Origin of the sequence: Streptomyces sp. YPW6, assembly GCF_018866325.1 — a bacterium.
Classification (GTDB): Bacteria; Actinomycetota; Actinomycetes; order Streptomycetales; family Streptomycetaceae; genus Streptomyces.
This window is the reverse complement of sequence record NZ_CP076457.1, coordinates 681542-1142914: the sequence shown is the minus strand read 5'-3', so window position 1 is coordinate 1142914 and position 461373 is coordinate 681542. Positions and strand designations below refer to the sequence as shown.

383 protein-coding genes, 1 tRNA gene, 11 pseudogenes and 1 riboswitch (2 of these 396 only partly in view) are annotated in these 461373 nt (G+C 72.6%); of the genes and pseudogenes, 229 read left to right on the top strand and 166 right to left on the bottom strand.

All coding sequences use genetic code 11. The features are described from left to right. The 13 genes from KME66_RS05020 to KME66_RS04965 all read right to left on the bottom strand — a co-directional run. On the bottom strand, positions 1-830 hold the 5' portion of the coding sequence (locus tag KME66_RS05020; protein WP_073221213.1) for an ABC transporter permease. 100 nt of this gene lie to the left of the window's left edge; only the first 830 of its 930 coding nucleotides appear in the window; the start codon lies at positions 828-830; the stop codon falls past the left edge of the window. Beyond that, complete coding sequence (locus KME66_RS05015; protein WP_073221215.1) at positions 817-1608, bottom strand: ABC transporter ATP-binding protein; 792 nt, start codon at positions 1606-1608, stop codon at positions 817-819. Before KME66_RS05015 ends, KME66_RS05020 begins: the two co-directional genes overlap by 14 nt. Before the next feature lie 47 nt (positions 1609-1655). Further along, positions 1656-2765, bottom strand: a complete 1110-nt coding sequence (locus KME66_RS05010; protein WP_216319402.1) for an aliphatic sulfonate ABC transporter substrate-binding protein — start codon at positions 2763-2765, stop codon at positions 1656-1658. 260 nt (positions 2766-3025) lie between these two features. After that, positions 3026-4360 carry a GTP-binding protein gene (locus KME66_RS05005; RefSeq protein WP_073221220.1) on the bottom strand — a complete coding sequence of 445 codons (1335 nt, stop codon included), beginning with the start codon at positions 4358-4360 and terminating at the stop codon, positions 3026-3028. A gap of 2 nt (positions 4361-4362) precedes the next feature. Beyond that, positions 4363-5301 carry a sulfate adenylyltransferase subunit CysD gene (gene cysD / locus KME66_RS05000; RefSeq protein WP_073221222.1) on the bottom strand — a complete coding sequence of 313 codons (939 nt, stop codon included), beginning with the start codon at positions 5299-5301 and terminating at the stop codon, positions 4363-4365. Next, positions 5298-5867, bottom strand: a complete 570-nt coding sequence (gene cysC, locus KME66_RS04995; protein WP_073221225.1) for an adenylyl-sulfate kinase — start codon at positions 5865-5867, stop codon at positions 5298-5300. Before cysC ends, cysD begins: the two co-directional genes overlap by 4 nt. Beyond that, a complete protein-coding gene (locus tag KME66_RS04990; RefSeq protein ID WP_216319399.1) occupies positions 5867-6583 on the bottom strand; it encodes a phosphoadenylyl-sulfate reductase in 717 nt (238 codons plus the stop codon). The genes cysC and KME66_RS04990 overlap by 1 nt, the downstream gene beginning before the upstream one ends. Continuing rightward, positions 6580-6759 carry a hypothetical protein gene (locus KME66_RS04985; RefSeq protein ID WP_073221231.1) on the bottom strand — a complete coding sequence of 60 codons (180 nt, stop codon included), beginning with the start codon at positions 6757-6759 and terminating at the stop codon, positions 6580-6582. The genes KME66_RS04990 and KME66_RS04985 overlap by 4 nt, the downstream gene beginning before the upstream one ends. Continuing rightward, on the bottom strand, positions 6756-8453 hold the full coding sequence (locus KME66_RS04980; protein WP_073221233.1) for a nitrite/sulfite reductase: 1698 nt from the start codon (positions 8451-8453) through the stop codon (positions 6756-6758). The genes KME66_RS04985 and KME66_RS04980 overlap by 4 nt, the downstream gene beginning before the upstream one ends. A gap of 114 nt (positions 8454-8567) precedes the next feature. Further along, positions 8568-8651 carry a putative leader peptide gene (locus KME66_RS34530; RefSeq protein WP_309486338.1) on the bottom strand — a complete coding sequence of 28 codons (84 nt, stop codon included), beginning with the start codon at positions 8649-8651 and terminating at the stop codon, positions 8568-8570. A gap of 254 nt (positions 8652-8905) precedes the next feature. Beyond that, on the bottom strand, positions 8906-9502 hold the full coding sequence (locus KME66_RS04975; RefSeq protein WP_216319396.1) for a GNAT family N-acetyltransferase: 597 nt from the start codon (positions 9500-9502) through the stop codon (positions 8906-8908). A gap of 127 nt (positions 9503-9629) precedes the next feature. Beyond that, complete coding sequence (locus KME66_RS04970; protein WP_216319393.1) at positions 9630-10928, bottom strand: GAF domain-containing protein; 1299 nt, start codon at positions 10926-10928, stop codon at positions 9630-9632. Between the two features lie 246 nt (positions 10929-11174). Beyond that, positions 11175-12812, bottom strand: a complete 1638-nt coding sequence (locus KME66_RS04965; RefSeq protein WP_216319390.1) for an acyl-CoA dehydrogenase family protein — start codon at positions 12810-12812, stop codon at positions 11175-11177. Between the two features lie 74 nt (positions 12813-12886). Between KME66_RS04965 and KME66_RS04960 the strand changes: the two genes are divergently transcribed. Next, the gene (locus KME66_RS04960) at positions 12887-14047 is read left to right on the top strand and encodes a YihY/virulence factor BrkB family protein (RefSeq protein ID WP_216329089.1); all 1161 of its coding nucleotides are present in this window, start codon (positions 12887-12889) and stop codon (positions 14045-14047) included. An 18-nt stretch (positions 14048-14065) separates the two neighbouring features. After that, positions 14066-14836, top strand: a complete 771-nt coding sequence (locus KME66_RS04955) for a DUF6597 domain-containing transcriptional factor (RefSeq protein ID WP_216319387.1) — start codon at positions 14066-14068, stop codon at positions 14834-14836. Here KME66_RS04955 and KME66_RS04950 read toward each other — a convergent pair. Continuing rightward, positions 14764-15171, bottom strand: coding sequence for a VOC family protein (locus KME66_RS04950; RefSeq protein ID WP_216319383.1), 408 nt, complete (start codon positions 15169-15171; stop codon positions 14764-14766). The two genes, KME66_RS04955 and KME66_RS04950, sit on opposite strands and share 73 nt — an antisense overlap. 64 nt (positions 15172-15235) lie before the next feature. After that, the gene (locus tag KME66_RS04945; RefSeq protein ID WP_216319379.1) at positions 15236-16786 is read right to left on the bottom strand and encodes a 3-hydroxyacyl-CoA dehydrogenase; all 1551 of its coding nucleotides are present in this window, start codon (positions 16784-16786) and stop codon (positions 15236-15238) included. Positions 16787-17107: 321 nt separating this feature from the next. Here KME66_RS04945 and KME66_RS04940 point away from each other — a divergent pair, with 321 nt between their 5' ends. From KME66_RS04940 to KME66_RS04925, 4 genes are all read left to right on the top strand, one after another. Continuing rightward, positions 17108-18013 carry a LysR family transcriptional regulator gene (locus tag KME66_RS04940; protein ID WP_216319376.1) on the top strand — a complete coding sequence of 302 codons (906 nt, stop codon included), beginning with the start codon at positions 17108-17110 and terminating at the stop codon, positions 18011-18013. A 138-nt stretch (positions 18014-18151) separates the two neighbouring features. Continuing rightward, positions 18152-19372: an acetyl-CoA C-acetyltransferase gene (locus KME66_RS04935; RefSeq protein WP_216319373.1), complete on the top strand. Its 1221-nt coding sequence runs from the start codon at positions 18152-18154 to the stop codon at positions 19370-19372. A 238-nt stretch (positions 19373-19610) separates the two neighbouring features. Continuing rightward, on the top strand, positions 19611-23612 hold the full coding sequence (locus tag KME66_RS04930; RefSeq protein WP_216319370.1) for a polymorphic toxin-type HINT domain-containing protein: 4002 nt from the start codon (positions 19611-19613) through the stop codon (positions 23610-23612). A 4-nt stretch (positions 23613-23616) separates the two neighbouring features. Next, complete coding sequence (locus tag KME66_RS04925) at positions 23617-24006, top strand: hypothetical protein (RefSeq protein WP_253208233.1); 390 nt, start codon at positions 23617-23619, stop codon at positions 24004-24006. Between the two features lie 101 nt (positions 24007-24107). On the opposite strand, the gene KME66_RS04920 is transcribed toward KME66_RS04925, so the two are convergent. After that, positions 24108-24788, bottom strand: coding sequence for a chaplin (locus KME66_RS04920; RefSeq protein ID WP_216319368.1), 681 nt, complete (start codon positions 24786-24788; stop codon positions 24108-24110). A 580-nt stretch (positions 24789-25368) separates the two neighbouring features. Between KME66_RS04920 and KME66_RS04915 the strand changes: the two genes are divergently transcribed. From KME66_RS04915 to KME66_RS04895, 6 genes are all read left to right on the top strand, one after another. Continuing rightward, a complete protein-coding gene (locus KME66_RS04915; RefSeq protein WP_216319365.1) occupies positions 25369-25770 on the top strand; it encodes a rodlin in 402 nt (133 codons plus the stop codon). A gap of 248 nt (positions 25771-26018) precedes the next feature. Then, the gene (locus tag KME66_RS04910; protein ID WP_073221288.1) at positions 26019-26252 is read left to right on the top strand and encodes a chaplin; all 234 of its coding nucleotides are present in this window, start codon (positions 26019-26021) and stop codon (positions 26250-26252) included. 267 nt (positions 26253-26519) lie between these two features. Next, the gene (locus tag KME66_RS04905; RefSeq protein ID WP_073221291.1) at positions 26520-26810 is read left to right on the top strand and encodes a hypothetical protein; all 291 of its coding nucleotides are present in this window, start codon (positions 26520-26522) and stop codon (positions 26808-26810) included. A 68-nt stretch (positions 26811-26878) separates the two neighbouring features. After that, entirely contained in the window at positions 26879-27289 is a 411-nt protein-coding gene (locus tag KME66_RS04900) for a rodlin (RefSeq protein ID WP_073221294.1), read from the top strand. Between the two features lie 186 nt (positions 27290-27475). After that, positions 27476-27697, top strand: a complete 222-nt coding sequence (locus KME66_RS33825) for a hypothetical protein (protein WP_253208232.1) — start codon at positions 27476-27478, stop codon at positions 27695-27697. Positions 27698-27815: 118 nt separating this feature from the next. Further along, positions 27816-28223 carry a rodlin gene (locus KME66_RS04895; RefSeq protein ID WP_073221299.1) on the top strand — a complete coding sequence of 136 codons (408 nt, stop codon included), beginning with the start codon at positions 27816-27818 and terminating at the stop codon, positions 28221-28223. A gap of 176 nt (positions 28224-28399) precedes the next feature. On the opposite strand, the gene KME66_RS04890 is transcribed toward KME66_RS04895, so the two are convergent. Further along, positions 28400-28900, bottom strand: coding sequence for a DUF5949 family protein (locus tag KME66_RS04890; RefSeq protein ID WP_216319363.1), 501 nt, complete (start codon positions 28898-28900; stop codon positions 28400-28402). A gap of 362 nt (positions 28901-29262) precedes the next feature. On the opposite strand from KME66_RS04890, the gene rsgA reads away from it, so the two are divergent. Next, positions 29263-30432: a ribosome small subunit-dependent GTPase A gene (gene rsgA / locus KME66_RS04885; protein WP_216319361.1), complete on the top strand. Its 1170-nt coding sequence runs from the start codon at positions 29263-29265 to the stop codon at positions 30430-30432. Between the two features lie 73 nt (positions 30433-30505). Further along, positions 30506-31879 (top strand): DNA-3-methyladenine glycosylase 2 family protein, encoded by a 1374-nt coding sequence (locus KME66_RS04880; RefSeq protein ID WP_301184487.1) that lies wholly within the window; start codon positions 30506-30508, stop codon positions 31877-31879. Between the two features lie 386 nt (positions 31880-32265). Here KME66_RS04880 and KME66_RS04875 read toward each other — a convergent pair whose 3' ends face one another. Together KME66_RS04875 and KME66_RS04870 are read right to left on the bottom strand one after the other, a co-directional pair. Continuing rightward, positions 32266-32748, bottom strand: a complete 483-nt coding sequence (locus KME66_RS04875) for a DUF456 domain-containing protein (RefSeq protein ID WP_216319357.1) — start codon at positions 32746-32748, stop codon at positions 32266-32268. A 112-nt stretch (positions 32749-32860) separates the two neighbouring features. Continuing rightward, on the bottom strand, positions 32861-33853 hold the full coding sequence (locus KME66_RS04870; protein ID WP_073221311.1) for a LuxR family transcriptional regulator: 993 nt from the start codon (positions 33851-33853) through the stop codon (positions 32861-32863). Positions 33854-34062: 209 nt separating this feature from the next. Between KME66_RS04870 and KME66_RS04865 the strand changes: the two genes are divergently transcribed. Further along, positions 34063-37833: a S8 family serine peptidase gene (locus KME66_RS04865; protein ID WP_216319355.1), complete on the top strand. Its 3771-nt coding sequence runs from the start codon at positions 34063-34065 to the stop codon at positions 37831-37833. A gap of 392 nt (positions 37834-38225) precedes the next feature. Here KME66_RS04865 and KME66_RS34525 read toward each other — a convergent pair whose 3' ends face one another. Next, positions 38226-38357, bottom strand: a complete 132-nt coding sequence (locus KME66_RS34525; protein ID WP_367303646.1) for a hypothetical protein — start codon at positions 38355-38357, stop codon at positions 38226-38228. Between the two features lie 78 nt (positions 38358-38435). Here KME66_RS34525 and KME66_RS04860 point away from each other — a divergent pair. Further along, a pseudogene (locus KME66_RS04860) lies at positions 38436-39843 on the top strand (protein phosphatase 2C domain-containing protein). Between the two features lie 112 nt (positions 39844-39955). Next, positions 39956-41698 (top strand): pyruvate dehydrogenase, encoded by a 1743-nt coding sequence (locus tag KME66_RS04855; RefSeq protein ID WP_216319353.1) that lies wholly within the window; start codon positions 39956-39958, stop codon positions 41696-41698. Between the two features lie 21 nt (positions 41699-41719). On the opposite strand, the gene KME66_RS04850 is transcribed toward KME66_RS04855, so the two are convergent. Next, complete coding sequence (locus KME66_RS04850) at positions 41720-44836, bottom strand: glycoside hydrolase family 38 C-terminal domain-containing protein (RefSeq protein WP_216319349.1); 3117 nt, start codon at positions 44834-44836, stop codon at positions 41720-41722. A gap of 527 nt (positions 44837-45363) precedes the next feature. Between KME66_RS04850 and KME66_RS04845 the strand changes: the two genes are divergently transcribed. Next, positions 45364-45729, top strand: coding sequence for an ATP-binding protein (locus KME66_RS04845; protein ID WP_073221323.1), 366 nt, complete (start codon positions 45364-45366; stop codon positions 45727-45729). 25 nt (positions 45730-45754) lie between these two features. Here KME66_RS04845 and KME66_RS04840 read toward each other — a convergent pair whose 3' ends face one another. Both KME66_RS04840 and KME66_RS04835 read right to left on the bottom strand, forming a co-directional pair. Beyond that, on the bottom strand, positions 45755-46849 hold the full coding sequence (locus KME66_RS04840; RefSeq protein WP_216319346.1) for a DUF2637 domain-containing protein: 1095 nt from the start codon (positions 46847-46849) through the stop codon (positions 45755-45757). A gap of 192 nt (positions 46850-47041) precedes the next feature. Further along, the gene (locus tag KME66_RS04835; RefSeq protein WP_216319343.1) at positions 47042-47890 is read right to left on the bottom strand and encodes a (2Fe-2S)-binding protein; all 849 of its coding nucleotides are present in this window, start codon (positions 47888-47890) and stop codon (positions 47042-47044) included. Positions 47891-48036: 146 nt separating this feature from the next. Between KME66_RS04835 and KME66_RS04830 the strand changes: the two genes are divergently transcribed. Next, entirely contained in the window at positions 48037-48915 is an 879-nt protein-coding gene (locus KME66_RS04830; RefSeq protein WP_216319340.1) for a GntR family transcriptional regulator, read from the top strand. A 375-nt stretch (positions 48916-49290) separates the two neighbouring features. On the opposite strand, the gene KME66_RS04825 is transcribed toward KME66_RS04830, so the two are convergent. Next, positions 49291-50073, bottom strand: coding sequence for a hypothetical protein (locus KME66_RS04825; protein ID WP_216319336.1), 783 nt, complete (start codon positions 50071-50073; stop codon positions 49291-49293). Between the two features lie 182 nt (positions 50074-50255). Beyond that, positions 50256-52004, bottom strand: coding sequence for a PucR family transcriptional regulator ligand-binding domain-containing protein (locus KME66_RS04820; RefSeq protein WP_216319333.1), 1749 nt, complete (start codon positions 52002-52004; stop codon positions 50256-50258). 335 nt (positions 52005-52339) lie between these two features. Here KME66_RS04820 and KME66_RS04815 point away from each other — a divergent pair, with 335 nt between their 5' ends. From KME66_RS04815 to KME66_RS04790, 6 genes are all read left to right on the top strand, one after another. Further along, positions 52340-53230 carry a xanthine dehydrogenase family protein subunit M gene (locus tag KME66_RS04815; protein WP_073221336.1) on the top strand — a complete coding sequence of 297 codons (891 nt, stop codon included), beginning with the start codon at positions 52340-52342 and terminating at the stop codon, positions 53228-53230. Positions 53231-53232: 2 nt separating this feature from the next. Beyond that, the gene (locus KME66_RS04810; RefSeq protein ID WP_216319330.1) at positions 53233-53832 is read left to right on the top strand and encodes a (2Fe-2S)-binding protein; all 600 of its coding nucleotides are present in this window, start codon (positions 53233-53235) and stop codon (positions 53830-53832) included. Continuing rightward, the gene (locus tag KME66_RS04805; RefSeq protein ID WP_216319328.1) at positions 53829-56279 is read left to right on the top strand and encodes a xanthine dehydrogenase family protein molybdopterin-binding subunit; all 2451 of its coding nucleotides are present in this window, start codon (positions 53829-53831) and stop codon (positions 56277-56279) included. The genes KME66_RS04810 and KME66_RS04805 overlap by 4 nt, the downstream gene beginning before the upstream one ends. A 334-nt stretch (positions 56280-56613) precedes the next feature. Beyond that, a complete protein-coding gene (locus tag KME66_RS04800; RefSeq protein WP_073221343.1) occupies positions 56614-58071 on the top strand; it encodes an NCS2 family permease in 1458 nt (485 codons plus the stop codon). Between the two features lie 35 nt (positions 58072-58106). Continuing rightward, positions 58107-59249, top strand: coding sequence for an XdhC family protein (locus KME66_RS04795; RefSeq protein ID WP_073221346.1), 1143 nt, complete (start codon positions 58107-58109; stop codon positions 59247-59249). A gap of 325 nt (positions 59250-59574) precedes the next feature. Continuing rightward, positions 59575-60240: a hypothetical protein gene (locus KME66_RS04790; protein ID WP_216319325.1), complete on the top strand. Its 666-nt coding sequence runs from the start codon at positions 59575-59577 to the stop codon at positions 60238-60240. Positions 60241-60399: 159 nt separating this feature from the next. On the opposite strand, the gene KME66_RS04785 is transcribed toward KME66_RS04790, so the two are convergent. From KME66_RS04785 to KME66_RS04775, 3 genes are all read right to left on the bottom strand, one after another. Next, positions 60400-61953, bottom strand: a complete 1554-nt coding sequence (locus KME66_RS04785; protein ID WP_216319322.1) for a peptidoglycan-binding protein — start codon at positions 61951-61953, stop codon at positions 60400-60402. A 287-nt stretch (positions 61954-62240) separates the two neighbouring features. Beyond that, on the bottom strand, positions 62241-62972 hold the full coding sequence (locus KME66_RS04780) for a nitroreductase family protein (protein ID WP_216319319.1): 732 nt from the start codon (positions 62970-62972) through the stop codon (positions 62241-62243). 99 nt (positions 62973-63071) lie between these two features. Further along, positions 63072-63518, bottom strand: coding sequence for a nitroreductase family deazaflavin-dependent oxidoreductase (locus tag KME66_RS04775; RefSeq protein WP_216319316.1), 447 nt, complete (start codon positions 63516-63518; stop codon positions 63072-63074). A 274-nt stretch (positions 63519-63792) separates the two neighbouring features. On the opposite strand from KME66_RS04775, the gene KME66_RS04770 reads away from it, so the two are divergent. The 3 genes from KME66_RS04770 to KME66_RS04760 are packed head-to-tail and all read left to right on the top strand — an operon-like array spanning position 63793 to position 66249. Then, entirely contained in the window at positions 63793-64026 is a 234-nt protein-coding gene (locus KME66_RS04770) for an acyl carrier protein (protein WP_073221358.1), read from the top strand. Beyond that, complete coding sequence (locus tag KME66_RS04765) at positions 64023-65288, top strand: beta-ketoacyl synthase (RefSeq protein ID WP_216319313.1); 1266 nt, start codon at positions 64023-64025, stop codon at positions 65286-65288. Before KME66_RS04770 ends, KME66_RS04765 begins: the two co-directional genes overlap by 4 nt. Before the next feature lie 22 nt (positions 65289-65310). Then, positions 65311-66249, top strand: coding sequence for an alpha/beta fold hydrolase (locus tag KME66_RS04760; RefSeq protein WP_216319310.1), 939 nt, complete (start codon positions 65311-65313; stop codon positions 66247-66249). A gap of 31 nt (positions 66250-66280) precedes the next feature. On the opposite strand, the gene KME66_RS04755 is transcribed toward KME66_RS04760, so the two are convergent. The 3 genes from KME66_RS04755 to KME66_RS04745 all read right to left on the bottom strand — a co-directional run bounded on the left by KME66_RS04755 (position 66281) and on the right by KME66_RS04745 (position 70576). Further along, positions 66281-68692 carry an endonuclease/exonuclease/phosphatase family protein gene (locus KME66_RS04755; RefSeq protein ID WP_216319307.1) on the bottom strand — a complete coding sequence of 804 codons (2412 nt, stop codon included), beginning with the start codon at positions 68690-68692 and terminating at the stop codon, positions 66281-66283. A gap of 206 nt (positions 68693-68898) precedes the next feature. Beyond that, positions 68899-70002, bottom strand: coding sequence for a glycoside hydrolase family 5 protein (locus tag KME66_RS04750; RefSeq protein WP_216319304.1), 1104 nt, complete (start codon positions 70000-70002; stop codon positions 68899-68901). Positions 70003-70180: 178 nt separating this feature from the next. After that, positions 70181-70576 carry a VOC family protein gene (locus KME66_RS04745; protein WP_073221374.1) on the bottom strand — a complete coding sequence of 132 codons (396 nt, stop codon included), beginning with the start codon at positions 70574-70576 and terminating at the stop codon, positions 70181-70183. Between the two features lie 127 nt (positions 70577-70703). On the opposite strand from KME66_RS04745, the gene KME66_RS04740 reads away from it, so the two are divergent. After that, on the top strand, positions 70704-72203 hold the full coding sequence (locus KME66_RS04740; protein ID WP_216319301.1) for an MFS transporter: 1500 nt from the start codon (positions 70704-70706) through the stop codon (positions 72201-72203). After that, the gene (locus KME66_RS04735) at positions 72200-73252 is read left to right on the top strand and encodes a glutathione S-transferase family protein (RefSeq protein WP_216319298.1); all 1053 of its coding nucleotides are present in this window, start codon (positions 72200-72202) and stop codon (positions 73250-73252) included. The genes KME66_RS04740 and KME66_RS04735 overlap by 4 nt, the downstream gene beginning before the upstream one ends. A 9-nt stretch (positions 73253-73261) precedes the next feature. Here KME66_RS04735 and KME66_RS04730 read toward each other — a convergent pair whose 3' ends face one another. Beyond that, positions 73262-74134: a DMT family transporter gene (locus tag KME66_RS04730; RefSeq protein WP_216319295.1), complete on the bottom strand. Its 873-nt coding sequence runs from the start codon at positions 74132-74134 to the stop codon at positions 73262-73264. Positions 74135-74252: 118 nt separating this feature from the next. Between KME66_RS04730 and KME66_RS04725 the strand changes: the two genes are divergently transcribed. After that, positions 74253-75395, top strand: coding sequence for a winged helix DNA-binding domain-containing protein (locus tag KME66_RS04725; protein WP_073221385.1), 1143 nt, complete (start codon positions 74253-74255; stop codon positions 75393-75395). A 182-nt stretch (positions 75396-75577) separates the two neighbouring features. Here KME66_RS04725 and KME66_RS04720 read toward each other — a convergent pair whose 3' ends face one another. Continuing rightward, positions 75578-76420, bottom strand: a complete 843-nt coding sequence (locus tag KME66_RS04720; protein WP_216319293.1) for a response regulator transcription factor — start codon at positions 76418-76420, stop codon at positions 75578-75580. A 130-nt stretch (positions 76421-76550) separates the two neighbouring features. Between KME66_RS04720 and KME66_RS04715 the strand changes: the two genes are divergently transcribed. Together KME66_RS04715 and KME66_RS04710 are read left to right on the top strand one after the other, a co-directional pair. After that, positions 76551-78227, top strand: coding sequence for an AMP-binding protein (locus KME66_RS04715; protein WP_216319290.1), 1677 nt, complete (start codon positions 76551-76553; stop codon positions 78225-78227). After that, positions 78224-79831 carry an AMP-binding protein gene (locus tag KME66_RS04710; RefSeq protein ID WP_216319287.1) on the top strand — a complete coding sequence of 536 codons (1608 nt, stop codon included), beginning with the start codon at positions 78224-78226 and terminating at the stop codon, positions 79829-79831. The genes KME66_RS04715 and KME66_RS04710 overlap by 4 nt, the downstream gene beginning before the upstream one ends. Positions 79832-79897: 66 nt before the next feature. Here the strand turns inward: KME66_RS04710 and KME66_RS04705 are convergent, their stop codons facing one another. From KME66_RS04705 to KME66_RS04695, 3 genes are all read right to left on the bottom strand, one after another. After that, positions 79898-80095 carry a hypothetical protein gene (locus tag KME66_RS04705; RefSeq protein WP_073221663.1) on the bottom strand — a complete coding sequence of 66 codons (198 nt, stop codon included), beginning with the start codon at positions 80093-80095 and terminating at the stop codon, positions 79898-79900. Positions 80096-80104: 9 nt separating this feature from the next. Continuing rightward, positions 80105-80734, bottom strand: coding sequence for a GNAT family N-acetyltransferase (locus tag KME66_RS04700; protein ID WP_216319284.1), 630 nt, complete (start codon positions 80732-80734; stop codon positions 80105-80107). Between the two features lie 82 nt (positions 80735-80816). Further along, positions 80817-81527: a hypothetical protein gene (locus KME66_RS04695; RefSeq protein ID WP_073221399.1), complete on the bottom strand. Its 711-nt coding sequence runs from the start codon at positions 81525-81527 to the stop codon at positions 80817-80819. A gap of 260 nt (positions 81528-81787) precedes the next feature. On the opposite strand from KME66_RS04695, the gene gcl reads away from it, so the two are divergent. Next, complete coding sequence (gene gcl, locus KME66_RS04690) at positions 81788-83572, top strand: glyoxylate carboligase (protein ID WP_073221401.1); 1785 nt, start codon at positions 81788-81790, stop codon at positions 83570-83572. A gap of 685 nt (positions 83573-84257) precedes the next feature. Here the strand turns inward: gcl and KME66_RS04685 are convergent. The 8 genes from KME66_RS04685 to KME66_RS04650 form a co-directional block, all read right to left on the bottom strand. After that, positions 84258-85715 carry a catalase gene (locus KME66_RS04685; protein ID WP_073221404.1) on the bottom strand — a complete coding sequence of 486 codons (1458 nt, stop codon included), beginning with the start codon at positions 85713-85715 and terminating at the stop codon, positions 84258-84260. 230 nt (positions 85716-85945) lie between these two features. Next, a complete protein-coding gene (locus KME66_RS04680; protein WP_073221407.1) occupies positions 85946-86839 on the bottom strand; it encodes a 2-hydroxy-3-oxopropionate reductase in 894 nt (297 codons plus the stop codon). 84 nt (positions 86840-86923) lie between these two features. Then, a complete protein-coding gene (locus KME66_RS04675) occupies positions 86924-87763 on the bottom strand; it encodes a TIM barrel protein (RefSeq protein ID WP_073221410.1) in 840 nt (279 codons plus the stop codon). 275 nt (positions 87764-88038) lie between these two features. Then, entirely contained in the window at positions 88039-89487 is a 1449-nt protein-coding gene (locus KME66_RS04670) for a cellulose binding domain-containing protein (RefSeq protein WP_216319281.1), read from the bottom strand. A 37-nt stretch (positions 89488-89524) separates the two neighbouring features. After that, positions 89525-91135, bottom strand: a complete 1611-nt coding sequence (locus tag KME66_RS04665) for a beta-N-acetylhexosaminidase (RefSeq protein WP_216319277.1) — start codon at positions 91133-91135, stop codon at positions 89525-89527. A gap of 99 nt (positions 91136-91234) precedes the next feature. Beyond that, positions 91235-92080, bottom strand: a complete 846-nt coding sequence (locus KME66_RS04660; protein ID WP_216319261.1) for a carbohydrate ABC transporter permease — start codon at positions 92078-92080, stop codon at positions 91235-91237. Continuing rightward, positions 92077-93069, bottom strand: a complete 993-nt coding sequence (locus tag KME66_RS04655; protein WP_216319258.1) for a carbohydrate ABC transporter permease — start codon at positions 93067-93069, stop codon at positions 92077-92079. Before KME66_RS04655 ends, KME66_RS04660 begins: the two co-directional genes overlap by 4 nt. A gap of 42 nt (positions 93070-93111) precedes the next feature. After that, positions 93112-94380: an extracellular solute-binding protein gene (locus tag KME66_RS04650; RefSeq protein WP_216319255.1), complete on the bottom strand. Its 1269-nt coding sequence runs from the start codon at positions 94378-94380 to the stop codon at positions 93112-93114. Between the two features lie 282 nt (positions 94381-94662). Here KME66_RS04650 and KME66_RS04645 point away from each other — a divergent pair, with 282 nt between their 5' ends. From KME66_RS04645 to KME66_RS04600, 10 genes are all read left to right on the top strand, one after another. Continuing rightward, complete coding sequence (locus KME66_RS04645; RefSeq protein ID WP_216319252.1) at positions 94663-95502, top strand: GntR family transcriptional regulator; 840 nt, start codon at positions 94663-94665, stop codon at positions 95500-95502. A 410-nt stretch (positions 95503-95912) separates the two neighbouring features. Further along, positions 95913-96164 carry a hypothetical protein gene (locus tag KME66_RS04640; RefSeq protein WP_073221422.1) on the top strand — a complete coding sequence of 84 codons (252 nt, stop codon included), beginning with the start codon at positions 95913-95915 and terminating at the stop codon, positions 96162-96164. Further along, positions 96161-96559 (top strand): helix-turn-helix domain-containing protein, encoded by a 399-nt coding sequence (locus tag KME66_RS04635; RefSeq protein ID WP_216319249.1) that lies wholly within the window; start codon positions 96161-96163, stop codon positions 96557-96559. Before KME66_RS04640 ends, KME66_RS04635 begins: the two co-directional genes overlap by 4 nt. A gap of 155 nt (positions 96560-96714) precedes the next feature. Then, positions 96715-97251: a 2-oxo-4-hydroxy-4-carboxy-5-ureidoimidazoline decarboxylase gene (gene uraD, locus KME66_RS04630; RefSeq protein WP_216319246.1), complete on the top strand. Its 537-nt coding sequence runs from the start codon at positions 96715-96717 to the stop codon at positions 97249-97251. 20 nt (positions 97252-97271) lie between these two features. Further along, on the top strand, positions 97272-97661 hold the full coding sequence (gene uraH / locus KME66_RS04625) for a hydroxyisourate hydrolase (RefSeq protein ID WP_018514694.1): 390 nt from the start codon (positions 97272-97274) through the stop codon (positions 97659-97661). Between the two features lie 7 nt (positions 97662-97668). Then, positions 97669-98601 (top strand): factor-independent urate hydroxylase, encoded by a 933-nt coding sequence (gene pucL / locus KME66_RS04620; RefSeq protein ID WP_073221429.1) that lies wholly within the window; start codon positions 97669-97671, stop codon positions 98599-98601. 68 nt (positions 98602-98669) lie between these two features. Next, positions 98670-100040, top strand: a complete 1371-nt coding sequence (locus tag KME66_RS04615; RefSeq protein WP_216319243.1) for a nucleobase:cation symporter-2 family protein — start codon at positions 98670-98672, stop codon at positions 100038-100040. A 45-nt stretch (positions 100041-100085) separates the two neighbouring features. After that, positions 100086-101474 carry an 8-oxoguanine deaminase gene (locus KME66_RS04610; protein WP_216319240.1) on the top strand — a complete coding sequence of 463 codons (1389 nt, stop codon included), beginning with the start codon at positions 100086-100088 and terminating at the stop codon, positions 101472-101474. 342 nt (positions 101475-101816) lie between these two features. Beyond that, the gene (locus KME66_RS04605; RefSeq protein ID WP_253208231.1) at positions 101817-103232 is read left to right on the top strand and encodes a nucleobase:cation symporter-2 family protein; all 1416 of its coding nucleotides are present in this window, start codon (positions 101817-101819) and stop codon (positions 103230-103232) included. A 114-nt stretch (positions 103233-103346) separates the two neighbouring features. Next, the gene (locus KME66_RS04600) at positions 103347-104030 is read left to right on the top strand and encodes an alpha/beta hydrolase (protein ID WP_216319233.1); all 684 of its coding nucleotides are present in this window, start codon (positions 103347-103349) and stop codon (positions 104028-104030) included. A gap of 337 nt (positions 104031-104367) precedes the next feature. Here KME66_RS04600 and KME66_RS04595 read toward each other — a convergent pair whose 3' ends face one another. After that, a complete protein-coding gene (locus KME66_RS04595; RefSeq protein WP_073221444.1) occupies positions 104368-105006 on the bottom strand; it encodes a TIGR03086 family metal-binding protein in 639 nt (212 codons plus the stop codon). A gap of 158 nt (positions 105007-105164) precedes the next feature. Here KME66_RS04595 and KME66_RS04590 point away from each other — a divergent pair, with 158 nt between their 5' ends. Further along, entirely contained in the window at positions 105165-106157 is a 993-nt protein-coding gene (locus KME66_RS04590) for a fibronectin type III domain-containing protein (protein WP_216319230.1), read from the top strand. A 182-nt stretch (positions 106158-106339) separates the two neighbouring features. Here KME66_RS04590 and aceB read toward each other — a convergent pair whose 3' ends face one another. Further along, positions 106340-107959 carry a malate synthase A gene (gene aceB, locus KME66_RS04585; RefSeq protein ID WP_216319227.1) on the bottom strand — a complete coding sequence of 540 codons (1620 nt, stop codon included), beginning with the start codon at positions 107957-107959 and terminating at the stop codon, positions 106340-106342. 286 nt (positions 107960-108245) lie between these two features. Further along, a complete protein-coding gene (locus tag KME66_RS04580) occupies positions 108246-108863 on the bottom strand; it encodes an NTP transferase domain-containing protein (RefSeq protein WP_216319224.1) in 618 nt (205 codons plus the stop codon). 215 nt (positions 108864-109078) lie between these two features. Between KME66_RS04580 and KME66_RS04575 the strand changes: the two genes are divergently transcribed. Next, on the top strand, positions 109079-109381 hold the full coding sequence (locus tag KME66_RS04575) for a DUF5955 family protein (RefSeq protein ID WP_073221457.1): 303 nt from the start codon (positions 109079-109081) through the stop codon (positions 109379-109381). Positions 109382-109521: 140 nt separating this feature from the next. Here KME66_RS04575 and KME66_RS04570 read toward each other — a convergent pair whose 3' ends face one another. Together KME66_RS04570 and KME66_RS04565 are read right to left on the bottom strand one after the other, a co-directional pair. After that, a complete protein-coding gene (locus KME66_RS04570) occupies positions 109522-110163 on the bottom strand; it encodes a response regulator transcription factor (RefSeq protein WP_216319221.1) in 642 nt (213 codons plus the stop codon). Beyond that, the gene (locus tag KME66_RS04565; protein WP_253208230.1) at positions 110160-111632 is read right to left on the bottom strand and encodes a sensor histidine kinase; all 1473 of its coding nucleotides are present in this window, start codon (positions 111630-111632) and stop codon (positions 110160-110162) included. Before KME66_RS04565 ends, KME66_RS04570 begins: the two co-directional genes overlap by 4 nt. A gap of 110 nt (positions 111633-111742) precedes the next feature. Between KME66_RS04565 and KME66_RS04560 the strand changes: the two genes are divergently transcribed. Then, positions 111743-112822, top strand: coding sequence for an ABC transporter permease (locus tag KME66_RS04560; RefSeq protein ID WP_216319218.1), 1080 nt, complete (start codon positions 111743-111745; stop codon positions 112820-112822). Then, complete coding sequence (locus KME66_RS04555; RefSeq protein ID WP_216319215.1) at positions 112819-113499, top strand: ABC transporter ATP-binding protein; 681 nt, start codon at positions 112819-112821, stop codon at positions 113497-113499. Before KME66_RS04560 ends, KME66_RS04555 begins: the two co-directional genes overlap by 4 nt. A 58-nt stretch (positions 113500-113557) precedes the next feature. Here the strand turns inward: KME66_RS04555 and KME66_RS04550 are convergent, their stop codons facing one another. Further along, positions 113558-114361, bottom strand: coding sequence for an IclR family transcriptional regulator (locus KME66_RS04550; protein WP_073221469.1), 804 nt, complete (start codon positions 114359-114361; stop codon positions 113558-113560). Positions 114362-114711: 350 nt separating this feature from the next. Between KME66_RS04550 and allB the strand changes: the two genes are divergently transcribed. Both allB and alc read left to right on the top strand, forming a co-directional pair. Continuing rightward, positions 114712-116055, top strand: coding sequence for an allantoinase AllB (allB, locus tag KME66_RS04545; protein WP_216319213.1), 1344 nt, complete (start codon positions 114712-114714; stop codon positions 116053-116055). 193 nt (positions 116056-116248) lie between these two features. After that, positions 116249-117370 (top strand): allantoicase, encoded by a 1122-nt coding sequence (gene alc / locus KME66_RS04540; RefSeq protein WP_216319210.1) that lies wholly within the window; start codon positions 116249-116251, stop codon positions 117368-117370. A gap of 95 nt (positions 117371-117465) precedes the next feature. On the opposite strand, the gene KME66_RS04535 is transcribed toward alc, so the two are convergent. From KME66_RS04535 to KME66_RS04525, 3 genes are all read right to left on the bottom strand, one after another. Beyond that, positions 117466-118296: an aldo/keto reductase gene (locus KME66_RS04535; protein ID WP_216319208.1), complete on the bottom strand. Its 831-nt coding sequence runs from the start codon at positions 118294-118296 to the stop codon at positions 117466-117468. Positions 118297-118467: 171 nt separating this feature from the next. Further along, on the bottom strand, positions 118468-119283 hold the full coding sequence (locus tag KME66_RS04530; RefSeq protein ID WP_216319205.1) for an SDR family NAD(P)-dependent oxidoreductase: 816 nt from the start codon (positions 119281-119283) through the stop codon (positions 118468-118470). 111 nt (positions 119284-119394) lie between these two features. Then, positions 119395-120036 carry a TetR/AcrR family transcriptional regulator gene (locus KME66_RS04525; protein ID WP_216319202.1) on the bottom strand — a complete coding sequence of 214 codons (642 nt, stop codon included), beginning with the start codon at positions 120034-120036 and terminating at the stop codon, positions 119395-119397. 185 nt (positions 120037-120221) lie between these two features. Here KME66_RS04525 and KME66_RS04520 point away from each other — a divergent pair, with 185 nt between their 5' ends. Continuing rightward, the gene (locus tag KME66_RS04520; protein ID WP_216319199.1) at positions 120222-121163 is read left to right on the top strand and encodes a DMT family transporter; all 942 of its coding nucleotides are present in this window, start codon (positions 120222-120224) and stop codon (positions 121161-121163) included. On the opposite strand, the gene KME66_RS04515 is transcribed toward KME66_RS04520, so the two are convergent. Then, entirely contained in the window at positions 121153-121356 is a 204-nt protein-coding gene (locus tag KME66_RS04515) for a hypothetical protein (protein WP_216319196.1), read from the bottom strand. The two genes, KME66_RS04520 and KME66_RS04515, sit on opposite strands and share 11 nt — an antisense overlap. Before the next feature lie 145 nt (positions 121357-121501). On the opposite strand from KME66_RS04515, the gene KME66_RS04510 reads away from it, so the two are divergent. From KME66_RS04510 to KME66_RS04495, 4 genes and pseudogenes are all read left to right on the top strand, one after another. Beyond that, positions 121502-122722, top strand: coding sequence for a sensor histidine kinase (locus KME66_RS04510; RefSeq protein ID WP_216319192.1), 1221 nt, complete (start codon positions 121502-121504; stop codon positions 122720-122722). 433 nt (positions 122723-123155) lie between these two features. After that, positions 123156-123533 (top strand): annotated as a pseudogene (locus KME66_RS04505) (response regulator transcription factor); the annotation flags it as partial. 52 nt (positions 123534-123585) lie between these two features. Further along, complete coding sequence (locus tag KME66_RS04500; RefSeq protein ID WP_216319189.1) at positions 123586-124758, top strand: cytochrome P450; 1173 nt, start codon at positions 123586-123588, stop codon at positions 124756-124758. A gap of 73 nt (positions 124759-124831) precedes the next feature. Beyond that, the gene (locus KME66_RS04495; RefSeq protein ID WP_073221497.1) at positions 124832-126028 is read left to right on the top strand and encodes a cytochrome P450; all 1197 of its coding nucleotides are present in this window, start codon (positions 124832-124834) and stop codon (positions 126026-126028) included. Positions 126029-126037: 9 nt separating this feature from the next. Here the strand turns inward: KME66_RS04495 and KME66_RS04490 are convergent, their stop codons facing one another. Then, positions 126038-127057, bottom strand: a complete 1020-nt coding sequence (locus KME66_RS04490) for a Gfo/Idh/MocA family oxidoreductase (protein WP_073221500.1) — start codon at positions 127055-127057, stop codon at positions 126038-126040. Positions 127058-127184: 127 nt separating this feature from the next. Here KME66_RS04490 and KME66_RS04485 point away from each other — a divergent pair, with 127 nt between their 5' ends. From KME66_RS04485 to KME66_RS04435, 11 genes are all read left to right on the top strand, one after another. Then, the gene (locus KME66_RS04485; RefSeq protein ID WP_216319185.1) at positions 127185-127943 is read left to right on the top strand and encodes a GntR family transcriptional regulator; all 759 of its coding nucleotides are present in this window, start codon (positions 127185-127187) and stop codon (positions 127941-127943) included. A gap of 263 nt (positions 127944-128206) precedes the next feature. Beyond that, positions 128207-129181 carry a sugar ABC transporter substrate-binding protein gene (locus KME66_RS04480; protein WP_073221665.1) on the top strand — a complete coding sequence of 325 codons (975 nt, stop codon included), beginning with the start codon at positions 128207-128209 and terminating at the stop codon, positions 129179-129181. Further along, positions 129178-130224: an ABC transporter permease gene (locus tag KME66_RS04475; protein ID WP_216319170.1), complete on the top strand. Its 1047-nt coding sequence runs from the start codon at positions 129178-129180 to the stop codon at positions 130222-130224. Before KME66_RS04480 ends, KME66_RS04475 begins: the two co-directional genes overlap by 4 nt. Next, positions 130221-131069 (top strand): ATP-binding cassette domain-containing protein, encoded by an 849-nt coding sequence (locus tag KME66_RS04470; RefSeq protein WP_216319167.1) that lies wholly within the window; start codon positions 130221-130223, stop codon positions 131067-131069. Before KME66_RS04475 ends, KME66_RS04470 begins: the two co-directional genes overlap by 4 nt. 133 nt (positions 131070-131202) lie before the next feature. After that, entirely contained in the window at positions 131203-132369 is a 1167-nt protein-coding gene (locus KME66_RS04465) for an ROK family glucokinase (RefSeq protein WP_073221511.1), read from the top strand. Between the two features lie 75 nt (positions 132370-132444). Next, on the top strand, positions 132445-133041 hold the full coding sequence (locus tag KME66_RS04460) for a hypothetical protein (protein ID WP_073221515.1): 597 nt from the start codon (positions 132445-132447) through the stop codon (positions 133039-133041). Between the two features lie 510 nt (positions 133042-133551). Next, on the top strand, positions 133552-134964 hold the full coding sequence (locus tag KME66_RS04455) for a family 2B encapsulin nanocompartment shell protein (protein ID WP_216319164.1): 1413 nt from the start codon (positions 133552-133554) through the stop codon (positions 134962-134964). An 80-nt stretch (positions 134965-135044) separates the two neighbouring features. Continuing rightward, on the top strand, positions 135045-136355 hold the full coding sequence (locus KME66_RS04450) for a family 2 encapsulin nanocompartment cargo protein terpene cyclase (protein WP_216319162.1): 1311 nt from the start codon (positions 135045-135047) through the stop codon (positions 136353-136355). 17 nt (positions 136356-136372) lie between these two features. Then, positions 136373-137257 carry a geranyl diphosphate 2-C-methyltransferase gene (locus tag KME66_RS04445; RefSeq protein WP_216319159.1) on the top strand — a complete coding sequence of 295 codons (885 nt, stop codon included), beginning with the start codon at positions 136373-136375 and terminating at the stop codon, positions 137255-137257. A 183-nt stretch (positions 137258-137440) separates the two neighbouring features. Further along, positions 137441-138430 (top strand): nitroreductase family protein, encoded by a 990-nt coding sequence (locus KME66_RS04440; protein ID WP_216319156.1) that lies wholly within the window; start codon positions 137441-137443, stop codon positions 138428-138430. A gap of 549 nt (positions 138431-138979) precedes the next feature. Beyond that, positions 138980-140002: an LPXTG cell wall anchor domain-containing protein gene (locus tag KME66_RS04435; RefSeq protein ID WP_216319153.1), complete on the top strand. Its 1023-nt coding sequence runs from the start codon at positions 138980-138982 to the stop codon at positions 140000-140002. A gap of 57 nt (positions 140003-140059) precedes the next feature. On the opposite strand, the gene KME66_RS04430 is transcribed toward KME66_RS04435, so the two are convergent. Continuing rightward, complete coding sequence (locus KME66_RS04430) at positions 140060-140266, bottom strand: hypothetical protein (RefSeq protein WP_216329807.1); 207 nt, start codon at positions 140264-140266, stop codon at positions 140060-140062. Next, positions 140238-140480 carry a transposase gene (locus tag KME66_RS34520; protein WP_367303639.1) on the bottom strand — a complete coding sequence of 81 codons (243 nt, stop codon included), beginning with the start codon at positions 140478-140480 and terminating at the stop codon, positions 140238-140240. Before KME66_RS34520 ends, KME66_RS04430 begins: the two co-directional genes overlap by 29 nt. A gap of 679 nt (positions 140481-141159) precedes the next feature. Between KME66_RS34520 and pcaC the strand changes: the two genes are divergently transcribed. The 4 genes from pcaC (at position 141160) to KME66_RS04405 (ending at position 144761) form a co-directional block, all read left to right on the top strand. Then, the gene (pcaC, locus tag KME66_RS04420) at positions 141160-142440 is read left to right on the top strand and encodes a 4-carboxymuconolactone decarboxylase (protein WP_216319146.1); all 1281 of its coding nucleotides are present in this window, start codon (positions 141160-141162) and stop codon (positions 142438-142440) included. 12 nt (positions 142441-142452) lie between these two features. Then, positions 142453-143106: an MBL fold metallo-hydrolase gene (locus KME66_RS04415; RefSeq protein ID WP_216319143.1), complete on the top strand. Its 654-nt coding sequence runs from the start codon at positions 142453-142455 to the stop codon at positions 143104-143106. A 42-nt stretch (positions 143107-143148) separates the two neighbouring features. Beyond that, complete coding sequence (locus tag KME66_RS04410) at positions 143149-143928, top strand: exodeoxyribonuclease III (RefSeq protein ID WP_216319140.1); 780 nt, start codon at positions 143149-143151, stop codon at positions 143926-143928. An 86-nt stretch (positions 143929-144014) separates the two neighbouring features. Beyond that, the gene (locus tag KME66_RS04405) at positions 144015-144761 is read left to right on the top strand and encodes a Clp protease N-terminal domain-containing protein (protein ID WP_216319137.1); all 747 of its coding nucleotides are present in this window, start codon (positions 144015-144017) and stop codon (positions 144759-144761) included. Between the two features lie 35 nt (positions 144762-144796). Here the strand turns inward: KME66_RS04405 and KME66_RS04400 are convergent, their stop codons facing one another. Continuing rightward, positions 144797-145576, bottom strand: coding sequence for an SDR family NAD(P)-dependent oxidoreductase (locus KME66_RS04400; protein ID WP_216319134.1), 780 nt, complete (start codon positions 145574-145576; stop codon positions 144797-144799). Between the two features lie 109 nt (positions 145577-145685). On the opposite strand from KME66_RS04400, the gene KME66_RS04395 reads away from it, so the two are divergent. The 5 genes from KME66_RS04395 (at position 145686) to KME66_RS04375 (ending at position 149505) form a co-directional block, all read left to right on the top strand. Further along, entirely contained in the window at positions 145686-146126 is a 441-nt protein-coding gene (locus KME66_RS04395) for a DUF6278 family protein (RefSeq protein ID WP_216319131.1), read from the top strand. Between the two features lie 148 nt (positions 146127-146274). After that, entirely contained in the window at positions 146275-147018 is a 744-nt protein-coding gene (locus tag KME66_RS04390) for an amino acid ABC transporter ATP-binding protein (RefSeq protein ID WP_073221550.1), read from the top strand. 11 nt (positions 147019-147029) lie between these two features. Beyond that, positions 147030-147959: a glutamate ABC transporter substrate-binding protein gene (locus KME66_RS04385; RefSeq protein ID WP_216319129.1), complete on the top strand. Its 930-nt coding sequence runs from the start codon at positions 147030-147032 to the stop codon at positions 147957-147959. A 17-nt stretch (positions 147960-147976) separates the two neighbouring features. Then, entirely contained in the window at positions 147977-148621 is a 645-nt protein-coding gene (locus KME66_RS04380; RefSeq protein WP_073221557.1) for an amino acid ABC transporter permease, read from the top strand. Beyond that, positions 148618-149505 carry an amino acid ABC transporter permease gene (locus tag KME66_RS04375; RefSeq protein WP_073221559.1) on the top strand — a complete coding sequence of 296 codons (888 nt, stop codon included), beginning with the start codon at positions 148618-148620 and terminating at the stop codon, positions 149503-149505. The genes KME66_RS04380 and KME66_RS04375 overlap by 4 nt, the downstream gene beginning before the upstream one ends. 32 nt (positions 149506-149537) lie before the next feature. Here KME66_RS04375 and KME66_RS04370 read toward each other — a convergent pair whose 3' ends face one another. From KME66_RS04370 to KME66_RS04360, 3 genes are all read right to left on the bottom strand, one after another. Further along, a complete protein-coding gene (locus tag KME66_RS04370; RefSeq protein ID WP_216319126.1) occupies positions 149538-151139 on the bottom strand; it encodes a CocE/NonD family hydrolase in 1602 nt (533 codons plus the stop codon). Positions 151140-151287: 148 nt separating this feature from the next. Beyond that, a complete protein-coding gene (locus tag KME66_RS04365; protein ID WP_073221566.1) occupies positions 151288-152496 on the bottom strand; it encodes an Ig-like domain-containing protein in 1209 nt (402 codons plus the stop codon). Positions 152497-152622: 126 nt separating this feature from the next. Further along, on the bottom strand, positions 152623-153366 hold the full coding sequence (locus KME66_RS04360) for a hypothetical protein (RefSeq protein WP_073221569.1): 744 nt from the start codon (positions 153364-153366) through the stop codon (positions 152623-152625). Between the two features lie 105 nt (positions 153367-153471). Between KME66_RS04360 and ggt the strand changes: the two genes are divergently transcribed. After that, positions 153472-155289, top strand: coding sequence for a gamma-glutamyltransferase (gene ggt / locus KME66_RS04355; protein WP_216319123.1), 1818 nt, complete (start codon positions 153472-153474; stop codon positions 155287-155289). A 79-nt stretch (positions 155290-155368) separates the two neighbouring features. Further along, entirely contained in the window at positions 155369-156070 is a 702-nt protein-coding gene (locus KME66_RS04350) for a glycoside hydrolase family 75 protein (RefSeq protein ID WP_073221575.1), read from the top strand. A 111-nt stretch (positions 156071-156181) separates the two neighbouring features. On the opposite strand, the gene map is transcribed toward KME66_RS04350, so the two are convergent. Continuing rightward, positions 156182-156949, bottom strand: coding sequence for a type I methionyl aminopeptidase (map, locus tag KME66_RS04345; RefSeq protein WP_216319119.1), 768 nt, complete (start codon positions 156947-156949; stop codon positions 156182-156184). Positions 156950-157022: 73 nt separating this feature from the next. On the opposite strand from map, the gene KME66_RS04340 reads away from it, so the two are divergent. From KME66_RS04340 to KME66_RS04305, 8 genes are all read left to right on the top strand, one after another. Next, a complete protein-coding gene (locus tag KME66_RS04340) occupies positions 157023-157304 on the top strand; it encodes a helix-turn-helix domain-containing protein (RefSeq protein WP_216319114.1) in 282 nt (93 codons plus the stop codon). 98 nt (positions 157305-157402) lie between these two features. After that, the gene (locus KME66_RS04335; protein ID WP_216319111.1) at positions 157403-157783 is read left to right on the top strand and encodes a PPOX class F420-dependent oxidoreductase; all 381 of its coding nucleotides are present in this window, start codon (positions 157403-157405) and stop codon (positions 157781-157783) included. A gap of 141 nt (positions 157784-157924) precedes the next feature. Next, the gene (locus KME66_RS04330) at positions 157925-159757 is read left to right on the top strand and encodes a hypothetical protein (RefSeq protein ID WP_216319108.1); all 1833 of its coding nucleotides are present in this window, start codon (positions 157925-157927) and stop codon (positions 159755-159757) included. Between the two features lie 196 nt (positions 159758-159953). Further along, positions 159954-160796: a nitrilase-related carbon-nitrogen hydrolase gene (locus tag KME66_RS04325; protein WP_065490591.1), complete on the top strand. Its 843-nt coding sequence runs from the start codon at positions 159954-159956 to the stop codon at positions 160794-160796. Beyond that, positions 160793-162076: an aspartate aminotransferase family protein gene (locus KME66_RS04320; protein WP_216319105.1), complete on the top strand. Its 1284-nt coding sequence runs from the start codon at positions 160793-160795 to the stop codon at positions 162074-162076. Before KME66_RS04325 ends, KME66_RS04320 begins: the two co-directional genes overlap by 4 nt. Positions 162077-162176: 100 nt before the next feature. Beyond that, positions 162177-163577, top strand: a complete 1401-nt coding sequence (gene hydA, locus KME66_RS04315) for a dihydropyrimidinase (RefSeq protein WP_216319101.1) — start codon at positions 162177-162179, stop codon at positions 163575-163577. A gap of 11 nt (positions 163578-163588) precedes the next feature. After that, the gene (locus KME66_RS04310) at positions 163589-164590 is read left to right on the top strand and encodes a TIGR03842 family LLM class F420-dependent oxidoreductase (protein ID WP_073221594.1); all 1002 of its coding nucleotides are present in this window, start codon (positions 163589-163591) and stop codon (positions 164588-164590) included. 231 nt (positions 164591-164821) lie between these two features. After that, positions 164822-166360, top strand: a complete 1539-nt coding sequence (locus KME66_RS04305; protein ID WP_216319099.1) for an NCS1 family nucleobase:cation symporter-1 — start codon at positions 164822-164824, stop codon at positions 166358-166360. A gap of 38 nt (positions 166361-166398) precedes the next feature. On the opposite strand, the gene KME66_RS04300 is transcribed toward KME66_RS04305, so the two are convergent. After that, positions 166399-167160 (bottom strand): hypothetical protein, encoded by a 762-nt coding sequence (locus tag KME66_RS04300; RefSeq protein WP_216319096.1) that lies wholly within the window; start codon positions 167158-167160, stop codon positions 166399-166401. 201 nt (positions 167161-167361) lie between these two features. Here KME66_RS04300 and KME66_RS04295 point away from each other — a divergent pair, with 201 nt between their 5' ends. Continuing rightward, on the top strand, positions 167362-167748 hold the full coding sequence (locus KME66_RS04295; RefSeq protein WP_216319093.1) for a hypothetical protein: 387 nt from the start codon (positions 167362-167364) through the stop codon (positions 167746-167748). Positions 167749-167965: 217 nt separating this feature from the next. Next, positions 167966-169429, top strand: coding sequence for an amidase (locus KME66_RS04290; RefSeq protein WP_216319090.1), 1464 nt, complete (start codon positions 167966-167968; stop codon positions 169427-169429). Between the two features lie 26 nt (positions 169430-169455). Here KME66_RS04290 and KME66_RS04285 read toward each other — a convergent pair whose 3' ends face one another. Then, a complete protein-coding gene (locus tag KME66_RS04285) occupies positions 169456-170463 on the bottom strand; it encodes a GDP-mannose 4,6-dehydratase (RefSeq protein ID WP_216319087.1) in 1008 nt (335 codons plus the stop codon). Beyond that, entirely contained in the window at positions 170460-171728 is a 1269-nt protein-coding gene (locus KME66_RS04280) for a glycosyltransferase (protein ID WP_216319083.1), read from the bottom strand. The genes KME66_RS04285 and KME66_RS04280 overlap by 4 nt, the downstream gene beginning before the upstream one ends. 62 nt (positions 171729-171790) lie before the next feature. Here KME66_RS04280 and KME66_RS04275 point away from each other — a divergent pair, with 62 nt between their 5' ends. The 4 genes from KME66_RS04275 to KME66_RS04260 all read left to right on the top strand — a co-directional run bounded on the left by KME66_RS04275 (position 171791) and on the right by KME66_RS04260 (position 178096). Continuing rightward, positions 171791-172513 (top strand): response regulator transcription factor, encoded by a 723-nt coding sequence (locus KME66_RS04275; RefSeq protein WP_216319080.1) that lies wholly within the window; start codon positions 171791-171793, stop codon positions 172511-172513. Beyond that, entirely contained in the window at positions 172510-173958 is a 1449-nt protein-coding gene (locus tag KME66_RS04270) for a cell wall metabolism sensor histidine kinase WalK (RefSeq protein ID WP_216319077.1), read from the top strand. The genes KME66_RS04275 and KME66_RS04270 overlap by 4 nt, the downstream gene beginning before the upstream one ends. Before the next feature lie 175 nt (positions 173959-174133). After that, the gene (locus KME66_RS04265; protein WP_216319075.1) at positions 174134-176356 is read left to right on the top strand and encodes an NADP-dependent isocitrate dehydrogenase; all 2223 of its coding nucleotides are present in this window, start codon (positions 174134-174136) and stop codon (positions 176354-176356) included. 159 nt (positions 176357-176515) lie between these two features. Then, a complete protein-coding gene (locus KME66_RS04260) occupies positions 176516-178096 on the top strand; it encodes a molybdopterin-dependent oxidoreductase (RefSeq protein WP_216319072.1) in 1581 nt (526 codons plus the stop codon). Positions 178097-178111: 15 nt separating this feature from the next. Here the strand turns inward: KME66_RS04260 and KME66_RS04255 are convergent, their stop codons facing one another. The 4 genes from KME66_RS04255 to KME66_RS04240 all read right to left on the bottom strand — a co-directional run bounded on the left by KME66_RS04255 (position 178112) and on the right by KME66_RS04240 (position 182556). Next, complete coding sequence (locus KME66_RS04255) at positions 178112-179755, bottom strand: FAD-dependent monooxygenase (RefSeq protein ID WP_216319069.1); 1644 nt, start codon at positions 179753-179755, stop codon at positions 178112-178114. 80 nt (positions 179756-179835) lie between these two features. Continuing rightward, positions 179836-180702 carry an oxygenase MpaB family protein gene (locus KME66_RS04250; RefSeq protein ID WP_216319066.1) on the bottom strand — a complete coding sequence of 289 codons (867 nt, stop codon included), beginning with the start codon at positions 180700-180702 and terminating at the stop codon, positions 179836-179838. Positions 180703-180742: 40 nt separating this feature from the next. Beyond that, the gene (locus tag KME66_RS04245) at positions 180743-181807 is read right to left on the bottom strand and encodes a biotin/lipoate A/B protein ligase family protein (protein WP_073221620.1); all 1065 of its coding nucleotides are present in this window, start codon (positions 181805-181807) and stop codon (positions 180743-180745) included. A 221-nt stretch (positions 181808-182028) separates the two neighbouring features. Continuing rightward, positions 182029-182556 carry a hypothetical protein gene (locus tag KME66_RS04240; RefSeq protein WP_216319063.1) on the bottom strand — a complete coding sequence of 176 codons (528 nt, stop codon included), beginning with the start codon at positions 182554-182556 and terminating at the stop codon, positions 182029-182031. 178 nt (positions 182557-182734) lie between these two features. Here KME66_RS04240 and cobF point away from each other — a divergent pair, with 178 nt between their 5' ends. Next, positions 182735-183604 (top strand): precorrin-6A synthase (deacetylating), encoded by an 870-nt coding sequence (gene cobF / locus KME66_RS04235; RefSeq protein ID WP_216319060.1) that lies wholly within the window; start codon positions 182735-182737, stop codon positions 183602-183604. A 10-nt stretch (positions 183605-183614) separates the two neighbouring features. On the opposite strand, the gene KME66_RS04230 is transcribed toward cobF, so the two are convergent. Next, a complete protein-coding gene (locus tag KME66_RS04230; RefSeq protein WP_010064026.1) occupies positions 183615-183812 on the bottom strand; it encodes a hypothetical protein in 198 nt (65 codons plus the stop codon). 398 nt (positions 183813-184210) lie between these two features. Then, positions 184211-184426: riboswitch (cobalamin riboswitch) on the top strand. 164 nt (positions 184427-184590) lie between these two features. On the opposite strand from KME66_RS04230, the gene metE reads away from it, so the two are divergent. From metE to KME66_RS04210, 4 genes are all read left to right on the top strand, one after another. Continuing rightward, complete coding sequence (gene metE / locus KME66_RS04225; protein ID WP_216319058.1) at positions 184591-186915, top strand: 5-methyltetrahydropteroyltriglutamate--homocysteine S-methyltransferase; 2325 nt, start codon at positions 184591-184593, stop codon at positions 186913-186915. 260 nt (positions 186916-187175) lie between these two features. Then, positions 187176-187604 carry a hypothetical protein gene (locus tag KME66_RS04220; protein WP_253208229.1) on the top strand — a complete coding sequence of 143 codons (429 nt, stop codon included), beginning with the start codon at positions 187176-187178 and terminating at the stop codon, positions 187602-187604. A gap of 104 nt (positions 187605-187708) precedes the next feature. Continuing rightward, the gene (locus KME66_RS04215; RefSeq protein WP_216319055.1) at positions 187709-189319 is read left to right on the top strand and encodes an aminotransferase class V-fold PLP-dependent enzyme; all 1611 of its coding nucleotides are present in this window, start codon (positions 187709-187711) and stop codon (positions 189317-189319) included. A 70-nt stretch (positions 189320-189389) separates the two neighbouring features. After that, positions 189390-190835, top strand: a complete 1446-nt coding sequence (locus KME66_RS04210) for a lysine N(6)-hydroxylase/L-ornithine N(5)-oxygenase family protein (protein ID WP_216319052.1) — start codon at positions 189390-189392, stop codon at positions 190833-190835. A 66-nt stretch (positions 190836-190901) separates the two neighbouring features. On the opposite strand, the gene KME66_RS04205 is transcribed toward KME66_RS04210, so the two are convergent. Next, positions 190902-191864 carry an electron transfer flavoprotein subunit alpha/FixB family protein gene (locus KME66_RS04205; protein ID WP_216319048.1) on the bottom strand — a complete coding sequence of 321 codons (963 nt, stop codon included), beginning with the start codon at positions 191862-191864 and terminating at the stop codon, positions 190902-190904. A gap of 67 nt (positions 191865-191931) precedes the next feature. Continuing rightward, a complete protein-coding gene (locus tag KME66_RS04200; protein WP_073213573.1) occupies positions 191932-192717 on the bottom strand; it encodes an electron transfer flavoprotein subunit beta/FixA family protein in 786 nt (261 codons plus the stop codon). Between the two features lie 167 nt (positions 192718-192884). Here KME66_RS04200 and KME66_RS04195 point away from each other — a divergent pair, with 167 nt between their 5' ends. Further along, positions 192885-193592: a TetR family transcriptional regulator gene (locus KME66_RS04195; RefSeq protein WP_216329083.1), complete on the top strand. Its 708-nt coding sequence runs from the start codon at positions 192885-192887 to the stop codon at positions 193590-193592. A gap of 125 nt (positions 193593-193717) precedes the next feature. Then, on the top strand, positions 193718-194086 hold the full coding sequence (locus KME66_RS04190; RefSeq protein WP_073229122.1) for a Zn-ribbon domain-containing OB-fold protein: 369 nt from the start codon (positions 193718-193720) through the stop codon (positions 194084-194086). A gap of 24 nt (positions 194087-194110) precedes the next feature. Here KME66_RS04190 and KME66_RS04185 read toward each other — a convergent pair whose 3' ends face one another. After that, entirely contained in the window at positions 194111-194806 is a 696-nt protein-coding gene (locus KME66_RS04185) for a type 1 glutamine amidotransferase domain-containing protein (protein ID WP_216319043.1), read from the bottom strand. A gap of 104 nt (positions 194807-194910) precedes the next feature. On the opposite strand from KME66_RS04185, the gene KME66_RS04180 reads away from it, so the two are divergent. The 9 genes and pseudogenes from KME66_RS04180 (at position 194911) to KME66_RS04140 (ending at position 203824) form a co-directional block, all read left to right on the top strand. Beyond that, entirely contained in the window at positions 194911-195876 is a 966-nt protein-coding gene (locus KME66_RS04180; RefSeq protein WP_216319041.1) for a LysR family transcriptional regulator, read from the top strand. Between the two features lie 299 nt (positions 195877-196175). Beyond that, positions 196176-196520, top strand: a pseudogene (locus tag KME66_RS04175) (gamma-glutamyltransferase); the annotation flags it as partial. 201 nt (positions 196521-196721) lie between these two features. Beyond that, entirely contained in the window at positions 196722-197567 is an 846-nt protein-coding gene (locus tag KME66_RS04170) for an inositol monophosphatase family protein (RefSeq protein WP_073229112.1), read from the top strand. Positions 197568-197823: 256 nt separating this feature from the next. Next, positions 197824-199242 (top strand): NAD(P)/FAD-dependent oxidoreductase, encoded by a 1419-nt coding sequence (locus KME66_RS04165; RefSeq protein ID WP_216319038.1) that lies wholly within the window; start codon positions 197824-197826, stop codon positions 199240-199242. A gap of 98 nt (positions 199243-199340) precedes the next feature. Then, positions 199341-199877: an O-acetyl-ADP-ribose deacetylase gene (locus KME66_RS04160; protein ID WP_216319035.1), complete on the top strand. Its 537-nt coding sequence runs from the start codon at positions 199341-199343 to the stop codon at positions 199875-199877. 225 nt (positions 199878-200102) lie between these two features. Continuing rightward, entirely contained in the window at positions 200103-200705 is a 603-nt protein-coding gene (locus KME66_RS04155; protein ID WP_073229102.1) for an isochorismatase family protein, read from the top strand. A gap of 7 nt (positions 200706-200712) precedes the next feature. Continuing rightward, a complete protein-coding gene (locus KME66_RS04150; RefSeq protein ID WP_216319032.1) occupies positions 200713-201621 on the top strand; it encodes a DJ-1/PfpI family protein in 909 nt (302 codons plus the stop codon). Positions 201622-201811: 190 nt separating this feature from the next. Beyond that, positions 201812-203284, top strand: a complete 1473-nt coding sequence (locus KME66_RS04145; RefSeq protein WP_216319029.1) for an AlkA N-terminal domain-containing protein — start codon at positions 201812-201814, stop codon at positions 203282-203284. 21 nt (positions 203285-203305) lie between these two features. Continuing rightward, positions 203306-203824 carry a methylated-DNA--[protein]-cysteine S-methyltransferase gene (locus KME66_RS04140; RefSeq protein WP_216329080.1) on the top strand — a complete coding sequence of 173 codons (519 nt, stop codon included), beginning with the start codon at positions 203306-203308 and terminating at the stop codon, positions 203822-203824. 53 nt (positions 203825-203877) lie between these two features. Here KME66_RS04140 and KME66_RS04135 read toward each other — a convergent pair whose 3' ends face one another. Continuing rightward, on the bottom strand, positions 203878-204462 hold the full coding sequence (locus KME66_RS04135) for a TMEM165/GDT1 family protein (protein ID WP_073229087.1): 585 nt from the start codon (positions 204460-204462) through the stop codon (positions 203878-203880). Between the two features lie 374 nt (positions 204463-204836). Between KME66_RS04135 and KME66_RS04130 the strand changes: the two genes are divergently transcribed. After that, positions 204837-205241, top strand: a complete 405-nt coding sequence (locus KME66_RS04130; protein ID WP_073229083.1) for a (2Fe-2S) ferredoxin domain-containing protein — start codon at positions 204837-204839, stop codon at positions 205239-205241. A 70-nt stretch (positions 205242-205311) separates the two neighbouring features. On the opposite strand, the gene KME66_RS04125 is transcribed toward KME66_RS04130, so the two are convergent. The 7 genes from KME66_RS04125 to KME66_RS04095 form a co-directional block, all read right to left on the bottom strand. After that, positions 205312-207201: a GAF domain-containing protein gene (locus KME66_RS04125; protein WP_216319026.1), complete on the bottom strand. Its 1890-nt coding sequence runs from the start codon at positions 207199-207201 to the stop codon at positions 205312-205314. 88 nt (positions 207202-207289) lie between these two features. Beyond that, positions 207290-208678: an MFS transporter gene (locus tag KME66_RS04120; protein ID WP_216319023.1), complete on the bottom strand. Its 1389-nt coding sequence runs from the start codon at positions 208676-208678 to the stop codon at positions 207290-207292. Between the two features lie 101 nt (positions 208679-208779). After that, positions 208780-209577, bottom strand: coding sequence for a 3-hydroxybutyrate dehydrogenase (locus KME66_RS04115; protein WP_216319020.1), 798 nt, complete (start codon positions 209575-209577; stop codon positions 208780-208782). A gap of 82 nt (positions 209578-209659) precedes the next feature. Beyond that, positions 209660-211168, bottom strand: coding sequence for a 3-hydroxybutyrate oligomer hydrolase family protein (locus tag KME66_RS04110; protein ID WP_253208228.1), 1509 nt, complete (start codon positions 211166-211168; stop codon positions 209660-209662). Between the two features lie 57 nt (positions 211169-211225). Further along, a complete protein-coding gene (locus KME66_RS04105) occupies positions 211226-212548 on the bottom strand; it encodes a PHB depolymerase family esterase (protein WP_216319017.1) in 1323 nt (440 codons plus the stop codon). Between the two features lie 378 nt (positions 212549-212926). Further along, on the bottom strand, positions 212927-213598 hold the full coding sequence (locus tag KME66_RS04100) for a 3-oxoacid CoA-transferase subunit B (RefSeq protein ID WP_216319014.1): 672 nt from the start codon (positions 213596-213598) through the stop codon (positions 212927-212929). Position 213599: 1 nt separating this feature from the next. Next, entirely contained in the window at positions 213600-214400 is an 801-nt protein-coding gene (locus KME66_RS04095) for a CoA transferase subunit A (RefSeq protein WP_216319011.1), read from the bottom strand. Positions 214401-214584: 184 nt separating this feature from the next. Between KME66_RS04095 and KME66_RS04090 the strand changes: the two genes are divergently transcribed. Further along, positions 214585-214785: a type II toxin-antitoxin system VapB family antitoxin gene (locus KME66_RS04090; protein WP_073229061.1), complete on the top strand. Its 201-nt coding sequence runs from the start codon at positions 214585-214587 to the stop codon at positions 214783-214785. Positions 214786-214910: 125 nt separating this feature from the next. Here the strand turns inward: KME66_RS04090 and KME66_RS34380 are convergent. Further along, positions 214911-215267: pseudogene (locus KME66_RS34380) on the bottom strand (NUDIX domain-containing protein); the annotation flags it as partial. Positions 215268-215441: 174 nt separating this feature from the next. Between KME66_RS34380 and KME66_RS04080 the strand changes: the two are divergent. Further along, positions 215442-216560 carry a glycerate kinase gene (locus tag KME66_RS04080; RefSeq protein ID WP_216329076.1) on the top strand — a complete coding sequence of 373 codons (1119 nt, stop codon included), beginning with the start codon at positions 215442-215444 and terminating at the stop codon, positions 216558-216560. Positions 216561-217387: 827 nt separating this feature from the next. On the opposite strand, the gene KME66_RS04075 is transcribed toward KME66_RS04080, so the two are convergent. Continuing rightward, positions 217388-218245, bottom strand: coding sequence for a CdaR family transcriptional regulator (locus KME66_RS04075; protein ID WP_216319007.1), 858 nt, complete (start codon positions 218243-218245; stop codon positions 217388-217390). Positions 218246-218496: 251 nt separating this feature from the next. Between KME66_RS04075 and KME66_RS04070 the strand changes: the two genes are divergently transcribed. Genes KME66_RS04070 through KME66_RS04050 form a run of 5 tightly spaced genes read left to right on the top strand, consistent with a single transcriptional unit; the run spans position 218497 to position 223420 of the window. Continuing rightward, the gene (locus KME66_RS04070) at positions 218497-219294 is read left to right on the top strand and encodes an ABC transporter ATP-binding protein (RefSeq protein ID WP_216319005.1); all 798 of its coding nucleotides are present in this window, start codon (positions 218497-218499) and stop codon (positions 219292-219294) included. Further along, on the top strand, positions 219282-220094 hold the full coding sequence (locus KME66_RS04065; protein WP_216319003.1) for an ABC transporter ATP-binding protein: 813 nt from the start codon (positions 219282-219284) through the stop codon (positions 220092-220094). The genes KME66_RS04070 and KME66_RS04065 overlap by 13 nt, the downstream gene beginning before the upstream one ends. After that, complete coding sequence (locus tag KME66_RS04060; protein ID WP_216319000.1) at positions 220091-220981, top strand: branched-chain amino acid ABC transporter permease; 891 nt, start codon at positions 220091-220093, stop codon at positions 220979-220981. The genes KME66_RS04065 and KME66_RS04060 overlap by 4 nt, the downstream gene beginning before the upstream one ends. After that, entirely contained in the window at positions 220974-222170 is a 1197-nt protein-coding gene (locus KME66_RS04055) for a branched-chain amino acid ABC transporter permease (RefSeq protein WP_216318997.1), read from the top strand. The genes KME66_RS04060 and KME66_RS04055 overlap by 8 nt, the downstream gene beginning before the upstream one ends. After that, positions 222167-223420: an ABC transporter substrate-binding protein gene (locus tag KME66_RS04050; protein ID WP_216318994.1), complete on the top strand. Its 1254-nt coding sequence runs from the start codon at positions 222167-222169 to the stop codon at positions 223418-223420. Before KME66_RS04055 ends, KME66_RS04050 begins: the two co-directional genes overlap by 4 nt. 407 nt (positions 223421-223827) lie before the next feature. On the opposite strand, the gene KME66_RS04045 is transcribed toward KME66_RS04050, so the two are convergent. The 9 genes from KME66_RS04045 to KME66_RS04005 all read right to left on the bottom strand — a co-directional run bounded on the left by KME66_RS04045 (position 223828) and on the right by KME66_RS04005 (position 234651). Beyond that, positions 223828-225432 (bottom strand): ABC-F family ATP-binding cassette domain-containing protein, encoded by a 1605-nt coding sequence (locus KME66_RS04045; RefSeq protein WP_216318992.1) that lies wholly within the window; start codon positions 225430-225432, stop codon positions 223828-223830. A 248-nt stretch (positions 225433-225680) separates the two neighbouring features. Further along, the gene (gene pssA / locus KME66_RS04040) at positions 225681-226508 is read right to left on the bottom strand and encodes a CDP-diacylglycerol--serine O-phosphatidyltransferase (protein ID WP_178379156.1); all 828 of its coding nucleotides are present in this window, start codon (positions 226506-226508) and stop codon (positions 225681-225683) included. Positions 226509-226530: 22 nt separating this feature from the next. Next, positions 226531-227178 carry a phosphatidylserine decarboxylase gene (locus KME66_RS04035; RefSeq protein WP_006128707.1) on the bottom strand — a complete coding sequence of 216 codons (648 nt, stop codon included), beginning with the start codon at positions 227176-227178 and terminating at the stop codon, positions 226531-226533. A gap of 180 nt (positions 227179-227358) precedes the next feature. Further along, positions 227359-228564, bottom strand: coding sequence for an acyl-CoA dehydrogenase family protein (locus KME66_RS04030; RefSeq protein WP_073229035.1), 1206 nt, complete (start codon positions 228562-228564; stop codon positions 227359-227361). A 74-nt stretch (positions 228565-228638) separates the two neighbouring features. Next, positions 228639-229142, bottom strand: a complete 504-nt coding sequence (locus KME66_RS04025; RefSeq protein ID WP_073229032.1) for a MaoC family dehydratase — start codon at positions 229140-229142, stop codon at positions 228639-228641. A gap of 2 nt (positions 229143-229144) precedes the next feature. Further along, positions 229145-230134: a CoA ester lyase gene (locus KME66_RS04020; protein ID WP_073229027.1), complete on the bottom strand. Its 990-nt coding sequence runs from the start codon at positions 230132-230134 to the stop codon at positions 229145-229147. Next, positions 230131-232143, bottom strand: a complete 2013-nt coding sequence (locus KME66_RS04015; RefSeq protein ID WP_073229023.1) for a protein meaA — start codon at positions 232141-232143, stop codon at positions 230131-230133. The genes KME66_RS04020 and KME66_RS04015 overlap by 4 nt, the downstream gene beginning before the upstream one ends. 9 nt (positions 232144-232152) lie before the next feature. Next, positions 232153-233490 carry a crotonyl-CoA carboxylase/reductase gene (ccrA, locus tag KME66_RS04010; protein WP_073229018.1) on the bottom strand — a complete coding sequence of 446 codons (1338 nt, stop codon included), beginning with the start codon at positions 233488-233490 and terminating at the stop codon, positions 232153-232155. A 354-nt stretch (positions 233491-233844) separates the two neighbouring features. Continuing rightward, complete coding sequence (locus KME66_RS04005; protein WP_216318990.1) at positions 233845-234651, bottom strand: GNAT family N-acetyltransferase; 807 nt, start codon at positions 234649-234651, stop codon at positions 233845-233847. A gap of 133 nt (positions 234652-234784) precedes the next feature. Here KME66_RS04005 and KME66_RS04000 point away from each other — a divergent pair, with 133 nt between their 5' ends. Further along, positions 234785-235564 (top strand): restriction endonuclease, encoded by a 780-nt coding sequence (locus KME66_RS04000; protein ID WP_216318987.1) that lies wholly within the window; start codon positions 234785-234787, stop codon positions 235562-235564. Here KME66_RS04000 and KME66_RS03995 read toward each other — a convergent pair. Next, entirely contained in the window at positions 235551-236366 is an 816-nt protein-coding gene (locus tag KME66_RS03995; protein ID WP_216318984.1) for a TetR family transcriptional regulator, read from the bottom strand. The two genes, KME66_RS04000 and KME66_RS03995, sit on opposite strands and share 14 nt — an antisense overlap. Before the next feature lie 91 nt (positions 236367-236457). Beyond that, a complete protein-coding gene (locus tag KME66_RS03990; protein ID WP_216329074.1) occupies positions 236458-238239 on the bottom strand; it encodes a 3-hydroxyacyl-CoA dehydrogenase family protein in 1782 nt (593 codons plus the stop codon). 334 nt (positions 238240-238573) lie between these two features. Here KME66_RS03990 and KME66_RS03985 point away from each other — a divergent pair, with 334 nt between their 5' ends. Continuing rightward, positions 238574-239182 (top strand): adenylosuccinate lyase, encoded by a 609-nt coding sequence (locus KME66_RS03985; RefSeq protein ID WP_073229000.1) that lies wholly within the window; start codon positions 238574-238576, stop codon positions 239180-239182. A gap of 120 nt (positions 239183-239302) precedes the next feature. On the opposite strand, the gene KME66_RS03980 is transcribed toward KME66_RS03985, so the two are convergent. The 4 genes from KME66_RS03980 to KME66_RS03965 all read right to left on the bottom strand — a co-directional run bounded on the left by KME66_RS03980 (position 239303) and on the right by KME66_RS03965 (position 246378). Next, on the bottom strand, positions 239303-240889 hold the full coding sequence (locus KME66_RS03980; protein WP_073228997.1) for an alpha/beta hydrolase: 1587 nt from the start codon (positions 240887-240889) through the stop codon (positions 239303-239305). Positions 240890-241145: 256 nt separating this feature from the next. Then, a complete protein-coding gene (gene betT / locus KME66_RS03975) occupies positions 241146-243266 on the bottom strand; it encodes a choline BCCT transporter BetT (protein WP_216318981.1) in 2121 nt (706 codons plus the stop codon). 28 nt (positions 243267-243294) lie between these two features. Further along, positions 243295-244860, bottom strand: coding sequence for a GMC oxidoreductase (locus KME66_RS03970; protein ID WP_216318978.1), 1566 nt, complete (start codon positions 244858-244860; stop codon positions 243295-243297). Positions 244861-244911: 51 nt separating this feature from the next. Then, positions 244912-246378 (bottom strand): aldehyde dehydrogenase family protein, encoded by a 1467-nt coding sequence (locus KME66_RS03965; protein WP_216318976.1) that lies wholly within the window; start codon positions 246376-246378, stop codon positions 244912-244914. Positions 246379-246967: 589 nt separating this feature from the next. On the opposite strand from KME66_RS03965, the gene KME66_RS03960 reads away from it, so the two are divergent. The 3 genes from KME66_RS03960 to KME66_RS03950 all read left to right on the top strand — a co-directional run bounded on the left by KME66_RS03960 (position 246968) and on the right by KME66_RS03950 (position 250649). After that, complete coding sequence (locus tag KME66_RS03960; protein ID WP_216318973.1) at positions 246968-247360, top strand: VOC family protein; 393 nt, start codon at positions 246968-246970, stop codon at positions 247358-247360. Between the two features lie 113 nt (positions 247361-247473). Then, entirely contained in the window at positions 247474-247917 is a 444-nt protein-coding gene (locus tag KME66_RS03955) for an SRPBCC family protein (RefSeq protein WP_030582936.1), read from the top strand. Between the two features lie 218 nt (positions 247918-248135). Further along, the gene (locus tag KME66_RS03950) at positions 248136-250649 is read left to right on the top strand and encodes an MFS transporter (RefSeq protein WP_216318970.1); all 2514 of its coding nucleotides are present in this window, start codon (positions 248136-248138) and stop codon (positions 250647-250649) included. Positions 250650-250752: 103 nt separating this feature from the next. Here the strand turns inward: KME66_RS03950 and KME66_RS03945 are convergent, their stop codons facing one another. Further along, the gene (locus KME66_RS03945) at positions 250753-251736 is read right to left on the bottom strand and encodes a LysR family transcriptional regulator (RefSeq protein ID WP_216318967.1); all 984 of its coding nucleotides are present in this window, start codon (positions 251734-251736) and stop codon (positions 250753-250755) included. Between the two features lie 141 nt (positions 251737-251877). Here KME66_RS03945 and KME66_RS03940 point away from each other — a divergent pair, with 141 nt between their 5' ends. Next, positions 251878-252882, top strand: coding sequence for an aldo/keto reductase (locus KME66_RS03940; protein ID WP_073228974.1), 1005 nt, complete (start codon positions 251878-251880; stop codon positions 252880-252882). 78 nt (positions 252883-252960) lie between these two features. Here the strand turns inward: KME66_RS03940 and KME66_RS03935 are convergent, their stop codons facing one another. The 3 genes from KME66_RS03935 to KME66_RS03925 all read right to left on the bottom strand — a co-directional run bounded on the left by KME66_RS03935 (position 252961) and on the right by KME66_RS03925 (position 257872). Further along, on the bottom strand, positions 252961-254664 hold the full coding sequence (locus KME66_RS03935) for a cytosine permease (protein WP_216318964.1): 1704 nt from the start codon (positions 254662-254664) through the stop codon (positions 252961-252963). A 158-nt stretch (positions 254665-254822) separates the two neighbouring features. Then, positions 254823-256283, bottom strand: a complete 1461-nt coding sequence (locus tag KME66_RS03930) for a hypothetical protein (protein WP_216329073.1) — start codon at positions 256281-256283, stop codon at positions 254823-254825. 320 nt (positions 256284-256603) lie between these two features. Further along, a complete protein-coding gene (locus KME66_RS03925; RefSeq protein ID WP_216318960.1) occupies positions 256604-257872 on the bottom strand; it encodes a pyroglutamyl peptidase in 1269 nt (422 codons plus the stop codon). Between the two features lie 168 nt (positions 257873-258040). On the opposite strand from KME66_RS03925, the gene KME66_RS03920 reads away from it, so the two are divergent. From KME66_RS03920 to KME66_RS03875, 10 genes are all read left to right on the top strand, one after another. Further along, on the top strand, positions 258041-258874 hold the full coding sequence (locus tag KME66_RS03920) for a M55 family metallopeptidase (protein WP_216318957.1): 834 nt from the start codon (positions 258041-258043) through the stop codon (positions 258872-258874). Next, complete coding sequence (locus KME66_RS03915; RefSeq protein WP_216318954.1) at positions 258867-260210, top strand: M20/M25/M40 family metallo-hydrolase; 1344 nt, start codon at positions 258867-258869, stop codon at positions 260208-260210. The genes KME66_RS03920 and KME66_RS03915 overlap by 8 nt, the downstream gene beginning before the upstream one ends. Positions 260211-260265: 55 nt before the next feature. Then, positions 260266-262284, top strand: coding sequence for a prolyl oligopeptidase family serine peptidase (locus KME66_RS03910; protein ID WP_216318951.1), 2019 nt, complete (start codon positions 260266-260268; stop codon positions 262282-262284). Then, the gene (locus KME66_RS03905; protein WP_216318948.1) at positions 262281-263243 is read left to right on the top strand and encodes an LD-carboxypeptidase; all 963 of its coding nucleotides are present in this window, start codon (positions 262281-262283) and stop codon (positions 263241-263243) included. The genes KME66_RS03910 and KME66_RS03905 overlap by 4 nt, the downstream gene beginning before the upstream one ends. Before the next feature lie 221 nt (positions 263244-263464). Next, a complete protein-coding gene (locus KME66_RS03900; protein ID WP_216329070.1) occupies positions 263465-265222 on the top strand; it encodes a CocE/NonD family hydrolase in 1758 nt (585 codons plus the stop codon). 140 nt (positions 265223-265362) lie between these two features. Then, positions 265363-265602 carry a LapA family protein gene (locus KME66_RS03895; RefSeq protein WP_216318946.1) on the top strand — a complete coding sequence of 80 codons (240 nt, stop codon included), beginning with the start codon at positions 265363-265365 and terminating at the stop codon, positions 265600-265602. 455 nt (positions 265603-266057) lie between these two features. Continuing rightward, positions 266058-267296: a polyprenyl synthetase family protein gene (locus KME66_RS03890; RefSeq protein WP_216318943.1), complete on the top strand. Its 1239-nt coding sequence runs from the start codon at positions 266058-266060 to the stop codon at positions 267294-267296. Continuing rightward, entirely contained in the window at positions 267293-268816 is a 1524-nt protein-coding gene (crtI, locus tag KME66_RS03885; protein ID WP_216318940.1) for a phytoene desaturase family protein, read from the top strand. Before KME66_RS03890 ends, crtI begins: the two co-directional genes overlap by 4 nt. Continuing rightward, entirely contained in the window at positions 268813-269829 is a 1017-nt protein-coding gene (locus KME66_RS03880) for a phytoene/squalene synthase family protein (RefSeq protein WP_216318937.1), read from the top strand. The genes crtI and KME66_RS03880 overlap by 4 nt, the downstream gene beginning before the upstream one ends. After that, positions 269826-270830 (top strand): DUF5914 domain-containing protein, encoded by a 1005-nt coding sequence (locus tag KME66_RS03875; protein WP_216318934.1) that lies wholly within the window; start codon positions 269826-269828, stop codon positions 270828-270830. Before KME66_RS03880 ends, KME66_RS03875 begins: the two co-directional genes overlap by 4 nt. A 39-nt stretch (positions 270831-270869) precedes the next feature. On the opposite strand, the gene KME66_RS03870 is transcribed toward KME66_RS03875, so the two are convergent. The 4 genes from KME66_RS03870 to KME66_RS03855 all read right to left on the bottom strand — a co-directional run bounded on the left by KME66_RS03870 (position 270870) and on the right by KME66_RS03855 (position 275126). Then, positions 270870-272423, bottom strand: coding sequence for an NAD(P)/FAD-dependent oxidoreductase (locus KME66_RS03870; RefSeq protein WP_216318932.1), 1554 nt, complete (start codon positions 272421-272423; stop codon positions 270870-270872). Further along, on the bottom strand, positions 272423-273139 hold the full coding sequence (locus KME66_RS03865; RefSeq protein ID WP_073226900.1) for a class I SAM-dependent methyltransferase: 717 nt from the start codon (positions 273137-273139) through the stop codon (positions 272423-272425). The genes KME66_RS03870 and KME66_RS03865 overlap by 1 nt, the downstream gene beginning before the upstream one ends. Beyond that, on the bottom strand, positions 273136-274395 hold the full coding sequence (locus KME66_RS03860) for a lycopene cyclase family protein (RefSeq protein WP_216318929.1): 1260 nt from the start codon (positions 274393-274395) through the stop codon (positions 273136-273138). The genes KME66_RS03865 and KME66_RS03860 overlap by 4 nt, the downstream gene beginning before the upstream one ends. A 377-nt stretch (positions 274396-274772) precedes the next feature. Continuing rightward, entirely contained in the window at positions 274773-275126 is a 354-nt protein-coding gene (locus KME66_RS03855) for a VOC family protein (RefSeq protein ID WP_073226952.1), read from the bottom strand. 106 nt (positions 275127-275232) lie between these two features. Between KME66_RS03855 and KME66_RS03850 the strand changes: the two genes are divergently transcribed. Next, the gene (locus KME66_RS03850; protein WP_236726490.1) at positions 275233-275730 is read left to right on the top strand and encodes a GNAT family N-acetyltransferase; all 498 of its coding nucleotides are present in this window, start codon (positions 275233-275235) and stop codon (positions 275728-275730) included. Positions 275731-275754: 24 nt separating this feature from the next. On the opposite strand, the gene KME66_RS03845 is transcribed toward KME66_RS03850, so the two are convergent. Both KME66_RS03845 and KME66_RS03840 read right to left on the bottom strand, forming a co-directional pair. Then, positions 275755-276564 carry a methyltransferase domain-containing protein gene (locus KME66_RS03845; RefSeq protein ID WP_073226891.1) on the bottom strand — a complete coding sequence of 270 codons (810 nt, stop codon included), beginning with the start codon at positions 276562-276564 and terminating at the stop codon, positions 275755-275757. 137 nt (positions 276565-276701) lie between these two features. Beyond that, positions 276702-278216: a bifunctional phosphatase PAP2/diacylglycerol kinase family protein gene (locus KME66_RS03840; protein ID WP_216318926.1), complete on the bottom strand. Its 1515-nt coding sequence runs from the start codon at positions 278214-278216 to the stop codon at positions 276702-276704. Positions 278217-278610: 394 nt separating this feature from the next. On the opposite strand from KME66_RS03840, the pseudogene KME66_RS03835 reads away from it, so the two are divergent. Beyond that, positions 278611-279808, top strand: a pseudogene (locus KME66_RS03835) (aminotransferase class I/II-fold pyridoxal phosphate-dependent enzyme); the annotation flags it as partial. A 163-nt stretch (positions 279809-279971) separates the two neighbouring features. Here the strand turns inward: KME66_RS03835 and KME66_RS03830 are convergent. Further along, positions 279972-280610: a DedA family protein gene (locus KME66_RS03830; RefSeq protein ID WP_216318924.1), complete on the bottom strand. Its 639-nt coding sequence runs from the start codon at positions 280608-280610 to the stop codon at positions 279972-279974. Beyond that, positions 280607-281383 (bottom strand): MBL fold metallo-hydrolase, encoded by a 777-nt coding sequence (locus KME66_RS03825; protein ID WP_253208563.1) that lies wholly within the window; start codon positions 281381-281383, stop codon positions 280607-280609. Before KME66_RS03825 ends, KME66_RS03830 begins: the two co-directional genes overlap by 4 nt. Before the next feature lie 286 nt (positions 281384-281669). Here KME66_RS03825 and KME66_RS03820 point away from each other — a divergent pair, with 286 nt between their 5' ends. Then, the gene (locus tag KME66_RS03820) at positions 281670-284078 is read left to right on the top strand and encodes a phage holin family protein (protein ID WP_253208227.1); all 2409 of its coding nucleotides are present in this window, start codon (positions 281670-281672) and stop codon (positions 284076-284078) included. 49 nt (positions 284079-284127) lie between these two features. Here KME66_RS03820 and KME66_RS03815 read toward each other — a convergent pair whose 3' ends face one another. After that, the gene (locus tag KME66_RS03815; protein WP_073226879.1) at positions 284128-285180 is read right to left on the bottom strand and encodes a LacI family DNA-binding transcriptional regulator; all 1053 of its coding nucleotides are present in this window, start codon (positions 285178-285180) and stop codon (positions 284128-284130) included. Between the two features lie 86 nt (positions 285181-285266). On the opposite strand from KME66_RS03815, the gene ligA reads away from it, so the two are divergent. The 3 genes from ligA (at position 285267) to secD (ending at position 291771) form a co-directional block, all read left to right on the top strand. Next, positions 285267-287390 carry an NAD-dependent DNA ligase LigA gene (gene ligA, locus KME66_RS03810; RefSeq protein WP_216318919.1) on the top strand — a complete coding sequence of 708 codons (2124 nt, stop codon included), beginning with the start codon at positions 285267-285269 and terminating at the stop codon, positions 287388-287390. A 544-nt stretch (positions 287391-287934) separates the two neighbouring features. Further along, positions 287935-288654 carry a rod shape-determining protein gene (locus KME66_RS03805; protein WP_216318916.1) on the top strand — a complete coding sequence of 240 codons (720 nt, stop codon included), beginning with the start codon at positions 287935-287937 and terminating at the stop codon, positions 288652-288654. Between the two features lie 654 nt (positions 288655-289308). Beyond that, positions 289309-291771 carry a protein translocase subunit SecD gene (secD, locus tag KME66_RS03800; protein ID WP_216318913.1) on the top strand — a complete coding sequence of 821 codons (2463 nt, stop codon included), beginning with the start codon at positions 289309-289311 and terminating at the stop codon, positions 291769-291771. A 20-nt stretch (positions 291772-291791) separates the two neighbouring features. Here secD and KME66_RS03795 read toward each other — a convergent pair whose 3' ends face one another. Beyond that, on the bottom strand, positions 291792-292625 hold the full coding sequence (locus KME66_RS03795) for a helix-turn-helix domain-containing protein (protein ID WP_216318910.1): 834 nt from the start codon (positions 292623-292625) through the stop codon (positions 291792-291794). A 105-nt stretch (positions 292626-292730) separates the two neighbouring features. On the opposite strand from KME66_RS03795, the gene KME66_RS03790 reads away from it, so the two are divergent. Further along, on the top strand, positions 292731-293036 hold the full coding sequence (locus KME66_RS03790) for a 4a-hydroxytetrahydrobiopterin dehydratase (protein WP_216318907.1): 306 nt from the start codon (positions 292731-292733) through the stop codon (positions 293034-293036). A 193-nt stretch (positions 293037-293229) separates the two neighbouring features. Here KME66_RS03790 and KME66_RS03785 read toward each other — a convergent pair whose 3' ends face one another. Next, positions 293230-294192, bottom strand: coding sequence for a LysR family transcriptional regulator (locus KME66_RS03785; protein WP_216318905.1), 963 nt, complete (start codon positions 294190-294192; stop codon positions 293230-293232). A 116-nt stretch (positions 294193-294308) separates the two neighbouring features. Continuing rightward, positions 294309-295274, bottom strand: a complete 966-nt coding sequence (locus tag KME66_RS03780; RefSeq protein WP_216318902.1) for an NmrA family transcriptional regulator — start codon at positions 295272-295274, stop codon at positions 294309-294311. Positions 295275-295432: 158 nt separating this feature from the next. On the opposite strand from KME66_RS03780, the gene KME66_RS03775 reads away from it, so the two are divergent. Both KME66_RS03775 and KME66_RS03770 read left to right on the top strand, forming a co-directional pair. Next, positions 295433-296443: an AraC family transcriptional regulator gene (locus tag KME66_RS03775; RefSeq protein WP_216318898.1), complete on the top strand. Its 1011-nt coding sequence runs from the start codon at positions 295433-295435 to the stop codon at positions 296441-296443. Next, positions 296440-297324 (top strand): trans-aconitate 2-methyltransferase, encoded by an 885-nt coding sequence (locus KME66_RS03770; protein ID WP_073226853.1) that lies wholly within the window; start codon positions 296440-296442, stop codon positions 297322-297324. Before KME66_RS03775 ends, KME66_RS03770 begins: the two co-directional genes overlap by 4 nt. Before the next feature lie 149 nt (positions 297325-297473). On the opposite strand, the gene KME66_RS03765 is transcribed toward KME66_RS03770, so the two are convergent. From KME66_RS03765 to KME66_RS03750, 4 genes are all read right to left on the bottom strand, one after another. Next, the gene (locus KME66_RS03765) at positions 297474-297974 is read right to left on the bottom strand and encodes an RICIN domain-containing protein (RefSeq protein WP_073226850.1); all 501 of its coding nucleotides are present in this window, start codon (positions 297972-297974) and stop codon (positions 297474-297476) included. Between the two features lie 134 nt (positions 297975-298108). Then, positions 298109-298945, bottom strand: coding sequence for an aldo/keto reductase (locus KME66_RS03760; protein ID WP_216318895.1), 837 nt, complete (start codon positions 298943-298945; stop codon positions 298109-298111). 81 nt (positions 298946-299026) lie between these two features. After that, positions 299027-300826 carry a long-chain fatty acid--CoA ligase gene (locus KME66_RS03755; protein WP_216318892.1) on the bottom strand — a complete coding sequence of 600 codons (1800 nt, stop codon included), beginning with the start codon at positions 300824-300826 and terminating at the stop codon, positions 299027-299029. Positions 300827-301178: 352 nt separating this feature from the next. After that, a complete protein-coding gene (locus KME66_RS03750) occupies positions 301179-302087 on the bottom strand; it encodes a LysR substrate-binding domain-containing protein (protein ID WP_216318889.1) in 909 nt (302 codons plus the stop codon). 252 nt (positions 302088-302339) lie between these two features. Here KME66_RS03750 and KME66_RS03745 point away from each other — a divergent pair, with 252 nt between their 5' ends. Together KME66_RS03745 and KME66_RS03740 are read left to right on the top strand one after the other, a co-directional pair. After that, entirely contained in the window at positions 302340-303395 is a 1056-nt protein-coding gene (locus KME66_RS03745; RefSeq protein ID WP_216318886.1) for a bile acid:sodium symporter family protein, read from the top strand. 37 nt (positions 303396-303432) lie between these two features. Beyond that, positions 303433-303648, top strand: coding sequence for a DNA-binding protein (locus KME66_RS03740; protein WP_216318883.1), 216 nt, complete (start codon positions 303433-303435; stop codon positions 303646-303648). A 43-nt stretch (positions 303649-303691) separates the two neighbouring features. Here the strand turns inward: KME66_RS03740 and fdhD are convergent, their stop codons facing one another. Beyond that, complete coding sequence (gene fdhD / locus KME66_RS03735; protein ID WP_073226835.1) at positions 303692-304540, bottom strand: formate dehydrogenase accessory sulfurtransferase FdhD; 849 nt, start codon at positions 304538-304540, stop codon at positions 303692-303694. A gap of 332 nt (positions 304541-304872) precedes the next feature. Between fdhD and KME66_RS03730 the strand changes: the two genes are divergently transcribed. The 16 genes and pseudogenes from KME66_RS03730 (at position 304873) to KME66_RS03650 (ending at position 326788) form a co-directional block, all read left to right on the top strand. Next, positions 304873-305832, top strand: a complete 960-nt coding sequence (locus tag KME66_RS03730; protein WP_216318880.1) for a beta-ketoacyl-ACP synthase III — start codon at positions 304873-304875, stop codon at positions 305830-305832. A 170-nt stretch (positions 305833-306002) separates the two neighbouring features. Beyond that, entirely contained in the window at positions 306003-307184 is a 1182-nt protein-coding gene (locus KME66_RS03725) for an ROK family transcriptional regulator (protein ID WP_216318877.1), read from the top strand. Positions 307185-307524: 340 nt separating this feature from the next. After that, complete coding sequence (locus KME66_RS03720) at positions 307525-309048, top strand: sugar ABC transporter ATP-binding protein (RefSeq protein ID WP_216318874.1); 1524 nt, start codon at positions 307525-307527, stop codon at positions 309046-309048. Continuing rightward, a complete protein-coding gene (locus KME66_RS03715) occupies positions 309045-310097 on the top strand; it encodes an ABC transporter permease (protein WP_216318871.1) in 1053 nt (350 codons plus the stop codon). The genes KME66_RS03720 and KME66_RS03715 overlap by 4 nt, the downstream gene beginning before the upstream one ends. Before the next feature lie 86 nt (positions 310098-310183). Then, complete coding sequence (locus tag KME66_RS03710; protein WP_073226941.1) at positions 310184-311218, top strand: substrate-binding domain-containing protein; 1035 nt, start codon at positions 310184-310186, stop codon at positions 311216-311218. A 149-nt stretch (positions 311219-311367) separates the two neighbouring features. After that, a complete protein-coding gene (locus KME66_RS03705; protein ID WP_253208562.1) occupies positions 311368-312525 on the top strand; it encodes a Gfo/Idh/MocA family protein in 1158 nt (385 codons plus the stop codon). 13 nt (positions 312526-312538) lie between these two features. Beyond that, entirely contained in the window at positions 312539-313540 is a 1002-nt protein-coding gene (locus KME66_RS03700; protein ID WP_216318866.1) for a sugar phosphate isomerase/epimerase, read from the top strand. Between the two features lie 288 nt (positions 313541-313828). After that, on the top strand, positions 313829-317548 hold the full coding sequence (locus tag KME66_RS03695; protein WP_216318863.1) for a ThuA domain-containing protein: 3720 nt from the start codon (positions 313829-313831) through the stop codon (positions 317546-317548). 91 nt (positions 317549-317639) lie between these two features. Further along, on the top strand, positions 317640-318842 hold the full coding sequence (locus tag KME66_RS03690) for an inositol-3-phosphate synthase (RefSeq protein WP_216318860.1): 1203 nt from the start codon (positions 317640-317642) through the stop codon (positions 318840-318842). Between the two features lie 511 nt (positions 318843-319353). After that, a pseudogene (locus tag KME66_RS33815) lies at positions 319354-320586 on the top strand (SCO3242 family prenyltransferase); the annotation flags it as partial. Then, positions 320583-321455 carry a sugar phosphate isomerase/epimerase gene (locus tag KME66_RS03675; RefSeq protein WP_216318857.1) on the top strand — a complete coding sequence of 291 codons (873 nt, stop codon included), beginning with the start codon at positions 320583-320585 and terminating at the stop codon, positions 321453-321455. The pseudogene KME66_RS33815 and the gene KME66_RS03675, both read left to right, overlap by 4 nt. Beyond that, positions 321449-322177: an EboA domain-containing protein gene (locus KME66_RS03670; protein ID WP_216318854.1), complete on the top strand. Its 729-nt coding sequence runs from the start codon at positions 321449-321451 to the stop codon at positions 322175-322177. The genes KME66_RS03675 and KME66_RS03670 overlap by 7 nt, the downstream gene beginning before the upstream one ends. Beyond that, positions 322177-323025, top strand: a complete 849-nt coding sequence (locus KME66_RS03665; protein WP_216318852.1) for a TatD family hydrolase — start codon at positions 322177-322179, stop codon at positions 323023-323025. Before KME66_RS03670 ends, KME66_RS03665 begins: the two co-directional genes overlap by 1 nt. A 7-nt stretch (positions 323026-323032) precedes the next feature. Beyond that, the gene (eboE, locus tag KME66_RS03660; protein WP_216318850.1) at positions 323033-324208 is read left to right on the top strand and encodes a metabolite traffic protein EboE; all 1176 of its coding nucleotides are present in this window, start codon (positions 323033-323035) and stop codon (positions 324206-324208) included. After that, positions 324205-325623, top strand: coding sequence for a nucleotide pyrophosphatase/phosphodiesterase family protein (locus KME66_RS03655; RefSeq protein ID WP_216318848.1), 1419 nt, complete (start codon positions 324205-324207; stop codon positions 325621-325623). Before eboE ends, KME66_RS03655 begins: the two co-directional genes overlap by 4 nt. Before the next feature lie 76 nt (positions 325624-325699). After that, positions 325700-326788, top strand: a complete 1089-nt coding sequence (locus KME66_RS03650) for a sugar phosphate isomerase/epimerase (protein ID WP_216318846.1) — start codon at positions 325700-325702, stop codon at positions 326786-326788. A gap of 87 nt (positions 326789-326875) precedes the next feature. Here KME66_RS03650 and KME66_RS03645 read toward each other — a convergent pair whose 3' ends face one another. Continuing rightward, positions 326876-328180 carry a DUF2254 domain-containing protein gene (locus KME66_RS03645; RefSeq protein ID WP_216318843.1) on the bottom strand — a complete coding sequence of 435 codons (1305 nt, stop codon included), beginning with the start codon at positions 328178-328180 and terminating at the stop codon, positions 326876-326878. 164 nt (positions 328181-328344) lie between these two features. Here KME66_RS03645 and KME66_RS03640 point away from each other — a divergent pair. Continuing rightward, positions 328345-328432 (top strand) — tRNA-Leu (locus KME66_RS03640). A gap of 273 nt (positions 328433-328705) precedes the next feature. Next, positions 328706-329134 (top strand): hypothetical protein, encoded by a 429-nt coding sequence (locus KME66_RS03635; RefSeq protein ID WP_253208226.1) that lies wholly within the window; start codon positions 328706-328708, stop codon positions 329132-329134. Between the two features lie 110 nt (positions 329135-329244). Here KME66_RS03635 and KME66_RS03630 read toward each other — a convergent pair whose 3' ends face one another. Both KME66_RS03630 and KME66_RS03625 read right to left on the bottom strand, forming a co-directional pair. After that, on the bottom strand, positions 329245-329874 hold the full coding sequence (locus tag KME66_RS03630) for a bifunctional 2-polyprenyl-6-hydroxyphenol methylase/3-demethylubiquinol 3-O-methyltransferase UbiG (protein WP_073226776.1): 630 nt from the start codon (positions 329872-329874) through the stop codon (positions 329245-329247). A gap of 74 nt (positions 329875-329948) precedes the next feature. Further along, complete coding sequence (locus KME66_RS03625) at positions 329949-330449, bottom strand: hypothetical protein (protein ID WP_236726487.1); 501 nt, start codon at positions 330447-330449, stop codon at positions 329949-329951. A 320-nt stretch (positions 330450-330769) separates the two neighbouring features. On the opposite strand from KME66_RS03625, the gene KME66_RS03620 reads away from it, so the two are divergent. Further along, positions 330770-331543 carry a DNA-binding transcriptional regulator gene (locus KME66_RS03620; RefSeq protein WP_216318840.1) on the top strand — a complete coding sequence of 258 codons (774 nt, stop codon included), beginning with the start codon at positions 330770-330772 and terminating at the stop codon, positions 331541-331543. Between the two features lie 560 nt (positions 331544-332103). On the opposite strand, the gene KME66_RS03615 is transcribed toward KME66_RS03620, so the two are convergent. Then, the gene (locus KME66_RS03615; RefSeq protein WP_216318838.1) at positions 332104-332766 is read right to left on the bottom strand and encodes a sortase; all 663 of its coding nucleotides are present in this window, start codon (positions 332764-332766) and stop codon (positions 332104-332106) included. 11 nt (positions 332767-332777) lie between these two features. Beyond that, positions 332778-333578 carry a hypothetical protein gene (locus KME66_RS03610; RefSeq protein ID WP_216318835.1) on the bottom strand — a complete coding sequence of 267 codons (801 nt, stop codon included), beginning with the start codon at positions 333576-333578 and terminating at the stop codon, positions 332778-332780. 543 nt (positions 333579-334121) lie between these two features. Between KME66_RS03610 and KME66_RS03605 the strand changes: the two genes are divergently transcribed. The 6 genes and pseudogenes from KME66_RS03605 to KME66_RS33810 all read left to right on the top strand — a co-directional run. Further along, positions 334122-335138 carry a LacI family DNA-binding transcriptional regulator gene (locus KME66_RS03605; RefSeq protein WP_216318831.1) on the top strand — a complete coding sequence of 339 codons (1017 nt, stop codon included), beginning with the start codon at positions 334122-334124 and terminating at the stop codon, positions 335136-335138. Continuing rightward, complete coding sequence (locus KME66_RS03600) at positions 335135-336703, top strand: sugar ABC transporter ATP-binding protein (protein WP_073226758.1); 1569 nt, start codon at positions 335135-335137, stop codon at positions 336701-336703. The genes KME66_RS03605 and KME66_RS03600 overlap by 4 nt, the downstream gene beginning before the upstream one ends. Next, positions 336693-338648 carry a substrate-binding domain-containing protein gene (locus KME66_RS03595; RefSeq protein ID WP_216318828.1) on the top strand — a complete coding sequence of 652 codons (1956 nt, stop codon included), beginning with the start codon at positions 336693-336695 and terminating at the stop codon, positions 338646-338648. The genes KME66_RS03600 and KME66_RS03595 overlap by 11 nt, the downstream gene beginning before the upstream one ends. Positions 338649-338705: 57 nt before the next feature. Continuing rightward, positions 338706-339629, top strand: coding sequence for a ribokinase (locus KME66_RS03590; RefSeq protein WP_216318825.1), 924 nt, complete (start codon positions 338706-338708; stop codon positions 339627-339629). After that, a complete protein-coding gene (gene rbsD / locus KME66_RS03585) occupies positions 339626-340015 on the top strand; it encodes a D-ribose pyranase (protein ID WP_216318821.1) in 390 nt (129 codons plus the stop codon). Before KME66_RS03590 ends, rbsD begins: the two co-directional genes overlap by 4 nt. A gap of 237 nt (positions 340016-340252) precedes the next feature. Then, positions 340253-340693: pseudogene (locus KME66_RS33810) on the top strand (hypothetical protein); the annotation flags it as partial. A gap of 111 nt (positions 340694-340804) precedes the next feature. On the opposite strand, the gene KME66_RS03580 reads toward KME66_RS33810, so the two are convergent. From KME66_RS03580 to KME66_RS03555, 7 genes are all read right to left on the bottom strand, one after another. Beyond that, a complete protein-coding gene (locus KME66_RS03580) occupies positions 340805-341614 on the bottom strand; it encodes an N-formylglutamate amidohydrolase (protein ID WP_216318819.1) in 810 nt (269 codons plus the stop codon). Positions 341615-341822: 208 nt separating this feature from the next. After that, complete coding sequence (gene sph / locus KME66_RS03575; RefSeq protein ID WP_216318816.1) at positions 341823-342803, bottom strand: sphingomyelin phosphodiesterase; 981 nt, start codon at positions 342801-342803, stop codon at positions 341823-341825. Positions 342804-342982: 179 nt separating this feature from the next. Continuing rightward, entirely contained in the window at positions 342983-343618 is a 636-nt protein-coding gene (locus KME66_RS03570) for a class F sortase (protein ID WP_216318813.1), read from the bottom strand. A 96-nt stretch (positions 343619-343714) separates the two neighbouring features. After that, the gene (locus tag KME66_RS33805) at positions 343715-343873 is read right to left on the bottom strand and encodes a hypothetical protein (protein ID WP_253208225.1); all 159 of its coding nucleotides are present in this window, start codon (positions 343871-343873) and stop codon (positions 343715-343717) included. Next, complete coding sequence (locus KME66_RS33800; RefSeq protein ID WP_253208224.1) at positions 343870-344145, bottom strand: hypothetical protein; 276 nt, start codon at positions 344143-344145, stop codon at positions 343870-343872. Before KME66_RS33800 ends, KME66_RS33805 begins: the two co-directional genes overlap by 4 nt. A gap of 126 nt (positions 344146-344271) precedes the next feature. Further along, a complete protein-coding gene (locus tag KME66_RS03560; protein WP_253208561.1) occupies positions 344272-346404 on the bottom strand; it encodes a cell wall metabolism sensor histidine kinase WalK in 2133 nt (710 codons plus the stop codon). Between the two features lie 112 nt (positions 346405-346516). Beyond that, the gene (locus tag KME66_RS03555) at positions 346517-347227 is read right to left on the bottom strand and encodes a response regulator transcription factor (protein ID WP_216329065.1); all 711 of its coding nucleotides are present in this window, start codon (positions 347225-347227) and stop codon (positions 346517-346519) included. 141 nt (positions 347228-347368) lie between these two features. Here KME66_RS03555 and KME66_RS03550 point away from each other — a divergent pair, with 141 nt between their 5' ends. From KME66_RS03550 to KME66_RS03510, 9 genes are all read left to right on the top strand, one after another. Further along, on the top strand, positions 347369-349573 hold the full coding sequence (locus tag KME66_RS03550; protein WP_216318810.1) for a regulator: 2205 nt from the start codon (positions 347369-347371) through the stop codon (positions 349571-349573). Positions 349574-349623: 50 nt separating this feature from the next. Further along, positions 349624-351360 (top strand): hypothetical protein, encoded by a 1737-nt coding sequence (locus KME66_RS03545; RefSeq protein ID WP_216318807.1) that lies wholly within the window; start codon positions 349624-349626, stop codon positions 351358-351360. A 174-nt stretch (positions 351361-351534) separates the two neighbouring features. Next, positions 351535-352830 (top strand): cytochrome P450, encoded by a 1296-nt coding sequence (locus KME66_RS03540; protein WP_216318805.1) that lies wholly within the window; start codon positions 351535-351537, stop codon positions 352828-352830. Between the two features lie 65 nt (positions 352831-352895). Then, a complete protein-coding gene (locus tag KME66_RS03535; protein WP_253208560.1) occupies positions 352896-354083 on the top strand; it encodes a cytochrome P450 in 1188 nt (395 codons plus the stop codon). Between the two features lie 432 nt (positions 354084-354515). Then, positions 354516-356018: an aldehyde dehydrogenase family protein gene (locus tag KME66_RS03530; protein ID WP_073226713.1), complete on the top strand. Its 1503-nt coding sequence runs from the start codon at positions 354516-354518 to the stop codon at positions 356016-356018. Positions 356019-356116: 98 nt separating this feature from the next. After that, complete coding sequence (locus tag KME66_RS03525; RefSeq protein ID WP_216318799.1) at positions 356117-357736, top strand: GMC oxidoreductase; 1620 nt, start codon at positions 356117-356119, stop codon at positions 357734-357736. Then, positions 357733-358908: a glycine betaine/L-proline ABC transporter ATP-binding protein gene (locus KME66_RS03520; RefSeq protein WP_216318796.1), complete on the top strand. Its 1176-nt coding sequence runs from the start codon at positions 357733-357735 to the stop codon at positions 358906-358908. The genes KME66_RS03525 and KME66_RS03520 overlap by 4 nt, the downstream gene beginning before the upstream one ends. Beyond that, positions 358908-360893 (top strand): proline/glycine betaine ABC transporter permease, encoded by a 1986-nt coding sequence (locus tag KME66_RS03515; protein ID WP_216318793.1) that lies wholly within the window; start codon positions 358908-358910, stop codon positions 360891-360893. Before KME66_RS03520 ends, KME66_RS03515 begins: the two co-directional genes overlap by 1 nt. A 1-nt stretch (position 360894) precedes the next feature. Further along, positions 360895-361869: an ABC transporter substrate-binding protein gene (locus KME66_RS03510; protein WP_073226699.1), complete on the top strand. Its 975-nt coding sequence runs from the start codon at positions 360895-360897 to the stop codon at positions 361867-361869. Between the two features lie 136 nt (positions 361870-362005). Here the strand turns inward: KME66_RS03510 and KME66_RS03505 are convergent, their stop codons facing one another. From KME66_RS03505 to xylB, 5 genes are all read right to left on the bottom strand, one after another. Next, complete coding sequence (locus KME66_RS03505) at positions 362006-363373, bottom strand: cytochrome P450 (protein WP_216318791.1); 1368 nt, start codon at positions 363371-363373, stop codon at positions 362006-362008. 316 nt (positions 363374-363689) lie between these two features. Further along, positions 363690-364136 (bottom strand): hypothetical protein, encoded by a 447-nt coding sequence (locus KME66_RS03500; RefSeq protein WP_216318788.1) that lies wholly within the window; start codon positions 364134-364136, stop codon positions 363690-363692. Positions 364137-364292: 156 nt separating this feature from the next. Further along, entirely contained in the window at positions 364293-365168 is an 876-nt protein-coding gene (locus tag KME66_RS03495; RefSeq protein WP_216318785.1) for a hypothetical protein, read from the bottom strand. Further along, entirely contained in the window at positions 365168-366442 is a 1275-nt protein-coding gene (locus KME66_RS03490) for a VWA domain-containing protein (protein ID WP_073226689.1), read from the bottom strand. Before KME66_RS03490 ends, KME66_RS03495 begins: the two co-directional genes overlap by 1 nt. A gap of 81 nt (positions 366443-366523) precedes the next feature. Then, a complete protein-coding gene (xylB, locus tag KME66_RS03485; protein ID WP_216318782.1) occupies positions 366524-368005 on the bottom strand; it encodes a xylulokinase in 1482 nt (493 codons plus the stop codon). A 264-nt stretch (positions 368006-368269) separates the two neighbouring features. Here xylB and xylA point away from each other — a divergent pair, with 264 nt between their 5' ends. Then, complete coding sequence (gene xylA / locus KME66_RS03480; protein ID WP_073226681.1) at positions 368270-369436, top strand: xylose isomerase; 1167 nt, start codon at positions 368270-368272, stop codon at positions 369434-369436. Positions 369437-369618: 182 nt separating this feature from the next. Here the strand turns inward: xylA and KME66_RS03475 are convergent, their stop codons facing one another. The 4 genes from KME66_RS03475 to KME66_RS03460 all read right to left on the bottom strand — a co-directional run bounded on the left by KME66_RS03475 (position 369619) and on the right by KME66_RS03460 (position 372812). Next, positions 369619-370866 carry an ROK family protein gene (locus tag KME66_RS03475; protein ID WP_216318780.1) on the bottom strand — a complete coding sequence of 416 codons (1248 nt, stop codon included), beginning with the start codon at positions 370864-370866 and terminating at the stop codon, positions 369619-369621. 87 nt (positions 370867-370953) lie between these two features. After that, the gene (locus KME66_RS03470; protein WP_216318776.1) at positions 370954-371607 is read right to left on the bottom strand and encodes a DUF305 domain-containing protein; all 654 of its coding nucleotides are present in this window, start codon (positions 371605-371607) and stop codon (positions 370954-370956) included. Then, positions 371604-372254, bottom strand: coding sequence for a DUF3105 domain-containing protein (locus KME66_RS03465; RefSeq protein ID WP_073226671.1), 651 nt, complete (start codon positions 372252-372254; stop codon positions 371604-371606). The genes KME66_RS03470 and KME66_RS03465 overlap by 4 nt, the downstream gene beginning before the upstream one ends. 126 nt (positions 372255-372380) lie before the next feature. Continuing rightward, positions 372381-372812 (bottom strand): hypothetical protein, encoded by a 432-nt coding sequence (locus KME66_RS03460; RefSeq protein WP_216318773.1) that lies wholly within the window; start codon positions 372810-372812, stop codon positions 372381-372383. Between the two features lie 135 nt (positions 372813-372947). Here KME66_RS03460 and KME66_RS03455 point away from each other — a divergent pair. The 8 genes and pseudogenes from KME66_RS03455 to KME66_RS03420 all read left to right on the top strand — a co-directional run bounded on the left by KME66_RS03455 (position 372948) and on the right by KME66_RS03420 (position 381848). Further along, positions 372948-374703, top strand: a pseudogene (locus tag KME66_RS03455) (FUSC family protein). After that, positions 374700-375206 (top strand): MarR family transcriptional regulator, encoded by a 507-nt coding sequence (locus KME66_RS03450; RefSeq protein WP_073226662.1) that lies wholly within the window; start codon positions 374700-374702, stop codon positions 375204-375206. Before KME66_RS03455 ends, KME66_RS03450 begins: the two are co-directional and overlap by 4 nt. A 464-nt stretch (positions 375207-375670) precedes the next feature. After that, on the top strand, positions 375671-377320 hold the full coding sequence (locus KME66_RS03445) for an ATP-binding protein (RefSeq protein WP_216318770.1): 1650 nt from the start codon (positions 375671-375673) through the stop codon (positions 377318-377320). Then, positions 377317-377724 (top strand): roadblock/LC7 domain-containing protein, encoded by a 408-nt coding sequence (locus KME66_RS03440; protein ID WP_006128841.1) that lies wholly within the window; start codon positions 377317-377319, stop codon positions 377722-377724. The genes KME66_RS03445 and KME66_RS03440 overlap by 4 nt, the downstream gene beginning before the upstream one ends. Beyond that, positions 377721-378092 (top strand): DUF742 domain-containing protein, encoded by a 372-nt coding sequence (locus KME66_RS03435; protein ID WP_073226656.1) that lies wholly within the window; start codon positions 377721-377723, stop codon positions 378090-378092. Before KME66_RS03440 ends, KME66_RS03435 begins: the two co-directional genes overlap by 4 nt. Next, the gene (locus KME66_RS03430; RefSeq protein WP_216318767.1) at positions 378073-378687 is read left to right on the top strand and encodes an ATP/GTP-binding protein; all 615 of its coding nucleotides are present in this window, start codon (positions 378073-378075) and stop codon (positions 378685-378687) included. The genes KME66_RS03435 and KME66_RS03430 overlap by 20 nt, the downstream gene beginning before the upstream one ends. Before the next feature lie 148 nt (positions 378688-378835). Then, positions 378836-380376 (top strand): annotated as a pseudogene (locus KME66_RS33795) (cytochrome P450). Between the two features lie 125 nt (positions 380377-380501). After that, positions 380502-381848, top strand: a complete 1347-nt coding sequence (locus KME66_RS03420) for a 6-phospho-beta-glucosidase (protein WP_216318761.1) — start codon at positions 380502-380504, stop codon at positions 381846-381848. Between the two features lie 88 nt (positions 381849-381936). Here KME66_RS03420 and KME66_RS03415 read toward each other — a convergent pair whose 3' ends face one another. Both KME66_RS03415 and KME66_RS03410 read right to left on the bottom strand, forming a co-directional pair. Then, positions 381937-382374 (bottom strand): hypothetical protein, encoded by a 438-nt coding sequence (locus KME66_RS03415; RefSeq protein ID WP_073226642.1) that lies wholly within the window; start codon positions 382372-382374, stop codon positions 381937-381939. Continuing rightward, positions 382368-382844 (bottom strand): ATP-binding protein, encoded by a 477-nt coding sequence (locus tag KME66_RS03410; protein ID WP_073226640.1) that lies wholly within the window; start codon positions 382842-382844, stop codon positions 382368-382370. The genes KME66_RS03415 and KME66_RS03410 overlap by 7 nt, the downstream gene beginning before the upstream one ends. Before the next feature lie 207 nt (positions 382845-383051). On the opposite strand from KME66_RS03410, the gene KME66_RS03405 reads away from it, so the two are divergent. The 4 genes from KME66_RS03405 (at position 383052) to KME66_RS03390 (ending at position 385535) form a co-directional block, all read left to right on the top strand. Then, entirely contained in the window at positions 383052-383912 is an 861-nt protein-coding gene (locus tag KME66_RS03405) for a helix-turn-helix transcriptional regulator (protein WP_216318758.1), read from the top strand. Further along, on the top strand, positions 383912-384148 hold the full coding sequence (locus tag KME66_RS03400; RefSeq protein WP_010058136.1) for a DUF397 domain-containing protein: 237 nt from the start codon (positions 383912-383914) through the stop codon (positions 384146-384148). The genes KME66_RS03405 and KME66_RS03400 overlap by 1 nt, the downstream gene beginning before the upstream one ends. 46 nt (positions 384149-384194) lie before the next feature. Then, positions 384195-385004 (top strand): SAM-dependent methyltransferase, encoded by an 810-nt coding sequence (locus KME66_RS03395; RefSeq protein ID WP_073226635.1) that lies wholly within the window; start codon positions 384195-384197, stop codon positions 385002-385004. Positions 385005-385103: 99 nt separating this feature from the next. Beyond that, a complete protein-coding gene (locus tag KME66_RS03390; protein WP_216318756.1) occupies positions 385104-385535 on the top strand; it encodes a YchJ family protein in 432 nt (143 codons plus the stop codon). A gap of 45 nt (positions 385536-385580) precedes the next feature. Here KME66_RS03390 and KME66_RS03385 read toward each other — a convergent pair whose 3' ends face one another. Beyond that, positions 385581-387674, bottom strand: coding sequence for an MDR family MFS transporter (locus KME66_RS03385; protein WP_216318753.1), 2094 nt, complete (start codon positions 387672-387674; stop codon positions 385581-385583). Between the two features lie 66 nt (positions 387675-387740). Continuing rightward, positions 387741-388595 (bottom strand): hypothetical protein, encoded by an 855-nt coding sequence (locus KME66_RS03380; protein ID WP_073226629.1) that lies wholly within the window; start codon positions 388593-388595, stop codon positions 387741-387743. 179 nt (positions 388596-388774) lie between these two features. On the opposite strand from KME66_RS03380, the pseudogene KME66_RS03375 reads away from it, so the two are divergent. Further along, positions 388775-389621 (top strand): annotated as a pseudogene (locus tag KME66_RS03375) (IS5 family transposase). A 16-nt stretch (positions 389622-389637) separates the two neighbouring features. Here the strand turns inward: KME66_RS03375 and KME66_RS03370 are convergent. The 6 genes from KME66_RS03370 to KME66_RS03345 form a co-directional block, all read right to left on the bottom strand. Beyond that, positions 389638-389820: a hypothetical protein gene (locus tag KME66_RS03370; RefSeq protein ID WP_073226626.1), complete on the bottom strand. Its 183-nt coding sequence runs from the start codon at positions 389818-389820 to the stop codon at positions 389638-389640. Between the two features lie 338 nt (positions 389821-390158). Continuing rightward, entirely contained in the window at positions 390159-390575 is a 417-nt protein-coding gene (locus KME66_RS03365) for an excalibur calcium-binding domain-containing protein (protein ID WP_367303622.1), read from the bottom strand. 359 nt (positions 390576-390934) lie between these two features. After that, a complete protein-coding gene (locus KME66_RS03360) occupies positions 390935-392149 on the bottom strand; it encodes an acyl-CoA dehydrogenase family protein (RefSeq protein ID WP_216318748.1) in 1215 nt (404 codons plus the stop codon). Positions 392150-392153: 4 nt separating this feature from the next. After that, positions 392154-392627, bottom strand: coding sequence for an SCP2 sterol-binding domain-containing protein (locus KME66_RS03355; protein ID WP_073226617.1), 474 nt, complete (start codon positions 392625-392627; stop codon positions 392154-392156). Positions 392628-392699: 72 nt separating this feature from the next. Then, positions 392700-392963, bottom strand: coding sequence for a hypothetical protein (locus tag KME66_RS03350; RefSeq protein ID WP_073226614.1), 264 nt, complete (start codon positions 392961-392963; stop codon positions 392700-392702). 202 nt (positions 392964-393165) lie between these two features. Continuing rightward, positions 393166-394380, bottom strand: a complete 1215-nt coding sequence (locus tag KME66_RS03345) for a helix-turn-helix domain-containing protein (protein WP_216318745.1) — start codon at positions 394378-394380, stop codon at positions 393166-393168. Positions 394381-395185: 805 nt separating this feature from the next. On the opposite strand from KME66_RS03345, the gene KME66_RS03340 reads away from it, so the two are divergent. The 17 genes from KME66_RS03340 to KME66_RS03260 all read left to right on the top strand — a co-directional run bounded on the left by KME66_RS03340 (position 395186) and on the right by KME66_RS03260 (position 413629). Beyond that, on the top strand, positions 395186-396121 hold the full coding sequence (locus tag KME66_RS03340; protein WP_073226608.1) for a hypothetical protein: 936 nt from the start codon (positions 395186-395188) through the stop codon (positions 396119-396121). A 296-nt stretch (positions 396122-396417) separates the two neighbouring features. After that, positions 396418-397074 (top strand): hypothetical protein, encoded by a 657-nt coding sequence (locus tag KME66_RS03335; protein ID WP_073226605.1) that lies wholly within the window; start codon positions 396418-396420, stop codon positions 397072-397074. A 502-nt stretch (positions 397075-397576) separates the two neighbouring features. Beyond that, positions 397577-399124 (top strand): DUF6801 domain-containing protein, encoded by a 1548-nt coding sequence (locus KME66_RS03330; protein ID WP_073226602.1) that lies wholly within the window; start codon positions 397577-397579, stop codon positions 399122-399124. A gap of 633 nt (positions 399125-399757) precedes the next feature. After that, a complete protein-coding gene (locus tag KME66_RS03325) occupies positions 399758-400744 on the top strand; it encodes an ABC transporter ATP-binding protein (RefSeq protein ID WP_216318742.1) in 987 nt (328 codons plus the stop codon). Next, positions 400741-401598 (top strand): ABC transporter permease, encoded by an 858-nt coding sequence (locus tag KME66_RS03320; RefSeq protein WP_216318739.1) that lies wholly within the window; start codon positions 400741-400743, stop codon positions 401596-401598. Before KME66_RS03325 ends, KME66_RS03320 begins: the two co-directional genes overlap by 4 nt. Before the next feature lie 3 nt (positions 401599-401601). Continuing rightward, positions 401602-402405 carry an ABC transporter permease gene (locus KME66_RS03315; RefSeq protein ID WP_216318736.1) on the top strand — a complete coding sequence of 268 codons (804 nt, stop codon included), beginning with the start codon at positions 401602-401604 and terminating at the stop codon, positions 402403-402405. Then, complete coding sequence (locus KME66_RS03310; protein WP_216318734.1) at positions 402405-403703, top strand: MCE family protein; 1299 nt, start codon at positions 402405-402407, stop codon at positions 403701-403703. Before KME66_RS03315 ends, KME66_RS03310 begins: the two co-directional genes overlap by 1 nt. Next, the gene (locus KME66_RS03305) at positions 403700-404731 is read left to right on the top strand and encodes an MCE family protein (protein WP_073226583.1); all 1032 of its coding nucleotides are present in this window, start codon (positions 403700-403702) and stop codon (positions 404729-404731) included. The genes KME66_RS03310 and KME66_RS03305 overlap by 4 nt, the downstream gene beginning before the upstream one ends. Then, on the top strand, positions 404728-405747 hold the full coding sequence (locus KME66_RS03300) for an MCE family protein (protein WP_073226580.1): 1020 nt from the start codon (positions 404728-404730) through the stop codon (positions 405745-405747). The genes KME66_RS03305 and KME66_RS03300 overlap by 4 nt, the downstream gene beginning before the upstream one ends. Before the next feature lies 1 nt (position 405748). Continuing rightward, positions 405749-406924: an MCE family protein gene (locus tag KME66_RS03295; protein WP_216318731.1), complete on the top strand. Its 1176-nt coding sequence runs from the start codon at positions 405749-405751 to the stop codon at positions 406922-406924. Further along, positions 406921-408111: an MCE family protein gene (locus KME66_RS03290; protein WP_216318727.1), complete on the top strand. Its 1191-nt coding sequence runs from the start codon at positions 406921-406923 to the stop codon at positions 408109-408111. Before KME66_RS03295 ends, KME66_RS03290 begins: the two co-directional genes overlap by 4 nt. Beyond that, on the top strand, positions 408108-409346 hold the full coding sequence (locus tag KME66_RS03285; RefSeq protein WP_216318725.1) for an MCE family protein: 1239 nt from the start codon (positions 408108-408110) through the stop codon (positions 409344-409346). The genes KME66_RS03290 and KME66_RS03285 overlap by 4 nt, the downstream gene beginning before the upstream one ends. Continuing rightward, the gene (locus KME66_RS03280; protein WP_216318722.1) at positions 409343-409864 is read left to right on the top strand and encodes a hypothetical protein; all 522 of its coding nucleotides are present in this window, start codon (positions 409343-409345) and stop codon (positions 409862-409864) included. Before KME66_RS03285 ends, KME66_RS03280 begins: the two co-directional genes overlap by 4 nt. A 23-nt stretch (positions 409865-409887) precedes the next feature. Next, the gene (locus tag KME66_RS03275; protein WP_216318720.1) at positions 409888-410478 is read left to right on the top strand and encodes a hypothetical protein; all 591 of its coding nucleotides are present in this window, start codon (positions 409888-409890) and stop codon (positions 410476-410478) included. A 359-nt stretch (positions 410479-410837) separates the two neighbouring features. Continuing rightward, positions 410838-411335 (top strand): nuclear transport factor 2 family protein, encoded by a 498-nt coding sequence (locus tag KME66_RS03270; protein ID WP_073226931.1) that lies wholly within the window; start codon positions 410838-410840, stop codon positions 411333-411335. A gap of 50 nt (positions 411336-411385) precedes the next feature. Next, the gene (locus KME66_RS03265) at positions 411386-412270 is read left to right on the top strand and encodes a hypothetical protein (RefSeq protein WP_216318718.1); all 885 of its coding nucleotides are present in this window, start codon (positions 411386-411388) and stop codon (positions 412268-412270) included. Positions 412271-412285: 15 nt separating this feature from the next. Further along, positions 412286-413629, top strand: coding sequence for a lytic murein transglycosylase (locus KME66_RS03260; protein WP_216318715.1), 1344 nt, complete (start codon positions 412286-412288; stop codon positions 413627-413629). A gap of 167 nt (positions 413630-413796) precedes the next feature. Here KME66_RS03260 and ppk2 read toward each other — a convergent pair whose 3' ends face one another. Both ppk2 and KME66_RS03250 read right to left on the bottom strand, forming a co-directional pair. Continuing rightward, positions 413797-414789 (bottom strand): polyphosphate kinase 2, encoded by a 993-nt coding sequence (ppk2, locus tag KME66_RS03255; protein WP_216318710.1) that lies wholly within the window; start codon positions 414787-414789, stop codon positions 413797-413799. Positions 414790-414917: 128 nt separating this feature from the next. After that, positions 414918-415979: an ATP-dependent DNA ligase gene (locus KME66_RS03250; protein ID WP_216318707.1), complete on the bottom strand. Its 1062-nt coding sequence runs from the start codon at positions 415977-415979 to the stop codon at positions 414918-414920. 76 nt (positions 415980-416055) lie between these two features. Between KME66_RS03250 and ligD the strand changes: the two genes are divergently transcribed. Both ligD and KME66_RS03240 read left to right on the top strand, forming a co-directional pair. Further along, positions 416056-417078 carry a non-homologous end-joining DNA ligase gene (ligD, locus tag KME66_RS03245; RefSeq protein ID WP_253208223.1) on the top strand — a complete coding sequence of 341 codons (1023 nt, stop codon included), beginning with the start codon at positions 416056-416058 and terminating at the stop codon, positions 417076-417078. After that, the gene (locus KME66_RS03240; RefSeq protein ID WP_073226552.1) at positions 417075-418160 is read left to right on the top strand and encodes a hypothetical protein; all 1086 of its coding nucleotides are present in this window, start codon (positions 417075-417077) and stop codon (positions 418158-418160) included. The genes ligD and KME66_RS03240 overlap by 4 nt, the downstream gene beginning before the upstream one ends. Positions 418161-418177: 17 nt before the next feature. Here KME66_RS03240 and KME66_RS03235 read toward each other — a convergent pair whose 3' ends face one another. Together KME66_RS03235 and KME66_RS03230 are read right to left on the bottom strand one after the other, a co-directional pair. Further along, positions 418178-420418: a family 16 glycoside hydrolase gene (locus tag KME66_RS03235; protein WP_253208222.1), complete on the bottom strand. Its 2241-nt coding sequence runs from the start codon at positions 420416-420418 to the stop codon at positions 418178-418180. After that, positions 420415-422919 (bottom strand): ThuA domain-containing protein, encoded by a 2505-nt coding sequence (locus tag KME66_RS03230; RefSeq protein WP_253208221.1) that lies wholly within the window; start codon positions 422917-422919, stop codon positions 420415-420417. The genes KME66_RS03235 and KME66_RS03230 overlap by 4 nt, the downstream gene beginning before the upstream one ends. Positions 422920-423236: 317 nt before the next feature. Between KME66_RS03230 and KME66_RS03225 the strand changes: the two genes are divergently transcribed. Continuing rightward, on the top strand, positions 423237-424310 hold the full coding sequence (locus tag KME66_RS03225) for a multicopper oxidase domain-containing protein (protein ID WP_216318704.1): 1074 nt from the start codon (positions 423237-423239) through the stop codon (positions 424308-424310). Positions 424311-424348: 38 nt separating this feature from the next. Here KME66_RS03225 and KME66_RS03220 read toward each other — a convergent pair whose 3' ends face one another. Continuing rightward, a complete protein-coding gene (locus tag KME66_RS03220; protein ID WP_216318701.1) occupies positions 424349-426568 on the bottom strand; it encodes a DEAD/DEAH box helicase in 2220 nt (739 codons plus the stop codon). 322 nt (positions 426569-426890) lie between these two features. Between KME66_RS03220 and KME66_RS03215 the strand changes: the two genes are divergently transcribed. Further along, positions 426891-427685 (top strand): VOC family protein, encoded by a 795-nt coding sequence (locus tag KME66_RS03215; protein ID WP_216318698.1) that lies wholly within the window; start codon positions 426891-426893, stop codon positions 427683-427685. Positions 427686-427791: 106 nt separating this feature from the next. Beyond that, the gene (locus tag KME66_RS03210; protein WP_073226530.1) at positions 427792-428046 is read left to right on the top strand and encodes a WhiB family transcriptional regulator; all 255 of its coding nucleotides are present in this window, start codon (positions 427792-427794) and stop codon (positions 428044-428046) included. A 216-nt stretch (positions 428047-428262) separates the two neighbouring features. Here the strand turns inward: KME66_RS03210 and KME66_RS03205 are convergent, their stop codons facing one another. The 3 genes from KME66_RS03205 to KME66_RS03195 form a co-directional block, all read right to left on the bottom strand. Then, entirely contained in the window at positions 428263-429237 is a 975-nt protein-coding gene (locus KME66_RS03205) for an acyl-ACP desaturase (RefSeq protein ID WP_073226526.1), read from the bottom strand. A gap of 454 nt (positions 429238-429691) precedes the next feature. Further along, the gene (locus KME66_RS03200) at positions 429692-431323 is read right to left on the bottom strand and encodes an ABC-F family ATP-binding cassette domain-containing protein (protein ID WP_216318695.1); all 1632 of its coding nucleotides are present in this window, start codon (positions 431321-431323) and stop codon (positions 429692-429694) included. A 216-nt stretch (positions 431324-431539) separates the two neighbouring features. Continuing rightward, positions 431540-431956 (bottom strand): SsgA family sporulation/cell division regulator, encoded by a 417-nt coding sequence (locus KME66_RS03195; protein ID WP_073226523.1) that lies wholly within the window; start codon positions 431954-431956, stop codon positions 431540-431542. Between the two features lie 207 nt (positions 431957-432163). On the opposite strand from KME66_RS03195, the gene KME66_RS03190 reads away from it, so the two are divergent. After that, positions 432164-433309 (top strand): oxidoreductase, encoded by a 1146-nt coding sequence (locus KME66_RS03190; protein ID WP_253208220.1) that lies wholly within the window; start codon positions 432164-432166, stop codon positions 433307-433309. Between the two features lie 21 nt (positions 433310-433330). On the opposite strand, the gene KME66_RS03185 is transcribed toward KME66_RS03190, so the two are convergent. Together KME66_RS03185 and KME66_RS03180 are read right to left on the bottom strand one after the other, a co-directional pair. Further along, entirely contained in the window at positions 433331-434197 is an 867-nt protein-coding gene (locus KME66_RS03185) for an alpha/beta hydrolase (RefSeq protein ID WP_216318692.1), read from the bottom strand. Between the two features lie 69 nt (positions 434198-434266). Continuing rightward, a complete protein-coding gene (locus tag KME66_RS03180; protein ID WP_216318687.1) occupies positions 434267-434563 on the bottom strand; it encodes a YciI family protein in 297 nt (98 codons plus the stop codon). Positions 434564-434810: 247 nt separating this feature from the next. Here KME66_RS03180 and KME66_RS03175 point away from each other — a divergent pair, with 247 nt between their 5' ends. The 3 genes from KME66_RS03175 (at position 434811) to mmpA (ending at position 436246) form a co-directional block, all read left to right on the top strand. Continuing rightward, entirely contained in the window at positions 434811-435503 is a 693-nt protein-coding gene (locus KME66_RS03175) for an endonuclease V (protein WP_216318684.1), read from the top strand. An 81-nt stretch (positions 435504-435584) separates the two neighbouring features. Next, positions 435585-436022, top strand: a complete 438-nt coding sequence (locus KME66_RS03170; protein ID WP_216318670.1) for a glutaredoxin domain-containing protein — start codon at positions 435585-435587, stop codon at positions 436020-436022. A gap of 80 nt (positions 436023-436102) precedes the next feature. Further along, on the top strand, positions 436103-436246 hold the full coding sequence (gene mmpA, locus KME66_RS03165; protein ID WP_165891135.1) for a morphogenic membrane protein MmpA: 144 nt from the start codon (positions 436103-436105) through the stop codon (positions 436244-436246). 68 nt (positions 436247-436314) lie between these two features. Here mmpA and KME66_RS03160 read toward each other — a convergent pair whose 3' ends face one another. After that, positions 436315-437505, bottom strand: coding sequence for a trans-acting enoyl reductase family protein (locus KME66_RS03160; protein WP_216318667.1), 1191 nt, complete (start codon positions 437503-437505; stop codon positions 436315-436317). Positions 437506-437714: 209 nt separating this feature from the next. On the opposite strand from KME66_RS03160, the gene KME66_RS03155 reads away from it, so the two are divergent. The 4 genes from KME66_RS03155 to KME66_RS03140 are packed head-to-tail and all read left to right on the top strand — an operon-like array spanning position 437715 to position 443481. Continuing rightward, positions 437715-438854 (top strand): CaiB/BaiF CoA-transferase family protein, encoded by a 1140-nt coding sequence (locus KME66_RS03155; protein WP_216318664.1) that lies wholly within the window; start codon positions 437715-437717, stop codon positions 438852-438854. An 8-nt stretch (positions 438855-438862) separates the two neighbouring features. Continuing rightward, the gene (locus KME66_RS03150) at positions 438863-440005 is read left to right on the top strand and encodes an acyl-CoA dehydrogenase family protein (RefSeq protein WP_216318661.1); all 1143 of its coding nucleotides are present in this window, start codon (positions 438863-438865) and stop codon (positions 440003-440005) included. A gap of 46 nt (positions 440006-440051) precedes the next feature. Then, positions 440052-441266 carry an acetyl-CoA C-acetyltransferase gene (locus KME66_RS03145; protein ID WP_073226495.1) on the top strand — a complete coding sequence of 405 codons (1215 nt, stop codon included), beginning with the start codon at positions 440052-440054 and terminating at the stop codon, positions 441264-441266. 40 nt (positions 441267-441306) lie between these two features. Then, a complete protein-coding gene (locus KME66_RS03140) occupies positions 441307-443481 on the top strand; it encodes a 3-hydroxyacyl-CoA dehydrogenase NAD-binding domain-containing protein (protein ID WP_073226491.1) in 2175 nt (724 codons plus the stop codon). A gap of 24 nt (positions 443482-443505) precedes the next feature. Here KME66_RS03140 and KME66_RS03135 read toward each other — a convergent pair whose 3' ends face one another. Further along, complete coding sequence (locus tag KME66_RS03135) at positions 443506-444237, bottom strand: MerR family transcriptional regulator (protein ID WP_216318658.1); 732 nt, start codon at positions 444235-444237, stop codon at positions 443506-443508. Positions 444238-444470: 233 nt separating this feature from the next. On the opposite strand from KME66_RS03135, the gene KME66_RS03130 reads away from it, so the two are divergent. The 3 genes from KME66_RS03130 (at position 444471) to KME66_RS03120 (ending at position 449402) form a co-directional block, all read left to right on the top strand. Beyond that, a complete protein-coding gene (locus KME66_RS03130; RefSeq protein ID WP_216318655.1) occupies positions 444471-445394 on the top strand; it encodes an oxygenase MpaB family protein in 924 nt (307 codons plus the stop codon). Positions 445395-446140: 746 nt separating this feature from the next. Then, positions 446141-447526: a M14 family metallocarboxypeptidase gene (locus tag KME66_RS03125; protein ID WP_216318637.1), complete on the top strand. Its 1386-nt coding sequence runs from the start codon at positions 446141-446143 to the stop codon at positions 447524-447526. A 73-nt stretch (positions 447527-447599) separates the two neighbouring features. Further along, positions 447600-449402, top strand: coding sequence for a BCCT family transporter (locus KME66_RS03120; RefSeq protein ID WP_073226476.1), 1803 nt, complete (start codon positions 447600-447602; stop codon positions 449400-449402). 189 nt (positions 449403-449591) lie between these two features. Here KME66_RS03120 and KME66_RS03115 read toward each other — a convergent pair. Further along, positions 449592-450514: pseudogene (locus KME66_RS03115) on the bottom strand (FAD-dependent oxidoreductase). Between the two features lie 323 nt (positions 450515-450837). On the opposite strand from KME66_RS03115, the gene KME66_RS03110 reads away from it, so the two are divergent. The 3 genes from KME66_RS03110 (at position 450838) to KME66_RS03100 (ending at position 454606) form a co-directional block, all read left to right on the top strand. Continuing rightward, a complete protein-coding gene (locus KME66_RS03110) occupies positions 450838-452034 on the top strand; it encodes a glycoside hydrolase family 64 protein (protein WP_216318635.1) in 1197 nt (398 codons plus the stop codon). Positions 452035-452166: 132 nt separating this feature from the next. Beyond that, positions 452167-453804: an ABC-F family ATP-binding cassette domain-containing protein gene (locus tag KME66_RS03105; protein WP_216318632.1), complete on the top strand. Its 1638-nt coding sequence runs from the start codon at positions 452167-452169 to the stop codon at positions 453802-453804. Between the two features lie 124 nt (positions 453805-453928). Next, the gene (locus KME66_RS03100) at positions 453929-454606 is read left to right on the top strand and encodes a trans-aconitate 2-methyltransferase (protein ID WP_253208559.1); all 678 of its coding nucleotides are present in this window, start codon (positions 453929-453931) and stop codon (positions 454604-454606) included. 217 nt (positions 454607-454823) lie between these two features. On the opposite strand, the gene KME66_RS03095 is transcribed toward KME66_RS03100, so the two are convergent. Together KME66_RS03095 and KME66_RS03090 are read right to left on the bottom strand one after the other, a co-directional pair. Then, positions 454824-457241 (bottom strand): Tex family protein, encoded by a 2418-nt coding sequence (locus tag KME66_RS03095; RefSeq protein ID WP_216318628.1) that lies wholly within the window; start codon positions 457239-457241, stop codon positions 454824-454826. A 204-nt stretch (positions 457242-457445) separates the two neighbouring features. After that, a complete protein-coding gene (locus tag KME66_RS03090; RefSeq protein ID WP_216318626.1) occupies positions 457446-458315 on the bottom strand; it encodes a hypothetical protein in 870 nt (289 codons plus the stop codon). 171 nt (positions 458316-458486) lie between these two features. On the opposite strand from KME66_RS03090, the gene KME66_RS03085 reads away from it, so the two are divergent. Then, positions 458487-459458: a GlxA family transcriptional regulator gene (locus tag KME66_RS03085; protein WP_216318623.1), complete on the top strand. Its 972-nt coding sequence runs from the start codon at positions 458487-458489 to the stop codon at positions 459456-459458. Positions 459459-459706: 248 nt separating this feature from the next. Continuing rightward, positions 459707-460342 carry a DJ-1/PfpI family protein gene (locus KME66_RS03080; RefSeq protein ID WP_216318620.1) on the top strand — a complete coding sequence of 212 codons (636 nt, stop codon included), beginning with the start codon at positions 459707-459709 and terminating at the stop codon, positions 460340-460342. A 48-nt stretch (positions 460343-460390) separates the two neighbouring features. On the opposite strand, the gene KME66_RS03075 is transcribed toward KME66_RS03080, so the two are convergent. Continuing rightward, positions 460391-461155, bottom strand: a complete 765-nt coding sequence (locus KME66_RS03075; RefSeq protein ID WP_073226446.1) for an enoyl-CoA hydratase-related protein — start codon at positions 461153-461155, stop codon at positions 460391-460393. A gap of 80 nt (positions 461156-461235) precedes the next feature. Here KME66_RS03075 and KME66_RS03070 point away from each other — a divergent pair, with 80 nt between their 5' ends. Beyond that, on the top strand, positions 461236-461373 hold the beginning of the coding sequence (locus tag KME66_RS03070; protein ID WP_073226443.1) for an HdeD family acid-resistance protein. It continues 486 nt past the right edge of the window; 138 of the gene's 624 nt are visible here — the first part of the coding sequence; it begins with the start codon at positions 461236-461238; the stop codon falls past the right edge of the window.

The window sequence follows — 461373 nt, the reverse complement described above, 5'->3', positions numbered from 1 at the left end:
ATCGACAGGAAGATCCCGGGCATGTCGAAGTTGCTGCGGCCGTTCTCCAGCAACTGTCCCAGGCCCAGGCCCAGTTCGGGCGACGAGGCGATGATCTCGGCGGCCATCAGCGAGCGCCAGGAGAACGCCCAGCCCTGCTTGAGACCCGCCAGATAGCCGGGCAGCGCCGCCGGGAGCACGATGTGCCAGGTCCCGCGCAGCCCGGTCGCGCCCAGCGTGCGGCCCGCCCGGAGGAACAGCGGCGGCACCTGGTCGACGCCGGAGACCAGCCCGTTGGCGATCGAGGGCACCGCGCCCAGCAGGATCACCGCGAACATCATCCGGTCGTTCAGCCCGAGCCAGATCACCGCCGGGGCCACCCACGCCACCGAGGGCAGTGACTGGAGCCCGGACAGGATCGGGCCGATCGCGGCCCGGACCAGCTTCACCCGGGCGACCAGCAGACCCAGCGGCGTACCGATGACGACCGCGAGCAGGAAGCCGAGCAGACCGCGCGAGACGCTGGTCCAGACGACGTCCAGCAGCGTGCCCTCCAGCCACATCTGCCGCGCGCTGTCCCACACCGCTGACGGCGGCGGCAGCTTGTAGCTCTCCGTGACCTGGGCGCGGACCAGCAGCTCCCAGAGCAGGAGGACCAGCGCCGCCGCCACCACCGGCGGCAGGACCTTGCGCGTCAGCACCTCGCGTACCGGGGTGCGGCGGATCTGCACGGCGTCCAGGGCGTCCAGACCGGCCTCCAGGCCCGCCAGGTCGTCGGGCTTCCCTCCGGCCGGTCCGGCGGCCGCCCCGTCCGGCCGCTTCCGGCCGGACGTGATGTCAGTGCTGGCCATGTCGGCGGATCTCCCCACGCAGTTCTTCGGTGATCTCGAGGGACAGCTCCGCCACGGCGGCGTCCTCGATGCGGCGCGGCTGCTCGATGCCGACCGTCCACTCCCGGGCGATCCGGCCCGGCCGGGACGAGAGCAGCACGACACGCTGCGCGAGCCGTACGGCCTCCCGGACGTTGTGGGTGACGAAGAGGACCGAGGTGTTCGTCTCCTCCCAGATCCGGGTCAGCTCGTCGTGCAGCACATCGCGGGTGATGGCGTCGAGCGCCGCGAACGGCTCGTCCATCAGCAGCAGTTGGCTGTCCTGGGCGAGCGCGCGTGCCATGGCGACCCGCTGGCGCATACCGCCGGACAGCTCGTGCACCCGCTTGCCGTACGCCCCGCCGAGCCGGACCAGCTCCAGCAGCCGCTCCGCCTCGGCGCGGCGCTGCGCCTTCGGCACCCCGCGCAGCCGCAGGGCCAGTTCGATGTTCTTGCCCGCGGTCAGCCACGGGAAGAGGGCGTGCTCCTGGAACATCAGGGCCGGCCGTCCGCCGGGGGTCTCGATGGACCCCCGCGACGGGCGGTCGAGTCCCGCCACCAGATTGAGCAGCGTCGACTTCCCGCACCCGGACGCTCCCAGGAGGGTGACGAACTCACCCGGAGCGACATCGAGGCTGATGTCGTCCAGTACGAGCTGCTGCCCCGTGGGTCCGGCGAAGGACTTCGAGACGTGCGCGAGACGGGCTGCGTGCTCGACCGTCGTACGGTCCTCGGCCTTGGTGAGGGTGGGGGTCGCCATGGTCGTCACCTCCTGGGAGTCCTTGCGTCCTGCTGCGGATGGGCGGGCTACTTGACGCCGAGACCGGCGTCGGCGGCCTCGGGCAGGCCCTCGGCCTGGAGGATCTTGTTCAGCGGGCCCAGGTCGTAGATGCCCCGGAGGTCCGGCTCCTTGAGGAGACCGGAGGCGACCGAGTGGCCTGCCTGCGTCCTGAGCGTCTCGGCCAGCGGGTCATCGGTGATCTCGATGGACTCCCACGCCGGGTCGAGGATCTCCTGCGGCAGCGGCTTGCCGCTCAGCCTCTCCAGCGCTTTGTTGGCGGAGGCCTTGGCCCGGTCCGGGTCGGCGTTGATCCACTTGTTGGTGGCGACCGACCCCTTCAGCACCGCCTCGACCACGTCCGGGTGCGCGTCGAGGAACTTCTGCGACACGATGATGTTCGTGATCACGAACTTCTTGTCCGGCCACAGGTCCTTCTCGTCGAGGAGCACCTCCGCTCCCTCGGAGACCAGCTTCGAGGCCGTCGGCTCGGGCACCCACGCGCCGTCCAGGTCGCCGGACCTGTAGGCGTCCGGGGTCACCTTGTTGTCCGAGCGGACCACGGAGACGTCGCCCTTGCCGCTCTGCGAGTCGACCTTCCAGCCCTTCTGGGAGATCCAGTTGAGGAAGGCCACGTCCTGGGTGTTGCCGAGCTGCGGGGTGGCGATCCTCTTGCCCTTGACGTCGTCCGGGGTCTTGATCCTGTCCGGGTTGACGACCAGCTTCACCCCGCCGGAGGCCGAACCGGAGATGATCCGCAGCCCCTTGCCCTGGGACTTGGTGTACCCGTTGATGGAGGGGGAGGGGCCGATGAAGCCGATGTCGATGGAGCCGGCGTTCAGTGCCTCGATCTCGGACGGGCCCGCGTTGAAGGTCGTCGACTCGACCCTGGTGCCGCCCAGCTCCTTCTGGATGGTGCCTTCCTGGATGCCGACCAGGGCGGTGGCGTGCGTGAGGTTGGGGAAGTACCCGATCCTCACGGTGTCGGAGGAGAGCTTCTTCCCCGTGGCGGAGACGTTCGCCCGGGAGTCGTCCTTCGCCTGGGAGCCGTAGCCGCAGGCGGTGGCCGCCAGAGCGAGCAGCGGCAGGGCGGCGACGGCGGTGAGGCCGCGGCGAAGGGTGGAGCGGGGGGCAGGCACGGGAGGCTGTCCTCTCGTCGGCCCGGTCTCACGCCCCGCTGTCTGGTCAGGGGGGCGCGGCCGGAAGGTCGGCAGGTCTTCGGGGGTCCGGGTGCGGGGCGCGCGAGCGGTGCGCGTACGTCATCACGCACATCGCCCGACCCCGCCCTGCCCTCCCCCAAGCTCTCGAATCCGCTTGAGCAGGGGGCGCCCCCTCCCGCGGGCGCCGCTGCCCACCCGGCCGCCCTCCTTCGCGAAGGAGGAGAAGGAGTCGGTGGCCATCAGAAGTCCCATGCGGCGTCGTCGTCGGCCGCCTGAACCGTTTCGGCGGCGGCGGCGAACGCGGCGCCCGCCATGCCGGCGCTCAGTGTCGTTCCGTCCGCCGGGTCGATCAGGAGGAACGAGCCGGTGCGCCGGGAGTCCTCGTACGCGTCGAGCGCGAGCGGCTCGGCGGTGCGCACGACGACCCGCCCGATGTCGTTGGCGACGAGCTGCCCCGGGGCCGGGTGCTGGGAGAGGTCGTCCAGGGTGAGCCGGGAGGGGATGTCCTTGACGATCGCCTTGACGGTGCGGGTGGTGTGCTTCAGCAGCACCCGCTGGCCCACCGAGAGCGGCTGGTCGGCGACGTGGCAGACGGTCGCCTCGACGTCCTGGGTGACCGGCGGGGCGTCGTTCGCGGGGGCGATCAGGTCGCCGCGTGAGATGTCGATGTCGTCGGCCAGCCGCAGCGTCACGGACTGCGGCGCCCAGGCGATGTCGACGTGTCCGCCGAGTGCGTCGATGCCGGTGATCGTCGTCGTACGCCCCGAGGGGAGGACGGAGACGGACTCGCCGACCCGGAACACCCCGGCGGCGATCTGACCGGCGTACCCCCGGTAGTCCGGGTGCTCGGCGGTCTGCGGGCGGATCACGTACTGCACGGGGAAGCGGGCGTGGCACGCGGTGAGGTCGTGGCTGACCGGCACCGTCTCCAGGTGCTCCAGGACGGTCGGCCCGCCGTACCAGTCCATGTGGGCGGAGGGTTCCACCACGTTGTCCCCGGCCAGTGCCGAGATCGGGATGGCGGTGATCTCCGGGACGCCGAGGGACGCGGCGTACGCGGTGAACTCCTCGGCGATGGCGGCGAACACGGGCTCCGCGTAGTCGACCAGGTCCATCTTGTTGACGGCCAGCACCACGTGCGGGACGCGCAGCAGAGCGGCGACGGCGGCGTGCCGGCGGGTCTGCTCGACGACGCCGTTGCGGGCGTCGACCAGGACCACGGCCAGTTCGGCGGTGGAGGCGCCGGTCACCATGTTCCGGGTGTACTGCACATGGCCGGGGGTGTCGGCCAGGATGAACCGCCGCCGGGTGGTGGCGAAGTAGCGGTAGGCGACGTCGATGGTGATGCCCTGCTCGCGCTCGGCGCGCAGCCCGTCGGTGAGCAGCGCCAGGTCCGGCGCCTCCTGCCCGCGGCCCCGCGAGGCCTGCTCGACGGCCTCCAGCTGGTCGGTGAGGACCGACTTGGAGTCGTGCAGGAGCCGGCCCACCAGGGTGGACTTGCCGTCGTCGACGGACCCGGCGGTGGCGAAGCGCAGCAGGGTGGTGGCGCTCAACTGCTCAGCTGTGGTGGTCATGGTTAGAAGTACCCCTCGCGCTTGCGGTCTTCCATCGCGGCCTCGGACATCTTGTCGTCGGCGCGGGTCGCGCCCCGCTCGGTGAGCCGGGAGGCGGCGATCTCGGTGATCACGGCGTCCAGCGTGGTGGCGTCGGAGTCGACGGCACCGGTGCAGGACATGTCGCCGACCGTGCGGTAGCGCACCAGACGGGTCTCGGTGGCCTCGTGCTCCTTCGGCCCGCCCCAGTGCCCGGCCGTCAGCCACATGCCGTTGCGGTTGAACACCTCGCGCTCGTGCGCGAAGTAGATCTCCGGCAGCTCGATCCCCTCGCGGTCGATGTACTGCCAGACGTCGAGCTCGGTCCAGTTGGAGATCGGGAAGACCCGGACGTGCTCGCCGGGTGCGTGCCGGCCGTTGTACAGCTGCCACAGCTCGGGCCGCTGACGGCGCGGGTCCCACTGGGAGAACTCGTCGCGCAGCGAGAACACCCGTTCCTTGGCGCGCGCCTTCTCCTCGTCGCGCCGCCCGCCGCCGAACACCGCGTCGAAGCGGTGCTGCTGGATCGCCTCGGTCAGCGGCACGGTCTGGAGCGGGTTGCGGGTCCCGTCGGGGCGCTCGCGGAGCTTCCCGGCGTCGATGTACTCCTGCACGGAGGCGACGTGCAGCCGCAGCCCGTGCTTCTCCACCGTTCGGTCGCGGTAGTCGAGGACCTCGGGGAAGTTGTGCCCGGTGTCCACGTGCAGCAGGGTGAACGGCACCGGCGCGGGCGCGAACGCCTTCAGCGCCAGGTGCAGCATCACGATCGAGTCCTTGCCGCCGGAGAACAGGATCACCGGCCGCTCGAACTCGCCCGCCACCTCCCGGAAGATGTGGACCGCCTCGGACTCCAGGGAGTCCAGGTGGCTCAGCGCGTACGGGTTCGCGGTGTCCTCGGACACGGTGGTGGTGACGGCACTCACGCCAGGCCCCTCTCGGTGAGCAGCGCGTGGAGCGCCGCCGCTGACTCCTGCACGGTCTGCTGGTGCGACTCGATCCGCAGGTCGGGCGATTCCGGGGCCTCGTAGGGGTCGTCGACCCCGGTGAGTCCGCTGATCTCGCCGGCCGCCTGCTTGGCGTAGAGGCCCTTCACGTCGCGCACGGAGCACACCTCGACGGGGGTCGCGACGTGCACCTCCAGATAGGTGGTGGACTCGGCGGCGTGCCGCTTGCGGACGGCCTCGCGGCTGTCGGCGAACGGGGCGATGACGGGGACCAGCACCTTCACGCCGTTGGCCGCGAGCAGTTCGGCGACGAAGCCGATCCGGGCCACGTTGGTGTGCCGGTCCTCGCGGGAGAAGCCGAGGCCCGCCGAGAGGAACTCGCGGATCTCGTCGCCGTCGAGCACCTCCACCCTGTGGCCCTCGGTCCGCAGCCGGCCCGCCAGTTCGTACGCGATGGTGGTCTTGCCCGCGCTCGGCAGACCGGTGAGCCAGATCGTGGCCCCCGCCTCCGTCACGCTCATCGAACTCTCCTGATCAGTCGTCATCAGCCGTGCAGCCCGCATTCGGTCTTGCCCCGTCCGGCCCAGCGGCCGGCCCGTGCGTCCTCGCCCTCCAGCACCCGGCGGGTGCAGGGCGCGCAGCCGACGGAGGCGTAACCGTCCATCAGCAGCGGGTTGGTGAGCACCCCGTGCTCGGCGACGTAGGCGTCCACGTCCTCCTGGGTCCAGCGGGCGATGGGGGAGACCTTCACCTTGCGGCGCCTGTCGTCCCAGCCGACGACCGGGGTGTTCGCCCGGGTCGGCGACTCGTCGCGGCGCAGCCCCGTCGCCCATGCCGCGTACGCGGTCAGCCCGTCCTCCAGCGGCTTCACCTTGCGCAGCGCGCAGCACAGGTCGGGGTCCCGGTCGTGCAGCTTCTCGCCGTACTCCGCGTCCTGCTCGGCGACCGTCTGCCGGGGCGTGATCGTGATGACGTTGACGTCCATCACGGCGTCCACCGCGTCCCGGGTGCCGATGGTCTCCGGGAAGTGGTAGCCGGTGTCCAGGAAGACCACGTCCACGCCCGGCAGCACGCGCGACGCCAGATGCGCGACGACGGCGTCCTCCATCGAGGAGGTGACACAGAAGCGGGGCCCGAAGGCGTCGGCCGCCCACGTCAGAATCTCGGTGGCGGAGGCGTCCTCCAGCTCCCGCCCGGCCCGCTCGGCCAGCTCCCGGAGCTCCTCGTCGGCCAGCTCTCCGCTCAGCAGAGTGCCCGTCATATCGCTTCCCCCTCAACGTCGTTGCGCTGAACACCCCGGGTCAGCAGACCCAGGAACTTCAGCTGGAACGCACGGTTGCAGGAAGCGCATTCCCAGGCTCCGTGGCCGGTCTCGTTGGGGCGCAGGTCCTCGTCACCGCAGTACGGGCAGTAAAACGGAGCGGCTCGCTCGCTCATGACAGCGACTCCGCACTCGCGCGCGCGGCCCAGGCCGCGAAGCGCTCGCCGTCCTCGCGCTCCTCCTGGAACCGTCCGAGCACCCGCTCGACGTAGTCCGGCAGTTCGGCCGAGGTGACCTTCAGGCCGCGGACCTTGCGGCCGAAGCCGGCCTCCAGGCCCAGCGCCCCGCCCAGGTGTACCTGGTAGCCCTCGACCTGCTCGCCGTTCTCGTCCAGCATCAACTGGCCCTTGAGACCGATGTCGGCGACCTGGATCCGGGCGCAGGCGTTCGGGCAGCCGTTGATGTTGATGGTGATCGGGTGGTCGAACTCCGGGATGCGGCGCTCCAGTTCGTCGATCAGAGAGGCGCCGCGCGCCTTCGTCTCGACGATCGCCAGCTTGCAGAACTCGATGCCGGTGCAGGCCATCGTGCCGCGCCGGAACGGGGACGGCGTGACCTTGAGGTCCAGCGCCTCCAGACCGGCGACCAGGGAGTCCACCTGCTCCTCGGCCACGTCCAGCACGATCATCTTCTGCTCGGCGGTGGTCCGTACCCGGCCCGAGCCGTGCGCGTCCGCCAGGTCGGCGATCTTGGTGAGCGTGGAGCCGTCGACCCGGCCCACCCGCGCGGCGAAGCCGACGTAGAAGCGGCCGTCCTTCTGCCGGTGCACCCCCAGGTGGTCGCGCCAGGTCTGGGCGGGCTGCTCGGGCGCGGGCCCGTCGACGAGCTTCCGCTCCAGGTACTCGTCCTCCAGGATCCGGCGGAACTTCTCCGCGCCCCAGTCCGCGACCAGGAACTTCAGCCGCGCGCGGGTGCGCAGCCGCCGGTAGCCGTAGTCGCGGAAGATCCCGATGACCCCGCCGTACACGTCCGGCACCTCGTCCAGCGGCACCCAGGCGCCGAGCCGCACCCCGAGCTTGGGGTTCGTGGAGAGGCCGCCGCCGACCCAGAGGTCGAAGCCGGGGCCGTGCTCCGGGTGGTTCACGCCGACGAAGGCGACGTCGTTGATCTCGTGCGCCACGTCCAGGTGCGGGGAGCCGGAGACCGCGGACTTGAACTTGCGCGGCAGGTTGGAGAAGTCGGGGTTGCCGATGAACCGGCGCTGGATCTCGTCGATCGCGGGGGTGCCGTCGATGATCTCGTTCTCGGCGATGCCCGCGACGGGAGAGCCGAGGATCACGCGCGGTGTGTCACCGCAGGCCTCGGTGGTGGACAGCCCCACCTCTTCGAGCCGTCGCCAGATCTCCGGGACGTCCTCGATACGGATCCAGTGGTACTGCACGTTCTGCCGGTCGGTGAGGTCGGCGGTCCCGCGCGCGAACTCCTGCGAGATCTCTCCGATCACCCGCAGCTGCCGCGTGGTCAGCCGGCCGCCGTCGATCCGGACCCGCAGCATGAAGTACTCGTCGTCCAGCTCCTCCGGCTCCAGCACGGCCGTCTTGCCGCCGTCGATGCCGGGCTTGCGCTGGGTGTACAGACCCCACCAGCGCATGCGTCCGCGCAGGTCGTTGGGGTCGATGGAGTCGAAGCCGCGCTGGGAGTAGATCGTCTCAATACGTGTCCGTACGTTGAGACCGTCGTCGTCCTTCTTGAACTGCTCGTTCCCGTTGAGGGGGGTGTGGTGGCCCACGGCCCACTGACCCTCGCCACGGTGGCGTCCGGCCTTGCGGCGGGGCGTGGCGGGCGCAGGCTTTTCCGGGGTGGCGGCCATGGCAATACGTCCTTCGGGACTGCGGGAGGGCGGCTCTGAGCGGCACACTCGCGCTGAGGCGCGGCGGTGCGCAGGCGGTTCAGAGAGAAGAGAGAGACGGCGGTGCTGGTGCTGTCAGCTCGCCGGACAGATGGCGCTGGACATGCGGCCGAGGTCGACGTGGCGTCGACTCACCAAGGCAATTCCAGTTCCGGACATGACGGAAGCGTGTCACGCGCGTCTTGGGGCAGTCCACCACTATCCAGTATGTGGACGACTGGGTCTCGAAAGATGGGACTGTGTGGCGCCGATCACGGAATGACAGAGCGGCATTGCCGACAAATCGCCCCATCCGGGTCCGAAGGAGAGGGGCAGGGGGGCAGGGAGGAGAAGCAGGCGGCGAGGAGAGCGGCGAAGAGCGGAAAGCGGGTGGGGCGACGAGGTCACCGCCCCACCCGGGGATCTCCGGACGGTCAGGAGGCGTACGCCCCGGGCCACGGACCGGGCGTCGCCACCTCGGGCTCCACCTCGGTCCTCGTGTCGAAGAGCCGGAAACCGCGCCGCAGGTAGTTGTCCATCGCGTGCGGCCCGTCCTTGGAGCAGGTGTGCAGCCACACCCGCTTCGTCGTCGGACGCTCCGGCCAGCGCTCCGCCAGATCCCAGGCGCGCGCCACCCCGTGGGAGAGGAGATGGCCGCCGATCCGCCGGCCCCGGAACGCGGGGATCAGCCCGAAGTACATGATCTCGACCACGCCGTCGTCCTGCGCATCCAGCTCGACGTACCCGGCCGGCGTCCCGTTCTCGTACGCCACCCAGGTCTCCGCGCCGGGCCGCCGCAGAGCCTCCTCCCACTGGGCGTACGTCATGCCCAGCCGGTCGGTCCACCGGATGTCGCCGCCCACCGCCGTGTAGAGGAACCGGCTGAACTCCGGCAGCACCACCTCGGACCGGACGATACGGACATCGCCCTCGGGCGCGCGCGCCGGGCGGAGATCGGCGGGCGAGGTCTGCTCCAGGGACCAGACGGTCACCCGGGTGGTCGGCGCTGCGGACTGCTGGATGTCGCTCATGACGGCCAGACAACCACGGCGCCGTCCGGCGGCGCACAGCGGCCCCGTCCCGTACGCGCCCCGCGACGCCCGCCCGGCGCGCGCGGGCCTTCGGCCCCGGCCGCCCGCACGCTCCCCGGCGCCCCTCTCAGGTGGACCGCGCCGCCGCGCGGGCCGCCGCCACCACCGGCGCCTGGGAGTGCGGCAGCAGATCCGCGCCGTGCTCCGGACGGATCACCTCCACCTCCACCCCGTCCCCGAAGCGGTACGGGCGATGAGCCAGGACCTCCGCCAGATGACGCCGCAGCCGGGAGACCTCGGCCCGGACCGTCACCGTCCGGGTCGGGTCCCCGAAGACGTCCCGCGCCAGCTCCGAGGCCGTCCGCCCCTGCCGGTGCACCGCCAGCGCGTACAGCAGCTCGGCGTGGCGCGGCGAGAGCCGCTGCCGCACGCTGCCCAGCGGCCCGGTCAGATGCACGGCGAGCGCCCGGGGCCGGCTCAGGTCCAGCACCACCCGGCGCGGCTCCCCCGGCACCGTCCCCGTCTCGTCCACCCGCACCAGCCAGCCGCCCGGCAGCGGCTCGGCCTGGCACATGCCGAGCGAGGGCAGCCACACCGGACCCGGCCGCAGCGACTTCGGCAGCGGCAACCGGTCCACCGGAGGCATCCCCGTCACCGCCGCCAGCCGACCGTGCGCGTCCACCGCCAGCGCCCGGCCGCCGATCCGGCACAGGATCGGTGCGGCCACCGCGCGCAGCCGCTCGATCTCCACCAGATGCCGGGTGCGGATCTCACCCTCGGCGAGCCGCGCCACCGAGTCGACCAGGGCCAGCGTCGCCGGATGGAAGGTGGACGCAGGCCCGCTGATGTCGACGATCCCGATCAGCCGCCCGTCGCGCGGATCCCGCACCGGGGCCGCCGCACAGGTCCAGCCGTGCAGCGCCCGGATGAAGTGCTCGGCGGAGTGCACCTGGATCGGGACCCGGGCGGCCAGCGCCGTCCCGATCGCGTTCGTCCCGGTCGCCGCCTCGGCCCAGGCCGCGCCTTCCTCCAGGCAGATGTCGTGGGCCCGGCGCAGCACCCCCGTGTTGCCCTGCCGCCACAGCACCCGGCCCTCGGTGTCGGTCACCACCATGATCTGCTGTGCGGCGTCCGCGATCGAGGCCAGTCCCGCCCGCAGCAACGGCATCAGTTCACCCAGGGCCGTGCTGTGCCGCCGGTGCTCGATCTCGTCCGCCTCCAGCAGCTCGCTCTCCGGCGACTGCTCGGGGTCGATGCCGCTGCGCACCACCCGGTCCCAGGAGGCGTCGATCTCCGCCCGGGGCACCACACCGGACGGCTCGCCCGCCAGCCGGGCCTCACGCGCGCGGTGGAGCAACCGGGTGGCGCCACGGCCCGCCCCCTGGCCCGTCACCCGCAGCACCCCCGCCGCACCTGTCTCCGTCATGGTCCCCGTGCCCCCCGAACGCTTCCCGGTCCCGGCCCGGCCCATCCTGCCGGGCACCCCGCCGGGCCACCGAGCAGTCCACACAACGGTTGCAACCCTTTGCAACTCTGGCGATGCCCTGCGGGTGCGTACCAGAGTGGCAGAAACACCGTGCGCCGGGTTTCCCGGTCGCCCGGTGTCGCATGAGCACGGAGGGTGGTGCCGTGTCGGCGCAGCATCACCCCCCGTCGCTCCCCGCCCGGTGGGCTACCCCGCGGACGGCCGGGCCCGTGCCACCACCGAGGCCAGATCCAGGCTGTGCGGCAGCGTCCCGAACACCGCGCCCCCGTCCCCGCCGAGCCGCGACGCGCAGAACGCGTCAGCCACTTCCGGCGGAGCCCACCGCACCAGCAGCGAACCCTGGAGCACCAGCGCGAACCGCTCCACCAGCCGCCTCGCCCGCGCCTCGATACCCGCCAGATCGGCCAGCTCCGTCAGCAGGCCCTTGATCGCCGCGTCCAGCCGGTGATCCGCCCCGCGTGCCTTCCCGACCTCCCGCAGGAACGCGTCCAGCGCCCGCGGCTCCCGCGAGAGCGCCCGCAGCACGTCCAGCGCCTGGACGTTCCCCGAGCCCTCCCAGATGGAGTTGAGCGGCGCCTCGCGCAGCAGCCGGGGCATCCCCGACTCCTCGACGTACCCGTTGCCGCCCAGGCACTCCAGCGCCTCGCCCACCACGGCGGTGCAACGCTTGGTGACCCAGAACTTCGCGGCGGGCAGCGCGAGCCGCAGAAAGGCCCGCTCCTGATCGGTGTCCGCGTCGTACGCCGCCGCCAGCCGCATGCCCAGCACCGTCGCCGCCTCCGACTCCAGGGCCAGGTCGGCCAGGACATTGCGCATCAGCGGCTTGTCGATCAGCGGCCCGCCGAACGCGTCGCGGTACGCGCTGTGGTGGACCGCCTGCGCCACCGCCTGCCGCATCAGCCCCGCCGAGCCCACCACGCAGTCGAGCCGGGTGGCCGCCACCATCTCGATGATGGTCCGCACCCCGCGCCCCTCCTCGCCGACGAGGCGGGCCCAGGTCCCGTCGAACTCGACCTCGGCGGACGCGTTGGACCGGTTGCCCAGCTTGTCCTTGAGCCGCTGAATCAGGAACACGTTGCGCGAGCCGTCCGGGAGCACCCGCGGCACCAGGAAGCAGCTCAGTCCGCCCGGCGCCTGCGCCAGCACCAGGAAGCCGTCCGACATCGGCGCCGAACAGAACCACTTGTGCCCGGTGAGCAGATACCCGCCCTCGCCGGACAGCGGCTCGGCCCGCGTCGTGTTGGACCGTACGTCGGTGCCGCCCTGCTTCTCCGTCATGCCCATCCCGAAGAGCACCCCGGCCTTCTCGCGCGGGTTCCGCAACCCCTGGACGTACGTGTGCGAGGTCAGCAGGGGCTCCCACACGGCGGCCAGCTCCGGATCGGTGCGCAGCGCGGGCACCGCGGCATGCGTCATCGACAGCGGGCAGCCGTGCCCCGCCTCGGCCTGCGTCCAGACCAGGAACCCCGCCGCGCGCCGGACATGGCCGGCCGGCCGCCCCCAGGCGTCGGTCAGCCCGGCGGACACGGCGTGGCCCAGCAAGCGGTGCCAGGACGGATGGAACTCCACCTCGTCGACGCGATGCCCGTAGCGGTCGTGCGTCCGCAGGACGGGCGGGTGCGCGTTCGCCTGCACGCCCCACTTCTGGGCCTGGGCCGAGCCCGCCGCCCGGCCCAGCTCGCCGAGCTCCTCCAGCGCCACGGGCAGGATCCCGGGCTCGATGTGCCGCTCCACGGCCTCCGACAGGACCCGGTCGGTGGCGAAGACGTCATGGCCGACCAGCGGCGGAACCTGATTGGTCACGGTGTGGGTGGTGGCTGCCATGCCGATACGGTAAGGAGGTGCAGGCAGCAAAGGAAACACCCGAGCGGCCACCGGGCCGACTCCACCGGGCGCGAGTGCTCTACCGCAACGTCTCCAAACGGCGCATGGCGTGGCACTTGCTCAAGGACACCGTCAACTCGTGCATCGAGTACCGCATTCTGGGGCTCGCGGCCGAGGCGGCGTTCTTCACCCTGCTCTCGCTGCCTCCGCTGCTGCTCGGCATGATCGGACTGCTCGGCTACGTCGACGAGTGGACGGCCACCACCACGGTCGCCTCCATCGAGCGCAACATCCTCTCCGCCTCCCAGACGGTGCTCTCCGAGCGCGGGGTCAACGACTTCGCCAAGCCGCTGCTCGCCGACGTCACGACCGGGGCCCGCCCCGACGTCATCTCCCTCGGCTTCGCCATCGCCCTGTGGTCGGGCTCCCGCGCGGTGAACGTCTTCATCGACACCATCACCGTCATGTACGGCCTCGACGGCCACCGCGGCATCGTCAGGACCCGGCTGCTCGCCTTCCTGCTGTACGTCGTCGCCCTGCTGCTCGGCGCGGTGGTCCTGCCGCTGCTGGTCGTCGGACCGGACCGGGTGGTCGAGTTCGTGCCCTGGGGCACCGAGGTGATAGCCGTCCTGTACTGGCCGCTGGTGATACTGCTGACCATCGCGTTCCTCACGACGCTCTATCACGTGTCCGTGCCGGTGCGGTCGCCCTGGATCGAGGACGTGCCCGGGGCGCTGGTGGCGCTCGGCATGTGGGTCCTCGGCAGCTTCCTGCTCCGGATCTACCTGACCAGCACGGTCGAGGGCCCGACCATCTACGGCTCCCTGGCGGCGCCGATCGCCGTCCTGCTGTGGATCGGCATCTCCGCCTTCGCGGTCCTGGTCGGCGCCGCGGTCAACGCGGCCATCGACCGGGTCTGGCCCTCGCTCGCCACGGCCGCCGCCCGCGAGGCGACCGAACGCGCCAGGGCCGCGCAGGCCGCCGAGTTCGTCGCCCGCACCCGCTCGGCCGCCTACGACGGCACGGACGACGACGATGACGAGGACGACGGCCCCGCGTACATGCCCTCCGAGTTCCCCGAGCGCTGGTCCCGCTTCCTGCCGCCCGACGACGTGAAATCCCGGCTGCACGCGACCTGGGAGAAGGAGCCCAAGGACGCGAAGGAGAGCAGCAGGACCCGTCACGCGCGGGAATCGACAGCGGACACCGAGGTCGGGGAGCCGCCCGCCCGCTGACCGCGTTAGCGTGAGGACATGCCCCGGGGACACCAGCGCTACCAGGAGCGGCCCTCCCGGCTGGACGGTGCCGTCGTCTGGACGCTGGACGCCCCATCGGCCCCCGGGCAGCCCGCCCGGTCCGTGCTTCCCGACGGCTGCATGGACCTGCTCTGGAGCGCGGGCCGCCTGATCGTCGCCGGGCCCGACACCCACGCCTTCGAGGTCGACCCGCGCCACCGGGGCTCCTGCTCCGCGATCCGGTTCGCACCCGGCACCGCCCCCGTCCTCCTCGGCGTACCGGCGCACGAACTGCGCGACCACCGGGTCGACCTGGCCGAGCTCTGGCCCCGTACCGCTGTCGCGGCGCTCACCGCACGGATCGCCCGGTCCGCCGACCCCGCCGCCGCCCTGGAGGACTTCGCGCTCGCCCGGTCCGCCGACACCGGCCCGCCCGACCCGCTCGCGGCGGCCGTCGCCGAGGGGCTGCGACGCGGCAGGAGCGTCGCGTCCACGGCAGCCGAGGCCGGCCTCGGCGCCCGCCAGCTGCACCGCCGCTCCCTGGCCGCCTTCGGCTACGGCCCGAAGACCCTGGCCCGGATCCTCCGCCTCCAGCGGGCTCTGGCCCTCATCCGCACCGGCCTTCCGTACGCCGAAGCGGCCTGCGCGGCAGGCTGCACCGACCAGCCGCACCTGGCCCGGGAGATGCGCGACCTGGCCGGCACGACCCTCGGGGCCTACTTCGCGGCAGGCGACGCGTCGGCGAACAGCGACACCCCGCACCCGTCCGGGTCCAGCACCACCGCGTAGCGCTGCCCCCACACCGCGTCCCACGGCTCCAGGTGCCCGGTGTACCCGGCGCCGACCAGCTCCGCGTACACCGCGTCCACCTCCTGCGGGCTGTCGCAGGCGAACGCCAGGGCGACCCGCTCACCGCCGCCCGCGGGCCGCTGCCAGTCCGGGTCGAACGAGGCGATGACCTCCTCCGTGTCCCACAGCAGCCGCTGTCCGCCCGGCAGCGTCACTTCGACGTGGGGCGCGGACTCCGCTCCTTCGGGAATGTCGAGGCCGAGCCGCCGGTAGAAGGCGAGGGAAGCCGCGAGGTCGGAGGTGATGATGCTGGTGGCGTCGAGTCGTGGAGTCATGCCCCGACCGTAGGCCCGCGGCACGCGGCCGTCTTGTACGAATCGGTCACCCCGACCGGCGGGCTCAGCCCAGGCAGTCCGCCGGCGACGTCCCCGGATCGGTCAGCGCGAGACCCAGGGCGGCCCGCTCCGTGACCCAGCGCGTCGGCCGGTGCCGCGGGTCGCCCGTCGACGCGTGCAGCGCCCGCTGGAGCGCCAGCACCCGCACGGCCCCGATCCGCTCGCCCCACGCCAGCGGTCCGGCCGGATAGCCGAGGCCCGTGGTCACCGCGAGATCGATGTCGGCGGGCGCGGCCAGCGAGCGTTCCGCGATCGAGCAGCCGACGGCCACGACCGAGGAGAGCAGCCGCTGCGCGACCGAGCCCGCCGTGTCCCGCACCACCGACACCGCGTACGGCTCCTCGCCCCCGGCGGCCCGCGCCAGCACCGCCCGCGCGTCCCGCGCTGCCGCCGGGTCACCGGCCGCCGTCACCGCGAGGACCCGCCGCCGCCCCGCCGCGGGCAGCACCTCGACGCCGAACGTACGCTCCCGGGGCAGCCCGCCCTCCGCGACCGCCGCCGACACCGGCGTTCCCCAGACGGGCACCAGCACCACGGCCTGCGCCGACGGCCCGTCGCCCCGCTCGACGCGGACCCCCGCCGCCTCCAGGGACGCCGCCAGCTCCTCCTCGTACGCCGCCGTCTCCGGCCGCCCGGCCGAGGCCAGGAACACCGGGCGGTCCGCCTCCCCGGTGACCGGGCTCTCCGGTGCGGGGCCGGACGCCCCGTCGCCGTACGCGTACCAGCCCCGGCCCGTCTTGCGGCCGTGCAGCCCGGCCACCACCCGGTTCGGCGTCAGGAAGGACGGGCGCAGCCGGTCCTCGTACCGGAAGCCCTGCCAGATCGAGTCGATCACCGCGGCCGTCACGTCGAGACCGGTCAGGTCCATCAGCTCGAAGGGGCCCATCCGCAGCCCCAGCACGTCCCGGGCGATCCGGTCGACCGCCGCCGGGTCCGCCACCGACTCCTCCAGCAGCGCCAGCGCCTCGGTCACCAGCCCGCGCCCGGCGTGGTTGACCAGGAATCCGGGGGTGTCGGCGACGGTCACCGCCCGGTGCCCGCACCCCTCGACCAGCCCGGTGAGCAGCGCCGGGATCTCCGGACGGGTGGCCGCGCCCGGCACCACCTCCACGATCCGCATCAGCGGCACCGGGTTGAAGAAGTGCAGGCCGGCCAGGCGCGACGGATCCTGGAGGGTCGCCGCGATGCGGGTCACCGACAGGGACGAGGTGTTCGTCGCGAAGACGGCGGAGGCGGGCAGCACCCGCTCCAGCTTCCCGAACACCTCGGCCTTCGTCCCCAGGTCCTCCCGTACGGCCTCGATCACCAGCTCCACGTCCGGGCCCGCCGCCCACGGCTCGGCGAGCGGCACCAGCCGGGCCACCGCCGCGTCCCGGTCGGCGGCCGTCGTCCGGCCCTTCGCGACCGCCCGGTCCAGCATCGACGCGACGAACTCCAGGGCCTCCTTCACCGCCTCGGGCCGCACGTCACCCAGCTCCACGGTGTGACCCGCGCTCGCCGCCCACTGGGCGATGCCCCGGCCCATGGCCCCGGCTCCGACGATCCTGATACGCATGGCGGTTACGGCCCTTCCAACGGAGGCGGACACGGTTCGGTTCGACATCGTCGCGCAGGAGCCGCAGCTCCGCGGGGGCGGGCCGGTCCGTCGTCGCGAACCGGTCGGCGGTCTCCGGCTCCCCGCCGCTCTCCGCCGTGGACGCACGCGGCGACGACGGCCTCCAGCGCCGACAGGACCTCGCCGGCCCCACCGCCCGCCCCGGCCGACCGTTCCACCGTGCTCCTCACCCTCCGTATGCGCCGACCTCACGGTGTCAGGGCCCATTGATGGCTGTCCAATACCGAATTAGGGTCGGATCAAGACGCCAGGAGTATCACTATGGAACTGCGCCACCTCAACGCCTTCCTCGCCGTCGCCGAGGAGCTGCACTTCGGCCGGGCCGCCAAGCGGCTCCAGATGGCCCAGCCCCCGCTGAGCCAGCAGATCCGCCAGCTGGAGAGGGAGCTCGGCGTCCAGCTCTTCCACCGCAACACGCGCTCGGTCCGTCTCACCAGCGCGGGGGAGTCCTTCCTCGAACCGGTACGGACCGTCCTGGACGACCTGGACACCGCCGTCCGGGCTGCCAGGTCGGCGGGGACCGGCGAGTACGGCCGGGTCACCATCGGCTTCGCCGGGGCCTCCAGCCACGAGACGCTGCCCCGGCTCACCCGGGCCGTGCGCGCGGCCCACCCAGGGCTCGAACTCGTCATGACCGGCCAGACGTACGCCAACACCGCCCTGTCCCGGGTCGCCGACGGCTCGCTCGACCTCGGCTTCGTCCGGCTCCCGGTGACCCGGCCCGGCATCGCGCACCGGGTGATCGACGAGGAGGAACTGGTCTGCGCCCTGCCCTCCGACCACCCGCTCGCCCGGAGTCGGGCCGTTCCCCTGGCCGTACTCGCCGGTGAACCGTTCGTCTCCTTCCCCGCCAACTCCGGCTCCACCGTCCGCGACGCCATGACCGAGGCCTGCGAGGGCGCCGGCTTCACCCCGCGCACCGTCCAGGAGGCCCCCGACTCCTACACGATCCTCGCCCTGGTCGCCGCCGGGGTCGGCGTCACCCTCACGGTCACCTCGGTCCAGCACATCCAGCAGAACGGCCTGGTCTACCGCCCTCTCGCCGGTCCGCCCATCCGCCTCCGCGCCGCCCTGGCCTGGCGCGCCGACAACCCCTCCGCGGCCCTGCGCGCGGTGCTCGCCGTCGCGGAGGAAGCGCTGCCGACACCCGTGCGCAGGCCCGATTGAGACGTGGCGCCTCTCAATCCGGTGCGTACTCGATATTGGACCGACTCAGTGCCGGATGCGAAGGTCGTCCCACCGCACCACCCGCCCACCGCAACGCGCCTTTTGTTCCCCGCCCCCGATCCCAGGGAAAGGCCCTCCGTGCCGCTCGACGTCGTCATCTGCGAACCCCTGCGCACCCCCATCGGCCGGTTCGGCGGGGCCTTCGCCCAGCAGACCCCGGCCGCGCTGGCCGCACGTGTCATCGCGGAGATCGTCACCCGCACCGGTATCGATCCCGAACGGGTCGACGAGGTGATCCTCGGCCACGCCTACCCGACCAGCGAGGCCCCCGCCATCGGCCGCGTCGCCGCCCTGGACGCCGGACTGCCCAGTTCGGTCACCGGCTCCCAGGTCGACCGCCGCTGCGGCTCCGGTCTCCAGGCGGTGCTGGACGCGGCGATGCAGATCCGGGCCGGGTTCAGCGACGTCGTGATCGCGGGCGGCGTCGACGTGATGAGCGCCGCCCCCTACTACACCCACGACGGACGCTGGGGCATCAAGGGGCCCGGCCTCCACCTCCACGACGCCCTCGCCCGGGGCCGGGTGACCGCCGGAGGCGTCAACCACCCGGTTCCCGGCGGCATGATCGAGACGGCGGAGAACCTGCGCCGCCAGTACCGCATCAGCCGCGCCGACCAGGACGCCCTGGCGCTGCGCTCCCAGCAGCGGGCCGCCCGTTCCGTCGCCGAGGGCCGCTACGACGCGGAGACCGTCCCCGTCACCGTACGCACCCGCAAGGGCGAGACGACGGTCACCGCCGACGAGCACCCACGCCCCGACACGACGGCCGAACAACTCGCCGCGCTCCGCCCCGTGATGGCGAAGTCGGACCGGGACGCCACCGTCACCGCGGGCAACGCCAGCGGCCAGAACGATGCGGCCGCCGCCTGTCTGGTCACCAGCGCCGGGACCGCCGAACGCCTCGGCCTCACGCCGCTCGTCCGCCTCGTCTCGTTCGCCCGTGCCGGGGTGCCCGCCGCGACCATGGGCATCGCCCCCGTCGCCGCCACCCGCACCGCCCTGGACCGGGCGGGACTCACGCTCGCGGACCTCGACCTGATCGAGCTCAACGAGGCGTTCGCCGCCCAGGTGCTCGCCTGTACGGGGGAGTTGGGCCTGGGCGAGAAGGACCACGAGCAGCGGATCAACGTCAACGGCTCGGGCATCTCCCTCGGCCATCCGGTCGGCGCCACCGGTGCCCGCATCCTCGCCACGCTCACGCGCGAACTCCACCGCCGCGAGGCGCGGTACGGGCTGGAGACGATGTGCATCGGCGGCGGCCAGGGTCTCGCCGCGGTCTTCGAGCGCGTCGCGGACTGACGACTGTCCACTCGTATTCAAGTGGACACGGTGTGAAGGAATGCGTATGTTTCGGAGGTCTCGCAGGTCGGTCGGACGCATGCTCGGTGCCTGGTTCGAGAAGCGGACGCACTCGGGAGCCCGGCCTGTGCGGTGATCCCACTCGAACAACCGCACTGAGTGCGCCGGTTGCCTGCCTCTGCACGCCGGTGTACGGCAGAGGTGCACCGGCTCTCCGAAGTGGAGTGCTTCGCCAACGATGGACAACCACCCCCGAAGAATCGTCGGACAAGGGAGAGCCGTCCTGCGGTTCCTCTGTCTGAGTCTCCTCCCCCTGGCCTGCCTGGTGGGTCTGCTGGCTCCCGTTCCGGCCGGTGCGGCCGCACCGACGGCGAGCGCCGCGGCGCCTGCCGCAGGCGAACCCACGGACCGCGGAAGGGTCCTGACCTTCTGGAAGGTCGGCGGGCCCGGAGTCCGGGCCGCCGCCGAAGCGGCGCTGTCTGGCAGTGACGCCGATGTCGACCGCTTCCTGGCCGAGGCGGCCTCCAACGCCTATCAGGACGACCGGGTCGCCGCGGCCAACATCGCCAGTGTCGGCGGCCCGAACACCATCGAGGCGGCGCGCGCGGCGCTCGCCGGCTCGCGGGAGCGGCTCAGGACGTTCCTCGACTTCGGGTGGCGGGTGCCTTTCGAGCAGGACGAGCGGGTCCGGGTCGCCCAGGTGATCGATGCCGGGGGCCCGAACGTCCAGGAGCGGGGCAGGGCCGCCCTGGCAGGCACGCCCGATGCCGTACGTGAGTTCCTCGCACGCGGGCAGTACCAGCAGCGCGCGCAGGACGAGCGGGTCGCGGCAGTGCAGATCCTCAGCACGGGAGGCCCCGCTGTCCGAGCGGCCGGCCGACTCGCTCTTCAGGGCTCGCCCGCCGACATCGGCGAGTTCCTGGAAGTGGGGCAGCATGTCGCCCGGGCGCGCGACCAGGAACACCTGACGGTCGCCCAACTCGCCCAACTGGCGAAGGAGGCCGGTCGGCAGGCGGCCGCCGAGACCGCCGCGGCCAAGAGCGAGTCCGCCCGCGCCGTGGAGGCGTCGAAGCTGGCCAAGGCGGCGGCGCTCAGAGCCGCCGACGAGGCGTCCAAGGCGGCGGACGACGCAACCAAGGCCGCCAGTGCGGCAGGCCGGGCCGCGTCGGCCGCCACCCAGGCCGCCGCCGCCGCGCGCCAGGCCATCGCATCCGCCGCCGCGGCGAACAACGCCGCACGCATCGCCGCCAACGCGGCGGCCCAGGCGGCAGCCGCGGCCGCCGGTGCGGCCCGAGCCTCCTCCCGCGCCCGGAGCGCGGCAGCGGACGCGGCAACCGACGCCACGAAGGCCAGTGACGCACGCAAGGCGGCGGACGAGGCGGAGGCCGCCGCGCGCGGTGCCGATGACGGTGCGGAGGCCGCGGACCAGGCCACCAACGCGGCGAACGCGGCGGGGACGCGGCGGTCGCCGCGCTGTCCGCCGGTGCGAACGCCACCGCTGCCGCCGCTGCCGCCACCGAGGCCGGCGGGTACGCCGATCAGAGCGACGCCAGGGCCGTCGAGGCCCGCAACGCGGCCGCAGCCGCGCCGCCACGCGGCGGAGGCGACCCGCGCCGCGAACGCGGCGGTGGCCCTGGCCCGCAAGTCCGCCGTGGCCGCGGAGCAGGCGCGTGACGCGGCCCGGTCCGCGGCCCGGCACGCCCGTGCCTCGGCCATGGCCGCCAGGGAGGCCGCCGACCAGGCAGGTCACGCCGAGACCGCCGCCGCGAAGTCGAAGGCACACGCCGTCGCCGCCAAGGAGGCGGCGGACACCGCGACCGCGACCAGTAAGCAGGCCAAGGACATCTTCGCCGTGGCCCGCGAGGTCGAGGCCGCCGAACTACAGGCACGCACCAACGCCGGCATCGAGCGGGCCAAGGACCTCAAGGCGGAGGAGGAGGCCCGCGCCGAAGATCGGCGCACGCAGGACCGGCTGGCGACGGAGCGGGCCGCGGAGGCACGGCGGCTCGCCACGGAGGCCGCACGCCCGGACGCCGACCCCGCGGCAGTGGCCCGCCAGGGGCGCAGCCTGGCCGTTCTGACGCTGACCGACGGCGGCCCCTGGGCCCGGGCAGCCGCGGAGGCGGCGGTCGCGGCTTCGGACGCGGAGGTCATCGCCTATGTGCGCGGCGGCTGGCAGGAGGCTGCCCACGAGGACGACCGGGTCCAGGTGGCCCGTCTCTCCACGGACAGTCCGGTCCCGGCGATCAGCGACGCCGCGGAGCAGGCCCTCGGCGGGGACGCCACTGTCGTCGCGGAGTTCCTCAGGACCGGCCAGTACCGGGCCGGTGAGTCGCAGTACCGGATCGAGATCGCACGGCTCGCCGACACCGGCGGCGCCGTGCTCGGCGACGCCGCCCGTGCCGCGCTGAACTCCAACTCCCTCGACAACTACCGTACGTTCCTGGCCACCGGCCAGCACACCGCCCGAGTACAGGACGAGCGGGTCCGGGCGGCCCAGCTCTTGGACAGCGGAGGCCCGGAGGTACGGTCCGCGGCGCGGATCGCCCTGGAAGGCCCCGACGAACTGCTGCACCGCTTCATCGATTCCGGTCAGCACATGGCCCAGCGCAAGGACCTGCTGGCTGCGACGCACGTCGCGCGGGTGCAGGCGCTGGTGGCGCAGGCCGCCGGAACGGCCGCCCGGGCCCAGCAGAACGCGGCGGAGGCCCACCGGGTGGCGGCGATCGCCCGTAAGGCGGCCGACGAAGCGAAGACGTACGCCGCTGAGGCCTCGGCCGCCTCCAAGACCGCCGAGACCCACGCGGAGGAGGCTGCCCGGTCCGCCCAGGAGGCCGAAGCCTCCGCCGCCCGGGCCGCGGCGTCTGCCGCGACCGCCCGGCAGGCGGCGGACGCAGCCGGAAAATCCGCTGCCCTGGCCAGCGGCTCCGCGGCCGACGCCACGGTGTCCTCGGAACTCGCCCATGCTTCGGCGAGCACTGCCTGGGCCCATGCGGACAAGGCGAGGAAGTCCGCCGTCGCCGCGGGGAAGGACTGGGCCGCCGCCGACAAGGCGGCCAGAGACGCTTTCGGCGTCGCCATCGACAAGCTCAAGGCGGAAGCGGAGGCGGAACGCCGAAAGCTTCGGCAGGACACCCCGGCCGAACGCATGCGTAAATGCGGACTTCTGGGGTGCCCGAAGGAGAACGACCCCTTCCACTGCGACCGGAAATCCCCGGGTGATGCCTTCTGCACCTCGCTCGGGATGGCCAAGGTCGTGGAGCCCTACGCGCGGACGATGTGGGAGCTCGGAGTAGCGATAGCCGGCCTCAGCCAGCTCAAGAATTGCCTGGACTACGATCTCGACGCCTGCATGGATCTGGCGCAGGACGCGGCGATCAACAACAAGATCAGGCTGCTCAAGGGTGCTTATGAGGGTCTGCGCGCACTGAACCGGATTCCCTGCGAGACGTGTTTCCCCGCCGGCACCAAGGTGCTCATGGCGGACGGCAGTCACCGGAATATCGAAGACGTCGAATGGGGTGACCTGGTTCGGGCCACCGACCCGGTCACCGGCCGCACGGCCGCACGCAAGGTGACCCGCCTCATCGTCACCGAACACGACAAGCACTTCAACACCCTGACGGTGGGAACCCGTCAGGGGCCGGCCGAGCTGACGGCCACGTACGAGCACCCGTTCTGGAGCCCGTCACGCGGGAAATGGGTCGAAGCGGCCGATCTCGAAGCGGGCGACACCCTCCTCAGCGACGACGGCTCCCGGCCGGAGGTGCGGGAAAACGCCGCGTTCACCCAGCACGCCCGGACATACAACCTCACGGTCGACGACCTCCACACCTACTATGTGCTGGCGGGCGAGACCCCTGTACTGGTCCACAATTCCGACTGCCCGCACATCGCTCTCGGGAAGTCGGAGGCGGACGACAACCCGTTCGCCCTCGTCGAGTTCGCCGAAAAGCATGGGGCAGACATGTTCAAGCATTGGTCGGACGACAAGCAGTGGTACACCCACGTAAGGGAATTTCTTTCCGAGGGGAACACCACGCGCATATCGTTCAACCTGGACGGAATCCCTGATCCTGCCGCCTATGCTGCACGCGGGAAGAACGTTGATCCGGCCAATGATTTTGAGGGATTCACGGCGTGGGAGATCTACCAGATCAGTCAATCCCCCCACGCGTGGGACAGAATCACTTGGTACCGGAACGGAAAGGTGGTCCCCAATCCTTTTGGGAAGGAATAATTCGATGCCGGTGATCTTCGAATCCGATCTCACGTTCCGGGTGTGGAAATACGGAGTCGGGCACTCGCAGCTTCTCCTCCGGGCCTCCTCGGACGAGTCCGGGGAGGAAGGGGTGGACATCCTCTTCGAAGGAGTCGCCGCCATGCAACTCGCCATGCGCTACAAGGAGCTGCGGCTTCATTCGGTGGACGAGGACGAGTTCCGGGAGGTCTTCGACAGCTCTGGTGTGGACGAGAAGTGGCGAGACTCCTTCGTCATCGTCCGCCTGAGTTCCCGATCGGGCGGGGGCTACGTGCAGTGCGCGAAGATCACCGCTGAACGACGGCGCGGGCAGGGCGGCTCGGGGCGCGATCCGGACGGGCCGCGCGACCTCCTCTGGAGTCTGCGACCGTAGGCCCGGCTGCGTCGCACCGACTGCGGCAGGCGCACACGCAGAAGGTCCGGCCGGACAGTCCCCGCTGTCCGGCCGGACCTCGTTCTCCCGCAGGAGCCTTGTCAGTCCCGCGCGTTGCGGGTGCGGCGCATCAGCACCGAGCCGCCGAGCAGGAGCGCGGCGCTCGCGCCGGCGGCCAGGCCGAGGTCAGCGGCACCGGTGTCGGCCAGGTGCGCGTCCGGGGTGTTGTATCCCGGCGTGCCGGACCCGGGGGTGTCCGAGCCGGGAGTGTCGCTGCCAGGCGTGTCGGTGCCGGGCGTGTCGGTGGGCGGCTGGTCCAACGGCGGCTCGTCGACCGGGGGCTCGTCGACCGGCGGCTCGTCGACCGGGGGCTCGTCCACGGGCGGCTCGTCGACCGGGGGCTCGTCCACCGGCGGCTCGTCGACCGGGGGCTCGTCCACGGGCGGCTCGTCCACCGGCGGCTCGTCCACCGGGGGCTCGTCCACGGGCGGCTCATCGACCGGCGGCTCGTCGACCGGCGGGTGCTCGTGCTTCGGGCCGTCGGCGTTCACGCACGCGTTGCCGAAGGCCGGGTTCAGCAGAGCGATCACGTTGACGGTGTTGCCGCACACGTTGACCGGGACGTGCACCGGCGCCTGCACGGCATTGCCCGAACCGACACCCGGCGAACCGACCGCCGCGCCCTCCGCCGACGCATCGGCGTGCGCGGTGCCGCCCACCGCCGCCAGGAGGCCCGAGGCGGCCGCCATGACGATCATGCTTTTATTCAGGACCTGTCGCATTACTTGCCCTTTCTGAGGACATTGGCGAGGACATCGTGTGGGTGCTTCACGCGCGGACGTAACGGGCAGCCATCGGGCGGAGCCGCTGCACAGCCGGATCCGGCGGGAAGCCGTGGTGAATGTGGTGAAGACGTGCGCGCTGGACGACTGCCATAACGACACAGACGTCACGCGGGAAACTTGGAGTTGCGTGGAAAATGTGTAATCACCCGAACGGGTGGTGTGGTTGCACCCCGCCCATCCTGGTCGGCGGAAGAAGAGAAACGATTCGCCCTCAACTCCACAGCAATTCGCTGCTGTTGACCTCGCCGGGTTGCTCGTCCCGGCTGCGACGTGACGTCGGGTTCGCCGACTCCGCCCACTCGTTCGGGCGAAAGGTGCCGGAGTGCCTGTGCAACTTCTTCACGAACGGACGGCCGTGCGGAATGGCCGTAGGACATGGCGTACGGCATGGCCGGACGGAGAGGGCGCGGGGGCCGCCCCGCATCCGGCATTCGGGTGAAGGGGCGCAACCAAACGCCGCGTGGTGAGTTGACCAGGGGGCTCCGCCTCGGGGCAACCAGTACGAGAAGGGTTAATCGTGATCAAGAAGGTTCTGGCTACGGGCGCTGTCGCCGCCTCCATCCTCGGTCTCGGTGCGACGCAGGCCATGGCCATCGCCAACGACGGCGGCACGACCTCGGTCAACGGCAACGGTGCCTCGCAGGCGTACGGCAACTCCGAGACCCACGGCGACTGGAGCCCGCAGTTCGCGCTGGTCCAGGGCTCGCTGAACAAGCCCTGCATCGCCCTGCCGGCCAAGGCGAACGTCGGTTCGCTCATCGGTCTCGTGCCGATCGCGGTCCAGGACATCAACGTCCTGTCGTCCCCGCAGAACCAGCAGTGCACCGAGAACTCCACCCAGGCCAAGGGTGACGAGGCGCTGTCGCACATCCTGGAGGACATCCCGATCCTCTCCGGCAACGGCGTCGGCAACAACTGACCCGCAGCCGCCCTGCTCGGGCCCGGGCCCTCGGCGTTCCTCCACCGAGCGGCTCGGGCCCGTTGTGTTCCCGGAACAGGACTGCGGCATTCGGGCGGATGTCCAGAAATCGGCCCGACGGACAGTTCCGATTCCGGGCGTTCATCGTTACGTAGGACAGCGCAGGAGTCATGGGCCATTCGGTATCCGGCCCGTGCGGGCACGACAGTCGTGACCGCACCGGACTCCGCCGAGGAAAGGGAAGAAACGTGAAGTTCACCAAGGTTGCCGCCGTCGCCGCCGGTACGTTCATGGCGATGGGCTTCGCCGCGCCGGCCATGGCCGACTCGGGTGCCGAAGCCGTCGCCGCGCACTCCCCGGGCGTGCTGTCGGGCAACATCCTGCAGGTCCCGATCCACATTCCGCTCAACATCTGCGGCAACACCGTCAACGTGATCGGCGCGCTGAACCCGGCGTTCGGCAACACCTGCGTCAACCAGTAACTCTCCGGCGGTCGGCCTTCGGGCCCGCAGCCGGTGGGCCCCGGACGGCACCTGTGCCGTCCGGGGCCTTTTCGCTGACCGCGTGTCCCGGCGGCCCGGCTTCCCGGATTCACCGACGCCGCGGGAGAAATTCCGCGCCCCGCAGTTTCCCGGAAGCGGCCTGATCGTTGATCAGGAAGAAAGCGGCAGAAGTCACAGGTAAAGAAGGCTTGTGTGCGGCACGGAGACGTGACCGAAGCAGACGCCGCGCGGAAGGGAACCAGAATAGTGAAGTACGCGAAGACCGCCGCCCTCGTTGTCGGTTCCGTGGCTGCCCTCGGATCGGCCGCTCCCGCCTTCGCGGCTCCCACGCCCACGGCCCCCAACTTCAGCCTCGACAGCGGCCTCAACCAGGTCGTGGCCAGTGCCCCGCAGGTCGTCGACCCGCTGGTGGACACGGCCGCCGAGACCACCGAGACGCTCTCGGAGGACGGCACGGTCGGCAAGCTGGCGGGCCAGGCAACCGGTGTGGCCGAGGGCGCCGCCCCGCTGCTCGGCGGTGTTCCCCTCGGCGGCTGACCGCCGCACCTCGACCATTCCCCCGGGCTTCTCCGCCTGATACGCAACACTTCCCGAAGGGCTCACCCATGTTCAAGAAGTTCATGTCCACGGCGGCCGTCGCCGTCTCCATCGTCGGCGTCTCCGCCGCGGCCGCCCCGGCCGCCATGGCCACCGCCAACGACGGCGGCACCACCACGTTCAACGGCAACGGCGCCTCGCAGGCGTACGGCAACTCCGAGACCCACGGCGACTGGAGCCCGCAGTTCGCGCTCATCCAGGGCTCGCTGAACAAGCCCTGCATCGCCCTCCCGGCCAAGGCGAACGTCGGCTCGCTGCTCGGCCTCGTGCCGATCTCCGTCCAGGACATCAACGTCCTGTCGTCCCCGCAGAACCAGCAGTGCACCGAGAACTCCACCCAGGCCAAGGGTGACGAGGCGCTGTCCCACCTCCTGAACGACATCCCGATCCTCTCGGGCAACGGCGCCGGCAACAACTGAGTCCGCGTGACCCCGGTCCGCTCCCGGTGACACCTGGGGCCGGTCCGTCCGTACGGCGACCTCTTCTCGCCGGGCCGGACGGGCCGGCCCCTCGCCGTGTCCCGATGCCCCCCACCGGGGCAAGCGGTTGGGCCGGACGGCGTAACCCCGGCTGACGGTCCGGGCCCGGCCGGGTAGGGCACCGGCATGGATCCGTACGACAGTCAGACCCCGCAGAGCGCCGAACGGCGGCCGGCGCCGGGCGGTGGCACACCGATCTACGACCGGCTCGTCGCCGAATGGCAGGCGGCCGGAGGCGAACACCCCCTGGCGGAACCGCACCCGGGCCCCGCCCCCCGTCGCACGGGGTTCGTGCCCGCCGCGCGCACCGCGGACCAGGCCCCTGGGCCTGAGACGCCCGGAAACTGACCGGAAGCGTCGACCTTGCGCCGGAACGAACCCATATGAGTGGTACTGCGCAACCGATCCGGGGTGGCGGCAGTTGATCAGTACGTTCCACAACGGGACGCTCCGAAAGGTGAAGTTGATGAAGAAGATGATGGCCGGCGCTGCAGTGGCCGTGTCCCTGCTCGGTCTGTCCGCAGTCGCGGCTCCCACGGCCATGGCGATCGGCAACGACGGCGGCACCACCACCCTCAACGGGAACGGCGCCGAGTCGGAGATCGGCAACGCGAAGACGAAGGGCGACTGGAGCCCGCAGAACCAGCTGGTTCAGGGCACCCTGAACAAGCTCTGCGTCGGCCTGCCCCTCAAGGCGAACGTCGGTTCGCTCGTCGGTGTCGTGCCGGTCGCGGTCCAGGACGTCAACGTCCTGTCCAACCCGCAGAACCAGCAGTGTGCCGACAACTCCACCCAGGCCAAGGGCGACGAGCCGCTGTCGCACATCCTGGACGACATCCCGGTCCTCTCGGGCAACGGCGTCGGCAACAACTGACGCACCCCAGCCTGACGCAGTCGGCGCGGGCGGTCCGAGGGTCACCCTCGGACCGCCCGTTCGCGTTCCCCCGGTGCGGCGCCGACCGCGGCACCGGGCGGGCGGCATCGCGTACACGACGAGGCCCACCGCCCCCCGTGGGGCGGTGGGCCTCGTCGTGCCGAGGGCGGTGGGCCTCAGCCCAGCGAACGGACCGGGAGCAGGCAGTGGGCGGCGGTGCGGACGACCTCCTCGTCGGCCGCGAACGCCCGCAACTGGTCCTCGGTGACCGGCTGCCCGGGAACGGCCTCCGGCCACGGGGTCGTGGCGAACATCCCGTACACCTGGCCCTGCTCCTCGGCCGCGGCCAGCCACTCCGGGGGAGCCGGGTACTGCGCGCTGAGGTGAGGCAGGGTCAGGACGGCCTGGCCCGCCTGGACGAGAAGCTTCGCCTGGATGCCGGGGCTCTCGGCGGCGTCCTGGATCGGGCCGCCGACGTGGAGACCCGCGCGCTCCAGTGCGGCGTGCATGGCCTCGCGGCCGACGACCGGGCCGTCCTGCCCGTCGCCCAGTGAGTACGCGAGGAGAAAGGCGGTGTCCTGGTCCGCGTCGGGCTGCCGGCCGCTCCAGCCGATCAGGATCTGGGTGCCCAAGTGGGCCGGGGTGAACATGCCGGTGGGGGCCTGGGGTGTGGTCATGCTCGGCACCCTAACGGCCCCGGACCGGGCGCAATGCATGCGTATCACCCGATCGAGGGAGATTGCGCCTATCTCTTACGAAAGCGCCTGCCCGAGCGTCCCTCGACCGTGGTCCGGAGTAAATCGGTTGACGATGCTCCCGGGCGTCGGGCTAGGGTGATCACCGTTCCGCCGGAGCCCGTTCCGGGGAGCCCCAGGATCAGCGGAACCAGGAGGTGAGGACATTGATGACTGTCGTTGCGGTGGGCACTGCCCACAACCGGAAGAGCATCGTCCTCATCCCCGTGGCCACCGGCTGACCTCTTCTCTCTCCTTTTCCGCGCCGAGCGCGCGCGCCGGGGCCACCCTGTGAAGGGTTTCCCTTGTCTTTCCCGCTTTCCTCCCGTTCCTCCTCCGCTGCCGACTCCTCGCACCCGCTGACTCCGTACGGCTGGGACGGGGCATGGGCCGCAGCCTTCTCCCCGTACGCCGAGCAGGGGCTCGTGCCGGGCCGGGTCGTGCGTGTGGACCGCGGCCGGTGCGACGTGATCACCGCCGACGGCACGGTCCGCGCCGACACCGCGTTCGTCGTGCCCCGCGACCCGATGCGGATCGTCTGCACCGGTGACTGGGTGGCGCTCGACGCCGACGGCGACCCGCGCTTCGTCCGTACGCTGCTGCCGCGCCGTACCGCCTTCGTCCGCTCGACCTCCTCGCAGCGGTCCGAGGGCCAGGTGCTCGCCACCAACATCGACCACATCGCCATCTGCGTCTCGCTCGCCGTCGAACTGGACCTCGGGCGGGTCGAGCGGTTCCTCGCGCTCGCCCTCTCCAGCTCCGAGGGCGCCGCCCTGCTCGGCGACGGCGACGGCGCCGGCCAGGAGCGGCACCCCCAGCCGATCGTGGTCCTGACCAAGGCCGACCTGGTGCCCGACGCGGTCACCCTGTCCCACCTCGTCCAGGACATCGAGGCCATCGCGCCCGGCGTGCAGGTGCTGCCCGTCAGCTCCACCACCGGCGAGGGGCTCGACGTCTTCGGCGCCATGGTCTCCGGCGGTACGAGCGTGCTGCTCGGCGTTTCCGGAGCGGGCAAGTCGACCCTGGCCAACACCCTGCTCGGTCAGGACGTGATGGACGTACAGGCGGCCCGTGACGTCGACGGCAAGGGCCGGCACACCACCACGACCCGCAACCTCCTGCTCCTCCCGCAGGGAGGCGTCCTCATCGACACCCCCGGGCTGCGCGGCGTCGGCCTCTACGACGCCGGGACCGGGGTCGGCGAGGTGTTCTCCGAGATCGAGGAACTCGCCGAGGAGTGCCGGTTCCACGACTGCGCCCACGAGGCCGAGCCCGGGTGCGCCGTCCTCGGCGCCCTGGAGGACGGAACCCTGCCCGCGCGGCGACTGGAGAGCTACCGCAAGCTGATCCGCGAGAACCAGCGGATCGTGGCCAAGACCGACGCCCGGGTGCGCGCCGAGATCCTGCGGGACTGGAAGCGCAAGGGCGCGGAGGGGCGCGCGGCCATGCAGGCCAAGCGCGGCCGGCTCCGGTAGCCGAACGGGACCGGGTTCGACGTCCGAAAACCGCGAGTGCGGCGGTTCCGGCTGCCGCACACTGGACGGTGTGATGGACGATCGGACCCGGTACGAGGCGGTGAGCAGCCGCGACGCACGGTTCGACGGCGCGTTCTTCTTCGCCGTCGTGACCACCGGCATCTACTGCCGTCCCAGCTGCCCCGCCGTCACCCCCAAGCGTGCCAACGTGCGCTTCTACCCCACTGCGGCGGCGGCCCAGGCGGGCGGCTTCCGGGCCTGCCGCCGCTGCCGCCCGGACGCCGTGCCCGGCTCCGCCGAATGGAACGCCCGCGCGGACGTCGTCGGCCGGGCCATGCGCCTGATCGGCGACGGCGTCGTCGACCGCGAAGGCGTCCCCGGTCTGGCCGGGCGGCTCGGCTACAGCGCCCGCCAGGTTCAGCGCCAGCTCAACGCCGAGCTGGGCGCGGGTCCCGTCGCGCTGGCCCGCGCCCAGCGCTCCCACACGGCCCGGGTCCTCCTCCAGACCACGCCGCTGCCGGTCACCGAGATCGCCTTCGCCGCCGGATTCGCCAGCGTGCGGCAGTTCAACGACACCATCCGGCAGATCTACGCCCGCACCCCCAGCGCCCTGCGCGCCGAAGCTGGTACGGGGCTCGGCGGCGGACGGCGTGAGGGGCTGCGGGCCGGGATTCCGCTGCGGCTCGCCCACCGGGGCCCGTACGCCACCGCCGCCCTGTTCGACCTGCTGGCCGCCGAGGCGGTCGCCCGGATCGAGGAGGTGGCGGGGGCGCCGGGCTCCCGCACCTACCGGCGCACCCTGCGGCTCCCGTACGGCTCCGGGCTCGTCGCGGTCGACGAGGCGTCGCCCGGCGGTCCCTGGCTGGAGGCCCGGATCCAGCTCACCGACCTGCGTGACCTGACCACCGCCGTCCAGCGGGTGCGCCGCCTCTTCGACCTGGACGCCGACCCGTACGCCGTGGACGAGGCACTGGCCGCCGACCCCCGGCTCGCCCCGCTGGTCGCCGCCCGCCCCGGGCTGCGCTCACCGGGCGCGGCCGACCCGGAGGAGGCGGCCGTGCGGATCCTGGCCGGGCAGACGGAGGCCGGGACGCTGGTCGAGCGGTACGGGAAGGCGCTGGACGTCCCCTGCGGGGGGCTCACCCACCTGTTCCCCGAGCCGGACGTGCTCGCCGGTTCCGCCGATGCCCCGGAAGTGCGGGCCCTGGCCACCGCACTCGCCGACGGCCGGCTGCGGCTGGACGCCGGGGCCGACCGGGACGAGGCGGAGCGCGCGCTGCTGGCGCTGCCCGGGATCGGCCGGTCCACGGCCGCCCTGATCCGGATACGGGCGCTCGGCGACCCCGACGTGGACCCGTACGGAACACCGGGAGCGGAGCGGTGGCGGCCCTGGCGCTCCTACGCCGTACGCCATCTGGAGGCGGCGGATGCGGCGGCGCCGAGCTGACCGCGGCCGCCGGGGGCCGGGGAGCGTCCCGGTCGGCCGGCGCGACGGGGGCGGAGCCGGCGCCGGGAACGCGCTCTTCGGTCGGGGCCGCCGGAATTCCGTGCTGCGAGGCGGTGCACCGGGGACCCGCGCCGTGACCCGGCCGCCGGGAACCCGCGCCGTGACCCGGCCGCCGGGGACCCGGGCCGCGACCCGGACGCCGGAATCCCGTGCCGTGACGCGGTGCACCGGGAACCCGCGCTGTGACCCGGCCGCCGGGGACCCGGGCTCCGGCAAGGGCGCCGGATTTCCGTGCCGTGACGCGGCGTACCGGAAACAGCGGCCGGCCGGAAGGCTTGGGCCGACGGGCCGACGGGCCGACGGGCCGACGGGCCGGAGGTTCCGGGTCAGCCCCAGAGCACCGCGCCCAGCCAGGCGCCCGCCACCAGCAGGCAGCAGAACAGTTCCACCAGCACCGCGTAGCCCGTCGCCCGCATCACCGAGCGCACCGACGTCCAGGCCGCGCCCCGGCTGCCCAGGCGCAGCCGCTCCGTCCCGAAGATGGCCCCCACGTACCCCAGGACCCCGCCCACCACGGGCACCACGAAGAATCCGGCGATCCCCGCGATCCCGCCGATCATCAGGGTCCGCCGCGGCGCCCCCGACTCACCCGGGCGGCGCGGCGGCAGCAGCGGTTTGAGCGCCTGGTTCAGCAGCATCAGCCCCGTCGCGCCGATCAGGACGCCCCAGGCGGCCGGCGTCATGTCCGTCAGTGCCCACCACAGCACCGCCGCCCAGACGATCGCCTGCCCCGGCACCCCCGGCAGCAGGACGCCGACCAGACCCAGCAGCATGACCAGGCCCACGGCGACGAGCTGCCACACACTCATCTGACCAGCGTGCCGGAGAGTGCCCGGCTCCGCCCGTCAGCGCACCCCGGCCACCTGCGGCGATGAGGCGGCGGACGGCCGGCGGCGGGCCACCCGTACCGGGCCCAGGACCTCAGCCCCGGGACCCGGCACGGGAGACCCAGCCACGCTCGTAGGCATGCCAGCCCAGCTGGAGCCTGGTCGAGACGCCGGTCAGCTCCATCAGGCCCTTGACCCGGCGCTGCACGGTCCGCAGCCCGAGATCCAGCTGCTTGGCCACACTGGCGTCGGTCAGCCCCGCCAGCAGCAGGGACAGGATCTCCAGATCCGCCGGATCCGGTCCGGTGGTGTCCTCGCGGACCCCGCCGCCCTCGCCGATGCGCAGCGGCATGGCATCGCGCCACACCGCCTCGAACAGCCCCATCAGCGACTCCAGCAGCCCGCTGGCGTGCACGACCAGGGCCGCGGGCTCCTCGCCCCGCCCGGTCAGCGGGACCATCGCGAGGCTCCCGTCGGCCACCACCAGCTTCGTCGGAACCCGGTCCACCACCCGGCACTGCTCGTCCCGGCTCAGCGCCGCCGACAGCTCCAGGATCCCGTACGGCGTCGACAGCACCTCGCGTTCGACCACCACCCGGTAGCTCACCCCGCGCGAGGCCGCGCGCTCCTCCGACTCGTTCTCCATCCCGGTCACCGCGACCGGCTTCCCCGTCACCAGGGCGCACACCTCGGACACCGCGCCCAGCTGCAACTGGTGGAAACGCTGGGTGACGGCGCTCGCCCCCGTCACCACCTCCACCAGATCGTGCACCGCCGGTTCGCTCGCCTCGGCCCGGTACTCCTCGGCGAGCAGCGCGGACGCCAGCTCCGCCTGCTCCAGCTCGTGCCGCTGCTGGATCAGCAGGGCGCCGAGCGCCACCCCGGGCGGCGCCGCCACCCAGCGGCCGGGCCGGGCCGAGGACTGGGCGGCGAGACCCTGCTGCTCCAGTCGCCGCAGTACGCGTTCGGCATCCGGCTCCGGAAGCGCCAGCCGGTGCGCGAGATCGGTGAGCTCCGCGGCTCCCGCCGCGACGAGCGCACGGTACGCGGTCTCCTGTCTCTCGTCGAGACCAATGGCCCCCAGCATTCTCCGACCTCCCCGGACGTGGCTGTTCGCGCATCGCGGCGCCCCTGCGCGGGCCCCGCGTGGCGGGAAAGGGCCACGGCGTAAACCCGCCGCCCACATCATCCCCCGTACCCCTGGCCCCTCTGCCAGTGTGGCGCCACCGCAGCACCAACAACCTCCGGGACAAGCCCCCTTGGGCTGTTTCGTTCCGGAATGACCTGGGGAGAGCGATGCGCCCGATATCGCGTACGGCACTGGGAGCGGCGACCGCCGCCGTGCTCGCCGCCACCGTGATCGCGCCGTCGGTGGCCGCGCCACCGGACGGGCGAGACGCGAGCAGACCGATCACCGGGAGCGCGGCCGTCGCCGCCGAGGCGCCGAAGCCCGTCACGCTGACGCTCGTCACCGGCGACCGGGTGCTGGTGACCACGGACGCCTCGGGCACGCCCGCCGCCGCCGCCCTGCCCCGCGCGGACGGCGCCGTGCCCCTCCTCCAGACCCGGCGGTCCGGCCCGGACCTGTACGTCTACCCCGAGTCCGCCGTGTCCGCGCTCGCCGCCGGCACCGTGGACGAGGAACTGTTCAACGTCACCGGGCTGATCCGTCAGGGGTACGACGACAGCCGCACCGACTCCGTCCCGCTGATCGCCACCTACACCGGCGACACCGCCCGCCGCACCCTCGTCACCCCGCGCGGGGCCGAGCGCGGAGCGGCCCTCGACAGCATCGGCGGACTCGCGCTCAAGGCCGACAAGAAGCACGCCGCCGACTTCTGGGCCGACCTCACGGCACCCCGCTCCCGTGCGGGCTCCGGCATCGAGAAGCTCTGGCTGGACCGCAAGGTTCAGGCCAGTCTCGACCAGTCGGCCCATCAGGTCGGCGCGGACCGCGCCTGGGCCGCCGGCTATGACGGCACCGGCACCACGGTGGCCGTCCTGGACACCGGGGCGGACGCCGGACACCCCGACCTCGAGGGCCGGATCACCGCATCGGAGAACTTCACCGACTCCGCCGACACCGACGACCGCCAGGGTCACGGCACCCACGTCGCCTCCACCGTGGGCGGCTCCGGCGCGGCGAGTGACGGGAGGAACAAGGGTGTCGCCCCCGGCACCGGCCTGATGGTCGGCAAGGTCCTCAACGACAGCGGCTCCGGCGCCGCCTCCTGGATCATCGCGGGCATGCAGTGGGCCGTCGACCACCGGGCCGACGTCGTCTCCATGAGCCTCGGCAGCGCCGAACCCACCGACTGCACCGACCCGATGAGCATGGCCGCCGCCGAACTCGGCAAGAGCAAGGACACCTTGTTCGTGGTCGCCGCCGGAAACCTCGGCCCGTCCCTCAACTCCGTCTCCTCGCCCGGCTGCGCCCCCGGCGTCCTGACCGTGGGCGCGGTGGACCGCGACGACTCCACCGCGGACTTCTCCAGCCGGGGCCCCGCGACCGTCTCGCACACCCTCAAGCCCGAGATCGCCGCGCCCGGCGTCGGTATCTCCGCCGCGGCCGCCGGTGGCCGCGGCTCACAGGCGTACCGCTCCATGTCCGGTACGTCGATGGCGGCCCCGCATGTCGCGGGCGCGGCAGCGGTGGTGAAGCAGCGTCACCCCGACTGGACCGCCCAGCAGATCAAGGCGGCCCTGGTCTCGTCGGCGGACAGCGCCGTCCCCGGTGACGTACGCGAGACCGGAGGCGGCCGTCTCGACGTCGACCGGGCCGTCCGTACGCCCGTGACCGGCGCCCCCGCCGTGCAGGGCGGCAGCTTCAACTGGCCGCAGGACAGGAGTGACCGCACCACCGTCGCCGTGCCCTACACGAACACCGGCACAAAGCCGGTCGAGCTGTCGCTGAAGGTCGCCGGTGTCACCGGCAACGACGGCTCTCCCGTCCGCTCCAGGATCGCCTCGCCGGGCCGCACGTCCGTCACCGTGCCGGCCGGGGAGACCGTCGAGGTGCCGCTCACCCTCGACCCCGCCGCCCGGCTGACCGCCGCCCAGTACGGCGACGTCACCGGCCGCGTCCTCGCCACGGCCACCGGGGGAGTCACGGTCTCCACCCCGTTCTCCCTGTACGTGGCACCGGAGACCGTCACCCTGCGCGTCAAGCTCGTCGACCGCACCGGCAAGCCCGCCGACGGCGTCTCCTCCCTCGATCTGATCGGCACCGACACCGCCTCCGGTGAACGCCGCTTCAACGAGGGCGCCACCGATCAGACCTTCCAGGTCCGGCCCGGCGCGTACTTCGTCTCCAGCTTCATCGCGACGCCCGACACCACGGACCCGACGGGTCAACTCGTCGGTTCCGTCGGCTACCTGGCCCGCCCCCAGCTGAACGTCACCCGGGACACCACCCTCGTCCTCGACGCCCGCGAGGCCCACCGCCTGAAGGTCCGCACCGAGGACCGGGCCGCCGAGACACGCGGCGCGACCCTCGCGTTCGGGCGCTCCTGGGACGACACCTGGCTGCACTCCGGATCGATCTCCGGCACCGGGATCATCAAGGACTACCTGGTCGACGTCCAGGGCAGGGCCCGCGACGGGGACTTCGAGTTCGCCTCGTTCTGGCGGGCGTACGCCCCGCAGATCCGGAAGTTCTCCGTGACCGGCGGAGCCGCCCTGCACCCCCGGCCCGCCACCACGGGCTCGGTCAACCTGGACGGCACCGGCCGCGCCGAGGTCGTCGACGCCGGAGCGGGCGGCGCCGCCGACCTGGAGGCCGCCGGAGCGAGGGGCCGGATCGCCCTCGTGGAGGTCGGTGACGACGCCCCGAACGTCCTGGCCCAGGCTCGGGCCGCCGAGGCCGCAGGGGCGAAGGCACTCCTCGTGCACCGCCCGTCGTCCGGCGACTGGCAGCCGGGCCTCGGCTTCGGGGCCGCGCCCCTGCCGGTCCTCGGCCTGCGCGCCGACGAGGCCGCCGTGCTGAGGACGGCCCTCGGCACGGGGAAGACGGAGGTCTCCTGGGCCGCCACGGCCGTCAGCCCGTTCGTCTACAACCTCGCGTTCCCGGAGAAGGGGCAGATCACCTCCGGCCGCACCTACAAGGTCCGGGACAAGAAGCTCGGCTCGGTCGTCTCCACCCATGAATCGATGGGCGTGGCCACCGACTTCGTCGACACGCTGCTCGTCTCCCGCCCCTACGGCGCGACCTACAGCGCCTCCTCCCTCGCCCTCGTCGCCGCCCCCGGCAAGCGCACCGAGTACTACACGGCCGGGGACACGGTCTGGCAGAAGACGCTCTCCTCCAGCTTCCCGTGGGGCGAGCTGATGACCGGCGACGCCCGTACGTACCGGGCGGGCCGGGCCACGACGGAGGAGTGGTACCGGGGCCTGCTGGTCCCCGGCGCCCCGCGCGACGCGAACGGCGCGCAGGCGCTCGCCGGCGAACGGCAGGGCAATCTCATCGGCGTCGCCCCCGCCTTCATGACCGACACCGAACACGTGGGCCGGCAGGGATCGTTCGGCGACATCGGCGGCATGCGGCTCGAACGTGACGGCGACCTCGTCGGCGAGAGCGGCTATCCGTTCGGCGTGTTCACCGTGCCCGCCGAGGACGCCGCGTACGAACTCACCCTGACGACCACGAAGATCGGCTCGCCCGCGACGGTCTGGAAGCGTTCCACGCGGACGGAGACCACGTGGGGCTTCCGCTCCGAACGGAAGCCGGACGTGGCGTCGCAGGGGCTGCCGCTGCTCTTCCCGCGCTACGACGTGCCCACCGACGGCATGAAGACGGTGCCCGCGAAGAACGGTCGGCGGATCGGCCTCGCCGTGACCGGGCACGCCGGGTACACCCCCGGTGAACTCACCGGTGTGAAGGTCTCGTTCAGCTACGACGGCGGCTCTACCTGGCACGCGGCCACCACCGGGCGGCGGGGCGGCCGCTGGACGGCGACCGTCGACCACGCGGACGCGGCCGGCCAGTCCGTCACCCTGCGGACGGAACTCACCGACGCGAACGGCACCTCCGTCGTCCAGACCGTCAACGACGCGTATGCCGTGCGCTGAGGAGCGGGCACAGCGAGCCGCCGAACCGAAGACCGGCTGAGCATATGACCGGCTGAAACGCCGAGATGCCGATCGTTGGGACCGGTCCGCCGGGCGTCCTTCCCGTGGGGGGTGGGGCCGCCCGGCGGACCCTGTTTACGGGCCACTTTTTCCCGATGCCCCGTTTTCGGGCCGCCTTCGCGGTGGACAATAGGGGCATGAGTCAGCAGGGGGAGAAGCCCGCCGCCCATGAGGACGACTGGTGGCGCAAGCTGTACGACGAGTCCGCGCCGGACACCGGTCCCAGCCGCGCGGCCGACAGTCTCGACGACCGCTTCGACTCCGTGTCGGACACGGTGAGCAGGCCGCCGGACGACCACCGGGCCGCCGCGCCCGAGACCGCGCCGGAGCCGTCAGAGGGCCCCGACCCGGACGCGTACGAGGACCCGTACACGGACCCGTTCGCGGACCGCTACGAGGCGCCCGACGCAGAAGGCGTCGACGCGGAAGGCCACGAAGACCCGCACGCCGTCGGTGGCCCGCACGGGGGCGGTGCCCCGGCCCCGGCCGTCCTCGCGGCTGCGGCTGAGGTTCCTGCCCCTGCTCCGCCGTCGGCTTCGACGGTGGCCACCGGCTCCGCCCCGACAGAGGCTCCGGCCCCGACAGAGGCCGCGCCCCCGCGGTCTGCCCCGCCCCCGCGGTCTGCCCCGCCCCCGCCGTCCGCTCCCGCTCCGGGGCCGGCTCCCGCCCAGCGGTCGGCCACCGCCCCTTGCCCGCCCCGCCGTCCGTTCCGCCCCGGTCCCCGCGGCCCCGCCCGTTCCGTCCGCGAGCCCCGCCCCGGCCCCCGGGCTCTCTCCGGACCCGCGTGTCACGCCTCCGCCCTCGCCACCCCGCACCGACGTCTTCCCCGCGCCCTGGGAGGCGCCCGGCGGGCAGGCGGGGCCTCGGACCTTCGCCGCGCCGCGTGCGCCGGCCGCGCCCGAGTCCGGCAGGCCTCCCGGAGCCGGTCCCGCGGCCGACCCCGGTGCGCTGCACGAACCACCACCGGATCCCGCGGCCGCCGGGGTGCGGCCCGCCGTCGGGCACCTGGGGGACCGGCCGCCCACCTACGACGCCGAGCCCGCCGCCCTGCCGTCCGCCACCTCGGAGAATCTGGACGGTCTCGTCCCCGACACCGTTCTGGACGGCGCGCGCTACGGGACGTACACCCTGCGCACCGCCTCCGTCCGCGGCGACTCCGCCCGGTTCCGCGGTGAGCCCCGGCGCGACGGGCTGCTCACCGCCCGCTTCGGGGCCGCCGAGAGCGCCCTCGTGCTGGTCGCCGTGGCAGGCGGCCGACGGGACGGCGAGGCGGCCCACCTCGCCGCCGCCGACGCCTGTCGCTGGATCGGCGGGGCCGTCGCCCGCAGCCATCTGCGGCTCTCCGAGGACATAAGAGCGGGGCGCCGGGACGACCTGAAGTCCGGGCTGCACCGGCTCATCGACCGTACGTACGGCAAGCTGCGCGCCCGCGCCGCCGAACTCGGCGTCGAGCCCGACGCGTACACCGCCAACCTCCGCTGCCTCCTGCTCCCCGCCGACCCCGAGTGCCGCACCCGGGTCTTCTTCGGCGTCGGCAGCGGCGGCCTGTTCCGGCTCCGCGACGGGCTCTGGCAGGACCTGGAGCCCGTCGCCCCGCAGGACCCGGCCGTCCGTCCGGGCGACGAGCCGGAGGCCGGACCGGACGGGGACCGGCTGACCATGGACCTCCAGATCACCGGGCCGGTGTCCCCGGACGCCGAGGGGCCCCCGCAGCCGCCCGGCCGGCCCTTCGGGTTCCGGGCCTCCGTGGCCCGCCCCGGCGACACGCTGATGCTGTGCAGCAACGGACTGGCCGAGCCCATGCGCGGCGAGCCGGCGCTCCCCGGCGAGCTCGCCGGGCGCTGGGGGACCGAGGGGCCGCCCGGACTGCCCGCCTTCCTCGCCGACACCCAGCTCCGGATCAAGGGATACGCCGACGACCGCACCTGCGCCGCCGTCTGGGAGGCGTAACCGCGCGCCCCGTGGGTTGATGGATTCCGGAGCCCGGCGGAAGCGTGTTTCGCCGCTCCGGTCCCCGGACAACCGAAGTGCACGGAGCACGGGCAAGGAAGGGCGCGCACCCATGGCCAAGCAGAACGTGGCGGAGCAGTTCGTCGACATCCTCGCCAGGGCGGGCGTCAAGCGTCTGTACGGCGTCGTCGGCGACAGCCTGAACCCCGTCGTGGACGCCATCCGGCGTAACTCGGCCATTGACTGGATCCATGTCCGGCACGAGGAGACCGCCGCCTTCGCCGCCGGAGCCGAAGCGCAGGTCACCGGCTCGCTCGCGGCCTGCGCGGGCTCCTGCGGGCCGGGCAATCTGCACCTGATCAACGGTCTGTACGACGCGCACCGCTCCATGGCCCCGGTGCTGGCCCTCGCCTCGCACATCCCCTCCGGGGAGATCGGCCTCGGCTACTTCCAGGAGACCCACCCCGAGCTGCTGTTCCAGGAGTGCAGCCACTACAACGAGATGATCTCCAACCCGGAGCAGATGCCCCGGCTGCTCCAGACGGCGATCCAGCACGCCATCGGCCGGGGCGGGGTCAGCGTCGTCGCCATGCCGGGGGACATCGCCTCCAAGCCCGCCCCCGAGAAGAGCATCGAACACGCCCTGGTCACCGAGCGGCCCACCGTCCGGCCAGGCGACGACGAGATCGACAAGCTCTGCCGCATGGTGGACGAGGCCAAACGGGTGACGCTGTTCTGCGGCAGCGGCACGGCCGGGGCGCACGCCGAGGTCATGGAGTTCGCCGAGAAGATCAAGTCCCCCGTCGGGCACGCGCTGCGCGGCAAGGAGTGGATCCAGTACGACAATCCGTACGACGTCGGGATGAGCGGGCTGCTCGGCTACGGCGCCGCGTACGAGGCGACCCACGAGTGCGACCTCCTCGTCCTGCTCGGCACCGACTTCCCGTACAACGCCTTCCTCCCGGACGACGTGAAGATCGTCCAGGTCGACGTGCGTCCCGAACACCTCGGCCGCCGCTCCAAGCTCGACCTCGCTGTCTGGGGCGATGTGCGCGAGACGCTGCGCTGTCTGACCCCCCGGGTGAAGCCCAAGGCCGACCGCAGGTTCCTCGACCGGATGCTGAAGAAGCATGCCAACGCCCTGGAGGGCGTGGTCAAGGCCTACACCCGCAAGGTCGAGAAGCACGTCCCGATCCACCCCGAGTACGTCGCCTCCGTGCTGGACGAGATGGCCGACGAGGACGCCGTGTTCACCGTCGACACCGGGATGAACAATGTCTGGGCCGCCCGCTACCTCACGCCCAACGGCAAGCGGCGGGTGATCGGTTCGTTCAGTCACGGCTCCATGGCCAACGCCCTGCCGCAGGCGATCGGCGCCCAGTTCACCGACCGGGACCGGCAGGTCGTCGCGATGTCCGGCGACGGCGGATTCTCCATGCTGATGGGCGACTTCCTCACCCTGGTCCAGTACGACCTGCCGGTGAAGGTCGTGCTGTTCAACAACTCATCGCTCGGCATGGTCGAGTTGGAGATGCTGGTGGCGGGGCTGCCGTCCTACGGGACCACCAACAAGAACCCCGACTTCGCCGCCATCGCCCGTGCGGCCGGCGCCTTCGGCGTACGCGTGGAGAAGCCCAAGCAACTCCAGTCCGCGCTCAAGGACGCGTTCAAGCACAAGGGCCCCGCGCTCGTCGACGTGGTCACCGACCCGAACGCGCTCTCCATTCCGCCGAAGATCAGCGCCGAGATGGTCACCGGCTTCGCGCTCTCCGCCAGCAAGATCGTGCTGGACGGCGGAGTGGGCCGGATGCTCCAGATGGCCCGCTCCAACCTGCGCAACGTGCCGCGCCCCTGACCGTCTCCGCGCCGGGCCCCGTCACGCCGGCGTCAGCCGCACCGTCAGGATCTGGAACGGCCGCAGGTCGAGGACGATCCCGTTCTCCTCCGTCACCGCCGGGTGCAGCGGCCGTTCCAGCAGATCGGTGATCCGGGCCGCCGCGACCGGGAACGCCGCCGTCAGCCAGGTCCGCGCCCGGCCGCCCGCCGACTCGTAGAGCCGTACGACCACGTCCCCGCTCCGGTCCTCGGCGAGCTTGACCGACCCGACCGTCACCCCCGGATGCCCCGTCGACACCAGCGCGGGCACCACCGGAGCCACCGCCGCCCGCAGCGGGAGGTTCAGCGCCAGGCCCTCCCGCACGGCGTCCGTCACCTCCGCGCCGGGCGCGAGCGCGTACCGGAAGCGGTGCACGCCCAGATCCGTGTGCGGATCCGGGCTGCGCGGAGCCCGCAGCAGCGTCAGCCGTACGGTCGTGCCGAGGCCGTCCGGATGCGGGGTGCGGGTCACATCGTGGCCGTACGTCGAGTCGTTGAGCAGCGCGACCCCGTAGCCCGGCTCGGCGACCCGGAGCCAGCGGTGGGCGCAGATCTCGAAACGGGCCGCGTCCCAGGACGTGTTGTCGTGGGTCGCCCGGTGGACATGCCCGAACTGGATTTCGGCGGTGGACCGTTCGGCGTGCACATCGAGCGGGAAGGCGGCCTTGAGGACCTTCTCCGACTCCTGCCAGTCCACCTCCGTGTCGATGTCGAGCAGGCGGGCCCCCGCCGCGAGCCGCACCTCCTGCACGACGGTCGACCTCCCGAACGAGCGCACCACCCGCACGGCCGCCCGCAGCGGCCCCTCCTCCACCAGGGACACCGAGTCGGCGCCGATGAGGTCGGTGCGGGTGTTCCGGTAGTGCCGGTCGATGTCCCACGCGTCCCAGTGGTTGGGGTGGTCCGGGTGCAGCTGGAGGAGGTTGGCACGGGCGCCGGGCACCAGCACCTCGCGGCCGGCGACCAGGTCGCGGGCCGACGAGACCAGCCCGTCGCCGTCCACCACCACCCGCAGCAGCCCGTTGTCCAGGACGACGCCCCCACGCCCCGGTGACGCCTCGGCCGTCACCGGGTGCCGGGGGACCGCCGCCCCGTCCAGCAGGCCCGCCCCGAGCCCCGGACTCCGCGCCAGCACCGCCGCCCGGCCCTCGCCCAGCTCCTGTACGTGCGCCCCCGACGGCAGCACCCCGGCCGCCTGCGCATCCAGCTCGATCACCTGGACACGGTCGTACGGCGAGGAGTTGAGCGCCACCATGCCCTCGGCCGCGCCCAGCGAGGTGACCGCTCCGGCCACCAGGTCCGCCAGCTCGGCGCGCACCTCCTCGTAGGTGTCCCGGGCCTCGCGATGCACCCAGGCGATCGAGGAACCGGGCAGGATGTCGTGGAACTGGTGCAGCAGCACCGTCTTCCACACCCGGTCGAGCCGGTCGAAGGGATAGGCGTACGCGGGGGAGTGCAGCGCGGCCGCCGTCGCCCACAACTCGGCCTCACGCAGCAGATGTTCGCTGCGGCGATTGCCCTGCTTGGTCTTCGCCTGCGTGGTGTACGTGGCCCGGTGCAGCTCCAGGTACAGTTCGCCCGACCAGACGGGCGCTCGCTCCCCGTACTCCTCCTCGGCCGCCGCGAAGAACGCCGAGGGCGCCTCGACCGTCACCCGCGGCGAGCCCTCCAGATCCCGCAGCCGGCGGGCCCGCTCCAGCATCTCGCGGGTCGGCCCGCCCCCGCCGTCGCCCCAGCCGAACGGCACCAGCGAACGTGTCGCCCGGCCCTTCTCCGCGAAGTTCTGCTCCGCGTGCGCCAGTTCGCGGGCGTGGAGCTGGGCGTTGTAGGTGTCGACCGGCGGGAAGTGCGTGAAGACCCGGGTGCCGTCGATGCCCTCCCACCAGAAGGTGTGGTGCGGCATGCTGTTGTGCTGGTTCCACGAGAGCTTCTGGGTGAGGAACCACGTGACCCCCGCCAGTCGGGCCAGTTGGGGGAAGGCGGCGGTGTAGCCGAAGGAGTCCGGCAGCCAGATCTCCTCCGTCTCGACGCCCAGCTCCTTCGCGAAGAACCGCTTCCCGTGGACGAGTTGGCGGGCCAGCGCCTCGCCGCCCGGCAGGTTGGCATCCGACTCCACCCACATCGAGCCGACCGGCGTCCACTGGCCCGCCGCCACCGCCTCCTTGATCCGCTCCCAGACGTGCGGCTGGTGCTCCTTCACCCAGGCGTACTGCTGGGCCTGCGAACAGGCGAAGACCAGCTCCGGGTAGTCCCGCGCGAGGGCGGTGACATTGGCGAACGTCCGGGACGCCTTGCGGACGGTCTCGCGCAGCGGCCAGAGCCACGCCGAGTCGATGTGCGCGTGCCCGGCCGCCGAGATCCGGTGGGCGCTCGCGGACGCGGGCCGCGCCAGCACGCCTGCCAGGGCCGCCCGGCCCGCCGCCGCGGTGCCGGAGACGTCGTGCAGGTCCAGCGCGTCGAGCATCGACTCCAGCGCCCGCAGGATCTCGTGCCGCCGGGAACGGTCGTCGGGCAGCTCGTGCATCAGCTCGGACAGCACCTCGATGTCCAGGACCAGATGCCAGACCTCCTCGTCGAGGACCGCGAGATCGGCGGAGGCGAAGCGGTACGGGGGACGGTCGCCGGACGTCAGCACGTCACCGAGCGGGGTCGGCGCGAAGCCGTGCTCCAGCACCGCCGGGTTGGCGGCCGCCTCCAGCAGCAGATCGACCGGCTCCCCGCCCGCCGCCGGGTGGGCGAGCGTCAGGTGCCGGCTGCGCGGATGAACACCCTTCAGGGGGACGCCCAGATGGTCGTACAGCATCCCCTCGGCCTGGAAGCCCGGTCCCTGGCCGGTGAACCCCGGATCGACGACCACTTCCACCCGGCGCCCGGACCACTCCCCGGGCACCGCTCCCCGCAGCCGGAACCAGCTGGTGGACCAGGGCTTCCCCCACTCCGTACCGGCCGTGAACGGCACGAAGTCCGCCCCGAGGGCCTCCGCCACCGGCACCGGCTCACCCGGCACGTGCCACACGGACAGGGCGAGCGGGGTGCGGGCGGCGTACTGGGCCGGGCGGACGAACTGGTGGAGGGCCCGCTCCAGGCGGCCCTCCACCAGGGCGCGGTCGTCGTGCATCACAGCTCCTCGGGAAGGCGTGGGGTCCCTGGGGGATGTCCTGCCGGTCGGCCGGGTCCGCTGACCGGCCCCGATCGGCGCAGCAGCCCCCTGGTGCGACAGCTCAGGTACCCTTCCCGCCGCATGTGCGGAACACCCCTCGGGAGCGGGCTTCAGCAGTCGAGGCCGACCGGGCCGCAGGAGGCGTGGCGCCCGTACGGGAACGGCCCGGCCCGGTCGGTCACCTCCCCGCACGTCAACCGGGGCTGCGCCCGTGGGGTGATGGCGTGCGCGGGTGGGGTGTTCCGTGCGCCCCTCGCCGCTCCTGACCGTTCACTTATTGATGAGTTCGCGAGCGTGACCGTGTGCGTACAGGGGCATGCATCCCGTGAGGCTGTTCGACGGGCAGCCGGGTCGAAGGAGGTCGGTTCACGGTGCGGGCGGGGGAAATGGCGAAGCGTCAGAAGAGGACCATGGTCGTCGAGGGGCACGTCCCCCGGGGCCGGAGACCGGGTGAGGCACCACAGCCGGCCCGGATGCGCCGAAGAGTGGGGCACGCCGAACGTGCGGCGGTGGGGGAGGTCCGCCGGGAGCTGCGGGAGTTCCTCCGGCACCGAACCGGCCAGGAGCAGACGGATGCGGCGGAGCTGCTGGTGAGCGAGCTGGTGACCAACGCGCTCATCCACACCCGGCACGGGGCCGTGGTCACCGCCACGGCGACAGCCGCCCGGCTGCGCGTGGAGGTACAGGACTTCGCGTCCGAGGACCTGCCCGCGCCGTACGTACCGAACGCCGACGACGGTACGCACGGCAGGGGCCTGATCCTGGTCCGGAGCCTCGCCGACGCCTGGGGCGTGGAGGCACAGGCCCTGGGCAAGATCGTCTGGTTCGAGCTGCACGGCGGACGGCCCTGAGAGGCCCTTCCGCCGTGCACGAGGATCAGCCGAACTGCTGCTCCAGATCCTTCAGTTTCTGTTCCAGCGAGTCGAGCCGGGGGATGGTCTGGGTGTCGTCCTCGGCGGTGAGGTCGACCGTCCGCGGATCATTTCCCTGGCTCGTTCCGTCCAGGCTCTTCGGGCTCGAACCATCGGCCGCCTGCTTCGGGCCGACGGCTTGCAGGGATGGCCGGGGTCGCAAAGGCAACTGACCCGGCTCTGCTATGGCAGGCTCCGCGACGGCCGGCGCCGTGCCGCCCGAGGCCGGAGCCAGGGCGGGCACGTCCACCTGCTGCCCGCCCCGGCCGCGTCCCCAGACCCGGTTCTGCCGGTTCAGGGCCTTGATGCGGGCCCGGTCCAGCTTCGCCTGGTCCCTGCGGCGCAGCCGGTCCTGTTCCTGCTCCTTCCGGTCCTCCCGCACCTCGTCCACCGCCTCGTCCAGGGTGCGGACGCCCTCCAGGAGCATCAGCGACCAGGCGCCGAACGTCTCCCTCGGGGCGCGCAGCCAGCGGACGATCCGGATCTGCGGCAACGGGCGCGGCACGAGGCCCTGTTCGCGGAGCGCCGCTCGGCGCGTCTGCTTCAGCGCGCGGTCGAAGAGCACCGCGGCCGAGAGGGACATGCCCGCGAAGAAGTGCGGGGCGCCCGCGTGGTCCATGCCCCGGGGGGCGTGCACCCAGTTGAACCAGGCGGCGGCCCCGGCGAACGTCCACACCAGCAGGCGGGAGCCGAGCGCCGCGTCTCCGTGGCTCGCCTCCCGTACGGCCAGTACGGAACAGAACATTGCGGCCCCGTCCAGTCCGAACGGGACCAGGTACTCCCAGCCGCCGCTGAGGTTCAGGTTCTGCCGGCCGAAGCCGACGAGCCCGTGGAAGGAGAGCGCGGCGGCGACCGCCGCGCAGCAGAACAGCAGGACGTAACTGGCGGTGGCGTACAGCGCTTCCTTGCGTCTGCGGCGTTCCTCGCTGCGTTCCCAGGAGTCGTCGGCCGCGGCCTTGGCACGCTTACCGCGTGCGACCACCGTCACCGCCGCCATGACCCCCACGAGCAGTACGGCGCCCGGAAGCAGCCAGTCAAGCGATATGTCGGTCAGTCTCATGCGCGGTCCCTTGCGTCACGTAGGGCGTTTCGTGCGCCATCGTGACGGAATTCCCGTCCCGCTCAGGTGGTTTCGGGACAAGAGCACGCCATGGGGGAAGGAGCGGCTATCGATGGGTGGAATCTTCTCGAACTCCCGCCCGGTCAAGCAGAGTTGCGTTCGATTCCAGGTCATCCGGGCGGGTGGTGTGGATCAGGAAGCCGCGGCGAGCTTCCGTACCCGGTCCGCGTCACAGGTGCGGGGGCAGGTCACACAGGTGTCCTCGGGGCGCAGGGTGTAGAAGAGGCAGCAGCTCGCCCGGTCCCGGGTCGGCAGCGACCGCCCGTCGGGCCCGGTCAGCTCGCGGAAGCCCGCCGTGCCGACGTACGGCTTCGTCGTGCCCGGGAGCAGCAGCTCCAGCTCGGCCATAGCGCGGCGCTCCTCGCCCATCAGGTGCGCCACGTACCAGAGGCCCTCGACGATCTCGTCCGTCGCCATCCCCCACAGGGCCCGCTTCCCGCGCCGCATGCGCGGACCGAAGCCCTCCAGGACCGGACCGAGGTGCTCGGTCAGTGAGGCCAGTACCTCGGCCCGCAGGGCCGCCTCGTCCGGGACGACCCGGGCCCCGGGCAGGGTGGCCGCGGGGTCGTCCGGCAGGCAGGCGAACTCCCCGACCCGCACGGTCAGGTGTCCCAGGGCCCGCTGGAAGGAGACGTCCTCGACCGGGATCCGCGGCACCCGGCGCTGCAGGAACCACGGGACGGTCACCAGCAGGCAGGCCGGCCAGGCGTACCGGTGCAGACCGAAGCTCGCCACCACGTCGGGTCGGGCCTGCCGGCCGTAGTCGCGCAGCACCTGGGCGTTGTCCCAGGCCAGGAAGGTGTCCACGGCGGGGCCGCCGGCAGCCAGCTCCGCCGCGCCGACCCACCCCGCGCCGGACGGGGCGACGGCGTCGCCGTCGAGCACATCGGCCCGCAGGCCGGGGAACACCTCGGTCAGGCGGCTGTACGCGGCGGCCACGGGGGATGTCGCGGCAGCGGTGAACGGCGGGGAGAGGGTCATGCAGGGGACCACCGAATCGGGATCGTTTGCAGGTAAGGCTTACCTTACCCGACGTCATCGATGTGTGAACTGCAGCCTCGGTCTTCTATCGTGCACAGGAGGTCCGGCGCACGCGAGCCGGCCCGCGGCGGATGGAGGAGGGCCGGGTGGAGCAGGACAGCGCGCATGAGGGCGCACGTCCGGCGTACGCCCCCGGAGCGATTCCCCCCGACCCGGCGAGCGTCCGCGTGCCGGAGGACGGGGCCCCTCAGGACCGTGTGCCGGAGCAGGCCCGGGTGCGGCCGGACCGGGAGGGGCGGACCCCGGACCAGCCGGGCGGGGGAGGGCGGGCCCGGGGCCCGGAAGGCGAGGACGCGCCGGCCCGGGGCGAGCACACCCACGGTGAGCAGCCCGCGCCGCGTGCCGTCCGGCGCCACTCCGTCCGCGGCCAGATCTTGGACGCCCTGCGCGCCGCCCTCGTCGACGGGGACCTGGTGCCCGGCCAGGTCTACTCCGCCCCCGCGCTCGGCGCCCGCTTCGGGGTGTCCGCCACGCCCGTGCGCGAGGCCATGCAGCGGCTGGCGGTCGAGGGCGCCGTCGAGGTCGTGCCGAACCGGGGCTTCCGGGTCACCGAACGCGGCCCCCGCGAGCTGGCCGAGCTGGCCGAGGTCCGGGCCCTGATCGAGGTCCCGGTGATGCTGCGCCTGGCCCGTACGGTCCCGGCGCACCGCTGGAGCGCCCTGCGGCCGCTGGCGGAGGCCACGGTCACGGCGGCCGCCGTGGGGGACCGGGCCGCCTACGCCGAAGCGGACCGGGCCTTCCACCGGGCGGTCCTCGCCCTGTCGGGCAACGAGCAGCTCGTGGCCGTCGCCGACGAACTGCACCGGCGCGCCCAGTGGCCCCTGGTCGCGGGGTCCGCCACTCGCCGGGCCGACCTCCTGGCCGACGCCGCCGAGCACACCGCCCTGCTCGACGCCCTGATCGCCCAGGACCTCACCGTCGTCCAGGCCCTGGTCCGCGAACACTTCGCCGGCGCCGACCGCTGACCGGCCGGGCCCGCGACCCCCGGCCGGGCGGGTCTCGCCGCCGCGCCTGCCGCCCCGTACGGGCCCGTGCCCCCGGCCGCCGGCCTGGGCTGGACGGTGGGCCACGACCGCCGGGCGAGCCGGGCTCGCAGCCTTGTCCGCCGACCTTGGCTGGACCGGCGGGCCACGACCGCCGGACGGCCGGCCTCGCAGCGTCGGCCGCCGCCCCGGTCGGGGCTCACCGCCTCGCCCGCCGCCCCGGTCGGGGCTCACCGCCTCGCCCGCCGCCCCGTACGGACCCGCGGCCTCGGCAACCGACCCGTACGGGACCCGCCGTCTCGATCACGACCGGTGGCGGGACCCGCGGCCCCGCCACCGGTCAGCCGCCGTCCTCGCTCAGCCCGCCTCCGCGGTGCGCTGGGCCGGGGGGCCCAGGTGCGGGGCCAGCCAGGTGGGCACCCCGCCCAGCAGCCGGAACAGCCGGCCCGCCTCGGCCCGCAGCCGGGCCGCCTCCGGTTCCTCCTCCGCCTCCGCCAGCGAGATCAGCGCCGGGGCCGTACCGACCAGGAATCCCAGCTCCTCCCGGATCCGCAGCGACTCCGCGAAGCCGTGCCGGGCCTCGGCCAGCTCCCCCTCGCGGAGCGCGAGCGCGGCCAGATGCCGCCAGGTGGACGACAGCAGCAGCTCGTCGCCCAGGGTCTGGGCACCGGCGTGCGCCCGGCGGAACGCGGCGCGCGCGGACTGCGGCGACTCCGCGATGTTCTGGGCGATCAGCCCGCGCCGGTAGTCCAGCAGCGGCCGGGCGGGTGACGCCGGGGCCAGCAGGGCCGCCGACCGGCTGAGCGCCACGCTCGCCTCGTCGGCCCGGTCCCGTACCGCCAGGAGGGTGGAGGCGTACGCCAGATGGCCCCGCTCGGAGGCGGCGGAGCCCCGTTCGTCGTCGCTGCGGGCGATGGCCTCCGCCGTGCGCAGGGCGTCCTCGGCCTCGGTCCAGCCCTGCCCGGTGTAGAGGCACCGCTCGGTCAGCAGCGCGGTGCGCTGGAGAGCCGCGCCCGGATCGGTGCCCGCGTCGTGCTCCAGCAGTGCGGCGGCGTCCGTCCAGCAGGCGCGTGACCGCAACCGCCATACCGCGGTCTGGAGCGGCGGATCGTCATCTGCTGTCGTTCCGGAACCAGACATGGCGGTATGCGCCACATTGCCCTCCCCGAGCGCGCCATTGTGCTGTTGAGTGCTTGAGTGATGCCGCATCTCAGCATGGATCGGCACTCCGGGCCAAGAGGTCCGGACAATGTCAGGTGAAAGATTTCACAATCGCTCGAAGGGTGACGGGGCCCCGGCCGGCCCCGCGCGTGGCCGGAGGGTCAGCTCATGCGCAGGGCGAGGAAGAAGTCGAGCTTGTCCTCCAGCCGCGAAAGGTCACGCCCCGTCAACTGCTCGATGCGGCCGACGCGGTAGCGCAGGGTGTTGACGTGCAGGTGCAGCCGGGCCGCGCAGCGGGTCCAGGATCCGTCGCAGTCCAGGAAGGCCTCCAGCGTCTCGACCAGCTCCGCCCGGTGGCGCCGGTCGTAGTCGCGCAGCGGGTCCAGCAGCCGGGCGGTGAAGGCGCGCCGGACGTCGTCGGGGACGAACGGCAGCAGCAGCACGTGCGAGGCCAGTTCGTGGTGACCGGCGGCGCAGACCCGCCCCGGACGGGCCGCGGCCACCCGGCGGGCGTGCCGGGCCTCCTCCAGCGCACCGCGCAGCCCTTCGGCGGAATGCACCGCCGCGCTGACACCCAGTGTCAGCCGGCCGTCGTCGGCGAGCCCCGCCGAGAGCGGTTCGCGTACGGAGGCGAGCAGCGCGTCGGCGTGGAGCCCGGGTTCCCCGGCCAGGGCGTCGGCGTCCTCGCCGTCCGGGCGGGACGCGGCGCCCTCCTCGTCAGCGCCGGGCTCCGGGGACGCCGTGATCAGCGCGGGCAGCGGCACCAGGGCGATGGCCTCCTCGCCCGTGTGGGCCACGGCGATCCGGTCGGCGGAGTCGGGGCCGCTGACCGCCGGGTCGACGAGGATCTCCTCCAGCAGCGCCTGGGCCACCGGACCGCTCGGGATCTCGCCCGCGGTCGCCTGGCCCGCGGTGCTCCAGTCGACCCGGGCCACCACGACCTGCCACTGCGGGGCCGCGCCGAGGCCGGGCAGCAGGACCGGTGCGGCGACCCGCAGCCGGGCCGCGATCTCGGCGGGGGCGGCGCCCGCCTGGACCAGCTCCAGCACCTCCTGGGCGAGCCTGCGGCGCACCGTACGGGCCGCGTCGCGGCGGTCGCGTTCGACCGCGATCAGCTGGGTGACGCCCTGGAGCAGGTCGAGCCGGGCGGCGGGCCAGTCCGATGCGTCGGCCTCGACCGCCAGCAGCCAGTCGGAGAGCACCGACTCCCGCACGTCACGCGCGGCGGGCACTGCTCCCCGGCCGGTGTTGCGGATCGGGAAGAGCGAATACGTCGTACCGGCGACCGCCGCCCGGTGCGGGCCCCGGCGGCCGGTCCGGGTCGCGGCCAGGTGGTGTCCGGCCAGCGTCGCGCCCAGCGGGCCGGGCAGCGGGGCGCCCGCCCCGGCGATCTGGCGGCCGGTGGGGGACAGGACCCAGGCCCGCAGGTCCAGGTCGGAGGTGAGGAGGTCCAGGACCACCTCGGGGCCGCCGCCGGTCGGGCCCGAGGTCATCAGCCGCCGGTGCCGGTCCACCACGGCCGCCAGGTCGCCCGCCCGTTCGCCGGAGACCTGGCGTACGACATGTTCGGTGATCGTTGCGAACGCAACGGTCTCGTGCACGGCGAAGAGGGGCAGGCGGTGGTGCAGGCACGCCTCGACGAGATCGGCCGGGATGTCCCCGAGCTCCGCCTCGCCGGCCGCGAGACCGGCGACCCCGGCGCCCGCAAGGATCCGGACGAACGGCTCGGAGTCCGCCGCGTCCCGGTGCCAGGCGAGCCCCGTGAGCACCAGCTCGCCGCCGGAGAGGTAGCGGCTGGGGTCACGCAGGTCGGTCGTCATGACGCCCCGGACCGTGCGGTCCAGCTCGTCCTCGCCGCCGAGCAGCCGCAGGCCCAGCGCATCGGTCTCCAGCAGTGCGCGCAGCCGCATCTCGTCGCCGCCGATCTTTCGTAGAGGGAACGGGTGAAGTTCACCGGGGGAACAGGTGGGGGGAAGTGGGTGAAGGGGGTCGTGGGGGTGGGGGAGCGGTGGGGTCGCCGGGGTATCTGTGAATTGCGGTGAGGTTACCGATCCCCGTCATTCGTTCGAATCTACAAGACGGGGGCGGAGACCAGCCAACTCCTTCAGTGTTTCGGTGACTGCACCGGCCGGGTCCGGGCTTGTGTACTGGGCCACACACCACGTGAACACCACATGAACGAGCCAGTCGAGGCAGGCCGTCCCCGGCCCCGGCGAACGACCGATTGAGAAGAAGAGAGCCACTCATGGACTTCCTTCGCCCCGCCAGCTGGGAGGAGGCGCTCGCCGCCAAGGCCGAGCACCCCACGGCTGTGCCCATCGCGGGCGGCACCGATGTGATGGTCGAGATCAACTTCGACCACCGGCGGCCCGAGTACCTCCTGGACCTGAACCGCATCGGTGAGCTGTCCGAGTGGGAGGTGGGCCAGGACAAGGTGCGGCTCGGCGCCTCCGTGCCGTACAGCAGCATCATGGACCACCTGCGGGCCGAGCTGCCCGGCCTGGCGCTCGCCTCGCACACCGTCGCCTCCCCGCAGATCCGCAACCGCGGCGGCGTCGGCGGCAACCTCGGCACCGCCTCACCGGCCGGTGACGCGCACCCGGCCCTGCTCGCCGCCGACTGCGAGGTCGAGGCCGAATCCGTACGCGGCACGCGGCTGATTCCTATCGACGCTTTCTACACAGGGGTCAAGCGCAACGCCCTGGAGCCGGACGAGCTGATCCGCGCCGTGCACATCAAGAAGGCCGGCGGACCGCAGCAGTACTCCAAGGTCGGCACCCGCAACGCCATGGTCATCGCCGTCTGCGCGTTCGGTATCGCCCTGCACCCCGAGACCCGCACCGTGCGCACCGGCATCGGCTCCGCCGCCCCGACGCCCATCCGGGCCAAGGAGGCCGAGGACTTCCTGAACGCCGCGCTCGAAGAGGGCGGGTTCTGGGAGAACGGAAAGATCATCACCCCCTCGATCGCCCAGCAGTTCGCCGCTCTCGCGTCCGGCGCCTGCAACCCGATCGACGACGTGCGCGGCACGGCGAAGTACCGCAGGCACGCGGTCGGCATCATGGCCCGCCGCACGCTCGGCTGGACCTGGGAGCAGTACCGCGGCGCGGGCCGCACGCTGGAAGGAGCTGCGTAACCATGCGAGTCAATTTCACGGTCAACGGCCGGCAGCAGGAAGCCGACGACGTCTGGGAGGGCGAGTCCCTCCTGTACGTCCTGCGTGAGCGCATGGGCCTGCCCGGCTCCAAGAACGCCTGCGAGCAGGGCGAGTGCGGCTCCTGCACCGTCCGGCTGGACGGCGTCCCGGTCTGCGCGTGCCTGGTGGCCGCCGGACAGGTCGAGGGCCGCGAGGTCGTCACCGTCGAGGGTCTGGCCGACTACGCCCGGCACCGCGAGGACGCCCACCCGGGTGGTGGCTGCGCCTCCGGCGCCTGCGGCACCACCCTGGACGCCGCCAAGCGCTGGCAGGCCCGGCCCACCGACGGCCAGACCGGCGAGGCCGTCGAACTGGCCCCGATCCAGCAGGCGTTCATCGACGCCGGAGCCGTCCAGTGCGGCTTCTGCACCCCCGGCCTGCTGGTCGCCGCCGACGAGCTGCTGGAGAACACCCCCTCCCCGTCCGACCAGGACATCCGCGAGGCGCTCTCCGGCAACCTCTGCCGCTGCACCGGTTACGAGAAGATCCTCGACGCGGTCCGCCTCGCGGCCGCCCGCCAGGGAGAGGCGGCCCAGTCATGACGACGCGCCCCGAAGCCACCACGCGCCCCGCGGCCACGATGCCGACGGCGCAGAACGTACCGTCCGGCACCCCGACCAAGATCACCCAGGGGTCGCCCACCAAGGGCGGCATCGGCGAGTCCACGCTCCGTCCCGACGGCACCCTCAAGGTCACCGGCGAGTTCGCGTACTCCTCCGACATGTGGCACGAGGACATGCTGTGGGGCCAGACCCTGCGCTCCACCGTCGCCCACGCGGAGATCGTCTCCATCGACACCTCCGAGGCGCTGGCCACCTCCGGCGTCTACGCGGTGATGACGTACGACGACCTGCCCGCCGAGATGAAGAACTACGGCCTGGAGATCCAGGACACCCCGGTTCTCGCCAACGGCAAGGTCCGCCACCACGGCGAGCCGGTCGCCATCGTCGCCGCCGACCACCCCGAGACCGCCCGCCGCGCCGCCGCCAAGATCAAGATCGAGTACCGCGAGCTGCCGCTCATCACGGATGAGGCGTCCGCGACCGCCCCCGACGCCGTGCTCGTCCACGAGGGCCGGGACGACCACCACATCGGGCACGTCCCGCACCCCAACATCGTCCACCGCCAGCCGATCATCCGCGGCGACGCCGACGAGGCCGCCAAGCGCGCCGACGTCGTCGTCACGGGCGAGTACACCTTCGGCATGCAGGACCAGGCCTTCCTCGGCCCCGAGTCCGGGCTCGCCGTGCCCTCCGAGGACGGCGGCGTCGAACTGTACGTCGCCACCCAGTGGCTGCACTCGGACCTCGGCCAGATCGCCCCCGTCCTCGGCCTGCCCGAGGACAAGGTCCGGATGACGCTCTCCGGCGTCGGCGGGGCCTTCGGCGGCCGCGAGGACATCTCGATGCAGATCCACGCCTGCCTGCTGGCGCTCCGCACCGGCAAGCCCGTCAAGATCGTCTACAACCGGTTCGAGTCCTTCTTCGGACACGTCCACCGGCACCCGGCGAAGCTCCACTACGAGCACGGCGCCACCAAGGACGGCAAGATCACGCACATGAAGTGCCGGATCGTCCTGGACGGCGGGGCCTACGCCTCCGCCTCCCCGGCCGTCGTCGGCAACGCCTCCTCGCTCTCGGTCGGCCCATACAAGATCGAGGACGTCGACATCGAGGCGATCGCCCTCTACACCAACAACCCGCCCTGCGGCGCGATGCGCGGCTTCGGCGCGGTCCAGGCGTGCTTCGCCTACGAAGCGCAGATGGACAAGCTCGCGGCGAAGCTCGGCATGGACCCCGTGGAGTTCCGGCAGCTCAACGCCATGGAGCAGGGCACCCTGCTGCCCACCGGACAGGCCTGCGACTCGCCGGCCCCGGTCGCCGAGCTGCTGCGCCGCGTCAAGGCCCGCCCGCTGCCGCCCGAGCAGGAATGGCTCACGGCGGGCAGCGACGGCACCTCCGTCGACGTGCGCGCCCTGCCCGGCGGGCTCTCCAACACGACCCACGGCGAAGGCGTCGTCCGGGGCATCGGCTACGCGGTCGGCCTGAAGAACGTCGGCTTCTCCGAGGGCTTCGACGACTACTCCACCGCCCGGGTGCGGATGGAGGTCATCAACGGCGAACCGGTCGCCACCGTGCACACCGCGATGGCCGAGGTCGGCCAGGGCGGCGTCACCGTGCACGCCCAGATCGCCCGTACCGAACTCGGCGTCAACCAGGTCACCATCCACCCCGCCGACACCCGCGTCGGCTCCGCCGGTTCCACCTCGGCCTCCCGCCAGACGTACGTCACCGGCGGCGCGGTCAAGAACTCCTGCGAAGCCGTCCGGGAGAAGGTCCTGGAGCTGGGCCGCACCAGGTTCGGCACCTACCACCCGGCCTGGGCCACCGCCGAACTCCTCCTGGAGGGCGGCAAGGTCGTCACCGACGGCGGCGAGGTCCTCGCGGACCTGGCCGACGTGCTGGAGGACGAGGTCATCGACATCGAGCTGGAGTGGCGCCACCGGCCCACCGAGGCGTTCGACCTGCGTACCGGACAGGGCAACGGCCACGTCCAGTACTCCTTCGCCGCCCACCGCGCCGTCGTCGAGGTCGACACCGAACTCGGCCTGGTCAAGGTCATCGAACTGGCCTGCGCCCAGGACGTCGGCAAGGCGCTCAACCCGCTCTCCGTCCTCGGTCAGATCCAGGGCGGTACCCTCCAGGGCATGGGCGTCGCGGTGATGGAGGAGATCATCGTCGACCCGCAGACCGCGAAGGTGCGCAACCCCTCCTTCACGGACTACCTGCTCCCCACGATCCTCGACACGCCGACGATCCCGGTCGACGTGCTCGAACTCGCCGACGAGCACGCCCCCTACGGGCTGCGCGGCATCGGCGAGGCCCCCACCCTGTCGTCCACCCCGGCCGTCCTCGCGGCGATCCGGAACGCGACGGGCCTTGAGCTCAACAGGACACCGGTGCGGCCCGAACACCTCACCAGCACCTGAGAGCCTGCCGGGTGACCTCCCACCGGTCACGTCACCCGGCAGACTCCGAGCGGTCCCCCCAACTCTCCGGGCGGTGCGCAGCGCCGAGAACGTCACACTTTTCCGCACCCCGCACCGCCCGGAGGCCCCGAGTACCGCACCGCTCGCGGTTCTTCACCGCCGTGCCCGAGAGCACGGCAACGCCTCACGGATCATCCGTGCCGCCGGCACATCCGTTCTGCCTCAACAGTTCGTCCCGGCCGTCCCCGGGTCGTGCAGCCGACGCAGTCATCCCAAATCCCGCATTCAGGAATCTCCAAGCGGGTGCCCCTGTGAACCTTGGGAGTCAGGCATCATGACCCAGCAGTCAGTGGAACCGAGAACCAGTCCGGAAAGCGCGGGCCCCGGCTCGCGCGTCCCCGCCGGAAGATCATGGCTCGACCGGTACTTCCACATATCCGAACGAGGATCCACGGTCGCGCGCGAGGTGCGCGGCGGCGTCACGACCTTCATGGCCATGGCGTACATCCTCCTGCTCAACCCGCTGATCCTGGGCGGGGAGGACGTCGACGGCAACCTTCTCGGCCAGAGCGGCCTGATCACCGCCACCGCCCTCGCGGCCGCCGCGACGACCCTGCTCATGGGCTTCGTCGGCAAGGTGCCCCTGGCGCTCGCCGCCGGGCTCAGCGTCTCCGGTGTGCTCGCCTCGCAGGTCGCGCCCAACATGACCTGGCCGCAGGCCATGGGCATGTGTGTGATCTACGGTGTGGTGATCTGCCTCCTGGTGGTCACCGGCCTCCGCGAGATGATCATGAACGCGATCCCGCTCGCGCTCAAGCACGGCATCACCATGGGCATCGGGCTCTTCATCGCCCTCATCGGCCTCTACAAGGCCGGATTCGTCCACCAGGGCGTGGCCACCCCCGTCTCCCTCGGCCCCGCCGGTGAACTCGCCGGCTGGCCCGTCCTGATCTTCTGCGTGACCCTTCTGCTCATCTTCATGCTCCAGGCGCGCAACATCCCCGGCGCGATCCTGATCGGTATCGTCGTCGGCACGCTGGTCGCGATCACCGTCAACGCGATCGTCGACATCGACCCCAAGGCATGGAGCAGCGGCCCGCCGGCGCTGGAGGGCAGCGCGGTCTCCGCCCCCGACTTCTCGCTCTTCGGGAACGTCGAGTTCGGCGGCTGGGGCGACGTCGGCGTGATGACCGTCGGCATGATCGTCTTCACCCTGGTGCTGGCCGGCTTCTTCGACGCGATGGCCACCATCATCGGCGTCGGCACCGAGGCCAAGCTCGCCGACGACAAGGGCCGCATGCCGGGCCTGTCCAAGGCGCTGTTCATCGACGGCGCCGGCGGGGTCATCGGCGGTGTCGCCTCCGGCTCCGGTCAGACGGTCTTCGTCGAATCGGCCACCGGCGTCGGCGAAGGGGCCCGCACCGGTCTCGCCTCCGCCGTCACCGGCCTCTTCTTCGCCGCCTGCCTCTTCTTCACCCCGCTCACCGCGATCGTGCCGACCGAGGTGGCCTCCGCCGCCCTCGTCGTCATCGGCGCGATGATGATGCAGAACGCCCGGCACGTGGACTGGGGCGACCGCTCGGTCGCCATCCCGGTCTTCCTGACCGTGGTGCTGATGCCCTTCACGTACACCATCACCACCGGTGTCGCCGCGGGTGTCATCTCGTACTCCGCCATCAAGCTCGCCCAGGGCCGGGCCCGCGAGGTCGGGGCCTTCATGTGGGGGCTGACGGTGATCTTCATCGTCTTCTTCGCCCTCAACCCGATCGAGAGCTGGCTGGGCGTCCACTGACGCCCGGGCCCCCTTCACCCCGAGGAGAGAACGCCATGCTGGACATCGCCGAAGAGCTGCACCGGTGGGTCTCGCAGGGACGCGAGTTCGCCGTCGCCACCGTGGTGGCGGTCGGCGGCAGCGCGCCCCGGCAGCCCGGCGCCGCCCTCGCCGTCGACCGCGACGGCACGGCCGTCGGGTCCGTCTCCGGCGGCTGTGTGGAGGGGGCCGTCTACGAACTGTGCCGACAGGCCATGGAGGACGGCCGCCCCGTCCGTGAGCGCTTCGGCTACAGCGACGAGGACGCCTTCGCGGTCGGCCTGACCTGCGGTGGCGTCATCGACATCCTGGTGACCCCGGTCCGGGCGGACGACCCCGCCCGGCCGGTGTTCGCCGCCGCGCTCGCGGCCGCCGCGGAGGGGACGGCGGCCGCGCTCGCCCGGGTCACGGACGGGCCCGGGGAACTGCTCGGCCTGCCGCTCCTGGTCCGCCCCGACGGGAGTTACGAGGGCGGGCTCGGCGGCCACCCGGCGCTCGACCGGACCGCCGCCGCCGAGGCGCGGGCCCTGCTGGACGCGGGCCGCACCGGACCGCTCGCCATCGGCGCGGAGGGCTCGCGCTGCGGCCGGCCCGTCGAGCTGCTGGTCGAGTCCAGCGTGCCGCCGCCCCGCATGATCGTGTTCGGCGCCATCGACTTCGCCTCCGCCCTGGTGCGGGCCGGGAAGTTCCTCGGCTACCGGGTCACCGTCTGCGACGCCCGGCCGGTCTTCGCCACCGCGGCCCGCTTTCCCGAGGCCGACGAGATCGTCGTCGACTGGCCCCACCGCTACCTCGCCGGGACCGCCACCGACGCCCGGACCGTGCTCTGCGTCCTCACCCACGACGCCAAGTTCGACGTACCGCTGCTGGAGGCGGCCCTGCGTCTCCCCGTCGCCTACGTCGGCGCCATGGGCTCGCGCCGCACCCACCTGGAGCGCAACGAGCGCCTCCGCGACGTCGGCCTCACCGACCGCGAACTGGCCCGGCTGCACTCGCCGATCGGCCTCGACCTCGGCGCCCGTACGCCGGAGGAGACGGCCCTGTCCATCGCGGCCGAGATCGTCGCGGTCCGGCGCGGCGGCAGCGGCGTACCGCTCACCGGGGCCCACACCCCCATCCACCACGACAGCAGCGGGCAGCCGCTCGCCTCGGTGGCCTGAAACGCCCGTCAACACCCCGTCCGTCCCGGGCGGGTTACCGCCACGGCGGCCCCGCTCATGGCCCACGGGGAGGGCCCCGGGGGCTCGTCGCCGGCCAGGAGATCACCCGGCCCTTCGGCCTGAGGCGATCTCCGGGCGTTCGCCATGGAGCGACCCGCTGATCCGGTCCCGCACTCCCTCCCCGGGGGTGCGGGACCAGATGCGTCGAGCACCCGCCTGCGGGGCGAGCACGGAGGGGGATCGGCGTCTATCGTGACCGTTCGCCCGGACGGCATCGGGGGAGCACGTGAATGGCCGGCCCGGCCGGTGCGGTTGGATGGGGCCCATGAGCGTTCACGACGTGGCCCGTCGGCTGCCCGGCATATCCGCCCTCGCCGATCTCTGCCGTTCCCTGGCGATGCTCGACGCGATCCTGTGTCCGGAGTGGGACCACCGCTGGCACGGCTTCGACGCGCAGTGGTCCCCGACCGAGGCGATGGCCTCGATGCGGGACGGGGCGGGCGGGGAGTACGCGATCGTCTTCTCCGCCGAAGGGGTCTACGCCCGCGGTTTCGACCACGAGTCCCCGATGAGCCCGTACGTGGACGACGCGCCCTGGCCCGGGGTGCTCGACGACGTGCCCGAGGTGTTCCGGCGGTACGTGGACGAGCCGTCGTTCTGCGACGAGTTCGGGATGCCCGTCGTCACCGCCTGCCTCTGGCGCGAGAGCGGTGACGAGCGCTGGCGTGCGGGGGAGGTGGAGTTCCCGGAGGACGGGGAGGACTCCGACGGGGCGGACTGGCTCTTCCAGCTCCTCGTGACGGGGACGCCCGAGTCGTACCAGGAGTGGGCCGAGGACTACTTCGAGGTGGACGTCGACCTCGAAGCCGTACGCCATGTCTACGCGCTGCGACCGCTGACGGACGAGATCGTCGCCGCGCTCCAGCCGGAGCGGGTCACCGCCGAACTGGCCAAGGACATCGAGGAGATCGGATATCCGGTCGGCGGGTGATGCGGGTGGTGCGGGTGAGCGGGTGAGCGGGTGAGCCCGTCGGGGCCCGGCGCGTCGGCTCGCGTGCGGGCGCGGGCGGGCGTCTCCCAGCCGCCCCCGGCGGTGTGCTGACCCGGGCGGGCCCCTCCTGCTCGGGGAGGGTCCCGCCCGGGTCCGTGCTCATCTGCCGTTCTGCAGGGCCGTCCAGGTGGCCGGGCCGACCTGGCCGTCGACGCCCAGCTTCCGGGTCGTCTGGTAGCTGCGGACCGCCGCGTCCGTGGCCGGGCCGAAGCTGCCGTCCGCGTCCACGGTCTTGCCGAGCGCCGCGGTCAGGGCGCGCTGGAGCCGCTTCACCGCATCGCCCGAACTGCCCTGCTTCAGCAGCGGGGTCGTGCCGGCCGAGAGCAGGGCCGTCCAGGTCTTCGGGCCGACCGTCCCGTCCGCGTCGAGGGAGCGGGCCCGCTGGAACGCCTCCACGGCGCTCTTCGTGGCGGGGCCGAACAGGCCGTCCACCGTGCCCGGGTTGTACTCCTGCTGGGTGAGCAGCGTCTGGACGGCGGTCACCTGCGGGCCCGAGGAGCCCGACTGCTGGGTGGTGTAGAGGGGGAACGTCAGACCGTCGCCGCCGTTGCCCGGGTCACCGCCGATCAGCTCCATGTAGTAGTCCCAGTCCCAGTGGGGGCCGGGGTCGGTGTGGTCGTTGCCGGGCACCTCGCTGTGGCCGACGATGTGCGCCCGGTCCTTCGGGATGCCGAACTTCGCACTGAGGTGGGAGGTCAGCGCGGCCGAGGAGCGGTACATCGCGTCGGTGAACCAGGCCGGTTCGTCGACCCACCCCTCGTGCTCGATCCCGACGGACGAGGCGTTGGCGCTGCGCGCGTGCCACGCCGTGTCCTTGTCCCGGACGGTCTGGGTGACCTCTCCGTCCGACGACCGGATCACGTAGTGGGCGCTGACCTGCGACGCCGGGTTCTGGAACCAGCTGATGGAACCCGCGTACGAGCCCTGGGTGACGTGCACGACCACCTTGTCGACGGTCGCGGTGCGGCCGGCGGCGAAGTTCCCGGAGTGGGCGGGCACCCAGCGCGCCGAGGGGTAGTCCGCGCTCTGCGCGTAGACGTCGGCCTCCGGCACCGCGTCCTTGTCCGGGGCGACCGGCCGGGACGGCACGAGGACCTCCTCGCCGCCGGCCACCGTCGCGGAGACGCCCTCGGCGAGGAAGGTGAAGACCGCGTCCGCGTAGAGCGCGGCCGCCGGCCCGTCGGCGGCGCTGTAGCGGGCCACCGCCGGGTACCAGGCGTTCACGTCCCGGCGCTCGGCGGCGTCCAGGCCCAGCGCGTCGGCGTGGTCGCGCAGCACGGCGGCTCCGCCGAGGATGTTGGCCGCGGTGTCCCGGCGCAGCCGGGCCGCGCTCTCGCCGGTCAGCGCGGCGGCCTTCTCCAGGGAACGGTTGGCGGGGTTGCTCGCCAGATGCATCACGCCGTAGCCGTTCGCCTGGCTCGGCCTGCCCGCGTGTCCGTTCAGCCGGGACTCGCCGTATCCCACGGCGGCCAGCAGATCGCGCGGTACGCCGTACTCCCGGGACGCCTCGGCGAAGGCCCGGTTCACCGGGTCGGGGCGGTCCGCCCGCGCGGTGGCGTCCACCGGCTGCCCGGTGGCGAGAAGGGCCGCGGCGGTGAGGGCCGCCACGGCACAGGCGCGGGCCCGGGTTCGGGCGGCGGTGCGTGGGCGCATCGGGGCTCCTGCTCTGTGGGAGGAAGAAAAAAGCCCCCGGGCCCGGATGGGCCAGAGGGGTGCCGAACCCGGCCAGGCTATCGATGTGAGGGGAGCATGACAAAGAGGTCCGTCGTTGATTCTGCTGGCAACATCCTGCAGAAGCAGGGGAGTTGAGCCTGGCGCTGGGCCTGTCGGGTGATATCGAGCGTCACCCGCCAGGGGTGCCGCTGTCGGTTGACGCGGGCTCGGGGGTGACGGTGGTTCCGCACGGATCAGCGCGCGGAACCACCGGAGCCCGGCAGCCGCTACCAGCGGTCGCGGTGGATGACGTCCGCCACCGGACGCCGTCGGACGGGCCCGAAGTTGCCCGCGGGCCACCCCACCGGAACGGCGGCGAACGTCGCCATGTCCTCCGGGATGCCCAGCTCCTTCTTCCACTCCTGCTCCAGCATCAGATGCCAGATGGTGATGTTCGCCGCCAGCCCCAGCCCCCGGGCCGCCAGCAGCAGGTTCTGCACCCCCGGATAGACGCAGGAGCCCTCCGCCAGCGCCTGGAAACGGGTCTGCGTGTTCATCATGTGCTCGGTGCCCTGCGGGCCGAGCGCCCGCGCCGACGCGGCGAGACCCTCCTCGTCCAGGCGCGGCTCCGGGAACCGGTAGCACGGCACGATCAGCACCGGAGTGTCGGCGAAGTGGTCGCGCTGGTACTCGATCGCCGCGACCATCCGGCCGTACGCCGCCTCGTCCATGCCTGCGGGCGCGTACTTGCCGGTCGTCGCCAGATACGCGTCGACGCACCGCTTCCACAGCGGGGCGAGCCGCGCCATCACCTGGCGGTCCGTCACCACCACGTACTCGTAGCACTGCATGTTGCCGCCGCTGGGTCCCCAGACGGCCGCCTGTATGAGCTGCTCGACCAGCTCCTCGGGAACCGGGTCCGGCTTGAGCCGGCGCATGGCGCGCATCGTGGACATGGTGGCGAAGAGCGCGGGGCCGCCGGGGGCGGACGGGTCGGCCTGCATCGTTTCGGTCGTCATGATCGCGGAGTTTACGGTTTCGGCCGGCGCGCCATAAGGGCTTCCGGCGGCCGGACCCCGCGATCGCCGCGTCCGCCGTCCCGGCCCCCGGCCACCGTCTCAGGTCCGCGTCAGCCGGACCACCGGGATGTCCCGCTCGGTGCCCGCCTGATACTCCCCGTAGCGGGGGAACAGCTCCACCAGGCCCGGCCAGACCCGTGCCTTCTCCGCGGCCGGCAGCGTGGCCGCGACCGCCGCGAACCGCTCGGTCTCCACCCGCAGTCGGACCTCCGGGTTCGCCTGGAGGTTCAGATACCACATCGGCGGCCGGTCCGATCCGCCGTTGGACGCCACGATCAGATAGTCCTCACCGTCCCGGCCGTACATCAGGACCGTGCGCCGCACCGTCCCGCTGCGCCGGCCGACGTAGTCCATCAGCAGGCAGGGGACACCGAGCTGGGTGGTGCCCTCCGTGCCGCCGGACGACTCGTACAGCTCGGCCTGCCGGGCCACCCACGCGGCGGGGCTCGGCGCGGCCTCCGGCCCGTCGTCCTGCTCGGCCGTCATGGGCTTCTCCTTCTCTCCTGGCGCCCCCTGCGGGCCGCGCCCCCATCCTGGCATCCCCGCTTCCCCGCGCGCTTGCCCTCCCTCGTCACCGCACCCCGGAATCGCACACCTGGACAGCCCTCCCACCGCACGGGGGAACGCGGGCCGGGGGCCCGCCCGCGAGGGCGTATAAAGGGTCCTTCCGGAGCAGCCGGCGTCCCCCGATGGCCCCTCCCCTCCCCCTCCCCTCACCACGCGGCCGGCGTCACCGCGTCACCGAGCCCAGGAGAGCCGCATGAGCACGTCGGAAGAGATCAGCACGCTGCTGGTGACGAAGTTCGGCACCGACCCCGAGGCCATCCGCCCCGAAGTTCCGCTGCACCGGCTACGGCTGGACTCCCTCGCCCTGGAGGAACTGCGGCTGCACATCGAGGACCGGCTGGACGTGGACCTGGAGGACGTCGCGCTCACCTCGCGCGACACCGTCGGCCGCCTCGTCGAGGCCGTGCACGGGAAGGTCACCGCATGACCGCGGCCGCCGCAGCCCCCTACCGCCGGGCCCCGCTCGCCCCGTTCGCCGCCGCCGTCACCGGCGTCGGCCTGGTCACCTCGGCCGGTACGGGTGTGGAAGCCGCCTGGCACGGCGTCACCGAGGGCCTCGCGCCGTCCGCCGCGCCCCGGCCCGAACTGGACGGCCTGCCCTGCGACTTCTTCTACTCCGTCACCGACTGCGACCCGGCGGCCGTCCTCGGGGTGGCCACCCAGCGGCTGATGGACCGCTTCGCGCAGTTCGCCGTCATCGCCGCCCGTGAGGCCGTCGCCGACGCCGGTCTCGACCCGGCCGTCTGGGACAGCGGCCGCGTCGGCGTCGTCATCGGCTCCGCCCACGGCGGACTGCCCTTCTACGACGAACAGGCCGTCGCGCTCGCCTCGCGCGGCCCCCGCCGCGTCTCCCCGAAACTCGCCCCGCTCAGCGTCGTCAACGGCGCGGCCAGCAGCGTCAGCCTGGATCTCGGCGTCCACGGACCCAGTCAGGCCGTCTCCACCGCCTGCTCCTCCGGCACCGTCGCCATCGGCACCGCCCACCAGATGCTCCGCTCCGGGGCCTGCGACGTCGTCATCACGGGCGGCGCGGAATCCACCTGCGCCCGTCTGCTGATCGCCAGCGCGTGCAGCCTCAAGGCCGTCTCCACCCGCCGTGAGGACCCCGCGGCCGCCTGCCGCCCCTTCGACACCCACCGGGACGGCTTCGTGGTCGGCGAGGGGGCGGGCCTGCTCGTCCTGGAACACCCGGACCACGCCCGTGCCCGGGGCGCCACCGTCCGCGCCCGGGTGAACGGCTACGGCGCCTCCAGCGACGCCCACTCGGCCGTCGCCCCGGACCCGGACGGCCTCGGCATCGAACGCGCCCTGCGTACCGCGCTCGCCGATGCGGGCCTCTCCCCGGCCGACGTCGGGCACGTCAACGCCCACGGCACGTCGACCCTCTCCAACGACCTGATCGAGGCGACGATGCTGCGCCGCGTCCTCGGGGAGAGCCCGCTGGTGACCTCCACCAAGGCGATGACCGGCCACACCCTCGGCGCGGCGGGCGGCATCGAGGCCGCGCTCACCGTGCTCGCCCTCCAGCACCAGCTGGTCCCGCCGACCGTCAACCTGGACGCGCCCGATCCGCAGATCCCCCTCGACGTGGTCGCCAAGGAAGCCCGCGCCGCCGCCTTCGACTGTGCCGTCAAGACCTCGCTCGGCTTCGGCGGACACAACGCGGCACTCGTCCTCACCAGGCCCTGAGCGGAAGGAAACGCAGCAGCACATGCCCGAGGAGATCATCCGGACCCTGTCGGCCGGCCCAGTGCGCTACGGCTACCGCGTCCTGCCGTACGACCGGAGCGGTGGGGCCGTCCCCCGCACGGAACCGACGCTCATTCTCGGCGGTGCGCTCCAGGGCATGTTCGGCTGGCCCCAGATGGACGACCACCTGGGCCCCGCCACCGACGTGGTCACCGCCGACCTGCCCGGTATGGGCGGCGCCGACCCGCTTCCGCCGGGACCCAGCGCCGATCTGCTGCGCCGCGCCGTCCTCGGCATCGCCGACGACCTCGGCGCCCCCCGGCTGAACATCTTCGGCTTCTCCTACGGCACCGCCATCGCCTTCGGCTTCGCCCAGCGGCATCCGGACCGGGTGGCCCGGCTCGCCCTCGGCGGGGTGCCGGTCCACATCGACGCCGAACAGGCCGCCTGCTGGGAGCAGGCCCGGCGGCAACTGGCGGCCGGGGACCGTGACCAGTTCGCCGCGACGGCGGCCGACGCGCTGATGTGCCTGGACCCCGAACGCCCGGTGCACCGACGGGAGCTGGCCCGGCGCTATGTCCGGCGCTCCTTCCTCCACGCGCTCACCCACTCGCCCCACGCGGCGGACTCGCTCCACCGGGCGCTGGCCGACCGGCCCGACTTCACCGGCGGGCTCGCCGGTGTGCCGGCGCTGGTCTTCGCCGGGGAGCACGACACGGTGACCTCGCCCGCGCGGCAGCGGGAGTTCGCCGCGACGATCGAGGGCAGCCGGTTCCTGACGATCGGGGAGTCCGACCACTGGGTGGTCCTGGAGCGGGCCGAGGAGGTGGCCTCGCTCGTCACCGGGTTCTTCACCGGGCGGGAGCCGGCGGCCGGTGCGCCGGCCGGGGCCGTCGCACCGGCCGCGAGCGGTGCGGCCGTGCTGCCGCGGCAGCACAGGGCCCCGGCCGGGCGCACCTGAAGGAGCGCCCGCCGGGGCGGTGCCGCACGCCCTACCGGGCCTTACGGCCGCTGACCTTGATCCGCACCACCTGCGGGTCGTGGTCGCTCGCCTGATCGGCGAACTCGGCGTTGATGTGCACCACGTCGTAGTCGAGGCGCCGGATCGCCGGGCTGGTCAGGATGTGGTCCAGGGTCTGGGAGTTGCCGTCGTAGACGTAGCTGTACCGCTCGGACGCGGGCAGCGTCGTGATGAGCGGCTTCAGCACCCGGCCCTCGGTCAGCGCCGTGAACGTCGGGGAGAACTCGAAGTCGTTGAAGTCCCCGAGCGCCACCACCCGCGCCGACTTGTCCGCCTTCAGCAGCGAGGTGACGAACGTGTTGACCTCGGCGGCCTGCTGGACCCGCTTCGTCTCCGAGGAGCGCGTCGGCTCCTGGAAGCGGCCGTGCAGGGGCTGGTCGCCGCCCTTGGAGCCGAAGTGGGTGCCGATGACGAAGACCGACCTGCCCCGGAAGACGAACTCGCCCACCAGCGGCTTGCGGCTGGACTCCCACGCCGGGCTCGCCGGGTTGATCCGGCCGGGTGACGCCGAGAGCTTCACGCCCTTCCAGGTCTTCACCGCCTCCACCGGAGTGGTGGCGTCGCCGCCCGGCCGGTCCACGAAGGAGACCCGGTCGGGGTTGTAGAGGAAGACGTTGCGGATGTTGCCGCCGGGCTCGCCGCCGTCCTGGTTGTTCTCCGGGGCGACGTAGCGCCAGGCGTAGCGCGGGCCGCCCTGGGCGACGATCGCGTCCGTGAACCGCTTCAGCGTCGCCTCGGAGCCCACGGTGCCGTCGTTCACGGGCCCGTTGTCGTCCTGGATCTCCTCCAGCGAGACGATGTCGGGGGACGAGAGGTTCTTCGCGACGCCCTCGGCCAGCGTGTCGAACTTGGCCTGGTCGTCGGCCGCGTCCAGGTTCTCGACGTTGTACGTGGCGACCGCCAGCTCGCCCTTGCGCTGCTGGCGCGTCACCTCGCGGCGCAGCTTCTTGTCGACGTGCGTGCCCAGCTCGGTGGCCTGGAGGTTGTAGCCGCCGTAGGAGGCGTAGTCGAGCACCCCGGTGGTGCGGCCCTTCAGCACGTCTCCCACGTTCGCCGCGGGGACGGGCTGCGCCGGGTCCAGGGACATCACCTTGAGGCGTCCGGTGTTCTGGTCCTCGTACGAGGCGTAGAGCGTGCCGCCGCGCCGGGTCGGGTTCTCCTTCGGCTTGACCGTCACCCAGATCTCGTCGTACTTCGTCGTCGCCCCGGTCACCCGGGTGTCGGCGATCTGGACCCGGAGGCCCTCCAGCGACTCGTACAGGTCCAGGGCGTACCGCTTCGGCTCCAGCGGCAGCGGGTCGATCGAGCCGCCGTCGGCCGTGGGGACGTAACGGCCGGGCACCGAGCGGGCGTCGAGGACGACCGGTGCCGGCAGCGCGTTGCCGGAGGAGAGGACGGTGACGCGGGGGCCGGTGATCTGGGTGATCGACTGGGTGGCGCTGCCCGGGTAGTACTCGGCCACCTTCCCGCTCACCAGGACCATGTCACCCGCCTTCACGGCCGGCGCGGTGGAGCCGGTGTAGACGAACAGGCCCTCGCTGGTGCGCGGGTCGCCGTCCGGCGCGGTCTCCTGGATCCAGAAGCCGCGCGAGCCCGAGGTCCTGACGCCGGTGACGACGCCCGGGACGCCGGTGACGGCCGCGCCGGCCAGCGGGGAGACACGGGTGGTGCCCTGAATGTCGTGGATCCGGACGTCGCCGGGCTCGGTCGGGCCGGGCTCCTCGGGCGGCTGCCCGCCGCCGGACGTCTCGCCCTTGGAGTTGACCGGGGTGGGAGCGCCCGCGGCGAGGTCGGCCGCGTTGTCGTCGGTGTCGGCGAGCGAGGCGGCCCGCGCGACCGAAGCGGTGGCCGAGGCGCCGGGGACCGGGCCGCTGCCCTCCCGGACGACCGCGGAGCCGTAGCCGACCAGGTCGACGATCCGGGTGTCCGCGGCGCAGTCCGCCGCCGTCTTGCAGGTGAGCGGGCTCGTCCCGGAGACCAGGGCGACGGTTCCGCTGCCCGCCCCCATGGCGACGGTGCCGGTGGCGTCCGGAGCGGGCAGCGCGACCGTTCCGCCGGCGCCCGTGGCCTGCGCGACCAGATAGCGGCCGCCGGGCGCGATCGCCCCGGACAGCGGGGAGACCTGCCAGAGCGATCCGGCCGACGGGCTGCCCGGCAGGTACTGGACGCTGAGGCCGTCGACCTCGAAGGACGCGGAGCCGGCGTTGGCCAGCTCGACGAAGTCACGGGTCAGGGTCGCGCCGGAGTTGCCCCCGCCGCCGTACACCTCGGAGATGACGGCGGTGGCCGACGGCGCCGCCTGGGCGGCGGGCAGGGCGGTCACCGCGAGAGCGGCGGCGACGGCGCCGGTCAGCAGGACGGAACCGGATCTGGATATCTGCACGGGAGGAGCCCCCAACTGAACTGAGTGGTAGGGGCAAAAGCTATGCGCGTAGAACGGGGCATGACAAGGCTTCGGGGGTTAATTCCGTGCGTATCCGCAGTGACCGTCGCGGCAACGCGCCCGGTGCGGTCCCGGAAGGGGGCCGCACCGGGCGCGTCACGACGGTCTCCCGCCGTCCGGGCGGCGGCGCTCGGACGGGCCCCGCGTCACGCGCGGATGCGGTCGCGGATCCAGACCCCGGCCTCCTTGAGGACTCCGGTGCCGGTCCAGGTGCCGCCGGCGCAGGTGCCGGTCTTGAAGACGGCCCCGGAGCGGTGGTCGTCGGAGTAGTTCCAGTTGGTCCAGGAGATCTTCTTGCGCTTCATCAGGTCGAGGTAGCGCTGTGACATGGCGAAGTCGTTCGCGCCCTCGCCCGCGTAGTTCTGCGTCCCGAACTCCGTGACGAACACCGGCAGCCGGTCGGACGCCCGGTCGAGCGTCCTCAGGTACTCCTCGCGGTGCGAGGCCGCGTAGAAGTGGAAGGTGTACATGATGTTCGTGGCGTTGACGGGGTTGTTGACGACCTCCGACTCGTCGGAACCCTCGGACACGCCGAAGGAGGACCAGGCGCGGGTGCCGACCAGTACGACCGCGTCGGGATCCTGGGCCCGGATCACCGGGATGATCCGCTCGGCGTACGACTTGATGGCGGGCCAGCTCACCCCCGAGGGCTCGTTGGCGATCTCGTAGAGCACCCCCGGGTGGTTCTTGTACTTCTTGGCCATCGCCGTGAAGAAGGTCTTCGCCCGGTCCAGGTTCGCGTTCGGGTCGCCCGGGGTCAGCATGTGCCAGTCGATCACCGCGTACATGCCGCGTGCGTGTGCCGCGTCGACGAACTTCTGCGCGCGGGCGGTGAATCCGGCCGGGTCCGTCTCGTAGCCGCCCTCCTGTACGTACGTGGAGACGCGCAGCACGTCGGAGCGCCAGTCCCGGGCGAGCGCGTCGAGCGAGCCGTCGGTGACGCACTGCGCGTACCACTGGGTGCCGTGCGTGCTCATGCCGTTGAGCGCGACCGCCCGGCCGGAGGCGTTGCAGAGCCGGCGTCCGCAGACGGAGAGCTGCCCGTTGGCGGCGAGCGGGGTGGCGGCGGTGGGAGCGGCGCCGGCGGTGGAGGCGGGCGCGGGTGCGGCTCCGGCGCGCAGCGGGGTCAGCAGCGCGGTGACGACACCGAGCGCGGACGCGGCGAGCAGGGCCTTGCGGGCCGTTCGGCCGCGGCGGGGCGTGGCGGTGGGGCCGGTAGGGCCGGTGGGGGGAGTGGTGCGCTGGTGCATGGTGGTGCTCCCTTCGGAGGGGGGTGGGAGGCGCCATGTCGGCAGAACTGAAAGTAAAGCTTCCTTCCAATTGGCGTCAACGGTGATGGGAAACTTTCCTTCCTGTTAACGCGCCTGGCGGAAGGGCCCGTTGGGGCCCTTCCGCCAGGTGTCCGCTCCGGATGTGCCGGTCTGCCGCTCAGCCCTCCGGCAGCGGATACACCGCCAGCGAGAAGGAGTGCCCCGCGGGATCCCCGTACACCCGCACGTCCCGGGGGCCGTTGTTGCTGTCACCGGTGTCGACGGGCCGCGCCCCCAGGGATATCGCCTCCCGCTCGGCCTCGTCGATGTCCTCCCGTGCCACCAGGATCCGCAGATGCGCCTGCTGCGAGTCCTCCGGGCGCGGCCAGCTCGGCGGGGCGTAGCCGTGGTCGCGGCGGACCGCCAGCCGGACGCCGTCCGTGCCGACGATCTCGATGAAGTCGGGGTCGGTGCTGATCCGGGTCTCCGCGCCGAGCAGAGAGGCGTAGAACTCGGCCAGCTCGACGGGCTCGGCACAGTCAAGGACGAGGACGCTCGTTTTCTCCACAGTCATGCCGCAACGGCTACCCCCGGCGGGCGCGGGCACGCCGGGCCGGACCCGTCCCGGATCCGGAAGCCGGGCCACCGGTGCGGCCGCGTCCCGGATGAGGAAACACCTCACGCGACCTAAGGTGCGAACCATGGCACGGAGCGCGGCGCAGCCCGGACCGACCGGGGGCGACGCCACCCCGGACGGCCCCGACCCCCGGCGTTGGCAGGCACTCGCCGTCTGCCTGGTCGCGGGCTTCATGACCCTGCTGGACGTCTCCATCGTCAACGTCGCCCTCCCCTCCATCCGGGAGGGCCTGAACACCCCCGAGTCCGACCTCCAATGGGTCCTCTCCGGCTACGCCCTCGCCTTCGGCCTCTTCCTCATCCCGGCCGGACGCCTCGGCGACGCGCGGGGCCGCCGGGCGGTCTTCATGGCCGGACTCGCCCTGTTCACCCTGGCCTCCGCCGCCTGCGGAGCCGCCCAGTCCAGCCTCTGGCTGGTGATCGCCCGTCTGGTGCAGGGCGTCGCGGGCGGCCTGATCTCCCCGCAGATCTCCGCCCTGATCCAGCAGTTGTTCTCCGGGCGCGAGCGCGGCCGGGCCTTCGGCATGTTCGGCACCGTCGTCGGCATCTCCACGGCCGTTGGCCCGCTCCTGGGCGGACTGCTCATCCAGGCCGCCGGACCGGACCACGGCTGGCGCTGGGTCTTCTACGTCAACCTCCCGATCGGCGCCGTCTGCCTCCTGCTCGCCCACCGTCTGCTGCCCGACACCCCCTCCGCGACCCGGGTCCGGCCCCGTGACCTGGACCCGTTCGGCGTGCTGCTCCTGGGCGCCGGGGTGCTGGCCCTGCTGCTGCCGTTCGTCCAGGCCCAGCAGTGGCCCGGCACCACCAAGTGGCTGCTGCTCGTCCTGGCCGCGGCCCTGCTCACCGCGTTCGTCGCCTGGGAATCGCGGTGCACGGGCGGACGCGTCCAGCCGGTCCTGGACCTGTCGCTGTTCCGGCTGCGCTCCTACTGGCTGGGCTGTCTGCTGATCCTGCTCTACTTCGCCGGGTTCACCTCGATCTTCTTCGTCACGACCCTCTACCTCCAGTCAGGTCTCGGCTACTCCGCCCTCCTGTCCGGACTCGCCATCACCCCCTTCGCCCTCGGCTCCGGCGTCGCCGCGTCCATCGGCGGCCGCCTCGTCGGCCGCTTCGGCCGCCCGCTCGTGGTGGCGGGCCTGGCCATGGTCGCGCTCGGCCTCGCCGGCACCGCCGTCGCCGTCCACCTGGTCCCGGGCACCGGCGCGGGCTGGGCCATGGCGGGCCCGCTGCTGTTCGCCGGCCTCGGCAGCGGGCTGGTCATCGCCCCGAACCAGACCCTGACCCTCGCGGAGGTCCCCGTCCCCCGGGCGGGCAGCGCCGGGGGCACACTCCAGACCGGCCAGCGGGTCGGCTCCGCGGTCGGCATCGCCGCCGTCGGTGCGGTCTTCTTCGCCCAGGTCGGACCGGACGGCTGGGCCGACGCGTACGATCACGGGCTCATCGTCTCCGTCGCCTTCGTCCTGGCCGCACTGATCGTGGCCGTGGCCGATGTCGGAGCGGGCCGACGGGGCAGACGACGTGACGAGCGACCGGACACCGACGCAACGAGGAGCGCCGCATGAACGACACGACCACGGACGCCACCGGGAACGACAGCGCCGGAACCAGCGGCAACGACGCCTACGGCCACAAACCGTTCAAGCGGTCCACGAGCCACTTCCCCGACCGGATCACGGCGGACGGCCGCGACGGATGGCCCGTCGCATCCGGCCGCTACCGGCTCGTCGTCAGCCGGGCCTGCCCCTGGGCGAGCCGGGCCCTGGTCTCCCGGCGGCTCCTGGGCCTGGAGGACGCCCTCTCCCTCGCCGTCGCCGACCCCATCCAGGACGACCGCAGCTGGCGCTTCACCCTCGACCCCGGGGACAAGGACCCGGTCCTCGGCATCCACCACCTCAGCGAGGCCTACGACGCCCGGGAGCGCGACTACCCCGGCGGCGTCAGCGTCCCCGCCGTCGTCGACGTACCGAGCGGGCGGCTCGTCACCAACGACTACCAGCAGATCACCCTCGACCTCGCCACCGAATGGACCGCCCTGCACCGGCCCGGCGCCCCCGACCTCTACCCCGAACCGCTGCGCGCGGAGATCGACGACGTGGCGGAGGGCGTCTACCGGGACGTCAACAACGGCGTCTACCGGTGCGGCTTCGCCAGCTCGCAGCGGGAGTACGAGGAGGCGTACGCGGCCCTCTTCGCCCGCCTTGACCAGGTCTCCGCGCGCCTCGCCGACCGCCGTTACCTGGTCGGCGACACCATCACCGAGGCCGACATCCGCCTCTTCACCACCCTCGTCCGCTTCGACGCCGTCTACCACGGCCACTTCAAGTGCAACCGGAGCAAGCTGACCGAGGACCCGGTCCTGTGGGCGTACGTCCGCGACCTCTACCAGACCCCCGGATTCGGTGACACGGTCGACTTCGACCACATCAAGCGCCACTACTACGAGGTGCACACGGGCATCAACCCCACCGGCATCGTGCCCGTCGGTCCGGACCTCTCCGGCTGGACCACCCCGCACCACCGCGAACAGCTCGGCGGGCGGCCCTTCGGGGACGGCACACCCCCGGGCCCGGCACCGCGGGACGAGCGGGTCACCCCGGCTGCTCCCCGCTGACCGGGGCGCTCAGCGGGGAGCAGCCGGTGACGGCGCGAGCGTGCCCCTGGCCAGGGGCGTACGGGCCAGGCGCACGCAGCCCGCGGCGATCAGGGCCAGCGCGACCAGCTCGGGCAGCAGCCACCACCCGGTCCGCAGCTCCTCGTCGAACAGGGTCACCCCGTACAGGATGCTGATCAGCGCGTCCCCCAGCGTCAGCATCGGCTGAACGGCCACCAGACTGCCCGCCTGCAGGGCGTTCTGGAGCAGGAAGAGCGCACCCACCCCGGCCGCCGCCGTGGCGTACAGCTGCCAGGACGCCAGCAGCGCGACCAGCCCGCCGTCGTCCAGGTTCGCCATCGCGTCCTTCATCAGCGCGGCCGTCAGCGCGTACCCGCAGGCGGCGGCCAGGCCCAGCAGCGCCGCCCGGGGGTTGCCCCGGGTGCGGAGCGCGGCGACGATCAGCCCCGCCTCGAACACCCCGGTCACCAGCAGCGCCGGAAGCCACGCCACGCCCTCCACCGTGTCGCTGCCCTCGACCGGGGCGGCCGCCGCCATACCGAGCGCCAGGCCCGCCGTGACCGCCGAGACCCCGGACCAGACGGCCGCGTCCGCCCGCACCCGCATCACCAGACCGGCCACCAGCAGGGTCAGCGGCAGCTCGATCACGAAGATCGGCTGGACCACCGCGATGGGCCCGGTGGCCAGCGCGACCGCCTGGCAGACCGCCGCCACGATCACCAGCCCGATCCCCGCCAGCCACACCCTCTGCCGCACCAGACGGGCCATCAGCGACAGCCGCATCGCCTCGCTGTCCGGCACCTCCATCGCCGCCCGGCGCTGGAGCACCGAGGCGGAACCGTTGCTGAGCGCGGTCAGGACGGCGAACAGGACACTGATCACCCGGTCATCATGGCGGCGGCCCGCCCGGGGCGCGCGGCGCACGGGTCCGGTGGGCGTAACGCCCGTACGCCACCCTCGCCGACCGTGTCCGACCGCGAGCCCCGATACCGTGCGGACCATGGCCGCGAAGACGCACCGCACCGCCGCACCGCCCGCCGTCCTCTCCTCCCGGGCGCTGAACCGCGCGACCCTGGACCGGCAGCTCCTGCTGCGCCGGTCACCGATGTCCGCGAAGGACGCGGTCGCCCATCTCGTGGGACTCCAGGCCCAGAACACCAAGCCCCCGTACTTCCAGCTCTACGCCCGGCTCGCGGACTTCGACCCCGAGGAGCTCTCCGCCCTGATGGAATCCCGTCAGGCCGTCCGGACCGTCTCCCTGCGCTCCACCCTGCACACCCACACGGCGGACGACGCACTCACCCTGGGGCCTCTGGTACGGGCGCCGCGCGACCGGGAGCTGAGGAACTTCCGGCGCGGACTGGCCGGCGTGGACCTGGACCGGCTGGCGGCGGTGACCGAGGAGTTCGTCGAGGAGCGCCCGCGCCCGCTGGGGGAACTGCGCGAGGAACTCCTCACCCACTGGCCGGACGCCGACCCCCTGGCGCTCTCCGCCGCCGCCCGCTGTCTGCTGCCCCTCGTCCAGGCCACCCCGCGCGGACTGTGGGGACGCGGCGGACAGGTCGCCCTGACCACCGTCGAGCACTGGCTCGGCCGGTCCGCCGACCCCGTGTCCGCGCCCGCGCTCGACGACGTCGTGCTGCGCTACCTGGGCGCGTTCGGCCCCGCCTCGGTGATGGACTTCCAGTCGTGGGCGGGCCTCACCCGTACCAGGGAGGTCTTCGAACGGCTGCGGCCCGGCCTGCGCACCTTCCGCGACGAGCGGGGCGCCGAGCTCTTCGACCTCCCGGACGCCCCGCGCCCCGACCCGGACACCCCGGCCCCGCCGCGCTTCCTGCCCGAGTTCGACAACGTGCTGCTCGGCCACGCCGACCGCACCCGGGTCATCCCGGAGGTCAACAAGGGGCGCAACGGGAAGGGCAAACAGACGTACGGGAGCGTCCTCGTCGACGGATTCCTCGACGCCCTGTGGCGCGTCGACCGGGAGGGCGGAACGGCGGTCCTCACCGTGCAGCCGCTCCGGAAGCCGACCCGCGCGCAGCGTACGGAGATCACCGAGGAGGCGGCGGGGATGCTGACGGTGATGACGGACGCGACGGACCACGAGGTCCGGTTCGGCACGTTCCTGGACTTCGGTGACTGAGCGGACCGGGTGGACCGGGCAGGCCAGAAGGGCTGAGCGGGTCGGGCGGGTCTGGAGAGCTGAGCGGGCCGAGTGGACGGGCTGAGCGGGCCGGGCGGACCAGGAGGGCGAGCGGGCTGGGCGGGCCAAGAGGGCTGAGTGGGCCGGGCGGAGACCGGGTGGGGCGTCCCCGGCCGTCCGGGTCAGGGCAGCAGCCCCGCCCGGCGGGCCGCCACCACCGCCTCCAGCCGGGTGTGCGCCCCCAGCTTCCGCATCGCGGACCGCAGATACCCCTTCACCGTCTCGGGCCGCAGCCCCAGCCGCTCGGCCGCCGCCGCGTTCGTCGCGCCCGCCGCCACACAGGCCACCACGTCCACCTCGCGCGGGGCGAGGCGGACCTCCCGGGCCGCGGGCGCCCTGGCCCCCGACGCCGAGGCGAGCCGGCCGCAGACCTCCAGCAGCTCGTCGCGCAGCACCGGGTCGACGACCCGCGGGACCAGGGCGCGCAGGTCGCGGTGGGCCTCGCGCACGTCCTCCCAGGCGCCCGGCACCGCGTCCGGGTCGCTCACCCGCTCCCGGCCCGCCGCCAGCAACTGCCGCGCCGAGTCCCGCACCGCGAGCGACTGCTCCACATCACGGGCCGCCGCCACCACCGCGTCGAACGTCCGGTCGCCGAGCGCCCCCGGCGTACGCAACGCCCCGTACAGCACGCCCCGCACCGCACGCCGCACGACGACGGGGACCGCGACGACCGAACGCAGGCCCTCCGCCGCCACCGCCGCGTCGTACTCGTGGCTGATGTGGCGGGACGCGGCGTAATCCGTCACCGCGCAGGGCCGGGACAGCGCGATGGCCTTGCCGCCCAGGCCGCTGCCGGCGGAGACGACCAGACCCCGCAGCGCGCTGGTCTGCGCCCCGTTCAGCTCGGCGATCCGTGCGTGGCGCGCGTCCGACAGCAGCCCGCCGAACACCACGGGAAGCCCGCTCGTGCGGCGCAGCCTCACCAGCGCCGCCTGCATCTCCACCGCATCGACCGCTTCCGGCACCTCGACGCTCCTCCACCCCGTCCCGCGCAACCCCCCGGACGGGGGAGAGGACCACCCCCGTCCGGGGGTGGTGAGACCTGGGTCACTGTTTACATGATGTTAGGCGACCGGTCCGTAATGAGGAGGGCACATGTCGGCAACCAGCGCGACCGAGACGTTCCGGGCCGCCCGGGACTTCCTGCTGGAGCACCGCGAGGACTACGAGCGGGCGTACGCCGGCTTCCGCTGGCCGCGGACGGACCGCTTCAACTGGGCGCTGGACTGGTTCGACGTCATCGCCGAGAACAACGACCGGACCGCCCTGCACATCGTCGAGGAGGACGGCCGGCGCACCGAGGTGTCCTTCGCCGCGATGTCGGCGCGCTCCGACCGGACCGCCAACTGGCTGCAGGCGCAGGGTGTACGGGAGGGCGACCGGATCCTCGTGATGCTCGGCAACCAGGTCGAGCTGTGGGAGACCGCCCTCGCCGCGATGAAGCTGCGCGCCGTCGTCATCCCCGCCACCCCGCTGCTCGGCCCGGCCGACCTGCGCGACCGGGTGGAGCGCGGCCGGGTGCGCCATGTGCTGGTGCGGGACGTGGACACCGCGAAGTTCGACAAGGTGCCCGGCCGCTACACCCGGATCGCGGTGGGGGAGGAGGTGGCGGGCTGGCGCCCGTACGCGGAGTCGGCCGAGGCGCCCGCCGGGTTCACCGCCCGGCGGGAGACGGACGCGGACGAGCCGCTGATGCTCTACTTCACCTCCGGTACCACCGCCAGCCCCAAGCTGGTCGAGCACACCCATGTGTCCTATCCGGTCGGCCACTTGGCGACGATGTACTGGATCGGCCTCAAGCCCGGCGACGTCCATCTGAACATCTCCTCGCCCGGTTGGGCCAAGCACGCCTGGTCCAACCTCTTCGCTCCGTGGACCGCCGAGGCCACCGTCTTCATCTTCAACTACACCCGCTTCGACGCGGGCCGGCTGATGGCCGAGATGGACCGCTCGGGCGTCACGAGCTTCTGTGCCCCGCCGACGGTCTGGCGGATGCTCATCCAGGCGGACCTGAGCCGGCTGGCCACCCCGCCGCGCGAGGTCGTCGCGGCCGGTGAGCCGCTGAACCCGGAGGTCATCGAGACGGTCCGACGGGAATGGGGCGTCACCGTCCGGGACGGTTTCGGGCAGACCGAGACCGCCGTCCAGGTCGCCAACACCCCCGGCCAGCCGCTCAAGACCGGCTCCATGGGCCGCCCGAGCCCCGGATTCACCGTCGAGCTGCTCGACCCGGTCACCGGGCAGCCCGGGGCGGCCGAGGGGGAGATCGCCCTCGACCTCGCCGACCGTCCCGTCGGGCTGATGACCGGCTACCACGGCGACCCCGACCGCACGGCCGAGGCGATGGCCGGCGGCTACTACCGCACGGGGGACATCGGGGCCCGTGACGAGGACGGCTACATCACCTACGTCGGCCGCGCCGACGACGTGTTCAAGGCATCCGACTACAAGATCTCGCCGTTCGAGCTGGAGAGCGCCCTGCTGGAACACGAGGCGGTGGCCGAGGCCGCCGTCGTGCCCGCCCCCGACCCGCTCCGCCTCGCCGTCCCGAAGGCGTACGTCGTGCTCGCGGACGGCTGGGAGCCGGGGCCGGACACCGCGAAGGTCCTCTTCGCGCACTCCCGGGCGGTCCTCGCCCCGTACAAGCGCATCCGCAGGCTGGAGTTCGCGGAACTGCCCAAGACCGTCTCGGGCAAGATCCGCCGCATCGAGCTCCGCGAACGCACCGCTCTCGGCACCGGAGCCGAGTTCGACGAGGGAGACCTGAAGTGAGCCTGCTCTCCTACGCGCACGGCACCGGCGACACCGCGCTGCTCGGCGACACCATCGGCCGCAACCTGGACCGGACGGCCGCCCAGCACGGCGACCGCGAGGCCCTGGTCGACGTGGCCTCGGGCCGGCGCTGGACGTACACCGAACTCGTCGCGGACGTCGACGAACTGGCCCGGGCCCTGATGGCGTCGGGCGTGGCGAAGGGCGACCGGGTCGGCATCTGGGCGGTCAACTGCCCCGAGTGGGTGCTCGTCCAGTACGCCACCGCCCGGATCGGGGCCGTCATGGTCACCGTCAACCCGGCCTACCGCGCCCACGAGGTGGAGTTCGTCCTGAAGCAGGCGGGCATCTCCCTGCTGATCGCCTCGCTCGCCCACCGCACCAGCGACTACCGGGCCCTCGTCGGGCAGGTCCGCGGCAACTGCCCCGGGCTGCGGGCTGTCCACTACATCGGCGACCCGTCCTGGGCGGAGCTGACGGCCGCCGCCCCCGGCGTCACACGCGACCAACTGGCGGCCCGCGAGGCGGAGCTGTCCTGCGACGACCCGATCAACATCCAGTACACCTCGGGCACGACCGGCTTCCCCAAGGGAGCGACGCTCTCCCACCACAACATCCTCAACAACGGCTACTTCGTGGGCGAGACGATCACCTACACCGAGGCGGACCGGGTCTGCCTCCCGGTGCCCTTCTACCACTGCTTCGGCATGGTGATGGGCAACCTCGCCTGCACCTCGCACGGCGCCTGCGTCGTGATCCCCGGTCCGTCCTTCGAACCCGCGACCGTCCTCGCGGCCGTGCAGCAGGAGCGCTGCACCTCGCTGTACGGGGTGCCCACCATGTTCATCGCGGAACTGAACCTGCCGGACTTCGCCGCGTACGACCTCTCCTCGCTGCGGACCGGGATCATGGCCGGATCCCCCTGCCCGGCCGAGGTGATGAAGCGGGTCGTCGCCGAGATGCACATGGCCGAGGTGTCCATCTGCTACGGCATGACGGAGACGTCACCCGTCTCCACCCAGACCCGCCGCGACGACGACCTGGGACGCCGGACCGGCACGGTGGGCCGTGTGCTGCCGCACATCGAGGTCAAGGTCGTCGATCCCGTCACCGGCGTCACCCTGCCGCGCGGCACCTCGGGCGAACTGCGCACCCGGGGCTACAGCGTGATGCTCGGCTACTGGGACCAGCCCGACCGCACCGCCGAGGTGATCGACGCCGGTCGGTGGATGCACACGGGCGATCTCGCGGTGATGGGCGAGGACGGTTACGTCGAGGTGGTCGGCCGGATCAAGGACATGATCATCCGAGGCGGCGAGAACGTGTACCCGCGCGAGATCGAGGAGTTCCTGCACGGCCACCCGAAGATCGCCGACGTGCAGGTGGTCGGGGTCCCGGACGAGCGCTACGGCGAGGAGATCCTCGCCTGCGTCATCCCCCGGGACCCGGCCGACCCGCCCACCCTGGAGGAACTCACCGAGCACTGCCGGGAGCGGCTCGCCCACTACAAGATCCCGCGCAGGCTGCGGGTCCTCGAGGCCTTCCCGATGACGGTCAGCGGGAAGGTCCGCAAGATCGAACTGCGTGAGGCGTACGCGGACTGACGAGACACGGACTGACGAGACGTGGGCGGACGGCGAGCGGCGGGAGGGGGCCGGGCGGGCGCCGGGTCAGGCGGCTTCGATGATGTCGGGGTCCCCTCGGGTCGCCGCCGCCCACTCGATGAGCAGCACCTCGTACGTCGCCGCCGCCACCGCGGACCAGTCCGGTCCGGTGGAGTCGACGAGCGCGCGGATGGCCTCGTTGGCCTGCTCGGCGGCGGGCGCGGGGCGGTCTGCGGGGCGGAAGCTGTCGGGGAGTAAAGCCATGCGCACAGTTTAGGGGCCGCCACTGACAGCGAGGGCTCCCGAGGCGTCCGACGCCCCGGAAGTGTCCGGAACCGGAGGCGTCCTCGCGGGCGCCGGGGCCTGCGCCGGCCGGGGAACGGCCGACAGCTCGCGGCGCATGCAGACCCGGGGCCAGCGGTCCAGACCGTGCTGGGCCTCTTCGGCGCGGATCGTGCGAAGCCCGTCGGTGAGTTCGTCCTCGCCCAGGATCCGGAATCCGATGCGGGCGTAGTACGGGGCGTTCCACGGCACGTCGGTGAAGGTGGTCAGGGTCAGCGCCGCCATGCCCTGCCGGGCGGCCAGGGCGGCGAGGTGGGCGATCAGGTCCCGCCCGATGCCCCGGCGGGCGGCGCCGGGGTCGACCGAGACCTGCTCGATGTGCAGGGCGTCGTCGACGGGATCGGCGAGCACATAGCCGAGCGGCCGGTCGCCGGTGGCGGAGAGGGGGTCGGTGGCCACCCAGCAACGGCCTGCCTGCCGGTAGCTCTCCAGCAGGTCGAGCGGGGGCGGATCGTCGTCGGCCACGAAGGCCATGCCCAGGGCGCGGAACGGTTCCCCTGCGGCGCGCTCGATCTCCTGGAGCAGCGGGAGATCCGGGCGTCTGGCGGAGCGGATACGCATGCACTCAGTGTGCCGCGCCGGAAGCCGGACCGGTACGCGGGTGGCCGGATCCGGCTCCCGGGGCGGGGCCCGGTTCGTTCGTTCAGGCGCCCGTGCTCACCAGTTCGTCCGCAGGGCCGTTCACCGGCTGCGGGGTTCCCGTGAGGTCCAGGACGAAGAGCGGGAGGCCGACGCCGTCCGCGCGGGCCCGCGCGTCGGCCGCGTACCCCGCGAGGGAGAAGAACACCCCGGTCGCCGAGGTGCCCAGGGCGTTGAGCCAGAGGGTCTCGACCGCGCGCAGCGTGGCCGGGCGGGTGCTGGAGTCGACCCGGGCGATGACTCCGTCGCCCCGCAGATCGATCCCGGAGGCCGGTCCGGCGCCCGGCCGCCCGACGTCGGCAAAGCCGAGCCAGGTCAGATACAGGCCGGCCGCGCTCACCGCGTCGTGGCCCGTACGGATCGCCGTCGGGCGGAACGCGGGGCGCGGGTGCGCGGCGGTGCGCGGCAGCGGGATGTGGGCCGGGGCGACCGGGGACCGAGGGGGCGGGGCGGCGGTCACCGGGCGCACCGGTATCCGCAGGACGGTGCCGCACGGGCAGCACAGCTCGGGTTGCGGCCACTGGTCCTCCCGGGCGCAGGACGCGCAGCGCACGGTGACCCAGGCGTCGTTCCAGCTGCGGTGGGCGACCCGGACCGCCGGGACGTCCGCCAGCAGCGGCGGGGCGGTGGGTCTGCCGCACGGGCAGGGGTAGGCCGGTGTGCTGAAGGCGTGGTCCCGGTGGCAGACGGGGCACCGGACCGGCACGGACTCCACGGATCCCTCCCTCCGGCACGGCCGCGCGGCCGACTCCGCTCCGTGCCTGACGCGTCACACCATCGTCCACCAGGAGCGGGGTTCCGGGGAGGTGATCGGCGTACTTCGTGCGATGCGTGCGGCGGTCCGCGCCCTTGACTGCGATCGCCCCAGCTTCTAGATTGCTTCCATATAGCAGAACTAAGTTTCCGTAATACGGAATTGGTGCTCTCAGGTGGCGCGACAGAGCCCGACTCCACCAATCCCGAGCAGGAGCTTCCATGCCTCGTATGACCGCTGCCCGAGCGGCAGTTGAGATCCTCAAGCGCGAAGGCGTCAGCAACGCGTTCGGTGTTCCGGGCGCGGCGATCAACCCCTTCTACGCGGCCCTCAAGGCCTCCGGCGGGGTCAACCACACGCTGGCCCGCCACGTCGAGGGCGCCTCCCACATGGCGGAGGGCTACACCCGGGCCGAGGCCGGCAACATCGGCGTCTGCATCGGTACGTCGGGCCCCGCGGGCACCGACATGATCACCGGTCTCTACTCGGCCATCGCCGACTCCATCCCGATCCTCTGCATCACCGGCCAGGCGCCCACGGCCGTCCTGCACAAGGAGGACTTCCAGGCCGTCGACATCGCCTCGATCGCGAAGCCGGTGACCAAGGCCGCGACCACCGTCCTGGAGGCCGCGCAGGTCCCCGGCGTCTTCCAGCAGGCCTTCCACCTCATGCGCACCGGCCGCCCCGGCCCGGTCCTCATCGACCTGCCGATCGACGTCCAGCTCACCGAGATCGAGTTCGACCCCGAGCTGTACGAGCCCATCCCGGTGCACAAGCCCGCGGCCTCCCGCAAGCAGATCGAGCGGGCCGTGCGGATGCTGAACGCCTCGGAGCGCCCGGTGCTCGTCGCGGGCGGCGGCATCATCAACGCCGACGCCTCCGAACTGCTCGTGGAGTTCGCCGAGCTGACCGGCGTCCCGGTCATCCCGACCCTGATGGGCTGGGGCATCCTCCCCGACGACCACGAACTGAACGCGGGCATGGTCGGCCTCCAGACCTCGCACCGCTACGGCAACGCGAACTTCCTGGAGTCCGACTTCGTCCTCGGCATCGGCAACCGCTGGGCCAACCGCCACACCGGCAAGCTGGACGTCTACACCCAGGGCCGCACCTTCGTCCACGTCGACATCGAGCCCACCCAGATCGGCAAGATCTTCGCCCCCGACCTCGGCATCGCCTCCGACGCCAAGGCCGCGCTGGAGCTCTTCGTCGAGGTGGCGCGCGAGCTGAAGGCGGCGGGCGAGCTGAAGGACCGCTCGGCCTGGGCCGCCTCCACGCAGGAGCGCAAGGCGACCCTCCAGCGCAGGACGCACTTCGACAACGTGCCGCTCAAGCCGCAGCGCGTGTACGAGGAGATGAACCGGGCGTTCGGCCCGGAGACCCGTTACGTCACCACGATCGGGCTCTCCCAGATCGCGGGCGCGCAGATGCTGCACGTCTACAAGCCGCGCCACTGGATCAACTGCGGCCAGGCCGGTCCGCTGGGCTGGACGATCCCGGCCGCGCTGGGTGTCGCCACCGCGGACCCGGAGGGCACGGTCGTCGCCCTCTCCGGCGACTACGACTTCCAGTTCATGCTGGAGGAGCTGGCCGTCGGCGCGCAGCACCGCATTCCGTACGTCCACGTCCTGGTGAACAACTCCTACCTCGGGCTGATCCGCCAGGCGCAGCGCAACTTCGACATCGACTTCCAGGTCAACCTGGAGTTCGAGAACCTCAACTCCCCGGAGCTGGGCGTCTACGGCGTCGACCACGTCAAGGTCGTCGAGGGCCTGGGCTGCAAGGCGATCCGGGTGACCGAGCCGGACCAGCTGCTGCCGGCCTTCGAGGAGGCGAAGAAGCTGGCTGCGGAGTTCCGGGTCCCGGTGGTCGTCGAGGCGATCCTGGAGCGGGTCACGAACATCGCGATGAGCGGCAGCGACATCGCGTCGGTGAACGAGTTCGAGGACCTGGCGACGGACCCGTCCCACGCCCCGACGGCGATCCGCCCCCTGACGGTCTCCTGACGGACCTGCCACCGACGAGGGCCCCTGGCCCGGAGCGACGCTCCGGGCCAGGGGCCCTTCGGGCTGCCCCGGAACCCGGCCCGCCCGGCGTGTGCGGGCGGAACCCTGGGGCGGTGAGCCCGAGCCCCTTTGAACGGGGCGGCCACGTGTCCCTGACGGGGCGGCCATGTGTCCCTGGGCGCAGGGTGCGGCACCACCGCTGAGGGGGTTCCGTCCTCAAGCGCCGGGCGGGCTGGATGTCCGGGTCCGGGCCCACCGCGAGGAGACGGGCCTGTACGGTGCCGGCCCACGGGCCGGCGCGCAGCGGGCCCCCGCGGGCCCCAGCGGATAGGGACCTCCGGGCCAGGGCCACCGTGCGGAGACGGCCTGGGAGTTTCCCCGGACGGGCCGAGAACGAGGGTGCGGGCATGCGAGAAGGGCGTGGAGTACGGGACCGTATCCGTACTCCACGCCCTCGATCAGGGAGGCGTCCCCGTTCAGGAGAGACGCCCCCGCTCAGGGAGTGACAGGGACCGCGGCGGCGGCGATCGGCCCGGGTGAGGGCGTCTCCTTCAGGTCAGGAGACGTTCCCCGGGCCTTCACCACCGCACTGGCATCGCACAGCCGCCGCGGCCTCGTCGTCCTGCCCGTCCCGCGCGACACCCCTCATCCGGGTGCGCGGTACGGGCAGGGTCCAGGGGGAGGCTCAGTCCTCGCGCAGGGCGCGGACCGCCTCCTCCACCCGCTTGCCGTAGTCGGCGTCGGCGGCGTGGAAGTGGGCGAGGTTCTTCTCGATCACGTCGTCGCGGGTGACCTGCGAGAGGCCTCCGGCGATGTTCGCGACCAGGCGGCCCTTCTCGTCCTCCGACATGAGCCGGAAGAGTTCGCCCGCCTGGAAGAAGTCGTCGTCCTTGGTGTGCGCGGGCGCCTCGTGCGTGCCCGTCCAGCCGTGGATCGCGAGCGGCGCGGCGAGCGCCGCGTCGGTCTGCGCCGGCCCGGCGTACGAGTTGGGCTCGTAGTTCTTGTCGTGGCGCGAGCCGTTGCGCGTCGCGTGCAGACCGTCGCGGCCGTAGTTGTCCACGACGGCGGTCCGCGGCGCGTTCACCGGCAGCTGGGTGTGGTTGACGCCCAGGCGGTAGCGGTGCGCGTCCGCGTAGGCGAACAGCCGGCCCTGGAGCATCTTGTCCGGGGACGGGCCGATGCCGGGCACGAAGTTGTTCGGGGAGAACGCGGCCTGCTCGACCTCGGCGAAGACGTTGTCGGGGTTCCGGTCCAGGACCAGGCGGCCGACCCGCTGGAGCGGGTAGTCCGCGTGCGGCCACACCTTGGTGAGGTCGAACGGGTTGAACCGGTAGTCCGCGGCCTCGGCGGCGGGCATCACCTGGACGTACAGCGTCCAGGACGGGTTGACGCCGCGTTCGATGGCCTGGAGCAGGTCCGTCTGGTGCGAGTTGGCGTCCTTGCCGACGAGCTCGGCTGCCTGGTCGGCGGAGAGGGACCGCACGCCCTGGTTCGTCTTGAAGTGGTACTTGACGAAGAAGGCCTCGCCCTCGGCGTTCGTCCACTGGTAGGTGTGCGAGCCGTAGCCGTTCATGTGGCGGTACGAGGCGGGGATGCCGCGGTCGCCCATCAGCCAGGTGACCTGGTGCGTCGCCTCGGGAGCGTGCGCCCAGAAGTCCCAGACGTTGTCCGGCTCCTGCTTGCCCGTGAACGGGTCGCGCTTCTGCGAGTGGATGAAGTCGGGGAACTTGATCGGGTCCTTGATGAAGAACACCGGGGTGTTGTTGCCGACCAGGTCGTAATTGCCCTCGTCCGTGTAGAACTTGAGGGCGAATCCGCGCGGGTCGCGGACCGCGTCCGCGCCGCCGAGGGAGTCGGCGACGGTCGAGAAGCGGATGAACGTCTCGGTGCGCTTGCCGACCGAGGAGAGGAAGTCGGCGCGGGTGAAGCCCGTGACGTCGTCGGTCACCTCGAAGTAGCCGTACGCGCCGGATCCACGGGCGTGCACCACGCGCTCCGGGATGCGCTCACGGTTGAAGCGGGCGAGCTTCTCCAGGAGGTGCTGGTCCTGGAGGAGGATCGGTCCACCGACACCGGCGGTGGCGGAGTTCTGGTTGTCGGCGACCGGGGCGCCTGACTCGGTCGTGAGCACACGCTTAGCCATGTGGCGGGATGACCTTTCGTACGAGCTGCTGACGGCTTGAGGAGCGTAGATTCGCCGCGGAGAGAACGTCAACAGTTTGTTGAAATCGAAGTGTGTGGTTCCGGGCCGCGGCGGCGCCTGGGCGCGACAGGACAGGTGTCAGCGCCACCGCGGCCCGGAGATCAGGGGGCCCGTCGTGCGGGCCGTGGCCCCGTACGAGGCCGGGGGCTCCTCGCGGAGCCGGGGAGGGGTCAGACCTGGGCGCCGGAGAGCCGCTCGACCGAGCGCAGCAGCGCCGAGTGGTCCAGGCCGCCGTCGCCCTGGGCGCGCAGCGAGGCGACCAGCTGGGCGACCACGCCGCCGACGGGCAGGGCCGCGCCGACGTTGCGGGCGGCGTCCGTGACGATGCCCATGTCCTTGTGGTGCAGGTCGATGCGGAAGCCGGGGGCGAAGTCCCGCTTCAGGAAGTTGTCCTTCTTGCGGGTCAGCACGGTCGAACCGGCGAGCCCGCCGTTGAGGACGTCGAGCGCGGCGGTGAGGTCGACCCCGGACTTCTCCAGGAAGACCACGGCCTCGGCGCACGCCTGGATGTTGACCGCGACGATCAGCTGGTTGGCGGCCTTCACCGTCTGACCGGAGCCGTGCGGACCGCAGAGCACGATGGTCTTGCCGAGCGCCTCCAGGAGCGGCTTCGCGGCGTCGAAGTCCGCCTGCTCGCCGCCGACCATGATGGACAGGACCGCCTCGATGGCGCCGGCCTCGCCGCCGGAGACCGGCGCGTCCAGGACCCGGATGCCCTTCTCCGCCGCGTTCTTGGCGAGGTCGACCGAGGTCTGCGGGGTGATGGAGGACATGTCCACCAGCAGCGCGCCGCGCTTCGCGTTCTCCAGGATGCCGTCCGGGCCGTACGCGATGGCCTCGACCTGCGGGGATGCGGGCACCATCGTGATGACGACATCCGCGTCCCCGACCGCGTCCGCGATCGAGGAGGCGCCGGTGCCGCCGGCCGCGGCCAGCCGGTCGATCTTGTCCTGCTCCAGGGTGTATCCGGTGACGGAGTAACCGGCCTTGATCAGGTTCTCCGACATGGGGGAGCCCATGATGCCGAGACCGATCCACGCAACCTTGGGGAGGTTGTTGCTCATGAGGGTGCCTTCCTGAAAAACGGGTGTACGTAAGACCCGGCGGGTCCGAGGGGACTGGACTCACCCCGTGACGGACCCGGCCGGTCAGCCGGCCGCTCGGGCCGACGGCGGGAGCCAGTCGAAGGAGTCGGCGCTCGGGCGCTCGCCCGGCTTGTACTCCAGGCCGACCCAGCCCGCGTAACCGGCGTCCTTCAGCTCGTCGAGCAGCCGCTCCAGCGGGAGGTCGCCGGTGCCCGGCGCGCCGCGCCCCGGGTTGTCGGCGATCTGGACGTGACCGGTCTTCGCGGCGTACGCCTTGATGACCTGGCTCAGGTCCTCGCCGTTCATCGAGAGGTGGTAGAGGTCCAGCAGGAACTTGGCGTTCCCGAGGCCCGTCGCCGCGTTGACCCTGTCGACGACCTCGATCGCGGCCGGTGCGCTGACCAGCGGATAGAGCGGCGACTCCGGCTTGTTCAGGGTCTCGACCAGGAGGATCGCCCCGACCCGGTCGGCGGCGCGGGCCGCCAGCACCAGGTTCTCCAGCGCGAGCGCGTCCTGGACCTGCGGGTCCGCGCCCTCGACGCGGTTGCCGTACAGCGCGTTGAGCGCCGTGCAGCCGACCGAGGCGGCGAAGTCGGCCGCCACCTCGATGTTGGCGCGGAAGCGGTCCGACTCCTCACCGGGCACGGAGAGCGCGCCGCGGTCGGGGCCGGGCAGCTGTCCGGCGTAGAAGTTCAGCCCCACCAGTTGGGTGCCGGCGTCGTCGAGCGCCTTCTTGAGGGCGTCGAGCTCCGCCTGTGGCGGGGTGGGGGTCTCGATCCAGGGCCACCACAGCTCGACCGCGGTGAAGCCCGCCGCGGCGGCTGCCGCGGGACGCTCCAGGAGCGGGAGTTCCGTGAAGAGGATCGAGAGGTTCACATCGAAGCGCTGGTCCGGGTATCCCATGAGGGTTTCGGCGCTCCTTCCGTATTGCGGAAGTTAGTTTCTGCTTAACGGAAGATTGCCCGGAGGGTGGCAGGGCTGTCAAGGGGGTGCCGAAAAATTCGCCCCGGCCGGCGGCCCGCCGACACGGCGGCGCGGGTGCCCTCGGACCTGCGGCAGCGGGCCCCTCGGGCGGGGAGGCGCCGGTGCCTGTGGCCACGCGAAAGCGGGGCGGAGGCCGTCGTCGGCCTCCGCCCCGCCCGCTTCTCACCCCGTACGCGCCGCTCGCGCGCCGAGCGCTATCCGGCCGGAACCGTGTCCTCGAAACTCGTCCCCGCACTGCGGTACGCCCCGACCATCGCGTTCACCTGCGAGGGGGTGAGCACCTGGTCCTTTACATGCAGGACGTAGTCCACCTGCTGGTCGTAGGCACGGGGTGTCGTGCTCGGCTGGCCCGCCAGATCGATCAGCCACTGGTTGAAGTTGATCGACATCGGACGCTCCGGCAGATACGCCGCCCCGTGCGTCCCGAAGTGCCGGCCGTCGACGTAGTACGTGATCCGGCTGTCGTCGATCGTCACCACCAGGTCGTGCCAGCCCGCGTACGACTGCCGGACCTGGCTGTGCGCGTTGACCGCCTCCCACGGGTCGGGCCGGTAGGTCTCCCACGAGGTCGTGTAGAGGATGTTCGCGGGCTCGCCCCAGCCGCCGTTCGGCAGATACTCGAAGTCGTACTCCGCGTAGTCGTCCGCCATCGGCGCCTTGAGGTCGTTGATGGTGAAGAACGTCTGCACGATCCGGTCGCCGTCCGGGCCCGAGCGCGGGGCGTCGCTGAACTTCACGCGGGACGCGTACGTCCCGTTCTTGAACTTCATCGACCTGGTCAGGATCTCGGTGTGCTTCGTCGACGCGCCCGTGCCCGCCGTCGACGTCTCCAGGTTCATCACCGAGTTGCCGTTCTGCGAGGCGAAGGTGACGTTCTCCGGAGCCCAGGTCGCGCCCGGCACGCCGGGCCCGCCGGAGTTGGACCGTACGCTCCAGCCGTTGGCGCCGATCCGCGGATCGGTGTGCGAGCTGTAGTCGAAGTCGTCGAAGAGCGTCGGCGCGTCCCCCGGCGGGTCGGTGGGCGGGTCCGTCGGGTCCGGCGGATCGGTCGGACCGTTGCCGCCGGGGGCCTCGCCCCACACGGTCGCGCCGTTGACCTGGGCCGTCACCGCGGACCAGTCGCCGTACGCGGTCTGCTGAGGCCCGAAGGAGTAGTCGTCGGACTGGACGAGCGGAGCCCAGGAGGTCTGGTGGAACCGGAGTTGCATGTCCCCGGTGTCCGCGCCCGGGGCGAGCGAGCCCGCCCCGGCGGTGAAGCCGATCTCCAGATAGCGGTCGGCGGTGGCGGTCGGGTTCGCGAGCGTCCCGAACGTGCCGGTGATGTTCGCGCACCCCTTCACCGCCCAGGAACAGGCGAACCGGTAGGCGGCGGACGCCGAGTCGGCCTTGAAGTAGTAGCGCATCTTCACGCTGCTCAGCGGTACGGACCCGGAGCCGGCGTTGCGGACCTTCAGCCACGGCTCGCTCTGGTCGGCGCTCGCACCGGACGCGCTCGTACGGTACTGGACCACGATCCCGTCGGCCGCGGCGGACGCCGAGGACGGCCACGCGGCCAGACCGGCGGCGGCCAGGGCCACGGCGGCGGCCGAGGCGGCGGCGGTGCGCAGCCTGCTCCGGCGGGGGTGGGTGGGCGGTGTGTTCACAGGCGTGTTCCTCTCCGGAACGGTGGTGGGGGACGGGTCACGGGCGGAGTCGCGCTGTTCCTGCGGAGGGGGACGCGTACGCCGCCGTCGCGAGCGACCGCGCGTCCAGGGGGCGGTGGCGGACGCCCAGGGCGTCCAGCCGGGCGGTGTGGTGACGCAGCCGCTCGACGAACCCCGGCCAGTCGCCGCGCCCGCCGGACCAGGAACGGTCGGCGAGCGCGCAGAGCCGGGGAAAACTGAGGTAATCGATCTCCTCGGGGGTGCGGGCGTACTCCGTCCACAGCTGCACCTGGGTCCCGAGCACCCGGGCCCGCTCCGCCTCCGGCCAGTCGTGCGGCGCCGGTTCGTAGCCGTGGACCGTGTGCAGGAGGACCGGCGCACCGGGCTGGGCGACCGGTTCGGACGGGTCCGCCGACTGGGCGTAGTCGAGATAGGTGGCCCGGTGGTGCGCGGCGATCACCTGATGGCCGCGGCGGGCGGCGGCCCGGGCGTGCGCGGCATCGCGCCAGGTCATCACCGTGAATTCCGGCGGGAGTTCGGTGCCGTTCTCGACCCAGGCGAGCGGAATCCGGCCGCGCTCCGCCAGGAACGCCCCGACCCGGCCCAGGAACCAGCCGTGCAGCCCGGCCGGGCTCGCGAGTCCCAGGGCCGCCGCACGCTCACGGGCCGCCGGGCTGTCCTCCCACTCGGTGGTCGGGCACTCCTCGCCGCCGAGGTGGATGTACGGCGACGGGAAGACGTCCATCACCTCCTCCAGCACCGCCCGGCAGAAGTCGAAGACCCCCTCGTGGACGCCGAGGATCGTGTCGCACACCCCCCAGCGGGTCCACACGTCCAGTTCTCGCCCCGGGTGGTTGCCCAGCTCCGGATAGGCGGCGAGCGCGGCCCGCACATGGCCGGGCATCTCGATCTCCGGTACGACGGTGATCCCGCGCTCCCCCGCGTACCGCACCAGACTCCTCAACTCCGCCTTGGTGTAGTGCCCTTCGTGCGGCGCCGCGTCGAAGTGCGCCCCGTCCGGACCGGTCGGGCCCTTCTGCGAACGGGCCCGCCGGGAGCCGACCGAGGTCAGCCGGGGGTAGGCGTCGACCGGCATCCGCCAGCCCTGGTCGTCGGTGAGGTGGAGGTGCAGGACGTTGAGCTTGTGCAGCGCCAGCAGGTCCACGAACCGGCGCAGACAGCCGATGGGCTGGAAGCGGCGCGCCACGTCCAGCATCGCCCCGCGCCACGGCCGGTCCGGTACGTCGGTGATCTCGACGCAGGGCAGCTGCCAGGAGCCGGCGCCGGCCGGTCCGCCCGACAGGGCCTCGGCGGGCAGGAGCTGGCGGATCGTCTGGATGCCCCGGAGCAGCCCGGTGCGGTGGGCGGCACGCAACTGGAGCGCCTGCGGGGCGACCGTCAGCCCGTACCCCTCCTCGCCGAGGCCGCCGAGCCGGTCGTCCAGGGCGAGCACGATCCGTCCGTCGGGCGACACCGGGAGCGGCAGGCCCGCGGGGCGGCCGACGAGGGTGCGCAGCAGGTCCGCCGCCGTCTCCGCGCCCGGCAGCGCGCGGACGGTGGTGTTCCGGTCGAGGGTGAGCCGACCGCCGAGCGAGGAGACCTTGCCGGGGTGGGGGAGGAGGGAAAGGGCGGGGTGCGGTGCGGGCACGGGCGTCTCCGGGGTCGGTTCGCGGACGGGGGACGGGGGACGGGGGACGGGGGGACGGGGGACGGGGGGGCGGGGGGGCGAAGCGGCGTTCTCCGCCCCTCAGCCCTTCACGGCGCCGGCGGCGAAGCCGGACGTGACATGGCGCTGGAGCAGCAGGAAGATCACCAGGGCGGGCAGCGCGAAGAGGGTGGAGGCGGCCATCGTGGCCCCCCAGTCGGTGCCGAAGGTGTTCTGGAAGGAGGACAGCCAGACCGGCAGCGTCCGGTTGTCCTGCTGCTTGATGATCAGGAAGTTGGCGTAGGCGAACTCGTTCCAGGCGGTGATGAAGCCGAACAGCGAGGTCGCCATCAGCCCCGGCGCCAGCAGCGGCATCGCGACCCGGCGGAACGCCCCGGTCCGGGTGCAGCCGTCGACCTGCGCCGCCTCCTCCAGCTCCGGCGGGATCGTCCCGATGAACCCGCGCAGCACCACGACGGTGAACGGCAGCGTGATCATGAAGTAGACGAGGGTCAGCGTCGGCAGCCGGTCGAGCATGTTCGTGTCCCGGGAGATGATGTAGACCGGGATGATCAGCGACTCCCAGGGCGCCATCTGTGCGATGAAGATCATCAGCATGAACTGCCGCCGGCCCCGCCACCGCAGCCGCGCCACGGCGTACGCCGCGCCCAGCGCCACCACCAGCGCCAGCAGGACGGCCCCCAGCGTCACCAGGATGCTGTTGCGCCAGAACAGCGCGAACCCGTCGGCCTCCACGGCCCGCCGGAAGTGGTCGAGGGTCCAGGTGTGCGGGACGAGCCGCGGGTCGGCGGACTGGATGTCCTTGGACGGCTTGAAGGCCGTGGAGATCATCCAGTACACGGGGAAGAGGCAGATCACGACGGTCACGGTGGCGGCGAGGCGCAGCGCAAGCCGACGGAGGAGCGGGCGTACGGCAGGTGTGCTCATCGGGTCTCGTCCTCCTGGCGGAGCATCTGGCGGAAGTACAGGACGAGCACCCCGGACATCAGGACCACGGTGACCATCGAGGCGGCGGAACCGAGGTCGTACCGCTGACTGGAGAGCGCCGTCTGCACCGCGTAGACGGGCAGGATCGTCGTGGCGTCACCCGGCCCGCCCCGGGTCATCACCCAGATCTGGACGAACGCCTTGAACGTCCAGATCACCTCCAGCGACAGCACCAGCAGGAAGACCGGCCGCAGGATCGGGAAGGTGACCGAGCGGAAGATCCGCCCCGCGCCCGCCCCGTCCAGCCGTGCCGACTCGTACAGTTCGGGGGAGACGGTCGTCAGCGCCGAGTACAGGGTGATCGCGGCGAACGGCACCGACTGCCAGACGATCAGCGTCACCAGGATCGCGAAGGCAGCGGTGCCGTCGGCGAACCACGGATAGCGCTCGAAGGAGTCCAGGCCGAGCGAGGTCAGCGACCAGTTGACGATGCCGAACTCCGAGTGGAACAGCCACTGGAAGACGGTGGTCGCCGCGACCACCGGCATCGCCCAGGCCAGCACCAGCGAGCACAGCACCACCGTCCGCCCGATCCGGCCCAGCCGCTCCACCATCAGGGCGACGAGCGTGGCGATCACCATGATCAGGACGACGTTGACCGCCATGAACAGGAACGTGCGGCGGACCACCTCCCAGAACCGGGGGTCCGTCAGCAGCGTCCGGTAGTTCCGCAGGCCGACGAAGTCCGCGTCACCGGCGATCAGCTGGCGCAGCCGGAAGTCCTGGAAGGAGATCAGGACGGCCCGCACCAGCGGGTAGACCAGTAGATAGAGCATGCCGCCGACGGCCGGGGCCACCAGGGCGTACGGCCAGAGGCTTCGGGCTCTGGCCGATCCCCCGCGCGGGGGCGGGGACGTGGGGGCGGAGAGGCGCGGGGCCGGGCCTCGCCGGGGAGTGCTGGGCGCGGTGCGCTGGTCGAGGGCCGGCACGGCACGCCTCCTTTCTCGGAGCCGGGGGAGGGCCATGCGGGGTCAGGAGCCGGCGTTCATGGCCCGGGTGATGTCCCGCGAGGCCTTCGCCGCTTCCCGTGCCGCATCTCCTCCGGTGAGCACGGCCGTCATGTAGTCCTTGATCGGGTTCTCCGCCTCGACCGCCGCCCAGCCGGGGGTGTTGGGCGTGGCGTGCCCGTTGGCCGCGCCGACCGCCATCGCGGCGGCCCCCGGGTCACCGGCCACGGCGGCGGCCAGCGACGTCCGGTTCGGTACGTAGCTCATGGCGACGGCGAGCTTCTTCTGCCAGGTGTCCCCGGTCAGCTCCTTGATGAAGGTGACCGCCGCGTCGGGGTGGGCCGCCGCGGTCGGCACGACCAGGTCGGAGCCGCCGGTGAAGACCGCGCCCGGGGTGTCCGCCGTCTTGCCCGGGATGGGGAAGAAGGCCAGCTTGCCCTTGAGCTCGGGGTTGTGCTCCGCGATGACGTTGGCCCCGCCCGGGGTGGAGATGACCTGGGCCACCTGCCCCTGGGCCATCACCTCGGCCTGCGGCGGGTCGTCCTCGTCGGAGTCCTTGGGGCCCTTGCCCAGCGCCTGGAGCCGCTCGTAGAACGCCATGCCGCGCAGCGCCTCGGGGGTGTCCAGCGCGCCGGACCACGTCCCGCCGGACTCGGTGGCCAGGTCACCGCCCTCGTCCCAGACGAACCCGGCCAGCGCGTACCACATCTGCCCGGGCAGGTAGATGCCCTGCGTGCCGCCCTTGTTGAGCTCCGTCGTGGCGTCGATCCACTGCTCACGGGTCTTGATCCCGGCCGCGTCGACGCCCGCCCGCTCGAAGAGGTCGGTGCGGTAGACGATCACCCGGTTCGCCGCGTAGTACGGGATGCCGTACTGCCTGCCCTCGAACGCGCCCGGTTCGGCCAGGCCCCTCAGCCAGTCCTCGCCGTTCAGCTCGTCCGTGCGGTCGGTGAGGTCGAGCAGTCCGCCGCTCTCCGCGTACTGGGCCACCTGGGTGTTTCCCGCCTCGATGACGTCCGGGGCGTCGTTGCTGGCCAGGGCCGCGGTGATCTTCTGGCCGATCCCGTCCCACTCCTGGATCTGGATCTTCACGTCGATGTCCGGGTGGCGCTTCTCGAAGTCGGCGGTGAACTCCTTCTGGAACTGCGTCGAGACGCTGTCGCGCATCAGCCAGACGTCCACCGTCGTCCGGCCGTCGCCGTTCGCGGCGTCCGGCCCGGACGACGGACTGCAGGCACTGAGCGCGGCGGTCAGGACGAGCACGGACCCACCGGCGAGCAAGCGGTACTTCACGGTTCACCTCGGGAAGCAGAATGGATCGGACGGACCTGGCGAGGCCTGACCACCTGACCAGTGAGCCTTACTGGACAGCTCGCTTGTCGGTGGTGGACGAAGGTGGCATAGACCAATAGGGCCGTCAACCCCTCTTGTTGAACGCGAAGTTGGCGATCCACCCTCGATCGCATCGGTCGGCCCAGCTCCGGAAAGCGCTACACTGCACCTGACCAGCAAGCCAGTTGAGGTGACGGTGTGGTCAACTGGTAAGAAAAAATCCGGCCGTCAGGAGGGGAGACCATGGACGCGGATGTGCCGGGGACGGTGCTCAAACGGGAGCGGACCCGCGATGCCGTACTGGAGCTGATCGAGTCCCGCAGCCCCGGCGACGCCATCCCCTCGGAGCGCTCCCTGTGCGCCCTGCTCGGTGTGTCCCGGCCCACCGTGCGCGCGGCGGTCGACGAGCTGGTCGCCGCCGGACTCCTGGTGCGCGAGCACGGCCGGGGCATGTTCGTCGCCCCCGCCAAGATCACCCAGGAGCTGGTCGCGGGTGACCGGGCGCTCGGCGTACCCCGGGCGTCGGGGGCCTGGTCGAGCCGGCTGCTGGAGTTCACCACGCTCCAGGCCGGGGCCCGGGTCGGCCGCAAGCTGCGCATGTCGCCCGCCGCCGAGATCGTCTACGTGGCCCGGCTGCGGCTGGTCGACGGGGCGCCGATGGCCATCGAGCATCTGCACATCCGGGCGGAGCTGGTGCCGGGCCTCAGCGCGCAGGAGCTGGAGAGCGGCGACCTGTACGAGCATCTGCGGACCACCCACGGCGTGCAGGTCCACGAGGCGGTCCAGGGCATCGAGCCCACCGTCGTCACCCGCGCCGAGGCCGGGCTGCTCGACGTCCCGGAGCTGTCCCCGGCGCTGCTCTTCGAGCGGCTGACCTCCGACACCACGGGCCGTCCGGTGGAGTACGTCCACTCGCTCTACCGGGGTGACCGCTACCGGATCGTCTCCCGGCTCGCGCTCGGCCCGGCGGCCGAGGTCGCCCCCGATCCGGAGGGGCACCACCCGGGCATCCCGCCCGGCGACTTCGCGCACGGCGACGCCATCGCCTCGTCGACCAGGGGGGACATCCAGGCGGGGGCCTGACCGGGCGCGGCCACCGCCGTGTGCCGGACGGACCGTACCGGGTGCCCGGCAGCCGCTCCACCGGCGGTTGCGGCGCCGCGCGCCCCTCCGGGGGCCCGTCCGGCTGCCGAGCGTGCACCGGGGCCCCGGCGGCCCTGCGGTTCCCGGGGGCCGTGCCCCAGGGGCCCGCCCTGCGGCTCCCGGGCCCGCGGCTCCCGGGGTCCGCGCCCCACGGTTCCCGGGACCCGCCCCTTCGGCCCTGCCGCCCTTGCCGCTCCCTTCCCGGGCGCCGGTCGACGCCCCGCGCGCTGCCGCTCCCGTGACCACCGGCGTACGCGGCCGCGCACTCCGGGGGCCGGTTCCCGGACAGCGGTTACAGTCGTGGCCGAGCCGCGCGCCCGCACCCGCGGCGAGGACATCAGGGAGGCACAGTGCGCTTGAGGGTGGAATTCACCACCGAGCCCTTCGATCTCGACGAGGCGCCCACCCACGCGGTGGTAGCCCGGGAGGTGATCCAGGGCGCCGGGCTGGACGCCGTCGACGTCGGCCCCTTCGGCAACACCGCGGAAGGGGGTGCGGACGAGGTGCTCACCGCCGTGGACTCCCTGCTGCGCCGGGCCCTCGCCTCCGGCGCCACCCGGGTCTCGCTCCAGGTGAACGTGATCGGGGAGGGGACCCGGTGACCGACTCCGCCGATCACGCTCCGGTGACCGTCGACCACCCCTTCGTATCGGCGGTCAAGCCGCTCGCCGACGCGATGGGCGCCGAGCTGCTGGGCCCCGAGCAGGCCCAGCCGGACGATGTGGTGCTCGCCTGGGAGGGCCAGGACGTCATAGCCGTACGCCTGCCCCAGCTCTCCGACTCGCTGGACCACATCCTCGCCGCGATGGAGCGACGGCACGGGATGCCGCTCGCCGACCTGGACCGGAAGGCCAAGCAGGGCGTCGTCCGGACCCTGGAGGCACGCGGTGCCTTCTCCGTCCGGCACGGAGTGGAGACCGTGGCCGGAGCCCTGGGCGTCTCCCGGTTCACGGTGTACAACTACCTGAACCGGGAACATACGGCCAAGGGTGAGTAGTTGGCCGAACACGCAGGAAAGCCGCCGTCCACATGCCGGGACGGCGGCTTTCTTCGTTCGCGATATTTCAACAAAGTGTTGACGTCGTGTTGTGGAGGGCGTTAGCTATCCGCAGCCCGAACAACGCACAGCGAAAAACAGCCACGGAGGCTCCCGTGACTTCGAGCTCCACACCGGGCCTCACCCGGTTCAACACCCTGGCGGACGGCGAGGCCACCCCCGCACTGCACGAGGTCTGTGCCAGTGCGGCCTGGGGAGACAGCATCCTCGCCGGGCGTCCGTACGCCACCGAAGAAGCCCTGCTCTCCGCGAGCGACGCCGCCATGGTGCGGCTCACCGCGGAGGACCTGGCCGACGCGATGGCGGGCCACCCGCCGATCGGCCGCCCGAAGCCCGGCGACCCGACCTCCTCCCGCGAGCAGCGGGGGATGGCCGGCGCCTCCGAGGAGCTCAAGACCGAGATGCTCGAACTGAACCTGGCCTACCAGGAGCGGTTCGGACATGTCTTCCTGATCTGCGCCACCGGCGCCACCGGTGAGCAGATGCGCGACGCGCTGAAGTCCCGGATCGGGAACTCGCCCGAGCAGGAGCAGGAGATCGTGCGCACCGAACTGGGCAAGATCAACCGCATCCGGCTGACCCGTCTCGTGACGGAGGCGCTCGCAGAGGACGCTCCCGCACAGGACTCTTGAGATCTAGGAGAGTGACGGTCTTGAGTACCGACACGACCGCATCGGTGTCCACCCACATCCTGGACACCAGCATCGGCCGCCCCGCCGCGTCCGTCGCCGTCTCGCTCGCCGCCCGCAGCGGAAGCGACGCGCCGTACGTCACGCTCGGGGCGTCCGCGACCGATGCGGACGGGCGTTGCAAGGACCTCCCGGCACTGCCGGAGGGCACCACCCATGTCCGTCTCGACTTCGACACCGAGACGTACTTTTCCAAGAAGCAAGCCGAGGCGCAGCAGGACGCCCCCCGCGTAAGGGACAGCGGCGCGTTCTTCCCGGAGGTGACCATCGCGTTCGCGGTCGTCCCCGGCGAGCACTATCACGTACCGCTGCTGCTCAACCCGTTCGGCTACTCCGTTTACCGAGGGAGCTAGCACCGACATGCCCACGATTCTCGGCCAGAACCAGTACGGCAAAGCAGAGAACCGCGTCGTCAAGATCACGCGGGACGGCGACACCCACCACATCAAGGACCTGAACGTCTCGGTCGCCCTCTCCGGCGACATGGACGACGTGCACTACTCCGGCTCCAACGCCAACGTCCTGCCGACCGACACCACCAAGAACACGGTGTTCGCGTTCGCCAAGGAGCACGGGATCGAGTCCGCCGAGCAGTTCGGCATCCATCTCGCCCGGCACTTCGTCTCCTCGCAGGAGCCGATCCACCGTGCCCGGATCCGGATCGAGGAGTACGCCTGGGAGCGCATCGCGACCTCCGACGGCAACTCCAGGTTCATCGGCGCCGACGAGGTGAAGCACTCCTTCGCCCGCAAGGGCATGGAGACCCGGGTCACCCAGATCACCTACGACGGTGAGAACTGGGAGGTCATCTCGGGCCTCAAGGACCTCACCGTGATGAACTCGACCAACTCCGAGTTCTGGGGCTACGTCAAGGACAAGTACACGACGCTGAAGGAGGCGTACGACCGCATCCTGGCGACCGACGTCTCCGCCCGCTGGCGCTACAACTGGACCAGCGACGAGCAGCGCATGCCGAACTGGGAGAAGTCCTACGAGCAGGCGCGCAAGCACATGCTCCAGGCCTTCGCCGAGACGTACTCCCTCTCGCTCCAGCAGACCCTGTACCAGATGGGTTCGCGCATCATCAACAGCCGCAGCGAGATCGACGAGATCCGCTTCTCGCTGCCGAACAACCACCACTTCCTGGTGGACCTCGAACCGTTCGGACTGAAGAACGATACCGCCGATGGTGCTGTCTACTTCGCGGCGGACCGTCCCTACGGTCTGATCGAGGCCACCGTGCTCCGGGACGGCGTCGAGCCGAAGATCCCGGTCGACATGACCAACCTCTGACGCGGCACTGAACCGGCCGCCGCCCGCCCGCAGACGGGCGGCGGCCGGTCATCCCGGAGGGAACACCCATGGCACAGCCTGCAACGGGGCCGGCCGAAGGCCCAGGCACAGCCCCCTCGAAATCCCTCGCCGGCACGGCAGTCCACCCGGTCGACGAGAAGCTTCCCGCCGCGCGGCTCCTCCCCGCGGCCCTCCAGCACATCGCCGCCATGTACGCGGGCGTCGTCACCCCTCCGCTGATCATCGGCCAGGCCGTCGGCCTGGACGCCGCCGGAATGACCCGGCTCATCGCCGCGAGCCTCCTGATCGCCGGACTCGCCACCCTCCTCCAGACCCTCGGCGTCGGCGCGTTCGCCGGCAACCGCCTCCCCTTCGTCAACGCCGCCTCATCCGCCGGCATCGCGCCGATGCTCGCCATCGCCGAGACCAGCGCACCGGGCCACCAACTCCCCGCCATCTACGGGGCGGTGCTCGTCGCCGGAGCCTTCTGCCTGGCCGTCGGCCCCTTCTTCGGCAGGCTGCTGCGCTTCTTCCCGCCACTCGTCACCGGCGTGGTCATCACCCTCATCGGTGTCACCCTCATGCCCGTGCCCGTCGCCTGGGCCCAGGGCGGCGACGCCACCGCCGAGGACTTCGGCGCCATGAAGTACCTGGCGCTGGCCGCCTTCACCCTCGTCGTCATCCTGCTCGTCCAGCGCTTCGGCCGCGGCTTCCTCAAGCAAGTCGCGCTGCTGGCCGGTATGTTCGTGGGCACGCTGGCCGCGATCCCGTTCGGACTCGCCGACTTCTCCGCGCTGAGGTCCGCACCGCTCGCCGCCCTGCCGACCCCCTTCGCCTTCGGCGCACCGGAGTTCCAGCCCGCCGCGATCCTCTCGCTCTGCATCGTCATGCTCGTGCTGATGACGGAGTCCTCGGCCGGAATGCTCGCCCTCGGCGAGATCTGCGACCGCCGCACCGACGGGATCGCCACCCTCCTCGGGCCGGTCTTCGGCTCCTTTCCCACCAGCGCCTTCGCCCAGAACGTCGGTGTCGTCTCGCTGACCCGCGTCCGCAGCCGGTACGTCGTCGCGGCGGCGGGCGGAGTCCTGCTGATCCTCGGCGCCTTCCCGGTGCTCGGCGCGGTCGTCTCACTCGTCCCGATGCCCGTCCTCGGCGGTGCCGGCATCGTCCTCTTCGGCTCCATCGCCGTGAGCGGCATCCGCACGCTCTCCGAAGCGGGCCTCGACGACAGCTCCAACATCATCCTGGTGGCCGTGGCGCTCGGCGCGGGCATCATCCCGCTCGCCGCGCCCGCCTTCTACGCCGGGTTCCCGGCCTGGGCGCAGACCGTCCTGGGCTCCGGGATCAGCGCGGGAGCACTGGTCGCGGTCGTGCTCAACCTGTTCTTCCACCATCTCGGCACCCACAGCCGCAACGCTGTGGCACTCAAATCCTCCTAGGGTCCTGCCGTGCCCACATCGCCACAGAGAGAAGAAGGAAGCGCCATGGCAGCCTCGGCAGACCCTCAGCGCATCGTCATCGAGAACTGTTCGATCGCCACCGTCGACGCCCACGACACGGAGTACGCCTCCGGGTACATCGTCGTGGCGGACAACCGCATCGAGTCCGTCGGCGCGGGCAAGGCCCCGGAGGGCCTGAGCGGTGTCGTCCGGCGCATCGACGCCACCGGGCACCTCGCCACCCCCGGCCTGGTCAACACCCACCACCACTTCTACCAGTGGATCACCCGGGGCCTGGCCACCGACCACAACCTCTTCAACTGGCTGGTCGCCCTCTACCCGACCTGGGCGCGCATCGACGAGCCGATGGCCCGCGCCGCCGCGCAGGGCTCGCTCGCCATGATGGCCCGCGGCGGTGTCACCACCGCCATGGACCACCACTACGTCTTCCCGAAGGGCTCCGGCGACCTGTCCGGCGCCATCATCGGGGCCGCCCGTGAGATGGGCGTACGGTTCACCCTCGCCCGGGGCTCCATGGACCGCAGCGAGAAGGACGGCGGCCTGCCCCCGGACTTCGCCGTCGAGACCCTGGACGGCGCGCTCGCCGCCACCGAGGCGACGATCGACGCCCACCACGACGCCTCCTTCGACGCCATGACCCAGGTCGCCGTCGCACCCTGCTCGCCGTTCTCGGTCTCCACCGAACTGATGCGCCAGGGCGCCGAGCTGGCCCGCCGCAAGGGTGTGCGCCTGCACACCCACGGCTCGGAGACCGTCGAGGAGGAGCAGTTCTGCAAGGAACTGTTCGGGATGGGCCCGACCGAGTACTTCGAGTCGACCGGCTGGCTCGGCGCCGACGTGTGGATGGCCCACTGCGTCCACATGAACGACGCGGACATCGCCGCCTTCGCCCGTACGGGAACCGGTGTCGCCCACTGCCCGTCCTCCAACGCCCGCCTCGCCGCCGGTATCGCCCGGGTGCCCGACATGCTCGCCGCCGGGGTACCGGTCGGCCTGGGCGTGGACGGCACCGCCTCCAACGAGTCCGGCGAACTCCACACCGAGCTGCGCAACGCGCTGCTCATCAACCGCCTCGGCGCCCACCGCGAGGCCGCCCTGAACGCCCGTCAGGCCCTGCGCCTCGGGACCTTCGGCGGGGCCCAGGTCCTGGGCCGCGCCGACCAGATCGGCTCCCTGGAGGCCGGCAAGCTCGCCGACCTCGTCCTGTGGAAGCTGGACACCCTGGCCCACTCCTCGATCGCCGACCCGGTGACCGCGCTCATCTTCGGCGCGGCCGCCCCGGTGACCCTCTCCCTCGTCGACGGCAAGCCGGTTGTCGAGGGCGACCACCTCACCACGGTGGACGAGGACGCCATCGCCCGTGTCACCCGCGACGAGGCCCGCCGCCTCGCGCAGATCGCCGCCGGAGCCTGATTCCGCGCGACATCCCCGACCGGCCGGTCTGGGGGGACGGCCCGAGACCGGCCGCCGTGGACCCGAGCGGGGTCCACGGCAGCCGGTCCGGCGGACGCGCACCCCACGGTGAGCGCCCGCCGGACCGGTGATGAACGCTGCCCGCACACACCCCCGTGCGCGCCCCTTCCCGCACCCCCCTCTGCACCACCTGCACCACCTGAGAGAGCCGCAAGCTCCGCCGCACCACTAACGCACCACCTCCCTGAACCCCACGTCGCCGACGACGTGTAACCGACCGGAGGAACCGCCGTGGCCGCTAAGCCCAGGTTTCGCAAAGACGCAGACGCAGCCGCCCCCGACGTGACGGACGACACCGTCACCGAGGCGGAAGCAGCAGGTGACGGCCGGAAGCATCCGGTCGACGAGACCCTTCCCCCACTCAAGATGTTCACCAGCGGCCTCCAGCACGTGGCCGCCATGTACGCGGGCGTGGTGGCCCCGCCGCTCATCGTGGGGCCGGCGGTCGGCCTCACCGCCAAGGAGACCGCCTTCCTGATGGGAGCGAGCCTCTTCACCGCGGGGATCGCCACCCTGCTCCAGACCATCGGATTCTGGAAGGTCGGCGCCCGGCTGCCCTTCGTCAACGGCGTCTCGTTCGCCGGGGTCGCCCCGATGATCGCGATAGGCAAGGACCGGGGACACGACGGGATAGCCGTCATCTTCGGCGCGATCATCGTCGCCAGTCTCCTGGGCTTCGTCCTCGCCCCGTACTTCTGCAAACTGGTCCGCTTCTTCCCGCCCGTCGTCACCGGCACCGTGATCACCCTGATCGGCGTGTCGCTCCTCCCGGTCGCCTTCAACTGGTCCCAGGGCGGCAATGCCGCGGCCGACGACTACGGTTCGATGACCAACATCACCATGGCCGCCGTGACCCTGGTCATCGTGCTCGCCCTGCGCAAGCTGCTGCGCGGCTTCCTCCAGCAGATCGCGATCCTGCTCGGGCTGGTCGTCGGCACGCTCATCGCCATCCCCGCCGGAATCACCGACTTCGGGGCCATCAAGGAAGCCGACGTGGTCGGTTTCCCGACCCCGTTCGCCTTCGGCGCCCCGCAGTTCGAGGTCGCCGCCATCATCTCCATGTGCATCGTGATGCTCGTCTGCATGACCGAGTCCACGGCCGACATGCTGGCCCTCGGCAAGATCGTCGGACGCCCGGCGGACGAGAAGATCATCGAGGGCGGTCTGCGCGCCGACACCCTCGGCAGTGCCGTCAGCCCGCTGTTCAACGGCTTCATGTGCAGCGCCTTCGCGCAGAACGTCGGCCTCGTCGCCATGACCAGGATCCGCAGCCGCTTCGTCGTCGCGGTGGGCGGTGGCATCCTGATCGTGCTCGGCCTGGTCCCGGTCGCCGCCTCGGTCATCGCGCTCGTACCGCTGCCGGTGCTCGGCGGCGCGGGCATCGTCCTGTTCGGCACGGTCGCGGCCAGCGGCATCCAGACCCTGGCCACCGCCGCCATGGAGAAGGGCGAGAACGCGCTGATCGTCGCGGCCTCGCTCGGTATCGGCCTGATCCCGATCGCCGCGCCGCAGTTCTACCACGCCTTCCCCGAGGACCTCCTGGTCGTCCTCGACTCGGGCATCTCCACCGGCTGTGTGGTGGCGATCGTGCTCAACCTCGCCTTCAACCACGTCGGCCGCAAGCCGGACGCGGCGGACGAGGAGCAGCAGCCCGGCGAACACGTGGTGCCGGCGGCCGCCGGGGTGGGCGTCCACTGACCCTCGCCCCTGACAGCGGCCCGGTGGGACCCCGCACGGTCCCGCCGGGCCGGCGCGCGTCCGGGGCGGGGGCCGCGGCGCGGACGGCCGCCCGCCGGCGGTAGCGTCAGGGGCATGGAAGACCAGTCTGTTGTGGATGTCGGCGACGTGCGCCTCGCGTACCGGGCCTGGGGCGATGCGTTCGGCTCGCCCGTCGTGCTGCTGCACGGCCTCGGAGACTCGGCCGCGCACTGGGAGGCGGCCGGCGCCCTGCTGGGCCGGGAGTGGCGGGTCTACGCCCTGGACCTGCGCGGCCACGGCGAGAGCGACTGGCCCGACGACTACGGCCTGGAGCTGATGGCCGAGGACGTCGTGGGCTTCCTCGACGAACTGGAGCTGGACCGCGTCGGGCTCGTCGGCCACGGCATGGGCGGCGTCGTCGCCCGGCTGGTGGCCCAGGAGCACTCCGACCGGGTGGAGCGGCTGGTGCTGGTGGAGACCCCGGCCCCGTTCCCCGGCGACCCGGGCCCGGCCGGCCGCGCCGAGGGCCCGGTGGACCACGACGAGAACGCGGTGCCCGCCGTCCACGACCAGCTCGCCGACCCCGGTCCGGACGCGGCTGAGCACCTCGGCGACATCGTCTCCCCGACCCTGGTCATCACCGGGGGCCCGGAGAGCGGGATGGCACAGCACCGCCAGGCGGACGTGGCCGCCCTCGTCCCGGACTGCCGCCTGATCACGGTCCCGGGCGGCCATCGCGTGCACGAGACCCGGGCGGACCAGGTGGCCGCGCAGATCACGGAGTTCTTCACCAGCTGAGCGGCTCCCGCGCCCGGTGCGCTTGGTGCGCGCGGGAACGCCCGTGCGCAGGGGAGACCGTGCGCGGGGGCACCAGTGCGCAGAGGCGCGGCCGCGCGCGGCGGTCAGCGGCGAGCGATCCGGCGGGCCGGTCCCGCCCGCCCACTCGGCGTACGGAACGTGTGCTGCCGCCCGGTCCACGCGGCGTACGGAACCCGCGGTGCCGCCCGGTCCGCGCCGGGTACGGAACCGGCGCTGCCGCCCGGTCCGCGCCGGGTACGGAACCGGCGCTGCCGCCCGGTCCGCGCCGCGTACGAAACCGGCCGTGCCGCCCGGTCCGCGCCGTGGCGGCTGCCCTTCAGCCGCCCGGCCGCCAGTCCGGGCGTCGGCCGCTCAGCGCGATCACGCGGTCCAGCAGTGGGGCGTCCGCCGCCACCGGCAGCGGCGGCGCGAAGATGCCCCCGCGGTCCGGGTCGTCCGCGTCCGGAGCGAGCAGCGCCTCGCAGGACCGCAGCTCGGCCTCGCCCGCCGCGTACGGCTGCCCGGTCGAGCGGGCCAGGTCCCAGCCGTGGATCACGAGCTCGTTGAGCGCGACGACCCCGGCCACCTCACCGGGCAGGTCGATCCCGCCCGCCCGGGTCATGCCCGTCCAGGCGTCGGGCGCCCGCCAGGCCGCCGCCACCTCCTCCAGCCGCCGGGGAAGGGCCTCGCGCCAGTCGTCCTCCAGCACGGGGAGGGCCGCGTCGGGAGGCGTGGCCGTGCTCGGCCCGAGGTCCTTGCGGGCCGCGTCGCGGAAGGCGGTGGCCAGCCCGGTGAGATGGCCGAGCAGCTCCCGTACGGCGTACGCGGGGCAGGGGGTGGGGCCGTCCAGGGAGCTGTCGTCGACCGGCCCGAGCAGTGCGGTGATCCGCCGGGCCGCCGGTCCCAGGTCCGGAAGGCGGGTGGCCGGCGCGGCGGTCGCGGGCGTGGCCGGCACGGGGGTCTGATGCGTATCCATACAGGGATGACCCCTCCACCGCCGGAATCTCATCGGTCGACGGACGCCGGGGCCGCGGGGCGGGCGACACAACCCGGCACATAGCGGAAGGTTCCCGGCCGGACTCTTGTCGGAGGGCCCCACGCCATGCCATACAGGTCTGGACCATTGCTGTCCGGATGGAAGGCACCATCGTGCAACGCCCCCACGTATCTGCCGCGTTGGCCTGCTCCGCCCTGCTCCTCGCCCCCCTCCTCTCCGCCTGCGGTGGTACCGCCGAAGCCGACACCCAGCCGCCCGGCATCCCGCAGAACGTGACCGCCCAGGCCAGCAGCTCCACCTCGGTGCACGTGATGTGGAAGGCGGCCCCCGCCGACGAGAAGGTCGCCGGCTATGAGGTCTACCGGGGAAAGGCCAAGGTCAAGAGCGTCCCGGTGACAAAGACCATGATCGACGTCGACGGTCTGGCGGCCTCGACGGACTACACCTTCAGCGTCCGGGCCAAGGACGCGGCCGGGAACCTCTCCGAGCTCAGCAAGGCCGTCCCCGTGACCACCCGGGCCACCCCGCCCGAGGACGACGAGCCGCCCACCGCCCCGGCGAAGCTGACGGGCCGTGCGGACGGCAGCCGTGGAGCCACCCTCACCTGGGATGCGGCCACGGACGACGTCGGCGTCACCTCGTACGACATCTACCAGGAGGACTCCCGGATCCACAGCGTCCCCGCCTCCGCGACCACGGCGAAGCTCACGGGGCTGCGCCCGGGGACCGTCTACACCTTCACCGTCCGGGCCCGGGACGCCTCCGACAAGTCCTCGGCCGACAGCAACGCCCTCGACCTCACCACCGCGTCCGCCCCGGGCGCCCCCGCGAGCACCGCCCCCACCGGCCTGCGGACCGAAGTCGGCAGGGCGGGCGGCGTGTTCACCCTGGACCTCTCCTGGGACCAGCCCGAAACGGGCGGGACCATCCCCGCCTACGAGCTCCACATGAACGGCAAGCTGACCACCACCATCGTCTGGGGCGGCACGCCCCCCGAGGGCCGCGCCACCTACCGCCTCGACCTCCCCGACCCGGTGGGCACCCGCTACTCGGTGAAGCTCAGGGCCAAGCTCCCGGACGGCACGTGGGGCGACTTCTCGGCCCAGCGGACGGTGGTCCTGACGGACTGACATCCCCGGACGGGCTCGTGGTGGTTCCCCGCCCCCGGCGCGCCGAGCCGCGTCACGGCTTCTCCCGGTGTCCGGCTCGGGCAGGGAGCCGCAGCCCTGCGGCCGGCCTCACCCGTGAACGCCACCGCCCCCGGCGCTGTGCGGTGCCGGGGGCGGTGGCGCTGGTGTCCTGACGGGGCGGGTCAGCGCAGCTGTTCGTACGCGGGCAGGGTCAGGAAGTCCGCGTAGTCCTGGTCCAGGGAGACCTGGAGCAGGAGGTCGTGGGCCTGCTGCCACTTGCCGGCGGTGAAGGTCTCCTCGCCGATCTCCTCGCGGATCGCGGCCAGTTCCTCGGCGGCGACCTTGCGGGCCAGGTCCGCGGTGGCGTGCTCGCCGTTCTCGAAGACCACGTCCGCGTTGATCCACTGCCAGATCTGGGAGCGGGAGATCTCGGCGGTGGCCGCGTCCTCCATCAGGTTGAAGATGGCGACCGCGCCCAGGCCGCGCAGCCAGGCCTCGATGTAACGGATGCCGACCGCGACGGCGTTGCGCAGGCCGTCGTACGTGGGCCTGGCGTCGAGCGAGTCGATGGCGATCAGGTCGCCCGGGGCCACCGAGACGTCCTCGCGCAGCCGGTCCTTCTGGTTGGGCTTCTCGCCGAGGACCGCGTCGAAGGAGGCCAGGGCGATCGGGACCAGGTCGGGGTGGGCGACCCAGGAGCCGTCGAAGCCGTCGTTCGCCTCGCGGTCCTTGTCGGCCTTGACCTTCTCGAAGGCCACCTTGTTGACCTCGGCGTCGCGGCGCGAGGGGATGAAGGCCGCCATGCCGCCGATCGCGTGCGCGCCGCGCTTGTGGCAGGTGCGGACCAGGAGTTCGGTGTACGCGCGCATGAACGGGGCGGTCATCGTCACCGCGTTGCGGTCCGGCAGGACGAACTTGGCGCCGCCGTCACGGAAGTTCTTGACGATGGAGAAGAGGTAGTCCCAGCGGCCCGCGTTGAGCCCGGCGGCGTGGTCGCGCAGCTCGTAGAGGATCTCCTCCATCTCGTACGCGGCGGTGATCGTCTCGATCAGGACGGTCGCGCGGACCGTGCCCTGCGGGATGCCGACGTAGTCCTGGGCGAAGACGAAGATGTCGTTCCAGAGGCGGGCCTCCAGGTGCGACTCGGTCTTCGGCAGGTAGAAGTACGGGCCCTTGCCGAGGTCGATCAGCCGCTGCGCGTTGTGGAAGAAGTAGAGGCCGAAGTCGACCAGGGCGCCGGGCACGGAGACGCCGTCCAGCTGGAGGTGGCGCTCCTCCAGGTGCCAGCCGCGCGGGCGCATGACGACCGTGGCCAGCTCGTCGGCGGACTTCAGCGCGTACGACTTGCCGGACCTCGGGTCGGTGAAGTCGATGCGGCGCTCGTAGGCGTCGGAGAGGTTGAGCTGGCCGAGGACCACGTTCTCCCAGGTGGGAGCGGAGGCGTCCTCGAAGTCGGCGAGCCAGACCTTCGCGCCCGAGTTGAGCGCGTTGATGGTCATCTTGCGGTCGGTCGGACCGGTGATCTCCACCCGGCGGTCGTTCAGGGCGGCCGGGGCCGGCGCGACCTTCCAGGAGTCGTCCGCGCGGACCGCCGCCGTCTCGGGCAGGAAGTCCAGCGTGGAGGTGCGGGCGATCTCGGCGCGGCGCTCACCGCGCCGGGCGAGCAGCTCATTGCGGCGCGGGGTGAACTGCCGGTGCAGCTCGGCCACGAACGCGAGGGCCGCGTCGGTCAGGACCTCATCCTGCCGGGGCAGGGGCTCGGCATCGACGATGGCCAGCGTGGACGGCGCTGGTGCGGACATGAGCTGTCACTCCTTCAGCGGGCGGCGGCGTCTCGACGGCCGCCGGGTCACCTGGGACGGCACGGCGTGCCATGGCTCCGAGATACGGCCGTGGGTGCCGTCTGAGGTTCAGAGGGCTTCTGACCAGTGGATAGTAGTTTCCTCATGGTGGAAGTTCAATGGTTTGTTGATATCGAGATTCTCCGGGTCGACAGAAACGGGCCGACGGCGGCGCAGCGTGCCAGCGCGGCCACGCACGGTTGAGGGGCGGGCGGAGGCCCCGCGACGTCGTGAGCAGTGGCCGGGGTCACTCCAGGTGCCTGAGGTCCCGCGAGGTGTCGATGTCGTACGCCTCGGCCACATCCGAACACTCCACGAGCGTGATCGCATCACGGTGCTCCCGCAGATAGGCGCGCGCACCCTGGTCCCCGACGGCCGCCGCCGAGATGTCCGTCCACCGGTCCGCCCCGAACAGCACCGGATGACTCCGTTCCCCGCCGTACGAGGCCGCCGCCAGGCTCATGCGCGAGCGGTACGCGAGCCGCACCCGCGCCACCGCCTCCGCGCCGATCCCCGGCTGGTCGACCAGAAGGACGAGCGCCGCGTCCGCGTCCGTCGCCGCCAGGGCCGCCAGGCCCAGCCGGAGCGAGGAGCCCATGCCCTGCTCCCAGTCCGGGTTCACGCTCACCGCACAGTCCGTGAGATCCGCCCGGGTCCGCACGTCCTCGGCCGCCGCCCCCAGCACCACGTGCAGCGGGCCGCAGCCGCCGTCGCGCAGGGAGCGCACCGCGTGTTCGACCAGCGGGCGACCCCGGTGCCCCAGCAGGGCCTTCGGGCGGCCGCCGAGCCGACGGCCGCCTCCGGCGGCCAGCAGCACCCCCGCGACCTCGGGGTTCCGCGTCCCGCGCGCTCTGTCCCTCGCCATGTCCTCAACCATGAGGTCTGGATACCACTGCGCCCTTCGCACATGCGACACGCATGTCACTCTCAGGGGTAACCCCGATTTCTTTCCGTGGGCTGGCGCGCACTGCCTGTCATGGCGTTAACTTGCGGACGAACCCGGGGACTTGGCCACCACCCCGGATACGGGGGGAGACACCGGCACACGGACGTGCGAGGGGGAGTGCTGTGTTGCGAAGCGTGGGGCACAAGCCGCTGACCGGCAGCGGCGAGGACCCGAGGGTGGCCGAGCTGCGGACAGCCGTCTCGCGGCTGCGCCGGGAGCTGGCCGGTCTCCGCATCGACTTCCCCGACCGGCCGATCGCCGAGGACGAGCTGGCGGCCTTGGCCGCCATGGCCGTCGGCGGTGTGCCGGAGATCCCCCGTATGCGCCGTTCCCTGTTACTGATCGCGGGCGCCATCGGCTCGGTGAGCGCGGTGGCGGCGGCCCTGCGCGAGGTGCGCAACGCGGTCGACCTCTTCGGCGAGCCGCCGCGCGGGTGACCGCCCGCCCGGACGTCCGCGCCTCATCCGCCGGGCGGGCCCTGCAAGCGCTGGATGAGCCTGCGGGCGGGCCCTGCAAGCGCTGGATGAGCCTGCGGGCGGGCCCTGTCGGCGCTGGATGAGTCTGCGGGCGGGTCCCGTCAGCGCCGGATGAGCCTGCGGGCGGTGGCCGCCGCGACCGCCGCCGTTCGGGAGTCGACGCCCAGCTTGGCGTAGATGTGCACCAGATGGGACTTCACCGTGGCCTGGCTCAGGAACAGCCGCTTGCTGATCCGCAGGTTCGACAGACCTTCCCCGACCAGCTGGAGGACTTCCAGCTCGCGCCGCGTCAGCGCCTCGGCCGGTGTGCGCATCCGGTCCATCAGCCGGTGCGCCACCGAGGGCGCCAGCGCGGAACGTCCCGCCGCCGCCGTCCGTACCGCGGCCGCCAGCTCCTGCGGCGGCGCGTCCTTGAGCAGATAGCCGATCGCCCCGGCCTCGACCGCCGCCAGGATGTCCGCGTCGGAGTCGTAGGTGGTGAGGATCAGGACCCGGGGCCCGTCCGGGGCTGCGGTGATCGTCGCCGTGGCCTCGGAGCCGTGCATCCCCGCACGGAACTGCAGGTCCATCAGGACCACGTCGAAGCCGCCCGTCGCCGCCAGGGCGACGGCCTCCTCGGCGGTGGCGGCCTCGCCGTCGACCCGGAAGTCCGGCTCGGTGTCCAGCACCGCGCGCAGCCCCGCCCGGACCACCGGATGGTCGTCCGCGAGCAGCAGCCTGATCGCGTCGCCGCCCGCGCTCACGCGGCCCGCTCCGGGTTCGCGGCGGTGCCCGGGACCGTGCGCGCACCGGCTTCCTGCGCCGTTGACGCTGCCTCTGCCTCTGCCTCTGCCTCTGCCTCTGCCGCTTCCGGGACGGGCAGCGGCAGCGTGAGTGCCACCGCGGTCCCCTGTCCCGGCGCCGATTCCACGCTCAGCGCGCCCCCCAGCGATCCGGCGCGCGCCCGCATCGCCGGCAGCCCGAAGCCGCCGTCGCCGCCCTTGCTCCGCTCGCGCACCGGAGCCTGTGACGGGTCGAAGCCCCGCCCGTCGTCCACGACGTCCAGCGCCACCGAGGTGTCCATGAAGCTCAAGGTGATCTCCGCCCGACGCGCCCGGGAGTGGCGCACCGTGTTGGCCAGCGCCGACTGGGCGGTCCGCAGCAGCGCCACCTCGTACGGGGTCGGCAGCTCCACCGGGGTGCCGCTCACCGCGAACCGGACGGTCAGCTCCGGTGCGGTCGTCCGCGCGCAGAGCCGCTCCAGCGCGGCGGCCAGTGTCCCGTGCTCCAGGTCCGGCGGGGTCAGTGCCCGGACGAAGGAGCGCGCCTCAGCGAGATTGGCCTGCGCCGCCTCGCGAGCGGCCCGGACGTGCGGGGTCGCCGGGGCGTCCTCGGGCAGCGAGCGTTCGGCGGCGCGCAGCAGCAACTGGATGCTGGACAGCCCCTGCGCCAGGGTGTCGTGGATCTCCCGGGCCAGACGCTCGCGCTCGGCGAGCGTCCCCGCGGTGCGTTCCGCCTCGGCGAGGTCCGCCCGGGTGGCGACCAGCTCCACGATCAGCTCCCGCCGCCGTTCGCTCTCCCGGAAGAGGGCGTCGTACCCGAGGACGGTGGCGACGGCGACCGCCGCGCCGATCAGCGGCCCGATGAACGCACCGGGTTCGATCTCCTGCCGGTGCACGACGAAGCTGGTGATCGCGGCGGCCGCGGTGACCACGACGGCGGGCAGCGCCCAGCGCATCGGCAGGAAGTGGAGCTGGAGGAAGTAGAGCGGGAAGGCGACCCACAGGGCGTCCGGCGACAGCACCAGCAGCACGACCCACAGCGCCCACAGCCCGGCCAGCCACCACGCCCCTGCCCGCGTTCCCGGCTGTACGGGGTTTCCCCGCCGTGCGACGGAGTTTTCCGGCCGGGCAGCGGAGTCTGCCTGTCGTGTCCCCGAGTCTCCCGGCCGTGTGCCCGAGCCGTCCGGCCGTACGGAGGGACTTCCCGGCCGAGCGCCGGAGGCCTCCGGCCGTACGGACGGGGAACCGCTTCCCGGCCGTACGGGGGAGGACCGGGCCGCCCCCGCCGCGTACACGGCCGCCGTCAGCAGCGTCACCGACACGACCGCCGCCGTGTCCGGAGCGCCCTCGCCGACCGCGCGCACCACCACCAGGGCCAGCAGCCCCGCCAGCAGGGCGTGCAGACAGAGCCGCAGGGCAGCCGTGACGTGGGTGTGCGATCGCGAATCCATGGTGTGTCCAGCGTAGCCGCGGAGACCTCGGCCCCGGTCCATCGAAAGGTTGATCCCGGGCCCGTCCGCAGCGCGATGTCCTCCCGGCCGCGCCCGACGACGCTGGGGTCATGTTCGTCGCATGGAGAGACCTCCGCTTCGCCAGGGGCCGGTTCGCGCTCATGGGCTCGGTCGTGGTGCTGATCACGCTGCTCGTGGGCCTGCTGTCCGGCCTCACCGCCGGGCTGGCCCGGGAGAACACCTCGGCCGTCACCGGCCTCGACGCCGACCACCTGGCCTTCGCCGCACCTCCGGACGGGCAGGCGGAGTCGTTCGCCGACTCGGCCGTCCCGGAAGACGCCTGGCGGGCCTGGGCCGCCCGGCCCGGGGTCGACGCCGCGCAGCCGGTCGGCATCCGCACCCTGAACGCCACCGCCGGTGAGCGGAGCGGCGCCGTGTCGGTCTTCGGCGTCGAACCGGACGGCACGCTCGGGCCGGACGGGATCGGCCCCGGGCGGGTCGTGCTCTCCGCGAAGGCCGCCGAGGAGCTGGACGCCGCCGCCGGTGACCGGATCGCGCTCGGCGGGACCGAGCGCGAGGTCGCCGCCGTCGCCACCGACGCCTCGTACAGCCACACGCCCGTCGTGTGGACCACCCTCGACGACTGGCAGCGGATCGGCCACGACGGCGCCGGGCCCGCCGAGCAGGCGACCGTGATCGCCCTGACCACCACCGGCGGCGTCGACCTCGCCGCCGGAGACGCGGCGGCGGGCACCAGCACGCTCCCGCTCGACGACTCCCTCGCCGCGATCGGCTCCTACCAGGCGGAGAACGGCTCCCTGCAACTGATGCGCGGCTTCCTCTTCGCCATCTCCGCGCTCGTCATCGGGGCGTTCTTCACCGTCTGGACGATCCAGCGCAGCGGCGACGTCGCCGTGCTCAAGGCGCTCGGAGCGTCGACCCCGTACCTGCTGCGCGACGCGCTGGGGCAGGCCGTGGTCATGCTCGTCCTCGGTACGGGACTGGGCGCCGCCCTCGCTGCCGGGGCCGGGGCCCTGATCGGCGGGGGAGCCGTCCCGTTCGTCCTCGATCCGGCGACCGTCCTCGTCCCGGCCGCCGTGATGATCGCCCTCGGCGCGCTCGGGGCCGCCCTGTCCGTCCGGCGGATCACCGCCGTCGACCCGCTCACCGCACTCGGGAGTGCCCGATGACGCTCACCCTGACCGACGTCACCCTCACCTACCCGGACGGCGAAGGCCGGCTCACCGCCCTGGACCGGGTCTCGCTGGACGTCCCGCCGGGCACGCTGACCGCCGTCGTCGGGCCGTCCGGCTCGGGCAAGTCGAGCCTGCTCGCGGCCGCCGCCACCCTGGTCACCCCGGACTCCGGCGAGGTCGTCGTGGCCGGGACGCCGACGGCGGGGCTGAGCCGCGCGGGGCGGGCGGCGCTGCGCCGGGACCGGATCGGCATCGTCTTCCAGCAGCCCAACCTGCTGCCGTCGCTCACCGCGGCCGAACAGCTCCAGGCCATGCGCCACCTGTCCGGGGGCACCGCCCGCGGTGCCCGGCGCCGGGCCCTGGAGCTGCTGGACGCGGTCGGGCTCGCCGACCGTGCGGAGCGTCGGCCGCACCAGCTCTCCGGCGGTCAGCGCCAGCGCGTCAACATCGCGCGGGCCCTGATGAACGAACCGGCGGTCCTGCTCGTCGACGAGCCGACCAGCGCACTCGACCACGTACGCGGCGGGGCCGTGCTCGACCTGCTGGTCACCCTGACCCGGGAGCGCGCCACCGCCACGGTGCTGGTCACGCACGACCGGGCGCACCTGGACCGGGTGGACCGGACGGTGACGATGGACGACGGACGGCTGACGGTCCCGGCCGAGGTCTGAAACGCCGAAGTCCGAAACCCCACGCCCCGCGCCTCCGTGTCGCCGCCGGCCCCGCGATTCAGCCGCCGTTCGCGCCGCTGCTCGCCAGGGCTTCGGACAGCTCGCCCGCGACCTGCTGGAGGATCGGCACGATCCGTTCCGTGGCCGCCTCCGTCACCCGCCCCGCCGGGCCCGAGATGGAGATCGCGGCCGAGGTGGGGGAGTCCGGTACGGAGACCGCGAGGCACCGCACCCCGATCTCCTGTTCGTTGTCGTCCACCGCGTACCCGGCGCGGCGCACCTGTTCCAGGGCGTCGAGGAAGCCCTCCGGCGTGGTGATCGTCTTCTCCGTGGCGGCGGGCATGCCCGTACGGGCCAGCAGCGCGCGGACCTCGTCGGCGGGGGTGTGCGCGAGGAGCGCCTTGCCCACGCCGGTGGAGTGGGGCAGGACGCGTCGGCCGACCTCGGTGAACATCCGCATGGAGTGCTTGGACGGCACCTGGGCGACGTACACGATCTCGTCCCCGTCCAGCAGGGCCATGTTCGCCGTCTCGCCGGTCTCCTCGACCAGTCGGCTGAGGTAGGGCCTCGCCCAGGTGCCGAGCAGCCGGGAGGCGGACTCGCCGAGCCGGATCAGCCGGGGCCCCAGCGCGTAGCGGCGGTTGGGCTGCTGGCGTACGTACCCGCAGACGACCAGGGTGCGCATCAGCCGGTGGATGGTCGGCAGGGGCAGACCGCTGCTCGCGGACAGCTCGCTCAGCCCGACCTCGCCCCCGGCGTCGGCCATCCGCTCCAGCAGATCGAAGGCGCGCTCAAGGGACTGCACCCCACCGCTGGAACCGGAGGGCTTGGAGTCGGCTGTGCTGGCGTGGGACGGCGGCACGTCAACGGTCCTTTCGAAGCGGAAGGCAAGGCAGCAGCCTACCGGGCGGTTCCGGTGCGGCCCACAGCTGCCCGGTCGGCGTCCGTGCCGGTCAGGGCCTGTTTTGTCCGGGTGCCGCCGGTCGGTTCGGACGGCTCGGCGCCGCCTCTCCTGGCCCATGCTACGTTCCGCAGTTCGAAATATGACTTTTACTTTGTGGAAACCTCTAGTCGGAGTGGAAGAGGTGGCCCCTCGGGTCCCCGTGCCGGAAGGTGGGTCTTGACGAGGGCGTTTGTCGAGTGAAGACTCCATCGGAGCTTCAACAGTTCGTTGAATTCCTGTTGTGATCATCCTGGAGTGAAGGAGCACAGGTGTCCGGTGTGGACGTGAACCTGGTACTGCGCTCGACGCGCGTCGTCACCCCCGAGGGCACCCGCCCGGCTGCGGTCGCCGTCGCGGGCGGGACGATCGACGCGGTCCTGCCGTACGACGCCGACGTGCCCGCGGGCGCCCGTCTGGAGGACTTCGGCGACGACGTCCTGCTGCCGGGCCTGGTCGACACCCACGTCCACGTGAACGACCCCGGCCGCACCGAGTGGGAGGGCTTCTGGACCGCCACCCGCGCGGCCGCCGCCGGCGGCATCACCACGCTCCTGGACATGCCGCTCAACTCCCTCCCGCCGACCACCACCGTCGACCACCTGCGGACCAAGCAGCAGGTCGCCGCCCCCAAGGCGCACGTCGACACCGGCTTCTGGGGCGGTGCGATCCCGTCCAACGTCAAGGACCTGCGCCCGTTGTACGAGGCCGGGGTCTTCGGCTTCAAGTGCTTCCTCTCGCCCTCCGGGGTGGAGGAGTTCCCGGAGCTGGACCAGGAGCAGCTGGCCCGTTCCATGGCCGAGATCGCGGGATTCGGCGGCCTGCTCATCGTCCATGCCGAGGACCCGCACCACCTGGCCGACGCCCCGCAGCGTCCCGGCCCCGCCTACGCCGACTTCCTGGCCTCGCGCCCGCGCGACGCCGAGAACACCGCGATCGAGGGGCTCATCGCCCACGCCAGGCGGCTGAACGCCCGCATCCACGTCCTGCACCTCTCCTCCAGCGACGCCCTGCCGCTGATCGCCGCCGCCAAGCGCGAGGGCGTCCGCGTCACCGTCGAGTCCTGCCCGCACTTCCTCACCCTCACCGCCGAGGAGGTTCCGGACGGGGCCACCGAGTTCAAGTGCTGCCCGCCGATCCGCGAGGCCGCCAACCAGGACACTCTGTGGGCCGGGCTCGCCGACGGCACCATCGACTGCATCGTCAGCGACCACTCCCCGTGCACCACGGACCTCAAGACCCCCGACTTCGCCTCCGCCTGGGGCGGCATCTCCTCCCTCCAGCTCGGCCTGCCCGCCATCTGGACCGAGGCCCGCAGGCGCGGCCACTCCCTCGACGACGTGGTCCGCTGGATGTCCACCGCCCCCGCCGAACTCGCCGGGCTGACCCGCAAGGGCGCCATCGAGGCCGGCCGTGACGCCGACTTCGCGGTCCTCGCGCCCGAGGCGACCTTCACCGTCGACCCCGCCGAGCTCTTCCACCGCAACCAGGTCACCGCCTACGCCGGGAAGACCCTGCACGGCGTGGTCCGCTCCAGCTGGCTGCGCGGCGCCCGCATCGTCTCCGACGGCGTCCTCGCCGAGCCCACCGGCCGCCTCCTCGAACGGGACCGCTGACCCGGGCCCACGGCCCCTCCGCGAACGGAACCGCTGACCCGAGCCCACCCGGCCGCCTCCTCGGAGAGGGACGCTGAACCGGCCCCACCGGCCCCACCGGCCCCACCGGCCCCCCGGAACGGGACCGGGAACCGCACCCCACCGGCCCTCCGCGAACGCGCCCCCCGACCGTGCCCGAAAGGACCCCCCGACCATGACGGACGCCTCGATACCCCGCTTCACCGGCGACGCCAGCCCCTACGCGGGCGGCGACCCGTACGCCGACCACCGCACCGCCGACTTCCCCTTCGCCCACCTCGTCGACCTCGCCGACCGCCGCCTCGGGGCGGGCGTCATCGCGGCCAACGACGAGTTCTTCGCCGAGCGGGAGAACCTCCTCAAGCCCGAACCCGCCGTCTTCGACCCGGAGCACTTCGGCCACAAGGGCAAGATCATGGACGGCTGGGAGACCCGCCGCCGCCGAGGCGTCAGTGCCGCCGAACCCCACCCCACCGCCGACGACCACGACTGGGCCCTCGTCCGGCTCGGCGCACCCGGCGTCATCCGGGGCATCGTCCTGGACACCGCCCACTTCCGCGGCAACTACCCCCAGGCGGTCTCCGTCGAGGCCGTCGCCCTGCCCGGCTCCCCGTCCCCCGAGGACCTCCTGGACCCCGACGTGAAGTGGACGACGCTCGTCACCCGTACGGCGGTCGGCGGCCACGCGGCCAACGGGTTCGCCGTCGACGCCGAGCAGCGCTTCACCCACCTGCGGGTCAACCAGCACCCGGACGGCGGGATCGCCCGGCTGCGTGTGTACGGAGAGGTCGCCCCCGACCCCGCCTGGCTCGCCGCCCTCGGTACGTTCGACCTCGTGGCCCTGGAGAACGGCGGCCGGGTCGAGGACGCCTCCGACCGCTTCTACTCCCCCGCCACCAACACCATCCAGCCCGGCCGCTCCCGGAAGATGGACGACGGCTGGGAGACCCGCCGCCGGCGCGACCGGGGCAACGACTGGATCAGCTACCGCCTCGCCACGCGGTCCGGCATCCGGGCCGTGGAGATCGACACCGCCTACCTCAAGGGCAACGCGGCGGGCTGGGCCGCGCTCTCGGTACGGGACGGCGAAGGGGGCGACTGGACCGAGGCCCTGCCCCGGACCCGTCTCCAGCCCGACACCAACCACCGCTTCGTGCTCGACGGGATAGTCCGGGCCACCCACGTACGGATCGACATCTTCCCGGACGGCGGCATCTCCCGGCTCCGGCTGTACGGATCGCCCACCGACGACGGCGCGGCCGCCCTCGCGGCCCGTCACCGGGAGCTCGGCGGCTGACCCGGAGGCGGAAACGGCCGGGCACACCGCGATCGCAGGGGGATGGCGGTACGCCCGGCCGGCCGTCGCGCGAGGAGAGTCGGCCCCGCGGGTGCTCAGAACTCCTCGTGGGACTCCGGGTCGCCGCCGAACCGCCGCTGCCGCCCGGACGCGATCGTCGTCAACTCCTGCTCCGTCAGCTCGAACCCGAACAGATCGAGGTTCTCGCGCTGCCGTCCGGGATCCGCCGACTTCGGGATCGGCACCGTGCCCAGCTGGGTGTGCCAGCGCAGTACCACCTGGCCGGGCGTCACTCCGTGGTCCTCCGCGATCGCCACGGTCGAGGGGTCCTCCAGCACCTCCCGGCCCCGGGCCAGCGGACTCCAGCTCTCCGTCACGATGCCCTTCGCCGCGTGCACCGCCCGCAGTTCCTCCTGCGGGAGGAGCGGATGCATCTCGATCTGGTTCACCGAGGGCAGCACCCCCGTCTCCCGCTCCAGCCGGTCCAGATGCGCGGCGGTGAAGTTGGAGACGCCGATGGAGCGGACGAGGCCGTCCTCCCGGAGCCGGATCATCGCCTTCCAGGTCTCCACGTACCTGTCGACGCGGGGGAGCGGCCAGTGGATCAGGTACAGATCCACGTAGTCGACGCCCAGGCGGGCCCGTGACTCCTCGAACGAGGCTAGTGTCTCCTCGTACCCGTGATGGCGGCCGGGCACCTTCGTGGTGACGACGACCTCCTCCCGGGGGACGCCGCTGCGGGCGATGCCCCGGCCGGTGCCGGTCTCGTTGCCGTAGGCGAGGGCCGTGTCGACCAGCCGGTAGCCCAGCTCCAGCGCCCCGGCGACGGCCTCCTCGGCCGCCGCGTCGTCCAGCGGGTAGGTGCCGAGCCCGACCGCGGGGAGCGGTGTGCCGTCGTTGAGCGTGTGAAGCGGTGTACCGGACATGTGCTGGTCCTGTCCTTCCCGTCGCTGCCCCGTCCCGGCCAGCGTAGGTGCGCCGCCGGTACGCGGCAGCCGGGCGTACGCCAGGGAGCGCGCCCCGGCGTACGTCCGGGCGGCGGAGCGGGGAAGAGCCGGGCGGGTCCCCGGAGGGGCGCGCCCCGGTCGCGGCGGGGCTCAGGCCGCGTGGCCGCCGTCCACGACGAGCTCGGTGCCCGTGATGAAGCCCGCCTCGGCGCTCACGAGGTAGGCGACGAGCGAGGCGATCTCCTCGGTCGTGCCGAAGCGGCCCAGTGCGTTCGCCGCGCGCTGCCCCTCCGCCAACGGCCCGTCGGCCGGGTTGAGATCGGTGTCCACGGCCCCCGGCTGGATCACGTTCACGGTGATGCCCCGCGGCCCCAGCTCCCGGGCGAGCGGCTTCGTCAGCCCGGTCAGCGCGGATTTGCTGAGCCCGTAGAGGGTGGAGCCGGGCCCGCCCGTGTACCTGCTCAGAGCGGAACCCACGGAGATGACGCGGCCACCGTCGGCCAGCCGCTCCGCCGCCGCCCGGCAGGCGAGGAAGACCGCTCGTACGTTCACCGTCAGCGTCCGGTCCACGTCAGGACCGGCGAGCGCGGCGATCGGGCCGAGGATGCCGATGCCCGCGTTGTTGACCAGGATGTCCAGCCGGCCGAACGCGTCCGCCGCCCGGTGCACGGCGTCGGCGGCCGCGTCGGCGTCCGCCGCGTCGCAGCGCAGGGCGACGCCCCGGCGGCCGTAGCCCTCGATCCGCGCGGCGACCGCGCGGGCCGCCTGCTCGTCCTGTACGTAGGTGACGGCGACGTCCGCGCCGTCCCGGGCGAGCCGCAGTGCGATCGCGGCGCCGATACCCCGGCTGCCCCCGGTGACCAGGGCGGCCCGGGGCGCACGACCGGTGGGAACGGCGGCAGGAACGGCGGCGGGAGCGGTTGCGGACCGGGTTCCGGTGGGTGTGCCGGAAGCGTTGCTGGACATGGCTGTTCCTCGCTGACGGGGGTGCCGTCGCTCCGACGGCACCCCCCAGCAAACGCGCGCCGGGGCCCGCGCACCGGCGGGTATCGGACACCTACGGCGGCCCGGGGCCGCTCACCGTAACGGCAGCAGGTCGGGGTCCGTCGCCGCCGCCCGCAGGCGGGCCAGGATGGCGCGGGCCGCCTTGTCGTAGCCGAGGGTGTTGTTCTGCAGCACCGACTCGGCGTTGGCCAGCTCCAGCAGGGCGATCACCTCGAACGCCAGCTGGCACACGTCGGTGTCCCCGGCCAGCTCCCCGGCGGCCCTGGCCTCCTCGATCGTCTCCTCCACGAAGGTCACCCAGCCCGTCTGCGCGGACGCCAGGGCGTCGTGCACCCGGCCGCTGCGGGCGTCGAACTCGGCGGTGGTGGCGTAGAAGAAGCAGCCGCCCCGGAACACCCGCTCGCGGGAGTACGCGATCCACGCCTCGCACATCCGCCACACCCGCCCGAGCCCCGGTGGCACCGACCGGGCCGGGCGCAGCACATGGTCGACGTAGACGGCCACCGCTCCCCGCACGGTGGCCAGCTGGAGCCCCTCCTTGGAGCCGAACAGCGCGAAGACCCCGCTCTTGCTCAGCCCCAGCTCGGTGGCCAGCCGCCCCAGCGACAGGCCCTCAAGACCTTCGACCGACGCGATCTGCACCGCCCGCCCCAGGACCAGCTGTCGCGTCTGGTTCCCCCGCTCGACCCGCCCGTCCGCCCTTACCGACACCATGTGACCACTCCGTGCCTCAGCGTTACCGATGCGTCAGTCTAGGGAGCGGCGGGAGCCGCCCGGGAGCGATCCGACCGCTGAGACAGGTGTTCCCTTTCCGGGAACCCGGCGGGTAGCGTGATCACTCCGCGTGCGAGCCGGCGAGGTCTCCACATCACGTTCCGTGGAGAATCCGGGAGAACCAGGTGTCCGCTGCCGCCGTGCCCGCCGCGGGGAGTGTCTCCCCGCGCCCCGCCTGGGTCACCGACCTGCCCGTGCTGGCGGTCGCCGCCGTCTGGGGCGCGAGCTATCTCGCCGCCAAGGGCGTCACCACGTCCCATACCGTCGTCGCCGTCCTCGTCCTGCGCTTCGCGATCGTGCTGCCCGTGCTCGTGACGGCCGGATGGCGCAAGCTGCGGGCGCTGACCGCCGCGCAGTGGCGGGGCGCCGGAGTGCTCGGGCTGGTGCTGAGCGGGATCTTCCTGCTGGAGACGTACGGGGTGGTGCACACCTCGGCGACCAACGCCGGGCTGATCATCAGCCTGACCATGATCTTCACGCCGCTGGCCGAGGCCGCCGTGACCCGCGTCCGCCCGTCGGCCGGATTCGTGGCCGCGGCCGGGCTCTCCGTCGCCGGAGTGGTCCTGCTGACCCAGGGCGCCGGGTTCACCAGCCCCTCGGGCGGCGATCTCCTGATGCTCCTCGCCGCCCTCGCCCGTACGGTCCACGTCCTGGCCATGGCCCGGATCAAGGCGGTGCGGGACGCCGACTCGCTCTCGCTGACCACCGTCCAGCTCGGCAGCGCGGTCGCGGTCTTCGCCGTCCTCGCCGCCCTCCCCGGCACCGGCGCCTCACCGTGGAGCACGGCCGCGGGCTTCGGCGCCCGGGAGTGGGCGGGCCTGGTCTTCCTCTCGGTGTTCTGCACGCTGTTCGCGTTCTTCGTGCAGATGTGGTCCGTACGGCGCACCTCGCCGTCCCGGGTCGGCCTGCTGCTCGGAACGGAGCCGCTGTGGGCCGCCGCCGTCGGGATCAGCCTCGGCGGGGAACAGCTCGGCGCCCCGGGCGCGGCCGGGGCCGTGCTCGTGCTGGCGGGCACCGCGTGGGGGCGGCGTGCCGCCCTCGGGGGTGTCCGGCGGATCAGGTCCTGATCGAATCCGCCGCGATCATCACGGCGGCCCCCGCCACGATCAGCACGATGCTGACGAACAGCAGCCGGTCGCCGAGGAAGTCGATGTGGCGCACCAGCGCCCAGAACCGGAACCAGCCCGTCCATTCGTACAGCAGTCCGCCCACGCCCTGGACGAAGACGAGGAACCCGATGGTCTCGACGATGTTCTTCATGGGCCGAGCCTTCGGCCTAGCCCGGGCTCGCCGCGTCGGCCATCGGTCTGGTTCCCCGCGCCGAAAGGAGCGCGAGGTGCGACTTCGGTAGCTTCCACGCCGATCGGAACCCTGCCAGGCCGTCCGGCTGCGTAACTTTGTCGACATGACGCGCACCGAGTACCGCTGGCTCCTCCCGTCGGCGATGGCCGGCCCCGAGCTGCCGGACGACCGGATCCGGACGCGGCGGACCGTGCGGGACTGGGCCGTCGACCTCACGGCCTTCCTCATCGCCGCGGGCATCGGCATGCTGGCCATCGGCACGATCGAGGCCGACGACTCCACGGCCGACATCGTCGTCTTCGCGGACTCGGTCGTCGGCGCGCTGGCGTGCTGCGCCCTCTGGCTCCGGCGCCGCTGGCCCATCGGACTCGCCGTCGCCCTGACCCTCGTGTCCGCCGTCGAACCCGTGGCCGCCGGGGCTCTGCTGGTCGCCCTCTTCAGCCTGGCCGTGCACCGCCCGTTCAAGCCGGTCGCGATCGTCGGTGCGCTCGCGCTGGTCCTGGTACCCGTGCAGCCGTTCCTGCGCCCCGACCCGACGACGTCGTTCCTCGCCTCGCTCGTCTTCGGCACCCTGCTGATCCTCCTGGTGATCAGCTGGGGCATGGCCGTACGGTCCCGGCGCCAGCTCGTCGTCAGCCTCCGCGAACGGGCCCGCCGCGCCGAGGCGGAGGCGGAACTGCGCGCCGAACAGGCCCAGCGCCTGGCGCGGGAGGCCATCGCCCGCGAGATGCACGACGTCCTGGCCCACCGGCTGACCCTGCTCAGCGTGCACGCCGGGGCCCTGGAGTTCCGGCCCGACGCCCCCGCCGCCGAGGTCGGCCGGGCAGCCGGCGTCATCCGGGACAGCGCCCACGAGGCACTCCAGGACCTCCGCGAGATCATCGGCGTCCTGCGCGGCCCCGGCGACACCGACGAGACCCACCGGCCGCAGCCCACCCTCACCACGCTGGACGCCCTGGTCGCCGAATCCCGGAGCGCGGGCATGAAGGTCGCCGTCGACAACCGGGTCGCCGAACCCGAGGACGCCCCGGCCGCGACCGGTCGCACGGTCTACCGCATCGCCCAGGAGGCTCTCACCAACGCCCGGAAGCACGCGCCCGGCACCGAGGTCCTGCTCACCGTGACCGGCGGCCCCGGCGCCGGTCTCACCGTCGAGGTGGTGAACCCGGCCCCCACCGAACCCTTCGAACGGGTCCCCGGCTCCGGCCAGGGGCTCATCGGCCTCACCGAACGCGCCACGCTCGCCGGGGGACAGCTGGAGCACGGCCCGACGGAGGACGGCGGCTTCGCGGTCCGGGCCCGACTGCCGTGGCCCGCAGCGTGAGCGCCGGGGTGCGGGAGCGCGTGACGCCCGTCGTGCGGGAGCGGGCGATGCCTGCGGTGGGGAAGCGGGCGGTGCGGGTGCGGGTGATGCCTGTCGTGCGGGAGCGGGTGACGTCTGCGTCGGGGAAGCAGGCGGTGCCTGCGGCGCGGGTGCGGGTGATGCCCGTCGTGCGGGTGGGGGTGACGTCTGCGGTACGGGAGCCCGTGACGCCGGCCGCACGGGAGCGCGTGACGTCTGCGGTACGGGAGCCCGTGACGCCGGCCGCACGGGAGCGCGTGACGTCTGCGGTACGGGAGCCCGTGACGCCGGCCGCACGGGAGCGCGTGACGTCTGCGGTACCGGAGCACGCGACGCCCGCCGTTCCGGCACCGCGCACCGGCTGGCTACGGTGGCCGTCATGAGCACTCCGGCGCCCCCGATACCCCCGGCCTGCACCCCGCCGGCCCGGATCGTCGACGCCGTCCGCCGGGTCGCCGCCGGGGACCCGGTCCTCTCACCCGCCGTCACCCGCCAGTTGATGGCCCGCGCCGCCGGTGGCGGGCCCGACAGTCGGGCCGACCGAACCCTCCGCGCACGCAGGCGTTTCGGCCAACTCGCCGAACGGGAGCAGGAGGTCGCCGTCGCCGTCGGGGGAGGCGGCTCCACCGCGGAGATCGCAGCCTCCCTCTACCTCAGCGTCGCCACCGTCAAGACCCACGTCTCCCGGATTCTCGCCAAACTCGGGCTCAACAACCGTGTCCAGATAGCACTGTTGGTCCACGACGCGGGACTCCTCGACACCGACGACGGGAGGGGAAGCCGCCTACGCTGAGGGGCAACGGCCCGGACCGGAGCGGGCCGCGACGGGAGAGGGGCCGCTCACCATGGCCGAGCTCGATCTGCGTGACCTGCCGGACTTTACCGCCGACCCCCACCCGTACTACGCCAAGCTCCGCGCCGAGGGGCCGGTGCACACCGTGCGCACCGAGGAGATGGAGCGGATCTGGCTGATCGTCGGACACGACGAGGGCCGTGCCGCCCTCGCCGACCAGCGGCTCGGCAAGGACTGGCACACCGCCGGCCCCTGGGAGCCGTCCGAGGTCCAGCTCAGCGCCAACATGCTGGAGCTGGACGCCCCGCACCACACCCGGCTGCGCCGGCTCGTCGTGCGCGAGTTCACCGCCCGGCGCATCGAGGCGCTGCGCCCGCGCATCACCCGGATCACCGAAGAGCTGCTGGACGCGATGGTGCCGCAGGGCTCCGCCGACCTGGTCGACGCGCTCGCCTTCCCGCTGCCGATGACCGTGATCTGCGAACTCCTCGGCGTACCGGACATCGACCGGGAGGCTTTCCGGACGCTCTCGAACGGCATCGTCACACCCACCCGGGAGCAGCGGGACGCCGACCCGGCCGGCGCGATGAACGCCTGCCTCGTCGACCTCATCGCGGACAAACGCCGTTCGCCCGGCGACGATCTGCTGAGCGCGCTGATCCGGACCACGGACGAGGACGGCGACCGCCTCTCCTCCGCCGAACTGGTCGGCATGGCCTTCCTGCTGCTCGTCGCCGGCCACGAGACCACCGTCAACCTGATCGCCAACGGGGTCCGGGCCCTGCTCGACCATCCCGGCCAGCTCGCCCTGCTGCGTGCCGACCCGGGGCTCATCGACGGCGCGGTGGAGGAGATGCTGCGCTACGACGGACCCGTGGAGACCACCACCTTCCGCTTCGCCCGGGAGCCGGTGACCATCGGGGACACCGTGATCCCGCGCGACGCCGCGGTGCTCGTCGCCCTGGCCTCCGCCGACCGCGACCCCGCCCGCTTCCCGGCCCCGGACACCTTCGACATCCGCCGCGAGCCCCAGGGGCACCTGGCTTTCGGCCACGGTGCGCACTACTGCCTGGGCGCACCGCTCGCCCGGATGGAGGCCCGCATCGCGATCGGCGCGCTGCTGGAGCGCTGCCCCGGCCTCGCCCACGACCCGTCCGGCGGCGAGCTGGACTGGCTCCCGGGTCTGCTGATGCGCGGCACCCGGGGTCTGCCGGTGCGCTGGTGAGGGACCGCCGCCCGTCCCGTGAGCTCCGCGACGCCGTCACACGTCGCCGTAACTCCTCCTGAAGGGAAACGTGTTGAGCACCGAAGACCTGGTCGACCTCGCCGCGCTCGGCGAGCAGTTCACCCGCGACCCCTACCCCGTCTACGCCGCCCTGCGTGCGCGGGGCCCGGTCCACCGGGTCCGGATTCCCGAGGGCGCCGACGCCTGGCTCGTCCTCGGATACGAGGCGGGCCGCGCTCTCCTCGCCGACCAGCGGCTCTCCAAGCACTGGAGCCGTGCCTCGCCCACGCTCGGGGTCAGCAAGGTGTCCGCGGGCTCCTCGATGCTCGGCTCCGACGCCCCCGACCACACCCGGCTGCGCAAGCTGGTCGCCCGTGAGTTCACCCCGCGCCGCATGGAACAACTGGCGCCGCGGATACAGGAGATGACCGACGAGCTGCTGGACGCGATGCTCGCGGCTCCGGACCGCACCGCCGACCTCGTCGAGGCCCTGTCCTTCCCGCTGCCCATGGCGGTGATCTGCGAGCTGCTCGGCGTGCCCTTCCAGGACCGCGAGGACTTCCGCACGTGGTCGGGCCAGGCGGTCTCCTCCATCGACCCGTCCGTGCGCGCCTCCTCCACGCAGGCGATGACCTCGTACATCGCCGGTCTGCTGGCCGGCAAGCGGGAGAAGCCCGCCGACGACCTGCTGAGCGCGCTGATCCACACCGCCGACGAGGACGGCGACCGCCTCTCGGGCGAGGAACTGATCGGCATGGCGTGGCTGCTGCTGGTCGCCGGGCACGAGACCACCGTCAACCTCATCACCAACGGGGTGCACAGCCTCCTCGCGCATCCCGGACAACTGGCCGCCCTGCGAGCCGACTTCTCCCTGATCGACAACGCCGTCGAGGAGATCCTGCGCTTCGAGGGGCCGGTGGAGACGCCCACGTACCGCTTCACCACCGAGCCCATCGAGGTGGGCGGCACGGTGATCCCCGGAGGCGGCGAACTGGTCCTCGTCGCGATGTCGGACGCCAACCGGGACCCCGGCCGCTATCCCGGCGGGGACCGCTTCGACATCACCCGGGACGCCCGGGGCCACATCGCCTTCGGGCACGGCATCCACTACTGCCTGGGCGCGCCCCTGGCCCGCATCGAGGCCCGGACCGCCATCCGGTCGCTGCTGGAACGCTGCCCGGACCTGCGGCCGGCCGCCGACCCGGCGACCCTGACCTGGCGCGCCGGGATGCTGATGCGGGGGCCGCTGAGCCTGCCGGTCGCCTGGTAGGGCTTTCGGTCAGCCGCCGGGGATCTCGGTCAGCGCCACCGGCCGGTGCTCGCGGCGGGAGGTCTCGCACGCCTCGGCGATCCGCAGGGCGTGCAGGGCCTCCCGCCCGTCGCACGGGTTGGCCAGCTCGCCGCGGACCACCCGCAGGAACGCGTCCAGCTCCGCCTCGTACGCCGGTGCGAACCGTTCCAGGAAGCCCGGCCAGGGCTTCGCCGGTGCGCCGGCGCCGCCCGGCTCGGCCGAGGTCAGCGGTGTGCGGTCGTCGAGGCCGACGGCGATCTGGTCCAGCTCGCCGGCCAGCTCCATCCGTACGTCGTACCCGGCGCCGTTGCACCGGGTCGCGGTGGCGGTGGCGAGCGTCCCGTCGTCGAGGGTGAGCAGGGCCGCGGCCGTGTCCACGTCCCCGGCCTCCCGGAACATCGCGGGCCCGGTGTCCGAGCCGATGGCGTACACCTCGCGGACCTCCCGGCCCGTCACCCAGCGCAGGATGTCGAAGTCGTGGACCAGGCAGTCGCGGTACAGCCCGCCGGAGAGCGGGAGGTAGGCGGCGGGCGGCGGCGCGGGGTCGGAGGTGACCGCCCGCACCGTGTGCAGTCTGCCCAGCCTCCCGTCCCGCACGGCGGCCCTGGCCTCGCCGTACCCGGCGTCGAAGCGGCGCATGAAGCCGAGCTGGAGCACGCTCCCCGCGGCCTGGACCTCCGCCAGCGCGGCGAGCGTGCCGGGCAGGTCCAGGGAGACCGGCTTCTCGCAGAAGGCCGGCAGCCCGGCGCGGGCCGCCCGTCCGATGAGAGCGGCGTGGGCCGCGGTCGCCGAACAGATCACGACGGCGTCGGGCAGGCCCCGGGCCTCGCCCGCCCCGGTGAACAGGTCGTCCACGGAGACGGCCGCGGCCCCCGTCCGCCGGGCCGCGGCGGCCGCCCGCTCGGGGTCCGCGTCCGCCAGCAGCAGGGCCTTGACGGCGGGGTGACGGCTCAGCACCTCCGCATGGAATGTTCCGATCCGTCCCGTTCCGATCAGTCCGATGCGCATGGGCCCCAAGGTGGCGTTCGCCCGGTCGTCATGTCAAGCGTTTGTCCTGACAAAGGAGCCGCGTCGACTGCGGCTTCCGCCCCGGTGCGCCATGGCTTTGTCCGGACAAGCGAACTACGCTCGCCCCGTGACCGCAGATGGAACCGACCGGCCGTTGCCGCTGAGCGTGGACCGCACGAGCCCGGTGCCGCTCTACTTCCAGCTGGCGCAGCAGCTGGAGGCAGCCGTGGAACAGGGCAGGCTGGCCCCCGGCGCCCTGCTCGGGAACGAGATCGGCCTCGCCGCCCGCCTCGGCCTGTCCCGGCCGACCGTCCGCCAGGCCATCCAGACGCTCGTCGACAAGGGGCTGATGGTGCGCCGGAGGGGGGTCGGCACCCAGGTCGTCCACAGCCAGGTCCGCCGTCCGCCGGAGCTCAGCTCGCTCTACGACGACCTGGAGGCGGCGGGCCAGCGCCCCGCCACCGAGGTCCTGCGCAACACGGTGGAACCGGCCACGGCCGGGGTCGCCGCCGCCCTCGGTGTCGCCGAGGGCAGCGAGGTCCACCTGGTGGAGCGGCTGCGCAGCGCGCACGGCGAACCGATGGCGCTCCTGCGCAACCACCTGCCACCCGGGCTGGTGCCCCTGCGCACCGAGGAGCTGGAGGCCACCGGCCTCTACCGGCTGATGCGCGCCGGCGGCATCGCGCTGCACAGCGCCCGGCAGTCGGTGGGCGCGCGGGCCGCGACGGCGGGGGAGGCGCGTGCGCTGGCCGAGGAGCCGGGGGCGCCGCTGCTGACGATGGAACGTACGACGTACGACGACACGGGGCGGGTGGTGGAGTTCGGGTCGCACGTGTACCGGGCGGCGCGGTACACGTTCGAGTTCCAGCTCCTGGTCCGCACCTGAGCCGCACGGCCCGGCCCGCCCGCGCGTGCCGAGCGGGCGGAATCGGTCCGGGCACACGGGTTGCGCCCGGACGGCCCGTGCCCCAGGCTCCCTGTCCGTCGGGCGCGGGCCGCGCCGGGCCCGCGGACGGAGCCCGCGCGGGGCTCGGGGATACTGGGCAGCCGGCCCCGGGCCGTACGTACATCCGGCCCGGTCGAGCGAAGCGCACAGCAGCAGAAGAAGGGCACGGTGTCGTGGCAAGGGTTCGGACAGGGGTACGCGCGCTGGGCGCCGTGCTGGCGGTCATGCTGGCAGCCGCGGGATGCAGCAGCACCGGCGGCAAGCGGGCGGAAGAACGCGCGGCCGAGGCCGCCGAGGGGCGGGCCGCGGTGAACACTCCGCGCTGGACCTTCGCCATGGTCACCCACTCGGGAGACGGTGACACCTTCTGGGACATCGTCCAGAAGGGCGCCGAGCAGGCGGCCCTCAAGGACAACATCAACTTCATCTACTCGCACAACGACGAGGCGAACCAGCAGGCCCAGCTCGTCCAGACCGCGATCGACAAGAAGGTCGACGGGCTGATCGTCTCGCTGGCCAAGCCGGACGCGATGAAGGCCGTGGTCGCCAAGGCCGTCAAGGCGGGCATCCCGGTCGTCACCGTGAACTCCGGCTCCGCCGAGTCCAAGGAGTTCGGGGCCCTCACCCACATCGGCCAGGACGAGACGATCGCCGGTGAGGCCGTCGGCGACGAGCTGAACAGCAGAGACCGCAAGAAGGCCCTGTGCGTCCTGCACGAGCAGGGCAACGTGGGCCACGAGCAGCGCTGCGCCGGGGCGAAGAAGACCTTCGACGGCACGATGCAGAACCTGTACGTCGACGGCACCAACATGCCCGACGTCACCGCGTCCATCGAGGCCAAACTCCAGTCCGACCGGAGCATCGACGCCGTCGTCACCCTCGGCGCCCCCTTCGCCGACGCGGCCGTCCAGGCCAAGCAGACGGCCGGCAGCAAGGCCGAGATCGACACCTTCGACCTCAACGCCAAGGTCGCCACCGGCCTCCAGACCGACAAGCTCGGCTTCGCCGTCGACCAGCAGCCCTACCTCCAGGGGTACGAGGCCGTCGACCTGCTCTGGCTCTACCGCTACAACCGCAACGTGCTCGGCGGCGGCCGGCCCGTCCTGACCGGCCCGCAGGTGATCACCAAGGGCGACGCCGACGCCCTGGCCGACTACACCAAGCGGGGCACCCGATGAGCGGCTCGACCGCCGCCCCGCAGCAGCCGGACGAGCGCCTCGTCCACACCTCGCCGCTGCGCACACTGCTCGGCCGCCCCGAGCTGGGTTCGGTCGTCGGCGCCGCAGCCGTCTTCCTGTTCTTCGCGATCGTGGCCGACAGCTTCCTCCAGGCCTCCAGCTTCGGCACCGTCCTGTACGCGGCCTCGGTCCTCGGCATCATGGCCGCCCCCGTCGCCCTGCTGATGATCGGCGGCGAGTTCGACCTCTCCGCGGGGGTCCTGGTGACCAGCTCCGCGCTGGTCTCCTCGATGTTCAGCTACCAGATGACGGCCAACGTCTGGGTCGGCGTCCTCGTGTCCCTGCTGGTCACGCTGGCCATCGGCGCGTTCAACGGGTTCATGCTCACCCGCACCGAACTGCCGAGCTTCATCATCACGCTCGGCACGTTCCTCATGCTGACCGGACTGAACCTCGGATTCACCAAGCTCATCAGCGGCACCGTCTCCACCAAGGCGATCGGTGACATGGAGGGCTTCGCATCGGCCCACGCCCTGTTCGCCTCGACGCTGACCGTCGGCAGCGTCGAGTTCAAGGTGACCATCCTGTGGTGGTTCGCCCTCGTCGCCGTCGCCACCTGGATCCTGCTCCGTACCCGCTTCGGCAACTGGATCTTCGCCGTCGGCGGCGAGGCCGACGCGGCCCGCGCGGTCGGCGTCCCCGTCGTCCGCACCAAGATCGGGCTCTACCTCGGCGTCGCCTTCGCCGCCTGGGTCTCCGGCCAGCACCTGCTGTTCAGCTACGACGTCGTCCAGTCCGGCGAGGGTGTCGGCAACGAGCTGACGTACATCATCGCCGCCGTCATCGGCGGCTGTCTGATCACCGGCGGCTACGGCTCCGCGATCGGCTCGGCGGTCGGGGCCTTCATCTTCGGCATGACCAGCAAGGGGATCGTCTACGCCGAGTGGAACCCGGACTGGTTCAAATTCTTCCTGGGGGCGATGCTGCTCCTGGCCACCCTGCTCAACGCGTGGGTGCGCAAGCGCGCGGAGGCGACGTCATGACGGCCACGTCCGAGAAGAAGGGCACGGGACCCCTCGTCGAGCTGGACGACGTGTCCAAGTTCTACGGCAACATCAAGGCCCTGGAACACGTCTCGCTGGAGGTCCACGCGGGCGAGATCACCTGTGTCCTCGGGGACAACGGAGCCGGCAAGTCCACCCTCATCAAGATCATCGCGGGGCTGCACGGACACGACGCCGGACGCTTCCTCATCGAGGGCGAGGAGACCACCCTCGCCAACCCGCGCGACGCCCTGGACCGGGGCATCGCCACCGTCTACCAGGACCTCGCCGTCGTCCCGCTGATGCCGGTCTGGCGGAACTTCTTCCTCGGCTCCGAGCCCACCACGGGCGTCGGCCCCTTCAAGCGCCTCGACGTCCGGAAGATGCGCGAGACGACCCGCGCCGAGCTGCTCCGCATGGGCATCGACCTGCGCGACGTCGACCAGCCCATCGGCACCCTGTCCGGCGGCGAGCGCCAGTGCGTGGCCATCGCCCGCGCCGTCTACTTCGGCGCCAAGGTCCTCGTCCTGGACGAGCCGACCGCCGCGCTCGGCGTCAAGCAGTCCGGTGTGGTGCTCAAGTACGTCGCTGCCGCCCGCGACGCGGGCCTCGGCGTGGTCCTCATCACGCACAACCCGCACCACGCCCACCTCGTCGGCGACCGGTTCGTCCTCCTCAAGCGCGGAGTGATGTCCGGCAGCCACACCAAGGACGACATCACGCTCGACGAGCTGACCCGGCAGATGGCGGGCGGCAGCGAGCTGGAGGAGCTCAGCCACGAGCTGGAACGCACCCCGGCCCCCACCCTCCCGGGCACGTCCGCGGCGACCGAAGAAGGGTCCTGACCGTCGCCCCGCCCCGGCGCGGCCGACCCCGCCCATCGGTCCGCCGGGGCCGGGCAGTGGCAGAATCGAGCCCGGCGGGCGCCGTCCGCCGCCGGCCGCGACGCGGCCCGGCCCCTCAGACCCCGCAGGGACGATGAGCACGTACCGCGACTTCGCCCACCGCGGCTCCGCCCGCGCCACCGTCCTCAGGACGGTCGGCACCAAGGAACGCCGCTCGCACCTGTCCGCGCCCCGTGTCCCCACGGTCGGGATCGACATCGGCGGTACGAAGGTGATGGCGGGCGTCGTCGACGCCGACGGCACCATCCTGGAGAAGGTCCGCACCGAGACGCCCGACAAGTCCAAGAGCCCCAAGGTGGTCGAGGACACCATCGTCGAGCTGGTCCTGGACCTCTCCGACCGGCACGACGTCCACGCGGTCGGCATCGGCGCGGCGGGCTGGGTCGACGCGGACCGCTCCAAGGTCCTCTTCGCCCCGCACCTCGCCTGGCGCGACGAACCCCTGCGCGACGCCCTGGCCTCGCGTCTCGTCGTCCCCGTCATGGTCGACAACGACGCCAACACCGCCGCCTGGGCGGAATGGCGCTTCGGCGCGGGCCGCGGCGAGGACCACCTCGTCATGATCACCCTCGGTACGGGCATCGGCGGGGCGATCCTGGAGGACGGCCGCGTCAAGCGCGGCAAGTACGGTGTGGCCGGTGAGTTCGGCCACATGCAGGTCGTGCCCTCGGGCCACCGCTGCCCCTGCGGCAACCGCGGCTGCTGGGAGCAGTACAGCTCCGGCAACGCCCTCGTCCGCGAGGCCAGGGAACTGGCCGCGGCCGACTCCCCGGTCGCCCACTACCTGCTCGACCGGGTGAAGGGGAACGTCTCCGACATCACCGGGCCGCTCATCACCGAACTGGCCCGCGAAGGCGATGCGATGTGCATCGAACTCCTCCAGGACATCGGCCAGTGGCTCGGCATCGGCATCGCCAATCTGGCCGCCGCGCTCGACCCCTCCTGCTTCGTGATCGGAGGCGGGGTCAGCGCCGCCGACGACCTGCTGATCACCCCCGCCCGGGACGCCTTCAAGCGCCACCTCACCGGCCGCGGCTACCGCCCCGAGGCCAGGATCGCCAAGGCGCAGCTCGGCCCCGAGGCCGGTATGGTCGGCGCCGCGGACCTGGCGCGACTGGTCGCCCGCCGCTTCCGCCGGACCAACCGGCGGCGCGTCGAGCGGTACGAGCGGTACGCCCAGATCTACGACCAGGCGGCGAGCACCATCCGCAACACGCGGTCCACCCGTACCGTCGACTGAACCGCGACCGCCCTTCCCGGCGTCCCCCTCCGTACGCCTCGCCACGTCTTCGCAGCACCTAGGGACCACCTGATCATGATCGCAGCCGAGCACCCCGAGGTGCCGCACCAGACGGAGCCTCCGGGCGACGGCGAGGGCAAGCCGCCCGAGGACCGCCGCCACGTGTTCAAGCGGCGCCTCATCACCGCCACGATCATCGTGCTGCTGATCGGCATCCCGGCCGGCTACCTGCTGATCTCGGCGGGCCAGAGCCGCCGCTCGGGCATGGACAAGGAGACCGAGGCGGCCGCCCAGGGGCTGCGTGAGGGCTGGCCCTCCAAGATGCAGCGCCGGATCTTCGAGATCCCCATTCCCGGGAACGGCAAGGGCGTCCAGTACTACGAGACGAACAACTGGAAAGCCAGCCGGCTGTACGCCAAGTTCCGGACCACCTCCGCCGGTCTCGACCGCTTTCTGACCGGGATGGGCACCGGCCGCGCGGCGCTGGAGCCGGACACGGTCTCCATCAGCGCGCGGGACATCAGGATCACCGGCTGGTCCTTCGGTCCGGGCCAGCACTGGGCCGGTACGACGCACCGCAACGAGAAGCCGCGCCCCACCCAGACCATCACGGTCAACATGACCGACCCGGCCAGCCCCGTCGTGTACGTCGTATCGGCGGCGACCCCCTGACCGCGAGTCCGTGAGGGGCCCCTCGCCGTGAGTCCGTGAGGCGCCCCTCGTGGCCGTGGGCCGGTGAGCGGAGTGCGCCGGCCCACGATCCCCGAGTTCGTCGGCCCCGGCGGTGACCCCACCGCCGGGGCCGACGCGCGTGTGCGTGGCCCCTCTCCGCGGCCGCCCTACCGTGTCCCGCGCGCCACTGCCACCGCCCGCCCGGCCGGGCAGGCCGAATTTCGTCGCGCAGCGGCCGTGCTGGGCTCCACCGGCCCCGGAAGCCCGCCGGACGGCCCCTCGCAAGCACGGCCGAAACACGTCTGACGCGGCCAAACGTCCCGCGGGCGCGATCATCGTATCGAGTTAATGTCGGCAGATTTCCTTGGTCCGTAGGGCGAGGGGGCCCTTAGTGTTCCCCTGGATCTGGAGGGGGTTCCTCTCCTTTCGAACCTTTCCTCCGCCTTTCCTCCCGTACGACCGTTCGCGTCCGCGTGCGCGCGTCCCGCCCGACCAAGGAGAGCCTGCCCGATGACTGTTGAATCGAGCCCGGAAACCCGGCTGGAAGTGCCCCGGCAGTCCAGCCTGGGGACGGCCGCGGCCCGCAACCTCGCCAGCACGACGAAGTCCGCCCCGCAGATGCAGGAGATCACCTCCCGCTGGCTGCTGCGGATGCTCCCGTGGGTCGAGACCAAGGGCGGCGCCTACCGGGTCAACCGGCGGCTGTCCTTCACGGTGGGTGACGGGCGGGTGGAGTTCGTCCAGGACGGGGCCACGATCCGGGTCATCCCCCAGGAGCTGGGCGAGCTCGCCCCGCTGCGGGACTTCGACGACATCGAGGTCCTGACCGCCATCGCCGACCGGTGCGTCCAGCGTGACTTCCGGGCGGGGGAGACGCTGGTCGAGCGAGGCGCGGCCGCGGACCAGCTCCACCTCGTCGCGCACGGCCGGATCGGGCAGACCTCCGTCGGCAGCTACGGCGACGAGGTCACCCTGGACGTCCTGGCGGACGGGGACCACTTCGGAGAGCACGTCCTGCTGGACGACGACGCCCGGTGGACGCAGACCGCCACCGCCGAGACCGCGGGCACGCTCCTCACGCTCTCCCGCGCGGACTTCGCGGCCATCGTGTCGAACTCGGCCGAGCTCCGTGCCCACCTCGCCGAGTTCACCGCACGCTCCCGGCAGCGGCAGAACCACCGCGGTGAGGCGGAGATCGCGATGTCGGCCGGGCATGTGGGCGAGCACGAGCTGCCCGGCGCGTTCGCCGACTACGAGCTGCGCCCGCGCGAGTACGAACTCTCCGTGGCCCAGACCATTCTGCGGGTCCACACCAGGGTCGCCGACCTCTACAACGGTCCGATGAACCAGACCGAGGAACAGCTCAGGCTCACCATCGAGGCGCTGCGCGAACGCCAGGAGCACGAGCTGATCAACAACCGGGACTTCGGCCTGCTCCACAACGCCGACTTCAAGCAGCGCATCCAGCCGCACTCCGGCCCGCCGACCCCGGACGACCTGGACGAGCTGCTCTGCCGCCGCCGGGGCACCAAGTTCTTCCTCGCGCACCCCCGGACGATCGCGGCGATGGGGCGCGAGTTCAACGCGCGCGGCCTCTACCCGGACCACACCGACCTCGGTGGCCAGCAGGTGCCCGCCTGGCGAGGCGTCCCGATCCTGCCCTGCGGCAAGATCCCCATCACCCCGGAGAAGACCAGCTCGATCCTCGCCATGCGTACCGGCGAGGAGAACCAGGGCGTCATCGGTCTCCGGCAGACCGGGCTGCCGGACGAGTACGAGCCGGGCCTCTCGGTGCGCTTCATGGGCATCGACGACAAGGCGATCATCTCCTACCTCGTCAGCACCTACTACTCCGCCGCCATCCTGGTGCCCGACGCGGTCGGCGTGCTGGAGAACGTACAGATCGCCCACTGGCCCAGGTAGCGCGCGCGGCGCGGCGCCCACAAGGGGACCGCGTGCGCGGACGTCGTCGAAGACCAGCCCACCTCATCAAGGAGCCACGCATGCCCGTGCCCGAGCTGCCGCTTGCGCGGTCGAGCCTGCCGGAGGCCGTCTCCCGCTTCGGGGCGACCGCAGGCGAGGCGGTCGCGGCTCGCGCCCCCGGCCTCGGTGCCGCCGCCGGCGCATCGTCCGACGCAGCCACGCCGCCGATCCCTTCCGCCGGCCTCGTGGGCCCTCCGCCGGCCGTCGCACCGCCGGCCGGCGGGACGGAGGCCGCGTGGACGGGTCCGGCAGGCGGCCTGGAACGGCTGCTGAGCGGGCCCCACGGCCTGGGCACGGCAGGCCTGCGGCTGACTCCGCGCGAGGAGCCTTGCGCGGAGTCGGCGGCGGAGCGCGGCCGGCCGGTTCCGGGGCTGTACCACCACCCGATCCCCGAGCCCGACCCGGTGCGGGTCGACGAGGTCAGCCGTCGCATCAAAGCCTGGGCCCTGGACGAGGTCTCCCTGTACCCCGAGGAGTGGGAGGAACAGTTCGACGGCTTCTCCGTGGGCCGGTACATGGTCGGCTGCCACCCGGACGCGCCCACCGTCGACCACCTGATGCTCGCCACCCGCCTGATGGTCGCCGAGAACGCCGTGGACGACTGCTACTGCGAGGACCACGGCGGGTCGCCCATCGGCCTCGGCGAGCGGCTGCTGCTCGCGCACACCGCACTGGACCCCCTGTACACCGCGCGCGAGTACCAGCCGGACTGGGCTGCCTCGCTCCACGCGGACGCCCCCCGGCGCGCCTACCGCTCGGCCATGGACTACTTCGTCCGCGCGGCGGCACCCTCCCAGGCGGACCGGCTCCGCCACGACATGGCGCGGCTGCACCTGGGGTATCTCGCCGAAGCGGCCTGGGCCCAGCAGGACCGGGTGCCGGAGGTCTGGGAGTACCTGGCGATGCGCCAGTTCAACAACTTCCGGCCCTGCCCCACCATCACCGACACCGTCGGCGGCTACGAACTCCCGGCGGACCTGCACGCCCGCGCCGACATGCAGAAAGTCATCGCGCTGGCCTCCAACGCGACGACGATCGTCAACGACCTCTACTCGTACACCAAGGAACTCGACGCTCCGGGCCGGCACCTGAACCTGCCCGTCGTGATCGCCGAACGCGAGGGACTGTCGGACAAGGACGCCTACCTCAAGTCGGTCGAGATCCACAACGAGCTGATGCGCGACTTCGAGACCGAGGCCGCCGCACTGGCCGCCGCCTGCCCCCTCCCGAGCGCGCACCGCTTCCTGCGAGGCGTCGCCGCCTGGGTCGACGGCAACCACCACTGGCACCAGTCGAACACCTATCGCTACAGCCTGCCCGATTTCTGGTAAAGAGAAGGAAACCATCTGTGACCAGCGCCGAACTGACCGCCGCCGCACCCGCCGCCCTGCACATCCCCGGCCCGGCGACCCCTTACCAGGGGGACATCGCCCGCTACTGGGACGGTGAGGCCCGGCCCGTGAACCTGCGCCTCGGCGACGTCGACGGCCTCTACCACCACCACTACGGGGTCGGCCAGGTCGACACCGCCGCGCTCGGCGACGCGGCGGACAGGGGGTACGAGGACCGGCTGATCGCCGAGCTCCACCGACTGGAGTCCGCGCAGGCGGACGTTCTCCTCGAACACCTCGGCGGCATCGGCCGTGGCGACACCCTGGTGGACGCGGGCTGCGGCCGCGGCGGCTCCATGGTGATGGCGCACCAGCGTTTCGGGTGCTCGGTCGAAGGCGTGACCCTGTCGGCCAAGCAGGCCGACTTCGCCAACGGGCGTGCCGCGGAGCTGGGCATCGACGACCACGTCCGCGCCACGGTCTGCAACATGCTCTCCATGCCCTTCGCGACCGGTTCCGCCGCGGCCTCGTGGAACAACGAGTCGAGCATGTACGTGGACCTGGACGACCTCTTCGCCGAGCACTCCCGTGTCCTGGAGGTCGGCGGCCGCTACGTGACCATCACCGGCTGCTGGAACCCGCGCTACGGTCAGCCGTCGAAGTGGGTCTCGCAGATCAATGCGCATTTCGAATGCAATATCCATTCGCGCCGGGAGTACCTGCGCGCCATGGCCGACAACCGTCTCGTGCCGCAGGCCGTCGTCGACCTCACCCCCGACACCCTGCCCTACTGGGAGCTGCGGGCCACGTCCTCGCTGGTCACGGGGATCGAGGACGCGTTCATCAACTCCTATCGCGACGGGTCCTTCCAGTACGTCCTCATCGCGGCCGACCGCGTCTGACGACACCCGGCCCAGGGGCGGCCGGCACCGGGAGATCCCCGGTGCCGGCCGTTCTCGCGTTGGGCATGAAGCGACGCGGCGGCGGAGTTAGGTTGGAAGCAGGCGGTCCGGACATCGGCACGGCCGGACGGGCCGGGTTCGCCGGGGACGGGGCGACGGCGTTGTGAGCAAGAGGGGTCAGCCATGAGAGACCGAGTCGCCGAAGCGGTTCCCGCGCTGGTCGAGGCGGCCGTCGCCGCGCCGTCCATGCACAACGCCCAGCCGTGGAGGTTCGTCCATCACACGGAGACCGGCGTCCTCTCGCTGTACGGAGATCCGGACCGCGCCCTGCCGGTCGGGGACCCCGACTACCGGGGCATGCATCTCGGATGCGCGGCCGCGCTGTTCAACCTCCGGGTGGCCGCCGCGGAGGCGGGCTGGGAGGCGGTCACCGAGATACTCCCGGACCGGAACGACCCCTGGCGGCTGGCCGATGTCACGTTGCGCGAGTCCGTTGCCGAGTCCCCGGACCGGGCGCTGGCGGAGCTGAGTCCCGCGGTGAAGGCCCGGCGCACCAGCCGCTTCCCGTTCTCCGACGAACGGATCCCGCCGGAGATCTTCGACGAGCTGTGCGCCGCCGCGCTCCTGGAGGGGGCCCGGCTCGCCGTTCCGAGCGGCTGGCACGCCGAAGCCCTGGTCGACCTCGTCCACGACGCCGAGCTCCACGAGTCCGCCAGTGACCTCATGCAGGCGGAGATCATCGCCTGGACGCGCATGGGGCGGGCGGGCGAGGGATCGGCGGCCGAGGGCGTACCGTCCTACGCCTTCGGGCCGCGTCAGCACGACGTGAAGGTGCCCGTCCGCGACTTCGGGCTGCCCCAGGACTCCCGGCGCCGTCCCACGGCCACGTTCGAGGAGCACCCCCAGCTGGCGGTCCTCGGTACGGAATCGGACCGCCCCGCCGACTGGCTGCGAGCGGGGCAGGCCATGGAGCGGGTCCTGCTGGTGGCGACACGGGACGGTCTCGCGACCTCCCTGATGTCCCAGCCCCTGGAATGGCCGGAGCTGAGGTCGATGGCCCGCGACCCCGCATCCAGGATGGGCTTCGTCCACATGGTCTTCCGCCTCGGTTACGGTCCCGCGGCGGCGGCCACCCCGCGCAGAGCGGTCGCCGACGTGCTCACCGTCGTATGACCCACCGCGGCGTTCCCGTCCGCACCCCGCCCAGGCAGCAGACCGTCTGGGGCCTGATCCCCGCCCGCGGCTGTTCCGAGCACGGCCGTGCCGCCTGACGCGCGCTGGGGTCGCAATCAGCCGACGGCATCCGCCGCACCCGCCTGACCCACACCACCCCCGCTCACGCGTGACGGCCAGGACACCCCTGCTGCCCCTGTGGGGGCTACGCACGGGCGTGGAATCGGGGATCTCGGTTCGGTTGCCGGTTCAATGCGGTCGGGCAGCTGATTGATGTGGTTCACCACGCAGGGGGCGAGGGAGTCCGCAGTGGCTGTCTGCGTACCGGTGATCATGCGTGGGGGCGCGCTGGTCGTCCGTGCTCATGGTGTCCGGCGATGGGTCGTGCGATGGAGTGGCGCATGTCACGTCGGCGGTTGCCTGCCGGTATACAACCTCCCGCGCTCTTCACAGGTCGTTCTCCCTGATCACGTCGGTGTGCTTGCCGCCGGTGTGGTCTCCCCTTGAATGTGCCGACCTTGTCGGCACCTGAATCCCTTTAGGGTCTTCATGAAGCTCCGTCGAGCCATGGCCGTCGCTGCCGCGACCGCCGCCCTCGCCCCCGTCACGCTCCTGTCCGCGACCGCGGCCATCGCCGACTCCGAGACGGCCGAACCGGTTTCCGTCTCCGCAGAGACGACCGCCCCGGTCCAGGAGACCTCGGCGCCCGCTCCCGAGGGCACCGAGACGTCCTCCGCCGCGGTGGAGACGACCGGGCCCGGCGCCGCAGCGCCGACCGTCTCGGCCACCCCCTCCCAGGCCGCCTCCACGCAGCCCGCTCCCGCCAAGACCACCACGGATCCGACCCCGTCCGCGACGCCGACCTCCCTCGAGGACATCTGCGACGGCGAACAGGAGCCCCTGCTCGACGAGAGCCTGAGCACCTCCCTGTCCGGGCTGCCCTCCAAGGTCGTGGCAGGCAGCGGGTTCCAGGCCTTCGAACTGAACGTCGTCAACAAGGGCGACAAGGCCTACCAGCGTGTCGACCTCGGTGTGTTCGCCGCCCAGTTCGACGCCGACACCTGGGAGGAGACCACCGGCCACCTCACGCTGCAGTTCAAGAACCCCGACACCGGCCAGTGGCAGGACATCTCCCTCGACGCCGACGACGACGAAGCCGGCTACCTCGGCTACACCGACGTCCGCGCCAAGGAGACCCTCTCCATCGACATGCGCCTGAGCGTCGACAAGAAGGCACCCGCAGGCCTCGGCTTCGCCATCACTATCGGCATCTACGCCGACGACCAGGGCAACTGCGTCTTCGCCGGCGACCAGTCGTTCTACGAATTCGAGATACTCGCCGTCGGCACCGAGCCCGGAGAGTCCAACGAGGCCGAACCCCAGGAAGGCGGCAAGAAGCCGATACCGGTAAAGCCCGCCGGCAACACCGAGATCAACCCCGAAGGCGTCCTCGCCGAAACCGGCGCCGACTCCCAGCTCCCGGTCATCGCCACCGCAGGCGGCCTCGCGATCCTCGTCGGCACCGGCGTCGTCTTCGCCCTCAAGCGCCGCCGCCCCACCACAACCGCCTAACCACACGCCGTTCCTGCCAGTCATCCGAGCGCCCCCGGGTCCCCGACCCGGGGGCGCTCAGGCGCCAGCATGCCGCGGCGCCGGAAGGGCGTGACGAAAGGGTTCATCACGGAGGCGGAAATCGAGGTCGGACACGGAGTCGGTGGCGACGGCGGCCATGCTGTTGCCCCTGGTAGTGCTGTGTTGGCTGGTTTCGTCACTTTGGGTCGTCGCTTTGCGCAGGATCTCACGTTCCTCATCCAGCTCGCGGACCTTCTTCCGCAAGGGTGCGTTCCCCGACTCCGACGGGGCCGGCGGCGGGGACGGTTCCTGCGTCCGGCGTCCCCGGAGGACGGCTCGCCCCGGCTGCCCTCACTCGGTTTCGCAGGGTCTCCGGGGTGATACCCGGATCGGCGGCGACCGACCTGATCGTCGCCCCTGGCTGCGACTCGTACGGCCCGACCGCGTCCGCCCGGAACTCCGGCGGGTAGTTCTTCATGACCACGAGATGTCCGTTCTCAGACACGCAGATCCAGTTCTCGTGTGTCCAGCATCAGCGGCCAAGGCCCCGAGATCGACACCTCACCGCTATGTCTTCTCTTCTCTCTCACGGGTCTCCATCCGGCGGAGGTCTGCGGTAGGGGCTGGGATGGATGTCAACCTGGAGAAAGAATCCCTTCTGATCGCCAACACGCGGACCACGATGGGGAACAAGACAGTCAGCGAGAAGGACACCAAGTCCATGGCCGGGAGCGGGCTCTCCCTCTCCTGCACAGGGGGACGCCCGGGGTGTGCGTTCTCAAGGCGCCGCAGGCAGCCGAAAGGGCGGCGCCGAGGTCTGACTACGTGAACTCCGGCCACGTGTGCGCAGACGAAGCCGGTGGGGGTCTTACGACCAAGCAACTCCGCACCCTGGCCTGTGTGCTCATGGCACGTGCGGCGTCGCGCAACGTGCGATTCTCCGATGCTCGGGCATCCTGCTTCACCGTCCTGGCCGACAACGGCGGGCCGGATCACATCGCGGCTCGGTGGGCCGGACACACCAACGTCAGCATCACCAAGAAGTGGTACGTAAAGCCGGACGTCGAAGATTTCCGGCCGCCGCGACGACGTGGGGCGATCTCGTCCAGGCGAAGGAGGGGCCGTGAGGTTGTGTGAGATGTGGGAGCGTGTGACGCATGAGTGAAACGCAGCCGCAAGCGATGAAGTACCAGGTAGATGGGCCGGAGGACGCACCTTGGTTGGTGCTCGGTCCTAGCCTCGGTACGACCTGGCACATGTGGGACCGCCAGATACCCGAGCTGTCCCAGCACTGGCGGGTCTTCCGCTACGACCTGCCCGGCCACGGCGGCGCGCCCGCCCACGCCGCCGCTTCGGTCGCCGAGCTGGGCGACCGGCTGCTCGCGACGCTGGACGGTCTCGGCATCCAGCGGTTCGGGTACGCGGGCTGCTCCATCGGCGGCGCGATCGGCGCGGACCTGGCCCTGCGCCACCCGCACCGGGTCGCCTCCCTGGCCCTCGTCGCCTCCTCGCCCCGGTTCGGCACGGCCGACGAGTTCCGCCAGCGCGGTGTGATCGTCCGGACCAACGGCCTGGAGCCGATGGCCCGCACCGCGCCCGAGCGCTGGTTCACCCCCGGGTTCGCCGCCGCGCAGCCCGCCATCGTGGAATGGGCCGTGCAGATGGTCCGCACCACCGATCCCGGCTGCTACATCGCCGCCTGCGAGGCCCTCGCGGCGTTCGACATCCGCGGCGCCCTGGACCGGATCGGCGTGCCCACCCTGGTGCTGGTCGGGGCGGAGGACCAGGTCACGGGGCCCGCCGAGGCCCGCACGCTGGTCGCCGGGATACCGGACGCCCGCCTCGCGCTCGTCCCCGGCGCCTCCCACCTCGCGCCCGTCGAACAGCCCGCCGCCGTCAGCGACCTGCTGCTGACGCACTTCTCCACCGGCTGGCAGCAGGACACCTCGGCCGCGATCCCCGTGCTGCCCCACGTCGCCGCCCCCGCCGCGCCGATCGTCCCGGTGGCCGAGATCCCCCCGACCGCCGCCGGGCCCGGCCCTCTCACGCCGGCCCCGGACGACCGGTACGAGCAGGGCACGAAGGTGCGCCGCGAGGTGCTGGGGGACGCCCACGTCGACGCGGTGAACGAGGCGGCCGACGCCTTCACCGAGGACTTCCAGGAACTGGTCACCCGGTACGCCTGGGGCGAGGTCTGGAGCCGTGACGGCCTCGACCGCCGCACCCGCAGCGTCATCACGCTCACCGCGCTCGTCGCCTCCGGCCACCTGGAGGGCCTCGCCGCGCACACCCGGGCCGCCCTGCGCAACGGCCTGACGCCCGCCGAGATCGGGGAAGTCCTCCTCCAGACCGCCGTCTACTGCGGCGTCCCGGCCGCCGGGGCGGCCTTCGCCGTGGCGCGGAAGGTGATACAGGAGGAAACCACGCCGCCCACGTAGCAGGATGGAGCCATGAACGCATCGCCCGGGGCACTCACCCTCACCAAGAAGACCCACTCCTGCGTCCGGATCGAGAAGGAGGGGCGCGTCCTGGTCATCGACCCCGGGGGCTTCTCCGAGGACGACGCGGCGCTCGGCGCGGACGTCATGCTGGTGACGCACGAGCACCCGGACCACTTCAACGAGGCGCGGCTGCGCGTGGGCCTGGAGGCCAATCCGGCAGCCGAGATCTGGACGCTGCGCAGCGTCGCCGGGCAGCTCTCGGCCGCCTTCCCGGGCCGGGTGCACACCGTGGGGAACGGGGACGCGTTCTCCGCCGCCGGATTCGACGTCACCGTCCACGGCGAGCTGCACGCGGTGATCCACCCGGACATCCCGAGGATCACCAACGTCGGTTTCCTCGTCGACGGTTCGGTCTTCCACCCCGGCGACGCGCTCACCGTCCCCGAGCGCCCCGTGGACACACTGCTGCTGCCGGTGATGGCCCCCTGGAGCAAGATCTCCGAGGTCATCGACTACGTACGCGAGGTGAAGCCGCGGCGCGCCATCGACGTCCACGACGCCCTGCTGACCGATCTGGCCCGCCCCGTCTACGACCACCAGATCGGGGCCCTGGGCGGCGCGGACCACGGCCGGCTGGCCCCGGGCGGCTCCACCGAGCTGTGAGCCCGGCGGCCGCTGTCAGTGGGAGCGGCTAGGTTGGCTGCCATGCGCATCGCCACCTACAACGTCAATTCGATCACCGCCCGGCTGCCGAGGCTGCTGGCCTGGCTGGAGAGCAGCGGCACCGATGTGCTGTGCGTCCAGGAAACCAAGTGCACGGCGGAGCAGTTCCCCGCCGAAGCCCTGCGCGAGGCGGGTTACGAGTCCGCGGTCAACGCCACCGGCCGGTGGAACGGGGTCGCGCTGCTCTCCCGCGTCGGCCTCACCGACGTCGTCTCCGGACTGCCCGGCGGCCCGGAGTACGACGGGGTGCAGGAGCCCCGCGCGATCTCGGCGACCTGCGGCCCGCTGCGCCTGTGGTCGGTGTACGTGCCCAACGGCCGCGAGGTCGAGCACGAGCACTACGCGTACAAGCTGCGCTGGCTTCAAGCCCTGCGGAAGGCCGTGGCCGCGGACGCCGCGGGGACCCTGCCCTTCGCGGTCCTGGGCGACTTCAACGTGGCGCCGACCGACGAGGACGTCTGGGACCGGGCGCTGTTCGAGGGCGCCACGCATGTCACGCCCGCCGAGCGCGCCGCCCTCGCGGCCCTGGAGGCGGAGGGCCTCAGCGAGGTCCACCCCCGCCCCCTCAAGTACGACCGCGCCTACACCTTCTGGGACTACCGCGAGCTTCGGTTCCCCAAGAACAAGGGCATGCGGATCGACCTGACCTTCGGCAACGCCCCGTTCACCGCCGCCGTCAAGGACAGCTACGTCGACCGTGAGGAGCGCAAGGGCAAGGGCGCCTCCGACCACGCCCCGGTGGTCGTCGACCTCGACCTCTGATCAGGGGCGGGCGGTTGCGGGCGAAGCCGCGGAGCATGTGACAACCCAAGGTTGACACCCCTGAGGTGTCAACCTACGGTTGTCGCATGACGCAGCCTCTTCCCGTCACCCCTTCCGTACGCCTCGACGATCTGATCGAGGCCATCAAGAAGACCAACGACGACGCTCTGGAGCAGCTCTCCGACGCGGTCCTGGCCGCCGATCACCTCGGAGACGTGGCGGACCACCTCATCGGCCACTTCGTGGACCAGGCCCGTCGCTCCGGCGCCTCCTGGACCGACATCGGTCGCAGCATGGGCGTCACCCGCCAGGCCGCCCAGAAGCGTTTCGTGCCCAAGAAGGCCGAGAGCTCCTCGGACCTGGACCCGAACGAGGGCTTCCACCGCTTCACCCCGCGCGCCCGCAACGTGGTGGTCGCCTCCCACAACGAGGCCCAGGCCGCCCGGCACGCCGAGATCGTCCCCGCCCACCTGGTCCTCGGCCTGCTCGTCGAACCCGAGGGCGTCGCCGCCCGCGTCCTCGCCGGGCAGGGCGTGGAGCCGGACGCCCTGCGGGCCGCGGCGACCACGGCGCTGCCCGCCCCGGTGGACGCGGCGCCCGAGCTGATCCCGTACGACGCGGACGCCAAGAAGGTCCTGGAGCTGACCTTCCGCGAGGCCCTGCGCCTCGGCCACAGCAACGTCGGCACCGAGCACGTCCTGCTGGCCCTGCTGGAGTTCGAGGACGGCTCCGGCGTGCTGTCCGGCCTCGGTCTGAGCAAGGAGGCCGTGTCCGCCGCGGTGGAGCGGGCGGTGGGCGAGGCCGCCGGGGCCCTCCGGCAGCAGAAGCCCTGAGCTCCCCGGCGGCCCAGCGGTCGTGGACGGCGGACTCAGTGCACCGAGAACCCGCCGTCCACGAACAGCGACTGCCCCGTGATGTACGCCGATGAGCGCCCCGCGAGGAACACCGCGGCCCCGGCGAAGTCCTCCGCCAGCCCGTTCCGTCCGGCCATCGTCCGGGCGGCCAGCGCCGCCACCCTCTCCGGGTCCGACTGGAGGCGCGCGTTCAGCGGGGTCAGCACGAACCCGGGCACCAGGCTGTTCACGGTGACGCCGTGCGGCGACCACGCCTCGGCCTGCGAACGGGTCAGCGACTCCAGGCCGCCCTTGGGCACCCCGTAGGCGCCGCTGCTCACGAAGGCCCGGTGCGCCTGCTGCGACGTGACGTGGATGATCCGCCCGTACCCCCGCTCGGCCATGCCCGGCCCGAACCGCTGCCCGAGCAGGAAGGGCGCCTTCAGGTTCACCGCCATCGTGGTGTCCCAGACGTCCTCGCCGAGCCCCGACATCGGCGGGCGCAGATTGATCCCGGCGCAGTTCACCAGGATGTCTGGCTCGCCGAACGCCGCGGCGGCCTCCTCGGCCCCGGTCCGTACCCCCTCCGGAGTGCCCAGGTCGGCGCTCACCCAGGCGGCCCGGCAGCCCGCGGTGGTCAGCTCGTCCACGGTCGCCCGCAGCTCCGCCTCCCGGCGGGCCACCACGACGACGCCCGCTCCGGCGCGGGCCAGGGCGCCGGTGATCGCCCGGCCGATGCCGGAACTGCCTCCGGTGACCACCGCCACCCGGCCTTCCAGCGAGAACAGTTCCGAGACATAGGTGCGATCACTCATGTACGCACCTTAGATACGCGCCCGGCTCGCCGGCCGGGGCGGGGTGGGGGACCGGTGAACGCCGCGCGCCCTGTGGTGCGGAACCTGGCCGGGATGGGACCCTAGTGGTATGAACATCCCTTTCCTGGACAACTGGCGTAAGCGTCAGGGCGGTACGCCGTCGGCTACGCTCGCCGCCGCCGTCGAGACGGACCCCGACGGTGTGGCCGAGCTGCTCGCCGAATGCGAACTGCTGCGCGTCCGGGCGGGGCAGCAGGGACTCGAACTCGACGACACCCCGGCCTCGTTGGCCGCGCTTGACCAGTTGCCGCCCCGCTGGCGCGACGACCCCGAGGAGCTGCCCTGGCTCGGCAACGACGCCGGTCTCTACCTCGGCACGGTGATCGTGCGGACGGTGCCGGGCGCCGCATGGGACATCTGGCCGAGCGGCCGGCCGGTGGTGCGGCTGGAGTCCGGACGGGAGATCGACGTCGTCTCGGCCGGACTCGACTGGGCGATGGCGGGCAGCCCGGAGCTCTCGCAGGTGTACGCGGAGTCCGCGGAGAACTGACCCGCGCGGCCGGCGGGCCGCCCGCCCCTCTCATCTAATCCAGTTAAAAAGCCTTTTGCCCCATTGGCGCGTGTCGGGTGCGAAGTCCCTTTTCGCGATGGATAGTTTGCGCTGACCTCGACACAGCGACAAGTGGGTAGGGCAGCGCATGGCCGTCGATCCTTTGATCGAACTGAGGGACGTCAACAAACACTTCGGAGAGTTGCACGTACTTCAGGACATCAATCTCACCGTCGGCCGCGGGGAGGTGGTGGTGGTCATCGGCCCCTCCGGCTCGGGGAAATCCACCCTGTGCCGGGCGGTCAACCGGCTGGAGGCGATCGAGTCCGGCAGCATCACGATCGACGGAAGGCCGCTCCCCGAGGAGGGCAAGGGCCTGGCCCGGCTCCGCGCCGAAGTCGGCATGGTCTTCCAGTCGTTCAACCTCTTCGCCCACCGGACCGTGCTGGACAACGTGTCGCTGGCGCAGGTCAAGGTCCGCAAGCGCAAGAAGGACGAGGCCGACAAGCGCTCCCGGGAGCTGCTGGACCGGGTCGGCCTGGCCGCCCACGCCGACAAGTTCCCCGCCCAGCTCTCCGGCGGCCAGCAGCAGCGTGTGGCCATCGCGCGCGCCCTCGCCATGGACCCCAAGGCCCTCCTCTTCGACGAGCCCACCTCGGCGCTCGACCCGGAGATGATCAACGAAGTCCTGGAGGTCATGCAGCAACTGGCCCGGGACGGCATGACGATGATCGTCGTCACCCACGAGATGGGCTTCGCCCGCTCCGCCGCCAACCGCGTGGTGTTCATGGCCGACGGCCGTGTCGTCGAGGACCGCGTCCCGGAGGACTTCTTCACGTCCCCGTCGAGCGACCGCGCCAAGGACTTCCTGTCCAAGATCCTCAAGCACTGAGGGGGCATTCCATGTTGCGTACGAGGAACGCGCGTACGGGCAGGGCGGCCGCCCTCGTGGCCGGCCTCCTGCTCGCCGCCCTCGCCGCGGGCTGCGGCAAGGACGGCAGCCCGCCGGTCAAGGGCCCCAAGGCCGAGGCCCTGCCCGTCTACCGGGTCGACACCGCCTTCGAACTGCCCGACTCCCGCACCTGGACCAGGGCCGAGCGGCGCGGCCACCTCATCGTCGGCGCCAAGGAGGACCAGCCCTACCTGGGGGAGAAGGACCCGGCGAGCGGGATCTACTCCGGGTTCGACATCGAGATCGCCCGCATGATGGCGGCCTCGCTCGGCTTCGAACCGCAGACGATCCGCTTCCGCACCATCGCGTCCGCCAACCGCGAGACGGCCCTGCAGAACGGGCAGATCGACTACTACGTGGGCACCTACACCATCAACGACATGCGCAAGAAGCTCGTCGGCTTCGCCGGGCCCTACTACATGGCCGGGCAGGGACTGCTGGTGCGCACCGACGAGGACGACATCCACGGCCCCCAGGACCTGGCGGGCAGGACCGTCTGCTCGGCGGCGGGCTCCACGCCCTACCAGCGGATCGCCGCCGACTACCCGGAGGCGACCCTCGTCGCGTACGACACGTACTCGATCTGCGTCGACAACCTCCTCACCTACCAGGTCGACGCCGTGACCACCGACGACGCGATCCTGCTGGGCTTCGCGGCCAAGGCGCCCGACGAGATGAAGGTCGTCGGCAAACCCTTCTCGCAGGAGCCGTACGGCATCGGTGTACCACGCGGCGACAACGCCCTGCGCAACGCGCTCAACGACGCCCTGGAGGCCAATGAGAGGGACGGCAACTGGAAGAAGGCGTACGACGCGACGCTCGGCCTCTCCGGAGCGCCCGCGCCTGCCCCGCCGCCCATCGACCGCTACCCGGCGACCTGAGGGGACGCGCCTCACCCATGGACGTACTGACAGAGAACTTCTCCCTCTACGGCAAGGGCTTCCTCGGGACCGTCGAACTGACCGTCTACGCCTCGGCGCTGGCGCTCGTCCTCGGCTTCCTGATGGCCTCCTTCCGGGTCGCGCCCGTCGGCTCCTTCCGGGTGCTGGGCACGGTCTGGGTCACCGTGCTCCGCAACACCCCGCTGACCCTGCTGTTCTTCGCGGTCCTGCTCGGCCTGCCCCGCTTCGGGCTCGTCCTGCCGTTCCAGCTCTTCGCCGTCATCGCGCTCGGCTGCTACACCTCGGCGTTCATCTGCGAGGTGCTGCGCTCCGGCATCAACACCGTGCCCAAGGGCCAGGGCGAGGCCGCCCGCAGCCTCGGCATGACCTTCGGCCAGACCCTGGGCACCGTGGTCCTGCCGCAGGCGTTCCGGTCGGTCATCCCGCCGGTCGGCTCGACCCTGATCGCACTGGCGAAGAACTCCGCCATCGCCGGGGCGTTCAGCGTCACCGAACTCCTCGGCACCTACAAGACGCTCAACGAGCTGGGCTACAGCATCATCTGGTCCTTCGTCTGGATCGCCGTCGGCTACCTGATCATCACCCTGACCATCAGCGCGGTGTTCACCGTGATGGAGAAGCGCTGGGGGGTCGCACGATGACCAGGACCCTCACCCGCAAGCCGTCGACGCCCGAGGCCACCGCGCTCTACGACATCCCCGGACCGGTCACCCGCAGACGGCACCTGCTGTACGGGATCGCCTCGACGGTCCTGATCGTGGCGCTGTTCGGCTGGATCGTCTATCTCCTTTTCGACACCGACCAGTTCACCGCGCAGAAGTGGACGCCCTTCGAGTACAAGGGCATTCAGGAACTGCTGCTGCGCGGGCTCGGCAACACCCTCAAGGCCTTCGCGTACGCGGCGGTCCTCTCGCTCGCCCTCGGCGCGGTCCTCGCCGTCGGCCGGCTCTCCGAACACCGGGCGCTGCGCTGGATCTCGACCGTGCTGGTCGAGTTCTTCCGGGCCATGCCGGTGCTCGTGATGATCTTCTTCATCTTCGTGGCGCTGAAGGTCCAGCCGCTGCCCGCCCTCGTCGCGGGGCTGACCCTCTACAACGGCTCGGTCCTCGCCGAGGTGTTCCGCACCGGGATCAACGCCGTGGACCGGGGCCAGCGTGAGGCAGCGTACGCGCTCGGCATGCGCAAGACCCAGGTCACCACCTACGTCCTGGCGCCCCAGGCGGTACGTGCGATGCTGCCGACCATCATCAGCCAGCTGGTGGTCGCGCTGAAGGACACCTCCCTGGGCTATCTGATCACCTACGAGGAGTTCCTCCATGCCGGCAAGCTGATCGCGTCGAATCTCGACTACGATCTTCCCTTCATCCCCGTCGTGATGGTGATCTCACCGATCTACATCGGGATGTGCATGCTGCTCTCGTGGTTCGCCACCTGGGTGGCCGAGCGGGAGCGGCGCAACCTCAAGACGGGAGCGGTCGGGGTGGCCCCGGCCGATCCGGGGACGCTGCTGCCGGGAGGGCGGTAGCCGGGCAGTGCCCGCCCGGCAGCAGCCGGTGATCACTTCTCGCGCAGCGGGACCGAGAGATGACTCGGGTCCGTGCCGGGTGAGGAGAAGGTCAGCTGCGCGCCGGTCGGGTTGTGCTCGATGTACAGCGGATCGACGGTGTCGATCACCAGGGCGAGCCGGTGACCGGCCGGGACGTCGTAGGCCGTGGAGAACAGCTCCAGGTCGATGGGGAACGGCCGGCCCGGCGTCTGCCCGTGGAAGGTGTACGGAGCATTGCTGACCAGTTTGCCGATGCCGAGCGGCCCCACGTCGTAGAGATACGCGACGAGGGTGCCGCTCGGCTTCGTGCTGGTGACCGTGGTGTGCAGCTCGGCCGTCCCCCGGATCCGCTGCTCGGTGGCGTACCGCTCCGACTGCCAGACGCTCGCGAACGCCCGCGGCAGCAGCGGCACGGAGACCGTCGGCGGCAGCTTCAGGAACTGGTCCAGCGCGTTGGACAGGATCGAGATGCCCCCGTTCGCACCGGAGTCGATGTTGGCCCACACCTTCTTGGTGTCGTCCAGCGGGATGCGGTTCTTCCGTGCGCCGACCGACTTCCAGTCCGGGTAGCCCTCGTACCCCTTGCCGGTGCGGGACGCGAGCTGCACGGGCTGCTCGGTGTCGATGCCGTTGCGCTCGCCCTTGAGATAGCGGTCGAACCAGCGGCGGGTGCTCGTCCAGGTGTCGTTGGGCAGCCCGAGCAGACCGGTGGCCTCGGCGGTGGCGTGGTCGCCGGGGCGGAACTCCAGACGTTTGGGGCCGGTGAGCTTGTCGTAGAACGAGGCGTACTGGTTGGGCGGGAAGATGGTGTCGCCCCAGGCGTTGCCCATCATGATCGCCGCACCGTTGGAGTTGATCCGGTCCAGGTACGTCAGGGGGGAGCGCTTCTTCCCCCAGGCGATCATCTCCGGCTCCTTGTCCAGGTTGGACCCGAGGAAGTCCCGCAGTGTCCGGGTCAGTTCGTCGCTGGGCCGGCCGGTGACCAGGCCGGCGCCGCCGAGCAGGGCGGCGGCCTGGAGGTGCTGGGTGCGCCCGCTGTAGATCGAGTCGATCAGGTCGGCCCAGCCGCTCAGTGCGGCGACCGCCTTGATCCGCGGGTCGTGCCCGGCCGCCAGCAGGCTGATGCCCGCCCCGTAGGAGACGCCGCCCATGCCGACGCGGTCCGGGTCGGCGGCGGTGTGCTCCAGCGCCCAGTCGATGACGGCGGAGGCGTCCGCGATGTCCGGCGGGCCCGCCACCTCGATCCTCCCGCCGGAGCGCCAGAACCCGCGCGAGGTGTAACTCACCACGACATAGCCGGAGTCGGCGAGCTTCTGGGCCTGCGCCAGATACTCGATCTGCGGCATCGCCCAGCTCGTCGGGAAGACGATGAGGGGGTATGCGGCTCCGGTGGAGGCGCCGGCCGGGGAGAACACATTGCCCTTGAGCGTGATGCCCCCGGACCCGGGGATGTCGTGGAACGTCAGATCCCCGGCCGCCGTGCTCGCGGGCGCGGTGAGAGGGGCGGGGGCGGCGGCCGCCGGGGGCGCGGCGACGAGCGCGCCCCCGGCGAACAGGGCGACGGCGGTGGTGATCGAAGCGGTGGTGCGCAGTGCCGGTTTCGGACGTACCACGGGTCACTCCTCACGCGTGTCAGTGCAAAGTGACCCGACGGTAACCCCGGATGTTTACCCCTGGTAACTACTCGTCGTGTTGCGCGAAGGTAACGATTGTTGGACGTGACGTCAGTAGCGGCGCCGGTGCGGCACGGGCGCCACCGGGTCACTTCAGGGCGCTCTTGGCCTGCCAGTCGGCCCACGAGACGTTCCAGGCGCCGTAGCCGTTGCCCTCGGCGACCGTGCCCTTGGCCTCGGCGCCGGTCATCTCGAACGGGTCGCCCACGCGCACCTGCCCGTACAGCGCGGCGGCGTCCGCGTCGCTCATCCCGACGCAGCCGGAGCTCCGATTGGCCCGGCCGAAGACGCCCGCGTTCCAGGGCGCCGCGTGCGCGTACATCCCCGACCAGGTCAGCCGCATCGAGTAGTCGACCATCTTGTCGTAGGCGTCGCCGAGCCCCACGGTCTCCGAGCGCATGTTGATGGTGCCCTCCTTCGACATCAGGACCGCGGTGCCCCGCCAGGACGCCTTCTCGCCGCCGGGGGTGCCCGCCGACATCGGGATGTCCATGACCTGCTTGCCGTCCCGGTGCAGGGCGAGCCGGTGGCCGTCCAGGTCGACCTTGACCACCTGGGCGGCCCCGATGGTGAACGCCGTGGCGTAGTCGCGGACGAACCAGCCGCCGTCCGCTCCCGAGTCGACGCCGTTCAACTGCGCGTCCAGGGTGACCTTCGTGCCCGGCTTCCAGTACTCCTCGGGCCGCCAGTCGACGCGGTCCTTCCCCGAGTAGTCCTTCAGCCACCCCCAGGAACCCTCGGTCTCGTTCGACGTCGAGACCTTCAGGGCCCTCTCCACCGCCGCCTTGTCCTTCACCGGGTGGTCGAAAACGACGGACAGCGGCTGCGCGATGCCCACGGTCGTGTTCCTGCCCGGAGCCAGGAGGAGCTTGTTGACCTTCTCGGCCTCGGCGGTGGCGAACGACGCCCGGTCGCTGCCGCCGTCCGCGTCCGTCGCCTCGACGGTGTACGCGGTGCCCGGCGCGGCGACCCGGTCGGATGTCCAGGTCCGGCCGTCGGCGGATATCCTCCCGGCGAGCGGGCCGCCCCCCTCCGCCGTCACCGACACGGCCTTGAGCTTCCCGCGCGCCAGCTTCACCTTCACCGGCTCCCCGGGCGCGGCGGCCTCGCCCCGGAGGTTCACCGTGATGCCGGTGTCGGGGGCCTTGCCGTCCCCGCTCACCTCGGCGGAGCCCGATGCGCCGCCCGAACAGGCGGTGAGCGCGGCGGCGAGCAGCGCCGCGGAGCCGGTCAGGGCGAACCGGCTGCTGCGGCCGGCCGGGGCGGAACGACGGATGCGCGGGCGTGCGGAACTCACGGAAAGACCTCCAGGGCTGGGTGCTCAGCAGGCAAGAGGTAGGTCACCCGTGCCGGGTTCCTTCCGGACGCCGGAAATTCCGGCCGCGGCCCGGCCGGGTCCGACCGCGTCGCCGAGGCGGTCCGGTCAGCTGCCCGCCCGGTGCGAGGCGGGTGTGCTGGGGGCGGGCGACTGGGCCTCGCGGGTCACGTCGCCGACCAGTTCGACCACGTCGGGGCCGTACGCCTGCGAGTTGACGACCTTCAGCAGCAGGCAGAACGACTTGTTCCCGTGCTTGCGGCGCAGCTTGTCGTGGTTGCGGGCGACGTAGCGGGTGGCCGCCTGGTTGGTGATGGCGCGCTGACCGCAGAACAGGAAGACCGGGCGCGCCTCCTGACCGCCCGTCAGGCGGGCCAGCAGGACGTACTCCGAGGTGCCCGGCTCCATCCGGTAGCGCTCCGAGCCGACCTGGAACGCCACCCGGTCCGGCCCAGGGTCCTGCTCGACGTTGATCCGCACCCCGGGCAGCAGGGTCCGCAGGTGTGCCGCCATCCGCTGGTTGGACGTCGGGCCGCCGACGCAGTACTCCGTACGCTCCCCGAATCCCTGCTGCGCCGTGTCGTGGGTGACGATCTGCGCGTGGGCCCCGCAGTCCTTGATGAGCGCGGAGAGTTCGAGCAGGGCGAACGCGTCGTGCCGGTGCACCGCCCCCTCGGCGCCCGCGTAGCGGTTGACGACCAGCAGGCACTCGGAGTTGGCCGGCAGCCCGAAGAAGGCCTGCTTGCGGCGGAGCCCCCGCCGCCAGAGATAGGTGCGCGCGAGCCAGCCCAGCGAAGCACTGATCCCGGCTGCTATCACGCCCAGCACGATGTTGCGCACGTCGTCCGTCATGGGCGCGCATGGTACCGGTCATTCGGGTATCCGTTCGAGGCGGTCCTGACGGTCCGGGTTTCCCGGGGCTACCCTGCGGCGGAGATCCGTTGACTGGAGGTACGTATGCGCCGTTCCGTCGTCCGGAACACATCACTGCTGGCCTTAATCGCCCTGGCCGCCTCCGTCGGTGCCGCCGCTCCGGCGACCTCGGCGGCCACCGGTACACCCCGCCCCGCGCCGTCCAAGTCCCCGGTGGCGGTGGGCCACGGGGGAGCGGTCGCCAGCGTCGACGCGGACGCCTCGGCCGCCGGGATCGAGGTGCTGCGCAGGGGCGGCAACGCGGTGGACGCGGCCGTGGCCACCGCGGCGGCACTCGGCGTGACGGAGCCCTACTCGGCCGGGATCGGCGGCGGAGGCTACTTCGTCCACTACGACGCGAAGACACGCCAGGTGCGGACCATCGACGGCCGCGAGACCGCCCCGCGCAGCGCGGACGCCTCGCTGTTCCTGGAGGACGGCAGGCCGATCCCGTTCGCGGAGGGGGTGACCAGCGGCCTCGGCGTCGGCACGCCCGGCACCCCGGCCACCTGGGAGAAGGCGCTGGACACGTGGGGCAGCAAGCCCCTGCGTACGCTGCTGGAGCCGGCCGGACGTCTGGCCCGCGACGGCTTCGTCGTCGACGGCACCTTCCGCTCGCAGACGGCCGCCAACCAGGACCGCTTCGCCGACTTCCCGGCCTCCGCGGAGCTCTTCCTCCCCGGCGGCGAACTCCCCGTCGTGGGATCGGTGTTCAAGAACCCCGATCTGGCGCGTACGTACGAGAAGCTCGGCCGCGAGGGCGTCGGCGCGCTGTACCGGGGCCCGCTGGCCGACGACATCGTCCGTACGGTGCGCAAGCCGCCCGTCGACCCGGACGCCACCCGGGTCGTCCGCCCCGGCGACCTGACCCGCGAGGACCTGGCCTCCTACCGGACCCTGCGCCAGGGCCCGACCAGGGTGAACTACCGGGGGCTCGACGTCTACGGCATGGCACCCTCCTCGTCCGGCGGCACCACGGTCGGCGAGGCCCTCAACATCCTGGAGGCCACCGACCTCTCCCGGGCCGGGCAGACCCCTTACCTCCACCGGCTCATCGAGGCGAGCCGGATCGCGTTCGCCGACCGGGGCCGCTGGGTCGGTGACCCCGCCTTCGAGGACGTACCGACGAAGGAGCTGCTGAGCCGGAGGTTCGCGCACGCCCGGGAGTGCCTGATCCGCGACGACCAGGCGCTGACCAGCCCCCTGGCGCCGGGCGACCCCCGGAACCCGGAGCGGTGCGCCGGCGTCGGCACGGCCGTGCCGACGCCGTACGAGGGCGAGAACACCACCCACCTGACGACGGCCGACAAGTGGGGCAACGTCGTCGCCTACACCCTGACGATCGAGTCCACCGGCGGCAGCGCCATCACCGTGCCCGGACGCGGCTTCCTGCTCAACAACGAGCTGACCGACTTCTCCTTCGCCCCCGCCGACCCCGCGGTCCACGACCCGAACCTGCCGGGGCCGGGCAAGCGGCCGCGCTCGTCGATGTCGCCGACCATCGTGCTGCAGCACGGCAGGCCGGTGCTCGCCCTCGGCTCGCCCGGCGGGGCCACGATCATCACGACCGTGCTCCAGACGCTCACCGGACACCTGGACCGGGGGCTCCCGCTGGTCGACGCGATCGCCGCGCCGCGCGCCAGCCAGCGCAACGCGCCGGCCACCGACATCGAGCCGGACCTGTGGGACAGCCCGGTCCGCGCGGAGCTGGAGGAGCTCGGCCACGCCTTCCGGCTGAACCCGGAGATCGGCGCCGCCACCGGGGTGCAGAGGCTGCCCGACGGCCGCTGGCTGGCGGCGGCGGAAAAGGTGCGCCGGGGTGGAGGCTCGGCCATGGTGGTGCATCCGGGCCGCGGGCACTGAGCCAGGAGGGGCGCGCCGCCGGGACACCGTCGCCAAGGGGCCCGACCGGGCTCTCCTACGGGAAGGGTCCTTCCGCACCATGCGCACCCGCATGCTCGCCCTGACATCCGCCGCCTGCGGCGCCGCGCTCCTCGCAGCGGCGGCGCTGCCCGCGTCCGCTTCCGCCTCCGGCCGGGAAGCGGACGCGGGGGCGGACGAGGTGACCGCCGCCGCACTGCTCGCCGAGGTGCGCGCCTGCTCCCGGATCTCGAAGGGGAAGTACCGCACCGACAGCGGCAGTGCGAGGGCCACGGTCCCGGTCTGCGGAACGCGGGACGCCGTGTTCTGGAAGGCGGACATGGACATCGACTGCGACGGCCGGAAGACCCGGGCCTGCAACCGGAAGACCGATCCGTACTACCTGCCGGAGACCGCGTTCCAGAGCTCCCGCGGCGAACCCCTCGACTCGGCCGCCCTGCCCCATGTGGTCGTACCGGGCCCGAGCAAGGTGTGGGACTACCGGAAGTCGGGGCTCACGGGCGGCAGCGTCGTGGCGGTCGTGTACCGGGACCGGGTGCGGTACGGCGTGATCGGCGACACCGGCCCCGCGGGCATCATCGGGGAGGCGTCGTACGCCATGGCGAGGTCGCTGGGCATCGACCCCGACCCGGCGACCGGGGGCGCCGAGTCCGGCGTCACCTACATCGCCTTCAAGAACTCCCGCGTCTCCCCGATCGAGAGCCGCGCACGGGCGCAGAGCCGGGGAGCGGCGCTGGCCAGGGAGTTCGTCGGGCGCCCGTAGTCCGGATCCGGGCCGCCCGGACGGCCGACAACGGTTCGTGCGGCCCGGCCCGTACGGCCGGGGCGACCGCACGGGACCGTCCGCAGGCCGCGGACCGTCCGCGCGGGGCGCTCAGAGTGCGGTCAGGACCCGCGGGCCGTCATGGGTGACGGCCACCGTGTGCTCGGCGTGCGAGGCCCGGCTGCCGTCCGTCGTCCGCAGCGTCCAGCCGTCCTCGTCGTGGCGGAACGCGTCGAGGCCCCCGGCGAGCAGCATCGGCTCGATGGCCAGCACCATGCCGTGCCGCAGCACCATGCCCCGCCCCGGCCGTCCCTCGTTCGGCACGGGCGGGTCCTCGTGCATGGACCGGCCGATGCCGTGGCCGCCGTAGCCCTCCAGGATGCCGTAGCCCGCGTCGCGGCAGACCGTGCCGATCGCGTGGGCGACGTCGCCGATCCGGCTGCCGGCCACGGCCGCGCCGATCCCGGCCGCCAGCGCCTCGTTCGCGGTGGCGATGAGCCGGGTGTCCTCCGGCCGGGCCTCACCCACGGTGAAGCTGATCGCCGAGTCACCGGCCCAGCCGTCGAGGAGGGCTCCCGCGTCCACGCTGACCAGGTCGCCGTCCCGCAGGGGTTCGGCGGACGGGATGCCGTGCACGACCGCGTCGTTGACCGAGACGCAGATGACGGCCGGGAACGGGGTGGGCGCGAAGTGGGGCTGGTAGTTCAGGAAGGGGGAGGCCGCTCCGGCCCTGTCCAGCACCTCGCGGGCGGCCTCGTCCAGCCGGCGTGGCGTCACGCCGACCGCGGCCGCCTCCCGGGCCCGGGTCAGCATCTGCGCGACGACCCGGCCGGCCTCGCGCATCGCGTCGATCTGTGTGTCCGTCTTGATGTGCACCATGCCCATTACTATACCGGTCGAAGCGGTATAGTAATGACGGTATAGAAATGGCAGGCCGTAGTAGGATGGGCGCATGGTCCGTACCCCTCTCACCCCGGAAGAGCGCCTGCGCGGCGAACGGCTCGGCGCCCTGCTCCGCGCGGCGCGCGGGGAGCGCAGCATGGCCGCCGTCGCGGCGAGCGCCGGAATCTCCGCGGAGACCCTCCGCAAGATCGAGACCGGCCGCGCCCCCACCCCGGCCTTCTTCACCGTGGCCGCTCTCGCCGGTGCGCTGGGCCTCTCCCTGGACGAGATCCTCGGCCGCTGCGCGGCGGAGCCGGCCGTGGCGCGGGCCGCGGCGCCGTTGACCGCTTAGGGGAGTGCCAATCCGGGTGCCCTGGGTGTACCGCCCCTGCGGGCCGACGCTTCCCGGCAGGTCGGCGGCCGTCACCAGCAGGGCGTAGGGTCACGCCCGTGACTCTCCAGGACTTCGCGCGCAGCGAGTACATCAGCCTGACCACGTACCGGAAGGACGGCACACCCGTCGCCACGCCCGTCTGGGCCGCCGCCGAGGGGGACGTGCTGTACGTCTGGACCCGCACCGACTCGTGGAAGGTGAAGCGGCTCCGCAGCAACGCCACAGTCGTCGTCACCGTCTGCGACGTGCGCGGCAGGATCGCCGAGGGGGCTCCCAGCGCGGAGGGCACGGCCCGGCTACTCGACGAGGACGGCACCCGCGCGGCGCGCAAGCTGCTGGCCCGCAAGTACACCTGGAAGTTCTGGCTCGTCGACTGGCCCGCCACCGTCGCCCGGCTCGGCAAGCGGCCGCACACCGGGATCGCCATCACCTTCTGATCCCGGGGGCGCCCTCCGGCGGCCGCGCTCCCACCGCAGCGTGCCCGAAAGCCGCGCGTAGCCGCCCTGTAACACGACTGCGGTCGAATGCCTCCGGACTGGAAGGCTCCAGTCGACGGTCGGCGGTCGGCGAGGGCGAAGATGACGGTGCATCAGCAGGCTTACGAAGTCGGGGCGTTCGCGCAGTACCTGCGGGATCTGGTGGCCCGCCTGGATCCCGGGCGGGGGTGGTACGGGGTCTTCGCCCGGCGTGATCCGGCGGGCATGCGATCCTGCCTCGACGGGGTGGAGATCCCGCCCTGGGACGTGGTGGAGTCGCTGCTCGCGGACCTGGCGGCCGTGCACGGCGCCCGGTTCGCCGAGCAGGTCTCGGTCCGCGCCGCCGCGCTCTACTCCGCGTCCGCCGCCGCCCACGACCGGCGGCCCGGCGGGCGCCAGGAGCTCGTCCACCGGCTGGAGTTGATGGTCCGCGAGCAGGACCGGGCGGCGGAGCGCCTGCGCGGCGCGGGGCCCGGCGGCCCGGACCCGGCCGAACCGGAAGCGCTGGCCTGGGCCCGCGACGACCACCAACGGGCCACCGCGCGCTGTGCGGAGCTGCGCAAGCGGCTGGCGGCGGTGGCGGCGCCCGAGGGCTGGTTCCGGGCGGAGGGCGGCGAGGAGCGGAGCGCGGGAGGGCGCGGGGCGGACGGAGCTGTGGTCTCCGGCGGCGCCGGGGTGCGCGGAGTTCCGCGGCCGCGCGCCGAGACCGGGGCGCGGTGGCCGGCTCCCCGCACCATCAGCCGCCCGGCGCCGAGCACGAACCGTGGACCGCCACCGCGGCCCGGGACCCCACGCGCCGGACGCCCACGCGCCGGACGCCCACGCGCCGGACGCCCACGCGCCGGACGCCCACGCCCCCGACACGCACGCGCGGGACGGCCGCGCCGCGGACGTCCACGGCCCCGACACCCACGCGCTAAACGTCCCCGCCCGGGATGCCCCCGCTCCGAACGCGCCTGTGTACGACGCGCCCGCCCACGACGCCCCGCCGAGGGCTCCGGGGCCACCGAACCGCGCGGGGCCGCCGGACCGCACGGGGGCGCCGAACCGCACGTGGCCGCCGAGTCGCGCGGAACCGTCGAGCCCTCCGCCGGTGGGGGCGCCGCCGTCCCCGCGCCTCGGCGCACCAAGCCCCGGGGCGCCCGGTTCGCCGGTCTGGACGTCGACGAAGAGGCGTCCGGATACGCCCCCTCCCCGCTGCCCGCGCTCCCCGAGCCCGAACGCTCCGGCGCGCCCGTCCCGCGCGGCGCCCGCTTCGGCGGGGCGGCGGACGAGGTGGAGCACCGCAGAGGGCAGGCAGGTCACGGAGACCACGAAGGTCAGGGAGGCCGGGGCCGGGGCCGGGGTCGCGCCGGGCGGGACCGGGGCGCGGACGGGGCGCCCGGTCCGGCCGTCCCGGACCCGGCCGCAGGACAGGCCGTCGCCGGGGCCGTGGCCGAGCTGGTCCGGCTGCGCGCCGAGGGCCGCAGCGGCGAGGCGCACGTCGTGCTCTGCGAGGTCGCGGCCTGGCCCGCCCCCCGGCTGCCGCTGCTCGCCCTCGCCCTGCACCGCGCCGGCCTCGCCGCCGACTGGACGACCCTGCTCTGGGAAGTGTCCTCGCTCCCGCCCGCCGGATTCGCCGCCGCGGCGGGTGCGCTGGCCGCCGCCGGGCGGGAGGCGGACTGCGGGCTGCTCCTGCGCCAGGGCGTGGCCCGGCCCGCCGCCGAGGTGGCCGATGCGGCACTCGCCCTGGACGGTGCGGGCCGCGAGGACCGGGCGCGGGACCTGCTCGGCGCCTTCGTCCGCGTACACACTCCGCAGGAAGCCGCCGGACTCGCCCCGGCAGGCGGGACCCGCCTGCTTCCGCTCCTGATGGCCGGGGCCCGCGAGGTGTCGGTGGAAGCCGAATGGGACCTGGTCCACGCGCTGCGGGTGGCGGGCGTTCCCGGGGTCTGAGGCCCCGGGAACGCCGCCGACGACCGGATCGTGTCCGTTGTGGACCGGTCGGGTGCGAAACATGATCGACTCCGCCGGTTCACGGCGATGGTCTTGCCCCGCCGGACGGAGGGGCTTACGTTCTCCATCCATGCACCGATCTACGTGCGTAGAGAACGCGTGCAGGCTCTCTGACGCCGCGTCGAAGGAGCAGCTCATGTCCCACGTCGTACGCGCCGCACTCGTCCAGGCGACCTGGACCGGCGACACCGAATCGATGATCGCCAAGCACGAGGAGCACGCGCGCGAGGCCGCCCGCCAGGGGGCGAAGATCATCGGCTTCCAGGAGGTGTTCAACGCCCCCTACTTCTGCCAGGTCCAGGAGCCCGAGCACTACCGCTGGGCCGAGCCGGTCCCGGACGGGCCGACCGTCAAGCGCATGCAGGACCTCGCCCGGGAGACCGGCATGGTCATCGTCGTCCCGGTCTTCGAGATCGAGCAGTCCGGCTTCTACTACAACACCGCGGCCGTGATCGACGCCGACGGCTCCTACCTCGGAAAGTACCGCAAGCATCACATCCCGCAGGTCAAGGGGTTCTGGGAGAAGTACTACTTCAAGCCCGGCAACGCCGGCTGGCCGGTCTTCGACACCGCCGTCGGCAAGGTCGGCGTCTACATCTGCTACGACCGGCACTTCCCCGAGGGCTGGCGGCAACTCGGACTCGGCGGAGCCCAGTTGGTGTACAACCCGTCGGCAACCTCGCGCGGGCTCTCCAGTCATCTCTGGCAGCTGGAGCAGCCGGCCTCCGCCGTCGCCAACGAGTACTTCGTCGCCGCGATCAACCGCGTCGGCCGAGAGGAGTACGGCGACAACGACTTCTACGGCACGAGTTACTTCGTCGACCCGCGCGGCCAGTTCGTCGGGGAGGTCGCCAGCGACAAGGAGGAGGAACTCGTCGTCCGCGACCTGGACTTCGACCTGATCGAGGAGGTCCGTACCCAGTGGGCCTTCTACCGGGACCGACGGCCCGACGCCTACGACGGGCTGGTGGAGCCGTGAGCGGACTGTACGAGCGCCATCTCGCCGTCAGCCCCGAGTGGCTGGCCCTCTACTACCGCCACCCCGTCGAACTCACCCACGGCGAGGGCCGCCACGTCTGGGACGCCGACGGCAACCGCTATCTCGACTTCTTCGGCGGCATCCTCACCACCATGACCGCTCACGCACTGCCCGAGGTGACCAAGGCGGTCGCCGAGCAGGCCGGGCGGATCATCCACTCCTCCACGCTCTACCTCAACCGTCCGATGGTGGAGATGGCCGAGCGGATCGCCACCCTCTCCGGTATCCCGGACGCCCGGGTCTTCTTCACCACCTCCGGTACCGAGGCCAACGACACCGCCCTCCTGCTCGCCACCGCGTACCGCGGGTCCAACCAGATCCTCGCGATGCGCAACAGCTACCACGGCCGGTCGTTCTCCACCGTCTCGATCACCGGCAACCAGGCCTGGTCGCCCACCAGTCTGTCCCCGCTCCAGACGCTGTACGTCCACGGCGGCGTCCGTTCCCGGGGCCCGTACGCCGAGTTGAGCGACGAGGCGTTCATCCGGGCCTGCGTCGCCGACCTGGAGGACCTCCTCGGCCACACCCGCAACCCGGCAGCCCTGATCGCCGAACCCATCCAGGGCGTCGGCGGATTCACCTCCCCGCCCGACGGCCTGTTCGCCGCGTTCCGCGAAGTCCTCGACCGGCACGGGGTGTTGTGGATCTCCGACGAGGTGCAGACGGGCTGGGGCCGGACCGGTGAGCACTTCTGGGGGTGGCAGGCGCACGCCGAGCACGGGCCGCCGGACATCCTCACCTTCGCCAAGGGGATCGGCAACGGCATGTCGGTGGGGGGAGTGGTGGCCCGCGCCGAGGTGATGAACTGCCTCGACGCCAACTCCATCTCCACCTTCGGCGGTTCACCGGTCACCATGGCGGCCTCGCTCGCCAACCTCTCGTACCTCCTGGAACACGACCTCCAGGGCAACGCCCGGCGCGTCGGCGGACTCCTCATCGAACGGCTGCGGTCCATCGCCGCCGCTTCTCCCGCCGTACGCGAAGTGCGCGGCCGTGGACTGATGATCGGCATCGAGCTGGTCAGGCCCGGCACCGACGAGGCGGACCCGCAGGCCGCCGCGGCCGTCCTCGAAGCGGCCCGCGCGGGCGGGCTCCTCATCGGCAAGGGCGGCGGCCACGACACCAGTGTGCTGCGCATCGCCCCGCCGCTGACCCTGACCGTCGCCGAGGCCGAGGAAGGCGCGGCGATCCTCGCGGACGCCCTCCACGCGGCGGGCTGAGACCCGCCCCGCCGGCCCGTACGCACTCGAACCGCGCGGGGCCGCCCCGGCGCCGGGCCCACCGGTCCGGCGCGGGGGCGCCCCGAGTTGAGGAGAACCCATGAGTCGCACCGTCATCCACGGTGGTCTGGTCATCACCGCGTCCGACGAGATCCACGCCGACGTGCTCGTCGAGGGCGGCCGTGTCGTCGCGCTCGCCGCCCACGGAACCGAGGCCGCCGAGAGCTGGAGCGCCGACCGCAGGATCGACGCGACGGGCAAGTACGTCATCCCGGGCGGTGTCGACGGGCACACCCACATGGAGATGCCGTTCGGCGGAACGTACGCGGCCGACACCTTCGAGACCGGCACCCGCGCCGCCGCCTGGGGCGGCACGACCACCATCGTCGACTTCGCCGTCCAGAGCGTGGGCAAGTCCCTGCGCGAAGGGCTCGACGCCTGGTACGCCAAGGCCGACGGCAACTGCGCCGTCGACTACGCCTTCCACATGATCCTCGCGGACGTGAACCCGTCCTCGCTCAAGGAGATGGACCGCCTCGTCTCCGAAGGTGTGACCTCCTTCAAACTGTTCATGGCCTACCCCGGGGTCTTCTACTCCGACGACGGACAGATCCTGCGCGCCATGCAACAGGCCTCCGGCAACGGCGGGTTGATCATGATGCACGCCGAGAACGGCATCGCCATCGACGTCCTGGTCGAACAGGCCCTCGCCGCCGGGCACACCGACCCCCGCTACCACGGCGACGTCCGCAAGGTCGCCCTGGAGGCCGAGGCCACCCACCGCGCCGTCCAGCTCGCCAGGGTCGCCGGATCCCCCCTCTACGTCGTCCACGTCTCCGCCGACGAGGCCGTTCAGGAGATCGCCGCGGCCCGCCACAAGGGTCTGCCCGTCTTCGGCGAGACCTGCCCGCAGTATCTGTTCCTGTCCACCGACAACCTCGCCGAGCCCGGCTTCGAGGGCGCCAAATACGTCTGCTCCACCCCGCTGCGCCCCAAGGAGCACCAGGAGACCCTGTGGCGGGGCCTGCGCAACAACGAACTCCAGGTCGTCTCCACCGACCACTGCCCGTTCTGCTTCTCCGGGCAGAAGGAGATGGGCCGGGGCGACTTCTCCAAGATCCCCAACGGCATGCCGGGCGTCGAGCACCGCATGGACCTGCTGCACCAGGCCGTCGTGGACGGACACATCACCCGCCGCCGCTGGATCGAGATCGCCTGCGCCTCCCCGGCCCGGATGTTCGGCCTCTACCCGAAGAAGGGCACTATCGCCCCGGGCGCCGACGCCGACATCGTCATCTACGACCCGGAAGCCGAACACACGCTCTCCGCCGAGACCCACCACATGAACGTCGACTACTCGGCGTACGAGGGCAAACGCATCACCGGCCAGGTCGAGACCGTGCTCTCGCGCGGCGAAGTCGTCATCGACGGACGGAAGTTCACCGGACGCTCCGGCCACGGCAGCTACACCCCCCGCGCCACCTGTCAGTACCTCGACTAGGAGATCCCGCCATGGACTTCGGCCTCGTCCTCCAGACGGACCCGCCCGCCTCCGCCGTCGTCGGCCTGATGCGGCGCGCCGAACGCAACGGGTTCCGCTACGGCTGGACCTTCGACTCGGCGGTGCTCTGGCAGGAGCCGTTCGTCATCTACAGCCGCATCCTGGAGCACACGGAGAAGCTGACCGTGGGCCCGATGGTCACCAACCCCGGCACCCGCACCTGGGAGGTCACCGCCTCCACCTTCGCCACCCTGAACGACATGTACGGCAACCGCACCGTCTGCGGCATCGGGCGCGGCGACTCCGCGATGCGCGTCGCGGGCCGCCGGCCCAACACCCTGGCCCGCCTCGGCGAGGCCATCGACGTCATCCGGGACCTCGCCGAGGGCAGGGAGGCGACGGTCGACGGGCAGCCGGTGCAGATCCCCTGGGTGAAGGACGGGCGGCTGCCCGTGTGGATGGCGGCGTACGGACCCAAGGCCCTGGCGCTCGCCGGGCAGAAGGCCGACGGCTTCATCCTCCAGCTCGCCGACCCCTTCCTCACCGAGTGGATGATCAAGGCGGTACGGGACGCGGCGGCCGACGCCGGACGCGACCCCGACTCCGTCACCATCTGCGTCGCGGCTCCCGCCTACGTCGGCGACGACCTCGACCACGCCCGGGAGCAGTGCCGCTGGTTCGGCGGGATGGTCGGCAACCACGTCGCGGACCTGGTCGCCCGCTACGGCGAGCACTCGGGGATGGTGCCGGAGGAGCTGACCGCCTACATCGCCGGCCGCTCCGGCTACGACTACAGCCACCACGGCCGCACCGGAAACCCGGACACCGCCTTCGTCCCCGACGAGATCGTCGACCGGTTCTGCCTGCTGGGCCCCGCCGAGGCGCACATCGAGAAGCTCCGGGCGCTGCGGGACATGGGCGTCGACCAGTTCGCCGTCTACAACATGCACGACGCCCGGGAGGCGACCATCGACGCCTACGGGGCCGAGATCATCCCCGCCCTGACCGCCTGACCCCCGCCCTCCGACCCGCTGCGTCCCGCCCCGGCCCCGAGGCTGCCTGCCCGTACGCGCCCCGCTCTCCGCCCCACTGCCTGCCCGGGGCGCCCCGCTCTCCGACCCCGTTGCCCGTCCGTACGCACCGTGCCCGCATCGCCCCGTACGCACCGCGCCCGCATCGCCCCGTACGCGCCCCGCCCGCATCGCCCCGCACGGCACCGCTCCCGAGCGAAGGGCTCCACCGTCATGACCGCCACCGTCCCGCCCACCCCTCCGCCCCCGGACGCGATACCCGCGCCCGCCGCCCCGTCCGGCCGCGTCGAACTCGCCCCCGGACAGCTCCCCGACGACCCCCGCTTCACCAACGACGACCTGCTGCCCGTCCCCGTGGAGCGGCGCACCTGGACGACGTACAACTTCGCGGCCCTGTGGATCGGCATGGCCCACAACATCCCGTCCTGGCTGCTCGCCTCCGGCCTGGTGGCGCTCGGCATGGACTGGAAGCAGGCCGTGTTCACCATCGCCCTCGCCAATGTGATCGTGCTGGCCCCGATGCTGCTGACCGGCCACGCCGGCCCCAAGTACGGCATCCCCTTCCCCGTCCTGGCCCGCGCCTCCTTCGGGCTGCGCGGCGCCAATCTGCCCGCCCTGATCCGGGCCGCCGTCGCCTGCGCGTGGTTCGGCATCCAGACCTGGATCGGCGGCGTCGGCATCTTCACGCTCCTCGGCAAGATCTTCGGCGGCTGGTCCGGCGCCGCGGAGATCGGCGGGCAGCCCTGGACGCTCTGGCTCTGCTTCGTCCTCTTCTGGGCCCTCGAACTGGCCATCATCCACCGGGGAATGGACACCCTGCGCCGCTTCGAGAACTGGGCGGCGCCGTTCGTCCTGGTCGGCGCGGTCGTGCTGCTCGTCTGGGTCGCCGCCCAGGCGGGCGGCTTCGGTCCGCTGCTGGACCAGCCGTCCGCCCTCGGCTGGGGCGCCGACTTCTGGCCGGTCTTCTTCCCCTCGCTGATGGGCATGATCGCCTTCTGGTCGACGCTCTCCCTCAACATCCCCGACTTCACCCGCTTCGGCGCGGGCCAACGCGCCCAGGTCCGGGGCCAGGCGCTCGGGCTGCCGACCACGATGACCTTCTTCGCCCTGCTCTCCGTCTTCGTCACCTCCGGTTCGCAGGCGGTGTACGGGGTGGCCCTCTGGGACCCGGTCCAGCTCGTCGCCCGGACCGACAACGTCTTCGGCCTCGTCTTCGGCCTGGTCACGGTGCTGATCGCGACGATCTCGGTGAACATCGCGGCGAACGTGGTCTCACCCGCGTACGACCTGGCGAACCTCGCGCCGAAGCGCATCAGCTTCCGGACCGGGGCGCTGATCACCGGGGTGATCGGGGTCGTCATCATGCCGTGGAAGCTCACCGAGACGCCCGAGCTGTACATCTTCACCTGGCTGGGCCTGGTCGGCGGCCTGCTCGGTACGGTGGCGGGCATCCTGATCGCCGACTACTGGATCGTCCGCCGCACCGTCCTCGACCTGCCCGACCTCTACCGGCCGGGCGGCCGGTACTGGTACCGGAACGGCTGGAACTGGCGGGCGGTGGCGGCCTTCGCGGCCGGCGGCGTCCTGGCGGTGGGCGGGTCGCACTCGGCGCCGGGCAAGGGCCCGTTCCCCGCCGACGGCCTGATCCCGTTCCTGAAGCCGCTGGCCGACTACGGCTGGGCGGTCGGGCTCGTCTCCTCGCTGCTGCTGTACGTGGCGCTGAGCCGCCGGGAGCGTCCGGCGGCCGGCTGAGGAAGGGTGCCCGCACCGGCGTTCGGCGACCCGGCCCGCTACACCGGTGAGACGCTGCGGCCCAGCAGGGCGGTGATGTCCACCGTCTCGTCCGCCGGGGGAGTCGCCGTGGGCACCGGCCGGTCGAACCCGGAGAAGTCCACGGTCCCTTCCCCACCGCCGCCGCGCACGGTGATCCGGACCGGGTACGGGGTGCCCTCGGCGGCGACGTAGACCGTCAGGCGCTCCCCGCCCTCGGCCCGGGTCACCGGGACGGCCGGCCCGCCGTTCACCTCGGTCCGCGCGCCCTTCGTCAGCCCGTCGGCATCGGGGGCGTCGGCGTTGTCCGTCATCAGCTCGTGGAACGTGTCCAGGTCGCAGACCCCGGTCACCTCCAGCAGCCGGGTGTCGTCGGCCGAAGTCTTCATGTAGCGGCCGTCGAGGATCGCGTCGAAGGCGGAACCGCCGATCGGCACATGGGTGTTCCAGAAGGCGGCGTCCGGCTTCAGCCAGACGTCGTCGCCGCGCTTCACGATCTCCACCGAACCGTCGTCCCCCATGTCGACACCGCCCGCGCAGTTCCCCTCTCGGTCCAGGGTGAGGTCGATGCTGATGTCCTCGCCGGTCCCGTCGACGCTGCCGTGCGCACTCAGATGCAGGGACCGGGCGTCGACCAGGGCATCGCGGGCGCGTTCGGTGATCTCCTCGGCGGGGAGTGTGTCGATGTCGTCGTCAGCCTGCGCGAGACTGCCACCCGTCACGGTGAGAACGACGGCCGCCGCACCCGCGGCCGCCCCGGCGGCCCATCGGTGTCCGCTCACGTCGCCTCCTCGAAAAGGCCCCGGTCAGGGCATACGAGCCAGCAGGACCGGCATGTCCGAGCGTACGCCGGGAGAGGGGGCGCCGCCCGGCGCGTGCACGGAGAGTGAAGCGCCACGGTGTTTTCGGACACGGAGCGTGGGCAGAGCTGCGGTGATCCCGCCCGGGGTCAGGAACGTGCGCAGCACGAAGGAGGCCCATCGATGAACCGGTTCACGGGGACGAGGAGCAAGGGGTCCGCCGCGGTGGGGAGGCGCTCTCGGACCGCCTTGCGAGCGCTCGCCGCCGCGGCGACGGGGGCCGCGCTCGCGGTGTCGGTCACCTCGGCGACCGCGACGGCCGCCCCGGCCGCGATCCCGCCCGGCCTGTCCTGCCACACCGGCAAGCACGCCGTCGACGACTACACGGGCTTCGCGCTCTGCCGCAACGACGGCAGTCGGACACAGACCTTCTGGGTCCATCTCGTGTGCGGCTGGTCCCCGGACGTCGACGGCAACCGCGTCACGCTCAGGCCCGGCGAGTCCGGCCAGTCCACCGCCCACTGCGGGAGCCTCGGCACCGGTATCGGCGAGATCCACGTACGCCCGTGATCCCGGAGCGGTGAGAACCCGCGCCGAGTGCCGCACCGGCCGTCCCCACCCGCAACGGCGGGAGCGGTCCGAACGGTTGAGCGTGCCGCCTCCCCTCGTTACCCTCCAGTACGTACGTGGGGGTGCAGCCGGGACCACCGGACGGCCCCGCGACACGAGGGAGGCGGCAGGCCCATGTCCTCAGCGGAGCCCACCGAAGCGGAGCCCACCGAGGCGGGTGCCCCGGAGCGGACCGCCCCGGCCGCGGGGCGCTCCGGCCGCGCCCCGCGCGGCGGCCCCGGACCCGTCACCGCTCCCGGGGCTCGCCGAGAGCGCCCGCCGGCTCGCCGACGCCGCCACCACCTCCACGGCCCTCGTGGCCGACGCCCTCGTCCGGATCGAGGCCACACAGCCCACCCTCAACGCCTTCCGCCACCTGCGGGCCGAGGCTGCCCTCGCCGAGGCGGCGGAGGCCGACCGGAGGCTCGCGGCGGGGGAGCGGCTGCCGCTCCTGGGCGTGCCGGTCGCCGTCAAGGACGACACCGATGTGGCGGGCCTGCCCACACACTTCGGCTGCGACGGCGACCTGCCCCCGGTCGCGTCCGACAGCGAGGCGGTGCGCCGGCTGCGCGCCGCCGGAGCCGTCGTCGTCGGCAAGACCAACTCCTGCGAACTCGGTCAGTGGCCCTTCACCGAGGGCACCGCCTTCGGCGCCACCCGCAACCCGTGGAACACCGCGCACACCCCGGGCGGCTCGTCCGGCGGTTCCGCCGCCGCTGTCGCCGCCGGGCTCGTCCCCGCCGCGCTCGGCTCGGACGGCGCGGGCTCCGTGCGCATCCCCGCCGCGTGGACCCATCTCGTCGGCATCAAACCCCAGCGCGGGCGCATCTCGGTCCACCCGCACAGCGACTCCTTCCAGGGCCTCACCGTGAACGGCCCCCTCGCCCGTACGGTCGCCGATGCCGCACTCCTCCTGGACGCCGTCGCCGGAGCCCACCCCGAGGACTTCCACCGCCCGCCCGCCGTGCGCGCCGCCGACGCCGCCCGCCGCGACCCGGGCCGCCTGCGCATCGCCCTCGCCTGGCGTCCCCCGCTCACCCTCACCGGCGCCGGGCCCGACCCGGAGGTGCGCCGGGCCGTCACCGCGCTCGCCGACACCCTCGCCCGGCTCGGCCACCACGTCGAGGAGGCCCGCCCCCGGTACGGGCTGATCGGCCTGGCCTTCGTGCCCCGCGCCACCGTGGGCATCGCCGAGTTCGCCGCCCGGCACCCCGAACCGGCCCTGCTCGACCCGCGCACCCGCAGCGCCCTGCGCACCGGGACGCGGCTGGGCGGCCGGGTGGTGCGGGCCGCCCGCGCCCGCGAGGTGCGCCAGCACCGCAGGATCGGCGCCCTCTTCGACGCCTCCGGGTTCGACGTCCTCCTCACCCCGACCACGGCCGCCCCGCCGCCCCGGATCGGCCGGTTCGACGACCTGAGTGCCTGGCGTACCGACGTCGCGATCGCCGCCGCCTGCCCCTACGCCTGGCCGTGGAACGTTCTCGGCTGGCCCGGCGTGAACGTACCGGCCGGCTTCACCCGCTCCGGCCTCCCGGTCGGGGCCCAGCTGCTGGGCCCCTCCCGCAGCGAGGAGCGGCTGATCGCGCTCGCCGCCCAACTGGAGGACGACCGGCGCTGGTTCGAGCACCGGCCGCCGGTCTGACCGGCGCTCGTTCCCTGGCGGGGCGCTCAGACCTGGTAGCGGCCCGGTGCGAAGAGGTGCAGGTGTTCCGCCACCCAGGCCGACGTCCGCTCCAGGCCCTCCTCCAGGCCGACCTCGGGCTCCCAGCCCGCCCAGGTGCGGGCGCGGGTGTTGTCGGAGAGCAGGCGGTGGACCTCGCTGCCGGAGGGCCGCAGCCGCGCCGGGTCCACGACGATCTCGGCGTCCCGGCCGGAGGCGGCGATGAGGGCCTTCGCGAGGTCCCCGACCGAGATCTCCCGGCCGGTACCGAGGTTGACGCTCTCGCCCAGCGCCCGGTCGCAGCCGGCCAGGGCCAGGAATCCGGCGGCGGTGTCGGTGACGTAGGTGAAGTCGCGGGTCGGGGTCAGCGAGCCGAGACGGATCTCCCGCGCCCCGGAGTGCAGTTGGGCGAGGATGGCCGGGATCACGGCCCGGGCCGACTGGCGGGGCCCGTACGTGTTGAACGGCCGGACGACCGTCACCGGCAGCTCGAAGGCGTGCCAGTGGGACAGGGCCATCATGTCCGCGCCGATCTTCGAGGCGGAGTACGGCGACTGCGGCTGGAGGGGGTGGTCCTCGCTGATCGGGGCCGTCAGCGCGGTCCCGTACACCTCGCTGGTGGACGTGTGCAGCAGGCGTCGGACGGAGTGGCGGCGGCAGGCCTCGGCGATGTTCTCGGTGCCGACGACGTTGGTCCGGACGTAGGCGCCGGGGGAGTCGTAGCTGTAGGGGATGCCGATGAGCGCGGCGAGGTGGAAGACCGTGTCGACGCCCTCGACCGCGTCCATCACGCGGCCCGCGTCGCCGACATCCCCGGCGACGAACTCGACCGGGCTGTCCGGGTCGTCGAGGTAGCGGGCGAGGTGCCCCTTGTCGGCGTACGGCTTGTAGTGGACGAACGCCCGGACGCGCGCGCCGCGTTCGACGAGCAGGTCCACGAGTGTGGAGCCGATGAAGCCTTCGGCCCCGGTGACGAGGACGGTGCGGCCGGTCCAGTCGACGGCAGTGCTGTTCATGAGGTGAACTCCTTCGCGGTGGTGGGTTGTCCGGCGAGGCGGATGACGGTTTCCGCCAGCAGGTCGGCGGCGCGGGCGTGGTGGCCCGGGTCGGCGGCGCGCCCCATCACGGCGAGCCGCGCGGGGTCGGCGAGCAGGGGGTCGATGAGTTCGGCGAGGCGGGCGGCGGTGGTCTCGGCGTCCGGGAGGAGACAGGCCGCGCCCGCGTCGGAGAGGACCCGGGCGTTGTGGGTCTGGTGGTCGCCGGGGGCGTGCGGGTACGGCACGAGAACGGCGGGGACCCCGGTCGTGGCGAGCTCGGCGATCGTGGCCGAGCCGGCCCGGCAGACCACCAGGTCGGCGACCGCGTAGGCGAGGTCCATCCGGTCCAGGTAGGGCACCGCTTGCGCGACGGGCCCGGCCCCCGCGCCGGAGCCGTGCGGGTGCCCGGACCCGTACGTGTGCCCGGCACCTCCGTGCGGGTGCCCGGCTCCGTGCGCGTGCCCGCCGCCTCCGTGCGGAGGTCCGGCGGCCCCCGCGCCCGCGTCGGTCAGCTTCCGCCGGGTGTCGGCCAGCGCGGCCGGGCCCGTCTTGATCAGGAGGTGGACATCCCCGCGGCCCCGCCACCGGGCGGCGAGGCCCACGGCGGCGGCGGTGAGCCGGGCAGCGCCGAGGCTGCCGCCGTTGAAGAGGACGACCCGCGCCCCCTCGGGTATCCCGAAGGCGCGCCGGGCCTCCTGGCGCAGGGCCGGCCGGTCCAGGGCGGCCAGGGACGCGGCGATCGGCATGCCGACGGTCCGCGCCCGCTCACCGCCCGACAGATGGGCGCGGCTGCCGTCGAAGGCGACGGTGAGGTGTTCGGTGAGCCGGGCGGCGAACCGGTTGGCCCGGCCCGGGACCGCGTTGGACTCGTGGATCACGCTGGGCAGCCCGGCCATCTTCGCCCCGACGATCGCCGGGGCGCTCGGGTAGCCGCCCATCCCGACGACGACCTGCGCCTGCTGGGCCCGCAGGATCGACCGGGCCTGGGCCCCCGAGCGCAGGAGCGCGGCCGGGAGGAGGAAGCGCTTCGCGCCGAGCGCGGGGTCGAAGGGGATCATGTCGACGGTGTGCAGCCGGTGTCCGGCCGCCGGGATCAGGGTCGTCTCCAGACCGCGTTCGGTGCCGATGAAGGAGATGACCGCGTCCGGGTCGGCGCGGCGCAGGGCCTCGGCGAGGGCGAGACCCGGATAGATATGGCCGCCGGTGCCGCCCGCACCGATCACGACGGAGAGTGGTGTGCGCATGCCGCCACTCTCGGAAAGCGGCATAAGAGGGTTCTAAGAGTCCGGTTTGGCAGGCTTCAGGCATGAGTGGCACGAGTGGCGTGCGCGGTACGAGCAGCACGCGGAGCACGGGCAGGATTCTGGTGGCCGAGGACGAGCCGGACGTACGGGCCGCCGTCGAGGACGGGCTGAGCGTCGAGGGGTACGAGGTGCGCGGCGTCGGCGACGGCCTGGCGGCGCTGTCGGCGGTGGCCGCCTGGGAGCCGGACGCGCTGGTGCTGGACGTGATGATGCCGGTACTGGACGGGCTGGCGGTCTGCCGGCGACTGCGGGCGATGGAGGACCGGACGCCGGTGCTGGTGCTGACGGCGCTGTCGTCGGTGAGCGAACGGGTGGACGGTCTTGAGGCCGGGGCCGACGACTATCTGGTGAAACCGTTCGCGCTGGACGAGCTGGTCGCGCGCGTACGGGCGTTGCTGCGGCGGGCTGCGCCGCCCGTCCCGGACGGGGACCTGGCCTTCGCGGATCTGACGCTGAATCCGGTGACGCGGACCGGCCGGCGTGGCGGCCGGCCGCTGGAGTTCTCCCGCACCGAGGCCGCCCTGCTGGAACTGCTGCTGCGCCACCCGGGCCAGGTGCTGGCGCGCGAGGTGATCCTGGAGCGGGTCTGGGGCCAGGACTTCGGGCCCGACTCCAACGCGCTGGCGGTGTACGTCGGCTATCTGCGGCGGAAGCTGGAGGCGGGCGGCGACCCGCGCCTCGTCCACACCGTGCACGGGCTCGGCTACCGGCTGGATGTGGCGTGAGCGGGGTGCGCCGCCTGGGCGCCCGCTGGCGGCGCAGGCGGCCGCTGCGGACCCGGCTCGCGGTGGCGGCATCGGCGGCGGTGGCGCTGGTCGCCGTCGGGGTGTGCGCAGCGGCTTTCTTCGTCATCCGCTACGAGCTGCTGCACCAGCTCGACCTGTCCCTCACCCAGTCCGCGACCCGGGTGATCCAGGAGAACCGGGGCGAGGGCCCGCAGACCGTGGCGGGCGAGTGCCGCTACCTGTCCGCGCCCGCCTGCGCGCAGATCGTCCCGGCCGACCCGGCGGCGGACCCGGACGCGGCGTACCTGCTGCCCGTCTCCACCCCCGTACGGGAGGTCGCGGCCGGGAAGCGGGCCCCGTACTACAGCAACGTCAGCCGCTTCGGGCAGCCGCTGCGGATGCTGACGACCCCGTTCGGGGACGGGCGGGCGCTCCAGGTGGCGCTGCGGGCGGACCCGGTGGAGAAGGGCGTGCGGCAGGCGGCCGTGCTGCTGGCCGCGGTCGGCGGGGCGGGGGTGCTCCTCGCGGGGCTGCTCGGGTACGCCGTCTCGCGTACGGGCCTGGGCCCGGTGGCCCGGCTGACCTCGACCGCCGAGCGGATCGCGGCGACCCGGGACCCGCGCCACCGCATCGAGCTGCCGCCGGGCCCGCCGGCCCGCCAGGACGAGGTGACCCGGCTGGCGGCCAGCTTCAATACGATGCTCGGGGAACTGGAGCAGTCGGTGAGCTCCCAGCGCCGGCTGGTCGCGGACGCCTCGCACGAGCTGCGGACCCCGCTGACCGCGCTGCGCGCCAACGCGGAGCTGCTGGCGCGCGGCGACCGGCTGACGCCCGCGCAGCGCGAGCGGGCGTCGGGGGCGCTGGGGCGGGGCATCCGGGAGGTGACCGGACTGGTCAACGATCTGATCGAGCTGGCCCGGGACGAGGAGCCGCTGCCGCTCCTGGAGGACGTACGGATCGCGGAGATGGTGGAGCACGCGGTGGCCGTGGCCCGGACGCACTGGCCGCAGACCCCGTTCCCGCTGGAGGCGGGGGCGGGCGCGGCGGAGGCGGTCCGCCCGGGGGTTCCGGCGCGGCTAACCCGGCTGCTGACGAACCTGCTGGACAACGCGGCCAAGTTCAGCCCGCCGGGCACTCCGGTGGAGGTGGCGCTGAGCGCGTACGGGACCGGGGACGGCGGGCCCGGAAACGGGGGCGGGCTGGAGCTGACGGTCCGGGATCACGGTCCGGGGATTCCCGCCGCGGACCTCCCGTACGTCTTCGACCGCTTCTACCGTGCCGAGACGGCGCGGGCCCTGCCCGGCTCGGGTCTCGGCCTGGCGATGGCCCGGCAGATCGCCCGCGCGCACGGGGCGGAGCTGACGGCGGGGGCGGCGCCGGGCGGCGGGGCGCTGTTCACGCTGACGTTCGGCCCCGAGGGCCCGCCGGGCGGCGGCGGGCCGTGACGGGCCGCGCAGAGGCGGCGGGCCCGGAGGTCCTCACCCGCCGTGAGCGCGGAGTCACGGTCCCGGCCCGCCCGAGGCTCCGGCCGCGAAGCCGTGCGGGGGCCTTGTGGAGCCCGGCACCCCGAAGAGATATCTTGATGTCAAGCAATGTTGCAGACGTGGAGCGGAGCACCCGGTGACTGACTCGACCATCATCTATACGCACACCGACGAGGCCCCTGCCCTGGCGACCTACTCGTTCCTGCCCGTCGTCGAGGCCTACGCCTCGACCGCAGGCGTCACGGTCGAGCGCCGTGACATCTCCCTCGCGGGCCGGATCATCGCCAGTTTCCCGGAGCACCTCAAGGCCGAGCAGCGTATCGATGACGCACTCGCCGAGCTGGGCGAGCTGGCCAGGACGCCCGGCGCGAACATCATCAAGCTGCCGAACATCTCGGCGTCGATCCCGCAGCTCAAGGCCGCCATCGCCGAGCTGCAGGAGCAGGGCTACGCGCTCCCGGACTACCCGGACGACCCGCAGACCGACGCCGACAAGGACGTCCGCGCCCGGTACGACAAGGTCAAGGGCAGCGCCGTGAACCCGGTGCTGCGCGAGGGCAACTCCGACCGCCGCGCCCCCGCCTCCGTCAAGAACTACGCCAAGGCCCACCCGCACCGCATGGGCGCCTGGACCGCCGACTCGAAGACGAACGTCGCCACCATGGGCGTCGACGACTTCCGTTCCACCGAGAAGTCCGCGGTCGTCGCCGAGGACGGCACGCTCCGCATCGAGCTGCACGGCGACGACGGCACCACCACCGTGCTCCGTGAGTCCGTACCCGTCCTGAAGGGCGAGGTCGTCGACGCGGCCGTCATGCGCGTCGCCGCGCTGCGCGAGTTCTTCACCGCGCAGGTCGCCCGCGCCAAGGCCGAGGGCGTGCTGTTCTCCCTGCACCTCAAGGCCACCATGATGAAGGTCTCCGACCCGATCATCTTCGGCCACGCGGTCCGCGCCTTCTTCCCGAACACCTTCGCCAAGTACGGCGACCAGCTCGCCGCCGCCGGCCTCACCCCCAACGACGGTCTGGGCGGCATCCTCAAGGGGCTCGGCTCGCTGCCGGACGTCGGCGCCGAGATCCAGGCGTCCTTCGAGGCCGAGCTCGCCGAGGGCCCCGCCCTGGCGATGGTCGACTCCGACCGGGGCATCACCAACCTGCACGTCCCCAGCGACGTCATCGTCGACGCCTCCATGCCCGCCATGATCCGCACCTCGGGTCACATGTGGGGCCCGGACGGCAACGAGGCCGACACCATCGCCGTCCTCCCGGACAGCAGCTACGCCGGTGTCTACCAGGTCGTCATCGACGACTGCCGCGCCAACGGCGCGTTCGACCCGGCGACCATGGGCTCCGTGCCCAACGTCGGTCTGATGGCGCAGAAGGCCGAGGAGTACGGCAGCCACGACAAGACCTTCGAGATCCCCGCCACCGGCACCGTGCGCGTCGTCGACGCGAGCGGCGCGGTCGTGCTGGAGCAGGTCGTCGGCGCCGGCGACATCTTCCGCATGTGCCAGACCAAGGACCTGCCGATCCAGGACTGGGTCAAGCTCGCCGTCACCCGCGCCCGCGCCACCGGCAGCCCGGCCGTGTTCTGGCTGGACGAGACCCGCGCGCACGACGCCAACCTGATCGCCAAGGTGAAGACGTACCTCGCCGACCACGACACGGACGGCCTGGACATCACCGTCAAGTCCCCGGTCGAGGCCACCGCCTTCTCCCTGGAGCGCATCCGCCGCGGCGAGGACACCATCTCCGTCACCGGCAACGTGCTCCGTGACTACCTCACGGACCTCTTCCCCATCCTGGAGCTCGGCACCAGCGCCAAGATGCTCTCCGTGGTCCCGCTGATGAACGGCGGCGGCCTCTTCGAGACCGGCGCGGGCGGCTCGGCCCCCAAGCACGTCCAGCAGCTCGTCAAGGAGAACTACCTCCGCTGGGACAGCCTGGGTGAGTTCCTGGCCCTGGCGGTCAGCTTCGAGCACCTGGCCACCACCACGGACAACGCGCGGGCCCAGGTCCTCGCCGACACCCTGGACCGGGCGACGGGCACCTTCCTCAACGAGGACAAGTCCCCGAGCCGTCGCCTCGGCGGCATCGACAACCGCGGCAGCCACTTCTACCTGGCCCTCTACTGGGCCCAGGAGCTGGCGCAGCAGACCGACGACGCGGGGCTCGCCGAGGCGTTCGCCCCGCTGGCCAAGACCCTGTCCGAGCAGGAGGAGACCATCGTCGCCGAGCTGATCGCGGTCCAGGGCTCCCCGGCCGAGATCGGCGGCTACTTCCAGCCCGACCCGGCCAAGGCCGCGGCGGTCATGCGTCCGTCCACCACCTTCAACAACGCGATCGCCTCCCTCGTCTGAGGTGACGTGAGCCCGGGGGCGGCCGCTTCGCCCCCCGCCCGTGACCGCCCCGGTCGGCCCCGTGCCGGCCGGGGCGGTCCGCGTGTGAGCGCCCTCGAACGGGTGGGGTTGCGCAGCCGTACGGGTGTCCGGAGCAATCCGGCGGCCTTCCGGTTCCGAATGAGGACCGTGAGGATCAACCGCACCACCCTGACCCGCCCCGCCCTCGCCGCCCTGAGCGGACTGCTCGCGGGGTTCGCCGCGCTGACCGTCGCCGAGCTCGTCTCGGCCGCCGTCAGACGCCAGGCGAGCCCCGTCACCGCGGTCGGCGGAGCCGCCATCGACCGGACGCCCGCGGGGGTGAAGGACTGGGCGATCCGCACGTTCGGCGAGGACGACAAGCTCGTCCTCCAGCTCGGCATCGTCATCACCCTCGCCCTCTTCGCCGTCGCCGTCGGCCTGCTGGCGCTGCGCCACCGGCGTACGGGCTCCGCCGCCGTCCTGCTCTTCGGCGTGGTCGGCGCGGCGGCCGCCGTCAGCAGGCCGGACTCCACCGGCTTCACCGACGGGCTGCCGTCCGTGGTCGGCGCGGTGGCCGGAGCGGTCCTGCTGTACGTCCTCGTCGGCAGGCTCACCGCCGCGCCCGCCACGGAGGCGGGCGAGGAGGCCGGCTGGGACCGGCGGGGCTTCCTGGTCGCCGCCGCCGCGGCGGCCGCCGCGTCCACCGCCGCGGGAGCCGCCGGCCGGGCGCTCAACGGCCGCAGCGCCCAGGACGCCGTCGCCTCCCGGGACGCCGTACGGCTGCCCGCCCCGGCCTCGCCCGCCGAGCCGATCCCGGCGGGAGCACAGCCGAGGGTGCGCGGGATCAGCTCGTTCACCACGCCCAACGACGACTTCTACCGGGTCGACACCGCCCTCGTGATCCCCAAGGTCGACGCCGGCTCCTGGCGGCTGCGCATCCACGGCGAGGGAGTACGGCGTGACCTGGAGTTCAGCTATCAGGACCTGCTGAACCGTCCGCTGATCGAACGCGAGATCACCCTGTGCTGCGTCTCCAACGAGGTCGGCGGTCCCTACATCGGCCACGCCCGCTGGATCGGTGTCCGGCTCGCGGACCTGCTGAAGGAGGCGGGCGTCAAGCCGCCGTCCCGGGGCGGGAAGGCCGACCAGATCGTCGCCCGCTCGGTGGACGGCATGACGATCGGGACCCCGGTCGAGGACGTCATGGACGGCCGGGACGCGATGCTCGCCGTCGGCATGAACGGCGAACCGCTGCCGTTCGTCCACGGGTTCCCCGTCCGGATGCTCGTGCCCGGACTGTACGGGTACGTCTCGGCCTGCAAGTGGATCGAGGACATCGAGCTCACCACGTTCGACTCCTACGACGCGTACTGGGTGAAGCGGGACTGGGCCCGCGAGGCCCCGATCAAGACCCAGTCCCGGATCGACACTCCCAAGCCCTTCGCCCGCCCCGAGGCGGGCACGGTCATGGTCGCCGGGGTGGCCTGGGCGCAGCACCGGGGCATCGAGAAGGTCGAGATCCGGGTCGACGACGGCCCCTGGAAGCCCGCCCAGCTCGCGGAGCAGGCCACCGTCGACACCTGGCGCCAGTGGACCTACCCGTGGCAGGCGACCCCCGGCAGCCACACCCTCACCGTCCGCGCCACGGACGGCACGGGCGAGACGCAGACCGAGAAGCGCACGAAGACCATTCCGGACGGGGCGAGCGGGTGGCACTCGGTGGTCGTCACCGTCGAATGACCGCCAAGGCGGCCCTCACGGAGCGAAGATCCGCCCCAGGGCCTCCCTCAACGCCGCCACCCCGGGCGGTTCGAGACGGGCCGTCAGATATCCGTCCGGCCGCACGGCGAACGCCGCGCCCTCGCCCACCCCGTACCGGCGCGCGAACTCGCCCCGGCTGTCGTGGTACAGGGGGACGCCCGCCGACCGCCCGGGGGCATCGGCGGGCAGGATCCGGTGCGTGGCCATCCGTCCGCCGGAGAACTCCCGCGCCGCCGCGGCGAGATCGGCGGCCGGGTCGCCCGCCGGGTGGTCCCCGTACACCAGCAGGACGTGCCCGCGACCGCGCAGCACGTCGAACAGGCGCACCGGGTAGGCGGCGATGTCCCCGGTCAGACCGCCGCAGTCCGGGACCCGGTCGCCCGGCCGCAGCGAGGCCGGATCGTCCGGGGCGAGAGGCGTCACCAGCGGGCTCTCCCGGTAGCCGACCAGGAGCTGGGCCTCGCGCAGCAGCAGCGTCTCCCGGTCCGTCGGATCCGCCTGCACCCCCTCGGCGGCGTGCCGGACGGTCCGGCCCACCACCTCCTCGCCCACCGGCCGCCGCTCCGCGTCGTACCCGGCGAGCACCTGCGGCCCCGCCGCGCCCTCGACGGCCAGTGCCAGCTTCCACGCCAGGTTGGCGGCGTCCTGGATCCCGGTGTTCATGCCCTGGGCACCGGTCGGCGGATGGATGTGTGCCGCGTCCCCGGCGACGAACACCCGGCCCTCCCCGTACCGGTCCACCAGCCGGTGGCTGATCCGGAACACCGAGGACCAGCGCAGCGCGGACGCGGTGACCGGCTCCGGCGCCAGCCGGTCCAGCACCTTCTGGATGTCGGGGAGTGCGGGAGCCGTACCGCCCTCCAGTCCGTGCGCCACCCCGTCACCGCCCGCCGCCGTCCCGGAGGCCTGCCGCGCGGCGGACAGCTCCGGCGGCACCAGCATCGACATCCGGTAGCGGCCGTTCCCCGGCAGCGGGATGCAGACCAGCAGATCGTCGACCGCCCCGTCCTCGCCGCGGTGCATCGAGCGCACGCCGTACCCGGGCGGCAGATCCCACCCCACCTCCACATCGGCGAGCATGTACTCCTCGGGGAACGCGCCGCCCTCGAAGGTGAGCCCCAGCCCCTTGCGCACCGCTGAATGCGCCCCGTCGCACCCCACCAGGAACCGGGAGCGGACCTCCGTCCCCTCCCCGGACGCGGTCGTCAGCCGACTGGTCACCCCGGCGTGGTCCTGGGCGAACCCCACGAGAGCGGTCGACCGCTCGATCCCGGTGCCGTAGCGCCCGAGGAACTCCTCCAGGAGGCGCTCGGTGTCGCACTGCGGCAGCGCGGCGAAGCCGTACGGCACCTCGGGCGGCAGGACCAGCTCGACGCGGCCCCGCTCGGCACCCTTCACGTACGTCAGCTGCCCGCGCATCGGGACCGCCGCGTCCAGCACCTCCCGCACCAGGCCCATCCGGTCGAAGAGTTCCAGGGTGCGCGGCTGGACGCCCACCGCCTTGGCGTACGGCAGCCGGGCCGGGAGCCGGTCCACGATCCGGCAGGCCACCCCGGCCCGCCGCAGTTCCGCGGCGAGCGTCAGGCCGACCGGGCCCGCGCCCACCACGAGGACGTCCGTCGATTCGCTGCGTGCCACCGGGGTCTCCCGTCACGGCCCCCCGCGTACGGTCCCCTCCATCGTCCTGCCATCGGCGGCACCCGGCACCCGGACGGTGCTCAGCCGCCCACAGGCGGGGTCATCGCCCACCGGATGGTCCGGGTCAGGGCCCTTCCGGCGGGCCGTACGCAGACCTCCTCGACCCCCGGTACCCGGGGCAGCCGCAACGGCTCCCGGGCCCACGGCGGGAGCGCGGCCACGGCGTTCGCGGCGAGTACGGCGTACGGGGGACGGGCCGGCCAGGGCAGCGGCGGGTGCAGCAGGATGAAGCGGGCCGCGTCCAGGGCCTCCCGGGTGGCACGCAGCTCCGGGCGGTAGGCGGCGATGCGGGCGGTCAGCTCCGCCCGGTCGTGCGGCGGGTCGGGGATGCCGAGGGCGTGGGCCACCGTCGCCATGTCGTGGATGTACCCGTCACACCCCGGCCCGTCCAGCGGCTGTGCCCCGTACCGCTGGTGGGCGCGGAGGAAGCTGTCCACCTCGGCGATGTGCACCCAGCACAGAAGGTGCGGGTCGGCCGCGTGGTACGGCTCCCCGGACGGGGCGGTCCCGCGCACCGACGCGTGCACGGACCGCACGCGGTCCACCGCCTCCTGGGCGTGTTCGGCCGTGCCGAACGTGGTCACCGCGAGGAAGGTGCTGGTCCGCTGGAGCCGCCCCCACGGATCGCCCCGGAACCCCGAGTGGCCCGCGACGGCCGCCATGGCGAGGGGGTGCAGCGACTGGAGCAGCAGGGCGCGCAACCCCCCGATGAACATGGACGCGTCCCCGTGCACCCGCCGCACCGGCCGGTCGGGCCCGAACCAGCGGGGGCCGGGGGTCTGGTGGATCCGGGCGCGGTTCTCCGGCCCGGAAGGCCCCGCCACGCGCGCGAAGAGGCTCCTGCCGAGCCGTTCCCGTACCCCGGAGCCGGGCGCCGCCTTGTCCATGGGGACCAGTATGCGGCCGCGCCCACCCGCCCAGGGCGGACTACGGCACCCGGGCCGTCCACCCGGGCGTGGCGAACTTGCTCCGTACGAGCTCCTCGGCACGGGCCAGCTCGGCGCCCGTCACGCTTCCGGTGGTCAGGCCGTGGCGTCTGCGGAACGAGTCGATCATCCGCTCGATCACCACCTGGCGCGGCAGCCCGGTCTGCCGCCGCAACGGGTCCACACGCTTCTTCGCCGACCGGGTGCCCTTGTCCGACATCTTCTCCTTGCCGATGCGGAGCACCTCCAGCATCTTGTCGGCGTCGATGTCGTACGCCATCGTCACGTGGTGCAGCACCGCCCCCGGCCCGCCGTCCGGCCCGACCACCCGCTTCTGCGCCGCCCCCGCGATCTTGCCGACCTCGGTGGCGATGTCGTTGAGCGGCTGGTACCAGGCCTTGATGCCCATGTCCGCGAGGGCTTCCAGCACCCAGTCGTCCAGATAGGCGTAGCTGTCGGCGAAGGACAGCCCCGACACGAGCGTCTGCGGGACGGCGAGCGAGTACGTGATGGTGGAGCTGGGCTCGGCGAACATCGCGCCGCCGCCCGAGATCCGGCGCACGACGTCCACGCCGTGCCGCTCCACGCCCGCCGGGTCCACCTCGTTGCGCAGCGACTGGAAGCTGCCGATGATCACGGCGGGGGAGTCCCACTCCCACACCCGCAGGGTCGGCGGCCGCTTCCCCGCCGCCACCTCGGCGGTGATCACCTCGTCCAGCGCCATGTGCAGCGCGGGTGACTGCGGGGCCTCGTGGATCAGCTGCCAGTCGTAGTCGCTCCACTCCGTGGCGTGCGCCAGCGCCCGGCGTACGGCGGTGGCGACGCCCTCCGCGCTCAGCCCCAGCATCACCGTGGAATCGGGCAGCGCCGCCTCGATCCGGGCCGCGAGCCCGGCCGTGTCCGTGTGGGCGGGGGCGCCCTCCAGGGCCGCGTCGATCGCGAGGATCGCCTCGTCCGGTTCGAGGAAGAAGTCCCCGGCGACCCGGACGTTCCGCAGGGCCCCGCCCGCCACTTCCAGGTCCACCACGACCAGCTTGCCGCCGGGAATCTTGTACTCACCGTGCACGGCGCCGCCTCCAGTTCACACCTCGAGATCCCGGCTCGCCGCAGGAGCCGGACACCACCGGGTACAACGCGCGTCAGGGCGTAGATCATCCCGGATCGGGGCGTGGACGGCCACCCGGCCCCGGCCACGCCCCGAGCCGGGACGGGCGAACCAGACCGCCCAGCAGCACGAACACTGGGTGCCGACAGACCCGCGCCCCGCGCTCAACCGCCAGGACCTCCCTACAGCTGGTCCCCCCTGCGGGGTGGTTCCGGAGGATACGTCCCGCCACCGTCCTTGACGTCCGCTTCGCAGGTCCGTGGGTCGTAGGACTGGTCATTGGGGATCAACAGAACTCCGTCAACCTGCTCAGGGTGCTCGACGGCGAGCCAGGTGTTGCCCGTGAGGGGATCGTCGGCCGGCCCGGACGCCTGGGACGAGAAAACCGTCTGACACCCCAACGTCACACGCTCCTCGTCGACCGCACAGGCGTCCACCGCTCGGTCGGAATATTCATCGGCGCCGTCGAAGCGGAAGCGGAAGTGGACCTGGTCGCCTTCGGAGGGCACCTGCGGGTGGGGCTCCAGGCTCCAGTCAACGACCGCGGCGGTGACGCCGAGAGGCTGCCCCTCCGTGTCCACGACCTGCACCCTGACACCGGCCTTGCCGCGCTCCGCCGTCGTGTCGGTGCAGCCCCAGGACGAGCAGCCGGACAGGGCGCATATCACCAGAGCCAGCGGGGCGACGGCGCGTACCCGTGCGGGGAACAAGGGGATGACCTCCGGTCGGAGTGGAGCGGGGAAGTATATCCCGGGGCCCGGCAGCCGCGGGTGATGGCGGCGAGCGCCTGCGGCGGCGAAGCCGAAGCGCAGAGGAGCCCTGTGCAGTGGGCGGGGTGCTCGATGCGCCCGCAGGGGCCGTGCCCGGCCCCTGGCATGATCGGCGGACATGGCAGACTCCAGCGACGCGCTCCGGCACATCCTCGTCATCGGCATGGGCGCCGGCGACCCCGACCACCTGACCCTCGCCGCGGTGAAGGCCATGCGCCGGGCCGACGTCTTCTTCGTGCTCGGCAAGGGCCGGGAGAAGGAGTCCCTGACCCGGCTGCGGCGCGACATCCTCGACGAACACCTCACCGGCCCCTACCGCGTGGTGGAGGCCGACGATCCGTGGCGCGACCGCACCCAGGACGATGCCGTGCGCTACACCGAGGCGGTGCACGACTGGCGTCACCGCCGCGCCGACATCTGCGAACGCCTGATCATCGAGGAGCTCGCACCGGGGCGGTGCGGAGCCTTCCTGGTGTGGGGCGACCCGGCCCTGTACGACAGCACGCTCGCGATCCTCGACGACATCCGGGAACGTGGCACCGTGGAATTCGGCCACGAAGTGATCCCCGGCATCAGCAGCGTCTCCGCCCTCGCCGCCCGGCACCGCGTCACCCTCAACCAGGTCGGCCGCCCCGTCCGCATCACGCCCGGCAGACGGCTGGCCCAGGGCTTCCCCGAGGACGACAGCGACATCGTCGTGATGCTCGACGGCCAGGAGAGCTTCACCCGTCTGACGGGCCGGGGCCTGTGGATCCACTGGGGCGCGTACATCGGGACCCCCGACGAGATCCTTCTCTCCGGGCCGCTCGACGAGGTGGCCGGAGAGATCAGCCGGCTGCGCGGGGAGGCCCGCCGACGCCACGGCTGGATCATGGACACCTATCTGCTGCGCCGGGGGCCTTCCGGCGGGAGGGCGGCGGGCGAGGCGGAGGCGGCGGGCCGCCCGGCGGACGGCGCGGACGGTTCGGTGGGCGGCCCGCTCGGCTGACCGGCCGGGGTCAGCGCCGGGACTCGTGTTCCCTGATGACGCCCAGTCCATGACCGAGGCTCGGGCACTCGGCGCTCAGGTCGTCGCCCCGCACGAGGTAGTTGTCGACCCGGCCGTCCGTCGGCCGCTCGACGGCGCGATACTGCGTGCCGTTCACGGTGATCGTCCAGTCGTCGCCGTCCTGGGCCCACCCAACTGTCTTCTTCATATGACGTTTTCCGTTCCTCGATCGGCCCTGCCGGGGATCGGCAGGGCCGTGTAGTGGGAAGAAGAACGGCCTGTGACGCTCCGTGGTTCCGCATTCCCCTACGCCATTCGGTTACATCTGGGTCACTGCCTCCGCACAGTCGAGACGACCGGCCTGACCGGCGGTCAGGGAGCGGATGACGAACAGCCGAACGACCGGGGAACCTGTGACGCCCGCCATCGGTCCGGCGCTCGGGCGGACCGATGGCGGGCGTCGGACCGAGGCCAGGGTTGCCGGCGCCGTCGGTCCGACGACGTCAGCCGCGGGCGTCAGCCACGGGCGGCCGGAAAGGACCACCCCGTGTCTCACCTCACGGTCCGAAGTATGAACAGCGGTGTGCGTCCGGCGGTGCTCCCCTTAGGGTGGCCCGTGCAGCTGGTTCGCCCTGTCCGCCAGACAGGGCGTCGTAAGAGGGAACCCGGTGGGAATCCGGGACTGCCCCGCAGCGGTGAGTGGGAACGACCGCCGTCATACGCACTGGGCCCGACCGGGTCCGGGAAGCGACGGCCACTAGGTGTCTGCCCCGGCAGACGTGCCCGCGAGTCCGAAGACCTGCCCGTTGCCCGCACGCGACCGTTCGCGTGCGGAGATCTCGGTGACCTCGTGGGCGGGTCGGCGGAACGGTCAGGTGGACGGGCACGCTGCGACGTGCCCCGGTGTCCGCCCGACACGTCATCCCTTCGCGTCCGCGTCCCGTCCCGGGATCTGCGTCGCAGACACGCTCGCGAAGGAGAGTCACGTGACAGCGAAGCCCGCAGCCGCGGCAGCACGGGCCACCGTGTACGGCTACCCCCGCCAGGGTCGGAACCGTGAACTGAAGAAGGCCGTCGAGGGCTACTGGAAGGGCCGCGTCGACGCGGACACCCTCCGGCGGACCGCCGCCGAACTGCGCCGCGGAACCTGGCAGCAGCTCGCCGAGGCCGGCGTCCACGACGTGCCGACCGGTGATTTCTCGTACTACGACCACGTCCTGGACACCAGCGTCATGGTCGGCGCCGTCCCCGCACGGCACCGTGCGGCGGTCCACGCGGACGCCCTCGACGGCTACTTCGCCATGGCCCGCGGTACGCAGGACGTCGCGCCGCTGGAGATGACGAAGTGGTTCGACACCAACTACCACTATCTGGTGCCGGAGTTGGGCCCGGACACCGTGTTCACCGCCGACTCGGCCAAGCAGGTCGCCGAGTTCAGGGAGGCCCTCGCGCTCGGCCACACCCCGCGCCCGGTCCTCGTCGGCCCCGTCACCTACCTCCTGCTCGCCAAGGCGGCCCCCGGTGTGGCCGACGGCTTCGAGCCGCTGACCCTGCTGGACCGTCTGCTGCCCGTGTACGCCGAGGTCCTCGCCGACCTGCGGGCGGCCGGCGCCGAGTGGGTCCAGCTGGACGAGCCCGCCCTCGTCCAGGACCGCACCCCGGCCGAGCTGAACGCCGCCGCCCGCGCCTACCGCGACCTCGGCGGACTCACCGACCGGCCCAAGCTGCTGGTCGCCTCCTACTTCGGGCGGCTCGGCGAGGCGCTCGCCGTCCTCGCCAAGGCCCCCGTCGACGGCCTCGCCCTCGACTTCACCGAGACCGGTGCGGGCAACCTCGACGATCTCGCGGCCGCCGGCGGGCTGCCCGGCAAGCGGCTGGTCGCCGGCGTCGTCAACGGCCGCAACATCTGGATCAACGACTACGAGAAGTCCCTCGCCACCCTCGGCACCCTGCTCGGCCTCGCCGACCAGGTCGACGTCTCCGCCTCCTGCTCCCTGCTGCATGTCCCGCTGGACGCGAAGGCCGAGCACGGCATCGACCCGCAGATCGCCCGCTGGCTCTCCTTCGCCGAGCAGAAGACCGAGGAGATCGTCGTCCTGGCCCGCGCTCTGGCCTCCGGCACGGACGCCATCGCGGCCGAACTCGCCGCGAACCGGGCCGACCTGGCATCCCGCACCGATGCCGCGATCACCCGTGACCCGGCCGTACGCGCCCGAACGGCGGCCATCACCGACGCGGACGGCCGACGCTCCCAGCCCTACGCCGAGCGGACCCTCGCCCAGCGGTCCCACCTCGGGCTGCCGTTGCTGCCGACCACCACCATCGGCTCGTTCCCGCAGACCACCGAACTGCGCACCGCGCGGGCCGACGTGCGAGCGGGCCGGATCGACGCGGCCGGATACGAGGAACGCATCAAGGACGAGATCCGCGAGGTCCTCTCCTTCCAGGAGAAGGCCGGGATCGACGTCCTGGTGCACGGCGAGCCCGAACGCAACGACATGGTCCAGTACTTCGCCGAACAGCTCACCGGCTACCTCGCCACCCAGCACGGCTGGGTGCAGTCCTACGGCACCCGCTACGTCCGCCCACCGGTCCTCGCCGGGGACATCTCGCGCCCCGGGCCCATGACCGTGCGCTGGACCGCGTACGCGCAGTCGCTCACCGACCGCCCGGTCAAGGGCATGCTCACCGGGCCGGTCACCATGCTCGCCTGGTCCTTCGTCCGCGACGACCAGCCACTGGGCGAGACCGCCCGCCAGGTCGCCCTCGCCCTGCGCGACGAGGTGAACGACCTGGAGGCGAACGGCACGTCGGTGATCCAGGTCGACGAACCCGCGCTGCGCGAGACGCTCCCGCTGCGGGCCGCCGACCACGCCGCGTACCTTCAGTGGGCGACGGAGTCCTTCCGGCTGGCCACCGCCGGGGTACGGCCGGACACCCAGATCCACACCCACATGTGCTACGCGGAGTTCGGCGACATCGTCCAGGCCATCGACGACCTCGACGCCGACGTCATCAGCCTGGAGGCCGCCCGCTCCCACATGCAGGTCGCCCGCGAACTGGCCGCCCACGGCTACCCGCGCGAGGCCGGGCCCGGCGTCTACGACATCCACTCACCCCGCGTCCCCGGCGCCGAGGAGGCAGCGGCCCTGCTGCGCAAGGGACTTGAGGCCATCCCCGCGCAACGTCTGTGGGTGAACCCCGACTGCGGCCTGAAGACCCGCGGCTGGCCCGAGACCCGGGCCTCCCTGGAGAACCTGGTCGCCGCAGCCCGGAAGATCCGCGCGGAGCTGGCCACCGAAGCGGTGTGATACCGGCCCGGTGCGGGAGGGGCCACCGCCCCTCCCGCATCGGGCCGTGCCCGTCCGCACCGGTCCGTACCGATGCGTGTCCGAGCCCGCTGGTAGCGTGCCGCTTCCGTACCGGGGATCACGAAGAGGCGGGGTGCGTACGGGAAGTGACATGCCATGAGGTGGATGCCCGGCGCCTGGACGCGGTATCGGAAGGCATCGTCGGGCGGACGGCGGGGCGGTGGCACGGTACGCGCTACGGCGCCCCGACCCCGCGGCGCATGCGTGAACCGGCCGGGGAACTGCTCGACCACGTCGCCGCCAGCACCGGTCAGGGCGGCGCGCTGGACGACGTCGCGCGCTCCGCGCTGCTCACGGCGGCGGAGTGCCGTCCGGGGGAGATGAGCGTCGGCTGCTTCCCCGACGGCGACCAGGAGGTCCTCCTCCCGCCGATCGGGGAGCGGCTCAGCACCGAGGACACAGCTCTCGGCGATGTCGTCGCCTCCTCGCGGGAGCAGGCCCCTTCGGCCCGTACCTGGCTCGACCTCTTCGCGGCCTGCCTCGTCAGCCATCTCGTGTGGGACGGGCAGCGGGTACCGGCCTGCTGCTGCGGGACGACTCGGAAACCAGCAACTGGGGCCCCTGGTAAGCGAAGTGGCGCCCCCGAGCGGGCTGAGCGCGCGTCGTTCACACCCTCGGAGTTAGGTTAGCCTAACCGTCAAGCCGCGGAGGTGGATCTTTCCGCCTCCGGAGCCGCCCCCGCGCGGCTCCCGCTTCCGCGCGGCCTGTCCGCACCACGACCGAAGGCCCCGCCATGCCGCCTGCCTCCCTCCCGCCCCCCGGTGAACCCTCCGAGGAACGCCGGGCGTCGGGCGCGCACTCCGCCACGCCGTCGAGCCCCGGTCCCGAAGGCGTACGGGGAGGTCTCGTCGCGGGCGGTGCACGCGGTCCGGAGCACCTGCGGCCCCTCACCGCCATCGTCCTGGACGCCCTGGCGGACGCCGCCCCGGCCCGGGGCGGGCCACTGCCCGCCGGAGGGCCCGAGGCCGTGGCCCGGAGCGCCCGCGCTCTCTGCTCCCCGGTCCTGCCCGAGGAGGGCGTCGGCCCCGAGGCCGCGCTCGGGGACGTCGTGCGCGCGGTCGCGGAGGGGGCCGCGGACCCGGCCGACCCCGCCTGTGTCGCCCATCTGCACTGCCCGCCGCTCGCCGTGGCCGTCGCGGCGGACCTGGCGGGCGCGGCCCTCAACCCCTCCATGGACTCCTGGGACCAGGCGCCCGCCGCCGGGGTGATCGAGGAGCTGACCACGGCCGCCCTGGCGCGGCTCGTCCACCCCACGGCCCCCGCCCCCGACGCGCTCATCACCAGCGGCGGCACCGAGTCCAACCTGGTCGCCCTCCTCCTCGCCCGGGAACGGGCGCGAGGTGGCCCCCTGCGCGTGGTGACCGGCGCCAACGCCCACCACAGCGTCCACCGGGCCGCCTGGATGCTCGGCCTGCCCGCCCCCACGGTCGTCGCCTGCAGCAGGGGCCGGATGGACCCGGCGGCCCTCGACCGTGCTCTCACCGGCCTCGCGGGGTCGCCGCTCCTGGTCGTCGCCACCGCCGGGACCACCGACGAGGGGCGCATCGACCCCCTCCCGGAGATCGCCCGCATCGCCGAACGGCACACGGCCCGGCTCCACGTCGATGCCGCCTACGGCGGCCCGTTGCTGTTCAGCGAACGCCTGGCCCCTCGGCTCACGGGCCTGGAACGCGCCGCCACCGTCACGTTCGACCTGCACAAACTCGGCTGGCAGCCGGTCGCCGCCGGGGTGCTGACGGTCGCCGACACCGAGCTGCTCGCCCCGCTCTCCCTCCGTGCCGACTACCTCAACGCCGACGACGACACCGAGGCCGGACTCCCGGATCTGCTGGGCCGGTCGATCCGCACCACCCGGCGTCCCGACGCCCTGAAGATGGCGGTCACCTTCCGGGCCCTCGGACGGCGGGGACTCGGCGCACTGGTCGAGCACTGTGTGCGTACCGCCCACGCGTTCGGCCGCGCCGTCGACGCGCACCCCCGCCTCCGCCTGCACCCCGGCGGGACCGGGATCAGCACCGTGCTGTTCCGCCCCGCCGTGGCCGACGCGCTGAGCGACGAGGCGGGTGACGCCGTGGTCGCCGCGGTCCGCCGCGCCCTGCTCACCGAGGGGCGCGCCGTGCTCGGGCGGGCGGTGGCCGAGGACGGCGACGGCCGCAGCCGCCTCTGGCTGAAGGCCACCCTGCTGCACCCGAACGCCGCGACGGCCGATCTGCTCCCGCTGCTCGACCTCGTCACCGCGGCGGCGGACCGTGCCCTGAGCGCATCGGACGCGGACCGCGGGGCGAGCGGAGCCCCGACGGCCGAAGGTGCCGGGGCCCCCGAGACGGAAAGGCTGCCGTCATGACGCCGACGATGCGCACGGCTCGCCCCGGGCCGATCCCCGCCGCACCCGCGACCCCTGCCGGAGGAACCCGATGACACCCGGACCGCGCACGCCGCCCCTCGATCTGCTGGGGGTGGGGGCAGGGCCCTTCAACCTCTCGCTCGCCGCGCTGGCCGACGGCGTTCCCGGGCTACGGACCGCCTTTCACGAGCAGCGTGCCGCGTTCCACTGGCACCCGGGACTGCTCATCGAGGGCGCGACCCTGCAAGTACCTTTCCTGGCCGACCTGGTGAGCCTCGTCGAGCCCACCAGCCCCTGGTCGTACCTCAATTACATCAAGATCCGCCGCAGGCTGTTCCCGTTCTACTTCGCCGAGCGCTTCCACATCCACCGCTCGGAGTTCGACGCCTATCTGCGCTGGGTGAGCACCGAACTGCCCTCCACCCGTTTCGGTCACCGCGTCGACACGGTCGCCTGGGACCCCGGACAGGGCGCGTTCGCCGTGGAGTTCACCCGGCTGGGCCCGGACGGGGAGACCCTGACGAGCGGCCTGGTCCATGCCCGTAACCTCGCCCTCGGCGTCGGCACGGCACCCCATGTCCCCGAACCGCTGCGCGAGTTGGTCCGGGACCCGGCCTCCGTCGTGCTGCACTCGGCGGACTACCTCGCCCAGCGGGACCGGCTGCTGGCCGCCCGCCACATCACCGTCGTCGGGTCGGGCCAGTCGGGCGCCGAAGTGCTGCTGGACCTGCTGCGTTCCCGGCCCGAGGGAGCGGAGGGGCTGACCTGGCTGGCCCGTACGCCGGCCTTCGCGCCGATGGAGTACAGCAAGATCGGCCTGGAGCAGTTCACCCCCGACTACACCCGCTACTTCCACGGCCTGCCACAGGCCACCCGGGACCGGCTGCTGCCTCGCCAGTGGCAGCTGTACAAGGGCGTCAGCGGGGACACGCTCGGGGACATCCACGACGAGCTGTACCGGCGCAGCCTCGGCGGCGAGTGGCCCGACGTCACGCTCACCCCCGGGATCGAGGTCACCGGTGCCGCCACCACGGGGGCGGGGCGGATCGAGCTGAGCGTCGAGCACGGCCAGCAGGAGGCGCGGGGCCGGCTCGTCACGGACGCCGTCGTGCTCGCCACCGGGTACCGCGAGCGCCCCGTGGACACGCTGCTCGCAGCCCTCGATCCGTACGCCGTCCGCGACGAGGCCGGGCGTCCGCAGGTCGACGCGGCGCAACGGCTCGTGCTCGCACCGGAGATCGCCGGTTCCGTCTTCGTGCAGAACGCCGAACGGCACACGCACGGCGTCGGCACACCGGACCTCGGCCTGGCCGCCTGGCGTTCCGCCGTGATCGTCAACGCGCTGACGGGCAAGGAGTTCTATCCGCTGCCGGAGCGCACGGCCTTCACCACGTTCGGCCTCGGCACGCGGGACCGTGACGACCGGGAGGACCTGGTCCGTGACGACAGGGTCCGTGTCGAGAGGGACCGTGACGACCAGGACCCGTCGGCACGTCCGGCCGGAGAGCGCCGCTGACGGAAAGCGGCCGGGCCGCGCGGTGGTTCACCGTGCGGCCCGGCCGCGTTCCGTTCACCGGGCAGGTCAGCCCTTGCGGGTGTTGATCTCGTCGGTGAGCTGGGGTACGACCGTGAAGAGGTCGCCGATGACGCCGTAGTCGACGAGCTCGAAGATGGGGGCTTCGGCGTCCTTGTTGATCGCGACGATGGTCTTCGAGGTCTGCATGCCTGCCCGGTGCTGGATCGCGCCGGAGATGCCGGAGGCGATGTAGAGCTGGGGGGAGACGGACTTGCCGGTCTGGCCGACCTGGGAGGTGTGCGGGTACCAGCCGGCGTCGACGGCGGCACGCGAGGCGCCGACCGCGGCGCCCAGGGAGTCGGCCAGGGCCTCGATCAGGGGGAAGTTCTCCGCGCCGTTGACGCCACGGCCGCCGGAGACGACGATCGCGGCCTCGGTCAGCTCGGGGCGGCCGGTCGACTCACGGGGGGTCCGGGAGGTGACCTGCGTACCGGTCGCGTTCTTCCCGAACGCCACCGTCAGTGCTTCCACGGCGCCGGCCGCCGGGGCCGCCTCGACCGCGGCCGAGTTCGGCTTGACCGTGATGACCGGAACACCCCGGGAGACCCGGGACCTGGTGGTGTAGGAGGCGGCGAAGACCGCCTGCGTGGCGACGGGGCCCTGGTCGCCGGCTTCCAGGTCGGTGGCGTCGGTGATGATGCCCGACCCGGTCCGCAGCGCGAGACGGGCGGCGATCTCCTTGCCCTCGGCGGAGGACACCACCAGCACCGCGGCGGGGGAGACGGCCTCGAACGCGGCCTGCAGCGCGTCCACCTTCGGCACCACGAGGTAGTCCGCGAACTCCGGGGCATCACAGGTCAGGACCTTCACCGCACCGTGCTCACCCAGCACACCCGCAGTGGCCCCGGCGCCGGCGCCCAGGGCGACGGCGACCGGGTCACCGATCCGACGCGCCAGCGTCAGCAGCTCCAGGGTGGGCTTGCGGACCGCACCATCCACATGGTCGACCAGAACCAGAACTTCAGCCATGACAACGCACTCCAGACGAGAGGAAGAGAAGGGAGGGGAAGAGAGAGGAAGGACCGTGCGTGCGGGATCAGATGAACTTCTGGCCCGCGAGGAACCCGGCGAGCTGCTTGCCGCCCTCGCCCTCGTCCTTCACGATCGTGCCCGCCGTGCGCGCCGGACGCTCGGTCGCGGAGTCGACCGCCGTCCAGGCGCCCGCCAGACCGACCTCGTCCGCGTCCAGCTCCAGATCCTCCAGATCCAGCGACTGGACCGGCTTCTTCTTCGCCGCCATGATCCCCTTGAACGAGGGGTAACGCGCCTCACCGGACTGGTCGGTCACCGAGACCACCGCCGGCAGCGACGCCCGGAGCTGCTCGGTGGCGGTGTCACCGTCCCGGCGCCCGGTCACCACACCGTCGTTCACCGACACCTCCGACAGCAGCGTCACCTGCGGCACCTCCAGACGCTCCGCCAGCAGCGCCGGCAGCACACCCATCACACCGTCCGTCGACGCCATACCGCACACCACCAGATCGAAGCCGGTCTTCTCGACCGCCTTCGCCAGCACCAGCGACGTGCCCATCACGTCCGTGCCGTGCAGATCGTCGTCCTCGACGTGAACCGCCTTGTCCGCACCCATCGACAACGCCTTGCGCAACGCGTCCTTGGCGTCCTCCGGACCCACCGTCACCACGGTGACCTCCGCATCGTCCGCCCCGTCCGCGATCTGCAACGCCTGCTCGACCGCGTACTCGTCCAGCTCCGACAGCAGACCGTCCACATCCTCACGGTCCAGCGTCAGGTCATCGGCGAAACGCCGGTCACCGGTCGCGTCGGGCACGTACTTCACACAGACAACGATCCTCAAGCTCACGCCGGCTCTCCTGCCTACCTGGGTGTGGTCCCACCTGGGTCATTCGTACTGATGAAGAGACTATGGCACTCAGTACCCTCTGTAAAGGTACGCAGTGCCAAAATGCCTCGTCCGGTGCTACGTTTCGCCGCATGACCGAGGCGCGAGGACCCCAGAAGAAGGCACCCATGCGGGAGGTGCTGGCACAGGCGGCCTTCCAGCTCTTCCTGGAGCGGGGCTTCGAGCGGACGACCGTGGACGACATCGTGGCGCGGGCCGGTGTGGGCCGGCGTTCGTTCTTCCGGTACTTCCCGTCGAAGGAGGACGCGGTCTTCCCGGACCACGAGCGGTGCCTCGCGGAGATGACCGAGTTCCTGGCCGCCGCCGACGACGGCGATCCGGTGGGGGCCGTGTCCGACGCCGCGCGCATCGTGCTGCGGATGTACGCGGCCGACCCCGAGTTCTCCGTGCAGCGCTACCGGCTCACCCGGGAGGTGCCGGGGCTGCGGACGTACGAACTGTCCGTGGTGCGCCGCTACGAGCAGACCCTCGCCGGGCATCTGCGGAGCCGGTTCGGTGCGGACGGCGACGGGGCGTTGCGGGCCGAGGTGATCGCCGCGTCCGTGGTCGCCGCGCACAACAACGGGCTGCGGCTGTGGCTGCGTTCGGGCGGGGAGGGTGATCCGGAGGCGGCGGTCGACCATGCGCTCGCCCTGGTGCGCGACGTCTGGGGTCGGCCCGCCGCCGCCCCGGCCGCCTTCGGGGCCGCAGCCCCCGCCCTTTCCCTCTCGGTCCCGGGTGACGGCGAGGGTGAGGTGGTCGTGATGGTCGCGCGGAAGGGCGCCCCGATGTGGCGTGTCGTGCAGCAGATCGAGGCGGCCGTCGGCGAGAACTGAGCATCAATGGGCACTCAGTGCCTTTACGGTCCGGCACTGAGTGCCATATGGTGCGGACGCGCCGGCAGTGCAGGTGCGGCGCGTCCGAGTCGAGCGCAGGGGGTCGAGCCGTGTCCCAGACAGGAATGGGTACCGTCCAGAAGGCGCGCGAGGAGTGCGGCCTTGCCTTCCACCGCTGCCGCTGGTGCGGCACCGCCTCCTTCCGGCGGCTGCTGTGCCCGGTGTGCGCGTCCAGCGAACTGGAGCCCGAACGCACCACCGGCCACGGCGTGGTCGTCCGGACCGCCGTGATCCACCGCTACACCGAGGCGGCGCGCAACGAGTCCCTGGTGCGGTTCCCCGAAGGGTTCGTCTTCCGCTGCCGCATCGTGGGGGCGGCCCCGCACCTCGTGGCGGTCGGGGCGCGCGTCCGGCCCGTCTCCGGGGACGAGCCGGAGACGGGCGAGGTGGTGCTGGAACTCTGCGAGCCGCCCGTGCGCCAGGACTGGATCTGACGAACCGGGCGGCCGGACGGCCGGTCAGCCCAGCCGGTCGAGCAGTTCGGCGGCCAGCGGGGCGGACGAGGCCGGGTTCTGACCGGTGATCAGGTTCCGGTCGGTGATCACGAACGGGGCCCAGGGCTCGCCCTCCTGGAAGTCCGCGCCCGCCGCCACCAGCCGGTCCTGGAGCAGCCACTTCGCCTGCTCTGCGAGGCCCGCCTGGGTCTCCTCGGCGTTGGTGAACCCGGTCAGCCGGTACCCGGCGAACGCGTTGGCGCCGTCGGGGCCGGTCGCCGCCAGCAGTGCCGCCGGACCGTGGCAGACCACTCCGAGCGGCTTGCCCGAGGCCAGGGCGGCGGTGAGCAGCCGGCCGGAGGCCTCGTTCACCGCGAGGTCCTCCATCGGGCCGTGGCCGCCGGGGTAGAACACCGCGTCGTACGCGTCCAGGTCCACGCCCTCCAGCGCGACGGGACGTCGCAGCTCCTCGAACGCGCCCAGCCCCGCCGTGACCCGGTCGGCGCCTTCCCGGCCGCCGTTGACCTCGGGCGCCAGGCTGCCGCGGTCCACGGTCGGGACGACGCCGCCCGGGGTGGCGACGACGACCTCGTGACCGGCGGCGGTGAGGGTCTCGTACGGGGTCACGGCCTCCTCGGCCCAGAAGCCCGTGGGGTGCTTCGTGCCGTCCGCCAGGGTCCAGTGGTCCGCGCCGGTCACCACGAAAAGAATCTTTGCCATGTCGTACGTCTCCGTAGATCGAGAGGTTTCTCGGGGGATCGGGATGTGCTGACCTGTGCGACGGTAGGCCGGATCGTCCATAGGTTTCCAATAGGCTGGCAGCTATGAGGAATAAGAATCCTGATGGGTTTGCGGAGCTGGGCCGTCCGGCGGACGCGCCAGCGGGGCCGGCCGATCTGAATCTGCTGCGGACCTTTCTCGCCGTGCACCGGTCGGGCTCCTTCACCGCCGCCGCCCGGCTGCTCGGCCTCTCCCAGCCGACGGTCACGGCCCAGATGCGCTCCCTGGAGCGGCAGGTCGGCCGGGAGCTGTTCGAGCGGCAGCCGCGCGGGGTGACCCCCTCGCCGTACGCGGACGAGCTGGCGGCCCGCGTCGTCGCCCCGCTGGACGCCCTCGCCGAGGTCACGGGTGACACGGTCGCGGCCGGTGACCGCCCGTGCGACCCCGTCCACCTGGCGGGCCCCGCCGAGCTGATGTGCCTGCGGGTGCTGCCGGCGCTGGCCCCGCTCGTCGCGGACGGGCTGCTGCTGCGCGCCGCGACCGGGCTCACCGATCCGCTCCTGGACGAGCTGCGGGCGGGCCGCCACGACCTGGTCATCGCGACGGCCCGCCCGCGCGGCCGGGCGCTGTCCGCGGTGCCGCTGATGGACGAGGAGTTCGTGCTGACGGCCGCCCCGCACTGGGCCGCCCGGACCGGGGGGCCGGAGAACGTCGAGGCCCGGGGGCCGGGTGCGCTGAACGGCCTGCCCCTGGTGACGTACGCCGAGGACCTGCCCATCGCCCGCCGCTACTGGCGTCACGTCTTCGGCCGCCGCCTGGACCGCCGGGCCGCCGTCACCGTGCCCGACCTGCGCGGGGTGCTCGCCGCCGTGGTGGCGGGGGCGGGCTTCTCGGTGCTGCCGCGCTATCTCTGCGCGGCCGAACTGGCCTCGGGCGCCCTCGTCGAGCTGTACGCCCCCGAGGACCCGCCGATCAACACCGCGTACCTCGTGCAGCGCCCCGGTTCGGCCGCCAACCCTCAGGTGGCGCGGGTGCGCGATCTGCTGACGGGGGTCGCCCGCGCGTGGTGAGCGGCCGCGGCTCCCACCCCCGATCCCGTCGGGGCCGACGCCCCGTCAGGACGGCTCCGACCTCGAAGGACCTGTTCGTCCTCGAACGCGGCGCAGCGCCCAGGACGCCGCGTTCCCGCCAGGGCCGCGCAGCCGGTGTCCGCCGGACTCGCTCAGCGGGCGTGGACCGAAGGCGCCGCGCGATGTCCCCGGCCGCGTTCTGTGTGCAGACTCGACCGTCGTACGCGCGCCGTCAGCGAATCGGGAGCCCGCATGTTCACCACCCGGCCCATCCTCCAGGGCGCCTTCGGCATGGTGGCCGCATCGAGGCCGCCCGCACGATCTGGCGCGAAGGGTTCGTCGCCGAAGCCCTCCTACGGCAGGCGGCGGTCCTCACCCTGGGCACCAGCGGCGAGCGGCACGCCTGCACGCTCACCGCCGCCGGCCTGGCCGGCTGGTCCGTGTCGTACGAAGCCCCCGTCACGTACGACTGGAACGGCTGGACGCTGGCCGAGGCGGGCGGCTGGAGCCAGGGTCCCGCGTTCCTCCAGCAGTTGGCGCTGCTCCCGGACGACCTGCCGGCGCACGGCTCCGCCGACTACGTCCACCTGCTCGTCGAGGGCTGCAAACTCGCCATGGCCGACCGTGAGGCCCGGTACGGGGACCCCGCCACCGGCATCCTGTCCGCCGCCGCCAACCCGCGCGGTATGCAGGGGTACGCCGTCGGCCGCTGAACCGCGCCGCACGCCCGGCGCTGTCGGCCCGTCTCGACCCATGGTGCCCAGCCCCGCCTTCCGCCCCTCGCTGACCAGCGCCTTCGGCCGCCCGGCGGCCGTCTCGCGGGGCGGCCGTGATTGGGTGGAGGCATGATCGATGACTTCCTGTACGGGACCGCCGGGGACACCGGGCCGCTCGCCGAGGTCGAGGCCGCGGTGCGCGCCGCCGCCGCTGCCGAGATCGTGCCCCGCCACCGGAAGCTCGCCGCCCACGAGATCATCGAGAAGAGCGGCCCGCACGACCTGGTCACCGCCGCCGACCGGCTGGCCGAGGAACACCTCACCGCCGCCCTCACCGAGCTGCTGCCCGGTTCGGTCGTCGTCGGCGAGGAGTCCGTCCACGCCGACCCGGCGGTCTACGACGCCCTCGGCGGTGACGCCCCCGTCTGGATCGTCGACCCGGTCGACGGCACCCGCCAGTTCGTCCGGGGCGAGGCCGGCTTCTGCACGCTGGTCGCCCTCGCCCAACACGGGGAGGTCCACGCCTCCTGGACGTACGCACCGGTCCTCGGCGAGATGGCCGTCGCCGTGCGCGGCCGGGGCGCCACGCTCAACGGCACCCCGATACGCTCCGGGACACCCGCCCCCGGCGCCGTGCTGAACGTGGCGATGTCGCACCCCGACTACACGACCGACGCCCAGAAGCGGGCCCTGCTCGGCCTGCGCACCGACGGCATCGCGGCCCGGCCCTGCGGCTCGGCGGGCCTGGAGTACCTGGCGGTGGCGCGCGGGGAGCTGGACGCCACCGCGTTCAACTGGGAGTACGCCTGGGACCACGCGGCCGGACTGCTCCTGGTCACCGAGGCGGGCGGCGCGCAGTCGACCCTGGCGGGCGTCCCGTTCCGGATCGCGGGCGGCAACGACCTGCCGTTCACGGCGGCCCGCGACCGGGCCACCGCCGACCGGATCCTGGCGGCGCTGCGGGCGGGCGGCTGACGCAGACCGGCGCCGGGGCCACGACGGCGCCGGGGCCACGACGGCTGCGCCGCCGACGGGACCCGGCCCGCCGCATGGGACCCAGGCCGCCGTTCGGGACCCGGGCCGCCGTACGGGCGCCGGGCCGCCGCACGGGCCCAGGCCCTCGCCGAGGACCCGGGCCCGTCGCCATCCGGGTCCGGGGGTCCGCCTCCGCGCTGTCGGTGGGTCCGCATACGCTGGGGGTCCGACTGCCGGCCGACGAAGGAGTCCCAAGGTGCCGTCGATGCTCGATGCGGTCGTGGTGGGCGCCGGGCCCAACGGCCTGACCGCCGCGGCCGAACTGGCCCGCCGGGGCTTCTCCGTGGAGGTCCACGAGGCGCACGACACCATCGGCGGAGGCGCGCGCACCGAGGAGCTGACCCTCCCCGGTTTCCGGCACGACCCGTGCTCCGCCGTGCACCCTCTGGGGATCGGCTCGCCCGCGTTCCGGGCGATGCCCCTGGAGCGGCACGGCCTGGAATGGCTGCACCCCGAGGTCGACCTCGCCCACCCCTTCCCCGACGGCACGGCCGCCGCCCTCACCCGTTCCGTCGGCGAAAGCGCCATGACGCTGGGGGCCGCCGACGCCGGTGCCTACCGCCGCCTCATGGCCCCCTTCCTCGGCCGCTGGGACACCCTGGCCGCCGACTTCCTGCGCACCCCCTGGGAGAGCCTGCCCCGCGACCCGTACCGGCTGGCCCGCTTCGGTCTGCTCGGCCTCCAGCCCGCCACCTGGGTCTCCCGCCGCTTCCAGGGCGAGAAGGCCCGTGGCCTGTTCGCCGGGCTCGCCGCCCATGCCATAGCTCCCACCAGCGGTTTCGCCACCTCGGGGATCGCCCTCGTCTTCGCGCTCGCCGCCCACGAGAACGGCTGGCCGGTGCCGCGCGGCGGCTCCCAGGCCATCTCCGACGCCCTCGCCTCCCTGCTCCGGGAGAACGGCGGCACGATCCGCACCGGCAGTGAGGTCAAGCGGCTGGACGAGCTGCCGCCCGCCCGCGCCTACATCTTCGACACCTCCCCCTCGGCGCTCGCCCGCATCGCCGGACTCGGCAGCGCCTACCACCGCTACCGCTACGGCGCCTCCGCCTTCAAGATCGACTACGCGCTGTCCGGCCCCGTGCCCTGGACCGCGCCCGAGGCCCGCCGCGCGGGCACCGTCCACATCGGCCCCACCGCCACCGCCATCGACGCGGCGCTGACGGCCGCCGTCGAAGGGCGCGACCCCAGCGCCCCCTTCCTCATCACCGCCCAGCCCACCCTGACCGACCCCTCCAGGGCTCCCGAAGGGCGCCACGTCTTCTGGGTGTACGGACACGTCCCGGCCGGCTGGGAGGGCGATGCCACCGACGTCATCGAACGCCAACTGGAGCGCTTCGCCCCCGGGTTCCGCGACCTCGTGCTCGCCCGCGCGGTCGCCGGACCCCCCGAACTGGCCGCCCGCAACGCCAACTACATCGGCGGCGACATCGCGTGCGGCGCCTTCGCCGGGCTCCAGACCCTGATCCGCCCCAAGCTCGCCCGCGTGCCGTACGCCACCGCGCACCCCGCGGTGTTCCTCTGCTCCTCGGCCACTCCGCCCGGACCGGGGGTGCACGGCATGTCCGGTCACCACGCCGCCAGGGCCGCGTGGCGGCGCCTGCGGGCGGCCTCCTGAAGCAGCCGCCCGCCCTCGGACCGGAGCGCACCGGGGCGCGCCCGGCGGGTCGCCCCGACCGGGCGGCACAGCGCCGCGGCGCGCGGCATGATGTCCGCATGAGCTCCTCCGTCTCTCCCGCCGTACGCCTGGTCTGCGGCGACATCACCGACCAGTCCGTCGACGTCATCGTCAACGCGGCCAACTCCTCGCTGCTCGGCGGCGGCGGAGTCGACGGCGCCATCCACCGGCGCGGCGGCCCCGACATCCTCGCCGCCTGCCGTGAACTGCGCGCCTCGCACTACGGAAAGGGGCTGCCCACCGGGCAGGCCGTCGCCACGACCGCCGGACGCCTCGACGCGCAGTGGATCGTGCACACGGTCGGCCCGGTCTTCTCCGGCGCCCAGGACCGCTCCGCCCTGCTCGCCTCCTGCTACCGCGAATCCCTCCGTCTGGCAGCCGAGTTGGGGGCCAAGTCGATCGCCTTCCCGGCGATCTCCACCGGGATCTACGGCTGGCCGATGGACGACGGTGCCCGGATCGCGGTGCGCACGGTCCTGGCGGAGACCGTGGAGCCGGTGGAGGAGGTGCGCTTCGTACTCTTCGACGCGCACGCGTACGTGGAGTTCGAGGAAGTCCTCGCGATGCGCGGCTGAGTCCGCACCCGCCGCGGAGGCGGTCCCGGCGGGCTCCGCGGCGGCAGGGCGGCCCGGCCGCCCACGACCGGGCGATCGGCGTGACCCTCCACCCCGAGGGCTCCCGCCTCACGGCGTCCTCGCGACGCGATCCCGCACCGCCGGTCCTGCCGCTGACCGGATCGGTCCGCTGCCGGACCCGATGCGGCCTGTCGCGCCCCGCCCGCGCGGCTCAGGCTTGGGGACATGAACCGAGCACTCGTCGTCATCGATGTCCAGGAGTCCTTCCGGGCCCGCCCGCTGTGGGAGACCACCTCCGACCTGAGGATCGCCGACCAGGTGAACCGACTGGTCCGGCTCTCCCGCCGGGCCGGGGACCTGGTGGTGTGGGTCCTGCACTCCGAGCCCGGCACCGGTGACGTCTTCGACCCGGCCCTCGGCCATGTCCGGCTGATGGAGGAACTGGAGCGGGCGGACGGGGAGCCGCTGATCCACAAGACGTCCCACAACGCGTTCACCACCACCAACCTGCAACAGCTCCTCACCGAGCGCGGCATCCGCGAACTCACCGTCTGCGGCATCCGCACCGAGCAGTGCGTGGAGACCACCACGCGCGTCGCGAGCGACCTCGGCTACCAGGTCACCTTCGTCGTCGACGCGACCGCGACCAACCCCATCCCGCACCGCGACGCCCCCGCCGGCCGGAGCGTCGCCGAACTGCTGGCCGACCCCCGCACGCTGCCCGCCGCAGAGGTCGTCCGACGCACCGAGTACGCCCTCGCCGGACGCTTCGCCACCATCGCGACGGTCGACCAGCTGGAGGCCGCGGCAGGTCTTCCGGCACAATGACCGAATCGTGAGCCGCATCGTCTTCTTCCTGGTGCCCGGAGTCCATCTGCTGGACCTGGCCGGACCCGCGCAGGTCTTCTCGACAGCCGCGGACTTCGGGCACCCCTACACGCTCGCCTACGTCGCCGAGCAGCCACAGGTCCTCACCGCCCAGGGGCTGCCGCTGGCGGCCGGGACCGACTGGCCCGACCTCGGGCCCGACGATCTGATCGTCGTGCCCGGCTGGCGCACCTCCACCCCGGCCGGCGCCCCTGCCATCGGCGACGCCTCCCTGCAGGTCCTCCGGGACCACCACGCCGGGGGCGGGACGGTGGCCAGCGTCTGCGCCGGAGCCGACGCGCTCGGCCGGGCCGGCCTGCTCGACGGCCGCCACTGCACCACCCACCACGACGTGCAGGACGAACTGGCCCGGCGCCACCCCCGGGCGGTGCTCGTCCGCGACGTCCTGTTCACCGCTGACGACCGGGTGGTCACCTCGGCCGGCATCGCCAGCGGCATCGATCTGGCGCTGCACCTGGTCGCGACCCGGCACGGCCCGGCCGCCGCCGCCAAGGTGGCCCGGGAGATGGTCGTCCACACCCGCCGCAACGGCCATGAACCCCAGTCCAGCGAGATGCTCCGGCACCGGTCCCACCTCGTCGACACCGTGCACCGCGCCCAGGACCTCATCGACGCCCGCTTCGACCAGCCGCTTCCGCTGCCCGCCCTGGCCTCGGCCGTCGGCGTGAGCGAACGTACCCTCACCCGCCTCTTCCGCCGCGCCACCGGGCTCACCCCCCTGCGCTACCAGCAGACCCTCCGCCTCGAACGCGCCGAACACCTCATCGGCCACGGCGCGACGATGGACGCCGCCGCCCGCTCGGTCGGTTTCGAGGACCCCCGCATGCTGCGCCGCCTCCGCGCCCGCGCGGCCTGACCGGACAGCGACACCCCGCCCCCGGCGCAGCCGTGGCCGCCCGAGCGCCCGCGCGGCCCGACCGCGGCAGGTGATCGGACGGCCCCGGACAGGCAGCCGGCTCCCGTACCGGCCCACGGGCGGCGGCCCCAGGACCTCCGTGTCGGATTTCCGCCAGTCAAGCCCCTGACCGGTGAACCATCCTGGAACCATGCACACCGACACCGAGCGCTGCGTGCGGGCCGTCCGGTCGAAGGACGCCCGCTTCGACGGCTGGTTCTTCACCGCGGTCCTCACCACCCGGATCTACTGCCGCCCCAGCTGCCCCGTCGTGCCGCCCAAGACCCGCAACATGACCTTCTACCCCAGCGCCGCCGCCTGCCAGCAGGCCGGATTCCGGGCCTGCAAGCGGTGCCGGCCCGACACCAGCCCCGGGTCCCCGGAATGGAACGCGCGCGCCGACACCGTCGCCCGCGCCATGCGCCTGATCCGGGACGGGGTCGTCGACCGCGAGGGCGTCCCCGGACTCGCAGCCCGGCTCGGCTACTCCGCCCGCCAGATCGAACGCCAGCTGCTGGCCGAGCTGGGCGCCGGACCGCTGGCCCTGGCCCGCGCCCAGCGGGCGCAGACCGCCCGTCTCCTCATCGAGACGACCGACCTGCCCATGGCCCAGGTGGCGTTCGCCGCCGGATTCGCCTCGATCCGCACCTTCAACGAGACGGTCCGCGAGGTCTTCGCCCTGGCCCCCGGCGACCTGCGCACCCGCGCCGCACGGGGTCCGCGCACCACCGCCGTACCCGGCGTCATCGCGCTGCGCCTGCCGTACCGCGCGCCGCTCAACCCCGGCAACCTCTTCGGCCACCTCGCCGCGACCGCGGTCCCCGGCGTCGAGGAGTGGCGCGACGGGGCGTACCGGCGCACGCTGACCCTCCCGTACGGTCAGGGCGTCGTCGCCCTGACCCCGAAGCCCGGCCACATCGCCTGCCGGTTGTCCCTCACCGACCCCCGCGACCTCACCCGGGCCATCAGCCGCTGCCGCTGGCTCCTCGACCTGGACGCGGACCCGGTCGCCGTCGACGCCCTGCTGCGCACCGACCCGCTGCTGGCCCCGCTGGTCGACGCGGGTCCCGGCCGCCGGGTGCCGCGTACCGTGGACGGCGCGGAGTTCGCCGTACGCGCGGTGCTCGGCCAGCAGGTCTCCACCGCCGCCGCCCGCACCCACGCGGCCCGGCTGGTCGCCGCGCACGGCGTTCCGGTCGACGACCCCGAGGGCGGGCTCACCCACCTCTTCCCTGCCCCGGCGGCGCTGGCGGACCTCGACCCGGAGACCCTCGCGCTGCCGCGGACCCGCCGCACCACCCTCACCACGCTCGTCGCCGCCCTCGCGGAGGACCGGCTGCGGCTCGACACCGACAGCGACTGGGAGCGGGCGCGCGCCGAACTGGCCGCGCTGCCCGGCTTCGGCCCCTGGACCGTCGAATCTATCGCCATGCGGTCCCTGGGCGACCCCGACGCCTTCCTCCCCACGGACCTCGGCATCCGCCGCGCGGCCGGCCGGCTCGGCCTGCCCGCCACCCCCGCCGCCCTCACCGCGCGGGCCGCCGACTGGCGCCCCTGGCGGGCGTACGCCGTGCAGTACCTCTGGACGGTGGACGACCACCCCATCAACCACCTGCCCGCCTGAAGGAGTTGCTCCGTGACCCCCATGACGTCCACGGCCCCGGCCCAGCGGCACACCGTCGTCGACAGCCCCTACGGCCCCCTGACGCTCGTCGCCACCGACGGCGTCCTGTCGGCCCTCTACATGACCGGACAGCGTCACCGCCCGCCCGAGGAATCCTTCGGCGCACCCGACCCGGAGCCCTTCGGCGAAGCGGTCCGGCAGCTCGGCGAGTACTTCGCGGGAGAGCGCACCGCCTTCGACCTCCCGCTGGCCCTCGCGGGCACCCCGTTCCAGCGGAGTGTCTGGGCGGCGCTGCTGAGGATCCCGTACGGCGAGACCCGGACGTACGGCGAACTGGCCGCGGAACTCGGCAAGCCGGGCGCCTCGCGGGCCGTCGGCCTGGCCAACGGAAAGAACCCGGTCGGGATCATCGTCCCGTGCCACCGTGTGATCGGCGCCTCCGGGAGCCTCACCGGATACGGCGGGGGCCTCGACCGCAAGCAGCGGCTGCTCGCCTTCGAGAGCGGCGGCACACGTCAGGAGGCGGCGGCCCTCTTCTGAGCGCGGGCGGGGGCGCACCGGAACCGGCACGCCCCCGCCCCGCCGGGCGCCGCTCAGCCGGTGAAGATCTCCACGGCCGTCCAGACGGCGAGACCCAGCATGCAGAGGCCGCCGATGCGCTGGACGGTCTTCAGCGGTACGCGCTTCGCGATGAACTTCCCCGCCAACAGCGCCAGGGCCGACACCGACATCAGCGCGGCAGCCGAACCGATGGCCGTGGACCAGGTGCCGTTGCTCGCCGCGAGGTTGGCGGTGGTGATCTGCGTCAGGTCGCCCCACTCGCTGATGAAGACCGCCATGAAGGCGGTCGAGTAGACCGGCCAGAAGCCGGTGACCGTCTTGACCTCGGCCTCGTCATCGTCGTCCCCGCCGCTGCCGCGCAGCAGGAGGAACGCGCCCAGAGCGAAGAGCGAGGCCGAGACGAGCTTGACGGTCCAGTCGGGCAGCAGCCCGATGAGGCTGCCCGCACCGACGGCGATGGCGACGTGCACGACGAAGGCGGACGACGTGCCGAACCACACGTAGAGCGGCCGCATCCGCGTTCCCATGGCCAGCGAGGCGAACATCGTCTTGTCGGGGAGTTCCGCGAGGAAGATCAGCCCGAAGGCCGTGATGACCGCCAGAAGGTCGAGATGCATTCCGGGTGGCTTTCTGTGCGAGCCGGGCCCCGGATCTTCGCGAAGCGCCGTACGGGCTTTTCGGAGGACCACTCGGCCCGGCATGACGGCAGCGCCCACAGGGCGTGGGCGTGTCATACAGGACCGAAGGTCTCGCCCGCCCGGGATCCCTCTCAGGATCCACAGGCCCGGCCACCGGGAACCCGAGGGCTCCAGTGTGTCGACGACCGGTTTGCGGGGCTACTCCCCTTCGCAGCCGTCAACGATACCCCACCCGACCTGGCGAGGGTGCTGGTGTTCGAACGGCGGACGCCTCGGTAGAGTCGGGGTGATCACCCGGACCGGCGGTGGTCCTCACTCCACCTCACCCTCTCTCGTCGACGGGAAGTGCCCTGATGAGCCGCCGCCCCCGCAAGGACGTGCCCGCCCAGGGCGCCGGCCGCCCCACCGTCAGCGTCTGCCGGGGCTGCTGCTGCGGCACCGAGAAGATCCCGGGCGTCGACCACGCGGCCCAGCTGTCCCGGCTGCGCTCCGGGCTCCGGGGCGCCGCCACCGTACGGGCGGTCGAGTGCCTCGACGCCTGCGAGCAGGGCAACGTGATCGTCGTGCAGCCCTCCGCCGAGGGGCGCCGGGCCGGAGGCAGGCCGGTGTGGCTGGGGCTGGTCAACGACGAACACGCCGAGCAGGACATCGTGACCTGGGCGGCGGCCGGCGGCCCGGGGCTCGCGGACGCGCCGGACATCCTCGACCTGTACGTCTTCAAGCCCTCCCGCCGGGTCTCGGCGGGCCTGGACGGCTGAGCGCCCCGCCCGCCCGGGTCTCGGTGGCCTGGACGGCTGAGGGTCCCGCCCGCCGGAGGGACGCGGCCCCTCACGGGCCCTGCGTCAGCCGGTGGAGCCGCAGAGCCAGCTGGATCTCCAGTGTGCGGGCGGGCGTGTTCCAGTCCGCTCCGAGGAGCCGGCCGATGCGCTCCAGCCGCTGCACCACCGTGTTCACGTGCACATGGAGCAGGGACTTGGTCCGGGTCAGGCTCGCGCCCTCGGCGAAATAGGCGTCCAGCGTCGTGACGAGATCGGTCCCCCGCCTGCTGTCGTAGTCGAGCACGGGCCCCAGCATCCGCCGGACATAGCCTCCCAGGTCCGCCTGGTCGCCCAGCAGCACGCCGATGAACCCCAGGTCGTCGACGGCCCCGCCGTTCCCGGTGCGGCCCAGCGCACGCAGTGCGGAGAGGCAGCGGCCGGCCTCGCGGTGCGCGTCGGAGAGCTCGGCCGGACCCGTGGCCGGGCCCGCCGCGCCCACCGTGACGGGGAAGCCGACCGCCTGGCCCAGCTCGGCGGCGAGCGCCTGGGCAGCCGGCCCCGGTGTGCCGGACGGCGCGACCAGCACCACCTGGTCGTGGTGGAGCCCGGCCAGCCCGTCGAGGGCCTGTGCGCTGCGGGCGGACGCCGCCAGCAGCCGGTGGCGGGGGGCCACCTCGCTGTGGGCGACGAACACGCTGTGGCGGCGGTTCAGATCGACGCCGAGCCGGCGGGCGCGCGCGGCCAGGGTCCCCGGGTCACCGGTGCGCGCGAGCAGCTCGCCCCGGACCCGGTCCTCCGTCTCGGCCACCGAGCGGCGCAGCAGCATGAGCAGCGCGGTGACGACACCGGCCCGCTCGAACAGCAGCCGGTCGGCGTCCGCGAGCCCGGCCCGGCCGGTCAGGGCGATGGAGCCGAGGAGTTCGGGCCCGGCGAGGACGGCACAGACCCACGTGCCGTCCACCGGAACCGCCCGCCCCCGCGCCCGGGAGGCCGACACCGCCCAGATCGGCTGCGGCAGCGGCTCGGCGCGGGCCCGGGCCAGCTCGGCGCCGTCCGCGTCATGGATGAGGATCCCGCCGTCCAGGATGTCGGCGAGCGCCGCCGCCACGTCGTCGGCGCCGCCGCCCCGGAGCACGAGATCGGTGAGCTGGTCGTGGGCCTCCTCGGCGCGGCGCATCGCCTCGCTGTGCGTCCGGATGGTCTCCGACGCGGCGTTCAGGTCGACCAGCGCGGCCCGGGTCTCCTCCAGCAGCCGGGCCCCGTCGATGGCGATCGCGGCGTGGTCGGCCAGGGAGGACAGCAGCGCCACCTCGGTCGCGGTGAACTCACGGGGCGACCGGTCGGCCGCGTACAGCACACCGATGACGCGGGCGCCCAGGCGCAGCGGTACGCCGAGGATCGCCCGCAGTCCCTCGTCCAGGACCGCGCTGTCGATGGTGGTCGTGTGGTGGAACCGGGTGTCGGCCTGGTAGTCCCCGGTCGCGTACGGGCGGGCGGTCTGCGCCACCAGCCCGCCCAGCCCCTCGCCCATCCCGAGCCGCACCCTCTGGAACGCCTCGGCCACCGAACCGTCGGTGACCCGCATGTAGGTGTCGCCCGCGGCGTCGTCGTTGAGCGAGAGGTAGGTGACGTCCGTGCCGAGCAGCAGCTTCGCCCGGTGGACGATGGCCCGCAGCACGGCGTCCAGGTCCCGCAGGGCCGCCAGGTCGCTGGCCGTGTCGAACAGGGCGGTGAGCTGTGCCTCCCGCACCCGGTGCTGGCCGAGCGTGCGCCGGATGCGCAGCGCCACGGCGGCGGCCTCGGCGATCTCCGCCAGCTCGGCGGAGGAGGCCCCGGCCCGCCGGGCGTCGGCGGCCGGCCGGTCGAACTCCTCGGCCGCCGCACCCTGCGCCAGCAGGTCGAGGAGCCTGCGCAGGGCGGGCGCGGAGTGCTGGGCGGGGCGTGTCACGCCGGTGAGCATACGGTGATCGCCTCCCGGGAGGGGCCGAGCGGGCAACGGGGACAGCCCTCCCGCGCACCGTACGCAGCGGTGCGCGGGAGGGCGGGGATCAGCGGCCGAGAGGGACCGAGTCCTGGACGGCCGCGGCCGGCGCGGCCGGGACGGAACGGTCCACGCCGTCCTTCGTCAGGTCGCGGCCGCGGGTCTCCCTGGCCACCCAGACCGTCACCGCGGTGACCAGGGAGGCGAAGCAGAGGTAGAGGGAGATCGGGACGGACGACTCGTAGTCCTTGAGCAGTTCGACCGCGATCAGCGGGGCGAGGGCGCCACCGATGATCGAGGCGAGCTGAGAGCCCATCGAGGCGCCCGAGTAGCGGACCTTCGTGTCGAACATCTCCGAGATGAACGCCGCCTGAGGACCGTACATCGCGCCGTGCAGCAGCAGCCCGAGGGTGACCGCGAGGACGATGACGGGGAACGACTTCGTGTCCAGGAGGGCGAAGAACGCGAACGCCCACACCGCCATGCCGACCGCGCCGATCAGGGTCACCGGGCGGCGGCCCAGCCGGTCCGAGAGCGCGCCCCACAGCGGGATGGCCACGAAGTGCACCGCGGAGCCGATCAGGACGGCGTTGAGCGCGTCGCTCCGGGACATCTCCAGATGCGCGGTGACGTAGACCAGCAGGAAGGCGGTGAGGATGTAGTACGAGATGTTCTCGCCGAAGCGCGTGCCGATCGCGAGCAGCACCTCGCGCCAGCTCTTGCGGAACACCTCGACGACCGGAGGCTGTTCCTTCTCGCCCTGCGCGGCCGCCTCGGCCGACCTGCGCTGTGCCTCCAGGAAGACCGGGGACTCCTCCACCGAGATCCGGATCCACAGGCCGATCATGACGAGGACGCCGGACAGCAGGAACGGGATGCGCCAGCCCCAGGCGAGGAACGCCGCGTCGGACTGGACGGCCGCGAGCAGCGCCAGGACACCGGTCGCCAGCAGATTGCCGCCGGGCGCACCGGACTGCGGCCAGGAGGCCCAGAAGCCGCGCCGCTCGTCGCCGCCGTGCTCGGAGACGAGCAGCACCGCGCCGCCCCACTCGCCGCCCAGCGCGAATCCCTGCACCAGGCGCAGCACGGTCAGCAGGATCGGCGCCCACACCCCGATGCTCGCGTGGGTGGGCAGCAGGCCCATCGCGAAGGTGGCGCCGCCCATCATGAGCAGGCTGAGCACGAGCAGCTTCTTGCGGCCGATCTTGTCGCCGTAGTGGCCGAAGACGATCCCGCCGAGCGGACGGGCGGCGAAGCCGACCGCGTACGTCAGGAATGCCAGCAGGGTGCCGACCAGCGGATCGCTGCTGGGGAAGAAGAGCGAGTTGAACACGAGCGCGGCGGCCGAGCCGTAGAGGAAGAAGTCGTACCACTCGATGGTGGTGCCGACGAGGCTGGCCGCGACGATGCGGCCGATGCGGCTGGTGCCGGGCGGAGCGGAACGGGGGGAACCCATGGTGAGTCACCGCGATTCGTTGGCGGACGGTCAGGGACGGGGGTGCGGGTGATGCGGGTGGTGCGCCCGGCTGCGGTGGGGGCCGGAGCCGGGGTGGGGGTTCAGTGGGCGCCCCAGCCCCCGTCCACGGGGAGGGAGGCGCCGGTGATGTATCCGGTACGGGGGCCGCAGAGCCAGAGGCAGACCGCGGCGACCTCGTCGGGCTCGATCAGCCGCTTGATCGCGGAGCGCTCCAGGAGGACGTCGGTGACGACCTCCTCCGGCGGGATCCCGTGCGCGGCGGCCTGATCCGCGATCTGTCCCTCCACCAGAGGCGTGCGGACGTAGCCGGGGTTGACGCAGTTGCTCGTCACCCCGTGCGGGGCGCCCTCCAGCGCGGCCACCTTGCTCAGCCCCTCCAGGCCGTGCTTGGCGGCGACGTAGGCGGACTTGAAGGCGCTGGCCCGCAGGCCGTGCATGCTGGAGACGTTGACGATCCGGCCCCAGCCGCGGGCGTACATGTGCGGAAGGCACTGCCGCATCAGCAGGAACGGCGCGGTCACCATCACCTGCTGGATCAGCGCGAAGCGGGCCGGCGGGAACTCCTCGATGGGGGACACGTGCTGGAGCCCGGCGTTGTTGACCAGGACGTCCACCCCGGTGGGGAGCGTCCCGACCGCCTCCGCGTCGGCCAGGTCCACGACGTGGGCCACCCCGCCGATCGCGGCGGCGACCGATGCGGCGCTCCGGGCCTCCCGGTCGACCACGTGCACCAGGGCCCCGGCGGCTGCGAGCGCCTCGGCGGTGGCCCGCCCGATGCCGCTGCCGCCGCCGGTGACGAGGGCGGTACGCCCCCGGAGGTCCGCTTCCCCGGCACCGGGCGCCGGAGAAGCGGAGGCTGCGTGAAATTGGCTCGTCATGGCCGGAAACGCTAGAGACACCCGGCCGGACATCCCATGGCGTGCGTCTCCACAGTGAGCCGGGGCGAAGTGGCGGTCTCCGCTACCCCTTCGGCCTGCCGGGCCCGCCGTCCGGCTTTCCGGACAGCGGGCAGCGGGTGAGCCGCTCGGCGGGGGTGGCGTCCGCGGGCAGCTTCAGGGTGCGGCTCGACGGGGGACGCCGGCCGTCGTCCAGCCAGCGTTCCAGCGCCGCGGCGGCCGAACGGTGGCACGGTACGAGCGGCCGCAGCCGGCCGGGGAAGGCGTCGGCGAGCGAGTCCACATGCGTGCCGCCCTCGACCCGGTAGTAGCGGTGCAGCGCGCCGCGTCCCTCCCGCCGCACCATCCGCGCGTACGCGTCCGAGCTCCGGGAGATCGGGAGCAGCACGTCCAGGGTGCCGTGGAAGCTGATCAGCGGTTTCCCGATTCGGCCGGTCAGAGCGATCTTCGCGACCGCGTCGCGCACCTCGTCGGGCCGTTGGGCGTACGCGTAGTCGGCGTCGCAGGCGGGGGTCCCGGGGGAGCAGAAGGGCGTGCCGGCCTCGGTCGCGCCGTCGAAGCCGGGGTCGAACTCCTCCCGGTAGATCCGCTGGGTCAGGTCCCAGTAGTACTGGTGGTGGTAGGGCCACAGGAACTCCGATCCGGCCGGGTATCCGGCGGCCGTCATGGTCCGGTGGGCTTCCTCGGCGTCGGCGCCCCCGGCCGCGTAGCGCGGGAAGGCGCGCAGGGCGGGCGGCAGGAAGGTGAGCAGGTTCGGTCCCTCCGCGCGCCAGAGCGTGCCCTCCCAGTCCACCCCGCCGTCGTACAGCCCCGGATGGTTCTCCAGCTGCCAGCGCACCAGATAGCCCCCGTTGGACAGGCCCATCGCCAAGGTGCGCGAAGGGAGACGCAGATAGCGCTGGGCGACCACCGCCCGGGCCGCGCGGGTGAGCTGGGTGAACCGGGTGTTCCACTCGGCGACGGCGTCTCCGGGCGCTCGGCCGTCCCGGTGGAACGCGGTCGAGGTGTTGCCCTTGTCGGTCGCGGCGAACGCGTAGCCCCGGTCGACCGCCCAGTCCCCGAAGGCCCGGTCGTTGGCGTACTGCTCACGCACGCCCGGCGACCCGGCCACCACGAGGCCGCCGTTCCAGTCGTCGGGGAGCCGGATGACGAACTGGGAGTCGTGGTTCCAGCCGTGGTTGGTGTTGCCGCTCGACGTGTCGGGGAAGTACCCGTCGATCTGGATGCCCGGTACGCCCCTGGGGGTGGCCAGACCCTCCGGGGTGAGCCCCGCCCAGTCCGCGGGGTCGGTGTGCCCGGAGGCCACCGTCCCCGCCGTCGTCAACTCCGTCAGGCAGTCCGCCTGTTGGCGGGCGGCTCCGGGCACGTGCAGGACGCCCTGCCGGGCGCAGTGCCCGTGCCCGGAGCCCCGGTCCGGCGGGGCCGCGGCGGACGGGGCCGCTGTCCAGACGGTCAGGACGGCCGCCGCGACGGCCGCTCGGCGCAGCCATCGGCCCCGGGGCGGGCGGCGGGCGGAGTCGTGTCGTGGTCCGGCGCGCCGCAACGCCGGTGGTGCCGGGGGTGGGGTCAGCATGAGAGGTGCCTCCGTCGGGTGGGCGTGGTGCGGTTGGCCGGTATCGGGCGGCCGGCGTCAGGGGCAGGAGCCGTCGGCGAGGACGTAGTGGCCTGCGGGGGACTCCTTGAGGGTGTGGGTCACGAAGGTGTTGTAGAGCCCCAGGAGCTGGCCGGAGCCCTTCGCGTACACCTGGCCGCCGGCGGTGGTGGCCCGGCCGGCGCGCACGTGCTCGTAGTTGTTCGCCGTCCAGCAGGCGGCGGGCTCGGCGGGCGGGTCCACGGGCGGCTCGGGGGCGGTGGTGCCGTCCAGACCGAAGAACCGGACGATCCAGTGGCTGGAGCAGATCGAGTCGATGAAGTGCCGGGTCCCGGTCGCACCGCACTGCTCGGCGCCGCTGCCCGGATCGACCGGGGTGCCGTGCCCGATGCCGGGCACCCGGTCGACCTCCACGACGCTTCGGCCGTCCGCCGCCAGATACTCGCTCCACCGGGTGTCGTCGGGGCCGATCGTGGAGGTACGGTCCGGGGTCCGGCCGAGCCCGTGCACCGCGGTCCACTGGTCCCGCAGCTCGTCGGCGTTCCTCGGGGCGACGGTCGTGTCCTGGTCTCCGTGCCAGATCGCCACCCGGGGCCAGGGGCCCGCGAAACCGGGGTGCGCGTCCCGGACGGCCTGCGCCCACGCCGCCGGGGTGCGGTCCACACCGGGGCTCATGCAGCCGAACGCCGAGACGACGTCGGTCCCGCAGCCGTACGGGATGCCGGCGACGACCGCGCCCGCGGCGAAGACGTCCGGGTAGGCGGCCAGCATGGCGGAGGTCATCGCCCCGCCCGCCGAGAGACCGGTGATCTGGACCCGGCCGGTGTCCACGCCGTAGGCGGTCGCGGCGTGCGCGACCATCTGCCGGATCGACGCGGCCTCGCCCCCGCCCCGCCGGGTGTCGCCCGGCTGGAACCAGTTGAAGCACGTGCTGGCGTTGTTGGCGGTGGTCGTCTCGGCGTACACGACCAGGAAACCGTGGCGGTCGGCGAAGGTGTTCAGACCGGCGTTGTCGGAGTAGACCTGCGCGCTCTGGGTGCACCCGTGCAGGGCGACGACCACGGGCGCGTTCGCCGGAAGCGCCGCGGGCCGGTACACGTACATGGTCAGGCCGCCGGGGTTGGCCCCGAACGAGGTGACCCGCTCCAGGGCGGCGGACGCCCGCTCCCCGGCGGCCACGGGGCCGGCCGGCGCCGCCCCGGCGAGTCCCGGTCCGGTGAGCGCTGCCCCGGTGGCCAGGGCGACGGCGACGGCGAACCGCCGGACGGTACGCCGCCACCGCCCGCCGCGCTCCGCCCCGGGCGGCGGGGCGCCGGGCGGAGCCTTGAGCGGAGCCGGATGCGACGGCATGACGTGCGGCATGGTGACCTCCCGTGGGACGGTGCACGGGATCGCCCGTGATCCCGTGGCCCCGGCCGGGGCCCGCCGTGCGGCGGCGGGTGCGGCCGGGGTGCGGTCACCGTAGGGAGCGGGCGGGAGGCCGGGTAATGGCGATGCCCTCCACAACCGGCCCGGGAGCCGGGGTCCACGACCTGTTGCCGTGAGCCCGCCCGGCTGCTACGGGTGCGAGGCGCGGGCCTCCCCGCCCGACGCCTCACCGGCTTTTACCGCCCGCGCCTCCCCGCCCGACGCCTCGTCGGTCTTCCCCGCCCGCGCCCCCGCCCGACGCCTCACCGGTCTTTCCCGCCCGCGCCTCCCCGCCGACGCCTCACCGCTCCTCCCGCCCGCCGCGCCCGCCGATCAGGGCACGGGGGCGCTCCGGGGCGCCACTGCCAGGCAGGGCGCCACGGTCACCTCCGCCCCGGTCGCGGCCCGTACCTGATCGACCGTCACCCCGGCCGCCACCTCATGCAGCAGGAAGCCGCCGGGGGTGACGTCGAGCACCGCGAGATCGGTGATGATCCGGTGCACGACGCCCCGGCCGGTCAGCGGCAGGGCACACTCCGCGAGGAGCTTGGGGGAGCCGTCGCGTGCCGTGTGCTCCGTCAGCACGATGACGTGCCGGGCCCCGTGGACGAGGTCCATGGCACCGCCCATCCCCTTGACCATCGCGCCGGGGACCACCCAGTTCGCCAGGTCGCCGGAGGCGGACACCTGCATCGCCCCCAGGACCGCCACGTCGACGTGCCCGCCCCGGATCATCGCGAAGGAGAGCGCGGAGTCGACACAGGACGCCCCGGGCAGCAGGGTCACCGTCTCCTTGCCCGCGTTGATCAGATCCGCCCTGACCTCGGACGCGACGGGGTAGGGGCCGACGCCGAGAATGCCGTTCTCCGACTGGAACACCACCTCGACGCCGTCCGGCAGATGACCGGGGATGAGCGTCGGCAGGCCGATGCCGAGATTGACGTAGGAGCCGTCGGGCAGGTCCCGCGCGGCACGGGCGGCCATCTGGGTACGCGTCAGCGGCATCTCAGCCGGTCCCTTCGTGAACGGTGGGGGAGGGAGGAGCGGGGCGAACGGTCAGGCGTTCGACGCGTTTCTCGGCGCGCGGGTCGTCCCTGCCGACGGGAACAACCCGCTGGACGAAGATCCCGGGCAGATGGACGTCGTCGGGGGCGAGCTCGCCCGGCTCGACGAGTTCCTCGACCTCCGCCACGGTGATGCGTCCTGCCATCGCGGCGAGCGGGTTGAAGTTGCGGGCGGAGGAGTCGAAGCGGAGGTTCCCGTGCCGATCGCCCACGGCGGCGCGCACCAGCGCGAAATCGGTCGTGATGCCCTCCTCCAGCAGATGTTCACGCCCGCCGAAGACCCGGGTCTCCCTGGGCGGCGACGCGACCGCGACGGAGCCGTCCGCGCCGTGCCGCCAGGCCAGACCGCCCTCGGCGATCACCGTGCCCGCTCCGGCCGGCGTGTAGAACGCCGGGATGCCCGCCCCGCCCGCCCGCAGCCGTTCCGCCAGGGTGCCCTGGGGGACGAGCTCCACCTCCAGCTCACCCTGGAGGTACTGGCGCGCGAACTCCTTGTTCTCCCCGACGTACGAGCTGGTCATCCGCGCGATCAGCCCCGCACGCAGCAGGAGCCCCAGGCCCCAGTCGTCCACCCCGCAGTTGTTGGACACCACCCGGAGGCCACCGGCTCCCCGCTCCAGCAGAGCGTGGATCAGCACGCCGGGTATGCCGCACAGTCCGAACCCGCCCACGGCCAGCGACGCCCCGCGTCCCACGTCCGCGACCGCGTCCGCCGCGTCGGCGACCACCTTGTCCCTGCTCATCCGTACACCTCTCGCCGCATCGACTGCGCATGAGACTAGGAATCCGGGACGCCCCCGGGCGATGGCGGACGGCCACACATCGCGGCCCGCCCGGATGGTGGCGGCACCGGTCCGGCCCCGCTGCGACGCCGAGCTTTCCGGGGAAGCGGGCTCCGGCCGGTACACGCCGGGGTAGGGTCCGCGCATGGCCAAGGTGACCGTCAGTCTGGATGCCGAGCTCGTCGTCGAAGCGATGGTCCTCGCCGGGGTGGGGAACCCGCAGGACGCCGTGGAACTCGTGGTGCGCGACTACATCGCGCGCGGCCACCGCACCGAGGCTCTCGTCGCGGAGCGGGAGGGCACGGGTCGCGAGGCGGAGATCAAACCCGAGGCGCAGCAGGGCTGACCGCCGTTCGGACCGGCCTACGGCAAGGGAGGAGCCTCCCGGGAGACCGCCTCACCGTCCCCCGACTGCACCGGCCCGGCGTCCTCCAGTTGCACCGGCCTACCGTCCTCCGGCTGCTCCGGCCGCACCGGCTCACCGTCCTCCAGCTCCACCGGACCGCTGCCCGACGCCAGAGCCCCCAGCGCCGCCCGTACCCGGCCGCCGAGCGGGCCCAGCAGGTAGTCGTCCAGGTCGGCGGGGGCCACCAGCCGCCAGGACAGCAGCTCCTCCTCCTGAAGCCGGATCGCTGCCAGCCGGTCGGCGGAGAGCACCCCGCCGTCGTACACGTACGCCACGATCGGCGGCCGGCCCGTGCCCCGTACCCAGTCCACGGCGAGCAGCCGTCCCGGGGCCACATCGAGCCCGATCTCCTCGGCCGCCTCGCGGCGGGCGCCCTGCCGGGGACCTTCGCCCGTCTCCGACTCGATGGTCCCGCCGGGCAGCCCGGCCGGCGTAGTCGGCATCGGGAGTCGTCACGGCCGACAGCGTACTGGCCCGGGCCCGGACCGCCCGGCCGTGGACGGCCATGGGCAGATCAGGGGTTGTGCGGATAGGGTCGGGTCGGCGCGACTGCCTGTTCGAAAGCAAAGGGATGCAAGGTGACGGACGGAGCAGATGTGGAGACCGCCCGCGTGCTCGTGGCGGCCGACAAGTTCAAGGGCTCGCTCACGGCCGTTCAGGTCGCGGAGCGGGTGACGGCCGGGCTGCGGCGCGTCGTTCCCGGCCTGGCGGTGGAGACCCTGCCGGTCGCGGACGGCGGTGACGGTACGGTCGCGGCGGCGCTCGCCGCCGGATTCGAGCGCCGCGAGGCGCGGGTGACCGGCCCGCTCGGGGACCCGGTGACGGCGGCGTACGCGCTGCGCGGGGACACCGCCGTGGTGGAGATGGCCGAGGCCTCGGGCCTCCAGCACCTGCCCGACGGGGTGTTCGCCCCGCTCACGGCCACCACGTACGGCTCGGGCGAGCTGCTGCGGGCCGCCCTGGAGGACGGGGCCACGACGATCGTCTTCGGGGTCGGCGGCAGCGCCACGACCGACGGCGGCGCGGGCATGCTCGCCGCCCTCGGGGCCCGCTTCCTGGATGCCGACGGCAAGCCCGTCGGTCCCGGCGGCGGGGGACTGGCCGCACTGGCGGAGGCCGACTTGTCCGGACTCGCCCCGCGCCTGGCGAAAGTCGACCTGATCCTGGCCAGCGACGTGGACAACCCGCTGACCGGACCCAAGGGGGCGCCCGAGGTCTACGGGCGGCAGAAGGGCGCGAGCGACCAGGACATCGCGGTCCTCGACGCGGCCCTCACGCACTACGCCTCGATCCTCGGCCCCGACACGGCGGCGCTGCCCGGCGCGGGAGCGGCCGGAGGCATCGGCTACGGGGCGCTCGTCGCCCTCGGCGCCCGCTTCCGCCCCGGCATCGAGGTCATGCTCGACGTCCTCGGCTTCGCCCCCGCGCTCGCCCGCGCCACACTGGTGATCACGGGCGAGGGCTCGCTCGACGAGCAGACCCTCCACGGCAAGGCCCCGGCCGGGGTCGCCGCCGCCGCCCGCGCGGCCGGGACCGAGGTGGTCGCGGTCTGCGGCCGTCTCGCCCTGACCCCGGAGGCCCTGCGGGAAGCGGGCATCCGCCGCGCCTACGCCCTGGCCGATCTGGAACCGGACCCGGCGGTCTCGATGGCGCAGGCCGGTCCGCTGCTGGAGCGGGCGGCGGAGTCGATCGCCCGGGACTTCCTGGCGGGCTGACACCCGCACGACCGGGGGAGAGGCGGGGCGGGGGCGGGCGACGACGCCCTGCCCCCGCCCCGCGTCCGTGCCGAGACTGGGCTTCGTCCTCGTGCGGCCGCGGAGTTTCGCCCGGCCCGTGGGGGCCGTGGACCTTGGCCGGGCGTGTGGCGGTCGTGGACCCTGGCCGGGCTTGCGGCGGACCCGGACGGCGGCCCGGCCTGTGGCGATTGTGGACTCAGGCCGGGCTTGCGGCAGCCTCGGACGCCGACCCCGGCCTCTGGCGGACCCGGGCCGGGTCTGTGGCGGTCGTGGTCCCTGGGGGGGCTTGCGGCGGTCCCGGACGGCGGCCCGGCCTGTGGCGATTGTGGACCTTGGCCGGGCGTGTGGCGGGCGTGGACCCTGGCCGGGCTTGCGGCAGCCTCGGACGCCGACCCCGGCCTGTGGCCGGGTCCCGGTCCGGCCCGCGGCAGCCGAAAGCCCCGGTCCGGCCCGCGGCGGGACCGGACGGTGGCTCGGCCCGCGGCGGCCGAAAGCCCCAGCCCGGCCTGCGGCGACACCGGACGGCGGCACGGCCTGTGGCAGCCGAGAGCCTCGGCCCGGACCGGGACCCGACCCGGGCTGTGGCCGGGTCCCGGCCCGGCCCGCAGCGGCCGAAAGCCCCGGTCCGGCCCGCAGCGGGACCGGACGGTGGCTCGGTCTGTGGCGGCCGAAAGCCCCAGCCCGGCCCGCGGCGGGACCGTACCCCGCGTGCCCCCCGGTCGGCCCCCGGCTCGCGTCCGGCTCCGGTTCCGGCCCGGCCGTTCCTCGTCCGCCGAGCTCGTTCCGTCATGCCCCCGCCCGCACCCTCAGCCTCCACCCCCGCCCCCGGGCCGCGGCGGGGCGGACGACAGGCGCAGCACGTCCAGCGCCAGCACGAGGTCGACCAGTTCGCGCGGCCGGGACAGCGAGCGTGCGGTCAGCCGTTCCAGGCGTCTCAGGCGGTTGAACACCGTGTTGCGGTGGCACCCCAGCCGGGCCGCCGCCCGCCCCACCGAGCCTCCGCATTCCAGGCGTCTCAGGCGGTTGAACACCGTGTTGCGGTGGCACCCCAGCCGGGCCGCCGCCCGCCCCACCGAGCCTCCGCATTCCAGCCACGTCTCCAGCGTCTTCACCAGCAGTGACCGTTCCGCCGGTCCGAGCGTCAGCAGGGGGCCGAACACCTCCGCCAGCAGCCGGGTCGCCAGCTCCGGGCGGCTCACCAGCAGGGCCGCCGGAAGCCGCTCGTCCAGCCGCACGATCTCCCGGCTGCCCGGCTCGCACGTCAGCAGCGCCGTACCCGCCAGCCGGCGCGCGGCGCCCACCTCCGCCAGGGAGCCCACCACCGGGCTCACACCCCCCGGCCCGGCGCCCAGTTCCCTGAGCCGCGCCGCCGCCCCGGCCGGGCCCGCCGGGCCCAGCAGCACCACCGCGACCTGCCGGTCCTCCGCCCGGTCCGTCGCCCCGCCCGAGGAACCCTCCGACCCGCCCCACCACCAGCGCGCCCCGTCCGCGTCCGGGCCCGCGGCCACCGCGGCCTCCGGCGCCGGCGTGCCCAGCACCACCACGGCGTAACACCCCCGCTCCGGCAGCCCGAGGCCGCGCGCCGCACGGGCCACCGAGGCCGGCGTGGCTCCGCCCGCCAGCAGTGGGCCGAGCAGCGCCCCGTACCGCGTTCCACGCCGCATCCGCCGCTCCGTCCCCGCATCCGGGCGCTCCTGACGACCGACGAGGATGCCACCGTCCCCGGCCGCGGGTGCCCGCCCGTCACGGCGTCTGTGCGCGTGCACAACGAGGCCCCTCGTTCGCTGGTCGCCCGCATCGAGTCCGCCCCGCCCCGTGGACGCCCGTCCCGCCCGGTGCTGGTCTGTGGCACCACCCCCACGGACGAGCACGACAGACCAGCACGACACACGACTTGGCGGAAGGAGGAGGACGCATGGCAACGCTGGAGATCCGCGCGCTGTCCGTCGGCTACGGGCCGGTCCGGGCGCTGCGCGACATCTCGGTCGAGGTGCCGGACGGCGGGATCACCGCCGTGCTCGGCGGCAACGGCGCGGGCAAGACCACGCTGCTGCGGGCCGTGTCGCGGACCCTCGGCTTCCACCGCGGGACGGGCACCGGGAGCATCCGGTTCGACGGCCGGCCCCTGGAAGGGCTGCGGCCCGCCCAGGTGGTCGCCGCAGGAGTGGTCCAGGTGCCGGAGGGCCGGCAGGTCTTCGCCCGGATGACGGTGGCCGACAACCTGCGGGCGGGCGCCCTCGGGGCACGCGGCGGGCGCAAGGAGACCGGCGCGGCGCTCGCCCGGGTGCACGAACTGTTCCCGGTGCTCGCCGACCGCGCGCACCAGCGGGCCGGGCTGCTGTCCGGCGGCGAGCAGCAGATGCTGGCCATGGGCCGCGCCCTGATGGCGGGGCCCCGGCTGCTCCTGCTGGACGAACCCTCGCTCGGCCTCGCCCCGCTGATGGCGGCGAGGATCGCCGAGACCGTACAGGAGATCAACGCGGGCGGCACCTCGGTGCTGCTCGTCGAGCAGAACGCGGCGATCGCTCTGCGCCTCGCCTCCACGGCGTACGTCCTCGACGTCGGGGAGGTCGCCCTGTCCGGGGCCGCCGACGAGCTCGCCGCCTCCGACGAGGTGCGCCGCCGCTATCTCGGCGTCGTCGACGAGGACGCGGCTGCGGAAGCCGACCCGGCGGCCCGGCCCCGGCGTACCCTGAGCAGGTGGTCCGCGTGACGACGACCACCGCAACGGCCCCCCGGGGCACCGCCGCGGCCGCCCTGGCCGTCCACGACGTCACCGTCCGCTTCGCCGGGCTCACCGCCCTCGACGCCGTCTCCTTCACCGTCGAACCCGGCAGCGTACACGCCGTCATCGGGCCGAACGGCGCGGGCAAGTCCACCTGCTTCAACGTCCTGTCCGGTGTCTACCGCGCCACCTCCGGGCACGTCCGCCTCGGCGACACCCGGCTCACCGGCCTCCCGCCGCACGCCATCGCGGACCTCGGGGTCGCCCGCACCTTCCAGAACCTGGCGCTGCCCCCGCACGCCACCGTCGCCGACAGCCTCCTCCTCGGCCGCCACCGGCTGACCCGATCCGGGTTCCTCGCCACCGGCCTGCGGCTGCCCTCCGCCGTCCGCGAGGAACGACGCCACCGCGAGAGGGTCCGCGAGATCGCCGAATTCATCGGTCTGGAGAAGGAGTTGGAGCGGCCCGCAGGCTCGCTCCCGTACGGTCAGCAGAAGCTCGTTGAGCTCGGCCGCGCCCTGTGCATGGAGCCCAGGGTCCTGCTGCTGGACGAGCCGATCGCGGGCATGACGGCCGACGAACGCCGGCGGACGGCCGCTGTCGTCGCCGACGTACGCGACAGCCTCGGCATCTCCATCGTGCTGGTCGAGCACGACATGGGGGTGGTCATGCGGCTCGCGGACGCGGTGACCGTACTCGACTTCGGACGCAGGATCGCGGACGGCACCCCCGCCGAGGTCCAGAACGATCCGGCCGTCGTCCAGGCCTACTTGGGAGCACCTCAATGACCACGTTCCTCGAACTCCTCCTCGGCGGCCTGTCGATCGGCTCGGTCTACGCACTCATCGCGCTCGGGTTCGTCGTCATCTTCAAGGCCACCGAGGTCGTCAACTTCGCCCACGCGTCCCTGCTGTTGGCGGGCGGCTACGTCACCGCCGTGTTCCACGACGACATCGGGTTCTGGCCCGCGCTGATCGCCGGGATCGCGGGCGCCGCGACCGTCGGCGCGGCCATCGAGTTCTTCGTGATGCGCCGCTACCGGGGCAGCGACCACAGCGTCCTCGCCATCGTCACCATCGGCGTCGACATCCTCCTCATCACCGAACTCACCCGCCGCATGGGCACGGACGTCCTCGCCCTCGGCGACCCCTGGGGCAACGAGGTCGTGACCATCGGCGGCATCACCCTCGCCCACACCCGCATCGCCGCGTTCCTCGCCGCCGGGCTGCTGATCACGGTGTTCCTCCTCGCCTTCCGGTACACCTCCTGGGGCGTGTCCATGCGGGCCGCCGCCGAGAACCCGCAGACGGCGGCGCTCATGGGCATCAGGCTGGGGCGGGTCTCGCTCGCCGCCTGGGCGGTCGCCGGGGCGCTGGCCGCCGTCGCCGCGCTCTTCCTCACCGTGTTCCCGACCCCGGGCCTGGAGCGCGCCACCTCGCTCGCCGCGCTCAAGGCGTTCCCCGCCGCGATCCTCGGCGGGCTCGACTCCACCACCGGGGCGCTCGCCGGCGGACTGATCGTCGGCGTCACGGAATCGCTCGCCACCGGCTACCAGAGCGATCTCTCCTTCCTCGGCCGGGGCATCGGCGATCTGGCGCCCTACCTGGTGATGGTGGCCGTCCTGCTGATCCGGCCCGCCGGACTCTTCGGTACGAAGGAGCCGGCCCGTGTCTGACACCACCGCCGAAGCCCCCGCCGCCCCCACCGCGACCGCGCCCGTACGCGGCGGAGCGGAGGGCGTCACCGACCGGCTGCGCAGCCCCCGTACGTACGCCGTACTCGTCGGCTCCCTCCTGCTCCTCGTGCTCCCCTTCTACCTGGACCGCTTCTGGCTCCAGGCCGGACTGTTCGCGATGGCGGCGGCGATCGGCGCCATCGGGCTCAACATGCTCACCGGCGCCACCGGACAGCTCTCCATGGGGCACGCGTTCTTCCTCGCCGTCGGCGCGTACGGCTACTGCGTCCTGGCGGGCGAGAGCGGCACCGAGAACGGGCACACGCTGACCGGCCTCGGCCTGCCGACCTGGCTCGCCGCGATCCTCGCGGTGCTGCTCGCCGGGGCGGCGGGCGGGATCTTCAGCCCCATCGCCGGACGGCTGCGGGGCGCCTACCTCGGTATCGCGACCCTCGCCCTGATCTTCATCGGGCAGCACGTCCTATTCAACGCGGGTTCGCTGACCGGCGGTTACAACGGCCGGGCCGTACCGCCGCTGTCCGTCTTCGGGTTCACCTTCGACGACTCCGAACTCGTCGTCGCCGCAGTCCCGTTCGGCTCCTCGGAGAAGCTCTGGTACGCGGGTCTGCTCGCGCTCCTGCTCAGCGCCCTGTTCGCCCGGGGCGTGCTGCGCGGCCGCCCCGGGCGCGCCATGAACGCCATCCGCGACCACCGGATCGCGGCCGGGGTGATGGGTGTGCCGGTGGCCCGCTACCGGGCCGGGGTCTTCGTCCTGTCCTCGATGTACGCGGGCCTCGCGGGCGTGCTGCTCGCCCTGGTCTTCCAGCGGACCGTGCCCGAGTACTTCGGCATGATCCTGTCCCTCGAATACCTCGCCATGATCGTCATCGGCGGTCTCGGAAGCGTCGCGGGAGCCGTGATCGGCGCCGCCTTCGTCTCCCTGCTCCCGCAGGTGTTCACGCACTACAGCGACTCCCTGCCGCTGGTCTCCGCCCCCGGCACGGGCGGTCTGGCACCCGGTGAGGCGTCCCGCTACCTGTACGGCGCCGCGGTGGTCGCGGTGGTCCTGTTCCTGCCCGGCGGCCTCGCCCGCCTCGGCCTCGTCCGCACGAAGAAGCCGTCGGCTACCAGGCAATCAGCGCCTCCGGTGAATCCAGCGGCTCCGAAGAATCCAGGGGAGAAGTCATGAAGCTCAGAGTGCTCACGGCCGTCGTCGCGGCCCTCGCCGTCACCCTCGTCGGATGCAGCGGCAAGGCGACCGACGGAAAGGCTGACGAGGAGGGCGAGGGCGGCATCAAGACGGGCCCCGGGGTCTCCTCCTCGACGATCTCCCTCGGGGTGCTGACCGACATGACCGGGGTCTACGCCTCGCTGGGCAAGAGCGTCACCCAGGCCCAGCAGCTGTGGGTCAAGCAGACCAACGACGCGGGCGGTATCTGCGACCGGAAGATCGAACTGACGGTCCGCGACCACGGATACGACCCGCAGAAGGCGATCGCCGCGTACACCGAGCTGGTGCCGGACGTGGCGGGCTTCGCCCAGTTCATCGGCTCCCCGTTCGTCGCCGCCGTCGAACAGCGCATCGACGGCCAGGACAAGGGCCTGGTGCTGCCGCAGGCCTGGTCGGCGAATCTGCTCGGCTCCCCGTACATCCGGGTCATCGGCGCCACCTACGACGTCGAGACGATCAACCTCGTCGACTATCTCCTCGCCGAGAAGCGCATCGCGAAGGGCGACAAGATCGGTCACGTGTACTTCGAGGGCGACTACGGCGAGAACGCGCTCGTCGGCTCGAAGTACGCGGCGAAGGAGGCCGGACTCACCGTCGTCGAGCAGAAGATCAAGCCGACCGACAACGACATGACGGCCCAGGTCGCCGCCCTGAAGCAGGCCGGGGTCAAGGCCGTGGTCGTCAGCGCCGGCCCCCGTCAGGCGGCCTCGCTCGTCGGCGTCGCCGCGGCCACCGGCTTCGACGTCCCGGTCGTCGGCAACAACTCGGCCTTCGCCCCGCAGCTGTTGAAGACCCAGGCGGGCCCGGCCCTGCTCAAGGACTACTACGTCGCCTCCTCCACGCTGCCCATCGGCGACCCGGGCGACGGCCCCGCCAAGCTCGCCAAGGAGTACGCCGCCCAGTACCCGAAGGACGTCCTCGACAACGGCGTCGTCGCCGGCTACACGGCGGCCTCCCTCTTCGGCGAGGCCCTGTCGCTGGCCTGCGACGACAAGGACCTCACCCGTGAGGGCATCGACAAGGCGGTCCTGAGGATCAAGGGGTACGGGACCGAGTTCGGGGTGACGCACGACTTCTCGGACCCGAAGGCGCCGTCCACCCGGGAGAGCGTCATCATGAAGCCCGACGCCGGTGCCGCCGGCGGGCTGAAGGTGGTCCGGCCGGCCGCGGTCGCCCCGGCGGCCGAGTCCTTCACCATCGGCAACTGAGCCCCGCGCAGCGAGGGGTGACCGGACGGTGACGGGAGGTCCGGCCGGGGCGCCCGGCCGGACCTCCCGGTCGTCCATCGCCGGTAGCTCCGGCTGTGAGAAGTCGCGCGATGGACGCGCCGAGGTCGGTCCGAAGCCTCCGGGTCGCCCTCGGGGACGGACGTCAGCAGCAGCCCTCCGCGCAGCCGCAGCTCCCTCGTGGGGACGCTGGGGGAGCGGGGCGGGTGGTGGACGAGCTGGTGCCCCTTCGGTCTGTCAGGGATGCCGTTCAGCGAAGCACGCGGCACGGCACGGTGTGCGGCAGGCATCCGCGACCGCGGCGGGGCGGCGCAGGCTCGTTCGGACCGCGGCCGCCGCCCGGCCGGACAGCGGGCAAGCCCGCTGTCCGGCCGGGCGGAGCGGTGGGTTCAGGCGAGGGCGACCAGGTCACGGTAGTCCTCGTTCCACAGGTCCTCGTCCGCGTCGGGCAGCAGCAGGACGCGGTCGGGGCGCAGGGCGTCGATGGCGCCCTCGTCGTGGGTGACCATCACGATCGCGCCGGGGTAGGAACCGACGGCGGCCAGGACCTCGGTGCGGGAGGCCGGGTCGAGGTTGTTGGTCGGCTCGTCCAGCAGCAGCACGTTGGCGCCGGAGTGGACCAGCCCGGCCAGCGCGAGGCGGGTCTTCTCCCCGCCCGAGAGCACCCCGGCCGGCTTGTCGGCGTCGTCCCCGGAGAAGAGGAACGCCCCGAGGACCCGCCGTGCCTCACCGTCCGTCAGGTGCGCGGCCGCATCCGCCAGGTTCTGGCGGACCGTACGCCCCGGAGCGAGGGTGTCGTGCTCTTGGGCGAAGTAACCCAGGCGCAGGCCGTGGCCGTGCACCACGCGGCCGGAGTCCGGCTGCTCCTGTCCGGCGAGGAGGCGTAGCAGGGTGGTTTTGCCCGCGCCGTTGAGGCCGAGGATGACCAGGCGGCTGCCCCGGTCCACGGCCAGGTCGACACCGGTCAGGACCTGGTGGCCGTCGTAGGACTTGGCCAGGCTGACGGCGCCGAGCGGCATCCGCCCGCAGGGCGCGGGCTGGGGCAGCCGGATCCTGGCGACCTTTTCGGTGCGCCGGGCCGGTTCCAGTTCGGCCAGCATCCGATCGGCGCGCCGGGCCATGCTCTTGGCCATGACGGCGGTCGCGGAGCGGGCCTTCATCTTGTCGGCCTGCGTGTGCAGGGCGGCGGCCTTGCGCTCGGCGGCTGCCCGCTCACGGGCGCGGCGCCGCTCGTCTGCCGCCCGCTGGGCGAGGTAGGTGCCCCAGCCGGTGTTGTGGACGTCGATCGTGGCGCGGGTGGCGTCCAGGTGGAACACCCGGTTGACGACGTCGGCCAGCAGGGAGGTGTCGTGGCTGATGAGGACCAGGCCGCCGGTGTGGCCTTGGAGGAAGGTGCGCAGCCAGGTGACCGAGTCGGCGTCCAGGTGGTTGGTCGGCTCGTCCAGCAGCAGGGTGCCGTCGTGTCCGGCGAACAGGATGCGGGCCAGTTCGACGCGGCGGCGCTGCCCGCCGGACAGGGTGCCGACCGGCTCGCCGAGAACCCGCTCGGGCAGGCCGAGTCCGGCGGCCATGCGGGCGGCCTCGGCCTCGGCGGCGTAGCCGCCGCCGGCCTGGAAGGCCGCCTCGGCGCGGGCGTAGGTGTTCATCGCCCGCTCCAGTGCGGCCGGGGCTGCGGCGTTGGCCATCGCCGTCTCGGCCGTGCGCAGCCGGTGCAGTGCCCGGTCCAGGCCGCGGGCGGACAGGATCCGGTCCGTGACCGTGACGTCCGGGTCGGCGGCGCGGGAGTCCTGCGCGAGGAAGCCGATCCCACCGGTGCGGGTGATGGTGCCGGCGGCGGGCCCGGTCTGCCCGGTCAGGGTCGTCAGCAGGGTGGTCTTGCCCGCGCCGTTGCGGCCGACGAGGCCGATACGGTCCCCGGGGGAGACGGTGAAGGAGATGTCGGAGAGCAGCAGGCGGGCGCCCGCGCGCAGCTCGACACCGCGAACGGTAATCATGAGAAAACGCTCCGAGAAAGCGAAAGGACACACTTCTGGCGTGGAAGCGGGTCCTTGGCTAGGAAACTCGGGGCGTAGACATGCACCTACCCTAACCGACGGCCCGGGAGCGGCGCATCCACGATCAGGAGCACCGGGACCTTCGCCCGGCTGACCGCCGGACCCCGGGGCGCCCGTCACCGGAAACGCACGAGGGCCCGGATGCCGGGGAGCATCCGGGCCCCGAGGATCTCGTCCGTTACGTACGGCTACGGCAGCTGTGCCGCCCGCGCCTCGCGACGGTTGTCACGGAACGTGTTCACCCGTCGCGCCGTGGCGAACAGCGGGATCACCGCGCCGAGCACCACCTGGAGCGCGCAGCCCGTCTGGAGCAGCAGCTGACCGCCGGGGGCGTCGAAGGCCCAGGCGGCGAGCAGCCCCATCGCGGCCACGATCCAGCTGAGCATCGCCACCGCGAGGATGCCCCGCGGCTTGGGGTACTCCACCCGGCTCACCATCAGCCAGGCCACCCCGATGATCGCGAGCAGGGTCGGCACGAAGGGCAGCTCCAGGAGCACGATCGAGACGACCGTCAGCGCTCCGAAGGGGCTCGGCATGCCCTGGAACATGCCGTCCTTCAGGGTCACGCAGGAGAATCTGGCCAGCCTGAGCACCACCGCCAGCAGGACGACGATCGCCGCCAGCGCCGAGACCCGCTGGTGGGCGTCGTCGGCGACCATGCCGTACACGAGCACGAAGTAGGCCGGTGCGAGCCCGAAGCTGATGAGGTCCGAGAGGTTGTCCAGCTCGGCGCCCATCGGCGAGGAACGCAGCTTGCGTGCCACGAGACCGTCGAACAGGTCGAAGATCGCGGCCATCAGCATGAGGATCACGGCGGTGGCGGCCGAGTGCCGGGCCATGCCCGTCTCGTCGCTGCCCGTGAGGTGCGGGATCAGAATGCCCGTGGTGGTGAAGTACACCGCCATGAACCCGCACGTCGCGTTACCGAGCGTGAGCGTGTCCGCTATCGACAGGCGCATCGACAGCGGCATGTCCTCCGTGCCGTCGACGTCGTTCTCGTCGTCGGCCTCCGGCACCCAGCCGGCCTTGGTATCGGGATCAATCACGGTCAATTCGAGTCACCCCCGCGGTGGTGGCCTGACCGACCTCGACCGCGACATCGATCCCTTCCGGGAGGTAGATGTCCACGCGCGAGCCGAAGCGGATCAGGCCGATGCGCTCGCCCTGCTCCACCTTCGTGCCCTCGGGGAGGTACGGCACGATCCGACGGGCGACCGCTCCCGCGATCTGCACCATCTCGATGTCGCCGAGCTCGGTGTCGAAGTGCCAGACAACGCGCTCGTTGTTCTCGCTCTCCTTGTTGAACGCCGGAACGAACCCGCCCGGGATGTGCTCGACCGACGTCACGGTGCCCGCCAGCGGCGCGCGGTTGACGTGGACGTTGAGCGGGCTCATGAAGATCGCGACGCGGGTGCGCCCGTCCTTCCACGGCATGATGCTCTGCACCACGCCGTCGGCCGGGGAGATGACCCGGCCGTCGGTGATCTCGCGCTCGGGGTCACGGAAGAACCACAGCATGCCCGCCGCGAGCGCGGTGGTGGGCACAGCCGCTGCTGCCCAGCGCCCCGACTTGCGGGCGCGGGCCAGGCTGAGGGCTGCGGTGGCGACGGTCGGCAGGAGCCACGGGGAGGCTCCGCGGGCGATGCGGACCCCGCCGCGGGATGCGGAGGAAGTGCTGTCGGGCATGAATGACCTTCGTAGCGGATGATGCCGCGCTGGCAACGGGGGACGGCGGCTTTCCGAAGATGCTATCGGTTGCCGGGCGCAACTGGGCAAGCCAGCAGCCGAGTCGGACTGTCGAACGCCGCCCGTCGAGGGTGACCCGGTGTGATGTTCTTCGCCACCAAATCACCCCAGAACGGACAATCAGCCCTGGAATCGGTACTCCTCCAGGAGGCGCCGGCCAATGATCATTTTCTGGATCTCGGCGGTACCTTCACCGATCAGCAGCATCGGCGCCTCGCGGTAGAGGCGCTCGATCTCGTACTCCTTGGAGAAGCCGTAGCCGCCGTGGATACGGAAGGCGTCCTCGACGACTTCCTTGCAGTACTCGGAGGCGAGGTACTTCGCCATCCCTGCCTCCAGGTCGTTTCGTTCCCCGGAGTCCTTTTTGCGTGCCGCATTCACCATCATCGCATGGGCGGCCTCGACCTTGGTGGCCATTTCGGCCAGTTTGAACTGGATCGCCTGGTGCTGGGCGATCGGTTTGCCGAAGGTCTGGCGCTGCTGGGCGTACGAAACGCCCAGTTCGAACGCACGCTGTGCGACACCGCAGCCACGCGCGGCGACATTCACCCGGCCGACCTCGACGCCGTCCATCATCTGGTAAAACCCTCGGCCCGTCGTGCCCCCGAGGACACGATTGGCCGGAATGCGCAGGTCGTCCATGATGAGCTCGGTCGTGTCGACGCCCTTGTAGCCCATCTTGTCGATCTTCCCGGGGATGGTCAGGCCGGGCCGGACCTCTCCGAAGCCGGGCTCCTTCTCCACCAGGAAGGTCGTCATCGACTTGTGCGGCGCGGTGCCCTCGGGGTGGCCTTCGTCACTTCGGGCCAGGACGGCCACCAACGTCGAGGTTCCGCCGTTCGTCAGCCACATCTTCTGGCCGTTGAGGAGGTAGTCGTCGCCGTCCTTCACGCCCTTCGACGAGATCGCCGAGACGTCCGAGCCGAGCGCCGGCTCGGACATCGAGAAGGCCCCGCGCACCTCGCCGAGCGCCATCCGCGGCAGGAACGTGTCCTTCTGCTCCTGCGTGCCGTGCTGCTTGAGCATGTAGGCCACGATGAAGTGCGTGTTGATGATGCCCGACACGCTCATCCAGCCGCGGGCGATCTCCTCCACGCACAGCGCGTAGGTGAGCAGCGACTCACCCAGCCCCCCGTACTCCTCGGGGATCATCAGCCCGAACAGGCCGAGTTCCTTGAGCCCCTCGACGATGTCCGTGGGGTACTCGTCGCGGTGCTCCAGCTGGGTCGCGACCGGAATGATCTCCTTGTCGACGAAATCCCGGACCGTGGCGAGGATTTCCCGCTGGATGTCGTTGAGACCGGCGGTCTGGGCGAGTCGCGTCATGGCTGCTTCTCCTGTGGCTTCACACGGATGTCCCCGAAGGGCTTCACGCGGTTACTGGGCAAGGCTTCGCACCGTTACTGGGCGGGGGTGGGACGGCCGGGCTGCTCCCCGCCGCGCTCCTTGATGTACGTCTCGGTGGGGACCATCACCTTGCGCCGGAAGACGCAGACGACCGTGCCGTCCTGTTTGTAGCCCTTGGTCTCCACGTACACGATGCCGCGGTCGTTCTTGGACTTCGACGGGGTCTTGTCCAGCACGGTCGTCTCGCCGTAGATCGTGTCGCCGTGGAAGGTCGGCGCGATGTGCCGGAGCGATTCCACCTCCAGGTTGGCGATGGCCTTCCCGGAGACGTCCGGCACCGACATGCCGAGCAGCAGCGAGTAGATGTAGTTGCCGACGACGACGTTCTTGCCGAAGTCGGTCGTCTTCTCCGCGTAGTTGCTGTCCATGTGCAGCGGGTGGTGGTTCATGGTCAGCAGACAGAAGAGGTGGTCGTCGTACTCCGTGACCGTCTTCCCGGGCCAGTGCTTGTAGACGGCGCCGACCTCGAACTCCTCATAGGTGCGTCCGAACTGCATGATCAGGCCTCCGGGGCTTCGAACTTGGACGTGCGCTGCATGCCCGCGGCCCGGCCCTTGCCCGCGATGACCAGGGCCATCTTGCGGCTGGCCTCGTCGATCATCTCGTCGCCGAGCATCGCGGAGCCCTTCTTGCCGCCCTCCTCGGAGGTGCACCAGTCGTACGCGTCGAGGATCAGCTCGGCGTGGTCGTAGTCCTCCTGCGACGGCGAGAACACCTCGTTCGCCGCGTCGACCTGCCCCGGGTGCAGCACCCACTTGCCGTCGAAGCCGAGGGCGGCGGCGCGGCCGGCCACCTCGCGGTAGGCGTCCACGTCGCGGATCTGGAGGAACGGGCCGTCGATCGCCTGGAGGTCGTGCGTGCGGGCCGCCATCAGGATGCGCATCAGGATGTAGTGGTAGGCGTCCGCGGGGTAGCCGGGCGGCTGCTGGCCGACGACCAGGGTCTTCATGTTGATCGAGGCCATGAAGTCGGCCGGGCCGAAGATCAGCGTCTCCAGGCGCGGCGATGCGGCGGCGATCTCGTCGATGTTCACCAGACCCTTGGCGTTCTCGATCTGCGCCTCGATGCCGATCCTCCCGGTCTCGAAGCCCATCGTCTTCTCGATCTGGGTCAGCAGCAGGTCCAGCGCCACGACCTGCTGGGCGTCCTGGACCTTCGGCAGCATGATGCAGTCCAGGTTGGGGCCCGCGCCCTCGACGACCGTGATCACGTCCCGGTACGTCCAGTGCGTCGTCCAGTCGTTGACCCGCACGACCCGGGTCTTGCCGCTCCAGTCACCGTTGTTCAGCGCGTCCACGATGTGGTGGCGGGCGCCCTCCTTGGCGAGCGGCGCGCAGGCGTCCTCCAGGTCCAGGAAGACCTGGTCGGCCGGGAGGCCCTGGGCCTTCTCCAGGAAGCGCGGGTTGGAGCCCGGCACGGCCAGACACGAGCGGCGGGGCCGCAGCCGGTTCACGGGGGTGGCGGGCGACGGGTGGGCGGGCGTGGTCATGCGGGGACCTCCAGAGGGTCGAGCTTGTTCGCTTTCCGGATCTCGTCGACGATACGGCCGATGATCTCCGTGATGCCGAAGTCCTTCGGGGTGAAGACGGCGGCCACTCCGGCTTCGATGAGTGCGGTGGCGTCGGCCGGCGGGATGATGCCGCCCGCGATCACCGGGATGTCCGGAGCCCCGGCCTCGCGCAGCCGGTGCAGCACGTCGGGGACCAGCTCGGCGTGCGAGCCGGACAGGATGGACAGGCCCACGCAGTGCACGTCCTCGGCGAGTGCCGCGTCGGTGATCTGCTCCGGGGTCAGCCGGATCCCCTGGTAGACCACCTCGAACCCGGCGTCCCTGGCCCGTACGGCGATCTGCTCGGCCCCGTTGGAGTGCCCGTCCAGGCCCGGCTTGCCGACCAGCAGGCGCAGTCGCCCGACACCCAGGTCCGCGGCGGTCCGGGTGACCTTCTCGCGGACCAGGGCGAGCGTGCTGCCCGGCTCCGCGGTGACCGCGACCGGGGCCGAGGAGACCCCGGTCGGGGCGCGGAACTCGCCGAAGACGTCCCGCAGTGCCCAGGCCCACTCGCCGGTGGTGACGCCCGCGCGGGCGCACTCGACGGTGGCTTCCATCATGTTCTCGGTGCCCGCGGCGGCCTTCTTCAGCGCGGCCAGCGCCTCCGAGGCCCGTGCCTCGTCGCGGTTGTCCCGCCACTCGTGCAGGGCCGCGACGACCCGGGCCTCGTTCTCGGGGTCGACGGTCATGATCGCGCCGTCGAGGTCGGAGGTGAGCGGGTTGGGCTCGGTGGACTCGTAGATGTTGACGCCGACGATCTTCTCGTCGCCCGCCTCGATCCTGGCCCGCCGGGCCGCGTGCGAGGAGACCAGCTCGGACTTGAGGTAGCCGGACTCGACGGCCGCCATCGCGCCGCCCATCTGCTGGATCCGGTCGATCTCCGCCAGCGACTCCTCGACCAGGGCGTCCACCTTGGCCTCGATGACGTGCGAACCGGCGAAGATGTCCTCGTACTCCAGCAGATCGCTCTCGTGCGCCAGCACCTGCTGGATCCGCAGCGACCACTGCTGGTCCCAGGGCCGGGGCAGCCCCAGCGCCTCGTTCCAGGCCGGCAGCTGCACCGCGCGGGCGCGGGCGTCCTTGGAGAGGGTGACGGCCAGCATCTCCAGGACGATGCGCTGGACGTTGTTCTCCGGCTGCGCCTCGGTCAGGCCGAGGGAGTTGACCTGGACGCCGTAGCGGAAGCGGCGCTGCTTGGCGTCGACGACGCCGTACCGCTCCCGGGTGACGCGGTCCCAGATCCGCCCGAAGGCGCGCATCTTGCACATCTCCTCGATGAAGCGGACGCCCGCGTTCACGAAGAACGAGATGCGGGCGACCACGTCACCGAACTTCTCCTCGGGCACCTGGCCCGAGTCGCGGACCGCGTCGAGCACCGCGATGGCGGTCGACATGGCGTACGCGATCTCCTGGACCGGGGTGGCCCCGGCCTCCTGGAGGTGGTAGCTGCAGATGTTGATCGGGTTCCACTTGGGGATGCGGTTGACCGTGTACGTGATCATGTCCGTGGTCAGCCGCAGTGAGGGCACCGGCGGGAAGACGTGCGTCCCGCGCGAGAGGTACTCCTTCACGATGTCGTTCTGCGTCGTCCCCTGGAGCCGGGAGGCGTCGGCCCCCTGCTCCTCCGCGACCACCTGGTAGAGCGCCAGCAGCCACATGGCGGTCGCGTTGATCGTCATCGAGGTGTTCATCTGCTCCAGGGGGATGTCCTGGAACAGCCGCCGCATGTCACCGAGGTGCGAGACGGGAACACCGACGCGGCCCACCTCGCCGCGGGCGAGGATGTGGTCCGGGTCGTATCCGGTCTGCGTGGGCAGATCGAAGGCGACCGAGAGACCCGTCTGGCCCTTGGAGAGGTTGCGGCGGTACAGCTCGTTGGACGCCTCGGCGGTCGAGTGACCTGCGTACGTCCGCATGAGCCAGGGCCGGTCCTTCTGACGTTCGTTCATCGGGGAACCTCAGACGTTGCGGAAGCGGTTGATGGCGTCGATGTGCTGCTCGCGCATTTCCTGGTCACGCACGCCGAGGCCCTCGCGGGGGGCCAGGGCGAGGACGCCGACCTTGCCCTGGTGGAGATTGCGGTGGACGTCGTACGCGGCCTGCCCGGTGTCCTCCAGGGAGTACGTCTTGGAGAGCGTCGGGTGGATCTTGCCCTTGGCGATGAGGCGGTTGGCCTCCCACGCCTCGCGGTAGTTGGCGAAGTGGGAGCCGATGATGCGCTTCAGGGACATCCACAGGTAGCGGTTGTCGTACTCGTGCATGTAGCCCGAGGTGGAGGCGCAGGTGGTGATCGTGCCGCCCTTGCGGGTGACGTAGACCGAGGCGCCGAAGGTCTCGCGGCCCGGGTGCTCGAAGACGATGTCGATGTCCTCGCCGCCGGTGAACTCGCGGATGCGCTTGCCGAAGCGCTTCCACTCCTTCGGGTCCTGGGTGCGCTCGTCCTTCCAGAACTTGTAGCCCTCGGCGTTGCGGTCGATGACCGCCTCCGCGCCCATCGACCGGCAGATCTCGGCCTTCTCCGGAGAGGAGACGACACAGATCGGGTTGGCGCCGCCGGCCAGCGCGAACTGGGTGGCGTAGGAGCCGAGCCCGCCGCTGGCGCCCCAGATCAGCACGTTGTCGCCCTGCTTCATGCCCGCGCCGTTGCGCGAGACGAGCTGGCGGTAGGCGGTCGAGTTGACCAGGCCGGGGGCGGCGGCCTCCTCCCAGCTGAGGTGCTTCGGCTTGGGCATCAGCTGGTTGGACTTGACGAGCGCGATCTCCGCCAGGCCGCCGAAGTTCGTCTCGAAGCCCCAGATGCGCTGCTCGGGGTCGAGCATCGTGTCGTTGTGGCCGTCGGAGGACTCCAGCTCGACCGACAGGCAGTGCGCGACGACCTCGTCGCCCGGGTTCCAGGCGTTGACGCCGGGGCCGGTGCGCAGGACCACGCCCGCCAGGTCGGAGCCGATGACGTGGTACGGGAGGTCGTGGCGCTTGGTGAGTTCGCTGAGCTTCCCGTACCGCTCCAGGAAGCTGAACGTCGAGACCGGCTCGAAGATCGACGTCCAGACGGAGTTGTAGTTCACCGAGCTGGCCATCACGGCGACGAGGGCCTCGCCGGGGCCGAGTTCGGGGACCGGCACGTCGTCGAGGTGGATCGACTTGCGGGGGTCCTTGTCGCGGGTCGCGAGACCGGCGAACATCTCCGCCTCGTCCTTGTGCACGGTGACCGCGCGGTAGGACTCGGGGAGGGACAGGGCCGCGAAGTCCGCGGCCGTGCTGTCCTGCGACTGAATGGCGTCCAGGATTTCCTTCACGGTGTTGCCTCCGGTGATGCGGCGTCGAGGGAACGCTTGAGGGGCCCTGCTGGCAGGGGGAGCGGTGCGGTGTGGAGGTGTTGCCGTCGGTTCGGCAGGTGGAGCTGGCTTTGCTCGGTGGAGCAGAAGGTGCCTGTGACGCAGGCGTCCGGGCGCGCAGCACGGTGGTTGCGGGGACAGCCGGCGTACGGGTGAGGTCCCCGTACGCCGGCCGCCCGGACACCTTCAACGTATGGCACTCCGTGACACCTGACAAGGCACCCAGTGCCAACAATTTCTCTCACTTGTCATCTCGTGGGCACGCATGAGCAACACGATGGGCGTTACGAGACGTTCTGTCCTGCTGGCAGGCGGTCAGCGAGCCGGGCGGTACACATACGGCGTCGTCGTTCCGAACGCCGTGAAGCCGAGCCGGGCCAGGATCGGGGCCGACATACCGCTCGCGTCGACCTGGAGGTGGCGGTGGCCTCGCTCGGCGGCGATCCGGGCCCGGTACGCCACCAGGGCCCGGTAGAGGCCCCTGCCGCGCCAGGCGGCGACCGTCCCCCCGCCCCAGAGCCCGGCGAACCCGGTGCCCGGATGCAGCTCCAGCCGCCCGGAGCAGACCGGCTCGCCGTCGCCGTCCACCGCCACGACCGCCACGAAGTCCTCGGGCGCCCGCTCCAGCCGCTTCACCACCTGGTGCAGCAGCCGTCTCCCGTCCGTGCCGAACGCCCGCTCATGGGCCAGCGCCATCAGCTCCGCCCCCGCCGCGTCCGTCACGGGGCGCAGGGTGACGCCGTCGGGCAGGGCCACCGGCCCGGTCAGCGACTCGGCCGGAGCCACCAGCAGCGTCTCCGGCGGCCCGGGGGCGAACCCGGCGGCCCGCAGCCGGCCGCCCAGATCGCCGGGCCGGTCGTGCGCGTACAGCTTCCACTCGAACTCCGGCAGGCCGAGCGCCGCGCAGTGCCCGATCTGCGCCGCGATCGCCGCGTCGGCCCCCTCGGCGTCCAGATCCGGGGACGACCAGACGACCCCGTTCCAGTCGTCGGGGCCGCCCACCTGGCGGACGACGGGACCAGCCCGCTCGACCCGGACACCGGGGCCGTCGGGACGGGCGTGCTCGCGCATCGCGCGGTCGTACAGGGCGCGTACCTCGTGGACGTCCACATCACTTCTCATCCGGGCAGCTCAGCACGGCGGCGCGCGGCGGGCGAGCGGATTCCCGGGCCGGCCCACGCGTCGAACGCGCGGCCCGGGGCAGACGGAACCGCGCAACGATCTTGAAATCGGCAGGAAGCAGGGGTGGGCGGCGATGGGCATATCCATGCGCAGACGGAGCATCCGGGACCGGCGTACCTCCTTCGACCTCCGGCGCACCACCTTCGGCTTCGCCCTGGTCGCGCTGGTCGTCGCGGGCGGCGGCATGACGGTGCGGGCGGCCTGGCACAGCGCGCTGCGCGATCCGGTGGCGGCCGTGCTCCTGGCGGCCGCGATCCTCGGCGCCGGCACCGTCGCGGTGCTCCGCCGCCGTCGCGCCCGGCGGGTCGCGGCAGCCGTGACCGAGGCCGCGTACGACATCGTCGACACCGGTCTCGCGGAGCTGGACGCCGCCGCCGAGGCCGCCCGGACCCAGGACCCGGACGCACCGCCGGAGGCCGCCCACCCCGTCGACTACACCCAGCTGGACCCCTACGCCTTCGAAGAGGCCGTCGCTGAACTGTGCCGACGCGACGGCTGCGCGGACGCCGGGGTGGTGGGCGGCGCGGGCGACCTCGGCGCCGACGTGCTCGCCACCACCCCGGACGGCCGCCGCCTCGTCGTCCAGTGCAAGCGCTACGGCACCGGCAACCGGGCCGGGTCGCAGGACCTCCAGCGCTTCGGCGGCACCTGCTACGCGGTCCACGCGGCCGAGGTCGCGCTCGTCGTCTCCACCGGCGGCTTCACCGAACCCGCCCTCGACTACGCCGAGCAGTGCGGCATCCTCTGCTGCGGCCCCGAGGAGCTGGCCGCCTGGGCCGGGGGCGGGGCGCCGCCCTGGGAGCCGGCAGCGGCGGTCCCCGAGGAGCCGCGTGCCGGTCTCAGCGGTCCTTGAGCGCCTGCTGGATCGTCCGCATGACCTCGTCCAGCGGGGCGTCCGTACGCGCCACCGCGACGAGCACCTCGCCGTCCGCGGCCACCGAGGCGGCCGGGACCCGCTCGGGCTCGGCCTGCGCGGTCCGGCCGGCCCCGATCCCCGTGCCGAAGGTGTCGCGCACGATGGCGAACGCCCGGTCGAGCTGGGCCTCCACATCGCCCTGGCCGCCCGCCCGCAGCCAGCGGCGCAGCACGTGGTTGTGCGCGGTGACGACGGCGGACGCGGCGACCTCCGCGAGCAGCGGGTCGTCGTTGCCCACATGGTGGTCGCGCTCGTCGAAGTGGCCGAGGAGATAGCGGGTGAACAGCCGCTCGTAGCGGGCCACCGACGCGATCTCGGCCTCCCGGAGGGTCGGCACCTCACGGGTGAGTTTGTAACGGGCCACGGAGACGGCGGGCTTGGCCGCGTACATCTTCATGACTTCCTTGATGCCGCGGCAGACGGTGTCGAGCGGGTGCTCGTGCGCGGGGGCGGCGTTCAGAACGGCCTCGGCCCTGACGAGGGTGTCGTCGTGGTCCGGGAAGATGGCCTCTTCCTTGGAGCGGAAGTGGCGGAAGAAGGTCCGGCGGGCGACGCCCGCGGCGCCCGCGATCTCGTCGACGGTGGTCGCCTCGTAGCCCTTCGTGGCGAAGAGCTCCATCGCGGCGGCGGCCAGTTCGCGGCGCATCTTGAGCCGTTGGGCGGCCGCCCGCGTCCCCGCGGTGGTCTCCGGGGCGTCGGTCGCGGCGGTGGCACGGGGTGACTTGGCGGGCTGGGACATGGCATGAACGTAACCCATCGGTGCAGGAGAGCGCGCCTGCGGGGGCGGGCCGCCGGAGGGCCCCAGCAGCCCGCCCCACCCGGCCCCCGGGTCAGCGACGGGCATATTCGCGGAAGCCGCGCCCCGTCTTGCGGCCGAGGCAGCCCGCGGCGACCAGGTGCTCCAGCAGCGGCGCGGGCGCCAGGCCCGGGTCGCGGAACTCCCGGTGCAGCACCTTCTCGATGGCCAGCGAGACGTCCAGGCCGACCACGTCGAGCAGTTCGAACGGGCCCATCGGGTAGCCGCCGCCCAGCTTCATCGCCGCGTCGATGTCGTCCAGCGAGGCGTAGTGCTCCTCGACCATCTTGATCGCGTTGTTGAGGTACGGGAACAGCAGCGCGTTCACGATGAACCCGGCCCGGTCCCCGCAGTCCACCGGGTGCTTGCGGATCTTCGCGCACACCGCGCGGACCGTGGCGTGCACGTCGTCGGCGGTCAGGACGGTGCGGACCACCTCCACCAGCTTCATCGCGGGCGCCGGGTTGAAGAAGTGCATCCCGATGACGTCCTCGGGGCGTGCGGTCGCCCGCGCGACGGCGACGACCGGCAGCGAGGAGGTGGTGGTGGCGAGCACCGCGCCGGGACGGCAGACCTTGTCCAGGGCGGCGAACAGCTGCTGCTTGATCTCCAGGTCCTCGGCGACCGCCTCGACGGCGAGGTCGACCTCGGCGAAGGCGTCCAGCGAACCGGCCGCCGTGATCCGCCCCAGCGTCTCGTCGCGGGCCTCGGCGCTCAGCCGCCCCTTGCTGACCGAACGCTCCAGCGACTTCGCGATCCGGCCCTTGGCGGTGTCCGCCTTCTCCTGGCTGCGGGCGGCCAGGACCACGGTGTACCCGGCCTTCGCGAAGACCTCCGCGATCCCGGAGGCCATGGTCCCGGAGCCCGCGACGCCCACCGACGCCACCTCGCGCCCCGCGCCCGCCTCGGCGCCGGACGCAGGGGTCAGCGCGTCGGGCACCACGTCCTGGCCGCCCGGGGCGTCGTACGTGTAGAAGCCGCGCCCGGCCTTCCGGCCGGTCAGGCCCGCGCTGCCGAGCTGCCCGAGGATCGGGGCCGGGGCGTGCAGCCGGTCGTGGGACTCGGCGTACATGGCCTCCAGGACCGTGCGCGCCGTGTCGATGCCGATCAGGTCGAGCAGGGCGAGCGGGCCCATCGGCAGCCCGCAGCCCAGCTTCATCGCGGCGTCGATGTCCTCGCGGGAGGCGTAGTTCGCCTCGTACATCGCGGCGGCCTGGTTGAGGTAGCCGAAGAGCAGCCCGTCAGCGACGAATCCCGGCCGGTCGCCGACCGCGACGGGCTCCTTGCCCAGCTCCCGGGCGAGCCGGGTGACGGCCTCGACGGCGGGCGGCGCGGTCAGCACCGAGGAGACCACCTCGACCAGCTTCATCGCGGGCGCCGGGTTGAAGAAGTGCAGGCCGAGCACGCGCTCGGGGCGCTGCGACTCGGCGGCCAGCCGGGTCACCGACAGCGCGTTGGTGCCGGTGGCCAGGATCGTGGTGGGGGAGACGATCGCGTCCAGCTCCCGGAACACCTGCTGCTTGATCTCGTACGACTCCGGCACCACCTCGACGACCAGCTCGGCATCGGCGGCGGCCTGGAGCGTGTCCGCGGTACGGAAGCGGGCGAGCGCGGCGGCCCGCTCCTCCTCGGTGATCCGTCCGCGCGTCACGGCGCGCGCGGTGGACGCTTCGAGGGAGGCGACGGCCCCGAGGGCGGCCGCCTCGCTGATGTCGATGCCGATGACCTCGCGGCCCGCCAGGGCCAGGACCTCGGCGATGCCGGTGCCCATGGTGCCGAGGCCGACGACGGCGATGGTGGAGAGAGGGGTGTCCATCACGGGACTCCAGGGTGAGTGACGACTGGGGGAGCACAGCGCGCGCGGCGATGAGGGAGCGGCGCGCGGTGTACGGAAGCTGCGTGTCGTGGAGCACGGGGCCGAGGCGCGAGGAGCGCGCCCGGCCGGGAGGGGGGACGGACTCTGTCCCGGAGTCACGTCGCACATGGAGCCGAACCGACAGGCACTCCGGGTGGCTGCGTCACCAGGCCACCGGAGTCTGCGGGGAGTGTGCCCCGCTCAGATGAGATTAACTGGCGGGTAACGAGCGCGCCACCCCTGGGTCCGTGTGCCCTGGGCCACACGGGCTCGGCCGTCCCGCCCCGTACGGAGTGTGTCCGTCGATACGCTGAGTGTCATGGATGACGTCAGGGACGAGGAGTTCCGTTCACTCGTGGACCGGCTGGAGCCCGAGGCGGCCGGATCGCCGCGGTACGCCCGGCTCGTCGCCGCCGAGGACCCCGAGGAGCTGGCCCGCGTCCTCGTGGAGCCGCACCAGCCGCTGTGGGCGCGCGAGATGGCCGCCTTCCGGCTCGGCTGCGCGGGCGACCGGCGGGCCTTCGAGGCGCTGGTGCTCCTGCTCAACCACCGCGACCCCGAACGCTGCGTCTCCGCCGCCCACGCCCTGGCCCGCCTGAACGACCCCCGCACGCCCCGGGCCGCCGCCGCGCTCGCCACCAACGCCCTGCGCACCGCGTACGCGCTGCACCCGGTGCGCCTGCTGACCGACCTGCGGGCCCCCGAGTCGGTGCCCGCCCTGGTCGCCACGCTGCAACGCCTGCTGGCCCCGGGCGAACCCCACTGGCGCGTCGCCCTGGCCTGCGTCGAGGGGCTCGGCCGGCTCGCCGACGAACAGGCCCGCCCGGTCCTCACGGCGGCCCTCCCGCATCCACGGCTCGGCGCGGCAGCGGCTGCGGCGCTCAGCCGGCTGCCGGGGGAGTGAGCGCAGACGGGGGCGGCGTGCCCGGGGCGCGGGCGGAGCCCGTCCCGTCCGGACGCGGCCGCGACAGCCGGCCCGGTGGGGGTGCTGTCGCGGCCGCGGACCCGCATCGACGCGGGCGGCTCAGTGGCGGAAGCCCAGCAGGCCGTGCAGGCGGCTGCCCTTGCTGTTGTCCACCGACTGCGCCGCCGCCTTCTCGGCGGGCAGCGGCTTCGGGTCCGGCAGGGCGGTGCAGACGGCGTCCGCCTCGCCCCGGCCGCGCGGCACCGTGCCGTCGGTCAGATAGGCCGCCAGATGCTCGTCCAGACAGTCGTTGCCGCTCAGCGTGATGCCGTGGTTGCCGCCGCCCTCCTCCACGACGAGGCTGGAGCCCTTGAGCTTGCGGTGCATGCTGACCGCACCGCCGTACGGGGTCGCCGCGTCGTTCGTGGCCTGGAGGATGAGGGCCGGGGGCAGCAGGCGGTTGTTCACCCGGACCGGGTTCAGCGGAGGCACCGGCCAGTTCGCGCACGGCGCGTTGTACCAGGTGTTGTTCCAGGTCATGAACGGCGCCTTCTTGTGGATCCGGCGGCTGTCGTTGCGCCAGGTGCTCCAGTGCTCGGGCCAGCCGGCGTCGCGGCACTGGACGGCCGTGTAGACCGAGTAGCCGTTGTCGCCGCTCGCGTCGACCGCGCCGAAGTTCTCGTACACCTCGACCAGCGCCTCGGCGTCCCCGTCCTTCGCATACGCGGCGAACGCCTCCGCGAGGTAGGGCCAGTAGCCGTTGTAGTAGCCGCCGGGCAGGAAGGCGTCCTCCAGCTCGCTCGCGCCGACCGTGCCGCCGGCGGGCTTGCGCGCCACGTCCGCCCGCATCCGGTACCAGGCGGCCTCGACCCGTGCGGGGTCGGTGCCCAGGCCGTACGCGGCGTCGTTCTTCGCGACCCAGGCGGCGAAAGCCTTGTGCCGGTCGTCGAACGCGTAGTCCTGGCCGAGGTTGCCCTCGTACCAGACGCCGTCCGGGTCGACGACCGAGTCCAGCACCAGCCGGCGCACCCGCTCCGGATACAGCTGGGCGTAGACCGCGCCGAGGTACGTGCCGTAGGAGTAGCCGAAGTAGTTGAGCTGCCGGGAGCCCAGCGCCCGGCGGATCACGTCGAGGTCCTTGGCCGCGCTGACCGTGTCCATGTACGGCAGCACGTCGCCGTGCTTCTCACCGCAGGCCCGCGCGAAGGCCTCGGCGCGGTCGCGGTTGATCCGCTCCGCCCGGTAGGACGTCGGCACCGAGTCCGGGCGCACCGCGTCGAAGTGGCCGGGCAGGCAGTTCAGGGCGGGGCTGCTCTTGCCGACGCCGCGCGGGTCGAACCCGATCACGTCGTACTGGGCGGCCACCTTCTCGGGCAGCGAGGACGCGACGAACCCGGCCATCGACAGGCCGCTCCCGCCCGGGCCGCCCGGGTTGACGAGCAGCGGGCCCTGGAAGGTCTTCGCGGTGTGCGGGACGCGGGACAGGGCGAGCGTGATCTGACGGCCCGACGGGCGGCGGTGGTCCAGCGGGGCGCGGACCTTCGCGCACTGGAGCGTCGGGTAGTTCTCGGTCGGGCAGTCCGTCCACTTCGGCTTCGGGGCGGGCTGCGTGGTCGCCGCCGTGGCGGCGGCCGGGCCGGGCGCCGCGGTCAGCAGACCGGCGACGGTCGCGCCGACGGCGACCAGAATTCCTGCACGTTTCGTCATGGGGCCTCCCGGAGTGGCGGGACGCGGCGCCGGATCACCGGTCCCCGCCGCATGCTCCCCGAATTCCCCCGCGGAAGGGTCCGTTCCGCGCGGACTCGACCCGTACGGTCACGCCATCAGCCCCATCAGCCCCATCAGCCCCATCAGCCCCATCAGCCCCATCAGCCCGGCCAGCATCGTCAGGCCCGTCAGGTCCATCGGCCCGCCGGCTGACGCGGGGCAGGCCCGGTGGGGCCCGCCCCGCGTTCCGCACGTACTACTCCGGCCGGTCGGCGTCCGGGTCGTCGGGCCGGTGGTCCGGGAAGGCAGACCCGGCGGTCGCCTCGTGGTGGAGCCTGAGGAACTCCAGATGCCGCTCGTACTGGTCGAGGGTGTCGGCGATGAGCTGCTCCCGGGTGTAGTCCATGACGTCGTAGCCCTGGTTGCCCTCGGCGAGCTGCACCTCGTAGCGCACGTAGCTGTCGTGCGTGCTGATCGACCGGGTGGCGAACCCGGGGGTGGGCCGTTCCACGGGCCACACCCGGTAGACGAACTGGTCGCGCGGCCCGATCGGCACCATGATGCCGACGTGCGGGAGTCCGCTCTCCTCCTCGGTCCCTGAGGTGATCTCCGCCTCCGCACCCTGCTCCCGCAGTGCCTGGGCCACCTCCTGGAAGGCGGGTCGGCACACCTCATCGACGAAGCGTGCCCCCGCCCGCGGGCCGGGGAAGGACATCGCCCGGGTCAGGCGCTGGCGCCAGGTGCGCGTCGCCGCCACGCCCGTCTGCGGTGTCCTCCCGGAGAGGGAGGCCGGCAGGGTGGCGGTCAGGGCCTCCTCCCTCATCCGTTCGGAGCGCAGCGCCAGATAGAGCCCCGCCATGATCAGGAACATCACGAACGAGAAGGGCAGGCCCATGATGATCGTCGCGTCGGTCAGCGCCTGGACCCCGCCCACGATCAGCATGGCGAGGGTGAGCAGGCCCGTCGTGACCGCCCAGAAGATGCGCAGCCAGGTCCGCGCGTCGGTGACCGGGGTGGGCAGGTGGGAGCTGAGGTTCCCCATCACCAGGGCTCCGGAGTCGGCCGAGGTCACGTAGAGCAGGAGACCGACGAAGGTGGCCAGGCCCGCGCTGAAGGTGGCCCCGGGGTAGAGTTCCAGCAGCCCGTAGAAGGCCTGCTCGGGCGAGTTGAGCGCGGTCTCCCCGAAGGCGGCGTTGCCGTCCCGGACGACGAACAGGGCGCTGTTGCCGAACACCGCGAGGAACAGCCCGGTGAACAGGAACGGGATGATCAGCGTCGCGGCGACGAACTGGCGCAGCGTGCGCCCGCGGGAGATCCGGGCCAGGAACAGCCCGACGAACGGCGCCCAGGCGATCCACCAGGCCCAGAAGAACAACGTCCAGGCGTCCAGCCACTCGGTGGGCTGGTCGTAGGCGAAGGTGTTCAGCGTCATCGAGGGGAAGCCGCTGACGTAGTCGCCGATGTTCTGGACCAGGGCGTTCAGCAGCTGGAACGGTTCGCCGACCACCAGGATGAACAGCATCAGGAGTACGGCGAGGAGCACGTTGAGCTGCGACAGCCGGCGGATGCCCTTGTCGACGCCGGCCACGGCGGAGACGGTGGCCATCACGACCGCGACGCCGATGAGGCCGATCTGCGCGGGCAGCCCCTCCGGCACGTCGAAGAGGAACTTCAGCCCGTAGTTGAGCTGGACGACGCCGATGCCGAGTGACACGGAGATGCCGAAGACCGTGCCGATGATGGCCGCCAGGTCGACGGCGTCGCCGATCTTCCCGTGAATGCGGCGGCCGATGATCGGGTAGAGCGCGGAGCGGATGGCGAGCGGCAGCTTGTACCGGAAGGCGAAGTAGCCGAGCGCCATGCCCATCAGCGCGTACATGGCCCAGCCGGTGATGCCGTAGTGGAACAGCGTCCACACCACGGCCATCCGCGCGGCCTCCAGCGACTCGGGGTCCCCCTCGGGGGGCGCGAGGTAGTGGCTCACCGGTCCGGCGACGGAGAAGAACATCAGGTCGATGCCGATGCCCGCGGCGAAGAGCATCGCCGCCCAGGCGAAGAGCCCGTAGTCGGGCTTGTAGTGCTTGGGGCCCAGCTTCACGGTGCCGTACTTCGACACGCCGATGAAGAGGACGAAGAGCAGGTAGAGGGTGGCGGCCAGGAAGTAGTACCAGCCGAACCAGTCGGAGATCTTGTCCACCACCACCCCGATGACGTCCTCGGCGCCCGAGGGGGTGACGATCGCCCAGATCGAGATGGCCAGGATCAGCACGGCCGAGCCGTAGAAGACCAGCGGCTTGAGTGTGCCGGAGCCCTCCTCCTCGGGTTCGGCCGGCTCCTCGGGGGCGTATCCGGCGTTCCTGCCTCCTACGGTCGACACTGACGGCTCCCTTCTGCTGGATGGCGGGTCACTGGGCGGCCCCCCGTACGGAGGTGCGGCCGCTGATCAGGTCCGCGGCGCGCTCGGCGACGAGCAGCACGGTCACCATCGGGTTGATCGTCGGCATGGTCGGGAACACCGAGGCGTCGACGATCCGCACACCGTCGACGCCGCGCAGCCGCAGAGCGGGGTCGCAGACGGCCATCGGGTCGTCCGGGGCGCCCATGCGGCAGGTGCCGGCGGGGTGGTAGACGGTGTGCGCGACACGGCGGCCGTACTCCGAGAGGTCGGCGTCGGAGGTCACCCCGGGGCCCGGCGCGACCTCGCGGACGAGCCAGTCGCGCAGCGGCGCGGTGGCCGCGACCTCGCGGGCGACCTTCAGCCCGTCGACGATGGTGCGCTCGTCGTGCCCCTCGGGGTCCGTGAAGTAGCGGAAGTCCAGCGCGGGGTGCTCCGCCGGGTCCGCGCTGCGCAGCCACATGCGGCCGGTGGAGCGGGCGCGCGGCACGTTCGGCGTCATGCACACCCCGTGCTCGGGGACGGGGTAGCCGAGCCGCTCGGTGTTGACGGTGAACGGCACCTGGTAGAAGTGGAACATCAGGTCGGGGCGGGGCTGTCCGGTGTCGCGGCGCAGGAAGAGCCCGGCGTCGGAGTCCATCGCCGAGTTGGGCGGCAGCGGACCGTCGGTCTCCCAGACGATCACGGACTCGGGGTGGTCCAGCAGGTTCTCGCCCACGCCGGGCAGGTCGACCCGCACGTCGATGCCCAGCCGCCGCAGGTCCTCGGCAGGCCCGATCCCCGACAGCATGAGGAGCCGTGGGGTGTCGACGGCCCCCGCGCACAACAGGAGTTCCCGCTCGGCGCGCAGGACGGCCTCACCGCCGTCGGCCCCGCGGACGGCCACCCGGGTCAGCCGCCCCGCGTCGTCCGGGAGCAGCCGGTGCGCCCAGGTCTCCAGGCGGACGGTGAGGTTGGGCCGGTCGAGGACGGGGTGGAGGTAGGCGACGGAGGCGGAGGAGCGCAGGTTGCCCTCCGGCTGGTAGGCGAGGGAGAAGAACCCGGTGCCCTCCGAGAAGGGCTGGGCGTTGAAGTCCTCGATGACGGGGACGCCGAGGGCACCGGCGGCCGCGGTGACGAAGTCCTTGGCGATCGGGTTCCGGTCGGCCTCGGCCACGGGGACGATGTTCGTCCGGAGCCGGTCGCGGTAGGCCAGGACCGTCGCGGGGTCCCAGCCGTCGCAGCCGCGGGCGACCCAGTCGTCCAGGTCCTCCGGGAGCGGCAGGAAGCTGATCAGGGTGTTGTGGGAGGAGCAGCCGCCCAGGACGCGGGCGCGCGAGTGGAGGATGTGCGAGTTGCCGCGGGGTTGCTCGACGGTGGTGTAGCCGTAGTCGAACTCCGAGCCGAGCAGGTTGATCCAGTTGCGCAGGCGCAGGATGCGGTCGTCGCCCACGTCGCTGGGCCCGCCCTCGACGACGCAGACGCGGCAGTCGGGGTCCTCGCTGAGCCGGGCGGCGAGCACGCAGCCGGCGGTGCCGCCGCCGACGATCACGTAGTCGTAGGCGGACTCGGCGCCGTTGGGGGTGGTGGAAGCCATGGTGTGTCCTTCGTCGGGGCCGCCGGTGGCGGGCGGCGGGGTGGTGCTCGGTCAGCCCTTGAACCATCCGGTGGGGGAGGGGCTGAGGTTCTGGTAGATGTGCTTCGCCTCCTGGTATTCGCGCAGGCCGGTGGGCCCGAGTTCGCGCCCGACGCCGGAGAGGCCGAAGCCGCCCCACTCGGCCTGCGGGACGTAGGGGTGGAAGTCGTTGATCCACACGGTGCCGTGCCGCAGCCGCCCGGCGACGCGCTGGGCGCGGCTCGCGTCCGACGTCCACACGCCGCCCGCGAGGCCGTAGCGGGTGTCGTTGGCCAGTTCGACGGCCTCGTCCTCGGTGTGGAACCGCTCGACGGTGACCACCGGTCCGAAGACCTCCTCCTGGACGATGCGCATGGTGCGGTGGCAGTCGGCGAAGACGGTCGGCTGGAGGAAGTAGCCGCGGCTGAGGGCGGGATCGGCGGGGCGGCCACCGCCGGTGACGACCCGGGCGCCCTCGTCGCGGCCCACCGCGATCATGCGCTCGACCTTCTCGCGGTGCTCGGCCGAGCTGAGTGGTCCGCTCTCGGTGCCGTCGTCCATGCCGTTGCCGAGCCGGATCGCGGCGGCACGGCGGGCGAGGGCCTCGACGAACCGGTCGTGCAGCGAATCCTCGACCAGGAGGCGGGAACCGGCTGAGCAGACCTGTCCGGAGTGGAGGAACGCGGCGTTGAGCGCGTTGTCCAGGGCGGCCTCGACGTCCGCGTCCGCGAAGACCACGTTGGGGTTCTTGCCCCCCAGCTCCAGGGCGACGTTCTTGGGTCCGTCGGCGGCACCGGCCATGATGCCGCGCCCGGTGGCCAGCCCGCCGGTGAACGACACGAGGTCCACCTCGGAGTGATGGGTGAGGGCGGCGCCGACGGTCGCCCCGGAGCCGAGCACCAGGTTGGCGACCCCGGGGGGAGCTCCGGCCTCGGCGATGAGCCGGACCATGGCGATGGTGGTGAGGGGGGTGGTCTCACTGGGCTTCAGGACGAAGGTGTTGCCGGCGGCCAGGGCCGGGGCCACCTTCCAGGAGGCCTGCAGCAGGGGGTAGTTCCAGGGGGCGATGAGCGCGCACACGCCGATCGGCTCGTAGACGACCCGGCTGAGGACGTCGGGGCCCACGTCCACGACCCGGCCGCCGTCCTTGTCGGCGACCTCGCCGAAGTAGCGGAAGGCGTTCGCCACGTCCTCGACGTCGATCCGGGCCTCGGCCAGGGTCTTGCCGGTGTCGAGGGTCTCGGTGCGGGCGATCTCCTCCCTGTCGCGCAGCAGCAGGTCGTGCACACGGAGCAGCACGTCGGCACGGCGGCGGGTGGGGGCGCCGGCCCAGTCGGCCTCCTCGAAGGCCCGCCGGGCGGCGCGTACCGCGCGGTCGACGTCGTCGGCGTCGGCCTCGTCGACGGTGGTGACGACGGAGGCGTCGAAGGGGTTGATCACCTCGCGCCGGCCGCCGGCCGCCGCCGGTGTCCACTCACCGCCGATGTACAGCTCGCCCACCCTGGGTCTCCTTCGTGTCCGGCTGGTGCCGCGCCGATCGACCCGACGGTCAGCAACATGGCCCAAACCGGTCCGCCGACCTACGGGACGCACCGCGACGCACGCGAGCCGGTGGTCCAGGCACCCGGGCGGGCTAACGCGGGCGCCCCGCCGGGCGTGCGCGGGAGGTGGGCGAGCCTGCCCGGACGGGGCGTCGTACGAGGCCGGACGGGACACCGGTGTACGTGAAGCGGCCGGGCGCGGGACGCCTTCCCCGTGACGGCCCGTGTCCTGTGCCGCGAGGAGGCAGGTGACAGTGGCGGTGGCGGTGGCGGTGGCGGTGGCGATGTGTCGATGCGTTCGCTGCGTGGGGCGGGCGCGGTGCTGTGCTGTTGCCTGCGCGCGACGCCATGACGCCTCAGCTCTGCCCCGGCGGTTCTGCCGACGACGCGTCGGCCCACGACGACGGCGACGAGCACGTGTTCTCCCGGTCGTGCGCGGCAGGCCATCGCCCCCTGGGGCGCGGCCACGGGGCCGCACCCGCGAGGCGCGCACCGCCTAACGTGTGGGTCCCCTGCACGAGCCGCTACCGGACCGGGAGGTCCCGACCATGGCCAGCAAGTTCACCGAGCTCTCGATCGACTGCGCCGACCCCGCCGCCCTGGCCCGCTTCTGGTGCGCGGTCCTCGGCTACGAGGTGCAGGACGTGGAAGAGGAGGAGGGCGTCGTCAGCATCGGCTCGCCCGGGGTGCCCGAGGGGAAGAGCCGCCCCGGGCCGGTGCCGCCGACGCTGACCTTCGCGCGCGTCCCCGAGGGCAAGACCGTCAAGAACCGGCTGCACATCGACGTCAACCCCACCGACCGGGAGCAGGGCGAGGAGGTCGAGCGGCTGCTCGCGCTCGGCGCCCGGCGCGCCGACGTCGCGCCGGAGGGGGCGAGCTGGGTCGTCCTCACCGACCCGGAGGGCAACGAGTTCTGTGTCCTCGGGACCCGCTGCCCCTGATCGCCCCCGGCGTCCGGCGGCCGGATCCGCTCCGGGACCCGATTTTGAGCGGCCGCACCCGAGGTGGTTGGCTCAGCTCACCCCCCGAACCACGGACAGCTGGAGGAACAGCCATGGCGCAGGTCGAGGCCACCACGGAGCGGATCATCGCGGCGGACGCGGACACGGTGTTCGACGCGCTGGCCGACTACAAGGACGTCCGCGGCAAGGTGCTGACCGGGCACTTCAGCGAGTACGAGGTCCGGGAGGGCGGCGACGGCGAGGGCACCCTGGTGCACTGGAAGCTCCAGGCCACCAGCAAGCGCGTCCGCGACTGCCTGCTGGAGGTCAGCGAGCCGACCGACGGGCAGCTCGTCGAGAAGGACCGCAACTCCTCCATGGTCACCACCTGGACCGTGACCCCCGCCGGCGAGGGGAAGTCCAAGGCCGTCGTGGTCACCGTCTGGGACGGCGCGGGCGGCATCGGCGGGTTCTTCGAGCGGACCTTCGCCCCCAAGGGCCTCGCCCGCATCTACGACGAGCTCCTCCAGAACCTCGCCACCGAGGTCGAGAAGTAGGACCGACCCGTGATCGGGGGCCGGTCCGTCCGGCCCCCGCGCGACGACCGGCCTCACCGGAACGGGTGGTTTTCCGGGGCGACCGGTTGTGCGCCGTAGTGGCTCTCACCGGCGCATAAGCCCTCTGTGCGCGCCGCGTACGCCCCTCGTCACGTTTGCCCCGCCTTGCCGCACGGTGCGACAAATGGGCGGCGCAGGTGCGACGAGGGGAGCGTTTCGTGGTGGGCGGTATCACGCTGGTGAAGGACGGGCCGGACGGCACGGGACCCGACGGCACGGGACCCGACGGCACGGGACCCGACGGCACGGGACCCGACGGCCCGGCTCCGGACACCACGACGGCGCGCGCCGGGACCGCCGCACCACCCCCGCCGCCTCCTCCGGCCGGACCCGGACCGGGCGGCGCGGCAGCGGAGATCAGCCCCCGCAGGGTCCGCATGGTCTTCCTGGGGCTGATGCTCACCCTGCTGCTCGCGGCGCTCGACCAGATGATCGTCGCCACCGCCCTGCCCGGAATCGTCGGCGAGCTGCACGGCCTGGAGAAGATGTCCTGGGCGGTCACCGCCTACCTCCTCGCCTCCACCATCGTCCTGCCGCTCTACGGCAAGCTCGGCGACCTCTTCGGGCGCAAGGGCGTCTTCCAGTTCGCCATCGTCGTCTTCATCATCGGCTCCGCCCTCGCGGGCTGGTCGCGCACCATGGACGAACTGATCGCCTTCCGCGCCCTCCAGGGCATCGGCGGCGGCGGTCTCATGATCGGCGTCCAGGCGATCATCGCGGACATCGTCCCGGCCCGGGAGCGCGGCCGCTACATGGGCCTCATCGGCGCGGTCTTCGGCCTGGCCTCGGTCGCCGGACCCCTGCTCGGCGGGTTCTTCACCGACCATGCCTCCTGGCGCTGGTGCTTCTACATCAACGTCCCCTTCGGGCTGGTCACCCTGGCCGTCATCGCGGTCGTCCTCAAGCTGCCCCGGCCCGCCGTACGCCCCCGGCTCGACGTCCTGGGCGCGGTGCTCCTCGCCGCCGCCTCCACCTGCCTGGTGCTGGTGACGAGTTGGGGCGGCACCGAGTACGCCTGGGGCTCGCGCACCGTCCTGGGCCTCGCGGCGGGTGCGGTCGTCACGACGGTGCTCTTCGTCGCCGTGGAGCACCGAGCCGCAGAACCGATCATTCCGCTGCGGCTGTTCCGCGACTCCGTCTTCAACGTCACCGGCCTGATCGGAGCGGTCGTCGGCATCGCGCTCTTCGGGGCCGCCAGCTACCTCCCGACCTACCTCCAGATGGTCGACGGGGTCAGCGCCACCGAATCGGGGCTCCTGATGCTCCCGATGATGCTGGGCATCGTCGGCGGCTCCATCGCCTCGGGTCAGCTCATCACCCGCACCGGCCGCTACCGGATCTACCCGATCGTCGGCAGCGCCGTCTCCGTGGTCGGCATGGGGCTGCTGTCCCTGCTGGAGGCGGACACCTCCCCCCTGGCGTACAGCTTCTACCAGGCCGTCCTCGGCCTCGGCATCGGACTGGTGATGTCGGTTCTCGTGCTCGCCGTGCAGAACTCCGTACGCCCCGGCGACCTCGGCACCGCCACCAGCGCCAACAACTACTTCCGGCAGATCGGCGGCAGCGTCGGCGCGGCGATCTTCGGCACGCTGTTCGCCGGGCGGCTCTCCGACGCGCTGGGCGTGCGCCTGCCCACCGGAGCGGAGCTCCCGGACCCCGAGTCGATCACCCCGCAGATCGTCCACGCGATGGAACCCGCGCTGCGCGACGCCTACATCCAGGCCTACGTCGACGCGATGCCCCGCATCTTCCTCTACCTCGTGCCGGTGCTCGTCCTCGGCCTGATCCTCGCCTTCTTCCTCAAGGAGAAACCGCTGGTGTCCCACCACAGTCCCGAAGCCGCCGCCGAGGCCCCGACCACGCAGATCCCCGCCGCCCGCGCCGACTCGGGCCGGCCCGCCCCCGGTCACCTCTCCGGGGTCCCGGTGCACGGCAGCGTCCAGCACCCCGACGGCACGACCGTCCCCCGGGCCGCCCTCACCCTGATCGACGTCCAGGGGCAGCAGATCGGGCGCGGGGCCAGCGGCGAGGACGGGCGGTACGCGCTGAGCGTTCCCGGCGCCGGCTCCTACGTCCTGATCGCCGCGGCGGGCGGCCACCAGCCGCAGGCCGTCAGCGTCACCGTGGGCGAACGCCCCGTCGAGCTGGACGTGGTGCTCGGCGGCGCCGGACGCCTCGCCGGATCCGTGCTCACCCCCGACGGCGGACCCGTACACGACGCGGCCGTCACGCTCACCGACGTACGGGGCGAGGTCGTCGCCTCGACGCGTACGGGCCGCGAGGGCGGCTATGTCATCGGCGAGCTGATCGCGGGCGAGTACACGCTGGCCGCCAGCGCCCCCGCCTTCCGGCCCGCCGCCCTCCCGGTCAGCGTGCAGGCCGCCCGCGAGACCCGGCAGGACATCGAACTGGCGGGCGGGGCCGTCCTGCGCGGCGTGGTCCGGGCGACCGGCAGGCGGCCCGTCGAGGACGCGCGGGTCACGCTGCTCGACGCGGCGGGCAACGTGGTGGACACCCTCACGACCGGGTCCGACGGGTCGTTCCGGTTCGTCGACCTGTCGTCCGGCGAGTACACCGTGATCGCCGCCGGATACCCGCCGGTCGCCACCGTCCTCCAGGTCGCTGGCGGCGGCCGTACCGAGCGCGACCTCCAGCTGGGCCACGAGGACTGAGCGGTACGGGGCGGGGAGCCGGTGTCGGTGGCCGGTGGACGTTGAGGGCCTGGTGGGACTTCAGGGGCCGGTGGGACGTCAGGGCTGAGCGGCCGTCGGGACGTCAGGGCTGAGCCCGCACCGACTCCTCCCGCACAGGGTTCTCCCGCACCGGCTCCCGCACCAGCTCCCGCACCGGCTCCTCCTGCACCGAGCCCTCCCGCTCCGGCTCCTCCCGCACCAGCCGCATCAGCGACCGGGCCCCCGGGCTCAGGCTCCGCGCCCCCGGCAGCACCGCCACGCTCTCGTAGACCGCCCGGTGCGCACCCGCCAGCCCCACCGCGACCAGCCGTGCCGCCTCCGGCTTGCGCGAGAAGTGGTGCGGCACCACCGCGATCCCCAACCCCTCCTGCACCAGCTCCAGCAGGCTGTGCACGTCGTTGACCTCCAGGCCCACCGTCCGCCGCACCCCCGCCGCGGCGAACGCCTCATCGGCGGCCCGGCGCGGCCCCCAGTCCGGATGGAAGTCGATGAACGACGCCCCCGGCAGCTCCTCCCACGCCACCTCGGCCCGCCCCGCGAGCGGATGCCCCGCCGCGCACAGCAGCACCATCGGCTCCCGGGCCAGTGGCACCAGCTCCCCGCGCCACTCCGCCGGGGCGACCGTCGCCGCGAACGCCAGGTCCAGTCGCCCGCCCGCCACCCCGTCCAGAAGACTGCTGGTCCCCTCCTGGCGCAGCCGCAGCTCCATCTGCGGGTGCTCCCGGTGGAACGCCGCCAGCAGCCGCGCCGGACTCACCCCCGCCACACACTGCTCGACCCCCACCGTCAGCGTCCCGCGCAGCAGCCCCCGTACCGCGTCGACCGCGTCACGGGCCGCCCGCGCCCCGGCCAGCGTGCGCTCCGCCTCCACCAGCAGCGCCCGCCCCGCCTCGGTGAGCCGTACCGAGCGGGTGGTGCGGCTGAACAACGGGGTCCGCAGCTCCTGCTCCAGAGCCCGTACGGAGGCGGAGAGCCCGGACTGCGATACGGAGAGGCGCTCGGCGGCGCGGGTGAAGTGCTGCTCCTCCGCCACGGCGACGAAGTGCTCCAGCTGACGCAATTCCATGATTGAGCAATCTAGACGATGAATCCGAGCGGAATCTCCTGTTGGACTGCTGGATCGATCTGCGCAAGCCTGGTCCCCGTACGCCCCCCGCACCTCCCGTCCCTCCCCGGACACCCCGGATCTCTCCAGCGGAGCCTGCCCATGTACCTGCCGTCCCCCGACCGCTACTCCGCCATGCCCTACCGGCGCACCGGCCGCAGCGGTCTGCTGCTGCCCGCGCTCTCCCTCGGCCTCTGGCACAACTTCGGGGGCGACAGGACGCCCGAGACACAGGGCGCGATCCTGCGCCGCGCCTTCGACCTCGGCATCACCCACTTCGACCTGGCCAACAACTACGGCCCGCCGCCCGGCTCCGCCGAAGAGACCCTGGGCCGCTCCCTGGCGACCGACTTCGCCCGCCTGCGCGACGAGATCGTCATCTCCACCAAGGCCGGCTACCACATGTGGGACGGGCCGTACGGGGAGTGGGGTTCGCGGAAGTACCTGCGCTCCTCGCTCGACCGGAGCCTGGAGCGGCTCGGTGTCGAGTACGTCGACATCTTCTACTCCCACCGCCCCGACCCGGACACCCCGCTCGAAGAGACGATGGGTGCGCTCGACGCGGCCGTACGGCAGGGCAAGGCCCTCTACGCCGGCCTCTCCAACTACTCCGCCGCGCAGACCCGTGAGGCCGCCGCGATCCTGAAGGACCTCGGGACCCCGCTCCTCATCCACCAGCCGCGCTACTCGATGCTCGACCGCCGCATCGAGGCCGACGGGCTGCCGGACGTCCTGGACGAGCTGGGTGTCGGGTCCATCGCCTATTCGCCGCTGGAGCAGGGCATCCTCACCGACCGCTATCTGCACGGCATTCCGGCCGGGTCGCGGGCGGCGGGGGACAGCCCCTTCCTGTCCGCCGACGCCGTCACCCCGCAGCTGGTCGAGCGGCTGCGGGCGCTGGACTCGCTGGCGAAGGAGCGTGGCCAGTCGCTCGCGCAGCTGGCCCTGGCCTGGGTGCTGCGCGGCGGCCGGCTCACCTCCGCCGTCGTCGGCGCGAGCAGCGTCGCGCAGCTGGAGAACAGCGTCGAGGCCGCCCGGAACCTGGACTTCACCGTGGACGAGCTGTCCCGGATCGAGGAACTGCTGCGGGGTCCCGAGACGGCCTGACGCACGTCACGTGGACCCGGTCACGTGGATCCCGCTGCTCAGGTCCGGCCGCGCGTGGATCCGGTCACCCGGGTCCGGTCACGTACGGGCCGAAGGGCGGGTGCCGGAGAGCGGTACGGGCGGTGCGGCCGGCAGCACATGACTGCCGGCCTTGTCCGTACTCAGGCACAGTGAGCAGACCGGGGCGTCGTGGGCCGGGCAGGCGGCGAGGTCCGGGCGCTCGAAGGCCTGCCGGCAGACATGGCAGTCGTACGTGACCGCGCTCGGGTTGCCCTCGGCGTCCAGCAGGGGCACCGGGATGCCGTCGTCGCTCCGCCGCAGGTAGTACCGGCCCCGGGTGACGACCGCCATGAGCGGGGTGAGGAGGAACGCGATCACCACGGCGGCGACGGGCGAGTAGGGCTGGACCGCGTCGCCGAAGGCGTGGAAGTACATCGCGATGGACAGCCCGGAGGCGGCGGTGAACGCGGTCACGCCGACCGGGTTGACCGGGTAGAGCATGCCCCTGCGGAACTCCGGCGCGTGCGGGGAGAGCTTCAGCAGGTACTTGTTGACCCCGATGTCGGTGGCGACGGTGACCACCCAGGCGATGGCGCAGTTGGAGTAGAAGCCCAGGACGCTGTTGAGGAAGCTGAACATGTCGGCCTCCATCAGGATCAGCGCGAAGGCCAGGTTGACCAGCACGAAGATCATGCGGCCGGGGTAGTGCTTGGTGACGCGGGTGAAGGAGTTCGTCCACGCCAGCGAGCCGGAGTAGGCGTTCGTCACGTTGATCTTGATCTGGCTGATCACGACGAGGACCACGGCCAGCGGCACCACCAGCCAGGACGGCATCATCGCGTCGAACGCCCCGCGGAACTGCTGGATCGGTTCGGTCGCCGCGGCCGGTCCCACCTCGGAGAGGATGTAGACGGCGAGGAAGACTCCGATGGCCTGCTTGATCGCGCCGAGCACCACCCAGCCGGGCCCGGCCATGACCACCGCCGTCCACCAACTGCGCCGGTTCGCACCAGTCTTGGGCGGCATGAAGCGCAGGTAGTCGATCTGCTCACCGATCTGCGCGATGAGCGAGAGGCAGACGCCCGCGCCGAGCAGCACGGAGGCGGTGTTGAGGCTGCCCTCGCCGTCGGTGCCCGCGTAGGCGAGGAAGCTGTCGACCGTGCCGGGGTCGGTGGCCACCAGATAGACCAGCGGGCCCACCATCAGCAGCAGCCAGACGGGGGTGGTCCACACCTGGAGCTTGCTGAGCGCCTTCATCCCGTAGATGACGAGGGGGATGACCATGAGGGTGGAGACGGCGTAGCCGAGCCACAGCGGCAGCCCGAAGCCGAGTTCGAGGCCCTGCGCCATGATCGCCCCTTCGAGGGCGAAGAAGATGACGGTGAAACTGGCGAAGATGACGCCGGTGAGGACCGATCCGTAGTAGCCGAAGCCGGAACCCCGGGTGATCAGGTCCAGGTCGATGTTGTAGCGGGCCGCGTAGTAGGCGAGCGGGAATCCGGTGATGAAGATGAGCGCCGCCGCGACCGTGATCGCGACCAGGGCGTTGCCGGTGCCGTGGGCCATGGCTATCCCGGCGCCGATGGAGAAGTCGGCCATGTAGGCGATGCCGCCGAGCGCTGTCGTCGCCACGACCATCGGGGTCCAGCGGCGGTAACTGCGCGGTGCGAAGCGGAGCGTGTAGTCCTCCAGCGTCTCCCGTACCGCCTGGGCTTCGGCCGGGGCGGTGGGCGGTGCCGGGTCCGGTGGGGCCGGTTCGGTGAGCTGAGTGCGGGTATCCATGGCGGGGGACGCTAGGCAGCCGCCGTTTCCCTCGCGTACGGCCGGTGTGAAGGCGGCGTTACGGTATACCAACGCGGAGCCGGAAGGGTGGCCGGAGCCGTCCGGGCCGAGGCGGCGACGCCCCGCCCGTGAGCCGGGAGGGACGCCGCGTCCGCGTCTCAGGGAGCGATGCCCACCCCGTCGATCCGGCTCCAGGCCCGCTCCTGACCGGCGGTCAGGGCCGGCCAGCCGAGCCCGCCCGGCCGGGGCCGCACCCGGGAGGCGTACGGGGAGGGCCGGAACTCCGGGTCGTAGAAGCAGCCCGTCCCGTACGCCCGGTCGAAGGCGGCGCACGATCCGGCCAGCGACCGCGCGGTGGGCTTCTCGCCGGTGCGGGCCCAACGGTCCAGGGCGGCGATGGAGTTGGCGTACTCCGCCGTGCTCAGCCGGCTGTGCTCGCTCTCCCGGGTGAAGGACTGCACGAGCCGGTGCTCCCGCCCCGCGCCCCGCAACGAGGCCCGGTAAGCCGCCTCGTGCTCGACGAACGCCGTGGGGTCGTCGATCGCGTGCAGGGTCAGGACGGGCAGGGACACCCGCCCGGTCAGATCGCTGTCCCACGAGAGGTCCCGGCGCGCCGCCGGGTCGGCGGAGAACCGCTCCACGCCCGCGTTGAGCGCCCGGTCGTCGTGCGAGCCGGTATACCGCACCCCCCGGTTGGAGAAGGGGTTGCGTCCCCCCAGCCGGGTCGAGACGAGGTCGCGGAAGGTGAACGTCGCGAACCGCAGATGTGACGGGAGGGACCGCTCCGGAATCCCGGTGACGGCCAGGATGTCGTCCAGGTTGCGCTGCTGGAGCGCGGTCCTGGCGGCGGGTTCGGCGTCGAATCCCGTGCACTCCCGCAGCCGGGCGGCAAGCCCGGCGGACGTCATCGTGGAGTCCGGGCGCAGCCCCTGCCACAGCGGGTACCGCGGCTCGGTCGGGCGCGGGTGGTTGCCGCAGTAGTACTGGTAGACGACGCGCAGGTCCACCCGGTGGTCGTAGCCGCGCGAGCCGCCGCCCAGGACACCGTTGGTCAGCAGCACCCCGTCGTACGCCCCGGGCTCGCGGCCGTAGGTCTCGGCGACCTTGGCGGCGACGTTCCCGCCCCAGGACTGGCCGTGCAGATAGGTCCGCCCCGGCTTCCCGAACCGGTCGGTGAAGACCCGGCGCACGCTCTCGGTGTCGGCCGCCGCCATCCGCGTTCCGTAGCCTCCGCGCCGGTAGGAGGAGCCCGCCCAGGCGTACCCCTCCTGGACCATGACGGCCCAGCGCCCCAGGTCCTCGGCCGAGCGGGCCGGGTCCGAGGCGTCGCCCAGGTCGGGCCCGCCGTGCGCGTGCACCACCAGGGAGCCGTTCCAGCGGATGGGGACGGCGAGCGCGTAGTGCGCCCCGTTCTCGTCCCGGCCCGTGTAGCACCGCGCCTTTCCGGCCAGTTCCTCCGGACAGTCGGCGGCGACCGGAGCCCCGGCCGGGCCGGCGGGCGGGGCGGGCGCCGCCGGGGCCCGCCCCGCCGAACCGAGGAGCAGGGCCGCGACCGTGGCGGCCAGTGCGGCGGAGCGCAGCCGGTGGCGGCGGTACAGCGGCAGGGCGCGGACGGGCATGTCGGGGAGGTTCACGCGGCGGCTCCTGGCGTTCGGCGCGGGCTGCGGCGCCCACGGGCGCCGCAGCCGGAACGGTCTGTGCGGCTGCCCCGGCACGGAGTGCGCCGGGATGCCGGGATGCTAGGAAGCGCCGCACCCGGGGGAGAAGCCCCGCGTGCATTGCGTTCATAGTGTTCGCCCCGGCGGGCCGCCGCACGCGCCGGGGCGAGCCGGCGTGGCGCGCCCTCGGGGGCCACCGGGGACACGCCGGACGAGCCGCCGCAGCGCGCGCCCGCGAGCCGCCGCCTCCGGCCGCCTCGCGCGGCTCGCCGTCGCGCCGGTCAGCCGGCGGCGCTCACCGCCGTCCTCACCAGCTCCCTCACCTGGTCCACGATGTCGGCGCGGTTGCGCTCGAAGTCCGGGTCGGTGACCGCGCCCGACCGCGGATCCGTGTTCTCCGCGCCGAACTGGAGGACCGGGGTGTGCAGATGGCCGCCCGGCAGCCGCGGGAGCGCCAGCCGGTCGCGCAGCAGGGTGACCCGGTAGGCGATCTCGTTGGAGAGGTAGTCGCCGCCGCCCCCGGCCCGCGCCGCCGAGCCCGGGGTGGGGCCGTCGGGCCGGGTCACGGGCCGGGTGCCGCCCGCCGGTATCTCGGTGACCTCCGTGTTGTCGTACACCGGGAACCGGCCCGTGTCCGCTTCGGTGAGCTCCCGGTACGGGAGGGTCGTGGACGTCCACTGCGGCTGCGTGGCCGGATCGGCGACGGGGACGAGACCGGTGCTGGAGGCGTTCTCGTTGTCGGCGAAGCCGCCGCGCCAGGCCCCGTTGGTGCGCTCCACGTCGAAGCGGCCCTGCCTGCCCTGGCTGACGGTGGTGAAGAGGTCCAGACGCGGCAGATGCCGGGCGAGGGCCCGCTCGACGATGCCCTCGGCGAAGTCCGCCCAGCGCACCGGGAAGACGACGGTCTCGATCCGGGCCGGTCCGTCGGGGGTCCGCACCAGGGTCCCGTCCAGGGCGAGGGCGCTCGCGCCCGAGGGGTTGCCGATCCGGACGTCCCGGTCCAGCGTGAACGGGTCGAACCCGGTGACCAGGACGCGCTTGGTCCGGTGCCCCTGGTAGTGGATGTCGCTCTGGCCGCGCGACGCGGTCTCCAGGGCGGAGCGCAGGGCTTCGCGCCGCCGGTCGTCGAGGCCGAACCGGGGTTCCCAGGTGCGCAGTTCACGGCTGAGTGCGAGCCGGGCCCAGTAGAGCGGGCGGTCGTCGCCCCGGCTCAGGTCACCGGCGGCGGGTCCTCGCCCCTGCGCCCGGTCCACGGCGCGCCGCCACAGCGCCGAGGCATGGCGGGTCACGGCCCGTTCGGCCTGCGCATAGCTCTTCGAGCGTTCCAGAGCCCGTTCGAAGCGCGGGGCGAGGGCGTCGAATCCGCTGCGCCGCAGGATCTCCTGCGGGGCGGCCCGGTCGAGGCGCCGCTCCTCGACGGTCGCCTCCGCAGGGGTGCGGGAGGTGTACGCGGGGGAGGCGGCGGCGGGGAGGGCGGAGCCCGCCAGGACGAGCAGCAGCGCCATGCCGCCGATACCGATCCGGGCCGTCGCGGGGAGTTGGTGGGTCACACGGTTCCCTTTCGTATCACCGGGTGGGGCCCCGCAGTATCGCCGTACGGCCCGAGGCGATGCCATAGGGCATGGCGCTGCCCGTGCCCGGTCTCTCCGGCGGACCGGACCTGTGGCGCGCCGCCCTTCCCTGGCCCGCGCCGCTCACGGGGCGTACGGTGTGACGGCATGAAGATCCTCATCAGCGCCGACATGGAAGGCGCCACCGGAGTCACCTGGCCGGCCGACGTGCTGCCGGGGACCCCGCAGTGGGAGCGCTGCCGGACGATGTTCACCTCGGACGTCAACGCGGCCGCGCTCGGCTTCTACGACGGCGGCGCCGACGAGGTGCTGGTGAACGAGGCCCACTGGTCGATGCGCAATCTCCTGCTGGAGCACATGGACGAACGCGTTCAGATGCTGACCGGCAAGCACAAGTCGCTGTCCATGGTGGAGGGCATCCAGCACGGCGACGTGGACGCGGTGGCCTTCGTCGGCTATCACACGGGGGCCGGTACGGAGGGCGTCCTCGCCCACACCTACCTCGCCAACTCCATCACCGGCGTCTGGCTCGACGGCGTCCGGGCCAGCGAGGGCCTGCTCAACGCGCACGTCGCCGCCGAGTACGGGGTGCCCGTCGTCCTCGTCACCGGCGACGACCTGACTTGCGTGGACGCCGAGGGGTACGCCCCGGGTGCCCGGAAGGTCGCCGTGAAGGACTACGTCTCCCGGTACGCGGCGGTCTGCCGCACCCCGGCCCGTACCGCCGCCGACATCCGGGCGGCGGCGCAGGCGGCCACCGCGCTCGCGGGCCGCCGGGACCCCGTGACCGGCTCCGCGTTCACCGTCGAGCTGGAGTTCGACGCCGAGCATCTGGCGGCGGCCGCGACCGTCGTCCCCGGCGTGGCGCCCAGCGGTGAGAGGCGCGTCGCGTACACCAGCGCGACGATGTACGAAGGAATTCGCACGTTCAAGGCGGTGACGACGATCGTGTCGGCCGCCGTGGAGGAACACTATGGCTGAGGCCCCCGACCCGCTCGGACCCGTCGACCGGCAGGCCCTCGACGAAGTGGTGGCGTTCACCTCCGGGCTGATCCGCATCGACACCACCAACCGGGGCGGCGGCGACTGCCGCGAGCGCCCGGCCGCCGAGTACGTCGCCGAGCGGCTGGCGGACGCCGGAATCGAGCCGACGCTGCTGGAGCGCACCCCCGGTCGGACCAACGTGGTCGCCAGGATCCCCGGCACCGACCCCTCGGCCGACGCGCTGCTCGTCCACGGCCACCTCGACGTGGTGCCCGCCGAGCCCGCCGACTGGAGCGTCCACCCCTTCTCCGGCGAGGTGCGCGACGGGGTCGTGTGGGGGAGGGGCGCCGTCGACATGAAGAACATGGACGCGATGGTCCTCTCCGTCGTCCGGGGCTGGGCCCGCGAGGGCTTCCGCCCGGCGCGCGACATCGTCATCGCCTACACCGCCGACGAGGAGGACAGCGCCGCCGACGGCTCCGGCTTCCTCGCCGAGCAGCACGCCGACCTGTTCGAGGGCTGTACGGAGGGGATCAGCGAGTCGGGGGCCTTCACCTTCCACGCGGGCGACGGCCTCTCGCTCTACCCGATCGCGGCGGGCGAGCGCGGCACCGGCTGGCTGAAGCTGACCGCCGCGGGCCGGGCCGGGCACGGCTCCAAGGTGAACCGGGAGAACGCGGTGAGTGCGCTGGCCGCCGCCGTCGCCCGGATCGGCGAGCACGAGTGGCCCATCCGCCTCACCCCGACCGTCCGGGCCGCGATCACCGAGATCGCCGCCCTGCACGGCATCACCGCCGACCTCGACGACCCGGGCTTCGACGTCGCCCAACTGCTCGGCAAGCTCGGCCCGGCCGCCACCCTCGTCGAGAACACCGTCCGCAACAGCAGCAACCCGACGATGCTGGACGCCGGCTACAAGGTCAACGTCATCCCCGGCCACGCCACCGCCCACATCGACGGACGCGTGGTCCCCGGCGGCGACGAGGAGTTCCACGCCACCCTGGACCGGCTCACCGGGCCGCTCGTCGACTGGGAGTTCCACCACCGTGAGACGGCCCTGACGGCCCCGGTCGACTCCCCGACGTACGCCAAGCTGCGCGCCGCCGTCGAGCGCTTCGACCCGGACGCGCACACCGTCCCGTACTGCATGTCCGGCGGCACCGACGCCAAGCAGTTCTCCCGGCTCGGCATCACCGGCTACGGCTTCACCCCGCTGAAGCTGCCCGTCGGCTTCGACTACCAGCGGCTCTTCCACGGCGTGGACGAGCGCGTGCCCGTCGACGCCCTCCACTTCGGCGTCCGCGTCCTCGACCACTACCTGCGCACCGCCTGACCGCCTGCCGACCGAACCGCGCCCCGGGGGACCGTCCCACGTGAAACCGCCCTACGTGAATACCGTGCCGGAACCGGCGCCGTACGGCACCTGGCCGTCGCCGATCGACGCGGCGCTCGCCGCTTCGCACGACGGCCGCCCCGACCAGCTCGGCACGGTCGGGGACGAGGTCTGGTGGACCGAGCCGCGCCCCGCCGAGGGCGGCCGCCGGGCGCTGATGCGCCGCCGGGCGGACGGTACCGTCACCCCCGCCCTGCCCGCCCCCTGGAACGCCCGCAGCCGGGTGATCGAGTACGGCGGACAGCCCTGGGCCGGCACGGTGCGCGAGGACGGTGAACTCCTCGTGGTGTTCGTCCACTTCACCGACCAGCGGCTGTACGCCTACGCTCCCGACGGGTCGGAGGAGCCCCGGCCGCTCACTCCGGTCTCCGAGGTCGGCGGCGGGCTGCGCTGGGTGGACCCGCAGGTGCGCCCGGAGCAGGGCGCCGGGGGGGAAGTCTGGTGTGTGATGGAGGAGTTCACCGGACCCGCCCCCACCGACGTGCGGCGGGCCGTCGTCGCCGTACCGCTGGACGGCTCGGCGGCCGACGACCGCACGGCGGTCCGCGAACTCTCCGACGGCCGGCACCGGTTCGTCACCGGCCCCAGGATCTCCCACGACGGGCGGCGGGCCGCCTGGATCGCCTGGGACCACCCGGCGATGCCCTGGGACGGCACGGTGGTCATGCTGGCCGACATCACCGGCACGGGTGAGTTCACCGGCGCCCGGCCTCTCGTCGGGGACGTCGACGAGTCGGTCTGCCAGGTGGAGTGGGACCGCGACGGCAGCCTCCTGTTCGTCTCCGACCTCTCCGGCTGGTGGGAGCTCCAGCGCGTCCGTCCCGACGCCGTCCCGGGCGGCGCGGTCCCCAGCAGCCGCCTCCTGCCGCCCCGGGGCGAGGAGTTCGGCGGGCCGCTCTGGAAGATCGGGCTGCGCTGGTTCCACCCGCTGGACAACGGGCTGATCGCCGTCCTGCACGGCGAGGGCGACCACCGCCTCGGCATCCTCGACCCGGAGACCGGCGAACTCGCCGACGCCCCGGGCCCCTGGACCGCCTGGTCCGACACGCTCGCCGTGCACGGCAGCCGCGTCGTCGGCGTCGCCGCGAGTCCCCGCAGCGCTCCCGAGGTCGTCGAGCTGGACACCACCACCGGGCGCACCCGCGTCATCGGCGCGCCCCACCGGGACCCCGTCGACCCCGCGTACTACCCGGACCCCGAGCGCCGGATCTTCACCGGCCCCGACGGCCGTGAGATCCACGCCCACGTCCACCCGCCGCACCACCCCCGACACACCGGCCCCGAGGGCGAGAAGCCCCCGTACGTCGTCCGGGCGCACGGGGGTCCCACCGGCCGCTCCCCGCTCGTCCTCGACCTGGAGATCGCCTACTTCACCTCGCGCGGCATCGGCGTGGCCGAGGTGAACTACGGCGGCTCCACCGGATACGGACGGGCCTACCGGGAACGGCTGCGCGGGGCATGGGGACTGGTCGACGTGGCGGACTGCGAGGCGGTGGCCTCCGCCCTGGTCGAGGAGGGCGCGGCCGACCCGGACCGGCTCGCGATCCGGGGCGGCAGCGCGGGCGGCTGGACCGCCGCCGCCTCGCTGACCAGCACCGGCCGCTATGCCTGCGGAACGATCCTCTACCCGATCCTGGACCTCGAAGGGTGGGCCACCGACGAGACCCACGATTTCGAATCGCGGTACCTGGAGTCCCTCGTCGGCCCCTTCGCCGAGGTCCCCGAGCGCTACCGGGAACGCTCCCCGATGAATCGCACCGACCGGCTGGACACCCCGTTCCTGCTGCTCCAGGGCCTTGACGACGTGATCTGCCCGCCGGCCCAGAGCGAGCGGTTCCTCGCCGCCGTGTCCGGCCGGGGCGTCGCCCACGCCTCTGTCGCCTTCGCGGGGGAGAGCCACGGATTCCGGCGGGCGGAGACCCTGGTCCGTGCCCTGGAGTCCGAACTCTCCCTCTACGCGCAGACGTTCGGTTTTGACCGTCCCGACGTCCCGCTCCTGGAGCTGACCACGTGACCCGCCGGGACCCCGGGCCGGCCACCCCGCTAGTCCGGCCGGCCCGGCTGCGCCCCGGCTCCCGGGTCGCCGTCGTCGCGCCCAGCGGACCGGTCTCCGCCGACCGGCTGGAGCACGGTCTCGCCGTCCTGCGCGACTGGGGCCTCGAACCCGTCGTCGGTCCCCATGTCCGCTCCGTCCACCCGGATCTGGACTACCTCGCCGGTACGGACGCGGGGCGCGCGGCGGACCTTCAGGCGGCGTGGTGCGACCCCTCCGTGGCGGCCGTGCTCTGTGCCCGGGGCGGCTTCGGCGCGCACCGGATGGTCGACCTGATCGACTGGGCGGCGATCCGCGCCGCCGGGCCCAAGGCCTTCGTCGGCTACAGCGACATCACCGTGCTGCACGAGGCGTTCGCCCTGCGGGCCGGGTTCGCCACCCTGCACGGACCCATGGTCGCCACCGAGACGTTCCTCAAGGACGCGGCGACGCGTGAACACCTGCGCGCCACCCTCTTCGAACCGGAGTCCGTGCGGACCCTCGGCCTCGCGACGGCCGGGCCCCTGGCCCCCGGCCGGGCCGGGGGCGTCCTCTACGGCGGGTGCGTCAGCCTGCTCGCCGCCGACGCCGGCACCCCGGGTGGCCGGTCCCACGCCCGGGGCGGCCTGCTGGTGATCGAGGACACCGGGGAGGAGCCCTACCGGCTCGACGGCATCCTCACCCGGCTCCTGCGTTCCGGGGCCCTGGCCGGGGTCGCCGGAGTGGCCTGCGGATCCTGGGAGGAGTGCGGCCCGTACGAGAAGATCCGCGCCGTGCTCGCCGACCGGCTCGGCCCGCTGGGCATACCCGTGGTCGAGGAGCTGGGGTTCGGCCACGGGGCGACCGCGCTGACGATTCCCCTGGGGCTGCCCGCAGTGCTCGACGCACCGGCGGACGGCGGGCGTTGCACGCTCACCGTCGAGGTCCCGGCGCTGCTCTGAGCCTCCTCGGCCTCTTCCGCCGCCCGCGCCCGCACCGCCTTCGGTGCTCGGGCGTGGGGCGTGTGTGTTCACGCCCCACGGATGTGAACATCCGTCAAGAACCGCTGTGCGACGCGTTGACACGGATATGACCTGTGTCACAGCATGAGCGCGACCCGGTACTTACCGGTCGGTAAGGTGCCCTCGGTGTGGAGGTCTTCGTGTCAGGTGCTGTTTCCAGAGTGCGCGGCCCGCTCGTCGCGGTCGCCGGGGCGGCGCTGGTCGCCCCTCTCCTCCTCGCCGGTCCGGCCCGGGCCGACGCCGCCCCCTACACCGTCACCCCGCTGACGTTCACCGTCGAGGCGGGCGACCGCACCTGCGCGGTGGACGCCGATCTCTACCGGCCCGCCGGGGCCGACGCCGGGAACCCGGCCCCCGCGGTCCTCGCCACCAACGGCTTCGGCGGCAGCAAGTCCGACGGCTCCACCGACGCCATCGGCAGAGCCCTCGCCGAGCGCGGCTACGCCGGGCTCGTCTACTCCGGCCTCGGCTTCGGCGAGTCCGGCTGCCTGATCACCCTCGACGACCCCGCGGTCGACGGACAGGCCGCGAGCGAACTCCTGGACTTCCTCGGGGGAGTTCGCACCGCCGACGACGGGACCAAGGCGGACTTCGTCCTCCGGGACGCCGAGGGCGACCCGCGCGTCGGCATGATCGGCGGCTCCTACGGCGGCGCGATCCAGCTCGCGACCGCCGCCGTCGACCCCCGCGTCGACGCCATCGTCCCCCTGATCACCTGGAACGACCTCGCCTACGCACTCGCCCCCAACAACACCGGGGCGACGGCCGGCGTGACCTCCGACATCCCCGGCGTCTTCAAGTGGCAGTGGGCCAACGGCTTCTTTCTGATCGGCGAAGGGCAGCCGCTCCTCAACCCGAGCCTGGACCCCTCCCGGATCAACCGGCTGGACTGCCTGCACTTCGCCACCCGTGCCTGCGAGACCATCCGGCTGCTCAACTCCGGCCGCTACCCGGCGGACAGGACGAAGGAGATGCTCACGTACGCGCGCAGCGTCTCGCCCGTCTCCTATCTCGACCGGGTCAAGGCTCCCACCCTCATCGTCCAGGGGCAGGCCGACAGCCTGTTCAACCTCAACGAGGCCACCGCCACCTACCGGACGCTCAGGGCGCAGGGCACCGAGACCAAGATGATCTGGCAGGCCTGGGGGCACAGCGGCGGCCAGGTCCCCGGTGAACTCGACCTGAGCCGGGGCAATCTGGAGACCAGTCACGTCGGGCAGCGGGTGCTGGCCTGGTTCGACCGCTACCTGCGCAAGAACACGGGCGCCGACACCGGCCCCGCCCTCTCCTACTACCGCGACTGGCGCAGCGGCTACGGCACCGCGGCCGACGTTCCCGCCCTCTCGCAGTCCCTCTACCTCTCCGGCGACGGAAAGCTCGTCGACAACCGCTCCAAGGTCGCGCGCGGCAGCCGCCACTACACGAACTGGCTCGTGCCCACCAGCCACTCGGAGAGCTCCATCGCCCCGCTGATCGGACTGCCCGACCCGAAGCCGTACGACACGAAGGGCACGTACCTCGCCTGGCGCGGCGAACCCCTCACCGAACCCCTCGACGTGGTCGGCGCACCGAGGGCCACCCTCAAGGTCGACTCGCCCCAGGCAGAGCGGGTCCAGCACAGCGGTGACGCGTCCGACAAGCTCGTCCTGTTCGCCAAGATCTACGACATCGCCCCCGACGGCCGCCGCACGCTCGTGAACCGGCTCGTCTCACCGGTCCGGGTGCCCGATGTCACCCGGCCCTTCATGGTCGAACTGCCCGGCATCGTCCACCGGTACGAGAAGGGGCACCGCCTGGAGTTCGTGATCGCCGCCAGCGACACCGCGTACTTCGGCAACCGGGGCATCAAGCCCGTCACCGTCGTCCACGCCCCCGAGGACACCGGCGTACTGGAGCTCCCGGTGGTCCCGGCCGGCTGACGTCCGCACCCCCCGTTCACCCGAACGGCTCAGCAGCACCGCCCCCCGGACCCGGCATCCGCCCATGCTGGGACCCCGGGGGGCGGTCGCGTGCACGACGGCGGGCCGGACGGGCGAGGAACGAGCGAAAGGGCCGGACCATGAGCCCCAAGGACGTATCGAGCGGCAGCGGGCGGGCCCAGGGGTGGCTGACTCCGGGGCGCATCGCCATCGGTGTGGTGGTCGTGCTCGTCATCGTGTTCATCTGCGTGAACACGAGGGACGTCACCATCCGCGTACTGATCCCCGAGGTGACGATGCCCCTGTGGGCCGCACTGGCGGCCATGTTCCTCATCGGGCTCGGCTGCGGCGGCTACCTCTTCCGCCGCCGGGGGAAGTGACGACGCGCCCGCGGGGGACCGTACGGCGGTGGTTCCGGCGAGGCGTACCGAGCACCGCAGACCAGAGGCACAGGGCGGCACCGATTCCCGCCGCGATCACCGCCTCCACAGGCGCGGCCCGGATGCCCCGGGCGTTCGCGACGACGAGCCCGCCGCGCTGATCGGCCTGACACGCCGAGGCCCGGGCGGCGTCGCGGTCGCGCACGGGGCTTTCCCCGCCAGGGTGTAGGCCGGCTGGCCCGGGACACCGGCCCACGCGATGATCGTAGTGTTTTGTCGTCAAAGCGGTGGAAAGTGGTCATCCGTACGTCGTGTGCGTGCTCCGGTTCGCCGAGAGGCGACCTCGCGCCGCGCGGACCGCCGTGCGGCGGCCTCGACGGCCGAGGGCCGGGCGGGGTACGTGACACAGCCGATGACGAGGCGTTCGTTGTCACCTCTGACGGAAAGAGCCTGAGATGGGCCGTCTGCACCCCGCGGACCACGCGTTTGCCGATCCCGTGCCACCTGACCTCGGCCTGTCCGGTCCCCGGCCGCTCCAGGACGCGCAGGCCGTCGACCACGATGTGGTCGCGGCCGTCCAACGGACGGCCGAGTCCGTACTGGGGGAGTGTGTCGCCGAAGCGACCCGTCATGACCCGGAGTTCTCCGACGACGTGGCGCACCGGGTCGCCGACTTCACCCTGCGGAGCGGCAAACGCCTGCGCCCCCGTCTGCTGTGGTGGGCCATGCGCGCCTGCGGTGCGGCCGAGACCCGGGCCGCGTTGCGGCTGGGCGTGGGGCTGGAGCTGATCCAGACCTGCGCCCTCATCCAGGACGACGTGATGGACCGTTCGCGTACCAGGCGTGGACGGCGCGCCGTCCACATCGCCCTGGCCGAGGAGGCCGGCCTCGCGGCCGGCTCCGCAGCGGGCGAGGCGTTCGGCGCCTCCGCGGCCGTTCTCGCCGGGGACCTCGCGCTCGTCTGGGCGGACGACACGGTCGCCGAGACGTTCCTGCCGTCCGCGCGGCGACGACCGGTGAGGGCGCTGTGGCGGGCCATGCGCGGTGAGATGGTCGCCGGGCAGTACCTGGACCTGCGCGGTCAGATCGACGGCAGCACCTCGGCGGCGCGTGCCCTGCGCACGGCCCGCCTCAAGAGCGCTCTGTACTCGGTGGAGCGGCCCGTGGCGTTGGGGGCCGCCCTGGCCGGTGCGGACGAGTGGACCACCGACGCCCTGTGCTCGGCGAGCCGGTACGCCGGAATGGCCTTTCAGCTGCGGGACGACCTGCTCGGTGTGTTCGGTGATCCCGCGGTGACCGGCAAGCCCTCCGGGGACGACATCCGCCAGGGCAAGCCGACCTATCTGCTGGCGATGGCCCGTACCTGCGCCGACGCAGCGGGTGACCACCGGGCCCTGGCCCTGCTGGACCGGGCCGTCGGTGACCCGGACCTCGACGAGGACGGCCTCGCGGAGGTACGCGCCGTTCTGGAGGCCGTCGGCGCCCGTGCTCTGGTGGAGGACAAGGCAGAACGCCTGGGCGAGCGGGCCGCGCGAAGACTGGACCGGGCCGTCGACACCGACCCGCAGGCGAGCGACCGCCTGCTGGGCCTGCTGCGGGCGGTCTCGGGGACCCGGGCCACCGCACCGCGGGAGCCACGTTCCGGTACGGCGCATCCCACCCTCACCCTGTCCGAAGGAGGCCACGTACGGTGATCACGGTCAAGGGGCCGGTCGACCACGTGGTGGTGGTCGGCGCAGGGCTGTCCGGGCTGTCCGCCGCACTGCACCTCCTCGGCGCGGGTCGCAGGGTGACCGTCGTCGAACGGGACGCGCTCCCCGGCGGGCGGGCCGGTCTTCTGACGGAGGGCGGCTACCGCATCGACACGGGGCCGACGGTGCTGACCATGCCGGACCTGGTGGAGGACGCCTTCGCCGCCGTCGGCGCCCGGATGGCCGACCGGCTGGAGCTGATCCGGCTGGACCCCGCCTACCGGGCCAGGTTCGCGGACGGGTCGCAGCTCGACGTGCACACCGACGGCGCGGCCATGGAGGCCGCCGTCGAACAGTTCGCCGGGGCGCGCCAGGCGCTCGGCTACCGGCGGCTGCGGAGCTGGCTGGAGCGGCTCTACCAGGTGCAGATGCGCCGTTTCATCGACGCCAACTTCGACTCGCCCGTCCAACTGCTGCACCCCGACCTCGCGCGGCTCGCCGCCCTCGGCGGGTTCGGCCGCCTCGACTCCCGGATCGGCCGCTTCGTCTCCGACGAGCGATTGCGCCGTGTCTTCTCCTTCCAGGCGTTGTACGCGGGGGTTCCCCCGGCCCGCGCCCTGGCCGCGTATGCGGTGATCGCCTACATGGACACGGTCGCCGGAGTGTATTTCCCACGCGGCGGCATGCACGCCCTGCCCACCGCCCTGGCCCGGGCCGCCGCCGACGCGGGCGGCGAGTTCCGGTACGGGCGGACGGTGAACCGGCTGGAGCGTTCCGGCGACCGGATCACCGCGGTCGTCACCGACCGGGAACGCATCCCGTGCGACGCGGTGATCCTGACCCCCGACCTGCCCGTCAGCTACCGCCTCCTGGGCCGCGCTCCCCGGCGTCCGCTGACGCTGAAGCACTCACCGTCCGCCGTGATCCTGCACGCGGGCACGGACCGTACCTGGCCGGATCTCGCCCACCACACCATCTCCTTCGGGGCGGCGTGGAAGAGCACCTTCCATCAGCTCACCCGCACCGGCGAGCTGATGTCGGACCCCTCGCTCCTGATCACCCGGCCCACGGCCACCGATCCCTCCCTCGCCCCGCCCGGCAAGCACCTCCACTACATCCTCGCGCCCTGCCCGAACACCACGCTCGGGCCCGGCGTGCGGGAGTGGGGCGAGCTGGGCCCCCGGTACCGGGACGAGCTGCTCGGGTGGCTGGAGCGGCGCGACATGCCGGGGCTCGGCGCGGCGATCGAGCAGGAGGGGCTGGTCACCCCCGTCGACTGGTCCGCCCAGGGGCACGCGGCCGGTACGCCGTTCGCCGTGGCCCACACCTTCCCCCAGACCGGGCCCTTCCGGCCGCGCAATCTGGTGAGGGGCACCGCCAACGCCGTTCTCGCCGGGGGCGGCACCACTCCGGGCGTCGGCGTGCCGACCGTGCTGATCTCCGGGAAGCTGGCCGCGCAGAGGATCACCGGCCCACCCGCACCCGGGGCCCCGCCCCGACGTACGAGAGGCGCCGCCGTATGACCGCCCGTGAGCTGGACGCAGCAGGTATCCACGACCACGGCCTGCGCGCCGCCTACACCCGCTGCCGCGACCTCAACGCGCGGCACGGCAAGACCTACTTCCTCGCGACGCGGCTGCTGCCCGTCGACCGGCGGCCCGCCGTCCACGCCCTGTACGGCTTCGCCCGCTGGGCCGATGACATCGTGGACGACCTCGCGTCGACCGCCACCGCCGCAGAGCGCGCCGCGGCCCTGACAGCCCTGGAGGCACAGCTGGAGAAGGGGCTGCACAGCGGGGAGAGCGCCGAGCCGGTGATCCGGGCGCTCGCCGACACGGCCGCCCGCTACGGCATCGACCACCGGCACTTCGCCGACTTCCTGGCGTCCATGCGCAGCGATCTGACGGTCACCGGCTACGCCTCGCTGGACGACCTGGGCGGCTACATGCACGGCTCGGCCGCGGTGATCGGCCTGCAGATGCTGCCGGTGCTCGGCACCGTGGTCCGGCACGAGGAAGCCGCCGGACCCGCCGCCGCGCTGGGCGTCGCCTTCCAGCTGACCAACTTCCTGCGGGACGTGGGCGAGGACCTCGACCGGGGCAGGGTCTACGTTCCGGCCGACCTGCTGGCTGCCCACGGGGTGGACCGGGCGCGGCTGGAACGGAGCCGCCGCACCGGGGCACGGGACCCCGGCATCACCGCCGCGCTCCGGGCGTTCGCGGCCCACACGAGGGCTGTCTACCGCCAGGCGCTGCCGGGGCTGGGGATGCTGGACCCGGTGGCACGGCCCTGCATCCGTACGGCGTTCGTGCTCTACAGCGGAATCCTCGACGCGGTCGAGGCCGACGGCTTCGCGGTCCTGCACCGCCGCGCTGTCGTTCCTCGCCGGCGCCGGGCCGCCGTCGCGCTGGACGGGCTGGCCCGAGCACTCGCGGCCCGCGCCCCGGTCCGGCGCCGGATTCGGCAGGCGCCCGGGCCGTGCCCCGCCACCTCGATCACGGGCGTCACTGAGCCCGTACGGCGGGAGGCCGCGTGAGCGCGTCCCCGCGACGCCGCATTCCCTTGCGACTGCGGCGCGCACCCGTGCCGTGGGAACGGCAGGAGCCGACCTGGCGGGCGGCGAAGCCCTCCCTCATCGCCCGAGCTCTCCAACGGGCGCAGAGCCGCCCTTCCGGCAACTGGTACGTCATCGGCGCCTCGCGAGACCTTCCGCCGGGAAAGGCCCTCGGCATCACGGTCGGTTCGACCGAGATCGTCGCCTGGCGCGACGAAGACGGCCGGCTGCGCGCCGGCCCCGGAGCCTGCCCCCACCTCGGGGCTCCTCTGCGGCAGAGCCCCGTGCGTTGCGGCACGCTGGTCTGCCACTGGCACGGTCTCGCTCTGGACGGCGGGCCGTTCGCCGGATGGGAGCCCTGTCCCGCCTTCGACGACGGCATCCTGCTCTGGGCGCGGCTCGACCGCATGGGGGGCGAGCAGCCCACCGCGCGCCCCCGCGTGCCGGACCGGCCACCCCCGGGCCACGGGGTCGACGCGGTCTGCAGCGGGGTGGGGCGGTGCGAGCCGGAGGACGTGGTGGCCAATCGGCTCGACCCGTGGCACGGCGCCTGGTACCACCCCTACTCCTTCGTCGACCTCACCGTGACCGACGCACCCGGCGACGATGCCGGGGACGACGACGGCTTTCTGGTCGAGGTGTCCTTCAAAGTGGCCGGGCGGCTCGTCGTTCCGGTTCTGGCCAGATTCACCGCGCCCGAGCCGCGCACCGTCGTCATGCACATCATCGAGGGCGAAGGAGCGGGGTCCGTGGTCGAGACCCATGCCACCCCGCTGGCCCCGGACGAGGGCGGCAGGCCCCGCACCGCGGTCGTCGAGGCACTCGTCGCGGCCTCCGACCGCCGTGGATTCGCGGTGGCCCGTGCGGCGGCGCCGATCCTGCGCCCGCTGATGCGGGCTTCGGCCGGCCGGTTGTGGCGCGATGACCTGGCGTACGCCGAGCGGCGCTGGGAACTGCGGGCGCAGGGGCGGTTCCCCGGCTGAGGTCCGGCGGCACCGGCCGGGCAGCCGTCTGCCGGCGCGTCAGCCGCCGACCGACGCGAGCCTCCGCAGAGGCAGGGACCGCCCGGTGCGCGGCACCGTCCACACGGTCTGCCCCCGTACGCCCCACCGCTCCAGGTGCGCGTTGGCGGCGAGGAACCCGCTGGTGGCCGCGCGTTCCATCAGCGCCACCGGCAGCCCGGTGCGGACCAGGTCGCCGGCCACCGTGACGGCGGGGTCCGGGCTGCGAACGCCCGGTCGGTCCCGGTAGCCGCCCACCGGGAACATCGGGCAGTCCGCCCGCCAGGCGTGGCGCTCGTCGACCACCCGGGCGCGGGACGTCTCCGGGTAGATCCGGTGCAGCTGACGGACCGCTTCCGCCTGCACCGCACTCCGGTCGGCTTCCGGCGAGACGGCGTAGGCGTGCAGTTCCACGACCGATCCGCCGGTGCGCCGGGCCCAGCGCGCGGCCTCGCCCTCCCAGCGGTTCAGGACACTCACGTTGTCCAGCGGGCCGTAGCCGCTGGTGCCGAGGAACCCGGGCCGGCCGGGTGCCACCGGGCGGTCCAGCCAGAGCCGTGACACCAGGAACGGCGGGGCGGTCCGCAGCCTGCCGATCCGAGCGCGCCAGTCCGGGGCGCCCAGCTCAGGGGACGCGGCCACCACCTGTCGCAGCCCGGCGCCGTCCAGGGCGAGGACGAGGGCGTCGCAGCGCGCGGTGTCCTGATCGGTGGTCACGTTGAGGCCGCCGTCGGGCTGCGGGCACACCTGCCGGACGGGGGTGCTGGTGAGCACGGTCACGCCGTGGCTTTCCAGATATCCGCCCAGCGGGTCCCACAGGGCGGTGGGGAAAGGCTCGGCGGGGACATCGAAGAGCAGGCCCTCGCTGGAGCCGAGAAAGTAGATGTGGAACATCAGGACCAGCTCCGCGGCGGACAGTTCGCGCGGGTCGGCGAAGAAGCTCCGGGAGAAGACCTCGAAGGCCAGGTGGTGGGCGGCCGGTGGGAAGCGGATGCGGGTGAGGAAGTCGTGGGCGCTGATGTCGTCGAGCCGCTCGTAGACCTCGGGCACCCGTACGTCCAGCAGCGGCAGTGCGGCGCGCGGATTCATCCTGGCCAGATCGCGCGCGCCGAAGGTCGGGCTGAGCGCGACGAATCCGAGAGCGCTCAGGGGCGGGGTGCGCGGGACACGGGCGAAGCTGTCGTGCAGTCCGGAGCTGTGCCGCAGCGGGTAGTCGGGCAGCGGGGTCAGCGAGCCGAGCCCGGGGTCCACGCGGCGCAGGAGCCCGCGCAGGTTGTAGTACTGCCGGAAGAAGGCGTGGAAGCCACGGCTCATGGTGACGGTCGAGCCGTCCGCGAGTCGGGTGGGCCACCCCGCCAGCCGCCCGCCGAGCTGCGGCTCGCTCTCGTAGAGGGTGACGCGCACGCCTCGCTCGGCCAGTCCGGTTGCCGCGGCGATCCCGGCGATGCCTCCGCCGACGACCGCGGCGGTGGGGGCATCGCCGGTGAAGCGGGCGCGGCCGCCGGGAGCGTGCACCACGGCGGCCCGCCGGTCCCGTCCGTGGCGGCTGCCCGTGCCGTTCCGCCTCGGCGCCATCACGCCTCCCGCGCTGCGCGACCGAGGAAGGTGTGCGTGATGCCCGTCTGCCAGCCGGGCAGCGGCAGGACGCGGACCTCCTCGAATCCGGCCCCGCGTAGCCGCCCGGCGAACTCCGGAGCCGTGTCGAAGGTGTTCACGCTCTCCTGGAGGTGGCGGTACAGCCGCACGTCCCCCGTGAGCCGTCCCGCGGGCCGGATGATCGTCGAGCAGACCGCGTTCCAGACGGCCCGGTCCACCGGTGATCCGCTGAGCGTGTACTCGTGCACGGCGAGCCGTCCGGACGGGACCAGCAGGCGGCGTACCAGCCGCAGCACCGCGTCGGCGTCCTGGACGTTGCGGAAGAGGTAGCCCGCGAACACCGCGTCGAAGGAGCCGGGCGCCAGTCGCCCGGCCAGTGCCTCGGCCGGGGCGTGGATGAACTCGACGTGCGTCAGCCGGGGTTTGGCCGCCGCCCGCTCCAGCATGCCGGCGGAGGCGTCGACACCGGTCAAACGGGCGAGCGGAGCGGCGGCGGCCAGCGCCTCGGTGGAGGCGCCGGTACCGCACCCCAGGTCCAGGACGCGCATTCCCGCACCGCCGTCCGCCAGGCCGAGCCGTCGCGCGGAGCGGTGCAGGTGGGCGTGGTATCCGGGACTGGCCCCGACGAGCCGGTCGTAGGCCGCGGAGCCCCGGTCGAAGGCTTCGGACAGTGCGTCGCCGCGCAACAGGGTCATGAGCTGCTCTCTTCCGGACGGGCGGGCGGTGGGGGGAGGGGCCGGGGCGGACGGCGAGGGACGAAGGGGAGTTCGACGACGGTCCGCAGCATGGGAGCGACGGGTGTGCGTACCCCGATGAGGAGGTCCTCGTACCACCGGGAGCCGCCGTCCAGAAAGGTGAGCAGCCGTTCGGCGGGCACGCCGCTGAAGAGGCGGCCGAAGAAGTCCGGGCCGTTGATCCTTCCGGTGTGGAGTGCCCGCAGCAGCACCGAGTCCATCGCCCGCGCCCGCGGCCGGTGGGCGGGCGGCATCCGCAGGGGCGTGCCCGCGCGCAGTCGGGCGGCGACGGCACGGCTCTGCCGCTGGATTGCGGCGAAGGTGTATCCCGTCGAGGGGCGGGTCGCGCCGCCCGCGGTGCCGATCCGGTGGACCGAACGCCCGACGCGCCGTGGGAAGCGGCCGTCGGTCATGGGGATGACACCGTGCTCACGCGCCGTCACCTCGAACGTTCCCAGGCCGAGGACGTCCTGGGTGTACCGGTCCAGGGCTTGTCGGTAGCCGTCGGAGGTCAGCGGCGCGGGGGAGAACTCCGTGTACTCGACGAGCGCGGTGTGCGGATCGAGCGGGAGGACGTATCCGAAGGACAGGCCCCGCTCGGGCTGCGAGGTGCGGAAGTCCATCAGATCCGGCACGGCCGGGTCGAACACCGGCCGTTCGGTCCTGACGAACCAGCCGGAGAAGTGCTGGAGCAGGGTGGTGCGGGCGGGCGGCAGAACCGGGGGCGGCCGGGAGTCGAAGACGTACCGGCCACGGACCAGGGGGCGTTCTCCGGAGCCGTCCCGGACGAGGACCTCGGCCCCGCCGCCGGGCAGGTCGCGGACCGAGTGCACCGTGGCTGTCATCCGGCGCACCCCGGGTGCGCGGGAGAGCCGCCGGAGCACGAGGGCCTCGAAGTCGTCGGAACGGAGCATCTTGTAGCGCAGCCGCGGCAGCCGGGCCACCACGGACCCCCCGTCGGCGGTGCGCACCCGCAGCCGGGACCAGGAGGCTGCCAGCGACGCGTCGTAGGGCCCTGGCTCGGGCTCCCAGAAGCACCAGGTCCGCCGCGGTGGACTCAGGCGACCGGGCGGCGCGTCGACGAGGACCACGGACAGGGGGCGGCCGCCCGGCGCGCACAGATGGTGAGCCAGGCTCAGACCGGCCGCCCCGGCCCCGACGATGACCGCATCGACGGCGGTCACATCAGCTGGCACGGCACCCCTCCCGGCGGACATCGGGCCACGCCCGCATCCGCATCCGCTTACCCACGCAAGACATACACAGTCGGACGCGGGTGCCGCGCAGCACGACACGCCCGGAAGAGGAGTACTTCGCCCGGTTGCAACTGTCGACGGAGCACCGTGATGAGGTCACCGCGGTTCACCGCGGTCCCTCGCGGCCAGGGTCCTCCCGGTGAGGGCGGCCTCGGCACTGCTCGGTCCCGGTGCCGGTCTGCCGGTGCTCGTCCGACCCCGAAGCCGCTCTCCGGGGCGCTCAGGCGTTCTGTTCGATCGGTGCGCGGGAAGCGGACCGGCTGCGGGCGCGTCGCCCGCTGACCGCCCGTGAGACGGACGAGGAGGGTCGTTCGGCGTCGATCAGCGGGTCGTCCGGTTCAGGCGGTGACGTTGCGGTCCACGTACTCGAAGATGGAGCCGTCCGGGTGCAGGGCGATCAGATTGCGGCCCGCCGGGGTCGACAGCGGGCCCGCGACGATCCGAGCCCCGGCCCGGGTGAGCGCCGCGTTCGTCTCGTCGACATCCTTGACGGCGATGGTCGCCCCCACCTTCCGCAGCACCTCAAGCTCGGACTCGGGGCCGCTCATCAGCAGGAAGCAGCCGATGGCGGCGACCGACACCCCGCCGCGCTCGAAGCGCTGGGCCGGGGCGCCCATGAGCCCCTCGTAGAAGGCCACCGCGGCCTCCAGGTCGTCGACGCAGATACGCAGCGTGGTTCCGAGAATCTCCATGGGGACGAGGGTAATTGGCCCGCGCCACGGGTGTGATCGATTCGGGTCCGCTCCGCCCGCCCGGAACTCGGTTGCCGTGGTGCGGGCGTGGTGCGAGGGTCGCCCCATGGAACGACGTATGCCACCGGAGGTCACCGTCCGGCCCTACCGGCCGGAGGACTGGGACGCCATCGCCCGCATCCACGACATCGCGCGACTGGACGAACTGCGCGGCTCTGTAGGGGTGGAGGCCTTTCTGACGCTGGCCGAGACCTATGAGGAGGAGGGGCTCTTCGACGGCGGCCTCTGGGTGGCGGAGGCGGACGACGGCACGGGAGCCGGGCCGCGGGTGGCCGGGTTCGCCGCGTTCGCGGACGCCGAACTGACCTGGCTGTACGTCGATCCCGCCCGCTACCGCCAGGGAATCGGCCGGATCCTGCTCCGGCACGTGCTGACCGCCGACGCGTCCGCCCGGATCGAGTGCACCGTACTGGCCGGGAACGACAGCGCCCGCGCCCTCTACGAGAGCGAGGGGTTCGTGGTCGTCGAGACGAAGACCGGCAAGCTCGCCGGCAACGAACGGTTCGCGGCGACCGGGCACGTCATGGAGTGGCGCCGCCCCTGAGCCGTCCGCCGCCGGCGGCCCGCGTCAGACCCGGCAGAGCACCTCACCGTGCGGCACCAGGAACCAGCCGTCCTCGTCGGCGCCCCAGCCGCGCCAGGTGTCCGCGATGGCCGCCAGCTCCTCGGGGCTCGCGTGGCCGCCCCGTACCGCCAGCTCGGCATAGCCGGAATCCGTCGTACGGTCCGCCCACAGGCCGCTCCACCAGGCGCGGCTCTCCGGCGTGGCGAAACACCAGGCGGCCGCGGTCGGGGTGATGTCGGTGAACCCCGCCTGCCGCGCCCACGCGAGGAGGCGGCGGCCGGCGTCGGGCTCGCCGCCGTTCGCGCGGGCCACCCGACCGTACACGTCCTGCCACACGTCGAGACCGGGAGTCTGCGGATACCAGGTCATCGCCGCGTAGTCGCTGTCCCGGGCCGCGACCACGCCACCGGGCCGGCAGACCCGCCGCATCTCGCGCAGCGCCCGCACCGGGTCGCCCACGTGCTGGAGCACCTGGTGCGCGTGGACCACGTCGAAGGAGTCGTCGGGAAAGTCCAGTGCGTGGACGTCGGCCACGGCGAACTCGACGTTCTCCAGGCCCCGTTCGTCCGCCACCGCGGCGGCCCGGTCCAGGATGCCGGCGGCGGCGTCCACCGCGGTGACCCGGCCCGGCGCCACCCGTGCGGCCAGATCGGCGGTGATGGTCCCGGGCCCGCAGCCGACGTCCAGCACGGCCAGGCCGGGGCGCAGTTCGTCGAGGAGATAGGCCGCCGAGTTGGCGGCGGTCCGCCACCGGTGCGAGCGCAGGACGGACTCGTGGTGGCCGTGCGTGTACACGGCGGTGTCCTTCGGCATGGCGTGACGCCCTCTCCCTCTCCCGGAAGCCCCGCGCCGACGGGCGCGGCGACGGAGCCACCGTACGCCGCGATGTCGGATGGTGAGATAGGTGTCTTGCTATGCGGACGTGGGTTCGTGGCGGGCGCCGCGGTGGGTCAGACCGGCATGGGGCAGTAGACCGTCAGCGCCTCCGGCAGTTTGTCGATCATCAGCTCCGTTCCGGAGCGGGCCACCTCGCCGTCGTACGCGTACGGCGTCCCCGGCGCGAGTCCGCCGATCCGCACCCGGCGCCGCCGCACCGCGGCATGGGCGGGGGAGCGCGTGAGCGGTCCCGCCACCGCCGCCGCCAGCAGCCGCAGCGCCGGCCCGCGCCCGCCGTGGACGACCCGGACGTCGAGCAGCCCGTCGGCCAGGTTGTGGCGGCGGCCCGGGTTCGGGCCCACGCGCCGGAAGAGCCCGTTGCCGACGAAGACCAGCCACAACGGACGCCTGCGGCCCTGGAACTCGGCCTCCAGCGGCCGCTGGCCGCGCAGCACGTGCAACGCCGCGAGCACGCCCGCGGGCCAGCCGCCGATCCGCGGCGACCAGTGCTCCCGGGTACGGACCAGGTCCGGATAGACGCCCAGCGAGAAGGCGTTGAGGAAATAGCCGTCGGCGCCGTCCGCGCCCTTGGGGCCCGGCCGGAAGCGCCCGAGGTCCACCCGGATGGCATCGCCCGCCGTGAGGGCGACCGCGGTGTCGTGGACGGTCTCGATGCCCAGGTCGTAGGCGAAGTGGTTGAGGGTGCCGCCGGGGAAGACCGCGAGGGGCATCCCGTGCGTCGCGGCCACCGAGGCCGCCAGGTTCACCGTGCCGTCGCCCCCGCAGACGCCCAGGGCCCGGCCGCGGCTCGCCGCCTCGTCGAAGGCGGCCGGCAGATCGCCGGGAGCCACCTCCATGACGGTCGCCATCGGCAGCGCCTCCCGGACCAGCGAGGCGGTCGCGGTGGCCGTGCCCGACTCCTGGTTCACCACCACCACGAGATCCTTCCCGGCGGGCAGTGCCGGGGCCTCGCCGGGCGGCCGGCCGGGAGCGGGCAGCTGGCCCCGGGTGGGCACGACGCCGCGCAGGGCGAACGCGGCCCCTATGCCGAGTGCCGCGCCGGCGAGGACATCGCTCGGATAGTGCACCCCGGTGTAGACGCGGGAGGCCGCCACGGCCACCGCGACCGGGGCCACGACCGCACCCCAGCCCGTGGACTCCAGAGCCACCCCGGTGGCGAAGGCGGCCGCCGACGCGGCGTGTCCCGAGGGGAAGGAGGTGGTGACGGGCTGCCGCTTGAGCCGGCGCACTATCGGCACGGCGTCCAGTATCGGCCGGTCGCGGCGCACCGCGCCCTTCCCGACGGTGTTGATGGCCGCCGAGGCCACGGCGAGGGACGCCACTCCGCGCAGCGCGGCCCGGCGTGACCGCGCGCTGCTGCCGAGGACGGCGATCCCGGCCGCCGCCCCGAACCAGAGCAGCCCGTGGTTGGCGCTCCGGCTCAGCCGGGGCAGCAGCGGATCGGCACCCGGCCAGTGACGGTCCGCGACGCTCCGGAAGACGGCGAGATCGCGCCCCTGCAGCCAGCCGCGCATCCGGGCGACGGCCGGTACGGAGGAGGCGGTGGGTGAGGTTGTCGGTGTGGACATGGATCAGCGAATACCCCTCCGGGGCGTGCTGAACCAGCAGGCGCGCTGGGAGGCGCGCCACGCGCCGCCACCGGCCGCCCGACGGCCGACCCGGTGACGCCACCGACGCGGGCGCGCGATTGACCGGGCGGGCTGCCCGGAAGCTCCGTATAAAGAAGCCAGGGGCCGTCCGCCCGGTCCGGACGGCGGCACGGGGCGGGACGGCCGGGCGAGGACGCGAAGCGACGAGCGGCGGAGGAGGCCCGGATGCAGGGGACCGAGGACACGGGTCCGCCGGGGAGCCTGCCGGGCGGACCCGGCCACGCGGGGCGGGACCGGACCCGCCCGCCGGAGGACCGGGCCGCCCCGCCCAGGACGAGGGGCCCGCAGGCGGGCGCGCCCCGGCCGCGCGCACGAAGATCACGGCCCCGTCCGCTACGGGCCGCCCGCCCCCGACCCCGGGCTCCCGGTCCTTCCCGAACTGGCCGCCGTCCTCGCCGCCGCCTCCGCCCGGACCCGCCCGGAGCCCCGGCGGCGGGCCGGTCCTCCGCGAGGCGGCCCGGGGCTACTGGGACCGGCGCGGGCTGCACGGCACGGCGGGCGGTATCGCCGCGGCCCCCGGGGCCCAGCCGCTCCTCCTGGCCCTCGTCGGCGCACACGGCGGCGACGTCCTCATGCCGCGCCCCTGCCCCGCCGCCTGGATGCCGCAGGCCCGGCTGCTGGGCCGCCCCGCCTACCATGTGCCCACCCCGGCCGAATGCGGCGGCGTACCCGACCCTTACGCGCTGCTGGAGACCGTCCGCAGGGTCCGTGCGGAGGGCGGTCGGCCGAAGCTGCTGCTCCTGTCCGTCGTGGACGATCCCACCGCCACCATCGCCCCGCCCGAGCTGGTCCGCGAGGCCTGCGAGGCGGCCGTCGGCGAAGGGCTGCACATCGTCAGCGACGAGACGTGGCGCGACACCGTGCACCGCCCGCGCGACACCGTCCTGCTCAGTCCGGCCGAGATGTGCCCGGACGACGTGACGGTGATCGCCGACCTGTCCGGGGCCCTCGTTCCCGCGGCCTGGCCGGTCGCCGTCGCCCGCTTCCCCGACACCTCCCGCGCCGCCGTCCGCCACGCCCGCACCCTGGACATCCTCACCGCGCTCGGCGCCCTCGTCGCCGGTCCGGTCGCCCACGCCGCCGCCCACGCCCTGGGCGAGCCCGACTCCGTACGCGAGCGGATCCGGCGGGCCGCCGCGCTCCAGACCGGGGTCGCCGCTGCCGCGCACCGCGCGGTCCTCGGCTCCGGCGCACTGGCCCGCCCCCCGCAGGCCGGCCGCCACCTCTACGCCGACCTCGGCCCGCTCCGCTCCCGGCTGGCGGACCTGGGCGTCACGGACTCCATGGAGCTGGAGGAGTACCTCACCGACCGGCTCGGCGCACCGGCCCCGGGCGGACACCGCTTCGGGGACGAGCTCGGCGCGCTGCGCGTACGCCTGGGCACCGGTCCGCTGCTGGGGGCCACGCCGCAGCAGCAGACGGAGTCCCTCGCCGCCGCGAAGCCCTTGGAGCTCCCGCACGTGGCGCGGGCCCTGGAGGGATTCGCGGCGGTCTTCGCCGAACTGCGTTGAGTACGGCCGAGCTGCGTACGGGCTGTGCTGCGCCGGGACAGCGCTGCGCTGCGTACGGGCCGGGGCGCGGATGCGCCGCGGGGTACGCCTGCTGCGTACGGGCCGCGCCGGGCCGGGGCGCGTCGACGCTCGGTCCGGCCACCTGCACGGCCGCCGGGGACGGCTAGGAAGCCGCGGGACCGAACCGCGCCCGCAGCCTCCGCCACACCGCCGGCGCCCCGCTGATCAGCAGCGTCAGGGCGACCGCCGCGACCACCCCCTGCCACGGTTCCGGGAACAGCGAGCCGCCCAGGATCCCGATCAGCTGGTACGTCGCCGCCCAGGCCAGACACGCCGGAACGTCGCCCCGGGCGAACTGCCGGAGCGGCATCCGGCCCAGCAGGCACGCCAGCATCACCGGAATCCGGCCGGCCGGCACCAGGCGGGACAGCACCAGCACCGTCCCGCCGTGCTCGGCCAGCTTCTCCTGAGCCTGGGCCAGTCGCTCCGGCGCCGCCCGGCGGGTTATGGCCGCCAGCCACTTCGACCCGTTCTTCGACCGCACACCGCGCTGCCCCAGCCCGTACAGACAGATGTCCCCGAGGAACGCGGCGGCCGACGCCACCAGGAAGACGAAGAGCAGGGTGAGCGGTGACGTCTGGTGGAAGGCCACCACCGCCGCCGAACTGACCAGCGCGCCCGTCGGCACCACGGGCACCAGGGAACCCAGCGCCACCAGGGCGAACAGCGTCGGATAGCCGACGGCCTGCTGGGTCGACTCGGTGGGCAGCTCCCGCACCACCTGCTGGATCTCCTGGATCACCGGCCGGCCTCCGGTCTGACCCGCTCGCCGTGGCCCAGCAGATGCACGGTGACCTCCGGTGCCCGCCTCGCCGCGTGCCGGACGAACTCGTCCCCCGGTGCGTGGAACTCGTGCGGCCGCACCGCGTCCAGGCCGATCGGCCAGTACGTCCCGTAGTGCACCGGCACCGCCGCCCGGGGTGCGAGCCGGGTCAGCGCCTCGGCGGCACGGACCGGGTCCAGATGGCCGTGCCCCAGATAGGGCCCCCATCCGCCCACCGGCAGCAGCGCCACGTCCACCGGCCCCACCTCGTCGGCCATCGTGTCGAAGAGCCCGGTGTCCCCGGCGAAATACGTCCGGGCCTCTCCCTCGACGACGAAGCCGAGCGCGGGGGACCGGTGCGGCCCGACCGGCAGCCGCCGCCCGTCGTGCAGCGCGGGGACCGCGCGTACCCGCACCTCCCCGACCCGCACCGTGTCACCCGGCCGCACCTCGGTGACGTGCAGCTGCCGTGCCCGCCGCAGCAGCCGGAGACCCGGCACGGCCGCCACCGCGCCGCTCGGCACGATCAGCCGGCTGCCCGGAGCCAGCCGGGCCAGCGAGGGCAGATGCAGATGATCCGAGTGCAGATGGGAGACCAGCACCACCTCGGCGACCGCGGCCCGGGGCGGCGGTACGTCGCCCCGGCGGCGGCGCAGATGCGCGAAGCGCCGTACGAACAGGGGGTCGGTCAGCACCCGTACCCCCGAGTCCTCGATCGTGCAGGTGGCATGACCCCACCAGGTGACCTCCACCGGCACGCCCGCCTCCTCGCTCGATCCCCGTCCGGTTCCTGCCCGGTCCGGCCCGGTCCTCATCCTGCCCTCGTCCGGCCCCGTACGATCCCCGCGACCCGGTGCACGGCCCGCGCGGACCGTGACCGGGCGCGCTGCCGGTACGAGCCTATGCGCCCCCACGACCCGCGTGCCGGGCCCGGGGGTGTCGCCGAAGCCGCTGACCGGGAGCGACGCTGTGAAAAGCTGACAGACGGGCCCCGGACGCACCGGGCCCGGGGGCGGAGAGGGCGTGAGGTGGACCGGCGTGGATGACGGGAAGTGGCGTACGGCGGGCAGGGCCCTGATGCGCGTGATCGCGGTCTGGGCGGTGTCCACCCTCACCATGCTCGCGCTGGCCGGCGCCCTGCCCGACTTCCAGCTCCAGTCCGACGACGGCGACACGATCACCAGGACAGCGTTCACCGCGGCCTGGGGCGCGGGCGCCTTCGGCCTGCTCTCCGCCCTGGTGTGGCCCGTCCTCGTCCGGTCCCTGCTCGTCGTGCCCGCGCTGGTCCTCGGCGCGCTGGTCTTCTTCCTCAACGGAACGCTGCTGCTGATAGCGCTGCGCCTGATCCCGGACGGACGGGGTGACGCGGCGCCGGAGACCGCGGTCGTGGTCGCCGCCGTGATGTCCGCCGTCGCCTCCGCCACCTCCACCGCTCTCGCCGTCCGGGACGACGAGGCCTACCGCCGCCGGCTGTCCCGGCTCGCCTACCGGCGCCGCAGACGCGGCGGACCGTCCGGACCGGCCGAACCCGGCCGCGACGGCCCGCCCGGCACGGTCTTCCTCCAGTTCGACGGTGTGGGCCACGACGTGCTGGTCAAGGCGGCGGCCGACGGGCTCATGCCGACCGTCGCCGGGTGGCTCGCGGATTCCTCCGGACACCGCCTCACCCCCTGGCGTACCGACTGGTCCAGCCAGACCGGCGCCAGCCAGCTCGCCATCCTGCACGGCAGCAACCACGACGTGCCCGCGTTCCGCTGGTACGAGAAGGAGACCGGCACCGTCATGGTCTCCAGCCGCCCTGCGAGCGCCCTCGAAATGCAACGCCGGGCCATCCGGCGCACCCACGACGGAGGGCTCCTCGCCGTCGACGGGGCGAGCCGGGGCAATCTCTTCAGCGGCGGCGCCGGACAGCTCGCCCTGGTGCTCTCCATGGCCGCCCGGCGCGGCAAGGGCCGCCGTTCCCGCGCCGGATACTTCGCCTACTTCGCCGACCCGGCCAACGCCACCCGCACCGCCCTGTCCTTCGTCGCGGAGGTGCTCCGCGAGATCGGGCAGTCGACCCGGGCCCGCGCCCGGAAGGTCACCCCGCGGATCAAGCGCGGCGGTCTCTACCCCTTCATCCGCGCCTTCGCCACCGTCGTGGAGCGCGATGTCGTCGTCGCCGCCGTCCTGGGCGACATGTTCGCCGGGCGCACCGCCGTCTACGCCGACCTCGTCGCCTACGACGAGGTCGCCCACCACTCGGGGCCCCGCAGCCGCGACGCGGAGAAGGTCCTCGTACGCCTCGACCGCTCCCTCGCCCTGATCGCCAAGATCGCCGAACACACTCCGCGCGCCTACCGGATCGTGCTCCTGTCCGACCACGGACAGAGCCCCGGGGAGACCTTCGCGGGACAGTACGGGCTCACCCTCAAGGACCTGGTCCGGGCGGGCTGCGGGCTGCCCGTGCCCCGTCGTGCGCAGCGCACCCGCAGCGCATCCGAGGCCCGCGACGCGGTGCGGATCGCTCTCCACCGCCCCCTGGAGGGACAGCAGGACGAGCATCCGGCCAAGCTCTCCGACCCGATCGTGCTGGCCTCCGGCAACCTCGGGCTGATCTCCTTCCCCGACATCGAGGGCCGCGCCTCCCGCGAACAGATCGAGCGCCGCCACCCGGCGCTGCTCTCCACGCTCGCCAACCACCCGGGAATCGGCTTCCTCCTCGTCGGCGGGGAGGACGGCTCCGTGGTGCTCGGGGCCGGCGGCGCCCGGGTCCCGGTCGCCGAACTCACGGACGGCGAGGGCCCGCTCGCGGCCTTCGGTATCGGGGCGGCCGACGCCGTACGCCGTACGGACACCTTTCCGCACGTCGCCGACGTCATGGTCAACTCCATGTACGACCCCGCCACCGACACCGTGCACGCGTTCGAGGAGCAGATCGGCTCGCACGGCGGCCTCGGCGGCGAGCAGTCCCGGCCGTTCCTGCTCTGGCCGCGCGGCCTCACGGACCCCCTCGACATCGTGGCCGCCGAGACGGCGGAGGGCGCGCCGGCGCCGCCGGGCGGCGGTCTGGTGGGCGCCGAGGCGGTCCACCGGGTGCTCACCCGCTGGCTCCAGGAATCCTCGGGGCCCCAGGTCCCGGTGCGTGCGGAGGGCTTCGCCGGGGCCGACCTGGCGGACGAACCGTTCCCGGCGGACACTCCGGCCCTGGGGGAGAGTGCCGAGGCGCCGGGGGAGACCGACGGGCCGGCACAGGGCGCGGTGCCGACGGAGGTGCCCGGACCGGCACAGGCCGCGATGTCGCGGAAGACCGACGGGTCGCCACAGACCGTGGCGCCGAGGGAGAGCGACGGGCCGGCACAGGGCGCGGTGCCGACGGAGACTTCCGCGTCGCCGCAGGCCCCGGCTGCGACAGAGGCTCCCGGACCGACCCGGGCTCCTGTTCCGGGCGGGCCGGACCTGCCCTGACCGAGCGCTCGCGCCTCCCCGCCCGCCCCTCGCCGAGGCGCCCCGCGGCTCAGGCCGACTGCCGCCGTACCAGCGTCGGCGGGAAGAGCACGGAGGGCGAGGGGCCGCCGGGCTCGCCGATCTGCTTCAGCAGCAACCGGGCCATCTCCGCGGCCATCTCCTCCACCGGCTGGCGGACCGTGGTCAGCGGCGGGTCGCAGGCCGCGGCCGCGCTGCTGTCGTCGAAGCCGACCACCGCGACGTCGGACGGCACGTCGCGACCGGCCCGGAGCAGCACCGGAAGGGCGCCCAGGGCCATCAGGTCGGAGGCGATGAACACCCCGTCCAGATCCGGGCGGTCCGCCAGCAGCCGGCGCATCGCCGCCGCCCCGCCCAGATGGGTGAAGTCCCCCTCGGCGCAGGCCACGTCCTCGATTCCGTGGGCGGCGCAGGCCTCCAGGAAGCCGGTCAGCCGGACCTGTCCGGCGGGCATGTCCTGGGGACCGGTGATCGTGCCGATGCGCCGCCGCCCCTGCGCGGCCAGGTGATCGGCCGCCAGCCGCGCCCCGGCATGCTGGTCCACCTCCACATAGGCCAGCGGCGACGGCCTGTGCGGACGACCGGCGAGGACGGCGGGCATCCGGGTCTCCTGGAGCAGTCCCGGCAGCGGGTCGTCGGCGTGCGTGGTGATGAGCACGACCCCGTCGACATGGCCGTGCCGCAGATAGGAGAGCAACTGCCCGCGGGAGGCCTCGTCGTCGGCCAGCATCACGACCATCTGGATTCCCGCCGGGCGCAGCACCTCCAGCAGCCCGCTGACGACCCGGCCGAAGTACGGGTCGGAGAACATGCGGCCGACGAACGGCTCGGACATCGGCCGCCGTTCCCGCTCGGACACCACCAGCGCCACCGAGTCGGTCCGCCGGGTCACCAGCGAGCGCGCGGCCCGGTTGGGCACGTAGCCGGTGGTCGCCACCGCCTGCTCGACGACGGTCCGCAGGGCCGGGTCCACCGTGGTCGCCCCGTTGATGACCCGGGAGACCGTCGCCCGTGACACACCGGCCACGGCCGCCACGTCCTCCAAGGTCGCGGGGCGTACGGGCTGCGGCACTTCGGCTGTCATGCAGCCCTTTATACCCGCAGGCGGGCCCGCCTTGTTCGGCCGAGGGCCCGCTCCGCGCCCGGCCGTTGTCAGTGGTGGGCGGAAGAATGGTGGCCATGACGAACTCAGCCGCTGTCCTCGCCGATTCCGCCGCCTACGCCGCAGCGGTGGAGGAGGCATCCGTAGCCGCCGCCGCGTACTACGCCTCGGGCGAGAGCGCGTTGGACGACGACGCCTACGACCGACTGGCGCGGGGGATAGCCGCGTACGAGGCCGACCACCCGGAGGAGGTGCTCGCCGCCTCGCCGACCGGCAAGGTCGCGGGCGGGGCCGCCGTGGGCGACGTGCCGCACACGGTTCCCATGCTCTCGCTGGACAACGTGTTCTCGGCCGAGCAGTTCGCGACGTGGACCGCCTCGCTGGAGCGGCGCATCGGCAGACCGGTGACCGCGTGGAGCGTCGAGCCGAAGCTCGACGGCCTGGCGGTCGCCGCGCGCTATCGCGACGGCCGGTTCGAGCGGCTCATCACCCGGGGCGACGGCACGGCGGGCGAGGACGTCTCGCACGCCGCGGGTGCCGTCGTCGGCCTGCCGGAGCGACTGGCCGAACCGGTCACCATCGAGGTGCGCGGCGAGATCCTCATGACGCACGACCAGTTCGACCAGGGCAACGCGATCCGCACGGAACACGGCGGCGCCCCCTTCGCCAACCCGCGCAACGGGGCGGCCGGAACGCTGCGCGCCAAGGACCGCGCCTACCGGGTGGAGACGACCTTCTTCGCCTACGGGGCGCTGCCGCTGCCCGATTCCGGGGAGCTGGGCGAGACCCTCGCCGAACTGCCCCACAGCGAGCTCCTGTCGTACGTCGCCGACCTCGGAGTGCACACGGCCGCGGCCACCGACGCGGCGCCGGTCCTGGCCGCCACGGTCGAGGACGTCCAGGCGCGGGTGGACGCCATCGGTTCCCTGCGCGCCGAGCTGCCGTTCGGCATCGACGGGATCGTGATCAAGGCCGACCTGGCCGTCGATCAGCGCGAGGCGGGCTCCGGCACTCGCGCCCCCCGCTGGGCCATCGCCTACAAGCTGCCCGCCGTGGAGAAGATCACCCGCCTGCTGGCCGTCGAGTGGAACGTCGGGCGCACGGGCATCATCGCCCCGCGTGCCGTCCTGGAGCCGGTCGAGATCGACGGCTCCACCGTCGGTTACGCCACCCTGCACAATCCGGCCGACATCACCCGGCGCGACCTGCGCCTGGGCGACCAGGTCATGGTCTACAAGGCCGGCGACATCATCCCGCGCATCGAGGCTCCCGTCGTCCACCTGCGCACCGGCGACGAGACGCCCATCGACTTCCCCGAGAGCTGCCCGCAGTGCGGCTCCGGCATCGACACGAGCGAACAGCGCTGGCGCTGCACCCGGGGTCGCCATTGCCGCCTCGTCGCCTCCGTCTCGTACGCGGCGGGCCGTGACCAGCTCGACATCGAGGGGCTGGGCTCCACCCGGGTCGTCCAACTCGTCGACGCGGGTCTCGTCGCGGACTTCGCCGACCTGTTCACCCTGGAGCGCGAGCAGTTGCTCGCCCTCGACCGGATGGGCGAGACCTCCACGGACAATCTCCTGGCGGCCATCGAGACCGCCCGCACCCGCCCGCTCTCCCGGGTCTTCTGCGCCTTGGGCGTACGGGGCACGGGGCGCTCCATGTCACGCCGCATCGCCCGCCGTTTCGCCACGATGGACCGGATCGTCGCCGCCGACGTGGACACGCTCCAGAAAGTGGACGGCATCGGCAAGGAGAAGGCCGCGGCGGTGGTCGCCGAGCTGGTGGAGCTGGCACCGCTGATCGGCAAGCTCGTCGCGGCCGGAGTGACGATGACCGAGCCGGGCGCCACCCCGCCCCCGGAGCCCGGGGACGGGGAGGAAGCGGCGGTCGGCGCGGACGAGGAGGCCGCCGGCGCCGGCTCCGTACTGCCGCTGGCGGGGATGACCGTGGTGGTGACGGGCGCGATGTCCGGGGCGCTGGAGAAGCTGTCGCGCAACCAGATGAACGAGCTGATCGAGCGGGCGGGCGGCAAGTCGTCCTCCAGCGTCTCCCGTCGCACGAGCCTGCTGGTCGCCGGGGACAAGGCCGGCTCCAAGCGCACCAAGGCGGAGGACCTGGGCATCCGGATCGCGATGCCGGAGGAGTTCGCGGGGATGGTCGGCGCGTTCCTGGCGGTGGCGGAGGACGCCTGAGCGGCCGGCCGCGGCGCACGGCGTGTTGTGCGCCTGTGAATCAGCGAGGAAGTGGCGTTCCACCACCCCGTATTGCATAGTGAGTGCTCGGCCGGGCCTCACTATCAGTGGGCCGACGGGTGCGTGGGCGGCGGAGACGACCGGCCAGGGGTGAGGGACGATGCGTTCTGTGCACGACGGACAGCGACCCGGTCGCGCCGTCCCCCCGTGGTCCGGACCCGCCCGCAGCGCTCCGGACCCGAGCGCCACCGTCCTCGCCCCGCCCGGCCGTGCCCCTGCTCCGACCGTCCCGATCACTTCCGCAACCGGCGAGCGGCGAGGGCCGTTCCACCCGGGGGCGGGCCCATGGGGGAAGAGCCCCGGGCCGCTTCGTGACGGAAGCGGTGCCGGGGCGTTCGGGGCGGAAGGCGCCCGGAGTTCCCGAGCCCGGGAGAGTCCTCGGACGGAGCACCGGAGCCGGTCCCGGCACCGGATCGCAGCGAAGGCCGCCCCGGCCGCGCGGGGACTGGCCCTGGACCTCGGCAGCTCCCGTACCTGGGCCTGGGTGCCCGGCCGAGGGCTGCTCCCGGACCCGCTTCCCGGCTCCGGCCCGCACGGGGGCACCGAACGACCGGTCCGGCGCGGGCGCATCGTCGACCCCGACTCCTGCGGTCGGCTGCTCGGCCGGATCGCCGACGCGGCCCTGGGCCCCGACCGCAGCGACAGCGTGATCGTGCTCAGCCACCCCGTGCTCGCCGGCGCCGAACACCGCGCCGCCGCCCGCACCCTGCTCACCGGGCTGGGCACGACGCGCGTCCTGGTCCTGAGCAGTGCCCGGGCCGCCGCCGCGGACGCGGGGCCGAGCGAGACGGGCGGCCCCCTTCTCGTCGTCGACCTGGGAGCCGAACTGACCGAGGTCACGCTCCTCGTGGGCGGCCTGGTCTCCGACGCACGGCAGGCCGAGAGCGGGATCGACGACCTCGACGGTTTCGATCCGGCGGCGCTGCCCTCCGTTCTCGGCCGCACGGTGCTCGACATGATCACGTCCATGTGGCGGCACGACCGGCACGGTGCGATCCGGGGCGCCCTGCGCAAGGGCCCCGTGCTGGCGGGCGGCGGTGCGCTGCGCCCCGACGTCACCGACCACCTCGCCGACCGCCTCGGCACCCGGGTGCGCCTGGCCGACGACCCGGCGACCGCAGTGGTCCGCGGCGCCGGTCAGATCCTCAGCGCCGTGCTCCGCGACCGGCCGACGCCGCCCGGACGATCCGGCCGCCCGAGGTGACGCCGCACCGGCGACGGCCCCGGGCGCACCCGCACCGGGTGCGCTGGGTGCTGACCACGCTGCTGCTCGCCGTCCTCACCCTGGCCGGCGGCGCCGCGACGGCGAACGGGACGGCGCCCGCCGCCCTGGCTCCCCGGAGCCTCGCGTCCACCGCCACGGCCGCCGCCGCACCGCAGATCCACCGGACCGGACAGCGTGCCGGCCACGTCGGCGCGTCGGCGCCCCGGCCCCGCACCTGCCACGACGGGGCACGCGACTGCCGGCACCACCGCGCCGGGCACGGCACCGCGGACGACGTCGCCCGGCATCTCGGTGCGCCGGACGGGCACGAGCAGCCCAGGGCGGCGGCCGATCCGGCGCAGGCTCCCGGGCGGGCACCGGCCGGGCGTACCTGCTTCTCCACGCGCCACCGCCGCCGCACGACGCGCTGGCCCCTGCGCCGCCGGAGCCGGCCGAGCAGCGCGGCGGCGGCCGGCAGGTCGCCGCGGACTCCTTCGACGCGCCGGGCAGCCGCCGGGGCGGGCTGCCCGGTGTCCGGGGGCCTCCGGACGGGGCCACCGGTCCCACGACCGGTCATCCGCCGTCCCGTTCTGCCGTTCTGGCGTCGCGTCCTCGCTGAGGTGAGGGCGCCCGGCGCCCCACCGGAGGATTTCCATGACTCGCACCACCGCGGTGCGAGCGGTTCTGGCTGTCGCCGTGCTGCTCGTCTCCGTGTTCATCACCCTGACCCAGTCGCCCAGACTCGGCCTCGATCTCCAGGGCGGCACCCGCATCGTGCTCCAGGCCCGGGACACCGCCACCGTCGAGGCGGACCGGGAGACCACCGACCGCACCCTTGAGGTGCTGCGGCAGCGGATCGACTCGCTGGGCGTCTCCGAACCGACCCTGACCCGGTCCGGCGAGGACCGGATCATCGTCGAGCTGCCCGACGTACAAGATCCGCGCCAGGCCGCCGAGGTGATCGGCCGGACGGCCCAACTCACCTTCCACGCGGTCGAGGGGCCGGGGACCGGCGGACCGGAGGAGAAGGCCCCGGACGGCGAGACGCCGGAGGAGAAGACCCCGGGCGGGAAGACCCCGCAGGGAGCGACCTCGGACGGGAAGAGCCCGGCCCCCGGCTCCACCACCGACTCCACCGGCGAACCCGCCCCGGCCCCCGGCTCCAGCACCGAACCCGCCCCCGACTCCGACCCTCTGACGCTCCCCGACGAGCAGGGCCGTCTCCTCGATCTCGGCGAACCCCGCCTGTCCGGCGCGGGCGTCGAGGACGCGAGCGCCGCGTTCGACGCTCAGGGGGGAGCGGGCTGGACCGTGTCGCTGGAGTTCCGCAAGGGCGCCGGGCAGGACTGGAGGAAGCTGACCGGCGAGGCCGCCTGCCACCCCGCCGGGGACGACCGGCGGAGGGTCGCCATCGTCCTCGACGAGAAGGTCATCTCCTCGCCGCAGGTCGACCCCTCGGTCGGCTGCCGGGCCGGACTGCCGTCCGGGGCCACCCAGATCACCGGGTCGTTCAGCGCGGACGAGGCGCGTGACCTGGCGTTGCTCATCAAGGGCGGAGCACTGCCTGTGCCCGTCGAGATCGTCGAGCAGCGGACCGTCGGCCCGACGCTCGGTGCGGCGGCCATCGACGCGAGCGCGCAGGCCGCCCTCATCGGAGCCGCCGCCACCGCGCTCTTCATCATCGTCGTCTACCGCCTCTTCGGCGCACTGGCCACCCTGGCACTGGGCGCGTACGGAGTGATCTCGTACGCCGCGCTCGTCGCTCTCGGCGTCACCCTGACCCTTCCCGGGCTCGCCGGGTTCGTCCTCGCGATCGGGATGGCGGTCGACGCGAACGTCCTGGTCTTCGAACGGGCCAGGGAGGAGTGCGCCGACCGGCCGGACCGCTCCCTGCGCTCCGCGCTGACCACCGGGTTCAAGAAGGCGTGGAGCGCGGTCGCCGACTCCAACGCGACCACGCTGATCGCGGCGGGGCTGCTCTTCTTCCTGGGCTCGGGCCCGGTCAAGGGCTTCGGCGTCACGCTCGCCATCGGGGTCGTCGCCTCGATGTTCTCCGCCCTGGTCATCGCCCGTGTGCTCACCGAGATCGCGGCGAACTCCCGCTTCGTCGGCGACCACCGGGGCGTCAACGGCATCGCGCGGCCCGGTGCCGTACGCACGTGGCTGGTCCGCAAGGACCCGCAGCTCTTCCGCAAGCCGGTGCGGTGGCTCGTCGTGTCGGCGACGCTGGTCGTCGTCGCGGTGGCCGGGATCGTGGTGCGCGGCGTCGACCTGGGCGTCGAGTTCACCGGGGGACGGCTGGTCGAGTACTCCACCAGCCGCCCGGTCGACGTCGAGACGGCCCGGGACAGCCTCGCCGCCGCCGGGTTCGGGGACGCCGAGGTCACCACGGCGGGCGACGGCGACCTGTCCGTCCGCACGGGAAAGCTCGACAACGACGGCGAGTACGCCCTGCGCTCCGCGCTCGCCGAGGAGGGCGGCGAGACGACGAAGCTGCGCGACGAACTGATCGGCCCGAGCCTCGGCGACGAACTGCGCCGCAACGCGCTGATCGCCCTGGGGGTCGCGGTGGCCGTGCAACTGGCCTACCTGGCGGTCCGGTTCCGCTGGACGTTCGCGGTGGCGTCCGTCGCGGCGATGGCCCACGACGTGGTCCTGGTGGTGGGCGCCTTCGCCTGGCTGGGGCGGCCGGTCGACGGCATCTTCCTGGCGGCCCTGCTCACCGTGATCGGCTACTCGGTCAACGACTCGGTGGTGGTCTTCGACCGGGTACGGGAACTGTGGGGGGCCAACCGGCGTACCCCGCTCGACACCATCGCCCGCCGCGCCGTCCTCCAGACCGTTCCCCGCACGGTGAACACCGGCATGGGAGCCCTGTTCATCCTGGCGGCCCTCGCGGTGCTGGGCGGGGCTTCGCTGGCCGACTTCGCGCTCGCCCTGCTCATCGGCATCGTCGTCGGCACCTGGTCCTCGATGTTCACCGCCCTGCCCGGGGCCCTCGCCCTGGAGCGCGGAGCGAAGGCCCCGCCGCCCGCTCCGGGGAAGGGGAAGGGCACGTCGCGCGGGAAAGCCCACGCGACACGCCGTGACCCGCTCGACAACGGAGCCCGCGTCTGACGGGAGCGGGAGGGGCCGGGTCAGGACGGGACGTGGGCGTGCAGATAGGCGGCGGTCTCCCGGTCCGCCGGGAGGAACGTCTCGATGGCCAGCTCGGCCACCGTCACGTCCATCGGCGTGTTGAACGTCGCGATCGACGACACGAACGACAGGACCCGGCCCCCGTGTTCGAGCAGCATCGGCAGCGCGAACGCGGCACCGGCCTCCTGCCGTCCCGCGCCTCCCGTCCCCCGGGCGGCGCGGGACGGGCCGTCGGTCCGGGCGGGGGCCGGGTACGCGGCGACCTCGTCGTACAGCTCGCGCAGGGCCGGTGAGCGTACGAGGGCGATCTGACGGTTCATCTGGGCCAGCAGGTCCGCCCGCCACTCGGGGAGGTTCACGATGCGCGGGGCGAGCCCCTCCGGGTGGAGGGTGAGCCGTATGGCGTTCAGCGGCGGGGTCAGCAGCCTCTCCGGTACGCCTTCCAGCAGCAGTGCGACCCCGCGGTTGGCCGCCACCACCCCGTAGGTGCCGTCCACCACGAGGGCCGGGTAGGGCTCGTACGCCGCGAGCAGCCTCTCCAGGCTCTCGCGCAGCGAGGCCAGCGCGGGGTCGTCGAGGGACGTCTGCGGGAAGCGCGGCGCGTAACCGGCGATCACGAGGAGGGCGTTGCGTTCCCGGACCGGGATGTCCAGGTGTTCGGCCAGCCGCAGCACCATGTCCTCGCTGGGGCGGGAGCGGCCCGTCTCGATGAACGAGATGTGGCGGGCCGAGGAGTCCGCGCGCAGGGCCAGCTCCAACTGGCTGATGCGCCGCTGCTCCCGCCAGTCCCGCAGCAGCGGCCCTACTCCCGTGTCGGGCAAGACAGTCGTCATGCCCAGACCGTAACGTCACCGGCGGGCCGGTCGCGGCGCCGGTACGGACAGCCCGGCCCGACGTGACGCGTACGCCGATCCACCGAGACCCACAGGAGCCGTTGCATGAGCGCCGAACCGCTGTCGCCGTCCGAGACCGAAAGCCGGCTGGAGAGCCTGCCCGGCTGGACACGGGAAGGCGACCGGATCACCCGGACCTTCCGGCTGCCCTCCCACTTCGCCGCCGCCGCTCTGACGGTTCACATCGCGCGGATCCAGGACGAGCTGAACCACCATTCCGATCTGACGCTCGGCTACAACACGGTGGCCCTCGCCGTCCACACGCACTCCGCGGGCGGCGCGATCACCGAGAAGGACCTGACGCTCGCCGCCCGGGTGGCGGCCGTCGCACCGGCGCACGGAGCCGAATAGGCCGGTGTGCCCCCTGCGCCTGCCGTCCGAGTCGGACAGGGGGCCTGCGCCTGCCGTCCGAGCCGGACAGGGGGGTGGGGCCTGCGCCTGCCGTCCCAGCCGGACAGGAGGGTGGGCCCCTGCGCCGGTCGTCCCAGCCGGACAGAGCGGTGGGCCCTGCGTCCGTCGGCCCGGGGTGATCCACCCGTCCCGCTCAGGCCACCGTGCCGAACCGCGGGTGCGCGCCGAGCCACCGGGCGTAGCTCGGGCTGCGAGACACCGCCTCCGTGTACGCCTCGCGGGTCGCCCCCGCCACCGTCCCCGCCGCCGCGTCGGCGGCGGGGGAGTGCGGGTGCCAGCCCACCAGGTGACGCCAGCTGAGCGGGGCCCCGGCCAGCGGTCTGGTCACCAGGCCCGGCGTCGGCGGGAACGTCGCCCGGCACAGCCCGATCGCCCGTCCCACCTGCACCAGGTGGACGACGGACGAGGTGTCCGTCTCGTACACCGACACCGGGGTGAAGCCCGACCGCGCGCAGGCCGCCGTGAAGCAGTCCGCGAAACAGCCGTCGCCGGGCACGTCCGCCCAGCACTCGTCCGCGAGCGCCGCCAGGTCCAGTTCCGCTTCGGCGGCCAGGGGGTGGTCCTCCGGAAGCATCACGAAGACCGGGTCCACCCCGACGACCTCCCAGACCAGCCGGTCCGCCATCGGCGGGGCGCTCTCACCGCACGTCCCGATCAGCGCGAAGTCGAGCCGCCCGTCGATCACCAGCGAGGCGATCTCGTCCACCGACCACGAGGTGTACGTCGACACCGCGGACGCCGGGTGCGCGGCGGCCATCCGGTCCACCAGACCGCCGAGCAGCGGACCGTGCGTGCCGCCCAGCCGGAACCGGTCCGGCGCCCCCCGGGCATTGGCGAACCGCACCGCCTCGGCCTGCAGTTCACTGACGGCGGGCAGCACCACCCGGGCCCGCTCCAGCACCAGTTCGCCGAGCGGCGTGGCCCGGGCTCCGGTGTGGTCACGATCGAAGAGGGCGCCGCCGAGGGCCTTCTCGATCCGCCGCAGTTGAGCGCTGAGAGCGGGCTGGGCAAGCCCCAGTGCGGCGGCGGCCTTGGTGAGGCTCCCTGTGTCGGCTATCGCACGGACCGTTCGCAGATGGCGCAACTCCAGCTCCATAAGGGCAAGTTATGGCCCCAGGAGCCCCCCGGCAATATGTGCGCTCCGCCTACCGTTCGGTCGGTGTACACGGGCCGTACGCCCCGGGCGGGACCGGCCGGGGGCGGCGTTCCGGTTCAGCGGTGCCAGGCCCCGTTCCGAGCGGCCTCGCTCGCGAAGCCGGAGAAGTCCTTCGGCTCCCGCCCCAGCACCCGCTTCACCTCGTCCGTCGGCGCCGCGTTGTGACCGTCCAGCAGCGTGGCGAACAACTCGGCCAGGAATCCGGCCTCCGGCCCCGGCACCCCGAATTCCTCCAGCAGCGAGGCATACGCGGGACCGGTCACCGGCACGTACCGCACCGGCCGGCCCGCCGCCCGGCCGAGCACCCCGGCCGCCTCCTCGAAGGTCAGGGACCGTGGCCCCGTGAGCTCGTACACCGCACCCGCGTGCCCGTCCCCGGTCAGCGCGGCCACCACCACGTCGGCCAGGTCGTCGAGATCCAGGAAGGGTTCCGCCGTCGTGCCCGCGGGAAAGACCAGCTCACCGCCGATCACCCCGTCCAGCAGCGCCCCCTCGCTGAAGTTCTGCGCGAAGAACGCCGACCGGACGACCGTGACCTCCACCGCCCCCGCGGCCCCGCGCAGCGCCTCCTCGGCGAGGGCAGCCTGCGGCTCGCCGCGCCCCGACAGCAGCACCACCCTGCGTACCCCGCTCGCCGCGGCGGTCCGCCCGAAGACGGCCATCGCCTCCGCCGCCCCGGGTACCGCCAGGTCCGGGTAGTACGCGACATAGGCGGCCTCCGTGCCGCGCAGCGCCGCCTCCCACCCCGTGTCGTCCTGCCAGTCGAACGGGACCTCGCCGGTACGTGAACCCGAGCGGACCGGCACGCCGAGGGCCGCCAGCCGCTCCACCACCCGGCGGCCGGTCTTCCCCGTGCCGCTCGTCACCAGAACCGTGCCCGTCATCCGGCCCGCACCCCGTCCGTCGGCACTGCCGTTCCCGTTCCCGTCGGTGTCGGTGTCGGTGTCGGTGTCGGTGTAGGCACCGGTGCTGTCAAGGGTGCGGTTGCTGTCGTCTCGTCGTGTGTACGCGTTCTGAGTCATGGCTCCAGCCTCCCGGGCCCGCGCCCGCCGCGACATGCTCGAAAGACTCACGCACCTACGTCTGCGTCCACCCGTCCACACGATCGACCGACCGCCCGTGCCGCTGCCCGTCCACGCCACCGCCCGTGCACCCCCGCGCCCGTCTACGCTGTCGGGCCATGGACCCTCTCGCCGGACTTCTGGACGGACCCCGGGCCCGGGGCGCGTTCCTGCTCCGTATGGTGATGGAGCCGCCCTGGGCGGTACGGATCGAGGACCGGGCGCCGGTCTGCCTCATGGCGGTCCGGCGCGGGGAGGCCTGCGTCGTCCCGTCCGACGGAGGCGAACCCGTCCGGCTCGGGCCCGGGGACGTCGCGGTGGTCCGCGGCCCCGATCCGTACACCGTCGCCGACACACCCGGGACGACACCTCACGCACGCGTCGGACCCGGCGGCGTCTGCACCACGCTGCACGGCCGTCCGCTCGCGCAGGACATGGTGCTGAACGTACGGACCTGGGGGAACGCGGCCGACGGCTCCACGGCCGTCCTCGTCGGCACCTACCTGCTGGACGGCGAGATCAGCCGCCGCCTGCTGGACGCCCTGCCCCCGCTCCTCACCGTGCCCGTCGACGCGCGTACCCTGCCGCTGCTGGACCTCCTCGACACGGAGATCGCCCAGGACGAGCCGGGCCAGCGGGTCGTCCTGGACCGGCTGCTGGACCTGCTGCTCATCGCGGTGCTCCGCGCCTGGTTCGCCCGGCCCGGGGCCGACGCTCCCGCCTGGTACCGCGCACTGGGCGACCCGGTCGTGGGTACGGCGCTGCGACTGCTCCAGGACGACCCGGCCCACCCCTGGACCGTGGCGTCCCTCGCCGCCCGCGCCGGGGTGTCCCGTGCCGGTCTGGCCCGCCGGTTCACCGAACTGGTCGGGGAGCCGCCGATGGCGTACCTCACCGGCCGGCGGCTCGCCGTCGCGGCCGACCTGCTGCGCGAGAGCGATGCCACGGTGGAGACCGTGGCCCGGAGGGTCGGCTACGGCACCCCCTTCGCCTTCAGCGCCGCGTTCAAGCGCGTCAGGGGTCTCAGCCCGCAGGAGTACCGCGTCCGTCCGCCGGAAGACTCTCCCGATTTGCCGGACCGGCAAGGAACCTTGCCGAGCGGCCGGCCCGTGAGGAAGCTGACCTCATGAGCAGCCACGCCGGTCACGGCCACCACGACACGCACGCCGCCGACATCGACTGGGACGTCATGGGTCCCCTGCTGGAGCAGGAAGCCGAACTCAACGCCACGCAGTACGAGGAGGCCGCCCGCTGGATCGCCGCCCTGCCCACCGCGCCCGAGGTCCGTCGGGTCCTCGACGTCGGCAGCGGCCCCGGCGTCGTCTCCTGCCTGCTGGCCGAGGTCTTCCCGCAGGCCGAGGTGGTGGCCGTGGACGGCACGCCCGCGCTCCTGGAACGCGCGAGGAACCGAGCGCGACGCCTCGGGGTGACCGACCGCTTCCGGACGCTGGAGGCCGAACTCCCCGCGGATGTGGACCGGCTGGGCGAGGCCGACCTGATCTGGGCGGGCAACTCCCTGCACCACCTGGGCGACCAGCGCGCCGCGCTGGCGGGCTTCGCCGGGCTGCTGCGGCCCGGCGGCACGGTCGCGCTCGTCGAGGGAGGTCTGCCCACCCGGCGTCTGCCCCGTGACATCGGTCTCGGCCGGCCCGGTCTGGAGGCCCGGATGGGCGCGGCCGCCGCCACCCGCTTCGAGCACATGCGGTCCGAACTCCCCGGCGCGAAGCGGGAGACCGAGGACTGGGCCGCGCTCTTCACCGCGGTCGGCCTCGTCCCGCAGGGCACCCGCAGCTTCCTCCTCGACCTGCCCGCCCCCGTGTCCCGCCCGGTCCGCGAGCACGTCGTCGCGAGCATCACCCGCGAGCGAGAGGTGCTCGGCGATCTGCTGACCGCCGAGGACAGCGCCGTCCTGGACCGGCTGCTGGACCCCGACGACCCCGAGGGCCTGCACCACCGCCCCGACGTCCACCTGCTCGCCGCCCGCACGGTGCATCTGGGCCGCCGCGGCTGAGCGGACGACATCGGCCCGGAGCCCTTCCCGCGCCTGGCCACCGGCGGCGGGGGGAATACCTCACCGGCCCCCGGGGGACCGGCTCCCCGGGGGACCGACCCCGGGGGCCGGCCTCGGAGGTCCTGCCGCACGGGCTCCCGGGGCCTGCCTCATCCGCTTCCGGGGGGCCGGCTCCCGGAAGCCCGTGGCACGGGCTCCAACTGCCACCACTGGAAGGGGGAGTCGGTGTCCTCCCACTGCTGAACCGTGCCCCCTGCCTCGGTGGAACCGTCCGCGACCTCCATGACCAGCCCGCTGATGAAGCTCACCAGCGTCACTGTCCCGGGTGTCTGCGGGTGCTGCTCGATCAGCCACTCCTGGGCGCCGAAGTTGTTGGCCTTCCACTGCTGGATCCGAGTGCCGTTGGACGTGTCGGCGTTCGCCACGTCCAACCGCTTCCCGCTGTGCTCGTTGACCAGGTGGAAGAGGGCCGCGCCCTCGTGCACCGGGGAGAGCTGCCACACCTGGGCCGCCGTCCCGTCGTCCTCGCCCTGCTGGACCCGGGCCCCGCTGCCCTTCGCCGCGCCGTACACCTCCAGCACCAGCTTGCTGCCGACGTTGCGCAGGCGGTACGGCCCCGCCTCGACGACCGGAGCGAGTTCGCCGCTCATGTTCCCCGTCTTCCCGATGTCGTCCCGATGGATGGGTGTCCGGGCCGGACGGCCGACGACCGCCGGTCCGGCTCGCCGACGACGGCGCCCCCACCGCGATCCACGGTGGGGGCGCCGTCGTCGGCCGGGCGCGCTCAGGCGCCGAGGTTGAACTCCGCCGGGTCCGGACCGAGGCGCTTGCCCTCGTCCAGGGCCGTGAAGGCGGCGAGGTCGTCGGCGTCCAGCTCGAAGTCGAACACGTCGAGGTTCTCCTTGATCCGCGACGGGGTCACGGACTTCGGGATCACGATGTTTCCTGTCTGCAGGTGCCAGCGCAGCACCACCTGGGCGGGGGTGCGGCCGTGCTTCTGGGAGACCGCGACGACCGTGGGCACCTCCAGGAGGCCCTTGCCCTGGCCCAGCGGCGACCAGGCCTCCGTGGCGATGCCGTGTTCGGCGTGGAAGGCTCGGGCCTCGGCCTGCTGGAGCTGCGGGTGCAGCTCGATCTGGTTGACGGCGGGGACCACGGAGGTCTCGGCGAGCAGCCGCTTCAGGTGCTCGGGGTGGAAGTTCGACACACCGATGGCCTTCGCGCGGCCGTCGGCGAGGATCTTCTCGAAGGCCTTGTACGTGTCGGTGTACGCGTCCTTCGCCGGAACCGGCCAGTGGATCAGGTACAGGTCGACGTAGTCCAGGCCGAGCTTGTCGAGCGAGGCGTCGAAGGCGCGCAGCGTGCTGTCGTGGCCCTGCTCGCTGTTCCACAGCTTCGTGGTGACGAAGAGCTCGTCGCGCGCGACGCCGGAGGCGGCGATGGCCTTGCCGGTGCCCGTCTCGTTCTCGTAGATCGCGGCGGTGTCGATGCTCCGGTACCCGGTCTCGATGGCCGTGGCGACCGCCTTCTCCGCCTCGTCGTCCGGCACCTGCCAGACACCGAAACCGAGCTGCGGCATGTCGAGGCCGTTGTTGAGGGTGATGGAGGGGACCTGGCTCACGAGCGGTCGATCCTAACGTCGTGGGTTGCTGACTCCTGAGCACAACGTCCGGGCGGGTCCAGGCATTCCCGTTCCCGCCGGTCAGTGGTAGAGCGCGTCGACCTCGACCGCGTACGCCGTCTCGATCGCCTTCCGCTTCAGCTTCAGCGAGGGAGTCAGCAGCCCCACGTCCTCGGTGAAGGGATGGGCCAGGATCCGGAACGTGCGGATGGACTCGGCCTGGGACACGGCCGTGTTGGCGGCCACCACCGCCCGGCGGACCTCCATCTCCAGGTCCGGGTCCCGCACCAGCTCGGCCGGGCCGAGCGGGGCGCGGCCCTGCATCGACAGCCAGTGGTCCACGGACTCCTGGTCCACGGTGACGAGCGCCGCGATGTACGGGCGGTCGTTGCCGACGACGATGCACTGGGCCACCAGCGGATGCGCCCGTACGCGCTCCTCCAGGCCGGCCGGGGAGACGCTCTTGCCGCCGGACGTCACCAGGATCTCCTTCTTCCGCCCGGTGATCGTCAGATAGCCGTCCTCGTCCAGCGAACCGAGGTCCCCGGTCGCCAGCCAGCCGTCCCGCAGCACCGCCCGGGTGGCCTCGGGGTTGCCCAGATAGCCGGAGAAGAGGTTCGGCCCGCACACCCACACCTCGCCGTCGTCCGCGATGTGCACCGACGTTCCCGGGATCGGCTGCCCGACCGTGCCGTACCGGGTGCGCTCGGGCGGATTCGCCGTCGCCGCGGCCGTCGACTCGGTCAGCCCGTACCCCTCGAAAACCGTCACCCCGGCGCCCGCGAAGAACAGCCCGAGCCGGCGGTCCATGCCGGAGCCGCCCGACATCGCGTGCCGCACCCGGCCGCCCATCGCGTCGCGGACCTTCTTGTACACCACCTTGTCGAAGAACTGGTGCTGCATCCGCAGCGCCGCCGACGGACCGGGACCGGCCCCGAACGACTTGAGCTCCACGGCCTCGGCGTACTTCACCGCGATGTCGACGGCCTTGTCGAACGGCCCGGCCCTGCCCTCCGTCTCGGCCCTGCGCCGGGCCCCGTTGAACACCTTCTCGAAGATGTACGGCACCGCCAGGATGAACGTCGGCCGGAAGGTCATCAGGTCCGGCATCAGCGCGCTCGCGGACAGCTCCGGCTGATGGCCGAGCTTGACCCGGCCACGGATCGCGGCGATCTCCACCATCCGCCCGAAGACATGCGCCAGCGGCAGGAAGAGGAGGGTGGCCGCCTCGTCGTCCGGCCTGGAGCGGAACACCGGCTCCCAGCGGCCGGCCATCGTGTCGCTCTCGAACATGAAGCTCGCGTGGGTGATCACACACCCCTTGGGGCGGCCCGTCGTGCCCGAGGTGTAGATGACGGTCGCCACGGAGTCGGGGGTCACCGCGCGGCGGTGCCGCTGCACCACGTCGTCGTCGATGCCCACGCCCGCCCCGAGTAGTTCGTCGAGCGCTCCGGCGTCCAGTTGCCACAGCCGCTTCAGATGCGGCAGCCGGTCGATCACCGAGCCGACCGTCATCGCGTGGTCCTCGTGCTCGACCATCACCGCCACCACCTCGGCGTCGTGCAGCATCCACAGGACCTGCTCGGCGGAGGAGGTCGGGTAGATGGGCACCGACTGGGCGCCGACGGTCCAGAGCGCGAAGTCGAAGAGCGTCCACTCGTACCGCGTACGGGACATCAGCGCGACCCGGTCGCCGAACCGCACCCCGTGCGCGATCAGCCCTTTGGCCAGGGCCATCACCTGATCGCGGAAGTCCCCGGAGGTCACATCGCGCCACTGGCCCCCGGCGTCCTTGCGACCGAGCGCGACGCGGTGCGGATCATCCTCCGCGTGGTCGAAGACCGCATCGGCCAGACCGCCGACCTGAGGCGGCGCCGCCATGGGCGGGACAGTGAATTCGCGCAATGACATGCTCCTCGGGGCGCTCCGCACAGCGTCGCGACGCTACCCCAAGCAGGGGCCCGGCGGGAGAGGTCCGGAACCTTCGCACACCAGGACGGCCCCCAGGTCAACCGTCGAAATCCGGCCAGATGGGCAAGGCTCGGGCGTGGGGGAGCCCGGTTCTGCCGGAGGGGTGAGCGGCTCGCACCGGAATCTCCACCGAATCCGACCGCTGCGACCACCGCGGCCGGTGCCGGTCGGGGAGCGGCCGCGCTCCTGGCGGCGCCCGGCTTCACCATCCCCGGTCCGTGTCCGCCCGGCCCGGCGCGGACATCCGCGGTCCGGGGTGCGGCTACGGCCCCTCCGCGCCGCCCGTTCCGCGGTGCAGCCGGTCGCCGCCCGCCAGGATCGCCGAGGCCAGGGCGTCCGCCGCCGCCTGGGCCGCATTCCGCCGGTTCCCGTGCAGCAGGACGAAGTCGACCCCGCCGAGCTCCGGCAGCCCCGCCCTGGCCGCAACCGGCACCAGACCCGGCGGGATCATGCCCCGGGAGTGCGCCATCACCCCCAGGCCCGCCCGGGCCGCCGCGACCAGGCCGCTCAGACTCGTACTCGTACAGGCGGTCCGCCAGGCCCGCCCGTGCTCCTCCAGCACCTCCAGGGCGCGGGCCCGGGTGATGGCCGGTGGCGGAAAGACGACCAGCGGCACCGGGCCCTCCGGATCGAGGCGCAGCTGCGGCGCGCCGATCCAGTCCAGGGAGTCCCGCCACATCAGTTCGCCGTGGGTGTCACCGGTCCGCCGCTTGGCCAGCACCAGATCCAGCCGGCCCGCGGCGAGCTGCCGGTGCAGCGTCCCGGACAGCTCCACGGTCAGCTGGAGCTCGACCTCCGGATGGTCGCGGCGGAAGGACTCCAGGATCTCGGGAAGCCGGGTCAGCACGAAGTCCTCGGAGGCCCCGAACCGCAGCCGCCCGCGCAGCCGGGTGCCCGCGAAGAACGCCGCCGCCCGTTCGTGGGCCGACAGGATGGTCCGGGCGAATCCGAGCATCGCCTCGCCGTCCTCCGTGAGATCGACGCGATGGGTGTCCCGGGCGAACAGCTGCCGCCCGGCCGCCTCCTCCAGCCGCCGCACGTGCTGGCTGACCGTGGACTGGCGGACCCCGAGCCGGCGCGCGGCCTGCGTGAAACTCAGCGTCTGGGCGACGGTGAGGAAGGTGCGCAGCTGGGCGGGGTCGTACGTGGCGTCCGTCCGCTGCGCTGTCATCCGGTCCGTACGCCTTCCGTTCGTATGTGTCACGTCTGCATGTGTCACGTCTGCACGTGTCCTGTCCGTACGCGTCTCGTCCGTATGCGTCTCGTCCGTACGCGTTCCGTCCTTCGTCCGGTCGGCGTTCATGAGGAGCACGTTATCGAGTTACGTGATGACAGTGAGAGCGGTGTACGGGATTCCCGATGACGTGCGGCGGGCGCAGGATGGACGCCGAAACGGAATCCCCGAATGCCGGAGCGCCCGCACATGTCCCGCCGTATCCCGCGTCTGCCGTCCTGGCTGCCGTTCGACGCCTATCTGCTGGCGCTGGCCGCCACCGTGGCCCTCGCGGCGCTGCTGCCCACCCGGGGCACCGCCGCCGACGTGGCGGGCGGGGCCTCCACCGGCGCCGTCGCCCTGCTGTTCCTCCTCTACGGGGCGCGGCTCTCCACGGCCGAGGTGCTCGACGGGCTGACGCACTGGCGTCTCCACCTCACCGTCCTGGTGTGCACCTTCGTCGTCTTCCCGCTGCTGGGGCTGGCGAGCGTCCCCCTGGTGCCGTACGTGCTGACGCCCGAGCTCCAGGCGGGCTTCCTCTTCCTGTGCCTGGTTCCCTCCACGATCCAGTCCTCCATCGCCTTCACCTCGATCGCCCGGGGCAACGTGCCCGCCGCGATCTGCGCCGGGTCCTTCTCCAGCCTCGCCGGGATCCTGGTGACCCCGCTGCTCGCCGCCCTGCTCCTCGGGTCCACCGGGGGCGGGTTCTCCGCGGGTTCCCTGCTGACGATCGTGTTCCAGTTGCTCGTCCCGTTCCTCGCCGGACAGCTCCTGCGCCGCTGGGTCGGCGGATTCCTGGCCCGGCACCAGAAGGTGCTCGGCCTGGTCGACCGGGCGGCGATCCTGCTCGTCGTCCACACCGCGTTCAGCGAGGGGACGGTCGCCGGTGTCTGGCACCAGGTCACCCCCGTGCGGCTCGCCGCCCTGCTCGCCGCCGAGGCGGTCCTGCTGGCGCTGATGCTCACGCTGAGCTGGTACGGAGCGCGGAGGCTCGGGTTCGGCCGGGCGGACCGGATCGCCATCCAGTTCGCCGGGTCCAAGAAGAGCCTGGCGGCCGGGCTGCCGATGGCGAGCGTGATCTTCGGCGCGCACGCGAGCCTCGCCGTGCTGCCGCTGATGCTGTTCCACCAGATGCAGCTGATGGTCTGCGCGGTGATCGCCAAGCGCCGCTCGCGCGATCCCGGGGAGCCGCCGTTCCGAGAGGACCCGGCAGCAGCCGCCGCCCCCGGCCCACTGTCCGACCCAGCCGTTACGGTGGGCCGGTAGCCGCTAGCCGGGTGTTGATCTACAGCGAGGACGGGCCATGAGCGACCAGGACGGGGCGACGGCCGACGACTTTCCGCGCGGGGCGGGCAACCCGGCCCGCAGGGCTCTGCGCGCGGCGGGCCACACCCGCCTCGCGCAGCTCACCACCGTGACCGCCGCCGAGGTGCTGGCCCTCCACGGGGTCGGCCCGAAGGCGATCGGGGTGCTCCGTGAGGCGCTGGCCGCCGAGGGTCTGGCCTTCGCGGGGGAGTGAGCGGGGGCGCCGTACGACTGCCTGTGCGCCGGAGGCCCCGGGCTCAGCGCTGAGGGGCGGCCGTCTCCAGCGCGATCCGGTGCTCACCGGCGTACACGTTCATCGACGGCCCGCGCAGGAAGCCGACGAGCGTCAGTCCGCTCTCCGCCGCCAGGTCCACGGCCAGCGACGACGGCGCCGAGACCGCCGCGAGCACCGGGATTCCCGCCATCACGGCCTTCTGCGCCAGCTCGAACGAGGCCCGCCCCGACACCAGCAGGAGCGCCCGCGACAGAGGCAGCCGCCCGTCCGTGAGCGCCCGGCCCACCAGCTTGTCGACGGCGTTGTGCCGGCCGACGTCCTCCCGTACGTCCAGCAGCTCGCCCTCCTCGGAGAACAGGGCGGCGGCGTGCAGGCCACCCGTCCGGTCGAACACCTGCTGCGAGGCCCGCAACCGGTCCGGGAGGGCGGACAGCAGCCCCGGCGTGATCCGTACCGGGGGAGCGTCGGCCACCGGGTGCCGGGCCGTGGTGCGTACCGCGTCCAGGCTGGCCTTGCCGCACAGACCGCACGAGGAGGTCGTGTAGACGTTGCGCTCCAGCGTGATGTCGGGGACCGGAACCCCGGGCGCGAGCTTCACGTCGACCACGTTGTAGGTGTTCACGCCGTCCGCCGTCGCCCCGGCGCAGTAGACGATCGACTGGACCTCGTTCGCCTCGGCGATCACCCCCTCGCTGACCAGAAAGCCCGCGGCCAGCGCGAAGTCGTCGCCGGGCGTCCGCATGGTGATCGCCAGCGGCTTGCCGTTCAGCCGGATCTCCAGGGGCTCTTCCGCCACCAGGGTGTCCGGACGGGAGGAGACGGCACCGTCCCGGATGCGGAGGGTGCGGCGGCGTTCGGTGACCCGTCCCATAGAGCTGAACCCGATTCTTTCCGTGTGCGGCTGGTCCGTGTGCGGCTGTCCGGTTGCGCCCGTCCGTGCGGGGCTGTTCGTACGAGTATGCGCGCGCCTGTCCGTACGGCCGGTCCGTTCCGGTGCGGGCGGCCGGAACCCGGCCCCGCGTTCTCCGGGTCATTGTCCGGCACACGCACCGGCGTGTCGCAGCGACCCGTTCAGCACGCTGACCAGCCTGTTGTCAATGCTCCAACGTGTGGGCCCGATTCCTGTGGGATCACGTGCCCTCGTACCCGGCGGTAGCGACCAAGACTGGTTGTTTCCTGCCCCACCCGACGATGGGAACCCGTATGACCGGCTCACGTGTCGTGGCGCTCGGCCACTACCAGCCCGCCAAGGTGCTCACCAACGACGATCTCGCGGCGATGGTCGACACCAGCGACGAGTGGATCACCAGCCGGGTCGGCATCAAGACCCGCCACGTGGGCGGACCCGACGAGCCGGTGGACGAGATGGCGGCGCACGCGGGGGCCAAGGCGCTGGCCGCGGCCGGTCTCGCGCCCTCGGACATCGATCTCGTCCTCGTCGCCACCTCCACCGCGATCGACCGGTCCCCGAGCATGGCGGCCCGGGTCGCGGCCCGCCTCGGCATGGGCTCGCCCGCCGTCATGGACATCAACGTCGTGTGCTCCGGCTTCACCCACGCGCTGGCCACCGCCGACCACGCGATCCGGGCCGGCGCGGCGACCCGGGCGCTGGTCGTCGGCGCCGACAAGATGGCCGACATCGCGGACTGGACCGACCGCTCCACCTGCGTCCTGCTCGGCGACGGTGCGGGAGCCGCGGTGGTCACCGCGGACCCGGCCGCCCCCGACGCCCCGGGCGGACCCGGCATCGGACCGGTGCTGTGGGGGTCCGTACCGGAGATGGGCAACGCCGTGCGGATCGAGGGCACGCCGCCGCGTTTCGCGCAGGAGGGGCAGTCCGTCTACCGCTGGGCCACCACCCAGCTCCCCCCGATCGCCCGCCGGGTCTGCGAGAAGGCGGGCATCGCGCCGGAGGACCTGGGCGCGGTCGTCCTGCACCAGGCGAACCTGCGGATCATCGAGCCGGTCGCCCGCAGGATCGGCGCGGTCAACGCCGTCATCGCGCGGGACGTCGTGGACTCCGGCAACACCTCCGCCGCCTCCATCCCGATGGCCCTGTCCAAGCTGGTCGAGCGCGGCGAGGTCGACTCCGGTGCGCCCGTCCTGCTCTTCGGATTCGGCGGGAACCTCTCCTATGCGGGCCAGGTCATCCGCTGCCCCTGACCACCCTCCGCGGCCCTCCAGGGCGCCTTCCCGCCGACCTTTGTCCTGAGTGTGGGAAAAGTTGGGGCGGATTCCCGCGCAACTTCTTCCCACTCCGGGAAAGCGCTGCTACGTTCCCCTCGAAAGCCCGACGGACTGGCCGAGGTGGCGGGGAGGGACGCGTGAGACGCATGACGGCACGACCCGCGAACACGCATCAGGCACGGCTGCTCCGGCTGTTGCGTGACGGGGGGCCCAACTCCCGGGCTCAGCTGGGTGATCAGGTCGACCTGTCGCGCTCGAAGCTGGCCGTCGAGGTGGACCGGCTCCTGGAGACCGGCCTGGTCGTGGCCGACGGACTCGCCGCATCGCGTGGCGGGCGCCGCTCGCACAACATCCGGCTCGCCCCCGAGCTGCGCTTCCTCGGCGTCGACATCGGCGCCACCTCGGTCGACGTGGCCGTCACCAACGCGGAGCTGGAGGTACTGGGACACCTCAACCATCCGATGGACGTCCGCGAAGGGCCCGTCGCCGTCTTCGAGCAGGTCCTGTCGCTGGCCGCCAAACTGCGGGCCTCCGGGCTCGCCGAAGGTTTCGACGGCGCGGGCATCGGAGTTCCCGGCCCCGTCCGGTTCCCCGAGGGCGTGCCGGTCGCGCCGCCGATCATGCCCGGCTGGGACGGCTTCCCGGTCCGCGAGGCGCTGAGCCAGGAGCTGGGCTGCCCCGTCATGGCCGACAACGACGTGAACCTCATGGCGATGGGGGAGCAGCACGCGGGCGTGGCCCGCTCCGTGGGCGACTTCCTGTGCGTGAAGATCGGTACGGGTATCGGCTGCGGCATCGTCGTCGGCGGCAAGGTCTACCGCGGGACGACCGGCAGCGCCGGGGACATCGGGCACATCCAGGTCGACCCCGACGGCCGGCCCTGCGCCTGCGGGAACAAGGGCTGCCTGGAAGCCCACTTCAGCGGCGCGGCCCTCGCCCGCGACGCGGAGGACGCCGCCCGGGAGGGCCGCTCACCCGAGCTCGCCGCGCGGCTGGAGGCGGCGGGCCGCATCACCGCGGCCGACGTGGCGGCGGCCGCCGCTGCGGGGGACGCCGCGGCCCTCGACCTCATCCGCGAAGGCGGCAACCGGCTCGGCCAGGTGATCGCGAGCCTGGTCAGCTTCTTCAATCCCGGTCTGGTGGTGATCGGCGGCGGGGTCACCGGCCTCGGTCACAACCTCCTCGCCAGTGTCCGCACCCAGGTCTACAAGCAGTCCCTGCCCCTGGCCACCGGCAATCTCCCCATCGTGCTGGGCGAGTTGGGGCCCGCCGCCGGAGTGATCGGCGCGGCCCGGCTCATCAGCGACCACCTCTTCTCCCCGGCCTGACCCCAGGCCGGCGCGCACCACGGAACCCCCCCGTCAGTAGCCGTACGCACACCGCGCACCACGGAACCCCCCCGTCAGCAGCCACACGTACCGCGCACCACACGGATCCATCTCCCGCCAGCAGCCGTACGCACCGCGCACCACGGAATCCATCTCCCGTCAGAATCACCCCGCACCCCGCACCCCGCACCCCGCACCCCGCATAACCCCGTCAGCAGCCGTTCGCGGTGCCGCCGGCTCCACGGCACCTCCAGCCCTGCGCCCTGTCCGCTCACCGGCCCTCCCCGGTCCTCGGCACCCGCCCGAGCAGGGGAGACCCCATTCGCCGAGGGGATTCGTCATGGCACCGGAACCACCCCTGCTCACCATGTCCGGCATCACCAAGCTCTTCCCGGGCGTCCGCGCCCTGGACGGCGTCGACCTGGAGGTCCAGGCCGGCGAGGTCCACTGCCTCCTCGGCCAGAACGGTGCGGGCAAGTCCACCCTCATCAAGGTGCTCGCCGGAGCCCACCAGCCCGACGGCGGCGAGATCACCTGGCACGGCGAGAAGGTCCAGCTCAAGTCTCCGATCGCCGCCATGCGCCGGGGCATCGCCACCATCTACCAGGAACTCGATCTGGTGGAGGACCTGTCGGTCGCCGAGAACGTCTTCCTCGGCCACGAGCCGACCAGCGCCGGCTTCATCGTCCGTACGGGCGAGGGGCGCGCCGCCGCCAAGGCGCTGCTGGCCCGCCTCGGACACCCGGAGATCGACCCCGCCCGGCACGTCGGCGACCTCTCCGCCGCCCAGCAGCAGATCGTCTCCATGGCGCGGGCCCTCTCCCACGAGGTCCGCCTCATCGTGATGGACGAGCCCTCCGCCGCCCTCGACCCCGACGAGGTCGACAACCTCTTCCGCATCGTCGAGAGCCTCACCGCCGACGGGGTGGCCGTCGTCTACATCTCGCACCGCCTCGAGGAGATCCGCCGCATCGGCGACCGGGTCACCGTCATCAAGGACGGCCGGACCGTGGCCGTCGGGCTGCCCGCGGCGGACACCCCCACCCGCGACATCGTTGCCATGATGACCGGCCGCGACGTCGCCTATGTCTTCCCACCCCGCCCCGAGGAACCGCCCGCCACCGGCGCGGAGCCCGTGCTCCGGGTCCAGGGCCTCTCCCGCACGGGCGAGTTCGCCCCCGTCGACCTCGACCTGCGGCCCGGCGAGATCGTCGGACTCGCCGGACTCGTCGGCTCGGGCCGCTCGGAGATCCTGGAGACGATCTACGGGGCCCGCAGGGCGACCACCGGAACCGTCACCGTCGCGGGCAAGCGGCTCCGCCCCGGCAGCGTCCGCGCCGCCGTCGCTGCCGGGATCGGTCTCGCCCCCGAGGAGCGCAAGGCGCAGGCCCTGCTGATGACCGAGTCGGTCACCCGTAACGTCTCCGTCTCCTCCCTCTCCCGCTTCGCCCGGATCGGCTGGATCGACCGGGGCGGGGAGCGGAAGGCCGCCCGGAGCGCCACCCGGGAACTGCAGATGCGCCCCGACAACCCGGACGCCGCCGTCCGCACCCTCTCCGGCGGCAACCAGCAGAAGGCCGTCCTCGCCCGCTGGCTGCTGCGCGGCTGCCGGGTCCTGCTGCTGGACGAACCCACCCGTGGCGTCGACGTCGGTGCCCGCGCCGAGCTCTACGCCGTGATCCGCCGACTGGCCGACGAAGGCCTCGCCGTCCTGCTCGTCTCCAGCGAAGTGCCCGAAGTCCTGGGCCTCGCCGACCGGGTGCTGGTCCTCCGCGAGGGCGAAGTGGTCCACACGGCCGCCGCCCGGGAGCTCGACGAGCACCGCGTACTCGACCTCGTGATGGAAGGGAGCCCGACGCCATGACACAGCCCGCCCCGTCGGCGCAGCACAACGGGCCGGACAAGGGGACCGTCGCGGCTCCCTCCGACGCGCCGCCCCCGAAGTCGGGCGGGGGCATGCCGGCCCTCGGTCTGCGGCTCGACGTCCGGATCCTGTCCCTGCTCGGCGTCCTCGCCGTGCTGGTCCTGGTCGGCGGCATCACCGAACCGGACGCCTTCCTGGACACCGGCAACCTCCAGCTGATCCTCACCCAGGCGTCCGTCATCGGCGTCGTCACCGTCGGCATGACCTTCGTGATCATCAGCGGGGGCATCGACCTCTCCGTCGGGGCGATGGTCGCCCTCGCCTCGGTGTGGGCGACGACGCTGGCCACCCAGGAGTACGGCTTCGCGGGCATCGCGTTCACCGCGGTGACCGTCGGCCTCGTCGCGGGACTCGTCAACGGCGTCCTCATCGCGTACGGCAACATGGTCCCGTTCATCGCGACGCTGGCCATGCTCGCGTCCGCCCGCGGACTCGCCCTCCAGATCACCGACGGCAAGACCCAGATCGTCACCGTCGACCCGGTCCTGGACCTCGGCCTGCCCGACTCCTACATCCTCGGGATCCCGCCGCTGGTCATCATGTTCGCCGTGGTCACGGTCGCCGGCTGGCTGATCCTCAACCGGACCACCTTCGGCCGCCGCACCGTCGCCGTCGGCGGCAACGCCGAGGCCGCCCGGCTCGCCGGGATCGACGTCCGCCGCCAGCGCCTGTACCTCTACCTGCTGTCCGGGCTCTGCTGCGGCATCGCCGCCTTCATGCTGATCGTGCTGGCCGGCTCCGGCCAGAACACCAACGGCAACCTGTACGAGCTCGACGCCATCGCCGCCGCGATCATCGGCGGAACCCTGCTCAGCGGGGGCCGGGGCACCATCGTGGGCTCCGTACTCGGCGTCCTGATCTTCACCACGATCACCAACATCTTCGCGCTCAACAACCTCCAGAGCGACGTCCAGCAGATCGCCAAGGGCGCCATCATCGTCGCCGCCGTCCTCGTCCAGAGCCGCACCATGCGCGGCCGGGAGACCTGAGCCGCCCCGGCCGCCGGCCCCGGCGCCTGAACGAACCGCCATCCCCGCACCGCGTACGCACCCACCGGATGAAGGGTCAGACCGTCATGCCAGAAACCAGCCGCAGAGGGCTGCTGTTCGGAACCGCCGCCGTCTCCGCGGGAGCGTTCCTCACCGCCTGTACGAGCAACGAGCCCAAGAAGACCGAGCCCGCCGGCAACAGCGCCCCCGCCGACGACAAGCCGGGCAAGGCCGTCACCATCGGCTTCGCCGGGCCGCAGGCCGACCACGGCTGGCTGAACGCGATCAACGTCCAAGCCAAGTCCCGGGCCGGGACGTACTCCGACGTCACCCTGGAGATCACCGAGGGCTCCAACGACACCGCCGCCCAGATCGGCCAGGTCAAGACCCTCATCAACAAGAAGGTCGATGTCCTCGTCGTCCTCCCCGCCGACGGCAAGGCGCTCACCCAGGTCGGCCTGGAGGCGATGAGGGCGGGCATCCCCGTCGTGAACCTGGACCGCATCTTCGCCTCCCCCCAGGCCTACCGCTGCTGGGTCGGCGGCGACAACTACGGCATGGGCCTCAACGCCGGGCACTACATCGGGGAGCAGCTCAAGGACAAGGCGGACGCCAAGGTCGTCGAGCTCGCCGGGATCGACAACCTGGAGTTGACCAAACAGCGCAGCCAGGGATTCGCCGACGCCCTCGAGAACTACTCCAACATCAAGCTGGTGGCCCGGCAGGCAGCCGAGTTCACCGTCGAGTCCGGCCAGGCGAAGATGGCGCAACTCCTGCAAGCCCAGAAGCAGTTCGACGCACTGTGGAACCACGACGACGACCAGGGCGTCGGCGCGCTCCGAGCCATCGAGCAGGCGGGCCGCGACGAGTTCATCATGGTCGGCGGCGCCGGAGCCAAGTCCGCGATGGACGCCATCAAGGCCGACGACTCGGTCATCAAGGCGACGGTCCTCTACCCGCCGACGATGGCCGCATCCGCCATCGACCTGGCCCGGGCCCTCGGCCAGTCCAAGGGCATCAGCGGTCTCTCCGAGATGGAGATCCCGACCTCCCTGACCCTGTACTCCGCGGTCGTGACCAAGGACAACATCGACCAGTACCTGCCGACGGGCTTCAACTGACCGGGACTCCGGGGGAGGGCGCGAGCGCGTCCCCCGGCCCGTTACCGCACACCGATGAGGAGGAAGTCCGCATGGCCCGTAGTCAAGAGACGGAAACGCACGCCCCCGTACCGCCGACGCGGCAGGCGCCGGGAACGCTCGGGGTCGGCATGGTCGGATACGCGTTCATGGGCGCCGCCCACTCCCAGGGGTGGCGTACCGCCGGACACGTCTTCGACCTGCCGCTGCGGCCCGCTCTCGCCGCGATCTGCGGACGCGACCGTGCGGCGGTCGACGCCGCCGCCGCCCGGCACGGCTGGGCGGCGGCGGAAACCGACTGGCGGGCCCTGATCGCCCGGGACGACGTCCAGCTGATCGACATCTGCACCCCCGGCGACAGCCACGCCGAGATCGCCATCGCCGCCCTGGAGGCGGGCAAGCACGTGCTGTGCGAGAAGCCGCTCGCCAACAACGTCGCCGAGGCCGAGGCCATGGTCCGCGCCGCCGAAGCGGCCGCCGCCCACGGCCAGGTGGCGATGGTGGGCTTCAACTACCGCAAGGTTCCCGCGATCTCCTACGCCCGGCAGCTCATCGCCGAGGGCCGGCTCGGTCCTCTGCGCCACGTTCGGGCCACCTACCTCCAGGACTGGCTGGTCGACCCGGCCTCCCCGCTCACCTGGCGGCTCAAGCGCGAGCACGCCGGCTCCGGCGCGCTCGGCGACCTCGGGGCGCACATCGTCGACCTCGCCCAGTACCTCGCGGGCGAGCCGCTGACCGGAGTCTCCGCCGTCAGCGAGACCTTCGTACGCGAGAGGCCCCTGCTCTCCGGGGCGTCGGCCGGGCTCTCCGGCAGCGCCGACACGGTGGAGCGGGGCGAGGTGACCGTCGACGACGCGGCGGTCTTCACCGGCCGCCTCGCCTCCGGCGCCCTCGCCTCCTTCGAGGCGACCCGGATGGCCGCCGGGCGCAAGAACGCCCTGCGCCTGGAGATCAACGGGGAACTGGGCTCGCTCGCCTTCGACCTGGAGCGGCTCAACGAGCTGTCCTTCCACGACCACACCGAACCCGCCGCCACCGCGGGCTTCCGCCGCATCCTCGTCACCGAACCCGAGCACCCCTACCTGGAAGCCTGGTGGCCGCCGGGGCACGGCCTCGGATACGAGCACACCTTCGTCCACCAGGCCCGCGACGTGGTCCGCACGATCGCCGAAGGGGCCCTGCCCGTACCGTCGTTCGCGGACGGCCTCCAGGTGCAGCGGGTGCTCGCCGCCGTCGAGGAGAGCGCCGCCAAGAACTCCGTCCACACCCCGGTCCCGCCCTCGTCCTAGGAGGCTGCCGCCCATGCCCCGCCCCTTCACCCTCTTCACCGGCCAGTGGGCCGACCTCCCGCTGGAGGAGGTCTGCAAGCACGCCCGGGACTTCGGCTATGACGGGCTCGAACTCGCCTGCTGGGGAGACCACTTCGAGGTCGACAAAGCGCTGGCCGACCCCGGCTACCTGGACACCCGGCACCAACTGCTCGACAAGTACGGGCTGAAGTGCTTCGCGATCTCCAACCACCTCGTCGGCCAGGCCGTCTGCGACCACCCGATCGACGAACGCCACCAGGGCATCCTGCCCGCCCGCATCTGGGACGACGGCGAGCCCGAGGGCGTACGGCAGCGGGCCGCGGCCGAGATCGCCGACACCGCACGGGCCGCCGCCGCCTTCGGGGTGGACACGGTCGTCGGGTTCACCGGCTCCTCCATCTGGCACCTCGTCGCGATGTTCCCGCCCGCCCCGCCGCACATGATCGAGCGGGGCTACGAGGACTTCGCCGAGCGCTGGAACCCGGTCCTGGACGTCTTCGACGCCGAGGGGGTGCGCTTCGCCCACGAGGTGCACCCGAGCGAGATCGCGTACGACTACTGGACCACCCGGCGCGCGCTCGAAGCGGTGGACCACCGGCCCGCGTTCGGACTGAACTTCGACCCGAGCCATTTCGTCTGGCAGGACCTCGACCCGGTCGGGTTCCTCTACGACTTCCGGGACCGGATCTACCACGTGGACTGCAAGGAGGCCCGCAAGCGTCTCGACGGCCGCAACGGGCGCCTGGGTTCGCATCTGCCGTGGGGCGACCCCCGGCGGGGCTGGGACTTCGTCTCGGCCGGCCACGGCGACGTCCCCTGGGAGGACGTCTTCCGCATGCTCAGGTCCATCGGCTACGAAGGCCCGGTCTCGGTCGAGTGGGAGGACGCCGGGATGGACCGGCTGGTCGGCGCTCCGGAAGCGCTTGCTGTCCTCAGGCGCTTCGACTTCGACCCGCCGTCCGCCTCGTTCGACGCGGCCTTCGGCGGCGATTAGCCAGAACGATGGTGCCCCGGGGGCATGTTGAACTGCACCGCCCCCGCCCCCGGGGCTGCCTCGCCCTGCCCGAAAACCTCTTTGTCCTGAAGGAAGAAGAAGTTCGGCCCGCCCGTTGCACAAGGGCTTTCCGCCGAGGACGAACAGGTCTACCGTCCCCTTCGTGTACACGACATGACTCGCGTCACCGGGGTCGCTCCCGACTCCGGTGACGCACGCGCGGCAGTCCCCGCGCGGCACGGCACGGCTGCACCCGCCCGTACAACCGGCACTCTCCGGAGGACCCACGTGCACAGAACCAGAAAGCGGCTCCTGGCCCGGACCCGCGTCCGGAAGACCCTCGCCCTGCTCACCGGCGGCCTGCTCGCCGCCGCCACCCTGACCCTCGGCTCCGCTCCCGGTGCCGCCGCCCACCCGGGCCACCCCGGGCACGACGAGCCCGTGGCGGAGGACTTCCAGCAAGTCACCCTCGCCAAGGGGGTCGAGGAGACCGGCGAGCCCATGTCGCTCGCCGTCCTCCCCGACCGCAGCGTGCTGCACACCTCGCGGGGCGGCGAGCTGCGGATCACCGACAGCGCCGGCAACACCCGGATCTCCGGCACCCTCCCCGTGTACACGCACGACGAGGAAGGACTCCAAGGCGTCGGCGTCGACCCGGACTTCGCCGAGAACCGGGCGATCTACCTCTTCTACGCGCCCCCGATGGACACCCCGGCGGGCGACGCTCCGGAGACCGGAACCGCCGAGGACTTCGCGAAGTTCGACGGCGTCAACCGCCTCTCCCGCTTCGTCCTCAACGAGGACGGCACCCTCGACACCGCCAGCGAGAAGAAGGTCCTGGACGTCCCCACCTCGCGCGGCATCTGCTGCCACGTCGGCGGTGACATCGACTTCGACCAGGACGGCAACCTCTACCTCTCGACCGGCGACGACACCAATCCCTTCGCCTCCGACGGCTTCACCCCGATCGACGAACGCCCCGACCGCAACCCGGCGTTCGACGCCCGCCGCACCTCGGGCAACACCAACGACCTGCGGGGCAAGATCCTGCGCATCAAGGTGGCCGACGACGGCTCGTACACCATCCCCGAAGGCAACCTCTTCGAACCGGGCACGGACAGGACCCGCCCCGAGATCTACGCGATGGGCTTCCGCAACCCCTTCCGCTTCTCCGTGGACCGGGCCACCGGCACCGTGTACGTCGGTGACTACGGCCCCGACGCGGGCGCGGCCGACCCGGGGCGCGGACCCGCCGGGAAGGTCGAGTTCGCCCGGGTGACGAAGGCCGCCAACTTCGGCTGGCCCTTCTGCGTCGGCGACAACGAGCCGTACATCGACTACGACTTCGCCACCAGGACCTCCGGCGCCGCCTTCGACTGCGCCGCCCCGAAGAACGAGTCGCCGCACAACACCGGACTGGTCGACCTGCCGCCGGCCGAGGCCGCGTGGATCCCCTACGACGGCGGCTCGGTGCCCGAGTTCGGCTCCGGCTCCGAGTCCCCCATGGGCGGCCCCGTCTACCGCTACGACGCGGGCCTCGACTCCCCGGTCAAGTTCCCCGAGGCCTACGACGGCGACTTCTTCGCCGGCGAGTTCGGGCGCAGGTGGATCAAGCGCATCGAGCAGGACGCCGACGGTGCCGTCCAGTCCATCAACGACGTTCCCTGGTCCGGCACCCAGATCATGGACATGGCCTTCGGCCCCGACGGGGCGCTCTACGTCCTCGACTACGGCCTCGCCTGGTTCGGCGGCGACGAGAACTCCGCACTCTACCGCATCGAGAACGCCACCGGAGGCCGCTCGCCCATCGCCGAGGCCTCGGCGAACAAGACGTCGGGCACCGCGCCCCTGAAGGTGAGGTTCTCCTCGGCCGGCACGGCGGACGGCGACGGCGACCCGCTCACCTACTCCTGGGACTTCGGTGACGGCAAGACCTCCACCGCCGCCGACCCCACGCACACGTACAGGAAGAACGGCACCTACACCGCCACCCTCACCGCCGAGGACCCGACCGGCCGCACCGGTTCCGCCAGCGTCCACGTCACCGTCGGCAACACCGCCCCCACCGTGGACCTGGTGCTCCCCGAGGACGGGCAGCTCTTCGAGTTCGGCGACTCCGTGCCCTTCAAGGTCAACGTCAGCGACCCGGAGGACGGGACCATCGACTGCACCGAGGTCGAGGTCAAGTTCACCCTGGGACACGACAGCCACGGCCACGACATCACCACCGAGCACGGCTGCGAGGGAACCATCAAGACCGCCATGGAAGGCGGACACGACCCCAACGCCAACATCTACGGCGGCATTTCGGCCTCGTACACCGACAACGGCGGTGGTGGCCAGGCCGCGCTGACCGGCAAGGACGCCTCGCGGCTCCAGCCCAGGCACCGCCAGGCCGAGCACTTCGACGACTCCTCCGGCGTCACCACGCCGAGCAAGTCCAGCGCGCACGGCGGAAAGACCGTCGGCGACATCCACGACGACGACTGGATCTCCTTCCGGACCTACGTCCTCGGCGACACCGCCAGGCTCACCGCCCGGATCTCCTCGGCCGGCTCCGGCGGCTTCCTCGAAGTCCGCACCGGATCGCCCACCGGCAAGATCCTCGGCTCCGGGCCCGTCCCGGTGACCGGAAGCTGGGACACCTTCCAGGACATCGACATCCCGCTGCGCGGCGCGCCCCGGAAGCAGACCGAACTCTTCCTCGTCTTCAAGGGCGGCGACGGAGCGCTCTACGACATCGACGACTTCGAACTCTCCAGCACCCCGGTCGACAGGACCGCCAAGCGCGTCCTGGTCTTCTCCAAGACCGCCGGCTTCCGCCACGACTCGATCCCCGCGGGCATCGAGGCCCTGAAGGAGATCGGCGAGGACACCGACATCACGGTCGACTCCACCGAGTCCGCCGCCCAGTTCACCACCAGCAACCTGGCCCGCTACGACGCCGTCGCGTTCCTCTCCACCACCGGTGACGTCCTCAACGCCGATCAGCAGAAGGCGTTCGAGAACTACGTCGCCAACGGAGGCGGCTACGTGGGCATCCACGCCGCCGCCGACACCGAGTACGACTGGGAGTTCTACGGCGGCCTCGTCGGCGCCTACTTCGACTCCCACCCGCAGATCCAGCCCGCCACCGTCCGCGTCGAGGACCACGACCACCCCGCCACCGACCATCTGGACGAGGAGTGGGAGCGCACCGACGAGTGGTACAACTACCGCACCAATCCCCGGGACAAGGCCAAGGTTCTCGCCACGCTCGACGAGACCACCTACACCGGCGGGAACATGAAGGGCGACCACCCGATCTCCTGGTGCCAGACCTACCAGGGCGGCCGCTCCTTCTACACCGGTCTCGGCCACACCAAGGAGTCCTACGCCGAACCCGCCTTCCGCAGCCACGTGCTGGGTGGCCTGCGCTATGCCACCGGCCAGGTGAAGGCCGACTGCAAGCCGGACACCGACTATCGGCCGATTTTCAACGGCAAGACGCTTCAGGGGTGGAAGCAGGCGGGCCCGGGGAGGTTCTCCGTCAGCGACGGCGCCCTGCACTCCGAGGGCGGCATGGGCCTGCTCACGTATCAGGCCAAGGAACTGACGTCGTACTCGCTGAAGCTCGACTGGAAGGTGGCCGGTGACGACAACTCCGGGGTCTTCGTTGGCTACCCCGAGTCCGACGACCCCTGGTCGGCGGTCGACAACGGGTACGAGATCCAGATCGACGCCACCGACACCGCCGACCGGACCACCGGGGCCGTCTACACCTTCAAGTCGGCCAACATCAAGGCCCGTGACCGCGTCCTGCGGCCGCCGGGCCAGTGGAACAGCTACGAGATCAAGGTCCAGGGCGAACGTCTGCGCGTCTTCCTCAACGGAGTGAAGATCAACGACTTCACCAACACGGACCCGGCCCGCAGCCTGAAGGACGGCTACATCGGCCTCCAGAACCACGGAGCCGACGACCAGGTGTCCTTCCGCAACATCCAACTGAAGGAGCTGCCCTCGAAGTAGGGCGGCCGCGCCTGCCGACGACGGGCGGAGGAAGCACGCACGCCCTCCGCCCGTCGTCCTCCACCCCGACCCATCCACCAGGAGGCAGCCCGTGACCGCACACGCCGATCGTGACGGCAGAACCGACGTCCCAGGCCGAACCGACGCGCCGCTCACCTCCGAGGCCCCCGGCCCCGCGGGGACATCGGGCCGCACCGGGGTCTGGTTCATCGGAGCACGCGGCTCCGTGGCGACCACCGCCACCGCGGGCTGCGCCGCCATCGCCGCGGGCCTCCACCCGCCGACCGGCATGGTCACCGAGACGGCCCCCTTCGCCGGCAGCGGACTGCCCGCCCTGACCGACCTGGTCTTCGGCGGCCACGACACCCTCGACTGCCCGCTGTCCAAGCGGGCCGAGGCCCTGGCCGACGGCGGCGTCCTCCCGCACGGGCTTCCCCCGGCCGTACGCGCCGAACTCGACGCCGCCGACACGGAGATACGCCCCGGCGGTCCGCTCCCCGGCGACACCCGGACCGACCAGGAACTCATCGCCGCGTTCGCCGCCGACCTGACCGACTTCGCCCACCGCCACGACCTGGCCCGCACCGTCGTGATCAACGTCGCCTCCACCGAACCCGCCTCCCGGCCCGGCGACCCCCGGCTGCCCCCCAGCTCCCTCTACGCGGCCGCCGCCCTGCGCGCCGGCTGCTCCTACGCCAACTTCACGCCGTCCACCGGGCTGCGCACCTCCGCGCTCACCGACACCGTCGCCTCCAGCGCACTTCCCCACGCCGGACGCGACGGCAAGACCGGCCAGACGCTGCTCCGCTCCGTGCTCGCCCCGATGTTCCTCCAGCGCGCCCTCCCCGTACGGGCGTGGTCGGGGACGAACCTCCTGGGCGGCGGGGACGGGGCGGCGCTGGCCGATCCGGCGGCCGCCGCCGCCAAGAACGCCGGCAAGGAACGCGTCCTCGCCGACACCTTCGGGACCGCCCCCGAGGGCGAGGTGCACATCGACGACGTGCCCGCCATGGGCGACTGGAAGACCGCCTGGGACCACATCGCCTTCGACGGATTTCTCGGCTCCCGGATGATCCTCCAGACCATCTGGCAGGGCTGCGACTCCGCCCTCGCCGCCCCGCTCGTCCTGGACCTGGCCCGGCTGCTGGCCCGCGCCCACGAGGCCGGGATCAGCGGACCCCTGCCGGAGCTCGGCTTCTACTTCAAGGACCCGGACGGCGGTACATCGGCGGCACTCGCCGAGCAGTACGCCACCCTGCTGACCTTCGCCGGACGACTGCGGGATGAGGCGTGAGGCGGCGGGGGCAGGTCCTTCCGGCCGCGCTCCTCGCGGCCCTGTCGGTGCTCCCGGACGGGCCCGCTCGGCGCAACGGTGCGGCCCGCGGTGTGCGGACGGACGCCGTGACCCAGGACAGCCTGTCCGGTGCGGGTGGGACTGCGCCCGCACCGGACAGGCCCGTACCACCGCCCACGGGCCGGCACGGGGAACACGGCGCGGACACGGGCCCGGGCCGGCCGAACGCGGCCTCAGGGCCGGGCGTGGGATCCGGCACCGGAGCGGGCACTGCCTCGGGCACGGCCGCAGGCGTCGGATCGGGTACGGCCCCGGGCCGCCGCTCGGCCGTCGATTCGGGCCCGGGGCCGGCCGACGTCCCGGGGACCTCGGGTGGGGTACATGTCCCGGGCAGTGCCTCGGGTCGCGGACCGGCCGACGGGGCGGGCAACCCCCCGGGCACGGCGACAGCCTTCGGCTCGGACGGCGGTGCGGGCGCCGGCCCGGGGGCGTCCCGGCAGCGCCTGCGGGCCTGGGCGGAACTGCTGCGTGTCTCCGCCCTGTTCTCCGTGCCGGGAGACGCCCTTGCGGGCGCCGCGGCGGTCGGCCGCCGGCCCGGCCGGGGTACCGTCCTGGCGATCGGGGCGTCGCTCTGCCTGTACGAGGCGGGAATGGCCCTCAACGACTGGGCCGACCGCGACGAGGACGCCGTCGACCGTCCGCACCGCCCGATCCCCTCGGGCCGCATCAGCCCGGCGGCGGCCCTGGGCACGGCCGGGCTGCTGACCGCCGCGGGCCTCGCCCTCGCGGCCCGTGCCGGCCGCCCCGCGCTGACGGTGGCCACGGGCCTGGCGACCACGGTCTGGGCCTACGACCTGGGGCTGAAGCACACGAAGGCGGGCCCCGCGGCGATGGCGGCGGCTCGCTCGCTGGACCTCCTGCTGGGGGCCGCGGCGACGGCGACGCCCCGCCCTCGGCGGGCGCCACGGTCACGGCCGGGCGCGCTCCGGGCGGACGCCGTACAGAGGACCGGGCGGCCGGGGCGCCGGCGCCCGCGAGCGGGAACGCGCTGCCGCCTCCGGGCGCGCCGACCGCGTCCGCTCCCGTCCTGCCGGTCCTGCCCGTCACGTCCGCCCCGCCCGGCTCGGCCGTCACGTCCGCCCCGCCCGGCCTGGCCGCGCTGCCGGCTGCTCTGGTGCTCGGGGCGCACACCTACGGCGTCACCGCCGTGTCGCGCCACGAGACCACGGGCGGCTCCACACGTACGCCGCTCGCGGTCCTCGCCACGACGACGGCACTCGCGGCAGCGGTGCTGGGGGAGTGGCGGCGAGAGAGCCCGGGAGACCCTGCCGCGGCGACGGCGGACTCCGCTCGCGCGCGGCACGCCACGACGATCAGCCCCGCCGCCTCCGGCACCGCCCCGCGCGTGGCGGCACGTCTCGTCCGGGCCGTCGGCCCCGCCGCGAGCCCGCGTCCCGCCGCACTCCCCGACAGGCTGCCCGGCAGGACCCTCGCCGACTCCACCCGGCTGCTGACCCTCGCCTTCACCGGGGCCTACCTCCGTACGGCCGGACCGCCCCTCCTGCACGCCGTACTGAACCCGTCGCCGCCCCTGACCCAGCGGGCGGTCGGCGGGGGCATCCGGGCCATGATCCCGCTCCAGGCCGTCCTCGCCGCCCGCGCCGGATCACCCGTCACCGGTCTCGCCGTCATGGCGCTCGTCCCCCTCGCCCGCAGCCTCGCCCGGAAGGTGAGCCTCACATGACCCTCCACCTCGGCTACGGCACCAACGGGCTCACCGACCTCCGCCTCGACGACGCCCTCGGTCTGCTCGCCGACCTCGGCTACGAGGGCGTCGGCCTGACCCTCGACCACATGCACCTGGACCCGATGGCCCCGGACCTCACCGAGCGCACCCGCCAGGTCCGCCGCCGGCTGACCTCCCTCGGGCTCCGGGTGACCGTGGAGACCGGCGCCCGCTATGTCCTCGACCCGCGCCGCAAGCACGGCCCCTCCCTCCTCGACCCGGACCCCACTGCCCGGGCCGCCCGCACCGCGCTGCTGGTCCGCGCCGTCGACGTGGCCGCCGAACTCGGCGCGCACGCCGTCCACTGCTTCAGCGGCGTCACCCCGCCCGGCACCTCGCCGGACACCGCGTGGAAACGGCTCACCGAAGCGCTCACCCCCGTCCTCGAAGCCGCCGACCGCTCCGGCATCCCCCTCGCGATCGAGCCCGAACCCGGCCACCTCCTCGCCACCCTCGCCGACTTCCACCACCTGCGCGGTCTCCTGGGCGACCCGGGACCGCTCGGCCTCACCCTCGACATCGGCCACTGCCAGTGCCTGGAGGACGCCTCGCCCGTGGAGTGCGTCAAGGACTCCGCCCCCTGGCTCCGGCACGTCCAGATCGAGGACATGAGGCGCGGAGTCCACGAGCACCTGCCGTTCGGTGACGGGGAGATCGACTTCCCACCCGTGCTGGCCGCCCTGGCCGCCTCGGACTACCGGGGCCTCGCCGTCGTCGAACTGCCCCGCCACTCCCACGCCGGCCCCGAGCTGGCCAGCAGATCGATCGACTTCCTGCGCGACGCGATGACGCGCGGTACCGCGACGAAGGGAGCCGCCCCGTGCTGAAGTCCCGCAAGGAACTGGAGGCCGAACTCGGCGGGGCCGCCCGCGCCTGGCTGGACGAGGCCCTGGCCGAGGCCGCGCACGATGCCGAGGCCGCGCACGATGCCGAGGCCGCGCACGATGTGGGGGCCGTGCACGATGCCCCCCGCCGCGAGGCGAGCCCCTACGCCTTCCCGTCCTGGGAGCTGCGCTACGCCACTGCGGGCCGGCACTGCGGACCCGAGCACGCCGACTCCGTACGCTCCCTCCTGCTCGTCGAGGCCCGCGCCCCGCTGACCTCCGTCACCCGGCTCTACGAACAGGGCACCGCCGCCGAACGCCGCGCCGTCCTGCTCACCCTGCACCTCCTCGACCTCGGCGACACCGCCCTCCCACTCGTCGAGGACGCCCTGCGCGCCAACGACACCCGGCTGGTCGCCGCAGCCGTCGGCCCCTACGCCGCCGACCACCTCGACCCGCACGCCTGGCGGCACGCCGTGCTGAAGTGCCTGTTCACCGAGGTACCCGTCACGGCCGTCGCCCGGCTGGGAAGCCGGGCCCGGGGTGACGCCGAACTCGGCCGCATGCTCCGCGACTTCGCCGCCGAACGCACCGCGGCGGGCCGCCCCGTCCCCGAAGACCTGCGCACGGTCCTGGGGCATGCCCTGGACAGCAGCGCCCCGGCCGGCGAGGGCGGCCACCCGGCCGACCCGACCGCAGCCCCCGCCCCCACGGAGGAGTCCTGATGCGCATCTTCGACCCCCACATCCACATGACCTCGCGCACCACCGACGACTACCGGGCGATGTACGACGCGGGCGTCCGCGCACTCGTCGAGCCCTCCTTCTGGCTCGGCCAGCCCCGCACCTCGCCCGCCAGCTTCTTCGACTACTTCGACGCGCTGCTCGGCTGGGAGCCCTTCCGCGCCTCCCAGTACGGCATAGCCCACCACTGCACGCTCGCCCTCAACCCCAAGGAGGCCAACGACCCCCGCTGCATCCCCGTCCTGGACGCGCTGCCCCGCTACCTCGTGAAGGACTCCGTCGTCGCCGTCGGCGAGATCGGCTACGACTCGATGACCCCGGCCGAGGACCACGCGCTGGCCGCCCAGCTCCAGCTCGCCGTCGACCACGGGCTGCCCGCCCTCGTCCACACCCCGCACCGCGACAAGCTCGCCGGTCTCCACCGCACCATCGACGTCATCCGCGAATCGGACCTCCCCCCGGAGCTCGTCCTGCTCGACCACCTCAACGAGACCACCGTAAAGGCCGCCACTGACAGCGGCTGCTGGTCCGGGTTCTCCATCTACCCGGACACCAAGATGGACGAGGACCGCATGGTCACCATCCTCCAGAACCACGGCACCGAGAAGATGCTCGTCAACTCGGCCGCCGACTGGGGGAACAGCGACCCCCTCAAGACCCGCAAGGTCGCCGACGCGATGCTGAAGGCCGGCTTCACCGAGGACGACGTCGACCAGGTCCTGTGGCGCAACCCCGTCGCCTTCTACGGCCAGAGCGGCCGCCTCCGGCTGGACGTGCTCACCCCCGACCCGCTCCACGAGGGCAACTCCGTCCTGCGCGGCGGGGAGTGAGGCGGCCATGCGCTTCCGCCACTCGGACGGCTCCACCGTCCATCTCGCCTACTGCACCAACGTCCACCCCGCCGAAACCCTCGACGGCGTCCGCGCCCAGCTCCGCGACCACTGCGAACCCGTCCGCCGCCGCCTCGGCCGGGACCGGCTCGGCATCGGCCTCTGGCTCGCCCGGGACGCCGCCCGCACCCTGATCAACGACCCCGCCGAACTGCGCGCCCTCCGCTCCGAACTCGACAGCCGCGGCCTCGAAGTGGTCACGCTCAACGGCTTCCCGTACGAAGGGTTCGGCGCGGACGAGGTCAAATACCGGGTCTACCGGCCGGACTGGACCGAACCCGACCGCCTCGCCCACACCACCGACCTCGCCCGCCTGCTGGCCGCCCTGCTCCCGGACGACGCCACCGAGGGCACGATCTCCACCCTGCCCCTCGCCTGGCGCACCCCCTACGACAGCGACCCCGAGGCGGCCCGCGCGGCGCGCTCCGCCCTCACCACCCTCGCCCAGCGCCTCGACGCCCTGGCCGAGACGACCGGCTCATCCATCCGCGTCGGCCTCGAACCGGAACCGGGCTGCACCGTCGAGACCACCGCCGACGCGATCGCCCCGCTCACCGAGGTCGGCCACGAGCGCATCGGCATCTGCGTCGACACCTGCCACCTCGCCACCTCCTTCGAGGACCCCGCGACCGCGCTCGACGCCCTGTCCGGCGCGGGTGTCCGCATCGTCAAGTCCCAGCTCTCCGCCGCCCTGCACGCCGAGCACCCGCACCTGCCCGAGGTCCGCGCCGCGCTCGGCGCGTTCGCCGAGCCCCGCTTCCTGCACCAGACCCGCACCAGCACCGCGGCTGGCCTGCGCGGCACCGACGACCTGGACGAGGCCGTCGCCGGCCGGGCGCTCCCGGACTCCACCCCCTGGCGCGCCCACTTCCACGTACCGCTGCACGCACCCCCGGCGCCCCCGCTGACCTCGACGCTCCCCGTGCTCCGGGACACGCTCGCCCGGCTGGTCGGCGGACCCGCGCCGCTGACCCGGCACCTGGAGGTCGAGACGTACACCTGGCAGGCGCTGCCCGCGGAGCTGCGGCCCCGCACCCGTACCCAGCTCGCCGACGGCATCGCCGCCGAACTCACCCTCGCCCGCGACCTCCTGGTCGACCTCGGCCTCAAGGAGCTGCCATGAGCGCGCCCGACCCCGGCACGGCCACCGCACGCGCAACCGGCGGTCCCACCCCCCTCCTCGTCCTCGACGTCGTCGGCCTCACCCCGCGCCTGCTGGCCCACATGCCGAACCTCCGGTCCCTCGGGAAGCAGGGCGCGCAGGCCCCCCTCTCCACCGTCCTGCCCGCCGTCACCTGCGCGGCCCAGTCGACCTTCCTCACCGGCGCGATGCCCGCCGAGCACGGCATCGTCGCCAACGGCTGGTACTTCCGCGAGCTCGGCGACGTCCTGCTGTGGCGGCAGCACAACGGCCTCGTCGAGGGCGACAAACTGTGGGACGCCGCCCGCCGCGCCCACCCCGGCTACACGGTCGCCAACATCTGCTGGTGGTACGCGATGGGCGCCGACACCGACTGGACCGTCACCCCGCGCCCCGTCTACTACGCCGACGGCCGCAAGGAACCCGACTGCTACACCCGGCCGCCCGCCCTGCACGACGAACTGACCGACAGACTCGGTACCTTCCCCCTCTTCCACTTCTGGGGCCCCGGCGCCGACCTCGTCTCCTCCCAGTGGATCATCGACGCCACCCGCCACATCATCGCCACCCGCACCCCCGACCTCGCCCTCTGCTATCTGCCGCACCTGGACTACGACCTCCAGCGCTTCGGCCCCGACGACCCCCGCTCCCACCGGTCCGCCGCCGACCTGGACCGGGCGATCGCCCCGCTGCTGGCGGACGCGCGGGCCGAAGGCCGCACGGTCGTGGCGCTCTCCGAGTACGGCATCACCCGGGTGAGCAGGCCCGTCGACATCAACCGGGCGCTGCGCCGGGCGGGCCTGCTGGAGGTCCACACCCAGGACGGCATGGAATACCTGGACCCGATGGCCTCCCGGGCCTTCGCCGTCGCCGACCACCAGCTCGCCCACATCTACGTACGCCGCCCCGAGGACCTGGAGGCGGCCCGGGCCGCCCTCGCGGACCTGCCCGGCATCGATCAGCTCCTCGACGACGAGGGCAAGAAGGCGCACCACCTGGACCACCCGCGCTCCGGCGAGCTCGTCGCCGTCGCGGAGAAGGACGCGTGGTTCACGTACTACTACTGGCTCGACGACGCACGTGCCCCCGACTTCGCCCAGCTCGTCGAGATCCACCGCAAGCCCGGCTACGACCCCGTCGAGCTCTTCATGGACCCCCAGGACCCCTACGTCCGGGTCAAGGCCGTCTCGGCGGTCGCCCGCAAGAAGCTCGGCATGCGCTACCGCATGGCGGTCGTCCCCCTGGACCCCTCACCCGTCCGCGGCAGCCACGGCCGCCTCCCCGAGAGCGACGACGAAGGTCCGCTCATCCTCTGCTCCACCCCCCACGCGTTCACCGACCGGGTCAGGGCCACCGACGTGAAGTCCCTGCTCCTCCAGCTTGCCGGACTGCACTGACCATCCCCGTCACGCGCCCGGCACCGCACGCACCGCACCACTCACCCCGCCAGGCAACCAAGGGAGACACCCGAACATGAGCCGCACCGCCAAGGACACCGAACTCGCCCGCAGACTGAGCCGCCGCAACATCCTCGGTGTCGCCGCCGGAGCCACCGCCGCCACGATCATCGGCACCGCGAGCGCCCAGGCCGCCGACCGGGGCCGCGGCCACGGCAACGGCCACGGGCAGGACCACGATCACGGACACGGCCATGGCCACGGAAAGGGCAAGCCCGTCCTGCCCCCCGGCCGTCTCGGCATCCAGCTCTACAGCCTCCGCGACCAGATCTCCACGCTGGGCTTCGCGCCGGTCTTCGCCGAACTGGAGAAGTACGGCTACGACGAGATCGAACTCGCGGGCTACACCCAGGGCTCGGCCGGCCCCATCACCCTGGACCGGCTCAAGCGGCTGGCCCGGGACCACGGCCTCAACCCGATCGGCAGCCACGTCGGCTACTACGACGACAACAACCCCGGCGCGTACACCTTCGCCCAGAACCTGGAGAAGGTCCTCGACGACGCCCAGGCGCTCGGCCTCAAGCACATCGGCACGGCCTCAGGACCGTTCCGGTACGGCTCCACCGTGGACGGCTGGAAGCGCGCGGCCGACGACTTCAACGAGTACGGCGCCGCCGCCCGCAAACGGGGCATGAAGTTCTACCAGCACAACCACGCGGAGGAGTTCTCCTTCGCGACCGACAAGCCGAACGTCCGCCTCTACGACGTCCTGCTCGCCGAGACCGACCCGGATCTCGTCTACCTGGAGATGGACATCTACTGGGCGTACTGCGCCCAGTTCCGCTTCGGCAAGCGGGTGGACGGCACCCCGGCCCCGCTCGACCCGCTGAGGTACGTCCTCAAGCACCCGAACCGCTACCCCCTCTTCCACGTCAAGGACGGGGTGCGCGACGAGACGACCCGCGACGGCTACCGCATGTCGGACGTGGGCGACGGGGACATCGACTACAGGACGTTCCTGTCCGAGGTCACGCGGCGGACGCATCACGGCCGGACCTACCACCACTGGCAGGCCGAGCACGACAACCCGGTGGATTCCCTCGCCTTCGCCCGGAAGTCCAGCGAGCACCTGCACTCGCTGCGCGAGGGCCGCTGCGGCGACTGACGCACGCGGCCCGGCCCGCCGAAGGGGTTCCGGCGGGCCGGGCAGTACCGCGCACCGGGCCCGTCCGTGCCGGGTCCCGCCTCCGCCCTACCCGATGCCCTGCCGGTCCGGAAGCAGGGCGAACGCGCGGTCGGCGGACACCGGAACCGAGCGCTCCATGGTCTGGACGAGCAGTTCACGGTGTCTGGCCAGGGACGTCCTCCGCTCCTCGGGGACGATCAGCAGCAGATCATCGAGTCCCGCCATGAGCCGCCGGCTGACCTGAGGGCTGCCGGTGACACACCAGCGGATCTCCTCGAAGGCGAGGTCCACCAGGTCCTCCCAGCCCGGACCGTCCTGCACCAACCGCACCCACCCGGCCCCGTCCCGGTGATGGACGGTGCCGAGCGGCAGATCCGCCACGGCCGCGAGGAACTGCACCATCCGGTCGAGGCACTGCACAGCGGTGGTCGGATCGTTCACGGACGGCGAAAGCGCGCGCAGCGCGATGTCCGCGAGCTGCCGGAGCCCGAACGCCAGGTCCTGGTGCAGTGTGCGTTCCACCGAGACGGAGACGGCGTACCGCAGCCGGTGCCGGGGAGGTACGGTCCCGCCGTGAACGGCGAGCATCGGCGTCCCCGGCACGACGAAGTCCCCGATCCGCGGGATCACCCGCAACACGACCCCCTGCCGCCGCGCGGCCCGGACCAGCCGTGCCGTGTTCACGTCCCGCAGCACCCCGGCCCGCCCCTCGTACGCGACTCGCGCCGTTTCGGCCCCGACCTCGCCGTCCGCCCGCGGCCCCCGCGGCATGCGGCCGAGGACCCGGAACGAGTCCCGCGCGATCCGGTCGACGACCGGCCCCACCTGCATCAGCCGCAGCGTGGAGCTGACGTAGACGACGAACAGCAGCAGACTGGTCCCGACGAGCACCAGGATGAGCAGGCTCTGCACCAGCGGGACCGACACCACCCGGCGCGGGTCGGTCTCGCTCTCGTACGAGGAGAGCACCAGGAGCGACCCCAGGAAGGTCCCCAGGAACACCGTCAGCGTGAGCTTGCTGATCCGGCTTCTGACGAAGATCCGTACGACCCGGGGCGTCAGCTGGCCGCTGGCCATCTGCACCGCGACCATCGAGATGCTGAAGACGACACCGATGAAGGTCATCATCGCCGAGCTGACCGTGGTGACGATGGTCTTCGCGTCCTGCGAGAACGAGATCAGCTCGGCCAGCTCGTCGTACGCCTCCTCCCGCTGGAACAGGGAGACGATCTCCTCGTCCGCCTCGGCGGCGATCAGCCACAGGACGATCACACAGACGAACCCCATGGTCGGGGCGAACCAGAACGTGTCGCGCAGATGCTCGCGCAGGGGGGACAGCGGGCGGGGCCGGCGGTAGCCGCGATCACTCATGCACGCGAAGGTAGCCCCGCGACCGCCGCCGACCGGGGAGGCCGACCGCCCGCCGGCCCGCCGCACCGCACTGACCACCGGATATGCGGGTGAAGGGCACGCCGAACCCCTGGTATGGTTTTCCATGTCGCCGCGGGGAACACACCGCGAACGGCAGACACCTTGTCCGGGTGGCGGAATGGCAGACGCGCTAGCTTGAGGTGCTAGTGCCCTTTATCGGGCGTGGGGGTTCAAGTCCCCCCTCGGACACCAGCTAAGACCCCTGTTGATCAGGGGTTTTTTGCTTTTCCAGGCTCTGGCGTGACCAACCACGTGACCAACAGCCGAGAGATCCCCCAGGTCAGACCAGGGATGACAGGCCGATTCGGCCCGCAGCGGAGGCGGCGAGCTTCCGCGCTCCGTCCTTACGTGAGTGCCCGTTCCGGGCCATGGTGTAGCCAGGCGCGTGGTGCCGGACGTTCGCGGAGACTCCACGGGGTTCTCCCAGGCCTCCAGATCGTTCGTGACCTTCCTGCGCCTCCAGTCGTGAATCCGGAAGTCCTCCGGCAGCTTCAACCGGGTACGCAGGGTGCGCCACCGCGCGGAGCCGACGCCTGCACCTGGGCCACCGCACGCCCCCGCGTCATTGCCCTCACCGAGGACGCCCGCCCCCTGTGGCGCATCGTCCGCAGCTACGCCCGCATCCTGGGCGAGACGCTGCCGGAGGAGCAGGCGGTGTTCATCGAGCGGCCCGCAGAGCAGGCACTCAGGGTCGCTGCCTGTCTGGCCACTTCCGAGTGCTCCGAGTCCATCACGGAAGAGATCCTGGCGGTCGCTTTCCGTCTGGTCCGACGCTCCGTCCAGGACACCGTGCGGACCACCAAGGGGGCCACGTCCCCGAAGACGAACCGTCAGCCCGAGGCAGACCCCCACACTGGCCCCGGCACCGGTCAAGCAGCCGGAGCCTGTTCCTGACGCCAACCCCTTCCGCGCACTCCTCTGATCGCCTGAACAAACAAAATGAACGCCGCCGCCGCACATGGCAGGGGCGTTCCCCGTTGGTCAGTGACCGCCGGCGTGCGCGGTCAGCGTGCCAGCGCGCGGACGAGCATCGTGCCCACAGTCCTGCCCTGTGGCGGATCGATCAGTGATGCTGTCACCGCCGCGAATCCGTGGCCTGTGAGTAGGTGTTCCCATGCGTCGAGGCTGTGGTTGTGACGCAACCCCGCCCCGCCTGGTTTCAGGTCTTGACTTCCGGCGGGGAGGTGGGAGAACGCGAGAGTGCCGCCCGAAGCCATACGGGATCGAATCAGCGGTAGCAGGGTGTGCGGCTCGACGAACCACACGGCACCAAAGATCGAGAGCACGACGTCAAAGGTCTCGTCCGTCTGGCTGAGGAAGTCCGTTGCCTCTGCCGTGCGGAACTCAATACCTGTCAGACCGGCCCAGCGTTCCTTTGCGACCGATTCGCGGGCAGGTGCAATGTCCACTCCCAGACCGGTCGCACCGAGTGTGACCAGGTGTGCCAGGTTGCTCCCGCTGCCTGAACCGAGTTCCAGCACCCGACGTCCGGCGACGGGGCCCAGAACGCTCTCGTTCGGCCCGTGATCGGCGTACTGAGTCCAGTTCAGCCACGTCCTCTCGCCCGTGGCGTTCACTGCCCTGCGCGGCTTGCTTCCGGCCGCGTATGTGTCCCAGGACTCAGCCAATGACATGCGGTGATCCTTTTCAGCAGAAGGGGCCTACTCCCAACGTAGGGGGTAGGCCCCAACTCAGCCCCAATGCGGCTCTACTTGGGTGAGTCGTGGCACCCGGCGTGGCACTGGTTGCAGTTGGCTGCACTCTCCATGCCCCACAGGTCGGGGTCGATCTCGAACCCGACAGCCTTGATGGCCTTGATCGTCCGCTCCAGGACCAGCGGGCCGCCGGTCCTGGAGTCGTGCCCGTCCCGCGTCGCCTCGTCGTCGCTGAGGCATTGGACCCCGGCAGCCGTTCCCGGAAGCTCGGGGACGTGGTGGATGTACCGGCCGAAGTGCCGGTTGGTGAAGTGGTGGTACGGGATCGAGTCGAGCATGAACGAGTGCCATGCCTCGTCCACCTGCTCCGAGGGGCCCATGAGAAGGTCCGGGTTCTCACCGCACGTGACCAGGTAGGCAATGGCCTGCCCGAACTTGGCTTCCGCCAGTTCGCGGGTGTTCTCCGGGTTCCGGAGGAGAAGGGTTACCTCCCGCTCCCACACGTCCGGCGTGACGTAGTTCTTCGGATCGCGGATCACTACTGCCGTACTCATGTTGGCTTGCCTCCATGTAGTTGGATGTCCGACGTCTTTCGTTCATGCCGTCCGCCTCTGCGCCGGGGACACAGGCACGGGGCATCACGCCAGTCGCGAAGGGCTCCCCGCCCTCACCCTCGTACAGGGTTCGCGGCTCGGTCTGCTTACCGTCGGCTGTCACCCAGTAGGCGCTGATGCGGAGGGACATGCCGACCATGCTCCGGATTGACCTCGACCATCGCGGCGACGTTCGAGGCGACCCTCGGACGTCATGGCGGTGTCACTCAGAGGGCGTCAAACCGGTGTCATTCGCGGTGCTGCGTGACTAGCCTCGGACGATGACGACTACGGCCGAGCGTGACCGAGTTCCGAACGATGTACTCACCTCCGTACGCAAGTCGATGAACCTGAGCCAAGACGAGTTCGCCCGGGGGTTACGTGGCGCGGGGGAAGAACTGGGCGAACCGAACGACGCTTCCAAGCGACTCGTGCAACGCTGGGAGTCCGGGAAGACCAGGACGTGCCGCCCGCTGTACGCGCGAGCGTTGAAACAGTTCACTGGCCGCGCCCCCGAGTCGCTGGGGTTTGCGATCCCTATGACACGCGTCCGCTCAGACGGCGCAGGAGGCCACGACATGGAAGCTGGAGAAGTCGGCACGGCCAGTGCCGTCACAAGCCCGGAGCCGGAGACGCAAGGCGAGTACGCGGGGATCTGGCTGTCTCGGTACGAGTTCTACTCGTCCAGTCGCGACGAGACTTTCGACTGCAAGCACCATGTCGTGATCGTGCAGCACGGCAACAGGCTCACAGCCCAGAGTCTGCCCGGAGCGTCGACCAACCCGGACAGTCCTCTGTCCCTGGACCTGTCCGTGGACCGGAACATCATCACAGGCACGTGGACGGAACAGACGGCGGTGGACGGCTACTACCGCGGCGCCCGTTACCACGGTGCCGTCCAGCTTCTGATCGAGCCGACAGGCCGACGTATGGCAGGCAAGTGGGTCGGGTTCGGGAAGGACTTCGACGTGAACACTGGACCCTGGGAGCTTTGCCTACTCGACCGTTCCACGGGACGGGCCAGCGTCGAAAGATACTCGGCTTACCCAGAGTGAGCGGAAGGTCGGTCACGTGACCAACGCATGATCAACAGCGGCCTGAAACAGCCCGAAACAGCAGGTAAGCATGACCAACCCTGGTGGTCGAGAAGTGGGCCTCTGGCGTACGTTTCCCCAGGTCAGAAGTGAAGAATGGCGGTGCCCGAGTGGAGAGTTCAAGTCCCCCCTCGGACACCACGGTCAGCCGACCGAATGAAGCCGGTCAGAGCGAATCTTCGTCGCTCTGACCGGCTTCGTTGTCGTGCGGGGCGCGATCTGTACCTCTGCAGGGTCCTTGCACCTGTGACGGGGAGCCCGAGTAACGGGGATGTCAGCGTTGCCGAGGCCGGTCACCCCGTCCGCGTCGGCCGGCCAAGCCGCGTCGGCCGGCTCCTCGGCCTCCGGCCGGTCCACTCCCGCAGGTTGGCCGATGTCCGGGCGTGAGCCACTCGATGCGCTCGTGGCTGGGACCGGGGCCGGCGCCGGGAGTGGCCAGGCGGTTCCCGCCGTCGGGGCAAGGCGCGCAGAGCCGTACGGGGAACCGGGTGAACGCTCGGTCGCCAGCTGCCCGGAGGTCGTCAGGTGTGGGTCAGCCGTGGCTCGGGACGGGCGGTGACGACCAGGTTCGCCGTGTAAGTGCGGTTGCCGGGGTCCCAGTCGGCGCATGTGATCAGCGTCAGGACGGGGAGAGCGGCAGGCGAGTAGACGGAAGCCGAGGGGAAGCCGTCCCGTTCGTAGACGTCGAGTGCGGTGACGGTGAAGCGGGCGACGGACTTGTCACGGCGGTGGACGGTGATGCGGTCGCCCTGACGGAGGGCCCCCAGGGCATAGAAGGCCGCCGGTCCGCTGGTCGTGTCCACGTGCCCGACGAGCAGGGCGTTGCCTCGCTGGCCCGGAGTGACGGACGCGGAGTACCAGCCGGCGTGATCGCCCTCGCCGGGAAGCGCGATGCTGCCGTCCTCGGCGGTGCCGACCGTGTCCACGGCTGCGTCGAGCCCGACTGCTCGCGCGGTGATCCGCACGGGCGGGGACGGGCCGAGCACCGGCAGGTCCTGGTCCGCGTCAGGCCGGGCGGGGGTGTCGTGGGTTCGGGCCGCCGCGGGCGGCTCCGGCGGGGGCCGGCGGGGCTCCGGGGGGTGCGTGAAGGCTGCTACGGCCAGGAGGGTGATCCCGGCGGCGGCGCAGGCGGTGGCCGCCGCGGTGCACAGACCGCGACGGCCACCGAGTCGGCGGGATGCCATGGCCGAGCCGCTCAGTTCTGGCGGCCCGCGCGACGGCGCAGGAGGAAGGCTCCGCCCGCCACAGCGAGGAGAGCGGTTCCGCCTGCGGCGGCGGTGGCCGCCGTGAGCGGTGTGTCCGACGCGGCGAGCTGGGTGCCGCCCTGGCCGCCGTGGACGGGTCCGTCGGCGGACTTCTTCAGCTGCCCGCACAGCGCCGGGTTGGTGGCCTCGGCGGGCAGCTTGGGGTCGAGGTCGCTGGGGCCGAGGTTGTCGTCGTACTTGCCGTTCTTGTTGTAGTCGATGCCGTGGACGACGACGACACCGGTGCCCTCGCGCAGACTCTTGGCGGCTTCGTCGCTGAGCTTGATGGTCCGCTCGTAGTGGTAGCCGGATCCGACCGGGAACCGGTCCACGGCCAGACCCGACCCCGGACCGGTGTCACCCTTCGTGGTCAGCGACGTGCCGATGCCGCCGTAGAAGGGCACCCCGTCGGTGGTGTTGAGGAACCGCTTGCCGTTGCGGACCTTGGCCGCCGACTCCGGAGGGCAGACGCCCTTCGCCGCGATGTGGAAGTGCTGTGCGTGCGGAGCATCGGCCAGCAGGCCGCTGACCTTCATCTTCACGTGCGCCTCGTTGCCCTTGAGGTGGACCTGGGCGGTTCCGTGGCCGGTCACCTTGTTGACCTTGAACGGATCCAGCTGGGCGTGCAGCGTGATCGCGTGGTCGCGGTCGTGCTTCTGGTGCGCGTCGTCCGCGAGCGCGGGTGAGGCCAGTGCCACGGCGGGGGCGAGGACCGTCAGCGCCGTGAGAACACGGACAGTGGACTTCGACATACAGCTCTCTCCTCGGAGTTCGATGCTGGGCGGGCACGAGGGAGCGCCGTGTGCGCAGGAGCCCGCCGCCACAGAACCGACCTTCCGTCGTTCCTGGCGCACCGGCCACGGCAACGGCGCACGCCGACAGCCCGGAGCGGACCGCGGCTACGGCCGGGAGCGGCCTGTCCGGCGGGGTGCAGGCGGCGCAGCCGGTAGCAGAGAGTGACGAAACGTCTACTCGAACGGCCGCACCCGTTGGGGGAGCCGGATCCGGGGCGAGGTGCGGCGTGCCCCCAGCGCCCGGTCCGGACGCTTCGGACGTGGCTTCGCGGCGCGATCCCGTCGAGCAGGTCCGTGGTTCGCGCACCTCTCGCGAAGCTCACCGCTCACCGCCTTCCCTCGTCACGATCCGGTCTCGGCCACGGAAGGGGGTCTTGCTTTCGGCCATGTAATCGATTCCAATCATGCGTGTAATCGATTCCACGGCGTCGTGAACCGGTCCACCACCGTTCCGCCTCCAGGTTTCGAGGCGTACGGAAACCACAAGGAGGTGGTCCGGGCATGGCGAGCATCAAAGACGTCGCGGCCGAGGCGGGGGTGTCCGTCGCCACGGTCTCGCGCGTGCTGAACAGCCATCCGTCCGTCAGCGACGAGGCGCGCACCCGTGTCCTCGCTGCCGTCGAGGCGCTCGGCTACCGGCCCAACGCGGTGGCCCGCTCGCTGCGCACGGCCCAGACCCGCACCCTCGGTCTGGTCATCAGCGATGTGCTCAACCCGTACTTCACCGAGCTGGCCCGCTTCGTCGAGGAGGAGGCCCGCGCGCTCGGCTACAGCGTCATCATCGGCAACGCCGACGAGCGGCCCGAGCTCCAGGACCACCACATCCGCACGCTCATCGACCGCAGGATCGACGGGCTCCTCGTCTCGCCCGCCGACGGCGGCTCCCCGCTGATGCGGGACGTCGCCCTGGGCGGTACGCCGATGGTCTTCGTCGACCGCTGGATCCCCGGTATCGACGTGCCCGTCGTCCGGGCCGACGGTACGGGGGCGGTCAAGGACCTGGTCGCCCATCTGCACGGACTCGGCCACCGCAGGCTCGCCATCATCGCCGGGCCCGCCGCGACCACCACCGGCAACGAGCGTGTCGAGGCGTTCCGGGAGGCCATGCGGGGTCTGGGGCTCGCCCTGCCCGACGCCTACATCGGGCAGGGTGACTTCCAGGCCGCCAGCGGGCGCCGGGCCACCGAGCGGTTCCTGGCCCTGGCCGAGCCGCCCGAGGTCGTGTTCGCCGCCGACAACCTCATGGCCCTCGGCGCCCTCGACGCGATCCGGGCGCGGGGGCTGCGGGTGCCCGACGCCATCGCGCTCGCCGCCTTCGACGACATCCCGTGGTTCGTCCACACCGATCCGCCGATCACCGCCATCGCCCAGCCGACCGCCGACCTGGCACGGGCCGCCGTACGCGCGCTGGCCGACCTGATCGAAGGGCGGACCCCGCAGTCCGTCACCCTGCCCGCCCGCCTCGTCGTACGCCGCTCGTGCGGCGGGGCCGCAACGAACCAGAGGAGCGACCGGTGACCGCACCGGAGGAGCAACCGACCACCGCCCCCGACGAGTTGCTGCGCATCGAGGGTCTGCGCAAGACCTTCCCCGGCGTCGTGGCGCTCGACAACGTCGACTTCGACCTCCGCAGAGGCGAAGTGCACGTCCTGCTCGGTGAGAACGGCGCGGGCAAGAGCACGCTCATCAAGATGCTCTCCGGCGCCTACCGCCCCGACCACGGCCGCATCCTGGCCGACGGCCGCGAGGTCCGCATCGACGGTGCACAGGACGCCGAGCGGCTCGGGATCGCCACCATCTACCAGGAGTTCAACCTCGTCCCCGACCTGACGGTCGCCGAGAACATCTACCTCGGCCGCCAGCCGCGCCGCTTCGGGCTCGTCGACCACCGCCGGATGCGCCAGGACGCGGCGGAGCTGCTGCGCCGCGTCGGCGTCGACGTGCGCCCCGACGCCAAGGTCCGCGAACTGGGCATCGCCCGGCTCCAGATGGTGGAGATCGCCAAGGCGCTCAGCCTGGACGCCCGCGTCCTGATCATGGACGAGCCGACCGCCGTGCTCACCTCCGAAGAGGTCGACAAGCTCTTCGCGATCGTCCGCCGGCTCCGCGCGGACGGGGTCGGGATCGTCTTCATCACCCACCACCTGGACGAGATCGCCGCACTGGGCGACCGCGTCACCGTTCTGCGCGACGGCCGCAGCATCGACCAGGTTCCGGCCTCCACCCCCGAGGACGAACTCGTCCAGCTCATGGTCGGCCGCAGCATCGAGCAGCAGTACCCGCGCGAACGCCCGGACACGGGCGACGCGTTGCTGTCCGTGCGGGGGCTGACCCGTAACGGCGTCTTCCACGACGTCAGCTTCGACGTGCGCGCGGGCGAGGTCGTCGGCCTCGCCGGGCTCGTCGGCGCCGGGCGTACGGAGGTGGCGCGCGCGGTCTTCGGCGCGGACCCGTACGACGCCGGCACCGTCGACGTACGGGGCGAACGCCTCGCCCGGCACGACGTCCCCGCCGCCATGAGCGCCGGGATAGGCCTCGTACCGGAGGACCGCAAGGGCCAGGGGCTGGTGCTCGACGCCTCCGTGCAGGAGAACCTGGGCCTGGTCACCCTGCGCTCCGCCACGCGCTCCGGGATCGTCGACCTCAAGGGCCAGCGCACCGCCGCGGCCCGTATCGCCCAGCAGCTCGGCGTCCGCATGTCCGGCATCGGCCAGCACGTGCGCACGCTGTCCGGCGGCAACCAGCAGAAGGTCGTCATCGGCAAGTGGCTGCTGGCCGACACCCGAGTCCTCATCCTCGACGAGCCGACCCGGGGCATCGACGTCGGCGCCAAGGTCGAGATCTACCAGCTCATCAACGAACTGACCGCCTCCGGCCACGCCGTTCTGATGATCTCCAGCGATCTGCCCGAGGTGCTCGGCATGAGCGACCGCGTCCTCGTCATGGCCCAGGGCCGGCTCGCCGGGGAACTCCCCGCCGCGGAAGCCACCCAGGACGCGGTGATGGCCCTCGCCGTCTCCACCCCGCCGCCCCACGAACACCCCGCACCGAAGAACGCAGAGGAGGGCCCCCGTGGCCACTGAGACACTCAAGAGGGACACGGGCGCTGGGGGCGCCTCCGTGATACGCCGTGTCCTGCTCGACAACGGGGCGCTGAGCGCCCTGGTCGTTCTGGTGGTGGCGATGTCGCTGCTCTCCGGCGACTTCCTCACCACCCAGAACCTGTTGAACATCGGCGTCCAGGCGGCCGTCACCGCCATCCTCGCGTTCGGCGTCACCTTCGTGATCGTCGCGGCGGGCATCGACCTGTCCGTCGGCTCGGTGGCCGCTCTCTCCGCGACGGTCCTCGCCTGGTCGGCGACATCGGCGGGCGTGCCGGTGGTCCTGGCCGTGGTCCTCGCGATCGCCACCGGCATCGCCTGCGGCTTCGTGAACGGCGCCCTGATCTCGTACGGCAAACTCCCGCCGTTCATCGCGACGCTGGCCATGCTCTCGATCGCCCGCGGCCTCTCGCTCGTCATCTCGCAGGGCAGCCCGATCGCGTTCCCCGACTCCGTCTCACGGCTCGGTGACACGCTCGGCGGATGGCTTCCCGTTCCGGTCCTCGTGATGATCGCGATGGGCCTGGTCACCGCGCTGATCCTCGGCCGCACGTTCATCGGCCGCTCGATGTACGCGATCGGCGGCAACGAGGAGGCGGCCCGGCTCTCCGGTCTCCGCGTCAAGCGCCAGAAGATCGTCATCTACGCTCTGTCCGGCCTCTTCGCCGCCGTCGCGGGCATCGTCCTGGCCTCGCGCCTCGTCTCCGCCCAGCCGCAGGCCGCCCAGGGGTACGAACTCGACGCCATCGCCGCCGTCGTCATCGGCGGGGCGAGCCTGGCCGGCGGCGTCGGCAAGGCGTCCGGCACTCTCATCGGCGCGCTGATCCTCGCCGTCCTCCGCAACGGCCTCAACCTCCTCTCCGTGTCGGCGTTCTGGCAGCAGGTCGTCATCGGTGTCGTCATCGCGCTGGCCGTCTTGCTCGACACGCTGCGCCGGAAGGCCGGTTCGGGCGCGGCTCCCTCGGCGGGGACGGCGCCCGGCGCGCCGGGCGCCGGGCGCAGGGGAGCACTCAAGTTCGCCGGGGCGGCCCTCGCCGTGGCGCTCGTCGCCGGCGCCGTCTCCTACGTCAACTCCGGTTCGTCCGGCTCCACGAAGCGGATCGGCATGTCCCTCTCCACGCTCAACAACCCCTTCTTCGTGCAGATGAAGGAAGGCGCACAGGCGGAAGCGGAGAAGGCGGGCGTCGACCTCACCGTCACCGATGCCCAGAACGACGCCTCCCAGCAGGCCAACCAGCTCCAGAACTTCACCAGTTCGGGAGTATCCTCGATCATCGTCAACCCGGTGGACTCGGACGCCGTCGGGCCGGGCGTCCGCAGCGCCAACCAGGCGGACATTCCCGTGATCGCCGCCGACCGGGGCGTCAACAAGGCCGACACCGCGACCCTCGTCGCCTCCGACAACGTGGCGGGCGGCAAGCTCGCCGCCGACGCGCTGGCCGACAAGCTCGGCGGCAGGGGCAGCATCGTCATCCTCCAGGGCACGGCGGGCACCTCCGCCAGCCGCGAGCGCGGGGCCGGCTTCGCCGAAGGCCTCAAGGCGTACCCGGACATCAAGGTGGTCGCCAAGCAGCCCGCGGACTTCGACCGCACCAAGGGCCTCGACGTCATGACGAACCTGATCCAGTCGCACCCCGACGTCACGGGCGTCTTCGCCGAGAACGACGAGATGGCGCTCGGCGCGGTCAAGGCCCTCGGCGGCAAGGCCGGGAAGTCCGTCTCGGTCGTCGGATTCGACGGCACCCCGGACGGCCTGAAGGCGGTCGAGGCCGGCACGCTCTACGCGTCCGTCGCCCAACAGCCTGCCGAACTCGGGAAGATCGCGGTGCGGAACGCGGTCAAGGCCGCGCAGGACGAGAAGGTCGCGAGCACGGTGAAGGTGCCGGTGAAGGTGGTCACCCGGGAGAATGCCGCCGACTTCTCCTGAGCCGCGCTCACCGAATCCGTCCACCGGCTCCGACCGACGAAAGCAGGAAGCACCCCCATGCGCGACAACGCCCCCGACGACCGGTACGACCTGCTGGTCGTCGGGTCGGCCAACGCCGACCTGGTGATCGGCGTCGAGCGCCGCCCCGCCCCCGGCGAGACCGTCCTCGGTTCCGACCTGGCCGTCCACCCCGGCGGCAAGGGCGCCAACCAGGCCCTGGCAGCCGCCCGCCTCGGTGCGAGGACCGCTCTGCTCGCCCGGGTCGGCGACGACGACCACGGACGCCTCCTGCTGGAGACCCAGCGGGCGGCGGGCGTGCACACGGACGGCGTCCTGGTCGGCGGCGCCCCCACCGGCGTCGCTTTGATCACCGTCGACCCCTCGGGCGACAACAGCATCGTGGTCTCCCCGGGAGCCAACGGCCGTCTCACGCCCGAGGACGTCCGGGCGGCGGCCCCGCTGCTGGCCGCCGCCCGGGTGGTCTCCGTACAGCTGGAGATCCCCCTGGACACGGTGGCCGAGACGGTACGCGGCCGGGGGCCGGACACCCGGCTCGTCCTCAACCCGTCGCCGCCCGCCCCGCTCTCCGAGGAGGTGCTCGCCGCGTGCGATCCGCTGGTGGTCAACGAGCACGAGGCGCGGTACATCCTGGGCGGGGACGCGGGGGAGGGGCCGCACGACTGGGCCCCGGCTCTCCTCGCGCTGGGCCCGCGCTCGGTCGTCGTCACCCTGGGCGCCGCCGGGGCCCTGGTCGCGGACGGCCGTACGGGCTCCCTGGACCACCTCGTCAGCCCGAAGGTCGAGGCCGTCGACACGACCGGCGCCGGGGACGCGTTCACGGCGGCCCTCGCCTGGCGCCTCGGCCGCGGCGACGACCTGCGGGAGGCGGCGGCCTTCGCGGTCAGGGTGGGCGCGGCGGCGGTCACCGCCCGCGGGGCGCAGGAGTCGTTCCCGACGCTGGAGGAGGTCGACGCGCTGTGAAGAAGTCGGGCATCCTCAACCGCCACCTGGCGGGCGCGATCGCCGAACTCGGCCACGGCGACACCGTCCTGGTCTGCGACGCCGGCCTGCCGATCCCGCCCGGCCCCCGCGTCGTCGACCTGGCCTTCCGCGCCGGGACCCCGTCGTTCGCCGAGGTGCTGGACGGCCTGCTCGACGAACTGGTCGTCGAGGGCGCGACGGCCGCCGAGGAGATCCGCGACGCCAACCCGGCGGCCGCGGCGCTCCTGGACACCCACTTCCCCTGGCTGGAGTCGGTCCCGCACGACGACCTCAAGGCGCTCACGGCGACGACCCGCCTGGTGGTCCGCACGGGCGAGGCGCGGCCGTACGCGAACGTGCTGCTGCGGTGCGGGGTGTTCTTCTGACACCCGGTACGGGCAGTCGCTCCGGGCGGTGGGCGGGCCCGGCGCAACCGCCCGTCCTGCCACCGGTGTTGGGTGCTCGGATCTCGGTGCTCGTGGTGCGGTGTGCGGGGCCGGCGCCCGCACACCGCACCACGCCGAAGAAGAGCCTGACGGATAGGGGCGATCCGTGGCTGTGCTCCCCGCGATGACTCACTCCACGAACAGATTGGGTGCCCCGTCCGCGCAAGGTGAGTGCTGATGCTCCCTTCGACCGCGAACCGGGATTCCCACCCGTCCGACCTCCGTCTCCCCTCCTTCTGGCCGCGCGTACGCGAGTTCGCCGTGCCGCCCGTGATGATCGCGACGGCGACCGCCCGCCGCGAGGCCGGGGACTGGGCAGGAGCGTGCGCCGCGGCAGGCGTCGGCGTCGATCTCCAACTACGGCCCGTGGCAGGCAGCCACGGCCGGGCCCTCGCCGCCCGCATCCGGGCGGACCTGCGCCACCTGGCCCCCGACCTGCTGCGCTGGCACATGCCGAGAATTGCCCCGCACGGGCTGCTGCGCCCGGGGCTGACCATCCTCCTGGCCCGCTACGACCCACCGGAGCGCGACCGGGCGAGGCCCCTGTACCTGGTCGTCCGGACCCCGCCCGCCTGGGCGGACGCCGGGCAGCGCATCAGCCTCGCGCTGTGGGACGGGCCGCACAGCGGACCCACCGCCCGCCGTCACCTGACTGATGCACCCCGCGCGAAGCGGCCGACGTCGTCCTCGCCTTCACGTCGGGGCTCTTCCCCGCCGCTGGAGGGGTGGTCACCGGGAAGTGACGCTCCCCACCAGCTCCGCCAGAGCCCCCGCCAGCATCTCCAGGCCCGGTCCCGCAGGCCCGCCCGGCTCGGTCATGTACGTGTCGCGGCGGATCTCGATCATCAGCGCGGTGACCCGGCGGTCCGACCCGTAGTGCCGGAGAGGGACGTACGTACCGGCGAACGGGGTGTCGTGCCCGATGCCGCCACGGCCGAAACGGTCGCCGAACGCCGCCCTGGCCGCCGCGAGGAGGCCCGGCGGGGTGTGGAACGGGTCGGTGCCCAGGCAGACGGGCTGGCGAGGGCCGGTGCCGTGCAGCTCGTAGGGGAGCGGCGCGGTCGGGTACGAGTGGACGTCGATGACCACCGCCCGGCCGGCGGCGGCGATGCGTGCCTCGACCGCCTCGGTCATGGCGTCCGCGTACGGGTGGAAGTACGCCTCCAGCAGGGGAGAGGGGTCGTCCCCCGGCGGGCGGAGCTGTTCGCGGTGGGTGGTGCGGGTGTAGACCGCGCCCATGCCGACGGCGAGCATCTCCTCCCGCTCGTCCGGGAAGCGTTCGGGGTCGACGACGAGCCGGGACAGGTTGTTGACGAAGCGCCAGGGGGCGACCGGGGCGAGCGCCGCCGCGGCCGCGGCCAGTTCGGCGGTGTGGGCGTCGGTGATGTGGTCGAGCTCGCGCTCCAGGGCGGGGTCGTCCAACGTGATCCCCTGACGCACGTGGTGGGGGACGCGGCGGGATCCGTGCGGTACGTGGAGGAGGACCGGGGAGCCGGCGGCCCCGGGGATGAGGGTGAAGGGCTGCTGGAGGTCGCTCACGGGTACTCCTTCGGGTTCGTACTCCCGGCACCAGCATCCCGGACCGCCCCCGGCGGGGGCCGGGCGACCCCGCCTGTCCTGCCGGATCCTCGGCAGGACAGCCCCCGGGCGCGTGCCGTCAGGGGTCCCGGCCGGGCGCGACCGGGCCCGGGAACGGCGCTGTCCCCTCGGCCCGGGGGCCGGAGGGGACAGCGAGGCCAGGGTGCGACTACTGGCCGGAGCCGATCACCGGGTAGTGGTCGGAGAGGTTCGTGTACGTGTACTTCTTGCCCCAGCTGGACACCGTCCAGGGGGCGCTCTGCTCCTTGACCACGTCGTTCTTCCAGCCCGACGGCTTGGCGTGACCCGTGCGGTGCAGCACGTGGTCCAGGTCCTCGCGCGGGTCGTCGGGGTAGCGCTCGGACGCTATAGAGTTGTCGCGGGTGTCGAAGGAGTACGGGTGGCCCGTCCGGGAGTCCGGGGTGCTCAGGCCGGCGTCGGAGAGGAACGACGCGTACTCCGCCGAGTGTCCGTCGACGTTGAAGTCGCCCGCCACGACGACCTGTTCGGAGGCCGGGATGTTCTTCGCGTCGAGGAATGCGTCCATCTGCTTGAACTGCCGGCTGCGCATCTGCGCGGCCTCGCCCGCCGAGCAGCCGGGGTCGGTCGACTGGGCGTGGGTGCCGACGACGTGGACCCGGGCGCCGTTGACGTTCAGGACCGCGTAGGCGAAGCCCTTGTTCGAGAACCAGTCGGCCCCGCACGCGTTCTTGAAGACGAACTGCTCCTTGCGGACGATCGGCCACTTGCTGAGGATGGTGACGCCGCCGTCCTCCGGCGTGGTCGCCGAGTAGGAGCCGCCCGTCGCGTCCCAGCCGCTCTTGCTCCGGCCGACCACCGGGGTCTGGTACGGGTACTGGGCGGAGGCGTTGCGCTGCAACGCCTCGGAGGCGCCGTTGTCGAAGGCCTCCTGGATCACCACGACGTCGTTGCCCTGGAAGAACGACGTCTTCGGGATCTCGGCCGCCCGGTGGTCCTGGCCCCAGTTGGGGTAGAGCGTCTTGCTGAAGAGGAAAGCGTTGTACGAGAGCACCCGCAGCGACGGGGTCTCGGCAGCCGCCGCCTGGGGAGCGTTCGCGGCGAGGGTGACGGCGGCGAGCGCGGCGGACAGGGTGACGCCGGTGAGGCGGCGGAGCGCGGTGTTCGGCACGAGGTCTCCTGGGTCGAGTGGGGGGCTTACCGGGCGCCCCCCATCCAAGCAGCGCCAGTTACCCACGGGTAGACACCGGGTGGCACGAGTCTGTCCGATCGGCTGCCATCCGGATCCCGGCCGGTGACGCCGCCCCGGTACGCCGCCGCGAGCACGTACGTTTCCCGCCGCGTCGGCCCTCAGACGAGGACGCCGTACACGATCAGGTTGTCCACCGGGTGGCCTTCCGCGTCGAACTCCCCGTCGCAGGTGATGAGCCGCAGTGTGCTGTCCTTCGTCGGGCCGTAGACCTTCCCGGTGGGGAACGCCTGCTTGCTGACCGCTTCCTTCCCCGTGACCGTGAAGCGCAGGGTCTTCCCCGCCCCGTCGCGGACCAGTACGTCGGCGCCCCTGCGGATGTTCCTGAGGTCGTGGAAGACGGCCCGGCCGAAGCGGGTGTCGTTGTGGCCGATCAGTACCGCCGGGCCCGGTGCGCCGGGTGCGGACCCGCCGCGGTACCAGCCCGCCGTCATGCCCTTCTCCGCCGGCGGGACCTCGACCGTGCCGTCCGCGTTGAGTCCCAGCTCCATCAGGGTGCTCCGTACGCCGATCGACGGGATGGCGACCTCCGTGGGAGCCGGCCGCTCCGCCCCTCCGGTCCGGGGCGGCGCGTCCGGTCCGGGGCCCGCCTCGTCCCGCGCCGATGCGGAGGGGGCGGTGGCGCTGACCGCCGAGGGCTCGGCGGACGAGCAGCCGGCCAGGGCGAAGCAGAACGCGACGCTGGTCAGCAGGGCGGCGGCCCGCGGGAAACGGCGGGGCGGACGGGGCGACGGCACAGAAGACTCCGGGATCGGGGCGGGAGGGGGCGGCTCGCGGCGGGGAGCGGTGTGGCGCCGTCCCGTGCCGGGGCGGCGCCACAGTCGGTGTACGGGTCAGCCGTTGTGGCCGGTGACCGAACGGCGGCGCAGCACGAGCGTGCCCGCGCCCGCGAGCAGGACGGCTCCCGCCGCCGAACCGGCGAGCAGCGCGGTGCCGTTGCCCGCGCCGGCGACCGGGCGTTCACCGGCGGCGACGCCGCCGCGCGGGATCACCGCGGGGGCGGCCTGTGAGGGCGGCCTGCCCCGCCGCGGGTGCCGGGCGGTCGCCCGCCGCCACACCGCCGCGGGGTCACCGAGCGGGCGGCGTCCTCCGGGGTCTTCGCGGCGGGCTCGCTCCGCTCCGGCGACGGTGTGGCCTCGACGGGCGCCGACGGCTTCGGGGAGGCGTCGGCGAAGGCGGCGGCGGACGGGACCAGCACCGCGCCGGCCGCGACAGCGGCGAGGACGGCGGCGCGCAGGGTGGTGCGCGAGGGGACAGCGGTCATGCGGATGGCTCCATTCCATACTCGGCCCCGCGACAGTCCCGGATGCGGGTGCGCACCGGGGACGGGGCATGCCGCCAGGCTGGCGCGTGGATATGAAGAAGCTGTCAGAACGCTGTGGTCATCCCATCAGGGGCCGGACGGCGGCGGCTTCGCGCCGGGCAGCCGGAGGACGAACGTCGACCCCTCGCCCTCGGTGCTCGTCGCCTCCGCCGTGCCGCCGTGCGCCTCGACCAGCTTGCGGACGATGGCCAGCCCCAGGCCGCTGCCGCCCGTTCGGCGGCTGCGGGACTTCTCGGCGCGCCAGAACCGGTCGAAGACATGGGCGAGATCGTCCGCGGGGATACCCGATCCGGTGTCCGCCACCTCGATCACCACCGAAGCGTCGCCGGGCTCGGAGACGTACGGCCTGAAGGCACCGGGCCCGGAGCCGCCCGGCCCGGAGCCGCCCGGCTCTGAGGCGCCGGACTCGGAGACGCCCGGCCCCGAGGCGCCCGGCCCGGGGGTGCTCTGCGCCGACCCGCCCTGCCCGGAGGGGCCCGACTGCGAGGCGTCGTCCTGCCCGGAGCGGTCCGGCTCCGGGGTGCCCGGCCCGGACACGTACGCGTGCAGCGTCACCCGCCCGCCCCGCGGTGTGTGCCGTACGGCGTTGGACACCAGGTTCCCCACCGCCTGCCGCAGCCGCACCGGGTCCGCGCTCAGGGCCGGACCGGGGCCGGCCGCGCTCGGGGCGGTCGCCGTGACGGTGAGCGTCACACCCGCGTTCTCCGCCCGCGCCTGGTGCGCGGCGGCGACCTGGCCCAGCAGCTCCCGGACGTCGACGGGCTCCGGATGCAGGCGCAGGGCCCCGGCGTCGGCCGCCGCCAGGTCCTGGAGGTCGTCGATGATGTGCTGGAGCAGCACGGCCTCCTCCAGCAGCGAGGAGACGAACGCCGGGTCGGGGTCGGCGAGTCCGTCCTGGGCGGCCTCCAGCCAGCCCCGGATGTTGCTCAGCGGGGTGCGCAGCTCATGGGCGACATCGCTCACCATCGCCTTGCGCTGCTCCTCCAGCCGCGCCCGATGGGCCGACATGTCGTTGAACGCCGCGGCCAGCCGCCCGACCTCGTCGTCCCCCGACACGGGCACCGACGCCGGCTGCTCCCCGTCCCGCATCCGCTGCGCGGCTCCGGTCAGCGCGTGCAGCGGGCGTACCAGGCGGGCTCCCGCGAACACCGACGCGCCAACTGTGAGCGCCAGCACGAGCGCCGCGGCTCCCACGATCCTGGCGGTGTTCGCGGGGGACAGCTCGAAGCCGGGCAGCGTCGCGCCGCCCTCGTCACCGATGAAGAGGAGGGCGGGGGAGGCGACGTACGAACTGAGCTGCTCGCTCCGGGCCGAGCCCACACAGGACGCGATGGCCCGGTCGTCCTCCCCGGTCCGCTCCGGCACCTCGACCGGCGGGGCTGCCTGCTCCGCCTGGGCGTCGCGCGGCGCGGGCACCGGCCGCGGCGCGACCGCCCCGGGCTCGCCCGGCACGGCCACCGGGACCGGGTCGCCCCAGGACAGATCGCTGTTCAGCCGTACGCCCTCGCGGCCCTGGCGCTCCAGGCAGGCGTCCGCCAGCCCGGTCAGAGCGTCGAGCGCCTTGCGTTCCGAGGGGGTGGGCTCGTCCAGGGCCGCGAGATCGCAGCGGGTGCCGAGCGCGCGTTCGGGGTCGTTGCCCACGATCTGCACCCGGGGACGGCCGCTCGCGCCGACCACCACGTCCGCGGCGATCCCCGCCCGGCTCAGGCACGCCACCTTGTCGTCCGCCGCCCGCCGCAACGCCCGGCTGTCGGCCGCCGAGAGCCGGAAGGGACCCACCGCCCGCGGGTCGATCCGGTCGGCGCCCGTCCCCTGCCCGTCCGCGCCGCGCGCCGCCAGGACGGTGTCCACGGACAACGGGTCGACCACGGCCGACGCCTGCGGCGGCAGTGCCGGGGAGGTCTTCCCCGTGGCCGAGTCCGCGAGCGGCCGCCTGCCCTGCGTGGTCAGGGCGACCCTGCGGCCCGACTCCCGCGCCAGCTTCCGGACCGTCGCGCCGACCCCGTCCCAGCTCGGGTTGCGGGCGGCGTACTCCAGCAGGGTGTCGTAGATCCTGGCGTCCGCGGCGAGGTTGCGGCCCTGCTCCTGCCTGATCGCGCCCGAGGTGGTCTGTACGGCGATCCAGGCGGTGGCCGCCACCGAACACGCGGCCACCAGCGCCGAGACCGCGAGCAGCCGGCCCAGCAGGCTCCGCCGCAGCGGCAGCCGCGCCCGGTCCGGCCGGCGGAGCGGCGGTCCCGTCCGGACCGGCTCGCGCGGCGGCCGCCGCGCCCCGTCCGGCCTCTGCCGTCGGCCGCCGTGCCCGCGTGCCCTACGCACGCCGGGCCGCGGCCTTCGCGGGGTCGGTGAGCTTGTAGCCGACGCCGAAGACGGTGAGCAGCCGTTCCGGCCGCCGAGGGGCCCGCTCGATCTTCTTGCGCAGGTTCATGACGTGGACGTCGACGGTCCGGGCACTGATGTAGCGGTCGAACCCGTGGAGTTCCTCCAGGAGCCGCTGCCGGCTGAACACCCGGTCCGGTCCGGCCGCCAGGGCCGCCAGGATCCGGAACTCGCCCGGGGTGCACTCCACCGTCCGGCCGCCCACCGACACCTCGTGCCGTTCCGGGTCGACCACCAGGGAGCCGACGCGCAGCACCGGATCCCCGGCCACCGGCTCCGGGCCGCCGGGCCGCCGGGTGCGCCGCAGCAGGGTGCGGACCCGGGCCATCAGCTCGCGCGGGCTGTAGGGCTTGGTCATGTAGTCGTCGGCGCCGAGGTCGAGACCCAGCAGGAGATCGTCCTCGGTCGACCGCGCGGTCAGCATGAGCACGGGCAGCCCGCGGTTCTCGGACCGCAGCACCCGCACCACGTCCAGCCCGTCGGCCCGCGGCATCATCACATCGAGGACGAGCAGGTCGGGTTCCCGGTGCCGGACGGCGTCGAGCACGGCGAGGCCGTCGCCCACGACCCGTACCGCGTGTCCTTCCCGTTCCAGATAGCGCCGTACGAGCTCGGCCTGCTTCTCGTCGTCCTCCGCGACCATGACGTCTGCGCACACGCCCCCGATCGTAGAGCGGCGCGACTACAGTGCGAGGCCGGGGCGGGTTCCGGTCCACGGAAGCCGGGAAGGGAACCGGAGTGTCCACCCGCGCGAAGGGCGGCCGCACCGGCGGAAGGAGACGGGTTGAGCAGCCTCGGTACCGACGGCGGCGGAACGGCGCGGAACGCGGCGTACAACACGGTGTCCGGGGACGCCGTCATCGTCGGGCCCGTCCTGATGGCGCAGCACATCGAGGGCATCCGGTTGCCCGCGCCCCCGCCGGACGTCCCGCCGCGCCAGGGGCCCCTGCCCAGCCGGGTGTTCGTCAACCGGACACAGGAGCTGGCCGATCTGCGGGACGCGGCGCTGTCCCTGGCCGCCGGACCGGAGCCGGGTGTCGTGCTGGTGGTCGGGGTGGGCGGGGTCGGCAAGACGCAGCTCGTCGCCCAGGCCGTCCGGCGTGAGCTGCACCGGTCCTTTCCCGACGGCCGGCTCCACGTCGACCTGGCGGACCACCGCCGGGACGGAGCGGTCGACCTCGCCGCGGTGCTCGGGGAGTTCCTGCGCGCGCTGCGGGTCCACCAGGACTACCTGCCCGGCGGACTCGCGGAACGGACGGCGCTCTTCCGTAGCGTCGCCGCCAGGCTGCACCTTCTGGTGACGGTGGACGACGTCCAGCACGCCCCGGAGGTGAGGGCCCTCATGCCGCCGCGGGGGCTGCTCGTGGCGACCGGGCGCCGGGTCCTGCCGTCGCTGCTGATGGACGGGGCCGTACTCATCGACGTCGCCCCGCTGGACGAGGCGGCGGGGACGGAGCTCGTACGCCGTTGGCATGCCGGCGCGGACGAGGGGACGGCCGCCGATGTCGTACGGCTGTGCGCAGGGCACCCGTTGGCGCTGCGGGCGGCGCTGGAGTGGCTGGCGGCCCGGCCGCAGCTGACCCTCGACGACGTGGTGCGTGATCTGACGGCCGGGCGGTACGGAGCGGGCGAGGACGGCCTGCCGGGAGCGATGGCGGTGGCCGTGGGCGCGGGCGGAGGGACGGAGGAGGAGGGCGTGGGCGAGGCCGTCGACGCGGTGCTGGACTCGGTGGTGGCGGGGGTGGCCGCTCACACCCGCCACCTCTACGACCTCCTGGGCGTCCTGCCCGGTACGACGGCCACGGCCGATCTGCTGACGGCCGTCGGCGCCACCCGGGTCGACGAGGGCCTCGGCGAGCTCCTCTCCTGCCGGCTCGCGGTGCTGGTGGAGTCGTCGGACCGGCCGCGCCGCTACCGCCTGCACGACGTGGTGCGGGCCCATGCCCGGCTGCGCGCACGGATGTTGCCCGAGGAGCGGCGCCGGTCCGTTCTGCGGCGCGTCGTGGACTTCTACGCCGACGCGGCGGCCCACGGGGATCAGCTGGTGCTGGGTGACCGGTTCCGGATCCAGCCGCCGCCGGACCGTACGCTCGGTGAACTCGCCTTCCGGGAAGCCCTGTTCACCGGCCGGGCCGAGGCCCTGGAGTGGCTCGACGCGGAACGCCCCAACCTCCGGGCGGCCGTCCGGGTCGCCGCCGACGAAGGCCGGCACGAGGAGGTGTGGCGGCTCTGCGAGTCGCTGTGGGCGCTCTACCACAGCCGTAAACACCTCGCGGACTGTATCGAGTCGGGCCTTCTCGGCATCGAGGCGGCCCAGCACCAGGCGCGTCCGGACGTCGAGATCCGGATGCGGAACCAGGTCGCGCGGGCCGCCTACGAGCTGGGCGACCTCGACCGTGCGGAGTCCCAGCTCGACGCCGCGGCCGTCCTGTTGGGTCCGGCCGTCGACCCGCGGCTGAGCGGGGTCGTCCAGGAGAGCCGCGGGCTCATCGCCCTGGCGCGCGGCCGGGCGGAGGAGTCGCCCGGAGCGGCGCGCCGGCGGGCCGAGGAGGCACGGCAGCTCTTCGAACGCGCGCTGGCGGCCAACCGCGCCGTCCCCGACCCGCACGGCATCGTCGTGCAGAGCTACAACGTCGCCCAGGCGCTGGTGGCGGGGGAGCGGTGGGCCGACGCCCTCGATGTGCTGGACGAGGCGGCCGAGACCGCCCGCACCGCCGGCGACGCACCGATGCTGCCCCGGATCGACCTCGTACGGGCCCACGCCTTCGCCGGGTCCGGCTCGCTGGACCGGGCGGTCGCCGCGGCGGGCACGGCGGCCGACGCGGCGGCCGGGCTCAAACAGTTCGCCAAGCTCGACCAGGCGCTCGACCTGCTCACCGCACTGGCCGACCGGGCCGAGGACCGGCCGCTGCGGGACGCCTGCGAGGAGAAGCTCAGCGCGTTGCGGCGTTCCATGGGGCTCAGGCCGCCGGCCGCGCCGACGGCCTGAGCCTGCGGGCCTCCTTCTCCCCGTCCCCCCACCTCCCCCGGAGCCACGCGTTGTCCTCGGTGCCGTCGCTGCTCAGCCGTACGTCCGCCCGGTTCAGGGGCCGCCGCGCGGCCCGGCCCGGCCGCGACCGGTGGAACACCTGGGACCCGCCGAAGGCAGAGGTGCTCGGGGTGGCCCGGACCCTCACGTCCGCCACCCGGGTGGTGGACGTGATGCACCTGCTGCGGTCCGAGGACGGCATCGAGAAGTACTACACGGTCAATCCGGGATCGGCGTTCGCCGATGGACTGGACGCCTACCTGTCCGGTCTCGGTGTCCATGTGCTGAGCTGGGAGGAGGCGATCCGGCGTCCCTTCGATCTGGCCGTGAGCTGCTCGGTGCATCCGACGATGCGCCGGCTCGACGCCCCGCTGATGGTGCTGCCGCACGGGGCCGGGTACAACCGCCTGGTCACCGAGTCGACGGGCGACGCCCTCGCCCCCGCCGGGCTGTCGCGGCGGGAGCTGATGTGGCGGGGAAAGGTCGTCCCGAAGGCGATCGGTGTCTCCCACCGGGAGCAGATCGACCGACTGGCCGAGATCTGCCCCGAGGCGGTGCCGTACGCCCTGGCCGTCGGCGACTGGTGCTTCCAGCGCATCACCGCGAGCCTGTCCCGGCGGGACCGGTACCGCTCCCGGCTCGGCGCGGTCGACGGGCGGCGGCTGGTCGTCGTCCACTCCACCTGGAGCGAGCACTCGCTGCTCGGGCGCCATCCGGACCTGCCGCTGCGGCTGGTCACCGCGCTGCCCGCCGACGAGTTCGCGGTCGCGGCCGTCTTCCACCCCAACGTGTGGGCCCGGCACACCCCTGCCGGCGTCCTGGAGCGGCTCGGGGCCGCGATGGACGCCGGCCTCATGATCATCCCGCCGCAGGAGGGGTGGCGGGCCGCGGTGGTCGCCAGTGACTGGGTGGTCGGCGACCACGGCAGTACGTCGTTCTACTCGGCCGCCGCGGACCGCGTCACGCTGCTCGCGGCCACCGGTCTCGACGAGCTGGACCCGCTCTCTCCCGCCGCCGCGTTCGCCCGGGGCGCGCCGCGTCTGGACGCCGAGGGGGATCTCCTCGCGCAACTGCTGGACGTGGCGGCCCGGCACGACCCGGCGGCGCTGCGGCCCGTGGTCGACGGGCAGCTCGCGTCCGTCGACACCTCCGGTGAGGTGACGCGGGCCCGCATGTACGCGTTCCTCGCCGAGCGCGGGGTCCGGGTGCCCGAGGACGCGCCGCGGCCCCTTCCCGTACCGCTGCCCGAACCGGTGCGGCGGGCGCGGGCCACGGCGTACGACGTGACGGGGAGCCATGTGCGGGGCACCGTACGGATCCGGCGCAGGCCGCTCGTCGCGGGGCATCACACCGAGGCCCGCGGCTTCTACGCCGTCACCACCGAGGAGAACCACCCCCACTGGCCCGACGCCGCGGAAGTGCTGGCCCGTACCGTCACGGACGCGGAGGTGGCCGCGCTCGACTGGATCGCCCACGCGGCTCAGCGCCACGAGAACCTCAACGTCCTGGTCGCCCGGCTGGACGCGTCCCGCTGCCTCGTCCGGGTGCGCGGCGGGCGGCAGTGGGAGGCGCGCACCGAACGCGCCTGGGGGTCCGGGCGGCCCGCACTCGACCCGGTGCTCCTGGGGTCGGCCGTCAACCTGTGGCTGACCGATCCGGAGCGGTCGAAGGACCTGACCGGCGGCCTGACCCTCCGAACGGGGGAGTGGAGCGTCCAGGTGGCCTTCACCCCGCCGCCGACCTTGTGATCAAAGGTGCGCAGATGTCGTAGGAGAAACGCCGGAAGGCGATCCCGCGTCCTCCGGTCTTCGGGCGGAAATGAGCGCGAACAGGGCCCAAGGGTTCACTGAACGTCCTTATAGTGGTGCCGCGTTGATCGTATGGTCGCAACGCGTGAAGTCGCCGCCACTGGAGTCCGTACGATGACGAACCCGTCCTCCGCCACGCCCGCGTCCCCGACCGGCACCGGCGGCTGTCCCCGCGGCGCCGCTGAAGGCGCCGTCGCGCTCGGTGGCCCCGGCTTCGACACGGAACCCCAGGAGCTCTACCGCGCCATGCGGCGCGAGCACGGTCCCGTCGTCCCGGTCGAGCTGCCCGGCGGCTTTCCCGCCTGGCTGGTGATCGGCTACCGGGAACTCCACCAGGTCACCAGCGACGGGGAGTTGTACCCCCGTGACGTCTCCCTGTGGAACCAGTGGGGCAGCATCCCCGCCGACTGGCCGCTGCTGCCCATGGTGGGGACCCCGATGCCGTCCATCTACTTCACCGCCGGGGCCGAGCACCGCCGGCACGTCGACATGGTCGTCCCCGCCCTCGAAGGGGCGGACCCCTTCGAGATCCGGCAGCACTGCGAGCAGTTGGCCGACCGGCTCATCGACGCCGTGTGCACCCGGGGAACCGCCGACCTGGTCTCCGAGTACGCCGAACCGCTGCCCGTCCTCGTGCTCGCCCGGCTCGTCGGCTTCCCCGACGACGAGGGGGCCGACATCGCGCGGGTGCTCAAGGACCTCGCCGACGGCGGGCCCGACGCGCAGAAGGCGCATCTGCGTTTCGGCGAGCACATGCAGCGCCTCGTCGCCGACAAGCGGGCCCGCCCCGGCGACGACGTGACCTCGCGGATGCTGGCCCATCCGGGACCGTTCACCGACGAGGAGTACGCCCTCGACCTGATGGCCGTCACGGCCGCAGGGCACCTCACCACCGCCGACTGGATCAGCAACTCCACCCGGCTGATGCTCACCGAGGACCAGTTCGCCGACGCGCTCTCCGGCGGCCGGCACAGCGTCGCCGAGGCCATGAACGAGGTGCTCTGGGAGGACGGCCCCACGCAGATCCTGGCCGGCCGCTGGGCCGCGCGCGACACCCGGCTCGGCGGCCGGAGCATCGCCCGCGGCGACATGCTGCTGCTCGGCCTCGGCGCCGCCAACGCCGACCCGCACATCCGGCAGCAGGTCAGCGCCTCCGCCGTCCGCTCCGGGCAGGGCGGCAACAGTGCCCACCTGGCGTTCAGCCACGGCGAGTACCGCTGCCCCTTCCCCGCCCAGGAGATCGCCGAGATCATCGCCCGTACCGGGATCGAAGTGCTGCTGGACCGGCTGCCCGATCTCGAACTGGCCGTCCCCGCAACCGAGCTGGTCCGCAGGCCGTCCGCCTTCCTGCGCGGCACGACCGCGCTGCCCGTCCGCTTCACGCCCGTACGAACGACAGGAGACGCGTAGTGAACTGCCCGCACGCCGAAACCGACCGAGCCGGCCGGGACGCCGAGGTCATCACCATCGACCCCATGGTCCAGGACCTGGACGGCGAGACCCTGCGACTGCGCGACGCCGGGGTCCTCGCCCGGATCGACCTGCTCGGCGTCCCGGCCTGGGCGGTCACCCGGCACGCCGAGGCGCGCCAACTGCTCGTCGACCCGCGCCTGGTGAAGGACATCGACGCCTGGGGTGCGTGGCGGAGCGGAGCGGTGACACGTGCCTGGCCGCTGATCGGCATGATCGACGCCGGGCGTTCCATGTTCACCGTCGACGGTGCCGAACACCGGCGGCTGCGCACCAAGACGTCGCAGGCGCTGACTCCCCGGCGCCTGGAGGCGATCCGCCCGGACATCGAGAAGTTCACCGAAGAGCTGCTGGACGACCTCGACGCCGCCCAGGGCGAGGACGGGGTCGTCGACCTGAAGGCGGTCTTCGCCCAGCCGCTGCCGATGAAGGTCGTCGGCATGCTGATGGGCGTCGACGCGTCCCAGCACGCCATGCTCACCCGGCAGTACAAGGCGTTCTTCTCGATGCTCACCCCGCAGGACGAACGCCTCGCCCTGCTGGCGGAGCTGGACGTCTTCTACGCCAGCCTCGTACGGGAGAAGACCGCCCGGCCCACGGACGACCTCACCAGTGCGCTGATCCTGGCCGAGGAGGGCGGCGAACCGCTCACCGAGGAGGAGGTGGTGGGCAACCTCAAGGCCATGGTCGCCGCCGGGCACGAGACCACCATCGGACTCGTCCTCAACGCCGTGCGCGCCCTCCTCTCCCACCCGGGCCAGCTGCGCAAGGTGCTCGACGGGGAGATCGGCTGGGACGCCGTGATCGAGGAGACGCTGCGCTGGGACACCCCCACCACCCATCTGCTGATGCGGTTCGCCACCGAGGACATAGCCGTCGGCGACGGGGTGATCCGCACGGGGGAAGGCGTCGTCATCTCCTACCGGGCCATCGGCCGGGACACCGAGCAGCACGGCCCCGACGCCGACACCTTCGACATCACCCGGCCCACCCGTAACCGCCACATGACCTTCGGTCACGGCCCGCACATCTGCCCCGGCGCCGCTCTGTCGCGCGTCGAGGCGGGCATCGCGCTGCCCGCGCTGTTCGCCCGCTTCCCCGAACTCCGTCTCGCCGTCCCGGACGAGGAGATCACCAGGCTTCCCGTGATGACGCAGAACGACATGGCGGCCTTCCCCGTCCTCCTGGGCTGAGGGCGCGCCTGCCTCGTGCTCCTGGGCTGAGCGCGCCTGCCTCGTGCAGCCGGGCTGAGCGCGCCTGCCTCGTGCATCCGGGCTGAGGGTGTGCCCGCCTCGTCCATCCGGGCTGTCGGCGCGCCTGCCCAGTCCTTGTGGGCGAGCGCGTGCCTGTCTCGTGCTCCGCGCGGCCTCTCTCCCGTTCTCCCGTCCCCTGCGGCCCCGCCATCACCCGCCTGACCAGCACCGCAGCGCCCTGGGCGAAGCTCGGGAAACTCCCCGTAGAGAGTGCCGCGCGTGAGTCACATCACTCTGCGTGAAATTCTCGGCATACATTCCGCGCCACGGGGGAGGGGTCCAGGCTGCTGGTGCGCCGGACGTCGGCCCGCCATGCGCATGCCCTGGCCGAAACCGGAGGGGGCATTTCAGGCACGGAAGGCTAAACACGACATGCTGGAGCTCAGCACCATCCACATCGACGGCACCTGGCGGGCTGCCGTATCGGGCGAAACCCGCACGGTCCTCGACCCCGCCGACGCCACCGCCCTGGCCGTCGTGGCGGAGGGCGGCGTGGCGGACACCGACGCGGCGATCGCCGCCGCGCGGCGCGCCTTCGACGACGGCCCCTGGCCGCACCGGCCCGTCGCCGAGCGGGCCGGGCTGCTGCGCCGGGTCGCCGAGCTCCTCCAGCGGGACCGCGAGGAGATCGCGATCACCGAGAGCCGCGACACCGGCAAGACCCTGGAGGAGGGCCGGGTCGACGTCGACGACGTCACGAACGCCTTCCGCTACTTCGCCGACCTCGTGATGAACGAGAGCGGCGGCCGGGTCGTCGACGCCGGCGACCCCGAGGTCCACAGCATCGTCGTCCACGAGCCCGTCGGCGTCTGCGCCCTCATCGCGCCCTGGAACTACCCCCTCCTCCAGGCCAGCTGGAAGATCGCCCCGGCCCTCGCCGCGGGCAACACCTTCGTGCTCAAGCCCAGCGAGGTCACCCCGCTCTCCACCGTCCACCTGATCAAGCTGCTCGCCGAGGCCGGACTCCCCGACGGCGTCGCCAACCTCGTCACCGGCGCGGGCGACCCGGTGGGCGCCCGGCTCTCCGAGCACCCGGACGTCGACCTGGTCTCCTTCACCGGCGGTCTCGCCAGCGGTACGAAGGTGGCCCAGGCCGCCGCGCCCACCGTGAAGAAGGTGGCCCTCGAACTCGGCGGCAAGAACCCCAACGTGGTCTTCGCCGACGCCTGCGCCACCGACGAGGACTTCGACACCGCTGTCGACCAGGCCCTGAACGCCGCGTTCTTCCACAGCGGCCAGGTCTGCTCCGCCGGCGCCCGCCTGATCATCCAGGACACGGTCAGCGAGCGCTTCGTCACCGAACTGGCCCGCCGCGCCGACGCCGTCCGCCTCGGCCGCGGCACGCTCGACGGCGTCGAGTGCGGCCCCCTCGTCTCCGCGCAGCAGCTCGCCAAGGTCGAGGCCTACGTCGCCTCCGCCCGCGAGGAGGGCGCGGTCGTCCGGGCCGGCGGGGAGCGCCCGAAGCCCAGCGACGTACTCCCCGAGGGCGGCTACTTCTACCGGCCGACCGTCCTCGACGGCTGCCACCGCGAGATGAAGGTGGTCCGCGAGGAGACCTTCGGCCCGATCCTCACCGTCGAGACCTTCCGCACCGAGGAAGAGGCCGTCACGCTGGCCAACGACACCGACTACGGGCTCGCGGGCGCCGTGTGGACGACCGACGCCGGCCGCGCCCGCCGGGTCGCCGGACGGCTGCGCCACGGCACCGTCTGGATCAACGACTACCACCCCTACCTCCCCCAGGCGGAGTGGGGCGGCTTCGGGAAGTCCGGCACGGGACGCGAGCTGGGCCCGACGGGACTCGCCGAGTACCGCGAGTCCAAGCACATCTACCAGAACCTCAACCCGCGCCCCCAGCGCTGGTTCGCCGGCTGACGCCTGCGGGGGCCCCGGGCCGGAGTGACCCCGGGGCCCCGCCCGGCTGTTCGCAGCACCACGCACACGCACGAACCTTGCAGAAGGAGCAGTGACCGATGCCTTCCACCCCCCGCAGCACCGCAGTCCCCGATCCCGAGGGCGCCGTGGCCGACTACGTGATCGTCGGCGGCGGCACCGCCGGGTCGGTCATCGCCTCCCGGCTCACCGAGGACCCCGACGTCACCGTCACCGTGATCGAGGGCGGTCCCACCGACATCGACCGAGACGACGTGCTGACCCTGCGCCGCTGGCTCGGCCTGCTCGGCGGTGACCTGGACTACGACTACCCGACCACCGAGCAGCCGCGCGGCAACAGCCACATCCGGCACAGCCGCGCCCGGGTGCTGGGCGGATGCTCCTCGCACAACACGCTGATCAGCTTCAAGCCGCTGCCCGGCGACTGGGACGAGTGGGCCGAGGCGGGCGCCGACGGCTGGGACGCCGCCGCGATGGACCCGTACTTCGCCAAGCTCCGCAACAACATCGTCCCGGTCGACGAGAAGGACCGCAACGCCATCGCCCGCGACTTCGTCGACGCGGCCCAGGAGGCGGCCGGGGTCCCGCGCGTGGAGGGCTTCAACCGCAAGCCGTTCCACGAGGGCGTCGGCTTCTTCGACCTCGCCTACCACCCCGAGAACAACAAGCGCTCGTCCGCCTCGGTGGCCTACCTCCACCCGCACATCGAGGCCGGTGACCGCCCCAACCTCCGGATCCTGCTGGAGACCTGGGCCTACCGCCTGGAGTTCGACGGCACCCGCGCCACCGGCGTCCACGTCCGTAGGAAGGACGGCGAGGAGGTGCTGCTGCGCGCGGCCCGCGAAGTCATCGTCTGCGCGGGCGCGGTGGACACCCCCCGGCTGCTGATGCACTCCGGGATCGGCCCGCGCGAGGACCTGTCGGCGCTGGGCATCGAGGTCCGCCACGACCTTCCGGGCGTCGGCGAGAACCTGCTCGACCACCCGGAGTCCGTCATCGTCTGGGAGACCGACGGGCCCATCCCGGAGAACTCCGCGATGGACTCCGACGCGGGACTCTTCGTCCGCCGCGACCCCGGATCCCGGGGCCCGGACCTGATGTTCCACTTCTACCAGATCCCCTTCACCGACAATCCGGAGCGGCTCGGCTACGAGAAGCCCGAGCACGGCGTGTCGATGACCCCGAACATCCCCAAGCCGCGCAGCCGGGGCCGCCTCTACCTCACGAGCGCCGACCCCGAGGTCAAGCCGGCCCTGGACTTCCGCTACTTCACCGACGAGGACGACTACGACGGCCGCACCCTGGTCGACGGCATCAAGCTCGCCCGCGAGATCGCACGCACCGAGCCGCTGGCCCACTGGCTCAAGCGCGAGGTGTGCCCCGGCCCCGAGGTCACCTCGGACGAGGACATCAGCGAGTACGCCCGCAAGGTCGCCCACACCGTCTACCACCCGGCGGGCACCTGCAGGATGGGCGCCACCGACGACCACGAGGCCGTCGTGGACCCGCAGCTGCGCATCCGTGGCCTTCAGGGCATCCGGATCGCCGACGCGTCCGTCTTCCCGACCATGCCCGCCGTCAACCCGATGATCGGCGTCCTGATGGTCGGCGAGAAGTGCGCCGAACTCCTCGCCGGCCAGGCGCACGCGACCGCGCCGGCCGACGGAACCAGCACCAGCACCGGAGGCGATGCCCGATGACCGGAACCGAGACCCTCAAGACCACCGAGCCCGCCGGCGAGGCGGGAGCCACCGGAGGCGACGAGAACCCCGTGTTCTCCGTACGCAACCTCTGGAAGGTCTTCGGACCCAAGTCCGACCGGATTCCCGGCAGCGAGTACGGGGCACTCCCGCCCGCCGAACTGCGCGAGGCCACCGGCTGCACCGCCGCCGTCCGCGACGTCTCGTTCGACGTCCGCAAGGGCGAGGTCTTCGTCGTCATGGGCCTGTCGGGCTCCGGCAAGTCGACCCTCGTACGCTGTCTGACCCGGCTCATCGAGCCCACCAGCGGCACCCTCGCCATCGACGGCGAGGACGTCCTCGCGATGGACCGCTCCCGGCTGCGCGAACTGCGCCGCCACCGGGCCGCGATGGTCTTCCAGCACTTCGGACTGCTGCCGCACCGCACGGTGCTGGACAACGTCGCCTACGGCCTGGAGATCCAGGGCCTCGGCAAGCCCGAACGCCGCGCCAGGGCCGCCGAACTGGTCGCCAAGGTCGGTCTCGACGGCCTGGAGGACCGCCGCCCCTCGCAGCTCTCCGGCGGCCAGCAGCAGCGTGTCGGCCTCGCCCGCGCGCTCGCCGTCGATCCCTCCGTCCTCCTCTTCGACGAGCCGTTCAGCGCGCTGGACCCGCTGATCCGCCGCGAGATGCAGGACGAGGTGGTCCGCCTGCACCGCGAGGAGGGCCGCACCATGGTCTTCATCACCCACGACCTCAGCGAGGCCCTCCGCCTGGGCACCCGGATCGCGCTCATGCGCGACGGCGGCATCGTCCAGCTCGGCACCCCCGAGGAGATCGTGGGCTCGCCCGCCGACGACTACGTCCGCGAGTTCGTCCGCGACGTGCCGCGCGAGCAGGTCCTCACCGTCGCCACCGCCATGCGGCCCGCGCTCGCCGGGGAGAGCGAGCGCGGCCCGGCCGTGCGCACCGACGCCACCGTCTCCGAGGCCATCGAAGCGGTCTCCCGCTCCGGCGACCCCGCCGCCCGCGTGATGGACGGCGGCCGCCTCGTCGGCGTCGTCGACCACGCCTGCCTGCTGGACGTCGTGGCCGGAACGGACGGCGCCGGCGACGCCGCCACGCCGGCGTCGACCGCCCCCGCGTCCGGGGCTCCCGACGCGCCGGACGGCACCCGGGAGGTGACCGCCTGATGGCCACCGCACAGGCCACCCCGGCCCGCCCCGCCGCCCCGGGTACGCGCCGCGGGCCGCTGGCCGTCCTCCGCGACCGTCCCGCCGCCGCGAAGCTTCTGCTGCTCGCGCTCGTCGCCGTCGTCGTCGTGCCGCTCGTGCACGGCCGCTGGGGCGGCGGGGTCTGGCCCGAGGCGCTGACCGCCGACCTCTCGGCCCCGCTCGGCGAGGTCACGGACTGGATCGTCTCCAACCGCGACAGCCACCCGCTGTTCCTCTACTTCTTCGGCCACATCAGCAACGCCGTCGTGCTCTCCGTACGCGGCGTCTACCTGCTCCTCCTGGCCCTCGGCTGGGCCGGCGTCACCGTGTTCGCCGCCGCCGTCGCCTGGCGCGTCGCCGGAGTGCGCCTGGCCCTCACCGCGGGCGTGTCGTTCCTGCTCTGCGGGCTGCTCGGCATGTGGGTCCCCACCATGCAGACGCTCGCGCTGATGGTCGTCGCCGTTCTCGCCTCCGTCGTCCTGGGGCTGCTCCTCGGTCTCGCCGCCGGGCTCTCGGACCGGGTGTTCCGCATCCTGCGACCGGTCCTGGACACCATGCAGGTGCTGCCCGCCTTCGCCTATCTGCTGCCCGTGGTGCTGGTGTTCGGCATCGGCGTGCCCGGCGCCGTCCTCGCCACCGTCGTGTACGCGGCCCCGCCGATGGCCCGGCTCACCGCGCTCGGTCTGCGCGGCGCGGACGGCGGCGTCATGGAGGCCGTCACCTCGCTCGGCGCGACCGGACGCCAGCGGCTGCTGAGCGCCCGGCTCCCGCTGGCCCGCAAGGAACTCCTCCTCGGCCTCAACCAGACCATCATGATGGCGCTCTCCATGGCCGTCATCGCCTCCGTGATCGGTGCCGGGGGCCTCGGCGACCGGGTCTACCAGGCGCTGTCCTCCGTGGACGTCGGCGCCGCCCTCGCCGCGGGCATCCCGATCGTGCTGCTGGCCGTCGTGCTGGACCGCACGACGGAGGCGGCGGGACACCGCATCGGCGCCGAGCCCACCGGCCCGGCCCTGCTGCGCGGCTGGCGCGGCTGGTCCCTGGCCGCCGCGCTCACCGCGGTCGTCGCCGTCGTCGGGCGGCTCGCCGACGGGCGGGTCTGGCCCGAGAACGTCACCGTGGCCATCGCCGGACCGGTCAACACCGCCAAGGACTGGATGGTCGACCACCTCTACACGGGGGTGCCCGTCGTCGGCGGCACCGCCGACCTCGCCTCCCACTTCACCAGCGGTGTCCTCAACCCCCTGCGCAGCGGCCTCACCGGACTGCCCTGGTGGTCGGTGCTGCTGATCGTCGCCGCCCTCGCCTGGACCATCGGCACCTGGCGGACCGCCGCCACCGCCGTCCTCGCCATGGCCGCGATCGGCGTGCTCGGCGTGTGGAAGCCCTCCATGGACACCCTCAGCCAGGTGCTCGCCGCCGTCGCCGTCACCCTGGTCATCGGCTTCGGCGTCGCCGTCGGGACGGCCCGCAGCGAACGCCTGGAGAAGCTGCTGCGACCGGTCCTGGACGTCTTCCAGACCATGCCGCAGTTCGTCTACCTGATCCCCGTCGTCGCACTGTTCGGCGTCGGCCGCGCGCCCGCCGCCGCGGCCGCGGTCGTCTACGCGCTGCCCGCCGTCATCCGCATCACCACCCAGGGGCTGCGGGGCGTCGACCCGGCGGCGATGGAGGGCGCCCGCTCCCTCGGCGCGACCCCGGGCCAGCAACTGCGCCAGGTGCAGATCCCGCTGGCCAGGCCCTCCCTGCTGCTCGCCGTCAACCAGGCGGTCGTGCTGGTCCTCGCCGTCGTCATCATCGGCGGACTCGTCGGCTCCGGCGCCCTCGGCTACGAGGTCGTCCTCGGCCTCGCCCAGGGCGACCTGGCCACCGGTCTCGTCGCCGGAGCGGCGATCGTCTGCCTCGGCCTGATGCTCGACCGGGTCACCCAGCCCACCACCCGCCGCCAGCGACAGGAGAGCTGAGATGAACCGCTCCCGTACGCGCCTGATCACGGCGCTGTCGTCGGCCGCAGCTCTGCTCGCCACGGCGGGCTGCGGCGCCGCCGACATGACCAAGCAGGCCTCCCCGTTCGCCGCCCCCGCCGGGGTCAAGACGGTGACGCTCTCCGTCCAGTCCTGGGTCGGCGCCCAGGCGAACGTCGCCGTCGCCGAGCAGCTCCTCAAGGAGGAGCTCGGCTACCGCGTCGACCTCGTCCAGACCGACGAGGTCCCCGCCTGGGACGCCCTCAGCCAGGGCCGCGTCGACGCGATCCTGGAGGACTGGGGCCACCCGGACCAGGAGAAGCTGTACGTCGACGAGAAGAAGACCATCGTCCCCGGCGGCGACCTCGGCGTCACCGGCCACATCGGCTGGTACGTCCCGAAGTACTGGGCCGACGAGAACCCCGACGTCACCGACTGGAAGAACCTCAACAAGTACGCGGACCGGCTGAGGACCGCCGAGAGCGGCGGCAAGGGCCAGCTGATGGACGGCTCGCCGTCCTACGTCACCAACGACGTGGCCCTGGTGAAGAACCTGGATCTCGACTACAAGGTGGTCTTCGCCGGCTCCGAGGCGGCCCAGATCACCCAGATCCAGCAGTTCGCCAAGGCGAAGAAGCCCTTCCTCAGCTACTGGTACCAGCCGCAGTGGCTGTTCAACGAGGTGCCGATGGTGGAGGTGGAGCTGCCCGAGTACACGGACGAGTGCGCGGCCAAGGACCCTGCGGACATCGACTGCGCCTACCCGACGACTCCGTTGCAGAAGTTCCTCAACGCCGACTTCGCCGACCGCGGCGGGGACGCGTCCGCGTTCCTGAAGAAGTTCCACTGGTCGGAGGAGGACCAGAACGAGGTGTCCGAGATGATCGCCTCGCAGAAGCTCACTCCCCAGGAGGCGGCGAAGCGCTGGATCGAGCGCCACCCGGACGTCTGGAAGAAGTGGCTGCCCGCGGACTGACACGCTCCGGCGCCCGGCTCCCTGCTACCCAGGAGCCGGGCGCCGACTGCGGTCCGCCGGGCGCCGGTATCCCCCGAGGCGCCGGTGCTCCCCTCCGAGGCGCCGTGCTCCTCCCGGGGTCCGGTCCGCCCTCCCGCTACCGCGCCCGGACCGTCGCGGTGACGTCCCGGTCCGGCTGGAGCGTCAGTCCCGTCACGGGCGTGATCTCGCCCGGGTCCACGTCCAGGGTGAAGCGGCGGGCCAGTACCGCCAGCAGGAGGACGGCCTCCACCATCGCGAAGCGCGTACCGATGCAGACCCGGGGCCCGCCGCCGAACGGGAACCACGCGTACTCCGCGATCTCGTCACCGCTCGCGGAATCCCAGCGCTCCGGCCGGAACTCCTCCGGCTCCGGGAACCACCGCGCGTCGCGCTGGGTGGACCACTGGCTGCTCCACACCCGGGTGCCCTCCTCGATGGGCAGGCCCCCGATCACCGCCCCCTCCTTGGCGATCCCGGTGATCAGCCAGACCGCCGGGTACAGCCGCAGCGTCTCCTTCACCACGGCCTGGGTGTACGTCAGCCGGGCGTAGTCCTCGAAGCCGGGCTCCCGGTCGCCGAGCACCCGGTCCAGCTCCTCGGCGAGCGCGTCGCGCACCCGGGGGCTGCGGCCGAGCAGATACCACGCCCACACCAGCGTCGTGCTCGTCGTCTCGTGACCGCCGATGTAGAGCGTGACCGTCTCGTCGCGGATCTCGTCGTCGGTGAGGCGCGTCCCGCTCTCGTCGACGGCGGTCAGCAACCGGCTGAGCAGGTCGGGGCGTTCCTCCTCACCGTCCCGGTGCCGGGCGACCACCCGGCCCACCTCGGCGTCGATGACGGCGGCGGCCTTCTTGATGCGCGTCCGGCCCGGGGTCGGCACCCAGTCGGGGAGCAGCGCGCCGATCCCGGCGAACTCCTTGCCGATCTCCATCTGGGCGATGTCCATCGCCCGCCCCATCGCCTCGGAGTCCGCCGGGGTGTCCACCCCGAAGATCGTGCGCACGGCGATCTTCTGCGTGAGCGCGGACATCTCCTGCTTGACGTCGATCCGTTGGCCGTCCGACCAGCGGTCCGCCAGCTCCACCGCCGAGTCCGCCATGGTGGCCGCGTAGGACCTGACCTGCTTGGGCCGCACCGAGGGCTGCACCAGCGAGCGTTTGCGCCGCCAGTCGCGGCCCCGCGCCACGAGCATCCCGTTGCCCAGCACCGTACGGAAGGCGATGCCGAGATTCGGCTGGTCGAAGGTGTGCTCCGTCTCGGTCAGCAACTCGCCGATGCAGTCGGGGTCGGAGAGGAAGACGCACCGGTTGCGGCCGAACCGCCAGCGCACCATGTCCCCGTGTCCGCGGAGCAGTTCGAAGAAGGCCAGCGGGTTCTTGCCGAACTGCGGCAGGTTCCCCACCAGCGGCAGCCCCTTGGGTCCCGGCGCGAACGCGTGGCCGCTCGGCTGGGTGTCGAGCGCCGGGCCGGTCTGCGTGGACATCGAGGAACTCCGCTCCCTGGGGCGCGCCACTGCCGGCGCGCGACCGTTCGAGCCCATCGAACACGATGGCGGCGGCGCTCCGCCAGGGCGTCCGCCGGGCGTGGCCGAAATCCGTCAGAAGCGGTGTGGGACGGGTGAGTTGTCGGGATCAGCCGCAGCCGTCCACGGATGCGGACAGGGATCGCGGGAGGAGTTTCGTCCCCGTGCGGACATCCGGCGGGAAGGCCGACGCGGTGCGGCGGTGAGGCGGTGAGGCGAGGCGCTCCGTGCGCGTACCGCTGTCACCGGGCGGGCCAGGGGACCGGCACGGACCGGATCACCGAGCCCGGCCGGAGTCACCCCCGGGCACCGCCGCTCCCGCTCCGGGCCCGTCGCCGGGCCGGGGCACCACGACGACCTGGACCTCGTCCTCGTACACGACCCGGCCGGGATCCACCGAATCCAGCCGTTCGCACGCCACCCCGTGCGCGGCCAGCAGCGCGAGATAGCCCGGGATCCGGTCCAGCAGATGCGTCGCCGTCTCCTTGAACCAGGCCACGGCCCCGGGGTTGACCTCGGGGTCGTACACCGTCGGATCGACCCGCGAGGGGTCGGGGTAGGCGGCGTCGTACCAGTCGTTCCCCGACCGCCAGAAGCGGTGCTGCTCCTCGCTGAGCCGCCCCTCCCGCGCCAGCCGGTTGGCCAGGGCGAAGATGCCCGGGAAGTGGCCCCGGGGGTCGCGCTCGGTGCTCTGGAACCGTACGTACGTCGTCGTCCCGCTCATCCTGTTCCCCTCCGCTGCGGCGACCCGGCCGAGCGTACCCCGCCGCTGCGGCGCCCCCGGCCGGGCGTTCCCCGGACTCGATGATCCCGCCCCCGCCGGGGAGCCGGGACCGTCGAGGCCGGGGAGAGCCGCCGTGCGGGCGCGGCCCGGCGCCTGTCAGACGCCGGGCGGTACGTGGGCCGGGCGGCCCCGGCCCCGCGTCAGCGAGTAGCCGAACACGGCCGCCAGCGCGGCGAGTACGCCACCGCCCACGGTCCACAGCCAGCGGTCGGTCCACCAGCCCGAGGCCCAGCCGTCCTCCGGCTCACCGGTGGCGACGGTCCGCGGCGCCTCCGCAGCGCCCCCGTCACCTCCGTCTCCCGCCTCGCCCGACTCGCCAGCCGAGGCGACGGAGACGCCCGGCACGAGCGGTTCGGCGAGAGTGCCGTCCCGGTCGTGGGCCCCGCCCAGCTCCTTGAAGCTCGTCCTCACCTCCACCCCGACCGGCAGCCCCAGATCGGCGGCGGGCAGGTCCACCACCGTGAGGCGGATGTAGTAGCTCCCGGGCAGCGGGTCGTTCGCCCACGGCTCGGACCAGGACCGCACGGGGCGCAGGACGCAGGACAGCTCGACGGAGGCGGCGTCGGCCGCGGCCTTGCGGGTCTGGTGCCCGTACATGCAGGCCTGGCGGCGGCGCAGCCCGTCGTACACGTCGACCTGCCACGTGGACGTACCGCGCCGGGCGGCGCTCTCGGGCAGCTTGACGGTTGCCTCGACGGTGGGACGCTGACCGGCGTCGGCCGGGAACACCCAGTACAGGTAGTCGCCGGCCGAGGCCTGGGCGGTGCCGGACTGGCCCTGTTCCAGGGCGGTCGCCGTACGGAACGTGGTGCCGGCCTCCGTGGGCCCGGCCTCGTCCCCGGCGGGGCTCGCGCTCGCCGACGGGTCGTCCGCGAACGCCGGGCCCGCCGTGCCGAGGAGGGCGAGCCCGGCGAGCAGCGCCCCGGTGAGCGCGAGCCGTGCGCCGCGGGGGCGGCGAAGGGTCCTGGTCATCAGTTGGTCCTCCAGACGGCGATACGCCAGCGCGAGATCCAGCCGGTCAGCAGGCCCGCGACCAGTCCGGTCAGGACGAGCACGCCGAGCAGCCACCAGCCGCGGCCGAGCCCGAAGGCCGCCACGTCCGATGCGTTGTCCGGGCCGTCCACCACGTCCACGGTCAGCTCGACCGGCAGGCCGGGGGACCGCTTCACCGAGGCGGGCGCGGAGAAGGAGTGGGCGAGCTGGAGGCAGACGGTCTCGGCGGCGGGCTCGCCGTCGTCGGCCTCCTCCGTCTCGGGCTTCGGATAGCGCAGCCCCGACGAGATCACGTCCGTCCGGCCGGTGCCGGCCTCGGAACCCCGGACGATCTCGCGCCCGTGCACGGTCACCGCACGCAGCAGGATCCCGTAGTCGTCGTCCACGGCACGGTCGGCGGCGACGCTGGCCGAGGCGCGCAGCTCCTGGCCGGGCAGCACGTCGACGCGGTACCAGCGGTGCTGGCCGATCTCCGAGCGGTCGGTGAAGAGGCCCGGCTTCAGTTCGGGCGCGGTGGAACAGCTCTTCGCCCCCTCGGTCGCCACCGGAGTGACGACGGGCTCGGCGGCCCGGTCCACCAACTGCTTGACCCGGCCCGAGAGTTCTTCCTTGTGCTGGACTGCGGTGTACGTCCCGCCGGTGGCCTCGGCGATACAGGTCAGCTGCTGGCGGATCTTGGCGTTGGGCACGAGCCCCAGCGTGTCCACGACCAGGTGGGTGCCCCGGGCTGCGATCTCCCGGGCCACCTCGCACGGGTCGAGCGGCCCGCAGGTGTCCTCGCCGTCCGTGATGAGCACGATCCGCCGCGAGCCGTCCCCGCCCTCCAGATCGTCGGCGGCTCCGAGCAGGGCGGGGCCGATCGGGGTGAACCCGGTGGGCGCGAGGGTGGCGACCGCGGTCTTGGCCTCCGTACGGTCGAGCGGGCCGACCGGATAGAGCTGCTTGGTGTCCTTGCACCCGACCTTCCGGTCCTCACCCGGATAGTCCGCACCGAGCGTCCTGATGCCGAGCTGAACCTGCTCGGGCACCGCGTCCAGCACGTCGTTGAACGCCTGCTTCGCGGCGGCCATCCGGGACTGGCCGTCGATGTCCCGGGTGCGCATGGACCCGCTGACGTCGAGCACCAGCTCGACCTTGGGGGAGGGGGCGGCGGGGGCTTCGTCGGCGGCGGCGGGGATCGCGGTGCCGAGCCCGGCGGCCAGGGTGGCGAGCGTTATGCCCACCCCGGTCGTCAGCCGTTTTCTAGTGATCATCGCCGGATCTTATGGAAAATCAGTTCGTAATCCCAACCCGGTGCTTCGGGGCCCGTCGACGCCCGTCCGCACCCGGTGGGCTCAGCCGCCCAGCAGCGGCTCCGACGCCCGCTCCAGGACCGACGTGACCCGCTCCCAGGTCTCCGTGTCCCGCTCCACCGGCGGCAGCTGACGGTCCGTCCCGGACGTCTGCCACGCCGTCGCCAGGGCCACCGGGTCGCCGCCGCCCGCGGCCGACGCGGCCAGCGCCGCCGCCCCGAGGGCGACCAGCTCCGTGCCGCCCGGGATGACGAGCGGGCGCCCGGAGAGTCGGCGTACCGTCTCCACCCACATCAGCCCCCGCGCTCCGCCGCCGATCAGGCGCAGCGGGCGGGCGGCGACCTCGGGGTCGGCCGGGTCGAGGCCGCAGGCCGACAGGAGCGCGTCCGTGGCGCGCAGCACGGTGACGGCCGCGCCCTCGTAGGCGGCGCCCAGCAGTTGCTGCCGGGTCGTGTCGTGGCGGAGCCCGGTGAGCAGGCCCGAGGCGGTCGGCAGGTCGGGGGTCCGTTCCCCGTCGAGGTAGGGGAGGAGGACCGCCTCCCCGCCGGGTGCCGCGTCCTCGCGGTCCAGGCCCAGCAGGGCCGCCACCTTGTCCACGGCGAGCGTGCAGTTGAGGGTGCAGGCCAGCGGGAGGTACGTCCCGTCGGCGGCGGCGAACCCGTTGAGCGCGGGGGACGCGGGGCGGGTGCGCGAGGCCGCGAACACCGTGCCGGAGGTGCCGAGGCTGAGGGCCGGGTGGTCCAGCAGCCCCTCGCCGCCCAGCCCGAGGCCCACGGCGGCGCTCATGTTGTCGCCGGTCCCGGCCGCCACCGCGATGCCCGCCGGCAGGCCGAGTGCCTGTGCCGCCGCCGCGGTGAGCGAGCCGATCCGGGCCGCCCCGGTGGGCGCCACCTCCGGCAGCAGGGCCGCGTCCAGGCCGAGGAGGTCCAGCAGCCCGGGGTCGTACGCGCCGGTCGCGGTGGAGTACCAGCCGCTGCCCGAGGCGTCCCCGGGGTCGGTGGCGGCGACGCCCGCGAGGCGTTCGGTCAGGAAGTCGTGGGGGAGCCGGACCGCCGCCGCGTCCGCCGCGCTCGCCGGGTCGTTCTGCCGCAGCCACTGCCACTTGGAGGCGGTGATGGAGGCCACCGGTACGGACCCGGTCCGCGTCGTCCAGGCGCCGGGCCCGCCGAGCGCCTCGGTGAGCGCGGCGGCCTGCGGCGCCGAGCGGGTGTCGTTCCACAGCAGCGCGGGGCGCAGCGGGCGGCCCGCCCGGTCGAGCACGACGAGCCCGTGCTGCTGCCCGGCCACCGCGATCCCGGTCACCGCGCGGGCGGGCAGGCCGGACTCCTTCAGCCCGGCGGCCACCGCCTCGCACAGCGCCCGCCACCAGGTCTCCGGATCGCTCTCCCGGGCCCCCGCCTCGCCGGTGACCAGGTGCGGGGCGCGCCCCACGGCGAGCTGCTCGCCGGTCCCGGCGTCGATGAGGACCGCCTTGGTGGACTGGGTCGAACTGTCCACGCCGATGACGACGGCGGGTGACGGCATGGGGGCCTCTTTCGCAATACGGGGCTGGTCCGGGGGCTGGTCACGAATCGGATCGCGGTGCGGGGCACGCGCCGATCATTCGGCTGAGGCATGAACAAATTACGGGATGCGCGGCCCTCTGCACAGGGGGGTGCCGACGTTCCCCGCTCACAGGGGGTTCCGTGCCCCGGCGTGGTGTGCTTGATTAGTCATGACACTGAACAAATAGGGGTGCCGGGCTTGTGGCCGGGTGTCCCGACAGCAGGCGAAGGCGGTCGGACGACCATGACGGAACGCTTCACCCCCACCCCCGAGGACAAGTTCAGTTTCGGTCTGTGGACCGTGGGCTGGCAGGGCCGGGACCCCTTCGGCGACGCGACCCGCGCGGCCATCGACCCCGTCGAGTCGGTCCAGCGGCTCGCGGAGCTGGGTGCCTGGGGCGTGACCCTCCACGACGACGACCTGATCCCCTTCGGCGCGCCGGAGGCCGAGCGCGAGAGGATCGTCAAGCGCTTCCGGCAGGCGGTCGACGGCAGCGGACTCGTCGTGCCCATGGTCACGACGAACCTCTTCACGCACCCCGTCTTCAAGGACGGCGGGTTCACCGCCAACGACCGCGACGTACGCCGCTTCGCGCTCCGCAAGACCCTGCGCACCATCGACCTCGCCGTCGAACTCGGCGCGACGACGTTCGTGGCGTGGGGCGGTCGTGAGGGCGCCGAATCCGGCGGGGCCAAGGACGTCCGCCTCGCCCTGCACCGGATGAAGGAGGCCTTCGACCTGCTCGGCGAGTACGTCACCGAGCAGGGCTACGACCTCCGCTTCGCCCTGGAGCCCAAGCCCAACGAGCCGCGCGGCGACATCCTGCTGCCCACCATCGGCCATGCCCTGGCCTTCATCGAGCGCCTGGAGCGCCCGGAGCTGGTCGGCGTCAACCCGGAGACCGGGCACGAGCAGATGGCCGGGCTCAACTTCCCCCACGGGATCGCCCAGGCCATGTGGGCGGACAAGCTCTTCCACATCGACCTCAACGGCCAGTCCGGCATCAAGTACGACCAGGACCTGCGCTTCGGCGCGGGCGACCTCCGCCAGGCGTTCTGGCTCGTCGACCTGCTGGAGAGCGGCTACGAAGGTCCGCGCCACTTCGACTTCAAGCCCCCGCGCACCGAGGACCACGACGGCGTCTGGGCCTCGGCCGCCGGCTGCATGCGCAACTACCTCATCCTCAAGGAGCGGGCCGCGGCCTTCCGCGCCGACCCCGAGGTGCGGGCGGCGCTGCGGGCGTCCCGACTGGACGAGCTGGCGCGCCCGACCGCGGGGGCAGGCCTGGCCGAACTGCTGGCCGACCGCACGGCGTACGAGGAGTTCGACGTGGACGCGGCGGCGGAACGCGGGATGGCCTTCGAGGCACTGGACCAGCTCGCCATGGACCACCTGCTCGCCGTCCGCTGACGCAACGGGGCCGATCGCGCGGCCCCCGCGCGGGTCGCTGACGGGATGGGCCTGCGCGGGTGACGCACCGGGCGGGCCCGCGCGGGGGGCGTACCCGGGTGGCCCGGCGGGCGGGCCGGGCCGGGTGACGTACGGCGTGGGCGAAGCCCGGGAGCGGGGGCCGGGCGGTCCCGGCTCCCGGATCACCCGCCCGACGGTTCCGCGTACGCCACCGGATCGTCCAGCACGTCCTGCACCACGAGCGCCGCAGCGCCCCGCGCCGCGTCGCCCGCCACCGACGACGCCCGCAGCCGGCCGCTGCCGGGCGACCAGAGGCCCGACACCACCCGGCCCGTCAGCTCCGCGTCGGCGGGCGGCGCCAGCCACGGCATCAGGCCCCGGTAGATCCCCCCGAGCACCACCGCGTCCGGGTCGACCAGATTGACCGCCCCCGAGAGCACCCGGCCCAGCATCCGGCCCGCCTCGTCGATCGCGGCCACCGCGCGCCGGTCCCGCGCCCCCGCGCGCCGCTCCAGCTCCAGCACCCCGGAGGCGCCGCCGACCTCCTCGATCCCGGCCGCCCGCAGCAGCGCCGTCTGTCCGGCGTACTGCTCCAGGCACCCCCGCGAACCGCACCGGCACTCCGGGCCCGCCGGATCCACCACGACATGCCCGATCTCCCCGGCGAAACCGTGCGCCCCGCGCAGCAGTTCGCCGTTCAGGACGAGAGCCCCGCCGACCCCGATCTCCCCGGTCAGATAGAGGAAGCTGCGGACGTCCCCGAGGCCGCCGAACCACAGCTCGGCCAGTGCCGCGAGATTGGCCTCGTTCTCGGAGGCGACCGGCAGCACCGGGTCGCCGGGGCGCAGGGCGGCCAGCGCGCCGGCGAAGAGCTCCTGCGCCGGGACCTCGTTCCAGCCGAGGTTGGGGGCCTGCCGTACCGAACCGCCGGAGACGAGACCCGGCAGCGCCAGCACCGCGCCCACCGGACGCAACTCCTGCTCGGACGCCGACTCCAGGGTCCGTGCGGCCAGCCGGGCCGCCCGCGCCAGCGCCTCCTCGGCGGGCGCGCCCCGGTTGTCGAGGTGTTCGGTCTGCCGGACCCGGCCGGTGCCCGCCAGATCCACCACGCACACCGAGACGTAATCGATGTTGATCTCCACCCCGAGCCCGGCCGGACCGGTGCGGGCCACCTTGAGCGCGGTGCCGGGGCGGCCGGCCTGGCCGCTGAACGTCTTGCCCGACTCGGTGAGGAAGCCGCTGTCCAGCAGCTGCTCGACGAGCGAGGACACCGCGGCCCGGGTCAACCCGACCCGGGCGGCCACTGCGGCCCGCGTGGCCTCGCCGCGCTCGCCCTCGTCCCGCACGGCGCGCAGCACCAGGCTGAGATTGTGCCGTCGCACGGTGTCCTTGTCGGCCTTGGGCCCCAGCGGAGTGAGGATGCTCTTCATATCGTCGCCGAGCCTATGCGATGGGCTCGGGACGGCGGGCGTGCGAAGGGGCGGTCCCGGCACCGCGGCCGGAACCGCCCCTCGCGATCAGGGCTTCGCGCCCCGGTCCTTCAGCATGTCCGCCATCAGGCCGATCTCCGACTGCTGGCCCCGCACCATGCCCTGCGCCAGGTTCCGGATGGCGTCCGTCCGCGCCGCGCCGGCGGCGGCCTGTGCCATGTCGGCGCCCGCGCGGTGGTGCACGGTCATCAGCCGCAGGAAAAGGATCTCGGCCTCCTCGCCCTCCGCGGCCGTGAGCGCGGCCAGTTCCGCGTCGGTCGCCATGCCCGGCATCAGCGAACCGTCGTCGGCCGGCGTGAGCGCGTGTCCCATCCACGCCATCGGCGGCCCGGCCGCGCTCTTCGGCAGCCCCCACAACTCCAGCCAGCCCAGCATCATGCCGCGCTGATTGGCCTGGGTGTTGATGATGTCGTAGGCGAGCCGCCGCACGTCCTCGTCGTCGGTGCGGTCCCGCACGATGAACGACATCTCGACCGCCTGCTGGTGGTGGATCGCCATGTCCCGGGCGAAGCCCGCGTCCACGGAGTCCTCCGCCGGAGCGGACTGCGACGACGTCCCGGACGGGGAGGCGGAGGACGGGCGGACGACCATCAGCGCCACGAGGCCCAGCGCGACGAGCAGCACCGAGGCCCCCGCGAGGACCAGCCGGCGCGTCGAGCGGGCGGGTGCGAGGGCGGTCACGTGTCCAGCCCGCCGGTGCAGGCGGCCCCCGGCTCGGGGGTCTGCGGGCCCTGCACGTACTTCGTGAAGAACTGGTCGACCCGGTCGTCCGAGGCGCTCTTGACCGTGACCTGCTTGCCCCAGGCGCTGAGCATCAGCGGGTCCTTCTGGTCCTTGACCGGGCTCATCAGGGAGTACGGGGTCGACTTGACCTTCTGGGTGAGCGCCTCGACGTCCGCCTCCGAGGCCTTGTCGTTGTACGTCACCCAGACCGCGCCGTGCTCCAGCGAGTGCACGGCGTTCTCCTTCGGTATCTCCTCGGTGTAGACGTCCGCGTTGCAGTTCATCCAGACCTGGTTGTGGTCACCGCCGACGGGCGGGTTCATCGGGTAGTCGACCTTGTTCGCCACGTGCTCCTGCGTCAGCTTGTCCCAGCTGCGCTCACCGGTGACGGGCGACGTCCTGGCCTGATCCTCCTTCTTCTCCTTCTCGTTCGCCTGCGCCATCAGGTAGCCGCCTCCGGCGACCAGGGCCGCGACCACGGCCACCGACGCTCCGATGGTCATCATGCGGACCCGGCGCTCACGGGCGCGCTCCTTGCGGCGTGCCTCTTCGAGCTTGGCGCGGCGTGCCGCTGCCGGGTTGTTCTGGTTCTTGGCGGAAGCCATGGGAAGTCCTCGTCGTTCAACCGATGCACAAGGGGGCTGTGCATGAGGGGGTGGGGATGCGCACTGCGGGGAAAGCCGCTCCCGGTGAACCGGCGCGAGGGCGCGGCGGGAGAGCGGACCCGGCCTCTAGATCCGCTGGATCTGGAGGCGCAGTCGATCGACGGAACGCACTGCGTCGTGCGCGGGACCCCTGATGGCCGAGGCCCCCATGAGCGGGTCGGCGGGGGCGAGGGCCGCGGACGAGGGAACGGCCGCTGGGGCGGTCGGCGCCGGAAGGACGACGCCCGCCGTGTGCGTCGAGCCGCCGTGGCACGACGTCCCCCGACCGTGGTCCGCCGGAGACGCCAGCACGACCGGTTCGAAGGCGGCGTCGGGCGTCGGGGTGAACGCGCGGACAACGGCCTCCGCGGCGGCGCCCGACGCGACCGGCGCGGTGGCGGAGGACGCGGTGGCCGAGCAGCAGAAGAGCATGGCCAGCAGGAAGAAGACCCAGCCCAGGGCGGAGGGCGCGCGGAAGGGGTACCGCTGCCGGTCGCTCCGCGTGCTCACCCTGGTCATCGCCCGTCATCGTAATGGGTGCATGAAGATTCAAAGAATATGGGTCGCCCTGCTCGCGGGACAGTGTGCCCGAGTCGCCGCCGCGCGAACAGAGGACAGATCTTTTACAGGTGTAACACCTGTTAACGTGTATGGGTGAGTGATACACCTGTCCCTCCCCGCAGGCCCTCGGCCCGCAAGCTCCCGCGGCTCCAGCCGGCCGTCCGCGGTCTCCCGTCGGCCCCGGCACTCAGGCTCTCCCCGCCCTCGGACACCTGGTTCAAGCCCGCCCTCAGCGTCGTGGTCGCCATCGCCGTACCGCATCTGGCGCTCCTGGCCGCCGGCCGGCCGGACCTCGCCCTCCACACCATGGCCGGGTCGCTGTGCGCGCTCTACGGTCACGGCCTGCCGTACGCCCGGCGGGCGCGGGCCGTCGCCGGGGTGGTGCTCGGCATGGCCGCCGGGCTCGCCGTCGCCCTGGTCACCGCGTCGCTCACCGACGCGACCGCCGTGCTCGTCGCGGTCGGGGCGCTGCTCGCCGCCGGACAGAAGGTGCTGTGCGACGCCTCCCGGATCGGCCCGCCCGGTCATGTGATCTTCACGTTCGTCAGCTCGGCCGCCCTCTTCGCTCCGCAGAGCCTCGGCCAGGTGCCCGGCCACCTCGCCCTGACCCTCGGCGCCGGCGCGTTCGCCTGGGCGGTCGCCCTCGCGCCCGCCCTGATCCGCCGCGACGGGCCCGAGCGCCGGGCCGTCGCCCGCGCCCTGGAGGCGGCGGCGCTCTGCGCCGCGGCCCCGGGCCCGGGCGACGGCGGCGCCGCGGACCCGGGCCCTCGGCGCCGCAACGCCGCGGCCGCCGCCGTGCACGCCGCCTGGCAGTGCCTGCTCGCCTCCGGGCGCCCCACCCCCGTACGCCGGTCACTGGAACGCCTGGTGCTGCACGCCGAAGCGGCCTTCACCGCACCGGGGCCCGGGGCCGGAGCGGCGGAACCGGAGCTGCTGCGCGCCTGGGCCGCCCGGACCCGGGGCCGGGGCCCCGTACCCGCACCGCCGACGGCCCCCGCGACCGCCGGCGAACTCCACGGCATCGACGCCGAGCGCGCCGCCCTGCGGGCCCGCGGAGCCGCCGCGCGGCCCGCCGCGCCCTGCTGCGCCGCCTCGGCCCCGGATCCCCGCTCCTGCCGGTCGCCGTCCGCACCCTGGCCGGCTGCGCGCTCGCCGGGTACCTCTGCGCCGCGCTCGGCGTCGGCCGTCCCTACTGGGCGATCGTCACCGCCGCCTCCCTCTGCCAGGCCAACATCACCCTGTCGTGGAACCGCGCCCTCCAGCGCACCCTCGGCAACCTCCTGGGCGTGCTCGTCTTCGCCGCCGTCCTGCCGGTGTCGCGGACCGGTCCGCTCGCCCTCGTCTGCTGCTGCCTCTTCTTCGCCTTCGCCGCCGAGGCCCTCATCACCCGCAACTACTGGCTCGGCACCGTCGCGGTGACCCCGATGGCCCTGCTGGTCGTGGAGTTCGGCGGTGCCCATCCCGCCGGGGAGCTGATCGGCGACCGGGTCCTGGACACCGTCCTCGGCGCGGCCGCCGGCTTCCTGGCGGCGACCCTTGTCACCAACCGGCGGGCGACGGGCCGGGTCGAGCGGGCCCTCGACGCCGCCGACCGGGCCCGCGCCGCCGCGGAACGGACCGGCGCCGACCCGCGGCCGCGCCCGCGGAGCGGGACCGGGCCCGCCGGGCGCTCACCGCGAGCCTCGTCGAACTGCGCGAGGCGGGTGACATCGCCGCGGGCGAATGGTGGCAGCGCGCCCTGCCCGAGCAGCGTCTTCTCGCGGCCGAGCGGGCCGGACACCGTACGCTCGCCGCGACAGCACAACGGCGCGGGCCCACGGCCCACGCCCCTGCGATCGGAGCGGAGTGACCGACGACATCGTTGCATCGGTGGTCCGGCAGTGGCAGACCGTCAACCCCGGGCTCGACACCGGGCCGATGGAGATCATCGGCCGGATCAACCGCTGCGCCGCCCTGCTCCAGCAGGCGGAGGACGCCCCGCTGCGCTCCGCCGGGCTGACCCGCGCCGAGTTCGACCTCCTCGGAGCCGTACGCCGGACGGACCGGGAGCTGACCCCCGGCGAACTGGCCCGCGAGACCTTCTCCTCCGGGGCCGCCGTCACCAAACGGCTGCGCGCCCTGCAGGACCGCGCCCTCGTCGAGCGCCGGGGCGACGACCGGGACCGGCGGGTCGCCCATGTCCGTCTCACCGACGAGGGGAGGGCCCTGGTCGACCGGCTGCTGCCCGAGCAACTGGCGTACGAGCGCTCGGTGCTGGCCGGTCTCGACCAGCCCGGCCGTGACGAACTCGCATCCCGGCTGAGCGAGTTGCTCGTCCAGTTGGAAGGGCGCCTCGGGGGTGTCCGCCGCTGAGGCCGGCGCCGGTCCGGCGGCGGGGGGCGCATACGCGTCAGTGCGGCGATTTTCTCCCTCACCCCTCCGTCGGCCGGGAATCTGCTCCTTTCGATCCGGTTCGGTCACCTGTGCCTCTGGCTGATTCCGTGCGGTTTCAGGGGCGGATGATGGGTCTTTTCGCCGTGTAAGCGGCTTGTTCGCTGGAGAGAAGGTCTTTCCCTCCTTCGCCAACAGGGCGCAGGGCGACCATTTTCAGCCTTCGCTACTCCCCGCACACGCTTCACAGCGCTGAGTGCAAAAACTGGCGAGTGTATTCCCCTCGGCGGGCTTCCGCAGGGGGTTGGGTGAATATGCCGAAGCACTGTTCTGATCTGGCTAAGCTCACGCGCAGTGAAGTCGAGTTGAGATGAATTCGAGCGCTTGTTCCTACAGTCTCCGCTCACGTGCGCATACATCCCGGAATCAACCGCCAGAGGGTTTAGATGGTCCGTGTTGAATCACCGCCGACCGACAGAGAAGTACCCGTCGTCCGCGTAGTCCTGCTGCCCGTGGTCCTGCTCCTCGGCGCGACCGCCGCCGGGTCGGCCCTGGTCGCACCGGCCGCTCGGATACCAGTCGCCGTGTGCGGCGCGATCACCACGCTCGTGGTCGCCGTACTCACCGTGGCGCTCCACCGCCGTCGACGCGCCCTGCGCGTCCAGCGCGCCGAGTACGAACAGCGCATCGCCTACCTGGAACACCGCATCCTCTCGCACGACGCCGAGACGGTACGGCTCACCAAGGACGTCATGCCCGCCGCCATCCGGCGGCTGCGCGTGGGCAATTCACCCGACGAGGTGATGCGCGACATCGTCGACGCGGACGCGGCCAACCGCCATCTCCCCAAGGCACTGCGTGAGCAGATCCACCAGGTCCTCGAAGTCATCGACAACGAGGAGGCCCGGCGTGACTCCGCCCAGCGCGCCTTCGTCAGCGTCGCCCGCCGCGTCCAGGCGATCGTGCACCGGCAGGCCAGTGAACTGCGGGAGATGGAGGACCACTACGGGCGCAACCCCGAGGTCTTCGACGACCTGCTGCGCATCGACCACGGCACCGCGCTGATCGGCCGGCTCGCCGACTCCATCGCCGTGCTCGGCGGTGCCCGCCCCAGTCGCCAGTGGCCCAAGCCCGTACCGCTGTTCAGCGTGCTGCGCGGCGCGATGTCCCGCATCCTGGAGTACCAGCGCGTCGATCTGCACTCGATCGCCAAGGTCGCCATCGTCGGCACCTCGGTCGAACCGCTCATCCACGCCTGCGCCGAACTCCTCGACAACGCGACCCGCTACTCGCCGCCCCAGACCCGGGTGCACGTCACCGCGGTCGAGGTGCAGACCGGCATCGCCATCGAGATCGAGGACGGCGGCGTCAGCCTCAGCGAGGAGGCCCGCGCCCGCGCCGAGAACATGCTCGCCCAGGCCCAGGCCGGCATCAACATGAACGACCTCGGGGAGTCCCCGCGCCTCGGCATGGCCGTCGTCGGCCGGCTCTCCCGCATGTACCAGCTCCAGGTGTCGCTTCGGCAGTCGGCCTACGGCGGCGTCCGCGCCGTCCTCATCGTGCCGCGCGAGATGATCACCACCGGGCCCGCCCCGGGCATCGCCCACGGCATCGGCGCGACCTCCCGGCCCACCAGTTCCCTGGACATGTCGCAGCTCCAGCACGTGGTGCCGCCGCCCGCCAAGCGCAAGCCCAAGCCCAAGCCCGCCGCCACCGGCCCCGTGCCGTCCGCGGCCGCACCGGTCGCCACGGGCGCCCCCGCGGCCGCCTCGCGCCCGGCCCCTCCCGCGGCCGCCATGGAGGACGACGTTCCCGTGGTCACCGAGTGGACCGAGAACGGGCTGCCGCAGCGCCGCAGCCGGGGCCGTGCCCCGCTGGGCTCGCACAACCTGCCGCAGCAGCCGCCCACGCCGCCCCCGGCCCCCGCGGACCCCTTCCAGCCCGGACCGGGCGACGGCGAGGACGGCGGACGCGGCGAGGAGAAGCCCCCCGGCCTCTGGCTGGAGGCCTTCACCAAGGCGGTCAACGGCGTACCGCAGGAACGAAAGCACGGCGAAGACTCCGATGACGCGTGGGACAAGGGAGACCTGAAGTGATCCAGCAGCGGGGAAACATGGACTGGATGCTCAAGGAACTGGCCGACGACGTTCCGAGCATCCACCAGATCGTGGTGCTCTCGTCGGACGGCCTGCGCATCGCGATGCACGGCGGCGACCCGGACGTCGCCGACCGGCTCGCGGCGGCCTGCGCCGGACTGCAGAGCCTGGCCGCCGCGGTGGCCACCGAGATCCCGTACAGCGACGGACTGATGAAGCTCGTGGTCATCGAAGTCACGGGCGGGTTCTTCTACCTGATGGCCGCCGGCACCGGCGCGTATCTCGCGGTCCTGGCCGGTGAGACCGTGGACGCCGGACTCGTCGGGGCCCGGATGCGGGACATGGTCGTGCGAATCGGAGCCCATCTGACCAGCCCGCCCCGCCACGGCGGGCAGTCCGGATGAGTGGACCTCGACGAGAACGCCGCAAGGCCGACCCGGACCTCCTCGATCCGGAACGGTTGTACGTGATCACCGGCGATCTCGACGACAGCGAACGGGCCGCGCTCGACCTGGTCACGATGGTCGTCGCGCAGGCGGAGCCCTCGCCGACGTTCCAGCCCGAGCAGGCCGCGATCCTGCGCCTCTGCCAGGCCCCGTTGTCCGTCGCCGAGATCTCGGCCTACCTCGGCCTGCCCTTCAGCGTGGTTACCTCGCTCCTGAGCGACCTCCTCGCCACCGAGCTCATCGAGTCGCGCGCGCCGATCGTCCGCGCGGCCCTCCCCGACAGGTCCCTTCTCGAAGCGGTGATGCATGGACTTCAGAAGCTCTGACACGATCACCGGACCCCGTACCGAGGACGTCCTCCCCACCACGGCCACCGCCGCGGTGAAGGTCGTGATCGTCGGAGGGTTCGGCGTCGGCAAGACGACCATGGTCGGCTCGGTGAGCGAGATCCGGCCGCTGACGACCGAAGAGACCATGACCCAGGCCGGCGTCGGCGTGGACGACAACGCCGGGGTGGAGACGAAGACCGCCACCACCGTCGCCATGGACTTCGGACGGATCAGCCTCAGCGAGGAACTGATCCTCTATCTGTTCGGCACCCCCGGCCAGGAACGCTTCTGGTTCCTGTGGAACGGCCTGTTCGAGGGCGCCCTCGGTGCGGTCGTCCTCATCGACACGAGACGCCTCGAAGTCAGCTTCGACGTCATCGGACGGCTGGAGGAGCGCGGCGTGCCGTTCGTCGTGGCCGTGAACACCTTCCCCGACGCACCGCACCACCCGGTCGAGGCCCTGCGCAGAGCCCTCGACCTGCCGGACGAGGTACCGATGATCGACTGCGACGCCCGGCTGCGGGCCTCCAGCCGCGATGTGCTGATGACCCTGATGCGCTACCTGCACGGCCTGGCCGTCCCCCTCACCTGACGTCCCCGTCCCTCCGGGGCCCGGCGCCGGTACCGGGCCGGAGGCGCGCCGCCCCCGGCGTACGCCCCCGGCCCGGTCCGCGCCCGAACGCCCCGTCACCTCCGCCCGCTTGTGCACCAGCCTTGGAATCCTGATCCCTGGAGCTCCCGTGACAACCCCCTTCCACCACGAACCCGGCACCGTGCCCCCGCCCCAGTGCCCGGCCCACAACCTCGACATCGGCCCCGGCGGACTGCGCCGGCTCCACGGCCCCGAGGCGGAGAACAACCCCGCGGGCCTCTACGACAAGCTCCGCGCCGAACACGGCACCGTCGCCCCCGTCCTGCTCCACGGCGACGTCCCCGCCTGGCTCGTCCTCGGCCACAGCGAGAACCTCCACCTCACCCGCACGCCGTCGCAGTTCTCCCGGGACTCGCGGCGCTGGCGGGCCCTCCAGGACGGCAGCGTCGCCCCCGACCACCCGCTCGCCCCGATCTTCACCTGGCAGCCCGTCTGCGTCTTCGCCGACGGCGCGAAGCACGAGCGGCAGCGCGGCGCGGTCACCGACAGCATGGAGCGCATCGACACCCGCGGCGTGCGCCGCCACATCAACCGCTTCAGTAACCGCCTGGTCAACGACTTCTGCGAGAAGGGCACCGCCGACCTGGTCAGCCAGTTCGCGGAGCACCTGCCGATGATGGTGATGTGCGCGATCTTCGGCATGCCCGAGGAGTACGACGAGCGCCTCGTCCAGGCTGCCCGCGACATGACCCGCGGCACCGAGACCGCCGTGGCCTCCAACGCCCACATCGTGGCCGTGCTGACCCGCCTGGTCGAGCGCCGCCGCGCCGAACCCGCCCACGACTTCGCCAGCTGGCTGGTCGAGCACCCCGCGACGATGACCGACATCGAGGTCGTCGAACACCTGCGCCTCATCCTCATCGCCGCGTACGAGTCCACCGCCAACCTCATCGCCAACGTGCTGCGGATGGTCCTGACCGACCCGCGCTTCCGCGCCCGGCTCAGCGGCGGGCACATGACCGTCCCCGAGGCGGTCGAGCAGACCCTCTGGGACGAGCCGCCGTTCACCGCCGTCTTCGGCCGCTGGGCGGTCGGTGACACCGAGCTGGGCGGTCAGCAGATCAAGGCGGGCGACGCCCTCCTGGTCGGGATCGCCCCGGCCAACACCGACCCCACCGTCCGCCCCGACCTCAACGCCGACATGGGCGGCAACCGGGCCCACCTCGCCTTCAGCGGCGGCCCCCACGAGTGCCCGGGACAGGACATCGGCCGGGCCATCGCCGATGTCGGCGTCGACGCGCTGCTGATGCGCCTGCCCGACCTGGAGCTCGGGGTGGGGGAGAGCGAGCTGCGCTGGGTCGGCAACATCATGTCCCGCCACCTGGTGGAGCTGCCGGTGACGTTCGCCCCCGGCTCCCAGCAGAAGCTGGACGCCGACCCGCTCTCCGTGATGGCCCGCACCCCCCGCCCCGCCGAGGCCTGGGAGGTCTCCTCCCCGGCCCGGACCGTCCCCGAGCCCCGGGACGACACCGCCGGAGCCGAACCCGCCCACGCCCCGGGCACTGCCCCGGCCCCCGCCGCCCCCCTCGCTCCCGGAGCGGCGCCGGTCGCGACGATCCCGGGCCAGCGCCGCCCGGCCGCCCCGCCCGGCTCTGGCAGGCGGTCACGCGCTGGTGGAACGGCTACTGACCCGCCGTCGGCCCTCCGGCCGCGGCGGCCCCGGCTACGCCCACGGGCCGGGGCCGCCGCGTCGTGCGGCGGGCCGGGCGCGGCCCGGCCCGCACGGCTGCGTCCTGCCCGTACCATCGAGCAGCGTGAAGCTGACAATTCTCGGTGGTGGCGGATTCCGGGTGCCTCTCGTGTACGGGGCCCTCCTCGGCGACCACGCCGAGGGCCGCGTCTCGCGGGTCACGCTGTACGACTCCGACGCCGACCGGCTCACCGCCATCGCCCGCGTCCTCGCGGAACAGGCCCGGGACATCGCCGACGCGCCCGCCGTCGTCGCCACCACCGAGCTCGACGAGGCGCTGCGCGGCGCCGACTTCGTCTTCTCCGCCATTCGCGTCGGCGGCCTCGCGGGCCGCGCCGCCGACGAACGGGTGGCCCTCGACGAGGGCGTGCTCGGCCAGGAGACCGTCGGGGCCGGAGGCATCGCGTACGGGCTGCGCACCGTCCCGGTCGCCCTCGACCTCGCCCGGCGCATCGCCCGTACCGCCCCACAGGCCTGGGTCATCAACTTCACCAACCCGGCGGGCCTGGTCACCGAGGCCATGTCCCGCCACCTGGGCGACCGGGTCATCGGGATCTGCGACTCGCCGGTCGGTCTCGCCCGGCGCGTCGCCCGCGTGCTGGGCGCCGACCCGGACCGGGCCTGGACCGACTACGCCGGGCTCAACCACCTCGGGTGGGTGCAGGGGCTGTACGTCGACGGGCGCGACGAACTGCCCCGGCTGCTGGCCGACCCGGCCCTCCTCGCATCCTTCGAGGAGGGCCGCCTCTTCGGCACGGAACTCCTGAGGTCGCTGGGCGCGGTCCCCAACGAGTACCTCCACTACTACTACGCCAACCGCGAGGCCGTCCGCGCCTACCAGGAGGCGGAGCAGACCCGGGGCGCGTTCCTCCGGGTCCAGCAGGAGGACTTCTACGCCCGGATGCGCCGGCCCGGCACGCCCGCCCGGGCCGCCTGGGACCGCACCCGTGCCGAACGCGAGGCGACCTACATGGCGGAGAACCGCGAGGTCGCCGGGGCGGGGGAGCGGGAGGAGAGCGACCTGGAGTCCGGCGGCTACGAGCAGGTCGCGCTCGCCCTGATGCGGGCCGTCGCCCGCAACGAACGCACCTCCCTGATCCTCAACGTCCGCAACCGCACCACGCTGTCGGTCCTGGACGCGGACGCCGTCGTGGAGGTGCCCTGCCTCGTCGACGCCAACGGGGCCCACCCGGTGACCGTCTCGCCGCTGCCGTACCACGCGGTCGGCCTCGTCACCGCGGTGAAGGCCGTGGAACGGGCGGTGCTGGAGGCGGCCGGGAGCGGGTCGCGCGCGGCGGCCGTCCAGGCCTTCGCCCTGCACCCGCTCGTCGACTCCGTGACGGTGGCCCGGCGGCTGCTCGACCGGTACACCGACGTCCACCCGGGGCTCGCGTACCTCGACCGGGGCTGATCCGCAGGGCACGGCCGAACGAGACGGGCCCGACCTGACCGGGCCCGGCTCGTTCGGCCGTGGGCTCTGTGCCCGCTCGCCGAGGCCGCTACGGCGCGGACACGACGCTCCGGGAACCGAGGGCGGCCCAGCTCGGGGCCACCCCCGTCACCTGGCAGACCATCAGGAACAGCGGGATGGGCGGGGTGTAGGGAGTCAGGGCGTCCGGTGAGTGGATCAACCGCGGCCGCCCGCCGGGCACGGCCGCGTCGCGTGCGTACGTCACCTGCTCGGGCCAGTCCAGATCCAGGTCGGAGCCGGCCGGGACGATCCACCACCAGCGGTCGGCGTCGGCGAAGACACAACCGGTGCGCGGCAGATGGGACATGAGCCGGAAGCCGTGCCGGGCGGGCACCCCGACCGCGTCGCAGCCCAGCGTCGCCGACATCGAGGCCGGCAGCGCCAGGCGCACCCGTCCGCCGCGGGCCTGTTCGGGCGTCCGGCCCCGGTGCGCCGAGCGCAGCCGGGACAGCGCGTTCCTCAACATGGCCGCTCCGTGCCGGACGGCTGCTCGACTCCGTGCGACAGCTCCGCCCACACGATGCGACCCGAGGAATCCTGGGCGTCGTGCGCCCCCCAGGCGCTGCTCATCGCGTCGACGAGGACCAGGCCACGGCCGTGCTCGTCGTCGGAGGAGGCGCGCAGCCGCGGGCCGCACGAGGGATGTCCCTGGTCCTGCACGGCTATCCGCAGCCGTTCGCCGAACCGGCTCAGCTCGCAGACCACCCGGGTGCTCGCGGTGTGCACGACCGCGTTCGTCACCAGCTCCGAGACGATGAGAACCGCCGCGTCCCCCACGTCCCGGCCCAGCTGCCAGGCGTCCAGCCGCGTTCGCGTCAGCTCCCGCGCACCCGCCACCGACTCGGGGTGCGCCGGCAGCGCGAAGCAGTAACGGAGCGCCTCCGTCCCGGGGCTGAGGTCCGCGAGCCGGGGGATGAGCGCACTGCCAGGTGCCACGACCGATTCCTCACAGTGGGGGCTGCGTCACGCTTCGTTCCCCGGGTGCTCGGGGGCGCGCATGACTGAGCGAACTGGTTCGGAGGTCAACTCTCCCCCCGACGATGACACTTGGCAAGGGGCACTCTGAAATTTCCAGAGTGACTGTGTCGTTGGGGGCGCACGCATGGCACACTGCTCGCAAAACAGCGCATGGGGAGGTCTGAAGTGAGCGAACCGCGGTCCGCCCCGACCGTGGGCCAGGTCGTTCTCGGCAAGCGCCTGCAGGATCTGCGCGAGCGTGTCGGTCTGACCCGTGACCAGGCGGCGAAGGTCCTCCGCGTCGCCCCCGCGACCATACGCAGAATGGAGACGGCCGAGGTCGGGCTCAAGATCCCCTACGTCCAGCTCCTGCTGAAGGAGTACGGCGTCGCCGACCAGGAGGCCGAGGCCTTCGTGGACCTGGCGGAGGAGGCGAACCGGCCGGGCTGGTGGCAGCGTTTCCACGATGTGCTGCCCGACTGGTTCAGCATGTACGTCAGCCTGGAGGGCGCCGCGAGCCTGCTGCGCATGTACGAGCCGCACTTCGTGCCCGGACTGCTCCAGACCGAGGACTACGCCCGCTCCGTGATGCGGACCGGGGCGGTCGACCAGACGCGGCCCGAGGACATCGAGCGCCATGTGGCGCTGCGGATGGAGCGTCAGTCGCTGCTCGCCAAGGAGGACGCCCCCCGGCTCTGGGTGATCATGGACGAGACCGTGCTGCGGCGGCCCGTCGAGAGCGCACGGGTGATGCGCGGGCAGATCGACAAGTTGCTCGAAGCGACCGAGCTCTCCCATGTCACGCTGCAGATCGCGGAGTTCGCCTCCGGCCACCACCCGGGAACCTACGGCCCCTTCGTCCTCTTCCGGTTCGCCGTTCCCGAACTCCCCGACATGGTCTACAGCGAGTACCTGACCGGTGCCGTCTACTTCGACGCGCGCCCCGAGGTGGCCTCCTACCTCGAAGTCATGGACCGCATGGCGGCTCAGGCCGCAACTGCACAACGCACGAAGGAAATCCTCCGGGACTTCCGCAAGGAGCTGTGATGAACCACATATACAACGGCATGCCGGCCGGTGACCTCGGCTCCGAGGGCTGGTACAAGCCGTGGAGCGGCGGGAACGGCGGCAACTGCATCGAGGCGATGAAGCTCGCCGACGGGCGGGTCGCCGTCCGCCAGTCCGCCGATCCGGACGGCCCGGCTCTCATCTACTCCAACGGCGAGATCGCCGCGTTCATCCAGGGCGCCAAGGCCGGCCAGGCCGACTTCCTGCTCACCTGACATCCCGCCCCTCCTCGCCACGGACCTCTGACCACGGAGCGCGCCAATGACCGGGCAAGAACCCCCTTCCCTCGAGATCGACACCAGCAGGCCGCATCCGGCCCGCATGTACGACTGGTTCCTCGGCGGCAAGGACAACTACCCGGTCGACGAACAGATGGCACGGCAACTGCTCACCCTGGACGCGCGCGGCCGCGACATGGCCCGGGTCAACCGGGCGTTCATGCACCGGGCGACCCGCTGGCTCGCCGAGCGCGGTGTGCGCCAGTTCCTGGACATCGGCACGGGCATACCCACCGAGCCGAACCTCCACCAGATCGCCCAGCGGGCGGCCCCCGAGGCACGCGTCGTCTACTGCGACAACGACCCGATCGTGCTGGCCCACGCGGCGGCCCTGCTCCGCTCGACGCCCGAGGGCGCCACCGAGTACATCCAGGCGGACGCCCGCCGGCCCGAGACCATCCTGGCGCAGGCGGGGAAGGTCCTGGACTTCGACCGGCCGATCGCCCTGTCGCTGCTGGCCCTGCTGCATTTCATCGACGACGAGGACGGCGCCGCCGAGCTGGTCGGCAAGCTGGTCGACCAGCTCCCCTCCGGCAGCTATCTGGTGCTCTCGCACACCACCGGAGACTTCAACCCGGAGGGCGCCGCGCAGGCCCGGGCCATGTACCGGGCGCGCGGGATGACGCTGCGGCCCCGCAGCCGGGCCGAACTGACGGCGTTCTTCGACGGTCTCGAACTGGTCGATCCCGGCGTCTCGCTCTCGGCGGACTGGCACCCCGGACTCGGCGAGGTCATCGACGTACCCGGCGACGAGCCGATCCCCGGCTACGCGGGCGTCGCGCGCAAGCCCTGACGCCGGTCCTGCCGGCCGGCCCGCGCACGGGCGGGTCCGGCAGGCAGGCGAACCACGGCCCGTACGAGGCTCCGGGCCGCCACCCGTCACAATGGACCCATGTCACGACGTACCTCCCGGCCCCGGGGAGCCACCCCGCGGATCGCCGCCACCACCCCGTGCCCCTGCGGCCTGCCCGCCGCCTACGGGGAGTGCTGCGGGCGGTTCCACTCCGGCAGCGCCGCCGCGCCGACCTGCGAGACCCTGATGCGCTCCCGGTACGCGGCCTTCGTCGTCCAGGACGCGGCGTATCTGCTGCGCACCTGGCACCCCGAGACCCGGCCGCCCGGCGTCGACTTCGACCCGTCGATGCGCTGGGTGGGCCTGGAGATCCTGGACACCACCGAGGGCAGCGCCTTCCACTCCACCGGAACGGTCACCTTCCGCGCCCACTACACCGACGACGGGCGCCCCGACTCCCTCCACGAGAAGAGCCGCTTCGCCCGGCACGAGGGCGCCTGGGTCTACACGACGGCCGTCTTCGTCGACTGACCCCGGGGCGTACGCGTCCGTCCGGCCGGCCCCGGTGCGCACCGGTCAGACCGGGGCTCCCACCCGCGACGATCCGCCGGAGCCGGCCGCGGGGGACAGCTCCTGGGCCAGGTCCTCCGCCAGCAGCCGCTTGGCGATCACGTCGACGGTGGCCCTCAGCTGACGGTCGTCGGGGCGTGCGCCGTCCTCGGCCAGGCGGTCGTTGAGCCAGCGGCCCCAGGCGTCGGAGATCACCGCGGCCTCCCGCCGGCCCGCCGCCGTGTGCGAGAAGATCCGCCCGTCGCCCGTCAGATAGCCCTCTTCGATCATCCGGTCGAAGACGGGCACCAGCACCTCGGGAGGGATGCGGTGCCGGGCCGCGATCAGCCCGAGGCCCGCATGGCCGACCATCCGGGTGAACAGGTCCACCTGCATCACCGCCCAGGCCCCCGCCATGTCCAGCCGGGTGTCGGACTCGGCGGTGATCCGCCGGGCGGTCTCCGGACCCGCGCCGTGCAGGATCGTGGCCACGGAGTACTCCAGCACCTTCGCCGAGTCCCCGCTGCCCGGCTGGGCGAAGCCCTCGCCCATGTCCGTCGAACCGAGCCGTGCCGAGTCCCGCAGCTTCACCTCCTTCAGGAACAGCGCGATGACGAACCCGATCAGCGCGACGGGCACCGTCCACAGGAACACCGTGTGCAGGGTGTCCGCGTAGGCCTGGGCCAGCGGCTCCGACTGGGCGGCGGGCAGCGCGTGCACGGCCTGCGGGCTCTGCGAGGCATCGGCCAGGACCGCGGGATCGCCGCCGGCGGCGACCGCCCGCGCGACGCCGTCGGCGAGGTTCGGCTTCAGCGCGTTGGCGTAGATGGTGCCGAACACCGCCGTGCCGAAAGCGCTGCCCAGCGTACGGAAGAACGTCACGCCCGAGGTCGCCGTGCCCAGGTCCTCGTAGTCGACGGTGTTCTGCACGGCGATGGTCAGCACCTGCATGGCCAGCCCGATGCCGAGCCCCAGCACCACCATGTAGAGGGACTCCAGCCACACGCCGGTCCCCGGCCCCATCCGGGACAGCAGGAACAGCCCGGCCGCCATCACCAGCGTCCCCACGATCGGGAAGACGCGGTAGCGGCCCGTCTTGCTCACCACGTTGCCGCTGAAGATCGACGCGGCCAGCAGACCGGCGACCAGCGGCAGCGTCCGCACCCCCGACAGCGTCGCCGAGTCCCCGTCCACGTACTGGAGATAGGTCGGCAGGAAGATCATCGAGCCGAGCATCGCGAAGCCCACGATGAAGCTGAGGATCGAGCAGACGGTGAACACCGGGTTCCGGAACAGCCGCATCGGCAGCATCGGTTCCTTCGCCCGGGTCTCCACGGCGCAGAACAGGGCGAGCGCGATCAGCCCGCCCACGAAGAGACCGATGATCACCGCCGAACCCCAGGCGTACTCGTTGCCGCCCCAGCTCGTCGCCAGGATCAGCGCGCTCGCCCCGATGCTGACCAGCGCGATACCGGTGTAGTCGATCACCGGCCGCCCCGCGGCCTTCACCGACGGGATGTTCCGGGCGGCGGCGATGACCACCACGATGGCGATCGGCACATTGACGTAGAACGCCCAGCGCCAGGTCAGATGGTCGGTGAACAGCCCGCCGAGCAGCGGTCCGATGACGGTGGAGATACCGAAGACCGCTCCGATCGCGCCCTGGTACTTGCCCCGCTCGCGCAGCGGGATGACATCCGCGATCAGCGCCATCGACGTGACCATGAGACCGCCCGCGCCGATGCCCTGCATACCCCGCCAGATGATCAGCAGCAGCATGTCCGAGGCGAGGCCGCACAGGAACGATCCCGTGATGAAGACGACCGCCGAGACCTGGAAGACCAGCTTCCGCCCGAACAGGTCGCCGAACTTGCCGACCAGCACGGTCGCCACGGTCTCGGCCAGCAGATACGCGGTGACCACCCACGACATGTGCGCCGCGCCGCCCAGGTCCGAGACGATCGTCGGCAGGGCCGTGCCCACGATCGTCTGGTCCAGTGCCGCGAGCAGCATGCCGAGGACGATCGTCGCGAAGACGATGTTGCGCCGCCGCCGGTCGAGCACGGGCGGCGGCGCGGAGGCACTCCGTGTGGCGGGCGCTTGGCCGCTGGCAGTCGTCACCCCTGCACCCTCACACCCTCCGTGCGCCCCCGCATGCGGGAACGGGCCGGACGGGGCGGTGGGGCCTCAGCGGGGCAGTGAGGCGATCGACGTCTTCAGCCGGGCCACGAACGCCTCCCGGACGTCCTCGCCGACCCGGTCGAGCGACAGATACGGATTGAGGTCCTCCAACTCGACCAGCAGCAGCGCGCCGTCCGCCGTCCGGCAGGCGTCGACCCGCTGGATCCCGTGGTCGAGGGTGTTCCAGGCGATGAAGCGCCGGGCGAACTCCAGGTCCTCGGGGCCCACCGCGTACGGTTCCAGCACCCAGCGCCGCTCCGGGTCGGGAGCATACAGCGCGTACTGGAAGTCGTGGTCGACGAAGTAGAACGACACCTCGTGCCGGAAGTCGATCCGCGGCTGGACGAGGAGGGAGCCCTCGGCCGCCGTCTCCAGTTCGGTGCGGGCCTCCGCCGCGGTGACGAAGCGCAGCCCGGCCGAGTCCGCCCCCAGCTTCGGCTTCACCACGTACCGGGGGGCGTCGGGCAGTCCTGCCAGGTCCGCCGCCCGGTCCACCGTCGGGATGACCGGGAGACCCGCCGCGGACATCTCGACGAGATACTCCTTGCCCGCCATGTCGCCGCGCCCGTCCAGCGGGTTGTAGACCGCTGCCCCCAGCTCCCGGGCCCGTGCGAGGAAGGCGTCGTGGGCCTCCCGGTAGTGCAGCACCGGCCCGCTGTTGCGGACCAGCACGGTGTCGAACCCGGCCAGCAGCGCGCCCGCGTCCCGGGGGTGGCAGAGCGCGACGTCGTAGGCCTCGCGGAGCCGGGAGGAGAGGTAGATGTCCTCGTCGCAGTAGCGGCGGCCGCGCGCCTCGTACGCGAGGTCGGTGACGAGCAGGAGGGAGGGGCGGCGTGCGCCGGCGGGGGACGCGTCGGTCATGGGGTGCTCCCGGGGTGAGGACGGAACGGACGATCACTGTCGCCGGTACCCGGTCCGGCGGCCGCATCCGCCGCCCTGCGGCCGGACGCCTTCCGTCGTACCCGGTCCGGCGGCGGCACCCGTCGCCCTAGAGATCGTCTTCAAAGGTGATCAGGTGATGAGGGATCATGCTTGTCATGGTGCGTCGTCATGAGCTTTCGGATGCCGAGTGGGCTGTGCTGTCGCGGTTGCTGCCGAGTTCGGGGACTGCGGGGCGGCCTCGTTCGGACGACCGGCTGGTACTGAACGGCATCGTGTGGAAGCTGCGGACCGGATCAGCCTGGCGTGATGTGCCGGAACGTTATGGCTCCTGGCAGACCTTGTACACACGTTTTCGCAGGTGGGCGCTGGACGGGACGTTCTCGCGCATGCTGCGGGCCGTCCAGGCGGAGAAGGACGCGGCCGGGGACATCGACTGGCTGGTGTCGGTCGACTCCACCATCGTTCGGGCCCACCAGCATGCCGCCGGCGGCAAAAGGGGGCGGTCGACAGGGACGAAGCGGGTGATCACGCCCTCGGCCGATCCCGTGGTGGACTGAGCACGAAGGTCCACCTGGCCTGCGACGGGCGCGGCCGTCTCTCGGCTTCGTCCTGTCGGGCGGCAACGCCAACGACTGCACCCGCCTCGAGAAGGTGATGGACTCGATCAGCGTGCCCAGAGTCGGGTCCGGGCGTCCACGCTCCCGGCCCGACCACGTGGTCGCCGACAAGGGCTACAGCTCTCGAAAGATCCGCGCCTACCTGCGACGACGCGGCATCCCCCACACGATCCCCGAACGCGCCGACCAGATCCTGGGCCGGCTGAACCGCAGCACACGCGGCGGACGGCCGCCCGGTTTCGACCGGTGCATCTACCGCCGCCGCAACGTCGTCGAGCGCTGCTTCAACCGCCTCAAGCAGTGGCGCGGACTGGCCACCCGCTATGACAAAACCCGCGAGTCCTACCAGGCGGCCGTCACCATCGCCTCCATCATGCTCTGGATCTGACCTTTGAAGACGATCTCTAGGGGCGGACGGCTTCCGCGCCGCCGCCCCGTACGGCCGCCACCCACTCGACGAGGAGCCGCTCGTACTCCCGGCGGCCCTCCGGCGACACCACACCGCCGGCGGCGACCAGAGCACGGATCTTCGCGTTCAGCTCAACCAGCGGGCGGGCAGGCGTCGGCTCGGTCGAAGTGGAGGTCATGTGAAGAGGCTAGTGGCACGGATGCGGTGCGGCGGCCGGTCGGACGTGTGGGGCCCGCCACGGGCCGCCCCGGCTCCGACGGCGAAACGCCGCCGGAGCCCTGCCCTGCCGCCCGGTGCGCCCCTTCACCCCGTGGCCGCCTCTCGGCGCCGCAGAGCGGTCCGGACATCCCGTTGCCGCACGTGGACGGCGTGCGGCGGGATGAAGAGGCCGGGCGCGTCCGTCGCGACCGGAGCGGTGGAGGGCTGGGCGCGTCCGGCCGGGAACGCGGTGAGCGGGACGTCGGTTTGGCGGCGGCGCACGCGTCCGGGGCGACGAGAATCACATCTCAGCGGACCCTATTCGCAGCCCACTCCGTCGCCGTCACGGTCCAAGTGCCGTCCGTAGCCGGGCTGGCCGGACCGGATGGGTGCGGCACCGGCGGCACGCACCGCATCGCAGTTCTTGTAGTACGCCGATGTGCCGCCGGAGCCACCGCTGCCGCCGGTGGAGTCGTCCCGCGCGACGGGCTTCTCCGCGGGCTCCGGATCCGGTTCCGGGGGAGCGGCGGTGACCGTGACCCGCACCTTCTTGACCTTCGTCACGGTCGGGGCGGGTTCGGGCGACGCGGTCACCGTGACCGTCGCCGTCTCCGTGACCGTGACGGTCGGCCCGGGTGTCGTCTTCGCCGCGACCGTGCGCACTTCCTGCGGCTGTTCACCCGTGGCGCCGATCCCGACACCGAGCACGAACAGCGCGCCGGCTGCCGGGAGCACGACACGCTTCCGTGCCCACCGCGGACCACCCGTCGGCGGCGGCTGCGGTGTGAAGCCGCCGCCCTGGCCCCAGCCGGGCTGACGCGACGGGTGCTGCGGACTGTTCCACTCCATGGTCCCCCCAGGGTGCTGTGCGGAGGACCGACCGTAGTGACCCGGCGAAACTCCCGGGAGCGAGTTGTTCCGGTGGTGATGGAGTTGTGACCAAAGGGTGGGGGAGGGATGGGGTGTGTCCTGCGCACGCGGAGGACAGCGCCTCCCGGGGTGCGCTGTGTATGCGGAGGGCACCCTCCCGGTGTGTGACCGTGTGTGCCGTGCGTGCGCAGGGCACCCTCCTCGTGCGTCCGCTCGCCGCCCGGTCAGCGGATCTGGCGTCCCGAGATCGCCCGCGCGATGACGAGACGCTGGATCTCGCTGGTCCCCTCGAAGATGGTGTAGATCTTCGCGTCGCGGTACATCCGCTCGACCGGGTGCTCCCGGCTGTAGCCCGCGCCGCCCAGGATCTGGACCGCCTTCTCCGTCGCGGCGACGGCGAGTTCACCCGCGCGGAGTTTCGACATGGAGCCCTGGCCCGCGTCGAAGGCGCGGTCGTTGCGGGCCATCCAGGCGGCCTGCCAGATCAGCAGACGTACGGCTTCGATCTCGGTACGGAGGTCCGCCAGCGCGAAGGCGATCGACTGGTTCTCGATGATCGGCCTGCCGAACGCCTCGCGCTCACCGGCGTATTCGAGGGCGTACTCGTAGGCGGCCCGCGCGATGCCGAGCGCCTGCGCGGCCACCGTCGGGCGGCTGACTTCGAACGTCGCCATGGCGGCCTGGCCCTTGGCGGGGCCGCCCTCGCGGGCCCGGGCGAGGCGGGCGTCCAGCTTCTCCTTTCCGCCGAGCAGGCAGTGACCGGGGACCCGGACCTCGTCCAGGAAGAGGTCCGCGGTGTGCGAGGCACGCAGGCCGAGCTTCTTGACCGTACGGCCGACCGTGAGGCCCTTCGTGCCGGGCGGCACGATGAACGCCGCCTGGCCCCGGGAGCCGAGCGAGGGGTCGACCGAGGCGACGACGACATGGACCTCGGCGATGCCGCCGTTGGTGATCCAGGCCTTCTGGCCGGAGAGCACCCACGCGTCGGCCGCCTCGTCGTAGCGGGCCCTCGTCGTCATCGCCGAGACGTCGGACCCGGCCCCCGGCTCGGAGACGCAGAACGCGGCGACCTTCGGGTCGTCCTCGTCGCCGAAGCACTGCGGCACCCACTCGGCGAGTTGGTCCGGAGTGCCGGAGGCGAAGATTCCGGCGACCGCGAGGGAGGTGCCGAACAGGGCCATACCGATGCCCGCGTCGCCCCAGAAGAGCTCTTCGTTGGCGATCTGGAGGGAGAGCCCCGTGGGGTCCCCGTACAGGTCGGCGAGCGATTCGAAGCCGTACAGGCCGATCCGGGCAGCCTCCTGGATCACCGGCCAGGGGGTTTCCTCCCGGGCGTCCCACTCGGCCGCGGCCGGGCGGACCACCTGAGCGGCGAAGCCGTGCACCCAGTCGCGCAGATCCCGCTGCTCCTCGGTGAGGGCCAGGGAGAAGAAGCTCATGCCCTCACCCCTTCGGGATGTCGAAGTAGCGGGTGAGGCCGGACGCCAGGCCGACGTCACCGGCGACCTTGAGCTTGCGCGTCATGAACATCGTGACCGGATTGCCGTTGCCGGAGACGAGTTTGAGGAACTCCGCGTCGGCCATCACCAGCGTGGTGCGCGGCTCGGCGTCCGACCGGCCCGAGGTGACCCGGCAGACGCCGTCGGCTATCGCTGTCTCGTAGACCGCATCGCTCTCCCCGGTGATCTTCCAGCGGATCAGCGCGGTGAGGCCCCCGGCCGCCTCGGACCGGAACTGCTGCCGCATCCGGCCGAAGACCTCGCCGAGGATCCGGGTGCGCAGCTCGCCCCGCATGATCTCGGTGAGCTGCTTGCCGGACAGGCTCTTGACGATCCGTGCGAACTCCTCGGGGGCGACCGCTGCGAAGTCGAGTGCGGACAGGTCGTCGGTGAGGTCGCCGCTGCTGGTTCCGTCCACGCCAGTTCCTTACTCCGAAGTAAACTTACTTCAGAGTAAGGTAAGGGGAGTGGTGGCGTCCCGCAAGGCCGTTCAGAAGGGCGAGCCGGGCAGCACCGCGAGGCAGGGGTGGTGCGCGGCGAGCACCTTGTTGGCGCGCGCGAGTTCGGACAGGGCCTGTTCGCGGTCGGCCTGGTCCTCGACGTCCAGTCGTGGCCCGCGGAACCTGCGGACCTCGCGGGCCGCGCAGTCGGCGTCGAACTCCGCCTGGAGGATGTGCGGCGGAATGCACGAGCCGATCAGCGCGGCGACCCGGTCCGGGATCGGTACGGGGACGAGGAGGTGCGTGGCGGTCATGGAGCTTTCCCTTTTCGCTGGTCGGCCAGGAGGCGGTGCACGGGGTTCCGTCGCCTGACGGGCGGCGGGCTCCCTCCTGTGTACGGGACGCGGTTCCGGGTTTCTCGCCGGAGACGTCTCCGTGTCGCAACCGTTTGGGACTGACCGGCTATTTCGCCTTACGCGCCGGTAAGTTGACCCGTCGCGCCGAACGTGATCCACGTCAGGGGGATGTGCCGGTGGCACGGGAGCGCAGGCGCAGCGCGCGCAGCACCGCCTCGGTGGCGAAGCGGCTGTGAGGATCGACGAGTTGGTCACCGAAGATGGACTCCAGGCTGCGCATGCGGTAGCGGACGGTCTGCGGGTGCACATCCAGCAGCGCGCCCATCTGCGCCGCGGTGCCCCGGGTGTCGAGCCAGATCCGCAACGTCTCGACCAGTCGTTCCCGGCGGCTCCTGCTGATCCCCGCGACGGCGGCCAGCTCCCGCTGGGCGAGCTGGTCCAGCAGGGCGGGGTCGGAGAGCAGCCACAGAGTGAGGAGATGGTCCTCGCACAGGATCAGGGGAGCGTCGTCGATCACGCCGGAGTCCACGAGTTCCAGAACCCGGCGGGCCCAGCGGAGCGATTCGCAGGCCAGCGCCGTGGGGACGGTGAGCCCGATCGCCATGCGTCCGTCCGGCAGGGCCTGGGTGAGCATGGAGCTCCGCGCGTCGTCCAGCGCTCCCGGGACGAGCAGGTGCGGCTGTGGGGCGCTGAGGTCCACGAGCAGGTCGCGGTCCGCGCCGACCCGGTCCAGCTCCGCCGGGGCGCGCACGGCGACCAGTGTGACCTCCTCGGGGAGCGTCCACCCGGTCTGCTCGCACAGGTCGGCGATGGCGCTCCCGGGGGCCGGGCGGCCGGCGAGGATCAGATGGAGCAGACGGCGGCGCAGCGCCTCGCTGCGCTCGCCCGACTGGGACTGCGCCTCCAGGAAGCCCTCCCGGGAAAGCGATTCCAGTTCGTCGACGTAGGCGAAGAGCGCGTCGGCGAAGCTCAGCATCAGGGTGGGGGAGAGGTGGTAGCTCTGCCCGACCTTCTTGGCCCGGCGCAGCGCCACCCGCGCGCCCAGCCGGTAGGCCCCCTGGAGCGTGTCCATGCTCCGGCCCTCGTACGCCTCGAACCGTCCGAAGCGCCGGCACATGTCGTCGCGGAGGGTGGTGGGGGAGGAGGGCTCGGCCACGAGATCGACGAATGAGGCGAGGCTCTGCTCCACGCCCACTCTGATGGCCTGCCCGTTCGGCCCGTCGAGCAGCCGGGCGTATTCCGGATAGGCCCGGGTGACCTCGACGCCGATTTCCTTGATGAGGCTGGGCAGTTCGGGCCGCATGATCGCCGCGAATTCCTGCGGGAGCGGCCCGAGCGGGTCTTCGGTATCCAACGGCTGTATGAGATGTGGCATGACAGATCCCCTTGCTCGCGGCGCCCGGTGGTGGGGTGAGGCGGTGGGGGAAAGCGCTCCCACGAACCGACAGGTGCGTACCAAGTTCGCGACGAAGATAGACCAAGGAACAGGTGCTGCACACCACTTGGACAAGATCGGGGTGCAGGGGGCACACATCTTGCCCGCACTGTGCGACTGCCGTGCAGGTCGGGCGGTGCTGCGCGCTTTCGGACAATGAATTTCGGCCGCCCGCTCAGGCGGTGACAACAAAGCGGTTCTCCTGTTGCCGAGTTGTTCCGAGGGGGAGCCGGCCGGAGGTGGCCGCCCCGGGGATGGCCGGGTGCGCGGGCGGCTCACCATGGCGAACGCGGCTGAACACCCAATCCTGGCAGGGGATTTCCAGCCGCGTGGCCGAATCCCATGCGCTTCGCGGGAGGGCGGAGCCTGGGCTTCCGTGCCTCCCGGCCAGGCGGCCGCACTCACGCACCGGGTGCGGGGCCCGGGGCGACCGTAGGTAATTTCTTGCCTCCGGATGCGCATTCCTTGATAAGGGAACCGGGAGGCGATGCTCATTTCCGGATCAAAAAGAGCGCAGTACAAAGAATCTTAGCCGGACGGATTGTGTCGCCCTGTTTCCGACGAGTAACATCACGCCTCGTTCAATTAGGCATGAAATCTGCCCGAAATTTGATGCTCCGATGCTCCGCCCCCGGGCCCCCGAGGTCCCGGCGCCGCCGACGGTCGTCGCGGTACGGGCGTGCGTTGCAGAACCGGTCAACTTCGTGCACGAGGCCGCGTCACGGCGGCCGACAGAGGGGACGACATGAGATCCGTTTCCAATCGAACCCGCGTAGGTCTGCTCGCGGCCTTCACGGCATTCAGCGCTCTGCTCTCCACCGGCTCGGCCACCGCCGCCACCCAGCTCAACGGTGACTGGGCGCCCTTCAACCGCTGTCCGGTCGACGCGCCCGCCATGCTGGCGGCCGACGGTGTGAACACCATCGCCACCTGCATCGCGTCGACTTCGGCCACCGGCTCCATCACGCTGGGCAAGAGCGTGGTCGCCACCGGCCACACCGATCTGCAGCTCGGCGTCGTCCAGCGCGCCGACGGCACCGCCTCGCTGGTGGCCCCGCCCGAGGGAGCCCTGACGGCGGACCCGGCCGAGGTTCCCGGCGGGCTGATCGGACTGATGTGCCCCAGTGGAATTCCCCTCGTATCGGGAATCTGCCGTCAGCTGACGGACAACCATCTCAACCGGGTGACGGCCACCATCGAACCGGCCGGTGCGCCGCGCGACTTCGATATGAGCGCCGCATTCTCGACCGGCAAACCCATTCTCACCATCCCGGTGCGTATCCAGCTCAAGAATCCGTTCCTGGGTGACAAGTGCTACATCGGGACCCCGTCGAACCCGGTGCTCCTCAAGCCGCAGAACGTGACGGCGCCCACCCTCTCGCTCCAGCGGTTCGGCGCCGACGGGACGCCGAACGACGACGAGGGCGAGATGGGGCGCTACACCTTCGACGGCGCCGACCAGGGCGACGCCACGTTCGCAGTACCGGGCGCAAGCGGTTGCGGAGCCGGGCTCCTGGACTGGGCGGTGAACCTCAAGACGGGCCTCCCCTCCGCCGCCGGGAAGAACAGCGTGACGCTGGACGCCACGACCACCTACTTCGGCAGCCCCTACGACCCCGCCGGCCTCGCGCCGGACGAGGGCCGGAAGCTGTCGGAATTCTGGCACTCCGCGAAGCGGTAGGCCGTCCCCTCCACCCGTACGAGGAGGTGATGCGGCCAACCGACCCTCACGTCCCGGTCCGCGCATCGCAGGCCCCTGCTCGTGGACCCCGCCGTGTGCCGCACTGTCCGGCACCGCGTGTGCTCCGCCGTGTGCCGCACCGCCCGGCACCGCGTGGACCCCGCCGTGTGCCGCACCGCCCGGCTCCCGTCGACCCGCCGAACGGCCGCACCGCCCGGCCCGGCGAACACAGCGCACGAACCGCTCCAGTCACGTTCAGCCGAATCCCCAACGGGACGAGAAGAAGGAGTACCCCCATGTTCAAGCGAACCGGTGTCCTGACCGCGATCGGTGCCGCAGCGGCGTCCGTCGTGCTGGCCGCCCCGTCGGCCGTCGCCGCGCCGAGCAGCTGGACGATCACCCCGACCGGCAACTTCAACGGCAGCGCCGGAGTGACCGTCCTGACCGACAACAACGGCAACAAGATCCAGTGCGCGACCTCCGCCGCGTCCGGGAGCGCTCCGACGTCCCCGGTCTCCGGGAGCCCGGCCAAGCTCGCGTCCATCTCGGCGATCTCGTTCAACTCGCCGTGCACGGGGCCGTTCAGCTCCACCTGGACCGTCACCACCACGCCGACGTGGGAGATCTGGGGCCTGGACTACACGGCGGGCGCCGGCACCAACTCCACGGGCCAGGTGACCGGTGAGATCCGGGCGATCAAGGCGAAGGTGTCCGGGAGCAGCATCCTCGGCCCCTGCACCTTCGACGTCAGCGGCAAGGTCGCCGGCAAGTACAACAACCCGTCCACCGGCGGCAGCAACGGCACGCTGAACACCGCGGGCGGCGGGCTCACCCTGTCCATCGCCAACAAGGTCGGCGGCGGCTGCGGCATCGTCGGAACCACCGCCAGCTTCCAGGGCCTGTACACCCTGGTGAGCGCCACCACGGGCAAGTCCCCGGTCATCAGCGGCTGATAACGCGCCGATGACGCAGCGCGTCTGAACGCCGTGCCCGGCCGTGCGCACCCGACGGCCGGGCACGCTTTCACGCACCCGCCGACAAGAGGCGCGGCAGCGGATTGTCACCCGCTGCCAAAGTCCGCGCGACGGTGATCCGAGCGGGAGCCCGGACCTTCCCAGAGGGCCGTCGGCGTGCGTACCGTACCCGTCGGCGGGCCCGTCCGGGGTCCGGCCGCAGCAGGCCGGAGCGCGGCCGAGGTCCCGCTCGCCCCTGCTTCCGGCAGGGTCCGGGCCGTCCTCACTCCGCTCCCGCCCCGGCGTCCACTCCCGCCCGAAGCCCATCCCCGTCCCGGCATCCACTCCCGCCCCGAAGCCCCTCCCCGCCCCGACACACGTCCCCGCCCCGAAGCCCGCCCGCGGCCCGCCCGGCCGCCGCCCGCAGAGCCGCCGCCGCACTCCGGGCCCGCTCCGCGGCCGACCGCTCCCGGGCCCACGCGCGCCGGAAGGACACATCCGTATGACCGTCGATGCACGCGCCGCAGCGAGACGACCGATCCACTGGGCCGTGGGCGGGGCGCTCGTCGTCGCCACCGCCCTCGTACCCAGCGCCGAATCGGCCGCCGCGGAACAGAAGTCGGAGGTCGCCCTCCGCTACGACTGTCCCTTCCCCTCCGGGCCCGAGGAGGTGGACGTCGTCGTCTCGGCGGTGCTCCCCACCTCGGCCCGTACTGGCGAGGAGGTCCGCCCCGGTCAGGTGGCGGTCGAGGTGACCCTGCCGCCGACGGCGCTCGCCCGGTTCGCCGGCCTGGACGCCGCCACCCTGTCGGCGGTCGCGCGGCTCACCGTACGCAACAGCGTCGGCGACACGTCCGCGGACGCCTCCTGGCAGGACCTGACCGCCCCGCCGGCGGAGCTGCCCACGGCGGGCGCAGACGCGGGCGAAGGCGCGGACGGGGGTGAAGGCCAGGGCGAGGACGAGGGCCAAGCCGGACTGACCCTCACCGCTACCGGGGACGTACCGACCGTCGCCTTCGGCAGCCCCGGACGCGCGACGCTCACCCCCGGCGCGCTCGCCCTGGCGCTGACCTCGCTCACCGGGGCCGGTGAGCCGACGACGCCACCGGGACTCGACGTCGCCTGTACCCCGGCCCCCGGCCAGGAGCCGGAACTGGCTGCCATCGCGATCCGCGGTGACCAGGACCCCACGTCCCCGGCACCCCGGCCCGGCGAGAGCGACTCCGCACCGGAGCCGCCCCCCGCCCGACCGGCCGAGGGGCTGCCGCCCACCGCACGGGAGAGGATCGACGCCCTCACCGAGAAGCGGCGCGAAGCCCTGGAGGACGACCCGGGCAGCTGCCCGATCGAGATCCCGCCCGAGTGGGTCATGACCACCGCCGAGACCTACGCGGCCGGCTACGCGAACGCCGCCAAGCTGGACGGCGCGGCGGCACTGGGGCCCGCGTTCATGAAGGTGGTGCTCAACAAGCGCTACATCAACGACTCCTGCGCCTCCACCGTCGACGTCAGCTCCGAGGTGGACTTCGACTACGAGGGGAAGCGCCAACTCCCCCCGACGAAGGCCACGTTCCTCAGCTACGGGTTCATGCCGACCACCGCCACCATGACGCTGGAGCAGGTGGGCCCCCCGGCCGCGATCCACACCCACACGGTCACCAACACGCCGACCTACCCGGAGGAGACCACGGTCACGGCCCGGCTCGTCATGCGGCTCTCCGACGTCGAGGTGAACGGCGTGCCCCTGGACGTGGGACCCGACTGCCGCACGGCGCGCCCCTTCGAGCAGGTGCTGAAGGGGTACGGCCAGAGCTATCCCCCGGCCGGCTATCTGGTGGCGTACGGCGGCAGCCTGACCGGGTACGCCCACATCCCGCCGTTCGAGGGGTGCGGTACCACCGAGGATCTCGACCCGATCTTCACCTCGGCCATCTCCAGCCCGGGAAAGAAGGCCGACAACTACACCAAGATGACCCAGGCCCCCCTGTGCGTGGCCACGAACCCGGAGGGCCCCGACTGCCCGCCCAGGAAGCCGGAGCCCGAGCGGTGAGCACCGGCGGCCCGTGCGCCGCCGACAGCTGAGAGGCATCCGAGCCCTTCCGGTTCCCCGGGACCGGAAGGGCTCCTTTCCTGACCCCCGGACCGGACCCGGGCCGAGGCGCACCGAACCCTTCCCGGACTGGGCGGAGCCGCGCCGGCCCCGCACCTGGCCCGATACCCGGCTTCCTCATCATCCGACAGGTTTGGCAGCGCGATTACTCACCCGAAGACAATTCTCGGCACCTCGTGAATTCTTGCCGAGGAAAATCTGTACCCAGTATTGCGAAGTCAGGTTACCGGCCCGTAGCGTCCCAGATGTGCCGATCGGAAACGCCTGCGTACCTGCTCCCCGGGCAGGTGCGGCCCCGGTTCGCTCCGCTCCGCTGCCGGGCCGCCCTGGGTCGAACGCCCAGGCGTTTGCGCAGATGTCGACAAGGCGGGGAGCCGGCCTTGTCACCCCGTGACAAGTGACCCGATCGGCACGCCCGGTTCGTCGAAATCCGCTGTTCAACGGCTTGCCCTCGCGGTTTCGGCGGACATAGCGTGCGCCCCCTGGTGCATGTGTGACGAGCCGTCATCGCCCCTTCCCAGAGCCGGAGCGTCAACTGATGAAAACGTTCACCGCCACTTCGAGGGAGGGTCGATGGGAATCGAAGTAGTCGTCGAGGGCCTCACGAAATCCTTCGGCAAACAGAACATCTGGCAGGACGTCAGCCTCACCCTGCCCGCCGGTGAAGTGAGCGTCATGCTCGGTCCTTCCGGAACCGGAAAGACCGTCTTCCTGAAATCCATCATCGGGCTCCTGAAACCCGAACAGGGACGTGTCCTCATCGACGGCGTCGACATGGTGAACAGCCCGGAGCGCGACATCATGGAGACCCGGAAGCTCTTCGGTCTCATGTTCCAGGACGGAGCCCTTTTCGGCTCGATGTCCCTCTTCGACAACATCGCCTTCCCGCTGCGCGAACACACCCGCAAGAAGGAATCCGAGATCCGTCGCATCGTGATGGAACGCATCGACGTCGTCGGGCTCCTCGGCGCCGAGGGAAAGCTGCCGGGGGAGATATCCGGCGGGATGCGCAAGCGGGCCGGCCTCGCCCGCGCCCTCGTCCTGGACCCCCAGATCATCCTCTGCGACGAACCGGACTCCGGCCTCGACCCGGTCCGCACGGCCTATCTCTCGCAGCTCCTGATCGACCTCAACGCGCAGATCGACGCGACGATGCTGATCGTCACCCACAACCTCGACATCGCCGCGACCGTCCCCGACAACATGGGCATGCTGTTCTGCCGCAACCTCGTCACCTTCGGCCCCCGCGAGGTGCTGCTCACCAGCGACACCCCGGTCGTCTCGCAGTTCCTGGCCGGACGCCGCGAAGGACCCATCGGCATGTCCGAGGAGAAGGACGCCGCCACCCTCGCCGCCGAACAGCTGGCCGACACCGTCCCGCTGCCCACCGGCCCCCGCACCGTCGTCCCCCAGCTGGAGCCCTCGCCCGGGATGCCCGTACGCCAGGGAGCGCTGCGCCGCCGGGAGCGGGTCATGTCGATGATGGGCCAGCTGCCGGAGGCCGCCCGTACGGCGATCCTCGACAGCTACGCCCCGGCCGCCGGAGGTGCGCGCGCGTGACCGCCCCGATGCCGGTGCGGCCGCCCGAGCCGCCCGAGGAATCCCCGCCGGCCACCTCCCCGAAGGCCCCCGGCCGGCGCCGCCCCTCCCGACTGCTGGCCCCGCTCCGCGAGACCGGGAAGCTGTTCGCGCTCGCGGTCGCCGTGGCCCGCGCCATCTTCCGCCGGCCCTTCCAGGTGCGGGAGTTCATCGAGCAGTTCTGGTTCGTCGCGAGCGTCACCATCCTCCCCGCCGCCCTCGTCTCCATCCCGTTCGGCGCGGTCATCGCCCTCCAGGTGGGCTCCCTCACCCAGCAGCTCGGCGCCCAGTCCTTCACCGGCGGCGCCAGCGTCCTCGCGGTGATCCAGCAGGCGAGCCCGCTCATCGTCGCGCTGCTGATCTCCGGCGCCGCCGGATCCGCGATCTGCGCCGACCTCGGCTCCCGCAAGATCCGCGAGGAGCTCGACGCGATGGAGGTCATGGGGGTCTCGCCCGTGCAGCGCCTCGTCGTCCCCCGGGTGCTCGCCACCATGCTCGTCGCCGTGCTGCTCAACGGGCTGATCTCGGTGGTCGGCACGCTCGGCGGCTACTTCTTCAACGTGATCATGCAGGACGGCACCCCGGGCGCCTACCTTTCGAGCTTCTCCGCCCTCGCCCAGCTGCCCGACCTCTACATCAGCGAGTTCAAGGCACTCGTCTTCGGCTTCATCGCGGGCATCGTCGCCGCCTATCGGGGCCTCCATCCCCGGGGCGGCCCCAAGGGAGTCGGCGACGCGGTCAACCAGTCCGTCGTCATCACCTTCATGCTGCTGTTCTTCGTGAACATGGTCCTCACGGCGATCTACCTCCAGATCGTCCCCGCGAAGGGGAGCTGACCGATGGCGATACTGAACCGGCTCGACCGGGCGGGCGACCAACTCACCTTCTACGTAAGGGCGCTCGTCTGGATCCCGCGTACCCTGCGCCGCTATCTGCGCGAGGTGCAACGGCTGCTGGCCGAGGTCGCCTTCGGCAGCGGCGGTCTCGGCGTCATCGGCGGCACCATCGGCGTGATGATCGCCATGACCCTGTTCACCGGCACGGTCGTCGGACTCCAGGGGTACGCGGCCCTCAACCAGATCGGCACGTCAGCGTTCACCGGGTTCGTCTCCGCCTACTTCAACACCCGGGAGATCGCCCCCCTCGTCGCTGGGCTCGCCCTCTCCGCCACCGTCGGCGCTGGCTTCACCGCCCAGCTGGGCGCGATGCGGATCAACGAGGAGGTCGATGCCCTGGAGGCCATGGGCGTCCGCTCCATGCCCTACCTCGTCACCACCCGGATCATCGCCGGAGTCGTCGCGATCATCCCGCTGTACGCGATCGGGCTCCTCTCCTCGTACGTCGCCTCCCGCTGGATCACGATCTTCTTCAACGGCCAGTCGGCGGGCACCTACGACCACTACTTCCAGCTCTTCCTCTCCCCGCAGGACGTCCTGCTGTCGGTCCTCAAAGTGCTGATCTTCAGTGTGCTGGTGATCCTCGCCCACTGCTACTACGGCTTCCACGCCACCGGCGGACCGGCCGGCGTGGGGGTGGCGGTCGGCCGCTCGGTGCGCAACGCCATCGTGCTCATCAGCGTCACCGACTTCTTCCTCTCCCTCGCCATCTGGGGCGCCACGACGACCGTGAAGGTGGCCGGCTGATGCGTACATCCAGCACCCGCACGATCCGCCGCCGCCTGGCCGGAGTCGCCTTCCTGCTGGTGCCCGCCGTCCTGGTGTGGGTCTCCGTCTCCGTGTACGAGAAGGACTTCACCGACGACGCCACGGTCACCGTCCGCACCGGATCCGTCGGCAACGAGATGCACACCAACGCCGACGTGAAGCTCCGAGGCGTCGTCATCGGGCAGGTCCGCTCCATCGCCACCGACGGAGACGGCGCCCGCCTCACCCTGGCCATCGACCGCGAGAAGCTCGGCCGGATCCCCGCCGACGTCACCGCCCAGATGCTGCCGACCACCCTCTTCGGCGCCCGGTTCGTCGCCCTGGTCCCGCCCCGTATCCCCGCGGCCGCCACCCTGCGGGCCGGGGCCGTCATCCCGCAGGACCGCTCCAGCAACGCCATCGAGCTGGAGCAGGTCCTCGACAACGTCCTGCCGCTGCTGACCGCCGTGAAGCCGGAGAAGCTCTCCGCCACCCTCAACGCCGTCTCCCGGGCGCTGGAGGGGCGGGGCGAGCGCCTCGGCGAGACGCTGACCACGCTGGATCAGCACCTGGAGAAGTTCAACCCCCAACTCCCCACTCTCAACGCCGACATCAAGGAACTCGTCAAGGTGAGCACGCTGTACGCGGACGCCGCGCCGGACGTCCTCGACGCGCTGCGGGACGCCACGGTCACCAGCTCCACCCTCGCCGACGAGGAGGCGCGGCTCTCCGCTCTCCACGGCACCACCACGGCCGCCGCGCAGGACGTCACCTCCTTCCTGCGGGAGAACAAGGACAACCTCATCCGGCTCTCCGCCGCGAGCCGCCCCTCCCTCGAACTCCTCGCCGAATACGCGGATTCGTTCCCCTGCACCCTGCGCACCCTGGCCGGATTCGTGCCCGCCATGGACAAGGCGCTCGGCAAGGGAACCGACGAGCCGGGGCTGCACGTGTCGGTCAAGTCCGTTCCCTCGAAGGGCAAATACGTTCCCGGCCGGGACGCGCCGGTCTACAACGCCACGGGCGGCCCGAAGTGCTACTCGGTGCCGTACGTCGGCAAGCACGCCCCGACCGCCGACACCCGCCGGGCCGCCGACGTCACCGCGCCCCCGGCAACCGGGGCCGATCCCGACGACGGCAACGGCACCGCGCTCGGCCTGCCCAACTCGCCCCAGGAGTCCCAGCTCGTGAACGAACTGGTCGCCCCCTCGCTGAAGGTCCGGCCGGGGGATCTGCCCGACTGGAGCAGCGTGCTCATCGGACCGGCCTTCCGCGGTACGGAGGTGAAACTCAAGTGAAACGCCGCTCGCTCGCGGGACCTGTCACCAAGTCCCTCGTCTTCATCGTCGTCACCGTGCTGGCCACCACCGTCCTCGGTCTCTCCATCGCCAACGAAGGCGTCGGCGACACCACCACGTACAAGGCGCGGTTCAGCGACGCCACCGGCCTCATCCCCGGCGACAGCGTCCGCATCGCCGGGGTCAAGGTCGGCCAGGTCGAATCCGTGCGGGTCGCCGACCGGCGCGTCGCCGAGGTCGCCTTCGCCGTGCGCAAGGGACGGGACCTCCCCGCCTCGGTGACGGCGTCCATCAAATACCTCAACATGGTCGGACAGCGGTACGTCGACCTCGACCGGGGCACCGGACCCGTCGGCAGGACCTTCGCGCCCGGGGCCACGATCCCGCTCTCCCGTACCACCCCGGCCCTCGACCTCACCCAGCTCTTCAACGGCTTCCAGCCCCTTTTCGAAGGACTGTCACCGCCCGACGTCAACCAGCTCGCCGGCTCCATCGTCCAGGTACTCCAGGGCGAGGGCGGCACCGTCGACAGCATCCTGCGCCATGTCGGCTCGCTCACCACGACCGTCGCGGCGAAGGACAAGGTGATCGGCGAGGTGATCACGAACCTCAACACGGTCCTCAAGACGGTCAACGACCGCGAGGAGGGATTCGACGACCTCGTCGTCACCCTCCAGAAGCTCGTCACCGGATTCTCCGGCGACCGCAAGCCGCTCGGCGAGGCCATCACGGCGATGGGCGCGCTCACCACCGTCACCGCCGACCTCTTCCAGGACGGCCGGAAGCCCCTCAAGGACGACATCCGCCAACTCGGCCGCCTGAGCGGCCAACTGGAGAAGGGCACGCCGCAGATCGAGAACTTCCTCCAGAAGACCCCGGCCAAGATGGCGGCGATCAGCCGGCTGACGTCCTACGGATCGTGGCTCAACCTCTACCTCTGCGAAGCGAAGGTCAGCGGCGTCACCCACGACGACGGCAGCACGCCGCCCACCGGCATCGCGATCACCCAACCGAGGTGCCTGGCATGAGAATCACCCCCGTCCGGGAACGCAACCCGGTCGCCGTCGCCCTCGTCGGTCTCCTGGTCCTGGCCCTCGTCGGGCTCACCGCCTGGCGCGCCGACTCCCTGCCCTTCGTCGACCACGGCACCGCCTACAGCGCCGACTTCACCGAATCCGCCGGACTCGACGACGGCGACGAGGTGCGCATCGCCGGAGTGAAGGTCGGCGAGGTCACCGGCGTCGTGCTCGACGGCGCGAAGGTCCGGGTCGACTTCCGGGTCAAGGACGCCTGGATCGGCGACTCCTCCACCGTGGGCATCGCCATCAAGACCCTGCTCGGCGAGAAGTACCTCGCCGTCGACCCCCTCGGCGACGCACCGCAGGACCCCGGCTCCCGCATCACCGCGAGCCGCACCACGTCCCCGTACGACGTCACCCAGGCGTTCAACGGACTCGGCGAGACCATCGACGCGATCGACACCGACCAGCTCGCCAAGAGCTTCGAGACGATCTCCGCCACCTTCAAGGACTCCCCGCCCCACGTCCGCAGCGCCGCCGACGGGCTCTCCGCCCTCTCCCGTACGGTCTCCGAACGCGACGCCCAGCTCGCCACCCTGCTCAGCAGCAGCAAGAAGCTGACCAGGACCCTCGAAGGGAAGAAGAGCAGCTTCGAAACGCTCCTGGAGGACGGCAACCTGCTCCTCGGCGAGATCCAGGCCCGCCGCGACGCCATCCATCTGCTGCTCAGGGGAACCCGCGACCTCGGGACCCAGCTCACCGGACTCGTCAAGGACAACGACCAGCAGCTCGGGCCCACCCTGGCCTCCCTCAGCCGCGTCACCGCCGTCCTGGTGAAGAACCGCAAGAGCCTGGACAAGGTCCTCGCCACGACCGGCTCCTACAGCCGGCTCGTGGGCAACACCCTCGGCAGCGGGCGCTGGTTCGACAACTACGTCTGCGGCGTCGTGCCCAAGAACTACCTTCCCGCCGGCACCGCCCCGGCGACCGGATGCATGCCACCCCGGCAGCAAGGGGGCCGCTGACATGAGACGCACCCGCATCACCGGCATCGGCGCCGGACTCGCCCTCGTCGCCGTCGTGGCCGCCACCGGCGTCAGCGCCCTGGAGGAGGACGGGAGGACCACCGTCATCGCCTACTTCGACCGGGTCACCGGCGTGTACGCCGGATCCGACCTGCGGATCCTCGGCGTGAAGGTCGGCACCGTCGGCTCCGTGGAGCCGCGCGGCAAGGAGGTCAAGGCCGTCCTCCGCCTCGACCGGGGGATCGACGTCCCCCGGGACGCCCACGCCGTCGTCGTGGCCCCCAGCCTCGTCGCCGACCGCTACATCCAGCTCGCCCCGGCCTACGACGGCGGGCCCCGGCTCGCGGACGGCGCGGTGCTGCCCGCCGCCCGCAACGCCACCCCCGTCGAAGTCGACGAACTGTACGCGTCCATCACCGAACTCTCCACCGCGCTGGGCCCCGACGGCGCCAACGCGAACGGGGCGCTGGCCCGGCTCCTGGACACGGGGGCGAAGAACCTCGACGGCAACGGCAAGGCCATCGGCGACGCCATCGAGCAGTTCGGCAAGGCCACCAAGACGCTCGACAGGAGCAGCGGGGACCTGTTCGACACGCTGACGTACCTCCAGAGCTTCACCACGATGCTCAAGGAGAACGACGGCGACGTCCGCAGCGCCGAGCAGCAGCTGAACACGGTCACCACCTTCCTCGCCGACGACAAGAAGAACCTCAGCGCGGCCCTCAAGGAACTCGGTACCGCCCTCGGCCAGGTCAAGACCTTCATCGCCAAGAACCGCGGCTCGCTCAAGAAGAACGTCGAGGCCCTGGTCCCCGTCACCCAGGCGCTCGTCGACCAGCGCGCCTCGCTGGCCGAGGCGATGGACACCCTGCCGCTCGCCGCGGGCAACGTCCTCAACGCCTACGACCCGGTCCACCGCACCCTCAACGGGCGGACCAACCTCAACGAACTGTCCATGGGAGGACCGCTGGTGGAGCCCGGGGCCGCCGCCGCTGCGAGCCGGCTGACCGGCCTCGCCCCGGTCGACGCGAACCGCCGCAAGGCGCTGCCCGTCCTGCCGCTGCCGGAGGTCGGCACGGTCTACGGCACCCCCGAGAAGCAACCGGACAACCCCGGCGAGGCCGACCGGGCAGACGCGTCGGGCGGGACCGGACGGCAGAAGGGGACCGAGCGATGAACGACGAGAACCGGCGCGGACCCGCCGCACGGGCGGCCGTCGGCGCGGCCGCCCTGCTCGCCACCGGCGCGCTGCTCGCCCTGGTCGTGGTCCGCCCCGACGCCCCCTCCTTCACCGGCATCGAGCAGCTCCCGCTGCCCGGCGGAGCGGACCTCGGCGACCGGCCCTACGAGGTCACCGCCGAATTCGACGACGTGCTCAGCCTCGCCCCGCAGTCCTCGGTCAAGGTCAACGACGTCTCCGTGGGCCGCGTCACGAAGATCGCGCTCGCCCCGGGCGGCGGCTGGCGGGCCCGGGTCACCATGCGGGTCAACGGGAAGGTCGAGCTTCCCGCCAACGCCTACGCCCGGCTCGAACAGTCCAGCCTGCTCGGTGAGAAGTTCATCCAGCTCGCCCCGCCGCCCGAGGGCACCGCACGCGGATCGCTCGCGCGCGGCGGTCGCATCCCCGTCTCCCGCACCAACCGGAACCCCGAGGTCGAAGAGGTCTTCGGCGCGCTGTCCCTGCTCCTCAACGGGGGCGGCGTCAACCAGCTCAAGACCATCACCACCGAACTGAACAAGGCGCTCGCCGGCCAGGAACCGCAGATCCGCTCCGTGCTCAACCGGGTCGACACCCTCGTGACCAACCTGGACGCGAACAAGGGCGACATCACCCAGGCCCTCGACGGCGTCAACCGGCTCGCCGCCACCCTCGCCACCCGCAAACAGGACGTCGGCACGGTCCTCACCGGACTCAGCCCCGGACTCAAGGTCCTGGAGAAGCAGCGCGGCTCCCTGATGACCATGCTGCGCTCCCTCGACACCCTGTCCACGGTGGCCGTCGACACGATCAACCGGAGCAAGGCCGACATGATCGCCGACCTGAAGGCGCTCGCCCCGACCCTGAAGGCGCTCGCCGACTCCGGCCAGGACCTCCCGGACTCGCTCCAGGTACTGCTGACCTACCCCTTCACGGACGAGGTGCTGCGCGGCGTCAAAGGCGACTACCTCAACGTCTACCTGGACGTGACGGCCATACCCGGGACGCAGATCATCCCCGCCCTCACCCCGGACCCGCCGGGTATCCCGCAGCCCCCGGCCGAGGGGGAGGAACCGGCCGCCTCGGCCCGGGGAGCGCTGCCCCTCCCGCTGCCCCTGCCCGCCGTGTCCGGTACGCCGAAGACCACGAAGGAGGCGACGCCGTGATCACCCTCGCCGTCCGGCTGAAGAACCTCGCCTTCCTCGTCATCGCCGTCCTCGTCCTCGGCTACCTGGGAGTCCGCTACGCCGATCTCGGTCACTACGTCGGACTGCGCGGCTACTACACCGTCACGGTCCAACTCCCGCAGACAGGCGGCCTGTACACGCACTCCAACGTCACCTACCGGGGAGTCTCCGTGGGCCGCGTCGGCCCCATCGAGCTGACCGAGGACGGGGTCGAGGCCGAGCTGAGGATCGAGAAGGACGCCCCGCGGATCCCGGACAGCCTCAACGCCGTCGTCGCGAACCTCTCGGCGGTCGGCGAGCAGTACGTCGACCTGCGGCCCACCCGCACCGAGGGCCCCTTCCTGGGCAACGGCTCCGTCATCGACGAGGCCGACACCACCATTCCCGCACCCCCCACCGACGTCCTCACCAGCGTCGACGACCTGGCGAGCTCGGTGGACCTGGAGAGCCTGCGGACCGTCGTCGAGGAGTTCGGGGCCGCCTTCGAAGGACGCGGCGACGACCTCCAGGTCCTGCTGGACACCGGCGGCGACTTCATCGACGCCGCGGACAAGGCCCTGGCCGTCACCACCCGGCTGATGGCCGACGGCGAGCAGGTCCTGCGCACCCAGGCCGAACAGGGCAAGGCGCTCAAGGGCTTCGCGAAGGGCGCCAGGGAACTGGCCGCCGAACTCAAGGCATCCGACGCCGACCTGCGCCGCCTCATCGCGACCACCCCGGACGCCGCCGTCCAGATCAGCGGACTGCTGCGCGACGTCGACCCGGCCTTCGGCGTCGTCGTCGCCAACCTCCTCACCACATCGGAGGTGGCCGTCACCCGCCAACGCGGCCTGGAGGAACTCCTCGTGAAACTCCCCGCGGTCGCGGCCGCCGGAGCGAGCGCGGTCGACGACGACGGCGCCCGGTTCGGGATGTCCGTCACCTTCTTCGAACCCCTGCCCTGCACGGCCGGCTACGGCGGCACGGTCTACCGCAACGGCCTCGACACCTCGGCCGGGCCCGCCGTGAACACCGCCGCCCGCTGCACGTCCTCGCCCGGCACCGGCATCAACGTCCGGGGCAGCGCCAACGCGCCCCAGGGCGGCCCGGTGCCGGAACCGGCCGTCCCGGGCTCCATGAAGCTGCCCGGGGCCGGGGCCGGGGCCGGCGCCGCGGCCTCGCCGCCGCCGGCCGAGGGCATGGCCGGGCTGCTGGGCCTGGGAGGCGGCTCATGACCCCCCGCACCCGGCGCCTGGGCGGCTGGGCCGTGCTGCTCGTCGCCGCCCTCGTCTGCGGCCTGGGGGCCTGGTCGTACGGGCAGGCGCGCGGCGACCGCTCCCTGTCCTACGCGAAGGCCCGCGACACGGCCCTGGCCGAGGGCAAGCGTCGCCTCGCGACTCTGAACAGCCTGGACGGCGAGAACGCGCAGCGGGTCGACGACGGGTTGCGGGCCTGGCTGGACTCCTCCACAGGTCCGCTCCACGACGAGCTGGAGCGGACCCGCAAGGACGATGCGAAGTCCCTCACGGCGGCGGGTGACACGGCCCGGGGCAAGGTCACGTCGGCGGCGCTCACCGCTCTGGACGAGCGCACCGGTACGGCGGAGCTGATCGCCACCGTGGATGTCGAGGTCACCCCGCGCTCGGGCACGGCCGGCACCCAGCGCAAACGGTTCGCGGCGACTCTCGCCCGTACCGCCGACGGCTGGAAGGTCAAGGCGCTCACGGCGATCGGGACGGGCGGCGGCCGATGAGAGCGAGCGGAGGAACGGCGACGGTGAGCAGTGATGCGGCTCTCGACCCCGGCCCCGCGGCCGAGAGGACGGAGACTCGGGCGCCGGAGACGGAGGACGGCGCGGACCGGCCCCGCCGCCGCTGGCCGCGCGCCCTCGGGGCCCTGCTGACGGTCGTCCTGATCGCCACGGGCGGCGTCCTGTACGCAGAGGGCCGCCAACTGCGCGACACTCCCGCCACGGCGAATCTGGCGCTCACCGACGCGGAGGCGACGACCCGCGTCACCGGCGATGTGAGCAGCGCGCTCAGCAAGGTCTTCACGTACGCTCCCGGGTCCACCGCCACCACCAGGGCGGCGGCGAAGGAGGTGCTGGCGGGCCAGGCGCTCCAGCAGTACGCGAGGCTGTTCGGCCAGGTCGAGCGGCAGGCCGCCGACCAGAAGCTGACGCTCACCACGGAAGTGGTCCGGGCCGGCGTGACCCGGCTGACCGACGACAGCGCGCATCTCCTGGTCTTCCTCGACCAGGTCTACGAACGCCGGGGACGCACCCCCACCACCGCCTCCGCGCAGCTCACGGTGACCGCCGAACTGCGCGACGGACGCTGGTGGATCGTCGAGATCGGCACCACATGACGGCGGCCCGGCGGCGCTGGCGCACGAGTCCGGTTCGGCAGGCAGGGGAGAGGCAGCACATGGCACGGCGGCGGACGGCGACAGGGACCACCGGGTCCAAGGTGACCACCGGGAGCACCGGGAGCACCGGGAGCACCGGGAGCACCGGGAGCACCGGGGCCACGGGGACCACCGAGACCAGTGGGACCATCGGGACCAAGGAGGCCATCGAGGCCAAGGGGGTCACAGAAACCACCGAGACCACGGGAACCACCAGGACTACAGAGGTCACTGGGGCCATCGAGACCACCAGGGCCACGGCGACCCCCCGGGCCGCGGAGAGCCCGCGGACTTCGCGGGCGCGGACGAGGAACCCGGTCCTGCTCGTCGCCCTGGCCCTGGCGGTCTGTGCGGCCGGCGCAGCGGGCTGGGGCTCCTGGCAGCGGTACGAGGCCGCGCACGACGACGCGGCCTCCTTCGCCCAGGCGCGGGACGACGCGCTGGCGGCGGGGGAGCAGGCGGTGCAGAACATGAACACCCTGGACCACAAGGCGCTGGAGCAGGGGCTCGACAGCTGGGAGCAGTCCACCACCGGCGACCTCCACCGCCAACTCGTCGACGGAAGGGACGCGTTCGCCCGGCAGATCGCCGAGGCGAAGACGGTGAGCACGGCGAAGGTCCTCTCCGGGGCGGTGACCGAACTGGACCAGCGGGCCGGACGGGCCGGGGTGATGGTCGCCCTGCGCGTCACCGTGACCGCGCCCGAGGGCGAACCGGCGGTGAAGGAGAGCCGGTTGCTCGGCACGCTCACCCGGACCGCCGGGGGGTGGAAGCTCAGCGCGCTGGGCCAGGCGTCCGTCGGCTCCACGGCCGGCTGACCGCCACGCCGCGCCCCGCCCACCCCGAACGCCCCGGAGAGGACTCACCCATGTCGACGACCCGTCACCTCGTCAACCGCCGTCGCCGGCTGGCCACGGCCCCCTCGCGCACGGCGGGAGCCGAGACGGAACCGGCCCACGGGCACCCCGGAGCCGACCGCGAACCGGAGCCCGCGGCAGGCACCGCCCCGGACACCGGCACCGCCACTGCCGAAGCGGATGCCCGTACCGCTGACACCACCAGCACCTCCGCCACCGCCGAAGCGGATCCCCAAGCCACTGACACCGCCACCGCCACCGCCACCGTCGAAGCGGAGCCCGACGCCACGGACGCCACCGCCCCCGCCCCGGCCGCCGGAACCGGACCCGGGGCCGATGACGGCCACACGGACGACGACGCTCCTCCCACCCGGGCCTCCCGCCTCCGCATCACGTTGCCCGCCGTGCTCTGCGCGCTCACCGTGCTCCTCGGAGCCGTCGCCGTCTGGGCGTTCACCTCGGCCGGCAACCTCCGCGACGAGCCGGCCCGGCAGAACACCGCGCTCACCGACATCGGCCGTACCAGTGAGGTGAAGGGCCGGATCAGTGAGGCGGTCGGGGCGGTGTTCTCGTACGACTACGCCTCGCCCGCCCGGTCCGACCGCGCGGCGAGCACCTATCTGACCGGCAGGGCCGTGCAGCAGCACAAGGACATGCTCGCCGACGTACGGGAGCAGGCCCCCGAGCAGAAGCTCGTCCTGACCACCACCGTCACCGAGAGCGGGGTCGAGTTCCTCGACGGCGACCGCGCGCGGCTGCTGATCTTCGCCGACCAGAGCAACACCCGTACGGGCAAGGACGAGGAGACCACGTACGCGGCGGCCATGTTCGCCGTGGACGCCGTCCGCCGCGGCGACACCTGGCTGATCGCCGCCATCGACACGTTCACCCGCTGAGCGAAGGGAACCCGCATGAGCTTCCACCGCACGGTGCGCCGCCGGCTCGGCACCACGGCCACCGCCGTCGCCGCGATGACCGCGCTCACGGCGTCCCAGGCCCCTGGGCTCGCCCTCCCCGAGCCGCGGAAGGAGAAGGCGGCGTCCTCGGAGGACGTGGTGTGGACCGAGGTGCCGGGCGACGACGTCTACCACACCGAGTTACCGCCGCTGCGGTCCCCGAAGCCACCCGCACCCCTGCAGCCGGGGAAGAAGCCCGCTGCCCCCCTCGTGGCCCGTGCCTGGCCGGAGGCGGGCATCCCGGCCACCGTGCTGGCCGCCTACCGCAAGGCCGAGAGCGCGGTGGGCCGCAGCGATCCGGGGTGCGGGCTGCCGTGGCAGCTGCTCGCGGCGATCGGCAAGGTCGAGTCCGGCCAGGCGTCCGGCGGTCGGGTCGACGCGCGCGGTACGACCCTCACCCCGATCCTCGGTCCCGCGCTCGACGGCAACGGCTTCGCCCTGATCCGGGACACCGACGGCGGGGCGTACGACGGCGACGGCACCTACGACCGGGCCGTCGGGCCGATGCAGTTCATCCCGTCCACCTGGACGGCCTGGGGTGCGGACGGCAACGGTGACGGCCGCCGGGACCCGAACAACGTCTACGACGCGGCGCTCGCCGCCGGCCACTACCTCTGTGCCGGGCCGCGCGATCTGACCCGCCGCGCCGACCTGGACCGGGCGATCCTCAGCTACAACCGCTCCGACACCTACCTGCGGACGGTGCTGTCCTGGCTGGAGTTCTACCGCAACGGCAGCCATCCGGTCGCCGACGGGCGGGGCGTCCTCCCGGCCAGTCCCGGACCGGGCGGGAAGACCCCGCCCAGGGCCCCGGTGGGCGGCCCCGGTACTCTGGAGCGCCCCGGCCAGGGCGACGGGGGCGTCGTCGTGGGCCCGCAGCCGACCAGGCCGCCGAGCCCGAGCCCGACCCCCCGCCCCACGGACCCCGGCTCCCCGAGCCCCGACCCCGGCCCGACGGACCCAGGTCCCACAGATCCCGGCCCCACCGACCCAGGTCCCACAGATCCCGGCCCGACGGACCCCGGTCCCACGGACCCCGGCCCCGAGCCGACCGACCCTACCCCGAGCCCCAGCCCCGACCCGACCGACCCGGGGCCCAGCCCCACGGACCCGGCACCCGGCCCCGACCCGACCGGGCCCGCCACACCGCCCGACCCCGTGGAGACCGACCCGGGCTGCCCCGGGGCAACCCCGTCCCCGGCGGACCCCTCGCCGTCCGAAGCGGTGTCCCCAGCGGTCACGGGCGGCCAGGACGAGCCCGGCGGCCCGTGCGCACCGGGGGACGCGGCCGCGACCTGAGCCAGGGCCACTCCTCCCCTGGACAAGAACGTGCCCCTTTCTCGGCTCCGTGGCGGGAAGGGGTCCGGCTCTCCCAGTCCGTGCCGGGAAGGGACCGGCCCTCTCCCAGCCCGTGGCGGGAAGAGGGCCGGTCTGCTCAGCCCGTGCCCGGAAGGGGACCGGCCTGCTCAGCTCCGTGGCGGGAAGGCATCGCCCCGATCCTGACCGGGATGGTTGCCCGGCCCGTGGGCGCGGCCGGTCAGAGGCGTCGGTGAGAGGTTCGCCGGCTCCTCGCCCGGCTCCAGCAGGGTGTCCGCCGGTCCGACGATCAGCGGGTCCGGGCGGCCGACGGCCTTCTCGTCCTTGCTGTCGTAGTCGAACCGCCACAGGACGCTGCGCATCGCCTCCAGCCGGCCGCGCTTCTTGTCGTTGTTCTTCACCACGGTCCACGGCGCGTACTCGGTGTCCGTGGCCCGGAACATCCCGACCTTCGCCGCCGTGTACTCGTCCCACAGGTCGAGCGACGCCAGGTCGGTGGGCGACAGCTTCCACTGGCGGACCGGGTCGACCTGCCTGATCGCGAACCGGGTCCGCTGCTCGCTGCGGGAGACCGAGAACCAGAGCTTCACCAACAGCACCCCGTCCTCCACGAGCATCCGCTCGAACTGCGGTGCCTGCCGCAGGAAGTGCTCGTACTGCTCCGTGGTGCAGAAGTCCATCACCCGTTCCACACCGGCCCGGTTGTACCAGGAGCGGTCGAAGAAGACGATCTCCCCGGCGGTCGGAAGCTGGGCCACGTAGCGCTGGAAGTACCACTGGCCGTTCTCGCGCTCGGTGGGCTTCTCCAGGGCGACCACGCGCGCACCGCGCGGGTTCAGCCGCTCGGTGAAGCGCTGGATGGTCCCGCCCTTGCCCGCCGCGTCCCGGCCCTCGCACAGCACCACCAGCCGCTGCCCGCTCTCCCGGACCCAGCGCTGGAGCTTGAGCAGCTCGATCTGGAGGACGCGTTTGACGCGCTCGTACTCCCTGCGCCGCATCCGCCGGTCGTAGGGGTAGTTCTCCCGCCACGTCTCGATCGGACGGCCCTGATCGTCCAGGAGGACGGGCTGCTCGGGGCGGCTCCCGTCCACGGTCAGCCCCTTCAGCAGTTCCGCCGGATCGGCCCGTGGTCCTTCGGTCATCGGCCTGGTCCTCTTTCCCGCTCGCCTCGTCGTCCACCGGTGCGGGAGAGGGCCCACCCCGCCGCGGGTGGGCCCTCTCCCGCACCGACACGTGCCCCCGAGCCCGCCCGCCATGCCCGGCCGTGGCCTCAGCCGCCCGCCAGCACCTCCGCGAGGTCGTAGGAGACGACCTCCTCCAACTGCGCGTACGTGCAGTCCGCGGGATTCCGGTCCGGCCGCCACCGACGGAACTGGGTGGTGTGCCGGAACCGGTCGCCCTCCATGTGGTCGTAGGCCACCTCGCACACCCGCTCCGGGCGCAGCGGTACCCAGGACTGGTCCTTCTTGCCCGACCAGCGGTTCTGCGTACCCGGCAGCCGGGACCGCTCGTGCGCCGCCGCGTCCGCCCAGGCTCCCCACGGGTGCTCGGCGAACTCGCAGCGCAGCGGGGCGAGTTCCTCGGCCAGCTCGGCGCGCCGCTTCATCGGGAAGGCCGCGCAGACCCCGACGTGCTGGAGCACGCCGTCGGCGTCGTACAGGCCGAGGAGGAGCGAGCCGACGACCGGGCCGCTCTTGTGCTCGCGGTAGCCGGCCACCACGACATCGGCGGTCCGCTCGTGCTTGATCTTGTACATCGCCCGGGTGTCGGGCCGGTAGGGGAGGTCGAGCGGTTTGGCGACGACGCCGTCGAGTCCGGCGCCCTCGTACCGGTCGAACCACTCCCGGGCGACCTCGATGTCCGTCGTGGACGGGGCGAGGAACACGGGCGCGGACGCACCGGACAGCGCCGCCCTCAACACCTCCCTCCGGTCCGCCTGCCGGGTGGAGAGGAGCGAGGTGTCGTCGACCGCGAGGACGTCGAAGGCGACGAGGCTCGCCGGGGTCTGCTCGGCCAGCATCCGCACCCGGGAGTCCGCCGGATGGATGCGCTCGCTGAGCCGTTCGAAGTCGAGCCGCCCCTCGTGCGCGATGACGATCTCCCCGTCGATCACACAGCGCGGCGGGAGACTGTCCCGCACGGCGTCGACCAGGTCGGGGAAGTAGCGGGTGAGCGGCTTGCCCGTACGGCTGCCGATCTCGACCTCGTCGCCGTCCCGGTACACGATCGCCCGGAAGCCGTCCCACTTCGCCTCGTAGGCCATGCCCGGCGGGATCCTGGCCACCGACTTGGCGAGCATCGGCTTCACGGGCGGCATCACCGGCAGGTCCATGGCCCGATTCTGGACCGTACGCCCAGCCATGTCGTCCGATGTGCGGCATATGTGCGACCGGCCTACGGTGGCCGTCATGGGAGCAGCGGTGGAGCTGGACGCGGGCGGGCGGGCCGTGAGGCTGTCCAACCCGGACAAGGTGTACTTCCCGGCGAAGGGCTACACCAAGAGGGACGTGGCCGAGTACTTCCTGGCCGTGGGCCCCGGGATCACCCGGGCCCTGAACCGCCGGCCGACCACGCTCCAGCGCTTCGTGGACGGGGTCGAGGGCGACTTCTTCTACCAGAAGCGCGCCCCGAAGAACCTCCCCGAGTGGATCCCCACCGCCAGGATCGCCTTCCCCAGCGGCCGTCCCGCCGACGAGATGTGCCCGACCGAGCTCGCCGCCGTCATCTGGGCCGCCAACCTCGGCACCCTCACCTTCCACCCCTGGCCGGTGCGGGCCGGGGACACCGACCACCCGGACGAACTGCGCATCGACCTGGACCCGCAGCCCGGCACCGGCTACGCCGACGCCGTCACCGCCGCCCACGCTCTGCGCTCGGTCCTGGAGGACCACGGCGTACGCGGCTGGCCCAAGACCTCCGGCGGGCGCGGCATGCACGTCTTCGTGCCCATCGAACCCGCCTGGACCTTCGTCGAGGTGCGGCGCGCCGCGATCGCCGCCGGGCGCGAGCTGGAGCGCCGGATGCCCGAGCGGGTGACGACGGCCTGGTGGAAGGAGGTGCGCGGCGAGCGGATCTTCGTCGACTTCAACCAGACCGCCCGCGACCGGACGATCGCCTCCGCCTACTCCGTACGCCCCTTCCCGCACGCCCCGGTCTCCGCGCCGCTGCGCTGGGACGAGATCGACGACGCCGAACCCCGTGACTTCGACATCCGCACGATGCCGGGGCGGTACGCCGAACTCGGCGACGTCCACGCCGGCATGGACCAGGAGGCGTTCCGGCTCGACGCGCTGCTGGAACTGGCCGACCGGGACGAGAAGGAGCGCGGGCTCGGTGACCTGCCCTACCCGCCGGAGTACCCGAAGATGCCCGGCGAGCCCAAGCGCGTCCAGCCCAGCCGCGCCCGCCACGACGACGGTGACCCCGCGTGAGCGGAAGCGGGGAGCCGGGCGGAAGCGGCGAGAGGCACGGCGCGCACGGGCGGCCGCTCACCCTCCGCGAGCGGTGGGAGGCGTACAAGAACAGCCCGTTCCTCCCCGCCACCGTCCTCGTCCTGATCGTCGCCGCCGCGGCCGGTCTCTTCGCGGGCTCGTACACGTACGCGATGGCGAACCCCACCCCGCACCGGATCCCGGCGGCCCTGGTCACCCAGCCGGAGGCGGAGCGGGGCGAGACGTTCGTCGCCGGGATGGAGAAGGCCCTCGACGCCTCGCTCGAACTCCACGACTACCCGGACGCCGCCGACGCCCGCCGCGCCCTGGACGAACAGAAGGTCTTCGCGATCGTCCGTTCCTCCGGCGACGGCGTGGCCCTCGACGTGGCCGGAGCCTCCGGCGCGTCCGTGGCCGAACTGCTCGGCAAGGCGGGCCTCGAGGTGGGTGACGCCACCGGTGTCGAGGTCACCGTCCGGGACGTCAAGCCGCTCCAGCGGGGCGACCCGCGCGGGCTCGCCCTGTTCTACATCTCGCTGGCCGCCGTCATCATGGGCTTCCTCGGCGCGATCCAGCTCAGCGTGCACGCCCACGGACTGAACCCGGCCGAGCGCATCGCGTTCACCGTCGCCTACGCCCTGCTCGGCGGCTTCGCCATCGCGGCGGCCGTGGACTGGTGGCTCGGGGCGGTGGACCTGCCGTTCGTCCAGTCCTGGCTGATCCTGGCCTTCACGATGTTCACCTCCGGCATGGTCTTCACCATGTTCAACACCCTGATGGGCCGGTGGGCGATGATCCCCACCTGGGGTGTCATGGTGCTGCTCGGCAACCCGTCGTCCGGCGGGGCGGTGTCCTGGCCGCTGCTGCCCTCCGCGCTCGGCCACATCGGCCGCTGGCTGCCGCCGGGGGCCTCCGTCAACGCCCAGCACACCGCCGTCTACTACCAGGGCCACCAGTTCGTCTTCCCGTATCTGGTGCTCGCCGCCTGGGCGCTGGTCTCCTGCACGGTCTTCTGGGTGTGGCGCCACCGGCACCCGGGTGGCCGCGCCCGCACGCCGGAGCATGCGGCCGCGGCCACCTGAGTCCTTCCCCTGACGGCCTACAGCTCCTTGATGCGGATGTCGCGGTACGAGATGACGTCGCTGACGCCGTGGACCTGGAGCCCGATGTACCCGGAGGCGAACCGCCGGCCGTCGGTGCCCGGGTCGTCACCCCGCGGCGGCTCGAAGAGCTGACCGCGGGTGTTGTCGAACTCGTTGATCAGGACGCCGTTGCGGTAGACCTCGTAGTGCTGGTCGACCACCTTGATCTCGTAGTCGTTCCAGGTGCCCTTGGGCGTGACCCCGGCGCCGCCGAGCCCCACCCGGTCGAAGCCGTACACCGAACCGGTCTTGTACATGTCGCCGTCCGGCCGGTCGTTGATCTGGATCTCATGGCCGTACTTGATGGCGACCCACTCCGGACGCGACTCCTCCGGGTGGTCGTGGACCTGGGGGAAGCGGACGAAGACCCCGCCGTTGGCGTTGCCCGAGCCGGGGGCGTCGTCCCGCCACTGGAGCTTCAGTGAGAAGTCCCCGTACGCCCGGGCCGGGAACCAGAGCATGCCCATGCCGTCCACCGTGGTGGAGCTGGTGATGGAGCCCTCCTCCTCGTTCAGACCGAACGCGCCGCCGCCCACGTGGCTCCACTTGGCGAGCGAGGCCGCCGTGCCGTCGAAGAGCTTGGTGTAGCCCTCCGACTGGCCCGGCTTGCCGATGCCCGACTGCTTGGCCGCCTGGTAGATCGCCCTGCGCTCGCGCCGGTCGATGACACCGTCGGCCTTGAGCCGGTCGAGGACCGCCGTCACGTGCTTCAGGAACAGCGCGTGGGAGGACCAGTCCTTCTCGTCCTCGATCAGCTCGTTGATCGTGCAGCGGTTGCGGGTGATCCGGTTCGGGACGCCCGTGTCGATCGTGTCGACGAAGACGGTGTGCCGCTCGTCGAACTCCGCGCAGTTCGGTGCGGGGACCCCGCCGCCCTGGGCGACGGTGAACGACGCCTTCCCCGCCTCGGAGGTGTTGCCCGCCTTGTCCGTGGCCCGGTGGGCGATCGTGTGGTAGCCCACCCGGTCGACGATCACCGGGGTGGTGTACGCGAGGTACGGTCCGCCGTCGAGGCTGTACTCGACCTTGTCCACGCCCGAGTCGTCGTCGGTGGCGGTGACGGTGACCCGGGCACTGGTGATGAACGCGCCGTCGCTGTTCTTGTCGCCCTCGACCGTCACCGAGGTCTCGGGAGCCGTCCGGTCCTGCGACGGCGGCTCGACCACGGTGAAGCCGACGGACTTCGCCTCCGCGACGTTGCCCGACCGGTCGGTGGCCCGGTAGCGCACGGTGTGCTCGCCCAGCTCGTGGACCATCACCGGTGCGGTGTACGGCTGCCACGCGCCGTCCGCGCCGAGCGCGTACTCGATGGTGTTGACGCCGGATCCGGTGTCGGACGCGGTCACGGTGACCGTGGCCATGCCCAGGTACGCGCCCGTGTCGTCCTGCTCGCCCGAGACGGTCGCCGAGGTCTCCGGCGGGGTCTCGTCGTCGGTCGGCGGGGCCGCCACCGCGAAGTCGACGGATTTCTCCCCGGCCGTGTTGCCCGCCTTGTCGGTGGCCCGGTAGCGGACCGTGTGGTCACCGACCTCGCTCACCACGACGGGCGCGGTGTACGGCTGCCACGCGCCGTCCGCCCCGAGCGCGAACTCGACGGTGTCGACGCCGGAGCCCGCGTCGGTGGCCTCGACGGTCACCGTGGCCTGGCCGATGTACGCGCCGTCGCCGTTCCGGTCGCCCGCGACCTCGGCCGAGGTCGCGGGGGCCTCGGTGTCCTCGCCGCCACCGTCCTCCGTGACGGTCAGGATGCCCTGCATCTGGCCGTGGCCGGGGATCGTGCAGTGGTAGAAGTACCGGCCGGGCGACAGCGTGACCTCCACGCTGTGCCGGCCGCCCTCGGAGTCACCCGGGTTGGCCAGGATGTTGAGCTGGACGTCGTTGTTGAACTCCGGGTCCGACACGCTGAACGTCAGCGTGTGGGGCATGCTCGTCGTGTTGCCGGTGGCCGTGCTGTTCTCGAAGACGATCGTCGCCCGGCCGGCCACCGCCGTCTTCGGCGCGGACAGATAGTGGTCGATCGGATCGCCCGCGGTCCAGGTCAGCACCTGGTCGGCGGCCTTCGCCCCGGGACCGTCGCCGCCCTTGCCGTATGCGGCCGTCGAGGTCAGTCCGAGGACCATCAGCAGGGCGGCCAGCAGCGCCACCCAGAAGCCCGGCGGACGATGCCGCCCGCGTGCGAGGGAGGAGGAGTTTCTCACTTCACCGCCGCCTTTCCGACGAGATCCGCGGCGGCCGGCGTCGCGCCGCCGCCCTGGTACGACACGCGCCACAGCGCGGACTTGGAGTCGGAGGTGAAGAAGCCGCGCCCGTAGTCCAGCACGTAGAGCGAACCGTCCGGTGCGAACTTCCAGTCCATCAGATTGCGGATACCGTCCGCTCCGACCGGAATGATCTTCTTCAGCGACTCGGCGTGCGTGGGCAGTCCGCCCTTGCCGACCGTCTTCGGGTCGGTGAGGACCGCGTGCCGGGGCTGCGTGCCGTCGTAGAAGTCCCCGACGAACCACTTGCCGTCCCAGTAGGCCGGCCACTTGGCGGTGGACGTGCTCTGCGCGTCGTACCGGTAGACCGGGCCGTTCATCGTGGCCTGCCCGCCGCCCTTGAGCCACGGCAGCAGCTGCTTGCCCTCCTCCTGCCGGTAGCTCGGTACGCCGTCGGCGTCACGCGGGTAGTCGATCCCGCCGCCCTGCGGCGAGTACCAGATGGTGTTCGGGGTCACCGGCGGTAGTTTCACCAGGCCGTCGTTGTTCGGCGACTCGTTCCTCGGGGCGTCGCAGTCGTACCAGCCCAGCGGCTTCGCCGGGTCCGGCAGATTGCGGTCACGGTAGGGCTGGTTGTTGCCCATGCAGTACGGCCAGCCGTGGTTGCCCGCCTTGGTGATCGCGGCGAACGTGTCGTACTTCGCCGGACCCCAGGTCGTGGACGGCGAGCCCGCGTCGGGGCCGACCCAGCCCGCGTACAGCGTGTCCGTCGACGGATCGATGGAGATCCGGGCCGGGTTGCGCACGCCCATCACGTAGATCTCGCCACGCGTCTTGCCGCCGCCCTCGTCCGGCTCCTCGCCGGTGAAGAGGTTCCCCTCGGGCAGGGTGTACGTGCCGTCGTCCTCGGGGTGGATCCGCAGGATCTTCCCGTTGAGGTTGTTGGTGTTGCCCGCCGTGCGCCGCGCGTCGGCGAAGGAGACGCCCCGGTAGTTCGGCTGCGGGTTGTTGCCGGAGTAACCACCGCTGAAACCGGAGGAGTTGTTGTCGCCGGTCGCGATGTACAGGTTGTCCTTCGAGTCCCACGCCATGCCGCCGCCCGCGTGGCAGCAGCTGTGGATCTGCACCGGCCAGCCCAGCAGCACCTTCTCGGAGGCCAGGTCGAGCTTGCCGGTCGCGGAGTCGAAGGTGAAGCGGGAGACCTGCCGGACCGCCGTGCGCTTGTCCCGGTCGATCTTCGCGTGCGGCGTGTAGTGCAGGTAGACCCAGCCGTTGGACGCGAAGCCGGGGTCCAGCTCGATGCCGAGCAACCCCTCCTCGTTCTTGACGAGTTCGTCGCCACCGCCCTTGTTGCCGAAGACGTCCAGCTCACCCGCCAGGGTGACCTCCTTCGTCTCCGGGTCGTAGACGTGGACCTCTCCCTTGCCCTTGCCGACGTCCGGGTCGGCCCAGTCGGTGACGACCGGCCGGGAGCTGTCGGCCCCGCCGCGCCCGATGTAGAAGACCCGCCCGTCCGGTGCGGTCACCAGCCCGTGCGGCTCGCCGATCTGGTCGTTCTGGCCCGGCTGGTTGGGCTGGGTGACCCGCTCGGCCGTGTAGTTGGAGGTGATCGTCGCCGTGCAGTCGGCCTGCGCGGTCCGGTTCGTCCAGGAGAGCGCGCCGCGCAGATGGTCGCGGAAGTCGGTCTCCGCGAAGCTGTTCGCCGTACCGCCCATCGCGGTGTAGAAGGACCGGCCGCCGTCGTAGTCACGGCACCAGGAGACCGGGTGGTCCCAGCCGCCCGCGCTCGCACCCGGCTTGTACGTCAGTTCCCGTACGCGTGCCACGGTGTGGACGTCGCCGGACGGGTTCTTCGTCCAGTTCATCCACTGGTCGGGCCGCTTCCACTCCAGCGGCAGGTTCTTCGTCGCCGGGTGGACCCGGTCCCCGATCTCCACGGTCGCCCGCTGGACGGACGCCGGGCTGTCCGCCGCCGGACGGGCCCCGATCAGACCGGTGAACCAGTCGGAGTACGGCTCGGTGCGCGCCGCGTCGTGGATCCCGAGGAAGCCGCCGCCCGCCTCCATGTACGCCTCCAGGCCCGCCTCCTGCTCCGGGTCCAGGACGTCGCCCCCGCCGGTCAGGAAGACGACGGCGTGGAAGGAGCCGAGCCGCTTGCCGTTGGTGAAGACCCTCGGATCGGCGGTGGCCACGGTGGTGAACCGCCGGGCCTCCGGACCGGTGAGCCCGATCTTCTCGATCGCCGCGATCCCGGCGTTGGTGTACGGGGCCTCGTCACCCGCCGACGCGTGGAACACGAGCACCTTCACCTGGCTCTTCGCGCCCGGCGGAGACGGCAGGGACAACGTTGTCGCCATCTTCTCGACCAGAGCCCGGTCCGGCGACGCATCGGCGCTCGCCGTGCCTCCGCCGCCCAGCATGGACACGGTCAGTGCGCCGGCCGCCACGGCCGCCGCGAGGCCGCGTCGTGATCTGGACCGGTGATGTGATGCGCGCTGCATGTGGTCACCCACCCCTCTGTGGTCACTGCACCTCTCGGTGACTGTGGCTTGCTCACGTCTCATCAGGAGCGGTGGTTCGAGAGGCACTTGATCCGCCGGTGCGTGGCCCTCCGGCTCTCGACCCACTGCGACAGCGCACGAAGTTAGACCTCTTTTCGCGGCCCGCCAAGAGCTACGGCGGCAATCGGACGAACTTTGTCCTGGGTGTGGATAAACGGAGATGCCCCGGCTACGGTGTGGCCCGTTCCGGGGATCCCGGGAGCGCTGTCCCGCACCGGCGGCTTCGCCAGTTTCCTTATCGCAGTGGGGAGTTCGACATGGACCGAAGGACCTTCAGCCGGCGGATGCTGGTCGGCGGCGCGGCGGTCGCCACGACCGGGGTGACATCGTTGTCGCTCGGAGCGGTGGAGGCGAGCTCGGCCGAGAACCCGCCGCGCACGGCCCCGGCGGGCGGCGTCGTGCGCCGACTGAGGATGTACGCCGAGAAGCTGCCCAACGGCGAGCTGGGCTACGGCTTCGAGAAGGGCAAGGCATCGATCCCCGGGCCCCTCATCGAGCTGAACGAGGGCGACACGGTCCACATCGAGTTCGAGAACCTCACCGACGTCGACGCCAGCCTCCATGTGCACGGTGTGGACTACGACATCGCCAACGACGGCACCCGGATGAACAGGAGCCACGTCGAGCCCGGCGGAACCCGCACCTACACCTGGCGCACCCACGCCCCGCGCCGCCGCGGCGACGGCACCTACGAGCCGGGCAGCGCGGGCTACTGGCACTACCACGACCATGTCGTCGGCACGGACCACGGCACCGGCGGCATCCGCAAGGGGCTCTACGGGCCGGTCGTGGTCCGCCGCAAGGGCGACATCCTGCCCGACCAGACCTGCACGGTCGTCTTCAACGACATGACGATCAACAACAGGACGGCCCACAACAGTGTCAACTTCGAGGCCACCGTGGGTGATCGGCTCGAATTCGTGATGATCACGCACGGGGAGTACTACCACACCTTCCATATCCACGGTCACCGCTGGGCGGACAACCGGACCGGCATCCTGACCGGCCCCGACGACCCCAGCCGGGTGATCGACAACAAGATCTGCGGCCCCGCCGACTCCTTCGGCCTCCAGATCATCGCCGGCGAACGCGTGGGGGCGGGGGCGTGGATGTACCACTGCCATGTCCAGAGCCACTCCGACATGGGGATGGCGGGACTGCTGCTGATCAAGAAGCCGGACGGGACGATCCCCGGGTACGATCCGCACCATGCCGCGGCCGGAGGAACAGCGAAGCAGGCCGGGGAGACCGCCGATGGGGCCGGCGAGCCGGGCGCGGACGGGGCCGTCGCGAAGGGCACCGGGGCGGACGCGGGGGAGCACCGGCACTGACGCCGTCCGCCACGGGGCCCTCCGGCGGGGCGGCCCGGTCACGGGCGATGCGTGTCGCCCGCCAGGCGCTGCTGCTCCTCCTCGACCACGCGCCGGGCCAGCTCGGCGTCGGAGACGTCGACCGCGTCCGGGGCGGCCTCCGCGAGGTCGCTGCGCCGGGCGTACGCGTCGAAGAGCCGGTCCTTGCGGGCCAGCAGCTCCACCAGGCGCTGGTCCACACTGTCCGCGGCCAGCAGCCGGTGCACCTGGACCGTGCGCACCTGCCCCATGCGATGCGCGCGGGCGACGGCCTGGTGCTCCAGCGTGGGCTTGATCTGCGGCTCGCACAGGATGATCACGGAGGCGGCCTGCATGTTCAGCCCGGTCCCGCCCGCCTGGATCTGGCTCAGCAGCACCGCATGCCCCTCCACCGCGGAGAAGGCGTCGACCAGCTCCTGCCGCCGGGAGGGCGGAACGCTCCCGGAGAGCGGCCCGAAGGCGTCCGGTCCCAGGGCGTCGCCGACCGTCGCGAGGACCTCGCGGAAGGAGGAGAAGACGACCACCTTCAGGCCGTTGTCCCGCGCCTCACCGACCAGTTCGCGCAGCCGCTCCAGCTTGGCGGAGGTCCCGGGCACGGCATAGGCGGCCCGGCGCATCCGCATGAACCACCCCGATGCGACCGCCTCCCGGTAGGCCACGCGGTCCTCGGGCCCGAACTCCTCCCACTCGTCCACGTGGACCAGCGCCGGGAGCTCGGCCAGCACGTCCACCTGGTTCCGGCGCAGATATGCGGGGGCCACGGCCCTGCGGAAGGCCCGCGAACCGGCCGCGCCGTGCGTCGTGCTCACCGACGGCGCGAGTTCGGGGCGCAGTTGGCGCACCAGACTGCGGAACTCCTCCACCCGGTTCTCCATCGGGGTGCCGGTCAGGAACAGCACCCGCTCCACCCGCTCCGCCCATCCCGCGACCACCCGCGACCGGCGGGTCTCGGGATTCTTCACGAAGTGCGCCTCGTCCACCACCAGCATCCCGGGCCGTACCGCGGCCGCCGCCGCCTCGGGCAGCAGGTGCAGCGCGTCGAAGGTGGTCACCGCCACCCCGCCCTCCGCACGCCAGTCCGCGAACGCCGCCACGCGCTCCGCCCCGTGCACCGGAACGGCGCGCAGGGTGGAGCGCGCCCGGATCTCCCGGGTCCAGTTGATCAGCACGCTCGCCGGGCACACCACGAGGAAGTGGCTCTCGCCCCGGGCGGCGAGATGAGCGAGGGCCGCGATGGCCTGGACGGTCTTCCCGAGACCCATCTCGTCCCCGATGATGACCCGCTTCTGCGCCAGCGCGAAGCGCGCCCCGAAAGCCTGGTAGCCGCGCAGCGACACCCGCAGACGCGTGTCGTCGAGCCGCAGCGCCCGTACCCGGTCCGCGATCCCGGCGGGCAGGAACCCCTCGGCGGCGTCCCGGTCAGGGTCGCTGCCCGACAGTTCGGCGAGCAGGCTGTAGTACTCGGCGGACCGCAGTTCGAAGTCCACCCAGGCCTCGGCGGGGGACACCGGCGAGCGCAGCAGATCGGCCGACGCCTGCGCGAAGAGCACCGGCAGCTCCCGCTCCACCGCGTCGGCCACGGCCGACCGCACGGCGTCGAGCGCCTCCCGCACCCGGGCCCGGGACCGCCGCCCGGCGAACAGCATCCGCAGCCGGTTCCCGCCGGGTGCGGCCATCTCGACCGGCGGGCCCAGCCGTTCGGCCAGCCGACGGGCCGCGTCCACCGCGCGCCGCGCGTCGGCGCCGGCCACCACCAGCCGGTGCAGGGCGATCACCAGCGCGGTGCTCGTGTCGTCCGGGGCGTCCACGTCGATCCGCACCGAGACGGTGTCGCGCACCGCGTGGGCGATCTGCCCGGCGGCGGCCAGCGCCTGGTCGGCGGTGTGCGCCCCGACCCCGGGGATCTGGCGCAGCGCGTAGCGGTCCGTGCCGTGGACCTGGCCGACCGTGCCGAATCCGGCCTGCTCCAGCGCACCGAGCCGCAGGCGTCCTTCCGTGACGTCCTTGAGCCGGGAGACGGGGATACGGGCCAACTCGCCGCTCACCAGGGCGTCGAGGAGCGGATCGAGCTCGGAACGTACGGCGGCCACGGCGTTCGACCGGTCCGCCGGGACGGCACGGGCGCTCTCCAGCAGCCGCTCCGCCCGCGCCAGCAGCTCACGGGCCGCGCCGCCGGTGGGCACCGATCCACCGGCGGCCCCGCGCGCGCCGGTTCCGCCCGCCGCCCCGCTCTGCTTCATGTGCGTCCTTCTCCTCCCGGACGGCGTCCCACCGCCCGGGGCCCCGCTCTTCCGGCCTTCCCGCCATCGTGTCACGCCCCGCCGACACCCCCGGCCGCTCCGCCCCGGCCGCCTGCGACGCGCCGGTGCAATGCTTCGGCCCGGCAGCCGGGCACTGCCTACCCTGGGCCGCACGGCGGGCGCGACCACCGTCGGCGGACCACGCCCCGGCCGGCCCCGCACGGACTGCGGCTGTCAGTGCCCGGTGCAAGACTCGACACGGAGGGAACCACCCGGCAGGACCCGACGAGCAGGATCACCCGGACCGACTGAGGAGCACGCCATGATCAGCCCCACCTTCCTCGACGGAGCACCCAACTGGGTCGATCTCGGCACTCCCGATCTCGACGGGGCCACCGCCTTCTACCGGGCACTGTTCGGCTGGGACCTGATCCCGGGCGGCCCCGAGGTGGGAGGCTACGGAATGCTCACCCTCGACGGGCGGTACGTCGGCGGGGTGATGACGGTCTCCGAGGAGGAGGCGCCGAGCGCCTGGTCGGTGTCCTTCCGGTCGCCGGACGTCGACGCCACCGCCCGGGCGATCGCCGAGGCGGGCGGCAGCGCCGCGTTCGAGGCGATGGACGTCCTCGACTTCGGCCGCATGGGCGGGTTCACGGACCCGGCAGGCGCGTACTTCGGGGTGTGGCAGCCGAAGGAGCACCCCGGCTTCGGCGTGATCCAGGAGCCGAACGCGTTCCTCTGGGCCGAGCTCTACACCCCCGACGTCCCGGCGGCTGCCGCGTTCTTCCACAGCGTCTTCGGTTGGGGCACCGACACGATGAAGGTGGAGGGCTCCGACTACACCTACACCACGGTCCATCCGGCCGGGGCCGGCCCCGACGCCTCCTTCGGCGGTCTGGTCCGGATGGGCGACGTCCCGTCCGAGGCCGCCCGCGGCCCCCACTGGCTGCCCTACTTCTCCGTGGCCGACGTCGACGCCGTCGTGGCCGAGGCGAAGCGGCACGGCGGCAGGGAGACGCTGGCCGCCATGGAGGTGCCCGGCGTCGGCCGGATGGCCAACGTCGCCGACCCGTACGGGGCGGTCTTCGCGGTCATGAAGCCCGAGCCGAGGCAGTAGCTGCGAGGCTCCGGCAGCGGGGCGCCCCTCCGGACGAGCGGGGCGCCCTTCCCGGATTGATGAATCGTTGATCGGTTGTTTATCGCCACCCGGCAGGGTGTGTCCCATGCTGATCAACACCGTGACCGACGACGCACTCGCCTGGCAGGAGACCGCGTTGTGCGCGCAGGCCGGGCCCGACTTCTTCTTCCCCGCCCCGGGCAGCTCGACGCGCGAGGCCAAGCAGCTCTGCAACGCCTGCGAGGGCCGGCCGGCCTGCCTGGAGTACGCACTCGCCAACGACGAGCGGTTCGGCGTCTGGGGCGGGCTCTCGGAGAAGGAGCGCGAGCGGCTGCGCAGAGAAGGACGCGGGCGCGGCTGACCTTCCCGGGCGGCACGCAAGCCCGGTGAACCCCTGGGACACCCGGTCGGGCCCCGGCCCCGGCCCCGCCGAGCCGAGACCGATGCGTCACCGCGCGCCGCCCGCACCGCACACGACGACGGCGGCCCGGTGGCCGGGCAGCCGCGGGCGCGGTGGGATTCCCGCCCCCGGGCCGAGGGCCCCAGCTGCCGGGGCGGGGGAGGGGCGAGGAGGAGGTCAGGCGCGGCCGCGCGCCGCCAGGCGGGCCTTGCGGGCGGCGAGCTTCTCGTCGAACTTCGCCGCTTCGGAGTCCAGCCCTCCCATGTAGAGGCCGAGCTCCTCCTGGGCCTTCGCGCCCTCCGGGCCGAGCCCGTCGATGCTCATGACCTTCAGGAAGCGCAGCACGGGCTGGATCACGTCGTCGTGGTGGATGCGCATGTTGTAGATCTCGCCGATCGCCATCTGCGCGGCGGCCCGCTCGAAGCCGGGCATGCCGTGTCCGGGCATCCGGAAGTTGACGACGACGTCGCGCACGGCCTGCATGGTCAGGTCCGGGGCCAGCTCGAAGGCGGCGCCCAGGAGGTTGCGGTAGAAGACCATGTGAAGGTTCTCGTCGGTGGCGATCCGGGCCAGCATCCGGTCGCAGACAGGGTCGCCGGACTGGTGGCCGGTGTTGCGGTGCGAGACGCGGGTGGCCAGCTCCTGGAAGGCGACGTAGGCGACGGAGTGCAGCATCGAGTGCCGGTTGTCCGACTCGAAGCCCTCCGCCATGTGCGCCATACGGAACTGCTCCAGCTTGTCCGGGTCCACGGCGCGCGAGGTCAGGAGATAGTCGCGCATCACGATGCCGTGGCGGCCCTCCTCGGCGGTCCAGCGGTGCACCCAGGTGCCCCACGCGCCGTCGCGGCCGAAGAGGCTGGCGATCTCGTGGTGGTAGCTGGGGAGGTTGTCCTCGGTGAGGAGGTTCACCACGAGAGCGGTCTTGCCGATGTCGGTGACCTTGGACTGGTCCGCCGCCCAGGCCTCGCCGTCCTCGAAGACACCGGGGAAGTTCCGGCCGTCGGAGAACGGGACGTACTCGTGCGGCATCCAGTCCTTGGCGACCTTGAGATGGCGGTTGAGCTCCTTCTCGACCACCTCTTCCAGCGCGTACAGCAGTTGGGCGTCGGTCCACGCCTTCGAACTGCCGAGGTGGGGAGAGGTGATCGTCACGGGGAGCTCCTGGGGACGGGAGAATTACCTACGGCTTCGTAGGTTACGAGACCGTAGGTTAAGGCGACCGTAAGGGCAAAGCCAAGCCCGCTCCCGACAGAGAAGGGCTACACAGGGTCATCTCCGCAGGCGAACGGGTGTGTGAAGGATGCGTCGGGGGCTTCCCCCGCCCCCTTCCGCAGGGGCTCTCAGCTTTCCGGATTCAGCGGTTCCGCCCCGGGATGCCGGGGCGGAAGCGCCGGTACCGGGGCGCGGGCGACCCGCGCGTCCCGGACCCGGTGGGAACCATCCCGTCCGGACCCGGTGGGAACCATCCCGCCCGGACCCGGTGGGAACCACCGCGCCGGTCAGCAGCGGCCCGACTCCCGATGCGTTCCTTCCGCAGCCCGCCTTCCCCCGGTCCGGACGCGGCCGCTCCTCGCCGCCGCCGCGGGCGCCGCCCCGACGGCCCCCCTCACCGCCCCTCCCGCACCGCCTCCGCGCTCGTGTCCCACAGCCCGCCGTCGAGCCGGAGCCACCGCGTGATCCCGATCGACTCCAGGAACGCCACGTCATGGCTCGCCACGATCAGCGCCCCCTCGTACGCCTCCAGCGCCTCGGTCAGCCGCCGCACGCTCGCCAGGTCGAGGCTGTTCGTCGGCTCGTCGAGCAGCAGCAGCCGGGGCGCCGGATCGGCCAGCAGCAGCATCGCCAGCGTCGCCCGGAACCGCTCCCCGCCCGACAGGGTCGAGGCCGGGCGGTCCGCCGCCGCCCCCTTGAACAGGAACCGCGCCAGCCGGGCCCGTACCGCGTTCTCCGTACGGCCGGGCGCGACCCGCGCCACGTTCCGCGCCACCGACGACGCCTCGTCCAGCACATCCAGCCGCTGCGGCAGGAATCCCGTCGCCACCCACGGCGTCGCCTCCCCCGAGAGGGGCGTCAGCTCGCCCGCGATCGTCCGCAGCAGGGCCGTCTTGCCCGCCCCGTTGCGCCCGGTCAGCGCGATCCGCTCGGGGCCCCGCACCATCAACTCACCGTGCAACGGCGGCCCGTACGGCGGCACCGGATCGCGCAGCGACAGCACCTCACTGCCCGGGTGGACCCGGGTGTCCGGCAGCTCGATCCGGATCTCCTCGTCCTCCCGCACCGCCGACTCCGCCTCGTCCAGGCGCTCTTCGGCCGCCGCCAGCCGCTCGGTATGGAGGATGCGGTGCTTGCCGGCCGACACCTGGGCCGCGCGCCTGCGCTGCCCCATCACGACCTTGGGCTCCCGCTTGGTGTCCCACATCTTCTGCCCGTACCGCTTGCGGCGGGCCAACGTGACGTGCGCGGCGGCCAGTTCGCGTTTCTGCCGCTGTACGTCGGACTCGGCGGCCCGCACCGTGCGCCGCGCCGCCTCCTGCTCCACGGCGAGCGCCTCCTCGTACGCCGACAAATTCCCGCCGTACCAGGTGACCGAGCCCTCGCGCAGATCCGCGATCCGGTCCATCCGCTCCAGCAGTTCCCGGTCGTGGCTGACGACGAGCAGTGCCCCCGTCCAGGCGTCGAGCGCGTCGTACAGCCGCCGACGGGCGTACGCGTCCAGGTTGTTCGTCGGCTCGTCCAGCAACAGCACCCCGGGCCGGTCCAGCAACAGCGCGGCCAGCCGCAGCAGCACGCACTCGCCGCCGGACATCTCCCCGACGGTGCGGTCGAGCCCGATGTGTCCCAGGCCCAGCCCGTCCAGCGTCGCGAGGGATCTCTCCTCGACGTGCCAGTCGTCCCCGATCACCGCGAAGTGTCCGGACCGGGCGTCCCCCGACTCGACGGCGGCGATCGCCGCGCGCCGCTCGGCGACCCCGAGTACCTCCTCGACCCGCAGCGCGGTGTCCAGGACGACGGACTGCGGGAGATGGCCGAGCTCGCCGCGGATCCTGATCGTGCCGGAGGCCGGGGCCAGTTCACCAGCGATCAGCCGCAGCAGGGTGGACTTGCCGCAGCCGTTGAGCCCGACCAGTCCGGTGCGGCCGGGGCCCACGGCCAGATCGACGTCGGTGAGGACCTCGGTGCCGTCGGGCCAGGAGAAGGAGAGGGAGGTACAGCTGATACGGGTGCCAGTGGCAGACAAGAGAAACCCCTGTTGTACGTCGGGAACGGGTGAGGACGGCTGGAGGAAGCTGAGATCGCACACGGGCGCTCCGGGCCACGACAGGGCGCGGCGGGCGCTGCACGGTGTGCACAGGACCTCAGATCAGCAACGTCCTACTCCGATCGACGACAACAGGGACGTCTCCGAAGGTAGGGCCGGGGCGCGGGCCCGGCAACCGGATTTACGGCCGGGGCGTCAGCAGGCACCGCCGAGCAGATCGGTCAGCCCGCCGTCCAGGTCCAGATACCGGTGCTCGTCGCCCACCGGAACCAGCTCCTGCGCCCGTTGGAGGAAGAGTTGCAGCTCCTCGGTGCGCACGTGGACCATCGCGATGCCCTCGGGGGCGTGGAACTCCAGGACGGTCCGCTGGAACCCGTAGGGCCGAACGCGTACGTCGCCCTGGCCGGCGGGGGAGTCCACCCCGGTGGTCAGCAGCTCCCGGGAGAACTCCCAGGAGACTTCGGTGCCTTCGAGGGTCGCCGGGGCCGGGAACACCATGCGGACGGCGAACGGGTTCCGGCGGTCGTAGCTGAGCACGGCGGGCAGGGTCTCCATCCGTGGTGCGGACGCGACCATGCGAGCCTGCACGGACTGCTCGATAACGCTGGACAAGACCTGCTCCCTCTTGCGGCTGGGTGAACGGTTCCCGGCACTGGAGTAGACGACGGAACTCCTCGATTCGTGCACCGGCGCGAGGCGTGAGCTGCGTCACCGGATGCGTCCGGCTCCTGCCCGTACCCCGCGCACCCCGGCTCTCCTGCCCGTTCCGCGTCGACGCACCCTGGACGGGCCCCGACCCGTGGGCTAGCTTCCAGCGCCATGAAGGCCATGGGGAAGACGAGACGGCTGATGGCACTGGTGACCGGAGGGGCGGCTCTGGCCGCCGCACTGGTCGCCCCGGGCGCATACGCGGCGGAGGGCACAGCGGGCGCATCCGCGGCGGAGGGTGAGGAGGGGAGGACGGTCTCCGGGGAGGTCGCCGCCCGCGGGCTCCTGCCCGGCTGGCGGCTCACCGGCACCGGCACCGACGCCCGCTTCCGGGGGCTCGCCGCGGTCAGCCGCACCACGGCCTGGGTCGCCGGGTCGAAGGGCACGGTCCTGCGCACCGCGGACAGCGGCCGCACCTGGCGTGACGTGTCACCGCCGGACGCCGCCGATCTGGAACTGCGGGACATCGAGGCGTTCGACGGCCGCCGTGCCGTCGCCCTGGCCATCGGCGAGGGCGAGGCATCCCGGGTCCTGCGCACCGCGGACGGCGGAGCGACCTGGACCGAGTCCTTCCGCAACACCGATCCCCGGGCCTTCTTCAACTGCCTGACGTTCTTCGACAGTCGGCACGGCCTCGCGGCCGGCGACCCGGTGGACGGAAAGTTCCGGGTCCTGTCCACGGCGGACGGCGGCCGGTCCTGGCGGGTCCTGCCCGATGCCGGGATGCCGCCCGCCCTGCCCGGCGAGGCGGGGTTCGCGGCGAGCGGCCAGTGCCTGGTCAGCTCGGGCGCCAAGGACGTCTGGCTGACCACCGGGGGAGCGGAGACCGCCCGGGTCCTGCACTCCCGCGACCGGGGCCTGACCTGGACGGCGAGCGCCTCCACCCTCCCGGCGGGCGACCCGGCCCGAGGCGTCTTCGCCGTCGCCTTCCGCGACCGGGCCCACGGCATCGCCGTCGGCGGCGACTACCGCCCCGACCAGGCGTCCCCGCAGGCGGCCGCCGTCACCGGGGACGGCGGCCGCAGCTGGCGGCGGTCCGCCACCCCGCCGCCCGCCTACCGCTCCGGCGTCACCTGGCTCCCGCACAGCCGCACCGCTGCCCTGGCCGTCGGCCCGACGGGCACCGACCTCACCCTGGACGGCGGGCGCACCTGGCGGACGGTCGACCCCGGCTCGTACGACACCGTCGACTGCACCCCCGACCTGGGCTGCTGGGCGGCGGGCGAGAAGGGGCGGGTGGCACGGCTGGGGTTCTGACGCCGGGGCCGCCTCATGACCTCATGAGGCGGCCAGCACCTCCCGCAGCCGCGCCGCGAACTCGTCGGGCTTCCCCGGATAGCCGAACTCCCCGTCCAGGAAACCGCCGTGGTGGCTGGGGAAGACGGTCGCGCGCTGCCCGAGCAGTTCGGCGGTCGCGTCGGACGTCCGCCCGGTCTGCACCGTCCGGGACTCCTCGCCCACGGCGATCACCACGCGGGTGGGGGCCGTGACGACGGCGTCGACGTCCGGCCGGTAGTCGCTGACCGCCCAGGAGCGGTCGGACAACAGCGGGTCGTCGCGGGTGCCGTCGTCCTCGGCGGGCATCCCGAACGCGGCGGGGTCGGGCGCGGGCTGGGCGAAGTACGCGTCGGTGAACTCGCCCTCCCACGACGTCATCGCCACGAACGCGGCCATCCCGGCGCCCCACCCCCGCTTCTCGTACGCGTCCCGGACCCCGGCCCGCGCCCGGACGGCCGCCGGGCCGTCCGGGGTGATCGTGATGAGCGGCGGCTCGTGCGCGACGAGGGTGGTCACGTCCCCGGGGTGGCGCGCCACGAGGGCGAGGGCGGTGACCGCCCCGCCACTGCTGGCGAACATCTCGACCGGCCCGGCCCCGAGCTTCGCGATGACGGCGTGCACGTCCTCGGCCAGGGGCTCGGGCGCGTAGTCGACCCGCCCGTCCGCACGGGTGGAGCGGCCGAGCCCGCGCGGGTCGTACGTGACGACGGTCCGGTCGGGGAAGCGGGCCGCCAGTGCGGCGAAGCCACTCGCGTCCATGGGCTGCCCGAGCAGGAACAGCGGCGGGCGGCCGTCGGCGGCGGGCAGCGGTCCGCGGACGTCGTAGACGAGGTCGGCGCCGGCTGTGGTCAGTGTGCAGGTCTCCATACCTCCTCAGACCGGCACCACCCCGGAAACTCATCGGTGGCGGAGGCGGCAACCGTGAGGCTCTGCCCGTTACGGCAACGGCTGCTGGTACGCCGCGAGCGCGGGCGCCGTCCTGGTGGCCACGAACTCGGTGATCCGGTAGGCGCACACGCCGTGCGCGGAGAAGGGGTCGGCCGCCGCGATCTGCTCGATCGCCGCCCGGTCCCGGCCGACGGCCAGGATCACGCCGCCGTCCCGGGGGTTCTTGCGGCCCGAGGCGATGAAGACACCCGCCGCGTACTGCTCGTCGAGCCAGGTGATGTGCTCGGCCATCAGCGCGTCCACGCGCTCGACGGGGGCCGTATAGGTCAATTCGAGTACGAACATGATCGTCAGGCTACGGGATCCCGGCCGCCGCGAGGACGGCCTCCATGGCGGTGGACGGCGGGGGCCTCCATGGCGGTGAACGGCGGGGCGGCCCCTCCGCCGCGGCCACCCCACCTGCGGCCCCCCGAGGATCCGGGGCGCAGGTGGGTCCGGGCCTGCTGCACACCACAGACGCCCCGGCCCCCGCCTGCGGCCTCGCGGCCGCCGGCCGACAGCACAGCCCTCCCCACCGCATAAGCTTTCCGGTATGACGAGCTCCCCCGCCCCCGCCCACGAGACCCCCGCCGACGAAGCCGAGGGCCGGGCGATCCAGGACCGGCTGCGCGAGCGGGTGATCCTGGACGAGGCGGGACCGGAGCCCGGAACCGGCCTGGTCACCGGGGTGGACGTGGCCTACGACGACGAGAAGGACGTCGTCGTCGCGGCGGCCGTGGCGCTGGACGCCGCGACGCTGGAAACGGTCGAGGAGGTCACCGCCGTAGGGAAGATCGCCTTCCCGTACGTCCCCGGGCTGCTGGCCTTCCGTGAGATTCCGACGGTCCTGGAGGCGCTGGAGGAGCTGAGCGTCGACCCCGGTCTCGTCGTCTGCGACGGCTACGGCCTGGCGCACCCGCGCCGTTTCGGACTCGCCAGCCATCTGGGCGTGCTCACCGGGCTGCCGGTGATCGGCGTCGGCAAGAATCCGTTCACGTTCACCTACGAGGCCCCCGGACCCCGGCGCGGCGACTCCTCGCCGCTGCTGGACGGCGACGAGGTGGTCGGCCGCGCACTGCGCACCCGTGAGAACACCAGCCCCGTGTTCGTCTCGGTGGGCCACCGCATCAGCCTCGACAACGCCTGCGCCCACACGCTCCGCCTCGCCGGCCGCTACCGCCAGCCCGAGAGCACCCGCCGGGCGGACGCCCTGTGCCGGCGGACCCTGCGGGAAGCGACCGCCTGACGAGGCGGCGGGGCCGACCGGCCGCCCGGGGAGCCCCACCGCCCGACAGTGCTGCATGGCACGGCGGTAGCCTGCGTCGTCATGAGAAGCGTGTGGAGGCTGCCGGCCCTCTTCCTGCTCGGCGGTGCGGTCGCCGCGACAGGACTCGCCCTCCGTGGCGATCCCGTCACGGCGACCGCACTCCTGGTGCTGTTCGTACTGTTGGCAGCCGTGCACTCACCCCTGATCTTCCCGGGAGCGGTCTCCTCCGCCGAGGCCCGGCGCCGCAGCGCTGCCGACGGCGGCCCGGTCGTCTACTGGCGGCCGGGCTGCACGTACTGCCTGCGGCTGCGCCTGAGACTGGGCCGCGACGCAACCCGGCTGCACTGGGTGAACATCTGGCAGGATCCAGCGGGCGCCGCTGCTGTGCGGGCCGCCACGGGTGGGGACGAGACCGTGCCGACCGTCGTCGTCGCGGACCGGGCGCACGTCAACCCGGACCCCGCGTGGGTACGTCGGCAGCTGTCGGCCCGCACGTGATCGTCCCGGGCGTGGCACAGTCCTGCAACTGAGTACCCCTACGGATGGCATAGATCCACACGGCTGGGCAGGCTGGACACATGAACGCATCCCGCACAGCCGTACGCCCCGCGCCCTTCGACCCCGCCCAGCGCCGCATGGCCCTCGGCATGCTCCTCGGCAGCGCCGTCGGCCTCGTCTGGCTGGGCGCGATGCTCTACACGCTGGCCGGCTGGATCTTCTAGAGGCGTCCGACCATGCGGCGTCGCCCGCCCGCGCGGAAGGGCGGAATGGTCGCCCCCGGGGGCATCGGCTACCGCACCGCCGCCACCCGGAACCGCAGCCCCGCCGCCGTCAGCCGGTCCAGGAGCGCGTCGCCCATTGCCACCGCCGTGGTGACCTGCCCTGAGGTCTCCGGCAGCTCGTCCAGGGCCAGGCACACCGCTGACTCGGCGAGGATCTTCGCCGTCTCGCCGTATCCCGGGTCGCCGCCGGACACCTCGGTGAAGACACGGCGCCCGCCGCCCGCGCCGACGAAGCGGACGGTGAACCAGCTCCGCCCGCGGCGCTCCTCGTCCGGCCCCTGCCCCGGCTCGTAGCGGCTCATCAGCCACTCCCGTACGCCTTCCACCTGCGCGGCCGCGACCAGCCCGCCGATCGCCACCGGGGCGCCGAGTGCCATGGGCAGTGTCTTCACCGAGGCGAAGTGGCGGTAGCGGAAGTCGGGGCCGTAGCGATCCAGGGTCCGCGCCGAGCGGCCCACGATCGTCGGGTCGATCGTGGGCAGCGGCAGCGCCCAGGTGCCGGTCTCCCCGCTGAAGTGCGGGGAGCCCGCGGGTGTGCGGACCCGCCGGCCGACCCGGCGCGGCTCATGCAGCCGGCGCTCCCGGGCGGCGGCCAGCATCTGCGGGCCCCGGCCCATCGCGGTCAGCGCCGAGGCGAACGTGCCGCCGGAGAACACCGCGTTGGTGCGGACGAAGCCGTCGACGGCCAGGGGCACGTCCTCGGGCAGCTGCTGGACGGTGAAGTACGCCCCGAGGTCGTGCGGTACGGAGTCGAAGCCGCAGGCGTGCACGATGCGCGCCCCCGTCTCACGGGCCCGCGCGTCGTGCTCCAGATACATCCGGTCGATGAACTCGGCCTCGCCGGTGAGGTCCGCGTAGTCCGTCCCGGCCTCGGCGCAGGCGGCGACGAGCTTGCCGCCGTAGCGCAGGTACGGTCCCACGGTGGTGGCCACCACCCGGGTGGAGGCGGCCAGTTCGGCCAGCGCCCGAGCGTCGTCCGCATCGGTCTCCAGCAGCGGCAGCTCCGCACAGGCGGGGGCGATCGCCGCCAGCCGCTCGCGCAGCTGCTCCAGCTTGGTCCGGCTGCGCCCGGCCAGTGCCCAGCGCAGACCCGTGGGGGCGTGGGCCCCCAGGTACTCGGCCGTGAGCGCCCCCACGAAGCCGGTGGCGCCGAAGAGGACCACGTCCAAGGGGCGCGTCGCGTCGTTCTGCCTGTTCACGAGTACCTCCGGCTGGGAGACGGGTGCCGACGTGGCAGGCAGAGGGTAGCGGAGAGCGCCGTGGCGGCGTGCGGCCGGGCGGGCCGGGTGCGAGAGGATCGGAGCAAACTACTAAGCGCTTGCTCGGCCCGAGGGGTTGTGCGGAGCCGGGGACGTTCATAGCATCGCAGGTGTTACATCGGTTGTGTCACACCCCTGGGGGCTCACAGATGGTGAAAGGCCCAACACCCGGGCACGGTCCCCTGACCGGTGTCCGGGTCGTCGAGCTGGCGGGCATCGGCCCCGGACCGTTCGCCGCGATGCTGCTGGCGGACCTCGGGGCCGACGTCGTGCGCGTCGACCGGCCCGGCGGGGCGGGGCTCGGCATCGATCCGGCCCACGACCTCACCAACCGCAACAAGCGCTCCGTCGTCCTGGACCTCAAGAGCGACGAGGGCCCGGCCCGCGTCCTGGACCTCGTCGAACGCGCCGACATCCTCGTCGAGGGCTACCGTCCCGGCGTCGCCGAACGCCTCGGCGTCGGGCCCGAGGCGGCTCTCGCCCGCAACCCGCGGCTCGTCTACGGGCGGATGACCGGCTGGGGCCAGGACGGGCCGCTCGCCGACCGCGCGGGCCACGACATCGCCTACATCGCGCTCACCGGCACCCTGTCGATGATCGGCAGGCCGGACGAACCGCCCACCGTCCCCGCCAACCTGGTCGGCGACTACGCGGGCGGCTCGCTCTACCTCGTCGTCGGCGTCCTCGCCGCACTCCAGCACGCCCGCGCGCACGGCGAGGGCCAGGTGGTCGACGCCGCCATCGTGGACGGCGCCGCCCATCTCGCCACGATGATCCACGGCATGCTCGCCGCCGGAAGCTGGCAGGACCGGCGCGGCGCGAACCTCCTCGACGGCGGCTGCCCGTTCTACGGCGCCTACGCCACCTCCGACGGCGGTCACATGGCGGTCGGCCCGCTGGAAGGCCGGTTCTACGCGGAGTTCGCCCGGCTCCTCGGGATCGCGGACGCCTTCCCCGACCGGTGGGACCTCGCCCGCTGGGACGACCTGCGCGCCGCCGTCACCGAACGCTTCCTGAGCCGTACGCGCGCCGAGTGGACCGAGGTCTTCGCCGGCAGCGACGCCTGCGTGGCCCCCGTCCTCTCGCTCACCGAGGCCCCGCACCACCCCCACCTCGCCGCCCGTTCCACCTTCGTCGAGCACGGCGGCCGGCCCCAGCCCGCCCCCGCCCCGCGCTTCTCGGCCACCCCCGTCTCCGTCCGCACCGGGCCCGCGCTGCCCGGCGCGGACACGGAGGCCGTGGCGGCCGACTGGGACGTACCGGCGCTCCGGCCCACCCCCCGAGACTAGGAGACCCCGTGCAACGGCAGATCTTCACCGAGGAGCACGACGCGTTCCGCGAGACCGTCCGGGCCTTCCTGGCCAAGGAGGTCCTCCCGTACTACGAACAGTGGGAGCAGGACGGCATCGTCTCCCGCGAGGCGTGGCTCGCCGCCGGGCGGGCCGGGCTGCTGGGCCTGGCCGTCCCGGAGGAGTACGGGGGCGGCGGCAGCGACGACTTCCGCTACAGCGCGGTCCTCGCCGAGGAGTTCACCCGGGCCGGCGCCGCCGGACTCGCCATCGGCCTGCACAACGACATCATCGGCCCCTACCTCACGGGCCTGGCCACCGACGAGCAGAAGCGCCGTTGGCTCCCGGGCTTCTGCTCCGGCGAGACCATCACCGCCATCGCCATGACCGAGCCGGGCGCGGGTTCCGACCTCCAGGGCATCCGTACCACCGCCGAGGACCGGGGCGACCACTGGCTGCTCAACGGTTCCAAGACCTTCATCTCCAACGGCATCCTCGCCGACCTCGTCATCGTCGTCGCGAAGACCACCCCCGAGGGCGACGCCAAGGGGCTCTCGCTCATCGTCGTCGAGCGCGGTGCGGAAGGCTTCGAGCGCGGCCGGAACCTCGACAAGATCGGCCAGAAGTCGCAGGACACCGCCGAGTTGTTCTTCAACGACGTCCGTGTCCCCAAGGAGAACCTCCTCGGCGAACTCGACGGCGCGTTCATCCACCTGATGACCAACCTGGCCCAGGAGCGCATGGGCATAGCGGTCGCCGGGATCGCCGCCGCCGAACACCTGCTGGAGATCACCACCCGGTACGTCAAGGAGCGCGAGGCCTTCGGCCGTCCGCTCGCCAAGCTCCAGCACATCCGCTTCGAGATCGCCGAGATGGCCACCGAGTGCGCCGTCACCCGCACCTTCCTCGACCGGTGCATCGTCGACCACTCCGACGGCGTCCTCGACGCCGTCCACGCCTCCATGGCCAAGTGGTGGGCCACCGAACTGCAGAAGCGCGTCGCCGACCGCTGCCTCCAGCTCCACGGCGGATACGGCTACATGAGCGAATACCAGGTCGCCAAGGCGTTCACCGACGGCCGTATCCAGACCATCTACGGCGGCACCACCGAGATCATGAAGGAGATCATCGGCCGCTCGCTGCTCGCCTGAGCCCCCTCGCTACCTCCCTCTCCACCACCCTCGAAAGGCAGCTGTCTTGAGTACCGAAGCATTCGTCTACGACGCGATCCGCACCCCGCGCGGCCGCGGCAAGGCCAACGGCGCCCTGCACGGCACGAAGCCGATCGACCTGGTCGTCGGCCTCATCCACGAGATCCGGGGCCGCTTCCCGGACCTGGACCCGGCCGCCATCGACGACATCGTCCTCGGCGTGGTCAGCCCGCTCGGGGACCAGGGCTCCGACATCGCCCGGATCGCGGCCATCGCGGCCGGCCTGCCCGACTCCGTCGCGGGCGTCCAGGAGAACCGCTTCTGTGCCTCGGGCCTGGAAGCGGTCAACCTGGCCGCCGCGAAGGTCCGTTCGGGCTGGGAGGACCTGGTGCTGGCCGGGGGCGTCGAGTCGATGTCCCGGGTGCCGATGGGCTCCGACGGCGGGGCCTGGGCGATGGACCCGATGACCAGCTTCGAGACCGGCTTCGCCCCGCAGGGCATCGGCGCCGACCTCATCGCCACCATCGAGGGCTTCAGCCGCCGCGACGTCGACGAGTACGCCGCACTCTCCCAGGAACGCGCCGCCGCGGCCTGGAAGGACGGCCGCTTCGCCCGCTCCGTCGTCCCCGTCAAGGACCGCAACGGCCTGCTCGTCCTCGACCACGACGAGCACATGCGCCCCGGCACCACCGCCGACTCCCTGGCCGGCCTCAAGCCGTCCTTCGCCGCCATCGGTGACATGGGCGGCTTCGACGCGGTGGCGCTGCAGAAGTACCACTGGGTCGAGAAGATCGACCACGTCCACCACGCGGGCAACTCCTCCGGCATCGTCGACGGCGCGGCCCTGGTCGCCATCGGCTCGAAGGAGGTCGGTGAGCGCTACGGCCTCACCCCGCGCGCCCGGATCGTCTCCGCCGCCGTCTCCGGCTCCGAGCCCACCATCATGCTCACCGGCCCCGCCCCCGCCACCCGCAAGGCGCTGGCCAAGGCCGGACTCACCATCGACGACATCGACCTCGTCGAGATCAACGAGGCCTTCGCCGGAGTCGTCCTGCGCTTCGTCAAGGACATGGGCCTCTCCCTGGACAAGGTCAACGTCAACGGCGGCGCCATCGCGCTCGGCCACCCGCTCGGCGCGACCGGCGCGATGATCCTCGGCACCGTCATCGACGAACTGGAGCGCCGCGACCAGCGGTTCGGCCTGGTCACCCTCTGCGTCGGCGGCGGCATGGGCGTCGCCACCGTCGTCGAACGCATCTGACCTGTTCCCGGCCCCACCTGCCTACGGAGAAGACACCGACATGACCGAGAGCACCACCATCCGCTGGGAACAGGACGAGACCGGCGTCGTCACCCTCGTCCTCGACGATCCCGACCAGTCGGCCAACACGATGAACCAGGCCTTCAAGGACTCCATCGCGGCCATCGCCGACCGCGCCGAGGCCGAGAAGGAATCCATCCGCGGCATCATCTACACCTCCGCCAAGAAGACCTTCTTCGCGGGCGGCGACCTCAAGGACATGATCAAGGTCGGCCCGGAGAACGCCCAGGCCGCCTTCGACACCGGTACCGAGATCAAGCGCTCGCTGCGCCGTATCGAGACCCTCGGCAAGCCCGTCGTCGCCGCCATCAACGGCGCGGCCCTCGGCGGCGGTTACGAGATCGCGCTCGCCTCCCACCACCGCGTCGCCCTCGACGCCCCCGGCTCCCGTATCGGCCTCCCCGAGGTCACCCTCGGACTGCTCCCGGCGGGCGGCGGCGTCACCCGGACCGTACGCCTCATGGGCATCGCGGACGCCCTGCTGAAGGTGCTCCTCCAGGGCACCCAGTACACCCCGCGGCGGGCGCTGGAGAACGGCCTCGTCCACGAAGTCGCCGACACCCGCGAGGAGATGATCGAGAAGGCCCGCGCCTTCATCGACGCCCACCCCGAGTCCCAGCAGCCCTGGGACGTCAAGGGCTACAAGATCCCCGGCGGCACCCCGTCCCACCCCAAGTTCGCCGCCAACCTCCCCGCCTTCCCGGCCAACCTGAAGAAGCAGCTCGCGGGCGCGCCCATGCCCGCGCCGCGCAACATCCTCGCGGCGGCCGTCGAGGGCGCCCAGGTCGACTTCGAGACCGCCCTGACCATCGAGGCCCGGTACTTCACCGAGCTGGTCACCGGCCAGGTCTCCAAGAACATGATCCAGGCGTTCTTCTTCGACCTCCAGGCCGTCAACTCCGGTGCCAACCGCCCCAAGGACATCCCCGAGCGCCCGGTCCGCAAGGTCGCCGTGCTCGGCGCCGGGATGATGGGGGCGGGCATCGCCTACTCCTGCGCCAAGGCCGGGATCGACGTCGTCCTCAAGGACGTCTCCACCGAGGCGGCCGCCAAGGGCAAGGCGTACAGCGAGAAGCTGCTCGCCAAGGCGCTGTCCCGGGGCCGTACGACCGAGGCCAAGCGCGACGAACTCCTCGCCCGGATCACCCCGACCGGCGATGTGGCCGACCTCGCGGGCTGCGACGCGGTGATCGAGGCCGTCTTCGAGGACACCGCCCTCAAGCACAAGGTGTTCCAGGAGATCCAGGACGTCATCGAGCCCGACGCCCTCCTCTGCTCCAACACCTCCACCCTCCCCATCACCGTCCTCGCCGAGGGGGTGTCCCGCCCCGTCGACTTCATCGGCCTGCACTTCTTCTCACCGGTCGACAAGATGCCGCTGGTCGAGATCATCAAGGGCGAGCGCACCGGCGACGAGGCACTCGCCCGCGCCTTCGACCTCGTACGGCGCATCAGGAAGACGCCGATCGTGGTCAACGACTCCCGCGGCTTCTTCACCTCGCGCGTCATCGGCCAGTTCATCAACGAGGGTGTGGCGATGGTCGGCGAAGGCATCGAGCCCGCCTCCGTCGAGCAGGCGGCCGCCCAGTCCGGCTACCCGGCCAAGGTCCTCTCCCTGATGGACGAGCTGACCCTGACCCTGCCCCGTAAGATCCGCAACGAGACCAAGCGCGCGGTCGAGGAGGCCGGCGGCACCTGGCCCGGCCACCCCTCCGACGAGGTCATCGACCGCATGGTCGACGAGTTCGGCCGGACGGGGCGCAGCGGGGGAGCGGGCTTCTACGACTACGACGAGGACGGCAAGCGCACCGGTCTCTGGCCGGGCCTGCGCGAGCACTTCACCACCACGTCCGGCGCGGACGTCCCCTTCGAGGACATGAAGGAGCGGATGCTCTTCTCCGAGGCGCTGGACAGCGTCCGCTGCCTGGAGGAGAACGTCCTCATCTCCGTCGCGGACGCCAACATCGGCTCCATCATGGGCATCGGCTTCCCGCCGTGGACCGGCGGCGTCCTCCAGTACATCAACGGCTACGAGGGCGGCCTGCCCGGCTTCGTGGCCCGCGCCCGGGAACTCGCCGAGCGCTACGGCGACCGCTTCCTGCCGCCCGCACTCCTGGTGGAGAAGGCGGAGAAGGGCGAGACCTTCCACGACTGAGGCCGCGGCGGGCCGCGTCCACCGTCACTCGGCGGTGAACGCGGCCCGCAGCTCTTCCTTGAGAGACCGCTGAAAGGCCGTCACCAACGCCTGCACCACGATCGGTTGCATATGGGCCGACAGCGACTTCATCGCCGCCACATGCTCCGGATCGCCCTCCCGCTCCCGGTACGGATTCCACACCTCGTCCCGGAACAGCCGGGTCATCTCCTGCGCCGCCGACCGGGTGTGCTCCAGCAGGACGGTCCGCGCGGCGAGGATCGTCTCGTGGGCGATCGGCACGTCCAGCAGCTCGACGCCCAGCCGCAGCAGCCCGAGATCCACCCGGTACGTCGTGCCGTCACCTTCGGGCCGGACCAGCACCCCCATCGCCGCCAGCCGTGCCACGTCCGCCTCCGACAGCGCCCGCCCGGCCCGCCGCTCCAGCTCGGCCCGGGAGAAGTCCTCGGTCTGGTCCGGCGCCCAGGACGCGACCAGGGCCCGGTGGATGGCCAGATCCTGGGCGCTGAGGTCGGGCGGCAGCTGCTCCAGATACCGTTCGATCGCGGCGAGCGTCATGCCCTGCTGCTGGAGTTCCTCGATCAGTGCGAGCCGCGAGAGATGGTCGGGACCGTAGTGCCCGACCCGGCGCGGACCGATGACCGGAGGCGGCAGCAGGCCCCGGGTGCTGTAGAACCGCACGGTACGCACGGTGACCCCGGCGCGGGCCGCCAGCTCGTCCACCGTGAGCGTCGGCTCGTCGGTCCCCGTCGCCATCTGTGCTCCCCGCAGTCGAATCCCGGTATCGGACAGTCCCGCTGTCTCACCATTACTGTGAAAGTCTCCGGCACCATTGCTCCGCCGTCCACCCCGGGGCCGTTGCCGACCACGACCGACCCGGCTGCCGGGCGCCGGGCCCCGACGGCACGGCTCGTCCGTCCGCGAGGGATCATGGAGGTCACGGGGACGGGCTGCGCACGGTCGGCCCGACGGGATCGCGGGAGCACCGGATGAGCAGCGCCACGGACATGAGTGACCCCCGGGACGGCGGACCGGACCAGGCGCCGGGCCCGGGCCGGAGCGCGGACCCCGAGCCGCCTCCGCCCGGTGGCGTGCTCTGGAGCCTGTCCGGCGACATCCGCGCCCTGCTGATGCTGCCCGCCGCCCTCACCCTCCAGGTCGCCCACCCGGCCGTCGGCGCCGGAGTCGACGAGCACTCCGTCTTCCGTACGGACCCCTGGGGGCGCGGCGAACGGTCGCTGCGCTCGCTCCAGCTCTGGGTGTACGGGGGCGCGCAGGCGGCGGAGGAGGGCCGCAGGCTGCGCGTGCTCCACCGCACGATCCGGGGCACCGACACCCGGGGCCGCCGCTACCACGCCCTGACGCCCGCCAACTACGCCTGGGTGCACGCCACCGGCTTCCCCGTCTACCAGCACGCGGCCCGCTATCTGATCCGGCCCATGACCCCCGCCCAGGAACGCGCCCTGTACCGGGAGTGGCTCCAGGTCGGCCGGATCCTCGGCATCCACGACCGGGACATGCCGCAGACCATCGAGGAGTTCTGGCCGTACTGGAGGAAGATGCTCGCCGAGGAGATCGAGGCGACCACGGTCGTGCGGGAACTGATCGACGTCGAGCAGCCCGTGCCCCCGCCGGACCGGGGTCCCTGGCCGCTGCGGGCGGTCCTGCGCGCGCTGTGGCCCGTGCTGCTGCCTCCGCTGGCCCGCTTCCGGCGGTTCTTCACCATCGGACTCATGCCGCCCGACGCCCGTGCCGCCCTCGGCCTGCCCTGGAGCGCTGAGCAGGAGAAGCGGCTGCGCCGGACGTGTGCGGTCCTGCGGGCGGTCGTCCCCGTCCTGCCGGAGCGGCTGCGCTACCTGCCCCGGGCGCGGACAGCCCGGAGCGTCCACCGTACGGCCGCGCCCCACGGCTGAGCCGGCCGGCGCCCCGGCGGAGTGCCTTGCGGCGCGGGCCGCCCCGGGGCCGTGCCCCGTATCGGCGGCCGCCCTGAGCTCCGGGCCGCGACAGCCGGTACCGCCAAGTGCCGAACAGCCCCGCGAGCGGCTGGCCCGACACCCGCTCCGCGTAACGGGCCACGTCGCCCTCGCCCACGTCCGCGCGCGGTCGCGGTCGCAGTCGCAGTCGCCGTCCGCGTCCGCATCCGCGTCCACGCCCGCGTGTGCGTCGGCGTTCGTGCCCGGCTGACGTCCGCGCCCACATCCGCGTCGGCGTTCGTGCCCGGCTGACGTGCGCGCCCATGTCCTCGCCCACGTCCGCGCGCCCGGCCGGCCCTTCAGCAGGCGGCCGACCGGCTCTCCAGCAGTTCGAAGAGCGTGTCGTCGTGGGAGACGCCGCAGCCACCGTTGCCGCCGGCCGGGCAGGGGGCGCCCGATGTCCGTGGCGCCCGCGGCGGCCGATGGGGCCGGTGCCGAGATCGCCGACGGAAGGGCCGGTGCCGGGATCGCCGACGGAAGGGGGCCGCCGGGGCAGGGCGGGGGGTGTTCCGGGTGCTTCTGTCACCCGCTCGCCGGTCCGTCGTCACGGAGGCAGTGCGGGAGATGTGCACGCGTGGTGATCGCCCCCCTGTTGTAAGGGAGTTGACCGGGGTAACGTCCGCACATCGCCGACAGACCGACGGGCGTCACGGCGCCCGCCCCACACGTTCCGGAGGCAGCCGCTGATGACCCGTCCTGTTGCTCGTGCGCTCCACCTGCTCAGCCCGCATCCGTGGCTCGCACCGGTCGCAGGACCCAGCCGGCCGGAGTCCGCCGCCCCGCGCCGCAGGGCCCGGACGGTGCGCCGGGCGGCCGTGGCGGCGACGCTCGCCGCGCTCGCCCTGCCGTTCGCCATCGCACCCGCCGAGGCCGCGCACCGCCCGCCCCGCACGGGGTTCGAGACGAGCGAGGGAGCCCGCTGGACCGCCGAGGCCGAGGAGCGGGACTTCCTCGCCGCGGTGGACCGGGGGAGCGACCGGGTCTCCGTGGACCGCGTCGGTACGACGGGCCAGGGCCGCGCCCTCCGGCTCGTACGCGTCGGCCAGGAGCGGCCAGGCGCCACGACGGTCCTGCTGATCTGCAGCCAGCACGGGGACGAACCCGCCGGACGCGAGGCCTGTCTGACCACGATCCGCGACCTGGCGTTCGCCGAGGACCGGGCGACCCGCGCGTTCCTGGCCCGTACGACCCTGCTGGTGCTGCCGACGGCCAACCCCGACGGGCGCGCCGCCGACACCCGCGGCAACGCCGACCGGGTCGACATCAACCGCGACCACATCGCCCTGAAGACCGCCGAAGCACGGACGATCGCCGCCGTGATCCGTGACGAACGGCCGCAGGTGATCTACGACCTGCACGAGTACAGCGCGACCCCTCCGTACTACGACAGGGACCTGTTCACGCTGTGGCCGCGCAACCTGAACGTCCACGACGGGGTCCACGCGGCCTCACGCACCCTCTCCGAGCGCTACGTCCGCCCCGCCGCGACGGCGGACGGCTACAGCAGCGGGCACTACGGCATCTGGACCGACCCCGCCACCGGAGAGCCGGTCAAGCAGGTCGCCGGGGACGGCCAGGAGCGCATCCTGCGCAACGCCTCCGGGCTCAAGCACGCCGTCGGCCTGCTCGTCGAGTCCCGGGTGGACGCGCTGAGCGATGCGGAGAAGGCCGATCCGGCGCTCAACCGGCTGCGCAGGGTCGACTCCCAGAAGACCGCGCTCGGCGGCCTCTTCGACTTCACCGACGACCAGCGCGCCCGGCTCCGGACCGCCACCGCGCTCTCCCGCCTGGCCGGTCTCGCCGACCGGGGACCGGTCTATCTGGGCGGCGCCGACAACGACCCGGCCGAGCCGTCCGATGTCCTGGTCGACCCGCCGTGCGGCTACCGGCTGGACGCCGCCCAGTACACCGCGGTGAAGGACGAACTGGCCCTGCACGGGGTCAGGGCCAGGCCGGAGCGAGATGGCGCGTTCGTGCCGTTGCGGCAGTCGGCCAGGAATCTGATTCCGCTGCTCCTCGATCAGCGGGCGACATATCACTTCACACATGGTCAAGCTGTAAACGTTTGTTGATCCTTCGAGATCCTGGGCAGGTGTGGTACTGCCTACGAAGAGCGTTTTTCAGACTCGGTGAAAGGTGCCACTTGTGTCCCAGGACGACCAGAGAGCGGACGGACGGGAGGGGCTGGCGGTCACGGCGGACCTTCCCCCCGAACCGGTCAGCACCAGGACCCCGACCACGGATCGTGTGGTCTTCGGCATCACGGCGGTTCTGACCGTCGCCTTCGTCATCTGGGGCGCGACCGCGACGTCCTCCCTGGAGACGGTCTCCGGCGACCTGCTCGAAGGGCTGATCCACAACGGCGGCTGGGCCTTCATGCTCGCCGCATCGGGCTTCGTCATCTTCGCCCTGTGGCTGGCTGTCAGCCGCTACGGGAAGATCACCCTCGGACAGGAGAACGAGGGGCCGGAGTTCCGGACCATCTCCTGGATCGCGATGATGTTCAGCGCCGGCATGGGCATCGGGCTGATGTTCTGGGGAGTGAGCGAGCCGCTGGCACACTTCCGCACCCCACCGCCCGGCACCGACCCCGCCAACGCCTCCGAGGCCATGCAGACCGCCATGGCCACCACCCTCTTCCACTGGACGCTGCACCCCTGGGCGATCTACGCGGTGGTCGGCCTCGCCATCGCCTACAGCGCCTACCGGATGCGCAGGCGACAGACCATCAGCGCCGTTTTCGAGCCGCTGATCGGCGTCCGCCGTGCGCGCGGCGGCTTCGGGCGCGTCATCGACATCCTGGCCATCTTCGCGACGCTCTTCGGCTCGGCGGCCTCCCTCGGCCTCGGCGCGCTCCAGATCGGCAGCGGCATCCAGGAGCTGGACTGGCTGGAGAAGGCCGGCACCGGGCTCCTGGTGGCCGTCATCGCCGTGCTGACGGTGTGCTTCGTTCTCTCCGCGGTCTCCGGAGTGGAGAGGGGCATCCAGTGGCTCTCGAACATCAACATGGTGCTGGCCCTGCTGCTGGTCGTCTTCGTCTTCATCGCCGGTCCCACGATCTTCGTGCTCGACCTGATCCCCACCTCGCTGGGCGCCTACATCACCGACCTCGGGCAGCTCATCGGTCGCACGGAGGCCACCGGCGGCGGTGACGTGGCCGACTGGCTCGGCAGTTGGACGGTCTTCTACTGGGCCTGGTGGATCTCCTGGACGCCCTTCGTCGGGATGTTCATCGCCCGGATCAGCCGGGGCCGGACGATCCGTCAGTTCGTCGGCGGTGTCATCCTGGTGCCCAGCACCGTCAGCCTGATCTGGTTCGCCGTCTTCGGCGGCTCGGCCATGAGGCTGGACGAGGCGGGCGAACTCACCGGCGCCGACACCCCGGAGGCGCAGCTGTTCGGCGTTCTCCAGCAGTTCCCCATCGCCACCCTGACGAGCATCCTGGTGATGATCCTCGTCGGCATCTTCTTCGTCTCCGGCGCCGACGCCGCCTCGATCGTCATGGGCACCCTCTCGCAGAAGGGCGTCCTGGAGCCGGGCCGGTGGGTCGTCATCTTCTGGGGCGTCGTGACCGGGGCCGTGGCCGCGATCATGCTGCTGATCGGCGAGGGCGAGGAGAACGCCCTCCAAGGTCTCCAGAACCTCACCATCCTGGTGGCTGCGCCCTTCACGATCGTGATGATCGGTATGTGCGTGGCCCTGATGAGGGACCTGCGCAAGGACCCGCAGATCGTCCGCCAGGAGTTCGGTGTGGAGGCGGTCGAGTCCGCGGTGATCGAGGGGCACGCCAAGTACGACGGCGACTTCGAGATCCGGATCGGCCCCGGGACCACTCCGGTCACGGACGAACGCCACAAGCACGAGTCGGAGGGGTCGGGTTCGACGGCCACGTCCGTCTCCACCGAGAAGCGGCCCTCGGACCCCACGGACGAGCGCCCCTCCGACTGACCGCTGACGGCTGACCGCTGACGTTGAGGCTGACGGCTGACCGTCGGCCGGCGGCCGAGCGGCGTGACCGCACAGCCGCCCCCGGAGCCCGCGACCGCACACCGGTCGCGGGCTCCGGGGCGTGCGACCCGCGCCCGGGCGGGATGGGGCCGTGCACCGGCGGGGCCCACCGGCCGGTCCTTGCCCCGGTCAGCCCACCAGCGTCGCCGCCGCGCGCGCACAACCCCAGGCCACCGTCACACCCGCGCCCCCGTGCCCGTAGTTGTGCACCAGCCGCCCGCCGCCCGCAAGGGCCTCCGCCTCCAGCCGCACCCCGCCTCCCGCGCCGGCCGCAGCCCGACCCGGTGGCCGAGCACCCGGGCGCCGGCGATCTCCGGCCGCACCCGCGCGCACCGCGCCACGATCTGCCGCGCCGTCGCCGGATCGGGCGCCGCGCGCGGATCGTCCGCCTCCGCCGTACCGCCCAGCACCAGCCGCCCGGGCTGCGGGAAGAAGTAGGTCGTCGCGGCCGACGCCGGATCCGCCTGCGTGTACCACTCCTCGATCCCCGGGTTCTCCACCGCGACCAGCTGCCCCCGCACCGGACGCACCCCGGCGTCGGGCACCAGCTCCCGCGCCCCGAGCCCCGTGCAGTTCACCACCACCGGGGCCACCGCCGCCGCCTCGCCGAATCCCGTCACGGCCCGTCGCTCCACCGCTCCGCCCGCCGCCACGAGCCGCCGCTCCAGCCACTCCAGATGGACCGGCATGTCCAGCAGCGGCAGCGTCACCCGCAGTCCCTCGGCCACCTCCACGGCGTCCTTCAGCCCGGCCGCCCACGCGCCCAGCGCCGCGAACCGCTCCCCGCCGTGCAGCCCCGCCACCCGCCGTACACCGGTCTCCTCCGGGGCCTCGGCCAGTTCCTCGTAGACCGCCAGCGTCTCCAGCGACCAGGCGCCCACCCGCTCGGCCGGCTCGATCCGGTACGGCCACCACAGGGCCCCCGCCACCGCCGACGTGGTCGCCCCGGCCGGATCACGCGACCAGACGCGCACCCGCAGCCCGCGCTCCGCCAGCGTCACGGCGGTGGTGAGCCCGACGACCCCGCCGCCCACCACGATCACATCCACCACCACGGTTCCTCCCCTTCCCACGACTTCCTCCGGCCCTGGTCCGTCGCTGCCGGACGCTAACCGAAACCGGAACCCCGGGGCCAGGGCATCCGCAACCCCCGGGCCAGAGCGACGGCAGCCTTCGGGTCAGGCCAACCGGAATCCGTGCAAGGGCCGGCCGCGTACGACCCGCAGGCAGGGGGCGGCACCAGGCAGCTTCACGAGGTCGAGACAGGTTCGTTGACAGCGGTCGCTCCCCGCAGGATTCTGAGAGCGCTCTCACGCTCGTAGGTGATGTGCCCCCCGCGATCCACCCACGCATCCGCCCGATGAGGAGAACGAGCATGCCCGCTTTACGGAGAAGTCTCGGCGCTCTGACCGCCGCCCTGGCCCTCGCTCTGGGGCTGACCACCGGCCTCGGCCAGCCGCCGGCCGAGGCGGCGGTGCCCGCCACCATCCCGCTGACCATCACGAACGACTCGGGACGCGCCGACCGGGTCTACGTCTACAACCTGGGAACGGAGCTCTCCACCGGCCGTCAGGGCTGGGCGGACGCGAACGGGACCTTCCATCCCTGGCCGGCCGGAGGCAACCCGCCCACCCCGGCCCCGGACGCGTCGATCGCCGGGCCCCGGAACGGGCAGTCCGTGACGATCCGGATGCCGAAGTTCTCCGGACGCGTCTACTTCTCGTACGGCCAGAAGCTCGTCTTCAAGGTCACCACCGGCGGTCTCGTGCAGCCCGCCGTGCAGAACCCGAGCGATCCGAACAGGAACATCCTGTTCAACTGGACCGAGTACACGCTCAACGACGCGGGTCTGTGGATGAACAGCACCCAGGTCGACATGTTCTCCGCCCCCTACTCGGTCGGCGTCAAGGTGCCCGGGGGAGCCGTCAGGAGCACCGGCAAGCTCAGGCCGGGCGGCCACAACGCGGTGTTCGACCACCTCAGGAACCAACCGGGCGGCTGGTCCGGGCTCATCCAGACCCGGTCCGACGGAACGGTGCTGCGTGCTCTGTCCCCGGGGCACGGCGTCGGGAGCGGCGTGCTGCCGTCCGGGATCATGAACGACTACATCAACCGGGTCTGGAGCCGCTACAGCAGTTCCGTGCTGACGGTGACGCCGTTCGCACACGAGCCGGACACCCGGTACTACGGCCGGGTCTCCGGCAACGTCATGAACTTCACCGACGGCTCGGGCGCCGTCGTGACGTCCTTCCAGAAGCCGGACTCGGACAGCGTCTTCGGCTGCTACAAGCACCTGGACGCGCCCAACGACCGGGTGCGCGGACCGATCTCCCGCACCCTGTGCGCGGGCTTCAACCGCTCCACCCTGCTGACCAGCGCGAACCAGCCCGACAACAACGCGGCGAACTTCTACCGGGACTCCGTGACCAACCACTACTCCCGCTTCATCCACGCGCAGATGGTGGACGGCAAGGCGTACGGCTTCGCCTTCGACGACGTGGGCGCGCACGAGTCGCTCGTGCACGACGGCAACCCGCAGGAGGCACTGATCACCCTCGACCGGTTCAGCTGACCCGGCACCCCCGGCACCCCCGGCACCCCCGGCACCCCGGCCCGGCGGCACGCGGCGGAGCGCATGCGTCCCGCCGGGTGGGCGGGCGCCGGGGCGGGGCACCGGGCGCCGGCGGCTAGGATCGGCCCCCTGATGACTGCCACTCTCGTCGCCAAGGACCTCGCCGCCGGACACGGCGACCGCACGCTCTTCGCCGGGCTCGACCTCGTCGTCGCCCCCGGTGACGTGATCGGTCTCGTCGGAGTGAACGGTGCGGGCAAGTCCTCCCTGCTCCGTCTGCTCGCCGGGCTCGACCGTCCGGAGGAGGGCGAGCTGCGGCTCTCCCCGCCCACCGCCACCGTCGGTCACCTCCCGCAGGAGCCCGAGCGCCGCGACGGCGAGACCGTGGCCGCCTTCCTGGCCCGCCGTACCGGCGTCGCCGACGCCCAGCGCGTCATGGACGAGGCGACGGAGGCCCTGGTCGCGGGAGCCCCGGGCGCGGACGACGCGTACTCCGACGCCCTGGAGTGCTGGCTCGCCCTCGGCGGCGCCGACCTGGAGGAGCGGGCCGAGCAGGTCGCCGCCGAGCTCGGCCTGACCGTGGGACTCGACCGGCCCATGACCGCGCTCTCCGGCGGACAGGCGGCCCGCGCCGGGCTCGCGTCGCTCCTCCTCTCCCGCTACGACGTCTTCCTGCTCGACGAGCCCACCAACGACCTCGACCTGGACGGCCTGGAACGGCTGGAGCGTTTCGTGGCCGGCCTGCGCGCGGGCACCGTCGTCATCAGCCACGACCGCGAGTTCCTGATGCGTACGGTCACCAAGGTGCTGGAGCTGGACCTCGCCCAGCAGCAGATCAACCTGTACGGCGGTGGCTACGCGGCCTACCTGGAGGAGCGCGAGACCGCCCGCAGGCACGCCCGTGAGGACTACGAGGAGTACGCCGACAAGAAGGCGTCCCTCGAAGCGCGCGGCCACATGCAGCGTTCCTGGATGGACAAGGGTGTCAAGAACGCCCGCCGCAAGGCCACCGACGGCGACAAGCTCGGCCGCAACGCCCGCAGCGAGGCCAGCGAGAAGCAGGCGGCGAAGGCCCGCCAGACCCAGCGCATGATCGAACGCCTCGATGTCGTCGAGGAGCCCCGCAAGGAGTGGGAGCTGCGGATGGAGATCGCCTCCGCCCCGCGCTCCGGATCCGTCGTCGCCACTCTGCGTGAAGCCCGCGTCGTGCGTGGCGATTTCACCTTCGGCCCCGCCTCGCTCCAGATCGACTGGGCGGACCGGGTCGCCATCACCGGAGCCAACGGCGCGGGCAAGTCCACGCTGCTGGCAGCCCTGTTGGAGCGGCTGCCCCTGGACTCCGGGCACGCCGTGCTCGGTTCGGGCGTCGTGGTGGGCGAGGTGGACCAGGCCCGCAAGCTGTTCCTCGGGGCGCAGTCGCTGCTGGACGCGTTCTGCGCGGCCGTGCCCGACACCGAGCCGGCCGAAGTCCGCACCCTGCTGGCCAAGTTCGGCCTGCGCGCCGACCATGTGATGCGCCCGGCCACCAGCCTTTCCCCCGGGGAGCGCACCCGCGCCGCCCTCGCCCTGCTCCAGGGCCGGGGCGTGAACCTCCTGGTGCTCGACGAGCCGACGAACCACCTGGACCTGCCCGCCATCGAGCAGTTGGAGGCGGCCCTGGAGACGTACACGGGCACTCTGCTCCTGGTGACGCACGACCGCCGGATGCTGGAGGCGGTCCGCACCACGCGCCGCGTCGAAGTGGCGGACGGCCAGATCAAGGAAGTCTGAGCGGGGCCGGGGAGCTGATGCCAGGCTTGCCGGTATGACCCGTCGCGCAGTGAGTTTCGGAGCAATAGCGGAAGCGTACGAGCGGTTTCGGCCCGGATATCCTCCGGTACTCCTCGACCGGGTGATGGCCTACGCGGGTCACCCGGTTCGCACCGCTCTGGAGATCGGCGCGGGAACGGGCAAGGCGACGCGCCTGTTCACCCAGCAGGTGGCCGCGGTCACGGCCACGGACCCCGACGCGGTCATGCTCGCCGAGCTGCGCAAGCACGTGCCGACGGGGGTCCGCACGGAGCGGGCCGCGTTCGAGGAGCTGCGGCTGGACGAGACGTACGGGCTCGTCTACGCGGCCGCCTCGCTGCACTGGACCCAGCCGGAGGGCAGGTGGTCGCGCATGGCCCGACTGGTGCAGCGCGGGGGCGTCCTCGCCTCGTTCGGCGGGCCGCTGCGACCGGCCGACCCGGCCGTCGCCGACGCCGTACGCAGGGTGCGGGCGCCGTTCCTCGGCAGCGACGAGATCCCGTCCCCTGACGGAACGCCCCCGGAGCACGCCATGCAGTGGCCGGGCGCCGAACTCCAGCAGTCCCCGTTCTTCACCGATGTGCGGCAGTCGGTCGTCGAACGGCGCTACGCGCTGAGCGCGAGCGACTACCTCGGCCACCTCTCCACGATCTCGGCCTATCTCGTGCTGGCCCCCGCGCCACGCGAAGAGCTGTTCAGGCGGATCGGGCGGGTGCTGCCCGAGGTGGTCGAGATGGAAGCCGACATCACGCTCCACCTCGCGCGCCGACGCCACGAGCCATAGGGCGCCGGCGCCCGCCGCCTCACAGCCGCCCCACCGCGCACCGTCAGCTGCCCGCGTCGCCGGTAGACAGCATCCACGGTGTCGCGGCGGCCCTTGCCGAGCGCAAGAACCGCCGCGATCACGGGCACCGCGTCACACCAGGCCCACGACCGCACCACGGCCGGTCCCGGCGCCGGACAGCCCTACCGTTGGTCCCCGCGGGCGGAGACCATCGGGCTCAGCGCCCCCGGCCGCCGCCCTGCTTCGGGTCCGCCAGCCCGGCCCGCCGCAGCGCGTCCGCCATCGCGCTGTTGGCCGGAGCCGGAGCGCCCTGGCCGCCCTGCCGCGACCCGCCGCGCCGGTCCCGGCCGCCACCGCCCTGACGGCCCTGGCCGCCGCCGGAGCCCTGGCCCTGGCGCTGCTTCGGGGGACGTCCGCCCCGCTCGCCGCGGCCCTGCTGGCCGCCGCCCGCGCCGGGCTCGTCGTCGAGGCGCAGCGTCAGCGAGATGCGCTTGCGCTCCACGTCGACGTCCATGACCTTGACCTTCACGATGTCCCCGGGCTTCACCACGTCGCGCGGGTCCTTCACGAACGTCTTCGACAGCGCCGACACGTGCACCAGACCGTCCTGGTGGACGCCGATGTCGACGAACGCTCCGAACGCGGCCACGTTCGTCACGACGCCCTCCAGCACCATGCCCGGCTCCAGGTCGCCGAGCTTCTCGACGCCCTCCTTGAAGGTCGCCGTGCGGAACGCGGGACGGGGGTCGCGCCCCGGCTTCTCCAACTCCTTGAGGATGTCCGTCACGGTCGGCAACCCGAACATGTCGTCCACGAAGTCCGCCGCGTGCAGCGCCCGCAGGGCCTGCGTGTTGCCGATCAGCGAGGCGACCTCCCCGCCCGCGCTCCGACCCATCCGCCGCACCACCGGGTAGGCCTCGGGGTGCACGCTGGAGCCGTCCAGCGGGTCGTCGCCGCCCCGGATCCGCAGGAAGCCCGCGCACTGCTCGTACGCCTTCGGACCCAGACGCGCCACGTCCTTGAGCGCCTTGCGGGAGCGGAAGGGGCCGTTGGCGTCCCGGTGCGCCACGATGTTCTCCGCCAGCCCGGAGCTGATCCCGGAGACCCGTGAAAGCAGGGGTGCGGAGGCGGTGTTGACGTCCACGCCGACGCCGTTCACACAGTCCTCGACGACCGCGTCCAGCGAACGTGAGAGCTTCACCTCGGACAGGTCGTGCTGGTACTGGCCGACGCCGATCGACTTCGGGTCGATCTTCACCAGCTCGGCCAGCGGGTCCTGGAGCCGCCGCGCGATGGACACCGCGCCACGCAACGACACGTCCATGTCGGGCAGTTCCTGTGAGGCGAAGGCGGAGGCGGAGTAGACCGAAGCGCCCGCCTCCGACACCATCACCTTGGTCAGCTTCAACTCGGGGTGCTTGTCGATCAGTTCACCGGCGAGCTTGTCCGTCTCGCGGGACGCCGTGCCGTTGCCGATCGCGATCAGATCGACCGCGTGCTCCTTGGCGAGACGTGCGAGCTTCGCCAGCGCCTGGTCCCACTTGTTGGCGGGCACGTGCGGGTGGATCACATCGGTGGCCACCACCTTGCCGGTCGCGTCGACGACCGCGACCTTCACCCCCGTACGGAATCCGGGGTCCAGGCCCAGCGTGGCCCGCGTCCCGGCCGGGGCGGCGAGCAGCAGATCGCGCAGGTTCGAGGCGAAGACCCGGACCGCCTCGTCCTCCGCCGCTGTCCGCAGCCGAAGCCGCAGATCGATGCCCAGATGCACCTGGATCCGGGTCCGCCAGGCCCAACGCACGGTGTCACCGAGCCACTTGTCGCCCGGACGGCCCCGGTCGGCGATTGCGAAGCGGCGGGCGATCATGCTCTCGTACGCGGACGGGCCCGGCCGCTCGGCGGCCTCCGGCTCCTCCGGCTCCAGGACCAGGTCGAGCACGTTCTCCTTCTCGCCGCGCAGCATCGCGAGCACCCGGTGTGAGGGCAGCGCGGTGAACGGCTCCGCGAAGTCGAAGTAGTCGGCGAACTTCGCGCCCGCCTCCTCCTGGCCTTCGCGCACCTTCGCCGCCAGCCGGCCGCGCGTCCACATGCGCTCACGCAGCTCGCCGGTCAGGTCGGCGTCCTCGGAGAACCGCTCGGTGAGGATCGCGCGCGCGCCCTCCAGAGCGGCCGCCGCGTCCGCCACGCCCTTGTCGCCGTCAACGAACGCGGCGGCGGCCGCGAGCGGATCGACCGACGGGTCCCCGAGCAGGCCGTCGGCCAGCGGTTCGAGCCCCGCCTCCCGGGCGATCTGCGCCTTGGTGCGCCGCTTCGGCTTGAACGGCAGGTAGATGTCCTCCAGGCGCGCCTTGGTCTCGGCCGCCCGGATGCTCGCCTCCAACGCCGCGTCGAGCTTGCCCTGTTCGCGGACGGAGTCGAGGATCGCGGTACGCCGGTCCTCCAGCTCCCGCAGATAGCGCAGCCGTTCCTCCAGCGTGCGCAGTTGCGCATCGTCGAGGGATTCGGTCGCCTCCTTGCGGTAGCGCGCGATGAACGGCACGGTCGATCCGCCGTCGAGCAGCTCGACCGCCGCCCTGACCTGTCGCTCACGTACGCCGAGCTCCTCGGCGATCCTGCCTTCGATGGACGTCGTCACGGTTTTCCCGACTCGCCTTCTCGTACTGGCTGTGCTGGCCGTGCTCGGGTCGTGTTGAGCACGTATCTGCTTGCCGGGGTGGCATCCCCCCGGGCCTGCATTGTGCCGCGTGGCCGGGGGCCGTGTCGCGTGACCTCGGGCAACACGCCCGGGAGCCCCCGCGTGGTGCGCGGGGTCCCGGGCGGCGCCGGGGTCCGTCCCGGGTCAGCCCCGGCCGGTCGCCGATGCCGGGAACGCGCCCGCCGCCGCGGCAGTGAAGAGGAAGCCACGGGCGAGTTCGGTGAGCCGTTCCACGCCCTCGGGTCCCAGGTGTGCGTACGGGGCAGTGTCCAAGCGGTCCGTCGCCTCCTCGATCTCGGCGCGCAACGCGGTCCCGGCCTCGGTCAGCGCCAGTTCCTCGCCCGCCGCCAGCAGCCCGCGCTCCCGCAGCCGCTCGGACGCGGCCTCCCAGTCGGTGCGGCGCCAGCCCCGGGAGGACAGGATCCAGCGGATCGCCATGCCCTTGCCGGTGGCCGTGTGGCTGACGAGCGACTCCAGCGGGTCGAGGCCGGCCGCGAGCAGGGCGGCGAGATGGGCGTCGCCCCGGTGCTCCCGGAGCAGGGTCGCGGCGTGCCAGAACGCCAGGTGCGGCTCCTCGGGCACCGGAAGGTCCGCGTGCGCGGCGTACAGCGGGCGGGCGTGCGGGGTGCAGGCCTCGGTGGCGCGCAGTGCGAGCCGGGCCGCCTCCGCCATCTCGTCCGAGGCGATGATCTCCTCGCCGAGCAGCCGCCGCAGCGTCGTGTCCGCCGCCCGCAGCCGGGCGTCGAGAACCGTCTCGGGGGAGGCGGTCTCCCAGACGGCCGGTACGTGGCGTGCCACCAGAACGGGGTTGAAGTTGTAGAACGTGGCGCTGACGGTGCCCGCGCCCACGGTGCCGAACGCGGCGGCGCGGGTCGCGAAGTAGGCGGCGGAGGGGTCCTCGATGCCGATCTTCGCCATCTCCGTACCCAGGTCGGGGGAGAAGAAGAGGCAGGAATGCAGCGGGTTGACGGCGTTGTGGCAGCGGCGCTCCGCGCGGGCCGGGAGAGTACTCATGCCCGCACGTTACCGACTGGTCGGTACGACGTGGAAGCCCTGGGGGAGGACCAACGGGCTCCGGACCGGGGCCGAGGGCAGGTCATGGCGGGTCACTGGCAACTCATGGCGGGCCGATGGCAGAAAAGGAGGGGTTTTCGTCATTGCGGCCATCGCCGCCCGCCGCCCAGGATGGCGGATGTGAAGCAGCGAACCGTCCTCGTCGTCCTCTTCGACGGCGTCCAGGGCCTCGACGTGACCGGCCCGATGGAGGTCTTCGCGGGCGCCTCCCGCTCGCCCGGGGTCTCCTACGACCTGCGGACCGCCTCCCTCGACGGCGGCCCGGTCCGGTCCACCAGCGGTCTGACCCTGGTGCCCGACAGCAGCCTCGCCGACGCGCCCGCGCCGCACACGCTGCTGGTGCCCGGAGGCGAGGGCACCCGGGGCGCGCAGCCGGAGCTGACCGGCTGGCTGCGGGAGCACGCGCCCCGCGCGGAGCGGCTGGTCTCCGTGTGCACCGGGGCGCTGCTGCTGGCGGAGGCGGGCCTGCTCGACGGGCACCGGGTCACCACCCATTGGAACCACTGCGAGCGGCTCGCCCGTGACCACCCGGCCGTCCGGGTCGACCCGGAGCCGATCTTCGTCCGGGACGGGCGGCTGGCCACCTCGGCCGGCGTCACCGCGGGAATCGACCTCGCCCTCGCGCTCGTCGAGGAGGACCACGGGCGGGAGCTCGCCCTGACCATCGCCCGCCACCTCGTGGTGTTCCTGCGCCGCCCCGGCAACCAGGCCCAGTTCAGCGCCCAGCTCAGCGCTCAGACCGCCCGGCGCGAACCCCTGCGCGAGGTCCAGCACTGGATCACCCGGCACCCGGACGCCGACCTCGGGGTCGACGCGCTCGCCGCCCGCGCCCGGCTCTCGCCCCGGCACTTCGCCCGCGCGTTCCGGGCGGAGACCGGGACGACCCCCGGGCGGTACGTCGAGAGGGTCCGCCTGGAGCACGCCCGCCGGCTCCTGGAGGACACCGCCGACGGTGTCGAGCAGGTCGCCCGTGCCAGCGGCTACGGCACTCCGGAGGCCATGCGCCGGGCCTTCCTGAAGACCCTCGCGACGGCGCCGGCCGAATACCGCCGCCGCTTCCGCACCCCCGCGTCCACCACCTGACCCCCACCGGCGCACAACGATCCACGCAGACCCGCACCGGCCATGCAGACCCGCACCGGCCGCGATGCCTGCCCGGCCATGCAACCCGCACCGACCGCGCATGCCCGCACCGGCCATGCAGACCCGCACCCGCCACGCAGGCCCGTCCCGACCCCGCGGACCCGCACCGACCCCGCGGACCCGCACCGACCGTGCCGGTTCCCACCGACCGTGCCGGTTCCCACCGGCCGTACCGAGAGGCAGCTCCCGTGCAGATCGCCATCGTGCTCTTCGACCGCTTTACCGCCCTGGACGCGGTCGGCCCCTACGAGATCCTCAGCCGGGCGCCCGGCGCCGAGACCGTCTTCGTCGCCGAGCGGCCCGGACCCGTCCGCAACGACAGCGGGAGCCTCGGGCTCGTCGCGGAGAAGACGCTCGCCGAGGTGAGCTCGCCCGACCTGGTGATCGTGCCGGGTGGCCCCGGCCAGAGCGACCAGATGGAGAACGAGGCCCTGCTCGGCTGGCTCCGGACGGTCGACGCCACCACGGCCTGGACCACCTCCGTCTGCACCGGCTCGCTCCTGCTGGCGGCGGCCGGACTCCTGAAGGGGCGGCGCGCCACATCGCACTGGCTGGCGCTGGAGGCGCTGAAGGAGTTCGGCGCCGCCCCCACGGGGGAGCGCGTGGTCCTCGACGGCAAGTACGTCACCGCCGCCGGGGTCTCCTCCGGTATCGACATGGGGCTGACCCTGCTCGGCCGGATCGCGGGCGACGACGCGGCGCGCTCGGTCCAGCTGCTCACGGAGTACGACCCGCAGCCGCCCTACGACTGCGGCTCGCCGGAGAAGGCCCCCGCGGCCCTCGTCCAGGAGTGGCGGACCAGGAGCCGCCACTCCTCCCGGTGAGGGCCGGAGGCGGACGGCGTCACCGGACAGGGGCCACGGCCCGTGCTCTCAGCGCGTGGACGCCGTGGTGTAGGTGAAGCGGGGCGCGCGCCGCTCCAGGAAAGCGGCGACGCCCTCCGCCGTGTCCGCGCTGCCGTGTGCCTCGGCGGCCCAGTGGGCGTCCCGGTCCGTCCGGCCCGCGGCGAACTCCTTCGCCGCGGCCTGGGTCAGCTGCGACCGGGACGCCAGCACCGCTGCGTACTCCTCGACCCGCTGCTCCAGCCCGCCCGGCGGCAGCACCTCGTCGACCAGGCCGGTGCGCAGCGCCCTTTCCGTGCCGATCAGCTCTCCCGAGAACAGCAGGTGCTTGGCCGTGGCCGGGCCGAGGAGGGCGACCAGCCGCCGGGTCGAGGACGCCGGGTAGACGATGCCGAGCTTGGCCGGGGTGACCCCGAAGGAGGCCCCCTCCTCCGCGAACCGCAGGTCGCAGGCGGCCGCGAGCTGGCTGCCGCCGCCCACGCAGTAACCGCGCACCGCCGCCAGCGTCGGCCGGGGGAACGCGGCGAGCGCCTCTTCGGCCGCCACCGCCAGGCCCTGCGCGGTGGCCGCGCTCTCCCGCAGCGTGGAGATGTCGGCCCCGGCGCAGAAGGTGCCCCCGGACCCGGTCAGTACCAGCACCCGGACCGCCGGATCGGCCGCCAGCCGTTCCAGCAGTTCCGGCAGGCTCCGCCACATCGCGGGGGTCATCGCGTTCCGTTTGGCGGGGTTCGCGATGACGACGGTGGCGACGCCGCGCTCGACGGACGTGATCAGGCGGGGTTCCGTGCGGTCCATGCGCCGGATGCTATCCCTGCGGTTCGAACCTATGATCAAGAAGGGGTCGCGAGACGGGCACGCACCGTGAGGAGCTGTCGATGAACGAACCCACCGCCGAGGGCAGGAAGCTCAGCCGCAGTTTCGGCTGGCTGGCGCTGCTCGGCACGCTGCTGGTGATCGCGGGCGTCATCGGCCTCGTCTACACCGGCGTGGCCACCCTCACCTCGATGCTGCTC

What these genes read in the sequence shown, in the direction of transcription:
- KME66_RS04825 (WP_216319336.1), bottom strand. Translation starts at nt 50,073, where the DNA reads ATGTCTGGTTCCGGAACGACAGCAGATGACGATCCGCCGCTCCAGACC.
- KME66_RS04075 (WP_216319007.1), bottom strand. Translation starts at nt 218,245, where the DNA reads ATGCGGCGTGGAACGCGGTACGGGGCGCTGCTCGGCCCACTGCTGGCG.
- KME66_RS03130 (WP_216318655.1), top strand. Translation starts at nt 444,471, where the DNA reads ATGAGCAGCGCCACGGACATGAGTGACCCCCGGGACGGCGGACCGGAC.
- KME66_RS03855 (WP_073226952.1), bottom strand. Translation starts at nt 275,126, where the DNA reads ATGGAGATTCTCGGAACCACGCTGCGTATCTGCGTCGACGACCTGGAG.
- KME66_RS04780 (WP_216319319.1), bottom strand. Translation starts at nt 62,972, where the DNA reads ATGACGACCGAAACGATGCAGGCCGACCCGTCCGCCCCCGGCGGCCCC.
- KME66_RS03700 (WP_216318866.1), top strand. Translation starts at nt 312,539, where the DNA reads ATGCCCCGCCCCTTCACCCTCTTCACCGGCCAGTGGGCCGACCTCCCG.
- KME66_RS04980 (WP_073221233.1), bottom strand. Translation starts at nt 8,453, where the DNA reads ATGGCCGCCACCCCGGAAAAGCCTGCGCCCGCCACGCCCCGCCGCAAG.
- KME66_RS04795 (WP_073221346.1), top strand. Translation starts at nt 58,107, where the DNA reads ATGCTGGACATCGCCGAAGAGCTGCACCGGTGGGTCTCGCAGGGACGC.
- cobF (WP_216319060.1), top strand. Translation starts at nt 182,735, where the DNA reads ATGGCAGACTCCAGCGACGCGCTCCGGCACATCCTCGTCATCGGCATG.
- KME66_RS03110 (WP_216318635.1), top strand. Translation starts at nt 450,838, where the DNA reads ATGCCCGCTTTACGGAGAAGTCTCGGCGCTCTGACCGCCGCCCTGGCC.
- KME66_RS03615 (WP_216318838.1), bottom strand. Translation starts at nt 332,766, where the DNA reads ATGGCATCCCGCCGACTCGGTGGCCGTCGCGGTCTGTGCACCGCGGCG.
- secD (WP_216318913.1), top strand. Translation starts at nt 289,309, where the DNA reads ATGACTCGCACCACCGCGGTGCGAGCGGTTCTGGCTGTCGCCGTGCTG.
- KME66_RS04385 (WP_216319129.1), top strand. Translation starts at nt 147,030, where the DNA reads ATGTTGCGTACGAGGAACGCGCGTACGGGCAGGGCGGCCGCCCTCGTG.
- KME66_RS04715 (WP_216319290.1), top strand. Translation starts at nt 76,551, where the DNA reads ATGTCGGCAACCAGCGCGACCGAGACGTTCCGGGCCGCCCGGGACTTC.
- KME66_RS03310 (WP_216318734.1), top strand. Translation starts at nt 402,405, where the DNA reads ATGCGTACATCCAGCACCCGCACGATCCGCCGCCGCCTGGCCGGAGTC.
- KME66_RS03290 (WP_216318727.1), top strand. Translation starts at nt 406,921, where the DNA reads ATGAACGACGAGAACCGGCGCGGACCCGCCGCACGGGCGGCCGTCGGC.
- KME66_RS04105 (WP_216319017.1), bottom strand. Translation starts at nt 212,548, where the DNA reads ATGCCGCACGTCATGCCGTCGCATCCGGCTCCGCTCAAGGCTCCGCCC.
- KME66_RS04115 (WP_216319020.1), bottom strand. Translation starts at nt 209,577, where the DNA reads ATGACGAGCCAATTTCACGCAGCCTCCGCTTCTCCGGCGCCCGGTGCC.
- KME66_RS03390 (WP_216318756.1), top strand. Translation starts at nt 385,104, where the DNA reads ATGTCACGACGTACCTCCCGGCCCCGGGGAGCCACCCCGCGGATCGCC.
- KME66_RS03265 (WP_216318718.1), top strand. Translation starts at nt 411,386, where the DNA reads ATGTCGACGACCCGTCACCTCGTCAACCGCCGTCGCCGGCTGGCCACG.
- KME66_RS04090 (WP_073229061.1), top strand. Translation starts at nt 214,585, where the DNA reads ATGGCCAAGGTGACCGTCAGTCTGGATGCCGAGCTCGTCGTCGAAGCG.
- KME66_RS03865 (WP_073226900.1), bottom strand. Translation starts at nt 273,139, where the DNA reads ATGACCCTGTTGCGCGGCGACGCACTGTCCGAAGCCTTCGACCGGGGC.
- KME66_RS04465 (WP_073221511.1), top strand. Translation starts at nt 131,203, where the DNA reads ATGAGCACGTACCGCGACTTCGCCCACCGCGGCTCCGCCCGCGCCACC.
- KME66_RS04560 (WP_216319218.1), top strand. Translation starts at nt 111,743, where the DNA reads ATGTTCGTCGCATGGAGAGACCTCCGCTTCGCCAGGGGCCGGTTCGCG.
- KME66_RS04930 (WP_216319370.1), top strand. Translation starts at nt 19,611, where the DNA reads ATGGACAACCACCCCCGAAGAATCGTCGGACAAGGGAGAGCCGTCCTG.
- KME66_RS04025 (WP_073229032.1), bottom strand. Translation starts at nt 229,142, where the DNA reads ATGCAGTTCGGACGCACCTATGAGGAGTTCGAGGTCGGCGCCGTCTAC.
- KME66_RS03435 (WP_073226656.1), top strand. Translation starts at nt 377,721, where the DNA reads ATGAGTGGACCTCGACGAGAACGCCGCAAGGCCGACCCGGACCTCCTC.
- KME66_RS03100 (WP_253208559.1), top strand. Translation starts at nt 453,929, where the DNA reads ATGGCCTACGCGGGTCACCCGGTTCGCACCGCTCTGGAGATCGGCGCG.
- KME66_RS03920 (WP_216318957.1), top strand. Translation starts at nt 258,041, where the DNA reads ATGAAGATCCTCATCAGCGCCGACATGGAAGGCGCCACCGGAGTCACC.
- KME66_RS04470 (WP_216319167.1), top strand. Translation starts at nt 130,221, where the DNA reads ATGACGGCCACGTCCGAGAAGAAGGGCACGGGACCCCTCGTCGAGCTG.
- KME66_RS04305 (WP_216319099.1), top strand. Translation starts at nt 164,822, where the DNA reads ATGACCGCCACCGTCCCGCCCACCCCTCCGCCCCCGGACGCGATACCC.
- pucL (WP_073221429.1), top strand. Translation starts at nt 97,669, where the DNA reads ATGCCCACGATTCTCGGCCAGAACCAGTACGGCAAAGCAGAGAACCGC.
- KME66_RS03955 (WP_030582936.1), top strand. Translation starts at nt 247,474, where the DNA reads ATGGCGCAGGTCGAGGCCACCACGGAGCGGATCATCGCGGCGGACGCG.
- KME66_RS03510 (WP_073226699.1), top strand. Translation starts at nt 360,895, where the DNA reads ATGAACCGCTCCCGTACGCGCCTGATCACGGCGCTGTCGTCGGCCGCA.
- KME66_RS03895 (WP_216318946.1), top strand. Translation starts at nt 265,363, where the DNA reads ATGAGCCCCAAGGACGTATCGAGCGGCAGCGGGCGGGCCCAGGGGTGG.
- KME66_RS04260 (WP_216319072.1), top strand. Translation starts at nt 176,516, where the DNA reads ATGAGGACCGTGAGGATCAACCGCACCACCCTGACCCGCCCCGCCCTC.
- KME66_RS03180 (WP_216318687.1), bottom strand. Translation starts at nt 434,563, where the DNA reads ATGTTCGTACTCGAATTGACCTATACGGCCCCCGTCGAGCGCGTGGAC.
- KME66_RS03360 (WP_216318748.1), bottom strand. Translation starts at nt 392,149, where the DNA reads ATGAGCTTCTTCTCCCTGGCCCTCACCGAGGAGCAGCGGGATCTGCGC.
- KME66_RS04790 (WP_216319325.1), top strand. Translation starts at nt 59,575, where the DNA reads ATGAGCGTTCACGACGTGGCCCGTCGGCTGCCCGGCATATCCGCCCTC.
- KME66_RS04390 (WP_073221550.1), top strand. Translation starts at nt 146,275, where the DNA reads ATGGCCGTCGATCCTTTGATCGAACTGAGGGACGTCAACAAACACTTC.
- KME66_RS04800 (WP_073221343.1), top strand. Translation starts at nt 56,614, where the DNA reads ATGACCCAGCAGTCAGTGGAACCGAGAACCAGTCCGGAAAGCGCGGGC.
- KME66_RS04490 (WP_073221500.1), bottom strand. Translation starts at nt 127,057, where the DNA reads ATGCGCATCGGACTGATCGGAACGGGACGGATCGGAACATTCCATGCG.
- KME66_RS33800 (WP_253208224.1), bottom strand. Translation starts at nt 344,145, where the DNA reads ATGACCGCTGTCCCCTCGCGCACCACCCTGCGCGCCGCCGTCCTCGCC.
- KME66_RS04700 (WP_216319284.1), bottom strand. Translation starts at nt 80,734, where the DNA reads ATGCGTATCCGCTCCGCCAGACGCCCGGATCTCCCGCTGCTCCAGGAG.
- KME66_RS03505 (WP_216318791.1), bottom strand. Translation starts at nt 363,373, where the DNA reads ATGTCCACGCAGACCGGCCCGGCGCTCGACACCCAGCCGAGCGGCCAC.
- KME66_RS04565 (WP_253208230.1), bottom strand. Translation starts at nt 111,632, where the DNA reads ATGGATTCGCGATCGCACACCCACGTCACGGCTGCCCTGCGGCTCTGT.
- KME66_RS03250 (WP_216318707.1), bottom strand. Translation starts at nt 415,979, where the DNA reads ATGGACCTGCCGGTGATGCCGCCCGTGAAGCCGATGCTCGCCAAGTCG.
- KME66_RS03755 (WP_216318892.1), bottom strand. Translation starts at nt 300,826, where the DNA reads ATGGCGGCGCCGCCTCAGGTCGGCGGTCTGGCCGATGCGGTCTTCGAC.
- KME66_RS04460 (WP_073221515.1), top strand. Translation starts at nt 132,445, where the DNA reads ATGATCGCAGCCGAGCACCCCGAGGTGCCGCACCAGACGGAGCCTCCG.
- KME66_RS03525 (WP_216318799.1), top strand. Translation starts at nt 356,117, where the DNA reads ATGCCTTCCACCCCCCGCAGCACCGCAGTCCCCGATCCCGAGGGCGCC.
- KME66_RS03185 (WP_216318692.1), bottom strand. Translation starts at nt 434,197, where the DNA reads ATGGAGACCTGCACACTGACCACAGCCGGCGCCGACCTCGTCTACGAC.
- KME66_RS34520 (WP_367303639.1), bottom strand. Translation starts at nt 140,480, where the DNA reads ATGAAGAACTACCCGCCGGAGTTCCGGGCGGACGCGGTCGGGCCGTAC.
- KME66_RS04725 (WP_073221385.1), top strand. Translation starts at nt 74,253, where the DNA reads ATGGCCGCGAAGACGCACCGCACCGCCGCACCGCCCGCCGTCCTCTCC.
- KME66_RS03645 (WP_216318843.1), bottom strand. Translation starts at nt 328,180, where the DNA reads ATGAGTGATCGCGGCTACCGCCGGCCCCGCCCGCTGTCCCCCCTGCGC.
- KME66_RS03430 (WP_216318767.1), top strand. Translation starts at nt 378,073, where the DNA reads ATGGACTTCAGAAGCTCTGACACGATCACCGGACCCCGTACCGAGGAC.
- KME66_RS04515 (WP_216319196.1), bottom strand. Translation starts at nt 121,356, where the DNA reads ATGAAGAACATCGTCGAGACCATCGGGTTCCTCGTCTTCGTCCAGGGC.
- KME66_RS04050 (WP_216318994.1), top strand. Translation starts at nt 222,167, where the DNA reads ATGAAGCTCAGAGTGCTCACGGCCGTCGTCGCGGCCCTCGCCGTCACC.
- KME66_RS03335 (WP_073226605.1), top strand. Translation starts at nt 396,418, where the DNA reads ATGTTCAAGCGAACCGGTGTCCTGACCGCGATCGGTGCCGCAGCGGCG.
- KME66_RS04070 (WP_216319005.1), top strand. Translation starts at nt 218,497, where the DNA reads ATGGCAACGCTGGAGATCCGCGCGCTGTCCGTCGGCTACGGGCCGGTC.
- KME66_RS04950 (WP_216319383.1), bottom strand. Translation starts at nt 15,171, where the DNA reads ATGACTCCACGACTCGACGCCACCAGCATCATCACCTCCGACCTCGCG.
- KME66_RS04215 (WP_216319055.1), top strand. Translation starts at nt 187,709, where the DNA reads ATGCCGCCTGCCTCCCTCCCGCCCCCCGGTGAACCCTCCGAGGAACGC.
- KME66_RS03490 (WP_073226689.1), bottom strand. Translation starts at nt 366,442, where the DNA reads ATGATCACTAGAAAACGGCTGACGACCGGGGTGGGCATAACGCTCGCC.
- KME66_RS04195 (WP_216329083.1), top strand. Translation starts at nt 192,885, where the DNA reads ATGCGGGAGGTGCTGGCACAGGCGGCCTTCCAGCTCTTCCTGGAGCGG.
- KME66_RS03230 (WP_253208221.1), bottom strand. Translation starts at nt 422,919, where the DNA reads ATGCAGCGCGCATCACATCACCGGTCCAGATCACGACGCGGCCTCGCG.
- ppk2 (WP_216318710.1), bottom strand. Translation starts at nt 414,789, where the DNA reads ATGACCGAAGGACCACGGGCCGATCCGGCGGAACTGCTGAAGGGGCTG.
- KME66_RS04350 (WP_073221575.1), top strand. Translation starts at nt 155,369, where the DNA reads ATGCGCACCCGCATGCTCGCCCTGACATCCGCCGCCTGCGGCGCCGCG.
- xylA (WP_073226681.1), top strand. Translation starts at nt 368,270, where the DNA reads ATGACGGAACGCTTCACCCCCACCCCCGAGGACAAGTTCAGTTTCGGT.
- KME66_RS03845 (WP_073226891.1), bottom strand. Translation starts at nt 276,564, where the DNA reads ATGCCGAAGGACACCGCCGTGTACACGCACGGCCACCACGAGTCCGTC.
- KME66_RS03960 (WP_216318973.1), top strand. Translation starts at nt 246,968, where the DNA reads ATGGCCAGCAAGTTCACCGAGCTCTCGATCGACTGCGCCGACCCCGCC.
- KME66_RS04855 (WP_216319353.1), top strand. Translation starts at nt 39,956, where the DNA reads ATGGCCAAGCAGAACGTGGCGGAGCAGTTCGTCGACATCCTCGCCAGG.
- KME66_RS03710 (WP_073226941.1), top strand. Translation starts at nt 310,184, where the DNA reads ATGCCAGAAACCAGCCGCAGAGGGCTGCTGTTCGGAACCGCCGCCGTC.
- KME66_RS04970 (WP_216319393.1), bottom strand. Translation starts at nt 10,928, where the DNA reads ATGACGGAGACAGGTGCGGCGGGGGTGCTGCGGGTGACGGGCCAGGGG.
- KME66_RS03935 (WP_216318964.1), bottom strand. Translation starts at nt 254,664, where the DNA reads ATGGATACCCGCACTCAGCTCACCGAACCGGCCCCACCGGACCCGGCA.
- KME66_RS04990 (WP_216319399.1), bottom strand. Translation starts at nt 6,583, where the DNA reads ATGACGGGCACTCTGCTGAGCGGAGAGCTGGCCGACGAGGAGCTCCGG.
- KME66_RS04775 (WP_216319316.1), bottom strand. Translation starts at nt 63,518, where the DNA reads ATGACGGCCGAGCAGGACGACGGGCCGGAGGCCGCGCCGAGCCCCGCC.
- KME66_RS03330 (WP_073226602.1), top strand. Translation starts at nt 397,577, where the DNA reads ATGACCGTCGATGCACGCGCCGCAGCGAGACGACCGATCCACTGGGCC.
- KME66_RS03340 (WP_073226608.1), top strand. Translation starts at nt 395,186, where the DNA reads ATGAGATCCGTTTCCAATCGAACCCGCGTAGGTCTGCTCGCGGCCTTC.
- ligD (WP_253208223.1), top strand. Translation starts at nt 416,056, where the DNA reads ATGGGAGCAGCGGTGGAGCTGGACGCGGGCGGGCGGGCCGTGAGGCTG.
- KME66_RS03315 (WP_216318736.1), top strand. Translation starts at nt 401,602, where the DNA reads ATGGCGATACTGAACCGGCTCGACCGGGCGGGCGACCAACTCACCTTC.
- KME66_RS03175 (WP_216318684.1), top strand. Translation starts at nt 434,811, where the DNA reads ATGACGAGCTCCCCCGCCCCCGCCCACGAGACCCCCGCCGACGAAGCC.
- KME66_RS04435 (WP_216319153.1), top strand. Translation starts at nt 138,980, where the DNA reads ATGAAGCTCCGTCGAGCCATGGCCGTCGCTGCCGCGACCGCCGCCCTC.
- KME66_RS03860 (WP_216318929.1), bottom strand. Translation starts at nt 274,395, where the DNA reads ATGTCCGCCGGGAGGGGTGCCGTGCCAGCTGATGTGACCGCCGTCGAT.
- KME66_RS04945 (WP_216319379.1), bottom strand. Translation starts at nt 16,786, where the DNA reads ATGCGTATCAGGATCGTCGGAGCCGGGGCCATGGGCCGGGGCATCGCC.
- KME66_RS03715 (WP_216318871.1), top strand. Translation starts at nt 309,045, where the DNA reads ATGACACAGCCCGCCCCGTCGGCGCAGCACAACGGGCCGGACAAGGGG.
- KME66_RS33825 (WP_253208232.1), top strand. Translation starts at nt 27,476, where the DNA reads ATGGATCCGTACGACAGTCAGACCCCGCAGAGCGCCGAACGGCGGCCG.
- KME66_RS04185 (WP_216319043.1), bottom strand. Translation starts at nt 194,806, where the DNA reads ATGGCAAAGATTCTTTTCGTGGTGACCGGCGCGGACCACTGGACCCTG.
- KME66_RS05005 (WP_073221220.1), bottom strand. Translation starts at nt 4,360, where the DNA reads ATGACCACCACAGCTGAGCAGTTGAGCGCCACCACCCTGCTGCGCTTC.
- KME66_RS04770 (WP_073221358.1), top strand. Translation starts at nt 63,793, where the DNA reads ATGAGCACGTCGGAAGAGATCAGCACGCTGCTGGTGACGAAGTTCGGC.
- KME66_RS04965 (WP_216319390.1), bottom strand. Translation starts at nt 12,812, where the DNA reads ATGGCAGCCACCACCCACACCGTGACCAATCAGGTTCCGCCGCTGGTC.
- KME66_RS04535 (WP_216319208.1), bottom strand. Translation starts at nt 118,296, where the DNA reads ATGTCCGGTACACCGCTTCACACGCTCAACGACGGCACACCGCTCCCC.
- KME66_RS03890 (WP_216318943.1), top strand. Translation starts at nt 266,058, where the DNA reads ATGGGCCGTCTGCACCCCGCGGACCACGCGTTTGCCGATCCCGTGCCA.
- KME66_RS04875 (WP_216319357.1), bottom strand. Translation starts at nt 32,748, where the DNA reads ATGAGTGTGTGGCAGCTCGTCGCCGTGGGCCTGGTCATGCTGCTGGGT.
- KME66_RS04680 (WP_073221407.1), bottom strand. Translation starts at nt 86,839, where the DNA reads ATGAGCAACAACCTCCCCAAGGTTGCGTGGATCGGTCTCGGCATCATG.
- KME66_RS04190 (WP_073229122.1), top strand. Translation starts at nt 193,718, where the DNA reads ATGGGTACCGTCCAGAAGGCGCGCGAGGAGTGCGGCCTTGCCTTCCAC.
- KME66_RS04820 (WP_216319333.1), bottom strand. Translation starts at nt 52,004, where the DNA reads ATGCGGCTGCGCGCACTGCTGGAGACCGATGCGCTGGGCCTGCGGCTG.
- KME66_RS04805 (WP_216319328.1), top strand. Translation starts at nt 53,829, where the DNA reads ATGACGACGCGCCCCGAAGCCACCACGCGCCCCGCGGCCACGATGCCG.
- KME66_RS04785 (WP_216319322.1), bottom strand. Translation starts at nt 61,953, where the DNA reads ATGCGCCCACGCACCGCCGCCCGAACCCGGGCCCGCGCCTGTGCCGTG.
- KME66_RS03125 (WP_216318637.1), top strand. Translation starts at nt 446,141, where the DNA reads ATGACCCGTCCTGTTGCTCGTGCGCTCCACCTGCTCAGCCCGCATCCG.
- KME66_RS03750 (WP_216318889.1), bottom strand. Translation starts at nt 302,087, where the DNA reads ATGACAGCGCAGCGGACGGACGCCACGTACGACCCCGCCCAGCTGCGC.
- KME66_RS03090 (WP_216318626.1), bottom strand. Translation starts at nt 458,315, where the DNA reads ATGAGTACTCTCCCGGCCCGCGCGGAGCGCCGCTGCCACAACGCCGTC.
- KME66_RS04890 (WP_216319363.1), bottom strand. Translation starts at nt 28,900, where the DNA reads ATGACCACACCCCAGGCCCCCACCGGCATGTTCACCCCGGCCCACTTG.
- ligA (WP_216318919.1), top strand. Translation starts at nt 285,267, where the DNA reads ATGGTGGCCATGACGAACTCAGCCGCTGTCCTCGCCGATTCCGCCGCC.
- KME66_RS03465 (WP_073226671.1), bottom strand. Translation starts at nt 372,254, where the DNA reads ATGGCTTCCGCCAAGAACCAGAACAACCCGGCAGCGGCACGCCGCGCC.
- KME66_RS04230 (WP_010064026.1), bottom strand. Translation starts at nt 183,812, where the DNA reads ATGAAGAAGACAGTTGGGTGGGCCCAGGACGGCGACGACTGGACGATC.
- KME66_RS04045 (WP_216318992.1), bottom strand. Translation starts at nt 225,432, where the DNA reads ATGATTACCGTTCGCGGTGTCGAGCTGCGCGCGGGCGCCCGCCTGCTG.
- KME66_RS03380 (WP_073226629.1), bottom strand. Translation starts at nt 388,595, where the DNA reads ATGACCGACGCGTCCCCCGCCGGCGCACGCCGCCCCTCCCTCCTGCTC.
- KME66_RS03530 (WP_073226713.1), top strand. Translation starts at nt 354,516, where the DNA reads ATGCTGGAGCTCAGCACCATCCACATCGACGGCACCTGGCGGGCTGCC.
- KME66_RS03350 (WP_073226614.1), bottom strand. Translation starts at nt 392,963, where the DNA reads ATGACCGCCACGCACCTCCTCGTCCCCGTACCGATCCCGGACCGGGTC.
- KME66_RS03655 (WP_216318848.1), top strand. Translation starts at nt 324,205, where the DNA reads ATGAGCGCGCCCGACCCCGGCACGGCCACCGCACGCGCAACCGGCGGT.
- KME66_RS03930 (WP_216329073.1), bottom strand. Translation starts at nt 256,283, where the DNA reads ATGCCCGTCCGCGCCCTGCCGCTGTACCGCCGCCACCGGCTGCGCTCC.
- KME66_RS04275 (WP_216319080.1), top strand. Translation starts at nt 171,791, where the DNA reads ATGAGTGGCACGAGTGGCGTGCGCGGTACGAGCAGCACGCGGAGCACG.
- KME66_RS04110 (WP_253208228.1), bottom strand. Translation starts at nt 211,168, where the DNA reads ATGCTGACCCCACCCCCGGCACCACCGGCGTTGCGGCGCGCCGGACCA.
- KME66_RS03155 (WP_216318664.1), top strand. Translation starts at nt 437,715, where the DNA reads ATGGTGAAAGGCCCAACACCCGGGCACGGTCCCCTGACCGGTGTCCGG.
- KME66_RS04220 (WP_253208229.1), top strand. Translation starts at nt 187,176, where the DNA reads ATGCGTGAACCGGCCGGGGAACTGCTCGACCACGTCGCCGCCAGCACC.
- gcl (WP_073221401.1), top strand. Translation starts at nt 81,788, where the DNA reads ATGCCTCGTATGACCGCTGCCCGAGCGGCAGTTGAGATCCTCAAGCGC.
- KME66_RS03140 (WP_073226491.1), top strand. Translation starts at nt 441,307, where the DNA reads ATGACCGAGAGCACCACCATCCGCTGGGAACAGGACGAGACCGGCGTC.
- KME66_RS03415 (WP_073226642.1), bottom strand. Translation starts at nt 382,374, where the DNA reads ATGTTGAGGAACGCGCTGTCCCGGCTGCGCTCGGCGCACCGGGGCCGG.
- KME66_RS03395 (WP_073226635.1), top strand. Translation starts at nt 384,195, where the DNA reads ATGACCGGGCAAGAACCCCCTTCCCTCGAGATCGACACCAGCAGGCCG.
- KME66_RS04660 (WP_216319261.1), bottom strand. Translation starts at nt 92,080, where the DNA reads ATGAGCACACCTGCCGTACGCCCGCTCCTCCGTCGGCTTGCGCTGCGC.
- KME66_RS04170 (WP_073229112.1), top strand. Translation starts at nt 196,722, where the DNA reads ATGATCGATGACTTCCTGTACGGGACCGCCGGGGACACCGGGCCGCTC.
- KME66_RS04675 (WP_073221410.1), bottom strand. Translation starts at nt 87,763, where the DNA reads ATGGGATACCCGGACCAGCGCTTCGATGTGAACCTCTCGATCCTCTTC.
- KME66_RS03460 (WP_216318773.1), bottom strand. Translation starts at nt 372,812, where the DNA reads ATGACCAGGGTGAGCACGCGGAGCGACCGGCAGCGGTACCCCTTCCGC.
- KME66_RS03790 (WP_216318907.1), top strand. Translation starts at nt 292,731, where the DNA reads ATGAGCGCCGAACCGCTGTCGCCGTCCGAGACCGAAAGCCGGCTGGAG.
- KME66_RS04615 (WP_216319243.1), top strand. Translation starts at nt 98,670, where the DNA reads ATGGCACAGCCTGCAACGGGGCCGGCCGAAGGCCCAGGCACAGCCCCC.
- KME66_RS03630 (WP_073226776.1), bottom strand. Translation starts at nt 329,874, where the DNA reads ATGTCATTGGCTGAGTCCTGGGACACATACGCGGCCGGAAGCAAGCCG.
- KME66_RS04955 (WP_216319387.1), top strand. Translation starts at nt 14,066, where the DNA reads ATGCCCCGGGGACACCAGCGCTACCAGGAGCGGCCCTCCCGGCTGGAC.
- KME66_RS03625 (WP_236726487.1), bottom strand. Translation starts at nt 330,449, where the DNA reads ATGAGTACGGCAGTAGTGATCCGCGATCCGAAGAACTACGTCACGCCG.
- KME66_RS04130 (WP_073229083.1), top strand. Translation starts at nt 204,837, where the DNA reads ATGAGCCGCCGCCCCCGCAAGGACGTGCCCGCCCAGGGCGCCGGCCGC.
- KME66_RS03915 (WP_216318954.1), top strand. Translation starts at nt 258,867, where the DNA reads ATGGCTGAGGCCCCCGACCCGCTCGGACCCGTCGACCGGCAGGCCCTC.
- KME66_RS04920 (WP_216319368.1), bottom strand. Translation starts at nt 24,788, where the DNA reads ATGCGACAGGTCCTGAATAAAAGCATGATCGTCATGGCGGCCGCCTCG.
- KME66_RS03540 (WP_216318805.1), top strand. Translation starts at nt 351,535, where the DNA reads ATGACGAACCCGTCCTCCGCCACGCCCGCGTCCCCGACCGGCACCGGC.
- alc (WP_216319210.1), top strand. Translation starts at nt 116,249, where the DNA reads ATGACGGACGCCTCGATACCCCGCTTCACCGGCGACGCCAGCCCCTAC.
- KME66_RS03780 (WP_216318902.1), bottom strand. Translation starts at nt 295,274, where the DNA reads ATGACTCAGAACGCGTACACACGACGAGACGACAGCAACCGCACCCTT.
- KME66_RS03325 (WP_216318742.1), top strand. Translation starts at nt 399,758, where the DNA reads ATGGGAATCGAAGTAGTCGTCGAGGGCCTCACGAAATCCTTCGGCAAA.
- KME66_RS04975 (WP_216319396.1), bottom strand. Translation starts at nt 9,502, where the DNA reads ATGAGCGACATCCAGCAGTCCGCAGCGCCGACCACCCGGGTGACCGTC.
- KME66_RS03840 (WP_216318926.1), bottom strand. Translation starts at nt 278,216, where the DNA reads ATGTCCACACCGACAACCTCACCCACCGCCTCCTCCGTACCGGCCGTC.
- KME66_RS03190 (WP_253208220.1), top strand. Translation starts at nt 432,164, where the DNA reads ATGAAGGCCATGGGGAAGACGAGACGGCTGATGGCACTGGTGACCGGA.
- KME66_RS03945 (WP_216318967.1), bottom strand. Translation starts at nt 251,736, where the DNA reads ATGGAATTGCGTCAGCTGGAGCACTTCGTCGCCGTGGCGGAGGAGCAG.
- KME66_RS03990 (WP_216329074.1), bottom strand. Translation starts at nt 238,239, where the DNA reads ATGGACACCCCTCTCTCCACCATCGCCGTCGTCGGCCTCGGCACCATG.
- KME66_RS03300 (WP_073226580.1), top strand. Translation starts at nt 404,728, where the DNA reads ATGAGAATCACCCCCGTCCGGGAACGCAACCCGGTCGCCGTCGCCCTC.
- KME66_RS03980 (WP_073228997.1), bottom strand. Translation starts at nt 240,889, where the DNA reads ATGACGAAACGTGCAGGAATTCTGGTCGCCGTCGGCGCGACCGTCGCC.
- KME66_RS04145 (WP_216319029.1), top strand. Translation starts at nt 201,812, where the DNA reads ATGCACACCGACACCGAGCGCTGCGTGCGGGCCGTCCGGTCGAAGGAC.
- ggt (WP_216319123.1), top strand. Translation starts at nt 153,472, where the DNA reads ATGCGCCGTTCCGTCGTCCGGAACACATCACTGCTGGCCTTAATCGCC.
- KME66_RS04280 (WP_216319083.1), bottom strand. Translation starts at nt 171,728, where the DNA reads ATGCGCACACCACTCTCCGTCGTGATCGGTGCGGGCGGCACCGGCGGC.
- KME66_RS04475 (WP_216319170.1), top strand. Translation starts at nt 129,178, where the DNA reads ATGAGCGGCTCGACCGCCGCCCCGCAGCAGCCGGACGAGCGCCTCGTC.
- KME66_RS04030 (WP_073229035.1), bottom strand. Translation starts at nt 228,564, where the DNA reads ATGACGCGACTCGCCCAGACCGCCGGTCTCAACGACATCCAGCGGGAA.
- KME66_RS04005 (WP_216318990.1), bottom strand. Translation starts at nt 234,651, where the DNA reads ATGAGAAGTGATGTGGACGTCCACGAGGTACGCGCCCTGTACGACCGC.
- KME66_RS04900 (WP_073221294.1), top strand. Translation starts at nt 26,879, where the DNA reads ATGTTCAAGAAGTTCATGTCCACGGCGGCCGTCGCCGTCTCCATCGTC.
- KME66_RS04595 (WP_073221444.1), bottom strand. Translation starts at nt 105,006, where the DNA reads ATGGATACGCATCAGACCCCCGTGCCGGCCACGCCCGCGACCGCCGCG.
- KME66_RS04510 (WP_216319192.1), top strand. Translation starts at nt 121,502, where the DNA reads ATGACGCGCACCGAGTACCGCTGGCTCCTCCCGTCGGCGATGGCCGGC.
- KME66_RS03590 (WP_216318825.1), top strand. Translation starts at nt 338,706, where the DNA reads ATGCGCGACAACGCCCCCGACGACCGGTACGACCTGCTGGTCGTCGGG.
- KME66_RS04250 (WP_216319066.1), bottom strand. Translation starts at nt 180,702, where the DNA reads ATGGACAAGGCGGCGCCCGGCTCCGGGGTACGGGAACGGCTCGGCAGG.
- KME66_RS03170 (WP_216318670.1), top strand. Translation starts at nt 435,585, where the DNA reads ATGAGAAGCGTGTGGAGGCTGCCGGCCCTCTTCCTGCTCGGCGGTGCG.
- KME66_RS04140 (WP_216329080.1), top strand. Translation starts at nt 203,306, where the DNA reads ATGACGTCCACGGCCCCGGCCCAGCGGCACACCGTCGTCGACAGCCCC.
- KME66_RS04685 (WP_073221404.1), bottom strand. Translation starts at nt 85,715, where the DNA reads ATGGCTAAGCGTGTGCTCACGACCGAGTCAGGCGCCCCGGTCGCCGAC.
- KME66_RS04375 (WP_073221559.1), top strand. Translation starts at nt 148,618, where the DNA reads ATGACCAGGACCCTCACCCGCAAGCCGTCGACGCCCGAGGCCACCGCG.
- KME66_RS04610 (WP_216319240.1), top strand. Translation starts at nt 100,086, where the DNA reads ATGGCAGCCTCGGCAGACCCTCAGCGCATCGTCATCGAGAACTGTTCG.
- KME66_RS04210 (WP_216319052.1), top strand. Translation starts at nt 189,390, where the DNA reads ATGACACCCGGACCGCGCACGCCGCCCCTCGATCTGCTGGGGGTGGGG.
- fdhD (WP_073226835.1), bottom strand. Translation starts at nt 304,540, where the DNA reads ATGGGACGGGTCACCGAACGCCGCCGCACCCTCCGCATCCGGGACGGT.
- KME66_RS04060 (WP_216319000.1), top strand. Translation starts at nt 220,091, where the DNA reads ATGACCACGTTCCTCGAACTCCTCCTCGGCGGCCTGTCGATCGGCTCG.
- KME66_RS03515 (WP_216318793.1), top strand. Translation starts at nt 358,908, where the DNA reads ATGGCCACCGCACAGGCCACCCCGGCCCGCCCCGCCGCCCCGGGTACG.
- KME66_RS04205 (WP_216319048.1), bottom strand. Translation starts at nt 191,864, where the DNA reads ATGGCTGAAGTTCTGGTTCTGGTCGACCATGTGGATGGTGCGGTCCGC.
- KME66_RS04310 (WP_073221594.1), top strand. Translation starts at nt 163,589, where the DNA reads ATGGACTTCGGCCTCGTCCTCCAGACGGACCCGCCCGCCTCCGCCGTC.
- KME66_RS05015 (WP_073221215.1), bottom strand. Translation starts at nt 1,608, where the DNA reads ATGGCGACCCCCACCCTCACCAAGGCCGAGGACCGTACGACGGTCGAG.
- KME66_RS03650 (WP_216318846.1), top strand. Translation starts at nt 325,700, where the DNA reads ATGAGCCGCACCGCCAAGGACACCGAACTCGCCCGCAGACTGAGCCGC.
- KME66_RS03775 (WP_216318898.1), top strand. Translation starts at nt 295,433, where the DNA reads ATGGACCCTCTCGCCGGACTTCTGGACGGACCCCGGGCCCGGGGCGCG.
- KME66_RS04735 (WP_216319298.1), top strand. Translation starts at nt 72,200, where the DNA reads ATGAACGACACGACCACGGACGCCACCGGGAACGACAGCGCCGGAACC.
- KME66_RS04600 (WP_216319233.1), top strand. Translation starts at nt 103,347, where the DNA reads ATGGAAGACCAGTCTGTTGTGGATGTCGGCGACGTGCGCCTCGCGTAC.
- mmpA (WP_165891135.1), top strand. Translation starts at nt 436,103, where the DNA reads ATGAACGCATCCCGCACAGCCGTACGCCCCGCGCCCTTCGACCCCGCC.
- KME66_RS04095 (WP_216319011.1), bottom strand. Translation starts at nt 214,400, where the DNA reads ATGAGCAGGGACAAGGTGGTCGCCGACGCGGCGGACGCGGTCGCGGAC.
- KME66_RS03815 (WP_073226879.1), bottom strand. Translation starts at nt 285,180, where the DNA reads ATGACAGCCGAAGTGCCGCAGCCCGTACGCCCCGCGACCTTGGAGGAC.
- cysC (WP_073221225.1), bottom strand. Translation starts at nt 5,867, where the DNA reads ATGACGACTGATCAGGAGAGTTCGATGAGCGTGACGGAGGCGGGGGCC.
- pcaC (WP_216319146.1), top strand. Translation starts at nt 141,160, where the DNA reads ATGAGTGAAACGCAGCCGCAAGCGATGAAGTACCAGGTAGATGGGCCG.
- KME66_RS04580 (WP_216319224.1), bottom strand. Translation starts at nt 108,863, where the DNA reads ATGGCGAGGGACAGAGCGCGCGGGACGCGGAACCCCGAGGTCGCGGGG.
- KME66_RS03795 (WP_216318910.1), bottom strand. Translation starts at nt 292,625, where the DNA reads ATGACGACTGTCTTGCCCGACACGGGAGTAGGGCCGCTGCTGCGGGAC.
- KME66_RS04455 (WP_216319164.1), top strand. Translation starts at nt 133,552, where the DNA reads ATGACTGTTGAATCGAGCCCGGAAACCCGGCTGGAAGTGCCCCGGCAG.
- KME66_RS03445 (WP_216318770.1), top strand. Translation starts at nt 375,671, where the DNA reads ATGGTCCGTGTTGAATCACCGCCGACCGACAGAGAAGTACCCGTCGTC.
- KME66_RS04155 (WP_073229102.1), top strand. Translation starts at nt 200,103, where the DNA reads ATGAACCGAGCACTCGTCGTCATCGATGTCCAGGAGTCCTTCCGGGCC.
- KME66_RS04120 (WP_216319023.1), bottom strand. Translation starts at nt 208,678, where the DNA reads ATGGGTTCCCCCCGTTCCGCTCCGCCCGGCACCAGCCGCATCGGCCGC.
- KME66_RS04340 (WP_216319114.1), top strand. Translation starts at nt 157,023, where the DNA reads ATGGTCCGTACCCCTCTCACCCCGGAAGAGCGCCTGCGCGGCGAACGG.
- KME66_RS03705 (WP_253208562.1), top strand. Translation starts at nt 311,368, where the DNA reads ATGGTCGGATACGCGTTCATGGGCGCCGCCCACTCCCAGGGGTGGCGT.
- KME66_RS34530 (WP_309486338.1), bottom strand. Translation starts at nt 8,651, where the DNA reads ATGTCCGGAACTGGAATTGCCTTGGTGAGTCGACGCCACGTCGACCTC.
- KME66_RS03675 (WP_216318857.1), top strand. Translation starts at nt 320,583, where the DNA reads ATGACCCTCCACCTCGGCTACGGCACCAACGGGCTCACCGACCTCCGC.
- KME66_RS03730 (WP_216318880.1), top strand. Translation starts at nt 304,873, where the DNA reads ATGACCGGCTCACGTGTCGTGGCGCTCGGCCACTACCAGCCCGCCAAG.
- KME66_RS03765 (WP_073226850.1), bottom strand. Translation starts at nt 297,974, where the DNA reads ATGAGCGGCGAACTCGCTCCGGTCGTCGAGGCGGGGCCGTACCGCCTG.
- KME66_RS04740 (WP_216319301.1), top strand. Translation starts at nt 70,704, where the DNA reads ATGGCACGGAGCGCGGCGCAGCCCGGACCGACCGGGGGCGACGCCACC.
- KME66_RS03210 (WP_073226530.1), top strand. Translation starts at nt 427,792, where the DNA reads ATGCTGATCAACACCGTGACCGACGACGCACTCGCCTGGCAGGAGACC.
- KME66_RS03610 (WP_216318835.1), bottom strand. Translation starts at nt 333,578, where the DNA reads ATGTCGAAGTCCACTGTCCGTGTTCTCACGGCGCTGACGGTCCTCGCC.
- KME66_RS04295 (WP_216319093.1), top strand. Translation starts at nt 167,362, where the DNA reads ATGAACCGGTTCACGGGGACGAGGAGCAAGGGGTCCGCCGCGGTGGGG.
- KME66_RS03295 (WP_216318731.1), top strand. Translation starts at nt 405,749, where the DNA reads ATGAGACGCACCCGCATCACCGGCATCGGCGCCGGACTCGCCCTCGTC.
- KME66_RS04020 (WP_073229027.1), bottom strand. Translation starts at nt 230,134, where the DNA reads ATGACCACGCCCGCCCACCCGTCGCCCGCCACCCCCGTGAACCGGCTG.
- KME66_RS03970 (WP_216318978.1), bottom strand. Translation starts at nt 244,860, where the DNA reads ATGGCTTCCACCACCCCCAACGGCGCCGAGTCCGCCTACGACTACGTG.
- KME66_RS03345 (WP_216318745.1), bottom strand. Translation starts at nt 394,380, where the DNA reads ATGCCACATCTCATACAGCCGTTGGATACCGAAGACCCGCTCGGGCCG.
- KME66_RS04985 (WP_073221231.1), bottom strand. Translation starts at nt 6,759, where the DNA reads ATGAGCGAGCGAGCCGCTCCGTTTTACTGCCCGTACTGCGGTGACGAG.
- KME66_RS03605 (WP_216318831.1), top strand. Translation starts at nt 334,122, where the DNA reads ATGGCGAGCATCAAAGACGTCGCGGCCGAGGCGGGGGTGTCCGTCGCC.
- KME66_RS03720 (WP_216318874.1), top strand. Translation starts at nt 307,525, where the DNA reads ATGGCACCGGAACCACCCCTGCTCACCATGTCCGGCATCACCAAGCTC.
- KME66_RS04880 (WP_301184487.1), top strand. Translation starts at nt 30,506, where the DNA reads ATGGACGATCGGACCCGGTACGAGGCGGTGAGCAGCCGCGACGCACGG.
- KME66_RS03535 (WP_253208560.1), top strand. Translation starts at nt 352,896, where the DNA reads ATGGTCCAGGACCTGGACGGCGAGACCCTGCGACTGCGCGACGCCGGG.
- KME66_RS04180 (WP_216319041.1), top strand. Translation starts at nt 194,911, where the DNA reads ATGAGGAATAAGAATCCTGATGGGTTTGCGGAGCTGGGCCGTCCGGCG.
- KME66_RS04865 (WP_216319355.1), top strand. Translation starts at nt 34,063, where the DNA reads ATGCGCCCGATATCGCGTACGGCACTGGGAGCGGCGACCGCCGCCGTG.
- KME66_RS04525 (WP_216319202.1), bottom strand. Translation starts at nt 120,036, where the DNA reads ATGGTGTCGGTAAGGGCGGACGGGCGGGTCGAGCGGGGGAACCAGACG.
- KME66_RS04835 (WP_216319343.1), bottom strand. Translation starts at nt 47,890, where the DNA reads ATGACCCTCTCCCCGCCGTTCACCGCTGCCGCGACATCCCCCGTGGCC.
- KME66_RS03620 (WP_216318840.1), top strand. Translation starts at nt 330,770, where the DNA reads ATGACGACTACGGCCGAGCGTGACCGAGTTCCGAACGATGTACTCACC.
- KME66_RS04135 (WP_073229087.1), bottom strand. Translation starts at nt 204,462, where the DNA reads ATGCATCTCGACCTTCTGGCGGTCATCACGGCCTTCGGGCTGATCTTC.
- KME66_RS04815 (WP_073221336.1), top strand. Translation starts at nt 52,340, where the DNA reads ATGGACTTCCTTCGCCCCGCCAGCTGGGAGGAGGCGCTCGCCGCCAAG.
- KME66_RS03520 (WP_216318796.1), top strand. Translation starts at nt 357,733, where the DNA reads ATGACCGGAACCGAGACCCTCAAGACCACCGAGCCCGCCGGCGAGGCG.
- KME66_RS04410 (WP_216319140.1), top strand. Translation starts at nt 143,149, where the DNA reads ATGCGCATCGCCACCTACAACGTCAATTCGATCACCGCCCGGCTGCCG.
- KME66_RS04360 (WP_073221569.1), bottom strand. Translation starts at nt 153,366, where the DNA reads ATGACGGACGACGTGCGCAACATCGTGCTGGGCGTGATAGCAGCCGGG.
- KME66_RS03260 (WP_216318715.1), top strand. Translation starts at nt 412,286, where the DNA reads ATGAGCTTCCACCGCACGGTGCGCCGCCGGCTCGGCACCACGGCCACC.
- KME66_RS04160 (WP_216319035.1), top strand. Translation starts at nt 199,341, where the DNA reads ATGAGCTCCTCCGTCTCTCCCGCCGTACGCCTGGTCTGCGGCGACATC.
- KME66_RS04100 (WP_216319014.1), bottom strand. Translation starts at nt 213,598, where the DNA reads ATGCCGCTGACGCGTACCCAGATGGCCGCCCGTGCCGCGCGGGACCTG.
- KME66_RS04400 (WP_216319134.1), bottom strand. Translation starts at nt 145,576, where the DNA reads ATGAGTGATCGCACCTATGTCTCGGAACTGTTCTCGCTGGAAGGCCGG.
- KME66_RS04840 (WP_216319346.1), bottom strand. Translation starts at nt 46,849, where the DNA reads ATGAGACTGACCGACATATCGCTTGACTGGCTGCTTCCGGGCGCCGTA.
- KME66_RS03785 (WP_216318905.1), bottom strand. Translation starts at nt 294,192, where the DNA reads ATGGAGCTGGAGTTGCGCCATCTGCGAACGGTCCGTGCGATAGCCGAC.
- KME66_RS04450 (WP_216319162.1), top strand. Translation starts at nt 135,045, where the DNA reads ATGCCCGTGCCCGAGCTGCCGCTTGCGCGGTCGAGCCTGCCGGAGGCC.
- KME66_RS03870 (WP_216318932.1), bottom strand. Translation starts at nt 272,423, where the DNA reads ATGGCGCCGAGGCGGAACGGCACGGGCAGCCGCCACGGACGGGACCGG.
- KME66_RS03495 (WP_216318785.1), bottom strand. Translation starts at nt 365,168, where the DNA reads ATGACCAGGACCCTTCGCCGCCCCCGCGGCGCACGGCTCGCGCTCACC.
- KME66_RS03280 (WP_216318722.1), top strand. Translation starts at nt 409,343, where the DNA reads ATGACCCCCCGCACCCGGCGCCTGGGCGGCTGGGCCGTGCTGCTCGTC.
- KME66_RS04745 (WP_073221374.1), bottom strand. Translation starts at nt 70,576, where the DNA reads ATGACTGTGGAGAAAACGAGCGTCCTCGTCCTTGACTGTGCCGAGCCC.
- KME66_RS04015 (WP_073229023.1), bottom strand. Translation starts at nt 232,143, where the DNA reads ATGAACGAACGTCAGAAGGACCGGCCCTGGCTCATGCGGACGTACGCA.
- KME66_RS03225 (WP_216318704.1), top strand. Translation starts at nt 423,237, where the DNA reads ATGGACCGAAGGACCTTCAGCCGGCGGATGCTGGTCGGCGGCGCGGCG.
- KME66_RS03400 (WP_010058136.1), top strand. Translation starts at nt 383,912, where the DNA reads ATGAACCACATATACAACGGCATGCCGGCCGGTGACCTCGGCTCCGAG.
- KME66_RS04555 (WP_216319215.1), top strand. Translation starts at nt 112,819, where the DNA reads ATGACGCTCACCCTGACCGACGTCACCCTCACCTACCCGGACGGCGAA.
- KME66_RS04285 (WP_216319087.1), bottom strand. Translation starts at nt 170,463, where the DNA reads ATGAACAGCACTGCCGTCGACTGGACCGGCCGCACCGTCCTCGTCACC.
- KME66_RS04000 (WP_216318987.1), top strand. Translation starts at nt 234,785, where the DNA reads ATGGGCATATCCATGCGCAGACGGAGCATCCGGGACCGGCGTACCTCC.
- eboE (WP_216318850.1), top strand. Translation starts at nt 323,033, where the DNA reads ATGCGCTTCCGCCACTCGGACGGCTCCACCGTCCATCTCGCCTACTGC.
- KME66_RS04750 (WP_216319304.1), bottom strand. Translation starts at nt 70,002, where the DNA reads ATGCACCAGCGCACCACTCCCCCCACCGGCCCTACCGGCCCCACCGCC.
- KME66_RS03105 (WP_216318632.1), top strand. Translation starts at nt 452,167, where the DNA reads ATGACTGCCACTCTCGTCGCCAAGGACCTCGCCGCCGGACACGGCGAC.
- KME66_RS03085 (WP_216318623.1), top strand. Translation starts at nt 458,487, where the DNA reads ATGGCGGATGTGAAGCAGCGAACCGTCCTCGTCGTCCTCTTCGACGGC.
- KME66_RS03850 (WP_236726490.1), top strand. Translation starts at nt 275,233, where the DNA reads ATGGAACGACGTATGCCACCGGAGGTCACCGTCCGGCCCTACCGGCCG.
- KME66_RS04870 (WP_073221311.1), bottom strand. Translation starts at nt 33,853, where the DNA reads ATGCTGGGGGCCATTGGTCTCGACGAGAGACAGGAGACCGCGTACCGT.
- KME66_RS04645 (WP_216319252.1), top strand. Translation starts at nt 94,663, where the DNA reads ATGGACGCGGATGTGCCGGGGACGGTGCTCAAACGGGAGCGGACCCGC.
- KME66_RS04440 (WP_216319156.1), top strand. Translation starts at nt 137,441, where the DNA reads ATGAGAGACCGAGTCGCCGAAGCGGTTCCCGCGCTGGTCGAGGCGGCC.
- KME66_RS04760 (WP_216319310.1), top strand. Translation starts at nt 65,311, where the DNA reads ATGCCCGAGGAGATCATCCGGACCCTGTCGGCCGGCCCAGTGCGCTAC.
- KME66_RS04895 (WP_073221299.1), top strand. Translation starts at nt 27,816, where the DNA reads ATGAAGAAGATGATGGCCGGCGCTGCAGTGGCCGTGTCCCTGCTCGGT.
- KME66_RS03220 (WP_216318701.1), bottom strand. Translation starts at nt 426,568, where the DNA reads ATGAAGCAGAGCGGGGCGGCGGGCGGAACCGGCGCGCGCGGGGCCGCC.
- map (WP_216319119.1), bottom strand. Translation starts at nt 156,949, where the DNA reads ATGGTGCACATCAAGACGGACACACAGATCGACGCGATGCGCGAGGCC.
- KME66_RS03745 (WP_216318886.1), top strand. Translation starts at nt 302,340, where the DNA reads ATGTCCCGCCGTATCCCGCGTCTGCCGTCCTGGCTGCCGTTCGACGCC.
- KME66_RS03665 (WP_216318852.1), top strand. Translation starts at nt 322,177, where the DNA reads ATGCGCATCTTCGACCCCCACATCCACATGACCTCGCGCACCACCGAC.
- KME66_RS04415 (WP_216319143.1), top strand. Translation starts at nt 142,453, where the DNA reads ATGAACGCATCGCCCGGGGCACTCACCCTCACCAAGAAGACCCACTCC.
- KME66_RS04405 (WP_216319137.1), top strand. Translation starts at nt 144,015, where the DNA reads ATGACGCAGCCTCTTCCCGTCACCCCTTCCGTACGCCTCGACGATCTG.
- KME66_RS03370 (WP_073226626.1), bottom strand. Translation starts at nt 389,820, where the DNA reads ATGACCTCCACTTCGACCGAGCCGACGCCTGCCCGCCCGCTGGTTGAG.
- KME66_RS03770 (WP_073226853.1), top strand. Translation starts at nt 296,440, where the DNA reads ATGAGCAGCCACGCCGGTCACGGCCACCACGACACGCACGCCGCCGAC.
- KME66_RS04590 (WP_216319230.1), top strand. Translation starts at nt 105,165, where the DNA reads ATGGAAGGCACCATCGTGCAACGCCCCCACGTATCTGCCGCGTTGGCC.
- KME66_RS04380 (WP_073221557.1), top strand. Translation starts at nt 147,977, where the DNA reads ATGGACGTACTGACAGAGAACTTCTCCCTCTACGGCAAGGGCTTCCTC.
- KME66_RS03075 (WP_073226446.1), bottom strand. Translation starts at nt 461,155, where the DNA reads ATGGACCGCACGGAACCCCGCCTGATCACGTCCGTCGAGCGCGGCGTC.
- KME66_RS04500 (WP_216319189.1), top strand. Translation starts at nt 123,586, where the DNA reads ATGGCCGAGCTCGATCTGCGTGACCTGCCGGACTTTACCGCCGACCCC.
- KME66_RS03940 (WP_073228974.1), top strand. Translation starts at nt 251,878, where the DNA reads ATGTACCTGCCGTCCCCCGACCGCTACTCCGCCATGCCCTACCGGCGC.
- KME66_RS04810 (WP_216319330.1), top strand. Translation starts at nt 53,233, where the DNA reads ATGCGAGTCAATTTCACGGTCAACGGCCGGCAGCAGGAAGCCGACGAC.
- KME66_RS03475 (WP_216318780.1), bottom strand. Translation starts at nt 370,866, where the DNA reads ATGAAGAGCATCCTCACTCCGCTGGGGCCCAAGGCCGACAAGGACACC.
- xylB (WP_216318782.1), bottom strand. Translation starts at nt 368,005, where the DNA reads ATGCCGTCACCCGCCGTCGTCATCGGCGTGGACAGTTCGACCCAGTCC.
- hydA (WP_216319101.1), top strand. Translation starts at nt 162,177, where the DNA reads ATGAGTCGCACCGTCATCCACGGTGGTCTGGTCATCACCGCGTCCGAC.
- KME66_RS04530 (WP_216319205.1), bottom strand. Translation starts at nt 119,283, where the DNA reads ATGTCCAGCAACGCTTCCGGCACACCCACCGGAACCCGGTCCGCAACC.
- KME66_RS04395 (WP_216319131.1), top strand. Translation starts at nt 145,686, where the DNA reads ATGAACATCCCTTTCCTGGACAACTGGCGTAAGCGTCAGGGCGGTACG.
- KME66_RS03215 (WP_216318698.1), top strand. Translation starts at nt 426,891, where the DNA reads ATGATCAGCCCCACCTTCCTCGACGGAGCACCCAACTGGGTCGATCTC.
- KME66_RS03740 (WP_216318883.1), top strand. Translation starts at nt 303,433, where the DNA reads ATGAGCGACCAGGACGGGGCGACGGCCGACGACTTTCCGCGCGGGGCG.
- KME66_RS04940 (WP_216319376.1), top strand. Translation starts at nt 17,108, where the DNA reads ATGGAACTGCGCCACCTCAACGCCTTCCTCGCCGTCGCCGAGGAGCTG.
- KME66_RS04125 (WP_216319026.1), bottom strand. Translation starts at nt 207,201, where the DNA reads ATGCTCACCGGCGTGACACGCCCCGCCCAGCACTCCGCGCCCGCCCTG.
- KME66_RS04330 (WP_216319108.1), top strand. Translation starts at nt 157,925, where the DNA reads ATGACGGTGCATCAGCAGGCTTACGAAGTCGGGGCGTTCGCGCAGTAC.
- KME66_RS03725 (WP_216318877.1), top strand. Translation starts at nt 306,003, where the DNA reads ATGACGGCACGACCCGCGAACACGCATCAGGCACGGCTGCTCCGGCTG.
- KME66_RS04850 (WP_216319349.1), bottom strand. Translation starts at nt 44,836, where the DNA reads ATGCACGACGACCGCGCCCTGGTGGAGGGCCGCCTGGAGCGGGCCCTC.
- aceB (WP_216319227.1), bottom strand. Translation starts at nt 107,959, where the DNA reads ATGTCCGCACCAGCGCCGTCCACGCTGGCCATCGTCGATGCCGAGCCC.
- KME66_RS04705 (WP_073221663.1), bottom strand. Translation starts at nt 80,095, where the DNA reads ATGGCTTTACTCCCCGACAGCTTCCGCCCCGCAGACCGCCCCGCGCCC.
- KME66_RS04765 (WP_216319313.1), top strand. Translation starts at nt 64,023, where the DNA reads ATGACCGCGGCCGCCGCAGCCCCCTACCGCCGGGCCCCGCTCGCCCCG.
- KME66_RS03555 (WP_216329065.1), bottom strand. Translation starts at nt 347,227, where the DNA reads ATGGTCGCGGAGGACGACGAGAAGCAGGCCGAGCTCGTACGGCGCTAT.
- KME66_RS04035 (WP_006128707.1), bottom strand. Translation starts at nt 227,178, where the DNA reads ATGCCCGACAGCACTTCCTCCGCATCCCGCGGCGGGGTCCGCATCGCC.
- KME66_RS03880 (WP_216318937.1), top strand. Translation starts at nt 268,813, where the DNA reads ATGACCGCCCGTGAGCTGGACGCAGCAGGTATCCACGACCACGGCCTG.
- KME66_RS03135 (WP_216318658.1), bottom strand. Translation starts at nt 444,237, where the DNA reads ATGGCGACGGGGACCGACGAGCCGACGCTCACGGTGGACGAGCTGGCG.
- KME66_RS04925 (WP_253208233.1), top strand. Translation starts at nt 23,617, where the DNA reads ATGCCGGTGATCTTCGAATCCGATCTCACGTTCCGGGTGTGGAAATAC.
- KME66_RS03995 (WP_216318984.1), bottom strand. Translation starts at nt 236,366, where the DNA reads ATGTCCCAGCCCGCCAAGTCACCCCGTGCCACCGCCGCGACCGACGCC.
- KME66_RS03500 (WP_216318788.1), bottom strand. Translation starts at nt 364,136, where the DNA reads ATGAGCGGGACGACGACGTACGTACGGTTCCAGAGCACCGAGCGCGAC.
- KME66_RS04325 (WP_065490591.1), top strand. Translation starts at nt 159,954, where the DNA reads ATGTCCCACGTCGTACGCGCCGCACTCGTCCAGGCGACCTGGACCGGC.